The organism is Pyrococcus kukulkanii, assembly GCF_041647995.1.
GTDB lineage: Archaea > Methanobacteriota_B > Thermococci > Thermococcales > Thermococcaceae > Pyrococcus.
The window spans coordinates 112239-550824 of the sequence record NZ_JARRIB010000001.1 but is presented as its reverse complement, the minus strand read 5'-3'; the positions used below and the strand labels follow the sequence as shown (position 1 = coordinate 550824).

Sequence of the window (438586 nt, the reverse complement as noted above, 5' to 3'; positions counted from 1 at the left end):
TTCGCTGAGGCTCTCAAGGTCATACCAAGGACTCTCGCAGAGAACGCTGGTCTTGACCCAATCGAGACCCTCGTGAAGGTCATTGCAGCACACAAGGAGAAGGGACCAACCATCGGAATTGACGTCTACGAGGGCGAGCCAGCAGACATGATGGAGAGGGGTGTCATTGAGCCAGTGAGAGTCAAGAAGCAGGCAATCAAGAGCGCCAGCGAGGCAGCGATAATGATCCTCAGAATCGATGATGTCATTGCTGCCCAGAAACTCGAGAAGGAGAAGGAAGGAGAGAAGGGCGGAGAGTCAGGAACCGAGACAGAGTCTGAGTTCTGAGGCCTCTTCTTAATTCTTTCAAACTTTCCTAAATTTATATTTAACAAATTCTCTTGGAGATTTTTGTTATATATCCATAAATGGGCACTTCAATGTTCTTTAGAGTAGGGCTTCTAAGGGCTCCTGGGATGACGAAAGTTGTATAAGCCCCATTCAAACTTCTATTTGGGACGGAGGATGAAAGTCGCTGTAATCGGCGGGGGTTTGGCTGGATTAACTGCTTCAATATCCTTGGCGAGGAGAGGCCTTGATGTAACAGTTGTAGGCCCAAAATCAAAGGATTCAAATTCCTATTTAGCTCAGGCTGGAATAGCCTTTCCGATACTCGAAGGCGATTCTCCGTATTCCCACGTCCTCGATACTATAAGGGCGGGCAAGTATTTGAATGATGAAGTTGCAGTCTGGAGTGTTATCTCTAAGGCTCCTGAGGCTCATGACTTTCTAACTTCCCTTGGAGTTACGTTTACAGGGAATGAACTTGAGGGAGGACATTCCTACCCCAGAGTGTTTACGATAAAAAGCGAGACCGGAAAGCACATAATCCCGGTTCTTGAAAAGCACGCTAAGGAGCTGGGTGTGAACTTTGTGAGGAAGTTTGCTGAGGAAGTGGGAATTAGAAATAAGAAAGTGGCAGGAGTGTTTGTTGAAGGAGAGTTGCTGAAGTTTGATGCAGTCGTCATAGCAACTGGTGGATTTTCGGGTCTCTATAGATTCACTGCTGGAGTTCAATCTAATCTGGGTCTTCTGATAGGCGATGTTGCGATGAAAGGCATCCCTCTGAGGGATGTTGAGTTTGTGCAGTTCCATCCAACAGGCTTCGTTGGGAGGAGGACTTATCTAATAAGCGAGGCCGTGAGAGGAGCTGGAGCTAAGCTTGTAACCGGTGACGGCGAGAGGTTTGTTAATGAACTTGAAACTAGGGACATAGTTGCAAGGGCAATCTACTTAAAAATGCTTGAAGGTAAGGGTGTTTTCTTGGACGCAACGGGAATAGATGACTTTAAGGAGAGGTTCCCCTACATATATTCATTTTTAAGAAAGGAGGGTATAGACCCCAAGAAAGATCCAATTCCCATAACACCAGTTGCCCACTACACAATGGGTGGAATAAGCGTCGACATATTTTACAGGACGAGGATAAGAGGTCTGTACGCTATAGGAGAAGCTGCGTGTAATGGTTTTCACGGAGCCAATAGACTTGCTAGCAACTCCCTTCTGGAGTGCATAGTTTCTGGACTGGAAGTTGCTAGGACTATATTGAGGGAGAGACCCACAAGGGAGGTAAGTGATGCTCCCTACAGGGGTTATGAGCTCGGGGATATTGATTCCTTAAGGGCCTTGATGTGGGATCATGCTGGGATAGTTAGGGATTCTGATAGCTTAAGGGAAGGTCTTAAGAAGCTTGAGAGCATTGAGGCTGATCCTAGACTGAAGTTGCTTGCTAGAGCAGTTCTAAAGTGTGCCTTAAAAAGAGAGGAGAGTAGAGGGGCCCATTACAGAAGAGACCACCCCATGATGAGGGAAGAGTTCAGGAGACCAAGCTTTTACTTCGAAAATGAGTGTTCCTTATAATTGTTCATGAATTGCCAGCAAGGTTTTAATGTGGGACATTGACATTAACTTCGGTGAGTTTATGAACCTGAAGGAGCTAATGGAAGAAGTTGAGAGGTTAAAAAGGGAGAGAAACGCCGTAATTCTTGCTCACAACTATCAGCTGCCTGAAGTGCAGGATGTTGCGGACTTCGTCGGGGACAGCTTGGAACTGGCAAGGAAAGCAACAAAGGTTAATGCTGATGTAATAGTGTTTGCCGGGGTAGACTTTATGGCGGAAACCGCGAAGATACTGAATCCAGACAAGACGGTTCTGATTCCAACTAGAAAGGCAACATGTGCGATGGCAAACATGCTTAAGGTTAGGCACATACTTGAGGCTAAAGAGAAGTATCCCAACGCCCCGGTAGTTTTGTACGTTAACAGTACCGCCGAGGCTAAAGCTTACGCCGACGTTACAGTTACCTCAGCTAACGCGGTGGAGATAGTGAGCAAGCTAGATTCTGACGTTGTTATATTTGGGCCCGATAAAAACTTGGCCCACTACGTCGCCAAGGTTACGGGTAAGAAGATCATACCAGTTCCTCCGAATGGCCACTGCTACGTTCACCAAAAGTTTACCGTTAAAGACGTCGAGAGGGCCAAGAAACTTCATCCGAATGCCAAGCTGATGGTTCATCCCGAGTGCACCCCGGAAGTTCAGGAGAGGGCCGACATAATAGTCTCAACAGGTGGGATGATAAAGAGGGCCTGTGAGCATGACGAGTGGGTCGTCTTTACCGAGAGGGAGATGGTCTATAGGCTGAAGAAGCTTTATCCGGAGAAGAAGTTCTATCCTGCCAGGACAGATGCGGTCTGCATCGGGATGAAGGCGATAACCCTAAGGCACGTTTACGAGTCATTGAGGGACATGAAGTTCGAAGTCACTGTTCCAGAGGATATAGCTGAAAAGGCAAGAAGGGCCATAGAGAGGATGCTTGAGATGAGTTAACTCCCTGAGACTTCAACTTTTTAAATAATGAAAAATGTGATAAGCTTCCCTACTAGAGCCAAACACTGGGTGATATCATGATCCCTCTCTCGTACCTCCTGAAATTCCTTGAGGAAGATGCTCCTTATGGTGATGTTACAAGTGAAGCAGTAATTCCAGAGAATATGAGTGCTAAGGCAGTAATTATTGCAAAACAAGCTGGGACTATAGCTGGCGTCGAGGAGGCCAAAGCTCTGTTTGAGTACTTCGGTGTTAAGGTTTCTGTGAAGAGGAAGGATGGTGAAGAAGTAAAGGAAGGGGATGTGATCCTAGAACTTGAGGGCAATGCTAGGGCCATACTTCTGGTTGAGAGGACGGCCCTCAATATAATGGGTAGGATGAGTGGAATAGCCACTGAAACTAGGAGGTTGGTTGAGAAAGTAAGAAAGGTCAACCCCAAGGTAAAAGTCGCTGGAACTAGAAAAAGTCTTCTTAGGCCTTTGGATAAGAAGGCAATAATGATTGGGGGAGGAGAACCTCACAGGTTTTCTCTTAGTGATGCGATACTAATAAAGGATAACCATCTGGCCTTAGTTCCACTTGACGAGGCTATAAAGAGAGCCAAATCCTTCAGCGTTTACAAAATAGTTGAGGTAGAGGTCGAGAGCTTAAACGATGCGGTTAGAGCGGCAGAGCTAGGAGCTGACATTGTAATGCTTGACAACATGAAACCCCAGGAAATAGAGAAGGTAATTGAAGAGTTGAAGAGAAGAGGGCTGAGAGATAGGATTAAGATAGAGGTTTCTGGTGGAATAACACCCGAAAATATTGAGGAGTACGCTAAGCTTGATATCGATGTTATAAGCCTTGGCTACCTGACTCATTCAGTCAAGAACTTTGATGTTAGCTTAGAAATCGTCGAGGCTTTTTGACAATTATTTTTATACTCTTCTTTTGAGGTAAAATTATTCAACGGCTACCCACTGGGTCGTTAATGCACAAATGAATGCTGGTATCATTAGGAAAGTTATAGCCAGCACGGCAATTATTTTTGGAATTCTCTCGGTGCTCCTAAGGGACATCACCCCAATAAGGGAAATCAAGGCCCACGTAGTGAACACTATTGGAAGTAAAGGTGTCTCTGGATACTTTACTTTGGCTACTACCACTATAGAACCCACTAGACCAAGGGAAAAGTACGCATAACCGAAAAGCCTGCCCTTTTTAGGTTCAGGCGTCTGGAGGTAGTATAGGGATATCGCTCCGAGTGAGAAATATCCTAGAACTAGGAATGGAAGAAGCAAACTAAGTTGGAGAGCATCTGGAATAATTGCGGAGAACATTACAGCGGGGAGACCACAAAAAGCTGAGGTAATAAGGGCTTGAGCTATAAAGCATCCAATGGAGATGTAGGCCCTAGACAAGAGGCTTCCTCCTTATTGGCCCTCTTGGGAATTCCTCTTCAAATATCTCTGCTGTGAACTTATACACCTTTGTGTCTGGATCGAGCCAGCAGTCTGGGGGCAGTCCTGCCTTCCAGCACGTTTCGGCTAGGAACTCCTCCTCATCCCAGCCCCATTCCACAGGAACTTGAGGTAATAGTAGGCCGGAGTACATGCCTTTCTCCACTATTAGGCCGTCCCTTCCAACCTTTATCTTTTTGGGCCTCTCATGGGGTGGGCCCTCTATCAGCTCTGGTGGAGTTAGAACGCTGACCTCAACGATAAGGTTGTCCATCTCCTCCAACTTCACGGGAGGAAACCTGGGATCATCTACAGCTGCATAAATTGCGGCTTTTATCGTGGCCTTAACAAGGGGATATATTGGTAGGGGAAAGCCTATGCATCCCCTCAGGGCTGCTTGGTGGGGAACTCCATGCCTATTCAATGTAACGAAGACCCCCATCTTTTCCCACAGCTCTGGTGGAGTGTCCTCTGGAGGTTCTATCTCTCTTCCAGTTTTGAGGTATTCCTCTATTGCCCTACGAGCGAGTCTGACGAGGAATTTACCCCACTCATCTTTAATCCTGTACATCGCAACACCTCAGTAGCTCTATTACCTCCTCTACCTTATTAACTTCCCTACCCAGAATTTTCTGGATTTCACTCTTATTCTCACCAAGATCTCCTGATTTAAGGTTGTACAGGAAGAGGTTTGTTATGTCTATTGCTAGAATATCGTTACCCAGGGGGAGCAAATCTAGGGCTGGAGATGGAAAAACTGGGATTATAGTAGTTTCTTCTCCCTTAACGTCCTTTATATAGTTGTACAGCTCTCTGAGCTCCTTTTCATGTTCTTCCCAGGTATCTATAACTTCAAGTATAACGTCCGGATCTCTGAGGTTTATCGCAATGTCAAAATCCACTAAAATTGACCTTGGCAAGTTTTTGGCAAGCTCATACAGCTTTTCTGCATCTTCCTTCCTTAACTTTGTTGCAATGGCCGAGCACGTAATGTCTCCTTCAATGTCAGATACCTCGAGCACTACGAACAATGAGTGGTCGGTGTCGAGTATGTAGTAGTAAGTAAAGTCTCCACGCATCCCATAGTAGAGGGTTTGACTAAATTCTTCGTAGATAAGTCTCATTCCAACTCTCTCCTTTCAATTTCTTCAAGTATATTTTCTCTTGCAACCCTCCTTAATATTACTTCGGGATGGAGATATCTGCAGGATCTTCCAAAAATTTTCCTGGGATCGTAGCCCCTCTTTATTAGTTTACCCATGTTAGTAATAGTAGAATTTCTGCCATGACATCTTATACTTGGCCTCGAGTCTATTGAGAGGAGAGTATTCTCCTTTAATAGAAGGGTCTCCTTTTCTGTTTCCTGACATTATATTATAATTGCATCGTTATTATGTACCATTATACCTCTGGGGAGAGCCCGGGATCCGAGGATAAGCCTCCCGAAGAACTATTCTGGTGGGGCCGCCGGGATTTGAACCCGGGTCACGGGCTCCCGAAGCCCGCAGGATGGGCCAAGCTACCCTACGGCCCCAGTCGGGAGAAACCTTTTCCATTAGGATTATAAACTTTTCTCATAGGCTCTCCCTAACCCTCCTTCTTATGTTGGGATCTCTGTCCGCAAGCTCCTTTAAGAACTCTTCAAAGCTCTTCCAGTCTGGGACTTCTTCATCTAAATATATTCCAGTTCTTCCTATTCTGTCCCTTCTCGTGAGAACCTTAACCCTCTCTTCCACGATATCTATGCTAACCCCAAGGATTTTAGCGACCTCGGGCTCCCTCCCTACTACCTCCCTTTCTATATGGCCCTTTTCCGTGGGAATTATCAAAATCAGCTTTTTGTTTACCCCAGGAACTCTCTGCTTGGTCTTCACTCCCCACAAATCCAGCATTCCTCCCCACTTGTAAAATTCGAGCTCTCTGTCGGTTGGATCTACTAGAAAAAATGTGATCGTTGTCTCTTCATCTATCTCTATATGTCCCTTAATTAAGTGCCATGGAGTAGCCATCACTATCCTTCTCCTCTGGATTAGATCACCCAAGGCCAGCTCTATCATGTAGCTTGGCACCCGGTAGGGAATGACGATATCTATATCGCTGTCCTTTCTAACGTCTCCCCTTGCAACACTACCGTAAACGTGGGGATCAAAATCCTTCAATAACTCCATTATCTTAAGGGCCTTCTCCCTTTTCTTCCATAGAATCTTCCACCTTTTCGGAGTGTAAATTACTTCCCTCTCGTCCCAGACCCTAACCACCTTTTCCCTGGGCATCGGAGGTTATAGAACGAAAGAATTAATAAGTCTAAGGGAAGTCTTTCAGGTCTGCCCGTATCCTCTCCGTGACTTTATCTAATGGGTCAACGTTGGCTAACTTTCCGACCCTAATGGTCAAGTCTAAGCACACAAGATGAAGGGTTCCAGACTCTTGCAACTCTTTCTCATAATACTCCTTCACCTTAATCATGTTCTTGCACACGTTTTTCTTGTACTCCCTCATGAACTTGATCATAGGTTTAGCGTTCCCATTAGCTGAGTAGTAAATTACCCCATCAACCCTGACTATCTTCTTCAGCAGTGTAAAATTTGCCTCGACCCTGGGGAAGTAGGCTATTATTATAGATCCGTTGACTTTGGAAGTGGCATTTTCTAGAAACTCTGCATCTGGAAACTTTTCCTTCATTAAGTCCTCTAGCCTGGTTTTTAGGGGTTCTTCAGCGACTATCCAAATGTAAGTCCTGTTTTGGGGCTTTTGAAATAGCACAGGCGTGTAGCTTTCTTGGCCAAGATTGTATTCGTAGCGAACCTCCGTCGCGTTTATTATCGCGATACCTCCAAGTATCACTATACTTATTACTACAAAAATCAAGATAAATACCTTAACTCTCATGGTTAGAAAGATAACACGTGAGCAATAAAAATCTTTCGATCTAGCGGTCGTTTAGAGGCTAGAAATATATATTTAAGCAGTTGGAGGGAGGGGAAAAGGGTGGGTTCTAATGAAAGTGATAATGACGACTAAAATCGACAAGGCTTCTATGAATATAAAGGAAAAGCTAATCGAGAATTTCGGATTTAAGGAGGTTGAAGGTTCTTTTAACGGTAATCCGATATACAAGAAGGGGGACATAATTATACTAACGACGAATGATGAAATGATATATTATGACTACCTTGACAGGGAAATTGAGAAGCAACTAGGCTTTAGACCTGAGGTTATAGCCTTTGCATCGAGACATTCAAGCAAGCAGAAGCTCCCCGCATTAACTACTCACATTACCGGGAACTGGGGCAAGGCCATGTACGGGGGAAAAGATGAGAGCTTTGCTGTAGCATTGCCCACGGCAATGAAGCTTGCTCTTCTGAAGATGAATGAGCTAAACGATCTCGGCTGGACAGTTTGTTATGAGGCTACCCATCACGGTCCTAGTGAGCTTGATGTTCCAAGTTTCTTCATAGAGATAGGGTCAAGTGAGGAAGAGTGGATCAACGATAGGGCCGGGGAGATTATTGCTGAAACGGTAATTTATGTCCTGGAGAATTATCAAAAGGAGAAGTTTAAGGTTGCTCTTGGTGTAGGGGGAGGGCATTATGCTCCCAAGCAGACCAAGAGGGCTTTGGAAACTGACATTGCTTTTGGCCATATACTCCCGAAGTACGCCCAGCCTGTCCCTAAAGAGGTAATGCTAAAGGCTCTTAACAGATTCGCAGAGAAAGTTGAGGCAATATACGTTGATTGGAAAGGTAGTAGGGGCGAGACGAGGCAATTAGCGAGGTCTTTGGCCCAGGAACTTGGTTTAGAATTTATTAAAGATTAAACGCAAAAACTTAATTTACCTGCATATTCCTATTTAACTATGATGCATCATGACAGATATAATGTTAATGGTAGATGATAGGAAAGTTGTAGTTGCGAAGGGCAAGATGTCTGAGACTTTGGCCGAATTTGAAGTAGACGAGCTTGCGGAGTTGCTTCAGTACAGGTATGCGACACCTTGGAATCATGGCAAGGATATCCTGGAGAAGCTACTCTACATTTTGGAGGATATCCTTTACCTATACTCTAGGAACCCTAAGCTATCTAAAGAGGAAGTGGTTAGGGATGTTAAGCTGAGAATTCATGCAAAGGTTAATAAGTAGTGATATTTTCCTAAGAGTTTGGTGACAGAAAGTGCCGATACTGGGGCACAACATCATCAGGATAGAAATAGAAAAACTGACAATGGCTGGTGGAAAAGTGGAGGTATCTATAAACCCAAAGATAGAGGAACTGAGATTAGGGGAACTTCAGTTACCTACAGGAAGGGTGAAGGGGATAGAGGTAGTTGTTGACTACAGGATTAATTACTCTCCCGAAATTGCTAAGGTTTCAGTGAAACTCCTTGTGTTTTACGTTCCACGGGTTAAGGAGGATATAGACAAAATACTGGACGAGTGGGAAGAAAAGAAGCAGCTTCCTGGGGAATTGGTGGCTGAGGTCGTGAACTTCACAACTTCTGAACTGATGCCTCTTATGATGTCGATTTCCAAAGAGATGAGAATACCCTATCCAATTCCACTTCCTAGGGTTGTCGTTAGACAGGAGTGAAGTTTATATATTTCTTCCCTCCAAATCCTCTCTTAGACTTTAGTCATCGTTGAGGAGGGTTGAGGCATGCTGAAGCTTGTAGAGAACGTTGTCGAAAAGGTGGCTAACGAGGAAAATAAGGTTCAAGAAGTTCAAGTTCCTCAGTCAAGTGTTGATGAGGAGCTTAAAAAGATAGTAGAGCAAATTAAGGCTAGAATTTATGTCGTAGGTGTTGGTGGGGCTGGGGGCAATACCGTTAATAGAATGATGGAAGTTGGCGTCACTGGGGCTAAGATAATAGCCGTAAACACCGATGCTCAGGATCTTCTAAAGATTAAGGCTCATCAGAAGATTCTCATTGGTAAGGAACTCACTAAAGGATTAGGAGCAGGTAACGATCCAAAGATCGGTGAGGAAGCAGCTAAAGAAAGTGAGAGAGATATCCGAGAGGCCTTGGAAGGGGCGGATATGGTTTTCATCACCTGCGGCCTTGGTGGCGGAACTGGAACTGGGGCTGCGCCAGTGATAGCCGAGATGGCAAAGAAGATGGGGGCTCTAACGGTTTCAGTAGTTACCTTGCCGTTTACAATGGAGGGTATTAGGAGGGCAAAGAACGCTGAGTACGGCCTTAAGAGACTAGCCAAGAACTCAGATACAGTGATAGTTATTCCCAACGATAAGTTGCTCGAAGTCGCCCCCAAGCTACCAATTCAGATGGCCTTCAAGGTTGCAGATGAAATACTTGTGCAGGCCGTTAAGGGAATCACCGAGCTAATAACTAAGCCTGGCCTTGTTAACCTCGACTTCAACGATGTGAGAGCAGTCATGAAGGATGGAGGAGTTGCAATGATTGGCATCGGTGAGAGCGACAGCGAGAAGAGAGCCTTAGAGGCTGCTGAACAGGCCCTGAACAGCCCACTTCTAGATGTTGATATAAGTGGTGCCAAGGGAGCATTGATTAGCATAAGCGGTGCCGATGTCAAGCTTGAGGAGGCTCAGCAGATAATCGAGTACGTCACTAGGAACGTAGATCCGAAGGCTCAGGTTATTTGGGGAATCCAGCTTGAGCCAGAGCTCGAAAAGACAATTAGGGTTATGATAATAGTTACAGGTGTTACCTCTAGGTACGTAACTATGCAAGAGGAAACCCCTGTAACTTCGGAGGAGGAAGAAACTAGGAAAGTTACCATTAGCATCCCTGAACTTTAAGCCTTTTCTTAAAGTTTTTAAATTATTTACCTATCAAGTGGTGGGGATAAGGAATGGCAACGTTTCAAGAGAAGCTCAGAGAGTTCTGGAAGGAGTCAAAGAGAGTCTTCCTCGTAACTAAAAAGCCAAGATGGGATGAGTACAAAAAGGCAGCAAAGATAACGGGCCTTGGAATCATTCTAATAGGGCTAATTGGCATGCTTATAAGAATCGTGGGAATCCTCGCTCTTGGAGGTTGAGGGAATGGGCGGGAAGATATTCGCGGTTAGGGTAACTCAGGGGCAAGAGGAGAACACTGCGAGGTTAATTTATAGTAAGGTTAGGACGTATAATCTTCCAATCTATGCTATCCTTACTCCATCTAAAGTTAAAGGATATATATTTATTGAAGCTCCCAATAAGAGCGCGGTTGATGAGGCTATTAGGGGAATAAGGCATGCTAGGGGTGTTCTTCCTGGGGAGATTCCTTTCAGTGAGATAGAACACTTCCTTGAGGAGAAGCCTGCCGTTAGCGGTCTCGAGCCCGGAGATATCGTTGAGCTGATCTCAGGCCCATTCAAGGGTGAAAAGGCTAAGGTCGTTAGGGTCGACGAGGCCAAGGATGAGATCGTCGTTGAGCTTATAGGAGCAATAGTTCCCATTCCCGTTACCGTTAGGGGAGAATACGTTAGGCTTATAAGCAAGCGTCAGAAGGAGGAGTGAGGTGAGAAGGAATGCCAAAGCAGGTTGTTGAAGTCCTCGTCGAGGGAGGTAAGGCAACTCCTGGTCCTCCACTTGGTCCCGCCATAGGTCCTCTCGGCTTAAACGTTAAGCAGGTAGTTGACAAGATCAACGAGGCGACCAAGGACTTCGCGGGGATGCAGGTTCCGGTGAAGATCATAGTTGACCCAGTGACTAAGCAGTTCGAAATTGAGGTCGGTGTTCCACCCACGAGCCAGCTCATAAAGAAAGAGCTTGGCCTCGAGAAGGGGAGCGGTGAACCTAAGCATAATATCGTTGGTAACCTAACCATGGAGCAAGTAATCAAGATCGCCAAGATGAAGAAGGATCAGATGCTCGCTCTAACCCTAAAGGCGGCAGCTAAGGAAGTCATTGGGACAGCATTGAGCATGGGAGTAACAGTTGAGGGCAAAGACCCCAGGGTTGTTCAGAAAGAGATTGATGAAGGAGTTTACGACGAGCTTTTTGAGAAGGCTGAAAAAGAGTAAGGATAAAAAAATTTAAAAATATCCCTTTTTACCTCCACTTGATTTTTAATTAAAAAACCTAAAGGAGGGAGGGCTCTAATGCCCTTTGACAGGCAGAAAATCGTGGAAGCGGTGAAGGAGGCTAAAGCCCGGGCCAAGCCGCGTAACTTCACACAGAGTGTCGAGGTGGCAGTGAACCTCAAGGATATTGACCTAAAACGTCCCGAGAATAGGTTTAAGCTCGAGGTCGTCCTTCCCCATGGAAGAGGGAAGGATGTAAAGATCGCGGTCATCGCTGACGGTGCAGTTGCTGAAGCGGCGAGGAGGCTCGGGCTTGATGTTATTAGTAGTGCCGAGTTAGAGGAGATAGCCCAAAGCCCGAGGCAGGCGAGAAAGTTAGCTAAGAAGTACGACTTCTTCATAGCTGAGGCACCGTTAATGCCCAAGATTGGTAGGTACCTTGGTAGGTACCTTGGTCCTAGGAACAAGATGCCTGTAGTTGTCCCACCAACGATGACCAACCTAGAGCCGATAATCAACAAGCTAAAGAAGACAGTTAGGATTCAGCTCAAGAACAATCCAGTGGTTCATGCTCCCGTTGGCACTGAAAAAATGGGCGATGAAGAATTAGCTGAGAACATCGAGGCAGTGCTCAACGCTATAATTGGAAAGCTTGAGAGGGGAGAGAGCCAGATAAGGTCAGTGTACGTTAAGACAACGATGGGCCCAGCTGTGAGGATTGAGGGGTGAGGGAGATGGCCCATGTTGCTGAGTGGAAGAAAAAGGAAGTAGAAGAGCTCGCTAACTTGATCAAGAGCTACCCAGTAGTAGCCTTAGTTGACGTTTCAAGCATGCCTGCTTATCCACTCTCACAGATGAGGAGACTAATTAGAGAGAACGAGGGCTTGCTTAGGGTTTCAAGGAACACGCTTATTGAGTTAGCTATAAAGAAGGCTGCCCAGGAGCTTGGAAAGCCAGAGCTTGAGAAGTTAATTGACTACATTCAGGGCGGAGCTGGAATTCTAGTTACAAAGATGAACCCCTTTAAGCTCTACAAGTTCCTCCAGCAGAACAGGCAACCAGCTCCAGCAAAGCCTGGGGTGAAGGTTCCCAAAGACGTTGTGATACCTGCAGGTCCTACTCCCCTTGCCCCTGGGCCAATAGTTGGTCAAATGCAGGCCATGGGAATTCCAGCAAGAATCGAAAGGGGTAAGGTAACAATACAGAAGGATACAACAGTTCTAAAAGCTGGAGAAGTTATAACCCCCGAGCTCGCCAACATACTCAACGCTCTTGGAGTCCAGCCTCTTGAAGTAGGTCTTGACCTTCTAGCTGCGTACGAGGATGGGATCATATATACGCCAGAAGTTCTAGCGATTGATGAGCAGGAGTACATCAACATGCTCCAGCAGGCTTACATGCACGCATTCAACCTGGCAGTAAACGTTGCGTATCCAACACCTGAGACAATTGAGGCAATTCTCCAGAAGGCATTCCTTAACGCCAAGGCCGTTGCGGTTGAGGCGGGTTACGTTACGAAGGAGACAATCAACGATATCCTTGGCAAGGCCTTTAGGGCTATGCTATTGCTTGCCCAACAGTTACCTGAAGACTTACTAGATGAAAAGACCAAAGAACTTTTAAGTGCCCAGGCTCAAGTTGCCGTTGCACAACAGGTAGAGGAGAAGAAGGAAGAGGAGAAAGTTGAAGAGAAAGAAGAAGAGGAAGAGGAAGCCTCCGAAGAGGAGGCTCTTGCTGGATTAAGTGCCCTGTTTGGATGATTTCACGCGTATTCAATGAATAAAGCTGATCGGGAGGTGTAAAGAGATGGAGTATGTGTATGCTGCTCTGCTCCTCCACAGTGTTGGAAAGGAGATAAATGAGGAGAACCTTAAGGCTGTCCTTCAGGCTGCTGGAGTTACACCAGATGAGGCTAGGATAAAGGCCCTCGTTGCTGCTCTTGAGGGAGTTAACATCGACGAGGTCATAGAGAAGGCTGCAATGCCCGTTGCAGTTGCCGCTGCTCCAGCAGCAGCTCCAGCAGAGGCCGGCGAAGAGAAGAAGGAAGAGGAGAAGAAGGAGGAAGAGGAGAAAGAGGAAGAAGTCTCAGAAGAGGAGGCCCTTGCAGGCCTCAGCGCTCTCTTCGGATGAATTTCTTTCTTTCAAATTTTTCTATTCTAATTCCGCAATCCTTACTTTTTAATAAAGTTGGAGTGGATAAAATTGACAAGTCTCAGAATTAAGGAATTTCTTGCTTTTATTATAATTTGAAGATGTATCCCTTTCAGGAGTTGTTAGAAGGGGAGAAAGAAGAATTCTGTCATCATTAGAGAATTGAATTCTGAAGGAGTGTTGACACATATTTGACCCGATATATAGGTTTTGAAACAGTTTGTAAGAAATTAGAAGATCTCGGAGTTAAAGTGCATCATCTAGCAATGATAGTTCCTAATCCAAAAGAAGGGAATTTTCGAATTTAATATCAAGAGCAAATCAAGCTTTACTCATAGGGAGCTCTCAGGTGAGGGCGTTAAGATTACCTACTGCCATATGAGTCCAAATTATAAATTTGAAGAAATAAAGAAGCATCTTTCGGCCGTTTACATTGACTACTTTACTCATGATGTAGAAGATGTGATGTAGAAGATGCCCTCAAAAAGTTTTGGAATTATTTGGAAAGCCTTCTCTTTGAGAGAACTATTCTTCTACTTCCTTGATAGTTTCCCCTATATGGATTCTTAGCTGGTTCCTCCAGTCTTATGAAGGCTATTTGGACAAATCTCTCACCATAGTTGAGTTTTACTGGTTCATTTGAGGCGTTATAGAGCATTAGCGTTAGGTTTCCATCCCATCCTGGGTCTACCCAAGCAAAGGAACCAAGAATCCCTTCCCTGGCGAGGCTGCTTCTAATTTTCATGTCTCCCATCACGTCGTCTGGGAGCTTAATCCTCTCCAATGTGAGAACTAAGGCGTATTCCTTTGGTGGAATTACAACCTTGCCCTCTTCTTCCACGTTAATGAGCTTTCCCTTCACATAGGCCTCTTTACCAACTCTGAGGTCATAGCCTGCTGGTTGAAGAGATTCCTCTGAGAAGGGGTCGATAAGTATTTCTTTCCTTATTTTCCAGTCTGGGAGGAGCATTTTACCACCGCAAGCTTTATTACTCAATTATTTTTAAAGCCTTCTGGGGGCCCGTGGCCTAGCAGGATAGGGCGCCGGCCTTCGGAGCCGGAGATCCCGGGTTCAAATCCCGGCGGGCCCGCCATTTCCAGGTGCATTAGAGGGGAAGCCTAATGATAGTAGCCTTCGACTTTGACGGAACACTAGTTGACAGCTACTCCTGCATTGAGGAGGCGTTTTATAGAGCTCTAAAAAGGGTCTATCCTAGGCTCCCAGGGAAGAAAAGAATAGCTAAGTTGCTCACAAAAGTAGAGGAACAGTTTGAAAGGCCTAAATTCGGAAAGAGTGCTCGAAGGATTAAGGCCCCGAACATCTTCAGGGGAAAGTTTGCTAGGGCGTGGTTCGAGGAGAGGGCTAAGCTTACCAAGCCCTTAGACGGGGCAAGGGAAGTTCTTCAAGAGTTAAAAAAGAGGGGTCATATAGTTATCTCTTTTTCAGCTGAAGATTTTATCCCAGGAATAAAAGAGTACAGGCTCAAGCAGAGTGACCTTTACGAGCTCTTTGACGATGTTATAATTTTTGGCCACAAGTACAGTTTGTGCGAAGCCTTTTTCATGGTTAGGGAGAAGTATGGGCAAGATGAGATATTCGTGTGGGTTGATGACAAGCCTTGGCGCTTCATAGGGCGAGGAGATGAAAGGACAGAGTACGTTTGGATGTACTTTCCCTATACCGCAAGGTTCGTAACTGACGATATTTTGGCATTAATTCCTCACCTTCACGTTATTCACGACTTGTGGAGCCTTCTTGATGTGGTAGAAAGGCTTGAAAGAGAATTGAAACTTCGATAAGGAATTTGGGAAAAGATATATATTTCATGGATGTTAAATCCTTTGGGGGATCACAATGGCAAAGCACTACATCCCCAATTCTGCCCATAAAGACGAGATGCTTAAGGAGATTGGCTTTTCATCTATAGAAGACCTTTTTGCAGACGTCCCTAAAGGCTTCATAAAGGAGTTCAATCTCCCAGAGGGCAAGAGTGAGTACGAAGTGTTCTTAGAGATGAACGAAATCCTGGGGAAGAACAAAACCGTCCTAGAGATGCCATCGTTCCTGGGGGCTGGAACGTACTTCCACTACATACCTGCCCACGTGAAATATCTAATTGAAAGGAGCGAATTCCTAACCTCCTATACTCCCTATCAAGCGGAGATAAGTCAGGGAATGCTCCAAGCCCTGTTTGAATATCAAAGCTTAATAGCTGAGCTCGTCGGACTTCCAGTGGTTAACTCTTCAATGTACGACTGGGGAAGTGCAATGGCTGAAGCTGCTTTAATGACGGTGAGGCTCCATAGGGGCAGGAGGAAGAAGTTTGTCGTTCCAAAGCACACCCACCCGGAGAGGATGCAGGTTTTAAAGACCTATGGCAAGGGTCCAGGAGTTGAAGTTGTAACGGTTAACTGGAACGAGAGGGGACAGGTCGACTTGGAGGACCTAAAGGAGAAGGTTAAGGATGCTGCAGGAGTGTACATTGAGATGCCGAACTTCTTTGGCCTACTTGAAGAAGAGATACAAGCCGTTGGGGAAATAGCTCACGATGCAGGGGCTTACTTCGTAGTTGGCGTTGATCCAACTATTCTCGGAATAGTCGAGGCTCCAGGAGAGCTTGGGGCAGATATAGTTGTTGGTGAAGCCTCTTACTTTGGAAACCCAATGAACTTTGGCGGACCCAGGGCGGGAATATTCGCGGTCAAGAACGATCCTAAGCTGATTAGGCAGATGCCTGGCAGAGTAATAGGGATGACCAAGGATGCAGAGGGGAAGAGGGCCTTTGTAATGACATTACAAACGAGGGAGCAACACATAAGGAGGGCTAAGGCTACGTCAAATATTTGTTCCAACGAGGCGTTGGTTGCAGTTGCAGCAGCGATCCACATAGCGACTCTTGGGCCGAGGGGGATCAGGGAGCTCGGCGAGGTCATATTAAAGAACACTGCCTACCTGAAGAAGAGGCTTAAGGAAGTTGCCGAGTTACCCTTCGATGGTGTGAACTTCAAGGATGTTCTGGTTCGCTTCGAGAAGCCCTACAAGGAGATCCACGAGCACCTCTTGAGCAAAAACATCCACGGGGGCTACTATGTGAAACCTCACTTCCCGGAGCTTGGGGAGGTAGCTCTCTTCGCGGCCACTGAAACGACGAGGAAGGAATGGGTAGACGCTTTAATCGAGGCTCTCAGGGAGGTGGTTTAGTGCCCATTGAAGCAGTATATGAAAAGGAGAATTTCATAGAGGCGAGTTTTGGGAAAATCAAGAAAAAGATCCACTTCAGGGATCTGGAGGAGATGTACTATGAGTACATCCTTGAAAGAACGAGCTCTAATGCGATCTCCTCTAAATGATGATTTAATTTATGCTACTGCTCTAAATGGGGATTTGGATGTTGGATTGGTCGAGATAATTAAGCTAGAGGAGGAATGAAAAATGTTCCGCCAAGCAAAGTGGGAGGAGCCCCTCATCTTTGAGCTCTCCCATCCTGGGAGAGTTGGCTACACTCTGCCAAAGCCAATTGAAGAGGTTGAAGTTGAAATTCCCGAGAAACTCAAGAGGAAGAGTCCCCTAAATCTGCCTGAGGTTAGCGAGCCTGAGGTTGTTAAGCACTACACAAGGTTGAGCGAGATGAATTACGGCGTTGACTCCGGCATCTATCCTCTTGGATCATGTACCATGAAGTACAATCCAAAGATAAATGAGGAGTTAGCGAACCATCCAAAGGTCAGCTTCATTCACCCATATCAGGATGAGAGGACCGTCCAAGGAGCCCTTAAGATAATGTGGGAGCTCGAGCAGTGGCTTAAGGAAATAACTGGAATGGACCGTTTCACCCTCCAGCCAGCTGCGGGTGCAAATGGAGAGTTCACCGGTGTAATGATTATCAAGGCCTACCACTTGGACAGGGGAGAGACCCAGAGAACCGAAATGCTCGTTCCAGATTCAGCCCACGGAACTAATCCCGCTTCAGCTGCAATGGCTGGATTTAAGGTCATTGAGATCCCCTCCAATGAAAACGGAACAGTTGACCTTGAGGCACTAGAGAATGCCGTCAGCGAGAGAACCGCGGGTTTAATGCTCACGAACCCTAACACCTTGGGAATATTTGAAGACGAAATATTGGAGATTGCGAAGATAGTTCACAAGGCTGGAGGCCTGCTTTATTACGATGGAGCAAACTTGAACGCAGTCCTTGGTAAGATAAGGCCCGGTGATATGGGCTTTGACATAGTTCACTTGAACCTCCACAAGACGTTTTCAACGCCTCACGGCGGTGGCGGTCCTGGAGCAGGGCCAGTTGGAGTTAAGGACTTCCTGAAGGACTACCTGCCAGTTCCTCTAGTTAGCTATGACGAGGAGAACGATCGTTACTACCTCGACTACAACGTTCCAAAGAGCATAGGAAAGGTGAAGGAGCTGTTCGGAAACTTTGCAGTGTTAGTTAGGGCTTTAACGTACCTCAAGATCATGGGCAGGGAGGGGCTCAGAGAGGTAAGTGAAGTTGCCGTGCTTAATGCGAATTACCTTACCCGGAAGCTTAAGGGGACTAGAGGTTATGAGCTGCCCTACAAGGAGCTGAGGAAGCATGAAGTGGTCTTCTCAGCTGAGCCAATGAAGAAGGAGACGGGAGTTAAGGCTTTGGACGTAGCAAAGAGGTTGCTGGACTTTGGAATGCATGCCCCAACGATATACTTCCCACTCATAGTGCATGAGGCATTAATGATAGAGCCTACCGAGAGTGTAACTAAAGAGGAGCTTGATGCGTACGTTGAGGCCCTTAAGAGGATAAGCGAAGAAGCCTACACCAATCCAGAGATCGTTAAGTCAGCTCCACACAACACCGCCGTTAGAAGGGTTGATGATGTCTTGGCTGTTAAGAAGCCGATAATTACCTGGAGAATGTACAGGGAGCTGAAGGAGAAGGGAGAAGTGGATTACTGAGTCAGGCAGTGCCGATCTCATCACGGCTCAGACCGGTAAACGCTCATCATCCCCAACCTTTTTAACTCTCCCATTTTATATTTTTCTTCCGAAAACCTCGCCCTTCAGGGCGGAGCGGGTCACTTAGCTTTGGCCCATGATGACCGTTAGCCACTCTGATCGGTGATGAGAAGAGGGTTAGCTGAGCTCAAAAACATTTTTATTTCTTCACACGCCCTTACATCCATGAGGAAAATCTTGGTAAGCTCATTTCTCTTGGCCTTAATTTTTATCCTCCAGGTCCTTGGCCTATTGAAGGGAATCAATGAGAGGATTGACCTTCTATTACCCTCCCCAAATCTCGGGGTGCTCACGATCTTAACGGTCTTGGGTGGTAACCTATTCTTTTTCGCCTTTGCCCTCTTTGCCATCTATCTGGACGTTAAGGAGTATGGGAAGCTCTCTAAGGAGACTCTTGTCTTTCTTCTTTCCGCATTTTTGGGCTTGGCAATTGTTGGAATCCTAAAGGTTGCACTAAATGAGCCCAGGCCCAGGGGATATGGAGGGTTTTCCTTCCCTTCTGGACACGCATTCAGGGGAGGAATTATAGCTACGTACTCATCCAATCGCTGGAAAAAGGCTAGGATTATTGTATGGGCATACGCCATTGGCGTTGCTTTTACGAGGCTCCTCCTCCACGTTCACTGGTTTAGCGATGTCCTCTTTAGTTTACTACTAGCTCCATGGATCTATAACGTGGTAAAGGTAACCCAGGACACTTGGCTTCCGCTTTACAGGAAAATAGTAAGGAAATTAGGAATTAACTTTCTGGACATTAAGCTTTAGCCACTCAAGGAATTTCCTTAAGAACTCCATTCCGCATCCGTGGTTCACGGCCTTTGGATGTATTGAGAGCATAAAGTTATCTGAGTGGAGCCTGTAATCTAATTTTGCAATGAAGAGCCTAATTCCGAGGCTCCAGTTACTTGCGTACCACGTGTACTCCCTATTTGCAATTTTGGCACAGCTTCCGTTTGGATAGTAAATTTTATCCTTCAGGATGACCGTGAAGTTGTTCTTTAGGAGAACCTTGAGGGCGTCCTGGGATATGGAGTACTGGGGAGGGATGAATACCCTCTCAAAGGTTATGTTTGCCTTGTGCATCTCCTCAATTGCCTCCTCTATTTTAATCTCTGCAACCGAAGAATTGCAGTTGAACTCATCCCTTGAATGGGTGTAACCGTGAATTCCAACCTTAAAGCCTTCTTTCTCCAGCTCCCGTATTAGCTTAGTAAAGTTTCCATCCTTGCTTATCGGGTGGTTGCCTGCATGGTTCGGTATTATAAAAAGCATGGTTGAGTTTTGGTAGCCGAGATCTTTCAATAGCTCGGCTATCTCCCGAACGTTTGAGGTGTACACAGGGCTAACGTCGTGAACTAGAACCATGAAGCCTCCTGTATACCTCGTTTGGCAGGGGGAATAGGTAAGCTCAATGAGGAATGTAATTAAGAGTCCGGTGAGTATTAATAGGATAACTTTTCTCATGCTCTCACTCTGTATTCCAGAACTTCCTCACCCCTTTTAAGCCTCGGGTTTAACTAACTAACATGTACGCTATAGAAGTTGCCAATCTAGTAAAAAGATATGGAGACTTTGAAGCTCTCAAAGGAGTAACACTCAGGATAAAGGAAAATGAGATTTTTGCTCTCCTTGGTCCCAATGGTGCCGGGAAAACAACGCTCCTCAGGATAATCGCTGAGGGTCTTTCCTATGATTCTGGCGAAGTCAAAGTATTTGGAAGGAAACTTTCGCGAGAAGCTTTGAGATTTATTGGCTACGTTCCCCAGGAAGATATACTTTACAACCTCCTAACAGTCGAGGAGAACCTCCAGTTTTACGCTGATTTATTCGACGCGCCGGCCGAGAGAATTGATGATTTAATTGAGAGATTTAGTCTGCCGAGGAAGAAGAAGGTTAGGGAACTGAGCGGGGGATTCAGGAAGAGACTCAGCATTGCAGTAACGCTCCTCCATGATCCGAGGATAATAATACTCGACGAGCCTTCCACAGGTTTGGATGTTCCCTCGAGGAGGGAGCTTTGGAGGATAATAAGGGAGCTGAAGGAGGAGGGCAAAACAATAATTCTGGCCACTCATTACATGGAGGAAGCTGAGGCTCTTTCCGATAGGGTCGCCATAATGAATGAGGGCAGAGTCATTGCTGTCGGCACGGTTGAAGAGCTTAAAAGGCTGGCCGGTCAGTCCAGCATACTTCACATTGAGGGAACCATAGTGAGAGCTGAGAACCTCGGTAGCAACGTTCTGGTGAAGGAAAACTATGTTAGAATACCTGTGGAGGATCCCAGGAAGGAGTTGCCTAGGATTATAGATGTTCTCCTAAAAAGCGGGAGTGAAATCAGGCTTGTGCGGGTGGAGGAGCCCACGTTGGAGGATGTTTTTCTGAAGCTCACTGGGAGGGGGCTGGAATGAAGTTTAGGGCGGTAAAGGGGATATTCATCAAGGAAGTAAAGGAGTTCTCTCGAGAGAAAATGGCGATATTTTGGGTCTTTATATTCCCCATTCTTTGGCTACTGATCCTTGGGGGAATATGGGGAAATGAAAATCCAACGCTGAACGTTAAGGTCGGCTACTATTCTCGGGAAAATGTCTCTTGGATAATTCACGCTATAGAGAGCGTTGAGGTAAACGGGGAGAGGATGTTCACGATTTACCACTATTCAAGCTGGGAAGATGGAATTAACGCTTTGAAGAAGGGAAAGATAGATGCTTTTTTGGTGTTCCCCAATGGCTTTACCGTAAACTTGACGAAGGGATATCCTACCTATGTTGAGGTGTACTACGATAAAAGCGATCCTCAAACTTATCAGATCGTGAAGGGTGCTATAACCGGCTTCTTCACGGAATTGAGCTCAAGACTTCAGGAGGAGAGGCTTAATATGGTGGGGAAGTACGTCCCCAGGAACGCCCTCCCATATATTCTTGGCTTCGCTAAGCCGGTAACCCTCGAGGAGAAGACAGTTGAGGGGACAAAGGTAACTCCAATGGAATTCTACGTTACAAGCTTTATAGGAATTCAGTTCCTCTTCGCCACGATGCTCATGATGTCTTCTTCAGTCTTAGAGGAAATCGAGAAGGGAACTCTCAGGAGGATAGCTTCTTCTCCAGCTTCGCCCTGGGACTTTTTGATTGGTAAGATGAGTGCAACGTTCGCGATAATCTTGGTTAGCATCTTTACGGGCCTTGCGTTTGCCTTTCTAGCCTTCCATGTTAGGTTCTTTCCTTCTCCTTTGGGTTGGGTTGTAATAGTCCTTGCCTCGATATTCTCGATGTCCTTGGGGTTGGCTATAGGCATGCTCACGGGGAGTATAAAGACAACTAATGCCGTTGTGAATTTAATATCGATGCCTCTCCTGTTCTTCGCTGCCGTCGTCGTTCCAGAGTCTTTACTCCCTTCCTGGGCGAGGCCAATAGCTAAGTACTTCCCCCTGGGGGCGGCTTTAAAGGCACTGAGGAAGCTTGAAATTTACCACTTGGGTTTGAGCGGGGTTAGGGTAGAGCTGTTGATAGTCACCCTGGGGGCATTAATGATGCTTGCCGTTGCACTCTTTAGCTACAGGTGGAGGATAAGGAGACTTAGCGCTTAGTGTTTATGGGTGGTGGAGAAGATGAGCAGGAAGGTGCAAATAGAGGTTGATGAGGATTTATACAACATGTTACGCATTATTGCGCTGAAAAAGAAAGTGTCGCTAGAGGAGATCATAAAAGAGGCATTGGAAAACTACGTTGAATTAGAAAACAGGAGAATTAGAGGGGAGGTAAAAGAAAGATTCCATTTGGAAGATAATTGGGAAAGGAACGCTGGATCAAGATGCGAGTCAAGACGAAGCTTGGGGACTCGCTGAGTGGCTGGAAAATGAATTAGAGTGACTCCTTTAGGAACCTCACGACCCTTTCCTTCCACTCCTCTGGATTTTCCACTATAGTCCTCACGTGTGGAGCTTCCGTAATCCACAGTTCAACTCTCTCGTTAATCCTCTTGTTCCTCTCGTAAAATTCCCTGACTTCCTCGACTTTCACGAGCGGATCCTTCTTGCCCGCTATTAGTAGAAGTGGCTTTCTGATCTTGTCTGCGTACTCTATGACGTTCACAACTCTGCCTCCACTGAAAATGAGGGTGAATGGCTTTACCAGGGGATAAAGGAATTCGGGTAGGTTTGCGAAGTACTTCAATCCCCTAGCCCCTGTCCTGTCCATGTATATTGGTGGACTGTCCGCAACACCGCAGGTTATCCTCTCATCTTCACCAAGTCCCCTTATCGTAACTATTGCACCCATTGAAAAGCCAACGACTCCAACCCTCTTTATCCCTCTTCTCTCAAGCCAATCAACGGCTGAAATTAAGTCTATGAGCTCTTTGTCTCCAACGGTTGTTCTGTTGCCTTCGCTCTCTCCGTGAGCCCTGAAGTCGAAGAGGAGAACGTTGAAGCCGGCATCAAGGAGGAACTTTAAGGCGGGTTTTATGTAAGTTTCATTCCACTTACTTGCCGTGTAGCCGTGGAGCAGGATTACCGTCTTATCTCCTCCCTGATTAATCCACCAGCCCTTGAGCTTAAGCCCGTCCCTCGTCTCTATAGTCACATCATCGTACTCGTAGCCGAGATCTTTGGGTGTCCACTGGCCTTTTTGCCTCGGAGGTGTGACCATTTTATAGCCCACGAACGCTGAAAATGCCAAAAGTGCAAAGATGATAAATGAAAGGATTGCAACTATCATTCTTCCACCTCCAGGTTCCTCATCATCCAGATCATAGGCATGGCCATTAACACTAGTAAGGCTCCAATTGGGAAGAGTATTCTGTAGTTCTCTCCCGCTAAGTCGACTATTGCCCCTCCAATGACTCCGGCAAGGAGAACTGGTAGTGACCTTGTGGCCTCGAAGAAGCCGTAATATCTCCCTGTGAAGGCTTCCCTTTCGAACTTAGTCAATAGATCTCCTATGACTGGGTAGGATGCTGCCATTAAAATCCCCCATCCAATTCCCGCGATGGCAAGGGCTATTATTATCTCAGTCCTCGAGCTTATGAACCAGCCCCACAGCTGGGGTAGAGCAAAGATGATTCCTCCCAGGATTATACTTAACCTCCTCCCAAGCTTGTCGTAGATTATTCCCCCTGGGAGCGCTCCTATCAGGACTGTGACGTTGAAGAGAGCCATTAACATTAACCCAAGGGATGTTACCGCCTTGACGTTTGCCTCGCTTGCTGAGCCGTAGAGGATGTACGCTAGTATTCCGTAGAGGAAGATAGCTATGAACTCGAAGCTCATCCACCACAGCGTTTGAGCCGCATAGAACTTAAGGAAGTCCCTGTTCTCGACTATGCTCTTAAGGTACTCGAATAATCCCTCATTTTCTTCAATTTCAGGGGCTTTTGGTTCTCTAATGACGAAGTACACGAATAACGCGGCACCTATTAAGAATATTGCGGTTATTATGAACGGTATCTTGAGGTATGGGGTTTGGGCTAACGCCTTTATCCCTTCTCCTCCTGTTACTGCGACTGCTTTAGCTATCAGGTAACCCGCGAGGCCGAAGAGGAATAAATTCCCTGCCCACTCAAAGAGCGTTATCACACCACTAGCCTTTCCTCTCTGCCCGCTTTCAATTGTATCAGGCATTAATGCCCTGAACTGTGCTGTATATAAGTGCATTGAAAGGTAGAAAAAGGCAAGGGTTAGGGCGAATCCCGCAAGTGGGATGCCAAAAGAGCACGCTGTGTAAATTGTGAGGGCAGCTATACCTGCCAATAGGCCTCCGGCCATGATGAACGGCCTTCTCCTCCCGTGCCTTGATTTTAGGGTGTCACTGTAGTACCCGAGGAGTGGTGGAATTATTAGGCCAATTATCCCCTCGCTTGCAAGGATAGTTCCTTTGATGAATGCCGATCTTGAATAACTTGTGAGGAGGGGGAATGAGAGTCCCTTGTTGAGGGCCCATCCAACGCTCCTGCTGAATCCCAATAGGGCCAACCCTAGGACTACCTTCCAGCTAAACTTCTTCATTCTTACCACCTCAGTCTAAATCGGGAATATATTCGTGGGCATCAAGCTTGGTCTTCACAATGTCACCTCTCCTCACGAACCTCATTGTTATCAAGGCCAACAAGAAGAATACCGCAGCGAATGGTAGTAAGGTCTTGTAGCCTGCGACGTCTATGAATGCTCCCGAAAGCGGGGGAGCAACTAAGTTTGCAGCTTGGCTGAAGAAGTAGTATAACCCAGTATAACCACCGAGCTTCTCTTCCGTTGTCATGTCAACGACCATGGGGAGGGAGTTGACGTTTATCATCGCCCATCCAATACCCCCAACGAAGAATAGGCCCATGAAGCTCATGACAACTGGATCGCTCAGGGAACTACTTGCCGGCTTTGAAGTCTCCCCTATATAGAAGGCCACCAAGACTATTGCGGTGGTTATCAGGAGACCCAGGCTTATTGTTTTCCTCCTCCCCAACCTTGCCCCGACAAATCCCGCTGGAATCGCGAAGAGCATGAAGCTCAGGCTGAACACTCCGAGCATGAACGCTCCAGTGCTCTCCTCTATGCCTAGATGGTACTTAGCGTAGCTCGTGAAGAAAGTCTCTAATGAGTTAAAGGCTATGAACCAGAAGAATATTGCGAGCAGTATTGCTAGGAGGCTCTTCTCCCTGCTTGCAAAGACATCCTTCAGGTTCTCCTTAAGCTCTCCAAAGCTCTTCTTTGTTGTTTCTCTCAATATCTTCTTGATGTCAAGTTTTGCCCCAGGCACCCTGTATTGTTCCGGCTCTGGGACGAATATCACAACCAAAAGGTTTGCTATCAGCATTATCAATGCCCCGAAATAGAAGGGATAGGCATAATTCATGTCATACAAAACTTTACCGCCAAAGTACGCGAGGAGTGCTCCTAAACCTCCCATGAAGTTTATTATTCCATTCGCTTGACTTCTCTTTTCGCTGGGCGTTATGTCCGGCATGAAGGCAATTACTGGTGACCTGAAGAGGGCCATGAAGAAGTTCATGAAGATTATCGTCCCCATGAAGAGGGCTAAGTTTTCATATCTCCTAGCGACGGGTATAAGGGCGAACATTATAGCAGCTGAGGGGGCTCCCAAGAGGATATAAGGTTTTCTCCTTCCAAGCCTCGTTCGCGTCATGTCACTCAAAGCCCCAAGGAACGGCAAGAGTAAGACTGCAAAGAGGTTGTCTATCGTCATTATAAAGCCCGTGATAGTTTTGCTGAGGTGGAACGTGTCCTGAAGGAATATTGGAACGTACGCGTTGTAGAGGGCCCATATTATGCTTATTCCGAAGAATCCGAAGCCGAGGAGAAATATCATCGAGTATCTGAACTTTCCTTGGTTCATCTTTTCACCTCCGGAGAATTTGTCATGGTGACTAAATGTGTTCATCAATGTTTATAAAAATTGTCTCGGAGTTCATTGGACAATTGTCAACATTTAATATCGCTTAAAGAAAGGTGTTTAACTTCAAGTTACAATCGTCATATTGGGGGATTAGGATGTGGGAGAAGGAGAGGGTCATAGTCTTAGGCCATAGGGGTTGGATTGGCAAGTACCCAGAGAATACCTTACTGGCTTTCCAGAAGGCAATAGAGAGTGGGGCGGATGGTGTAGAATTTGATGTGTGGCTTACCAAGGATGGTGAAGCAATAATTATGCACGATGAAACCATAGATAGGACGAGCAATATGAGGGGAAGGCAGAAGGATATGATGCTTGAAGAGCTGAAGAAAGCAGATTTAGGGATGGGACAGAGGATTCCAACGCTGGAGGAGACTGTTGAAGCCCTACCAAGAGATGCTTTAATTAACGTTGAGATTAAGGACGTTGATGCTGTGGAGAGGGTTTATGAAATCGTTAGCAAGAACAATCCAGAAAGATTCATGATATCCTCCTTCGAGGTTGAGGCCCTAAAGAGGTATAGGGAGCTGGACAATGAAACCACAATGGGGTTACTCATAGACAATGAGGAGATAGTCCCAAAGATACCTCAGCTAAAGAAGGAGCTTAACTTATGGTCTGTAAACGTTCCTATGGAAGCAATTCCAATAATAGGCTTCGAGAGAACCGTAGAAGCAATAAAGTGGGCCCGCTCACTGGGCCTTAAAGTTGTTTTGTGGACCGAGAATGATGAGCTGTTCTACCAGAACGATAACCTCGCTAAGATGAAGGGCCTTTTCGAGGTCGTCATAGCTAACGATGTTGAGAGGATGGTTAATTACCTTAAGGAATTAAGACTGAGATAATTTTATAATGTTCTTCCGCAATTTAATTTCATGAAGTTTGAAGACGTGTTAATTTGGTTTGCATTGCTACTCCTTATCTTTGGAATATTCTTCCCGGCTACAGCTCCTTCCCACCTTCCGGATTATGTAGATAAGAAGGGGACGAGACCTAGCACACTAATCGACGGAGGAGCAATAGTGTGCCTCTTCCCTGATTTTGAGAACTTTATTAGGGAACTAAAAAAGCTTGAGAGCTATCATGTAAGCTCTCAAGGTAATTTTGTCTTTGGATATGTATACACCAAAAACCCGGAGGAGCTAAAACGACTTAGGGGATGTATGGTTTACTTCACTAAGCCCGGGATTGAGGAATATATGGAATTCTTGGATGAGATTGGAATCTGCAAAAACTGTTCTCTCCCTGAGAACTTCGCGTATCTATTCCAGTTATATGCCTTCCCCAGGGAAATCCCGGTTAAGGATCTCACTTTGGCCTACACGATAATTTGGGCTCTTTCCTTAGGGTTGGTTGGCTTGTCCACGAAGTTTAATAGAAAGATGATTGTGGTGTTTGCAATTCTCTTCTTGATATCAATGCACTTCCTTTATCCCTATTGGAGAGTTAGGGTTGGATACGAAAAGGAGAAAGAGTTAATTGACACGCTTATATCCCTTGGGGGGAGGGGTGAAGTTCACAGGACTTGCGACGTAATTTATGGTAATGTGATCCTTACGGAAGAAAATTACAGGGTATTGCTGTCTCTCATGAACTCTTCCATTGTGAACTTCACGGTAATGGGCGAGCCCTATGGCTCAATAACGATTGAAGGGATCATCAAGAACGAGGATATTAACAGATTAAAGAGCCTTAGAGGCAACTTCAATTTTGACAAACCTGGATGTGAAAAGGGTGATTACACCGGGAAGATTAAACTTCTGGAAGAACACTTACAAGAAGTTCCTGGGTGTTGCAAGTACTACTACCTGAGTTACCTTAACTCCCTTAAGTCATTCCAAGCCGAGAAAGAAGCTTGCGAAAAATTATGTGGGAATTACACTTACGTGTGGCTATTTATCAGTCCGAGGGTGTACTATTGGCCTGAGATGTGGCGGGATACTGCCAGGGATTCGTTCATCCTTGGAGCGGTGGTTCTCTCACTGACGCTGTTGATTAGGAGAAAGTTATAAAGAAGCTATATACCGGAATAAAGTAGGTGGTGTCATGAAGGCGGTTCTCGCCTTGGACGAGGGAACTACCTCCGCTAGGGCTATTCTGTTTGACAAAGAGAGTAATGTGCTAGGCATTGGACAGTTCGAGTTTCCTCAGTATTATCCAAAGCCCGGTTGGGTCGAGCATAACCCTGAGGAAATATGGGAGGCGCAGGTAAAAGCAATAAAGGTTGCGATTGAGAAAGCCAAGCTTTCTCCCAATGATATAGTTGCGATAGGAATCACTAATCAAAGGGAAACCACGATAATCTGGGATAAGAATGGGAAGCCTGTTTATAATGCTATAGTTTGGCAGTGTAGAAGGACAGCTGAAATGATCGAGGAAATAAAGAGAGAATACGGGGATGTAATAAGGGAGAAAACAGGCCTCGTTCCAGATGCTTATTTCTCGGCTAGTAAAATTAAGTGGCTACTCGACAATGTCCCTGGGTTAAGAGAAAAGGCAGAAAGGGGAGAAGTATACTTTGGAACTGTTGATACATTCCTTATCTATAGGCTTACGGGCGAGCACGTAACGGATTATTCAAACGCTTCAAGAACTATGCTCTTTAACATTAGAAAGCTTGAGTGGGATGAAGACCTTTTAGAAATTTTTGATATTCCTTCAGACATTTTGCCTGAAGTCCGAAATTCTAGTGAGATTTATGGTTACACAAAGATTTTAGGGCGTGAAATTCCAGTCAGCGGAGACGCTGGAGATCAGCAGGCAGCTCTGTTTGGACAGGCTGGATTTGAGACGGGAATAGTGAAAGCTACTTACGGGACTGGAAACTTCATCTTAGTTAATACCGGAAAGACTCTTCGCTACTCTAAGAACCTACTCACAACTATAGCCTGGGGTATCAATGGAAAGATAACCTATGCTCTTGAGGGGAGCATTTTCGTGACAGGTGCAGCTGTTCAATGGCTTCGTGATGGAATAAAAATTATAAAACACGTTGCCGAGACAGAGGAGCTTGCAAGAAAGCTTGAAAGCAATGAGGGGGTTTACTTCGTGCCTGCGTTTGTTGGACTTGGAGCTCCATACTGGGATCAGTTTGCACGTGGTCTGATAATTGGCATAACCCGCGGAACGGGAAGGGAGCACCTTGCCAGAGCGACGCTCGAAGCTATAGCGTATCTAACACGTGATGTCATAGAAGAAATGGAGAAGCTTGTTGGTATAAAGGAGCTTCGTGTCGATGGTGGAGCGACAGCAAATGACTTCTTAATGCAATTCCAGGCTGACATTCTCAACAGGCGCGTTGTAAGACCAGTTGTTAAAGAGACAACAGCCTTAGGTGCAGCATACTTGGCGGGATTAGCGGTTGATTACTGGGAGAGTCTTGATGAAATAAGAGCTCTCTGGAAGGCTGAAAGAGTTTTTGAACCAGAAATGGATGAAGAAACAAGGGAAAGATTATATAAAGGGTGGAAAGAAGCCGTAAGAAGGGCAATGGAGTGGGCAAAAATAGTGGGAAGTTAATGTAATCCTTTAAAATAAAATGAACATATATGTTCATCTAGGCCACGTTCTTTTATGTTCTTTCTTTTAGTGTCCAAAGAAGTTCTTTCCTTGCCTTTTTGCCAGACTGGAGGTTAAAGAAACCTTTAAAACATCTAACGCCGATGTAGATGTCAAAATTGAGGTGGAAATTATGAAAATAAGGGTAGCAATAATAGGGGCTGGTATCACTGGAGCGAGCATTGCTAGGGTTCTAAGCAAATATGAGAACCTCGAGGTTCATCTAATTGACAAGAATCCAGATGTGGGCTGGGGTGTAAGTAAGGCCAACACTGCAATAATCCATGGAGGCTATGATGATGACCCCGACAAATACCCAATGAGGGCCAAGCTCTGCATTAGAGGGAATAGGCTTTGGCACCAGTGGGTTAAAGAGCTTGAGATCCCTCATGTCTGGAATGGGGCATTGATAGTTGCCTTAAAGGATGAAGATTTCAAGGAGCTAGAAGTTCTCTTGGAGAGGGGAATTAGAAATGGAGTTCCGGAGATGAGGATCGTCGACAGGGATGAGCTCTTTAGGCTTGAGCCTGGATTAACTAGGGAGGCCCTTGGTGCTTTATGGGTTCCAATAGTTGGACAGATAGGTCCAATTCCCGCTGTAATAGCGATCGTGGAGAATGCGGTAGCTAACGGGGTTAAGACTCATTTGGAAACTGAAGTTAGAGGGATAAAGGTTGAGAATGGGGAGGTTAAGGGTGTAGAGACCAATAGCGGCTTCATAGAGGCTGACATACTAATCAATGCCGCCGGTCTTTACGCTGATGAAATTTCGAGGATGGCTGGCATAGACTACTTTGAAATTCATCCCAGGAAAGGTGAATATTGGATATTTGATGAGGGAATTCCTGGGCCGAAAAGGGTTCTCTTCCCTACACCAACACCAATAAGCAAGGGAATAGTCGTTACGACTGAGATTTCTGGGCACTTGATGATAGGGCCGAATGCTCAGGATCTACCTCCCGAAGAGAAGGAGAATACTGCAACGACGAGGGAGGGGCTTGAAGAGGTCTGGGAGGGAGCTAAAAAGCTCTGGCCTCAGCTGCCTCCTAGAAGCAAGGTAATAAGAACATTTGCCGGCTTAAGACCAGAGCCCACAGGTGGAGATTTCATAATAAAGGCTGAAGAGGAAGTTTGGGGCTTCATAAACGTTGCGGGAATCCGCTCTCCTGGCCTAACGAGCGCCCCAGCAATAGCTTACGAGGTTGCTGAGATAATTCAGAGGGATCTTGGGATTGAGTTAGTTGAGAAGAAAAAGTGGAACCCCTACAGAAGGGAGATTACCCACTTCTTCGCCCTAAGCTATGAGAAGGTGAACGAGCTAGTGAAGAAGAATCCTGCCTATGGAAAGATAGTGTGCAGGTGTAACAAGGTCAGCGAGGGAGACATCCTTGAGGCCATAGAGAGGATGAAGTTCATAGGGGTCAAGACTCCAAGTATAGATTCAGTAAAGTTTAGAACCAAAGCAACAACTGGAACCTGTCAGGGTTCCTTCTGTAGGCCCAGGATAATCCAGATACTTGCCAGAGAGTATGGGGTTCCTCCATGGGAAGTTACGCTAAAAGGTAAGGGGAGTGAAATAGGAATTGGGGATGTTAAGGTTCTCGTGAGGGGTGAGTAAAGTGTATGACGTTGTTGTTGTCGGGGGAGGCCCCGCTGGAATGGCCGCTGCAATAAGGGCGAAGGAGCTTGGGTTGAAGGTTCTTCTCCTCGATGACAATGATTATCTTGGTGGGGTACTTCCCCAGTGTATTCATCCTGGCTTTGGAATTCACTACTTCAAAGAAGAACTTACAGGTCCCGAATTCGCCTACAGGCTAATGAATAAGCTGGATGGGGTTGAAGTAAAGACATCCGCAAGAGTCCTTGAAATAATAAACTATTCTGACTTAGAGAAGTTCGTAGTCTTTACATCCCCGCAGGGAGTTCAAAAAGTTCCAACGAAAACGATAATCTACGCTGCAGGAGCTAGGGAGAGGCATGCTTTTGAAATAGGGATCGTTGGGGACAGGGTTGCTGGGATTTACACGGCTGGAGAGACTCAAACTTTAATGGACATTTATGGAATAATGCCGGGTAAGGAGATAGTGATAGTAGGTTCTGGCGATGTCGGATTGATAATGGCGAGGAGGTTCTCGCTAGAAGGTGCGAAGGTAAAGGCCGTTATAGAGCTAATGCCTTATCCCGGGGGCTTGGCTAGGAATATAATGATATTAAAGGACTTCAACATACCCCTATACTTAAGCCATAAAGTCGTTGAAGTCAGGGGAAAGGGTAGAGTCGAGAAAATTAAGGTAGTTAAGGTCGATGAAAACCTAAGGGAAATTCCAGGAACGGAGTTTTGGATAGAGGCAGATACATTGGTAATTTCCGCCGGGTTAATACCGAACGTCAAGCTTCTAACTGAGATAGGGGTTGCAATCGATCCTTCAACTGGCGGGCCTATCGTTAATGATAGGCTAGAAACTTCAGTTCCTGGGATCTTCGTGGCCGGAAATGCTCTCCTAATAAACGATCTAGTGGATTACGTTGCGGAACAAGGTGAGTTGGCCGCTGAAGGTGCTAGGGAGTTTATAGAGAACGGAGGAATCCCGAGTAGGAGGTGGATAAGGCTGGTAAAGGGAGAGAACGTTAGGTTGCTTGCTCCTCATTACCTAAGCGGTGAGAGGGATGTATGGATATATGCCAGAGTAAGGAGGCCTATGGAGGATGTGGTAGTTGAGTTCCCTGAAATAGGCAAAAAGATCAAGCTTCCAGTAATAAAACCTGCAGAGATGCTTAGAATTAAGCTAAAGACTGAGGAGATATCGAAGGCCGAAGATAAGATAACTATGAGGGTGGTAAAGCATGGGTAAGGTCTACCGCTTCACGTGTATAGTCTGCCCTTTAAGTTGCACGATTGAAGTTGAAGTCGAAAACGGTAAGGTCAAGGATGTAAAAGGCTATACCTGCCCCAGGGGAAAGGAATGGGCCATTGAAGAAGTCACGAACCCTAAGAGAGTTGTGATGAGCGTTATTCCTGTGGAAGGAGGAAAACTACCTACAGTCAGCGTTAAAACAGAGAAACCAGTGCCAAAGGATGAGATCCCTGAGCTCATGAAGTTCTTGGCGGGAATTAAGGTGAAGCCTCCGATTAGAGTTGGCGATGTGATTGCAGAATTCGAAGGAGTAAGGATAGTGGCCACGAGGGATGCTTAAACTTTATAAAGCCTACTTCCCCTACACCCTTCAGCTCACGATTATGGGGTGATGCTCATGAGCGGCACCAAAAAGGTAGGTTCAGCTGGAAGGTTTGGGGCTAGGTACGGTCTTAAGATCAGAAGGAGAGTTGCGGCAGTAGAGGCAAAGATGAGACAGAAGCATGTCTGTCCAGTCTGTGGAAGAAGGGCAGTGAAGAGGATTAGCACTGGAATATGGCAGTGCCAGAAGTGCGGAGCTATCTTTGCCGGAGGAGCTTACCTCCCAGTTACTCCGGCTGGTAAGGTCGCTAAGAGGGTAACAGAGTGATGCCTCATGGTTGAGGCCATATACAGGTGCGCCAAGTGTGGTAGGGAGGTAAAGCTTGATCTCTCGATTACTAGAGATCTCCGTTGCCCCTACTGCGGTAGCAAGATACTTTACAAGCCAAGGCCCAAGGTTCCGAGAAGGGTAAAGGCCATCTAGCTAAGCTTTTTAACTTCTTCTCTTTAACTTCGAAGGGATAGCCATGATGCTCATTACCACATCCCATAGACCTACAAGAAGAACTAGGAGCTTTGGTCATGACTTGGAGAAAGTTTTCCCTAATTCTCTATATATGACTAGGGGGAAGAAGACCATTCAGGAGCTTTTAATGGAGGCTTACGATAGGGGTTATGAAAGGTTACTAATTCTCAATGTTTGGAAGGGCAATCCCCTGAAGATGACATTCATTAAGGTTGACCCTGAGGACTGGGGTTATCTAGGCTACTTGTACCTCCATGGCATAAAGCTTCAGAGGGAGATGGGATTTAAGGGGCTTAATCCGATAAGGGAGGATATGCCTCTTATCGTTACAACGGCCAAAAGAGTGGGTTTGGATCACTTGGCCTTTGCCCAGGTTTTCGCTGAGCTCACAACTGGAAAGTTCGTCCCTAGGGGAGATAAAAGCTTAACCTCGATAGCCGACCGCTACAACACGGATATTCTGGCCGTTATAGAACGACACCCAAGGGGCATGTCGATAAACTTCTATAGGCTTGACGTTACGAAGGAAAGGCCAGTCGGCCCTTTAATCAACGTTAAGATATGGATAATGGAGGACGGGAGAAGGTGGGACTATAAGGAGGCCCTTGGAATTAAAGTTCCCAGGAGGAGGGAAGGTGAAGGCAAAGAAGGTAAGAGGGAGAATAGTGATTGAGTTCCCTTCTGAAGACATAGCTAAAGTAGTTTATGAGGCCGTCCTTTACGAGCATTTGAGCGTTCCCTACAGGAGGAGCGAGATAAAGTTTAGGCTGGAGAGGAAGAGGATAATCATCGATATAAAAGCCACCGATTCTTCTGCCATGCGTGGAACTGTAAACTCCTACCTAAGGTGGATTAAGGTTGCTATGGATGCCATAGATCTTTGATTTACTTGGGTTCTCTAATGCTTGACTTATGACGTGGCGTTGGTATAAAACTAAAAGAGCTTTTAACAGTTGGGAAAAGCTTTATAACCCTACCTTTTAAGTAAACCCGAGCAAGCTCATCGAGGGTGGTGGAAATGGGTAGGAGAGAGGAAATGATCGCAAAGATTAAGGAACTCATGCTCCAGCCTGAAAGGATTAGAAATATCGGTATAGCCGCTCATATTGACCACGGTAAAACCACACTGAGCGATAATCTCTTGGCTGGAGCTGGAATGATCAGTGAGGAGCTCGCAGGAAAGCAGCTTGTCCTCGACTTTGACGAGCAGGAGCAGGCGAGAGGTATTACCATTAACGCAGCGAACGTCTCAATGGTTCACAACTACGAGGGGAAGGACTACCTGATTAACCTCATCGATACCCCAGGTCACGTTGATTTCGGTGGTGACGTCACCAGAGCAATGAGGGCCATCGACGGAGTTATCATCGTGGTTGATGCAGTTGAGGGAGTTATGCCTCAGACTGAAACTGTCGTCAGGCAGGCGTTGAGGGAGTACGTTAAGCCCGTCCTCTTCATCAACAAGGTTGACAGGCTTATTAGGGAGCTTAAGCTAACTCCACAGCAGATGATGGAGAGGTTCTCAAAGATAATTATGGACGTTAACAGGCTCATCCAGAGGTACGCACCTGAAGAGTATAAGAAGAAGTGGATTGTTAGGGTTGAGGACGGTAGCGTTGCCTTTGGTTCAGCATACTACAACTGGGCGTTGAGTGTTCCATTTATGCAGAGGACTGGTGTTAAGTTCAACGAGATAATTGACCTCACACTCAAGGGCGACAACAAGACCTTAAGGCAGAAGGCTCCGCTCCACGTTGTTGTCCTCGACATGGTCGTCAGGCACCTGCCAAATCCGATTGAGGCCCAGAAGTACAGGATCCCACACCTTTGGCAGGGAGACATTAACAGTGATATCGGACAGGCGATGCTCAACTGTGATCCGAAGGGTAAGATGGTCATGGTCGTTACCAAGATCATCATCGACAAGCACGCTGGAGAGGTTGCAACTGGTAGAGTCTGGAGCGGAACCGTGAAGAGCGGTATGGAGGTTCATCTGATCAACAGCAAGAGGAAGGCTAGGATCCAGCAGGTCGGTATCTACATGGGTCCAGAGAGGATAAACATGGATGCAGTTCCCGCAGGAAACATCGTTGCCGTAACAGGTTTGAGGGATGCTATGGCCGGTGAGACCGTAGCTCAGGAGCCAATTGAGCCATTTGAGGCGCTCCACTATGTCAGCGAGCCCGTTGTTACCGTTGCAATTGAGGCTAAGAACGTTAAGGATCTCCCGAGGCTCATTGAAGCCCTAAGGCAGTTAGCTAAGGAAGACCCAACGCTCCATGTTAAGATCGACGAGGAGACCGGTCAGCACCTCCTCAGCGGCATGGGTGAGCTACACCTCGAGGTCAAGCTCCACAAGCTCAAGAGGGACTGGGGAATTGACATAGAGGTTTCAGAGCCAATAGTCGTTTACAGGGAGAGCATAACCAAGCCAAGTCCAATGGTTGAGGGTAAGTCGCCAAACAAGCACAACAGGTTCTACATAGTGGTTGAGCCAATGCCAGACGAGATCTACAACGCTATCAAGGAAGGAATAATCCCAGAGGGCAGGATCAAGAATCCGAAGGAAGTTGCCAAGAAGCTGGCCGAGCTTGGTATGGATTATGAGATCGCGAGGGGTATCGTTGACGTGTACAACGGTAACATGTTCCTCGACAACACCAAGGGTATCCAGTATCTCAACGAGGTAATGGACCTCCTAATCGATGGATTCCACCAGGCCATGGACGAGGGTCCACTTGCCAGGGAGCCAGTAATGAAGGTCATCGTTAGGTTGCTTGATGCTCAGGTGCACGAGGACAACGTCCACAGAGGTCCAGCCCAGATTTACCCGGCAATTAGAACCGCAATCCACTGTGCAATGATGAAGGCCGGTCCAGTTCTCTATGAGCCATACCAGAAGGTCATCATCAACATTCCCTATGAATACATGGGTGCCGTTAGCAGGGAGATCAGCCAGAGGAGAGGTCAGCTCGTCGACATGAGGCAGGAAGGAGAGGTCATGACGATAATCGCAGAAGCTCCAGTGGCTGAGATGTTCGGATTCGCAGGGGCCATAAGAAGTGCAACGAGTGGTAGGGCATTGTGGAGCACCGAGCACGCTGGGTTCAAGAAGGTGCCTAATGAGTTAGCAATTCAGATCATAAGGCAGATCAGACAGAGGAAGGGCCTCAATCCAGAGCCTCCAACAGAGAAGGATGTCTGTCCGATGTTCTGATTTCTTCAAAAATCTTTTTAATTCCCTTGCCTCTTTCTTATCGGTGGTCGAATGCTAAAAGAGTTCTTTGAAAAATACTTTGTAAACCCGATAAAATATAATACGGGTTATAACCCCGTTAATACACTCGTTTATGCGATAATCTTGGGGATAGCAACGCTAATCGTATATAAGGGTCTCAAGAAGATGAAAATAAAAATTGATAAAGCCTTCTTTAGGGCTTTAATTCCCTATATGGTATTTGGGGCATTTACTAGGGCCTTAACTGATGCTGGTGTTTATCCTAGAACGTACATCACTGTTTCTCCCGGGATATATTTCTTGGTGTCTTTCATAGGCTCCCCAGTCCTGATAATCTCTTGGAAATTCTTTAAGGGCTGGAGAGTCTTCTTGTGGTTCGGTTGGGCTCTCGTTATGGTAGATTTTGTGGCCATGGGAGCGAACCTTGAAAAGATACACTTTAACTTTACCGTTTTGAAGTACTTCATCCCCTTCCTGATACTAGCTGAGCTGGTAGTTTACCTAATGACCAAGAAGCTGTCAATAGTTAGGGAAAACTCTTACCTCTTTTACGTTCACTTCTACGATGCAACGACGACATTCGTTGGAGTGGACTTTATGGGGTACTGGGAACAGCATGTCTTACCTAGGCTTTTGATAGGCCTAACCGGGACGGCTGCAGTAATGTACGTGCTCAAATTTACTGTTCTCTATCTGGCTCTCTGGATAATGAGGAAGCTTGAAGAGGAGGGTGAGGACAAAGAGTTATTAGACTTCATTAGGATGGTGATATTTATCCTGGGGTTCGCCCCAGGAACGAGGAATTTGTTAAGAATGCTCTTGGGGGCTTAGCCATGGATGTGAAGTGGTGGAGAAAGGTTGCCCTTGATGTGATACATGAAGTTGAAACTAACGTTATGGCGCTGTTTGGGGATCCTAGGGCATCTGAAACTATAGCAATAAGTCCCAGTGGGGACGAGACTAAGCTGATAGACAAGGTAGCCGAAGATTCCATACTTGCAAAGCTTAGGGGATTGGGCGTTAACATAGTTAGTGAAGAAGTTGGCACTATAGACCGGGGAAGTAAGTATACGGTTCTTGTAGATCCTCTTGATGGATCCTATAATTTCATAGCTGGAATTCCCTTTTTTGCAGTAAGTGTAGCGGTATTTGAAGGTAAAGAACCTGTTTACGCCTTTATATACGAGCCCGTGATGGATAGGCTATTTGAAGGAATTCCTGGCAAAGGTGCATATCTAAACGGCAGAAAAATTAGAGTTAGGAAGCCTAGTGAAAAGCCAGCAATAAGCTTTTACACGAGAGGAAGGGGAATAGAACTTGTGAATAAGGTGAAGAGAACGAGAACTTTAGGAGCTATAGCCCTTGAACTTGCATACTTGGCCATGGGGGCATTGGATGGTGTTATAGACATAAGGAAGTACGTAAGGCCAACTGACATAGCAGCTGGAGTTATAATAGCTAGGGAAGCGGGTGCATTAGTCAAGGATTCAGATGGTAGGGACATAGAAGTTTCGTTTAGTGCCACCGAGAAGCTTGACATAATAGCAGTTAACAGTGAAGAGCTCTTAAATACAATTCTCACAGAACTAAAGAAGTGATAGGATGTACCTGAAAAAGGAGTTACTTCAACCAAGGTTGTATCAGGAAGTCATATACGCTAAGTGCAAGGAGAGAAACTGCCTAATAGTCCTCCCAACCGGGTTAGGTAAGACGATAATAGCCATGATGATCGCAGATTATAGGTTAAGTAAGTACGGTGGTAAAGTCTTAATGTTGGCCCCCACTAAGCCCCTAGTCCTCCAACATGCTGAAACGTTTAGGAAGTTCTTTAATCTTCCCCAGGATAAGATAGTTGCTCTTACGGGTGAAAAAAGCCCAAGTGATAGGCAGAGGGCTTGGGCTAGGGCTAAGGTTATAGTGGCAACTCCTCAAACTATTGAAAATGATCTCCTCGTTGGTAGGATAAGTTTAGAGGATGTAGTTCTGTTGATATTCGATGAAGCCCACAGGGCAGTGGGCAACTACGCCTATGTGTACATAGCCAAGGAGTACAGAGAGCAGGCAAAGAATCCCCTTGTTATAGGGCTAACGGCCTCTCCTGGAAGCACTCCTGAGAAAATTATAGAAGTCCTGAATAACCTGGGGATAGAGCATGTTGAGTACCGTTCGGAAAGCTCTCCCGATGTTAGGCCCTACGTCCAGGGAATAAAGTTTGAATGGATAAGAGTCGATCTACCCGAACTGTACAAAGAAGTTAGGAAGCTGTTGAGGGAAATGCTTAGGGACACCTTAAAACCCTTGGCCGAAGCCGCCCTCATAGATTCCTCTTCTCCCGATATACCTAAGAAAGAAATTTTGCGGGCTGGGCAGATAATAAACGAGGAGATGGCCAAAGGCAATCACGATTTGAGGAAGTACCTCCTGTTCCACGCAATGGCCCTGAAGCTCCACCACGCTATAGAGCTGTTGGAAACTCAGGGTTTATCGGCCCTGAGGGCTTACCTAAAGAAGCTCTATGAGGAGGCAAGGTCAGGATCAACCAAAGCGAGCAAAGAACTATTTTCAGACAAGAGGATGAAGAAGGCAATAAGTTTGCTTGTCCAAGCTAGGGAGCTTGGGCTTGACCATCCAAAAATGGACAAGCTAAAGGAGCTAATAAAAGAACAGATCAAGGAAAAGCCAAATTCAAAGATAATAGTATTTACGAACTATAGGGAGACAGCAAAGAAGCTTGTGGAAGAGCTGAGTAAAGAAGGCTTTAAGGTGAAGAGATTCGTCGGTCAGGCAAGTAAGGAAAACGATAGGGGAATGAGCCAGAGGGAGCAAAAGCTCGTTCTTGACGCCTTTGCAAGGGGAGAGTTCAACGTTTTAGTTGCGACGAGCGTGGGGGAGGAAGGATTGGATGTTCCAGAGGTTGACCTTGTGGTATTCTACGAGCCTGTTCCCTCCGCGATAAGGAGTATACAAAGGAGGGGAAGGACTGGAAGGCACAGGCCGGGTAGGGTTGTAATTCTTATGGCTAAGGGGACTAGGGATGAAGCCTACTACTGGAGCTCAAGGCAGAAAGAAAAGATAATGCAGGAGACAATAAGAAAGGTAAGTCAGATGATAAAGAAACAGAGGCAGACATCTCTTGAAGCTTTTGTTCAAAAGGTTGAAAGTGAGAAGAAGGGGCTTGAGGCGTGGCTCTCTCGGGAAGAACCTAAGGAAGAGAAGGGTAGGGAAGAAAAGAAAGGGATTAAGGTCGTCGTTGACAGCAGAGAATTAAGGAGTGAAGTGGTTAAGAGATTGAAAACCCTGGGCATTAAGCTTGAGTTTAAAACTTTGGATGTTGGGGATTACATAGTTAGCGAGGACGTTGCGATAGAGAGGAAATCAGCTAATGATTTTATTCAGTCTATCATAGATGGAAGGCTTTTCGATCAAGTTAAGAGGCTTAAAGAGGCCTACCCCAGGCCCATAATGATCATCGAAGGTCAGCTCTATGGGATAAGGAACGTTCATCCAAACGCGATAAGGGGTGCAATTGCCGCGGTAACAGTTGATTTTGGCGTCCCGGTAATATTCTCTTCAAACCCTGAAGAGACTGCCCAGTACATATTCCTGATAGCGAAGAGGGAGCAGGAGGAAAAGGAGAGGGAAGTGAGGATAAGGAGCGAGAAAAAGGCAGTAACGTTGGCCGAGAGGCAGAGGCTCATAGTTGAAGGACTACCCCACGTTTCAGCAACATTAGCAAAGAGGTTACTCAGACATTTTGGGACGGTTGAGAGGGTTTTTACAGCGAGTGAAGCTGAATTGATGAAGGTTGAGGGGATAGGGGAAAAGATAGCGAGAGAAATTAGAAAAGTTATTACGGCACCATACAGGGAGGAGGGCTAGCATTTTATTTAAAACTGCTCAGCTAGCCATTTTTCAAGTGACAATGGTTCAATTGACACTATTCTTTTACCCTGGGAAACAAGCCTGTTTATCTCTCCTACGTTATTGATGATAACTGTTCCATCTTCAAATACTGCTCTAAACCCACTTATGTTTTTCAATTCGTTTTTCATCAAGTTTTTTATCACTTTGCCATTGTGTAAAACTACAATGCTGTCGACTTTGTCTATGTTAATGAAAACGTGGGATACAATGATTATGTTAATTTTCTTCTTTAGTTCGAGAAATGTTTCCATCATTTTCTTCTTTGCAATTATATCTACGTTGCTGAAGGGCTCGTCAAGAAAAACCACTTTCGGAAAGCCAACAAAAGCACTAGCTACTAGAAATCTTCTTTTGTATCCTTGAGAAAGTTCTCCAAATTTCTTTGTCTTGACGCTTTCTAAGTCAAAGAGTGAGAGAATTTCATCTGTGTTATCATTTCCTCGAAATTCTCCAATCGTGTGGAGGTAGTCAATGATCCTGATTGAAGATGGGAACACAGTTTTTTCATAAGAAAAAGATATATCGTTGGGCTTAAGATTAAGATAGTGTTTTTTAAGGATCTTTATCTCTCCTGAGTCAGGAGGTATTATATTGCTGACTATCTTGATAAAAGTTGTTTTTCCACTCCCATTGGGGCCAAGTATATATGAAAGGCCTTTCTCGAGAGTAAAACTGACGTTGTCAAGGGCTTTGATTTTTCCATATGATTTACTCAAGTTTGAACACTCTAAGAGCATATGTCGTTCCCCCTCCTGCAATTAATACTAATACCACGTAGAACAGCGGAAACTCTATTTCAGGTTTCAGTATGATGGCAGTTTTTCCCTTATTCTTTATGACTGCTGCTACTCCGACGGCACGAATACTTGTGCTGAAATTTTTGTCAAATCTGCCTTCTGCGGTAAAGACTGTGACATTAGTCCCCTCTATTTTATACTTTCCGGCGAAAGGGAGAACAACTTCTTCCATGCAAACGGAATAAAGATTTTGATTTTCGTCGTTAAAAGTAAGAAATTGCACTTCTACGATTTTGTTAGATGCATGGTAAAAGAGACCTGATAGCGTCAGTACGAAGAGTATAGTTGACATCAAAAAGGCTTTTTTAATGCTTACTTTCAATAGTAATCCCCCCTTTCAAATGCCTTTAAGGACAAAGCTGGAGACACTGCAAACAAAGTCGTTCCAATTAATCCCCATTTTCCGAGGGGTATTTGTCCTGAGGTTGATAACCAAACGAGTAGTCTGAAGAAGGGGAAAACAAGGTCACCAACGTTCTCTAATGTAAGGAAGATACCAGCTACTAAAAAAGACATTAGGATCGAATACGCATACTCCTTAGATATAGCACTTAATGTTGCAGAAAGGAAAACTCCCCAAAGAGAGGAGAGAATCATTACCAAAAGCAAGATCACAAGATCGGACTTTAGGGCTTTAACTCCCGTAAGGGGAAATATTGCTGCGAGTCCTATGGTCAGTATAGAGGCTAGGAAGAGGGAGTATAATATAAGTGGAGCTATTCTATGAAAGAACACCTTCTTCTTGTTTCTTACTAGTCCTATGTCGTAAATTATTGTGCCCGTTGACAATGCTTTCCCGAAAGTTAGTGCGGTCAAAACAGATGTTACAAGAAAAGCTCCTATGAGAGACGTCCTAATCCCCCTGTTAAACGCTTTCATCTGCTCTGTGGAGACATCCTGAATAAATGGAGCTAGAGAAGTTTCGAATTGAGCTAGGGTTTCTTCAACGTCGGCTAGGGGGACAGTTTTCAAAAGTTTAGCTCCACCAATTCCTGAAAGATTAAGGTCAATAAACGCAGTCCAAGAGAGGTACAGGAGTAAGGAAGGAGCTAAAATTATTAGGGCAATTATTCCAGTGCTTGAACTAATTTCTAGACTTACATGCTTCATTTTTATCACCTCGACTTGGCTATTATAAAGAGCCCTGCCCCGAATAACACAATAAGACCTAACAACACACTTTCATTCCCCGAATTATCGCTTTTCAGAAATTCTAAGATTTTGTCTGAAGGCTGGATTTCGAACCCAAGTAAAACTGGCCCTCCATATATCCCAAACGGGTCTTTAGGATAAAGCAACTCACTACCCACGACATATGGCGGCTTTGTTAGAAGGTTTGCATATTTTATTTTGACTGGACTATCACAGGTTGTGTTACTTGAGGGGAGGAGAGTCCCGTAACAGAAAACGTACATAAACTCTCTAGTTGACATAATGTCAATTGGTTTAGGAATTGTTACCTTGGTGTTATTTGTTAGGTATACATCTGCTCTTTCCATTTTTTCAACCTTAAGGAATTCAAAAATGTGGAAGGGCTTGAGCTCCTTCTCATCTCCAAATATGTAGAATGGAAATAGTACCCTTGTATTGTTAAGCTTGAAGGTATTAGTCTCCTTGTCGACAATAAAATTAATTATAAACTTCTTCTGTGTTAAGTTAAATCCAGAAAAATCCCTTATGAAGAGCTCTACAGAAACGTTTACGGACTTTCCTAGGTCTTGACAGCTTAATATTCTGACATCCCCTACATATCTCGTGTTTCCAGCTCCCTTCGGAGTTATATATGGAACAGTCTCATAGGTATCTGAGTCAACTTGACGTAATGGAATTATTGAAACAGATCCCGTTATTCTGCAGTCCTCAGTAGCGATTACACTATCTGTGATCAGGAGTGAAAGAAAGAATAATAAGACGAGCACAGCTTTTTTCAATAATATCCCCCCTATTCGTGAATATAAATTCTGCCACCAACATCCACATTGGGGTTGTAGATTACCACTTCTGTGTAGTCTTTCCAGAGGCTGTGTATTATTTTTCTGACGACTTTTACATACGCCACAGCATTAACTCTGTACCCATAGTCAGTTCTTTCCATGACCTTTTTCTTCCAGTAGTATGTCTTGTAGTACCTGACATCCTTTTCAGGCCCGTCAAGTTCTTTGGCTTTTACTTGGAGAAGATACTTTGGACTAACTGCTACCTTCCCATTGGAAAGGTGAGCAATACTGTACCCTGATGCTGCTCCAGCGGCAACTCCATATTCTCCAGATATGACTACCTTGAAAGTAAGGTACGCACTCCCATACCTGGCTGTAAGCTCTATGTTGGCGGAGGTTACACCATCTGCCGTATCAACCCATTCCCCTAGAATGGCAGCTGATACGGGTTCATGCCCCATGACGAAGTTCGTTGGGATTATATTTCCAAAAATAAGTATTATTGTAAACAGCAATTTAGTTTTAGTACTCATCTCTCATCACCTCGATACTATTTGATCTAACTATTTATAATTTTTTTGTTCCATATATGTAATTTTATATGATAAAATATTTTAATAGAAAAAGTGGATAAAGTTAAAAAGTTAAGTAAATGCCCTAGAGAGTGGTGTAATCACGTTAATAATTGACACGTCATTTCTTACTAATCTGAAAAGAAAGTTTTTTAGGAAAAGAAAAGTGATCCCATGTGCCCGGGGGGAGCGAAGGGGAGTCATCGCTCGGGCTTCTCCTTCAGCTCATCCCCCGCGGTTGCCCCGGGCATTAAAAATTAGCAAGGTTTTTATATAACTTTGACTAGCTGGAGGTAGGTGAAGAGAATGGCCAAGGAGAAGGCAACGCTACCTCCAACTGGTGCAGGGTTGATGAGGTTCTTTGATGAAGACACTAGGGCAGTAAAAATAAGTCCAAAAGGAGCCATAGCCCTTGTATTGATATTTATAATGCTTGAGGTTCTCCTTCATGTCGTTGGCCCAAGGATATTCGGTTAAATTGGTGTCTTCTTTAGTCCTCTAGCATTTAACTCATCATTTACTATCCTCCTCATTATATCTTCTAAGTAGCCAGAGATAAGCGTCTCGACATTGGCCTTTATGTTATCTATGTCGTGCCTTATTCCCTCAAGCAATTTGATGTACTCCCTTGCCATCTCAAGTTGCCCCTCCTGCTTGAGTAACTGCTCTTTGAGGTGATCGAAGTCATCCTCAAGCACTTCTAACCTTCTAACTTTCCTTTTAAGTTCCTCTAATTCTCTCTCAAGTTGTTCTTTTTCAGATTTTAACTTTCTTATTTCCTCTTCTTTCTTTTCTAGTTCCTTAACGAGGTTATTATATTCTTCAGCTATCTGAGCAAGCCTTTCTATCTCTCTCAATGGAGGGACTTTTCCATCTCCCAGGATTACTACATCGGGCCCAACGTTTACTATATCTGAGGGCTTAACCTTTATCTTTTTTTCTGATGAAAACATTCCTGAATGAAATTCTCCTCTCGAGACATTTTCAAGAGCTTTCATTTTGAATATAAAGAGATATTGATCGCCGGACACTTCAACGTTTATGTCAGTAACGTAACCCAAGATTTGTCCCTCTGGAAGTGAAATTACGAACTTGTTAACAAGTTGCATTCCTTGACTCTCCTCCATTAGTTTTCACCCTCTACTTTTCGTAGCTAATTCTACTTAACGTTTTCTAAAGCAACTTATAGTAACCTGTTTCTGGCTCATATATCTCTCCATCGATCAGCAATTCTGCTATTGCATCTTCTATGGTCTCTTCGTCGTACTTGCTCCCAAGCTTCTTCATCAAATACTTCCTTGATACTGCAATTTTTTTCTGCCTTAATATCTTGAGTATCTCTTCCTTGACTTCCTCTAAGAGCTCATTTTCCTCCTTGGTCTCCTCTTCAGTAACCTCTTCCTCAAGTAGCTCTTCTACTGGCTCTTCTATGGCTCTCTGCTCCATCATTATGCCGTAAAGCTCGTCTATCGTCTCAAGCAGATCCTCGTCTATTCCCTTGTTCTTGGCTATTACCTTTGACTTTGCGGTAATTCCGTACTGGTTGTAAATCTCCAAGGCTATCTTGGCCTTCCTTATGTGCTCGACCTTTTCCTTAAGCGTTTCATAGCGGTGGAGTATCCACATGTTTGGATGGACTTTGGCAACTCCCTCGACCAGTATCTGCTTGTCATCTCTCCACTCCGCTATCTTCCCTATCACCTGAACTAGATCACCCTTCCTCACGAGCTTGGCAAACTTCGTGTCATCCCTGAATCCAAGAACCCAAATTACCCCAGTGCCGTCGTCTATCTGAAACTTACCGTAAGTCTCGTCTTCAGCTATAAGGGGCTCCCTAACCACCGTTCCCACTACCTTTGCCCTGTATATCTTCCTGGCATCCTTGGTTATTAGGTAGTTTGGCTCAAAGTCACCCTCACTCTTAACGAAGTACCCCTCCAGGATATCCTTGATGTAAACCCGAGTAGCAGGCATTCTCTTCTTCATTCTGACCACCACACCAGCTCTCTTTCTAATTTAGGCAAAACTTTCCTCTCTAACTCCATAATCTCCTCCAACGCCTCTAGATCTGCATCGCTGAAGTCTTGGATAATTTCACCGTAAATGTGCATGCCTTCCTCGTTCCGTATTATCCTCCCTATCACTCTCACTACCTGACCAACCTTTGGTAGCTCGCCCTCACTCTCGATTATGGCAACTCCAGTTCCATCATCGAGCCAGAACATATATTCCATTTTATCGACCTTGATCACCCTACCGATCAGCGAAACTCTGGTGTCATCTTCTCGAATCTCACTTATTCTTCTCTCTACGGCAGGTTTTCTCCTCCTTATTGGTTGTTCCATTTTACATCACCCCTCCCTCTTCGAGCTCTCTCTTAACTCTCTCTATCTCCCTCCTATAATCAACGTCCTCCCAAGAGGACGCTCTTAGAATTAAGCCTAGGAATCTATCTTCTATGACGTTTCCCCTGACTACTATTTCCTTCCCTATTATTTTGTAAAACTCCTCCTCAGCTAGCTTTCTTGCCGCTTCTTTCATCGTCATTCCCATGCTCTCCATCTCTCTAATTTTCTCGGATATCTCTTCTGGGCTAACGCCTAGGAGTTCTTCTGCGTCATCACCGAAAAGGGTAACCCTTATGTAGCCCGTCCCATCATCTAGTCCAAAATCTAGGATCGTGATCTTTATTGGTTCGACTTCCCCGTGCTCTGGACATATCCACGTCTCTGTTCCGGGGTCATAGTCAACTTTTTTCTTGCACTCGGGACATGCATCATAAACTAGAACCCTGTAAACTTTAGCTATGGTTCCCCTTACCTCTATGAACCTGTCTCCCGCTTCGATGTCCTTAATCTTTTTCCTCGTGTACGTGGCAATTCTGACTTCCTCAAGTGGTGGAATTGAATTTACCCTTGGATCTTCTGGGTTAAGAATAATTCTTGCCCTAAAGTTTATGTGCAACTCTGGGAGTCCTGAGAGGCTCTCCCTCACTTGCGCGTCTAGAACCTTGATTACATCACCAACTTCAATCTTGTTATAGTACTCGAGAACTTTGGAATCCCATAGAACTACCCTTGCCCTCCCGCTATCATCGTATATAATTAGGCTGGCAACCCTCCCAGCTGAGCCATCCTTCTTGGTGTATTCCCTGGGTGGATACTTCTTAAGCACTCTTCCTACTACGTTTACCTCCCTGGGATCCACTCCTGGGTACAAATCTGAGATTTTCATGAGGTTCTCTTCTTTTTCTTCTATCAATTCTATTCCTAATCTTTCCGCAAGCAGTGCTGCAGCACCCTGTTCGCTTAGTAGTGGATCCTCTTCCATGATTTTCCTGATCTCTTCCTCAATTTCCTCTTTACTCATTCCGGTTTTCCTTTTGATTATCTCGATAATCTTCTCCTTTGTCAGCACGACCATACCTACCACCTTTCCAATAATTTAATTAAGTGGGGTTTTTAATACTTTCGTCTGTGGTACTGGACTTGGTAGTAGGATCCTTCTCCCGGCTCTCAGTTTCTTCCAGCTTCTTAACAAGATCTTCATATTCTGCGTGAATAACTTTCTTGAAGGCTTCTCTTATGACCTTGGGATCATTTTCTGGAAATCCGTAGAGCTCAGCAAACTTCTCGGTAGTTCCGAGGAGTTTTGTTCTTTCGTAGGGTTCAGCGTATATTAAACCCATCTCGAGGAGCCTCCTTATATGCTCGTAAGCTTGGTTCCCCCTAAGCTTGATTATCTTGCTCTGCTCTACGGGTTGAAGGTAGGCTATTAATGCGAGTGTCTTTAGCTCTCCAGATCTAAGCTCTGGCTTCGGCATTAGGTGGATGACTCTCTGCGAGTATTCCTGCTTAACCTGCATGACCCACTTGTCTCCTGCAACTTTAACTACTTCAATTGCGCTCTTCCTCTCTGCATACTCACTCGCTATAAGCTCGATCAGCTTCTCGAGGTAATCTTGGGATTTAATGCCAAGGGCTTTAGATAGCTCCTTAACGCTTAGCGGTCTCCCAGCGACAAAAAGTGCAGCTTCAACTAACGCTTTATCCTCAAGCAATCCCATGATTTGCACCTAAGGATAAATAGAAAAGGGGAACTTAAAGTTCACTCTGAAATCTCAGTTGGATATATCGGAACCTTTCCATGAGGAATGCCGTACTTCTTGCCATACCACTCGCTGAGGAAGTACCAGGCTAGGACAAGGAGGACAGTGCCTATTGGCAGGAGTATTACTGGACTTCTAATGCCCGCAGCGAAGAGGATGTAGAGGACTAAACCGACCGAGGCCGCTGTTACTGCATATGGTATCTGTGTCGTAACGTGGTCAATGTGATCTGAGCCTGAGAACATTGAGCTCATGATTGTGGTATCGCTTATTGGTGAGCAGTGGTCTCCGAAGATACCCCCTGCGAAGACAGCACCTATGCTCGCGTAGAGAACGTGAGGATCATTCGGAGCGAGCTTATAAGCAAGTGGAATTGCTATGGGCATTAGTATTCCGAAGGTTCCCCAGCTCGTTCCAGTTGTGAACGATATGAACATTGCCGTTAGGAAGATTATCATTGGGATTAATCCTGCAGGAACCTTTGCGCTTTCTGCCAGGCCGACAACGTACTCTGCAGTTCCAACGGCCTCAGTTGCACTCTTGATGCTCCATGCTAGGACTAAGATTACGGTAGCCATCATCATCTGCTTCATACCCTGAATCATTGCATTCTCCACTTCCTCGACGGTCATCGTTTTAGTTGCCAATATTAGGACGAGGGCAACTAGCACCATTGCGAATGAACCCCAGAGCAGTGAGGTTGCTGAATCTGCATTCCCAAGAATATCTCTGAAGGAACATGCACCTTCACATGCACTCTTACCCGTGTAGTAAAGACCGTAGAGTGTAACGGAGACCAATGATAGGATTGGCCAGATGAAGAAGTGGATACTACCCTCCTCAACTTTTGGCTGTCCTAAGTCGCTCTCAGTTGCCATGAGTGGCTTTGCCCCATCCCTCACAACTTTTCCAGTTGTTCTTGCCCTTATCTCTGCCTTAAGCATCGCACCGTAGTGTCTCTGCGTGTAGGCTATAATGAAAACGAGGATTATTGCGAATATTGAATAGAACCTGTAAGGCACGCTGTGAAGCCATGCATAGTATTCACCCATCGATATGTTAAGTTTTCCAAATACTTCCTTAATTAGACCCAGCTCATAGCCTATCCAAGTTGAGACTAGGGCAATTCCAGCTACCGGTGCGGCGGTTGAATCGTCAATGTACGCAAGCATCTCTCTCGAAACCCTCATCTTGTCGGTTATTGGCCTCATTGTGTTACCAACTATTATCGTATTCGTGTAGTCATCGAAGAACACGAGGACTCCAAGGAGCCATCCAAGAAGTGTTGCATCTCTGCTTGTCTTTATCCTCTTAGTTAGGGCGTTTGCTATTGCATGGACTCCACCGGACTTGTATATTAATCCAACACCTGCACCAATTAGGAAGTCGAAAATTAAGATTGTGGCGTTCCAGCTGTCCGTTACATTCCCCACTATCCATTCAAAGGTTTTTATCGTACCAGTTACTGGGTTCCATCCAGCGGCCATCCAACCCCCTACCCAAACACCTGCGAACAGAGCAAACACAACCCTCTTCGTCCATATCGCTAGCACTATAGCTACCAATGGAGGTAACAGGGATAAGACCCCAAAATCACCCATCGATGCCACCTCCTAAAATTTTTCGGCCAGGTGTTTTAACCTCGGATTCTTTTCCTGGGTTTTTCCTGCTTAGGGTTAAAAAATGTAAAGGCACTGTTGCTTTTACTGTTCCAGTAAAAGTTCTTACTCGTACGTCGATCATCAAAAAAGATCTTTAATGTCTTTGTTTAAAATCTTTGCTTATCCCCGGCGTGTCAATAACGCTTTTAAGATCGGGTGTTTATGACAGGTTCATGTACTGGATTGGAGAAGACAACGTTGCTGGGGAACCTGGAAAGGTGCTCTACGTGATACTCCCTACGATTGGGTGTTACAGGTATAGGGTTGGAAAAGCATGCTACATGTGCTCTTATCCCGCCCAGGCCCCCAGGAATACATCTCAACAAAAAATTTTGAGACACTTTCTTGAGGCTCTCTCCAAAATAAAGGACAGAGAGGGGAGATTCGCAGTTAGGATTTTTACTTCGGGATCATTCTTTGATTCGGCTGAAGTTAGGAGAGAAACTAGGTTAAGGATATTTGAGGAGATAGCCAAGCTTGACAACGTTTACGAGATAGTCGTTGAGACGAGGAGCGAGATAATAAAGAGGGAATGGGTTGAAGAGCTCACAGAGATAGTCAAGGGAAAGTGGTTTGAAGTAGCCCTGGGGCTCGAAACTGCTAATAATGATATCGCGGATGTATCAATAAATAAGGGAAACACATTTGAGCAGTTCGTGAGGGCTAGCGAGATTATTCACGATGCTGGAGCTAGAGTCAAAACGTACCTCCTTTTAAAGCCCATCTTCCTTTCCGAGAGGGATGCAATTGAGGATGTGAAGTACAGCATAGAAAGGGCCGAACCATATACTGATACATTTTCAATTAATATAACGAACATTCAGCGGGGAACACTTTACGAGATGATATGGGAAAAAGGTGAATACAGGCCGCCATGGCTCTGGAGCGTTGTTGAAGTTCTCAAGTGGGCAAAAAAGAGGTTCCCCAGGAAGAGGTTCCTCTCGGATCCTGTGGGTGCTGGATCAGTTAGAGGGCCTCACAACTGTGGCGACGATAAGGCCTTTGAGAAGGCAATAAGGCAGTTCTCGACGACTCAAGATATTAAACATTTGGAGAGCCTTCCTTTTGACTGCCTGGAGGAGTGGATGTATATAGTGGATGAGGGAATATTGGACTGGCAATTAGTTAAGACTAAGACTTCGCAATATTCAGATTTTTAAAGAGTGGATCCTCTCCTAATTCTTTCTTCAATCTTTCAAAGTTCTTGTAAAGCCTGGGGAGCCTTGATTTGCCCCTTTCTAACATCTGATTTCCAATTTCTATTGCAAACTTCAAGTATTCGTCAGTGACGAGAACTTTTCCATCCTTCCCCAGGGGGACGGTAAGGTACTCGGTTCCATTAATCTCAACGAGATACCTAGAGGATATTGCCTTAAAGGTTGTGTACTTAAAACCACTTGAAAGGCCAATTTCGTGAACAAGCTTGGCTTTCTCCTCATCCTCAGCCACCACGTGGAATATTGGAGGTTGGCTTTTCAGGAATATTATTCCGCTTTTAGCTTCCTTTAAAGCTTCTTTAGCCTCTTCAAACTTCAAAGACCTGTGAACTTTTATGAGCCATCTGGAAAGGGGTTTCGCTCCGAGTGCTGGCTCCTCTAATATCCCAATTCTCCCCGAACAGGAGGATGTCGTGTAAATTCCCTTTATTGAATTAATCAGGAGAAGTAGGTCGATGATGTCTTCATCAACTTCTTTTTTCTCCATTGCTTGAAACAGGCTTATTAATGCCTCGCGTTTAGCTTTCATAGAATAATCACCCTTCTTTGATTAATTCTGGCGAAAACTTTATAAATCTATTCTAAAAGCTTCGATTGAGTGGCCGGGGTGGTGTAGCCTGGTTAGCACAGGGGACTGTGGATCCCCTAGCCCGGGTTCAAATCCCGGCCCCGGCCCCAAAAGGTCTTCTTTCATTGAACAAGATTGCTAAACATCTTGTCATATGGTGGAATGATTACTTCTTTTAACCAAGCCGATGCATAATACTATAAACCCTTCACCAGAACAATTTCTCGATGGACGAGCTTTATGAGAAGTGGAAAAGAACCGTTGAAATGCTCGAGTGGGAGGGGATTATAAAAAGTAAGGAGGTTAGGGAGGCCTTTCTCAGGTACCCCAGGTACCTTTTCGTTGAAGACAGGTACAAAAAGTACGCTCACCTTGATGAGCCCCTTCCAATACCTGCGGGCCAAACTGTTAGTGCTCCTCACATGGTTGCGATTATGCTCGAGCTGGCCAAGCTGAAACCGGGTATGAACGTCCTTGAAATAGGAACCGGGAGTGGATGGAATGCTGCCCTAATCTCACACCTTGTAAAGAAGGACGTCTACACTATCGAAAGAATTCCTGAGCTAGTGGAATTCGCAAAGAGGAATCTCGAGAGGGCTGGCGTTAAAAACGTTCATGTTATCCTGGGAGATGGGACTAGGGGGTTCCCTCCGAGGGCTCCTTACGATGTGATAATAGTCACGGCTGGAGCTCCTAAAGTTCCTGATCCACTAATTGAGCAGCTAAAGCCTGGGGGCAGGCTCATAATCCCCGTGGGGAGCTATCACATGTGGCAAGAACTACTTGAAGTCATCAAGAAAAAGGATGGGAGTGTGGAAATAAAGAGCCACGGTGGAGTGGCTTTCGTTCCGCTAATAGGTGAATATGGGTGGAAAGAATGAAGCTAATAGCTTTCGACCTCGAAGGGACTTTAACTGACATGATAAGCTGGGAACTCCTCCATAAGAAGTTTAAAACGCATGATAAGGCTAAAGAGCACATGGAACTGTTTTTTTCTGGGAAGATAGACTATTATGAGTGGGCGAGGCTTGATGCCTCCCTCTGGAGGGGTAAAAACAGAAAAGAAGTTGAAGAGGTCTTTAGGGAAATCACTCTTAAAGACTACGCCCAGGAACTTCTTTCTTGGCTCAAGCGGAATGACTTCAAAACGGCAATAATCAGTGGTGGGCTGATGTGCTTAGCTAAGAGGGTTGCTGAAATCTTAGGTATCGATTACGTGTTTGCAAACGAGCTCGTGTTTGATGAAAGGGGTAGAATAACAGGGGACGTCATAGTTAGAGTTACATTCGACAATAAGGGTGAGATCCTCAGATCGTTAAAAGAGAGGCTCAAACCCGAGCTTACGATAGCGGTTGGCGACTGGAAGAATGACATACCGATGTTCAAGGAGGCTGATATTAGCATCTCCCTTAAGGGAGATGGGGCAATGTACAGGGCGAGGGATCTTAGGGAAGTTAAGGGTATAATTGAGAAAATTCTTCGCGAGCAATGTTAGTGATGCGAAAAGTTTAATGGGCACAATCTATATCCACCCTTGGTGATAACCATGACCAAGCTTAAGGAGCCTATTATCGCAATTAACTTCAAGACGTACATCGAGGCTACTGGGAAGAGGGCTTTGGAGATAGCGAAGGCTGCTGAAAAGGTTTACAAGGAGACTGGCGTAACGATAGTGGTTGCTCCCCAGTTTGCTGATCTAAGGATGATTGCTGAGGCCGTCGAAATTCCGGTTTTTGCCCAGCATATTGATCCCATAAAACCCGGAAGTCACACCGGTCACGTTCTTCCCGAGGCTGTTAAGGAAGCTGGAGCCGTCGGAACCCTGCTCAACCACTCCGAAAACAGGATGATCCTAGCTGATCTTGAGGCAGCTATAAGGAGGGCTGAAGAAGTTGGTCTAATTACCATGGTTTGCTCAAACAACCCTGCTGTAAGTGCTGCCGTGGCGGCTTTAAACCCTGACTATGTCGCAGTTGAACCTCCGGAGCTTATAGGGACTGGGATTCCAGTAAGCAAGGCTAAGCCTGAAGTTATCACCAATACGGTCGAGCTCGTTAAGAAGGTTAACCCCGACGTTAAGGTTCTCTGTGGTGCTGGAATAAGCACTGGCGAAGATGTGAAGAAGGCCATAGAGCTTGGAACTGTTGGAGTTCTCTTGGCAAGTGGTGTTACAAAGGCAAAAGATCCAGAAAAGGCAATAAGAGACTTGGTATCAGGAATAATAGGAAAAGATTAGAGCTCTATTTTTACCGCTTTTCCTGTTTTTGTAGATTCATATGCTGCTAAAACCACCGCAAGGTTCTTAAGGGCATCTTCTCCCGTAATTGGTGGCTCTTTATCTTGCTGAATTGCATCTATGAAGGCGTTTATTATCCCCTCAACGTCCGGCCTCTCCCAGTATATCTTCTCAGTTCTCTCCTGGTAGACCGTGAAGTCCGGATAAGCAGTCCTGATGTCAAGGAAACCGTCATCACCGACTATGTAATACTTCATCTCAAGTCCATAGGGATATCCTCTTGGATTTGCCCATCCTGCCGTTAATAGTGCAATGACGTTGTTTTTGAACTCTATTAAGGCTGTTCCAATATCATCAACCTTGAATCCCCAGATCTTTGAACCTATGTCGGCGTAAACTCTAACGGGTTCGCTTTCGGTCAGCCAGAATAATGAATCTATTCCGTGTGGGGCTGTATCCATAAACCCTCCTCCACCACTCTTCTTCGGGTCAAAGAACCAGCTTGTATCTAGGCCCTCCAAGAACATGGGTGGCTTAACGTACTCTGAGATAGCATAGATGTACTCCAATCTGCCTATCTCTCCACTTTCAACCATTTCTTTGGCCTTTCTTAATGGGTGTGTGAACCTCGGGTTGAAGGGAACCATCAGCTTTACTCCGGCTTTCTTTGCCACTTTTATTATCTCCTTCGCATCTTCTATTGTAAGGGCTATTGGCTTCTCTAGGAGGATATGCTTCCCTTCCTCGGCCGCCCTTATTGCTACCTCCTTGTGTCTGTACGTTTCTATTGCTATATACACTGCTTCCACGGTCTTGTCCTTGAGGAGCTCCTCATAACTGGGATAGAACTTTGCCCCGTACTTTCTAGCCTCGATCTTTGCGATGTTTGTGTTAGCTCCATCCCCCGAAATTGCAACAAGCTTTGCCCTTCTGCTAGCCCTTATCGTTGATGCGTACCTTAGGGCGTGAGGATGAGCGTAGCTTATAACTCCGAACCTCACCATATCACATCACCTCCAACTTAACGGGCTCGCCCTTTCTAATGCTCTCTCTCGCCTTTTCCGCTATGTATAAAGCTATTAGAGCATCTTTTGCTGTAACAACGGGTTCACAGTCACTCTTTATGCATTCAAAGAAGTGTCTAAGCTCAGCCTCAAATGCTTCGGGAAACGTTGACAGCATTGGTGAGAACCTTGGCATCTCGAATGTGCTCTTTACAACTCCCACGACTGGAGTATCCAGTGGGGTGTACCTTATCCTCCCGTTCTTCCCTATTATATCAAGGTGGTGGTAGAAGACGCCGTACTTAGCCGGTAGCGGATAGCTCCAGCTCACTTCAGCTATTCCGGTTTTGTCTCCCTCGAACTTTATGAACATGACGACATGATCGTAAGTCTTGTTTACTCTTGCCTCTCCTCTTATCGCTTTTCCTATTGCAAACACCTCAACGGGCTCACTCTCAAAAAACCATCTCAGGAAGTCTGTCACGTGAACGCCGAGATCTGTGATAACTCCGCCACTCTTGCTCTCATCCCAGTACCAGTAGTCGGCGGGAAATGGTAGGTGTTGCACTTCGGTCTTCCTAATCTGCATTGGTAGAATGTTCCTGGATTTTATCACATCTTTTATTTGTCTCCATCTCTTGTCGAACCTCCTTACGTGGCCAACAAAAAGCTTAAGCCCCTGTTGCTCTGCCTCCTTAATCATTTTTTCCGCTTCCTCTACCGTTAATGCTATTGGCTTCTCGACTATTACATTCTTGCCAGCCTTCAGCGCTTTTATTGTGAGCTCTGCATGTGTGTACGTTGGAGTTAATATCTCAACAACATCCATTTCTTGCTCTAGGAACTCATCTAAGTTCGTGAAGACCTTAGCATTGAGCTCTTTCCCTGCTTTTTTTGCTGCTTCCTCGTCTATATCCATTACCGCTACTACCTTTATCGTTTTCCTCATGGCCTTTAGTGCTGGCTTGTGGGCTAGGTTAAAGATGTTTCCACAGCCTATCACGCCGACTTTGAGTCTCTCTGGCATGACCGCTCACCTGTAACTATTTAGAGAGGCTTAAGGTTAAAAAAAGTGACGGTCATTTTTGAATGTCAAATATAGATGATAAATACGGCTGTATTAGCATGAAAAGCTCAATTAATCCCGACTTTCCTTAATGCTCAATTTAGTTACTAAAAGTTTTAAAATTCTTAGGAGGAGATAAGAGTGGAGGTGGTTGAAAATGAAGGTGGTCGTTGGAATTCCGAGCTATAACAACGCTGACACCATAGGGTACGTTGTAAAGCAAGCTGCTGAAGGCCTTAAGAAGTACTTTGGTGGAGGAATTATAGTTAATGCAGATGGTGGTAGCACGGATGGAACGAGAGATGTTGTCCTTTCAACAAAGGTTCCTCAAGGTGTTGAGGTTCACAGCTTTGTCTACAAGTGGCCAATTCCTGGAAAGGGCAGTGCTATGAAGGAGATCATGGAATTTGCGAGAGAAAGGGATGCTGATGCAGTAGTCTTCGTTGATAGTGATTTGAGAAGTATAACCCCAGAGTGGATATATAAGTTTGCTGAGCCAATTGAAAAGGGCTACGATTTCGTTGCTCCCCTCTACCTGAGACACAAGTGGGATGGAACCATAACCAACAACATCGCCTATCCAATGACAGCCTCCCTGTATGGGTACGACATAAGGCAACCCATTGGTGGAGATTTTGGCATAAGCGCCAAGATGATAGACCTGTACCTCAAGGACGAGGAAGTGTGGAAGACTGACGTTGCTAGGTTTGGAGTTGACATATTCCTCACGACGACAGCCATCGCCAACAAGAAGAAAGTAGTTCAGGTAAGCCTGGGGATGAAGATACACAATCCAAAGGATCCTGCTGCTTCCCTGGGTCCAATGTTTAACCAAGTCGTTGGTACCCTGTTCATGTTAATGAAGAGATATGAAAAAGTTTGGAGAGATGTTAAGGAGATAAGGGCTGTTGAGACTTGGGGAGAGGAAGTTAGAGGGGAGCCTGAAGAAGTTAAAGTAACCCTTGAATTATTAAAACGGAAATCAAAAGAACTATTTGAGAAAGAAAAGGATATTTTGAGAAAGATTCTTAGTGGAGAAACGTTTAATGGCGTAGTGAAGGCTCTTGAAAGCTTCGAATTCCCAGATGAGTTATGGGCAAGGGCTCTCTTTGATGGTGCAGTGGCCTACAAGAATGGAGTTATAAAAAATGCAGAACCTTTGATACCTCTCTACTTTGCTAAGACAGCTGATTTCGTAATAAAGACTGTGGATATGACTACAATAGAGGCCGAAAGACTTATCAGAGAAAGAGCTAGGACATTCTTAAAGGAGAAGAGCTATCTTATTGAGAGATGGTTTACTTGAGTCCCTCTGCTTGGTACATAGCCTTTAATACTTTTTCTCCTTCTTCATATTTTCTTATTGCCTCTTCTGCTAATTCTATAGCATCAAGGAACTTAGCATGCTTCATTAGGAAGGCAATAGCGTCAAGTATTTTTAGCATCTCTAACTTCATTTCTTTTGCCGCGATATATTTTATAATACTCGTCCTTATCCTAGCCCTTATATCGATCCTGCCCCCGGTTTCCTCCAATGCCTCTCTATAAACTTTCATTGCGTTCTCAAACTTTCCTAACCCCACTAGCGCTTCTGCTAGTTCAATGAGCTTATCCCCTACTATGTCAAATCTTCCTGAACTCCTGTATGTTTCAATAACTTGATTGAGCATCTTAATCAAGTTCACTCCAATAAGATTGGCTCTGTTAAAATTTCTTGCGAGCAGATATGCATACTGAGCTTTAAGTAGAAGCCTTGTCATGGTTTCCAAGTCACCTTCAGCGTATGCCAATTTGCTGGCTTTTTCGTAGTGTTTTCCTGCTGTCTCCATTAGTTCCCTGTACCTTTCATCATACCCGAATATGGCCTTTATATAATTGGCTACCCTTTCGAAGGCTTCTGCGCTCTCTTCGTACATCTCATTCGAAATTGCGTCCTCTGCAATCTTTCCATAGATTTCTACCAATCTTCCGGCTATTCTTTCTATTCCTTCCTTATTTGAGAGGAGATCATAATACCTATAAGCTGATTCATATGCTACTATTGCTGACTCGGTTTCCCCTGCTTCCTCGTAGCTTGAGCCTAAATCTTCGTACATTTTAGCAAATTCTTCAGCGTATTTTCTAACGTGTTCTTGATCTCCAAGAAACGTGAATGCCTCTATTACACTTAGGCATGAGTTAGTCAACTTATCCAAATTGACTTCTGATTTATCAATTTCCCTCTCTATTATCCGTAAGTAAAGGTATGCTGCCCTTAATGTTATGGGCTTTGCCTGTTCATACAATCCCAGCTTATTTCTCAATAGTATTCCAGCTTCTTTGTATAAACCTGCTGCTTTTTGGATGTCCTTTTTTTCTTCATACCCCTTAGCTGCCCTCACAAGCATTTTAACGCCGTCCTTAATTTTACCTTCCTTGATGTACCTGTACCCTTCCCTCTCAAGCTCCTCTGGAGTTGACATGAGAAGATCTATGTCCAACCCTCCACCCTCCCTTGCTTTAGCTTGAATTGTATTACCTTAATCTTATTTAAGCCTTTTTAGAGTGAGTTCTGGATACATAGAGAGAGATGCCTTTGCTTGTGGCATGTCCATGCCTAAGATTATCCCCAAACTTGCAAGATCCCTTGGTTCTCTGACTTCCCACTTGCTCTTGGATGAGGATGTTAAGAATCTTCTGAGCTTGTATTTGTTGGCAAGTTCCCATGCCTTTCTCATAAACCTTAGCATGTTTGCCCTCTCGTATTGGCTTGCATAAAGTAGTGGTCTTAGGGAGAACCCTAGGGCCACGTTTTTTCTTGCCATTAATCTTGCTAGGACATGGTCTATCCCTGCATCCTTTCTTCCTGCCCAGGGACTTATAATTGCATCGACACCCCTTTCAATTGAATATCTAACAATCCTAAGGTCTTTTGATTCGACGTAAATTAAATAGTCCTGCTTAAACTTCTGAATAACTTCTTTGACTAAGCTTGGTTTTGGATTGATTAATGTTATTGCAACTTTTCCATATCTTTCTTTAAGTTCCCTTAAAGTTAATTTGTCGAGGCTTCCTGGGGGAACTTCATAGGAAAAAATAACTTCATCAAACCATTCTTTGGCTAATTTGAACGCCTCCTCATTCCTTATGTCCATTTCAATCCATTTCACTCCCCACCCTCCAGCCATTCCTTCACTGCTTTGACAACACTCTCTTTTTTCATGGGAAACGCCTTTACCTTAATCCTCACATGGATTACATCTTCTCCTTCGCTAACTTTTACCTCCCCTAAGTAGGCTTTCTGTTTATCAAACCTTATGTAAAACGTTCCAGTCTCGTCAACCTTTTCCTCCGCGTGCTCCCAAAGGTACCTCCTATCTTCTTCGCTGAGCATGTTCCTTAAATTTTCGAGAAACTTCCTTACGTTTCTTGAGTGTCTTAGTTCTGCATCAACGACTAGGATGGGATTACCGAAGTATCCTTCAGTTTCGATGACTTCAAAGTCCACATCCTTGGCGGAGATGTCCTCGGGGAATAACGTTTCAAGGGCTTCAAGTACCTTTTCAGGATCCTCAGTTGCATGGATGAACGTTCTTATCCTGATGTTGTGAGCCTGAAGCCCCTTAGCCATTCTCACCACCAGAATAAATTGGAATAAATTATTAAAAACCTTAGCTTACTATCTCGCCTAAAAGATACGTTGAAGTTGCTCCTTTAACTTTTACTTCTGCGAATTTGCCTTTTTCTCCTTGGGGTAAAATTATATGCTTGTAATTCATCGTAACGGCATCCACGTTTCCTTTCTTCCCTTTCCCATGAATAAGAACCCTTAGCCTTCTCCCAATGTACTTTTTGTTAATCTCATAACTAATCTGTAACCTTATTCTGTGCATTATTCTTGACCTTTCCTTTATGAGCCATCCAGGAAGCTGTTTCCATTTAGCTGCTACAGTTCCTGGCCTTGGGGAGTACCTTGAAACGTTAACCTTATCTGGCTTAATTCTCTTTATTAGTTCAACGCTTCTTTGAAATGCTTCCTCTGTCTCTCCAGGAAAGCCTACGATTATATCGGTGTGTAAGTTTAGGTCTGGAAATTCCCTTTTAAAGGTCCTGACTATTTCTTCGAACTCTTCCACGGTATAATTTCTTCCCATTCTCCTCAGGATATCATTATCCCCGCTCTGAACGGGTAAGTGTAAAAATTTATAGACTTTCTCATCCTTGTAAGCATCTATAAGTTCGTCAAGAAACTTTATGACGTGATTTGGGTTCATCATTCCAACCCTTACCCTGAATTCTCCGTCTATTGCAGTTATCTCCTCTAAAAGCTTAGCTAGGTTGGTTCCTATGTCAAAACCATAACATCCGGTATCTTCTGCTGAAAGCCATATCTCCTTGTATCCTTGTCTAATTGCCCATTTCACCCATTCAACAACTTTTTCTGGGGCATAACTCTTTAAGACTCCTCTGGCAAGTCTCGTTGCACAGTACGTGCATGCATTCAGGCAACCTTCAGCTATCGGCACTATAAAGTGAACACCTCTTGGGGACAACCTGGGGAGGTCAAGCTTATCCAAATTTCTCTTCCTCCAATCGGGAACACTTATTAGCTTCTCTCCCCTTAAAGCGTACTCAACTGCTTGGGTAATTCTATCTATGCTCTTAACTCCCAATATCGCAGAAACTCTTTCATCTATGATTTCGGGGTTAACGTGAGGGAGGCATCCGGTAACTATAACTTTCTTTCCTCTATCTAGGAGTTCCCTAATCCTTCTTGCTATCTTTCTCTCCGTTGGATCTTTGACAGCACAGCTATTCACAATAACTATTTCTGCTTCATCGGCTGCATCAACTAGCTTGTATCCTGCTAAGTAGAGGAGAGCAGCCATCATCTCTCCATCTGCCCTGTTTCTCGCGCAACCGTAATTTTCAATATGGACTTTCACCATCATTTCAGCCTTGGAAGTTCACTTAATAGATTTTCGTTTGAAAGAAAATTATACACAGTTTTGGATACCTATCAAAAATCCTTCTGGCGTTTCCTTTTAGGGGCTTCATATCTTTCACCTTTTGTTTACAATAATTTTATAAGCACAAAACGTTCACAATCTAATGTAATGTTCAAAAATGTTCATTCGAACGGAGGTGTTCATAGTGTACAAGATCCTTGAGAAGAGAGAAATTGCGATGAGAAATACCTGGTATAAAATCTATGCTCCCCATGTTGCCAGAAAAGTCCAACCGGGTCAGTTTGTTATCGTTAGGGCATTCCAAAATGGTGAGAGAATCCCTCTAACTCCTGTGATGTGGGACAGGAATGAAGGATGGATAGTACTAGTAGTATTCACACGGGGAAAGACTACGATGAGAATGGCCCTTGAACTCAGCGAAGGAGATTCCCTACTAAATGTTGCCGGTCCGTTGGGCAATCCCGCTCCAATGGAGAAGTTTGGCAAGGTACTTGCAATCGGTGCTTATGTAGGTATAGTTGAGGTTTATCCTATAGCTAAGGCGTGGCAGGAGATTGGAAATGACGTAACGACATTACACGTAACCTTTGAACCTATGGTAATTCTCAAAGACTATCTCGAAAAGGCCGTTTCAAGGCATATAGTTGAGCCAGTGAAACTGAATCAGAATCTTGATCTCAGGACCAACATGAGATATGTGACTAAGAGACTCGTGGAGAAAGTTAGGGAGCTTCTGGAGCATGAAAACTGGGATCTTGTGTTTATGGTAGGCCCTCCAGGAGATCAAAAGGCCGTATTTGAAGTAGTTAAGGAGTTTGACATTCCAATGAGAGTTGACCTCCATCCTATAATGGTTGATGGGACTGGAATGTGTGGAGCTTGTAGAGTAAGAGTTGGAGGAGAAGTGAAGTTTGCCTGTGTTGATGGGCCTGAGTTCGATGCTTACCAGGTTGATTGGGACGAGTTAATTCAGAGGGTTGGGTTCTATTCTAAAATGGAGAGAATTGCATTAGAGAAGTATCTAGAAGAGCTTAAAGCTAGGGGGTGATGTAATTGCCTAAGCTCATCAAGGAGAGGGTTCCTACTCCTGAGAGGCCTCCTGGGGAGAGGGTTAAGGACTTTTATGAGGTTAATCTTGGCTATACTTGGGAGTTAGCTTTAAAGGAAGCAGAAAGGTGTTTACAGTGTCCTAAGGATTATGCTCCTTGCATCAAGGGATGCCCCGTCCACATAGACATCCCAGGGTTTATAGCCAAACTAAGAGAACACAAAGATAATCCACACAAGGCGGTTAAGGAAGCTTTGAGAGTTATCTGGGCTTGTAATTCTCTTCCTGCGATTACTGGTAGGGTTTGTCCTCAGGAGGAGCAGTGTGAGGGGGTCTGTGTTGTTGGAAAAGTTGGAGACCCAATCAACATAGGAAAACTCGAAAGATTCGTTGCAGATTACGCAAGAGAACACGGAATTGATGATGAATTGCTAATGGAAGAGGTTCCGAAGATTCAGAAGAATGGGAAGAGGGTTGCCGTTATTGGTGCTGGGCCTGCCGGTTTGACCTGTGCTGCTGAATTAGCGAAGATGGGTTATGAGGTAACGATATTCGAGGCACTTCACGAGCCTGGAGGGGTTTTGGCATATGGAATTCCAGAGTTTAGACTACCAAAGGAGATACTCAGGAAAGAGTTAAAGAAGCTTCAAATCCTAGGTGTTGAGATAAAGACTGACCATATAGTTGGAAGGACAATCACTATTCCCGAATTACTGGAGGAGTATGATGCTGTATTCATTGGAACGGGAGCTGGAACCCCAAAGCTCCTGAATATCCCAGGGATAAACCTCAACGGCATTTACTCGGCCAACGAATTCTTAACTAGGATAAACTTGATGAAGGCTTACAAGTTCCCTGAATATGATACTCCAATAATAGTTGGGAAGAAAGTCGTCGTTATTGGAGCAGGTAACACCGCCATGGATGCCGCGAGATCTGCCCTTAGATTGGGTGCAGAGGTTACGATTGCCTATAGGCGTGGAGAGGAGGACATGACGGCTAGAATTGAGGAAGTTGAGCATGCCAAGGAGGAGGGAGTTAAGTTCATGTTCTTCGTTAACCCCGTGGAGTTCATAGGAGACGAGGAAGGTAGAGTCAAGGCGGTGAAGTTTGAGAAGATGAAGCCGTTGGAGGAGAAGGACGCCAGGGGTAAGAGGAAGATCATAGGGACCGGGGAGTACATAACAGTGGAAGCAGACACAGTTATTATTGCAATTGGACAAGTGCCTAACAAGATCCTCTGGAAGACCACCCCAGGACTCAAGGTCACAGAGAAGGGAACAATTGTTGTTAACGAGAACCTTATGACTTCCATTCCTGGGGTTTTTGCCGGTGGTGATGCAATTAGAGGTGAAGCTACTGTAATCTTGGCCATGGGTGATGGAAGAAAAGCAGCAAAAGCAATACACGAGTATCTATCTTCAAAGTCTTCTTGATCCCCTTCTATTATTTAACCATCTTAGGTTTCCCTAATTTCCAACTTGCGGATTTTAACTTTTTGTTTTAGATAAAAATTGGCAGAAAAATTCGAAAAGATTACGAAAGGTTTATATTTACCTAGGCTTACGTTAGTTCGGTGATGGTTCGATGGCGTGGAAGGTAACCGTTGACCAGGACACCTGTATCGGAGATGCAATCTGTGCAAGCCTCTGCCCAGACGTTTTCGAGATGAATGACGAGGGTAAGGCTCAGCCCAAGGTTGAGGTCATCGAGGACGAGAACCTCTACAACTGTGCCAAGGAGGCAATGGAATCCTGTCCAGTTAGTGCTATCAGCATTGAGGAGGTCTGACCTCCTTTCTTTATTTCTATTCTATTATTAGGTTGAACTTCTTGGCCTGTTCTAGTACGTACTCCCTGATCTCCCTAGCCTTTGGAAACTCCGCTACAATCTCACCGTTTTCTACTATCGGTTTAAGCAGGGGCTCGACCTTTGCTCCACATACCGGGCATCTCTCAAGCTTCTTATTTGCTGGAATAACATGGTAGTGACCATTCTCACAGCGATAAACCTGCTTTCTTCCGCTAAGCTTGCCTCTCTTTGCCATTGGCTTCCCTTCGACTTCGACTATATCTAAGGCGAAGTCAATGGGCTTTGCGCTTGCAATTGCCCCTCCAACTCCAAATGCATCCGCGACATCAGCGATCTCCTTTATCTTCTCTTCGTCCAATCCGCCCGAGATAAATATCTTGACCCAGTCGTAGCCCCTAACTTTTAACTCCCATTTAACTTCTTCAATGATTTTTCGGAAATTACCTCTTCTTGAGCTTGGGGTGTCGAGCCTTACTGCAAACAGCTTCTTTCCAAGGGTTTCCGCGGCCATTACAGCCTCAACCTTTTCATCATAAAAAGTATCGACTAGGGCTATCCTGGGAACTTCCTCTTCTATTACCTCATCGAAGTACTTCCATGCCTTTACTTGGTCTCCAACGGTGATTATCAGTGCGTGAGGCATAGTTCCTACTGCTTTCTCTCCCATCATCTCTGCCCCTAAAACGCCAGAAACACCATCGCAACCACCTATGAACGCTGCTCTATCTATCATCGGGGCTATTGCTGGATGCATGTGTCTAATCCCGAAGGAGTATACGGGCTTGAACTTTGCAGCAATCTTAATTCTTAATGCCGCAGTTGCAATTCCACTTGCTTGACTCAACATTCCCAATAAGGCCGTCTCGTAAATCCCGAAATCCTCATAGTAGCCCTCAATTTGAAGAACGGGTTCATATGGATGGAATATTGTTCCTTCTGGCATCGCGTAAACGTTCACGGGCAATCCTTCGAGGAGTTTCGCAACTTCTTCAACTCCAACGAGAACTCCCCACTTCCAGTTCTTTGGGAGTGACGTGGTTGTTACATCTGCAAAAACTTTCTTGTGAATGTTCTTCGCCTCAAGGATCTTCTTTGTCCTTATGAAGTATATATCCGTTGTCTTTCCGGCCTTTATATCCTCTTCGCTGGCTATGTAGAACTTCATGACCACCACCACAATAAATATCCTCAGGAACCTTTAAGACTTCCCACACCCATGCATGATCAATGATAGTAGTTTCAACTAGAAGGGGATCAACAAAAAGAATAGCTGAGGCTATTGCTGAAGGTCTGGGGGATATTGTAGTAGATCTCAGAAAAGAGTGGCCGGAGGAGTTGGAGGATTTCATAGTCCTCGGAACCCCGATATATTACGAAAAGCCCCTGCCTGAAGTCTTGGAGTTCATTCGGAGGAATGATGGCCTAAAAGGGAAGGTAGTTGCAGTGTTTGTGGTTTGCATGGCTGATATCTTTGGAGTGCTGGGGAAGAGGTATGCGGAGTTTAGGTACCTCAACCTCGTTAAGAGGGGGATTAAAGGTGATATCATTGATGAGAGGATCTTTAGGGGATGGATAAGGAAGGAAAACTCCAGGACAATTAAGGAGGCCTATTCCTGGGGCCGTGAGCTAGCCGAAATATTCGGAGGAAAAAGAAAGCTAATACCTACGTTTCGTATTGAGAATAGCAGAGCCGAGGAAGAGAACCCCAAAGCTAAGCCAGCTAAATGAACTAGGAAAGGTGTGCTATCTTCCTTTGTCGAAGATCTTTGAAGATGAGCCAAGGGATTTTATGGAGGCCATTGGGAGGGCTTTATTGAAAGAGGTACATAGTGGAGGATCTGCTCGTTAGGTATTCCCAGGAGTAGCTGAGGAAAGCCCAGTGTCAAAAGTCCATAATGTTTAGATAACCCTAACCTTATTATATACTTTAGGTGATCCCATGAACCCACTCCATGAGCTCATCTCGCTCTCCGGGAAGACTGCCCTAATAACAGGTGCGGCCTCGGGAATAGGTAAAGCAACAGCCTTCAGGTTTGCCGAGGCTGGAGCTGACTTATACCTTTCGGACATAAACGAAGAGGGTCTTAACCTCGTCAGGGAGAGAATTCAGGAGAAATTCAGTGTCAATGTTGAAACATTCAGGATTGACCTGTCAAAGAAACAAGAGATAGACCTCCTCTGGGAGCAGCTTAAAGGTAGGGAGCCAGATGTCCTCGTGAACAATGCGGGAGTTTACTGGTTTAAGGACTTCCTTGAGGTTGATGAAGCCTTTTACAGGAAGGTCATGGCGATAAACCTTGACTCCGTCTTCTAGATGTGCCAGCACTTCGTGAGAAGGAGGAAGGAGCGTGGGGGAGTGATAGTAAATGTCAGCTCAATAGAGGCCTTCCTCCCATTTGCCAAGGGCTTGGTTCACTATGATGCCTCAAAGCTTGGCGTTGTGGCACTAACCAGGGCAATAGCCAGAGAGTACGGGAAGAAGATAAGGGCGAACGTCGTTGTTCCGGGAGGAATAGAGACTGAAGGAGTAAAAAGGCTGAAGAAAGAGGCGATAATGAAGTTTGACATGGAGAAGATTGCGATCTCCTTCAACTTCAACGCAAGGCTTCCAATGGGAAGGTTTGGAGATCCCGATGAAGTAGCTAGAGTTATCCTGTTCCTCGCAAGCGATCTGGCGAGCTATGTCAACGGGGCAATAATTCTGGTCGATGGTGGGTTTCTATCCACGTGAATAGTATATTCCTCCGACGGTTTCGTTGTTCCATACTGCGAATATCTTCCACTCATTATCTCCTGTTTTCTCCACGAAGACTTCAACCTCAACCCCTAGCGTGAAAATAGTTCCTAGCCTTGTCCTGTTCTTTATTTCGCTAAATTTGAGTTGATAATCTGCTTTAGTTTTCCTTAATGGCTTTTTTATCGTAATATTTCCGGAGTAAACCTTCCCATCGTAAACAATGCCAATCGAAGGGATAGTGTTTGATGTGACAATTGTACCATTGAGTACTGGACTGAAATCCACTCGTAACTTTATAGACTCGGGAACCTTGGGGAATTTCAATACGTACACTCTAAATCCAGCTCCACTATATCCTTCCTTTGCGGCGATATCTATCTGTTCAATTATTATATTGGCTAAAAGTTCTTCGACTTCTTTTGCAATATTTACTGGAACCAGGATAGTTACATTATATTCGGAGTTATTCACATACACCCAGATTTTATCGAGCTTAGTAGTCGTTAGTTGCTGTGTAGTAGTATTTTCCGGGGTGGTGTGAGTCATAGTTGGAGTTTCAGTTGAGATGCACCCGCTAAACCCTACAACTAACATAAATAATATAACAAGTACCTCTATTTTCATTGATGCCCCTCAGATCATGATAAGTTACTTTAATTTAAACTTTTCGTTGTAAATTGTTGTAAAGCAAACACTTTAAAGCTAATGCTTAACTTGGGCTGAGAGGTGTTCCAATGGGTGAGTTTGAGAAAGCCGTGGAGGAGATCGTGAGGATCCTTTTACGTGGCGAGATTAAGGATAGAGAGGAGCTAAACAAGCTCAAGATAGAGGTCTCTAGGAAGTATCACCTTCCACGCTTACCCAGGAACTCTGAAATCTGGAGGGCACTTCCTAAAGATAGAAGGGAGGAGTTCAGGGATCTCCTAAAGAAGAAGCCCACTAGAACCATCAGCGGAGTTGCTGTAGTTGCCATGATGACAAAGCCCTTCCCATGTCCCCATGGACGCTGTATCTACTGTCCTGGAGGCCCTGCCGTGGGCTCTCCCCAAAGCTACACCGGGAAGGAGCCATCGGCCTTGAGGGCTGCCCAGTACGGCTATCATCCGTACATAATCATGATGGCGAGGCTCAAGCAGCTTTACGACATCGGTCATCCAATTGATAAGGTCGAGGTGATAATCCAGGGAGGAACTTTCCCTGCCGTTGACTTGGACTATCAGGAGTGGTTCATCAAGTGCGCCTTTAAGGCGATGAACGACTTCCCCTACTTCAAGGATATAGAGAACCTTGAGGAGAAGCTTGTAAGGCTTATCCTTCAGAAAGACAAGTCCGTATTTGAAGAGGACCCTAAGTTTAAGAAGGCCTGGGAGAGGACTCATAGGAAGCCCTACTACTATCTTGAGGATGAGCAGAGGAAGAACGAGAAGGCCAAAGTTAGGATGGTTGGCTTAACTATCGAAACTAGGCCAGATTGGGCCTTTGAGAAGCAGATAGACAGAATGCTCGCCTTTGGAACGACGAGGGTTGAGCTTGGAGTGCAGACTATATTCAACTTCATCCATGAGAGGACGAGGAGGGGTCACGGAGTTGAAGAGATAGTTAAGGCCACGCAGCTGTTGAGGGATGCTGGGTTGAAGATTAACTACCACATAATGCCAGGCCTTCCTGGGAGCAACTTTGAGAGGGATCTATACACCTTTAAAACGATCTTTGAGGATCCAAAGTTCAGGCCTGACATGTTGAAAATTTATCCAACGCTTGTTACTAGGGATGCTCCCCTGTACGCTTGGTACAAGGCCGGTCTTTACAGGCCCTACACAACCCAGGAAGCCCTTGAGCTCTTAGTCGAGGCCTATAAGATCTTCCCAAAGTGGGTCAGGGTCATGAGGATCCAAAGGGACATTCCCGCTCACCTGATAGTTGCTGGGGTTAAGCACTCCAACCTCGGGCAGCTCGTCTTTGAGGAACTAGTTAGGAGGGGAATAAGGCCGAGGGAGATAAGGTTCAGGGAAGTTGGACATCAGATGCAGAAGTTCGGGAAGATTCCCGAGGTAGAGCACATCAAGCTGCTGAGGGAAGATTACGAGGCTGCAGGCGGAACGGAGATATTCCTCAGCTTTGAGGATGTAAAGAACGACATCCTCATAGGCTTCCTCCGCCTGAGGATCCCGAGCGAAAAGGCTCACAGAAAGGAGATAAACTGCTGTCCTTCAGCCATAGTCAGGGAGCTCCACGTTTATGGTCCTCTGGTTCCAATAGGGGAGAAGCCCAAGTACGAGTGGCAACACAGGGGCTACGGCAGGGAGCTGTTGGCTGAGGCTGAGAGGATAGCGAGGGAAGAGTTCGATGCGAAGAAGATTCTCGTGATAAGCGGGGTTGGAGTTAGGGAGTACTACCGTAGGTTCGGCTACAGGAAGGACGGGCCCTACGTGAGCAAGAGGCTCGACAGGGCTTACGCGGACTACGGAAAGAGCGATAAGTTTGATGCCCACCTTAACACTTGATATACCTAGAAAAGGTGATAAACCCAGGAACGAATCCTAAGTGGTGCTCGGTATGGAGTTCAAGCATGATAGTGAAACGGTTAATGAGGCCATTGGAATTTCAGAATGGAAGGCTAAAGAGATAAAGATGTTCGTAACAAAGCAGATCCTCCTTCTCTTGGAGGGGAAGCTTGACAGCGTTAGTAGGATAATGGAGATGATAGATTCGAAGTACAAGGAGAGAAATGAATTTGGCTATGCAATGTTCCTCCTGGGGCAGGGGTTGATGATAGTCGCTCAAGAAAAGGTTAGGGAGGATAGGGCTTGAGGTTCAGGCCTAAGCCATTCCTTAAGCCTGTTAAGTTCAAGTGCCTCTTTTGCCTAGACTGTTGCAGGGGTAGGCATGTTTATCTAACCTACAAGGACATTGAGAGGCTAATTAAAGCTGGCTACGATCCCCAGGGATTCTTAACTTTTTCAATAGAGAATGGGAAGATAAGGTTCGTCCTATCGGTTAGGGAGTGGGATCTTGGTTGCATCTTCCACGATCCCGAGACGGGGAAGTGTAAAGTTCACCCACACAGGCCCCTTATCTGTAGGATCTACCCATTTATGGTGTCAAGGAAGTCCCTTGGAGTTGAAGGTGAAGAGCCTGTAGAGGTTAATGGAGTAAAATATTGGCTCTATTACGATGAGAGTTGCCCAGGAATAAATGCCGAAGATGGAGTAACTATAACACCTGAAGAGATCCTCGAACTGGGCATAAAATTTGAAGAAGAGCTAGAGCGCACTAATCTTGATTCCGTCATGAATGTGCTCTAATTTAAGCCCAGGATTTAGTGCATATAATCTTTTCCTAGCATCTTCTAAGAGGTAGATTTCTCTGATCATACCAGAATCCTTTAAAACCTTCAATGCGTGGCGAACGGTTCTTTCAGAAAGGTTCGTTGCTTTTGCCAGCTCTTTAGAAGACATTGGTCTCTCTAACGCTTGAAGTACTAGAATGGCAGACCTTGGGAGTTTAGCAAAGTCGATCCCTCCTCATGGCGAAACCCCTCCATGGGTTGGAGTATCACCTTTAAAGTTTTTTCTGATCTGGCATCGACATTTTATTAGTGAAAAGGAATCATGAATTATTATATTACATTGTGTCGACCCCAGTTTTTGCATCTCCTATTTACTATGAGGCAGTTAATGGTAACATATACAAAGTTAACATGACAACCGGAGAAAGGGAGAGAATCTACCTGTTTGGGGTTAGTTGGTTTGGTTTTGAGCTTAAGGATCACATCGTTTATGGCTTAAACGTCAGAAACTGGAAAAATATCCTCAAAGACGTTAAGAGGCTTGGTTTTAATGCTATTAGGCTTCCCTTCTGTAGTGAAACCATTCACGGTGCGATGCCCAATCCTAACATGATAAACTATGAGTTAAACCCTGATTTAAGAAACCTAACTGGCTTGGAGATAATGGAAAAGATAATTCAAGAGGCCAATAGACTTGGCATTTACGTGCTCCTTGACTATCATAGGATTGGCTACACTGAAATTGAGCCCTTGTGGTACACCGATAACTACAGCGAAGAGCAGTACATCCAAGATTGGGTGTTTTTAGCGAAGAAGTTCGGGAGGTATCCAAACGTTATTGGGGCCGACATAAAGAATGAACCTCACGATGAGGCATTTTGGGGAACTGGAGATAATACAGATTTTAGGTTGTTTACTGAGAGGGCTGGCAAGGCTATACTCAAAGTTGCTCCTCACTGGCTGATTTTCGTTGAGGGGATCCAGTATACTCACGTTCCTGAGATTGATAGGGTGATGAAGGAGAAAGGCTGGTGGACATTTTGGGGAGAGAACTTAATGGGAGTCAAGTACTATCCCATTAGGTTACCCAGGGACAAGGTAGTCTATTCTCCTCACGTTTATGGGCCCAGCGTTTACAACATGCCCTACTTCGATTCCCCAGACTTCCCCAAGAACATGCCTCAGATATGGGAGACGCACTTCGGTTACTTGACGAGCCTCAACTATACCCTCGTTATTGGGGAGTGGGGTGGGAAATACACTGGTAAGGACAAAGTCTGGCAGGATGCTTTCTCCGACTGATTAATCAAAAAGGGAATTTACAACTTCTTTTACTGGTGTCTAAATCCCGAAAGTGGCGATACTGGCGGAATATTCCTTGATGACTGGAAAACAGTGAATTGGGAGAAAATGAGAGTTATCTACAGGATAATAAAAGCAGCTAGGTCTAACTTTAATGAGCCACTCTTCATAATCTTGAAGAAGAACACCTCGGGCAGGTGTTTGATAAAGGAGAGAAAGTGACGATATACTGGTACACGAATGGAGAGATAATTGACTCTAACTTCGCTAAGTCCAACGAAGGGGAAATAATTTTGACGTTAAACGAGAGCATTAACCTTTACATAGTCGCCAAGAAGGGAAATGAAACCATGAGGAAAGACTTGTATCTTTCTGTAATAGAGCCGAATACTCCGATAACTACAACTTCCCGACCAACGATATCTGAGAGAAATCCTAAAATTTTTGCAATGCTTCTAGTGTCTTTGGGTATATTGAGTTTTGTAGTTTTTCTGGTTCTCAAAAAGAAGCTTGTTTGATATTTCAGCGTTCCAAATCTCTATTCCCATTATATCCCCTTTCTCATTGTATTCTACCCAAACATCTTCCGCTACTTCGTCAGTATCGGTAACTTCTCCCTCCCTAATTAGGATGTATTTGTTCTTTAGATCGTACCTAACTTTCATACATTTCACCATAGAACAGAATTTGGTGGGCCCGCGGGGATTCGAACCCCGGACCTCCGCCTCGTAAGGGCGGCGTCATGACCAACTAGACCACGGGCCCATGCCCATGGATTACCTTTAAATCCAAATTATAAACCTTTCTCTTGGATGATGATCTTCACGGTACCCTGAGAGCGGTTACAATCTCGATGATGAGCCCCCTCTCGTCTGATCATACCTTTCGGGCGAACGTTATGTAGCCCGTGTGGGCAAGAATTGTGGTTGTAGGTCTCATGCACTCCTTCTTTACCTCTTGCTCAAAAATTACTACATCAATGGTTCTTGGCCTCATGAACACATCTCTAAACTCTCTCAGCTTCTCTCTAAGCCTTATCACCTGATTAGCGCAGGGAGTGTAGGCAACGAAGAATCCTCCTGGCTTTAATGCTTTTGCTGCATGCTCCACGACCCTTTCCGGTTGGGGCAGGTCTAAAATTACGTGATCAACGTTCTCCTCATCTATACCCTCGTATATGTCTTTCAGCTTTATCGTTACTCGATCGTCAAAACCTGCCCACTTTATGTTCTCCCTGGCAAGCTTTGCAAAATCCTCCCTTATTTCGTAGCTGACTATCCTCCCTTGGGGACCGACTATATTAGCCAAGAATAGCGTTAGAGCACCACTTCCCACTCCAGCCTCTACTATGAAATCCCCTGGAGAAATTCCTGCATATGCAACTATTAATGCCGCATCCTTTGGATGGACTATCTGAGGGCCCCGTTTCATTTTATCTATATAATCCACTATCCTGGGCTTTAGAATTTTGAACTCATGTCCTTTGTGACTCTTTATTGATTCTCCGTACTCCTTGCCAATTATCTCCTTCAGCTTTAATATTCCCAGATCGGTGTGGAAATCCCTGCTTTGAACGGTGACTAAATACCTTTTTCCCCTTGGATCAACGAGAACTACTTTCTCTCCTTCCTTAATCATCCCTTCTTCACCAGAACTCCCTTATTTGAGGCATATATTACCAATGGGCTTATCTCTTCTAAGGCTGCAACGCTCTTTTCAGGGGCCAGATCCAAGTTCAGGAGGTATATTGAGGTCCAGTCTTCTATTGGTAGAACACTTCTACTTAGCAGAATTGTCTCTAGAGCCCTCTCCCCTCCAAAATATAAGTACTCGGCAAGTCCTACCGTGATGAATACTACCCTCTTTGATGACTTAGCAAGGATTTCCCTTATTCCTGGGTAGTACAACTTAATAAATTCTGAGAGCTCATACGTGAGAGGAATTTCTTCAACTATTTCACTATAGCTAATCTTCCCAGGCCCGATTTTAACTGCCTTAACATTCCCCATTATCCTCTCCATTACCCTCTTGTACTTTTCAGGGGAGACTCTCCTTATGTACGTTCTGAAAAGTATATCCCCCACACCAAAAAAATCGTCTATGACTACCTCAAAGTCTTCAATAAAACTCATGACTAAGTTGTCCCAAAGAAGTTCGTGAGCGGGAAATGTACTAGGATATTCTATTATCGCTATATCTCCATTCTTTATTTCATCTATGATCATTTTAGCTATGATGCCACGTTCCATACTTGCTCCCCAAAGATTTTAAACCCATGAAATTTTTAAAGTTTGGGGGATTTTAAAATGGGAAAATTTGTTGTTTGGCCCTCTGAGCTTGATGCTAGGCTCACCAAAAAATATGGAAGGATAGTCCCTAGGAACATTGCGGTTGATAATCCCTCTTTAGATGAAATAATTGATGCCTTAGAGATGATTGGGGTTAAAGTAATTGAGATTGAGCGAGATAAACTAAACCCGAGGTTATCTGGGGTAGATGAAGATTTGAGGACCTATGGAATGCTCATCGTAGATAGCCCCTATGGAAAGGCAAAAACACTCAAACTTGTTGCTCAGAAAATCAGAGAGCTTAGGAAGAGAAAGAAATAGCTACTCTTCTTCAATTTCGACGACAATTGCTGTGGTTGTGTCTATAACTCCATCAATGTTATGGATATCGTGGAGTATCTTCCTTGTTAACTCTCCCAAGTCTGAGGCCTCTATGTGAACTATAGCGTCGTAGGGGCCAGTAACGGCATCTGCCTTTGTAACTCCTGGTATCTTCTTAATCTCCTCAATAACCTTCTGGACTTTTCCTATCTCAATTGTCAACAAAACGTACGCCCTAACCATTTTCCACACCCTTGGGAGTTTTCTCAATGAAAGATTAGTTTACTCAGCTTATATCGTTTTCCATTGGACACCGAAAGGTTAAATTCTCCAGAGGGGGAAGTATTAATCGTATGATAAGGGTTAACTCTCAGCTTTGTGCGGTATGTAAAGGTAGGAAACTCCTTTGTGGTAGGCCTGTCTGTCCCATTCTGGAAAGATTTAGGGCAGTTCGAGAGGTCACTCCCTTAATAAATAGGGAGGACATTTTCGGTTCATCCCCACCAAGCATTTTTGTTGGAGAATATGGATATCCGAAGGTAAGACTTGGCCCACTGGTTCCCCCAATAGAGGGTGAGACATCTCACCTAGATAATCCGAACTCCTGGGAGAACGTCACGATAGGGGACGTACTAAGGTATAGGTCTCTCCTGGTTATGGGTCAAGTAAAGGCTGATGTTGATGTAAGGAAATCTGGGAGGCTAATTGAAAGTATTCAGGAGTTGGCATTGTCTTCTAAGCCCGTGGATAGTGAAGTCCTCTTAAAAGGAAAACCAGTCATTAAGGTTCTTCCGAGTGAATTCGCACCTCCACTGGGGCCTAGGGGAATACTAAGGAAATTTGAGATTGTTGATAACCCAAAGGTACCTAGGAAAGTTGATTATGTGGTTAGCGACGAACTTAAGGTCAAGGATGCGATAATAACTTTATATGAGGCGGGTTTTGATGAGTATTACATAATAAGGCTATTGTCCGCTGGATTACTTGGGGTTAGGAAAAAGTTAGTGCCTACAAGGTGGAGCATTACTGCAGTCCAGGACACAATAGGTAGTTACCTTAGAAAGATCATCCTTGATTATGAACCTATAAAGGAGTATGAGTTGTACTTTCACGAATTCCTGGGCAATAGGTACATAGTCCTTTTAATCCCCAGGATGTATGCCTTTGAGCTCCTTGAGGTCTGGCTGAAAGGTTCCCTTTTTGGTAGTGATGAGCCTTCCGTGATTCATGACTATGAGGACTTCAGGGGAATAAAGGGGTACGCTGAAGAGACAAGTGGGGCTTATTACGCTGCAAGGTTAAGCGTCTTGGAGTATTTGAGGAGAAGAAAAAGGCAGGCAAGTGCGATAGTATTTAGGGAGGTTACACCGGCCTATTACGCCCCGCTTGGCGTATGGCAGGTTCGGGTTGGGGTAAGAAAGGCATTAGAAAATATTCCTCAAACTTTTGAAACACTTACGGAAGCTTTAAATGAGATTAGGAGAATACTACAACATCCTTTAGGTAAGTACTTAGACAGGAGTTGGTTGATTAGGCAATTAAGACAGAGAAGTATTGAGGATTTTCTGGGGGTTTAGGGATGGAAAGGAAGGTTGCAAGGATAATGGGTAAGAGGAAACTTATCCTATTAGCTAGGAAGAAAGAACTGAGCCATAACATAAAGTACATATCAAAAGTTCCCGTAAGGATAGTTATGGATAAGGAGTTCCTAAAGGTTCGTCCCGAAATCCCAATTTTTGAGCTCATAGGAATGTTCACAAGCGAAGAGACGTCCGCAGTGGTTGTTGATGAAAGGGATAGATTAATTGGCTTTATAACAATGAAAGATTTGTTGAGCTATTTTGTTCCCCCCAGGAAGTACTCCGTTGTGGGTTTTGGGTTGCTTAAGAGGTATGCCTTTACGAGGGCATCTAGGGTTGCAGATGTGATGGTAAAAAGACCCATAACGATTAGCGTCAATGATACCCTTGGCCATGCCATAAAGCTCATGATTGAAACTGGAAAACACCATTTGCCCGTCATTGATGAAGAGAGAAAGGTACATGGTATACTGGAAGTTAAGGACATAATAAGGCTGATCAGGATAGTCGCAATGTAGACCGAGGTGTTAGGATATTTGCCAAGGTGCGCAACCAAATGTTTATAAATTTCCAACCAAAAAAAAAAAACGGATCTTTAAAAAATTTACAAGGAAAAATGAGGGAAGAAGTAATTCTTGATGTTCAAAGGTTGCTCTCACTTACAGATAGAGAGGTAATGGAGGCAGTTAGGAAACTAAGGGATGAGGTTAGGTGTCCCTATTGTGGATCATCGGAGATAGTCAAGATAGGATTCATAAAGAGGCGGAATGGGTTTGAGGTCAGGAGGTTTAAATGCAAAAATTGTGGGAAGACATTTAACGAGCTTGATGGGACTCCTCTGAGCGGTGTTCATTCATTGAGGCGAATAGTACTCATAGCGTACCTTGCATTGTACTTGAAATTTACTCCATCAACTATTATGGCGGTAGTTGACTTGAAGTATCCAACTGTCGTTAGATTGTACAGAAAGGTTATCGAGAATAAGGAATATTTCAATAAACTATTAGAATTATTACTAAATGACCAATAGATCTACCTAACTTTTAAATTCTGTTTATTTTATGGGGTAGTTCGAAAATCGCACTTCATAATGCGTTAATATTGGATTATTTTGTGTATTTTTCTGAAATAAAGTATTAATCTAATGGCCATATCCTCATTATCAACAGATTTTGTTAGTGCTGAATATTTGTTAGAATAATAACGAGAGATGTAACATTTTGTCGTATAAGTTTTGAACAAAAATGCACACAAAACTTAAAATTCTCGATGTAATTGTTATATTATGTGACGGGTGGTGAGGGAGCTATGCAGGTATCAGATATGCTTGGAAAGGAAAAGATAAGCATATTGGTTGAGTATACATCTGAGGACGTACTCGGCCCGACGGTGTTTACAATACTGCAGAGGATCACGGAAAAATACAAGGAGAAGGCTCTCATTATAATTACAGATTTCCTCGACACCCTTCCGATATATAAGTATCAAGCAGAACTTTTGGGCATGAACACAGATCTAATAGATAATGTTCCAGTGATAAAGGTTGGAGGAAAGATAAGCGTCGGCAACGTGGTCTATAAGATCCCAATCTCGGCGTACCCAGTATATAAGACCCTGTACGAGGAAGCCCTGGGGAAGGTGCTAGATAATGTAGGGCATCATAATGGCTTCTTTGTAAACGTGCAGCTTGGGATAGAGAACATAATGAACATATTTGAAAAGAAAGAGCTCATTGAACAGGTTCATGATATTGGGGAGTACGTTGTCACGAAGAGCAAGGACATTAGGGACATCGTTTTCATTAACCTTGATTCTATGAGGAATGTTTCTCTTCAAGTAATTTCAATGCTAAAGATGATCTTTCCAATAGTTTTGAAGCTAACTAATGACGGAAAGTCGTTTGTTGTAAGTAAGAGCGTCTTTCCAAGCCTTAAAGGAAATAGCGGTACAATATGGGAGGTGGAGGAATAAATGGAGTTCAAAAGGAGACTCACGCTTTCAATATTTCTTCCCCTAATTTTGGTCGTTGTTACGGCAATAATAATTGAAAACATTGCTATCTCTGACCTCTACGATAACTTAGCGAAGACAATGCAGATAGTAAGGTCAGGGGGCTCAGTAGAGGCTGTACAATCAAGCATGAGTTCTGCTTTGTCCCAACTGAAGAAGACATTGTGGGTTAGCATAGGGGCCATGGTTGCAGTTGCGGCTGGCTCCGGAGTAGTAGCTTATTGGTTAATGAAATCTGCGCTTGACCCTGTGAGTAAGATGGCCAGGGTGGCGGAGAATATAGCCCAGGGAAGATTGAGTAGGGCCAGGCAAATGATAGGGGAAATTAGGTATGAGGAAAGGGACGAGATAGGAAAGCTACTTGAGGCATTCAAGTCTATATCTCAGGATGTCCTTAGGACGCTTGAAGTAATAACGGAGAGAATGGAGAAGATAGCTGAAGGAGATGTGAGAGACGATATAACTTTGCATGCTAAGGGTGACTTTGAGAGTATACTTAATTCAATGAGGAAAACGATAACACAACTAAGAAGTCTAATGAAGACCGTAAAGGACCTTGCCCTAACGCTTGAGAAGAGGGCTGATGAGCTAACTAGGATTGCCTCAGAAATCACGGAGGCAGTAAATCAGGTGGCCGAGGCAATTCAGCAGGTTAGCACTGAAGCTCAGAGGCAACAGGAGAACATCAGCATGATAATGGATGGAATGAACATAACCGCTGATGTAACTCAGAAGACCGTTGATGCCATGGAGGAGTTCAGCGGAGTAGTCAATGAGGTAATTTCGATAGCGAGAGAGGGGAAGGAGAAGGGCGAGAAAGCGATTACCCAAGTGGGGGACATTCAGGAGGCTATGAAAGTCATTAGGGACGCGGTCCAAGAAGTAGCTGAGATGAGTAAGAACGTTGGTGAGATAATAAACACGATAGCTGATATAGCCGAGCAAACAAACCTCTTAGCATTGAATGCAGCCATAGAAGCAGCTAGGGCTGGTGAGTATGGAAGAGGGTTTGCCGTTGTAGCCCAGGAGGTTAGGAACTTAGCTGAAGAAAGCAAGGGAGCAGCTGATAGGATAAGATCCATTCTAAGGGAAATACAGGAGAAAGTTGAGAGGGCCGTTGAGGAGACAGAAAGGGGAGCTAAGATTGTGGATAACTCAGTTGACTTCCTGAGGGAGACTGTCAGCTACTTAATGAATATTGGGGAACTGCTCGATGATGTGGAGGAGAGGCTTAGTGCCGTTAAGTCAGAAATCGCCAACACCCAGGAGCATGTTGAGAACGCCAAGAAAGCCCTTGAGAACTTGGCAGCAAGTGCCGAGGAAATGACTGCAAGTGCCCAGGAAGTTAGTGCAAGTGCAGAGGAGCAGGCCTCATCCCTAGAGGAAGTGAAGAGGAATATACTCGATCTCAGGAACATAGTTAAGGAGCTCAGGGGGGCCATTGAGTTTATAAAGGTTGAGGGGTGAATTATATTGGATGTTGAGTTTTTCTCTCCTCTCCCTATTGATATTGAAGAAATTGATAGGGCGATTGGAGGAGGCGTAATTAGAGGGGCAACAATCTCTATAATGTACGATGCATTTTCCCTGGGATGGGCGCTTGGTTTTGAAATATTTAAGAACATGCTATTTAGGGACTCTTTTGGCGTGATTCATAATTACAGCCTCCCAGTAATAAAGTTAATTTCTAGGGCATCTTTCGTTGGTCTTAATCTGCAGAGGCTGGCTAAGCATGAGAAAAAGTTGAGAATAATAGATGTATTTGGGTCGAAGTACGAAATTCCTCCATATGATGATGAGTACATCCTTACGGTACCTAATCCGACAGAGGAGACGTTGAATCCCAAGATAGAATGGGTGTATGAGGACAAGATTTATCCAATTGCAGGCGAGAGGAGGATAGTGAAACTTATTCACACCCTTGATGGCATTGTCACGTTGTTTGGGGAGAATGCCACGCTAAAACTGCTGAACTCTGAGGTGGCATATTTAGCGAAGATGTATAGGAAGAGGAATATAATCTCAATATTGCTCCTGAACGTTGATGTAGTTTCAAGGAAGTTTGTCGCTTGGGTCTCCGGTTTAAGTGATGTCGTTATAGTTTTTCACTCAAGAGTTGGGGATGGTGAGTTGATTGAGACCATGAGCATTCTTAAATCGCCAAATCCAGACTTCGAGCCTAGCACCTATGAGTTTAAAATATCAGCTGACAAGGGGGCTCACACCTTATCCTTTAGAAGGACGGAAAATAGTGCGTAATTCTTTTAATCTCTTATTCAATTTTCTTAGCGTTATGAAAGCAATCGAAGTGAAAAATCTCAGGAAGCTCTACCCAAAGAAGATCCCCCTTCCCTTCAGAAATGTTGAGTGGTTTGAAGCGTTGAAGGGGATAAGCTTCACCGTTAGAAGGGGAGAGTTATTTGGCCTACTGGGTCCTAACGGTGCAGGTAAAACAACGACAATAAAGATCCTAACCACTCTACTTGAGCCAACTTCTGGCGAGGCCAAGGTTTTAGGTTACGATGTGGTTAAGGAGGCAAGGGAAGTAAGGAGGAGGATAAACCTTGTTGCTGAGGGCGAGAGAACCCTCTACTGGAGGCTTACAGCCTACGAAAACTTGAGGTACTTTGCCAGCATATATTACGTCCCGAAGCGCGAGGCCGAGAGGAGAATTGAGGAACTCCTCAAGATGGTAGGTTTGTGGGAGAGGAGGAATGACCTTGTTATGAACTACTCGAGAGGTATGAAACAGCGCTTAGCTATAGCTAAGGCCTTAATAAATGACCCGGAGGTTCTCTTTCTGGATGAACCGACTTTAGGTCTGGATGTTCAGAGCGCGATATTCGTTAGGGAGCTCGTTAAAAGGCTCGTCGAGGAAGAGGGGAAGACCGTTTTGTTGACAACCCACTACATGCACGAAGCTGAAGAGCTTTGCGACAGGATAGCTATCATAGATCACGGGAAGATAATAGCACTGGACACTCCTGAGGGCCTGAAGAAGCTCGTCAAAGATGAGACGATAGTTGAAGTTAAGGTGAGAAACTACCCTGAGGACAATCCGTTTGGCTTGGCCAAGGTGTCTGAGGGAAACGGGATCACGGTTCTGAGGGGTAGCCTCGATGAGGAAGATATCCCTAAGCTAGTTGAGTTCCTAGTTAAGAGAAACGCCAAAGTTCTCTCGGTCGAAGTTGAGGAGCCGACCCTTGAGGACGTTTTCATAAAGCTCACAGGGAGGGGGCTGAGGGATTGAGCTTACTTGCGATAATTGACAAGGAGTTCAGGATGTTCTTCCGGTATCCTCTGAGAGTTATCAGTTCTCTGTTAGTTGGTATAGTGTTCCTAGTTCAGTTCATATACTTTGGCCAAGCCATCCTTGGGGGTAGATTTTCTTCCCTCCTTCAGGCCTCGACAGGTGTGGGTGATTACCCGACGTACGTTCTCATAGGCTACACGTTATGGTGGGTCTCCGTTTCGCCGATGGAGGCGTCGGTGTGGGGAATAAGGAGGGAGCTTCAGAGGGGAACATTCGAGAGTAACGTTGCATCTCCAACTGGGATATTGAAGATGGTTCTTGGCCTCGCCATAGCTTGGATGCTAATGGACTCCATGCTAATGCTCGCCGTCTTCTTATTCGGTGTTCTAACCTTTCACATACCGATAAGTCTGATTACTGTAGTTAAGGTTGCTCCGGTTTTGTTTCTCTCCTTTTTGGCTTTCCTTGGCTTTGGTCTCATGTTCTCTGGGCTAGTTATGATGCTCAAGAACATAGGACCTCTAGCTAATATCCTCGAGTTCGCTATCCTCTTCCTCTCTGGAGTTTTCTTCCCTCTCTCTACCCTGCCCCAGGGTGTAAGGGCTATCTCTTCTCTAATTCCCCTAACTCATGCAACAAACGCTGTCAGAAGGCTTTTCCTTGGCTACCCATACTCTAGCGTTTCCCAAGATATAGCATGGATGCTGTTCCTAATTCCGCTGTATTGGATGATAAGCTTGGCCATATTTAAGTGGGCAGAAAGAGTGACGAGGATGATGGGTTATGGAGGCTACTGAGCTTAGGGCTTTAATGGGCGTTGCGAGGAAGAGTTGGAAGGTGTTCGTGAGCTACAAAGTATGGTTTGTCAGCGATATAGCGATGGGGCTCTTTTTCGTAGCGAACGCCTTGCTGATAGGGTTAGGTCTTACTGGGAAGAGAACCTCTGAGGCCTTAGCAAGGCTTACAGGCTACTCTGACTACCTAACATTTGCGGTCTTGGGCTTCATGGTTCTGGCGTTTGGCCTCACATTTATGAGTGGCTTCGTGTGGAGCATAGTTGATGAACTCTACGCCGGAACCCTTGAGTACTCATTTGCCGCCCCGATGATGAGGATAACCTTCTTCCTGGGGAACGTCCTAGTTAGGCTAGCTTTAAACTTCCTGTACCTTGCTATTTACGTTCCACTCTTTTATTTTATCTTTGACTTAACCTTAAGCTTTTCTGGCTTGTTGAAGGGACTTTTGGTTCTCCTTCTCGGCTCTGTTGGCATGATAGGTCTCGGCATGGCTGTAGCTGGAATAGTGCTTTACCTAAAGGATCCTGGGCCCTTCATAAACGTTATGGAAATGCTGGTTTTTGCGCTCAGCGGTGCCATGTATCCCGTGGAGATTCTGCCGAGACCTCTCAGACTTTTGGCACTAGTTCTTCCGTATGCCCCAACCACAGAGGCCGTGAGAAGTGTAGTTGCCCATGGATTAGCTGAAAGTTTGGATAAAATAGGTTATTTGGCCGTGATATCCCTTGTGTATGTCATTCTGGGATATTTGGGGTATAAGTGGAGCGAGAAGAGGGCAAGGGAAGTAGGTCTAAAGAGCTACTAAAGGGGGATTCCAAGTTTAAGCTCTCTAGCGATTTTCCTTATTTCGTCAAGGGGCCTGATAGCTGTTCTTGCCCCTATTTCTTGAACCGTTAAATAAGCTAAGAGCATCCCAAGCTTGGCCGAGCTTACAACGTCCCATCCGTTGAGGAAGCCGTATATGAAGCCCGCATTGAATGAGTCTCCACCTCCGGTTGTATCAACGGCTTTAGCCGATAATCCCCTTACTTCATGCACCTCTCCACTCTCATCCCTCACGAGGGCTCCACCGCCATTTAGAGTTGCTATAGCTATCCTTGCCTTAACATCCTTTATCCTTTCTAAGTTGCCATACTTCCTCTTGAACTCGTCCTCGTTCATCATCAAAATGTCGAGCTTCTCCTCGATATCCTGGGGAACTTCCATTTCTCCAGGATCAAATGAAACCGTTAATCCCAACCTTTTCGCCTTCTCAACAGCATCCCTTACGAGCTCTATGGGGTTAGAGGAGAGGTGAAGGTGCCTCGCTTTACTCAAGTACTCCTCATTCACTTCTTTAAACCTGTTTGCCCCAGGGTACTTGACTATCCTCTTGTCCTCTCCCTTCACCATCATAACCGCAACTCCCGTCGCGTCATCAACGATCTTAATTCCCGTGACGTCTACACCCACCTTCTTGAAGTACTCCAAGTGAAGCCTCCCAAAATCGTCATTGCCCACGGCCCCAATGAATCCCACTCTAAGTCCTAAGCTTGCCAGCCAGCTTGCCGTATTCCCTGCGGAACCTCCAAGCCCCGTATACACTGATTTTGCATTAACTTTCTCGTGGAACTTCGGAAACTTCTCCATCAGGAATGTTATGTCGTAATTGAGGTTTCCCATGCAGATTACATCGAGCTCCATCTAATCACCTCCTTTGTGGGCTGGAAGCCTCGCCCTTTAGGGCGGGGAGGAAAGCCTGCTTCCTCAATTCTTCTAAACCTTTTTTGGCAATATTTCTTGCTGCATTCAAATCTCTATCAGCTATAAAACCACATTTTGGACACCTAAACACCCTCTCATCCTTGAAAGCTCTAACATAATAACCGCAGTTCGAGCACGTTTTTGAGGTGCCCCTTGGGCTCACGAAAATTACCGGCACTCCATATAGCTTTGCCTTGTAAACAATCTTCGATATAAGGTCTGCATAGCTCCAGCGGTGCAAGATTTTCCTTAGCGGTTTCGGCCTTCTCTGGCTCTTCAGACCTTTTAGATTTTCCAAGACAATTACCCTGTTCAATTGCCTTGCCCTTAGAACGAGCTCCTTAGCGATTTTGTGGTTCAGGTCACTAACGAACCTCCTATCCCTATGGTTAGTCTTAGCATAGATGCCAAACTTTTTCATAAGCCTCCTTTGCCTTCTCGCAGTAAGCTTCTCCAAGTGTTCCTTATGCTCTATTAGCACGTCCCCCTGAACTCTCATAACTTCCCTCCCTTTCTCATCACTTGCCACTAACAAGTTGTAGTATCCCAAGTCCACGCCAATCGCACCGATTGGCTTTATTGGTTCCTTTTCTGGAACGTTGACAGAGACAAATGCATACCAGTCCCTACCAATGCGTTTTATTGCCACCCTACCATGCTTGTATTGGAGATACTTTCTGAATTTCTTTGGAACGTATAGGGGTAAGTAAACTCTTTTACCCATCAGCGGGACGACCAGCCCGTTGTTCTCTATCTTTACATCAACGCCCTTGAAGTAAATAACATCGGAGTGGAACTCTGGAAATTCTCCCCCGTTCTTGAGCCAAGAACGATAAATTTCAATTGCTAAGTTCATAGCATCTCGGACAACGTTACTGTGCAGTTGGGGGTATCTGTCCCTAATCCTCCTGTAGGCAAAGCGGTGTGGGTTACCTCTGTTTGGCTTCTCTCCGAGTTGGGCAATTGCACTAAGCCAATCGTTTACGCAGGCCTTGAATGCTTCTATGGACTGTTCCAGCATCCACTCCTTATTCCTCGTTAGTGACCTCATTTTCATCTTTAGCGTGAGCTTCATCTCACGCACTCACCGTGTTTTTGCGTTAGGTTTTTATGCATTTTCACCTAGTAGTGAGGGCACTCTGGCCGTGCCCGATGACGCCAACCTGCCCGACGACCACGGGCGACCGTGCGGAGGGTGTTCCCTGTGGGAACCCCCGTCCTTTAGGGTGGGGAGGAGGTCAGCTAACCGAGTTATGTAATCAGGACTATTTAACGTACCTGCCGAAAGGTTTAAAAGCCATGACATTTTAATAACTATTGGTAACAAAAAAGGTGAGAGGGGGTGAGGAAGATGGTTGTAAGGAGGAGAAGGTGGGACATATGGGATCCGTTTGATTTGATAAGGGAGATTCAGGAGGAGATTGACGCAATGTTCGACGAGTTCTTCAGCAGGCCAAGGTTCTGGACTTACAGGAGATGGAGCGAGCCAGAGTACTACGAGGAGAGGATTGGCGAGGTCTGGAGGGAGCCATTCGTCGACATATTCGACAGGGGGGATGAGTTCGTGATTACAGCTGAGCTCCCAGGAGTTAAGAAGGAAGACATAAAGGTGAGGGTAACCGATGATGCAGTATACATTGAGGCCACGGTGAAGAGGGAGAAGGAGCTTGAGAAGGAGGGAGCAGTGAGGATCGAGAGGTACTACACAGGATACAGGAGGGTCATTAGGTTACCAGAGGAGGTAATCCCAGAGAAGGCTAAGGCAAGGTACAATAACGGTGTCCTTGAGATCAGGATTCCGAAGAAGCACCCAACAAAGAAAGAAGGAGAAGGATTCGAGGTTAAGATCGAGTGATCTTCTTCCTTTAGAAGTTTCTTTTTTGGTCAAGGTATTCGATCGAAAAATTTATAAAGAGACATGATTTTAGTAACCATTGGTAAAGAAAATAGCGAGGTGATGCGAAATGCCTGAGAGGAAGGAGATTAAGCTCAAGGTGGCTTCTGCTTATCAGAGGGATGTTGGTAGGGGCATTGTTAGAATTGATAGGAAGGCTATGAGAGAACTAGGGATTTCGCCGGGTGACATAGTAGAGATCATTGGTACGAAGAATACTGCAGCGGTTGCATGGCCTGCTTACCCGGAGGACGAGGGTCTTGGGATTATCAGGATGGATGGCACTATCAGAAAGAACGCTGGCGTTGGCTTGGGTGACGAGGTTATAGTCAGGAAGGCTGAGGTCAGGGAGGCTAAGAAGGTTACCTTGGCCCCAACTGAGCCAATAAGGTTTGGCAGGGACTTCGTCGAGTGGTTGCATGAGAGGCTCATTGGTAGGCCGGTAGTTAGGGGAGACTACATTAGGATTGGAGTTCTCGGTCAGGAGCTAACGTTTGTGGTTACCGCAACCCAGCCAAGTGGTGTTGTTCAGATTACGGAGTTCACGGAGTTCAACGTGAGCGAGAAGCCCGTTAAGGAAGTTGAGAAAAGAATGACTACTGGAGTTACCTACGAGGACATCGGTGGCCTCAAGGACGTTATAGAGAAGATTAGGGAGATGATAGAGCTCCCGTTAAAGCACCCAGAGCTCTTCGAGAAGCTCGGCATCGAACCACCAAAGGGTGTTCTTCTCTATGGTCCCCCAGGGACGGGTAAGACTTTACTTGCTAAGGCTGTGGCTAATGAGGCGAACGCTTACTTCATTGCAATCAATGGGCCAGAGATAATGAGCAAGTACTATGGAGAGAGCGAAGAGAGGCTTAGAGAGGTGTTCAAGGAGGCTGAGGAGAATGCTCCAGCAATAATCTTCATAGACGAAATTGACGCAATAGCACCGAAGAGGAGTGAAGTTACTGGAGAAGTCGAGAAGAGAGTTGTCGCCCAGTTACTTGCATTAATGGATGGCCTTAAGTCAAGAGGCAAGGTCATCGTCATTGGTGCGACGAATAGGCCTGATGCTTTGGATCCTGCTCTTAGGAGGCCGGGTAGGTTTGATAGGGAGATTGAGGTTGGCGTCCCAGACAAACAGGGCAGGAAAGAAATCCTACAAATCCACACAAGAGGAATGCCAATAGAACCAGACTTCAGGAAGGGAGATGTGCTCAAGGCACTCGAAGAGATCAAGAAGGAGGAGAAGTTCAAGAATGTCATTGACAAGGCGATAGTGAGGGTCAGGATTAGCAGGGAAGAGGACATTCCAAAGGTGCTCAAGGAGATTAACGAAGACTTGTACAATGAGGTTAAGGCTAAGCTGATAGACTATCTGCTTGAGGAACTTGCTGAGGTCACTCACGGATTCGTTGGTGCTGACTTGGCGGCATTGGCTAGAGAGGCCGCAATGGCTGCACTCAGGAGGCTAATCAGAGAGGGTAAGATCGACTTTGAGGCAGAGACGATACCAAGAGAAGTCCTGGACGAGCTCAAGGTGACAAGGAAGGACTTCTACGAGGCACTCAAGATGGTTGAGCCTTCAGCATTGAGAGAAGTGTTAATTGAAGTTCCAAACGTTCACTGGGACGACATAGGAGGCCTTGAAGAGGTAAAGCAAGAGCTCAGAGAAGCGGTGGAGTGGCCGCTTAAGTATCCGGAGGCGTTCAGGGCTTACGGAATCACGCCACCAAAGGGAATCCTCCTCTACGGACCGCCTGGAACTGGTAAGACCTTACTAGCTAAAGCTGTGGCGACTGAGAGCGAGGCTAACTTCATAGCCGTTAGAGGTCCGGAGATACTCAGCAAGTGGGTTGGTGAGAGCGAGAAGAACATCAGGGAGATCTTCAGGAAAGCAAGGCAAGCAGCTCCGACGGTAATATTCATTGATGAGATCGATGCCATTGCCCCAAGGAGAGGGACAGATGTTAACAGGGTAACTGATAGGATAATCAACCAGCTACTCACCGAGATGGACGGTCTCGTTGAGAACAGCGGAGTAGTGGTAATAGCTGCAACCAACAGGCCCGACATAATCGACCCAGCGTTACTTAGGCCGGGAAGGTTTGACAGGCTAATCCTGGTTCCAGCGCCCGACGAGAAGGCCAGGCTTGAGATATTCAAGGTTCACACCAGAAACATGCCGCTAGCTGATGACGTCAAGCTTGAGGAGCTTGCCAAGAGAACTGAAGGCTACACAGGAGCTGACATAGCGGCCGTGTGTAGGGAGGCTGCAATGATAGCCATGAGGAGGGCACTTGAGCAGGGAATACTCAAGGAGGGCATGAAGGCTGATGAGATCAAGAGGATAGCAAAGGTTACGATGAAGGACTTCGAGGAGGCCCTCAAAAAGATAGGGCCTTCAGTTAGCAAGGAGACGATGGAGTACTATAGGAAGATTCAGGAGCAGTTCAAACAGGCTAGGGGATAATTTCCTTCACTTTGGCATTTTTAAGCATTCCTGAGAAGCACGTTGCAAAGTAGAGGAGATACAATGAGCTTCACCAAAAGTTAGGTACAGGGGTGATGTTGCCTTTGTGATACTGGCCAAATCTCAGAAAGTTGCAGAGAGAACCGTTAATGAGCTTAAGGAGCTCCCAATAAATGTGAAGGTCATAGAGATTGAGGGAGAGGGCTGATAACCGAAAAGTATTTAACTTAACTTAAGCATTTGGGTGATGACAAAAAGCCAGGAGGTGTCAAGAGATGGCTGAGGAGCACGTTGTTTACATCGGAAAGAAGCCTGTTATGAACTATGTCCTAGCCGTCATAACCCAGTTCAACGAGGGTGCAAAGGAGGTCGTTATAAAGGCCCGTGGTAGGGCTATTAGCAGGGCCGTTGACGTTGCAGAGATCGTCAGGAACAGGTTCCTCAAGGACACCGTTGATGTTAAGGACATTAAGATCGGTACCGAGGAGCTCCCAACCGCTGATGGTAGGACTACAAACACCTCAACCATCGAGATCGTTCTCGAGAGGAAGATCTGAACTCACTTCCTTTCCTTTTCACTTTCACTTCTGAACTTCTCGACGAGCTCTTCTAGCACTTCCTTGAATTTAAATGCGTCAACCCACTTTATGCCCATCTTCTCGGCCCATGTTAGTATTCCCACGTCTGCAGAAACTATTATCCCATCGAGCTCTTTTGCGAGGAGAATTAGCTCAAAGTCTTCCTTACTATCAAGAATTCCCTCTCTAAGGGCCTTCCTGTAATTCCTCCTTAATTTTTGTATTACCTTGTCAACATTTTCCGTGTCAAGAACGCTTTCCCTTACGGCCTTCTCAGCCACCCTTAGGCCTTTATCCACCCTCCTTCTTATATCCTCTATTAGCTCGTACACTACGAAAGCTGGTATCTTTATGTCGTGAACGTTTGGGGGTTTCTTTATTATATAAAGTTCAAGCTCTGGGGAAACTTCTTCTTCCTCAACGAAGTGCATAACCTCCCTGTAAATTCCTGGGGGCATGTAAAATTCTACTTTTCCGAAGAGCTTCTCTGCGTAACTCAGGAACGTTTTCATAGCCTCCGTAGGAGTTTCACCGAACTTCTTCCTTACATCGGGATTGACGAAGATGCTGGTGTCGAGAACGAAGCGTATCATCGCTATCACCTTTGCTATTGTATGTGGCCCGCCCGTAACACCCGCCTTCATCGAAGGCTTAGCCACTCTCAGGCGGGCTAACCCAGACGGGCCTGTGCCCGGCCAGGGTTACCCCCGGTCACGGCACTCCGTGACGCGGAAGGCACCTCCCGAGGGGACCTCGCTGAGGCCGGGCTGTTACCCCCGCATCGCACCTGGCCTCATTAAGAATCGGCCAAGCCCTCGCTTGCGGGGGCATTTATATTATGGATAGGAGGGTTTATAGCCATCACTATTATTTTTACTACTTAAAGTTGTATAAATTGAATATCTGCATGAACATGGCAATAGTACAAATATCAGAAAAAACTTACATATTTATTATATTTTTTAACAAAGGGGGAATGCCTGAACATATTGTCTCTCAAGTTGAAAATAGTCCGTCCCAGCACTTCATCGAGGCCAGCAATAACACTTTTCAGGGCTCAGAGATAAAACGTGAGGTTGTACCCCTAAATTCAAGCAATTTTGTATTGCCATATGTTAGTTATGTATATGGGATTCCAAATAACACAGTAGCTCACGTAATGCTTTATTGGTGCTATCCAAAGACTCTCGTAAACCAATCGGTAGCTGTTACTGTAACTATGAACTTTGGTAGCTCTATTCTGTCAGCCTCGTACAATGGGAGAAGAATTCCCGTGTTCTATCATGGATACCTCGGAATTATCCTGCCAATAAACTTCTCACAACTTGACCTTTCAGTGCCTGGTAGTTATAAATTCCTTGACGTGCAAGGTACCCTACATTGGATTCAGGAAGGCCACATGCAGAGAATTCCGTTAAATCTTGGAAACTGGACATTTGAAACTGCAAAGGAAGAACCAGAACTTAGGCCTAATATAACAGCGTTCTCGCTAGAAAATCTAGAATTTAACGGAGGAATGAGAGAGGTAGAATACAGTTTTGGGTTATACAACCCACTTAACACCACGATTAGGCTCGTTAATGTGAGCTTTAAGATACCTTCTAACTTAGTAAGAATAATTAAAATAGAGGTGTATAATGCTTCGACTCCTTATGAAATAGACAAATCAAGATTGGTATCAAGCAAAACTATACCGCCCAAAGAGTCAAGATACTTCGTCATAACCCTGAGGATAGATGGTAAAGTTAGAAGCCTATTTATTCAACCAAAACTTGTATACTCAGTAGGAAATAAGACTTATGCAATGCCAGGACTACCCTTTCAAGATACAGCGTTGCCTATGGCATGCACTTACAACATGAAGACTAGTTAAGATGGAGAAAGGAAAAAGAATATCACTTCGGAAATTTTGAAGTCTCTTCATTGGCTTTCATAATCTTTTGCCTGTATTCCTCGTACTTCTTCCTTGCTTCCTCAGCTTTTTCTTTGTCCCCTAAGTATTCGTAAGCTTCAGCAACGTGCTTCCACCACATTGGATCCTCTTCAGCCTCTTTAAGGCAGTACTCCAAGAACTTCTGGTAGGCCTCTCTGGCAAGGTCTTCCATGCCGAGCTTTCTCGCTATATTTCCTACATCCTCCCAGAATACTCCCTCCTCCTCAGCTTCCTTCTTGTAGTACTCCAGGGCCTTCTGCCATGCTTCTCTCGCCTTTTCTTCGTTACCTAGCTCCTCATAAAGCTTCGCTACGTCCTCCCAGAACCATGGTTCCTCTTCTGCGTATCTCTCTAGAGCTTTTGCTGCTCTCTCCATATCTCCGGCCTTCTTCCAGTACTCGTGGGCTTCCTTTAAGTAGTAGGTATCCTTCTCCTTCTCGTACAGCTGTTCGTAGAGCTCGGCAGCCTTTGCATACTCTCCGGCTTTCTCATATGCCCACGCTGCGCTCTCGAGCCAGCCTAGCTTAAGGTACATTTCTGCGGCCTTCTTGTAGTTTCCGGCTTTCTCATACTTCCTCGCCGCTTGCTTGTACCTCCCAATCTCCTCTAATTTCTCTGCACTCCTAAACCTATCTGCTAAGCTTAGGTCCGGTTCGCTGATGTACCATATTCCAAATGCCACTGCAACTATGAAGAATGCTATAATTCCGCCAACTATCTTAAGCTTCTGCCAAGTAATTGAGAGGTAAGTTCCGTACGCTGATATTGCTGTGAGGGGCAGTAGCATTAGTGCGTACTTCCAGCTTTCAGCGTAGATAGTTAATCCCAAAAAGAAGCCGAGCATCAGTGTCAACCCTAGAAATCCGAGGCTTAGAATTATTCTTATTAGCATCCAAAAGCCCCATTTCCAGATTATAAATCCCGCAATACCAAGGACGACCACCGCAAGCAATCCTATGTATAACTTTAACTTATCCATCCTTCCACCTCCAAGAGAAATCTTTTATATTCAGGCTTTGGAGTGTACAGCCATTGGTTAGTTTTGCCTATGACCCGATGACAGGGGACTATTATTGGATAGGGATTTCTCTTCATTGCTCCTCCTATAGCTCGGGGGGATGTTTCCAGTGCTTTGGCAAGCTCGCTATACGTTATAACCTGCCCCCTTTTAACGTTTTTCACTAACCACTCGTAGACTTTTTTCTCGAACTCCGTTAAACCTCTAAGCGAAAGTTGTGCAAATCCCTGGGCATTGCTAATTTTTCCTATTAGGACTTCATACACGATGCTTGGATACTTTGAATCAACTAGCTTTAAGTTGACTTTTACCCCTCTCCTGGCAAGAAACTTGGATAGCCTCTTTATGCTTAATTCTATGTTTCCCTCTAAGGAGTACGCTATTCCGTCTATCTTCTTATTATCCCAGAGTACTGCGATTGTCACTTCCTTCTCCTTGATTTTGAATTTTTCAATGCTTAACATTTCCGAACCCCGCGAAGTGCTCCCAGCCAAGGATTGGCATTTCCCCTTTTCCCTTAATGTAGACTCCTCTTCCTTTTTCTACTTTCCCTATTACTGTAAAATCGAAGGGCACATCTGGAATTTTCTCTGGAGGAATTGTGAATATAAGCTCAAATTCTTCACCGCTTGAAAGGGCTATTTCCGTGGGATTTGGTGAGAGTTCTTTAACCGTTGGATGAATTGGTAAGGAGCCGTCTTCAATAACGATTTTCACGTTACTTGCCCTTGAAATTTCCCATAACTCTTTGGACAATCCATCACTAATATCGATGGCAGCATTTGCTATCTCTGAGAGGATCTTTCCTTCTTCAACTCTCGCTTGAGGATCTCTTGCTTTTTCAAGAACTTCTCTTGGAATATCTTCACCTTTTGACCAAAGGATAAGTGCCAAGAGTGGTCTCCCTAATTCACCAGTTACACATACAACATCTCCTGGCTTTGCGTTGCTCCTCAACAATAGCCTTTTACCTATTCCTAGTGCTCCTCCATCTATTACTATCTCGCTAACATCGTTAGTGTCCCCGCTAGTGACTCTAATTTTGTATCTTCTACTACCTTCTTTGATTCCTTTAGCGATTCTCCTTAGTAAATTTTCATCAATATCCTTGGGAACACCTAATGAAAAGAAGAAGGCCTTGGGTTCCCCTCCCATTGCTGCGATGTCACTGACGTTCATTGTAACTACTTTTCTTCCAGCGTCTTCGGGGTTCATAAAGTTTGGAACATCTGTTCTCCAAACTAGCATATCCGTTGTTATTAGTATCCAGTCTTCATTGAACTTAATATATCCTGCATCATCTCCAAGTACTTTATCCTTTATTTCGGACGTGAATATCTTAATTATCTCGCTCTCCTTCATGCTCTCACCATGTTAAACTTAACCTTTATATTTAGATCAAGTTTTAGCTTAACATTGGGTGATGCCATGAACGAGGAAACACTTCAGGCTTACGTTCCATACTTTAAGGCTATCGTTGCCTTAGTCGCTATAGGCTACTTTGGATATATATTTATAAACCGGAAGAAGTTTAAAATTGCAAATGTAGCAGCGTTATCGGCTGTAATGGCGGGCTTAGTAACTGTAATGACGATGGTAGTTAGAGTTCCAATACCTGCATCCCGGGGTTACCTTAACTTTGGAGATATCATGATAATGCTCACGGCAGTTCTGTTTGGCCCATTGATTGGGGGATTTGCTGGAGGCGTTGGTTCAGCACTTGCTGATCTCCTGGGATACCCTTCCTGGGCTCTGTTCACGCTTATAATCAAGGGTTCTGAGGGAATCGTCGTAGGGTACTTGACTAAGGGAGATGCAAGCTATGCTAGAATTTTAGTTGCTACTACCCTTGGTGGCGCTGTAATGGTGATAGGTTATGTGAGTGTTGCTTACCTGCTCTATGGTCCCGCAGGTGCAGTTGCGGAGTTTTACAATGATATAGTACAAGCCGTTTCAGGGATAATAATAGGTGGTGGACTTGGCTATGTGCTAAAGAAAAGGCTTGGGAATATAATATGATTTTCAATCTTCACTTATTTCTGGAAGTTGTTTTATTATCTCTTCCCATTCCTCCCCTTCTAGGAGAGGCTCTATTGAGATTCTTTTTGAAGCCTTTTTTAGTTGTCCCATATACTTTGAATCTGCAATTATGGCATCTGCTCCAAGTTCTTTAATTACATAAATCCTTAGGTTGACAAGTCTTGACAAGTCTTCAGTTAAGTGCTTTTGAAAGTCGGGGCCTACGAGCATTATATCTGGCTCTAGCCCTTCCTCCCTTAGCTCATTAATTGCCGTCGTTATTAGGTCTATCAGTTGGGTTGCTATGTCTGAACTTCCTTTTCCCATGTTAATCACTCGCATTATGAAATATCTACCTACACCTTTAAAATAATTTTTAGGGCAAGGAGGTTACTTCAGTATCCCTAAGCTCTTGTTGGTTTTCCTTATGCTCTCCCACTTTTCGGCCAATTCAAACATCGCCCTTATCGCGTCAATGTTTTCGGGAATCACATCACTCTCTTGGTGAACTGCTTGGATGTAGAACAATCTGTTACCCTTAACGCTTATGCTTTCCTTCCACACCGCTATCTCGTACAGGTTGTTCCACTCCCTGTGAAGATCCCTTGCAAACTCTATTATCTGAGCAGTGCTCTCAAAGCCCTTCTCCTTTTCGAATAGCAGGACTCTTGTAGTGCTCTCGAATATATTAATAACATCCTCGGGCTTGAGGGGCTTCTTGAGCTCAACCATTATCGAGTGAACGTGCATTATCGTCGTTGGAACGACAAAGGCTGAGGTCTCTATATTTATTGGTATTACAGTTTGGACATCGGGCCCGTGGTGAGAGGGAACCGTTACGGTGGGCTTTATGGCATTTATTGGTCCCCTCTTTATATCATTGGGATCCGCCGCTCTTCTAATCATTACGGCGTAGACGTAGTCTATGTACTCCTGAATCGCGCTTAACGTCCTAACAAGGCCAGTTGTGTTGCATGAGACAACTCTGACGTAGTCCTTTCCCAGGGCCTTTTCATAATTTGCCTGGGCTACGAATGAAACCTCCGCAACCTCTGCTTTTTCTCCTCCTTGAAACACGGCCTTAACTCCTGCTTTCTCGTACAGAGGCTTGTTTTTGGCTCCCATTCCTCCTGGGGTTGCGTCTACTATAACATCTACTTTTTCCAGGAGATCATTGAGAGTCCCCTCAACTTCAAATCCAGCCTTTTCGAACCTTGGTAAGAATTCCTCGCTTGCTGCATATACGGGAATCCCAAGTTCCTTAGCTCTATAAGCTTCAAAGTCTGGTTTTGTCTTTGTGACTCCAATGAGTTTCATGTCATCTTGCTTCATAACGGCATAGGCGACTCTCTTTCCTATCGTTCCGTAACCGTTAATTCCCACCTTAACCTTCATTTTTCTCACCCAGTTTTCACTTTCTTGGGGCCATCTATAAGCGTTGTTTAGTCACTCGCGGTGAGTTTGACTGGGAATAATATTTAAAAGCTACGTAGGTTATGTATGGCCGGTGGTGCGGATGAGGATCAAGGGAGTTGTTTTAAGTTACAGGAGGAGTAAGGAGAACCAGCATACTAACGTCATGATTATTAAGCCTCTGAACGTCAATAGCAGGGAGGAAGCTTCAGAACTTATTGGTAGGCTTGTTATCTGGAGGAGCCCAAGTGGCAAGATCCTTAAAGGTAAGATAGTTAGGGTTCATGGTACTAGGGGAGCAGTTAGGGCAAGGTTCGAGAAGGGGCTTCCTGGTCAGGCCCTTGGTGACTACGTTGAGATTCTCTGATTAACCTTTGTTTTTGGTGAGAAAATGGAACTTTTTGAAGTTATTGAAGGCAAAGCTAGGATTTTAGTTCCGAAAGCTGAGAGTATTTACGATTCTCCGGTCTTCTATAATCCCAGGATGGCTCTGAATAGAGACGTTGTAGTTCTTCTCTTGAAGGTATTAAAACCTAGGATAGTTCTCGATGCACTTTCAGCAACTGGTATAAGGGGAATAAGATTTGCCTTAGAAACCCCTGCAGAAGAGATATGGCTTAACGACATAAGTATGGAGGCTTACGAGTTAATGAAAAGAAATGTTCTTTTGAATTTCCCTGGGGAACTTAAGGAGAGGGGAAATAGGGCTTTTCTTGAAGGAGAGAAGGAGATAGTAGTAAATCACGATGATGCTAATAGGTTAATGGCAGAGAGGCATAGGTATTTCCATTTTATAGATCTTGATCCTTTTGGTTCTCCGATGGAGTTCCTTGATACCGCGCTAAGGAGCGTAAAGAGAAAGGGCATTTTGGGAGTTACGGCAACTGATGGTGCTCCCCTTTGTGGAGCTCATCCTAAAGCTTGCTTGAGGAAGTATTTGGCGGTTCCCCTTAGAGGAGAACTCTGTCATGAAGTTGGCACTAGGATCCTTGTTGGGGTAATAGCTAGGTATGCGGCGAAATATGACCTTGGTATAGAGGTCTTGCTTGCTTACTATAAAGACCACTACTTTAGAGCATTTGTAAGGCTTAGAAATGGTGCAAAAAAAGGAGATGAAAGCTTGGAGAATCTTGGATACGTGTACTTTGACGAAAAAACTGGAAGGTTCGAAATAGAAAGGGGGTTTTTGCCGACCAAACCAAACGCTTATGGGCCAATTTGGCTTGGTCCTCTGAAAAATAAAGATATCGTCGAAGAAATGTTTAAACTCGCCAAATCTGGCATTGAATTAGCCAGACCCAGGGAGGCTTTAAAGTTGTTGCATATGCTCCATGAGGAGCTTGATATCCCTCTATTTTACGATACCCATGCAATTGGAAAAAGAATAAAGGTAGAGACTAAGAAACTTGGGGAGATAATAAAAACTCTACGAGAAAAAGGATATAGAGCCACTAGAACCCATTTCTCGCCAACTGGGATTAAGACCGATGCTCCATATGAGGTATTCGTTGATGTTATGAGGAAAGTTTAGCGCTTTCTATACCATTCAAAAGTAGCTGTTGCAATGAACCCGAATAAAAATGATATTACCCAAGGAATCCTTTCATATAACCCAAATGCTAGCGCCGACCCTCCAGCTATCCCTGCAGTAAATATCGCTTCAATTTTTCTTTTCTTATATCCAAGATACCCAGATAAAAAGATAAATATGAGAGCGATCCAGAAAAAGCTATCTTTATTCACTTCCGATCCACCTCCCTACCCTAGGTTTGCCCCAGTATATATTAACTATGTCAAATGGCAGGTTTAAATCTAGAACAGCTTTTCTAACCTTTCCAACGTCTTCTTCCCTTATAAGGGCAAAGAGCCCTCTTCCCAACATTATCATTGATGAAGGAAGATTTAGAACCTTGTCTATATCCTTGGCTATCTCTATTAGCTCGTCATCCATTAAGCCGGTACTCTCGGCAAATCTTCGGGCTTCATGCATCAGCGTTTCTGGTCTTGGATCCCTAAGTAATTTATTGATTGCGTCTTTTCCTCTATTCCTTATTTCCTTTATAATGTCACTAGAGAGCACATCTTTTGTCGCTAGTCTCCCAAGGGGAATTACAAGAACCTTATATCCATCGCATAAAATGTTATCAACAACTGCTTTTCCGGGGCCTCCTTCCTTTAGCCTAATCTCAATCCCGCCTGCCAGTTGGGCAACAACGTCTCCTAATCCGCCCTTGTAAAGAACCTCAGCTTCATGTGCAACTTTTGCGGCTTGAAGCAATGTCACTCCAAATTTATATGCCAAGGTTAGTGCGGTTCCTAATGCACCCCCCGCGCTATTACCGAAGCCATATCCGTTTGGAAAATCGAAGTACTGCCACACCTCAACTTCTCCAATAAAGTCTTCAGGAATAAGTTTTTCAGCAACATGATAAGTTATCTTTGCATTCTCCCTCTTAACGGGTTCTCCATTGAAAGTTACATGAACATGTCTTTCAAGGCTTGTTTCCTCGATATTAAGGAACACGTTAGTTCCTTTATCTAAGTTTATTCCAGCTCCTAGTGAGCCTGAAAGTTGTGGTTCTTCTTTGAGAATTGGAACAAAAAAAGCAGTTATATGGGCCGGAATGAAGGCTCTGATCAGCATGATCATACCTCCTTCTTAAGGTTTTCAATAAGCTTTGCCCTTTCGACGGCTTCCCTAAGATGTTTTGCTGTTACTTTGGTGTAAATTTGAGTTGTAGATAGATTTGCATGGCCAAGAAGTTCTTGGATTATCCTTATATCAACACCGCTCTCAAGCATATGGGTCGCGAAACTATGCCTTAATTGGTGGGGAGTCAGTTTTATCCCTGCTTTCTCTCCGTATGTCTTAACTATCCGCCAGACTGTTTTTGGAGATAATTTATCTTTCTTTTTTCTTCTTTTCTCCACGAAGAGATAGGGACTATCATCTTTTCTAGCCTTGAGGTACTTTCTAATTTCTCCAAGTAAGTCTTTAGGCAAGGGTATTACCCTGTCTTTTCCTCCTTTTCCTCCCTTTACTCTAAGAAGTCCATTCTCAAAATCAACGTCTTCTTTTCTTAGGTTACAAAGCTCCGATATTCTTAAGCCAGCCCCGTACATCAGGAGAATTATTAACCTGTCCCTTGGGCTTTCAATAACGCTTATTACTCTCCTAACTTCTTCTCTACTCAAACTTTTTGGTAGTGTTTTTGGAACCTTGGGGTTTTTTAGCCTTTCAGCTTCATAGTCGAGCCCTTCAAATCGGAAATACGCCTTTAATGCTTGTACCACTAAGTTTAAACTCCTCATAGAGTACCCCTTTCTTCTAAGCTTGGTCAGGAATTTTAAAGCGTCTCGAGCCGTCGGAGAATATCCTTCCTCTAAAAATTTTGAAACAAAGTAAGTGTACATCCTTATGGTGTTTAGACTTTTTCCTTCAAGCTCTAAGTATGTTGCAAATTCCTCAATATCACTCAACTTTCTCTCCCTCAGTCTCTATGACTTCAATTTCTTCTTCAACTTTTTCTCCACCTTCAACTACCTCAATTTCCTTTTCTTCCTTCTCTTCCTTTTTAGTTAACTTAAGGGTTAAGTATACCGTTCTCAAGAGCTCTTCTAATGCCTTTTCGTCTTCTGCGTAAACGAATCCTTGGCCTACTATTACTTTACCTGAGAACCCAAGAGTTTTCACTGCTTTATCAAAGACTTCCTCACTTGGTAGTTCAATTCCTGGGAATAATTCCTTCCACTTCTCTTCTAGCTTGTAAACTTTTGCTCTCTTCTTGACGATTTCCATAAGTCTTGAATTTTCTGCTTCAGCTCTCTTTAATTCTTCCTGAACTTCCTGGTACTTTTTCTCGAGTTCCTCTACCTTCCTCTTTAACTCTTCATTTTCTTTTTCCAACTCTTCAAACTTCCCCTTTAGGTCGAGATAGTCTCTCCTAAGCTCCATGTATTCGGGAAGCCTCTGCAGGGTCTTAAGTCCTGCTCTAACGAGGGCGTTCTTTAATTCCTTTCTTACAAGTTCCACGTCTATGTGTTCTAAGTCGTGTCCAAGGGGGAGTTTCATCCTCTCTATATGTCCAACCATCTCGCTTAGCTCATTGAAAAGTCTCTCTGCCAATTCCCTGCCCACTCTATCAGCATCAGTTGCTATAATTAAAAGATCGGCACCGGCAGCGGCGCTCTTTGCTATCTCTATGTTAGTCGTGGGTATAATTGATGAGATAGTTATGTTGTACTCGCTTCCCAATGCAAGGCCTTGAAGTGCCTTACTAACAACTTCCACATCACTTGCTCCTTCAACGAGAATTCTAACATCAACTATTGTCATTCCTTTCACCTCCGGCTTTCCCGGTCGCTCTAATCTCGGTGACCTGTTAATTAAACATTGTCCTTTAATAACTATTGGGAATAATTCGAAGCTATTTTATATGCCGAAAATTATATAAGTTTAGTTGGGCGTTGGGTTGGTGAGGTGACGATCATGGCCAGGAACATCGTTGTAGAAGAGATTGTAAGGACACCAGTTGAAATGCAGAAGGTTGAGCTAGTGGAGAGGAAGGGAATCGGCCATCCAGATAGCATAGCTGACGGAATTGCTGAAGCCGTAAGCAGGGCTCTTTGCAGAGAGTACATGAAGAGGTATGGGGTTATTCTCCACCATAACACTGATCAGGTAGAGGTCGTTGGAGGAAGGGCCTATCCAAAGTTCGGTGGCGGTGAAGTTGTTAAACCCATTTACATTCTACTCTCTGGAAGGGCGGTCGAACTTGTTGACCAAGAACTCTTTCCTGTCCATGAGGTTGCTATAAGGGCTGCAAAAGATTATCTAAAGAAGAATATAAGGCATCTTGACGTCGAGAACCATGTTGTAATAGATTCGAGGATTGGTCAGGGGAGTGTTGATCTTGTAAGCGTGTTTAACAAGGCTAAGGAGAACCCAATACCGCTTGCAAACGACACGTCATTTGGAGTTGGTTTTGCACCACTGACAGAGACCGAGAAGCTAGTTCTTGAGACTGAGAGGCTCCTGAATGGGGAGAAGTTCAAGAGAGAGAATCCGGCGGTTGGAGAGGATATAAAGGTTATGGGGCTCAGGAAGGGAGATGAGATTGACCTAACGATTGCCGCTGCAATAGTTGACAGCGAGGTTGCAGATCCTAAGGAGTACATGGAGGTAAAGGACAAGATCAGAGAAGCCGTTGAGGAACTGGCCAAAGACATAACATCAAGGAAGGTCAACATATACGTTAACACGGCTGATGATCCTGAGAAGGACATTTACTATATCACCGTTACCGGAACGTCGGCTGAAGCGGGTGATGATGGATCTGTTGGAAGGGGGAACAGGGTTAACGGCTTAATAACGCCCAACAGGCACATGAGCATGGAGGCCGCTGCCGGTAAAAATCCTGTTTCGCACGTTGGGAAGATATACAACATTCTTGCAATGCTCATAGCGAACGATATAGCAAAGGCCCTACCAGTTGAGGAGGTTTATGTGAGGATACTCAGCCAGATAGGTAAGCCAATTGACCAGCCTCTCGTTGCCAGCATTCAGGTTATTCCGAAGCAGGGTCACAGTGTCAAGGAATTCGAAAAGGATGCCTACGCAATAGCCGATGAGTGGCTTGCAAACATAACTAAGATCCAGAAAATGATACTGGAAGACAAGGTTAACGTATTCTAAACGATCTCGAGTTCTTTTAATTCCCTTTTCAATAATGCGAGTTGGTGCTCGTTCAGCGTCCTATTGCCTATAAGCACTATCAAAATTGATCTCTTCACTAGCATAATAGTCCTTTGCACTTGAGAGGAGCTTCATTACACTCTCAAAGCCATTTTCTAGAAAAGGTATTTATTCTAACAAAGTATTAAGCATTATATCACACTCCTGAAATATTATTGGAATTTTCACTTATAATACCTTCCGCCTTCAGGAACTCTTCAATATCTTTGATGTCTTGGGGAGTTAGCTGGTAAACTCTCTTGTTTGAGTGCGGAATGATGATGTTTTTCAGTTTTTTCCTATCTACTCCAAAAACGTGTGCAGACTCCTTCAGAGCTTTACTCACAAGCTTTCTTCGATGTTGGAAAAGGGCGTTTACGAGTTTTTCATTTAAATATATCCTTTCTTCCTTGGGCTTGGGAGTCAAGAGAACTAAGGCGGAATCAACCTCAGGTCGGGGATAAAAAGCCCCTTTCCCAATCTTCATTACTATCTCCACATCCGCTAGGGCTTGAACCATTAACGAGAGTCTAGAATAGTTTCTGCTTCCAGGTTTTGCTATCATTCTCTGAGCGAACTCAAGCTGGTACATTAAGACTGCTTTCTCGAAATCCCTCTTAAGAAGTTTGAATGTAAATGGAGAGGAGATTTGATACGGCAGATTCGATATCGCCTTATTGAATTCGGGCCACTTAACTTTCACTGCGTCTCCATGAATTATCTCGACGTTTTTCCAGCTGTATTCCCTTTTCAGTATCTCAATTATTCTCCTGTCTATCTCAATAGCGTAAACTTTCTTGGCTCTCTTGGCCAGTTCTTCTGTTAAAAACCCTAACCCAGGACCAACTTCTAAAACAACATCATTCGCACTTACCTCTCCGACTTCAATAGCTTTCTCTATGACATCTGGGACAATTAGGAAGTTCTGTCCCAAGGAATCTCTTGCTCTCAAATTGTATTTTGAAAGAAGGAAAAAGAGCCTGTCCTTAAGCATTTTAATCCCTAAATATTCTGTGCTGGCCAACGAATATCCTGTATTTATCTTTCCCTTGTAGTTCTTCAAGTATTCTCTTTGCTATCATCTTTACAGGATCGGGTAAACCTTTGACCCTCTTCTTCAAGTCTTCAAAGCTCTCAAAGGGTTTCTTCTCTCTCTCCTCAATGATGTCCCACATATGCTTTTTTCCAATTCCTGGGAGTAGCTCGAGACTGTGTAATCTGTTTGTTATTGGGGGAGCAACGTTAAAGAATTTTATGAACCTCTCCTCATTGTTCTTGACGATCTCCTCAATTACATATGATAACTCGGCCTTTGCTGTATCCGTTAACTCTTCATAGCTTAACTTCTTATTTATCATAGCTATCTTGTCTCTGTTCCCCTTTCCAATAAAGACTCTCTCGTACAGCATTAGATCCTCCTTCGGAGTCACCTCGAGCAAGGTGAAGGCTTTCTCTCCTATTACCTGAGCAACGGGCTTCCCAAGGTAGTGGCCTGTTCTTAGATCGGGATAACCGTTCGGGAGGTAATCTAATACGTACGCATATTCTTCATATTCAACGTTCTTCTTTTTGCGAATGCTCTGATGATAAGGATGCCTACGGTAGTAATCCATACTCAACCCCCCAGAAATCTATGAATGAAGAGTTTTAATACTTTTGTCCGCTATCCCGAATTGTTTAAATATCCTTGAGCACACTTAGATACAGATTTTAAGGAGGTGAAGGAGATGGTTGATTGGGAACTCATGCAACAGGTAATCGAAGCTCCTGGAGTTTCTGGATATGAACACCTTGGAATAAGGGATCTTGTCCTTGATCTCCTCAAGGAAGTGGCTGATGAAGTCAGAGTAGATAAATTGGGAAACGTTATAGCCCACTTCAAAGGTTCTTCGCCCAGGATTATGGTAGCCGCGCACATGGACAAGATCGGATTGATGGTTAATCATATTGATAAAGACGGTTACCTGCACGTCGTTCCGATAGGTGGCGTCCTTCCAGAAACCTTAATTGCTCAGAGGATCAGGTTCTTCACTGACAAGGGAGAGAGATATGGAGTCGTTGGAGTTCTCCCACCCCACTTGAGAAGAGGCCAGCAGGACAAAGGTGGAAAGATTGATTGGGATCAGATAGTCGTTGATGTTGGAGCGTCGAGCAAGGAAGAAGCAGAGGAGATGGGCTTTAGGATTGGGACGGTTGGAGAATTCGCTCCAAACTTCACGAGGCTCAGCGAGCACAGGTTCGCAACTCCATACCTTGACGACAGGATATGCCTCTACGCGATGATAGAAGCTGCTAGGCAACTTAGCGATCACGAGGCAGACATATACATAGTTGCCTCAGTCCAAGAGGAAGTTGGCCTTAGGGGAGCAAGGGTTGCAAGCTTTGCAATTGATCCCGATGTGGGAATAGCAATGGACGTTACATTTGCAAAGCAACCTCATGACAAGGGTAAGATAGTCCCAGAGCTCGGCAAGGGGCCAGTTATGGACGTTGGTCCTAACATAAACCCGAAGCTAAGGGCATTTGCCGATGAAGTTGCTAAGAAGTATAATATCCCACTCCAAGTTGAGCCATCTCCGAGGCCAACTGGAACGGATGCAAACGTAATGCAGATAAACAGGGAGGGCGTGGCCACAGCAGTTTTAAGCATTCCAATAAGGTACATGCACTCCCAGGTTGAGCTCGCCGATGCAAGGGACGTTGATAACACGATAAAGCTCGCAAAGGCCCTACTTGAAGAGCTCAAACCAATGGACTTCACGCCGTGATGGGAATGATAGTCATAGTCCCCATTGGGGAAGTTCCTGGGGACGTTCTTTCCTTTCTTCAAACAAATCTTTCGGCATTCTATGCAAGGTACGGTATAGAAGTTAGGGTTATTGGTGGCCTATCTCTAGATGCATTCTCCCATGCTTTTGATATGTACAGGGGTCAGTTCTTAGGTAGGGCTTTTCTCCCCGCTCTCTCCCTTGTGAAGAGGGATTTTAGAGCTTTAGCGGTTCTTGGAGTTGTTAATGTTGATCTGTATGAGCCTGGTTTGAACTTTATATTTGGAATAGCCCATCCTGGGTTTGGGGCTGCCCTGATATCACTGTACAGGCTGTATCCGGAGTTTTATGGTGAGCCTCCGGACAGAAAGCTCCTCAAGGAGAGGTCTTTGAAAGAGGCTATGCATGAACTTGGTCATGTCTTTGGCTTAGAGCACTGTCCAAATCCGAAGTGCGTTATGCACTTCTCAAACTCAATTATAGATACCGATATGAAATCATGGATGTACTGCGAAAGCTGTTTAAGGAAGTTGGAAGAGAGGATAGGGAGGGGCCATGTACGAAGTGGAACTTAAGGGGTATGCAACCGACGAGATATTTGAGAGGGTAAGGGAAAAGTTTGAGTTCATGCGCAAGGAAATCCACGAGGATATCTACTATCAGCACCCCTGCAGGGACTTTTCAAAGACTGATGAAGCCTTGAGGATTAGGATAAAAAGGTTTAATGGACATTTTGAGGCATTTTTAACTTACAAGGGGCCGAAGATAGATCCAAGATCCAAGACAAGGCTTGAAATTGAAGTTGAAATTGAGGACGTTGATAAGTACTCTCAGCTTTTAGAGGCCCTCGGCTTTAAGGAAATTCTTACAGTAGTAAAAACCAGGGAGAAGTACTACGTTGATAAGGGCGTTACAATAACCTTAGACGAGGTTGAAGGGCTCGGTAAGTTCATTGAGATTGAAACCTTAGTAAAGGAAAAAGATGAGATTCCGGGAGCCGTTGAAAGGTTGGAGAATATACTTAAGGAGCTTGGGGTTGAGAGGTTCGAGAGGAGATCTTACCTTGAGCTTTTGCTGGAAGCCTCTCAAATATCTCAACGTACTTGAAGCCGTCGTCGGGGAATATTAGAACCGTGAATATTAGAATCGTTGTTCCTTTAGGCTTTACTTTTTCATAAGTCGCAACAACTGCTCCTTAGCTCATTGCCTATTAGTAGGCCATCACTCCGTGCGATCTTGACAACTCCTTTAAATGCTTCCTCTTCTGTAATTTCAACTACTTCATCGACTTTAACCTTGAAGAACCACTTTGGTTTCGTTTCAAGTCTTTTTGTCCCAGGAATAGTGCTCCCTTGGGCTGGGACAACACCAATGATTATGGTTCCATACTTTTCCTTCAGGTACTTTGCTATTCCCGCTATATGTCTCGAGGTTCCGCCCAGCTCACTTTTTTGTATGTACGATCCGAATTCAAGGCCAAATACCAAAGACAAATCGGTCATTGCTATGCCAACATTTCCAGAGGTAGCCTCATAGTGCTTCCTCGTACCGTTGAAGTTCTCCTCCTTAAAGGCCTCCATTATCATGCTATAAACTGCTCTGTCCTTTATGCTCCTGCTAAAGTTAAAAGGACTTTAGCTTGACGAAAGACACCTAATCAAGCTTAGCTTAACGAGGGGGTTGGTCTGTACTTTTCATATAGCTCCCTCGTGCTTGAAAAAACACGTTCATGTTATCACTAAGCGGTGTACGTAACTCTGGGGATTAGGCCCTATGATTTCGGCAATTCTTCCGATAGCATTGCGAATCCTAGACTAATTACTCCCATTGCAATTATTGGGGCTATTATCCACCACCAGTAGCCCCCATAAAGGGCTCCCTCGTTCATGGCCTCAATTATATAGGTTCCCCAGTTTATCCCAGGAGAAAGACCAAAGAACCCAAATATTGAGATCAGGGCTATCGTTCGAGGAACTAGAAACGTCACGTGTCTTATAGAAAATTCTAAAATCTTGGGCATAATATGCTTTTTAAGTACCCACGTCTCTCCCCCGCCAATTGCTATGCTGACCCTCACGTACTCCATTGCTCTCTCTTTCAGAGAGATCATCCTGACTGTCTTGGCGAATTTTCCAAATGTGAGCAACGAAAATATCATGGAAAACTCTAGAGGGGATACACGAACATTATATCCGACTCCTTGGGTTGCAATCAGCCACGTGAGGATAAGGAGAAAAGGAAAGACAGGTAAGGCCGTCAACACCTCTAACATCCAGTTTATTATTTCTGAGTACATTGAGGCTATTCCAACGGTAATCCCCAGGAGGAGGGTCAACCCAACAACTAAAGCCGTAAGGATCCACGTGTTATTCATCCCGAGGATGAACCCCACCCACATATCTCTGCCAAATCTATCCGTCCCTAGGAATCCGTAACAATTTCCCAGAACTTTAACTTTTTCAGCACCGCTCACTATGAAGATGTACCTCCCATTCAGCACGTCCAGGTCTGGGATCTTAGAGAATAGTAAGAAAGTTGATGTCTTTAGCATGGCCTTCTCCATAGGTATATGGAGTTGGGAGATTATTGCTTCCCTCATGTCCGAATTTAGAGAAATAACGTTGTTCCTAGCTTTTCCTTTGAATATCACAATCCTTCCGTCGGGCCTTATTACCTTTATCTCGACGATCTTTGTTCCATCGTGAATGTAAAACAGGATATCATTCGGCCGATCCCTAAACTTGTGCTCGTAAACGAATGTTCCATTGAAAACTTCAGCTTCGATAGTGGGCGTCTTCTTGTAGAGAGGGCATAGCCATGTTGGATAAGCTAATTTTGGATTATTAACCCAATAATTCGCATTATTCCAATTGTCTAAGTCTTCTCTGCTTACAGTAAAGTTAGCTAAGAGTGCGAAGATAACAAAGCACAGTATTAGGATCATGCCAATTTTACCTTTCATTGGTGCTCACCCTGGGGTCCAGGATTCCTTTTATCACCTCTATCCCCATGGAGAACGCCATGAAGAGGAGGATCATGATAAACGTGACTACGAAAAATAGATGGTAATTAAACTGGACGACAATCCCATAGGGAGGATCTATCTCTCGGATAAAACTCCGCTTTAAAAGAGAACCTAAACCTCCCAACCCAAAAAGAACGTCTACTGCTATGAAATCGATAAAGATATCTGAAAATTTCTGGAAGGTAATAGAGGAGAGTGCTATTGATATATTCTTAAGGATGTGCCTCCATAAGATGATATTCTCTGGTACCCCCTTAGCCTTTTCGGCATTTATGTAGGGCTGCTTTAATTCCTTTATAGATTCGTGGGATACGTAGCTGGCAATTTCCCAAGTGTGGATAAATACTAGGACTAGAGTTGCAAAAATATAGTATGAAGGAGATATTTTCGCATTTCCGAGTGGAATTAAATCCAATTTCACTGCCAGGATTATTATAAAAATCGTTCCAAGCCACCAGGAAGGAATGCCAACGAAAAATCTCGAAATAATATCAATGCTCTTACTCCCCCTAAATTTAAGCCCAATATAAACGCCTGAGAGGACAATTAGAATTAGGGAAATGCTGATTATAATGATCGTGACCTTGACTGCTTCTCCTATGTTCAGGTTTGGAGTGTTATGGAGGTACTCTCTGCTCTTCTTTAACATTCCTATTCCAATTGACAGCACGTTATCGCTTTTTGAGACTCTGGAAAGGACAAGCCTATAATAATACTCTTCAACAGAGATCCCCATTTTGGTAGCGTTTTCTTTGAGGGTATTGTAGAATTCTGGATTTGTTGCCTTGATATAGCCGAGGGCCTCGCTAGCGTAATTTTTTGCTAACTTTGCTCCGGCAGCTCCGGCGATTATTATTGTCACTAGCACTGCCACGAGATATATTCCCATGATTTTACTCAGTCCTCTCCAGGGGACTTTCATACAGGATCCTCCTGATTTCGTTTATTTTAAGTACAGCCTTATCGCTAAGCCCTCTCTTCTTAAGTTCATACCCTATTTTAACCCGACTGGGCACTCTAACGCCAATCCTCTCAAGAGCCTCAACGTCCTCAAAGATCTCTTCGGGTTTACCTTCCATTACCACCATACCTTTCTCAAACACGAATATTCTGTCCGCATTCTCTAGTAAGAACTCTGGATTGTGCTCAACGAGCACTATCGTCATTTTCTCTTCTTTATTGAGTAAATTAACTAGGCTTAACACACTTCTTTTTCCCCCTGGGTCGAGTTGCGAAGTAGGTTCATCAAGAACTAGAACCCTAGGTTTCATCACCAAAACACTTGCAATCGCAAGTCTCTGCTTTTCCCCACCACTTAGATTTGGGGGAAACTCTTCCCTTTTGTTCCATAACCCAACGAGCTTAAGAGCCCACCTTATTCTTCTCCACATTTCTTCCCTCTCAATTCCAAGATTTTCCAAGGCGAAAGCCACCTCTTCAAGAACTGTCATGTTGAATATCTGGGAATCAGGATTCTGGAAAACCAAGCCTACCTTTGTCGATAATTCTGCAACTGAATGCTCCCGAGTATTCATTCCGTCGACAATAACATTTCCCTCGAATTCTCCCTGGATTGAATGAGGAATTATACCATTTAAAGTTAAACAAAACGTTGATTTTCCACTCCCACTACTCCCAATGATTCCAATGAATTCTCCATCTTTTATCGAGAGTGTTATATCCCGTAGGGAATATTTTGGAGAGCCTCGATATCTAAAGCTCACATTTTCCACTTCAATGATGTTCACTTCTCCGCCCTCCTGGGAAGCATCATCGCAACACCTACCAGGAACACTAAGGTTGGGAATATCTCAAGCCTTCCTATCCACATTAAAAGTGTTAGCACGATTTTCACATCAGGGGGGAGTCCTGGTGATGTTATCCCAACACTCAATCCAACGTTTCCTATCGCTGAGGCGCTCTCGAACAAAGCATCGGCAAACTTAGCACCAAGTCTGAGCATCATGTACATGGCCCCTGTAAGTAAGAACGCAAAATATGTCATTGTAAAGCCAAGAACCTCCTGAATTTCCTCCTCTGAAAATTCATAGTTTGCAACTTTCTTTCTTATTATGGCACCTTTTGGCAATATCGCTTGTTCTATTGTCCACTTAAGGCTCTCAAATGTTAGGGCTATCCTTATCAGCTTTATTCCTCCCGACGTACTTCCGGCGCTTCCCCCCATGACCATTAAAAGTGACAGCAGGACTTTGTCGGTCTCCGGGTACTTGGATAGATCTGAAATACTAAATCCCGTACAAGTAATTGCTGAGACAGCATGAAATATTGACTCCCTTAAAGCCCTTATAGGTCCAGCATGGCCAAACCTGACCAGTGAGAGTGTCATCAGGGGAATTATTAGTGCGAGGAATATTATCATCGTCTTAACCTGAATGTCCCTAAAGAACTCTTTCAGGGATCTGTTAACGAACATCCTGTAGTGGACAGTAAAATTCGTAGCGCCCAAGATCATTAGGAAAACTGTGATTGTTTCTATGGCTAGGGAGTGGAAGTATCCTATGCTTAGGTCGTGGCTACTCATACCACCTGTTCCAAGGCCCGTCATTGAGTGTATTACGGCATCGAATAGGCTCATCCCATTTATATAATACAGGTAGATCCCCAGAATAGTTAGCAACATGTAAATCTGCACGATTATCTTAGCAGTGTTGACGAAGTTCGGCAAAATCCTCTCACTCCTTGCCTCTGCCCTATAAAGCCTTGCGGCAGCGACTCCGGGTCTTATTAGAACCGTCAGGGCAACCAAGACTATTCCTATTCCTCCTAACCACTGCATCCACGCTCTCCAGAAGAGTAAGATCTTTGGGTAACTTTCAAGGTGGCTCATCATTGTTAGCCCCGTACCCGTCCAAGCGCTCATGGTTTCGAAGTAGGAATCTATGAAACTCATCTTCGCTATGGCCATAAAAGGAACGACACTTACAAATGAAGCAAATAGCCAGATGAAGGCTGAAGCCATCATGGCCTGCCTCAAGTTTACGTCTTCAACTTGCTCTATGTGGCGGGAGAGGTAGTATCCCAGGAGTATACACGCAACCCCAGGGATTGCAAAGTACACCGAGAGCTTTATCTCATCTGGATAAAACCACACGATAAGGACAGGCACTAAATACGCTAATCCAACACCTTGAAGGATCGCTCCTATTAGGTTCCTTATTACGAATATGTCATCTGAGATGTTGATGAATCTCCTTAATTTAGCCATCGGCCAGAAGTGGGGAGAATTCGATAAAAGGTTTTTGATCAGAGAACAGTTAAAATGCTATCCTCCCCGCCGGGCAACACGAGAGGTCTTGAGAGATGCTTCCTTGCATCTGGAGGAACTTCATATATCTTTCTCTTTAAATCTCTCGGCTTTTCCACGGGAATTAATATCTTGGGCATCTTAAAGCCACAATGCTTGCACTTAAGGTAGTTACCTTTGCTTTTCATAGTTCCTCCACATTTGGGGCATTTGGGCTTCTTCAGCTCTATCCTCGGGACAAGCCTTATGGGATAGAACTTCTCGAGGTTTACAGTTAAAACTCCTTCATGCTCCTTAACGCCCCCGGCAACTATTATCTCGTCCCCAGGGAGGAGCTTCCTTACATAGTTCCTGAACTTCTTCGTTGGCTCAAATGCTGCCACTCTAATTTTCCCGGTTTCATCCTCGAGTTCGAAGAACACGTGCCTTCCTTTTTCCCAGTGCCTGCTTGCCACTTTTCCTCGGATTATCACGCTGTCGTAGAGCTTTACATCTTTGATCTTCTTTGGGACTAGGTGGTTGTCGGTACTCTGGTTTGTCTTGTAGAGCTGAAACATCACAACTTTCTCCTCTATTTTCACTTCTTCAAAGGCCTGCAGAACCTTTCCTTCGTCAATGCCCCTTATTCCAACGAGAACTGGATCCTTCCCGTGGGGAGTTATCAGCACGGTTCCCTTGTAGGGATCGACGTTGTCATAAGTGAACGGGTAAAATCTTCTGTCCATCTCGAATACTGAATCCCTATCAACTTTTCTTTCCTTCTCCCTGTTTCTGGGGTCCCTGTATGCGAGGAGCTCATATGTATATCTCTCAAGGGGGTAGCCAATTGCTGCGAGGGCCCCAATTATTCCCCTGCCGAGCTTGAACTTCACTATTTCAGCTCCAATTTTTTTTGCTACTTTTTCTGCTTCCTCTATTGTAACGTGCTCCCTCAATGCTCTTAACGAGAATTCTGTTAGTTCCTGGGGCACTTTACCTTTAAGGAAGGCTATCCCAGGATTTGTGTTTTCATGAGAAAAATCGGCGAGCTCTTTAACCTTCGCTATTACGAGAGTTTTTGCTTCTTCAATGTACTCCTCTTCAATCTCGAAGGTTAGGGCAACGGCACCATTTCCCCTCGTCTTGTAAGGAATGTTAGGGTTTAGTCTGATAAGCCTGGGGAGATCTAAGGGCTCTCCTAACCTCGAGAGCTCCCTATAGAGGAGCGCTCCAAGATAGGTTGTGCACATCCCGTTCGGTGAATCTGTATCGTCAATACCTATATGCAGGAGCACGTGATGTGTGAGAAGAAAGGGTTTAAAAATCTTCGAGGAGCTTTAGTGCTCTAGCTAATCCATCGAATGCCCTCTCTATGTTCTCCATTTTGCACCTTTCAAGAAACTTCTTTATGCTTTTGGGCTTTCCGAATTCCGTTTTTAGAATATACTTTATTTGAGATTTCAGTTCTTTAACTGGGAGCTTTGGATCTACAACTTGCTTTCCAGCTTCAAGGTTTATTAACTCTGCTAAGTTTTCTTCGATAGCTTTTTTCTTCCCCAGGATAACAACCAATATTGTCATGTTTTTCGATCTTGCAATAATGGGATTTCCTGGGCCTATTTCAGCGTCTTTTAGTGTTTCTCTAAGAGGACCTTCGATATCTTGGACGTGTTCCCTGTCTATCATGATGAGCACTGTGGTAATCCCTGTTATTTTAGCAACTAACTCAGCGGTCTTAATAATGCTAGTTCCCTTTGAGGTACCTCCCAGGGGCGATTTTGGGAAGAGCATTGCTCTTTCTTTTCCGTTATATCTTTGCGCTATTGCCTCAAGAACTTTTAGCTCAGTCCTGCCGTCTCCAGTTAATGCAATCGCAACTATTTTCTCTTTGCCTGTTTCCGTTGTAATAACTTTCATTGCTTCTCCCTGCTCAGAGTTTTAGTTGAGCTACAAGCAATCTCGGATCCACATTCGAATCAATTAGAGTCTCTAGGTCATCGAATGTTATCTCTTTGTGTAACAGAACGTCGTTTTCTCTTCTCAAGAGGAGCACCTTTCCGTCAACTTCAATCTCCTCACTGAGATCCGCGAGATGATAGAGAACATCTATACTATGAGTTGAGATAACGGCCTGCCAGTCTCCTTGGGTAAGCCATTCTAATGTTTTTCTGATTAGGGAGGGATGCATACCAACTTCGAAATCATCCCATAGGATGAGTTTGGGTTTTAGCAACTCTGCGGCAAGCATTATTTTTATTGCTTTCTTTGCTCCACTTCCAAGGTCTTCAACCCTAACGTAGCGAGCGTCTTCTCTTCTCACGTACCAACCGTCCTGCTTTAGAACTAGCTCGGTATAATCCTCGTCAACACACTTGCTTATCGTTTTGGCTACTTTGACATGAAGCCCTTCCTTGACTATGGTATTCTCTTTTTCCCTAAGGTATCTTCCCAATTCTGAGAGTAGGATTCCCTGGGCATCTATATAAAGGGTTTCGGGTGGGTTATCTAAGGATAGTGGCTCTATTCGGTTATCTTCGAATATACTAACTTTTACTTCCTTATCCTTGATGATTCCTAAAATTTCGGCTTTTCCACTGTAGAAGTAAATCAACTTGGAATATCCGACAGGGAAAAATTCGGAAAGTGCAGATTGACGGGGCTTAAGAAAATCCCTTTTATCATGGGATGTCAATATAAAGAGGGCCTCGAGTAGGGCTGTTTTTCCTGAGTTATTCCTCCCTATGAGAACGGTTATCTTTGGAAACTCTATTTCTCTCGCAAGCCTTTTTATTCCCCTGAATTCGTTAACGCTTATGAGCTTGCTAAGGTACATTTTCCTTTCCCTTCAATTCGTCATCAAACTTATTTATCCCCTTTTCCATCTTCAGCACATGAAGGGGCTAACACACGTCGATGAAAAAGGTGTAAAGATGGTCGAGATAGGCCACAAGGATGTCGTCTATAGAAGGGCAGTAGCAAAGGGCAGGATAAGGTTGAGGCCTGAAACCGTAAAGCTAATCAGGGAAGGGAAAATAGAAAAGGGGAACGTCCTCGCCGCAGCCCAGATAGCTGGAATTTTAGCCGTAAAGAGGACTCCAGAGCTAATCCCCCTCTGCCATCCAATCCCCCTCACCGGGGTTGACATAACCTTCGAGTTCGGCGAAGATTACATTGAGGTAACATGCGAGGTTAGGGCTTACTACAAGACTGGCGTTGAGATGGAGGCTTTGACCGGTGCTACAGTGGCACTACTAACGATATGGGACATGGTGAAGGCTGTAGAGAAGGATGAGAGGGGCCAATACCCCTACACGAGGATTGAGGATGTAAGGGTTGTTGAAAAGGTCAAGTCTTACAGTAGCCAATGATGTAGTATTCGAAGATCTTCATTATTGCTGAGCCAAGAACTCCACCCAACATAACTCCAATAAAGGAGAATTCGGGCTTCCACATGCCAACTAACCCTCCAACCGCCATGGCAAACCCTAGTGTTATCCCGACCAGTGCGGCCTTTGTGCTCTTCTTAACCTCCTTGAGGATGAGCCTCATAAGACCTTTCTCGTCTTTGACGAGGTACTCAATTTCTCCTATCTTCTTGTCCCCTCTAGCTAGGAATTTCCTGCCTTCGTGCTCCACTATATACACGTACTTCCCAAACGTGGAGTATATGAAATATTCAACGAGACTTTCAAGCTCATAACCCTCTCCAACAACTTCAATAACGTGAAATCCCATCGATTTGAACTTGTTTGGGTCTTCCTTGACTTTCTTAGCTAGGAACTTTGGCCTTAAAATTTTCTCCCACATCACAGGTTCACCGCCCTCGTCATTGCTCCGTCAAAAACTATCGTTGAGCCGAGCATGTACTCGGCATTTTCGCTCAGAAGGAAGTCAATTAGGGCACCCAACTCTTCCCACCTTCCAGTTCTCTTAAGGGGTGTTCTTTCAACGACCTCTCTTCTCCAGAATTCTTCTGGATCAATGCCCCTCTCTTCGGCAAGTTTTGCTAAGTTTTCCCTTGCCCCAGGGGTGTCAAAGCTTCCCAGCAACACCGTGTACGCCCTTATCCCCCTCCCACCATATGATCTTGATATTCCTTTGGCTAGCTGTATCAGTCCTGCTCTCGCAGAATCCGCCAGCAAGAGGGGCGGCATTGGTTCTAAGACTGAAGCCGAGCTTAGATAAATTATTACCCCTTTCATTTTCTTCTCGAGCCATGCCTGAACTAAAAGCGTTGTTAGATATCCTGGGGAGGCAAGATGAAGCAGGGAAGCTTCTGCCCAGTCCATGTACCTAGCTTCATGAACCATGCAGGGCTCGCACCTAACGTTTGGGGCATTCCATATTAAGGCATCAATACTCCCAAGGGCCTCCCAGGCATTTTTTACGAGTCTTTTCAGATCCTCTTTAACGAGGAGGTCCGCCTTAAAGTATTCAACATTTCCAAAATCTCTAAGTTTTTCATAAGCTTTTTTCAGGTTATCTATGTTGCTGGAGGATATCACGATGGAATGTCCCCTTTTGAGTAACTCCCTTGCAACGTTAAACCCTATTCCCCTTGATGATGCTGTGATTAAGACGTTCATACGTATTCATTAATGCTTTCTCCTATTAAAGTGTTCCGTTTTGGCTGGGCAAAAGTGCTCCTTTGTCTAAAATATTTTCAAAAACCGACTTTGGATGTTTTTAAAGTTGGTGATGTATCAATGTGAGATGACAAGGGTAGCAAATGTGAGGTTCTGTACCTAGGGATGAGAGAAAACTAAACCTTTTAAGATCACGATCATCGGTGCAGGATCTGCTGGACTTTTAGAGGCTTGTAATTTAGCGCGTAAGGCTTTTGAAGTTCACGTATATGCAGAGCCGGGAGGAACAGTTGCCTTTGGAATTCTGGAGTGGGGGTTCCAATAAGATTCATAAGGAAGCGCTAAGGAAATCGAGAAAAGAGCTGGGTGATGAATGGGCCGAAAAGTTCATCTCCTTGGAGAAGCTCATGAACGAGTTCGAGGTGATCCTGATAGCTACTGGTGCATGGAGGTCAAGAATCCTTAAGACTCCTGGGCATGATTTTTCAGGACTTATGGATGTCTTAGGCGCCCTTGCTAAGATAAAGATGGCAAGAATAGGATACCTACCCAAGAGCGAGCTTCCGGACTTTGAGAACAAATAGTAGTTGGAGCTGGGTATGCGGCAGTTGGTATGACTAAACAGGCTCAGCTTTTTGGTGCAAGGGAAGTTATAGTAACCCGCAGGAGATCACTGGAGCATAGCTATGCAAAGGGTGGAATTAGAAGGCTGACTAATAAGGAATTATTAAATTTGTTGAACATGTAACCGCCCTGAGAGGATAATTGGAGACGAAAGTGTTAGAGAAGTAGAATTTTGCCAAGACAAGGATCGTTGAAGGGAGTGTAATTAAGACCGAGGATCAAATTACAGTTCCAACGGACTACTTGACATTCGCTATTAGTTCAAATTCCAACAAATCCAATTAGGAGATAACATGTGTGGATGAGGAGATACTCAAGAGCCTGGAGTATTCTTTGGCTCGGGTCCAGGAATATAAGAGCAACCATTACTTGAGAGGACAAGAGAGTCGCCGAAGGGATAGAGGAGTGGCTGATTACCCATGGGCCTGGGAGGCTACTCCTAGCCGGTGGGCTGATAGGGGGAGGTTATTGGGGGCAGAAACCTCTATTAGTTTCGTTGTGTGTCATTGCATTGGTGGGCTCGGGTTTCCGTCAACGTGGGACAATGAAGCCCCCGGCAACGGGATTGAGCTACTGCCATGAATGCTTAGAATCGCCGTGATGACCCACACTAAAATGATGCAGTGTGAGGGAACGGCAAATGCTAACTTTATAAACTTTTTTGTCAAACATTCAATTGATGGAGCTAGCGAACGTTGTTGAGAAGATATTGAAGAGCATTGGATTTGAGACCGCGAGGCTCACATTTAGGGGAGGATGCTTTGATCTAGTTGCTACTAGGCGTCTTCTCCTGCTTTTCATAAAAACTCTCACCAATATTGATAAATTCACGGAGGAGCAGGCCGAGGATTTAAAAAAGCTTGCGAAGCTTTTCAGGGCGTCTCCTCTCTTGGTTGGCCTGAAGACGAAGAATATAGAGCTTGAAGATGGAGTTGTATACGAGAGGTTCGGCATCTATGCGATAACCCCAGGAACCCTCTACTCTCTGTTCGCGGAGGGAGAGCCCCCTCTTATAATGGCCGAGAGAGGAGGTTTTTACGTCAAGATTGATGGGGAAAAGTTGAGAAAGCTTAGGGAGGAGCATGGATATACCCTTGCGGAGCTCGCTACTTATGTTGGCGTCTCAAGGAAGAGCTTGCAGAGGTACGAAAAAGGTGAAGCTGTCGTAAGCCTTGAAGTGGCCCTTAGGCTGGAGGAGATTTTTGACGAGCCTTTGGTTAAGCCAGTAGATATCTTAAGGGCAAAGCTTGAGGATGTATCCTTAGGCTCGAAACCTGAGAGCAAGCTCGAGAAAGAAGTATTTGAGGAGCTACACAAGCTTGGAATGGATGTCATTAAGATCAAGAGAGCTCCATTTAATGCAGTGGGAGAGGAGGAAGATGAGGAGATAAAGTTGCTTACTGGCATAGATGAGAAGAAGACAAGTGCGACGCTGAAGAGAGCTAAGCTGGTGAGTCAGATAACCGAGTTCATAGAGAGCGAGGGCATGTTCGTTCTTGAGAATGCTCGGGCTGAAGTCATAAGCAGGATTCCTGTCATACCTAAGAGGGTGTTAGAAGATGTTAGGGATGTTGACGAGCTCTTCGAAATAATAAAGGAGCTGAAGTCTAAATCTTAATGTGCTTCCACTTGCCTTTTCTGAACACTAGCCAGAAGAGCCCTGCGGTTATAAACGTCTCAAGGCTCATCCCTACCCATGCCGCTATTACACCTAACCCCTTGAAGGTAAATCCAGGGAAAGTTAACTTCCAAATAGTAAAGCTTGGAATCTCGAATCCAAATCCTAGCAGGTAGGATGGAATTATCCTGAAGAGTAACTTGCTGATTGCAGTGACATAGAGGGGGCTTTTAGTGTCTCCTGCTCCCCTTAGGGCACCGCTTAGAACGAACGTTACCCCGAGTGGAATTTCGCTTATCCCAACTATTATCAGGTATATCGAAGCGAGATTCTTAACGACTTCATAATTTGGATCTGAGCTTGAAAGGAATGGCACGACAAGGTACCTTGGGAATACAGTGAGTATAAGGGCCATGACGCTCATGAAGGTTGTTGTCATAACCAATGCTTCTTTAACAACCCTCTCAGCCTGTTCGGGTTTTTTCGCACCCAAGCTCTGTCCTACTAGGGCAGATGTTGCTATGCTGAAACCAAAAGCTGGCATGTACGCTATGCTCTCCACTCTTAATCCTATTTGGTGAGCTGAAAGGGCTATCTTTCCGAACCTAGTAACTATGCTCATATATAGGAAGTTATAAAAGCTAAAAAGGCCTCTTTCCAGCATTGTCGGTGTTCCTATTCTGAGGATCTTCTCTACTATGTCCCACCTTATCCTCAACTCCAGTACAGGCTTTAAAACGAGCTTATGAGCTATAAATAGATACAGGCCAACGAGAAATGCGATCGTGATTCCTATTCCTGATGCCCAGGCGGCTCCCACTGGGCCCATCCTGGGGAAGCCTAGCTTTCCAAACACCAGGAGATAATCAAGGATGGCGTTTATGACATTCATCAATATATTTAGTAGCATTGGCGTTTTCGTATCCCCGGCCCCCCTCAGAGAGGAAAAGAATGCAAAGCCAACGAATCTAATTGGATAAAACAGAAAGAGCACTTTAAGGTAGGCATATGCTATTTCGAGGACTTCTCCTTTGGCACCCATTATCCTGAGTATGTCATCCCCGAAGAATATCCCAAAAAGCATTACGGGAATTCCTAGGATGAACGCTATGTACATGCTCTGTTCCGCGACCTTCGATGCCTCTTCATAATTTCCTTCTCCAACCCTCCTCGCAACTACCGCTAGGGTTCCTGTGGATACGGCCATCATTATTGGAAACATAAACCAACTAACCGTTCCCCCCAGGCCAACGGCACCGAGAGCAATTGCACTAACGTGGCCGACTATCATTGTATCAACTAGGTTGAGAAGGGTTTGGCTGATATTCCCAGTTATTGCGGGCCATGCTAGCCTCCATAGTCTCCTTCTTATCTCGCTCATTTCAATCCCATTATCATTTTTGTCTAAACGGTTAAAGTTACATTGAATTTAAAAACCTTATTACATCCCCACAAGGGAGTGGAGCAGTGTATTGAAGGAAATTCAACCCCTTAGCAAAAACCTTATATCTTCTTCGTTTGAAGACTAATTTGTCTCTTGTTAAACCCCCAGGGGCGGACAAATATGGCAGTGATCGTTGTTACGGGAAGGGGTGGAGCTGGAAAAACTACAACGACTGCAAACTTAAGTACATACTTTGCCCAAGCCGATTATAGAGTTCTTGCTATAGATGGGGATCTTTACCTCCCAAATCTTGGTCTTCACTTTGCCCTAGATAATGTGAAGTACACGCTTCATTCGGTCGTTAAAGACCCCAATATGGATCCTGAATGGGCTATATATCGACATAAGGAAACTGGAGTTTATGTGATGCCCGGGAGTTCAAGGCTTGAAGATGTTCTGGGGATCTCCGGTCAGAGATTGAAGGATATAATTGAGAATCTTAAGTACAAGTACCCCCTCATATTTGTGGATTCGCCAACTGGAGTTCCTTTCGATACCCTTCCTGCGTTTGAGGTTTTCGATTATCAGATAATAGTTGTTGAGATTGAAAGGTCTCCAATATACTCCTTTGAGACGATGGTTGAAAATGAGGTTTTGAAGCTCAAGGCATTGGGTGATAGATTTAGGCTTGAAGTGGGAGTTGTTATAAACAAGGTTAGGGAGGCAGCGGATGTCATCGATAAGATAGTTGAGGTTATAGAGAGTGATATAGGTGTTCCTGTCATTGGAGTTATCCCTTTTGATGATGCCGTTCCTGAATCTGTGAATGCTGGAATACCCGTTCTAGTATATAGACCCCACAGCGATGCCGCGGTAGCTTTTAAAGAGGCGGGCCAGCTAACCGAAGAGTGGATTTTTGGCTCTTCTGCGCAGGGGTGATGATATGAACGTTGAGGAGATTATAGAGAAAGTTGCGAAGGGTGAGATTAAGTTTCATCAAGTAGAGAACTATGTTAATGGGGATAAGAGGCTTGCAACCGAGATAAGGAGGAAGGCTTTGGAGAGGAAGCTTGGAATAAAGCTCGAGCACATAGGCCACTACAGCATAGATCCTAACCAGCTCATCGGGAGGAATATAGAGAACATGATCGGCGTGGTTCAGATACCAATGGGAGTCGCTGGGCCCTTAAAGATAAATGGAGAGTACGCTAAGGGAGAGTTCTACATTCCTCTGGCCACCACGGAAGGAGCCTTAGTCGCTTCGGTGAACAGGGGCTGCTCAGCCTTAACCGAGGCAGGTGGAGTCGTTACTACTCTGTTGGATGACAAGATGACGAGAGCACCACTAATAAAGTGTCCTAATGCTAGAAGGGCGAGGGAAGTTGCACAGTGGGTTCAGGAGAACCTTGAGTACCTGCAGGAGAAGGCGGTAAGTAAAGTCACGAGACACGGAAAGCTTAGGGGTGTTAAGCCCTTCATAGTGGGCAGGAACCTCTATCTTAGGTTTGAATTTGAGACTGGAGATGCAATGGGAATGAACATGGTCACAATAGCGAGCGAGGAGATAATGAAGGTTATCGAGGAGCACTTCCCCGATGTAAGGTACTTGGCACTATCGGGAAACCTCTGCGTGGACAAAAAGCCTAACGCCGTGAACTTCATCCTCGGCAGGGGGAAAACAGTCGTTGTCGAAGCTGTAGTCCCCAGGGAGATAGTTAAGAGGAAGCTGAAGACTACTCCAGAACTAATCGCGGAGGTAAACTACCTGAAGAACCTTGTTGGCTCTGCTCAAGCTGGTAGCTATGGCTTCAACGCCCACTTCGGCAACATAGTTGGGGCGATATTCCTAGCCACTGGGCAGGATGAGGCTCAGATCACCGAGGGCTCTCACGGGATAACCATAGCGGAAGTAACTCCAGAAGGTGATCTATACATAAGCATAACGATGCCGAGCCTTGAAATAGGAACCGTTGGAGGGGGAACTAGGGTTCCTACTCAGAGAGAAGCCCTTGAGATAATGGGTGTCGCTGGTGGAGGGGATCCTCCTGGGGTAAATGCTAAGAAGTTTGCTGAAATAGTTGCGGGTGCAGTTCTTGCAGGGGAGCTATCTCTACTTGCGGCTATAGCAGCCAAACACCTTGCAAGGGCTCACAAGATGTTGGGGAGATGATGAAGATTAGGTATTATAAATCAATTGGGATAATTAGAACGCCCTTTAAGGAATCGAAAGGCATTTCTATTCAGCCTTCTGCGGCTAAAAGGACTAGAGGTGAGGTTATAGTATTCCCTGAGTACGCTGAGGGCCTGAAAAATATTAACGGCTTTTCTCACATAATCTTGATTTATCACTTTCACTTGGCAAAACTGGACTCCCTACTTGTATTGTAAAGCCGTACATGCACGATGAGTATCATGGAGTTTTTGCTACTAGGGCCCCAAGCAGACCTAATCCCATAGGCATTTCCATAGTGAGGCTCCTGAGTATAGAGGAAAATGTCCTGCACGTTAAAGACATTGATATAGTTGATGGAACTCCTCTCCTTGATATAAAAATCATATGTTCTTGAATTCGATATTAGAAAGGTGAAAGGATAGGATGGCCTGAAAAGAACGTTCACAAGTTCCTTCACACTAGGGATGATGGCCGCTTTTCAGGGGCTAAGTTTTTAAAACACTATTTTAATTACCTATTGGAAGAAAAACTGCTGGAGGTGGTGAAATGCCAGTTATAGAGGAGCTCCCAACAGTCAAGTTTGAGAGAGTTGGAATGCACTCCCACATAAAAGGCCTGGGATTGGATGAGAACGGCAAGGCAAAATTCATTGGAGACGGGATGGTCGGTCAAGTTAAAGCTAGGGAAGCTGCTGGAATTGCTGTTAAGTTGATAAAACAGGGCAAACTTGCTGGCAAGGGTATTCTGCTTGTTGGACCAACGGGGAGCGGTAAGACTGCGATAGCAATGGGTATAGCCAAGGAACTTGGTGAAGACGTTCCCTTCGTTCAAATAAGTGGTAGCGAAATTTATTCTGCCGAAGTCAAGAAGACTGAATTCCTGAAGCAGGCCCTAAGGAGGGCCATTGGTGTTAGAATTAGTGAGGAGAGGAAGGTTTACGAGGGAATGGTCGAGAGGATAGAGATTAAGAGAACGAGGCACCCCTTCAATCCCTACATAGAGGTTCCAGAGAGCGTTAAGATAACTTTAAAGACAAAGGACGATGAGAAAACACTAAGAGCTGGCAGGGAAATTGCCTATCAGTTGCTCGAGCTTGGAATTGAAGAGGGTGATGTAATACAGATAGATGCCGAGACGGGAAGGGTTTCAAGAGTTGGAACAACAAAAGAAGAGGAGGGACTATTCTTCAGGAAGAAGGTGGAGCTTCCATCAGGTCCAGTTCTCAAAGTAAAGGAGTTCACGTACACGGTAACCCTTCATGACCTTGACGTCGTGAATGCGAGGGCTGGAGGTATATTCAGCCTTCTCTTTGGTGGAGGAATGGAGATAAACGATGAGATCAGGGAGAGGGTTGATCAAACCGTTAAGCAGTGGATAGAAGAGGGCAAAGCGACTTTAGTCCCTGGGGTGCTCTTCATAGATGAGTGTCACATGCTCGACATCGAAGCATTCTCATTCTTGGCTAGAGCAATGGAGAACGAGCTTGCTCCAATTTTAATCCTAGCAACCAACAGGGGAATGACGAAGATAAGGGGAACTGATATCGAGGCCCCTCACGGAATTCCGCTGGACATGCTTGACAGGCTGTTAATAATAAACACTGAACCCTACAAGAGGGAGGAGATAAGGGAAATCGTGAAGATAAGGGCCAAGGAGGAGGGGATAGAGCTTAGCGAGGAAGCCCTAGAGTACCTTGCGGAGCTCGGTGAGAAGACTAGCCTAAGATACGCAGTTCAGCTACTGGCCCCGGCAAGCATCATAGCAGGAGGCAAGAGAGTGGAGAGAGAGCACGTTGAGAAGGCCAAGGAGTACTTTGCTGATGTCAAGAGGAGTATAGCCTTCGTGGAGAAGCTTGAGGGGATGCTACGTTAGAGCACAACTAACACTATATCCTAGTCTTTGCTTCTTTTTATTTTTGGGCTTGTAAGAGATTTTTGTGTAGAATATAAGTAAGATATTACTTAGGATAGTCTTAAAGTAAACCGGGGAGTCTTAATAAATAATTTCGGTTTAATATTGACCCAGGGAGCGGTGGAGGAACTGTTGTATATCTTGGAATAGAGCAGAATATGGTGAGTCGAGAGTTAAATCATAATGGTTTATTTCATACAAATAGAAACGAGGCATATTTAGGTAGTTCTCAAAAAGTTTCCACCTGAATTGAGGCAATAGGATATGGGTATGCAATAACATATGCAAGTGTTGGAGAAAAGTTTGACATTGGTGGAACAGGAGATGCTTATGCGACTATAGAGATTCCACTGACCTCCTCCCCTTTGCGGGGGTTCCCATAGCTCCGCAGGGTCGCCCGTGGTCGTCGGGCAGGTTGGCGTCATCGGGCACGGTTAGAGGCCCTCAGGAGGAATAAAAATTGAATATAGCGGGCTTTCCTCCCCCTAAAGGGTGAGGCTCCCAGCCCACAAAGGTGGTGACAATTGGTGGTAGGTAGATTTAGGGTTTGGTGTTATCTCTCAATGTTATCCTTCTGGGAAATTTCTTGATTGGGATAAATCGGAGCATTTGGCATCTTTTGGTTCCCGTAATTTTTATATAGCTCTGTGAGGTAGTTTTGGTGGTGTAGTGATCCTGGAATATGATGTTTAAGCGTGTTTGAGGGTGTGAGGTTGCCATTTCCCTGAAAGCCCTCCTAATAAAAATGGGGGGGTCACGCTCTACGAATAACATTGCTCAAGCAGGTGGTTGTCGTGAAGTTCATGAAAAAATGTTCGATAATATCGTGGCTTGAGGAGTACTGGCCAGTTTCAACGCCCTTTCTTGCCGTGTATGTAACTGTTCTGCTGGTTTTGTTCGTCTTCAAGGAGAACTTCCCCCTCTTCCTAATCTGGCTGCAGACACCGGTCTACTGGGTGCACCAGTTCGAGGAGTACATTTACCCTGGTGGCTTCGTGGAGTTCTTCAACAAAAAGGTTCTGGGCTCAAAGCAGGGGGACTGGCCACTTACAAAAACACACGCCCTTTGGATTAACGTTCCAATAATCTTCATTGGATTCCCGCTCTCGGCTGTCCTCGCAAGTCTCGTTGATATTTCAATCGGAATATGGACGGCCTATTTCTCGATCCTGAATGCCCTCTCGCATGTGGGCATGTTCTTCAAGCATGGCTACAACCCGGGCCTCGTGGCGAGTGCACTGCTTAACATACCCGTTGGCGCTTACACAGTTTACTACTTTGCCACCAGTCATCCGTTGTCGCTGGGTGCACATATCATTGGCTTTCTCGTCGCTCTGGCGATTCAAGGCGCGCTGATGGTTTGGGGATTGAAGTTTATGAAGGCAAAGGTAACATGAAGGCCTCACCCTTTAGGGCAGGGAGGGAATCAAGCTCCTTAGTTTTCACTATTCCCACTCGAAAATGAATTGCGTCAAATAATAAAATATGGTGGCAGTTCAGTCGTCTTAAACTAAGTCAGTGTCAATCACCCCCAAGAGTCTCCTTAACTTTCATGGACTCGTGGGAGTTTAACGAAAGTGAGCTTTCGTTAGGTCTAACCTTAATAAAACCTAACGACAATTATAGAGCTCGAAGAATTTCTCAGGCTAATTGCAGAGGAAGAAAGCAAAAGAAGTAAGTTTAGACTAAAGATATTCACGAAGAAATCTGGGCTCTCGCAAAGAGTTACAGTGCAAGGGTCGTCAATGTTATTCAGAGGAGCATCAGATAATTTTAGAAGGCCTGCATTAGCACCTGCACTCTAAGACTCTTATACGCCATCTCCCCTCACCTTGGTAATATTAATCATCCATAAAAACCTTAACCTTTATATTTCAGTCTCAAACCTTTATTAGTGAGAACTATTTCCGTTGAATTCCGCCATTAAATTGAAAGATCGTGTGGCTGGTGTATGATGGAGAAAAAGCCCTGACACCGGCCGAAGAAGAGGTGAAAAAGAGGCCTTTGATGCAGTGGCTAAGAAATTCCAAGAGAAATATCCTAACATTGAAGTAAAAGCAAATCCCGTAAGTGGTGGTGGAGTAAATCTGAAGATGATTCTCCAATCACTAATGCTTGCAGGAAAGCCTCCTGACACATTCCAAGCCCACGCGGGGTATGAGATGGCCCCCTATATTCAAGCCAACCAGCTTTCCCCAATTGATGATATCTGGACAGAGGACATGAAGAAGAACTATCCTGATGTTATAGAGCAAATGGTAATCTTTAATGGACACTACTATGCTGTTCCTATAAATGTCCACAGAGCGAACGTCATATGGTACAATAAGAAAATTTTTGACCAATATGGGATTGACCCATCGAGCATTAAAACTATTGATGACCTCTTTGCTGTTGCCGAGAAGCTTAAGCAGGAGGGTGTGACTCCTTTCGCTCTTGGCGATAGAAATAAGTGGCCGGCAACTCAAGTGTTTGAGGTTCTTCTTGTTGCAGTTGGGGGAATTGACTACTATGAGAAATTTATCAATGGAGAGATAAGTGACAATGATCCAACACTTAGAAAAGTCCTTGAGTACTTCGTGAAGTATGTGGAGTACTCCAACCCTGATCACGCCGCGAAGACTTGGGACGAGGCGTGTGCCATGGTTTACAAGGGAGAAGCTGCAATGACCCTTATGGGGGATTGGGCAAATGGTTACTTCAAGGCAAATGGATGGCAACCAAACGTTGACTATGGAGCTATAATTATCCCCGCGAATACCTACGACCTAGTTATAGACACTTTCGTGCTTCCAGCTCAGGCTGCCCATCCAGATGCTGCCAAAAAGTGGTTAAGCTTCATCGGAACAGTCGAAGCTCAGAACACCTTCAACCCGATAAAAGGTTCAATACCCCCAAGGATGGATGCGCCATCTGACCCATACGATCCAATCCAGAAGGCATTTATGAAAGAACTAAGGTCTAAGTCAACAAAGCTGTTCCCAAGCATCGCCCACGGAAGTGCAGTACCAGAGGCGTTTGCAGCTGACCTCAACGACATTATCTCTGAGCTTGCAACAACCAAAGATATTAATGCGGCAGCGAGTAAGATAATAAGTGCTATGAAGAAGGATCTCATTCCGAACAAGATCAAAGAGTGGGATCTTGGTTAAAATGGGGGGAGACAAAGGTGAGAAGGTCTCCGGATCTTCCTTATATTCTTTTATTTTTAGCTCCTGCACTGATCTTGGTGGGAATTTTTGTTTATGTTGCAATTGGATGGAACATATACATCTCATTTACTAATTGGAGGGGCCTAACTCCTTCTTACAAGTTTGTTGGATTGTACCAATACAAACAATTACTTCAAGATCCTGTTTTCTGGATTTCACTTAAAAATAACTTACTTCTGATCCTCCTGTTCGTTCCTGGCGCGATTTTAATAGGTTTGTTCCTCGCAATACTCCTAAGATAGAAAAATTAGGTTTGAAGGAGCATTTAGGACTATTTATGCCCTTCCATTTGCCCTCTCGTTTTTAGTTACTGCTACACTCTGGGCTTGGATGTATTCCCCTTCAGATGGTGTTTTAAACACATTGTTTGAAAAACTTCATCTTGGTTTTCTTAAAAGTGACTGGATAACTGATCCAAAAATTGCAATGTACTGTGTTATAATCGCGTTAATCTGGCAGTTTTCGGGATATACAATGGATAATTTATCTTGCTGGGATTAGATCGATACCAACCGATCATTATGAAGCTGCAATGGTTGATGGAGCTAATGCATGGCAACTTTACAGATGTGTTGTAATCCCACAGCTTGTTAAACCAACCCTCAGTGCCTTTGTCGTTCTAATGGTATTTTCACTCAAAGCGTTCGACTTTATCTGGATCCTCAGCAGAGGGGGGCCAGGAACGTCAACATATATCTTGGCAGTTCAGATGTACGTTGAAACATTTGCAAAGACAAAGTTCTCCTATGGAGCTGCAATAGCCACAATTCTGCTCCTAATGGCTTTAGCCGTTGTGTTGCCATATCTCTACTGGAGTTACAGAGGTGAGAAAAAATGAAGAAAAAAGTTTCATTCTCAAGGTTAATTATGTATCTGCTCCTCATATTCCTGGCCTTTGTATATCTCCTCCCAATATGGAGTGCCATAACTACTTCAACAAAGAGTACAGAGCAGGTTGCATTAACAACTCCTGTAACTCCAGTATTTCCTCCGCATTTTGAGGCTTATAGAATAGCTTTCTCTGAGCTGAAACGTCCCATAATAAATAGCTTGGCATTTACTGTCTTTGCAACGATATTCTCGACAGTTCTTGGTTCACTGGCAGGATTTGCACTAGCAAAGCTCATAAGGAGCACAACATCAAAGAAGCTATTAGTACTGATAACATTTGGAATATTCATTCCATATCAAGCAATTTTAATTCCTTTAGTCAGGATAATATCAAGTCTCGGGCTGTATAACACAATCCCAGGGTTAATTCTGACTCACACAGCATATGGAATTCCAATAACGACACTGCTGTTCACTAACTATTACTACGAAATTCCGGATGAACTTGTAGAAGCTGCAAAAGTGGATGGTGCAAACCCCCTCAAGATATACACAAGCGTTGTGCTACCTATTTCAAAGCCCGCATTTGTAGTTACAGCAATTTACCAGTTTGTAAACATCTGGAACGATTATCTCTTTGGAGTAGTGCTTACAAGAGGAGAAGAAGCGATGCCAGCAACCGTTAAACTTGCAAACCTCAAGGGGAGTTTTGTAGCAAATTGGAATATCCAAATGGCAGGAGCCCTCATTGTGGCTCTCCCGACACTTTTCATAATGATAGCTCTGGGAAAATACCTGATAAGAGGATACACAACAGGAGCTTTAAAAGAATAAAGTTTGGAGGTGACTTATATGGCTAGTGTCAGGCTAGAGGGTGTCTGGAAAATATTTGGGAACTTTGAAGTCGTGAAAAACCTCAACCTTAAAATTAAGGATGGAGAATTCATGGTCTTACTTGGTCCTTCGGGTTGTGGAAAGACAACGACTTTGAGAATGATCGCTGGTTTGGAAGAGCCAACGAGGGGTCGGATATATATTGGTGATAGATTGGTGGCGGATCCTGAAGGAGGTGTTTTTGTTCCTCCGAAGGACAGGGATGTTGCGATGGTTTTTCAGAGTTATGCACTATATCCACATATGAGTGTTTATGATAATATTGCCTTTCCGTTGAAAATTAGGAAGGTGCCGAAACAAGAAATAGATCAAAGAGTTAGAGAGGTTGCGGAGTTGCTTGGTTTGACAGATTTGCTTAAGAGGAAGCCTAGGGAGCTGAGTGGTGGTCAGAGGCAACGTGTGGCCTTGGGAAGGGCTATAATAAGAAGACCTCAGGTCTTCCTCATGGATGAGCCGTTGAGTAATCTTGATGCAAAACTTAGGGTTAAGATGCGTGCTGAGCTTAAGAAATTGCAAAGGCAACTTGGTGTGACAACAATTTACGTTACTCATGATCAGGTCGAGGCAATGACGATGGGGGATAGGATTGCAGTGATTAATGCTGGTGTTCTTCAGCAGGTTGGTTCGCCGGATGAGGTTTATAACAAGCCTGCCAACGTCTTCGTTGCAGGCTTCATTGGTAGTCCTCCAATGAACTTCTTTAATGTCACAATTACAGAGGATGGATTCGTGGACTTTGGAGAATTCAAACTTAAACTCCTTCCAGATCAATTCGAATTGTTGAGGGACGTTGGTTTGATTGATAAGGATGTACTTTTAGGCATTAGACCAGAGGATATTTACGAGGCCACATCTACCCAAGTTAAAACCCAGGAGAACATAATTCATGCCAAGGTGGACATTGTAGAAAACCTTGGTGGTGAAAAGATCGTCCATTTAAGGGCTGGTGGTGTTTCCTTCGTTGGAAAATTCCCCGCTGAGAGTTTTGTTAAGGAAAACCAGGAGGTTGACGTAATTTTCGACATAAAGAAAATCCACATCTTCGATAAAACTACACAAAGAGCAATATTCTGAAACATGCCAGCCGGAGATTGGTAAGCAAAAATAGAGCAAGCAGTGCCTAGTTAAAGAGCTAGAAGGCTTTATTTTTTCTGGAACCTAATTTACACTCTTAAGTTGGTATGGAAATCGCTGTGAAATGTCACTGAATATACCTACTAAATAAGATAGTGCTCAAAACCAGCACTCATATGTTTTCCTTTCTCTGCTATCTTTTCATTGCTCAACGGTAAAAATCTAGTAACAACACTTTTGTTTAGGTCTATTACTACAGAGAGAGGTGTGACTTCCTTCTCAACACAAAAATTCTTGTCGTGAAGTTTGGGTTTAAGTTGTTAAGTAGAGGGGGAAGTCACATAAAGTTGAGAATGGTGGAAAGAGGACTGTTATTGTTCCCAATCATGAGGAGGTCACCATTGGGACACTAAAAAAGCATCCTGAGACAGGTAGGGATTTGTGAAGAAGATATCAATAAGCCATCTGAAAAATAATGAGCTTGGCGTAGAGGTCATTCGAGACGGAGTTTATGGAATCATCAACGCCAGCAGGAAAGAAATAAGCTACTCTTCCTCCTCCTAGCCTCTTAGTAACTCCCTAACCTTTCCAAAGACAGACTTCTTCTCCTCAATTTCCTCAACGAAAACTCCTTCTATCTCACCAAGGTGCTCCTCAAAGGTTGGCAGGAAGAGGCCAACGAGTTCTAGGGGTTCGAGACAGGGACAGTTAACAAAGTAATTGAGGGGTTCCCCTTCGGGGAGCTCCACCTTAAGCATCATTCCTTTCTTGTCCTTTTGGACTTCAAAGTGGGCGACACCCTTTTTTCCTACGATTTTTCCCTTGATGAGCATCAAGGATAGTGCTAAGGAAGAACTTAAAGGCCTTTTTTGAACTGAATGTTAAAAACGGAATGTTAAAGCCTCCTTTTCGAGAATGAAGGTTCTCTCCGGGAGCGTAACGATGAACTCACTTGTACTTATCAGTCTTGGGTTGATATAGTGAGCGGAAAGGTGAGAAAGAGGACGTAGTCGTTGCCCTCTTTATGGGCTGAGTGGCAACTCCTCTAGAGGATAAACAGGTGTGGATAGCGGTTGTACAGGATTCTCTCAGCTATGAGGCTTGTTAGATGCCTAACCACTGACCACTGGCGGATTTCTCAAAGAAGAACAGCTGGATTGAATAGACTCGGCTCTTTTCTTTTCCTGATATCATACAGGATTTCCGTGTTCCCCCCTATGAAAGTGTAGAGCCTGTTCATTCGAGTGGACTTTCCTCTTCTGGTTTGGGGCGATGCTGTATCATATGTACTCCCGAACTTCAGCACCTACTAAAGGGGAAGGGCTTTGGCGCTTTAACGCTTTATCGGGTGAGATTGGGGACTCTGCGGTCTCTGCTTATATGAGACCTGGGTTGGAAAGAGAGTTAAGGTAGAGGGTAGTTACAGTAGTCCTTCCGTAGATCCATCCTGGTTTCCGCTATGGTGGCAGGTAGCTGAAGGAATTCCCTCCAGGCCATGGAGCCCCTCACTAGCCTCTGATAAATCACCTGTCCCTGTCGAGGTTTCCCCTTTTTATTCCACCTTTTAGCGTGACCATCATTGATTGTGCATATGCACAAAAATATTAAAAAGCTTGTTGGACAGTTTTGAGTATAACCAACAGTTTAAAAGCCGAAAAATTTATCGCGGACACAGAAGAGCGTATTTCGGTGGTGTTCCATGGAGGCTAACAGGGAAGAGGCACTTAAAGCCCTCCAGAGTATAAAAGAGAATATTAAAGCTAAGGAGTCACATTGGAAATACAAGGTAGCTGTCCTTAGCGGCAAAGGAGGCGTCGGAAAAAGCACGGTTGCGGTCAACCTCGCAACTGCCCTCGCGAAGAGGGGCTTTCGGGTTGGTCTCTTAGATGCAGACATTCATGGACCCAATGTTGCCAAGATGATGGGTCTGGAAGGAGTTGATGTTTTGGCCGAGAGGATGGAGGACGGGCGCTTTGAGATGATTCCACCTGAAACAGACTTCGGAGGCAAAACGGTACCAATAAAGGTGATGACGTTGGGATTCATGGTCGGCGAGGATCAGCCTATAATCTGGCGCGGTCCTCTCGTTACAAAGGCTATCTGGCAGCTTTTAGGAGATGTCAAGTGGGGTGAGCTTGATTTCTTTGTGGTGGACTTCCCTCCGGGGACGGGTGATGAAATCCTAACCGTCGTCCAGAGTATAAATCTCGATGCAGCAATTATTGTCACAACACCACAAGAAGTCGCTTTACTCGATACGGGCAAGGCCGTTAACTTCATGAAGAAGATGGAGATCCCCTACATTGCCGTTATTGAGAATATGAGCTACCTCATATGCCCACACTGTGGAAACGAGATTGATATCTTTGGCAGGGGTGGGGGGAGAAAGCTGGCCGAAAAGGAGGGCGTTGAGTTCTTAGGTGAGGTTCCAATAGACTTGAAGGCGAGAGAGGCAAGTGACGCAGGAATTCCGATAGTCCTCTACGGCGACACTCCGGCGGCCAAGGCATTTGAAGGAATAATAGAGAAACTCGTTAACAGGTTGGAAGAAATAAAAAAGAGGAACTCTAGCTAAGTGCACTCCTTGATGATTTCTCTTATGGCTTCTGAGAGGATATTATCCTCCTATTAACAGCTTTTTATATTGGGCACTAAAGTAGGGAAAATTGGGAAGCAGTTTTAGGTTTAGACGTGGGTTTTAAGTTCGAACGTGAACTGTCCGAAGATGTGATGGGGGTCTAAAAGTAGTTCCTAACAGATGGATACTCATCATAGATGGGAGGTAGAGTCAATGGTTCCTGGTTCAATTTTGTTATTGTTTTAGCTTAGCTATGCAGAACAAATGTTAATTCGTTGGAGGAGGAAATTGGGGGATGAGTTTTAAACTATCTTAGATAAATTTGAATCAGGGGTTAAAATGGTTGAAATTATCGACACCACGTTTAGGGATGCTCATCAGTCCCTTATAGCTACAAGAATGAGCACGAAAGATATGCTTCCAATTGCGGAGAAAATGGACAAAGCCGGCTTTTACTCTATGGAGGTTTGGGGTGGAGCAACTTTTGATGCTTTACTAAGGTTCCTAAGAGAAGATCCATGGGAAAGGCTGAGGCTCTTAAGAGAGCATATAAAGAAAACAAAACTCCAAATGTTATTGAGAGGTCAGAATATTGTTGGTTACAGGCATTATCCGGATGATGTTGTTGAAAAATTTGTAGAGCTCGCTTATAAAAATGGAATTGACATTTTCAGAGTTTTTGATGCCCTTAATGATGTTAGGAACATGAAGACTTCTATCAAAAAAGCAAAGGAAGTAGGTGCTGAGGTTCAGGGGTGTATATGCTATACCACTGGTCCCATATTCACCCTAAAGTATTACATGAGTAAGGTTGACGAGCTTATTAACCTTGACGTTGATTACATAACGATTAAAGACATGGCTGGGCTTGCAGACCCTCAAACCGCTTACAACCTCGTTAAAGAGATTAAAGAGCGCTATGGGATTAAGGTCAACTTCCACACTCACGCAACGAGTGGTCTGGCAGTAGCCACATATTTAAAAGCAATTGAGGCTGGAGTGGATTATATAGACACTTCAATCCACCCATTAGCCGGTGGGACGGCGCAACCTGCAGTTCAGACAATGTACTATGCAATTCCAGAAGCAAAGAGGCCAAAACTCGACATGAAATTAATCCATGAGATTTCCAAGTACTTGGCAGATCTCCTGGAGAGGAAGTATGATCATCTACTAAGCAAAAAAGCTATACAAGGAGATCCAAATGTTCTAATTCACCAGATTCCCGGTGGAATGTACTCAAACTTAATAAAACAGTTGAGCGAGCTTAAGGCCTTGGACAAACTTGATGAAGTTCTTGAAGAAATTCCGAGGGTCAGGGAGGATCTTGGATATCCACCCCTAGTTACGCCAACATCCCAAATAGTTGGAGTACAAGCAGTCTTGAACGTCCTCTTTGGAAGGTACAAGCGAGTGACTAAGGAGACTAAGGACTACGTGAAGGGGTTGTATGGGAGGCCCCCAGCTCCGATAAAGGAGGAGGTGAAGAAGCTTATCCTTGGTGATGAGGAACCGATAACCGTGAGACCAGCTGACTTGCTTGAACCGATGCTTGATAAAGCGAGGAGAGAGCTTGAGGAGAAAGGATATTTAGAGAGGGAGGAGGATGTTGTAACTTACTGCTTGTTCCCACAAGTGGCTTTAGAATTCTTTGAGCTTAGGAAGCAGGGTAAATTGAAGCCGGTTGAGGAGAAGCCAAGGGGCAAGATGATAAGGATCTACATAAACGGGAGGGAATACAAGGTTTGGGTTGAGGGGGTTGAGTTTGAGAGGTTGGTGCCCTCCAGGTATGCTCAGCCACAAATGTTGCCTCGGGCCGTTCCAAGTGTTCAAGTTCCAAGGTCATCTCTGCCAATTGAAACCCCAAAACCACAAGCGGTCGCTGGTGCTAATGTTGTCACTGCTCCAATGCCTGGGAAAGTCTTGAAAATCCTCGTTAGAGAAGGTGATAGGGTAAGGGTAGGCCAAGGGCTTCTAATCTTAGAGGCAATGAAGATGGAGAATGAGATTCCTTCTCCCATGGATGGTGTTGTGAAGAGGATCCTCGTGAAGGAAGGTGATGCCGTCGACACAGGACAAGCATTAATTGAGCTCAAATGATTAATAACCTAACAGCGAGATTTTTAAAAGAAATCTGCGACCCTCTTGGTGGTCACTGGTAGTTTGATCTCTTAATGAGGATCGGATTCACAGTGTCTGGTTTGAAGGTCTTGTTCACGTGATCCTTGAGTATCTTCGCCTGGCTTAACAGTGTTCGTGAAGTACTCGAGGCGGCATGAAGATGTTAAATCCAATGGGCAAATGTGGTGTCACTCTTGTCAGTAGGTCCGTTTAAGTGGGTATTCTGTAGATAAGGGGATTTATAGAATCTCCCCTATTCTGTGCGGAGCGTTTCATTTTGTCAATTTCGTCGAAGATGAATGTGAATGTTCCTAGCGCATCTTTCAAAAACTTAATCTTCCTCATCCCCTCCTTTGTCCCAAGCTTGCGACTTCGCTACGAGCCGAATTGTGCGAGTCTTACTAATTCTTGAACCTATGGATGAGCATATTCGCGAAATGGACTCCTTTAAGGAACGGTTAAAGTGCTTTAAGGCTATTCTCTTCCCTAAGAGGAAGTGATTAGAAACATGGCTTTCACTTAAGACCATTGGATTTATAAGGGTTGTTTCACGCTGAATCTTTTCCTCTAGTAACTTCCATAATTGGATTATTGAGCTGATAATTATCTAAGCCAGGATATTTATCAAATGTAAAGGAGACTAGACTAGAGAAATTCCCTATAATAATTCGATTGTTATCCTCTTCTTATCCTAAAATACTATGTTGGGAAGCTAAGATGCAAAGGACATCAAAGAATGCTGAACCAAGCCAGTGAACTACAAAACTCGGTAGGAAGCTCTCTTCTCTTAGATCTATTATTGCAAATACTATCCCAGCAAAGAAGGAGTATGGGATCTCTATTGGAGGTTTTCCAACGTGCAGAATGGTATAAGGAATTGTTTGGCCTAGAATACCTAGCCATTTATTTTTCTTTGCAAGGGGGAAGAGGAGAAAGCCCCTAAAGAATGCCTCATGTAGAAACATAACTACCCCCATCTTGAGCTCCCCTAAGATGAAACTATAAACTCCTGAGTAGGGGAACCTGGGGTAGTAACTTCTCATACTTTCATCAAGGAGCCCTAGGAAACTCATTATTACGGCGACTCCTAATAGAACCAGTGTGCTCCTCCAGCTTTTTGGAAGTTTAAATCCAACGTCTTTAAGCTCTTTCCTGAATAGGATCAGGGGGATTAGAAGGTAGAAGAACCCTAAATATGCGATCCACTCGTTAAACGTTCCTGGTATCCTTGAGGGGATGAATGCCACTATGAGGAGTATTAGTATCCTGAGATCCATATAGGTTGCTTCCCTGTTGTCCTATTAACCTATCGCCCTGATAGTATACTACAAGATTTGTACTTCGATCCAAGGCCCAAAACCCAAGGAGAGGATCTCTACATAGATAGCAGGAATTGGGAGAGTTAATTAACTTGGTAGAGAAAAACGCTCCCATTATAGTAGTAAAGGAAGGAGGGTTTGGAAAACATCCCTAATGAGGCCGAAGAAACTTCATCTTAGGGAGATCAACCCTTTCCAAGAGAGACTTGTTGTTAGGTTCCAAACGGTGATTAACGAGGCCCTTGAAAGGAGCAACATATTGAAGTGTGCCCTTACATCAATTGGGAAAGTTGATATTTTCAAGTTTGGATTTTGGATAACAATCTCCTGAAGAAGTACGAGTGCCCTTGAAGATATCCTCCTAAAACTTCACGACGAAGGATTCGTTGTGGTTCTAGATGAGGCACAGGGTGCGAGAGGTTCCGTCGGAAAGTACCTTACAAGATTGGCTTACTCTATGATTTCCTGGGTTGATGATCCAAAAGCTCTCTCTATGGCAGGTTCTTTTATGAGGTCGAAGTTTCCTAATTTACCAGTAACGGGGGTATTGAATTTTAAGGTTAGCTTCCCTTAGCTTGGCCCTGCTGTTGAATATGAGATCTTCGAAAAAGGCTGTGGATGCTCTGGACGGAATCCCTGGGGGGCTAGTTCACTTTGGTTTCCCTCGCAAAAACCCATGGTGCTTCTGAAAAATCCTTGAGATGTCTTTGTCTCAAGCAAGCAAAGTTGTCATTACTGAGTTTAATGAATTTGCTAGGAATAGCTAGCCAAGGGAAAAGGACATGGGTTGAGATTTAGGGGAAGCTTGAGAGAAGTGAGGGTAAATTCCTCGAAAAAATTGTTATAGGAGGAACATTGAATACAAGATCAGCGATCCGGTTCTTGAGTACGCACTTAAACGAGGAAGTTTATGATTGCCGGAAGGATAAATGCCGTGTAAACACCATTTAAGGCCATTCCCAGCCCACTAACAGCTCCAGCGAGCTCGTCTTCAGTTATTATCCTTGCGGTTCCTAATCCGTGGGAAGAAACCCCCGTCGCTAATCCCCTCGCAACCCTGTCCCTAACCCTGAACATATTCAGGAGTTCCGGAGCTAGAGCGTTCCCCAGGACACCGGTTAGTATAACCAGAACTGCCGTTAAGGAAGGAATCCCTCCGATCTTCTCGCTCACGCCCATAGCTATTGCAGTTGTAACGCTCTTCGGTGCGAAGCTTCTCTGGAGGATTTCAGGGGCATGGAAGGCCTTCAGCATGTAGATCGCTGAAAGTATCGCCGTACTTCCTCCCACTATAACTCCTATCGCAATTTCCTTCTTGTATTCCTTGATTATGGCCAACTGTTTGTAGAGTGGAACTGCCAAGCTCACAACCGCCGGTCCCAGGAGGAAGCTCAGGAATTTTGCTGATTCCATGTATTCATTGTACTCAATACCCATAACTTTGAGAATAACTGCTATCGTGACTATCGATAGAAGGACTGGATTTAAAGCTGGAGTCCTCTTCTTTGCGTACACCCAGGAAAAGACCGTGTACAGGAAGAGCGTTAAGAATACTCCAAAAACGTTCATCTCCTGAGCACCTCCACGGTCTTTGCAGTCACGAATAGTGTAATGAGAAAGCTCAGAACTAGGGCAACTCCAATTGCCACTAAATTCTCCTTAAGGAGATCTAGGTAGAGTATTACCCCAACCCCGGGAGGAATGAACATAATGCTCATGTTCCTAACGAGGAATTCGCCCTCTCTCTCGACATCTTCAAGCTTGACAACTCCCGTGATTAATGCAAGGGTCAGTAGTAGCATTCCAAGGACGCTTCCTGGTATCGGCACCCCAGCATTTTCTATCAGCTCCCCCAAGAATAGAAAGCCGAATATTATCGTCAGCCCCTTGTACATTTTACCACCCTTTGAGGATGGAGGAAGCTATATATACCAATTTTTCGGCTTAGTTTGATAGGTGTTAAATAATGCCCTACATAGAGAAGCTCGAGCTCAAGGGGTTCAAATCTTATGGGAATAAAAAGGTTGTTATTCCCTTCTCAAAGGGTTTCACTGCAATAGTTGGAGCGAATGGTTCCGGGAAGAGCAACATTGGAGATGCAATACTCTTTGTCCTTGGCGGACTCTCTGCCAAGGCCATGAGGGCGACGAGAATTAGTGACTTAATATTCGCAGGAACCAAAAGCGAGCCTCCAGCTAAGTACGCCGAAGTGGCAATATACTTCAACAACGAGGATAGGGGGTTTCCAATAGATGAGGATGAAGTCGTGATTAAGAGGAGAGTTTACCCAGATGGAAGGAGCACGTACTGGCTGAACGGAAAGAGGGCCACAAGAAGTGAAATTTTAGATCTCTTGAGCGCTGCAATGATATCCCCCGAGGGTTACAATATAGTTCTCCAGGGAGACATAACGAAGTTCATCAAGATGAGCCCCACTGAAAGGAGGCTGATAATTGACGACGTTTCGGGCATAGCGGAGTACGATGCTAAGAAGGAAAAAGCCCTTCAAGAGCTAAAGCAGGCTGAAGAAAACCTTGCGAGGGTTGACCTTCTTATAAGAGAGGTAAAGAAGCAGCTTGACAAGCTTGAGAAGGAGAGGAACGATGCCCTGAGGTACCTTGATTTGAAGGAGAGGGTAGAGAAAGCCAGGATTTCCCTGCTCCTCGGCGAGATAAAGAGGCTTGAGGAGGAGTTGTCTTCCAATGAAGCGAGAAGGAGTAAGATAGAGGAAGAGATCAAAGCGCTAGAGAGGAGGATAGAGGAGATAGCTAGGCTTATCGTCGAGAAGGAAAATGAGCTGAGGAAGATAGAGGAGGAGCTTGAAAGGGAGAGTGGCGAGGAGGCCCTTAAGATAACAAGGAAGATTGGGGAGATAAACTCTAAGATAGAGCTTGCTAAGAGGAACATTGAGGTTGGAAAGAAGGGGCTTGACGAAGCCCAAGTGAGGCTGATAAGAGCCAAAGATGAACTGAAAAAGATTCTCAGCGAGATAGAGAAAACCAAGGGTGCAATAAACAGGTGGTCTAAGAGGAAGGATTCCCTAATAGAGGAAATAAAGGCAAAGGAAGAGGAAAGAAACCTTTTGGTAGTTAGGCTGGGAGAGATAGACAGGACTTTCGCCGTTGCGAGAGAGGAGTTTGATTCAGTGGTTAGGGAACTTGAGAATGCTAAAAAGGAGCTCTACGAAGGGGAAGCTGAGATAAGAAGGCTTGAGAGCGAAAAGGAAAAGTTGCAGTCTCAAATTCTCGTTCTAAAGGCGAGGCTACCTGGCATTAATGATAAGGTTAAGGAGCTCAATTCTTTACTTGAGGAGAAGAAGGCTCAGCTCAGCGAGCTGGAAGGCAAGCTAGCCTCTATCTCCTCTCGCAGGAGAAAGGTTGAGGATGAAATTGAGAAGAAAGGGAGAGAATTAGAAAATGTAAAATCTAAGCTCGACTCCCTCGAAAAAGAACTCATAAAAGCCGAGGCTCAGGGTGAGATTAGAGGGAATAGGGCAATAGATGCCCTAAAGAACTCGGGCATTCCTGGGATTTACGGAACTCTAGCTGAGTTAATAAGGGTTAAGGATGACAAGTATTTGATTGCGATTGAGGTTGCCCTCGGCAATAGGGCGGACAACGTAGTCGTTAAAGATGAGCTCGTTGCCGAGAAGGCTATTAAGTTTCTGAAGGAGAACAGGCTTGGGAGGCTAACCTTTCTCCCCTTGAACAAGATAAAGCCAAGGACGCTAAATGATTCTGTCGGTATTCCAGTTACGGATGTAATCGAATACGACCCCAGGATAGACAATGCGGTCAGGTTCGCCCTGGGCGATACGGTCATAGTGTCCTCAATGGAGGAGGCAAGGGCCCACATCGGAAAGGTCAGGATGGTGACCTTGGAGGGAGAGCTCTATGAGAAGAGCGGAGCTATAACTGGAGGTCACTACAAGCTGAGGGGTTTGGCTGTAGATACGAGGAAGCTTAAGGAGGAAGTGGAATCTCTAAAGGCCAAGAAGGAAGCCCTCGAGGCTGAGCTTAATTCTCTTAAAGTTGAGCTTAAGGCTTTAGAGAATCAAGGCTTTGAGCTCAGGATAAAGATCAGCGATATTGAAAAGGAAATAGAGATAACGAGGAAAGATCTTGATAGGCTTTTGGCAGAGAAAAAAGCGATAGAAGGGGAAATTAAGGATTCAGAGGACAAAATAAAGAAAATAGAAGAGACAATTCATGCTAAGAGGGGAGAACTGGCAAAGCTCAGGGGCAGGATAGAGAGGCTTGAAAAGAAGAGAGACAAGCTGAAGAAGGCCCTTGAAAATCCCGAGGCTAGGGAACTCAGCGAGAAGATAAGGCTGATAGAGGGGGAGATAGCGAAGCTCAGGGAAGAGCTCAGCAGGGTAGAGAGTAAGCTCGAGGCTTTTGAGTCAAGGCTCAACGAGGAGTTACTCCCCAGGAAGGCTTCATTAGAGGAGGAAATTGAGGGTTTGGTCAACAAGATAAACGCCCTCAAGGCCAACATAAAGGAGAATGAAGAGGCCCTCAAGGGGCTGACTAAGGAACTCGAATCACTTAGGGAAGAGGAAAAAGAAGTTTACTCTAAGATAGAGAGGGCCAAAGAGAGCAGGAAGAACCTAGAGGGAGAAATTTCTTCATTAAGGAAGGAGAAAGAGGAGCTCTCTAAGAGGATCCAAGAACTCAGAATAGAAGCAAACACCCTGAGGGTCAGGGATGTTCAGCTCAGGTCGGTGCTCGAGGAGAAGAGGTCACAGCTAAAGCACTTCGACAAGGAAATCATTAAGTCGATAAAGGAGATCCCCCTTGACCTCGAGGCCTTGAAGAAGGAAATAGAGGAGATGGAGGAGGAGATAAGGTCACTAGAGCCCGTGAACATGAAGGCCATAGAGGACTTTGAGGTAGTGGAAAGGAGGTACCTTGAGCTGAAGAGCAAGAGGGAGAAGCTCGAGGCTGAGAAGGAGAGCATAATAGAGTTCATTAACGAGATAGAGAAGGAGAAGAAGAACGTCTTCATGAAGACTTTTGAAGCGATAGCCAAGAACTTCTCCGAGCTTTTCGCTAAGCTGTCCCCTGGGGGAAGCGCTAGACTAATTCTGGAGAACCCAGAGGATCCGTTCTCGGGAGGGCTCGAAATAGAGGCAAAGCCAGCTGGTAAAGACGTGAAGAGGATAGAGGCAATGAGCGGTGGGGAGAAGGCTTTAACAGCCTTAGCGTTTGTCTTTGCAATTCAGAAGTTCAAGCCTGCTCCGTTCTACCTCTTCGACGAGATAGATGCCCACTTGGATGATGCCAACGTGAAGAGGGTCGCGGACTTAATCAAGGAGTCCTCAAAGGAGAGCCAATTCATAGTGATAACCCTTAGGGATGTCATGATGGCCAATGCGGACAAGATAATAGGAGTTTCGATGAGGGACGGCGTTAGCAAGGTAGTTTCGCTAAGCCTCGAGAAGGCAATGAGGATACTTGAGGAGATAAGGAGGAAGCAGAATGTTTGAGAGGGAGGAATTTGAAAGGTGGATCAGGCAGGTGGAATATACACTTAGGAGTGCTCGGGCTGATGCTGAGAGCGGATTCTATTCATGGGCCTGCTTCAAGGCTCAGCAGGCGGCAAAATTTGCGGTTAAGGGACTGTTAATCGGCTTAGGTATTCCTGCTTATGGTCACTCTACCGCAAAACTCCTTTCGATCCTTGTATCTCAAGGTATCGAAGTTCCTCAAGAGATCCTTAGAATCGCTAGGGTTCTTGATAGATTCTACATTCCGGCGAGGTATCCAGATGCTCATGTTGAGGGTGCCCCATACGAGTTCTATGACAAGAGAGATGCCGAAGAAGCAATAAATTTTGCTGAGGCAATACTAAAATTCGTTATGGAGGTTGCGAAATGGAAGACAGAATAATGAGCGATATAAGGAAGTACATTGAAACGCTTAAAAAACACGGTATTGATATCCTGCTCGCTGTAATTTTTGGATCATTTGCTAAGGGAACCTATGGGTTAGGTAGTGACGTTGACCTATTCATAGTGGCGAGAGGTCTCCCCGAGGACTTTGATGAAAGGTTGAAACTGTTGTACCTCCTAAATGAGACCGAGACGGTAATAGATCCAAAGGCTTATACGCCAGAGGAAGTTGAGAAAATGTTTGCAAAAGGTCATTTAGTCCTCCTCGAACTTTCTGAACATGGGGAGGTAATATACGTGGGGGATGATAAATATTCAAAGGAATTCTTTGGGAATCTTAGGGCTCTAAAGGGGAGATACAAGCGCATAAATAATGCTTGGATCAGGGTGGTTTGAATGGAATCTAGGTTTGAGCCCGAGGTAACTCCCGTCGACATTCTCTTACAGCTCGTGAGGATGGGTAAGGTAGATCCATGGAACATTGACATAGTTGATCTAACTGAGAAGTACATAAAGATGCTTAGGCAGATGCAGGAGCTCGACCTCAGAATTTCTGCTAGAGCCATTTTAGCCGCAGCAATTCTAGTTAGAATGAAGAGCGAGGCTTTACTTCGAGAAGACGAGAAGAAAGAAGAGGAAAAGGAGGAAGAGAAGATAAGAGTTGAAGTTGATCCCCTAGTTCCTCCGCTGAGGAGGGTTGAACGCTATTACACCCTTGACGATCTGATTGAGGCTTTAATGGATGCCCTTGAGGAAGCAGAGAGGAGGAAGCCCAGGAAAAAGAAGAAAGTGGAGATAGAGGAAGAAATCTTCGTAGTTGATGACTTTAGAGTTGACATAGAGAAGCACGTGAACAGGCTTTACGAGATCGTTAAGGAATTATACAGGGAAACTGGGAAGCCGATAAGGTTCTGGGATCTAGTGTTTGATGTCGATCCTAAAATTATAGCTAGAACTTTCCTTTACCTCTTGTTCCTTGAGAATATGGGTAAAGTGGAGATGGTGCAGGAAGAGCCCTTTGGAGAAATTTTTGTAATACCTATTCAAGTGAAGTAAAATAATGCTCTCTCCCATCTTTTTGCCGGCCTGAACGTTAAGGCAAGTAATGGTTCCTGGGTGCCTATGTACATCGACTTCTTTTCCCTGTTCATGTAAAAGTAGTACTTTCCTGGAGGTATTTCGCAGAGAAATTTCCTGGGTTTCGTTATCTTTACAAGCTTTTTGTCCCAGAACACGCACTCATAAGTATCTTCAATGTTCCTAGCCCTCTTGACAATTTCCTTTAAATCAAGAAGCTCGCCATTAAGCTTCGTGGCAACCAGCGTTTTCTTGCCGTCCGTAAAGATTACCGTGCCTTCAACCTCAACCCTCACGGCATCTTTTAGGAAAGAAAAGAGGGCAGAATAAATCCTATCCAGCTTTCTCTTCTTCACTAACCTTTTAGCTATTCTCTCCTTTGCGTGATTCGTGAGTATCATTTCTCCTGCTTGTACTCTTTTGCGGCCCTTACCAACCCGTGGAATACTGGAGCGGGCTTCATAGGTCTCGACTTAAACTCCGGGTGGAACTGAGTGGCTATGAAGTACCTCTTATCTGGCAACTCCAGTATCTCCATCCTCCTCTCATCATCCCCTGCTATTCCGCTGAACACCAATCCAGCCTTCTCAAAGGCTTCAATGTAGTCTGGATTAACCTCCCAGCGGTGCCTGTGCCTTTCGTAAACGAGTTCTTTCCTGTACAGGCTGTATGCTAGGGTTCCCTTCTTTATCTTCACTGGGTAAGCTCCTAACCTCATTGTTCCTCCGAGCCTGTCTAGGTTCCTCTGTTCGGGCATTAGATCAACCACCGGATAGGGTGTCTGTGGATCTATCTCGGTTGAGTGAGCTCCCTTCATCCCCAGGACATTCCTTGCGAATTCAACAACGGTAAGCTGGAACCCAAAGCATATACCTAGGAAGGGAATGTCATTTTCCCTTGCGTACTTAATGGTCATTATCTTGCCCTCTGAACCCCTCGCTCCAAACCCTCCTGGGACTATTATCCCGTCAACCCCCTCCAGTAGCTTTGTTCCGTGCTCCTCTATGTCCTCAGCCTCAATCCACTTTATCTTCACCTTAACTTCATTGCTCACGCTTGCATGCTTTAGGGCTTCCTTTATGCTCAAATATGAGTCCGTAAGCTTTACGTACTTACCTACAATAGCTATCTCAACGGTATCTTGGAGAGCCTTGTACTTGGCTACCATCTTCTCCCATTCCTTTAAGTTAGGCTCCCTATCCTCAAGGCCGAGCCTCTTGGTTAGGTATTTCCCTAGTCCCTCTCTCTCAAGGAGTAGGGGAACTTCATAGGTGTCCTCAACGTCATAAGCACTTACCACAGCTTCTTCAGGAACATTCGTGAATAGGCTTATTTTTTTCCTCGCTGATTCTTCAAGGGGATCTTCACTCCTTGCGACTATTGCGTCAGGTTGAATTCCTAAGCTCCTTAGTTCCTTCACGCTGTGCTGGGTTGGCTTCGTCTTCTGCTCTCCAACGACCTTGAGCTTCGGGACGTAGGTGACGTGAACAAATGCAACGTTCTCTCTTCCCTCCTCGAGTTGCATCTGTCTCGCTGCCTCTAGAAATGGCATGCTCTCTATATCCCCAACTGTTCCTCCTATTTCAACGACGACGATATCGTAGTCCTTAGCTATCTCTCGTATCCTTCTTTTAATTTCATCTGTTATGTGAGGGATAACTTGGACCGTAGCTCCAAGGTATTCCCCTTTTCTCTCCTTCTCTATGACGGTGGAGTAGACTTTTCCAGTTGTTATATTATGGTCAAATGTCAAGCTAGTGTCAAGAAACCTCTCATAGTTCCCCAAGTCCAGATCAACTTCGCCTCCATCATCAAGGACGAAAACCTCTCCATGCTGATAGGGATTCATTGTACCTGCGTCATAATTGAGGTACGGGTCTATCTTAATGTTTGTCGTTTTGTACCCTCTCGCCTTCATTAGAAGTCCTATTGAAGCGCTCGTGATTCCTTTTCCAAGACCGCTTACTACTCCACCTGTTACGAAGATGAACTTCGTCATAATTGAGGGCTGGTAGGGTCGATTTAAAACCTTTCGTTCCTTTGATGATTTTACCTTCATAAAACTTTTAAGTGAAAATCATCAAATATTAGCGGAAATTCCAAGAGAAAAGCGATTTTAAGGGTGATAATGATGAATGGAGGGGACATTAAGGGGCAGTTAAAACCATTCTTTGAACCAAGAGCCGTTGCAATAATTGGAGCTACCAACAAGAAGGGGAAGGTTGGAAATGTCATTTTCGAGAACTTCAAGAGGAACAAGGAGAAGGGCATCTTTAAAGGCAATATTTATCCCGTTAATCCAAAGCTTGATGAGATTGAGGGCTACAAGGTTTATCATGACGTTTCTGAGTTGCCCGATGATACTGACCTTGCCGTAATTGCAATTCCAGCTCCTGCCGTCCCAGGAACCATGAAGAAGATAGCAGAGAAAGGAATTAAGGCTGTGATTATAATTACTGGTGGATTTGGTGAGCTTGGCGAAGAAGGAAAGAAGATGGAGAGGGAGATACTGGAGATAGCTAGGGCTCATGGAATAAGGGTCATTGGGCCAAACTGTGTCGGTGTCTACGTTCCGGACACGGGTGTTGACACGGTCTTCCTCCCGGAGGAGAAAATGGACAGACCACAGAGTGGGCCGATAGCATTCATAAGCCAGAGCGGAGCCTTTGCCGCTGCTATGCTTGATTGGGCAGCAATGGCAGGCATTGGAATTGGCAAGATGGTTAGTTATGGAAACAAGATCGACGTCGATGATGCCGATCTGATGGAGTACTTTGCCCACGATGATCAGATAAAGGTGATGACATTCTACATTGAGGGTGTTAAGGATGGAAGAAAGTTTATGGAGGTTGCCAGGAAGGTTACAAAAATAAAGCCAATAATAGCATTAAAGAGCGGAAGGACTGAGTATGGAGCTAAGGCGGCATCATCCCACACGGGCTCGCTTGCAGGCCAGGATGTAATCTACGATGCAGTATTCAAGCAGACTGGGATAATTAGGGCTGAAGACTTTGAGCACATGTTCGATCTAGCTAAGGCATTTGCAAAGTGCAAGCTACCCAAGGGGGACAGGATAGGAATAATAACTGATGGCGGTGGAGCTGGAGTTATGGCGAGTGATGCCGTAGCTAAGTTCGGCCTTAAGCTTGCTGAACTAAGCGAAGAAACAATAAAGTTCTTGAGGGAAAGGTTCCCACCCCATGCAGTCGTTGGAAATCCTACTGATGTTGTTGGTGATACTGACGTAGAAAGGTACAGGCTTGCCCTTGAAGCCTTCACTAAGGATCCAAACGTTGATGCTATCCTCGTAATTGTCCTGTTCCAAGTTCCCCTGTTAGATGAGGAGGAAGTCATAAATATTATAGCTGATTATGCAAAGAAGAGTGAGAAGCCAATAGTCGCCGTCGCAATGGGAGGTTATAAGACGGACAAATACGCTAGAATGCTTGAGGAGAAGGGTGTTCCCGTTTATCCAACCCCTGAGAGGGGTGTTAGGGCTTTGGCTGGATTGGTTAGATATGCCAAATATCTTAGGGGGAATGAAGAATGAAGGAGGAGGCCGTTAAGGTTATTAAAGAAGTGTTGAAGCAGGGCAGAACGGCCATGGTTGAGTACGAAGCAAAGCAGGTTTTAAAGGCTTACGGTCTGCCCGTGCCCGAGGAGAAGCTTGCAAAGACCCTTGATGAGGCCCTCAAGTATGCCAAGGAGATTGGCTATCCAGTGGCAATGAAGCTTATGTCCCCCCAGATACTTCACAAGAGTGATGCCAAGGTTGTAATGCTTAATATAAAGAACGAGGAGGAGCTCAAGAAGAAGTGGGAGGAAATTCACGAGAACGCCAAGAGGTACAACCCTAACGCTGAGATCCTTGGAGTTCTCATCGCTCCAATGCTCAAACCGGGAAGGGAGGTAATCATCGGAGTTACTGAAGATCCCCAGTTTGGCCACGCAATAATGTTCGGTCTCGGTGGAATATTCGTTGAGATCCTTAAGGACGTGACATTCAGGCTGGTTCCAATAACCGAAAAAGATGCAAGGAAAATGATAAGGGAGATAAAGGCATACCCAATTCTAGCTGGGGCAAGAGGAGAAGAGCCAGCTGACATAGATGCTATAGTAGATATGTTGCTCAAGGTTTCTCAACTAGTTGATGATCTTAGGGACTACATAAAGGAGATGGATCTAAACCCTGTTTTCGTGTACAATAAGGGAGAAGGTGCAGTAATAGTTGATGCAAGGATAATCCTAAAAGACAAAGGAAAAGAAGCTTGAGCCCAAGTATAAGGAGGAAAAATGCGCTTAACTCTTTCCATATTTTTCTTGTATATATCCAAATATGTCATGAACTATCAGTAAGCTTATCCCTGCATCTATTGCGGATAGCAAGTTCCCAGCTATGAGGAACAATAGGGCAAAGAGAAATTCAAATACTGCATAAATGAGGGCAACTTTTATTGCGATCTTAATTTCATTTCTTACCCCAACAGCCAATAAGAGACTAAATACCCCAAATATTTGGTATAAAATTGAGCCTTGATATAAAACTAAAATTAGGATCGCGTTTAAAGCTAGTAAATAGCTTGCCAGTTGCAGATGCTTCATATAACATCCCTGGGGATTTTATCTTTTACCTCCTCAAGTATCTTTTTAAACTGTCCAAGACCTGCCCTAACTATCGGAAACTTCGGAACGAAGGGGCAGGAGGGCTCTTCTTCTATGCTTATCTCAAAGGTCCCTATATCCTTTGCAATCCTAACGATCTCTTCCTTGTCCAGCGCTATGAGGGGCCTTAATACTGGAAGGTCTGTTGCTGTGCTTATGACCATTAGATTGTCAAGTGTTTGTGAAGCTACTTGACCAAGAGAGTCACCAGTTACGATGGCATCTGCCCCAATTTTCTTTGCGTACTCGGTTGCCACTATGTACATAGTGTACTTGCAAAATACGCATGTCCATTTTGCTTTTCCAATCTCCCTTAGCTTCTCAAAAACTGGGGCTTGAACTTCGAAGGCATCCACTATCAGGGGCTCCTTCACTAGATCTCTATGTATCTCTCTTAACCTCTCCACAAGCCTCCTCACTTTATCCTCCTTTATCTCATCCTGCCTAAAGTGGAGAGGATAAACTTCAACACCCTTGCTCGCTATTAAGTGGATTGCAACGGGCGAATCTATCCCTGAGCTTAATAGTGCAACGACTTTCATTCTCTCCACCCCAGGTATATCATGTAGGCGATTATTGCCATAGCTCCAATAACTTCCGGGATCGCCAGTCCAATTCTCATCTTTATAAGGGCTATCATTAGGATAAAAGTTCCTGGGCCGATAACTCTCCAAATTTTTCCGTAAAGTGTCATGTCTAAGAAGGATAGCAGGTAAGTTAGAACGGCTGAAGGGGCATGGAGTGGTTTTTCCTCCGGAAACACTCCTACAAGGATAAGCGTAAGCATCGCTATTTTAAGCACATCTCTTTTCAATGCCTTGGCAGTTATTAGGCCTAAAGTTCCAAGCCCTATTATGTACAGATTAAATATCCAGCTCTTTGGATTTTTAAGAGATCCCATGTCGCTTAATGCATTTTTCGTGAAGGAAAACCAAGGGTTTTGGTTAATTACAATTATTAGCCCTATTGTGAAATATATCGCAAGGATTATAGGGAGGATCTTTTTTGCGTTCATGACATAGTTTTCGAAAATAACTTTTATATATCCTTGTTTAGTAAGTCGGCCTGATGCCTGACTTAGTTGCCTTCGTTTATATGGGGGGAGAGGAGTACAAGTGGTTGTTTTTCGAGGTATATGATAAGGTTAAGTTCTACCTTCGAGATATCGAGTTGCCAGTGGTTCCGGTTTATGGCGGACATATAAGATTGCCCCCAGGAACCTTAGTGCAAGTGAAAACTGAGAATGGGATAGTTAAAATGTACTCTTTTGAAGCTGTGGTTGAGGCTCTCTATGGCAGGCTAGTTGAGATGAGGAATGATGTGAATGACGATAGTATAACGAAGATATTTGGTCTTACAACGTACCCCATTGGTTCTAGGAGAGAATATTTCGACTTATATAAGAAGTATCTTGGCTTGCAGATCTCAATTGCTAACTATCATGTTCTTGCGTTGGCAATTAAGCCGTTTCATACAGATAATAGAGATTTGTTCGTGGAGAGAGTGTTTAAAGGTGTGCTTCATGAACTGGGTCATCTATATGGACTTTCACACTGCAAGAATGACTGTGTGATGAATCCTCCTGAAGATTTAAGGGATTGGGATTTGAGGGCACCAACCTTTTGTTCTGGATGCTTAAGAAAATTAAAAGAGAAGTTTATGCCCACGCTTCAGCTATAACATCGTGTTTATGGATACTCTCGTTGCTGATGACTCTTACATGAATTCTACCTTTGAACTTCTCCCTTGCTTTGGCAAGGATCTCTCTTGCCACGTCTTCAACGAACTTTGGATTCTCGTACATCCTTCTAACAACGGCATTTTCATCTGAAGTCTTCAGTAATGTATATGTTGGGGAACTAAACGAACTCTCGACCACCTCTATCATGTCTTCAAGTGGTATTTCCTCTTCGAAGTTAGTCCTAATTTCAAGCTCTCCTATTGCCCTCTGTATGTGTGTTCTTCCTTGGTTGTTTGCCATCGCATGAGGACATGCAGTATTTCCGATGACTTTAACTTTGAGAACTTTTTGGATGTTTCCTTTTTCTTTTATAATCCCAACCTCAACATCATACGGTTCGTAACTGACTTTTTTGCTTGTGGGGGTTTCTTTTTCCAGTATTAAGGTAGTCTTAATCCAGACTTCTGCTCTCTGGTGGTGGTGTTTCTTTTCAATCCTCCTAATAACTGCTAACCCAAGATCTTCTAGGGATGTGTGTATTTTTTTTACCTCTTCCTCAACAGCCTCACTTAATGCTTCCGTTATGCTCTCAATAAGCCTGCTCATGTGAATACCTTTTTTTCTCTCTGTGAGGTCTATTGTAACCTCAAACGTTGGGATGAATGTGTAGACCCTTCCCCTCCAGTTGATCTTTGCAACTGTCTTCAGGTTTGTAATTCCGACCCTGGGAAGGGGAAGCTTTATTTCGGGCTCTTCTTCTTGAGTTTCCACGTACAAGATCCCCACCAGATTGCAGAAGAGAAAGTTTGCTTTAAAATGTAATGGTCAAAAGTAAAGAAGCCGAGAAAGAGCCTCAGCTCTTGATAGCAAGCTTGATATCCTCAGCCTTAACGGTCTTTCTTCCAGCGTGCCTTGCAAACTCGACAGCCTTCTTTGAAACCTCAATTGCGTACTCCTCAAGGTACTCGGCGAGGATCTTTGCTGCCTCCTCGCTAACTCTCTCGGCACCTGCCTTTCTTATAAGCCTGTCAACTGGGGCAATTGGTAACTCTCCCATCATCCACACCTCCTAATTCATTTATTTGTGGGGGATCTGCATTTTGTTTTTTGAAAATAGAGATATATAAACTTTTCGGATTTAAGGCCCTCTCGGAATTTATCCGCCATGTTTGCTATGTATGATTAATGAATTAATTCAATGGCGTTATCTCATCTGCCTTATTCGGCTTATTGCCACTTCGAAAAGTTACAATTTTAAGAGATTTGATTATAACCTCTTTCTGATGTAACTATTTTGACTAACTATTTTCCCATCCTCTAACTTAATTATTCTCAATTTTTCAAATCCAACAGTTTCCATTTTGTACGTTATGATGTAGGCTGACTTTTTGCCAATTTCTGATTTGAGGATTCGAGGTAACATATATTTTTCTTCGTAATCTACGACTACGGATCCTTGAGCTCTTTCCAGAACTTTCCTTATGATGCGGTACCTCTGGTCTGTAATTACGTTAAAAAGGACTGCATACTTCGTATTGACTGAAAAAACATCTCCTATAATGACTTTGTTTGGAAATTTTGGTGTCACTGGTAGCCTCTCTATTGCCACTATTCCTTTTTCTGCAAATTTATCTATGAACAATTTAAGTAACCACTTTGGGTTTCCTGATATTATTACAAGTCCCTTTTCTAAATTTAGGATTTCTCTTATGGTTGTCATCAGGCAAAAGTTAATAGTGTTACTGTTAACCCTTTTTATGGGAGGCAAATTGGACGGAAAGATTATTCATGACCCTGTGCATGGAAGCATGAAAATCCCTGAAGAGATAATGAGACTTGTTGAGACTCCAGAATTTCAAAGACTTAGAGGGATAAAGCAACTTGGGTTAGCGAATTTAGTTTATCCTGGGGCGAATCATACTAGGTTTGAACACTCCCTAGGGACTTGGTACCTAGCTAGGAGACTATCTCAAGAACTTGGGTTACCAGGGGATGAAGCTATGTTGATCCAGCTGGCCGCGTTATTACATGATGTTGGTCATGGTCCATTTAGCCACACACTCGAGAGAATATACAGAGAAAGACTTGAATTCCATGATCATATGGACGTTAGTAGGGGGATTGTTGAGGGTAAAATCGAAATATGTGAAAGCTCGAATGAGATCCCCGAAATCCTCGAAGAGCTTGGTTTTAGGCCTAAAGAGATTGGTGATCTAATAGCTGGAGTTTATAAGCGGAAGTACTTGAGAATGATAATTCATGGGGATATAGATGTAGATCAGCTTGATTACCTAAGTAGGGATGCCCATTACACAGGGGTAGCTCACGGTATTATTGACCTGGAGAGGCTACTTACAGTCATGAAAGTAATTGGAGATGAACTTGTTATTGATGAGAAGGGAATTGAAGCCGTTGAGGGCATGTTAGTTGCTCGATCATTGATGTATTCTAGGGTATATTTCCACAGAACAGTCAAAATAGCTGAAGGGATGCTGATAAGGGCTGTTGAGCATGCCTTGGACGAGGGAGACCTAGAAGAGTTTTGGAAGATGACAGATGATAGGCTCCTAGTTGAACTTGAGGATTTGGGAGGATACCCCGGTGATATAGTTAGGAGAATAAGACAAAGAAAATTATTCAAAGCTGCTGTTGTGATAAGCCCGGAAGATTTAACACCTGAGGAAAAAAGGGCTCTAACATCCCTTTATAGAAGCTCCAAGAAGAGACGGGAAAAGGAGTTGGAGCTCGCAGATAAAATTGGAGCGAGAGATGGGGAGGTAATTTTAGAACTTTCAATTCCGGAGCTGATATTAAGCGAACCTCGATTAAAGCAGGTAGAAGTAAATGTTGTTCTTAAAGACGGGACAATTGAACCGATAGCTAAGGTAACTCCTCTTGCTTCTGCAATAAAGAGGAGGCAGACTCCTAGGTGGGTGCTAATAATTGCCACCCCGAAGGAATTGGTAGAAAAGGTAAGGGATATTTGGAGAGACGTTATATTTTATTGACATTGCGGAAAATGTTATAAGGAGTTTTGGAGAAAGAAGCTTGGTAATTTATTATGAGCATGACGAGGTGATGAAAGTGGGTCTCTTTGATAAGCTCAAAAAACCGGAAGTTCAGGAAAAAACAAAGTCGCTCACTTCAATAAGGGAAAAGGTTACAGAGAAGAAATCCGACGTGGAGCTTGTTCCAGTGGAGGAGGACGCTATAGTCAAAGAAATAATAAAGCCTAAGGTTATTTACGTAAAGAGAATAAAAATTGCAACGTACAATGACCTTAAAGTTGTTTCTGACGAAGTTACGGCAGGAAACATTGTGATAGTGGATTTATCCCCTCTGATATCGAAGCCTGACATACTCGAGAAAGTTGCTGAACAAATTAAGATGAGTGCAAGTACTTTTGGTTGGGACATTGCCATGGTTTGTAAGGATCCTCCAAAGATTCTCGTCACCCCTCAAGACATAAAAATAGTCAAAGAATGATATATTTTCCCTTATTTCAATAAGATTTAAATACAGGGGAATGGGGCTATGCTATTTGGTGGTGTTGCATGAAAGTTAAAACAATAATGACAAAGAATCCAGTGACGATAACCTTACCCGCCACGAGGAACTATGCAATTGAGCTTTTTAAGAAGTACAAAGTCAGGAGCTTTCCAGTGGTTAACAAGGAGGACAAGCTCGTCGGAATAATTAGCATAAAGCGCGTACTTACAAATCCAGATGAGGAGCAACTAGCAATGCTTGTTAAGAGAGATGTTCCCACTGTAAAAGAAAATGACGATCTAAAGAAGGCCGCGAAGTTGATGTTGGAGCATGACTACAGAAGGGTAATAGTCGTCGATGAGGAGAAAAGACCCGTTGGCATTCTAACGGTGGGTGACATAATAAGGAGGTATTTAGCAAAGACTGAGAAGTATAGGGAGACCGAAATCGAGCCCTATTATCAGAGGCATGTGAGCATAGTTTGGAAGGGGACACCCCTTAAGGCAGCATTGAAGGCTCTGCTATTGTCAAACGCAATGGCGCTTCCAGTTGTCGATGATAATGGTGAGCTCATTGGGATTGTCGATGAAACGGATTTGCTGAAAGATAGTGAGATAGTAAGGATAATGAAGTCTACTGAACTCGCTGCCTCAAGCGAGGAAGAGTGGATGCTGGAGAGCCACCCAACGTTACTCTTTGAAAAGTTTGAACTGCAACTCCCAAACAAGCCCGTTGAAGAGATAATGACCAAGGACGTCATAATTGCTACACCTCATATGACGGTATATGATGTAGCTAGGAAGATGGCCAAATATCATATAGAACAGCTCCCAGTGATAAGGGGAGAGGGAGAATTAGTTGGACTTATAAGAGATTTCGACCTAATAAAGGTTCTTGTCAAGCCAAAAGGCTAATTCTCTTCTACCTTATTGCTTTGCAAAAATTTTTCATAAAATTTTATTCCACAAGGGTGGAAACCTTCGAAAGTCTTTTAAATTAAGTATTAAAACACCACCACAGCTTTCAGAATAAGAGAAAGCCTTGGAGGGCAGAAATGGCGTGGCACATATTCATTCCAGATTCACTCTTGGAGGAAACAAATGACCCGAAACTCAAGGCTTACAAGGTAGGTCAGGTAGCTAGGGCATGCGCAATATTTGGTGTTGAACACATATGGATCTACAGGGCCGGAGGGAGGGACGGTAAGTTCATCAAACTCCTGCTAGAGTACGCTGAGACTCCCCAGTACCTCAGGAGAAGATTGTTCCCATTGATGCCTGAGCTTAAGTACGCTGGTGTGATGCCCCCTCTCCAGATACCGAGCCATAAGCCAAAGACTAGTCCTAGAATAGGAGAAATTAGGGAAGGCTTTGCATTTAGGCGTGGGAAAAAGCTATTCGCTGACATAGGACTTGACAGACCAGCGCTCGTAAAGGGAATTGCAGAGGAAGGCAGGGGAACGTTCAAAATAGTTTCAGTAAAACCTCTCCGCGTAGTTCCTGCCGAGCCCCCAGACTACTGGGGGTATAGGGTTCACCTGAGTAGGAAAACTTTGGCGAAAACACTTAAAAATGCTGACCTTGACGTGGTCATCGCGACATCCCGTAGGGGTGTCGACGTGAGAGATGCCGAAGTGCCCCTCGAGGGCGAGGTTGGTATAGTCTTTGGCTCTCCCCGGAAGGGGATTATGGAGATATTGAATGAGTATAATGAGGATTTCGAGTTCGATCTAATCGTGAACACAATTCCGGGTCAAAAGACAAAAACCGTAAGAACAGAGGAAGCGTTGTTTGCGACTCTCGCGATATTTAATGTCATGAGGAGGGATTGAGAATGGGTAAGGTTCACAGGCCAAGGAAGGGTTCACTTGGATTCAGCCCAAGAAAGAGGGCTAAGAGCATAGTTCCAAGAATTAGGAGTTGGCCCAAGGAGACAGAGGTTAGAATGCTTGGCTTTGCAGGATACAAGGCTGGAATGACGCATATATTAATGATCGATGACGAGCCAGGACTCACCAATGGAAAGGAAATATTCGTGCCAGTAACAATCGTTGAAACCCCACCCTTAAGGATCTTTGGAATTAGGGCTTACAGGCAGGGCTACCTCGGCCTCGAAACCGCAACCGAGGTAATAGTTCCAGACTTTCCGCTCGACAACTACCCAAGCAAGAAGGCTAAGAACGTTACCTTCTACAAGCTCCTCGAGAGGAGGATCGCAACCTTGCCAAAGAACTACACCCAGGAAGTCTTCGAGCAGAAGCTTGGTCAGCTTGAGGACATGATAAAGGAAGGAGAAATAGTCGAGGTTAGGGCCCTTGTAAGCACTCAGCCATGGATAATCAAGCTCAAGAAGAAGCCCGAGGTTATGGAGTACGCCATTGGTGGAACTAGCGTTGAGGAGAAGTTCAACTACATAAAGGAGAGGCTCGGAAAGGAGCTTAGGGTTAGTGAGGTTCTCAAAGAGGGAGAGCTCCTCGATGTAATCGCCGTCACAAAGGGTAAGGGAACCCAAGGTCCAGTTAAAAGGTGGGGAATTAAGCTTAGGGCCCATAAGGACAGCAAGGGTAGGAGGAAGGTAGGTTCAATTGGTCCGTGGCACCCAGCTAGGGTAATGTGGACAGTTCCAATGGCTGGACAAACAGGATTCCACCACAGGACTGAACTCAACAAGAGGTTGATTGCCATAGGTGAGAATGGTAAGCTCAACTTGAACGGGAACGAGATTGAGATTACCCCAAAGGGTGGCTTCCCACACTATGGAATCGTGAGGAGCGACTTCATGATGATTGCCGGCAGTGTTCCTGGGCCCGTAAAGAGGATAATTAGGGTTAGGCCCGCTATAAGACCTCCAAAGAAGAAGCCTCCTGTTCAGAGGCCCCAAATCACTTATGTTAGTGTTGAGTCAAAGCAGTGAGGTGAGATAAATGAAGGTTAAGGTTTTCGACCTTAACGGTCAACCCGTTGATGAGATTGAGCTACCTAGGGTATTCTTCACTCCATTTAGGCCCGACCTCATAAGGAGGGCCGTCATAGCTTCATGGACCCATAGGATACAGCCCCAGGGAAGAGACCCAATGGCCGGTAAGAGAAGGGTCACTGAGAACATAGGAAAGGGTCACGGAATGGCGAGGGTTGAGAGGCTCAAGACCCCACCGAGGTATGCTGCATTCGTTCCATTCGCTAGGGGTGGAAGGAGGACCCACCCACCAAAGGTAGAGAAGATAATCTGGGAGGATATAAACAAGAAGGAGAGAAGGTTAGCGATAATGAGCGCCATAGCTGCGACTGCCAATTATGACATAGTCAAGGCGAGAGGGCACGTCATCGATAACGTTCCCCAGCTCCCGCTTATAGTGGTTGATGACCTTCAGAAGATCCAGAAGACAAGGGAGACGAGGGAGATATTCAAGAAGCTTGGCATCTGGGACGACATCGAGAGGGCTAAGGAGAAGAGCGGAGTAAGGGCTGGTAAGGGTAAGATGAGGGGCAGGAGGTACAAGAAGGCCAAGGGCCCGCTTATCGTCGTTGGGAAGAACGAGGGAATAGTCCTTGGGGCAAGGAACCACCCAGGAGTAGATGTTGTGGTCGTTGACAACTTGGGTGTGGAGCACCTAGCTCCTGGAACTCACCCTGGAAGGTTGACAGTTTGGACCGTTAGTGCTATAGAGAGGCTTAGGGAGATATATGGGTGATGAGGTATGGATCCGTACAAGGTTATAATTAGGCCCGTCGTCACGGAAAAGGCAATCTCACTGATAGAGAAAGAGAACAAGCTCACCTTCATAGTGGACAGGAGGGCCACAAAGCAGGACATCAAGAGGGCTGTTGAGGAGATATTTGACGTGAAAGTTGAGAAGGTGAACACCCTTATAACACCCAAGGGTGAGAAGAAGGCGTATGTTAAGCTCAAGCCTGAATACAGCGCGAGTGAAGTTGCCGCAAGGTTAGGATTATTCTGAGGTGGTGAGTTATGGGTAAGAGTCTAATCCAGCAAAGGAGAGGTAAAGGAAGTCCCACTTTCAAGTCACCTTCCCACAGGTTTAGGGGTGCCGTAAAGTATATCCCCCTGAACTACACCCAAGAGAAGACCCTTAGGGGAGTCGTTGAAGAGATAATGCACGACCCAGGTAGGACTGCACCCGTGGCAAGGGTTAAGTTCGAGAATGGAATGGAGAAGCTTATTATCGCTCCTGAGGGATTGCTCGTTGGGCAGGAGGTATACATAGGCCCAGAGGCCCCGGTTGCAATTGGCAACACTTTGCCGCTCTCAAAGATCCCTGAGGGAACCTACATTTACAATATTGAGGGCGTTCCTGGGGATGGCGGAAAGTACGTGAGGGCTGGAGGAACTTATGCTCTCGTGGTTTCAAGGGAAAAGGACAAGGTTATAGTTCAACTTCCAAGCGGTGAGCTCAAGGCGTTTGATCCAAACTGTAGGGCAACAATTGGTGTTGTTGCCGGGGGAGGTAGGCTGGAGAAGCCCCTGGTTAAGGCTGGCAAGGCCTACTACAAGTACAAGGCGAGGAATAAGTTCTGGCCGACACCAAGAGGTGTTAAGATGAACGCAGTCAACCACCCATTCGGTGGTAAGGAGCACCACCCAGGTAAGCCAACCACGACTTCAAGGAGGGCTCCTCCAGGAAGGAAGGTTGGTCATATCGCTGCGAGGAGAACTGGTAGGAGGAAGTGAGGTGGTGTAAATGGCGAGGAAGGAGTTTAGGTATCGCGGTTATACCCTCGAACAGTTGTTGAATATGTCCCTTGAGGAGTTAGCTAAGCTACTTCCCGCAAGGCAAAGGAGAAGCCTGAAGAGAGGTCTCACTCCAGAGCAGAAGAAGCTCCTCAGGAAGATAAGGCTCGCCAAGAAGGGTAAGTACAACAAGCCCATAAGGACGCACTGCAGGGACATGATAATCCTTCCAGAAATGGTTGGGATGACGATCTACGTCCACAACGGTAAGGAGTTCGTTCCAGTGGAGATCAAGCCAGAGATGATAGGGCATTACCTTGGAGAGTTCGCCCCAACGAGGAAGAGGGTACAGCACGGAGCACCCGGTATCGGTGCTACGAGGTCATCAATGTTCGTTGCTGTCAAGTGAGGTGGTTTAAATGGCAAAGCGCTTTGGCTACTCTTTCCAAAATTATGACCCCGAGAGAATGGCGAGGGCAAGCGGTAGAGACCTTAGGATATCACCAAAGCTTGCCGTTGAAGTCTGCAGGGAGCTCAGGGGAATGATGCTAAACGACGCCCTGAGGTACCTTGATGAGGTGATTGCCCTAAAGAGGCCCGTTCCGCTGAGGAGGTACAATGACAGCCAGGGTCACAAGCCAGGAAAGGGCTTCGGCCCAGGAAGGTATCCAGTTAAGGTCGCCAAGGCAATAAAGAAGATCCTCCTCAACGCAAAGAACAACGCAGAGCAGAAGGGTCTTGATCCTGACAAGCTGAGGATAATCCACATAGCAGCTCACAAGGGGCCCGTGCTCAGGGGATGGTATCCGAGGGCTTTTGGAAGGGCCACACCGTTTAACGAGCAGACGACCCACATAGAGGTTGTTGTTGAAGAGATTAGGAGGTGAGCTCATGGCAATTGAGAGGTACTTCATCCGCGAGGCCGTTAAGGAAATGCTCATCGATGAATTCCTTGAGAAGGAACTAAGAAGGGCAGGTTACGGGGGACTTGATATAAAGAAGACCCCCCTTGGAACCAAGGTGATAATATTCGCTGCAAATCCAGGTTACGTCATTGGAAGGGGTGGAAGGAGAATAAGGCAACTCACTAGGATACTTGAGACCCAGTTTGGCCTCGAGAACCCACAGATTGAAGTCGAGGAAATCAAGAATCCCTACCTCAACGCTAAGGTTCAGGCGGTAAGGCTCGCTCAGGCACTTGAAAGAGGTATCCACTTCAGGAGGGCTGCCTACGCTGCAATGAGAGCGATAATGAACAATGGGGCTAGAGGAGTTGAGATAAGACTCAGCGGAAAGCTCACCGGCGAGAGAGCTAAGAGCGTTAGGTTCTACCAGGGCTACCTCGCAAAGGTTGGAAATCCAGCTGAAACTCTGGTTAGCAAAGGCTACGCTCAGGCATTGCTCAAGCTCGGTGTGATTGGCGTCAAGGTCGCAATAATGCCTCCAAATGCTAGGCTTCCGGACGAAATCGAGATCCTCGAGAAGCCTGTAGAGGAGGAGGTGACTGAGAGTGAAGCCCAGTGAAATCAGGGAGATGAGTATAGAGGAAATAGATGCTAAAATTAGGGAGTTAAGGCTTCAGCTCGCTAAGGAGAGGGGAATGCTCACCATGGGTACCTCTCTTGAAAACCCGATGGTTATTAGGAATTTGAGAAGGGATATTGCCCGCCTCCTTACCATAAAGAGGGAGAAACTTAGGGAAATGCGCAAAAAGTGAAGGTGGTGTTTGGTGCCGAGGATAGTAAACCCACTGGATGAGATGCTCTTTAAGGAAGTCCTTAAGGAGCAACAGAGAATCCGAGTGTACACTGAGAGGGCAAGGTACGGAAAGATCAAGACTATTATAGAGGGCATAGATGAGAAGGAGTTCGACCTTGAGGAAATTGCAAAGAAGCTGAAGGCGAAGCTGGCATGCGGAGGAACGGCAAAGAACGGAAGGATAGAACTTCAGGGAGATCACAGGGACCGTATCAAGAAATTATTGGCAGAACTTGGATTTTCCGAGGATCTCATAGAGGTCGAGTAAACAGAAAGAACATCATCTGGCATGAGCTCATAGGCCTCAAGGTTAGGGTAGTGGGCTCTACGCATCCTGGGTTCGTAGGAATTGAGGGTTACGTCGTCGATGAGACGAGAAACACCCTCGTGATAGTGGGGGAGAAGGTTTGGAGAGTTCCCAAGGACGTTTGCATATTTGAATTTGAGACCGAGGATGGGACAAAAATTAAAATACCTGGGGAAAGATTGGTGGGCAGACCTGAGATGAGATTGAAGAAGAGGTGGAGAAAATGATGAGAGATATAGGCTTGAGGGTTCAACCTCCCGCTGAGAAGTGTGACGATCCCAAGTGCCCCTGGCACGGGCACCTCAAGATTCACGGTAGGGTATTCGAGGGCATCGTGGTTAGCGACAAGCCGAGGAAAACAGTCACCGTTGAGAGACAGTACTACCACTACCTGAAGAAGTACGAGAGATATGAGCTGAGGAGGAGCAGGATTCACGCTCATAACCCACCGTGCATCAACGCAAAGGTTGGGGACAGAGTATTGATTGCTGAGACGAGGCCCTTAAGCAAGACGAAGCACTTCGTTGTCGTAGCAGTGTTAGAGAGGGCGGAGGAGAGGAGGTGACAATAGATGGCAAAGAAGGGTGCTGGTGCAACTAGGGGTGTCAGTCCGGTAAGGCCAACTAGGGCCCTTCCAATTGGCGCTTACCTTACAGTCGCCGACAACAGTGGTGCTAAGGTTATCCAGATAATCGGTGTCGTTGAGTACCACGGAACTAGGAGAAGGCTTGCTTCAGCTGGAGTCGGCGACATGGTCGTTGCAACGGTGAAGAAGGGAAGGCCCGACATGAGGCACCAGGTAGTTAGGGCTGTAATAATCAGACAAAGAAAGGAGTACAGGAGACTCGATGGCATGAGGGTTAAGTTCGAGGACAACGCCGCAGTAATTGTAACTCCTGAGGGAGTTCCAAGGGGAACCGAGATTAGAGGTCCAGTCGCTAGGGAAGCCGCTGAGAGATGGGTTAGGATTGGTAGCATTGCGAGTATAATCGTGTGAGGTGAGCATGATGAGGTTAAATTCAAAGCAACCCAGGAAGCAGAGAAAGTTCCTGTATAACGCTCCTCTCCACCTTAGGCAGAAGATGATGTCAGCTCCCCTTAGCAGGGAGCTGAGGGAGAAGTACAAGATTAGGAACCTTCCAGTTAGGGTGGGCGACAAAGTCAGGATAATGAGAGGAGACTTCAAGGGGCACGAGGGGAAAGTTGTCGAGGTTGACCTAAAGAGGTACAGGATTTACGTTGAGGGTGCAACCTTAAGGAAGACCAACGGTACCGAGGTATTCTACCCAATTCACCCCTCGAACGTTATGATTATCGAGCTCAACCTTGACGATGAGAAGAGGAAGAAAATAATTGAGAGGAGGGCTGGATAATGGCGAGAAAAGGACCGAAGAGGCACCTTAAGAGGCTTGCTGCTCCTCCATCATGGTATATAGAGAGGAAGGCCTACAAGTGGGCAGTTAGGCCAAGGCCAGGACCACACAATATGAGAACTTCGATTCCCCTGTTGTACATAGTTAGAGACTACCTTGGCTATGCCAAGACAGCTCGTGAGGCTAGAAAGATCCTCAACGAGGGCAAGTTCCTCGTTGATGGCAGGGTCAGGAAGGACTACAAGTTCCCCGTTGGGATCATGGATGTGATCTCAATCCCAGAGACCGGTGAGCACTACAGGGTTCTTCCAAACAGGATTGGAAAGCTAATTCTCCACCCAATAAGTGAGGAAGAGGCGAACATTAAGCCACTGAGGATTAGGAACAAGAGGATGGTCAAGGGGGCTAAGGTACAGCTGAACTTCCACGACGGAACAAACCACTTAATTCCACTTAGCGAGAAGGACAATTACTTCACATCATACACTGTTCTCATGAAGGTTCCGGAGAGGGAAATCGTTGAAGTCCTTCCATTCGAAAAGGGTGCCTATGTCTTCGTTACCCAGGGTAAGAACGTTGCAAGGAAGGGTAGGATAGTTGATATAAAGAGGTTCCCAATGGGTTGGCCAGACGTAGTCACGATTGAAGATGAAGAGGGAGAGCTCTTCGACACCCTGAAGGAGTATGCATTCGTCGTTGGCAGGGACAAGCCGAAGATCTCCCTTCCGTGAGGTGGTATAAATGGCAATCACTATTCCAAACAGGGAAGAGATACTTGCCGACTGGGAAGCTCACCCAATGAGGAGGCCAAGGATCGCGAAGGTCACAATTAACATAGGCGTTGGAGAGAGCGGTGAAAGGCTTACAAAGGCCGAAAAAATGCTCGAGCAACTGGTTGGTCAGAAGCCAATAAGGAGGAAGGCCAAGAAGACTAACAGGGACTTCGGAATTAGAAGGGGAGAACCGATAGCCGTTAAAGTAACCCTGAGGGGACCAAAGGCCTATGAGATGCTTAAGAGGCTTCTTGCGGCCGTTGACAACAAGCTTAAAGCTTCAAGCTTTGATGAGCACGGCAACGTCTGCTTTGGTATTGAGGAGCACATCAACATCCCTGGGGTTGAATACGATCCAGAGATCGGTATCTTTGGTATGGATGTTTGTGTAACCCTTGAGAGGCCCGGATTTAGGGTTGCAAGGAGGAAGAGAAAGAGGGCCAAGATACCCACAAGGCACAAGCTTACTAAGGAAGAGGGTATGGTTTACATGATGGAAGAGTTCGGAGTTGAGATTGTGGAGGGATGATGCATGGCGAAGGCTGACTATAATAAGAGGAAGCCGAGGAAATTTGGAAAGGGAGCGAGAAGATGTATTAGGTGCGGTCAATATGGGCCGATAATTAGGATTCATGGCCTAATGCTCTGCAGGCACTGCTTTAGAGAGGTAGCTCCAAAGCTTGGCTTCAGGAAGTATGAGTGAGGTGAGAAAAGATGACGCTACTTGACCCCTTAGCAAACGCTCTCTCCCACATAACCAACAGCGAGAGGGTCGGAAAGAGGGAGGTCTACATAAAGCCGGCCTCAAAGCTCATCGGTGAGGTACTTAGGGTCATGCAGAAGTACGGTTACATCGGCGAGTTCGAGTTCATCGACGATGGAAGGGCTGGAGTTTACAGGGTTCAGCTCCTTGGCAGGATAAACAAGGCTGGTGCAATAAAGCCAAGGTTCCCGGTGAAAGTTTCAGAGTTCGAGAAGTGGGAGAAGAGATTCCTCCCGGCATTCGAGTTTGGAATACTAATCGTCTCTACATCCCAGGGAGTTATGAGTCATAAGGAGGCTATAGAGAAGGGAATTGGCGGGAGATTGATAGCTTACGTCTACTGAGGTGAGAGGAATGCCAGTCGATGCGTGGGTTAGGGAAGAGATTGAAATACCAGAGGGTGTTGAGGTCACGGTTCAAGATAACGTTGTAAAGGTTAAAGGACCCAAGGGAGAACTTGAGAGGAGGTTCTTCTGGCCAGGGGTGCAGATATTCACCGAGGACGGTAAGGTGGTAATCTACAAGGACTTCCCAAGGAGAAAGGACATAGCTATAGTAAGGACGTTCAAGGCCCACATAAACAATATGATCAAGGGTGTCACCGAGGGTTTCACGTACAAGCTTAAGGTAGTTTACAGCCACTTCCCGATTACCGTCAAGGTTCAGGGTGACGAAGTTATAATCGAGAACTTCCTCGGTGAAAAGGCCCCCAGGAAGGCTAAGATACTTCCTGGTGTTACTGTCAAGGTTAAGGGTCAGGAGATCATCGTTGAAGGTATTGACAAAGAAGCAGTTGGTCAGACCGCGGCAAACATTGAACAGGCGACTAGAATTACCAAGTGGGATAGGAGAGTATTCCAGGACGGTATATACATCGTTGAGAAGGCTGGAAAGCCCATAACATTCTGAGGTGAGATAAATGGACGAGAAGGAGTTTAAGAGGCTCCTCCGTGTGAGGGCGAGGCTCAAGAGGAAGAAGCCCAAGTTCCTCAGGCAGGAGTGGTGGAGGTATCCCAAGTTCAAGAATGATCCCAAGTGGAGGAGGCCTAAGGGTATAGATAGCAAGATGAGGCTCAAGCTCAAGGGCAAGCCAAGATCACCAAGCATTGGATGGAGCTCTCCAAGGCTAGTTAGGGGACTGCACCCAAGTGGCTACGAGGAAGTCCTTGTTCACAATGTTAAGGAGCTCGAAAAGCTTGATCCAAAGAGGCAAGCTGCAAGGATAGCTCACACCGTTGGAAGGAAGAAGAGGATTGAGATCCTTAAGAGGGCCGAGGAACTCGGAATTAAGGTGCTAAATCCAAGATTGTGAGGTGGTAACATGAACACCCTCAAGATGCAGAGGAGAATTGCGGCTGAGCTGTTGAAATGTGGCGAGAACAGGATATGGATTGACCCCGAGAGAGTTGATGATGTTGCCTCGGCTATAACTAGGGAGGACATAAGGAGGCTCATTAAGGAGGGCGTGATTAAGAAGAAGCCCGTTAAGGGTCAGAGCAGGTACAGGGCAAGGATAAGGCACGAGCAGAAGAAGAAAGGAAGGCACAGGGGTCCAGGAAGCAGGAAGGGTAAGAAGACCGCAAGGATGGGCAAAAAGGAGCTCTGGATCAAGACTATAAGGGCCCTCAGAAAGGAACTCAGGAAGCTTAAGGAGCAGAAGAAGATAGACAGGAAGACCTACAGGATGCTCTACATAAGAGCTAAGGGTGGACAGTTCAAGAGCAAGCACCAGTTGTATCTCTTCCTTGAGGAGCACGGTCTTTTGAAGAAGTGAGGTGAGAGAAATGGCTCACGGTCCTAGGTATAGGGTCCCATTCAGGAGGAGGAGAGAGGGGAAGACGAACTATAGGAAGAGGCTCAAGCTACTTAAATCTGGAAAGCCAAGGCTCGTCGTTAGGAAGAGTCTCAACCATCACATAGCCCAGATAATAGTTTACGACCCCAAGGGAGACAGAACATTGGTTTCAGCTCACACCAGGGAACTAATAAGGGACTTCGGCTGGAAGGGTCACTGTGGTAACACTCCCTCAGCCTACCTTTTGGGCCTGCTTATAGGTTACAAAGCAAAGAAGGCCGGAATTGAAGAAGCAATACTTGACATAGGTCTCCACCCACCCGTCAGGGGAAGCTCAGTATTCGCCGTGCTTAAGGGGGCTGTTGATGCAGGTTTGAACGTTCCTCACAGCCCAGAGATATTTCCTGAGGATTACAGGATAAGGGGAGAGCACATAGCTAACTATGCTAAGATGCTCAAGGAGCAGGATGAGGAAAGGTTTAGGAGGCAATTTGGCGGTTACCTTGAGAAGGGTTTGGATCCTGAGAAGCTCCCCGAACACTTTGAAGAGGTAAAGGCGAGAATTATTGAGAAGTTTGAAGGTGAGGGGGCGAGAGAATGAGCCAAGAGTGGAAGGAGTACGCCAAGAGGGTTTTGGATGAGTGGGAGCCAAAGACTAAGCTTGGAATGCTCGTTAAAGAGGGTCAGATAACTGACATTCACGAGATATTCAGGAAGGGTTACCAAATAAAGGAGCCGGAGATAATTGATGTGCTACTTCCAGAAGTAAACGCAAGGGAGAACCAGGAGATCCTTGACATAGCTCTAACGGTTAGGATGACGGACAGCGGTAGGAGGGTCAGGTTCAGGGTTCTTGCTGCGGTAGGAAACAGGGACGGTTATGTTGGCCTTGGAATTGGCCACGGTAGGGAAGTTGGAATTGCAATAAGGAAGGCTATAAACTACGCTAAGCTCAACATAATTGAGATTAAGAGGGGCTGTGGCTCTTGGGAGTGCAGGTGTAGGAGGCCTCACTCAGTGCCATTCACCGTCGAGGGTAAAGAAGGTAGCGTTAGGGTCAAGCTTATCCCAGGACCAAGAGGTCTCGGTCTCGTTATAGGTGACGTCGGTAAGAAGATACTGAGGCTCGCGGGCATTCAGGACGTGTGGTCTCAGACCCTTGGTGAGACTAGAACAACAGTTAACTTCGCCAAGGCTGTATTCAATGCCCTTTACAACACGAACAGGGTCGTCATAACTCCCGAAATGATAGAGAGGTACGGAATAGTCGTTGGAAGGGCAATGCCCGCAAGCTTTACCTTGGAGTGAGGTGAGCAGAGATGGCAAAGCTTGCAGTAATAAGGATCAGGGGTAGGGTTAACGTTAAGAGGCCAGTTAGAGATACTCTCGCAATGCTTCGCCTCCACAGGGTTAACCACTGTGTCATCGTCGATGACACGCCAAGCTACCTTGGCATGCTCCAGAAGGCTAAGGACTACATAACGTGGGGCGAGATAAATGCTGAAACTCTTGCAAAGCTGATCAAGAAGAGGGGCAGACTAATTGGGAACAAGCCAGTAACGGATGAATACGTCAAGGAGAAGCTTGGCATGACAATAGAGGAGTTCGCACAGAAGGTAGTTAACGGTGAGATGAGCCTTAAGGATCTTCCCAACCTTAAGCCCGTCTTCAGGCTTCACCCACCAAGGGGAGGCTTCAGGGGGAGCAAGAAGCGCTCCTTTAAGGAAGGAGGAGCTCTTGGCTACAGGGGCGAGAAGATAAACGACCTCATTGAGAGGATGCTCTGAGGTGGGCGAGATGATTAGGAGGAGGAAGAAGGTTAGGAAGCTGAGGGGCAGTCACACTCACGGATGGGGATGCAAGAAGAAGCACAGGGGCGGTGGAAGCAAGGGTGGTAGAGGAATGGCCGGTACTGGTAAGAGGAACAAGAGCAAGTGGACCTGGACGATCAAGTACGCTCCAGATCACCTGGGGAAGAGGGGCTTTTCAAGACCTCCCGAAGTTCAGAGGGAAGTTAGGATTGTGAACCTTAAGTTCATCGATGAGCACCTGGATGAGCTAATGCAGATGGGCATAGCTTACGAGGAAGAAGGTAAAATAGTCGTCGATACCACCCAGTTTGCTGACAAAGTGCTGGGTACTGGTAAGCTCACCAGACCTCTCATTATAAAGGCAAAGGCCTTCTCCCCCAAGGCCGAGGAGAAAATTAAGGCTGCAGGGGGAGAGGCCGTTCTCGTTTAAACCCTTTATTTTTTGCATGATTTCCATAAAAGGGCAATGGTGTTGAACCATGGGGGCTAGGGAGGTTATTTATGCCTTGGAGAAATGGTTTCCAGAAGTTGAAAGACCAAAGAGACACGTTCCATTAAAGGAGAAGTTTATGTGGACGGGGCTTGCGTTAATACTGTACTATGTTCTGGCTGAAATCCCCGTTTATGGAATTCCAAAGCAGATACAGGATTACTTCCAGTTCCTTAGAGTTGTTCTCGCCGGTAGAAATGGCTCTCTTTTGACCTTGGGAATAGGACCTATAGTTACCGCCGGTATAATTCTTCAACTGTTAGTTGGTTCTGAAATAATAAAGCTTGACCTTGCAAATCCTGAGGATAGGAGGTTCTACCAAGCACTTCAGAGGGTATTCTCAGTATTCATGTGCTTCTTTGAGGCGACCATTTGGGTGCTCGGTGGAGCCTTCGGGAGGGTCGGGATAGATGTCACTCATGCTATAGCGGTGCTCATGATACTCCAGCTTGCAATGGGCGGTATAATATTGATAGTCTTAGATGAACTCGTGAGTAAGTGGGGTATTGGGAGCGGTATAAGCTTATTCATAGCAGCTGGAGTTTCACAGAGGATACTCACGAGGAGCCTTAATCCATTGACAGATCCTAACATAATAGATCCCCTAACTGGTAAGCCAGCTATCGTTGGAGCCATCCCGTACTTCATTCAGCACATACTGAAGGGAGATCTCTGGGGGGCCATCTATAGAGGTGGAACCGCACCGGATATGCTCGCAGTTATAGCTACGATAATCGTCTTCCTCGTGGTCGTGTACTTCGAGAGCATGCGCGTTGAGATACCTTTAGGGTACAGGGGAGTAACGATTAGGGGAAGATACCCGATAAGATTCCTGTACGTCAGTAACATACCGATAATCCTTACATTTGCTCTCTATGCTAATATACAGCTTTGGGCTAGGTTGCTATATAGGTATGGACATCCATGGCTTGGAACATTTGATCCAAATACTGGAAATCCAATAAGTGGCTTTGTTCTCTACGTAATACCTCCAAGGAACATATTCACAGTTATAGACCATCCCGTGAGGGCGCTCGTGTACCTGCTAATGACCGTAGCTTTCAGCCTACTATTTGGGTTCCTATGGGTTGAACTTACGGGTCTTGATGCGAGGTCAATTGCAAGGCAGTTGCAAAGGGCAGGTCTCCAGATCCCAGGATTTAGAAGAGACCCAAGAACCCTCGAGAGGGTACTGCAAAAGTACATACCTTACGTGACGTTCTGGGGCTCACTAACTGTAGCATTAATAGCAGTGCTAGCAGACTTCCTTGGTGCCTTAGGAACTGGAACCGGAATACTCCTTACCGTTGGTATCATCTATAGATTCTATGAGGAGATAGCCAGAGAGCAGATTAGTGAAATGTTCCCAGCGCTCAGAAAGTTCTTTGCTTCCTGACCTCCCCTTTCCCCAAAATAATTTTAAACACTCTTCTGCTTCCTACCTTGGGGGTGCTAAATGTCATTCGTCGTCATAATAACTGGGATCCCTGGGGTGGGTAAGAGCACGATCACTAGGCTTGCACTCCAGAGGACGAGGGCCAAGTTTAGGCTCGTTAATTTTGGTGATTTGATGTTTGAAGAAGCCGTCAAGGCTGGCCTCGTAAAGCATAGGGATGAAATGAGAAAACTACCTCTTTCTGTTCAGAGGGAGCTACAAAAGAAAGTTGCCGAGAAGATAGCTAAGATGGCTAAGAAGGAGCCCATTCTAATAGATACCCATGCGACGATAAAAACTCCCCATGGGTACCTCTTGGGTCTCCCCTACGATGTAATAAGAACACTTAACCCAAACTTCATTGTGATAATTGAGGCAACTCCGGCGGAGATCTTGGGAAGGAGGTTGAGGGACTTGAAAAGAGACAGGGATGTGGAAACTGAGGAGCAAATCCAGAGACACCAAGATTTAAATAGGGCTGCTGCAATAGCCTATGCGATGCATTCAAATGCCCTGATAAAGATTATTGAAAACCACGAAGATAAGGGGCTTGAAGAAGCAGTTAATGAGCTTGTTAAAATACTTGATCTGGCGGTGAAGGAATATGCTTGAGGGAATTTACATAGCTTTGGACGAGCTATTTGGCCCGCTCTTGAGATCGGCTCATCCAATGTGGGTAGTTACGTTATCGGGTGTTATCCTTGGGGCATTCTTTGTCTTTTTGAATTACGTATTCGTTGATCGGGAGAAAATGAAAAGATTACAAAAAATGGCGAAGGAAATTCAGGAAGAGTTTCAAAAGGCTAGAGAATCCGGAGATGAGAAAAAATTGAGGAAAGTTCAGCAAAAACAGTTGGAACTATTGAGGTTACAAAATGAATTAATGAAAGATGCTTTCTTTAAGCCAATGCTTATAAGTTGGCCAATAGTCATAGTGTTCTGGGGTTGGTTGAGGAGGTGGTATACGGAGGTCGCGATAGTTAAGTATCCATTCAACTTCTTTCTGTTTGATATATTCCACAAGATGTACCACTCAGCACTAAAACCTGACGAACTCGGGTACTTCGGCTGGTACTTCCTTACAAGTTACGTGGTTGGTTCAGTGTTGAGAAAAATATTAGATATGGACTAACCTATCTGGAAGGCTGAGCTCCTAAGCTCTCCCCTCTCAAACCTCCATGGGTCGAACCATTCCCAGTCTAACGGCACTTTTGTTCTTCCCTTTACTATCCTCTCAGCTAGTGCTTGAGCAACCGCCGGAGCCATCATGAATCCGTGTCCCGAGAATCCAATCGCCACATAAAAGTTCTCAGTTAATTCTCCGATAGCGGGGTTGTTGTCCGGGGTTCTAGCATAGTGTCCTGCCCACTGCCTTACAACATGGACGTGCCTTAGAGCTGGGACTATCTTAACTGCCCACTTTAGAACCTCCTTAGCGAACTCATAGGTTGGCGATACATCGTCTGGCGAAGATTCGTACTCTAAGGCCGTTCCGCATATAACTCCTCCGTCCTCTCCATCCTGAATTACATAACTGTCGTTCCATGCTGGGGGACAAACAAGGGGTTCTATCTGACCCCTTTCTATTGGTTCGGTTTTCACTAACTGATGCTTGAAGGGTTTTATGGGAACAACGTCCTTCCCTATCATTGCGTTAATTTCCTTTGCCCATGCGTTCGTTGCGTTCACTATAATATCCACCTTGAATTCTCCTCTAGTTGTTTTTATTCTCCATCCTTCCTCTATGTCAATGACCTTTGTGTACTCGTAGAACTTAACTCCAAGCTTTTCTCCTGCCTTTTTGTATGCGTAGAGAGTGTGAAACGGGCTTGCCTTGCCATCCTCAGGATTCCATGCTCCCGCGAGGAATGCATCCGCATTTAGGGGTGGGACTATTTCTTTGGCTTCTTCTGGGGTTATTAGCTTTGTAGGCACGCCAAATTTGTTCTGTAGCTTTATGTTGTTCTTAAATGCTTCAACTTCCTCCTCGCTAGTAGCCAAGAATAGGTAGCCGGTCTGTTGGAACATTATGTTATGTCCTAATTCATCGCTTAGTTGCTTCCATCTCTCTATCGAGTATTTCATCAGCTTTATATTGGCTTCATCAGTGAACTGGGCCCTGATTCCACTTGCACATCTAAAGGTTGAGCCTGAGCCAAAGTACCTCTTCTCGAACACGACAACTTCCTCGCCAAGTTTTGCAAGCTCATAGGCAGTGGCGACCCCTATGATACCTCCCCCAATTATCCCAATCATTTGCCCCCCTCCGTGAGGGCCTCAATCTTCACGGGCCTAACTGGAAATCTCGCGTTAGGTGGCTGTATTTCTTCTGGTTTTTTTCCGGTTTTTTTAGCAAGGATTGAGATAACTATTGGAATACATGTTCTACCCTGACACGGCCCCATGCCTATTCTCAGGAGTCTCCTGAGCTCCTCAAGATCCGTAACCCCCTCATCTATAAGCCTTTCAATTTCCTCAACTGTCACATCGTTACACCTACACACTATCCTCATTCTCTCACCACCTTAACAGCCCTAACCTCCCAGGCAAGCTCTATGGGCACTTCAACTGTTATTATGGGAGTATCACCTCTCGTCTTCTCCCTAGGAACAACTGAAACTACCTTTCCCCTTCCAACTTCCTCTCCAACCCTGTTTAGCAGAACTACCTCTTCGCCGGGCTTTGGAAGTGGCAGGAGTTCATGAGGCATCGTTATCCTTGCCTTGTCTCCTACGTAGTGGATCATGAAGAACGCGAGCCCAGGACAGACTTGGACGCAGAGTGAGCAACCTATGCACTTTTCATAGTCTACTTTGGGGATATCGTTTGGGTGCTCCATTATTACAGCATTAGTTGGGCATATCTCCTTGCACGGGGTGCAGGGGATCTGTTGGGGACACTCTGGAACGGCAACAGGCCTTTTCCTGAGCCTCTCTTCGCTTGGCTTTGGGATTATTGAGAATAGCTCTTCGGGAGTTATATAACCGAACCTTAAATAATTTGGGATCTCGCTCATTGCAATGCCTCCAGAAGCTTTTTAATACCCTCAACAACGTGCCTTCCAAACGGACCGGAGCGGAATTCCTCGAGATCTTTTTGGGCTTTCTCAATCTCCTTAATCCAACTTTTATCTGCTATTCCAAGCCTTAATGCCGCTGCAATCCCGGCTATCTTTCCTTCGAGCATTGCGGTAGTGGCCTCTTCTATGCCTGCAGTGTCTCCTGCAACGAATATTCCCCTGACCGTCGTTTCCATCCATTCATCTCTAACGGCTACGTGCCCTCCAAGCTCTCTAACGTACTTTATCTGGCATCCAGCTTGTTGTAACAACTCTATGCTGGGTCTTAAACCAACTGCGATCGCAATTAGATCGACATCAAACTCTTTTTCTGTTCCTGGGATTGGTTGCCATTTCTCATCGATCTCTGCAACAACTGCCTTCTCAACACTCTCTCTTCCTTCGGCTCTTAGAATTGTGTGCCTAGTTAAAATCGGTACTCCAAGTCTTCTAACCTTTGCAGCGTGCACGAAGTATCCTCCAATCCTGGGCATCGCTTCAACTATTGCCTTGACCTCTACCCCTGCCTGTATGAGCTGGTAGGCTAAAATTAGCCCTACGTTTCCAGCTCCGACTATTAGAGCTTTCTCTCCCGGTTTTATCCCGTATGTGTTCATTAGCGTTTGAATAGCACCAGCTCCATAAATCCCAGGCAGATCATTGTTCTCGAAGGGAATAGTTTTTTCCATAGCCCCCGTGGCGACTATCACGGCCTTTCCATAAAATTCAATGAGCTCCTTTTCCTTTCTAACGCCAACAACGAGCTTTTCATCCCCATTTTGGAATATCCCAACGGCTGAAGTCTCCAGATATACTTCAATGTTTCTCTTTTTTATCTCTTCTTTGAGGATCTCCGCGATCTTTATACCCCTAATACCGGCAAACTGCTCTCTCTTCCCAAAGAACTTATGGGTTTGCTTTACAAGTTGTCCTCCTAACATTGGGTTCTCATCTATAAGGACAACTTTAGCTCCTGCATCGTGAGCATTTATTGCCGCCATTAAACCTGCGGGTCCCCCACCTATTACGATGATATCAGCTTGAACTTTCTTTGCCTTTCCGTCTCCTTCATATCCCATATCCTTGGGTAATACTGGCCTGTTTTCCTCTATTCTCATGCCATCTTCAACAAGGGTTATGCAAGTTCTCACGTTTGGAATTCCATTCACGGTCATTAGACATGAGGAACATTTGCCTATCGCACAGAATAGACCCCTTGGCCTTTTCTTCACCCTAGAATAGTTGAGAGTTTTTATGCCAGCGGCATGAAGTGCCGCTGCTATAGTTTCCCCTTCATAGGCCTTTATCGGTTGTCCCTTATAGTATATCGTGATCTCTCTTCCACGTTTGAAGCTGAGAATAGGATGTTCTTTTATTCTCACAATGCTTCACCTAATTAAAATATTTCACGAGAAACTTATGAAAATTTTTTGATAGAAAGGTTGTGCACCTAAGGTTAGCCCAGCCTAAATATGTCCGAGCGCGTAATTATTCCTATTGGTCTTCCATTCTTTCCCTGCACTATTACCGCAGGGTGCTCCTCTAGGAGGTATTTAATTACCTCTAAATCCTCGTCCTCCGCTACAAGAGGAAATGGCCCCTCCATAATTTCTTCGACGCTTTTGGAGTATATGTCTTCTTCTTCAAGGCTTTTTCTAACGAGGACTCTTTCTGTAACTGATCCTATAACCTTGTCACCATCTATAACGGGAACTTGGGAGATATTGTACTTCTTCATTAGCTTTACGACTTTCTCCACTTTATCCCTTGGCGTGACGTAGATTATTGGAGATGACATTATCCTCTTTGCCGTTACCTTTGCTTTCTGACATTCAATGAGGGCTCTAAGGATTCTATTAAATGTTGAAAGCCTTGGATCAACTTTCCCTGCTTCAAGCTTTGCTATGTACGCCTGGGTTACCCCAGCCTTTCTTGCCAGCTCTTCTTGGGTTATGCCTAGCTCTTTCCTAATCTTCTTGATATCCCTGGGATCTATTGGTCTGGGTATTATCACCATGCAATAACCTCCGGTTATTATTCGAAAAGAGAATATTAAATTTTTGCTGTGGGCCGGCAACAGAGACCCAGCGGTCATTGATCCCGCGGGCGGATGCACCGGCCCTGTGGGCTCGGCGTGAGCACACCCCGCTCATCGAACCCGAAACCTTGCGGGGGCGGGTGGACCGAGCCCTTGCGAGGGAATTGTACCCTCGCTGTCGGCAGTGGGTTATTCAATAAAGTTCTTAAAAACCCTTACGGTAGTAATCCTTGGCGGATGACGAGCCTTGCCCAGCCTGAGCTGTGATGATGTCGGTATTAGCTGACGCCTCTTTGGAGGGAGCTCAATGATAGAATTCTACGCCAGTGAAGCTCTAATATGTCCTCGGAGGGTCTGGTTCAGACTAAAGGGATTTCCGGAGAGATGGCCCGAGATTGCCAAGCCAAGGCTTGAGAAAGGAGTCAGAACCCATGAGGTTCTAGGAAAGGTACTTGAAGAGAGGTTTGGATTTGAACTTGAGAAGGAGATTATCTTGAGGTTTCCAAGGTTGGGATTCGAAATCCACGGTAGAATGGATGCCTATAAAGAGTTCCCCATCGAGATAAAGGGAAAGTCTTTCTTACCAAGGTTTCCCCTTGAGTATCATCTCGCCCAATTAAACGTATATCTCAGGTGGAGTGAGGCTGAATATGGCTACCTCTACTATCTTAAGCTTCACGACGATCCAGTTAAAATTGTGAACGGACTTAACTTCGACAATTTCCCCAGGATAAATGGAAAGAACTTCAAGATGTTCGAGGTTCCTTATGATCCTACACTGTTCAAGGAGACGGTGAAGTTCTTCTATGAGATTAGACTCTACTTAGATGAGGATGAGGTACCTCCAGGAACGAAAGGATCCCACTGCAAGTTCTGTCCTTACAATTATATATGCTTCTCTCATCAGCTTGACGAGTTCTTATAATGTCCAAACATTGTAAAACTTCACATCTACATCATCCTTACTCAGGTTGAGAATTGCAAAACTTGGCTCGCTGAACCTTGGTAAGGTAGGAGATCCCGGGTTAAGGAGAGTAACCCTCTTCTTCATGTAAGAAAATTCATTATAGTAGGGCTTGTGAGTGTGTCCAAATATCAGAATATCTGCCCCTACTTCAAGGGCTTTGTAAACTAAGTTCTGAGAACTTAATGAGAGAAATTGGTGTCCATGAATGATTAAGATATTCCAGTCGAACACCTTCAAGACTTCTTCCTCTGGTAGTTTAAAAGAATCAGCATTTCCTTTTACGGCTATCACCGGGGCTATTTCTTCGAGCATCTCGATCAGAGCCTTATCCTGCACATCTCCAGCGTGGATTATATACTTAACACCCTTTTTCTTAAAAAAGTCCTTAATCTTGTCAGGAAAATAAGCCTTAGGGAAGTGAGTATCACTAATCACACCTATCAACATCGGCGAGGTCCCCTCTCATCACAGTTCAGAACTTTTTCTTTTTCCTCATTTGTTTCTTCTCTCTCCTCTTCTTCCTAGTGTCGATATAGAGTACCTCACCAACGTACTTTTCGGGATCTTTAACTTTTGGCTTGATGGCTACGTATGGGGCTTTAATCGGCCCAAAAACATCCTTAACTATCCCAACGAATCTCAAGTTCTTGTCAATAACCTTATCATTGAGTGAGGGCACCCAGCTTGTCCTCACTATCAGGAATCCCTGCTTTGCATAATGGGAAACTTTTCCTAGCCTCTTCATATCAACATCAACCTACAGCTTTGGCATTTAAAGGTTTTCTATGAACTTCTCCTTGATCCTCCGAGCGTACGCTGGAGGTAATACCCTCTCAATCTCTTTAAATATCTCCTCCATCATAGTCCTGTTCTCTTCTGAAATTCTTTTCATAACGTTCTCGATGTACGTTTCTACTAACATCTTTACTTCCTCAAGCTCTCTCTTCTCCTCTATGATCTCCCTTATCCTCTCATCTAGCTCATGTAGGAACTCTGCGAGCTCTTTCATTTTAATGTCAATGGGCTCTTGAGACTTTATTAGTTCTCTTGCCTGTTCGTACTCTGGACTTTTTCTTATGTCCTTAGGCTCGTACATTTCTGAACCGAAGAGCGTTGGAGTTAGTAGTATTTCTAATCTCAGTCCTTTCTTTATCATGTAATATTTCCTGGGCCTTCCCCTGGGTATCTTCTCGATTCTACTCTCAACTAGGCCCGCCTCCTCCAGTATTCTTAGATGTTCAAGCACGGCCTTTTGACCAACGCCAAGTTCTTGGCTGAGTTCGCTAACGAAATAGGGTCTCTTAGTTAGCAGGAATAGTATTCTCCTTCTAGTCTCATTCCCTAGGACATTAAGCAATTTTCCCAACTCTTCACTCATAATCATCACCTCTCGCTCACTCTATTTTATCTAACAGAATGTTAGGAAAAACTATTTTAAATATTTTCCCAAATTTACAAGTATGAAGGTTAAAGATGTCCTTGAATTGCTTGATCAGGCTGAAGCTAACGTCAGGATGGCAATAGTTGCTTATCAAGCTAGAATTTTTGAGAGCCCCTATACATCTTGGGAGTTCATGCAGAAGTCTCTCGAACTGCATGATATACTTGATGAACTCAAAGCTCTCCGGAGAAAGCTTGAAGATATGGATCCTGAGGGGGAGTTTGGAGATGAAAAAGTAGTAAAAACTCTTATCAAGCTGACAAACCTCAGAAGTCACGCTCTATGAGATCAAGAAGTTCATTGAGGCTCGTTATATAATAATCAGCACCCTCAACCCTCTTCTCCCTTACTATTTGGACGACTCTTATCCCAGCATTTTTTCCGGCCTTAACATCGAGTTCGCTGTCTCCCACGAGCACAGTTTCCTCTCTTTTGGTTCTCAAGATGTTCATAGCCTTTTCAATAAGGTAAGGATTTGGCTTGACACCATCTAGATAGGAATAGTCCTTGCCTAGAACGACATCGAAGTAATTTAGGAGACCAAAGGCCCTAAGAACAAGCTCTGTATTATCCTGGGATGCGTTGCTAACAGCAGCCAGCTTTATGCCCTTAGCCTTGAGCTTTTTGATGACATCGACATCGGGATAAACATGTATCCTTCCCTCCCTTAGCAGTTTCTCTCTGTATTGCCGGTTCGCTCTGTCCATGGCCTTCCAGAACATCACATGATCTATACCAAAATTTTCAACGTAACTCCTTGGTAGCTCTCCTTTTGCCATCTTCCTAAAGGTTTCCCAATTAATGACAACTCCAAGCTCCTTCATTGCCGGAATTGCAACTTTCTCGTACCACTCCTTTAGTGAATAACCTTCATAATAGACAAGAGTCTCATCGACATCAAAAATTATAGCCTTGATCATTCTTCTCCCCGAAACCATTTTATTTAAACTCCTTAAAATCCTTCTACATGAAAAACAAGCTTATTGTTGTTACGGGAGGAGCAGGCTTCATAGGTTCGCACATAGCAGAAGCTTTGGCAGAAGGCAATGATGTCATCGTCATAGACAACCTCTACTCCGGGAAACTTGAAAACGTGCCGGAAAACGTGAAGTTCATAAATGCCGATGTAAGGGACTTTGAAGCGATATCCGATATAGTGAGGGAAGCTGACTATGTATTTCATGAAGCAGCTCAAATAAGCGTCGATGAGAGCGTTAGGAACCCCGTTTTTACTGAAGAAGTGAATGTTATTGGAACGTTAAACGTGCTGATGGCCCTTACTGAAGGCAATGGGAAGCTGATATTTGCGTCATCCGCTGCCGTTTATGGGGATAACCCTAACCTCCCTCTTAAGGAGAGTGAAGCACCGTCCCCAATCTCTCCATATGGCGTGACGAAGCTCGCAGGCGAACACTACTGTAGGGTATTTTATGAAATATACGGCGTTCCTACCGTTGTCCTCAGGTACTTCAACGTCTACGGTCCAAGGCAAAGCTCCGCATATGCGGGTGTAATAAGTATATTTATGAGAAATGCAATAAAGAACGAGCCCCTAACGATCTTTGGTGATGGAAAGCAGACTAGGGACTTTATTTATGTCAAAGACGTTGTTGAAGCCAACTTGCTGGTTGCTAAAAAGAAGAGGGCTGAAGGAGAGGTATTTAACGTTGCCACAGGTAAAGAGACAAGCGTGCTTGAGCTGGCCCTAAAGATAATAGACCTCAGTGGGGCATCCTCCTCAGTAGTCTTTGCACCTCCGAGGCCTGGAGATATAAGGAGGAGCGTTGCGGATATAAGCAAGCTGAGAAAGCTGGGATTTTCTCCCAAGTATAGCTTAGAAGAGGGCCTAAAAGAGACGTTTGAGTGGTTCAAAAATGAATGGAAATACTTTTAACCACTGGAAAATATTGGTAAACGTCAAGATTACAGGGGTGATTTAAATGGACAGGATCGCGAAGGCTAGGGAAATTATTGAGAAAGCAAAGGCTGAGAACAGGCCACTTGTTGAGCCAGAAGCAAAGGAGATTCTCAAGCTTTACGGAATTCCAGTTCCTGAGTTCAAGGTAGCAAGGAACGAAGACGAAGCAGTTCAATTTGCAAGGGAAATAGGATATCCCGTTGTCATGAAGATAGTCTCCCCCCAGATAATCCATAAGAGTGACGCTGGCGGTGTTAAGATAAACATAAAGAACGATGAAGAAGCAAGGGAAGCCTTCAGAACGATAATGCAAAATGCAAAGAACTACAAGCCAGACGCTGACCTCTGGGGTGTCATAATCTACAGGATGCTTCCGCTTGGGAAGGAGGTCATCGTTGGAATGATCAGGGATCCCCAGTTTGGACCCGCGGTCATGTTCGGTCTTGGTGGAATATTCGTCGAGATCCTCAAGGACGTAAGCTTTAGGGTCGCTCCCGTCAGCAAGGATGAGGCACTTGACATGATCAGGGAGATCAAGGCTTATCCAATCCTCGCCGGTGCAAGAGGTGAGAAGCCCGTTAATATCGAGGCATTGGCCGACATAATCGTTAAGGTTGGCGAGTTGGCTCTTGAGCTTCCCGAGATTAAGGAGATTGACATAAACCCAATCTTCGCATATGAGGATTCGGCAGTTGCCGTAGATGCCAGGATGATACTTTGACTTTTCTTATCATTTCTCTGCCTATCTTGGAGAAAAGCTTAAAAGAAAGGTTCTCATACAATCTATTGAAAACTGGCAAGGAGGTATAGAGCGCCGATGGAGGAGGAAGAATCTAATAGTTTTTGGACAAAATTGTTTAAGAAGAACCACGAGCAGATTCTTGAGCAGGAAATAACCGAAGATGCTTATAAAGAGTTAAGATCTCTTTTAATGAGGGCTAAGCCTGAGATAAAGGGGAGTGATTTGATAGTTCACCTTCCACGTGCTGATATAATTCTAAAACCAGGAAAGTTGCTTGTTAAGGCGAGAACCAAAAAGGAGGCCGAGAAAGTTTTAAGAAATATCCATCATTACTCACAACCCCCAGGCCTCTGGCCTGCGTATGGTCTCACATATTCGATAAGAAAGGAAAAAGGTCGAATATCTTAACTTTCCTTTCCAAGCCTTCTCTAAGATTTTTCTCACAAATTGTTACGAAATAGAATAGAAAAATATTAAAGCATTGCATATTATTGGACAACAAAGTAAGGCCATAGTTAATTAAGTTACATCCAGTTATGGAGGTGAATCATTTTGGATCTAACTTTAGTATATTCACTGATGATAACTATTTCCCTACTGTATCTGCTCATGTTTTTCATCCAAAGAATAAATAGGTATTCTGGAAAGGCAAGGAAGGCTGTAATTGGACTTACGGGTTTTCTGACATCAGCTGTTATCGTGAGAGCTGTGGAGATGTTTGAGAAACTAACGAAAGGGGAAGAAATAGGATCAGTGATCTATGTCATATATTCCTTTGCGATCCTTGGTTTGATGATAATGGTAACTTGGTACGTTAGGTTCCTAGAAGAAGAGTACCTCTTCATTATTCAGTCTCAAAAGAAAGCTAGTGAGAACGGCGGAGGGGAGAAGCTTATAGGAGCCTACATAATCTCGGGAGCAAGGTCGAGAATCGTTGATCTGATAAACATGATAAAAGAACTCAATGCCCCAATTCTCATTTTTACTCGTTCTCCAGACTTTTACAAAGATTTAGGAGAAAATGTTAGAGTTGTATGGATAACACAAGCTTCTGAGGAAGGTATTGCACCGACGAAGTTACATGTGATCCAGGAATACGCTATAAGGTTCGCAAAAGAAAACAGCTATGCCGTGATAATAATTGATTGCCTTGAGTATCTGTTGATATACAACGAATTCCCGAGCGTGTTCAAGTTCCTTGTAAATCTCAAAGATCATCTCTTAATGCTTAATTCGGCACTTGTCTTGGCCGTGGATGAGAAGGCCCTTGAGCCGAGGCAGTACACCCTGCTCCTCAACGAGTTCGAGCCACTCTGAGTATAAGGAAGAGGATCGCCATGACTACGAAGGTAATTAAACTTACGCCATAAGGAAGGGTTGGATGTATTGTGGCTAGTCCCCCAGCTATGAGAGGTGCAAACAGGGAGATAATTCGGTTGTAGCTCGAAATTGCAGCATGGAACTCACTTACTCTATCCTTTGGGATTAGGGAGAACTTCCATGCCCTGTAGAATGGGAACCATATCGCGCTCCCCAAGGCCTCGAGCATGTAAGCAACGATGGCAAGCCAGAAGGGAGGGGATAGGGCCATTATGAGTGCGTACAGGGCTGAGATGAACATGCCCAGGGACATTGCAATGAAACCCCTTTCCTTTGGGAACTTCTCACTAAGGTAAGTCCCCAGGATCATTGCTATGCTGTTCGCACACTCTATCAGGGTAACCTCAAAGATTGTCTTGTGTAACGTGAAGACAACGTAGTTTATCAAGACAAAGGTGGGGGCAAGGGCCCAAGATAGGGTAAACAGGGCTTCAAAAAGCAATAGTAGCTTAAACTCCCCAACCCTGAACTTAAATCCTTCCGGCTGTATTCTCTCCTCCCTTCCTACTGAGGGCAGGAAGAGATGGATGTAGAGGATCGTTGGGATTGAAAGTAGGCCGAAGATCATGAAGGCCATTCGATAGTATTCAGGCTTAAAGAATACGTATCCAAAGATGTAACCCAGGATTGGATAGGAGATTAACCTGCTGATTTCCGGTATCCTCAGGTGCCACGCGAATATTTCCTCATATTTATCTTCCGGATATATTATCTGCTCGTACGCCCTGTAAAGTGGGTATAGGATAGTTGACACTTTTTCTATTAGCCTGCCGAGGAAGAGCATTATTGAAGCATAAGCTCCTTGGGCTAGGCCGTAAAATATGTAAGCTATCCCATCGAGGGCATCTATCACCATTAATCCTTTCTTGATGTCCCACCTATTGAATGCCCGGCCTATGATGTACGTCGCTGGGATTAGGGCTACGTTGACCAGAGTGAAGAGCACTCCAACGTCGAGAACGCTGTAGCCCGTGAGCATCATGTAGAGGGGAAGGAGTAGCCAAGCGATCAATTGGGGCTCTATGAGTGCATGATATATCATGTACGCCTTAGCACCCTTGGGTATTTCACTCCAGCGCATTGTGAAGGCTTTTTCATACATCCGGTTTATAAGCTTTATATTTGTTTATTAGTCCTTCAATTTTCTCTTTCAAATCCTTAGGAAGAGGCTGTTTAAGATATTTTCCTAGGTCTTTAAGTCTCTTTTTCCTCCACTCTTCATTAGCCACCTTCAGTTCGGCTTCCATAGCTTTTAAATGGCATTCATATACTATCCATGGGTTATTAATTATTACCTCCCTACTAATCTTTAGTCCCCTCTCCTTTAGACACTTTATCTCCTCAATTTCATGAAGAAGGAGATATCGGTTTGAGAGTATCTCCTTAGGGGTGTACCTATCTTTTTCAATGGTCTCGGCATTTAAATAAAGCCATAGCTCCCTTGGAGTTATTGGTGTATCAAATTCCTTAAGTACTCTTTCGCACTCCTCTAATCCATAGAGCCACTCCTTTAAGCCCCTGCTGACGATTGATATAAACTCTTCCTTGGTTCCTCCCTTGGAGTAGAAATCCTCTAGTAAATCTAGGAATTCAAGTTCTTCCCTTGTATACTTCTCCCTGTTCCACTTGAATATCTTGAACTCCTCCCCCAGGATCTCTATTGTCCTGAGAGGAACTTTTTCATCGCTGAGATCTTTCATTAATTCTATCGTGTTCACTATCCTATATCCCATCTTTTTCCAAAACGCAATGGCATCTTTATCCTGGGGGAGGACGTAGAGGTAAAGTGCGTCATCGTGCTTTTTAACTTCTTCCTCAGCTCGTTTCACTAATGCCTTTCCTATCCCTTGTCCTCGGAATTTTGGCTTTACGAAGAGCTCTTCAATCCAGTAGCAGCCTTCTCTGGAAGATAACCTTATAAATCCAGCAGGTTCGTCCTTGTACGCTATGAATATTAGGTCTCCCCTCTCGAAGTATTCTTTCGCCTCCCTCTTTAACTCCCCCTCATTAAAGCCCCATCCCTGCTTTCCCCGGAGCTCGCGGAAGAATTCAACGTAGAGATCCTGAAAATCTGAGAGATTTTCTCTGGTCACTTGGAATATCTTCATGAGCCTCACCTCCGAATAGGTGTGTCCTGATGCATTAAATCATTTTTCATTTTTTCCCATATTTTGGGAAAATAAGGTACCAAATATAAGAAAAAGTGAAACCTTAAATTTCCTGTAGAAAAAATAGAGAAGTTCATAGAATAACCATCTTTCCTTTTCCTTCATTTTGGTGTAAATAAGCATAAGTTTTCCCGTCCCGGATAGGGCCTATCTTGGTGATTCTCACAAAGCTCCTCCAATATCTACTGAACTCCGGCCTCAGGAAGAGCTCCTCTATCCAGAAACAGCTCTCGCGCGAGGAGAGCCATGTTCTTCTTGAAGCAGCTCCCTTTCGTAGGAAAGGGAGATGGTTGAAGTAGGCCTCGGTCTCTCTTCTATAACTGTGGCAGGTATCATCTTGCTAACGTGGCCCGTTCTTTTATTACTCCTGTTCCTTTATTACTCCTCTTTCCATCAACATCTTCCCGTCTACGAGCACTGTCGGCTCCAGCAGGATGAAATCAATGTGTATCTCTGACTCGTTTGCTCCCCCGAGGTGCAGGTTGTGGCCCACCGCCACGTGCACCGTCCCGAGGGCCTTTTCGTCGAAGATCCTGAGGCTGAGAGGTCTAACTCCGGGATTCAGCCCGATTCCGAACTCCGCTATCACATTGCCCCCCGGAGTTTTAAGCCTATCCCTGAGCTCGCTTGCTCTTTTACCACTCACCGAGACGACCCTGCCGGCGCGAAACTCCAGCTCAAGGCCATCGTGTGGAAGTACGAGCCTCCCGAAGGCGGAGCTCTCTACTGGTGCGATGTAGACCTCTCCTGCTGGAATTTCCACTTCACACTCCCTCCGCTCCAGCCGGCAGTCGCGGAGAGTCCCGTCCTCAAGGCCTGGCTCCCTTCCCTCGATGCTGAACCTAAGCCGCGTGCCGTTTCCGTCTGTTATGAGAACTTCCTTCGCTCCGCTGAGCCACCCCATGAGCTTAATCCCGAGCTGGCGCATCTGGGCGTAGTCCACGCTTACCGCGGAGGCGAACTCGCAGAGGTACTCATCAGGGTCTATCCCATTCTCCTCAAGCCACATTGGTGATGGGAGGTTCACGAGGAGTGTGGGAACCTTCTCCTCCTGCAGGAGGCTGTAGACGGCGTCCCAGAAGGAAAACACTCTTCTCCGAACCTTTTCGGGAAGATTATCAACGGCCGTGTACTGGGAGAGCCATACCACGACGTCAGCCCTCTTGATTATTGCTTCGAGACCCTTTGGGGGCCTTTCAGGAAAATCGCTTATCAGGGAGTCGTCGAAGCTCCATACGAGAGGGAACGCGCCGATACGCATGGTCTCCTCCGCTAACAGGCCGGCAAAGTCTCTGTTGTGCATCCCGTGGATTATCAGCACCGTTTCGTCTTTTCCAACGAGCGCAGAGTCTCGGATTATGCGCCTCGCAGCACTTCTGAGCCTATCATCCATTCCAAACACCTAAACAAGCTTTTCCTGAACACCAGAACGTCTGGCTCCTTCTATCAGTTCTCCCTTATCCTTGGGTAGCATGATATCAATGCTGTCGTAGCCAATTTTCTCAGTCTCAAAGCTTATGGCGGGGAGGAGTGATTCAATAGCTTCGAGAGAAAGCTCGAAAGGTGTAAAAGTGGGCTCATTCATATTCGTCGGCGGATACAAAAACTTGAGGCCGTGGTACTTTCTAATCACGGCCTTTCTGTTCAGCCATTTCCTGCTCTCCCTACAGTTGTGCAGGAACATCCAGCTATATGGTATGTCCAGCTCATCAGAGGGATCTATTTTGGTTTTCTCTGGGATATCATCATGAATGAGGATCTTTTGGATATAGTAGAAGCGGGCAACTACTTTAAATCCATCTTTCTTGGCCATTGCAATGCTTTCCTTGTTTAGAAAGCACGTAGAGAACTCTAAAGCTTCAATTTTTCCTTCTGTTGCAAGCTTTTCGCCAAGCTCAAGCATGAAGTTATGAAGCTCTCTCCCATACCCCCTGCCCCTGTAGTTAGGGTGGACTCTTAGACCCTCAAGCCAACCAACCCTTTCAGGCAGAAAGGTAAGCTTGGCCGTTCCTATTACTCTTCCATTAAGCTCCAAAACATAGAAGTGTTCATCTTTGAGCCACTTCTCGAAGACTCTAGCTAGGTAGTCTTCACCGTTCCACGTTAGTCTTGCAGTTTCCTCGACAAATGGTCTATCTCTGGGTGTAGCCTTCCTTACCAACATAATACCCCCATAGTGATTTGGAGATCCTGTATAAAAGGTGAGCTATTTAATTATCCTATACATCCAGATTCCTGAAGCTATAGCTAAGGCTCCGAGGCTTAGTGATAGAACTTCCTGGGGAACTCCTCCCTCTATAAGCCACGCCACCAAAATTTGTGAGATCGGAATTATTAGGGTTGCAATGGCATCAAAAATCCCCCTAATTGTTCCAAGCTTTTCGAGCGGAACGTACTTCTGCATTATGCTGTCGAGTGAAACGTTTAACATCTCTCCTCCCAGCCCCAGGATGAACACGGAAAGCGACAAAACCGCTAACATTGGAAAGCCGAGCATTGCCAAGGCTAAACTTTGAAGCACAACCCCGAGCAGGAGAGGCCTACTTACTCCTACACTTCTCCTGTGAGTTATATATGCTAACGCGGACACTCCAATTAGACTGCCAAGGGTTGTTACAGATTTTAGCACTCCATACAGTAGCTCTCCCTCTTTAATCCTTCTTAGGTTGGAGAATATGAATATTCTAGCGGATCCAAGCGCGAAGTTAAACACTAGAACTGCAGTGAGGATTCCAAAGACGAGCTTCCTATTAAATTTCACGGTTTCATGGCTTTCAGCTTCCCTCTTACCCACTTCAAGGTTGAGGAAGGGTATCAATGAGAGCGCACCGATCGTGAGGAGCAGGGAGTCAATTGCCATGGCCTTTATCCCGAGCTTTAGGGAGAGAAAGCCTGCGAGTGGAAAGGCTATTAACGACGTTATATTTCCAACGGTGGCCAGCGTTGAGTTGAGCCTTTGGAGTTCCTCCTCCCTTAAGGTCATCGACGCTATCAAGGAAAGCCCATAATAGCGGTGGAGGATGTCCAGGGCAGAAATTCCAGATATTATCAGGTAGAAGGCAATTAGATTTGATGATAGTGGAATTATAGCTAGGGCGAGTGCTCCTTGAAGGAGAAGGGCCAAGAATGCAACCTTAACCTTTCTCTTGGTTTTATCGAGGGTTCTCCCCAAGATTGGTGGAAGGATAACCCAGGGAAGATGCGAGAACAGTGCAAAGCCTCCTATGCTCAGGAGAGAATTTGTCCTGTTTAATAGACTCCAAGGTAGGGCAACGCTTTCTATGGCATCACCCACAATCCTCAGGGCTGAGGTTAGGAGGTGCAACTCGTAAAGCTTTTTCATATGCACGGGAATGAATTAACGGGAGTTAAAAGATTTTGGTGGCCTTGTCTAAATCGTCTAAATCCCAAGCCAACAGCCCCTGCTCTCTAAGCTCATCCTTTTCTTTTATGCGCTTAGCAAATATTCCATAATATTCTTTAACGTTCAAGTCTAGGAGGGTAGCTTTTCTCTCTAACTCTCTCACAACTCTCCTTGCTTCCTTTTTATTTATTTCCCTCCATTTTACCTCGACGAAGAGGGCTTTGTCATCTCCTAGGGCTACTATATCTATCTCTTCCCCTTTGTGCCACCACCTTCCGATCTTTGAGAACTTAAAGGGCAATCCTTTCCTCTTGTTCATCTCAATGAGGAATTCCTTGGCTACTCCCTCGAACGCTTTTCCTACGTACGCGTTAAAATCGCCCCAGTTCATCTCAAAAGTTCCCATCTCTATCTTGCTCTTGTTCGGCTTCACGAACCTAAACCAAAAGGCTAAGAAGTTGTCATTAAGGTAGTATCTGGCCTTTTTGCTCCTTTCTTGTTCGGTTACCGGAACTTCTCTTCTGATAAGCTCGAGTGACGTGAGAACCCTTAAGTACTTGGGCATGTCCTTGGCTTCTATTCCTGCAAACTGGGCGATTTCACTTACTTTGTGTTTTCCGTGTGCTATCGCCTCGAGGATTAGATAGTACCTGTGAACGTCACCGAGCTCCTCCCTAAGCATGAACTCCGGTTCCTCGTAGAGTATCGAAGTTGGAGAGAAGGCATTCCTCAACAGCTCCTCCTCAAAGTTCTCCCCGGTGAAAAGTTTGAAGTACATGGGAACTCCCCCGGTTACTGAATAAATTCTCACAACGTTTTCTATTGGGGTTTTTCTGAAGTACTCCCTTACGTGGAAGAAGTTCAGGGGTTTTAGCTTCAGCTGGGCCGTTCTCCTTCCGTAGAGCGGATTTTTATAGCTCATTAGGCCCTCCATAAGTCCAATTATTGACCCACAGAGTATTAGAAAGAACCTGTCGTCGAGGATCTCGTCAATTATATGCTGAAACACGGCTGGGGTATTCTTATCTGAGAGCAATAAATAAGAGAACTCGTCAATAACAACCACGATCCTTTCTGGGGCTTTGAGCTTTATGAGCTCGAATGCCTCTCTAAAATCCTCCACACTGACCTTTGGCAAATCCAGGACTTCACTGGCCTCCAGATAAAATCTCCTGGCGTTTGCTCTCAAACTTCCCCTGTCCGCAAGGAAGTATACCGCGTTTTTGTTTTTAATGAACCTCTTAATGAGCTCTGTCTTTCCTACCCTCCTCCTTCCGTAAAGAATGAGCACCTCTTTTTTGTTAGAGGAGTACAGGGACTCGAGGAAGTTTAGCTCATCTTTTCGGTTGACAAACATTATACGCACCAAGATAATCTTTATAGAGATAATCTTTTTATGTCTTACGTAAGAGTTACATATCCCTTCTCTTTAACCTAACTGCGTCCTCTGGAGTTTGAGGATACCCTTTGACATGCTCCCATGGGTTCTTCTCAACCGCCTATTTGCGGTTAGCACATGAAGTGACTTCCTTATTTCTCTTATCTCCTTCAATTTTGTGGATGTGAGTAAATAGGGGAACTTTATAAGTTATCTTGGCGAAAGGGAACTCTCTGAACTCTCCAGTTGTCACGATTTTTCTTGTGCTGTCATGCATGTGAACTACTTTTTCGAACTCTCTATCAGAAAAAGGAACTAATTTTCTGGCTAAAAGACCAAATGCTTCGAGAATTGAGCTTTTTCCACTACCATTCGGCCCTATGAGTAGATTTATTCTTGAAAATTCAAGTCTCACTCTTTCTATTGACTTGTAGTTCTCTACTGTGAGGGTTGTTAGCACTGGCACCACCTAATTCCTAGTCCTCACATTCCACTATTTAAGCTTCCTCCATTTGCTCACCTCTGACCAGAAAGCCTAAAGGGATGATCACTGAATATAAATTCATGCCAGACAGCGACTTGGCAAGGGAGCTTCAGGAGCTCAGGAAGACTTTGGAGGACTTAAAAAGAGGCTTTCTCATAGTTTCCCAGCTTGCTCAGGCTTACCTTAGGCTGATTAACATATACGCCGAGTATGGAGGAATTGGCATTGACGTTGCTATTCCTGAGATAAAGAACGATCCTATAGCCAGGGAGATAGTTAAAGTATTATTCGACCTTAGGAAAGCCAATATAAGCCAGATAACCCGAGAGCTAAAGGGCAGGAGGGGAAGAGCCTCAAGGAACACCGTTAGGAGCAAGATTAAGTTGCTTAAGGATCTTGGAGTTGTCGTTGAAGTTCCTGGGGAAAAGGGAAAGATGTATGCCCTCTCTAGGGATGTGATCAAAAGATGGCTAGAGATGATCGGAATACCAATTACCTTTGATCACGATAATGAATACTGAGGTGATTGAGATGGTCGAGGAAAAGAAGAAGTTGGAGGAGCTTATGGAGGAACTCGTTGAGGAAATGAAGAGGGCAAAGACTCCAGAGGAACTTGAAGCGCTTAAAAAGAAGGCTGAGATACTTGAGGATCTTATAGAGGCCTACGAGGGAGACAAAGACCTTGAAAAAGTGGCGCTTTTAGTTGAAAAGTTTAGTGATGCCATAGAAGATATTATTGGACCCATCAAGGAACTCCTTGCTGAACTTTATAATCCAGAGAGGATGCAGGTTATGGGGAAGAGCGTAGCCGAGTTCTACAAGACGTTGGTTGAGTCTGGAATGGACAAGGAGTCTGCCCTTGAGCTTACCAAGGAGTATATGGACAGTATAAACATGGGGAAGCAACTCTTCAAAGCATTGGCTTCATTAGTTCCAATGGAGAGATCTCACAGGTATCACAAGAGAAAGGAGGGTAACGAGGATTGATTCTTTTCTTCTTTAGATTTTTGTTTAGGCTGTTGAGGATATCTTTTGGAATGGCGGGAATAGTTAGGGTCATTAATAGGGGGGAGAGGGCCTTCAAAAGGGCATTGATAAGAGAAGGCCTTTCCCAAGAAGTAGTTGAAAGACTAATGGAGGAATTTTCCTTACGCAAGATATTTAACTTCCAAAGGTTCCTCAGGTAACATGCCGTTTACTCCATTTCACCTGGGACCAGCACTTCTACTATCCTACCTAATACCCTACCTTGACGTGTGGACGTTCTTAATAGCCAACGTTATAGTTGACTTTGAGCCCTTCCTTGTCCTCTCGTTCAACTTGGATTTAAAATATGGGTATCCCGTGCATGGCTTCTTTCACACTTATATTGGGGGAGGAATTGTAGCCTTTATTTTGGCCCATGCGATGGCTTTCATCTATAAAATTACGGGAAGGAACTATGATATGGAAAGGCTGAGAATAACAGCCCTGTCTGGAGTTTTCCTCCACATAACACTTGACTCGATAATGCACCCCGATGTGAAGCCCTTCTTTCCCTTTGGCTTTAGTCCCCTCTATGGTGCTACTTATGAGTTTAACATTTACATGTTTTGTGCCTTTTCGTTCTTAGCTTGGCTAATTCTCAAGTTCTTTATCCGCTCCTCTATCGAGGGATGAGAGTAGATGACATCGAACCATTTTGGCGTCTTTACCGGAATTTCACCGTACTCGCTTATCTTCTTCAGGGCCTTTATCATCGCATCGGCCCCAACCAGCTCGGCCGCGAATTCATCAGCCTCTAACTCACACTTGAGGTTGAACCTTGTGAGCCTGTAGAGAACACCACCTACAAGAACTACAAAGGAGAGCACGACACATATCGTCAGAATGGCCTCTGGAAGCTTATCTCCAATCTTGAGGAGGACTGTCATCGGGAGTATAGGAAGAATCGAGAGAGTGTAGCCCTTGAGCATGTGCCTCTTCTTAACGTGGCCTAGCTCGTGCGCTATAATCGCAAGTAGTTCATCCCTCTCCAGATGTTCTACCGCACCTTTAGTCACGAATATTGTTTTCCCCCTGGCCCCAGTCACGAGTGCATTTATTTCCTCGTCCTCGATGAGGTATACTCCATCAACTTTAACACCAGCTCTCCTGCAGAGCTCCTCTACCTCCCTCTTAAGTTCTCCTTCGAGGAGCTTACCCTTCTCGACACGCCTGAGCACGCGGGAGAAGGCCTCTGCAACGGCAAGCATCAGGGCTAAGAGAACGATAATCCTAAACTCCAGGGGGAACAGGGCTGGGATTACCACGAATGCCAATGCGAGTAGGAAGACCACCCCCGACGCGAGGAGGAATGCCTTTAGGAGGTTCGTTTTGGTGGAGCCTTCAACTTCCTCTCTCATGAGATCCGCGATAACTATGGAGGCAAGTATTGATATATTAACAGGTGAGAATAGGACTATCTTGTCAAGAGGTTCTTTGAATCTGCTAACGAAGTCAAAGAACCCTAAAACTCCTGTAAGCATGAAAAGTGCCAGCGTTATAAAAAGTCCAATGAAAATGGCTCTCTCAATTCTAATGAATCTTTCCTGCTTTTCTAATTTTCTTGTCCTTCTTCCCTCTATCACAACAAACAATGGGGATGCAATAATTGATAGCAGCAGTAATACCTCCCACACGAGAGTGCATTAAAAGTTGAGAATTAAAAAGGCTTTCCCAGGATGGTTCGTCTATATATCAATCACGAGCCCAGAAACGTCCTCTACTATTTCCTTGAATCTTTGGAAGTCAATAATCGCGGAGTTTACCATCCTCCTGAGTATCTCGTAAAAGTCCTCACCAAGTTTTTGATGGAGATCATGGAGGATTAGGGTACCTTTCGTATAGGATAACTCTGATAGTCCCAGCTTCCCCCACTCTGAGGGTTTTAGCTTTTCTGCCTCTGGGAATCTCCCAAGTACTGCCTCATAATCCCTCCGAAGGTTTTCTATGAATGAGTTAAATGCTTCTTCTCCATGAATTTCCCTAATTGCTAAGGCTGTGAGGTAATTAGCAAAGGCCTCATCAAAGAACCTGCTTAGGTGGGCCTCTGGAGTTACTCTAGGATTCCAGAGGTGAGCGAGCTCGTGGTAGAGGTTCGCAGGAATCTCCCTCCTTAATGAACTCCCTGAGACAAGGGCATAGCCCTTTCCTGCCTGACCACCATAATTTTCGGGAGTTTCAATAACCGTGTACTTCGCTGTTTTCTTGCCGAGAATTGATGAGTAGAATTCATATGCCCTCCTTAACAGATCAAGCGTCCTCTCGATTCCCTTCGTGCTCAGGACGAAGAGGCGGAATTGTTCACCCTCTATCACGTGGAACGGGGCTATCGCAATGTCGAGCCTATTGGTTCCCTCAATTATCAAGCGATTATCCCTAATTTCGCCGCCAAATGCTATCGTCAAATCATCTGGAACTCCTCCTATATCTATTTCCGCGTTAAATTCGGAGCTCACAACGGACTTAACAAGGCTCTCAAAGGCAGGCTCCGCTGGAATCGGATAAAACAGTGAATCAGTTCTGAGGAGTGTATATTCTCGGTTTATCGAGTCTTTGAGGTATGGAAGAACACTTTCATAGCTCTCCAGCTTTCCAGAATATATTAGCTCGAGATTATTCGCGGGTTCTTCAAGCTTAACAACACTCACCTTGAATTTCTCAAATCCTTGAATTCCCTTGAGTTCCTGGGATAATTCCCTGTTTGCCTCCTCCACTTTGAGGCCTTTATTGAGTATGAAGGTTTTTACACTCTCCCTTAGGTTTATTTCTATACTCCCTTCAAGACTTCCAGTGTTGAAGTTTAAGTTTAGGGCTAGCTTGAGATTCTCAATCATTCTTAGGCCTCCTTATGCTTTTCTCCGAATGACTCTCCTCTTCTGCTTAGTGTTTTCAGCTTGAATTGATTACTACCCTGAACCATAGTTCATCTCTGAACCTAATCTTACTCTCTTAAGTTTTAAATATTGCCCACATCTAAGCTTAATAAAATCCCTTAATTAGTGTCCAGAGGAAATCGCTCTCCTGTATCACAATATAGCCTTTGGGCTTTAGGACTCTCCTAACTTCCTGCAAAATCTTATCAAGATCCCAAATGCTGAAGTGAGCTAGAGGGTAGCCAAGTAGTGCAACGAGATCGAATGTGTTTTCTTCAAATTCCTCGCATCCATAACATAAAATTCAGTGTTTGATCCTCGCTTTTTAGCTAACTCCCTAGCCCGTTCAATTGCTTTTTCCTTGAACATCTATGCCAACGACTTTGAAGCCTATTTCCTCCAATACAAAGCTACTCAACCCAGCGTTGCAACCGATATCTAAGGCTTTTCCTCTTTTAATGGGAAGGTGTTCTAACAGTAACTCTTTAAGCTCCTCAAATCTTTTCTGACCTCTTTCACTTTCGATATCATACTCATCTCGAGTCTTTTCGTAGAGGGGTGCGTCGGTATACCCGAGATTTCTGAACATAGAATCACCCCGTTTTAAACCTTAAAATGCCTTGAAAGATCGACTTTAAAACTTTTGCACTAAATTCCCAAATCATAGGAGATTTAAACTCTCCTTTCAAGAGTAGGCTGGTGGTGTCAGGTGGAAACTCTCAATTACTTCTATTTAAGAGCCCTTGAGGCTTTTAGAAAGGCTGGAGGGACAGATAAGGAATTTAAATGGTTTGTTGGAGTTAGGCTCGTCTGGTATCCCGTTTACAGGAATGAGATAAGGTTAAGGCTGAGGCTTGCTGAAGAGATCGTCAAAAGGTCTGAAGGGAGGATTCTGGATGTTGGTTCTGGTTCGGGATTCCTTGCTCTCGAGCTCTCAAGGAAAGGGGAAGTTGTCGGCATTGAAAGGGAAGAGGGACTCTTTGAGTTCCTGAAGAGCCTTGAGAATGACAGGCTGAGGTTCCTTAACATTGACTTTCTGAAAGATGACATCGAAGGGAAGTTTGATACGATAGTGTTTTCATACATCCTCCATGACTTCGAGCCGAAGCCCTTCCTCGAAAAAGCCCTCAAGTTACTGGAGCAGGATGGCAAGATAATAATTGGGGATTTTGATGTGAACGACCTTAAAAACAAAATCAGGGAATTTGCAAAAGAAAACAAACTGGAGATCACGGATGAAATGACGCTTGGAAAGGCCAAAACCCACGGAAATGTGCATGATGCATTTTTAATGGTTTTAAGGCTTCCCCTTTCCTCCAGTTTCCATCGATGAGCTTATTATCTCCTCATACTCCTCCTTTGATAACACTTGAGGCTCGTACTTTACTCCCCTGCTCTCCAGTAATTTAACGAATGACCTGAGGTGGTTCCTGCTTCCCTTCATCAAATTTTCATAGACTGCAATTGTGTCCACCTTGTTAGTCTGGGCTATCCTCTCCTGCAAGTCAACGTATGTTGGTTTCCTCTATGAGCGCGCCAACCTTGAGTGCATCTATCTCGCTCTTCATTCCCTCCTCTATGAGCTTGTTGTACAGCTCTTGCAACTCTGGATTCTTGAAGTCTCCAATGCCTTCGTCTTTCGTTGGGTCTGGAATGTTGTACTTCTTCAATAACAGTCTTACTGCATTAAGGTGGATGCTTTCGTTGTTTTCAATGTTCCTGAAAATTTTAAGTCCCCACTTTTCGTACAGCTTCGTGTATATATCGTGGGCTAGCTTATCCTCCTCGACCATATATAGTAGTCCATCCTTTTCTTCTTGAGTAATTTCCCTGCTGGTAAGGAATTTATGTACGATTTTAAATCCTGGGTGTTTATGTTTCCACTCTCGTCTATCGTTACTGGGATTTCTTCTGTCTAGGTTTGAGTTGTTGATGAAGTGCTTATATATCCCGCACTGAACAAAACCAAAACTCCCACTAGCAGTATTAAAATCCTCTCCATTTCGATCACTAATATGTAACTCTAATATTGCATATGTCTTCTGTTATTTAAACTTTTTCAATCAGCACTTAAAATCCTCATCATCGTTCAGCGCTGCGCGGGTTCATCATCAAACTCCTTTAACATATTTGAGGTTAAAAATTTTCATTAGATTTTTAAGTAGTTGGCCATATTACAATTATGGCATGTGTATTGAGAGCTATAACATAAAAGGAACTAAAACACTACTTGTTATAAGATCAGTATGGACTCAATTAGTTGATTAAGGAAATGGGAACATTAAGAAGCGTAGCTTTCCTTGTTTAAGGGGTGGAGGGGGTATTGGGAGAATTACAAGCTGATGAGGAGCGTCATGATATCTAGAATGGAAAATTGTCATGGGGTGGAGTAAATGGAACGAAGAACGCTAGCCAAGAACGCAAAGTCCCTGCTTTACTGGGGTTCAATTCTCTCACTATTCTCACTTATCCCTATTATAGGTAGCTTGCTGGGGTTAATTGGTGTTATATTGTATTTTGTAGGACTCTATGAATGGAAGGACGTTGACGACAGGCCCTTTACATTGGGAATAGTTCAACTAATCCTGGGCTTATTCTACGTGGTTCTATTAATAATAGGCATGGAAAGTGGGTTCTTCTCAACTTTGAGCTTCTCAAAGGCCTTCTATATAGGGTTACTCTATACCTACCCGTTAACGGCAATAGTTACCATGCTCACAAGGTATCAGGTGCAGTACTTTTATGAGGCGACCGAAGAGGAGAGTTTCTTAACTGCAAAAAAGCTATATCTTGTTGGAATTCTGACGTTTCCTTTTATAGTTGGTATTTTTATAGGATTTGCAGGGAGGATATTTGAGATTATTGGTTACAGTCACATGACTGACACTCCAAAAGTTCTAAAGGGAAGGGAATTTGGTATAGATATCAGGCAAATGGGGGCAATTTTTGTGTACGCCTTAGTCTTGTCGCTCCTCATAATTCACGTGATGATTCCTCGTTACGATATCACATTAAGGAAAGGAAAAGTCGAGGTCTTCATTAAGAAAGGGGAAGTATATGACGTCAAGGTTGTATATCATGGGAGGTGCTGGGGTTCATGTATAAAAGAGATCTCAGTTGATGGAAAGGTTGTTTACTGGGGTAACTCGTATTCTTATGTGAATGACAAGCAGATAGTTACGTTGAAGATATCTGCCAATTCCTCCATGCTCACTATTAATGCCCAAGACGGGGTTTACACATTTTCCCTAAGCTAGTCCTATCAAGGTTATTCCAAGGGTTGTCAGAACTAATGAAACAGCAAGCCTCTTCGTGAATCTCTCTTTTAGGAACGCTACCGCCATCAGAGCTGCCATTACTGGACTTGATTCTGTAACTGGAGTTGCTATGCTTGAACTAACTAGGCTTATCGACTTTATGAAGAAGTACTGGCCCAAGATAGTTCCGAGGACAGTGATAACAACGACGAGCCCCCAATCTTTAGCGTTCATTATCCTAATATCTTCCCTGACGGTAGATGCAAATACCAGGGCTCCTAAAGCTCCGGAGCTTATCCTGAGCCCCGTTATTAAAACGGCCGATTCTCCATGAACTAGCCAGTCCGTTATTAAAACTGCAACGGTCCACAATACTTCCGCAGCTACGACGAATGCAATGCCCTTCCAGGTCATTTCCTTATTGTCCATAGCCTCGCTTACGAGTATTGTGACTGCGATGACTATTAGACCCGCTCCAGTTGCTATGGAGGCATTTAATGGTCTATTTAGTAGGTAATGGGCGAGAACCATAGTTAGTATTGGGTGTGGAGTTACGAGGATGCTGGCCCTTGACACGCCTATTATGTTCATGCCCTCCAAGAACAGCCAGTCAGCTATTGTGAACCCTATTATTCCTGAAACTATTACTATGGCCCACCATTCCAAGTTTTTGTGAGGTATAAGGTTAAGGGAGAATAGGAGGGGAATGTAAAATGCCGAGCTTATAAATAGCCTAAGGGTATTTAAGCTGACCGGATTAACCTTTGCCATGGAGATTTTAGAGAGCACCGAAGTCAGTGCCCACATGAATGCTGCCCCTAGGGCCAATCCAACTCCTAGAATTAAGTCCATGCCTTAACGTTATCATATTGATTTTAAAACTTTGTTCAAGGCAAATGGGAGGAACGTCAAATGGGGAGGCTTTATGAAGCCTACATAGACTTGAAGTTCCTTCTTAACAGGGGTTATAGAAAGTCTTCGGCCCTTGAATTCGTGACTAACCACTACAGACTCCCCGCGGAGGGGAGGTACTTTCTGGCGAGGTGCGTGTTTCCGGACACTTGGATTACTGAGGTTTATGAGAAGAGGGCTAGAAGCGCGGAGGGTGCAATTCTGGGAGTTGATGGGTTCAACGTTCTAATAACACTCGAATCCCTCTTAGATGGAGTTGCAATAAGATGTGAGGATTCTCTGATAAGGGACATCAAGTATCAGAAAAAGTATAGGGTAAACGAGCGGACTTGGGAAGTCCTTAGGCTGATGGTTCGTTCGATAAAACTTGTAGAACCTAAAGGGGTCGTAATCTTTTATGGCAAGTCAATCCCCAAGAGTGGCCAAGTAAAGAAGGCAACCCAGGAATTGCTGGAAGAGTTCTCAGTTAATGGTCGTGCTGAGCTGGTGAAAAGTCCTGACTTTGAGCTGAAGAAGTTTGAATACGTCGCAACGGCTGACACGGGAATAATAGAAAAAGTTAGCCATGTGATTGATCTCGTAGATAGTGCTTCAGCTTTGGTTGGAATCAAACCAATGGAGTTTAAAGTCGCGTTGAGGATGTTCGACGAAAAGCTTAAATAGTTAAGCGGATAGTCGAAGCCATGCTTAGGCCTCAACCAATGCTCTTCAGGAAATTTGAAATAAAGTTTGAGAACTGGGAGGAAGAGGAGAAGGAAAAACCAAAGGTTCGCCTCATAACTAACGTGAAGAGAGTTCAGCTCTCATGACGTAGAGTTCCTCGAAGAATAGCTTCTTCTTTGCAATCACCTTAGTGAAGAATCCCCTCTTTTGAGCCACCTCTGTGGGGTTTGGCTTTGTCAGTGAACTGTAGACTAGGAGTATCCTTCCCTGGGGCTTTAAAAAATCGGTAACCTGGTCGAAAAACCTTACTATGACTTCTCCTCCCTGGGGGCCTCCTATTAGGGCCTTATCTATATCTCCCCTAATTTCATAGTCCTCCCCTGGGAGGTATGGGGGATTAAACACTATAAGGTCAAATTGGCCTCTTAAGTTCTCAAATAAGTTACTCACCACAAATATTGCATTGTCTATTCTATTAATTTTTGAGTTCTTCCAAGCGAGTTCTACTGCTTCCTTTGAGATGTCAGCTCCAATTACGAACTTTGCTCTTTTTGCTACAAGAAGGGCTAGTATTCCGGTTCCAGTCCCCATGTCGAGCACTATATCTTGGGGCCTAACTTCTTTAGCTAGGACTTCTGCAAGCAGGAATGTATCCTCAGCCGGCTCATAAACGTCTTCTGAAGTCTCGATTCTGAGGCCCATATAATGGATTGCCATAAGAATAGCAATGGAAGAATTCTGGCGCCCGGGCCGGGATTTGAACCCGGGTCGCGGGAGTGACAGTCCCGCATGATAGGCCGGGCTACACCACCCGGGCGCTTTAGCGGCCGGCGGCGTCCCCGGCTTCCCGCCCCCTCTCGGAGGGCAGTACAACCGGGATCGCTGGGGGGCTTAACTTCCGGGTTCGAAATGAGACCGGGTGTAGCCCCCCCGCTATGGCCGCCGTGCCGATTTCTCATCAATCCATTCGCTTTAAAAAATTTTCGGTCTCATAATGTTGAGATCTTCCTCATGGCCTCAATCAATTCACCAAATTTGCCAAAGCTTAGAACTTCATCTTCAACTGGGATGATAACTTCGAGTTGCGTGATGTCAACGTTCTTTAGAATTGGAGATATTGGCTCGTTTAGCGTTAAATCATTCCCATAAGCCCAGGGACTGAATGCAGGTAAAACTATGATGTTTTCTCCCCTTAAAAAAGCTGGAACTTTTACTGTTGCTCCCACCTCATCCCTCAGCCTTATTGCAGGATGCTCATGACCTATTATAACCCTTTTACATTCGCACTCTTCGTGCCCATGCACTATCGTCCATCCCTCAACTTCAGCCCTCTCAACTACCTCCACCCCAAACTTCCTTATCCAATTGATTCCTGTGTCGTGGTTCCCTCTAACCACGATGACTTCACTGAACTCTCTGAGGATGCTCTCCAGAAATGTTGATATCTCAATGAACTCTCTTCGCTCTGGAACGAAGGAGTGCTTTAGGTCTCCGTCTATTATAAGCTTCTCAACTCCATATTTCTTTCCAATACTTAAGATCTGGCTAATTACATCCCTCAAAAGCTTTGGAACGTACTTTCCCTCCTTAACTAAGGCCTCTTCAAATCCTATATGTAGGTCGGCTATTATCAGGTAGTCCCCCAGGATTACGCCTTTCTCCGGGATTATCCTTGGTTGCATTTTATCCACCTTTCTAAATCCTTAAGAACTTCAAGCTGATCCTCGGTCTCAACGGCACTCGGTTTAAGCAATCTGACCTTCCTAAGAGATTCTCTAAGGCTTAATCCATGCCTGTACATCAACCAAGCCACAGCTACAGTTCCACTCCTTCCGCTTCCTCCGTAGCAGTGGATGAACACCTTCTTCCCTTCCCTCACCTTCTCCTCTATCCACCTTAAAATATCAATGAGCTGATCTAATGATGGTGCCGTAAAGTCGGGAATGGGAGAGTGCAAAACGTCTCCATCTTTAAGCATCTCAAGATCATAAGCCAACTCAAAGTCCTCCACCAAAATCACGAAAGCATCAAACTCCTCCTTCAGTTCATCTATTTCATCTGGATAGGGCATCCTTCCAAATGCCACGTTGTCATCAATGAACCTTACCTGCATGGTTCTCCCTGAATTTCGCTTCATAAAAACTCTCTTAAGCTTTTGTCTTCATGTTTTCACGGTGATAATATGAAGAGGATAGGCATTATCGGGGGAACAACACCAGAGTCAACCTGTTATTATTACAGGAAGTACATAGAGATAAGCAGGGAGAAGTTCGAGAAGTACGTTTACCCTGAGCTGATAATCTACTCAATAAACTTCAAGGAGTTCTTCCAGAACCCTGAAGGCTGGGAGGGTAGGAAGAGAATTCTCATAAACGCGGCAAAGGCTCTTGAGAGGGCTGGAGCTGAGCTTATAGCTTTCTCCGCAAATACCCCCCACATAGTGTTTGATGACGTTCAGAAAGAGGTAAACGTTCCGATGGTGAGCATAATAGATGCGGTGGCTGAAGAAGTCAAAAGGAGGGGCGTGAAGAAGGTTCTTTTGCTTGGAACTAAGACTACGATGACGGCTGACTTCTACATAAACGCCCTGAAGGAGAAGGGGGTTGAAGTTGTTGTCCCAAACGACGAGGAGAAGGAAGAGCTGAACAGGATAATCTTTGAAGAGCTGGCCTTTGAGAACCTCAAGAGCAAAGACTGGATAGTTAACCTCATCGAGAAGTACGCTAAGGAGGAAGGCATCGAGGGAGTAATCCTGGGGTGTACCGAGCTACCGCTGGCAATAAAGCAGGGTGATGTAAGCATTGAGGTCTTTGATTCCGCTGAGATCCACATGAGGAAGCTCATTGAATTGGCTTCCCAGGATTAACTTTTGTCAATTTTGGCCTTTCATACCCTCTTTGTCATATATACAGGAACAGTTATCTAAGGGTTTAAAAAGGGCACAATGTTGATGTTTAGTGGTGGTTGGGTGATGTCACGCCAATGGGTAATGCCTTCTCGATGTCCATAGCTGAGGATGAAGTGAAAGTTCTTAGGAAGCTACTTTTAAGGGCCCTTAATCAAAATCAGAGGCTTATACTCCAAAGCATAAACGGCAAGCATAGGTCGCTGAACGCGCTTTTAGAAGAGCTGAGCAGGAAAGAGAGGAAATCACTCTCTACCCTCAAACTTAATGCAAGGATACTCAAAGAGTTAGGCCTAATTGAATACGGCACAAAAGAAAATCCAAAGCCTGTTACCCTCACGGAGGAGGGTAGATTTGTTCTTAAACTCTTAGAAGGGTCATGAGTATAAATATATTAGGTTCGCAAGCTGCAACTGAAATCCGCTGAATATATAAGTCAGACACTCCTAAAGTTAACTTGGTGGTCTCATGAAGAAAGTGGCCTTATTAGTTGTTGGTCTCTTCCTTGTTGCAATAGTTAGCGGGTGTATTGGAGGTGGAACAACGACCACTGGAGGACCAACCACAACTGAAAAAAGCACGTCAACCCAGGAGCAAACCCAAACTCAAGAACAGACTCAAACTCAACAGACAAAAAAGGTAAAGGTAGCTATTCTCTTTGACGTTGGAGGTAGGGGTGACTTAAGCTTTAACGATATGGCGTACCTTGGGGCTGAAAGGGCGAAGAAGGAGCTCGGCGTCGAAGTAGAATACATGACCCCAAAGTCAGTAAATGACATGGTTCCTCTCCTCGAGCAACTTGCTCAGAGCGGGGAATATGATCTTCTCGTTCTCGTTGGCTTCCTTTGGACTGATCCACTAAACAAGGTCGCCGACAAATATCCTGATCAGAAGTTCGCATTGATAGATTCAACTACCGGAAAGGTAAGGCCAAATGAAGTCGATATACTGTTCAGGGAGCAGGAAGTTGCTGCCCTAATGGGCGTGATTGCCTCGGGAATGGCCTACGAACTTGGTGGCGATACTATTGGTGCGGTTGCTGGAATGGATATTCCCCCGCTTTGGAAGTTCCACATTGGTTACCTCTTCGGGGCTAAGTACTTTGAGAAGAAGACTGGAAAGCCAGTAAAGTTACTTTGGCAGTACACTGGAACGTTTGGAGATACTCAGGTTGGATACAACACGGCGATGCAACTCCTTCAGCAGGGTGCAAAGGTTCTCTATGGATTAGCTGGTTTAACTCACGTTGGAATGTTTAACGCTATAATTGACTGGAACGAGCAGGGCAAGGGTAAGGCCCTCGCAATGGGTCAGGATGCTAGTCAAGAATGGTACGCACCAAAGTACATTCCGATAAGCGGTGCAAAGAGAGTTGATGTGGCCGTGTACGATGCCATAAAGATGGTCGTGGATGGTACTTGGAAGGGCGGAATAATAACCCTTGGGCTCAAGGAAAACGGGGTTGGCTATTGGGATCTTGAGGGGGTTAGGCAGTTTGCGGAATTCGCGGCTGAGGCAGGGAAGCTTAAGGGAATGACTCCAGATGACGTCGTTAGGATCGTTAAGGAGGAAAGGGAGAAGTACATCAAGCCGAACGTTTGGGATATCGTCAATGAACTTGCAGAGAAGATAAAGAATGGTGAGATAGTCTTTAAGACCCCGAAGACTCATGAGGAGTACGAGCAGATCATTAAGGAGCTTCAAAAGGGTAACTTAAATGCGGCCCTTGAGAAGGGTTCCGTTGAGTGACCTAAGCTTTTTATCCTCTCTCTTCTTTTTACCCTCAGGTGCATCCCATGCATGCCGTTGAGATGAGGGATATCGTTAAGGTTTATCCCGATGGTGTCGTTGCCTTAAAGGGTGTCAACTTAACAGTAGAACAGGGAGAGATCCATGGTCTTCTTGGGGAAAATGGGGCAGGTAAGTCCACGCTTATGAGGATTCTCTATGGAGAAATAAAGCCTACAAGAGGCACGATAAAAATATTTGGAGAGGAAGTTAACTTTACTGGGCCCTGGGATGCCATAAAAAAAGGTATTGCAATGGTCTACCAGCACTTCACACTTGTTCCAACTTTTACGGTTCTCGAGAACTTGTACTTGGCAATGCTTTCCCTAAATCCAAAGGTTACAATAGACGAAGTTGAAAAGATGGCAAAAGAAAAAATGAAGGAGTTAAACTTTGAAGTTCCCCTTAATGAAGTCGTTGAAGAACTCCCGGTTGGCGTTCAACAAAGGGTTGAGATACTAAAGGCCCTCCTTTCAAATGCTAAGATCTTGATCTTGGATGAACCTACCTCCGTTTTGACACCGATAGAGACCGAGGATCTCTTTAGGACACTAAGGAAGCTTAAGGAAAGCGGAATAACGGTGATTTTTATCACCCATAAACTCAGAGAAGTAAAGGAGATAACGGATAGAGTTACCGTGCTGAGGAGGGGAGAAGTCGTTGGCGTTGCCGAAACATCAAAGGTTTCTGAGAGGGATCTCGCTAGAATGATGGTTCAGAGAGACGTTGTAATGGAGATAACTAAGAAGCCCCCAACCCCAGGAGAAGTCCTTCTTAAGGTTGAGGACCTTTGGGTGAAGGATGATAGGGGATTAGATGCAGTGAAAGGTGTTTCGTTAGAGGTCAGGGCTGGGGAGATAGTTGGAATAGCTGGGGTTCAAGGAAATGGTCAGAGGGAACTCGCCGAGGCATTGGCCGGAATAAGGGTTGCGGAAAAGGGTAAGATTACCCTTTTAGGTGAGGATATAACTAATCTCCCGGCCGATGAAAGGTATAAATTAGGGCTGGCTTACGTTCCAGATTCAAGGAAGGTTGGTCTCGTGTACGATATGAACATAGTTGAGAACGTCGTCCTAACGAACCTCGATAGGGTGACATCTACAAGGAGGATTCTCTGGAGAAAGGCTTCCGAATTAGCGGGACGGATAGTTAAGGAGTTTGAAGTGCTAGTTCCTTCCTTGAATACTCCGGTTAAGCATCTGAGCGGAGGTAATCAGCAGAAGATAATGGTTGGTAGGGAAATCATTAGAGAGCCTAAGGTCTTCATAGTCTCTGAACCCACCCAGGGACTTGACGTAGGGGCTACTGAATTCATTAGGAAAACGATATTAAAGTTGAGGGATGAAGGCAAGGCCATTCTGCTTATCTCTACGGACCTTGACGAGATACTTCAATTGAGCGATAAGATAGCCGTTATCTACGAGGGTAGGATAATGGCTTTTGATAAGAGTGAAGAGTTCACGCTTGAAAAACTTGGGCTCCTAATGGGTGGTGTCAATGTCAAGGCATGAGGTAATCATTGAGGTTTCAATTTCGCTCCTAATCGCGTTTGCCACTGGTGCATTAGTTTTGGCAATCCTAGGCTTTAACCCCGGTGAAGTGTATTCAGTCTTGTTCAAGTATGGATATAGCAACTTGAACTACCTCTTGAGCAAGAGTGCTCCCTATATAATGACTGGTTTAGCCTTCTCAATTCCAGCCATTGCAGGGGTTTTTAACATAGGTGGGGAAAGTCAGCTATATGTTGGGGCCTTCTTGGGACTGTTAACTGCGTACTACACTGGGAATCCTATATTGGCCTTGATAGTTGGAGCATTAGCTGGGGGAGCATTAGCACTTTTTATAGCTTTATTAAGAGTTTATAGGGGGATAAATGAGGTAATAACGGCGATAATGGTTAACTGGATATTCTATTACCTCCTCGCATATCTGATAGCTGGTAAGTTCTACAATCCCCAGTACTCTCATGAATCCGTTCCCGTCCCTCCAAGCGCAAGGATACCATCGCTTGCGACCTTCGTCATAGCAGTTGCCGTAGCGCTGGCTTATTACTATCTGCTGTACTTCACTGACCTTGGTTATAAACTGAGGGTCTCCGGAATATCCCCCGCATCGGCAAGATACGCTGGCTTTGAGCCTGCAAAGTCGGTTCTAACGTCGATGTTACTTGCGGGAATCGCTGCGGGACTTGGAGGTGCTCTTTTGGTTCTTGGCATAACGTACAGCATAGATGACACCTTAACCGCTATTTACGGAATAGGTTTCATGGGAATTGGGATAGGTCTCCTGGGGAGGAATCATCCAATTGGGATAATATTCTCCTCAATATTTATGTCCGGCCTCGTGATAGGAGGACAGTGGGTGGAACTTAAGACGGGAGCCCCTCCAGAACTTGCCGATACGTTAATAGGTGTCATAGTTATCGCGTTGGCCGTTCCTTATGCCTACTCTATGCTTGTGAGAAAGATTAGGAGGGAAGCAAAATGATCGGTGACATCCTTAACATCCTCTCAAACACGCTCTTTTCGATGGTTCCCCTAACTTTGGCTGCGGTGGGTGAGATAATAACTGAAAAGGCAGGGGTTGTTAACATTGGGCTTGAGGGTATATTCATGCTTTCCGCGTTCACATCCACGGTTGTCACGTTTTATACAGGAAATCCTTACCTTGGCCTGCTCCTTGGTTTATTGGTTGGAGCCTTGGCTGGCGTGTTGCATGGGGTGATAAGTGTTTACCTTAAGGGTGACCAGATAATCGCTGGCGTTGGTTTCAATTCCTTCGCCTATGGAATTAGTCTCCTCTCATTGGTTGCATTATGGCATGGCCATGGTTCATCTCCAAGGGTTAATAAAATCGTAACGCTGTCATTTGGCGACTTTTCATTTTCTCCCCTTGCCGTTGTGGCGATATTGGTAGGAATCCTAGCATGGTGGTGGCTTGAAAAAACGCCTAGCGGTTTGAAACTTAGAGCTTGTGGTGAAGATCCCAAGGCCGCAGAGGCGATGGGAGTGAACGTTTACAGGACAAGATTTTACGCCACGGTAATTGGAGGGGCACTTACGGGACTGGGCGGAGCATACTTAGTGGTTGGTTGGATCGGACAGTTCACCAAGTTCATTTCTGCTGGAAGGGGCTTTATAGCCTTGGCGAACGTTGCATTTAGTAACTGGAATCCATTAATGGCGATAGTTGGTGGTTTGATCTTTGGCTTCTTCGATGCCTTATCGATATACATCCCAATAAAGATCCAGGGGATGACTGGAAGGGTAATAACGGCAGAATCAAACCTCTTCAGAACGATTCCTTATGTGGCCACGTTGGTAATAGTAGCGATAATAATGAAGAAAGTTAAGACCCCAAGAGCCCTTGGAAAACCGTACATCAAGGAGTAAGCTGAACTTTTATTTCTTCCCTATTAAAACTCTTTTTAAACGCCTCAACACCATCATCAAGCTTGAAAGTTGAGGTAATCAGAGGTTTGACCTTAATCATGCCTGATCTTATAAGGTCAATTGCCTTCTCAAATGGTCCACACCTGCTCCCTACTATCCTAACCTCTTTAACAACCATGAGGGTGTAGTCGAAGCTTACCTGAGCTCCATGAGTGGACTTAGCTGCGATAACTCCCCTTGGCCTCACAAGCTCCAAGGCCAAGTTAAGGGCATTAGGGCTTCCTGTGGCCTCCACCACGTAGTCAAACCCCTGTCCTTCTGGCGTTTTGCTCTTCGCGTATTCCCTTGCCTCCTCAACCGTAATGACATCAACGAACTTCTCCGCTATCTTCCTTTTCGGGGAATCTTCCCTTGCTATTGCAACGACGTTAGGAGTTATCAGCCTGATAAGTTGGGCAGAGAGAAGACCTATGGTTCCTACTCCCAGGATGGCAACCCTATCCGAGGGTTTTAGCGGTTGCATTTCGAGCATCTCAACTACCGCGGCCAAGGGCTCAACAAAAGCCCCCTCTCCCCAGGATAAACCTTCTATGCTGTGAAGGAGGTGAGGTTTAGTCAGAACATACTCCGCCATTCCACCATCAATGCTGATCCCTATTGTTTCCCTGTACGGGCAGTGTGTAGGCATTCCGTGTTTACAATACCAGCACTTCTCGCAGTTGACGTTTATTTCAGTTGTGACTTTCATCCCTTCGAGGTGCTCCATTCCTGGGGCCTCGTCAACTATTCCGGCGATCTCATGTCCAGGAATAAGGGGTAACTTTGGTGGAACGTACGTTCCCTTGTAGAAAGCCTTGTCTGTTCCGCAGATCCCTGCCCTCTTTACTCGGATTCTAACCCACCCTTTATCGGGAGCTGGATCCTCAACTTCTTCAAGCTTTATCTCCCCCGGTTTATGGAGAACGAGAGCTTTCATTTTACCACCTTCATTTCGAGGCCTTCCTCTTCAAGGTTTATCGATTTAAGGACTTTGACAGTTCCATCGCCTTCTACCCTTAAGACCCTTGTAGCTATCTCCTCAAAGAGCGCAAGGTACCTTTTCTCAGTCAGTTCATAGTTCATGAAGACGAATGCAGTCCTTAGAGGATTGCCTATGAGCGTTGTTGGTACTGCGAGAACTTCGTTGAGAAGGTAGGGATCATAATCGTACCTTGCGAGGAGCTTTTCATGGTTTAATGTAACTGCTATCGCTCCTGGGACTTCTTTGTAAGTTGATACAAGTGTCTTGAAGAAGTTTATCATTAAAACTACTGGATCCTTGTACGGATCCATATCGAGTATTATTTTGCCCCACCTAGAGGAACCACCAACTTTAATTCTTTTTATCTTCTCCGTGGGGATTTCTTTACCTGAGAATTTTAACCATCTAATCACGTGAAGTCCAGAGTCAAGAAAGTCAGTTACCACAAGCCTTTCCCATCTTCCTTCCCCGATTTTGTAGAATACCTCTGGGTAGGGGGATAGTGAGGAGTACTCCACTAATACTATCTCTCCAGGTTTGGCTAATCTAACGTACTCCTCAATCTCCATTCTTTATCACCTAACGAGCACGTTTTGGTATTTGTCTATCCTCAAAACGCAGTCTGCAACCTCTTCGAGCCCCTTCCTGAAGTATGTTGACGATGCACCTATGTTGAGAAAGAGAAATGCAACTCTCCCTGACTCTTGTAAGTGCCTCCTTCCTATCACTTCAAAGTACGCTTCGATCTTTGTAATGTCTGGCTTTATCTGATTCAAGAACTTGTGAAGGCCCAGGATGATTAGCATTTTCCTCTTCTCGCTTGAAATTTTCTTGTAGATCTCCCAGTACTTGCCGATGTGATGCGTAAAGTCCTCAAACTCATCTATCTTTCCAATTAGCTCTCCAACAGTTACCCTTCCTCCTTCTTTAATTACTTTCAAATCATCCGCTTCAATTTCAAATCCTTGCAATTTAAGTTGCTGGATAAACACCTGGAGGGAATCTTTGATGTCTACAACTACTGGTGTTACATCTTTTCCCTTGAAGAACCTGAGTACCTCAAGAAAAGCTCTTTCAGGATGGTCACTTGGTTGGTATTCGATGAGAATCATGCCCTCATTAAGACTCTCAAGGAATTCCCTAAGTCTCATTTTCTGGCATCCCTCCTCATATGATTAATTGCTTTGGACTTTAAATATTTTCCAAGGTAATATGAGACATACAAATAATCTGAAAAGGGATAAAGCTAGTTGTCTATTATATATGTTCTAATTTTGAGGACTTTAAAATCATTAAGTGGAGTTTAGAACCCTTGTTGACAGTATCTTTGACTTTTTAGTTGCCGCATCTATTGCCTTCATTATTGCCGTCCTTATCTTCCCTTCTTCGAGCTCAAATATACCGTCTATCGTTGTTCCCCAGGGGTTATGACCATGTCCCTTATCTCCGCAGGATGGTCTCCGAGCTCGAGGAGGAGCTTTGCCGTTCCAAGGAGGGTTTGAGCAGCAGCTAGCCTTGCTATGTCCCTGGGGAGGCCGACTTTAAGACCACCATACATCATTGCCTCTAGAAACACTGACACGTAGGCAGGGCCTGACCCGCTTAATCCAGTTATTGCGTCCATATATTCTTCCTCAATTCTGAGGCACTTTCCAAATGCTAAGAACAGCTTTTCCACGGTTTCTATCTCTTCTTCACTTAAGTCTTGGGTGGCGTAAGCCGTGAAAGATTTCTTGACGAGAACTGCGATATTGGGCATTGCCCTTACAAACTTCGCCTCTGGGGCGAACTCCTTAAGGAGCTTCAGAGGAATTCCTGCTGCCAGCGAGATTACTATCTTGCCCTTAATTTCATCCCTAATCTCCTCAAGAACCTTCCCGACTTTGTTGGGCTTTACGGCTATTATAACTATATCAGCCTCTTCGCTGGCCTTCCTGTTATCCCTCTCTAATCTTACTCCGGCTTCTTCGAGCCACTTGACTTTTTCTAAATGCCTTCTCGTGGCTGTAACTTGATAGCCAGCCTCGGCAAGGGCCTTTGCAACGGCACTCCCTATGGTTCCAGCTCCAATAACTGCAACCTTCAATTATTTCACCCAAGGCTCTAAGCTTGTTGTTGACAGTTAAATAATATTCTTGAAAAATTTTTGTCAAACTGCTAATGCTGATAGAGGAAACATAACTTAAATAAGTCCCTTTGGGAGTAATTGTTTGGGGAAGTGGCATGTTCTTTAACGGGGAAAAGGAAATTGATGAGTTGCTCAGGATTGTGAGAGGAGATCCAAATATAGTAACGTTCGTTTATGGGCCAATAAACAGCGGTAAAACTGCCCTCATGCGAGAATTCATAAGCAGGCTTCCGGATAATTATGTAGCGTTTTATGTTAATCTCAGAGCCACACCGGTCACAGATTATGAGGACTTTCTTGACGTCTTGTTCTCAATAGACGTTGAATCCCCTGTTCAAAGCCTTAAGGAAGCTTTGTCCCTAGTTCTATCTGCGGGCAAGGAAATTTTAGGCATTCCAATCCCCGAAAGTGTCCTAACGTGCGTATTGAGGGGGAAGAAGCCAAAGAATGCCTTTGCCTACATCATAAAGTTGCTGGGGGAGGTTAAGGATAAAGGGAAGGCGCCCATTTTAATACTTAACGAACTTCAGGTCATTAGGGATTTGAATGTTAATGGACCCGTAATTTATGAACTCTTTAACTTCTTTGTTCACATAACTAAAGAGGCCCACTTAGCCCACGTTTTCGTAGTAACCTCGGACAGCCTATTTATCGAGGAAGTTTACAACGAAGCCATGCTTCAGGGGAGATCTGATTATCTCCTTGTCGATGACTTTGATGAAAGCACTACCTTGGAATTTCTAACTTCGCACGGATTAGAAAAGAGGAAAGCAAAGCTTGCACTGGAATACTTTGGGGGCAAGCCTTCTAATTGAGGCAATCAAACATGGAGATGACCTTAAGGAATAGTGTGGGAGAATACTCGACTTAAGGGCTGGGCAGATCTATGGCTTTGTTTATGGAAAAAAGAGCTTGATAAACCTCTTGAAGAATTTCATTGAGGCTGATGAGATATCCTTTGACGGCAGGATTACTAAAGCATTAGAGCAGGCGGTTAGGGCCTATATCTTGTTTGTTGATCCTCTTGAAGGAGTGGTAAGGCCCCAGGGAAGGCTAGAGCTATTGGCCATTAGGAGGGTTCTTGAAGGAGAGATTTAAAAGGGATAATCAGGAGTTGATAAATTGAGAGGAACCATGGTTGAGAAAATTGGTGTCCTGCCCAGTACTTTAAAGAAGCTCAGAGAGGGGGCTGGTTTAAGCATTGAAGATTTAGCTCGTAAGCTCCGTGTAAAGCCTGAGAAAATACTGGCTGTTGAATCTGGGAGGGATAGCTTCACAATTACACAACTCGAGAGACTAGCGGATATATACAAGGTTCCTCTTGTTGCCTTCTTCACAACCGAGATCATCGAAACTCGGAAATTGCCCGATTACAGAATAAATAGGGAAAAGAAGCTTGGGCAGAAAACGGCAGTTGCAATTAGATGGGCGAGATATATTTCAGAGTCCATTCCAAACCTCACTGGATTAAGAAGTAAAATTCCCACGCTCCAGGATCTTCCTCCTGAAGCTCTAGCCAATAAACTTAGAGAGATGTTAGGGCTGGCTGAGCCCTCCTTTAGGAGTCCAAAGGAAGCTTTTAACTTCTATAGGAACTTAATAGAGTCAAAATTTAGTATTGGGGTTATTCAGTATCCCCTTGACGAGGATGTTAGGGCGTTCAGCATAAAGGGATCGTTTTCTGTTATCGTTCTCAATGAGTCAGATATGTATTCAGTCAAAGTGTTCTCGCTATTCCATGAACTTTGTCACCTGATAAGAGGGGAGGAGGGGATTTGTTCTATAGATATTGATTCAGAAATTAGCGACGTGGAGAGATACTGTGATAAGTTCGCTGCGGAATTTTTAGTGCCCACTAGATACTTCCTCAAGGACATCGGGAGGAATCCAAGAGAGAAAGATGTTCAGATCGTTGCAAGGAAGTATGGAGTTAGCATGCAGGTAATCATGATAAAGTTGCTCGAGGTGGGTTACATAACAAGGGAAAGGTACGTCGAATTTAAGGAAAAATATAAACCGAAGAAGGGTGAGGGGGGTAAGATAAGCTGGGAAGAGAGATATCAGAATAGGATTGGTAATTTGATTTTGGAGGAAATAAGCAAAGCATATCGCAGTGGAGAGATAACGTTCTACGAAGCAGCTGACATTCTTAATATTAAAACTAAGTATGCTGAAAAGTTGTTAGGGTGAGAGCTTTGACTATATACGTCATCGACACAAGTGCACTAATAGATATGGCCCGATGGTATCCAATGGATAGAAAATTCTTCAGGCCAATTTGGGACAAACTTGAAGTGCTCGTAAATGCTGGTAAAATTGTTGCCCCTTATGAGGTTTATAGAGAACTTAAAAGCAGAAGCGATGAGCTACTTGAATGGGTGCAAAAGAGGAGGTTCATGTTCATTCATCCTGACCAAGGACAAGTGAACATCCTTATGAGAGTGAAGGCTGTTTATGATGAGGACTACTGGGAAAGGGAAGCCAATAAGGCTGGAGCTTGGGCCGATCCTTGGGTAGTTACACTTGCCCTCCATTATAGAGAGGTTGCATTGATAAATGATGATGTAATGATAGTGACCCAAGAAAACAAGAGGAAAAGGAACAGGATTCCTTATATAGCGTCCCAGTTTGGTATTAACTCTTTTGATGTTTTAGAGTTCCTATGGGACATTGGCATTAGATGATAGGAATTCTGAAAGTTCTTTGAGGTATTTTCTCAGGTCAAGGAGTTTCATGTTCCTTAGGTCCATTGTGTAAAAGCTAACATCTATTCCTGGGTACCTCTTCTTGAGTATTTTGAGGAGCTTTAGGAAGTCATCTGCGTGGATAAAGGCAGTTATTGGCTCTACAACTATCTTTACTTTTCCTGAAGTTCCAGAATATTTCTGTATTGTCTTGTGTATCTTGTGGAAGCCTTCCTCAAACAGGGTTTCTGCCTCGTAAAATTCGCCTTCGAATATTACGTCCGGAACTATTGTTCCAAATGGCTCTTCTGTTCTTATCCTCTCCAAGATCTCACCAATGTCTTTTATTCCCCTCTTTACGAGCTCCTTGATTAACGTTGAAATTATGAATGCTTTCATTCTTAAGTGCTCCCTGCTCTCGTTTTCTCCCTCTCGGATTATTCCCAGGGTGTGGTAGTACTCGTTGACAAGTTTCTCTAGCTTGTCTTCGTAGAGCTTTGACGTTTCGTTGAAGATAGTGTCTTGATCAATTCCTGGGGCAACGTCCTTTACAATGATGTTCCCCAGGATAAGCTTTGTTAATATCTTTTTCTCCTTAAAAGATAGTTTCCTTGGGGTTATCTCGACGATCTTTGCAACCCTTTGAAGTTGCCAGTTGACTTCTTCAAGAAGCCTCTGGTATTTCTCGGATACTTTCTCGTCTTTGGTGTAGAATATCACTATCCCCTTCCTCCCGTGGAATATTGCCCACAACCTATCTGCGAGGAGATCCCTGTTTATTTCTCCCTCTGAATCAACGTCAACTACGAAAATTTTGCCTTCATCGAGCCATCTTTCAACTTCTCTTTTGCTCCACTCGTCCTTAAGCGTTAGCTTCTTTATATCTGGAATTCCTCCTTTCTTTTCCCGGTAAATTCTTATGAGTATCTCCTCGAATAAGTGAATGTAACTGTCATCCTGGGAATCCTTGAATAAAATTACCAGAGGTTCTGGAGCATCTTTTAGGGCTCCTGCTCCCCCACCGAATAAAAATTCCAATGGCTTGATGGGGGTTCTCGGTAGTTCTATTCCCTTGCTTTCTTTCGTTCTACTCTTGGATACAAAAGTTTTTCTTGTGTCTGGAGCTTTCTTCATTATTTCGGGTTTAAAATACTTGGGAGAGAGTCTTTTAGTGATACTAGCATCAAGAGTGTTATCTTTAAAATCAAACACGGGTTTTGTTGAGAACTTCAATACAGGAATAACGAATTCGTTCTGCTTCTTTTTCTTTTTTAGTATTGATGAGTCGAGAACTCTCCATTGGAATTCAATAGTTGGCTTTCTAAAAGCTACTTGTAGAACGTGAGGCTCTTTAAGTCCTTGGGTTACATGGAGATTTGAGTCAATTTGAGTTTCCTTGAAAGAAAATTTAGGAGAGTGAAAGTGTAAAGCTGATATACTGAAAGATTTTTGGGAAAAGTAATGGGGGAACTTCCCCTCTACAGTTCCATGTAAAAAGCTGAGATGAGGGACATTGAATCTTACTTGTGAAATTTTAACGTTTACTTCTTGGGATTCTTGAGATGAACTTATGGATTTTGGAAGTGGAGATTGACGCGGGATAACTTTCTTTTCAGGTTTCTGTTTTCTACGTTCTCTTTCTCGTTTTTCCTCCTCGTATTCACGATATTCCTGGGTTGACTTATTTCTTTCTTCCATTTAGAACCACCATTGGGCTTTATATGGGACATCTCCAATATACCTTATCGTGTTCTCTCCTTCTGGAAGGAGTACTGAGATACCTTTGAACAGAAACTCGCTTACAATGTCTATGATCTTGAAGAGGGAGATTGGTGGTTTTTCATGCTCACTCCTCGCAATAATTGCTTTAGAATAACCATCTACAAGCCTTATTGCTGTTTCGTTAGGCCATTTCTGGATAAGTGTTCCATTAATTTCGAATCTGTATGTATCAAGAGGATAAAATTTTTCACTTCCGATTTCAACGTAGACATCAGTTCTTGACTTACTTTTTACACCTGCAAATCCATAGTATGATTTTACGAAATCTTCTGGGTTTGTGACATAGTTAAATACATTAAGTGTAGAGTTTTTGCTTCCTATTAATGATGGCGTCATAAATGCCCAAATAGCAAGTTGAATGTTGTAGATATACCTTCCAAGTGAATTCTCACCCACTATATGACCCCATATAGTGTACTCTTCTCTTAGCTCCTCGTTCTCTACCTCAGGAATAAAAATTGGTTCTATGCCCAGGAACTCTAGTACATCTTTTGTAAGCTTTTGGTACGCTCTTATCATATATCTCCAAGGGAGACTTGCCGTGCTAAGTCTGAAAAATGTGTATGGATTATATTGGGCGTTAAAGTATGTTACCGCTTTGTATAAATCTTTAAGAACATCAAGGAGTTTATTTGGATAGTCAAGTATGTCTTCAATTGATGTTCCTGTACCTGAGATCACCCTTGCCTTCTTTAAGGCATTCTCACTAAGCTTATTGAGTGCTTTTATCATCTTTAGGAAGCTGACATTATCCTCCTTCTCTTTCTTTACAAGAATATCACTAAGTCCCTCCTCTCCAACGGCCTCAATGGCACTAATGAACTCTGTGGGCTCAACGTATATCCCATACATCAGCCTTATCAGCTTGGCCAAGCTCCTTTCGGTGTAATTTCCGCTTTCATTTATCCCTCCAACGAAAAACTTTAGAACTCTCTCGTCGTCTTCCTTTACGGCCTTAAGGGACTTTCCAACGTACCTCTCGAGGTAATCCTTCAACTCGAGAAGTGTTTTTGTAGTGGAGTATATCGGCCCTATGTAATCTCTAATGTATTTCTTCCAAGCCTCAACGTTCCAGTACTCGAACCCAGGAATCTCTTCATAGTAACCCATGTTTACCCCAGGATTAGTATCTCCAGGAAATATTAAAGGTTTGATCATTTGATCACTCGAGCATGCCCTCGAGCTCGAGCTTCTTTTTCTGCCTAAGGAATATCACGGGAACTCCGGCCTCCCTAAGCCTCTTCCTGAGCTTTTTATCGTTGGTGCACACTATAACGTTATCATTGGCTATCGCGTACTCATAGAGCAACTCATCTGTGGTCTTCGACATGAACTCCCCAATATATACGACGGGAAACCTCTCGGCAAGCTTTAGGGCCATCCTTGCCGCCATCAGATCCTTTCCTCTAACCTTTCCTTCTTTGATTATTGTTTTAAGCTCCTCAAGAACGACGTTTGGAATGGCGACCTGATACTTCACATCAAGTATCCTGTCGAATTCCGAAATTATATCCACCCCGAACTGCCCGGGAATGAAAAGAAAATTTGTATCGGGGAGAACGAGCCAAACCTTCCTCATGTCTATTCCCTTATGAACCCATAACCTATTAGCCTCCACCTTGAGCCTATCTGCCTACTTATTGCCACTCTATCCCCGGGCTCTGCGCACACTGGTATCTGGAGCTTTAATTCTATCTCATCCTTTCCTAAGCCCGTAACAAGGCCCATCGTTCTCGCGGTTCCAACGTTCAGCAGTAGCACTTCCTTCCTCTTAATTGGCTCTACCTTTAATTCTTGCTCAGTTCCAACGACCCTCTCGAGCAGGTGAACCTCAAGCCTAAGCTCCTCCCACACGGGTGGGAGCTTTCCGGGCTTTCCAACAACGTTACCTGCCATCAGGTCGCCCTTGGTTAAGTATGGGTCGAGCTTTGTTCCAACTCCAACTAAACCTCCTGGGTAAGCCTCCTCGACGAACTTTCCTCCGGCTTGTAGAGAAACTATCTCAGTCGTTATTGGCTCGTACTTTATCCTTCCGTGCTCCTCATAGGGAACTCCCGGCCTTATCTCAATCTCATCCCCAACCTTGAGCTTACCCTGGACTATCGAACCTCCAAGAACTCCACCGACAAGCTTCTCTGGCTTTGTTCCCGGCTTGTTGACGTCGAAGCTTCTAAGAACTAACATCTTCGGTGGCTTGTTGGGATCTCTCTTCGGGGTTGGTATGAAGTCCTCTATGGCCTTCACGAGCACATCTATGTTCGCACCGTGAAGTGCTGAGATCGGAATTATCGGGGCGTTCTCTGCTACAGTTCCCTTTATGAACTCTCTAATCTGTCTATAGTTCTCCAACACCTTCTCCCTGTCGACGAGCTCTATCTTATTCTGAGCTATGATTATGTTCTTCTGTCCGATGATCTGAAGGGCCATTAAGTGCTCTCTGGTCTGGGGCCTTGGGCAGGGCTCATTCGCGGCTATAACCAAGATTGCCCCGTCCATCAGGGAAGCCCCAGCGAGCATCGTTGTCATCAACGCCTCGTGACCTGGGGCGTCTATGAACGAAACCCTCCTCACGAACTCGGTTTCGTGACCACAGTAAGGGCAGACTGGGGAGGTTGAGTACCTTCCGCAGTTCGGGCACTTCCTTATCTCCGCATCTGCGAACCCTATCTTAATCGTAATTCCCCTTCTGAGCTCTTCGCTGTGTGTGTCCGTCCAAACTCCCGTTAGGGCCTTTGTTAGTGTGGTTTTACCGTGGTCAACGTGACCAACCATTCCTATATTGACCTCTGCCTGCTTGGTCTTCCTCTCCTCTGACATGGCTCTCGCCTCCAGAAGAGTTTCGACTAAGTCCATTTAATAGCTTTATCCCGAAGGGAAAATTTGGAAAAAGAAGTCAGTGCTTTATGAACCTGCCCTCAAGGCCAGTCCCGGAGGGATCAACGTCGTCCCTCATGATCAATACCACCCTGCTCGGCTCGTACTCGTCCTCTATGTGGTACCCTGGGAGGTGCTTTACTAGGGCCTCTGCGAACTTCCTTATATCCTCGTGGCTCGGCATGTTGTTTATCGTCAACCTGTTCCTTGAATACCCAACGAACATGTAAGCCTTTGCCTCGACGAACATTGGCTTGGCCTTGAGGATCAGCTTGGCGTAGCCCTCTGGATTGTGCATGTTCTCTCCCTTCACTAGGGTTAGCCTCACAACGGTTCTAGTTTGAATTCCGTTCATGAGCTCGAGGAACTCCTTTATCCTCTCCCATCCATCGGGTATCATTGGGATGTTTACCTTGTTGTACGTTTCAATGTCAGGCGCGGTAATTGAGACGTAGAGCTGAGTTGGTAGCTTGTCCTCCCTTATCATCTCCTCGAGCCTCTCTGGAACGGTTCCGTTCGTGACTATGAACGTAGTGAAGCCCCTCTTATGGAACTCCTCAACTAAATCTCCCATGTAGGGATACAGCATTGGTTCTCCCGACAAACTAATTGCTGCATGCCTTGGATACCATGCCTCCTCGAACTTCTTCTTATCCACCTTTGGATTACCCTTGTATCCCACCAAGAGCTTTCTTTGTGCCTTGATGCTCTCCTCCACGATGAACGCGGGATCATCCCAGGGCTGAGGCAGTTCAGTCCCCAGGAATGTCTCCATTGGGCGCCAGCAGAATATGCAGTTGTGGGTGCACCAAGCTAAAACCGGGGTCATCTGAAGGCACCTGTGCGAGTGGATTCCGTAGAACTTCTGCTTGTAGCAGAATCTCCCCTCGGTTAGGCTCTTCTTGAGCCAGTGACATAGCTTAACTCCGCTGTGCCTTCCCACTAGTTCGTAGTGTTGCTTCCTAAAGAGGTTGGCTATCTCGGGCGGCATGTTCGGATTAGCTTGAACCGTAATCTTTCCTGGCTTTATATTCATCCCTCTCACCTCCTTTGTGGGCTGGGAGTCTCGCCCTTTAGGGCGGGGAGGAAAGCCCGCTATATTAAATTTTTTATTCCTCCTGAGGGCACTCTAACCGTGCCCGATGACGCCAACCTGCTCGGTGAACCACGGGCGACCGTGCGGAGCTATGGGAACCCCCGTTCAGGGGAGGAGGTCAGCTCCGATTAGGCTCGCCTAACTCATGGTGAATTTCATTATTTAATTTTAAAAATCTAATGTGAATTGAACTTCATAAAAAATGTGTTAAAGAGTTCCCCCAATGATACCTTTGGTGGTGCCCGTGAAGATCCTAATCTTAAGTGCCGACCAGTTTGAGGATGTTGAGCTAATATATCCCTACCATAGGCTCAAGGAAGAGGGACATGAAGTTGTAGTTGCGAGCTTTAGGAGGGGAGTTATTACCGGAAAGCATGGGTACACGGTGAATGTTGACTTAGCCTTTGATGAGGTCAATCCCGATGACTTCGATGCCCTAGTTCTGCCTGGAGGGAGGGCTCCAGAGCGCATAAGGCTGAACGAAAAGGCAGTAGAAATTGTAAGGGAGATGTTTAGCGAGGGCAAGCCAGTTGCGAGCATCTGCCATGGGCCCCAGGTACTCATTTCTGCTGGAGTTCTCAAGGGCAGGAGGGGAACGAGCTACCCTGGAATTAAGGACGACATGATAAATGCTGGCGTCGAGTGGGTAGATGCTGAAGTTGTCGTTGACGGCAACTGGGTAAGCTCGAGGGTTCCTGAGGATTTGTACGCATGGATGAGAGAGTTCGTTAAACTACTTAAGTGAATAACAAAAAAGTTTATATCCTTCTACGTTTTTCATCTTTGGTGGTTGTATGAGGAAAGGTAGCTTTCTGGGCTTCCTGATATTAACGCTTTTCCTTGCTATTGTTATTGTAGGGGTTGTAGTTGGCGCGTTGGCTCTTAAGTACCTTGACACTCATGAAATTAAGATTTGTAGTTGTGACGGTTGTGAGAAAGTACCTACCGGTTCCATAAAGACAGTGGGGAAGTACAATGCAACGGCAGTTGAGATTGCGAAGATAGTTGGGGAGGTTATAATTAAGCCAGGGAACTCCTCAGCCATCGTGAAGAGCAACTTGCCAATTGAAGTTTCGCTAAACGAGGGTGCCCTATTTATAACGTGTTCAAACTGCTCCGAGTATAAGAATGGGAAGATAATCATAGAGGGGAACATCTCTAGGCTTAAGGTCGGCAAGCTCCTTGGAACCTTGGAGATCTACGCTCCTCTGAAGGAGATCAAAGTGGATAGCATTCTTGGTGATCTCGAGGCCTACTCCTACATAGACGAGTTTAGGGCGGAGGATGTTCTCGGTGAAGTAAGTATAAAGGTCAGGAAGAGTGTGGAAATAGAAAAGGTACTGGGAGAAGTCCACATTAAGGTGCCTCGGGGATATAAGGCTGAGCTCAATGTTGAGAAGGTTCTTGGTGAAGTTCATAACTCTTCGGAGGGGGATAAAGGTAAAGTAGAGGTGAGAATTTCAAAAGTTTTGGGTGAGCTGAGCGTTGAGAACGAGTAATATAGTTAGGGCGTTCATCCTGGGAAGCTTAGTAGAGGTTGCGGTTCCGAAGCCAGGGAACGTTTCGAGACTTAGGGATTTCCCCGACTTGACTTTTTACCACTTTCTATTTGCTAATACCTCCCTTATTGGCCCTTACATGGAGGCCGCCAAAAGGGGAGAACTCCTTGGTGAGGGCATGATTGAGGAGAGTAACGTTGGCTTGGGTCAGCTAATACTCATGGCCATTAGGGAGTCAAAAAGGTGGCAAGATTCAAATCCAAATTTTGGTGTTGTGGCTCTCAGCATTCCCCTAATAGTTTCCCTTTCCAGTGGAAGACCAATAGAAAAGGCCGGACTTTATGCCTCCAAGCTTATAGAGAGGTCAACTCCGTACGATTCGGTAAATTTCTACAAGGCGATAAGGATTGCGAACCCCAAAGGCCTCAAGGGTGGAGTTAAGTACGATGTTTATGATGACTCATCCTTTGGTGAACTCATCAGGGACAACATCAACCTCTACAAACTCGCAGAGATCAGCTGTCCCAGGGAGATGATATTCTGTGAGTGGCTCAATGGATACTCAAAGGTTTATGAGACCTTGAATATGCTGGAGGGGTTTATCGGAAATGTGAATATTGAAGGGGCAGTGCTTAGGACTTTCTTAAACCTCTTGGCCCGGTATAGGGATACTCTAATAGAGAGAAAGGCTGGTGCTGAAGAGGCGGAACTCATCAGGAGAAAGGCCGAGCTTGTGGTGAGGGGTGAACTGGGCTTAGATGAGTTCTCAAATTTTATGGCTGAGAAAGGTGACTTAAGGAATCCAGGTAGCCTTGCCGATATAATGGCAGTTGCCTTATCACTGCTCTTCTTGAAAGGGTACAGGCTTGAAGGGTCATTTTTGTATAAAAGTTAAGCCATTACCTTCTCCTACTTTCCCGATATAGTTCCCACCTGGGTAGGGAGTTATATTCGTTATAGGAACCCTAAATGTTCCCAGGATTTATGGCTATGACTGCATGTCCTATTATTAATAATTCATTATTGCTCCATTGGCCCATATCTCAATCGGAGCCCTAGAAATTCCGAAAAGTTTATATAGTTTTAGAGCCCAAATTCCAATGAAAGAACTTGTAGGAGGTGTGGATGATGGCCGAGTTACCAATTGCTCCAGTTGACAGGCTTATAAGGAAGGCTGGTGCTCAGAGAGTTAGCGAGCAGGCAGCAAAGCTTCTTGCTGAGCACCTCGAGGAGAAGGCCCTAGAGATTGCAAGGAAGGCCGTTGACCTTGCAAAGCACGCTGGAAGAAAGACCGTTAAGGCCGAGGACATCAAGCTCGCAATTAGGAGCTGATCTCTTTTCCTTTAGTATTATTTTTAAACTGATTTTCAAACTCTTTCTCGTGGTTGAGGTTGCGGTAAGGATAACAAGGAGAAATCATAACGCTTTTGTTCACCTGTTGGCTGCCTTAGAGAGTCAAGGCTACGACTTAGCTGAGGTTCTCGTCACGAAAGACTTGGAAGAGATAATAAGGGCTGAGCCTAAGGTAATCCTTTACTCCTTTTACTCCCAGGAAGTTGATGAGGTAAAGAGGGAGATTGGAATTTTGAGAAGCAAAGTGGATGCGGTATTCGTTGCTGGTGGTTACCACGCGATGGCCATGCCAAAGCACACCCTTAAAGTTCTTGGCTTTGATATAGCGGTTATAGGGGAAGGGGAGGAAGCCCTCTATAACCTTTTAATGATCCTAAAGAGACATGGTTATCAAATTGGCAAGTACTTAACCTCCGTTAGGGGGCTTGCCTTCTACCTTGGTGATGATTTCATTTTTACGGGCTTTGCTAAAGTTGAAGACTTCTGGAAGTTTCCTCCTTACCCCGAGGGCTTGAGGTTAATCTCTCCAATGGAGATCAGCAGGGGTTGTCCTTTCGGTTGTTATTATTGTCAGACCCCTTACGCCAAGGGCTTCAGGATGAGGCACAGACCTATAGACCAAATTGTTAGGTACTCGAGGAGAATGAAGGATATGCGCTACATCACTCCAAACGCCTTTGCCTACGGTAGTCCTGGGGCAATTCTTAAGCTGGAGAAGCTTGAAGCCCTTCTTAGGGCTCTCCAACCCTTAAGGAGGGAAGGGAGGAGGCTGTTCTATGGCACATTTCCGAGTGAGGTGAGACCGGAGTTCGTCACTAGGGAGACTGTTGAGTTATTAATAGATTATACAGATACTAAGAGGCTTGCCATTGGAGCACAGAGTGGGGACGATGCAATGCTTAAAGCAATGCATAGGTTACACAGGGTTGAGCACGTAGTTAATGCCGTTGAGCTAGCCTTGGAGTACGGTTTGGAGCCTGTAGTTGACTTCATAGTGGGCCTTCCTGGTGAGAGCGAGGAGAGCCAGAGGAAGAGCATAGAGTTGATGAGGTGGATAATGAGGAAGGGTGGGAAGGTTAGGGCTCACTACTTCATGCCCCTCCCAGGAACTCCCTGGGCTCGGTGTAAGCCATCTCCACTAAGTGAGGAGATGAAGAAGTTTTTGGGTAGGATGGCGGCTGAGGGCAAGATTGAAGGGTCTTGGGGAATTCAGGTTCAGATATCAAGAAAATTACAGAGGCTTATTGAAGAATTTTATGAGGAACCTTTCACCTATCAGGGGATTATTAGAGAGGTTTGCTGATCGCTAAACTTATAACTTTTAAGTAAGCCTTACTACTTGACGAACCTATGTACCCTGAGAACTATGAGAAGTTTGAAAAGATCATAGAACGATTGCGAGAGTTTACTGGTCTGATAATCGTCGAAGGTCGGCGAGATGAAGAATCCCTAAGGAAATTGGGGGTCCGGACGGAGATCCTCAGGCTCTCCCGCTCACCCCTCGCGGACATTGCCTTAATAGCATCAGAATATGAAGAGGTAATGATACTCACGGATCTCGATGAAACGGGTGAGCGGCTGGCTAAGAAACTTTACGAACTGCTTGAGGGCTTAACTAAGGTTGACATTGAAACCAGAAGGGAACTCAAGTTCATTGCAATGAAGGACATAAAGGGCATTGAAGACCTATACTCTCTCTGGGAGAGCCTGAGTCTCCGTTTCTGGCCCCCTGAGGAGGGGATTTAATGAAAAGGAAGCGAACGGTGCTCCAACACATCCTGTCTGAAAAGCAGAGATTTGAAAAAATAAAAGAGGGTGGTGCTATGGCAGGAAAGGATGATTTTGGAACGACAAAATACATAATTCACGCTGAATTTGAAGCTAATGGTGTCGTTGAAAGACCAGACGTTGTTGGAGCTATATTTGGCCAAACTGAAGGACTTCTTGGAGATGATCTTGACTTGAGGGAACTTCAGAAGACCGGAAGGATCGGAAGGATAAAAGTTGAAGTTCATACAAAGGCAGGGAAGACCTATGGCACGATTCTAGTTCCATCGAGCCTTGACAGGGTCGAAACTGCCATAATTGCAGCTGCTCTTGAGACGATAGATAGAGTTGGTCCGTGTGAAGCCAAAATCAGGGTGGTAAAGATAGAGGATGTCAGGGCAACAAAGAGGAAGTACATAATTGAAAGAGCCAAGGAGATCCTCGAAACGCTCATGGAAGAAGAAATACCGGAGACCCAAGAGCTAGTCGAGGAAGTCAGGAAGGCAGTGAGGGAGATGGAGCTTATTGAATACGGCCCAGAAAAGCTTCCCGCTGGACCTCACGTGCCATTTTCAGATTCAATAATTGTCGTTGAAGGAAGAGCGGATGTGCTCAATCTCCTGAGGCATGGAATAAAGAATGCTATAGCCGTTGAGGGAACATCCATCCCGGAGACGATAATAAGGCTCAGCAAGGAGAGGATAGTTACCGCATTTACCGATGGTGACAGGGGTGGAGAGTTAATACTCAAGGAGCTGTTGCAGGTTGCCGACATAGACTACGTTGCGAGGGCTCCCGAGGGGAAGGAGGTTGAGGAGCTCACCAAGAAGGAAATAATAAAGGCATTAAGGAGCAAAGTCCCGGCGGAACAAGTCATCAATGAGCTCTTCAACAAGGGCAAGAGCTTCTACGATATTGTAAAGGAGAGGGAAAAGGAAGCTGAGGTTAAGGAGAATAAGGAAGGAAAGACAGAGGAAAAACCTCAACCTAAGCTCCCAATTAAGCCTAGTGAAAAGATAGTGAAGCCCATCAAGGTCGTTCAACCTAACTATGGGGAGTTCAAGGAGGTCATTGAGCGGGTTAAGAGTTCTTCCGAGCCAATAGCACTACTGCTCGATGAAAACAAGAACGTGATTGCTGAGGTTCATACAAGAGATCTCCTAAGTGCCATTGATGAAAATGACTCCATATATGCAGTGGTATTCAATGGGATAATAACCCAGAGGTTAATTGACGTGGTCAGCGAGAAAGGAGTAAAGTACCTCATAGGGGCCAAGAAGGCTAATGTTATAAGAAGGCCAATTAACTTAAAAGTAGTTACATTCGCTGAGTAGTTCTCCCTTCTCTTCTTTTCAACTTCAAGCTTTTCAACCGCAATTGTTTAATAACCGAATGAACAAATTTTTTTTGGGAGTGACCATGCAGGCAGTATTGCTCGCGGGTGGAAAAGGGACGAGACTACTCCCCTTAACAATATACAGGCCAAAGCCAATGATGCCGTTCTTTAATAAGCCCCTGATGGAATACATGCTTAGAAACCTCGTTGAGATTGGAGTTGATGAGGTGATAATTCTTGTTGGTTACTTAAAGGAAAAGATCTTTGAATATTTTGGTAATGGGGAAGAATTTGGGGTAGAGATCACGTACTCAAATGGGGAAAATATAAAGCTTGGAACGGCTGGTGCGCTTAAGAAAGCTGAAAAATTCTTAGAGGACACGTTCATAGTTGCTTCAAGCGACGTTCTAACGAATTTGAACTTCAAAGAGCTTGTTGAGTTTCACAAAAGAAAGGGTGGAATAGCTACGATGGCTCTTACAAAAGTTGAAGATCCCAGTCACTATGGGGTCGTGGTTTTAGATGAGGATAATAAAGTGCTTTATTTTAAAGAGAAACCTAGGCCTGGGGAAGCTCCAAGCAACTTAGCTAACGCTGGTATCTATGTTTTTGAGCCCGATATTCTTGATCTTATTCCTAAAGGGGAGAATTATGACTTTTCGCTAAATCTGTTCCCTAAGATGCTCGAGGAGGAAATTCCTATCTATGGTTTCCCCTTCGATGAATACTGGAACGATGTTGGTAGGCCATCAACGTACCTTCAAGCTACTGAGGATGTATTTGCTGGCAAGCTCAAATTGCCCCAGGTAAACGTTGGTTCCCTAAAGGGCAACGTTGAGAAGGGTGGTAGCTTATTCACGGGTAGTAGGTGCATACTGAGAAAGCCGAACATAGTTGGATTTGCTGTTCTTGGTGATAACGTTGAAGTGGGGAGAGATGTAAAGATAGAGCGCTCCGTTATATTCTCTAATGTTGTAATAGAGGAAGGGGCGGAGATAAGGGAAGCGATAATAGGTGAAAATGTGTACATTGGCAAGGGTGTAGTGATAGAGGCTGGAAGTGTTATTGGGGATAACTCTATTATAGAGGAATTTAGCAAAATTGGTGCAAATGTTAAGATTTGGACTGACTCAAGGGTTGGTAAGGAGAGCGTAATATTACCGGACTGAGGGGGTGTAAAGAATGGAGCTATATAAATCTGAAAAGTTCAACCCAGAAGAACTCGCGCTTCTTGGCAGGGCCATTGGGACGGTTGCTCAGGGGACAATTGTTGTTGGAAGGGATGGAAGGGCCATCTCAAGGTACGGAAAGAGAGCTTTGGTAGTTGGAATAGTGAGCACTGGCTCAACGATAATGGACGTTAGGTTGATCCCCCTAATTGCTCTTAGGGACTTTGCAAAGAAGAAGGGATACCCCCTTGCATACGTCTACTACTACGGGGGAGTGAGAGTTGAAATAAGTGGCATTGAGGTGGATGAAGTCAATGCAATTCTGAACAATAGAACCTTCGTTGAGGCTCCTCCAAACGACATAGGAGCAACGGTATATTATCCAAATGCCCTAGATGATATGCTTCATGAAATCTTCAAACACTATGAGTTCAAAGTTGAAGGAAAGGTTCTCGTCGACTGCATGAACACTCCAGCGGTTTTACTTTTCCCAAGACTGAGCGACAGATTCGGCTTCGAAGTTGAGCTAATGAATGACATGATGACGAGCTACCTTCCTCCTAAACCTAAGGAAGTCTTCCTGCAGAAGCTTGGCAAAGGAAATTATGACTTTGGGTTGAGGTTCAGACCTGATGGGGTCGTTGAAGTTTACAAGGACGATGAGGTCAAGGAATTCAATAGTCTTTGGAAGTTCTTGGACTACCTAAGAGAGCTTTAATTTTATTCCTTTCACTTGGTGATTTCCATGCCGGGGCTATTTATAGTATTTGAGGGAATAGATGGTTCTGGCAAGAGTACCCAAGCCAGGTTACTTGCAGAGTGGTTCAAGGAAAAGGGGTATGATGTTCTCCTTACAAAAGAGCCAACAGATACTAGCCTTGGAGAATTCATTCGAAAAGTCGTTGTCCATGGAAGCCTTATAGATGGTTCAAAGCTTAGCTATGAAGCCGAAGCCCTTCTTTTTGCTGCCGATAGGGCGGAGCATGTGAGAAAGATAATTAAACCTGCATTAGACGAGGGGAAGGTTGTTATCTGCGATAGGTACTTTTATTCCTCTCTCGCATATCAATGGGCCCGCGGTCTTGACTTAGAATGGCTCATGAAAATTAATGAGTTTGCTATTAGACCTGACCTTGCTATCTTGCTTGACCTTCCAACTAAGGAAAGCTTAAGGAGAATTAGAACTAGGGCAAACATATCTGAATTTGATAGGCTGGTGAATCTTCAAAAAAAGGTTAGGCAGAACTACCTTAAGCTGGCTGAAATGTTCCCTGAGATGAAGATCATCAATGCAATGAATAGCATTGAAGATATCCATCGAGATATAGTGGCACTGGTAGAACATGAGCTTTTATAAAGTTAGATCACTTAAGGAGTTTTGCTGGTGAGGAAAGATGGTTCTTGACACGTTAGGCAGGGCACTCAGCAATGCCCTCAAGAAGATAGCGAGAGCAGGTAGCGTTGATGAGGCATTAATAAAGGAGGTAGTGAGGGATATCCAAAGGGCTTTAATCCAAGCCGACGTTAACGTTAGGCTTGTTTTAAAGCTAACTAAGGAGATACAGAGGAGAGCCTTGGAAGAGAAACCTCCAGCTGGGATATCGAGGAAAGAGCACATAATAAAGATAGTTTACGAGGAGCTAACGAAGTTATTAGGAACTGAAGCTAAGCCCATAGAGATCAAGGAAAAGCCCACAATTCTGCTGATGGTGGGAATTCAGGGTAGCGGTAAAACAACCACCGTTGCAAAGCTCGCTAGGTACTTCCAAAAGAGAGGGTATAAGGTCGGTGTTGTCTGCTCAGATACGTGGAGGCCTGGAGCGTACCATCAGCTAAGGCAGTTGCTTGATCCGTACCACATAGAGGTCTTTGGGAATCCAAATGAGAGGGATGCGATAAAATTAGCTAGGGAAGGAGTTGAGCACTTCAAGCGTAAAGGAGTTGATTTGATAATAGTTGACACGGCTGGGAGGCATAAGGAGGAGAAGTACCTCATAGATGAGATGAAGCAGATAAGCGAGGTTATAAAGCCTCATGAAGTAATCCTTGTTATTGACGGTACAATTGGGCAACAGGCCTATAACCAGGCCTTGGCGTTTAAGGAGGCAACTCCTATCGGCTCAATAATAGTCACCAAACTTGACGGTTCAGCAAAAGGTGGAGGAGCTCTCTCTGCTGTAGCCGCGACGGGAGCTCCGATAAAATTTATAGGTGTCGGTGAGAAGATAGATGATCTGGAACCCTTCGATCCAGCGAGGTTCGTCTCCAGGCTTTTGGGCCTTGGGGATATTCAGGGACTCTTGGAGAAATTCAAGGAACTTGAGAAAGAAGTCGAATTTACTGAAGAAGATGTTGAGAGGTTCCTTAAGGGCAAGTTCACGCTCAAAGACATGTATGCCCAGCTTGAGGCCATGAGGAAAATGGGGCCTTTGAAGCAGATCCTTAGGATGATACCTGGGCTTGGTTATTCCCTTCCCGATGAGGTGATCTCGGTTGGTGAGGAAAGGTTGAGGAAGTTCAAGGTGATCATGGACTCCATGACAGAGGAGGAGCTCATGGATCCGGATATAATTAACTATTCGAGGATAAAAAGAATAGCAAGGGGATCTGGCACTTCAATAAGTGATGTTAAGGAGTTATTAAATCAGTACCGTCAAATGAAGAAGTTCTTCAAAAGCATGAATAAGAGGCAACTTGCAAGGCTGGCAAGGAGGTTTGGTATGTGATGGATGTGTTTATACTCTTAGTCGTCCATCCTGGCCAGGAAGAGGAGGTCTACAGAAGGCTGAAGGAGAGGCCAGAGGTTAAGGAGATATACAAGGTTTATGGTGATTATGACATAGTTGCCAGAATCTCAGTGAACGGGATAAAGGACCTGGATAAGTTCCATGATAACGTGCTCAGGAAGATTCGGGGAATTGAAATTAGTGAAACGTTAATTGCGAGCTCATATTAGCTGGTGGGGGGTATGGAGAAGGAGCTGATAGCGGTAGTGGATATGAAAACTGGGGAGGTAGAAGTTGTAAGGAGGGATTTCAGGTTCAAGTGCTTGGAGAACTGTGCAAAATGTTGCATTGAAAATGATATTCCCCTTAGGGAAGAGGACATAGAGAGGATTACGGCTCTGGGATACGATGAGGGGTACTTCGTGGACTATACTAAGATGTTCTACAGGGGACCCAAATTTTTGGGATATGCAATGAAGAAGAGACCCTTTGATGATGCCTGTGTTTTCCTCGATCCTGAGACGAAGAAGTGCAGGATATACGAGCATAGGCCTCTAGCCTGTAAGCTTTATCCCTTCGTTCTAATAAAGCACGGGAACAAGCTAGAGGTTTACGTAAAGAAGGACAGTAACTGCCCCGGAATAGGCCACCCGGAGGGAGATACAATTGAAGCCATAGTTGAGAGGTACTTTGGAGAAGTGCTGAAAGGTGATGAGCATGGAGCTAGACGAATTAGACCGGAAAATTCTTGCTATTCTTCTAAGGGACTCGAGAACGTCGTATAGGGAGATAGCCAAGGAGTTAAATGTTGCTGTGGGGACAATATATAACAGGATAAAGAAGCTTGAGGACTCCGGAGTTATCCAGAGCTTTACTGTAAAGATAAACTACGAAGCCATAGGATATGAGTTGACCACCATAATCGGAATAAAGGCCCAGGGGAAGAAAATAAGGGAGATCGAGAGGATAATCTCAAAAGACAAACATGTGACATGCGTTTATGATGTTACCGGCGAGTACGACATAATTGTTGTTGCAAAGTTTCGAAATAGGGAGGATATGAACAGGTTCGTCAAGAGCGTTTTAAGTATAGATGGAGTTGAAAAAACGAACACCCACGTTGCTTTGGAGATAGTAAAGGAGGACTTTAGGTTGGAGCCTTAAAGCCTGACTAGGGCTTCTACGGGGATGTTGTACTCCTCTCTCAGCTTATCAATTATATCTCCAACGCTTATCAAGAAGAACATTCCTACTGGCATTGCATCTGCTTGTTTGCAGAGCTCTATTAGGGCTTTTTGGGTTTCTCCGCTCCTAATTACATCATCCACTATAAGAACTCTCTCCCCCCTCTTCAAGGCCCAAACTGGGAGGTAGAGTGTTGTTATACTTCCCGAAGCACTTGGGACGTAGTTTACTTCATAAAACTTGTCCACGCCAACCTCCTTCTTTTTCTTTGCGTAGATAACGTCAATACCGAGCTCGTTTGCTATCTGCACGGCTAGGGGAATACCATCGGTTGCTGCCGTAAGAACTTTCCCAACTCCCGTTTTCATGTACCTTAGGGCAACTTCTTCAGCTATTAGTGCGAGGAGGTTAGTATCACTTAAAACGCTCATTGTATCAAAAAACCCGAAGGAGTCATATTTTAATCTCCTTCTAACTTCTTCTTCGAGGTTAAGATATGGGGCAAGCTTTTCCGTTAGCTCCCTCGCCCTTTCAACACTTGGTAGAACCTTCCCCCTTACGTATCTATTTAGAACGGTGATTGGAAGTCCGGTGATCTTAGAAAGCTCCTCATAGGTGTAAGACTTCTTGAGAACCCTGAGCATTCTGATAACTTTGATTTTCTCCTTCATTGCTTCGAGTTGATTCATCCATCTCCCCCAATCGGCAATTGACAAAAGTATGTATAAATGACTTTCGCTTTTTCAACACGAAATCCTTAAAAACTAATCTTCAGTCAGGTTTGTTCGGGAAGGGCCCGTGGTCTAGACTGGTTATGACGCCGCCCTCACAAGGCGGAGGTCCGGGGTTCGAATCCCCGCGGGCCCACCAAAATCTTCTTTGGAATTCAGATAAAGAGCTTCGCCCGCATCCTCATCAAGGGTAATATGAAGGTTTCGCATTCTTCCTCCAAATAACCATATCTCCAACCTCCACTAATATTTATCGAAAAAAGCTCCGAAAGATTTTATTTTCCTATTTTAAAAGTATGGCTCAAGAATATTTGGATTCATTACTTTTTTCTTTTGAAAGCCTCGCCCTTCAGGGCGGGGAGGAGGTCAGAAAATGGCCGAAATTGGCATTTCAAAGTCAAAAAGTTGATATAATAAGTGTGATTTGTGGATTATCGAAGGCGATCCTGGGCTAAAAATTGAGTAACCGCAAGAAACCTTGAAGTATCTTGTGGCTTGTGGGATTATGATGTAACTGTTCTCACTATGTAATTCTTTTTAACTCTTTGCTTGAATTCTCTATGGGATGATGACCGGTTTCGGGACTGAGGTGTGATGACACCAGCTATCGCTGACTTCTCTTGCTCTCGTTTTCGATTACTTGGATTACGTAGTCTATGAACTTCCTAACCTCCTCAAGCTCTTCCTCTGGGATGTCTTTGATCTTCCTGTTCTTACTCTTGTAGGTTAGTAGCTTCAGCAGGGCTAGTCTTCCTATTGCCGTCTTCGTGTTTATCTCCCCGTTCTTCCAGTCCCTCCATATTGCATTAGCTATTCCATAAAACTCTGGAATGCTGTCAAGCCCAGGATCACCTACATCTATAACCTCCTTCCCCAGGTACTTATACCTCTTCTCTTTTTCCTCCTTAGTGAACTCCTTAATTTTTCCTTTAATGTACTCGTGCACCATTTCCCTTCACCTTCACACTAATCTCTGCCAAAAATTTTATTAACTTTTCGTTTCTAAAATTCTAGAAAGGCTTTATAACCTTTCTTCAATCCAACTCACTTGGGTGTTGCTTATGGAAGTCGAGAGGATAGCCTGGAAGTACGCTCTCATTAACGCAGTAGAACATGATGGTAAAGCTAATTCAAAAGCCGTCATAGGTAAAATCCTGGGTGAGAATCCGGAGCTTAGGCCAAAGGCAAGGGAGATAGTCCCAATTGTGAACAAGGTAGTAGAAGAAGTAAACAACCTAAGCCTTGAGGAGCAGAAGGCCAAGCTTAAAGAATTATATCCGGAGTACTTTGAGGTCAAAAAAGAGAAGAAGGAAGAGAAGAAGGTATTGCCTTCTCTACCAAAGGCTGAGAAAGGTAAGGTGGTTACTAGGTTCGCTCCCAATCCAGATGGTGCTTTCCATTTGGGCAACGCTAGGGCAGCTATCTTAAGTTACGAGTACGCCCGCATGTACGATGGCAAGTTCATCTTGAGATTTGATGATACGGATCCAAAGGTGAAGAGGCCTGAGCCGATATTTTACGAGATGATAATTGAGGACTTGAAGTGGCTTGGAATTGAGCCAGATGAAATAGTCTACGCAAGCGATAGGCTTGAGATTTACTATAAGTACGCTGAAGAACTGATAAGGATGGGCAAGGCGTACGTCTGCACCTGTCCGCCGGAGAAGTTTAGGGAGCTGAGGGATAAGGGGATAGCCTGCCCGCACAGGGATGAGCCGGTAGAGGTTCAGCTTGAGCGCTGGAGGAAGATGCTCAACGGGGAGTACAAGGAAGGCGAGGCGGTAGTTAGGGTAAAGACCGATCTAAATCACCCAAATCCTGCGGTGAGGGACTGGCCCGCCTTGAGGATTATCGATAATCCAAATCACCCAAGGACTGGAAATAAGTATAGGGTCTGGCCCCTCTACAACTTCGCCTCGGCTATAGATGATCATGAGCTCGGTGTTACCCACATATTCAGGGGACAGGAGCACGCTGAGAACGAGACGAGGCAACGCTACATTTACGAGTACCTTGGCTGGGAGTATCCGATTACAGTTCACCATGGAAGATTGTCAATTGAAGGTGTAATATTGAGCAAGTCCAAGACCAGGAAGGGCATCGAGGAGGGTAAGTACCTTGGCTGGGATGATCCAAGGCTTGGAACTATCAGGGCCTTAAGGAGGAGGGGTATAAGACCCGAGGCAATAAAGGAGCTGATCATAGAGGTAGGCCTTAAGAGGAGCGACACGACGGTAAGCTGGGATAACTTAGCTGCAATAAATAGGAAGCTTGTCGATCCTATAGCCAACAGATACTTCTTTGTTGCTGATCCAATCCCGATGTACGTTGAGAACGCGGAAGAGTTCGAGGCCAAGATTCCCCTCCACCCAGACCATCCCGAGAGGGGCTACAGGGTTCTCAAGTTCATCCCAGGAAAGCCGGTTTACGTCTCTAAGGATGATCTCAACCTACTAAAGCCCGGCAACTTTGTAAGGCTCAAAGATCTCTTCAACGTTGAAATACTTGAAGTCTCGGAGGATTCAATAAAGGCGAGATTCCACAGCTACGATTATGAGGTCGCTAGGAAGAACAAGTGGAGGATGATCCACTGGGTTACCGAGGGCAGACCTTGTGAGGTCATAATTCCTGAAGGGGATGAGTTGATAATCAGGAAGGGTCTGCTGGAGGAGGATGCTAACGTTAAGGTTGATGAGGTGGTTCAGTTTGAGAGGTTTGGCTTTGTTAGGATCGACAGGGTAGAGAGGGATAAAGTTATAGCGATCTTCGCTCACAAGTGAAAAATATTTTTACCTTCTTTCTTCTATTCTTCTATATGCTGAGCGTTGAGAATTCTCTTAAGGCGATAGAGACCGTTAGGAATGCTCTCAAACTTTTTACCCCAGGGCCAGTGATAGTCCACAGAACTCCCGAAGGCATTCACGTTGACGTTCCAGTTCTCTACATGGACTTCGCTGTCGATAGGGTTCACTTCGATCCTTCAACTATGCGACCCTCCCCCAAGGGTAATCCAGTTCATTCCCAAGTCCAAGTAGCTGAGGATGAAATTAGGAAAAGGATGGAGGAGATCCTTAAGGAGGTATGGGTTGTCGAAGCCTGCGAGTACAGAAAGCCTGAGCGTTGCTGGATCGTTCCCGTTGCCTGGAAAAGCTTTATAATCATGCACGTAAGGGTCTCGGCGGATGGCGAGAAAATTGTCCCTGACTACCCACTTACGGAGGAAATTAGGAGGCATATCGTACGTTATTAGGCGGGAGTGGTTCCTTTCAACTCTTATTGTGATGTACCTAGTTCTCACTATACTTGATAGGGGATACCCCAGGAAGAGCCTCCACTTAGTTGACTGGGAGAGTCTCGCCCTCATAACGGCCCTCATAATAACCTCTAAGGGTCTAGAGCTTTCTGGGATATTTACTAGGCTTGCAATTAAGCTAATAGCACTATCTAGGGGATCCGAAAGGAAGTTAGTGATGATCCTCCTACCAATCATAGCATTTTCCTCGGCGTTGATCATGAATGACACCGCAATCCTAATATTCACGCCCTTAGTTGTTGTCACAGGTAGGATAGCGGGAATAAACGTTCCGAGGGCCGTTGCCCTCTCTGCCATAGCCGCAAATGTTGGTTCTTCCTTAACCCCAATAGGGAATCCGCAGAACGTGATAATATGGAAGCACTATTCACTTTCATTCCTTGGGTTCATTAAGGGAATGCTACCCTATGTCTTTTTATGGCTCGTGATTTTATTCCTGTTCTCTCTAATGGTCAAGGATAAGAGGATTGAGGTTAAAGTTCCCCCTGTAGAGGTTAATGTTAAACTTTTCCTACTCTCCTCTTTTCTCCTCGTTTTTAACGTGGTTATGGGGAGAGTTGATTTGGCGAGATGTTCCCTGCTCTTGACCGTTTTAGTGTATTTAATTTTTAAGAGGGATGTTCTCCTTTCCTTTGATGTGGCCCTCGTCCCCACCTTTGCACTTATCTTCGCAAACTTCTCCGAGTTGTCTTCAATGATAAACATAGGCAAGCTAACTTCAGCAGGCGCGTTCCTTTACTCTCTCATCCTAAGTCAGATTATAAGCAACGTCCCTGCGACCGTGGTTATGTTGCCCTGGACAAAGAACTGGCTCTACCTCTCCTTGGGGGTTAACCTCGGGGGAACTGGAAGTATGGTTGGCTCTCTCGCGAACCTTATCGCGATAAGGCTTTCGGGAATAAGCGTGAAAGAGTTTCACAAGTATTCCCTTGCTTACCTTCTTGTTGCACTCTTATTAACGCTTTTTCTTCTTGGGATAAGGACATAAAGGGAAGAGTTAAAGATACCAAAGTATCTCTCAAAGAATGAACCAGAAAAGCTTGAAGGCAGGGCTCAAAAAGTCCTAGGAAGACTAAGGAGATCTACATTTGAAAATTAGGTTGCCAGCTAAAAACTTGTCTATGGAAAGAACTTGCAAAATTCGGAAAACTGGCCATCATCCTCTTCTAAGAGCCTCTTGAACTCCTCAACTGATAATGGCTTTATCTTACCAGTCAAGATCTCTTCAAGAGCCTTCTCAGCCTCAATCATATCCTCTTCAGTAACATCATCCGCATAAGGAGGCCTATCGGCCTCTAACCTCATAAGCTCAATCTTCAATTCTTCGAGCTCTTTCTCAATCTTCTCGACCCTCTTCAAAAGCGGTAAAACATCAGCCATATACCTTCCCAAGAAATATCCCATAATAGTCTTTTATATAAAAATCTCCCTTACTAGGAACCAGAACTACTCACTGATGTATGTGAAGAATTGTGTGTAAAAAGTCCCTTTGACTAACAAGGTGAGGGAACTTTGTCCTGTGCAGACAATTCCTGCAAAGGTGTCATTCTTCCGCCCTGCATCTTTGTGATACAGGAGTAAGAGTTGTTAGATTATCCAAAGACTTCAGACGTGATCTGGTGGGGGAGCTCTGAGTTAGTGGATACCCGGATCAGGCGTATTTTTCTCTCCTCTTCCGAGACTCGTGACTTTTTAAACTATCAGATCTTGGTTCTCAAGCTAGGGAGTATTTGACCTCTTTCGGAAGAGAAATTCTAGTGGGAAGGATGATGTCTAGTTTTTAAGCCAAAAACTTAATACCTTGGGAGGCTAACATTAAAGGGGTGGGAGTATGGAAGCCCCAATAGTAATCATGTGGAGGGAGAAGGGTGAGAAGGGTGAGTGGTTTGTTGCCCAGGAGCCAGTCACGGGCGTTGCGTCACAGGGGAGGACGGCGGATGAGGCTTACGCTAACCTCTTGGAGGCACTAGAGCTTTACTTGGAGGATTATCCAGAGTTGAGGGAGAAGGTCTTCCAGAAGCGGCACTTGGAGGTCAAGGTTGATGAAGCTTCCATTATTATCGGGTAGGGAGATAGTCAGAATTCTTGTCAAGAAGTTTGGGTTTAAGGTCGTTAAGCGGAGAGGGAGTCACATAAAATTGAGAAGAGAAAACGGTGAAAAGAGGACTGCCATTGTTCCCGACCACGAGGAGGTCGCCATTGGGACGCTGAAAAGCATCCTGAGACAGGCAGGAATTAGTGAGGAAGAATTCTTGAACAAATACAAAGATCCATGACCTTTTTCAATAGAGTTAATTTTCTAATGGCCCCTATAGGGAGGTGCTTGGTCAGTTCTTTTATAGCAGTTGGTCTTCTCCGTCTTGAATTAGGAGTTAATACCACATTTTTATGAATTATTACCGGGGAGGGCTGTGGGGGATAGTGTTAGAGAGGTTTTAAAGAATGGGAGGATGGTGTGAAGGAGTATTATTGGAGGAAAGGGTGTTAAGATAACCGAGGAGGTTGGGGAGTTCGCAAACCCCATAGTGATAAGGCTTTCGGGAATAAGCGTGAAAGAGTTTCACAAGTATTCTCTTGCCTACCTCATTGTTGCGCTCTTATTGACGCTTTTTCTTCTTGGGATAAGGACATAAAGGGAAGAGTTAAAGCTCATATGTATGAGTGAGGTTGTTCTGACCTCCTCCTGGCCCTGAAGGGTGGAGGTTCCTCTTGGGCGCCATAACCCTGCCCTTCAGGGTTTTCATCGGTTTGCGGGCCCATCACCATGAGGTTCAGCCCGCGGGCCCGGCCTGAAATTACCCCTACCGCAGAGCGGGCTCGGGGTTATCGCTGGGAGGCCACCCCCAAAGTTCCAACCGCCGAGATCTTGAAAGGACGCCTATCGGCGTCATCCTCTCAATGACGGGAGGACACGATGAACTTGGAGTGCCCCTTCCAGGGCCCTATTACGAGGGTGGAATATAAAAGGGTTTTCGGTCTAAAAGAGCTGAACCCTCAATCCCTGCATCCCGCCCTAAAGGGCGAGGCTTTCGAAAGAAAAATGTACCTCTCAAAGGATGAAACAGAAAAGCTTGTTAGGTTACTTTATGCATAGGAGGGGGATAGTTTCTATAGGAAGGGCGGTTGAGATCGCTGGGGTCTCATATCAGGAATTCTTGGGGGAGTTATTGAAGAGAGGAATTGATCCCTATGAGTATGATGAGAATGAATTAGCGGAGGAGCTTTTAGAATGGGGCTTGTTTTGGATTCATCCGCTATAATCAGACTTAGCCTTGGAGGAGTATTTGAAAAGTTTGTGAGGTATTTGAAGTATACATTCCTCGCGCTGTTTTCCATGAGATCGCTGAAGTTGGATATTGTAGAGTGGGAAGCCATGAGCTTAGAAAGCTCGTAGAAATCAGATAAAGAGTGATTTCCCTTTCGTGTCTATCCCGACTATGAGAGGCATCTCTTCAACTTCAAGTTCCCATACGGCATCTGCCATCCCTAGATCTTCCCAGTAAACCCTCCTTATCCTTTTAACGAATTCCGAAGCCAGGCTTCCTGCTCCTCCTGGGAAGGCGAAGTAAACTCCTCTCCCCTTGAAGGGCTCTGGATTCATTCCTCCCTTCCCTATCACGGCCCTTATGCCTTTTGAGAATATGAAGTTAAGGTAAGGGTTCATCCTAGCGCTCGTCGTTGGTCCGGCGGATACTACCTTCATCCCCTTAACGAGGGGCCCGCAATGGTATATCACAGCCCCCTCTGGGTTAAAGGGAAATCCCTGGGTTAGGAACCTTTTGTGGGCCAGATCCCTGGCCGTATACACAACTCCAGAGAGGAGAACCCTGTCTCCGGCCTTTAATTTAAGCACGTCATCTAGAGAGAGGGGAGTTTCAAGCTTCACTGCCATATTCTCACCTCCTCGTCAAACTCGATAAAGGCCCTCCTGTGGGCCCAGCACTGGATGGTAAGGGCCACTATGTAGCTCGCTGGATGCCTGCTTTCAACCTCAACTTTAACGTCTAGCGCGGTAATTTTCCCTCCCATTCCCATGGGGCCTATCCCTAGGGAGTTGATCTCTTTTAGTAGTTCCTCCTCAAACCTTGCGATCTCTTTGTTGGGATGCCTTTCGCCAATTTTTCTGAATAAGGACTTCTTGGCCAGCCTCATAGCTTTTTCGGCTGGGCTCGCTATTCCAATCCCTACTATTATCGGCGGGCAGGGCTTCCCTCCGCAGGCCTTCACGTGCTCAATCACTTTCCTTTTCACACCCTCGAGGCCTTCCCCTGGGGTCAGGGTGAATAGGGCAGAACAGTTCTCGCTTCCTCCTCCTTTCATTAAGATGCTGATTCTCGTTTTATTTCCAGGCTCGAAGTGTATCTCCGGAATGTTCCCTAGAACCTTTCCAGTTAAAACTGAGAGGGCGTTGGGCCTCAGTGGGACTTCTTGGGTTGCTCTACTTATGGCGTTGATTATTGCTTTCTGGATTTTGTGGATGTTATCGTTAGGCCCAACTTCAACGAAGAATATCGGCGTCCCCGTGTCCTGGCATACTGGTACTCCCTTCTTTTTGGCCACATCTACTGCCTTTAGGATGAGCTCGAGATTGTACTTTGCTATCTCGCACTCTTCCTTTTTATAAGCTTCTTCAAGGGCTTCAACTACATCCTGGGGGATATTTGTTACCGCTAATTTTATCGCCTCAAGTATCTCCTGCTCCATTTTAGCCACCAACCAGAAAGGTGAAGATGTTAGGAGTTTTAGGATTTATGTTAAGTATATCCATGGGGTAGAAACCTCTATTAGTTTCGTTGTGTGTCATTGCATTGGTGGGCTCGGGTTTCCGAGAACGGTAGTGCTGTGACGGGTAACGGGGGTGGAGTTTCTGCCGTGAATGCTTAGAATCGCCGTGATGACCCACACTACAATGATGCAGTGTGAGGGAACGGCTGAGATAACATCGTAGCTCTCAAAAGCCTATTTTTGAAGGCCTGCTCTTTTAGTGAAGAACACGGGCTTCAGAATTCTAAAGCAGATACTAGAGCACCTCTGAGAGGAAAGAAGAAACGATGCAGTCTTTGATTATTTTAACGGAAGAACTTGTTATTCGGTGGTATCTCAAAATCAGCCCTTTACTTGGCAGTTTTCTCGGGGACGACCTCTTGGGTTAGGGGAAGCTATAAGGTATAAGGGTTCACCCAAGCAGGTAAAGCATCTTTTTGGGGCAAAACCTCACTAGGAGGCTTTAACCCCGGGAAAATTGCCAAGAATACACGTGATGTCCCGGAGAAGGGAGGACATTCAGAGCGTGGCACATGGGTTTCTTAGGCCTTTCGAAATGGAGTACCACTTTAAGTTCCGGTAAGTTTATAAACTATTTTCGCGATAATACCTCGAGGTCCGATGCATCGAACCTGGAGGTGAATACGTGAAGGCCATTGAAAAGCTGAGGAAGGAACTAAGGGCTGGCTTATACTCCTACCTAGTGCTCCTCATCTTGGAGAGAGAGGGAGAACTACATGGGTACGGGATAAGGAAGAAGCTTGAAGAACTCACTAATGGAAGGCTCGTCCCCAGTGAGGGAACCCTTTATGATCTGCTGAAGAGCTTGAAGAAGTACAAGTTGATAGAAGATAGGCTAGTCTTAGTTGGCAAGAAGCCTAGGAGGTATTACAAGCTCACCACCCAGGGAAAGGAGGTTTTAGAGGAACTTAAGGAGGAAGTTAGGGGAATAATTAAGATTTTGGAGGTGGTAGTTTGATTTGGCTTGGCTTGATGATGCTTATAATTGGAGTTCTGACTTTGGCGGTGAGGAACAATCAAAACCCATTCATTGGGGTTAGGTTCTCATATACGTACCTTTCCAAGGAGGCTTGGAGGAGAGCAAATACAATAGCTGGTATCTTGAGCGTAATCCTGGGAGTTGTGGTTTTGATTCAGTCCTGCATCGGGGCCAGCAAGAGCGTTGTACTCTCAACTTTTGCCATTGGCATGTTCCTCATTGCCATTTCAACGTACTCAATAGCGAGGAAGGCTTATGAGGTAGAGACCATGAAAGAGGAGCCCCAGGGAGAGATAGAAGAAATGTCCCCAGGATTTCCCAGGGTCATCTGCCTCCAGTGGTTCATGATACCCTTAGGCATCGCTATAAAGCTTCCCCTTGAGGATATATTTTTAGTTGCCATGGTTCCAGTGATGTCAACTATCGTTGCTAGGGATCCCCTCCTGCTTAGATTGCCCGGGAAGTCGAGGGATATTAGGATGGCACTCTACGCTGTTACCCTGCTTCAAGTGGCCTTCCTTATTTACGGAAAGTTTTAATCCTCCCCTTTCCCTTATTCTTTTGGTGGTATTTCATGGAGACAATAGAAGGGGTTATTGTAGTCACTACCGAAACAATCCCTGGGTACAGAATAGTTGAGGTTAAGGGAATAGCTAGGGGAGGAATCGTTAGGGCCACTCATCTTGGAAGGGACATACTCGCCACCCTTAGGAACATCAAGGGTGGGGAGGTTAAGGAGTACACCCAGATGATGGCAGAAGCTAGGGAGGAAGCCCTCAGAAGAATGGCCCTGCACGCTAAGCAACTCGGTGCAAATGCCGTCGTCAATGTGAGGTTCGCAACTTCTAATGTTTCATCTGGAACGGCCGAAGTTTATGCCTATGGCACCGCGGTGGTCGTTGAGAGGGAGTAAGGATGAACCCTGCGTTTTTCATCCTGCTCGGTGGTTTTTTGGCTTGGCTTACCTTGTACCTTTTAGGACTGAGAAAGTTCAAAGGAGCAGAATTTATACTTGGAGTGTTCATCTTCTTCTTCGCTATGCTCCTCCAGGGCCTGATACAGCAGGGGGCTTTTGTGCTTGCAGGCATTAAATCTAATAAAGACATAATCAAGAGAGGTCTAATGCTTGTTGCCAGCCTCTGGGTTGGTCTCTCAGCTGGCTTCATTCAGGAGGGAGTTAAGTTTGCCTTGGTCAGGGATAAGAGCAAGAGGCAGGGCGGGTTCGTAGGTCTTGGCTTCGGAATAGCTGAGGTATTTGCTGTGGTTATTAATATTGCTATTATAAACTTCAAGGGATTAACTCCTGATGTTCCCTTCATTATGGGCATGCTAAGCCTGGCTGAGAGGTACTTGGTTGTCCTCTTCCATGTTGCCACAACGATTCTCTTGGCTGGGGCATCGGTAAGAACGTTCTTGGCCTTAACTGGGATTCACACGGTGGTGGATACTCTCGCAGCGTACTATCAGCTCACTAGACTCGTAGATCCAGTTAAATCCGTGAAGATTCTAATTATCACTGAGGCCGTCCTTGGGCTTGTTGTTCTAGTACTCCTAATATATGCCCTGCCCCAAGCCCTTAAAGAGGAAGAAAAAGAGAAGGTGATCTGGTAGCTATCTCCTAACAAATATCTCCAGCCTTCCTCCGTAGAACTCCTCCACTTTTACATATTTCCCGCTGGTAAGGATGTTCAGGTAGACGTTTGGGTTCTTATGAATTATCACGTCGTAGTACCCCCTCGCTATCTTCTCCTCTATGCTCTTCCGCCTGAGTATCATTTCGACCTCAGCTTTGGGATAGTAGAACCCCGCCATGGTGTAGAGGTAGGGGGAAACAAATAACTTTTCAGCTGGATACTTCTCGCTCGCATACTTCAGCACGTGGGACTCTTGAACCCCGACGGAGTTCCATCTCTCCTTTAGGTCAAAGCCCTTCTGAGCAATGGGAATTATGAGGAGGATTGCTAGAGCTAGGGTTATAAGCCATGGTTTAATGTTCTTGATTCTAACGCGGGCAATCACGATTTCAATTGTCTTTCCAATGAGCTCAATGCCCTCCGCGGCGAGTATCCCAATGACGGGAGAAAGGAACGTTATGAACTTCGTTTCCTTATGAGTCACCATCATTATCATAATGAAACCTATGAACGACCAGCCGATCAAAAGGTAGCCCTTTTCATACTGTCTCTGCTTCAGGAATCCAAGAACGGCAAGGGCTGGGAGCACGATTCCTATGTCATTGAACAGCAACTTCAGAAAGTCTGAAACTGAAACTGGCTTGTCTAGGGTAACGACTCTGTTTGCTATTTTGAACGGTCTAAAGTAGCCTCCATAGTGAAGATGTCCCAAGTACAGCCAAGGTAGCAGAACAAGGAAGAAGAGCATGAAACCTATCCAGTATTCCTTCTTTTTCACCCTCCCCCAGTAGTCGGTGAGCCACAGGTAGGCCAAGAACACCGGGATTACCGAGAGCCCCGTATACCTTGTCAGTACGGCAAGTCCCGCCGAGATGAATGCCAAATAAATCCTGCGAGGCTCACCTCTTTTCCGCCCCGTGTATAGGAAGTAGATAGCGAGCGTGTAGAAGAACGTGAACTCGCTGTGAACTAATTCCCTACCTCCCATCGTGAGCGCGAGGCCGTTGAACATGAAGAACAGCGACGCTATAACTCCTTTGATTAAGTCTCCAAACAATTCAAGGCAGAGGAGATACACGAGGGAAGCTGTCAGGGCAAAGAAGAATGCTGAAACTATCCTCGCAACTTTAAGCTGAGCTAAGGGATCGTGGATGAAGTGGTAGAGCAGGGAGAGGGTGTGGGGATACAGGGGAGGTCTGTACATCATGTAAATACCTTAATACCTGACCTCCTCCCCGCTGAACGGGGAGGGACACGGATGAAACCCACTCCAGGGACTATCTTGAAGCCCTAAAGGACGAGGCTTTCAAAGAAAAATGTAAAGCTCGTCGGATTCTCAGCCAAGTTCCTTGCTATGTTTATGTATAAAGCTCCATCATAAGTGAGCGTGTCCCAGGGGGAAGTAGAATGATTTGCATAGTGAATGCAAATGCAAAATTATGATTGTGATTATCTTCATGTTAAACTTCATTTTTAACCCTCCATAGTGTCCTTCTTTACTCATCGGAAGGTATTGCTCTAGGCTTTTATGTGTTTTGCCATTCGTTAGTCTTATAAACGATTATCACTGTAATTATTCCCATGAGAATAATTCCTAGAAGGATAGAAATTTCGAAGCTGAAAACGCCAGGGTGGAAGATGCTCTATGGAAGAAGGAAAACTGGAAAGACTTTTTTAGTTGAGCATTTCCTTCAATATGACGAGTTTTTCTTCGTTGGTAAGGATGGGACTGTATACGATAGAAACAGAAATGGAAAAATGAGTTACAGGGAGTTCTTTGCTATTTTTCCAAGATTGCTTAATGGTGTAGTTGTAGTTGATGAATTTCACAGATTGCCAGAGGAGTTCTTAGATTTACTTCACATGAACTCGGGGAAGGGAGAACTTATCCTTATAACCTCCACACTCTGGCTTGCCAAAAAGATCCTATTAGGGAAGAGAAGTCCCCTCCTTGGGATAGTAAGGCCAATAAAGATAAGTCTAATTGACGAGAGGGACATCCTAATAGGCCTTTCCAAGGACCTCTCCGAGAAGGAACTTATCGAAGCGGCAACTTACCTGCGTGAGCCCCTTTTAATCCCATACTACACTCCGCCAGTGAGGAAATTTCTCCCTGACTTCCTCCATGATTCGTCTCTTATGATAAAGGAGCTTATTGGAGAGATATTCACAGAAGAAGAAAGGAGACTAACTTCAGTGTATGAGGGAATATTAAAAGGTGTATCAGATGGAAAAACGACAAGTACCGAGCTTTCGTCTTATCTCTTTTCACTCGGCCTAATAGAGAAGGATAATCCTGGGATCTTGCAGAAGTATCTTGGGATACTAACTGAAATGGGGATCTTAAGGAAAGTCGAAGTGATAGGTAAAAGGAGAAAGAAGTTCCACTACTATCATGTTTCGCCTCTTTTTGATCTCCACTACTACTTGGAGGCCAAGTATGCCTATACAGAGCTAGATATTCCTGAAGAATATATAAGAAAAGTCGTTGAGGAAAAATTGCCCCTTCACGTTGAGGACTTCATAGCGGAGCTGTTTTCAAAGCTTTATGGGATGAAAAGACTCTACATAGAACTTCCCAATCTTCAGCTTGACGTTGCCCTGGGATCCTTTAAGAGAATCGAGATGGTTGGTGAGGTTAAGTGGAAAGAGTTCGTCGGGAGGGATGAGATCAGGAAAATAGAGGAGAAGTTAAGTCGAATTGACGCTAGGAGGTTTTTAGTAGTTCCAAGTTTAGATTCGTTGGAGAAAGAGCCGGAGGGGGTTGAGGTTTTAACCCCTGAGGATATACTCAGGATGGTGATCGAAGATGAAGGTTCTCGTTACGGGCTTTGAGCCCTTTGGGAATGAGAAAATTAATCCCTCATGGGAGGCAGTGAAGTTGCTCCCCGATGAGATAGAAGGGGCTACCGTGGTAAAGAAGCTCCTCCCCGTTACATTTAACGGAGTCCGCAGAATTCTGCCGGAGCTGATACTGAAGGAGAAGCCCGACGTTGTTATCTCCACGGGGCTCGCCGGAGGAAGGCCAACGATAACAGTTGAAAGGGTTGCGATTAACATTATGGACTCGACGATGCCAGATAACGAGGGGTACAAGCCGGAAGATGAGCCGATATTTGATGATGCTCCTACAGCTTACTTCTCGACTCTGCCGATAAAGAAGATAGTTAGGGCGTTAAGGGAGAACGGAATTCCTGCCTTAGTGTCCAATACTGCCGGAACCTACGTCTGCAACACGGCAATGTTCACGGCTCTCCATACAATAGCGAAGCACAAGCTTAATGCCAAAGCCGGTTTCATTCACGTTCCCTACAGCCACGAGCAGGCCCTAGATAAGCCCAGGCCTTCAATGGCCCTCGAGACAATAGCGAGGGCTATTGAGATAGCTATAAGGGTTAGCCTTTGATTTGAACAAACTATCCCCCTGCTCTAGCAAGCTTCAATCTATCCAAAAATTTTCTTACTTCTTCACTGCTCCCTTTTATTAGAACGACGTTTAATGGTATTTTGCCCTCCCTTCTTCCTGCCAGAACAATCTCAACATTTGCTCCGACCTTGTCCTTTATCTCCTCAAGCTCCTCTATGGAAAGAACTGTTTCGATGATCCTCCCCATTTTTATCACTCAGGCTGAACTTAAGCTTGGCCCTCTCGTGAACCTGCAACCTGAACTGGCAGGCCTTACATATTTCTCCGCTCGTCGGCTGTCCGCAGAGCTTACAGCGGTTCAACTTTACCTCTTTTGCATAGGTCTTTGCCAGGAGAGGGAATATCTTGTCGTAGCTCCTCAAAAGCTGATACTTTGTTCCCGGATGCTTCTCCTCCATCTCATTAAGCCAGTCCCTTATCTCAGCCCTAAAGGCTTCAACTGCATATGGGCACTCGCTGAGGTCAACCTCAATGTTGTTTAAAACGGCATAGAGCACTATCTCCTTTTCTGGCACTTCCCTTAGGGGCTTTATCCTGGGGACTAAGCCTTCATGGATCACCTCGTAGTACGGTCCAGTCCTTCCGAGCCTCGCAACATCTCCCCTCATTAGGTTCATTAGGAAAACCTGAACCTCATCGTCAAGGTTCAATCCTAAGGCGAGCTTGTCCACTTTGAGCTCTTCTGCGGCCTTGTTTAGGAGCCATCTCCTCCAGACGCCACAGTATGAGCATGCCCCTAACCTCTCTCCTCTTCCCCCCATTATTTCCACGGTTTCGTCAAGGGTAAAGCCTATGTAGTCCTTGAACCTGTATATGTGGTGCTCAACACCCAAAAGTTCGGCATTTTTCTTTGCAACTTCAACGCTCTTGTCCCTGTACCCTTTTATTCCCTCATCTATCGTTATTGCAACTATCTCAAAAGGGAACTTCTTTCTAAGTTTAGCCAATAGATGGAGGAGGACTACGCTGTCTTTGCCCCCGCTCACTGCAACTCCAATCCTCTCTCCCCTCTTGATCATCCTGTACTTCCTGATCGTCCTCTTTACTTTACCTTCGACTAGCTCGTTGAAGTGCTTGTGGCAGTAATACCTTCCCTCGTACCTCGCGAAGTATACTGCCTCCCTGCCGCACCTTGAGCATTTCATGGCCATGAAGGAGGAGAGAAGGGTTGGCTTTTAAACTTAAGGTCAGCCCATGCGAGTGTCATCACAGCTCGGCCGAAATCTCCGTCATCATCCCTTGCTTCCTGAGTCTTGCAGTTTGCTAATAAAGGTTTTGATCTAAGATTAAATGGCCTTCCTTAAAGATTTTGTAGTTCTTAAGGCAGATCTTATCTTATCTGCAAATTCCTCAATATCTACAAGCTCCCATCTGCCGGGTTTATCCAATACCAAAACTTTGACTTTTATTGGGAGTTCGTAGAGTTCTCGGTAGATATCAAGCCTTCTCTTAATCTCTTCATAGTGGATTAGTGCAGAAACAGGCTTCAGAACTATCCAGAGTTCATACTCAGGAGGAATTCTGCCACCAAGTTTCTTTATGTATTTTCCGACTGTTTTGTCTATTTTCTTCATTGGCTCTCCACTTCCAATGAGGGTTTCTATCTCTATTATCGCTTTTTCTTCAGGACTTGTGTAGATTATGTCTGGGATTATCCCTTCAGTTAGAGGCTCCTCAGTTTTTATTACTCCTTCCTGTTTTAATTTATGGAGGAACTTGTAAAACTCTATTCCCCTGGGGATCTTTTCTAACTTCTCTATCTCCTTCCTAACTAAATAAGAGAATGTGGCGACCTTTAACCTGTAATGCTCGCGCTCTTTGAATTCAAATTCTATATCTTCAGCTTCTTCGTAGGGTACAAATGGGGAGAATAGCTTAACAACATTTTTGAACTCTAGAGTTATTGCTTCAAGTTCATGAAGAAAGTCGGAATATTTGTCCTCTATTCCAAGGATTGCATAAGTTAGTGCCCTGTAGACATGATGTATGTTTCCCCTCTTTTCCGGATCCATTTCGACCTTTATAATGCCTTTTATGGTCTTTATCTTCTCTACTTCTTCTTTGAGCCTCTTAATTTCCTCAGTTATTGAGGCATAGATTCTTGGCAGTACAAAGACAACGAATCCAAATCCTTGGAGGTATCCCGTTTTCAGTCTGCTCTCTACTATCTCCAAGAATTTCCGCAAATTGTATGGTGTAGTTTTTCTGCAATCAATAATTTCAATCCTTCCTTCGAATTTAAATTGTGTTAATAGATATGGATCTTTCGTAGAATCAACAGATTTCTCTTCCGTGGGATCTTTTGGTAATTCCCGTAGTGCAGGTGTAGGTTTTGAACCTCTAATCTCCGAGTACAATTCAGACAAGATATATGATACTTGGGGATGCCATTCTTCTTCATCTTCGTATAAAAATACAATTATTGGCTTGTCTCCTGAATCTCCCTCTCCCCTTGGTATGTATCCTCCTTTAATTCCCAATAATTCGTCTAGGAGGGACTCTCTTTCCATGTTACTAACCTCCTCCTGAACTAGCCCTTCATAACCTAATCCAGAGAATGAAGTGCTAAAGTTAATCCAGGTTTTCTGATGTGCATATGTAGGAAAGATTGTAGGTGTAAGGGGTGCTGGTGGGTGTCGTAATACATATGTAGTTGTATTCAGAGATATCGGTGCAGAATATCCCCGTCTTATCAAAGGAAATCCCGAAACGGAGGTTGAGCTTGGTACTTCTGTCTTTAGCATTACCTCTATATTAGCTGGAGTTTGAAGTAATTGAATCGTTGGTAATGAATTTCTCCTATCTTTTTGTATCAAAGATATCTGAAAGGTGAGAGGTGGCTTAATTAGCTTTATTGAGGATATAGTTGGATATACTGCCTTTGACTGAACTTTTAAGATGTCTGTTCTGTATCTGCGTTCTATTCTGGGTTCCATAAATGGAGTAATAGAGGGTAGTGGGGTTAAAGTATGAACAAAGTATTGCATGTTAAAATTAATGTTCTTTATTGCTGGAGATTTGGTAGGGAATATTCTTGGGAGATCCTCTAGCAGGACTTGGGACTTTGGAACTAGAACTTCTTTAGTAAATTCCAAAGTGGGTATTTTAAGGGTTGCTGGAAGCACATTTGGAGTTCGTTTTTGGATCAATACTTCTTGAGTTAAGAGAGAAATGTTAATTTTCAGGCCATTTACTGGTTTAAGCCTTGGACAAGGACGAATATTTGTTGGTATCTTAAGACTTGGAGACATTTGGAAAGTGGGAGGAGCATGAGGTGTGTATCGGGGGAATGGGGAAATCCTTTTAGGTAGGGACTTTACCGGAGATATCGAATATCCAGTAGGCTGAATAATGGAGAATTTTGGGAGGGGTAGTAGTTTTTGTTTTTGGAAGACTCCCTGCTTCTTTACTATTGGTCTTTTTCTCTTAGGGTGTTTTCTTGGTTCTTCACTAGTTTCAAGTGGAATAGGTTTTTCTTTAAGTTTATGAACTTGTCTCATTTTCCCACCTTAATTCTTCAATAAGGTTATAGTATCTATCACAATCGCTGGGCCTGAGAAGAATGTATCTGAATGTTCCATACTCCCATAATGTAGAATATCCAACTCCACTAAATTCTAAAAACCTTGTCGCAATTAGAGGAAATATATCTTCAAGTATCAAACTGATTGTGTATCCACTAATGAAAGTGTCTGGCTTATATGCGTTTATATAGTTATGATAATCTCTTACAACGTCTCTACTTATATACCGATGTTTGAGGAAGAGTTCCCGAATTAAGGGGGGATAATTCCATAATTGGTTCTCAAGTGGTATTACGTCTACTCCAACCCCATCCTTAAATCCCTCTGTATCTGCAATGATCAATCCAAAATAGATGTTATCTCTTGAGCATATTATCCATAATATTTTGCTTTTATCCAAAAATGCCTCCTTAATCTGTGGTAGGGGTCTCCATGTTCCTTCTTTTATAAGCCTAATTATTGATTCTTTTTTCTTGTTCCAATAATTCCCAAATAACTCCTTTATTACCTGTTGATTACCTATGATACCCCTTACAAGTTTTGTAATATCCCCCTCATCTAAAAATAGTCTGTAGACATTTGCCAATGGTGAACTTTCATTAATTACCCATATTAGCTCTGTATCTTCTTTAAATTCCGCTGGTTGAAGCTGATTGTCATAAAGTCTGGGCTTTACTATCTCAATAAGTTGGGAAATTTGAGCAGGAGTGCATTCAAGGGCCTCCATAATTATCATCGTTGTTGCAACTCTGAAGTAAGTGAGGAATTGGACATACCTATTACTCGGTTCCAATAAGCTGAGCCCTCTATTGATCAATTCGTTAAGTTTTTCAATCAATATTGGGGTTTCAATTGTTGGATCTATCCATTTCTTGAAATCCTCTGTAATGTTTGGCCTTTTTGCATCCTTGAAGTTTTTAATGAGCTTTTCAACTTGTTGGATAATTCTTTCGTAATCTTCAATCTCTAAGCCCAGGATTTTATCTCCGACTATTATTCTAACGCTATCTCCCCTTCTCTCATATATTCCAACGCTCGTCTCATAGTCGTCGCTTCCAGCTACCTTGACGTCAAATAAAGAGAACATTGCTCTCGCAAATGCGTTCTCTTCATATCCCCCTCCAGCCACTATTAATCTTGCTGGATCTTTGAGCTCATCTGAGAGTGTTGAAATTTTCTTGTTGTTAAATGTCTCCTTGAGCCATTTTTGAAACTCCCTAAACTGAATTAACAGTGAGTATAATCCCTCTAAATCTCTTACAAAATCATTCCAGCTCTCTTTCTCCCATATTCTAATGTCTTTTGCCCAAGTTAGTAAATCAACTTCTGTGTTATTTTGGTTTTCCATTCGAACTCACCTTTGATAAGTAGTCCTTCTTAACCTAAAAAATTAACTAACAAGCTAAGTAATCCTAGGATTAAACATATCCTTCAAGTCAAACATAAGTCCTTCTTTCTTCTTAAACTCCTTAGCTACAACCCCAAACTTCTTTTCCTTTGCTTTTACGTTAACCTTCTCCGCTTTCTCTTCAAGGTTTTCTAAGATTTCATGCACTTCACTTACTTTAAGTCTGCTCCACTTAACCTCGAAGAAGTAGGCTGTGTTTCCTTTAACGCCCACAAAGTCGATCTCTTCTTCTTTCCTCCACCATGGTCCCCCAGCCTCGAATCTGAATTTGCTCCACAGGAAATCCCTAGCCACCTCTTCAAAAACTCTCCCCATGTATTGGCTAAATCCTTCCCTTATTTTTTCTAGCGCTTCCTCCTCGAGCTCCCTCTCGATTAGCTCCCTGTTGGGATAGATGAACCTAAACCAGAACTTAAAGTAGTTGTCGGTTATCTCGTACCTCAAATTTCTCCTCTTCTCTGGCTCAAAAGCTGGATACAATTTTCTGACTACGTGAATTTCCCCTAGATTATCTAGGTATTTCGATACAGTGCTTTTGTCTAGGCCAGTGGCGTTCACTATCTCTCCAAACTTAGTGTTCCCCATTGATATTGCCTTCAATATCGAGAAGTATCTCCTTGGTTCCCTGAATTCTTGTCTCAGGAGGAACTCCGCTTCGGTATAGAGGAAGCTCTCTTTCCTTAGGAAGTTATACCTAATGTTATCCCAAAAGCTGAGCTCATCCGTGAACTGCTTTAAATAGAGTGGTATTCCGTCAACAACTCCATAAACCCTTATTGCATCTTCCTCGGAGTACTTAGGGAAGAACTCTTTTACGTGGAAGTACTTGAGGGGGTGGAGTTTTATTTGCATGGTTCTCCTTCCGTAAAGGGGGCTTTTGCGCCCGAGTAATTTTTCCATCATGCTTACCGAAGAGCCGATTAACACTAGCTTTACCTTAGAGTGCTGAAGGTACAAGTCCCAGGCTTTCTGAAGTAATGATGGAAAAGCCTTATAACTCTCCACGAGGTATGGGAGTTCGTCGATAATTAGAACTACTTTTCCTTTATTTCCTACGTACTTGAACAGCTCGATCCAGTCTAAATTTGACCTTGCGAGGATTTCATCTTTAAAGAATTCAGCAATTTTGCTTCTGAACTCTTTTAGGTTCTCATCAATTTCCCTTTCATCGGCCAGGAAGTATATTACGGGCTTGTCTTCGAATGCCTTTAGGGCGAGTGCCGTCTTCCCTACTCTCCTCCTACCGTATATCACTATTAGCTCTGGCTTATCACTTTCCCATGCTCTCTCCAACTCCTCCAGCTCCCTTTTCCTATCAACAAATTGTTGAAACATGATTAGTCTAATCGTATTGCAACTTATAAACATTTATGAACCACCTAGGGATAGTTGGTAGAGATGATCCCGATAATCACCTTCCTCCTGGTTGTACTCGTATCGGCGATAATAGTTAGGATAGGGGCTGTAGCGTTGGAGATGACCGGATTATCAAAGGATGTTGCCGCCTTTCAAGCTCAGTCTGCTTTCTCAGGCGTTGGGTTTACGACTAGTGAAAGTGAATACGTTGTTTCTCATCCCGTTAGGAGGAAGATAATAAGGATACTCATGCTCCTGGGGAGTGCTGGGATAACTTCAGCTATAGCCACGCTCGTTCTCAGCTTCACCGGCATTACTAGGGAGCAGGCGAGTTACAGGATAGTAGTTTTGATCGTGGGCCTCTTTGCCCTATACTTGTTTTTCCGATCTAAGTACATTGAAAGGTTAATGAGAAAAGCGATAAGAAGAATTTTAAAGAGATTTGCACCTTCACTTAGGGTTCTCGATTACTCCCAGCTCCTGGGTATAACTAGGGGTTATTCCATAGCCCAGATAAAAGTTAAAAAGACGAGCTGGCTTGCGAACAGGTCGCTGAAAGAACTTCAGCTGGACAAGGAGGGAATACTAGTCTTGGGCATATACAGGAAGGTTGAAGGTAGGGAAGTCTACTTAGGCGCTCCCCACGGTGACACCGTAATACTCCCTGGGGATGTGGTAGTTCTGTATGGCCCAGAAGAAGTTCTCACTTCTCTATCTAAGAGGATGAGGGGGGTTAAGGGTGAGAGGGAGCACGAGGAGGCAATTAAGATGGCAGAAGTTAGAAGGATGCAGGAAGAGAAGGAGGCTGGGGTAGGTGTGTGAGTACGTCTATTCTAGTGGTAAGAAGTGTAGGAGAAAGGCCCTTAAGGGTTCGAAGTACTGCTCACTTCACATCCCATTTGAGGAAGGTGAATTGCTCTATGGTGAGAAGATTAAGGAGATAAAGAGGAGAGCTTTCGAGAGAGCACTTGAGAGAGGAGTCAGGCACTTTGAGGGAGTTCAGCTGTATGACGTCGTAATTATAGAGAAGGAGCTTAAAGAGGCCCTAATATTTAGAAATTCCAAGATCAAGAGACTCATAATAGGAAAATCGAAGCTGAAGAACCTTACCCTTATAAACTCCGAAGTTGATTCCCTCGTGATCGTTGAATCAACGATAGATTTTCTTTACGTTACCGGGGTTAACAGTTATGGGATAAGTATTTGTTCAGTTGACTTCAGGTCGTCAATACTCATTAGGAACTCTTCGGTTAAGTACGTGATGATAAACTCCACGGAATTCAGGCCTGAGGAAGTTACAGCAGAGGAGGAGTTTGGTGAGCTCGGAAGAATGGCGGGAAGAATCGAGATTTCAAATCTTAGCGGTGTAAGGAGGATCGCCGTGAATTCGAGATACCCCCTAATAGAAAGGCTAAGTAAGGAGCTTGGAATCCAGTTTAACGTTACTAAGAGACCGGTTAGGGCTCATATCTTGTACTTAGGGGCCATAAAGTTTGATGAAAGCCCCAGGTTCAAGAGACAGGTTAGGATATACATTAACAGGTTCTCAGGTCAGTTGCTAGTTGAGAACCTTGCTGTTCTTGGGCACGTTGAAGTTGTGAGTAGTAAGGTCCGGTACCCTGAATTCGTTCATGTCACGATATACAATAACCTTGTCCTCAGGAATTCCAAGCTCTACAGTGATGAAAACTGGAACTTGGCTTATCTACCGAACTTATTGGCTGAACTTGAAGTTTACGGCTTTATAGTTATAGAGAACTGCCAGTTTAACAATCCTTACCTAGCTGAAGTCTTCTATAGAATAGCCAGAACCACCTGGGAGGAAAGCGGTGATAAGGAGAAGGCAGATGAGTACTACTACCTGGAGATGCTTGCTAGGAGAAAGAGGGTTCTTCAACACTATAGAAAAGGCCCCAGGACACTTAAAAAGACATTCAGACTTCTTGAGGTGCTCTTCGAGTTCTTTTTTGCCGACTTAACGTGCAAATATGGAACGGACTGGAAGAGGCCGGTATTCCTTTGGTTGGCTTTAGTTATATTTGGCTTTCCCGTTCTCTATGCCCTAACCTCTTCAGTAACCCCCGTTAATTCAAGCTTTGACTATATGTATTTCAGCATAGTTACGGCAACAACTCTGGGGTACGGTGATCTACATCCAGTTGGTGTAGGGAAGGTCATTGCTTCGATTGAAGCAATCTTTGGAATGTTCATGTGGGCGGTCTTCCTTACGGTCTTTGCAAGGAAGTATATGAGGTGAGAATTATGATAGGCTTCATAGTGAATCCAATCGCTGGAATGGGTGGTAGAGTAGCCCTCAAGGGTACGGACGGTGTCCTTGAGGAGGCAATAAGAAGAGGGGCGAGGCCTGTAACTCCTGAACTGGCAAAGTTATTCTTAAGCGAGCTTAAGAATTACAATATTGAGATAAAATTCCTAACGGGCCCAGGTCCCCTGGGGGAGGATTATCTGAGGAAATTTAATTTCCCTTATGAGGTAATTAGACATAGAGAGGTCGGATTTAGGGACATCTATGGAGTAAAAGTTCCTGATACGACGGCAGAAGATACTAAGAAGCTTGTCAAGGAAATGCTTGGCAAGGTGGATCTCATAGTATTTGCTGGCGGAGATGGAACGGCGAGGGATATAGCTGAAGTCGTTGATCTAAAAGTTCCCATCTTAGGCATCCCTACGGGTGTGAAAATGTTCTCTGGGGTTTTTGCAACATCTCCGGAGGATGCGGCAAGGGTTCTTGTGGAATTTCTAAAGGGAAATGCAAGTATTGAGAAAAGGCCTATATTGGATCTTGATGAAGATGCTTACAGGAGGGATGAGCTAAAGGCGAGGAAATTTTATGAAGTTTTAACACCTGTCGTTGAAACGTTAGTTCAGGGTAGCAAAGAGGCCGTTAGGACAGATGAAGAGGAAGATTTAGAGGCTTTAGCTGAAGCCGTTGCTGAAGATATCTTGGATAATGATGGGATTTACTTCTTAGGGGCTGGATCGACGATAAAGAGGATCAAGGATAGACTTGGCATAGATGGCACGTTGTTGGGAGTTGACGTGATCAGGGTGAGGAATGGTAGGGTTAGGCTGTTAGTTAAGGATGCTTCCGAGAAAGATCTATTGTCATTCCTTAAGGAGAGGCCTAAAGTAGTTGTAACGGTTATTGGTGGCCTTAACTTCCTATTTGGAAGGGGAAATCAGCAGTTCTCCCCAAGGGTGCTTAGCGAGATTAGCAAGGATGACGTTATAGTGGTTGCCACACCCTCAAAGATTAGGGAAGGGATCGTTAGGGTCTATACTGGGGATAAAGAAGTTGATAAAAAATTCAGAGGTTACATACGGGTTAGAGTGTCTCCGTGGATAGAGAGGCTTGTAAAAGTAATTTAGGGACATATAGAATAGTAATTTTTGTAACGAAACACGGAGAAACACTTAGAAATGCCTACGGAACATGGTATTCCTTATTTTTGTTGGGCTTTTATGTTGTGTTGGTGATGGATATGAGGAAGGTGCTTGGTATATTAGTTTCAGTATTGTTAGTACTGAGCGGAATTGGGGTTGCCCAAGTAAGTGCCGAGACACAGAGCTTGGTAATCTTAGTGAGTGACAATGAGGCTGATCTAACGCTTGCTCAAAAGGTTGGTGAGTTGCTAAATGCGACAGTCGTTGTAACAAAGTGGGGTATGTTTAACGAGTCAGTGATCTCCCAGATAGTCGGCCTTAGTCCGGACATTGTTCTTATAATAGGCGGGCCTCTTGCAGTGGTTTCAGTATATGAAGATGAGCTGGAGAACCTTGGAATTAACGTTACGAGGATAGGGGGACGAGATAGAGTTGAGACTAACCAGGGTCTCATTGAGTTCCTGCTGGAGAACTATCCTGACTTACTTAACAACGTAACCGCTGCAATAGCTTATGGATGGGACTATGCTGCAATGCTACATCTTAGAAACAAGGGTTGCATAATCCCGATCCTTGTAAAGAACGACACAGTAAACGAAACCATAGTGAAGCAGTTCAGGAATGTGGAGATAGTTAGGAGTAAGTTCAGTGAGAGAATAATGAAGAAGGTTAAGGAAAAGGTAAGGGTAAAAGTCAGGGAGGTAATTGCTAACGTTACCTCTGAAGAGGCCAAGGAAGCCATTGAGGTGGCCCAGGAAAAAGTCGCCCTTGCGGAAAGCATACTTGGTAACGTAACTAATCCAAGTGCTGAGAGGCTAGTAAAGCTAGCCAAGGAAAAGCTTGAACTTGCGAAGAAGGCCTATGAAGAGGGCAAGTATGGGGAAGCGTTTGGCTTGGCCGTTGCATCAAGGAGGCTCGCTGAAGTGGTTATCAGTTATTCGACTAAGGAATTTGAAAGAAACATGAGGATGAACCATGTTATGAGGCTCAGGCTTAGGATAAGGCTTCTTGAGAGGGTAATGCTAAGACTTGAAGCGGGTGGAGCTAACGTCTCTATTGAAAAGGATATCTTGGAGCAGGCAAAAATGGCACTAAAGAATGGGGACGTAGAGAAGGCGAAGATGCTCATAGAGGAAATCGAAAAAGGTTTAAGAAAGAAAATCAAAGAAAAAAGGGTTAATAAATTAAAGAGTTATGTGAGGTGATAATTATGAGAGCCCTATTTTCAATCTTTTTGTCACTTTTGTTGCTTACAATTGCACTTCCAGGTTATATAAATGCTCAAGTTAGGGATTTTGTAATTCTAGTTAGCGATAACGAAGCCGATCTAACTCTGGCTCAAAAGATCGCGGTAGTGTTGGATGCTAAAGTTATAGTTTCTCCCTGGGGTATTTACAATGAGTCTGTAGTGCCAAAAATTTTAGATGCAGATCCTTCTTTCGTTTTAATAATTGGTGGTCCTATGGCAGTTCCTGAGGAATATGAAAAAGACCTTGAGGACTTGGGCATCCCACATACCAGGCTCTATGGTTCAACTAGAGTTGAAACAGCCCAGGTTGTTATAAATTGGATCAAAAAAGACTATCCAGATTTATTCAAAGATATAAAGTTTGCAGTTGTCTATGGCTGGGACTTTGGAGCCATTATGAAGGTTAGAAGCATGAAGGGAGTGATCCCAATATTTATTGGTTATAATCCAGTCAACATTACGATACCGGAGGAAGATGTGGTTGCAATTATGAGTAGAGACTCCGAGGAGATTATGGAAAAAATAACGGGGAAGTTTAGGGTGGGGAGCAGGATGAGGGTTGTCATAACTCAAGAAGTTGCTAAAGAGACAATAGAAGAATCTTCCATCGTAATTTCTAGGGCTGAAGAAGTGTTGAGAGAAGTGGAATCAATAGGTAGTATGGGAGCTAGAGCTTGGGTTTTCCTAGATGCTGCAAAGGGATATCTCAAGAAAGCGAAAAGCTCATACGAAGAAGGGGACTATATCAAGGCATATGAGTACGCTAAAAATGCAAAAATAAGAGCTGAAAGAGCAATAGTTCTTGCCAGGGCTGGAGAGAAGGGTCCTGGTCTTGAAATATCGAGGAGAATTAAAATGCTTGAGATCACGGTAATAAGGTTAAAGGCAAGGGGAATTGACGTAAGTAATATCTTGCCACTGATTGAAAAGGCAGAATCTGCGCTTGAGAGTGGCAACGTTGGAGAGGCAATGAATTACGTGGAGATGGCAATGAAACTAATAAGGGAGAAGACTAGGGGACACGGTGAAAATGGTAGAGCTCATCTAAATCATGGTCCTAAGCACTAAACTACCTCGCGTGAATTTCCACGATATCCCCATCCTCTAGAACGTGATCCGGGCCAACTCTCTGACCTGGGAACTTTACGCTTTTTCCCCAAACTCTCGCATACTTAAAGTTCTTCACGAACTCTTTGTGAATTCTCTCTGCTACATCTAGGACAGTTGACCCCTTCTTCAGCGCTATCGGTGGATAAGCTGGCTCTTCTCCTGGGCTCTTTGTGAATACCCTTATTATGTCTGCGACATTGTATAATGCTTCCTTAACTGCCTCTAAGTTTATCCTCTTCTTAGCTGAGACGGGGATTATCCTGAACTTCTCTCCATAGGCCTTCACGAGCCTTTCATAATTCTTCCTACTCCCTGGGGCATCTCCCTTATTGGCTATTATTATTGCCTTCCTCCAGACCAAGCTATCGTCAAGGGCATCGGCAAATTCCTCCAGTGTCACGGGCTCTTTAACCGTTATCTCCGCAGAATGTATTTTCTCTTCCCTCAGCATTTTCATGACTTCGTTGATGTCCCCTTTAATGTTCTCCGCTCCGTTAATTACTATTCCTCCCCTCGGCGTTTTTCTGACCTCCACCCTTGGCCTCCTCTTGTTGATCTTTATTCCAGCCCTCTCGAATTCTCTGAGTAAGATTTCCATCTGCCTAATTGGGTCTTCACTCAGATCAACGACTATAGCTATCGCGTCCGCGTTCCTTATCACAGCTAGAAGTTGCGGTCCCATTCCCTTCCCTAACGCTGCTCCTTCCAGTAGCCCGGGAACCTCTACAAGCTGTATCTGCACGTCCTTGTAGTTCATCATTGCCGGAATTGGCTCCGTTGTCGTGAAGGGGTAATCTGCGCTCTCAACATCTACTCCTGTTAAGGCTCTTAAGAGCTCTGATTTCCCAACGTTCGGCAGGCCCACTAGGACTATCTGGGCAGCTCCTTCCTTCTTCACCGCTAAAGAATAACCTCCTCCTTTTTTCTGCTGTCTCTGCTTCTCCAGCTCTTTCCTCAGCTCTGCCAGCTTCCTCTTTATCTGCAGTCTGAGCTTTTCAGTCCCCTTGTGCTTTGGAACTAAGGCATACATCTTCTCAAGTGCCCTGATCTTTTCTGGAATAGTCTTGGCGTTCCTATACTCCTCTTCAGCCGCTAGATACTCTGCCGTAACGTTCGTTGGCATCTCTGCTCCCGAACTCTCTTTCCCGATCGGTTTTATAAAATTGAGGTCGAAAAGTTTAAAGTAAGCTTTGGTTATTATATCCTGGGGTGAGGAGCATGGTAAAGGTGAAGTTCCTGGGGCATGCAGCCTTTTACATTGAGGGAAGCAAGAAGATACTCATCGATCCATTTCTGAACGGTAACCCACAGGCCGCGGCCAAGCCTGAAGACTTTAGGGATGTTGACCTAATCTTAGTTACGCACGCCCACGGAGACCACCTCGGAGATGCGGGGGAGATAGCCAAGCTCAGCGGGGCAAAGGTAGTTGCAATGTACGATATAGCGAACTACATCAGCGAGAAGTACAGGGGAGTTGAGACCGTTGGCATGAACTATGGTCCCACAGAGGTTGATGGCGTTAAAATCGTTCAGGTTCCAGCGTGGCACTCAAGTAGCGACGGAAAGTACAGCATAGGAAATGCCTGTGGTTACATAGTTGAGATCGATGGAGTAAAGATTTACCACGCTGGAGACACCTTTGTGTTTAAGGATATGGAGCTCTTCGCCGAGCTCTACGGGCCAATTGACGTTGCCTTACTTCCAATAGGTGGACACTTTACTATGGGTCCAAAGGAGGCCGCTAAGGCCGTTGAGTTGCTCAAGCCAAAGTATGTAGTTCCAATGCACTACAACACCTGGCCACCAATTGCTGCTGACCCAGAGGAGTTTAAGAAGTTGGTGGGGGAAAAGGCAAAGGTAGTCATACTAAAACCTGGAGAAGAGTTAGAGCTTTAATTTCCTCTTAACTTCTTCTATTCCTAGCTTCACGAGCAAGTCTTTTTCTCTTGAGGTTTCCCCCCTTACTATCTTGACTTCCGCACCAAAGAATTTTGAGAGAAACTTGACTAGTTCTTTGTTGGCCTTCCCTCCTACTGGAGGGGCTTTAACGCTTACTTTCAGCCTATTTCTCCATGGATCTATGCCTTCTACTTTGTTTTCTTTTGCATTTGGTTTAACTATAACCTGAATAATCGTTCCTTTTCCAGTTTCTTTAAGCATTGGCCTCACCAAATATCCTTTCAAGGAACCAGTTTTTATCGAATGGCATTAAATCGTCATACCCCTGACCAACGCCGACGAATATTATTGGTGCATTTATGACGTGGCTTATGCTTAACGCCGCCCCTCCCCTTGCATCTGCATCTAGCTTTGTGAGCACCACAGCATCTATCTTTACCGCCTCGTTGAACTGCCTCGCCTGCTCAACTATTGCGTTTCCAGCTAGTGCATCGCCCACAAAGACCACCAAGTTCGGCTTTGTAACCCTTGCTATCTTCTTCATCTCATCCATAAGATTCCTGTTAGTCTCGCTCCTTCCAGCGGTATCTATGAGGACAACGTCAATACCTCTAGCTTTGGCGTGTTGAATTGCATCATAGGCAACTGCAGCCGGATCCGCGCCGTAGGAGTGCTTTATAACCCTAACTCCAACTCTCTTGGCGTGTTCCTCTAACTGTTCGATTGCTCCAGCCCTGAAGGTGTCGCTTGCCGCTATCACAACGCTGAAGCCGTTCTTCTTGAGCCAGTTCGCTATCTTCGCTATTGTGGTCGTTTTTCCTGAGCCATTAAATCCGACGAACATTATTACGTACGGCTTCTCGGCCTTCTTTATCTCTTCTATCAGGTCTATCCTTCTAGACGTCTCAAGTATTTCGGATATGGCCTCTCTGACGGCTTCTTCGATGATTTTTTCCTTGTTGGTTCCTATCCTAACTTTCCTGCCAACTAATTTCTCTTTTATCTTCTCCCTAAGGGCGTCAACTACTTCTAGGGCTACATCTGCCTCTAAAAGCTCGAGTTCCAGCTCATCCAGTGCCTCATCGACATCTTTCTCCTTTATTTCAACCATTAATAGCTTATCCAGTAATCCCTTTTTCTCAGCTTCTTTCTCCTCCTTTTCGACGTTCTCCTCAACCCTCTTTACAAATGACCTTAATTTTTCCTTAAGCTTTCCGAACATGTCTTTCCCCCTCTGAGATTTCCCCATCCGTATATAAGGATTTAAGTTCAAGAAAATGCATTCAAATGTATCTGGAACATCTAAGTAATCTTGACTAATTTTGGTCAAATAGTTCGAACCCCTTGGCAGAATAAAACAAAAAATTGCTAAAGTTTCATGAATTCTGGCCTATTGAAAAGCTAACAACTTTATTTTCTAAACGTTCGGTTCACTCACGAAAGATTTAAATGGTTTACAAATGTAAAAGCTGTTAGGGGATTGCAGGTGATCGATATGGCAAACGTCGAAGGTTCAACCCGGGTTACTAAGGAGGGGTACCTTGTCATAGGGAAGGCTCAGAATGTTGAGATAAGTGTCGATACTTTTCTCTGCAAGGGTTGCGGAATATGCGTTGAGATGTGCCCCAGGAAGGTTTTCGAGTGGAGCAAGGAGCTCAGCGAGAAGGGAGTGCACTATCCAGTCCCGGTTCATGCCGAGAAGTGCGTTCGGTGTAAGCTCTGTGAGCTACTCTGCCCAGACTTTGCTATTGCGGTAAGGTGGTAGAGATGATAATTAGGGGTGACGAGCCTGAGCAAAAGGAGTTGTTGAGGAAGCTATACAAGCCGGGCAACTACTTCATGATGGGAGATGAAGCTGTAGCTTACGGTGCGATCTTCGCTGGCTGTAGGTTCTACGCCGGCTATCCAATAACCCCCTCGAGTGAGATAGCTGAAACCATGGCCAGAGAGCTACCTAAAGTTGGGGGTTACTACCTTCAGATGGAGGACGAGATTGCGAGCATCGCCGCAATGATAGGTGCTTCTTGGACTGGCTTTAAGGTCATGACAGCTACCTCTGGTCCAGGATTCAGCTTAATGCAGGAAAATCTTGGCTACGCTGTAATGACTGAAACTCCTCTCGTTTTGGTTGATGTTCAGAGGAGCGGTCCATCCACAGGTCAAGCAACGAAGGGTGCCCAGGGAGACTTCTTCCAGGCGAGGTGGGGCACTCATGGTGATCATCCGATCGTTGCTCTCTCCCCTATAAGCGTTGAGGATGCCTTCTGGGAGACGATAAGGGCCTTCAACATTGCTGAAAGGCTTAGAACTCCAGTTGTTGTTTTGTTTGATGGAATACTCGGACACACTAGGGAGCAGATAAGGATTCCTGATCCCGATGAGGTGGAAATAACTTATAGGAAGTTGCCTCAGAATGAGGAGGAGGCAAAGCTCCCCTTTGGGGATCCACACGGTGATGGGGTACCGCCGATGCCCCTCTTCGGCCACGGCTACTTCACCCACGTTACAGGTTCAACTCACAAGGAGAATGGCCTTAGGGATGTTTACACTCCGGAGGTGCATGATAGGCTCGTAAGGAGGATTCACAGGAAGATAGAGAAGAATAAAGGTGTGTATGAAAAGTACGAGGAGTACTACACTGACGATGCAGAAATATTGGTGGTGAGCTGGGGAGTTTCAGCTAGACCCTCGCTTGGAGCAGTTTTGAAGGCTAGAGAAGAGGGCATAAAGGCGGGCTTGTTTGTCCCCAAGACCGTTCATCCCTTCCCTGGGAAGAGAATGAGAGAGCTCGGGAAGAAAGTGAGGGCCATTCTCGTTCCTGAGATGAACCTTGGCCAGATGATCCTCGAGGTTCAGAGGTTCGTTAACGATGACGTGATTCTGAGAGGAGTTAATAAGATCGGGGGAGTTCCATTAACGGTTGAGGAAATTTTGAGGGAGATTAGGGGTGTTGCTTGATGGTTAAGATCTATTCTAAGTATCCTATGGTCAAGTATCTGAGGCAGGAAGCCTTGCCAACTGCTCTATGCCCGGGATGTGGTGGTGGTACAGTTCTGAACGCATTTGCCAATGCCATTGATCAACTCAAGATCGATCCCAGGGATCTTATAGTGGTGAGTGGTATAGGCTGTTCAGCTTGGATAGCCTCACCCTACTTCCTGGCTGACACCCTTCACACGACCCATGGGAGAGCAATAGCCTTCGCAACTGGCGTTAAGGTTGGGTTACCGGATAAGTACGTGGTAGTGATAAGCGGTGACGGTGATCTGGCGAGCATAGGTGGAAACCACTTGATCCATGCGGCGAGGAGGAATATAGATATAACTGTGATCTTAGTTAACAACTTCGTCTATGGCATGACGGGTGGTCAGGTGGCCCCAACGACTCCTTTTGGAGCTATAACAACGACAACACCTTACAGGAACGTTGAACATCCGTTAAAAATAGCGGAAACCGTTGCAGCAGCTGGGGCAAGCTACGTTGCAAGGTGGACCACTGCCCATGTCTACCAGCTTATAGAGAGCATAAAGAAAGCCTTAACGACGAAGGGCTTCTCGCTCGTTGAGGTAATCTCTCAGTGTCCAGTCCAGTTCGGAAGGAGAAACAGGATGAAGGAGCCTGCCGAGATGCTTCGCTGGTTCTTGAAGAATTCAGTCCCAGTAAGCAAGGCAAAGAAGATGAGCGAGGAGGAGCTTGAAGGCAAGTTCGTAATCGGCGAGTTCGTCCACAGGAAGAGGCCTGAGTTTACAGAGGAACTCAACAAGCTGATTGAGGAGGTTCAGAAGAAGTATGGGCTTGATGGTGGTAAAAGTGTTTGAAGAGGTAGGAGGGGAAATAAGAAGGGCATTTGGTGACCGAGTTAAAGAAATCATAGTCTTCGGTTCTAGGGCTAGAGGAGACTCTACTCCAGAGAGTGATCTCGACGTGCTGGTGGTGGTTGATGAGATTAGGTCCACTGACTGGGACATAGTAGGAAAGCTTAGTGCGGAGCTTACTCTCAGACTGGGAATTTCGGTGATGATAGTCCTCCATACAAGGAGGGATCTTTTGTACAGAATTGCAGTGAAGGAGGGCATGCTTATATGAGGGAAGAAATCAACGCTTTACTGAAAAGGGCTAAGGAGAGACTAGAAGCTGCTTGGGAATTATATCTAAAAGGATACTACAATTTTGCCATTTCGAATGCATATTATTCAATGTATTACTGGGCTCGTGCTTTACTCTTAGCTAAAGGAATATCACCAAAAAGCCATGCAGGCGTTCATTCTCTGCTTGGAAGGGAGTTCGTTAAAACTAAAGAAATGCCAATGGCTCTCTATACAATATACTCAAAGGCTCTTAATATGAGACACGTAGCTGACTATGATGTATTTATTGAATACAGCAAAGAAGATGCTTTAGATATTTTAAACGGGGCTAATGAGTTTTTGAAATTTGCTAAGAAATACCTGGGAGGTATTGAAAATGCAGATTAGATTCGCGGGAATTGGCGGGCAGGGTGTTGTGCTTGCAGGCGTAATATTGGGAGAGGCGGCCGCTATTGAGGGATTGAAGGTTCTCCAAACCCAGGATTATAGTTCGGCATCAAGGGGAGGCCACTCCATAGCGGACGTGATAATATCTGAGGGCGAGATCTACGATTTAATGGTTACAAACGCTGATGTTCTCGTTGCCCTCCATCAGCTCGGCTATGAAACTGCAAAGCCAAAGCTGAAGCCCGATGGACTACTCATCATCGATACTGACCTAGTTAAGCCGGATAGGGACTATGTTGGAGCTCCGTTCACTAGGATAGCCGAAGAGACAACTGGACTAGCTCTAACAGTAAATATGGTTGCTTTAGGTTATCTAATCGCTAAGACCGGAGTTGTAAAGCCAGAGAGCGTCGAAGAGGCCATTAGAAGGAGAGTTCCGAAGGGAACGGAGGAGATAAACATTAAGGCCTTCAAAAAAGGGCTGGAGGTTGGTTCTAAATGAAGTTTCCATTTCCCGTGGGTAAGGTAGACTTCATTCAGGGTGATGAGGCTATAGCAAGAGCGGCAATTTTGGCAGGCTGCAGGTTCTACGCCGGCTATCCAATAACTCCAGCAAGCGAGATATTTGAGGCGATGGCCCTCTACATGCCCCTGATTGATGGTGTGGTAATTCAAATGGAGGATGAGATAGCGAGCATAGCCGCGGTAATAGGGGCTTCCTGGGCTGGAGCTAAGGCAATGACTGCCACTTCAGGTCCAGGATTCAGCTTAATGCAGGAGAACATTGGATATGCTGTAATGACCGAAACTCCTATTGTGGTCGTTGACGTTCAGAGGGGAGGGCCATCGACAGGTCAACCCACCCTGCCATCCCAAGGGGATATAATGCAGGCAATATGGGGAACCCACGGCGATCACTCCCTCATAGTTCTAAGCCCCTCCACGGTTCAAGAGGCGTTTGACTTCACGATTAGGGCCTTTAATTTGGCCGAGAAGTACAGGACCCCAGTTATCCTCCTCACGGATGCCGAAGTTGGCCACATGAGAGAGAGGATCTACATCCCGAACCCAGAAGAAATAGAGATCGTGAACAGGAAGTTGCCCCAGAACGAGGAGGAGGTAAAGCTTCCCTTCGGAGATCCACACGGCGACCTAGTCCCCCCAATGCCGATATTCGGAAAGGGCTTCAAGACGTACGTTACCGGCTTAACTCATGATGAGAGGGGAAGGCCAAGAACCGTGGAGAGGGAAGTTCACGAGAGGCTAATCAGGAGGATAGTTGAGAAGATTGAGAGGAACAAGAAGGACATCTTCGATTATCAGGCTTATGAGCTTGAGGATGCTGAAATCGCGGTTGTTGCTACGGGCATAGTTGCCAGATCGGCATTAAGAGCCGTCAGGATGCTCAGAGATGAAGGTATTAAAGCTGGGCTGGTAAAGATAAATACGATATGGCCCTTTGACTTCGACTTAATGGAAAGAATTGCTGAGAAAGTCGAGGCGATGTACGTCCCGGAGATGAACCTTGGCCAGCTCTACCATCTCGTCAAGGAGGGAGCTAATGGAAAGGCTCCAGTTAAGCTGATAAGTAAGATCGGTGGGGAGGCTCACACTCCAATGGAGATCACTGAGTTTATAAGGAGGGATATGAAGTGAGGCTCGTTTCTGCTTATGAGATAAGGGACAAGTACCTGAGGAAGGACATGCTTCCCACTATCTTCTGTCCGGGATGTGGGATAGGTAGCGTCCTCCAGTTTACGCTTAGGGCGATTGACGAGCTCGGCCTCGATCCTGACAAGATAGTGTGGGTGAGTGGGATAGGTTGTAGCTCTAGAGTTCCGGGCTTCGTTAACTTCGATGGCCTTCACACGACTCACGGGAGAGCCTTAGCATTTGCAACTGGAATAAAGCTCGCGAATCCAGAGCTGAAGATAATTGCATTTATGGGAGATGGTGACGCTGCGGCTATAGGGGGAAATCACCTCATCCACGCGATAAGGAGGAACCTTGACGTGACCGTCATTCTAATCAACAACTTCACATATGGAATGACCGGGGGTCAAGTGGCTCCAACGACTCCAAAAGGACTTAGAGGCACTACGGCCCCATACGGGCAGTTCGAGAACCCATTTGATATAGCTCAGTTAGCGGTTGCTGCCGGGGCAAATTACGTTGCAAGGTGGACCGTCTTCAACTACATTCAGGGGATAAACAGCATAAAGAAGGCCTTGAGCAAGGAGGGTTTCACGCTGGTGGAGTTCCTATCCCCGTGTCCTATAAGCTTCGGAAGGAGGAATAAAATGAAGACGGCTCCAGAACTCATAAGGTGGTACCAGAAGATAACCGTCCCGCTCAACAAGGCCAAAAAGATGTCTCCAGAAGAGCTTGAGGGTAAGATAGTCATAGGGGAATTCGTTGATAGGGATAGGCCTGGGCTCGTTAGGGAGTACAGGGAGTACATAAAGAGAGCTAAGAAGATCATGGGGTGGGAGGAATGAGGAAGGAAATTCTAATCGGTGGCTTTGGAGGGCAGGGTGTCATCTTAGCCAGCGTGATCCTGGGGAGGGCCGCTGCAGTTTACGAAGGCTTGCACGCAGTTCAGACTCAAGTTTACGGGCCTGAGTCAAGGGGTGGGGCTAGTAGAGCTGAGGTCGTGATAAGTGACGAGCCCATAGATTACCCTAAGGTGATAAAACCTGAATATGCAATCCTTTTGAGCCAGCAGGCTTACGATAAGTACCTTCCCTTGGTTAAGGATGGAGGCTTGGTAATTATTGAAGAGGACTTAATCCCCCACAGGAACGAGGAACTTGAGAGCGGAAAGAAGGTTTACGCTTATCCTCTGACGAAGATAGCTGAAGAAACTACCGGCTTAAGTTTGACGATGAACATACTAACCCTTGGCCTGTTCGTTGGTCTCACTGACATCGTTAAGAAGGAGAGCATAGAAAAGGCTGTTTTAGATGCAGTCCCCAAAGGAACGGAACAGATAAACCTCAAGGCTCTTCATAAGGGCTTTGAACTTGCCAAGAAGTTCTGATTTTTCTTTGGTATTTTTATCTTGGTATTTTTATCCAAAACCTTTTAAAGCTATTTTCAAATAGACTGGATGAATAGTCCAGTGGAGGGTCTAGAATGAAAAGGATCCCAATTGTCCTGTTCTTAGCTTTAATAGTCTTCATGAGCGGGTGCATAAGCACTAAGACAACCACGGTAACAACAATGGCCCCTGCAAAGACCATAACCGTCACGGAAACCCAGGGTAAGGTCACCACTATTACCATTACTCAGACCATAACAACCACGACGACACCAGCTCACTATCCTCTGACGATCGTTGATTCCGTGGGAAGGAAAGTTACAATAAAGAAAGAACCCCGAAGGATAGTCTCGCTGGCCCCCTCAATTACTGAGACCCTGTACTTCATAGGTGCCCTCGACAAGGTCGTTGGAGTTACAAAGTTCGATGACTTCCCGCCTGAGGTTCAGAAGGGGAGGGCAGTAATCGGTGACTTCTCTAATCCTAACCTTGAGGTCATAGCTTCACTGAAGCCCGACCTCATAATCGGGACTAGCATGCATCTTAAGTACCTAGACAAGCTTCAGCAGATAGCTCCCGTTATCATAGTTGATCCAAAGAACATGAGCGAAATCTACGAGTGGATAATAAAGCTCGGTAAAGTCGTCAACAGAGAAAAAGAGGCTGAAGGAGTTGTTAACTACATGAAAGCAATTGTGGAAAGCGTTCAAGCCAAGGTTGCAAACTCCTCAAGGCCTAAGGTATTCTACTTGGTCGGCTACTGGAACGGCTACTGGACCGCTGGAAGGGGCACATTCATGGACAGCTTAATAAGCATCGCCGGTGGAGAAAACATCTTCCATGATATTGAAGGCTGGAAGACCGTGAGTGCTGAAGATATAGTCGCTAGGAATCCTGATATTGTAATAATCTCTTATCACGCTGGTATTAAGCCCGGAGATCTCTGCAATACTCCCCTAGCGAAGACAAACGCTTTCAAGAACGGTAGGGTCTATGTGATCAGCGATGATAACTTAGTTTCGAGGCCTGGCCCCAGGATAGTTCTTGGCCTCGAGGAAATAGCCTACTTCATCCACCCTGAGGCCTTCAACTACGCCTACCAGCCAAAAGCCTGCGCTGTCTCCTCCTGATTAAATTTTTAAATTTTTAGCAGTCCCAGGGTTGGTAGTGCCGTTATTGCTATGCTTATTAAACCCCCAAGTATTAATGCAGGCATTGTGATTTTCCTCTCTATACCGAGAACGTAAGCCGCCAGGGCTCCCGTCCAAACTCCAGTTCCTGGGAGTGGTATGGCAACAAAGATCGTTAGACCAATGAATCCCCACTTCTCTACGTACGGCTTTGCTTTTCTTCTTGTCTTTTTTAGGTATTTTAGGTAAAACTTGGCAATCTTTCCCAGTAAAAATGGGGAGCCCTCTAAGCTTAGCATGATCCTGTCTATCAGAGGCAGAGATACGGGGAGCACGATTGACAAAAGAAGAACTCCAACAATTGAGGCTATTATTGTTTCTATTGGGGGATATCCCCTTCCAAGCCCATAAACGACGGCGTACCTCCCTTCAAAGGTTGGAATTAGGGATAATATTAAAACCTCTAAGAAGCTCATTTTATCACCATCCTTATCGTTATCGTTTTGCCGATATTCTCCTGGGGGCTTTATAACCTCTGCTACTCCAAGCTCCACGCAAGGATTTTACAGTAACCCCCTATCGTAGAGGGCATGGTATGCCCTAAGTAGGGCCTGCTGCACTCTCTTTGGCCCAAAATTCTTGGCGGCCTCTCTTACTCCTCGTTCCTTGATTCTCTTGAGTATTATCTCTACATCCTGGGTTAATTTCAAACTGCTAAAATTATCAAGGGCCAGTTCCACAATCTCATACGGATCCCTATAGTTTAGCCCTTTCAGCCACTTAAGTGGAATGCCCTCTCTTAATGGTTTAACGTCCTCAAACTCAATTATTGTAACCTCATCGTCCCCATATAGCTCTCCGTATATCCTTGAAAGCTCGCGAACTAGCTCTTTTACATTCGAAAAGCCATCAAGCTTCGCGTCCTCATTTGTAAGCTCCTTAACCCTTTTAGTTCGAATCTCCTTGATTTTGGCCTTGGCTATTGCGGTGTCGCTTGGGGTTATGACTATGTACACTTCACTTCCTGGTTTAGCCTCGTACTTTCCATACCTAACAGTCGTTACTTTCTTCCCGCTTATTATTTTGGTCTTATACTTGTTGTCAAGTAGAATGAACCTCCTTATCTGAACCGTTTTCACGCTCAAGCACCTCCAGTAACTGCTGTAATTTAGTGATCTCGTAGTCCGCGTACTCCCTGTATTCGACCTCTTTATCAGAATACTTGCCGTACCTGAACCACACGGTTTTCATTCCAACTTTCTTAGCCCCGTATATGTCCGAATAAAGCCTGTCACCAACCATTATGGCCTCGCTAGGCTTGACATTGAATGCCTTTAATGCCTTCTTAAATATCTTTGGATGCGGCTTCTTAACTCCTTCAAAGTCCGAGATTACGACGTGCTCAAAGAAGTCATCCATTTCAAGCCTTAGGATTTTCTCCCACTGCTTTATTGGATTCCCGTCTGTAATTATCCCTAGTCTGTAGCCGAGCTCCCTCAGCCTTATTAGGGTTTTTCTTGCTCCGGGAACCTCCCTCAGGTATGCGAACTTCGTGTTATGGTAAGCTATAACCCCCGCCGCAACAAGCTTTGGATCATAGGGGATGTCAAGTCTCCTGAGGAGGTAATCAAAGTGGTGGGGGAAGTTGCTTCCGTACTCCTTTATCAACTCCATGAGTTCGGAATATGCAGTGTCAAAATCAACTGGGAGACCATGTCTGATCATATTCTCTATGGCGTTCCTTCTCGCCATCTCGGCTAACTTACTTGTATCGGCAAGCGTATCATCAAGGTCGAAAAATACTACCCTTATCATATCTACCCTTAAGAGAATCTCTAAAGGGGAATAAAAACATTATTATCAAGAGGGAAAGGGAAAATAGAAGGAGTTTACTTCTTCATTGGGAGACCATAGTCGAACGAATAGTAGACCTTCTGGAACTCAAGCCTGAAGTAGTACACGTCTCTCCTGACCTTCTTTGGATCCTCCTTGTCCAAGAGAACCCTCTTCATGAAGTGGGCTATCTCCTTCATGTCATCCTCCATCATTCCGACCCTGGTCATCTCCTGAACTCCGATTCTCAATCCACTAGGCTCGTTGACCTTCTCGAGCGGATCCCACGGCAGGAGGTTCTTGTTGAGAATTATCCCAGCCTCCTCGAGGAGTGGAGCTGCCCAACCTCCTCCAGCCGGGTGTAGGTCGCTGACATCGACTATTACCTGGTGGCTCTTCGTGTATCCCTGGTCTTCACCGATGACCTTAAATCCTTCTTCTGCCAATGCTTCAGCCAAGGCCTTAGCGTTCTTCACGATCTGCTTTGCGTAGGCTTCACCGTACTCCAGCATCTCTGCAGCCGTAATTACCTTACCGGCCATGTGGTGGAGGTGGTGGTTGCTCAGCACTCCTGGGAAGATCGCCCCCTGGAGCTTTGCTATGGTTTCATCGTCGGCAAACTTCTTGTAGAGTATGACTCCACCCTGGGGTCCTGGGAAGGTCTTGTGGGTTGAAGCAGTCATTATGTCCGCTCCTTCCCTAAGTGGATCTTGGAACTCTCCTCCAGCGATTAGACCGAGGACGTGGGCTGCATCGTAAACGACGAATGCCCCAACTTCCTTTGCAACTGGAGCGAGCTCCTTGACTGGGTGCGGGAACGGGAAGAGTGAGCCGCCGAACATGACTATCTTTGGCTCAAGTTCCCTTATCATCTTCTCGGCCTTGTCAACGTCGATGTTGAATGACTCATTATCGAAGGGCCAGGTATGTACTTCTAAGCCGCGCATTCCTGCAGCACCGAATGGCATGTGGCTTATATGCCCTCCATGGCTCGTGTGGAGGACGATTACCTTATCCCCAGGCTGGCCGAGGCCGAAGAATACTGCTTGATTAGCATTAGTTCCTGAGATTGGCCTTAGATCGGCAAAGTCGCTCTTGAATAACTTAGTGAAGAGCTCGACACCAATGAGCTCGACCTCGTCAACGTACTTACATCCCTGATAGTACCTCTGCCTTGGCCACCCCTCTGCGTACTTGTGCATGAAACCTGAAGCCACTGCCCTATTAACGCTTGGGGAAGTTATGTTCTCACTCGCGATCAGGTTTATGGTATGGCTCCTCCACTTTTCGTGCTCCTCAATAAAGTTCAGAACCTTATCCCTATACTCCCTGTAGGTCATAGAAGCCACCTCGGATTTATATTTCATGTGCATATAATTTAAACCTTTGCTTGAAAATAGGGGCAGTTCTTTGAAAAGAGAATCCGGGAGGTTGGATTGCTCACATTTCAAGTTGACATTTTGGCAGTATTACTGTTTTCCTTTTTCGTATCATTTTTTGTCATGTTAATTTTTTCATTCGTGTGTTTTGGTTTTTCTAGCCTTGTTTTGTGGTGTTAAAGACCTGCTCGGGTCTAGAATTCCAATTTAAGAGCTTGATCAGGATAATATTGGTTTTAATCCAATATTATCGATTTTTGTTTTTGGATTATCTCATCAGTGGTAATTTATTGGATGTTTTGGTTGACTCGTGAGTTATAACCCCTCCTCCCCCTGTTTCAGATTTAAAGCCCTAAAACCCCAGAAGTAGATAGTCTAGGAGTTCTAGTTAACTCGCGTTCTTGAGTTAATTTGACGGCTCGAACTTTTATCGTGTTTGTCGAGTTTCGACCGTTCGAAAACTTGTTTTACTAGTTTGAAATTCTTAGTTAATGGTTTATTACTCTCTACTTCCTCCATTATTTTCAGGGTAAGTTTATAAAGGAAGGGTGGTGCTACCGGTTTCTTGCGAGGGTAAATTATTTAAGCCCTCACAAGAGAGTACCAAACGAAAAAAGCCAAAACACCCAAAGTTTCCGTAGAACTGAATAGTGTGGAAACTGACGAACATGCCGAACTTGCTTGCCTTCCTGTTGCGTTTCCGTAGAACTGAATAGTGTGGAAACCCGCTGGGGTCGTCTTCAGGTCTGGGCGTATCAGTGGGGGGTTTCCGTAGAACTGAATAGTGTGGAAAGTGACCTCCCCTATTGGGAGCCCGGTAATTGCGGATACCTTCCCGTTTCCGTAGAACTGAATAGTGTGGAAAGCGTCCACCGCCGCCGTCGGGACGGCCTCGGTCAGGACGACCCTAGTTTCCGTAGAACTGAATAGTGTGGAAAGCCGGAACCCCCTTATCAGATTTGACCTCAACCTTATTGTTTCCGTAGAACTGAATAGTGTGGAAAGCGGTTCTTGCTGCATCAGCAAGCACTGTATACGCCCCCAGGTTCCCAACGTTTCCGTAGAACTGAATAGTGTGGAAAGAATAACTCTGGCCAACCGCACCTATAAATTCTCACATCATAGCAGTTTCCGTAGAACTGAATAGTGTGGAATTTTGAATTGTTGTAAATAAAAACCATCGAATAGTGTAGAAATCTAAACAGCTAATATGTGTGGCTTCTCGTATAGCTAGAGACGGAATAGTGCGGAAAGCCTAAAAGTATTAAAAGCTCGCATTAGTACCAAAGTGGTTCGCATGATGAAGATGGACCCGCTGAGCTGGTGATGAGGGCGCTCATAGCTGATACACAGAACTGTCCCCTAATGAAAATCCTTTTAACTGAATTAGGCGAACCAAATTCCGGCGAGGCCACATGGAGTACGTTATAGAGGCAGAAAACCTCACGATAACCTATAATGGTTATGAGGCCGTGAAAGATTTGACGTTTAAACTTAAAAAAGGCGAGACGATGCTCTTGCTTGGCCCTAACGGTGCAGGTAAAACAACTCTACTCAGGGTTCTTGCTGGATTTCACACCGAATATAGGGGAAAGATCTTGGTGTTTGGGAGGCCTCCACTCGAGGTAAAAGATAGGGTAGCTTACGTCCCTCAGACCTTCTCCCTTAACACGAGAGTTCCCTTAAGTGTTCTCGATGTCGTCGCGATGGGTGCCCTTTATAGGAAGGGCATAGTTCACTTTAATGTTCCCAGGGATATCATAGATAGGGCTCTGGAGGTTCTGGACTTCCTGGGGCTTAAGTACCTTGCCGAAAGACCGTTTAGGGAGCTCAGCGGTGGTCAGAGGCAGAGAGTTTTAATTGCCCGAGCCCTAATGTCGAACCCTGAGTTGTTGCTCTTGGACGAACCCCTGTCAGCTTTAGACCCCAAGGCCAGGATAGATGCAACTTCCACCCTTTCAAAGATAAAGGCTGAGATCGGGCTTACAATGATTATAACGACTCACGACGTTAATCCGCTGATCGAAATAGGAGACAAGGTAATGTTAATAGACAGAAGACTGGTGGCTTTTGGAACGCCCGAAGAGGTTCTGAGGGATGAGATAATAGGGAGTGTTTATGGACCGGCATCGAGAACTGTGAAGGTTGGAGAGAGGTTGTACTGCATAATAGGTGACGTACATTTGAGGGTGAGGTAAAATGATAGAGGAATATTTATTCAGAGCAATACTAGCGAGTTTGATGGTTGGAACTCTCCTTGGCTTATTAAGCCCTCTCATAAACGTTAAGGGGATAGCCTTCCTCACCCACGCAACTTTTCATGCCCTCCTTTTCGGGGCGGTTTTGGGGATGATCCTCGGATTAATGGTTGGTAACCTCTCCCTGATATTTTGGATATCCCTAATCGTTGCGATAGTCGTTGTTATGATAATAGCCGAGATGGAGATAAGGGGCTACTCCTCGGATACGGCGGTTGGGGCTACTGCAGGACTAGTTGCTGGTTTAACTGTTCTTGGCTTTGGAATTCTTTACAAGGTCATGGCTTCTAAGCCTTACTTCGGCCTTTCCGAGAGCATCGTAACTTACCTCACCGGTGAGATATTTCTCATAACTTTGAATGACCTCTGGATGCTCGTCCTTGGTGGAGTTATAGCCTTCGCGATAATGCTTGCCTTTTACAGGGACTTCATCTACCTGAGCTTCGATCCTGAAGGTCTTGAAAGCCATGGAGGAAACGTGAGGCTCTACCTCATGATCCTCTACTTCTTAGTGGGTGCAATCGGTGGTTTGATAGTTAAAACCGTTGGGCTGATAACCCTTCAAGTCCTCGCCGTTCTCCCTGGGGCCATAGCCTTAACACTTTCAAAGGATCTCCGCGGGTTAATTGGCCTTAGCTTGGGTATAACCCTTTTAACCCAGGTTTCCTCCGTAATCCTCGGGTACCTTTTAGACGTTCCGCCGAGTGGTTTGGCAACTGTCTTCCTTGGAACCCTCTATGGGGCGTTAATGGTTAGGAGGAAGCTGGCATGATAATGGCAGGAATAGATGAAGCTGGAAGAGGGCCGGCAATTGGGCCGCTCGTCATAGCGGTGGCCGTGGCTAGCGAGGATAAACTTGAGAGGCTTAGGGGCATTGGTGTTAGGGATTCGAAGCAATTAACTCCCGAGAGAAGGAGAGAATTGTTTAATAAAATAACTTCTATCCTTGATGACTACTTTATCCTAAAGGTGTGGCCCCAGGAAATAGACTCTAGAAAGGGAAGTATGAACGAGCTTGAGGTTGAGAAGTTCGCTCAGGCTTTAAACTCTCTTAATGTGAGACCCCAGATAATATATGCCGATGCCGCCGATGTTAAGGCCGAGGGGTTCGCTAAGGCAATAAAGGCTAGGCTCTCCTATGAGGCCGATGTCATTGCCGAGCATAAGGCCGATGCTAAGTACCCAATAGTTTCAGCCGCATCAATCCTCGCGAAGGTGACGAGGGATGAGGAGGTGGAGAAGTTAAAGGAAGAGTACGGTGACTTTGGCTCCGGCTATCCAAGCGATCCTAGAACGAGGATGTGGCTTGAAGGGTGGTTTAAGGTTCACAGGAGCTTTCCTCCGATAGTTAGGAGAACGTGGGATACTGTAAAGAGGATTGAAGAGAAGTATAAAGGGGAGCAGCTAACGCTTGACAAGTTTTTTAAGAAGTCTTAGAATTTCGAGCCAGCCTTCGAAGTACTCCTTTATCCACTTCCAGTACATCCTCAGGGACTTCTCGAAGTACTCCCACTTGATGATGTCGTAACCTATAACGCCTAAGGCCACTGCCGCCGGAGGTACGAGTGGAGTTGCATAGAATATGAACTGGGTCTTTCCCCCTAGAATGTAGTGTAGTGCAAAGAACCCCACTATGGACCAGAACATCCAGAATATTTCGTGCAACCCTCTCCTCCTTGTAGCAACGTACGGCACGGCGAATATGAAGACAACCATCGCAAGCATTAGTATCGGATCGGTAACCGCATAGACATCTGGATTGTAGTGGAACGGGAAGGGTTTTAATGAGATGAACCACATCCAGAAGGGAGCTTCTGCGGGGTGCTCACCTTTGAAGCTTAAATGCCAGGCGAAGCTTCCCAGGAACTCTTGGAACCATGGAATAAAGCCTATCGCTTTTATTATTGGGATCTCCGGAATCATGAATCCCACGATTGGCAGCACGACTCCAGAAAGTATGAATTCCTTCCAGTCCTTCTTCCTCAATATCTTGATCCATAAGATTGGAAATACGAAGGCCCCGCTCAGCTTAGTTGCCGCAGCTAGTCCTAAAGTAAACCCGGAAAGTCTAATCCTGTTGAGGGCTATCGTAAGCATGAACAATGCCACGAAGAATGCGACGTGTATGTCAAGCATCGCAACGATCCCCGTTGCGAATAACAATGGATCTAGAGCTGAAAAGGTCGCGGCTATTGCTGATGCAAGATAACTCTTCGTTAGCCTGTAAGTTACGAATACTACTACCATAACTATAAGGGCGTGCTCCACTATCCCGGGAATCCTCCAGTAGAAGGGCTTATCGTTTATGAGCATCCCCAAGGCTATCAGGTCTTTTCCCAGGAAGGGGTGTTCGGTGTTCAAGTACTTGTGGATGTTCTCCTTGTCAGGATACCTATACCCCGGCACAATCCTCACTCCCTTGATCCCTTCGGTTTCTTTTGTGAAGTTTTTTAGGTACTCTTCTGGGATTTCGTAGTAAACACCAGGGAACTCGGAGTACGTTGTATAGCTTGTAAAAGAATTTCTATAAGCGATTTCCCAGATTTTTAGCTTTAAATTTTCCCATTCACTTTCATTTCTCGTATAATTAAAAGGTATGACTTTAATCCTCACTCCAAGCTTCCTTGCGAACTCGGGGAGTTGGGGATATTCCCTATAGAGCCCCTCGAACTTGAGGCCGTGGAAGTAGACTATAACCTTTCCCGCGTACAGGGGTTCATTATAGATCACGTTAACCCCGCCGGTGTCGTTCTCTATGTATTTGACCTTGACACCAAGAAGGGAGAGCATATTTCTAGTTGCTGAGACGTACCAGACCTCATCTCCCATATAATCTTCAACTTTAGCCCATTCGATCATGTAGTACGTTGAGCCTCCAATGAGAAGGATTAAGTAAGAAAAAAACACTATCCCCCTCCATCTCCTTTTTAGTATAGAGTAATCCAAACTTCCTCCCCCCGCCTGTAGCCTTCGCTGTCTTCTGGAACCTCAAGGTAGGCGTTACTCTTGACGAGGGAGCTGATTATTCCGCTTCCCTTCTTCTTCATGACTCTTGCCCTTCCGTCCTTATAGTAAACCTTCACGAACTCATACCTTCCCAGCTGGCTGGGTACATCATCTTCCAGTATTGCCCTAACCTTCACCTCGTAATCCCTCGCTCCGACCATCTTGGCTAGTGCGTGCTTGACAAATAGGTGGAACTGGGCAAATACTGCAGCTGGATAACCGCTCATTATGAAGATCTTCTCACCGTAGCCAATGGGTCTTCCGGGCTTTATCGTGGTTCCATGAAACTTCAGATTTACGAACTTGTGGGCATAGTCTCTGTCCCCGAAGGCAGATCCTCCTGTAACTAGAACTAGGTCACACTCTTCTCTTGCCCTCTTAATTGCTTTCCCGATCTTCTCTTCATCATCGGATACAAGCCCGTAAAATACGGGCTCCCCAAAGTACCTCTCTACAAGGCCTATGAGCATTATTGAATTTGTCTCAACTATCTTCCCTTCTTCAAAGGCCTTTTCACTTGGCTCCTCAACAAGCTCGCTTCCGGTGATTATTATCCCAACCTTGGGCCTCTTCTTAACTTTAACCTCTTTAATTCCGAGAGCTTTCAGCATTGCAAGATCCTGGGGCCTTAAGATTTGGCCCTTCTTCATTACAACCTCTCCTTCCTTTACGTCTTCTCCTGCAAATGCTATGTTTTGGCCAGGGGCTACGGGTCTAAGCACGTATATCTTATTTTTCTCCCTCTTCGCGATCTCCTGCATTATCACGGCATTAGCTCCCTTGGGAATCTTAGCCCCAGTAAGAACCTTAATGGCCTTTCCTGGGGTTACTTCCTTTTTTGGGGTCATTCCTGCTGGAACTTCCTCTACAACCTCGAGCTCAACTGGGCTGTACTCTCTAGCTGGAAACGTGTCTTCAGCCCTAACTGCATACCCATCAACTGCTGACCTATCAAATGGAGGTACCATGAATCTGGAAACTATATCCTCAGCAAGTACCCTTCCGAGAGCTTTTTCAAGGGGCACGATCTCACTCTCAACTTCTTCAACGTCGTCCAGAAGGATCTTGAGGGCCTCCTTGTATGGAGTCAACTTCTTGAACTCCAATGGCACCACCTGATCGTGAAAAAAGTACCAGGGAGTTAAAAAGTTACTTGGAGTGCTTCTTGAGAAGGGCAATATAACTGAGAAATGTTCCAGTTGAAATTGTATCTCCAAGTCCAACCGTTGAAACTGGGTTTGGAACTAGCCTTGTGGGCACGACAACAACCTTATACTCCCTCATCCTGAGTTTCCTCTTCGCCTCTTCGAACCTTAGCCTAATGTAATCACTCCTCTCATTGAAAGGAACCTTGAGTCCAACTTCATAGTCCTCCGGCTTCGTTATATCTCCGAGGGACGCCCTTGTCGCGGCCAAGATTGCTCCAAACTCTAGGCTTTTTGCAAGCTCCTCCTCACTTAGGGGGTTATCCCTGTGGGTTATGTACATAAGGTAGTAGATCGTGTGAACCTGAAGTACCTCGAAGTTGAGCTCGTCGAGTATTATCATTCCACCTAGGATTGCATCTTCAATCCTATTGTACGTGAATATCCTATCCGCGAGATCCCTATAGCCGAGAACGCTGAGTATGTATGCAATCTCAGCTTCGTCCATTCCAACGCTGTCAACGAGCGGGAATACGTTTGTCACTACTTTCTTTCTAAGCTTCCTGTCTTGGATTGAGGCAAACTCTACGTGAACCTTTATGTCGGCCTCTTTGAGGGCCATTATATCTTCCTTCGCCTTCCTCAAATAGTAGTTCGCGTCCTTTCCATCCGAGTACTGGAGCCTTAATCCCTGGTACCCGGAGAGGATTGCCCCATCAACTTGCCTGCCTATCTCGGGGAGGAAGGGCCTGAGCTCATCTTTAGTTTCGATCCTGCTTATGCTCTCGAACCTTGAAGACACTATAAACCTTCCGGAGTGGGGAACCTCTATAACTTCGTCCCCAAGCTTGAACTTCATTCCCTTCCTGAACTCGAAGATCCTGTTGACCTTAAGGGGATCCCCCTCCCTGTATGCCTCTTGGATCGGCTTTAACTTAAGCTTTCCATCCTCAACTACTGGGTATAAGACACCTTTTCGGAAGAGTTCTGCTAGCCTCTTTGGCAGGAACGGGGTATATGCTATGACCTTTTTTACCTTTAACCCGGCCATTAAGTTGGCTATTATTCCGGCCTGCCCCCCTATCCTCTCCATATCGTACTTGAACGTCTCATCAAACCACCTGTGCATCTCCTCATTTGTTAGGGGAACGGCCATGGGTTTTCCAGTCTTGAGGGCATGTATTAGCCTTGCAACGAAGTCTAACGGTTCTTTAATTTCCCTAGGATATTCTTCAATTCTCCTCCTGATTTCATCTGCTCCAAAAGAGTCAATTAAGTTTTGGACGATTCCAGCTCTTAAATTCACTATAGCATCAACGTTAGCGTTGTACGCTGTATACGCGCTAAGCTTCCTTACTTCCTCGAGCATGATATATCACCTACAGTGTTATTTAATCACAAGACAATCGTGCAATCCTTTAAAAACTTTTTCAACTCATTTATAAAGTAGGGTGCCGAGAAGTGTCCAGTTGGTGAGGCTCATGGCGAGGGATGAAGTTAGGAGAATTCTTCCCGCTGATATTAAGAGGGAAGTGCTCATCAAGGATGAGAAAGCTGAAACCAATCCAAAGTGGGGCTTTCCTCCGGACAAGAGACCTATAGAGTTACACATGCAGTTTGGAGTTATAAACTTGGATAAACCTCCAGGACCAACGAGTCACGAGGTCGTTGCTTGGATAAAGAAGTTATTCAACTTGGAGAAGGCGGGCCACGGTGGAACATTGGATCCTAAGGTAAGTGGAGTCCTGCCCGTAGCTTTAGAAAAGGCAACAAGGGTAGTTCAGGCCTTACTTCCGGCTGGAAAGGAGTACGTAGCTTTGATGCACCTCCACGGTGACGTTCCGGAGGATAAGATAATCAGGGTGATGAAGGAGTTTGAGGGTGAGATAATCCAGAGGCCTCCCCTTAGGAGTGCAGTCAAGAGGAGGCTGAGGACTAGGAAGGTTTACTACATTGAGATCCTCGAAATAGAGGGCAGGGATGTACTGTTTAGGGTTGGAGTGGAGGCTGGAACTTACATAAGATCGCTTATTCACCACATAGGGCTAGCTTTGGGTGTTGGAGCTCACATGGCCGAGCTTAGGAGAACTAGGAGCGGTCCCTTCAAGGAGGATGAAACCCTCGTAACACTCCACGATCTCGTGGACTACTACCACTTCTGGAAGGAGGATGGAATTGAGGAGTACTTCAGGAAGGCAATCCAACCCATGGAGAAGGCCGTTGAGCATCTGCCTAAGGTGTGGATAAAGGATTCAGCCGTTGCCGCTGTAACGCACGGCGCTGACCTAGCGGTTCCTGGGATAGCCAAGCTTAACGCTGGGATAAAGAAGGGGGATCTAGTTGCCATAATGACGCTCAAGGATGAGTTGGTGGCCTTAGGAAAGGCTATGATGACAAGTCAGGAGATGCTTCAGAAGAGCAAGGGGATAGCTGTGGACGTAGAAAAAGTGTTCATGCCCAGGGACTGGTATCCAAAGATGTGGTAATTACATTTCAAACAATTTTTTAAAGTGTATATGCGTTGGCTTATTGGTGGTTAGATGAAGAAATATCCCGTAGTTATTTTACTGCTAATGGTTGTAATAGCTCAGGGGTGCATTCAAACAACGCCCACCACCACGTCTACCCAAACAATCCACAATGAGTTTATCCGAATGCAAGTTTCTGATAGGGTCTACGTTGAGATAGATCCGAGGCTTGAACTATTGCAGATCTTGTATAGGATTTCCGATTCAAGCTGGTATAGGGAGCACGTTGACCCAAAAAAGATAGGAATAACTTCCGAAAAATATTCATACATCAAAGACGTTGACGAGTACTTCACTCAATACAGGAACATGAAAGCCGTTAAAATGGTTAATGAAATGATCTCGATGGGCTTAACCTACGATGCCATTCCGGAATTCGCAATTCACCTCGACCCTGTAAACTTCTCTAAGGCCGTGGAGTGGGATGACATGCTCGAGCTGAGGCCGTTCTTGGACACGAAAAAGCTTGACGAGTTTGCGAGTGCTATCGCTGAATTCGCCAACAAAACGAACTTCTGGGAGTTCTATAGGGATCATGAAGAATTTTACAACAGAACTTTGGGGGAGTTCGTTGAGGACAATCCCGGGATCCCCGAGCTGGTAAATATTGAAGAGGAGTTCTTCGGTGAGAATGCATCGGCATGGCACATTATTCCGATGACTGTTTTCTGCTGCCACGGGCACGGGTACTACCTTCGGGGGAAGAACGGAGTTGTAATATACGCTTTCCTAGGCTTTAGAGGGCTGAAAAATGGGATTCCCGTGGTGCCGGCCACCGCTATGGGGTCAAGCTTTTTGGCCCATGAATTTGCTCACAGCTTCGTAAATCCCGCCGTTGATAAATACTACGGTCTCTTTGAGCCCTATGAGTCGCTTTTTGATCCCGTTTCGAATAAACTAAAGGCAATGGCTTATTCTGACTTTAAGACAATGCTCTACGAAACGTTCGTTAGGGCGTTTGAAGTTTACTACCTCAACGCCACGGGAAACGAAAAAGCTGCAACTCTAAAGCTCAATTCGGAGAAGAAGACATTTTACTTCATAGATAAAGTGTATCATGCCTACGTAAATGATTATATGAACCACAGGGACAAGTACAGGACATTCGAAGACTTCATGCCCAGGCTTGCCGAAGTCATTGGAGAAGTTTACAATGAGACCGATGGGGGAAAGAACGTTGAGGTTCCCCTAACGGTTAGTGACTTTTTAATGGCCCTTAAAGATAAGGGTGGGATAGTGGCTTATGATTACGGTGAGCATGCAAGGAAGCTGGCGTTTTGGATTTATGATAGATTTAAATCTATGGGGCTGAAAGTTGAGATAAAGCCCATCTCAGAGTTAAATGGGAAAGATAAGGAGCGGAACTTGCTCCTGGTTATGCTCTCAAGCAATCCCCTAGTTCAGGAAATCAAGGGACCGATGGTGATTAATGGAACGAGGGTTTACAGTAGGAAAAGCAAAAAATATTACTCGGGATCTCTAAGGATCTTTGAGGTTGTTAGGAACCCATGGAGTGGAGATTCACTGATTTTCGCAATCATAGCTACCGATGATAGGGCACTGAACAACATCCATGCCTACAACGATATGACGTATAGCATAAGGGATTCTAAGGATAGGTTGCTCGAGGCGGGATAGTCAAAGGAACTGCAGGAGTTGCTGATATAAAGTTTTCATTTCCTTGGCTGGGCCTTCTAAGGTTGCCTTCGTTTTCCCCTGTATCTCAATTACTCCCTTTTTGCTTATTATTCCCGTCTCCCTGTATTTTATCCCCTGAAGCTCGTCAAGTTTAAACGTCACGACATCATCGCTCTTAAATACCAGGCCCCTTCGGGCGTAGAGGATTATTCTCTTATTGGTCACGACCAGCGTGTAGAGTTTATCTCCATAGGTTACCTGGGTCTTACTTTGAAATTTTATTTCTTCACCTGGGAGGAGGTAGTCTTCTAGGGCCATTATACCTTCCTCCACTCGGTACCTCCGCATTTGGGACAGACTGGCCTTGAGCCTATTCCAAGCAACCCTCCCTTTCGCTTGAAGTTTCTTATGCAGTCAGCACAGTACACTGTTCCACAATTTTTGCACTGGTAGAATGCTGGGCCGAAAAATCCCTTCTTTCTTCCACATATGGAACAAACTAGGGCCATTCCCTCCTCCCTCCGGGTATATAAATTTTATTGTAGTTATGATCAATAATTCCCTCCTCCCGGAGGGTTAATTTATTATTTATATGGGGGAGAGCGCGCTGATCCAAAGAGGGAAAGGTAATAAATTTGGCCATGTATCCTACCCTAGGTGATTAGAGTGGAAACCCGGAAGTGTCCTTTATGTGGTGGAACCATGGTCAAAAGCAGGGGCAAATATGCAGGTCATGCCCGTTACTTTTGGCAACCTCCATGGAAGAGCAAGACCACTGGGCTTTTAAGACCTGTTTTGGAAGCAACTCCTTGGCTTTGCCTTGATTGCGGGGCTGTGATAGCTTATATTGAGGATGAAAAACTTCAAATCCTAAGGGAAGAGTTCGAAGAAGAAAAGCTGAAAGGTGCCCAGACTTGAAGGCTTACGCAATAGGTTTCACTCCCCAGGAAGTTGAAGAGTTAAAGAAAATCCTGGGAATGGAAGTTTTATGCATCCCAGAGTACTGCAGGGATTGGGCTCTCGCTTCAATAGTATCCCAGGAAAAGCTTGAGGGAAGGTGTGATTGGCACTTCAGGAGGTTTATAATAATCCACGAGGCCACGAATGAAGAAATAAAGAAAATCTTGGAGGCTGTAAAGCAGAAGTTTGACAACGTTATATTTGCAACAATCACGCCGACTTCACTTACTTGGAGGCTTGAACACCTGCTCAACGAGCTAATAAGGGAGGATGAGTACTTCAAAAACTTAAGGAGAAGGGGCCCTATCTGGAGTTCTGACAGTTCTCCTTTACTTCTACCTCAAACTCTTTCTTTAATATTCCCCTCCAGAAATCCACATCTTTACTTGCAACTCCTCTAGTATCATAGATTACCTCGAGCCTGTACTTTCCTCCCTTTGTGACGTTCCACCAGCACAGGTCAATTCTATATTCCGTGCTCACGCTCTCCCCAGGCTTTAAGTCAACGACGCTTTCATTTCCTAAGGACAGGTAAGTTGGAACCCGTCCCATAAACTTTAACTCTTCACTGCCCTTGAACAGCTTGTACTTCACCGTTATAAAGTAGATCGGCCTCGCAACTCTAATCGTCTTATTACCGATATTTGTGACTTCTATCTTGGCCAAGTACTGGTTGTTCTTATCGTAGTGCAACTCAACTTTCAGATCAATCACCCTGAACTTTGAAGGCATTGTTGTTTGTTCCTGTCCTATGCATCCCGCCATTAGTACAACTAACGCTATTAGGAATAGCGAACTAACCCTCATGGGTAAAAATATCCACAAATCCTTAAATAACTTCTGGCAGATGCTAGACCATGCCTCACTATTACTCGCGGGAACCTCAAACTCCTCTGAAAACCAAAACGATTGAAGTTTGCATTAGAGGTCATTGCTTTAGATTTATAACGGCTAGCGGCGTCTTTTCCTTTGGCAAGCTTGACAGGGGAACTGAATTATTAATAGAGAGCATGTTCCTTGATCCACGATGGCGAGTTCTCGACTTAGGCTGTGGCTACGGTGCAATAGGGATAGTAGCATCGAGATTCGTTGAGTACGTTGTCATGACCGACATAAACAAGAGGGCGGTGATGATAGCAAAGAAGAATCTAAAGCTGAACAACGTTAAAAACGCTGAAGTTAGGTATGGCGATCTGTACGAGCCCGTTAAGGGAGAAAAGTTCAATTCAATAATTACAAATCCTCCAGTTCATGCGGGAAAGGATGTTCTTGAAAGGATTATTAGGGGGGCTCCCCTTTATCTTGAAGATGATGGTCTTCTGCAAATAGTTGTAAAGACGAAGCAAGGAGCTAAGTGGGTGAAAGAAGTCATGGAAGGTACTTTTAGCGAGGTTGTTGAACTTGCTAAGGGTAGTGGCTACAGGGTTTACGCTGGGAAGAAATAGTTATAAACGCATCACGTTGAATGGTATCGAGGGTAAAGTTTATTAAAGGCTTAATGCAGGACACCTTCACCGAGTGGGAGTGCCGGGATAGCCCAGCCTGGTAGGGCGCGGGCCTTGAGAGCCCGTGGGCGTTTGCCCGCCGGGGTTCAAATCCCCGTCCCGGCGCCAGAATTATCCTTATAATTTGAGGGGTGGTAAAATGGCTGATTTCAGGCACATAGTTCGTGTTGCGGGAGTTGATTTGGATGGACACAAGCAATTAAGGTGGGCGCTCACCGCTATCAAGGGAGTCGGCATTAACTTCGCCACAATGGTCTGCAGAGTTGCAGGGCTCGACCCTTTCATGAAAGCAGGCTATCTTACGGATGAGCAGGTCAAGAAGATAGAGGAAATACTCGTCGATCCAGTTGCCCATGGAATCCCACGGTGGGCAGTTAACAGGCCGAAGGACTACGAGACGGGTAGGGATATGCACCTCATTACTGCCAAGCTTGACATGGCGATAAGAGAGGACATCATGAGGCTCAGGAGGATAAGGGCCTACAGGGGTATCAGGCACGAGCTTGGTCTACCAGTTAGAGGTCAGAGAACTAGATCCAACTTCAGGAGAGGTCAGACAGTTGGTGTGAGCAGGAAGAAGAAGTGATGGGGTGGTGAGAAATGGGAGATCCTAAGAGGCAGAGGAAGAAGTACGAGACTCCGCCTCACCCATGGATTAAGGAGAGGCTCGACAGGGAAAGGGTGCTAATGGACAAGTACGAGCTGAAGAACAAGAAGGAGCTCTGGAAGCACGAGACTCAGCTTAAGAACTTCAGAAGAAGGGCGAGAAGGCTGCTAGCTGCAAGAGGTAAGCAGGCCGAGATCGAGAGACAACAGTTGCTCGCCAGACTTAAGAGGCTTGGCCTCCTTCCTGAGGATGCCGTCCTCGATGACGTTCTCTCCCTGACAATCGAGGACATCCTTGAGAGGAGGCTACAGACGATAGTCTACAAGAAGGGACTGGCTAGGACAATGAGGCAGGCTAGGCAGCTCATAGTCCATGGTCACATTGAGGTCAACGGCCAGATAATAAGATCACCGAGCTACCTTGTCCTTAAGGAAGAGGAGGACACGATTACCTATGCAAGAACATCACCTTTCGCGAACCCACAGCACCCCGAGAGGATGATGATTGAGAAGGCTAAGCAGGGTGGTGAGGCATGAGCGAGGAGCAGGTTAACATCAAGAAGAAGGAGAAGTGGGGTATAGCCCACATATACTCAAGCTACAACAACACGATAATCCACATCACCGACATCACCGGGGCTGAAACGATAAGCAGGTGGAGCGGTGGTATGGTGGTTAAGGCTGACAGGGATGAGCCTTCACCTTATGCAGCTATGATTGCAGCAAAGAGGGCCGCTGAGGAGGCCCTTGAGAAGGGAATCATTGGGGTTCACATAAGGGTAAGGGCCCCAGGAGGAAGTAAGAGCAAGACTCCTGGGCCCGGAGCCCAGGCAGCGATTAGAGCTCTCGCTAGGGCTGGCCTTAAGATAGGTAGGGTTGAGGATGTTACTCCAATTCCACACGATGGTACTAGGCCTAAGGGCGGTAGGAGAGGTAGGCGTGTCTGATTCCTCTATTTTATTTTCGTGGAGGAGTGAAAATGGTTGAGGTTGAGATTCTCGAAAAGAGGGACGATTCAATTAAGTTCATTCTAAAAGGTGTTCACGTTGCCTTTGCAAACGCCCTAAGAAGAACTATTCTTGCTGAGGTTCCAACGTTTGCCGTGGATGAGGTTGAGTTCTATGAGAATGATTCTGCACTCTTTGATGAGATTATAGCCCACAGGCTCGCCATGATCCCGCTCACAACCCCGGTTGACAGGTTTGAGCTCGATGCCCTTGAGCTTGACGATTATACAGTAACTCTTTCCCTTGAAGCTGAGGGCCCAGCAATAGTTTATTCTGGTGACTTAAAGAGCGATGATCCTGATGTTAAGCCCGTGACTCCAGATATTCCAATAGTTAAGCTGGCCAAGGGTCAGAGGCTCGTGTTCAATGCATATGCAAAGCTTGGAAGGGGAAAGGATCACGCAAAGTGGCAGCCGGGCTTTGTGTACTACAAGTACTACACTAAGATCCACATAAGCAAGGAGATCGAGGGCTGGGAAAAGCTGAAGAAGCTCGCTAAGAAGAGGGGGTTACCCGTAGAGGAGACGGATTCTGAGGTTATAGTAACTACAATAAAGCCCTTCTACATTCCAAAGGAATTTGAAGAATACGAAGGAGATAAGATTTGGGAAGAGATAGTGCCCGACACGTACGTTTTCACGGTTGAAACTAATGGAGAACTTCCCGTTGAGGAGATAGTTAGCATTGCGCTCAAGATACTCATGAGGAAGGCCGATAGGTTTATAAATGAACTTCAAAGATTAGCTGGATGACCTGAGCGGGGGTTGCCGAGCCTGGCCAAAGGCGCGGGATTTAGGGTCCCGTCCCGTAGGGGTTCCGGGGTTCAAATCCCCGCCCCCGCACCACACTTTCACGCTCACCCCGCCCTTGTCGGTTTCCCTGCGGCGAGATAATAGCTTAAGGAGGATGGCTTTATGAAGAGGACTGGTCCAACTGATCCAAACCTTAGAAGGCTCATTCGCTTCCTAAGGAAGAAGTCAAATGAGCAGGGTGTAAAGATCTGGAAGGACATAGCTTGGAGGCTCGAAAGGCCCAGAAGGCAGAGGGCAGAAGTCAACGTCAGTAAGATAAACAGGTACGCAAGGGAGGGTGAAATGATAGTAGTTCCTGGGAGCGTCCTTGGTGCTGGAAGGCTCGAGAAGAAGGTTATTGTTGCGGCATGGAAGTTCAGTGAGACCGCAAGGAGGAAGATCATTGAAGCTGGGGGAGAGGCAATAACAATTGAGGAGCTCGTCGAGAGGAATCCGAAGGGAAGTGGAGTAAGGATAATGGAGTGATGAGCCATGAGGATTATTAACGCTGATGGTTTAATCCTTGGAAGGCTTGCTTCAAAAGTTGCAAAGATGCTCCTTGAGGGCGAGGAGGTTGTAATAGTCAACGCTGAGAAGGCTGTAATAACGGGCAACAGGGATGTTATATTCAAGAAGTACAAGCAAAGGACAGAACTCAGAACCTTGACAAATCCCAGGAGAGGTCCCTTCTATCCAAAAAGGAGCGATGAAATTGTGAGGAGGACTATCAGAGGAATGCTCCCATGGAAGACCGACAGGGGAAGGAAGGCCTTCAAGAGGCTTAAGGTGTACGTCGGCGTTCCAAAGGAGTTCCAGGGGAAGCAGCTCGAGACGATAATGGAGGCCCACGTTTCAAGGCTCTCAAGGCCAAAATATGTCACAGTTGGTGAGGTTGCCAAGTTCTTGGGAGGAAAGTTCTGAGGTGGTGTGAATGAGGATTATCCAGACTACTGGTAAGAGGAAGACCGCTATCGCGAGGGCGGTTATTAGGGAAGGTAAGGGTAGGGTTAGGATCAACGGGAAGCCCGTTGAAATTATCGAGCCAGAGATCGCAAGGTTCACGATCCTTGAGCCCCTGATCCTTGCCGGGGAGGAGATATGGAACAGCGTTGACATTGACGTTAAGGTTCAGGGCGGAGGTTTCATGGGTCAGGCCGAGGCCGCTAGAATTGCAATAGCTAGGGCACTGGTAGAGTGGACTGGGGATATGAACCTTAAGGAGAAGTTCATGAAGTACGACAGGACAATGCTCGTTGGAGATCCCAGAAGGACAGAGCCCCACAAGCCCAACAGGTCAACCAAGGGTCCAAGAGCGAAGAGGCAGAAGAGCTATCGTTGATCTTCCTCCGTTAATTTTAAAAACTCTTTATTATCGAAAAGCGAGTGGGGTGTAAGCCGTTGATAATTCCCGTGAGATGCTTTACCTGTGGGAAGGTAATTGGCGATAAGTATTACGAGTTCAAGAGAAGAGTCGAGGCAGGGGAGGATCCCGAGAAGGTGCTTGATGATCTTGGCCTTGAGAGGTACTGTTGCAGGAGGATGCTCCTCAGTCACGTTGAGTTAATCGATGAGATAATGCACTATAGGGTTTATTAAAAACCAGCCTTTCTTTGTTTAGGTGGGGCCGTGGGGTAGCTTGGCTATCCTCCCGGCCTGGGGCGCCGGTGACCCGGGTTCAAATCCCGGCGGCCCCACCAAAATTTTAGAGGTGGTGTCCGTGTTCAAGTACACGAGATTTGAAAAAGCTAGGATTATAGGTGCAAGGGCTCTCCAGATAGCAATGGGGGCACCGGTCCTTATAGACGTTCCCGAAGGAATAACACCTTTGGATGCGGCAATCATGGAGTTTGAAAAGGGTGTGATACCAATAACAGTAATTAGGCCGAGCTGATGCGGGATGAGCGTCATACAGAACGTTATAGGAAGGGTTATAGTATTGAGAGGGGGAAAGTATTCGGTTGAAGTAGATGTTGTAACCGATGACGGTTTTGGTAGGTTTGCTTCTCCTATTGAAGAAAACCCTCTTCTTCACATTGCCGAGGCGAGAAGGGCTGTGAGTGAAGTTGACGAAATAATTGGGCCTGAGCTCATTGGCTTTGACGCCGTTGAACAGGAACTTATTGACAGCTACCTATGGGAAATTGATGGAACTGACGACCTAAGCCATATAGGGGCAAATACGGCCTTAGCGGTTTCTGTTGCTATAGCAAAAGCCGCTGCAAGCTCTAGGGACCTCTCCCTATACTCGTACATTGGAGGCACATTCACAACAGAACTCCCAGTTCCAATACTTACGTTCGCTGGGGATGAGAAGTTTGAATATCATTTGATTGTTAGAGATCTCCTCGAGGTCACGGATATAATTGACGCAATAAGCAAGATATTGGAGAAATCCTCGGAGCTGAGCTTGGAATCACTTTCCAAGGCTTCTGAGGAAGTGGGGATGGAGCTTGGTCTTGAGGTAGCCCTTGGAATTACGATGAAAAAAGAAATGGACATAGAATCGGTTCTTAACTTAGTGGAAGACAATAACATAGCGTACATAAAACCCATAGGAGAGCCAGAACTCTTCCTTGAGCTTATAGCGGGCACTCATGGAGTATTTATAGATGGAGAATATCTCTTCAGAACCAAGAACATATTGGATAGGAGGTATTACAACGCACTATCAATAAAACCTATAAACCTTGGAACGCTCACCGACTTGTATAACTTCGTGAACGATGTGAAGGCCGAAAAAATAACCCCAATTTTGGCTGAGGCTAAGTACGAGCCGGCTGATGAAACTCTCCCTCACGTGGCGCTGGGCCTTAGGTGCCCGGCTATGTTAATAAATTGGAACTCAGTCGAGAAAATTAACGAGCTGAATAGGATAGCTGAAGAGTTGGGTGAAAGGGGTAGGATAATAACGTTTGAAGAGTAAGGAGGTGGTTGGAGATGGCTGATGAGTATCTCGTTCCACTTGACCAATATCTAGCAGCTGGAGTCCATATAGGGACACAGCAGAAAACCAAGGACATGAAAAAGTTCATCTACAGAGTCAGACAGGACGGCCTCTACGTCCTTGATGTTAGGAAGACTGATGAGAGGCTTAAAGTAGCGGGCAAATTCTTGGCAAAGTTCGAGCCCCAGAGCATACTTGCAGTAAGCGTTAGGCTTTATGGCCAGAAGCCCGTGAAGAAGTTCGGGGAGGTTACAGGAGCTAGGGCAATGCCCGGAAGATTTCTCCCTGGGACAATGACAAATCCTGCAGTAAAGAACTTCTTTGAGCCCGATGTGATAATTATTACAGATCCCAGAGCAGATCACCAGGCAATGAAAGAGGCCGTAGAGGTTGGCATTCCAATAGTTGCCCTCGTTGATACTGAGAACCTCCTGAGCTATGTTGATCTTGCAATACCAACAAACAACAAGGGTAGAAAGGCCTTGGCTTTAATATACTGGATCCTAGCCAGGGAGATACTCTACAACAGGGGGGAGATACAGAGCAGAGAAGACTTTAAAGTGCCAGTTGAGGAGTTTGAGATGAAGATAGTCAGGAGATGACTCCCTCTCTATTATTCTATTCTTGGTGTTGAAATTGCTTGTCTGTACTAAGTGCGGGAGAAAATTTGAGGAAAAATTTCTTCTGCAGTGTGAGTGTGGGGGAACGTTGTTCGTTGAAAGGAAGTATAATGCATTTCTTCCAGATTCTAGATTCTTTGATATTAGAAGGTACTTAAAATACCTTCCAGTTGATGTTAGTTTCTTGCCCAAAATACCGCCAATTATAACTCCAGTTGTTGAAATTGAAGGAATAAAATTTAAGCTGGATTACCTCCACCCCACAGGTTCATTCAAAGACAGGGGGACCTTCGTTACAATAGCGAAGCTCAAAGAGGAAGGAATAGGTGAGGTAGTCCTAGACAGTTCTGGGAATGCCGCACTTAGCTTGGCATTTTACTCTATGATCTCTGGGATTAAGGCTCACATATTCCTTTCCTATGATGCAAAGCCTGGGAAAATTTCAGCCTTGATGAATCTAAACGCGAAAGTTCACTTCGTTGAAGGTGACAGAATGGAGGTTCATGAGAGCGCAGTTGAATTCTCTAAGGCCACGGGAATTCCCTATGTGAGCCACTGGCTAAATCCCTACTTCATTGAAGGTACTAAGACTATAGCTTTTGAAATATACGAGGAAATTGGGGTTCCTGAGGAAATCTTCATACCAACTGGAAGTGGAACGGCCTTCCTGGGAGTATGGAAAGGATTTAAGGAGCTTATGGAGATGGGAGAGATAGACAGGCTCCCAAAACTCATTGCAGTTCAGGCGGAGGGCTTCGAGAGCCTCTGTCCAAGATCGCCCAGGATTAATAAGCTTGCCGATGGAATAGCAATTCCAAACCCTCCAAGGCTTGAGGAAATGAGAAGGGCTCTTAAAGAAACTGGGGGTTATTGTATAAGTGTTGGGGAAGATGATACTCTAGCAGCATATCACTGGCTTAAGATGAGAGGGCTTTTAGTCGAGGAAACATCAGCTACTGCTCTTGCGGGATACTGGAAGGCTAAGGAGGAGGGTATTGCGGCGGAGAATTCTTTAATACTCTTAACTGGCGTTAAGAGGTAATTCTATAAACCTCCTCTTCTAAGCATTTTCTGGTGGTGAGGATGATAAGGTATCCAGCTGTAGCCGGCCAATTTTACCCTACAGGTGACGAGTTAACAGAGATGCTTGAGAGGTTCTTCAGCGATCTCGGCGAGGAGGGAAGCAAGAGAAGGATCACCGCAGGGGTTGTCCCTCACGCTGGCTATGTTTTTTCAGGCTATACTGCTTCGAGAACGTACAAGGCCATATATGAGGATGGCCTTCCGGAGACTTTCGTAATCCTGGGGCCGAACCATACGGGTATGGGCTCTCCGATAGCAGTTTACCCTGAAGGAGAGTGGGAGACCCCCCTAGGGAGGGTTAAGGTGGACGATGAGATGGCAAAGGCCATCGTTGAACTCTCAAACATTGCGGATCTTGATGATCTGGCCCACCGCTATGAGCATTCGATTGAAGTTCAGCTACCCTTCATCCAGTACCTTGCGGATTTGGCTGGGAAGGATTTCACTATAGTCCCCATAACTTTGGGAATTCAGGATGAGGATATTGCGGAAACCCTAGGTAAGGCCGTTTATGAAGCATCTCAGTCCTTAGGAAGGGATGTTATTGTAATAGCCTCCACAGACTTCATGCACTACGGCTACTTCTACGGCTACGTTCCCTTCACTGGGAGGGCCGAAGAGCTACCAAACATGGTCAAAGAATGGGACATGAGAGTCATAAGGAGAATCCTCGACTTTGACGTTAAGGGGATGTTCGAGGAGATTAGGGCCATGAATCACACCATGTGCGGCCCTGGGGGAGTTGGGGTTGGAATAGTGTACTCAAAGCTGATGGATGCAGTTGAGGCTGAGCTACTCCACTATACCACTAGCTTTGAAGTTAGCAGGAGCACAGATGCAATAGTTGGCTACGCTAGCATAGTTATGAGGAGGTAAGGGAGTTGAGGGTTCTGGTCTCGGCTCCCGCTAAAATAATCTTGTTTGGCGAGCACAGTGTCGTCTACGGGAAGCCCGCGATAGCCGCAGCTATAAATTTAAGGACGTACGTTGAGGCCGAGCTGAGGAGGGATGATAGAATAAGGATAGAGGCCCATGACATTAAGGTCCCTGGGCTTACTGTCTCTTTCTCGGAGAACGAGATATACTTCGAGAGCGATTACGGTAAAGCCGCCGAAGTCCTCAGCTATGTGAGGCAGGCGATAGAATTGGCCATGGAGGAAGCTGGAGTTAGGAAGGGGATTAATGTTTCGATAACCTCCCAAATTCCCGTTGGTGCCGGTTTAGGCTCTTCAGCGGCCGTTGCCGTGGCAACTATTGGTGCAGTTTCAAAGCTTTTAGGTTTGGAACTCACGCGGGAAGAAGTGGCCAGGTTAGGCCACAAAGTTGAGCTCTTAGTTCAGGGGGCTTCGAGCGGCATTGACCCAACGGTTTCCGCCATGGGCGGTTTCTTGTATTACGAAAAGGGCAATTTTAAGCATCTTCCTTTCATGGAGCTACCAATAGTCGTTGGATACACAGGCTCAAGTGGCTCAACCAAGGAGTTAGTGGCAATGGTGAGGAGAAGATACGAGAGTATGCCTGAGTTAATAGTTCCAATACTTAACGCGATGGGAAAGCTAGTGGAGAAAGCGAGGGATATAATAATATCGGAACTCGATGAGGAGGAGAAGTTCGCTAAGCTTGGGGAACTAATGAACATAAATCACGGCCTTCTGGATGCCTTGGGAGTTTCAACTAAAAAGCTCAGTGAGCTCGTTTATGCAGCAAGAACCGCTGGGGCGCTTGGTGCCAAGATAACCGGGGCGGGAGGAGGGGGATGTATGTACGCTCTGGCCCCAGGAAAGCAACGAGAAGTTGCAACTGCAATCACGATAGCAGGAGGAACCCCGATGATAACAGAGATCAGCAGGGAAGGATTGAGGATAGAGGAGGTCATAAAATGATGATTGTAAAGATTGGTGGTAGTGTTCTAAGTGATAAGACGAGGAAGTTCCACTTTAGGGCAGAAGTCGTGAGGAGGATAGCGTACGAGCTCTCGAGGTTCTTCCCTGAGGAGAAGTTTATAGTGGTTCACGGTGGTGGTAGCTTCGGCCATCCTCTAGCTCAAAAGTTTGGGATTAGGGAGGGGCTGAGGGATTACTCGAGTAGGCACGGCTTCGTAGTTACTCATCTAGCCATGCTTGACTTGACCTCAAGGGTTGCCAAGTGCTTTCTCGAAAACCACCTTCCAGCTTTTCCCATCTCAAGCTCTTCCATATTCATAACTGAAAACGGTAGGATAGTTAGAGGATCCCTCGAAGTAGTTAAGGAAGCAATTAAGGGAGAGTTCATCCCCCTCCTGTTTGGAGATGTCTCCTTCGACGTAAAGAAAGGTATAGAGATAGTTTCTGGGGACGAGATAATTCTTTACCTAGCAGAGGAGTTCAAGCCCGAAAAGGTGATATTCTTGATGGATGTTGACGGTATCTATGATAGGTATCCTGGAGGGCAGCTTTTAAGGGAAATAAGGGCTGAAGAACTAAAGAACCTTGAAGTCTGTGGTTCAGCTGGAATCGACGTTACGGGAGGAATAAGGAAAAAGCTCGAGGTTGCTAGGGAACTTACTAAGTACACCGGGGAAGTGTGGTTCGTTAATGGGTTAATAAAAGATAGGTTGAGTGAGGCGATAATTGGAAACGCCTTGGGCACCGTTGTCATGCCTTAAATTTTTCCTTTCATCCTTTCTTGTAGCTCGTACAACTGGGCTATTCTCTCTATCGTATCTGCATCTTCCGGTCCCTTATCATCTCTCAGTGCAACGTACCTGGGGAACCTTAAGGCGAATCCGCTTCTGTACTTGGGGCTCTTCTGTATCTCTTGGTACGTAACTTCAATGACTATCTTTGGCTCTACCCACACCCTCTTTCCTTCCTCCTTGATTATTAGGGGCTTCAACATCTTTGTAAACTCCACAAGATCTTCATCTGTAAATCCACTCCCAACCTTTCCGACCTCGAGGAACTCCCCAGTTTCTGGATCGTACGCTCCCAGGATGAACGATCCAAGTAAGTGTGCTCTCCTTCCCTCTCCCCACTCCGCTCCAATTATAACAAGATCAAGATCTTCCATCGTTGGCTTTATCTTGAGCCACTTCTTGCCCCTGTTACCTGGTTCGTACACTGCATCTAACCTTTTTGCCATCAATCCCTCGTGCCCCATCTCGAGGGCCCTCTTGTAGAATGCCTCTGCCTCTTCAGCATTCTTCGTTATTAGGTTTTCAGCGATCTTTATCTTTCCGTTAGGCTCTACTATCTCTTCAAGCTTCTTCCTCCTGTCTATGAACTTGGTGTCTATCATGCTGACGCCATCAACGTAGAGAACGTCGAAGAGGTTTAGCTCGAGTGGTATCTTCTTCATCATCTCCTCTATGTTATGCTTCCTCCTAAACCTCCTTAGAACATACTGGAAAGGTAATGGTCTTTCGTTCTCCCCTATCGCCACAAGTTCTCCTTCAACGATGGCTTTTTCTGGCTTTACTGCCTCCTTTATGGCCTCGACTATCTCTGGAATTGCCCTCGTGACGTTCTCTAGTCTTCTTGAGTACACTATTATCCTGTCTCCGTCTTTGTGCACCTGCACCCTAGCTCCGTCATATTTTATCTCGAACTCGGCCTCCCCACCCATCTCGAGGAGGGCTTCCTTTATGTTGGCTGCCTGCTGAGCAAGCATTGGCTTTATTGGCTTTCCTATCTGTATCGTAACCTTTGCTAATCCTTCGTTACCCTCTAACTTTGCAACCTTAGCTACGAATCCAAAATCACTTGTCAGCATGTACGCCCTCTCAACGAGCTCTACCTTAACGTGGAATGCCAATGCTATAGCATCCCTTAGTAGACCTTCAGCAACTCCCGTTCTCATGGTTCCCAGGACTGTTCTCGCTATGTACTTTGCTTCAATTGGTTCGGCATCCATGAAGAGGTTTGCCAAGTACTTCATCTTCTTTTCTTGACTTCCTTCTCCCATTGTTTCTGCAACTTTAACTAGGGTTTGATATACTCTCTTGATCGTTAGTGGCTGGGAGAAGAAGCTTCTCTGCTTTCTCTTCTTCACGGCAAGTGCTATGCTTTCTCCTAGGTCACCGGTATCTTTCACAGAGTTCTCTATCTCCTTAGCATCAATGCCCGTTGCCATGGCGACGGCCTTTATGAGTAGCTTCTCACCAACACCAAGCTCCCTCTCGTCCCACTCTGGAAAGACATCTCCAAGGATTAGGTATGGAATAAATTCAAGGTGATCGTCTGGAACTTTTTTAAGAAAATCTGCAACAAGTCTGGTCTTTATTAGCTTCATTGTGGTTTTCTCTAACTTCTGATAGAGTTGGGCTAACTCGAGGTACCTCATATTCGTTCCCCAAAAATAAAAGGGAGAAGAGGTATAAAACCTTAGACCTTTTCAAGAATTAGTTCAGTGGGAGTTGGGTTTGCAAGGTTATCACTAACTGGACATCTCTCTTCTACTCTCTTGAGCCACTCCCTTAGAGTTTCCTCATCAACATCAGCATCTACTCTAACCACTGCCTTAACTGTCTTGAACCCTGCCCTGCCCTCATCTTGTCCCATGAATTTTGCTGGGTTAAATATTCCGGTAACTTCAATTTCAAGGTTCTTGATTTCAAAACCCATATCCTTTGCTACCATGTGCCCCACTATATTTATGCAACCAACTAACGCTGCGAGAACGTATTCTATTGGAGATGGTGCTTCTCCACCTAGCTTATCCATGATTATTTCGTAATCTCCTGCCTTTATGGATGTCTTTGTGGGAGAAAGGGCCTTCCCAACTACCTTGATCTCTAGGTCTTTATACTTCGCCATGGATATCCCTCACTTTACCTTAATTTCATGTATTTAAAAGTCGTTCCTTAACTTTTTGTTCTTCACTGTAATATTTGTATACATGGATACATCTGCTTGTTAGAAGAAAAACTATGGGTGACAAAAGGCTTTTGAGAGTATGGGGGGATGTTATCTCGGGGGAATTCATGAAGTTGGTTGGCGAGCACAAGGCTAAGAAGGGATTAATAAGGATGGAAATTGAAGAAGAGCATGGAATAGTTAAAAACATTGTAATAAGTGGAGATTTCTTTATATATCCGGAGGACATCATTGAAGAACTTGAAAAACATTTAGTAGGAAAAAGGCTTGAGAGTCTTGAGGCCACAATAGAAGATTTCTTTTCAGTAAGACACGATGTTGAGATGCCTTATCTAAACGTTGAAGACTTTAAAATAGCCCTTAGAAAAGCTTTGGAGGAATGTAAATGGGAAGGAAATTAAAGTTCTTTACATTCTTGTTAGGCACTTTCTTTTTAGGAGTATTCGTAGGTGTTATCATAGCGAAAATGAACCCTTCCGCAGCTGAGTATCTTTTTAAATTTCTTAGGGAAGTCTTTGGGGAGGGAAGACTTCCTAGTGGATTCAGTTTGTTTCTCTTAATCTTCTTGAATAATACAAGGGTTGCCATAATAATGGCCTTTGGTGGCCTTGTTTTTGGAATACTCCCCCCACTTATCTTACTCTTTAATGGTGCTGTTGTGGGGATAGTTGGGTACCATGTCTCAAGTATGGGAGAACCATTAAGGAAAGTCATATTGGCAATAGTTCCTCACGGGATTCTTGAAGTTCCTGCCTTAGTAATTGCGGGTGTCGGGGGAATGAATTGGTTTGCAGAATTAGTTCTTGGAGAAGGTGATTTCTCTGAGAGATTTAAGAGAGGATTTAAGGAGATGTTAAAGCTTTTGTTCGTGGCTATACTCCTTCTCTTCGTAGCTGCGCTTGTAGAGGCCTTCATAACCCCTAAGATTGCTGGAATAGGATAGCCTTTCTACTTCTTCAACTATAACATCAACTGGGTTTTCCATTGAGCTCATGATCATTCTGATGTGCTTCCTGTATATGTTATTCTTCCGTATAATTTCCCAAGCCTTCGTTGCTACCTCTACTGGATTTGTAGAATGGAATTTAACTCCGAGTTCTATTAACCACTTAGTAACTGCTAGTAATCTCCCTGGATATGTTGAGATTGCTGGGGTTCCTAAGGCGAGAGCCTCCCTATTCATAGTTCCGCCGGCCCCAATCATTAATTTTGCATAGAACAGGAGGGTTAGCGTGTCAACAACATTTTCGGGTATTATTACATTCTCGAATCTTTCAAATACCTTCTTCTGCTCTTCAGTTCTGGGGAATAAGACTATAGGCATGTCGGGGAGCAGAGGTATTATATCTTCAAGTATGCTCCTCTCTTTATCTCCGTTAAAGTAGTTAGCCTTTATTGGCTCTGGCCGCATAACTATATATGAGTACTCTTTAAGCCCTAATTCTTTCAGGACACTCTTATTTGGCGTAAACCCATAGACATTAGCTATTTCAGCTATTCCTTCGATGCCTCTAAGGGAATTTGGGTTTGCTCCGCATTTCAATAGTTCATAAACATCTATCACGCTTGGATATATCAACCTGGTAGTAAAAGGAAACATTAGCTTATTCTGGGGTGTGGCAGTTTCATTGTCTACAAACCCTATGGAGGGTATTTTTAATCCAAAAGCTATCCTGGGAGCTTCTGGATTATTTTTATATAATGCGATGTCAGGTTTCTCTTCTATAATGAGCTTGGAGAGCTTGTACACCCTCTCCGTACTTGCCAGTAGCTTTCCCTCTAATGTTGCTCCTCCGTGCTTTCCCACGGAAATGTAATCTATCCCCAACATATCAAGGACACTTGTTAATCCATCGAATTCACGCGTAGTTACTAAGATTTCAAATCCCCTCGCTTCAAGTTCCTTAATCACCCCTTTGAAGAAGTGAGCATGAGGTGAATTTGTTATGTCTATCCACACCTTCATACATTTGGCACCTATTCTAAATCCCTACAATGCTCGTTATAAGGGTTTTTCGAAGATAGCTTTCTTTGATGATTTGTAAACCTTTCTCACGATTTCTTAAGCGTTAAATCTTGACATAATAATTAGTTTAGGGTAATTGTTGCTCTATTTCCCCTGATTTTAATATCAGCCTGTTTCCGTGAATGTTTTATTCCAAAAGAATCTACAGTTAGGAACCCTTAAATTCCTTCCTTAGATATCCCAGAGGGTGGTGAGGGGGTAATGAGAATTGGAGTTATAGGCCTTGGCTATATAGGTCTACCCACGGCAATCATGTTTGCTTCATCTGGTCACCAAGTTGTGGGACTTGAAATAAGAGAAGATGTTGTGAGAAAGATAAACTCTGGAAATGCTCACATAATAGAGCCAGAAATTAACGAAAGGCTCAAAGCTGTTATGGCAGAGGAAAGATTTCATGCAACCACTAGGCCAGAAGATTTGAGGGGGATGGATGCATTTATAGTTTGTGTTCAGACGCCTTTAGTGGGAGACAAGCCGGATCTAAGTTACGTGGAGAATGCAATTAGGACAATAGCCGAAGTTATGGATAGAGGGGCCCTAGTGGTCATTGAGAGCACAGTGCCCCCAGGAACAACAGTCAAGATGGCAAGGTTACTTGAGACTTTGACTGGAATGAGGGAGGGGATTGACTTTTATGTTGCCCATGCTCCAGAACGCGTAATGCCTGGGAGAATATTCCGAGAGCTGGTATATAACTCAAGGATAATTGGAGGAGTCAGTTCCAAGAGTGCAATCTTAGCTGAGAGGCTATACAGATCGTTCGTTAAAGGAGAAATTCACATAACAGATGCAACTACCGCTGAAATGGTCAAGCTTATGGAAAATACATTTAGGGACGTTAATATAGCCCTAGCTAATGAATTTGCATACTTGGCTCAACAATATGGAGTTAATGTCTTTGAGGCAATAAGATTAGCGAATACACACCCAAGGGTTAACATCCATATTCCCGGGATTGGAGTTGGAGGTCACTGTTTACCCAAGGATCCATATTTATTATTATCAAATGCAGAAAGAGACTTTGGTTTAATAAGGCTTGCTAGAAGGATAAATGAAGGAATGCCCAAAATAGCGTTGGCATTGTTATTTGAAGCTTTTGAACAATTAAACATCGATCCGGCAACCTCAATTGTTACTATCCTTGGATTGGCCTATAAGGGAGACACAGACGATACTAGAAACTCCCCGGCTTTAAAACTGAAGGAGCTTCTAGGAGGAAAAGTGCTAGAGGTTAGAACTTATGATCCCTATGTTCCAGGGACTCATGATAACTTGGAAGATGCCATAATGGGGTCTGACGCGATAATAATAGCAACGGATCATAGGGAATTTAAGGAGCTTGATTGGGACAAGATAGGAAAACTAATGAGAACTAAAGTCTTGATTGACGGGAGGGGTATCATAGACCGGCCTCCAAGGGGATTTTTGTTTAAAGGAATAGGGAGGGGTGACGTTTGAGGCCAGCGATAATATTTGGGACTCGGCCTGAGATAATCAAGCTTTCTCCAGTGATAAGAGCTTTTTTAAATAAGGGAATTCAGCCTATGCTAATCCATACTGGTCAGCATTATGATTACGAGATGAGCCAGATATTCTTAGAGGAATTGGAACTCCCAGAAATAGACTATCACTTGGAGGTTGGATCTGGCACTCAGGCTGAACAGACGGGATTCGCCATGATAAAAATAGAGAAAGTCCTCATTAATGAGAGACCTGACGTTAGCATAGTTCAGGGAGACACAAATACCGTGCTTGCGGGGGCGTTGGCGAGTGTTAAGTTATTAATTCCCGTAGCTCATGTAGAAGCGGGGTTGAGGAGCCACGATAGAACAATGCCTGAGGAGATAAACAGGATACTAGCTGACCATGCCAGTGAGGTTCTTTTTGCGCCTACCCTTGAGGCTAAAGAAAACTTAGAGCGGGAAGGTATAAGAAGACATGTATATGTCGTCGGGAATACGATCGTTGATGCGGTGCTTCAAAATTCTGAAATAGCTGAGAAGAAAAGCAAGATTTTGTCGGAGTTAGACTTATCTCCAAAGGAATATATATTAGTTACAGCCCACCGAAAGGAAAATGTCGATAACAGAGACAGACTCACAAAATTAGTTGACATATTATTATCTCTTCCGTTGACTACAGTGTATCCCGTTCATCCAAGGGCCGAAAAAAAGTTGAAGGAGTTTGGACTATGGGAAAAACTTGAGAAAGCTGAGCATATAATATTGACAAAACCCTTAGGATACCTTGACTTTTTAAAGTTAGAAAAGAATGCTAAGGTAATAATGACTGATTCTGGGGGGATACAGGAAGAGGCAATAATCCTTGGGGTACCATGCTTAACCCTTAGGTATAATACAGAAAGGCCGGAAACAGTGAAAGCCGGAGGGAATATATTGGTCGGGGTTGAAAAGGAGTTAGCTCTAATGTACGTTAGAAAGTTGCTTGAAGATGAGAAGTTCTATCAAAAAATGGCTTCAGCAAGAAATCCATTTGGCGATGGAAAGGCAGGCGAGAGAATAGTTAATATTCTACTCGCTCTATGGGAGGAAGGTAAGCTAAAAGTCCCTTCTTCAAACTTTATCTCTTAAGCATCTTTGTCACGTTCTCCACTCTTTCTATTAACTTATCAAGTGTGTTTTTAATTTCCCTTGATTCGTTTCCTCTAAATATTCCAAGGAACCTTTCTATTATTGATTCCGATTGCTTTGTAGAGTTCTCTACGATCTTAAGAGTTTCGTTGTATATCTTTTGCGCATATTCATAACTTAAACTAGTGTTAGTGACGTACCATTGGGTTGGATCTAGAAGCTTCTTCTTTAGATCCTCGTCTATTGCAGTAACGTTGTATACCCCTCTGGTGAGGTTCAAGCCTCCATTCTCCTGCATGGTATAGTTTTGCTGTGAGATATTAAGTTGTATTTTGTTAACTCTCTCGCTTATTTTAGTGACCTCGCTAGCCTTATTGGTAAGATTTTGGGTTATGCTGAACATCCCCCCTAAGAACATACCGACAAATACTAATGAGAGGATTACCACTAATGCCCACTTCATTTTACCTCACCAATATGTAATTTATGTGACAAGGATGTTAAATATGTTTCGTCGAAAATAACGATAAATTAAGGGAGTTTAGGGAAAATGGCTCTAATAAATTGCTGTTTTTGTCTTGGGATTAAAAAAGTACATTTTCCCACTTTCTGGCTTCCAGTAGATCCTTTCTTTTATGGCTATGTTTTCAGGGGCTTTTATTATTATCTCAAATTCTCCATAGTCTACATGAACGTAATTCTCAACTCCTAGCTTCTCTATTCCAATTATTTTTCCTTCAATGAATCCTTTCATGGGAGCTGTTGATACTATAACATGCTGAGGCCTAAATCCTATTAGTATCTCTCCCTCTGGTGTATCTTCCGGGACAGGAATCTCAAAGAAGGAAGTTACAAAGAACTTTTTATTATTTTTGCTTATAACTTCCCCCTTAATAATGTTCATCTGAGGGCTTCCAACAAATGTTGCTACGAAAGTATTCTTTGGTTTATAGAATATCTCTTCTGGAGTTCCAACTTGTTGAAGTCTGCCTTTATTCATTACAGCTATCCTGTCGGCCATTGTCATTGCTTCAACTTGGTCGTGGGTGACATATATTGTTGTTATTCCAAGTTCGTGACTTAGTAATTTCTTTAGCTCAAATCTCATCTGGGTTCGTATTTTTGCATCAAGGTTACTAAGTGGCTCATCTAGTAAGAAAACTTCAGGCTCTCTAACGAGAGCTCTAGCGAGGGCAACTCTCTGTTGCTGACCTCCACTCAGTTGGTGGGGTTTCCTATTAAGTAGATCATCTATTCCCAAGAATTTTGCAATTTCTATTACTTTTCTTTTCCTCTCAGATTTTGGTACTCTCATCATCTTCAGAGGAAACTCTATATTCCCAAAAACCGTCATATGGGGATATAATGCATAAGATTGAAAAACCATAGCAACATTCCTTTTTGTTGGGTCTATGTCATTAACAAGCGTATCGCCTATCCATATCTCTCCTTTGCTTGGAGTTTCTAACCCTGCTATCATTCTGAGTGTAGTAGATTTACCGCATCCTGAAGGCCCTAAAAGAACCATGAACTCGCCATCTTTAACTTCTAAGGTTAAATTATCAACCGCAACTACTTTTCCAAAAACTTTTGTAACATTCCTTAGAAGAACTCTAGCCATTATCCCTTCCCTCCCGTAACTACGATTCCTCTAATTAAATACTTGTTAAGGACGATAAACAGGATTATTGTTGGGGCAGAAGCAACGAGTGATCCAGCGATTATAGGAGTATACTCAGTCCACATTGATCTATGGAATGCAAAAGTTAATCCGACTGGCAAAGTGAAGTTTTCAGGACTTCTTAAGAATATCAATGGGCCTATGAATGCGTTCCAAGAACCCAAGAATTGGTAGACAGCTATTGCTCCTAGAGCTGGCTTAGCTAGTGGGAGAGCTATGTAGAAAAATGACTTTATTGGCCCACACCCATCTAGCCTAGCTGCCTCAAATATTTCATTGGAGATCGAGAGGAAATACTGCCTCATTAGGAATATGCTTGAAACATTAGTAAGACCAAGTAATGAAAGTCCGAGGATGTTGTCTATCAGTCCAAGCTTGTAAATGATGATATAATTTGGAACAAGTGTTACAAACATAGGAATCATTAATAGGGAGAGAAGCGCTGAAAACAAAGCATCTCTTCCAGGAAATCTCAGTCTTGCAAATGCGTATCCAGCCATACTCGAAAAAATTACATTTCCAGTCACTATAATTCCTGCATATAGAGAGGTGTTTAATATCCACCTAGGGAAAAGCTCCAATCTGAAGAGCTTTCTGTAATTATCTAAGGTAAAGGGGTTTGGAATCCATTCTGGAGGGTACTTGGAAGCTTGCTCCCATGTCATAAACGAAGCTACCAATGATCTTATGAAGGGCATTAAGTACACTAATGCAAATGCCACTAAGACTAAATAGGTTATAGTCAACCAAGATATCTTCTTTATATTCATCTAACGGCCCTCCCATACTTTCTCTGGAAAATATAAGTTGTTGTGAAGATTATAGCAAAAAGAACCCAACTCTTTGCTGCTGCAACTCCTGGTCTGATTCTTGTAAAAGCTTCATTGTATATGTCCAGGGCTACTGTGTATCCTGCTCCTCCTGGCCCACCGTTTGCTCCTGCCATAACCCATGCTAAATCAAACATTTGGAGAGCTCCTATAAGCCCCATTACAACAACATATGTTATCATTGGTTTTAGCATTGGGATCGTAATGTAAAAGAACCTCTTAATTGGCCCAGCGCCATCAAGCATTGCAGCTTCATAAATTTCTTTTGGTATTGCTTGCATTGCAGCCAGGAATGAAACCATGAAATGTCCACTAGTCCCCCATATTGCAACCATGGCTATTGCTAAAAGTAGGTAATTCCTATTATTTAACCAATCTATAGGCTGAAATCCAGGAATGAGATGAGTTAGGATATAATTAATAAAACCATTCCTCATGAACAACCAGACAAATATAAGGGCTACAATAACGGAGGATGTTGTTGCGGGAAGAAAATATGAGACTTTAAAGAATTGTTGTCCTTTTATCTTTTGGTTTGCAAATGCGGCCAGTACTATAGCTAGAAATGTCTGTATGGGAACCACAATTGCCGTATAAATCAGGATGTTTTTAAGACCTGTATAGAATGGAGATAGCAAGTATGGAGCACCATGAATTCCTCTTATTATGTCCTCAAAGACTATTTTATAATTACTTAGGCCAACGAATTTCATGCTTCCTATATAATCCCACTTAAAGAAGCTTAGGTAAAATGCAAATGCCATTGCAAAATATCCAAAAACCATATTCAATAAAACAGCTACAGAAACGAGTGCCAATCCTGCTATCAGTTCTTTTGTCTTAGTTTTCTCATAAATTGAGGAAAAAGAAAAATGCATAGATCATCCCCCAAGTTCCTCCTTCACGACTTGTTTCATTATTTCAATGGCTTCATCTACAGTAATCTCTCCTCTCATTGCCGATGCCATGGCGTCACTAAACTTATTCTCTAAAATTCCAGACTTCGAACCCCATAGGAATACTATCAAGTCATTGTACATCGGAATAAATGAGAGTGTCTTCTTGTGTTGTGGCCATAGATCTGGGTCATTTTCAAATCCATTTATACTTGGAAGAGTATGACCTGCCTTAACTACAAGTTCTTTCTGTCCTTCAGGTCCAACAACGAATTTTACAAATTCCCAAGCTTCCTTTACGTGCTTACTCTTTGAGTTTATACCCAAGATCACTGTATAAGCCATGGTGACTCTTCCTGCTTTACCGGCTGGAAGTGGTGCTATGTCCCAGTCTTCACCGTATTTAAAGTTGGGGAACTGGTCAGCTAAGAATGGAATCATCCAATTTCCGCTTATTACCATAGCTACTTTTTGCTGACCAAATGCATCTCCTAGCCATCCGGCCCCGACGTCACTTGGTTGTACAACATATGGTTTCTTTCCTTCTTTTACCATCTGTACATGACCAATTCTATAGAGGTCAATGTACCACTTTAAAGTCTCTTTGACTATTGGGTTATCAAACCATGATGCATCTTCGGGTTTTTCAAACCAAGGTCTAGGCGCACCGTTGCTAACGGCTACCGGAACATACCTATTAAATCCTCCAAGGTATATTGCTAGTCCAGGTACCCCTGTCTTTTCAGTAATGATCTTTGCATATTCAAGCAATTCATCCCAAGTTTCTGGAGGCTTTGTAAGTCCTGCTTTTTCAAAAAGTTTCTTATTGTAGAATAATGCTAACATGCTCCAATCTTTTGGTAGTCCATATAACTTACCATTTTTTTCGAAGGGCTTGAGGAGGAATGGATAAAACTGGTTTATGAAGTCTTTGCTTGCAAATTCAGATATTGGATGTAATGCTCCTTTTTCAATAAATATTGGTGCCCAAGAACTGTCTACATAGAATACATCAGGAGCAACTCCAGCACCAAAGGATGCAAGAATGTTCTCATGGAACATCTGGGGTATTACTTCATATTTAACTTTAATATTGGGATACTTCTCCTCAAACTCGCTTATTATCTTCTCGTAATTTTTCATTTCCGTTTCTCCAGCGCTCCAACCAGCGAATCTAATAAAAATCTTTTCTTGTATTTTTGTCTCTGTTTTTGTCTGTGTCTGAGTTTGTACTTGGGTTTGAGTCTGTGTAACGGTAACAGTTTGTTGTCCTCCAATGCATCCACTTCCAATGCTAACAAAAAGCAACAATAGGAGAAGCATACCAAGATGCACTTTTTTCATAGGGATCACCCCTGTATGTTCTCAAAGTTTATACTATAATAATTTTATATAAACTTTTCTGAATTAGTTATAACAATATTTATATAGTAAAACCGCCATAAGTATAGGGGGATCAAGATGTTTTCAACAGCAACGATCATCGAAAAACTTCAGGAACTTGGATTAACAAAGAGAGAAGCAGAAGTATATCTGGCAATATGGAGTAAGAATGGAGCTACAGTAAAGGATCTTTTGGACACATTGGACATTCACCAGCCCCAACTTTACAATATAATCCAGAGTCTAATTCGAAAAGGCTTCATAAAGGCCTCTGCTGGAAGACCAAGGGTTTATACTGCTACCGATATCAGTGCGATAATAGACGTTCAAAAGATGAAACTTGATTCCCTTAAAACTTTCCTTCTAGAGGAGTTAACTCAACTTAGGAGCAATGTTGGAGAAGAGCCTTATATATCTATAATTAGGGGGTTAGAAGGGATAACCGCAAGTATAATTGAGGTTATAAATTCAAGTGAAGTTGAAATAAGGGCCGAAGTTCCTTATCAGGTGTTTAAGAGTATAGAACCTTATCTTCTCAACGCTTTAAGGCGAGAAGTAAATGTTTATCTATTAGTATATCCTGAAAAGATAAGTGGAGTTGGCGAGTTTAGAAAGTTTAAGGAAAATGTAAAGATTAGAACATCGAATTTAGGTAACTTCCTTTTAGTGATAGGGGATCTATCAACAGCAGTATATTCAAAGAGAAGATTCTTTAGTCCAAACAAAGTACCACCACTCCCCACGGAAGTTTATGGGTATGAAATTCACGAAAAAGATCTCCTCCTTAGACTCCTGAACATTCATAATATCCTATGGAGAAAGTCAAAAGAGATTATAGGTTGGGAACCTGGGAGTAATGTGTATCCGAAAACATTTCTTGAATTCTCTTTAGTTTTAGATGAGTTGGAATCTTTGTTGAGATTAGGGAAGCAGCCCGTTGTTGAGGTCGAAGGGATAGATGTGAAAGAAAGAACTCCAGTTAGGATTGAGGGAGTTGTTAGAAGGGTCAACAGATCTGAAGTCATTAGTAATTTTATAATTGAAAGTGAGAACGGTTTGTACACTGTGGGAGGTTTTGATGCTGAGATAGAGGATATTGAGGCCCAGAAGGTTGTGATAAAAGAGGCAAGGTGAGCTTTATGATTGGAATTGTTTGGGACTTTGATGGTGTTTTAGTTTTCACACCTCATGAGAAAGCTTGGAAAATGGCAACGGAAATGTACGGTGGTTATTTGACCCATGATTTTTTTGTGAGATATGTTTCAGGGAAACCTAGATATGAAGGAGCTAGAAATATTCTGGAAAGATTAGGGATCTATGAAAAAGTTGGAGCTTATACAGTAGAGGAAAAGGAAAAGGTACTCAGAGAATTTGCAGAACTAAAGAACAGAATTGTTAATGAAATGTTTGATCGGGGTGAATATGAGGTTAATTGGGAGGCTATTGAGTTTTTACTAGAGGCTAAAAGAAAAGGAGTAAAAAATGCTCTGGCTTCTGCCTCTAAAAATGCCACTAAATTAGCTAGAAAAATTAAGGTGGGTAGTAGAACATTATTGGATCTTTTTGACATTAATGTTAGTGGAAAAGCCCCAAGTAAAAAAGAAGTCTTTAAACTAGCAATAAAAGAGTTACAGAAAAAATTTTCAGTCAAAAAGGTGCTAGTAATAGAAGATGCACCTGCTGGTATAGAAGCGGCAAAGGAGCTTGGCGCTATAACGCTAGGGTATGAAAGGGACTGGAAGTTAAATGCTGATATAACGTTCTCTTCATTTTCTGATTTATCTTTGAAGGATATCCTTGGGGTGATAGAGGATGAAGTTCGTAGTTGAGTACGAAGGTTCCGATCCAAATAAAGAAAAAACATCAACCCTCTTCACCTTGGCAAATGGGTATTTTGGTATAAAAGGAGACATCGAAGTAGAACCAAGTGAGTATGGTACAATGGTTTATGGTTTTTATGATAATACCCCATATTTTTATAGAGAAATAGTCAACGGGCCTAGGATCATTGGTATTAGGATATTTTTAAATGGCATTGAATTTGTACCTTCTTCTCTAAGGGCTTTTACTAAAAGAATACTTAATATTGAGAAAGGTAAAGTTGAGAGTTATATCTCGTCTCCTGTCTTAGAGTATTCCAGTACCAGAATAGTCCACATAAAGGATAGGAATTTAGCAATATTGAAATTTACGATAGTTCCAAAGGAAGAGGGACTACTAACGATATATAATCCAATTGAATTTAAGCAAACAAATCCTTCATTTATAGATGAAGTCAGAGTTAAACATTATAAAATAGTCAAGCTGAAAGAATACCCAACCGGCATATACTCAAAAATTAGAACTTTAGATGGTAAATATGAATTAGAATTAGCATCCTCCCTTTTATTTAGGGGTGATTTTGAGAGAGTTGTGTTGAATAAGGGAGAAGAATTCTTGGAGGTTTATAAGATACACGTGGAAAAGAACAGGAGCTATGAGTTTTCAAAGTTAATATTTGTTGGGGAAGATATTAAAAAAAGGTTAAATAATGTAAAAGAAGTAAACATCGATAAGAACATTAAGGAGCATGAGAATGCATGGAGAGAATTATGGGAAATAGCCAAGGTTAATACTAGTGATAGTGAACTTGAGAGAGCCGTAAATTTTAATATCTTCCACTTATTGCAGAGTGCTCCCCAAACTCCTATAATATCAATTCCTGCTAGAGGACTACATGGTTTTGGGTACAGAGGACATGTGTTCTGGGACACTGAAATTTATGCTTTGCCGTTTTTCATTGCAACATTTCCTGAAAAAGCAAAAATTATGTTGCTCTATAGGTACAATCATCTAAAGGAAGCAAAAGAGAATGCATCGAGGAATGGATTTCATGGAGCTCAGTATCCTTGGGAATCTGCGGACGATGGATATGAAGCTACACCCTCAGAAATTCCACTTGACATTAGTGGAAAGAAGAAAGTTAGGATCTACACGGGAGAGGAAGAGCATCATATAACAGCTGATATTGCATATGCTGTTGACTTGTATTATCAATTCACTGGAGACGAAGATTTCATGAGAAGGTATGGACTTGAAATTATAATAGAAACGGCAAAGTTTTGGGCAAGTAGAGTCGAGTGGAACGGGGAAAAGTATGTAATTAGAAGGGTTATTGGAGCTGACGAATATCATGAACATGTAAACAATAACTTTTTTACTAACATAATGGCAAAATACAACTTGTATCTGGTTTTGAAGTACTTCGAAGATCCAAAGTTTAGAGATGTAGTGATCAAGAAGGTGTCTAAAGAAGATATAGAGAAGTTTAAGGAGATAGTGCATAACTTTTACATTCCTCGAAAAATTAATGGAGTGTACGAAGAATTTGATGGATACTTTAATCTTGAAGATTGTGTAGTCGATAATATTTTTGAAATTGGTGAGAAGAGACTTCCTTTGGACGTCCTTAAGAGAATTGGTAAGACTAAACTTGTGAAGCAGGCAGACGTTATTATGGGAATGGTTCTATTAAAGGATAAATTCTCACCAGAGGATATGGAGAAAAACTTCAATTATTACATAAAGAGAACAACTCATGCATCTTCTCTTTCAATGCCACCTTATGCAATAATGGCTGCTTGGCTTGGGTATGAAGATATAGCATATAGATACCTCGTAAAGTGTGCTAACGTTGATCTATTAGATATTTATGGCAATACGAAGGATGGTTTTCATGTAGCAACTGCTGGTGGTGTTTGGCAAATTATATTTTTTGGATTTCTTGGAATTGACATTAAAGAGGGAAGACTAAAAGCGTTCCCAAGGGTTCCTAGGAATATTAAAAGAATATCATTAAAATTCAAGTATAGAGATCGCTTATATAAAGCCATTTACGAAAATGGACATTTAGAACTAATACCCCTCAAATAGTCTCTCTGCTAAGAAAACGGGAAGACCTGCCTCTATAATTTTGCTTGCTGCAGTTTCAACATCATACTCAACCCTATAAAATTCAACCTTACCATCCTCATATAAGATGGCATAACTTGCCCTCCAGTCTCCATCTCTCGGTTGTCCTACAGCTCCTGGGTTAATGATCCTCCTACCGTTGATGTCTTTAACCATTGGAACGTGTGTGTGGCCTACTAGTAGATCATCTTCCCTTATATACCTAAGGCAATCTGCAAATTCCGAGTCGGGAAGCCAAGGGAAAAGGTACTCATCAAGGGGAGCCCTGGGAGAGCCATGAACCATGTGATACGATCTATCCCCGTAGTTGAAGAACAACCTAACTGGAAGTCGTCTTAGGAACTTCAAGTTCTCTGGAGTCATGACCCTTTGATGCCATCTCACAGCCTGCCTAGCGTAAGGATTGAAGTGCCAATCTGCTCCAAAGGCAATGGCATTGTCATGATTTCCCCTTACACACATAACCTTTCCTTTTTCAATGTACTTCCTCATAAACTCCACAACCTCATTTGGACTTGCCCCATAGCCAACTAAATCTCCCAAGCATACTATGATTTCCGCTTCCTTTATCTCCTTCCACACTGCTTTCAACGCTTCATAGTTAGAATGTATGTCGGAAATTATTGCCACTGCCATTTTTATCACCTAAAATCAGCCCTGGCTGTATTCCTCATCGCCCTACGGCTCAGGCCGTAGGGAAAGTTCATCATAAGCCCGCCAATAGTTAGTCAACTAATTTGGTTAAAAAATTTATTTAGGCGAATGCAAAGAGAGACAAGCCTAGGATGGCTCCTAAGATAAATGCTACAATTATTGCAAGAATAAAGGCCATTAATGTAGCTATTAGGGCCTTTATCCAGCTCGTTGAGAAGATCACTTTTACTATCCATAACTCTGCCATGAATGTGAGGAACATTGCTAGGAGTTTGCCAACTATTGGCATGAAGAAGAAAACAAGGTGAAATATTGCTCTAAAGATTGGCATAAGTATAACGAGAGCGAGAACTGCTATGAATGCTTTTCCAAAGCTAGCATTTTCTATTCCCGCAAGCTTTGCGCCCCCATAAATGAAAATTGCCTCAACAAGTAAGTACACGATAAACGCAACTACAAGGATGACTAGCCCCAATCCTAAGACCCCCATTGATCCCATCATGCTTACCCACAAAATTTAGTTGTAAAAAGTCTATTTTATTTGTTTGTTTAAACTTTTGTCGCTACGTATATTCCATGCCTAGTTCTAACGATCCTTACCTTAATCTTGTCCCCTACCTTCGCATTCGTGTTTATCACTTGAATCAGCCTGTTCCTGGCTTTTGCAATCATTTCACCCTCCATCCTCCCTGGGAGGACAACCTCTGCCTTGACGACTTCTCCTCTCTTAAATGCTAAAGGGATAAATGGCCTAGGATGCATGTCAAAGTGGTGGGGCTTTAAAACTAAGGGCTTCATTCCGGTTTTCTCCTCAAGCTTTCTCAACCATTCGTAGAATTCCTTAAAGGGAACTGGCTTTGCTATGACAGGATTCCTTCCGAACTTGTAGGGGATATAATTTTGGAAACCTAAAGCGGGCCATCTCTTTCCAGCTCCTATTTTCCTCGCGAACTCTATGAAGGCCTCAGCCTCGTTATCATTAACTCCAAAGATTATTACCGGAGCAATTAGAACGTCGATTCCAGCGTTCACTAAAGCCTCTGCCATCTCGAGGACATGGTTTAGATCGTAATCCTTCATTCCCATCAGCATCTTTGCTTTCTCCGGATCGAGAGAGTGGATTGATAGATTAATCCTGTCAAGGCCGGCCTCAGCAAGCTCCTCAACAAGCTTGTCATTAAGCAAAACTCCATTGCTCTGCATGGAAATAACAGAAACATGCGGATGATCCCTCAATGCTTGCACGAGCTCTACTATGTAGGGGTAAAGTAGAGGCTCTCCCTGGGCATCTAAGTGGGCCTCGAGCCCTTTGCCCTTCTGCTGGGCAACCCAATCGAACCATTTCATTAAATAATCTATGTCAACTACGAAGTCGAGCTTTCTTGTTCTCGAGTACGGTCCTTCATCTACGGAGCAGAAGATGCAACTCAAGTTACATCCCGTTGAACCTCTCACCTGAATTAGGTTTGTCCCCCTATCTATGAGGCCAAAGGCATTATACCCCAGCAGGGGGATGTCCATTCCCTCGTGGATGTACAGAACCCTCCTTCTCGTGTACCTGTTCTTAAGTCTCTCGCCAAGGTAGTTCTGAATGAAAAATGCAACGAACTTTTCTACCTCATTATTATCCGTGCTTATGACTAGAAACCCATCCTGAACGTTAATTTCAACTGGTGTGCGGAACTTCCTTTTTATCGCTCTCTTAATCTCCCTCTTTTCATAGTCCGCTATGAGGGTTCTTCTCCAGACTAACCTTATTGTATCCCCATGATCCTCAAAGTACGAATGTGGTAACTTCAACTTTATCATATCGCCAACCCTTATAGACAAAGCTTTTTAGATCTTAACCTTCCTCAGTTAGGGGTTTAGGCCATGGGTGAGAAGTTCGATAAGTACGAGTACCTTCAAGATCTAATGAGGAGGCGAGGCTTTGCTTGGGGAAGTTTTGAGATTTATGGCGGATCAAGGGGATTTTACGATTACGGTCCTCTGGGAGCTACAATAAAGAGGAAAATAGAGAGGAAAATCAGGGAGGCCTTCATAAGGGAAGGGTTCTTTGAGATCGAAACGCCAGATATAACCCCGGAGCAGGTTTTTATTGCCAGTGGCCACGTTGAGAAGTTCGTCGATCCCCTCGTTGAGTGTAAAAAGTGTGGAGCAAGATTTAGGGCTGATCACTTGATAGAGGAAGCCTTGGGAATAGACGTTGAAGGCAAAAGCGCTGAAGAGATGACGAAGATAATCAGAGAGCACAACCTAAGGTGCCCTGAGTGCGGTGGGGAGTTAAGCGACGTTTGGTACTTCAATCTTATGTTTGAAACTTATATTGGACCTTACAAGGATAAGAAGGCTTACCTAAGGCCAGAAACGGCCCAGGGAATCTTCGTGAACTTCAAGAGGTTAAATACATTTGCAAGGAATAAGCTCCCATTTGGAGTGTTCCAAATAGGAAAAGCCTACAGAAACGAAATATCCCCGAGACAGGGAATGATAAGGCTTAGGGAATTCACTCAGGCCGAGGTTGAGATATTCTTTAACCCCAACGAGACTGAGCACCCGCACTTCGACGAAGTCAAGGACGAGAAGCTAAGGCTTTATCCAATAGAGCATCAGCTGAAGGATCTTGGCATAATAGAGGTTACGGCGGAAGAGGCAGTTAAGAAGGGCTATCTAATGAACACATTCTTCGCTTATTATATGGTCATGATCAAGAGGATTCTCTTGGATATAGGGATTCCCGAGGACAAGATAAGGTTCAGGCAACAATTACCCGAGGAGAGGGCTCACTACTCAGCCGACACCTGGGATGCGGAGATTTATAGTGAAAGGTTTGGCTGGGTTGAGTGCGTTGGCCTGGCCTATAGAACGGACTATGACCTTAGCAGGCACATGAAGATGAGCGGTGCTGACCTTACGGTGATGATACACTATGACAAGCCAAAGATAGTGAAAAAGCTACAGGTTTCACTCAACATGAAGAGGGTCGGGCCCAAGCTTAAAGGGGATGCAAAGAAAATCAACGAGAAAATTAGGTCAATGTCCCAGGAAGGGCTTAAAGCTCTAGTTAAAGAGCTTGAGGAAAAGGGTAAAGTTACCATCGATGGCTATGAGCTTGAAAAGGACGACTTCATAATAAAGGAAGTTGAGGAGAAGATCACCGGAGAGAAGATAGTGCCCCACGTTCTCGAGCCTAGCTTTGGTATAGACAGACCGTTCTACCTGTTGCTGGAGAACTCCCTAACAGTGGACGAGGACGGGAGGGTTTATTTGAAGATAAAGAAGGATATGGCCCCAATAGAGGTTGCCGTTTTGCCATTAGTCGCCAAGGAACCTTTAACGAGCATAGCATATGATATCTATAGGACGCTTCAGAAGGAGGGCTTCATAGTGGTTTACGATGAAAAGGACAGCATTGGAAAGAGATATATGCGCTATGATGAGATAGGGACTCCCTACTGCGTAACCGTCGACAACCAAACCCCCGAAGACGGCATGGTGACAATAAGGGACAGGGATACTAGAGAGCAGGTGAGGATTAAGATAGAGGAGTTGCCCAGGAAGCTTAGGGAGCTGATCTTTGGATAGCCCTCTAATTTATTTTTGGGATGGGAAAATGAGAATACACCTAATATATCGCCGCTTCCCCAACAGGGTTCTTGAGAGATATGATGAGCTAGTTGCTGACTTAGGTAGTGTAGTTATTGGCAGATCAAAGTTCGAAGGCATGCTCGCTCCTTTGAGAGTCAATGGTATCGAAGTTATAAGGAACGGCTACGAAATGCTGTACTTTGCTTTTCCTGGGAAGGACTTTGACATTCTGAAGGTGTACAGTGAAGAGGGAGAGTTCGTTGGGCTTTACGTTGATGTACTGGACTACACGAAATGGGATGGAGAGACCTTGGAGATGCTTGATCTTTTCCTTGATATCTTCATATTCCCATCTGGTGAGGCCTTTCTCTTGGATGAGGATGAAATTGAGATGGCTTTAAATTATGGGATTATCTCTCGGGAGAAGTTCCTTAAGGCCTATAGAACCGCCAACAGGATCCTTAGGGAAATAAAAAGCGGGGAGTTTCCTCCCAGGATAGTTTGGGAGTACTCACTCTAGGTTCTCAAACTCAACATCAATGTTTTCTGACCTTTTAACTTCTTTTGGCGGATGGAAGCCCCTCAGCTCCTTAAAACTTCCCCACATCCTCAGTATTTCCTTGTGAACGTGGGTTCCCACAGGAATGACAATTATATGAGCTGGAGGATGTATCTCCCTTATCCTTCCTATTGCCTTCGACGCTGGAAGGTCTATCTGGGCGACGACATGGGCTTTAACTTTCTTTCTAGGCTTTTCTCCAACGATCTGCTCAAAGGCCCAATCTGAAAGTGCAGGGGGAATTATCCTGGGGGTTCCTCTTATCTTCATCCCTCCGTACCTTACAAGATCCGCCAATGCAGTTAGTGCTTTGTCAAAGTTGTCCGTTCTTATCAAAACTATCGTGTTTAGCATTTCTATCCCCAGCTTCCATTAAATTAGCTCGGTTTAAAACTCTATGGTTTCGTTCTAAACTCTTCTAAAGCTTTCATTCCAAATTAAGCCGGATTAAATTTGCGAAACATTTAAAAGACTACTTATAACTTACCCGTTTGGCGAGAGTTCTAAGGAGGTGTGTGGGAAATGAGCTGGACAACTCCCAAGAAGGCCATAATGCTTTCAGCAGTTGCTGAGGGAGGGACGAAGCTCAACGCTTTTGACAATGCCCTCCTTAAAATGGGAATTGGGAACGTTAACTTGGTTAAGCTCAGTAGCGTTATTCCCGCCCACATAGAATGGCTCGATGAGTTACCGAAGAATATCCCGATAGGAATGCTCCTCCCAACGGTTTACGCTCACATAGAGAGTGATGAACCGGGTTCAACGATAAGTGCGGCACTAGGCGTTGGCATAAGCGAGGGTAATGAAGGAGGACTAATTTACGAGTACGCTGGCTACTGCACGAAGAAAGAGGCTGAAGAGATGGTAAAGAAGATGGTTGAAGAGGGATTTAGGGTGAGGGGGTGGAAGCTCAAAGAATTCAAAGTTGTTTCAGCGGAAATAACGGTTAAAGATAAGCCAGCTGCCGCAGTTGCCGCTGTTATAATGTTCCCCTACTGAAATTTTCTATAACCTTTTTAACTTCGCTAAGAACTTCCTCCGTGCAGTTCCAGCACATTACCTCAAAGCTCGGCACCCTCACACTTACCCTCACCTTGTGTTTCCTGGCTATTTTGCTTACCTTATAGTTTACCTTGAATGCGAGATCCATGAGTTTCTCCGTAATCCTTTTGTCCTCATCTATGTACTGTAGAGGACATCCCTCCCTCCACTGTTTCCTCCTTCCATGCTCGTACATCCTGTAGGGCTTAATCCCAGCTTCCTCAGTCAGCTTTTCAACTTCTGAGGCTTTATATCTGATTAGAGGCCTGAAAATCGGTATTCCTATCTTTGGAATTTCGCACAATCGAATGTCCCCAGGGCATTGGTCGAGTAGTGTTCCCACTATTTTGTCGTTGGCATTGTCCCCCTTCGCTATGTAAGAAAAGCCGTTATTTAGAGCGAACCATTTAGCGTTCTTCAGCATGACCTTTTTGCAGTGCACGCATATCGGTCCCTTCCTCCCAACAGCGTCTTTGAGAAGGCCATCGGTTATGTCTATGAGGTAGTGCTCAACTCCAAGCTTCTTTGTGAACTTCATTCCCCATCTCAAAACCTCGGGCCAGCTCCATTTGTGGAAGAACGTTAGAGCAGAAACTTTGAATCCAGCTTCTTTTAATATGTACAGGGTTAAGCTTGAGTCTTTACCTCCTGAGAACATGACAACTATCTTCTTTTCAATAATTCTTGTTTTCTCTCCGAATTTTCTTATCTCTCTTACGACATCATCAAGCATGAAAAAAGAACCGCCGGCGGGGTTAAAAGGGTTTGGGGGCCATTTATGTTCTGTCGGCCCCCTGGGGGTCCCGACGTCATCGCAACCCTCAGTACTCGTCGGGCAATTATAAATCGCTTTACTCGTATTAAAATTTTGCCAGAAACGTTTTTAAATAACATTATTTAGACCTAATAACACTTACAACGAGTATATTAATTACGTAATAATTTAAAATAAAATACCACCTATAAAATTAGTCAGCAATCCTTATATAAGTTAAATCTTAACCTATTGATGGGGGAAATTACATGAAGGCAAACAAATATATTGCCTTTCTCATTATCATAGTTTTGTTTGGAGTTGTTCTATATATCAATAGTCACCCTAAGAAAATGGAGGTCCCACCCAAGTACCTAATATTATCAAAGTACGAGGGTTTCGTTGTAGGTTATGTAAATGATTCATTTCGAATAGATGTGTATATCATCAGTAATAGGAGAATCAATGGAGTAATTTCTGCAAGTGTAAATAATTTGCCTGATTGTATATCTTTTGTTGACTATTCTCTTGACTCAACATTGTACTTTCAGGATAGTAATTTACATGAGTTAACACTCTTCCTATATCTAAAGCCGAACAGAGCAGGGAAATGTCTAATTAACAACTCTACATTGTCACTCAAAATTAATAACAGGACTTTTGTTGCCCCCCTAGGAAGGATAGAAGTTATTGCATACGAGAAGAAATGTAAACCTCAACTAGCAATTACCAAATATATCTCTGGCTCTATAGGCCCCAAAGATGCCCCAATATACTTAAACTACACTCTTAATAACCAACTAAATGTCCCCGTGGAAATATCAAAGGTAATCCTTAATTTACCTGGGATAAAAATCGTTGATACAAATGTACCTTTAAAAATTGATCCAAACTCATCCTCGACTTTATACATAGATACTGTGAACACAACTAAAATGAACAACTTATACATAATCCAACCAGGTATTGAAATTATTCAGAATACTAATACTTGCATAATTCCTCTAGAGCCTTTCTATTATGCCACAATACCTCCTAAAGATGAGTTGGTAAAAATGTTATCTCAACAGTAAAAGACCATTCCATCGTAGGCAACCAGAACCTTATTGCCCCACCTCCCCTTCACGTACCTGACTAGCTGAAGGAAGGGCAGGTTCTTGTGGGAGATGTGGCTTAGAATTGTCCTTTCAGCTAGTCTAGTCCCAATATTGGCGGCCTCATCGACGTTATTGTGGTACGGATCCTCAAAGCCCGGGGGATAAGTGGCATCAACTATCGCCAGTCTAATTGGTGCTTTCTCAGCTAGGAACTCCCAGGTTTCCTGGGGCAGTCCTTTTGTATCGTAGAGCAACGCTATTCCTTTTCCGTCCTCTTCTATGTAGTAGCCAAACGTCTCTATCTGGTGGTTGAGCTTTAGTGCAGTAACGCTTATCCTCCCGATCCTTATCTCTTCCCATGGCTCAATTATCTCGGGCTTTAAATTCTTAGGGTCGTTAAGGATCAGGGCATCCGCATGTCCCCTGGGGGCGTACAGCTTAGTTTCCATTGCCGTCCACCTGAGCTTGTAGAGCCCATAGATGTGGTCGTGGTGCCAGTGGGTCAGGAAGATTGCATTAAGAGGTGCATTGAGGTGCTCTCTTATGTCCGTTCCAACATCGAACAAAATTACTTCTCCATTCTCTCCAATAACTGCTATGGTTGAGGGCTTCCTCTGAGCGAAGCCAAATTTTCTAGCCTCAGAACATGTAGGACAGTTGCAGAGGTGAACTGGAATTCCTTCACTCCCCCCGGTTCCGATGAAGTACACTATCATGGATGCTGAGTAGTTCCCCACCTCTTAAACTTTCCTCCATTCTTCCATTAACCTCTCAATTTCCCTCCTAACCCTCTCCCTGTCCTTTTTGTCAACTACCAGAAATACATCCTGAACGCTCCCATTGCTTTTCGCTACAAGCTTTAGGCCAGAATAAGTCTCCCTTGAAACCTTTATCTCAAAACCTCGCGAGTCAGAAGAGTATATCCTCCCAGGGATGACTTTCTTAACCCCAGGGATCTTAGCTATCTCCTCTAAAGGCTTCTCCAACCCTTTCAAGAAGTGATGCTCCCTCTTCACACCCCTCTTGAAGTACTTGGGCATGTGTTAAAATTAAAGGAGGGGTTTAAAAGTTCAGAGGTACCTTGGAGGTAGGCCAGCCCACTGCCTGAGCTTCTCGTAGGCTATTATCCTCGGTATGTTCTTTGCCTCTCTTGGTCCTGGGTTCTTCATGTAGAATGCGTTGACCTCGTAGACCGTTCCAAAGGCCTTTCTCTCAACGGCCATCTTACCGAGTCTTGCAAGGTCAACGAGTAACCCTGCAAGTGCTGGGCTATCGTTGATTCTTCCGGTGATTATTAATTCATCGTGGGCTCCGTTGAAGCTTATGTACTCGATGTGCATTGCTATGAACTTCTTGTCTCCCAATGGTTCGAGGTACCCTGTGGGCTTGATGAAGTGTGGCGCGTCGTAACCTAGGATGTCCTCAACTACGCTTGACTTTGTATACTCCTTGCTCTTGTTCCTCTCCTTATCGGTTAGTGCAAGGAAGTCCGTGTTACCTCCAATGTTGAACTGGGCTATGTCGAGGACGTGCCTGTTCCTCTGGGCTAGGTGGCCAAGTATGTCTGCCGTTAGTGGAGTTGCTCCAGTAGCTCCATCGTCACCGAAGATAACGAGGTTGCTCTCCTTTGCGAGCTCAACGAAAGCTGGATCGTTGGCTATTAGGGTTGGTATAGCGTTGACGAATGCAGCCCCTCCAACTTCCTTAGCGTACTGGGCTGCGGCGTAGGCGTAAACCTGGGTTGCGGTTAGCCTGTCCTTGTTGTTCTCCTTTATCGCTTTCTCAAGCTCATCAAGCTTTCCGAATGGAACGAAGGCCTCTGTGGTGGGGACGTTAAGGAAGACTTCTACCTTGTACCTCTTCCACTCCTCAACCAAGTGCTCCACTGCCTCCTTTAGCGTCATCTCATCCTCTAGTCCAGTTGCCTCTATTGGCAGGTTCCTTAGGCTCCTAAGGTGGACTCCCTTCCTCACGTAGATCTCCTGGAGACCCTCTGGAACGTTGCCCTTCCAGTACCTCTGCACGATCTCTGAAAGTGGTAAACCGATCTTTGTCTTGTCAACATCGTACGAGACTACAATCTGTATATCCTCGACCTTTATTGGTAGCTCATTGGCCAATGGAACTCCATAATAGCCGAGTTCTCCCGCCTTTATCCTCTCGAGTCCCACGGCAAAAATGCTTGCAACGTATCCCTGGCCTATAATAGCAACCCTCACCATTTTTCGTCACCTCCTCAAGCTTTTAGAAAAACTACCAGATATTGAAAGATCTAAAATTGGGGAATCAGATATTTATAAAAATTTATGGCTTATAAGCCTTTCGCCGAAATATTTGTCATTTTTGAGGTTAAATTTTTAGGATAGATCGTTAATACTTACTTGTTTATGTATACATGGATAGTAACGTGTTCTTAATTTTCGGTGTTAAATATAATACGTAAAATTGTGTATTATTCAATCGGTTAGCTTTTAAAGTGGGCGGAAAATTCTAATCTGGTGGGAGAAGATGGTTGTGCCATTGAGGAGAATTGATAAGATCAGATGGGAAATCCCAAAGTTTGATAGGAGGATGCGTGTTCCTGGAAGGGTTTATGCTGATGAGGTTCTCCTTGAGAAAATGAAGAAGGATAGGACACTTGAACAGGCAGCTAATGTTGCAATGCTTCCAGGCATATACAAGTATTCAATAGTCATGCCTGATGGTCATCAGGGTTATGGTTTCCCTATTGGAGGAGTTGCGGCTTTTGACGTCAGGGAAGGAGTAATAAGCCCCGGAGGCATAGGTTACGATATCAACTGCCTTTCCCCAGGAACTAAGGTTCTCACGGAACATGGCTACTGGGTAAGGATTGAGGACATGCCTTCAACATTCAAGCTTCAGGGGCTTAAGATATATAATATAGACGAGGGGCACAATGACAGCTCACCCGCGGTATTCGTGGCTGAGAGAAAAGTTGAGGAGGATGAAGTTGCAGTTAGGATAGTCACCGAGACCGGAAGAACGATAGAGGGTAGTGAAGACCATCCCGTGCTGACTCCCTCCGGCTATGTGTACATGGGCAACATAAGGGAGGGTGATTACATTATAGTGTATCCCTTTGAAGGAGTTGAATTCGAGAAGAAGGAAGGTGTTATACTGTCAGAGGACGACTTCAAGGACGTTGACCCCCAGATACTGAAGTTCCTTAAAGAGAGAGGATTAATCCCCCTCAGATGGAACGATCCAAAGGTTGGAATTTTGGCAAGGGTCCTGGGCTTTGCATTTGGTGATGGCCATTTAGGCTACATGGGTGACAGAATATACATCTCGTTCTATGGAACTGAAGAGGCAATGAATGAGCTCAAAAAAGACCTAGAGAAGCTGGGAATAAACGCCACCCTCTACGTGAGGAAGAGAGAGTATGAGATTGGAAAGTACAGAGGAACTTCTAAGTCCGCAGAGCTTAGGGTAACCTCTAGGGCATTCGCTGTACTCCTAATGAAGCTTGGAATGCCCATAGGGAAGAAGGTTGAGGCTGAATATTCTCTCCCAGGATGGATAAAAGAGGCTCCCCTGTGGATAAAGAGGAATTTCCTCGCAGGCCTCTTCGGCGCTGATGGTAGCGTTGTTGAGTTCAAGAGGTACACTCCAATCTCAATTAACCTGACCCAATCAAAGGTTCAAGATCTCAGAGATAACCTTGAGGCGTTTCTGAGTGAAGTTGCAGACCTTCTCAGGGAGTTCGGTGTTAACTCAATGATTTATGAAGTTTCTTCTGACAAAACCGTTACTATGAGACTTGCCATAGTTGAAGAGGACAGCATAAAGAACTTCCTTGGCAGGATAAACTATGAATATGCTCCAGAGAAGAAAGTAAGAGGTTTGCTTGGATATGCATACTTAGTTAGGAAGCAACTCGTAAAGGAGGAAAGAAAGGAGGCAGCAAGGATTGCACGTGAAGTCTATGGAAAGACAGGTAGCTTAAAGGCTGCTTATGAGGCTGTTGCTGATAAAGTCAACAAAAGATTTGTTGAGAGGGTAATATACTCGGGAACAGAAGAGGTTAGAGTTCCCCAGAACTTCCCAACGTTTGAGGAATTCGTCCGGGAGTTTGGCTATGAGGGAGGCTTTGTAGCTGAGAGGGTAGTTAAGGTCGAGAAGATAAAGCCCACGTACGACAAATTCTATGATATCGGGGTTTATCACGAGGCCCACAACTTCATAGCAAATGGTGCCGTTGTTCACAACTGCGGCGTCAGGTTGATTAGAACGAATTTAACGGAAAAGGAAGTGAGACCAAAGATAAAGCAGCTTGTAGATACTTTGTTTAAGAATGTTCCTTCTGGCGTTGGTAGTCAGGGTAGGATAAGGCTTCACTGGACGGAGATAGATGACGTTCTCGTGGACGGTGCAAAGTGGGCAGTTGATCACGGCTACGGATGGGAGAGGGACCTAGAAAGGCTCGAAGAAGGAGGGAGAATGGAAGGTGCCGATCCTAACGCGGTAAGCCAGAGGGCGAAGCAGAGAGGTGCTCCCCAGTTGGGTTCTCTTGGCTCAGGAAATCACTTCCTCGAAGTTCAAGTGGTGGACAAGATATTCGATCCAGAAATAGCCAAGGTTTACGGCCTCTTTGAGGGCCAAGTTGTGGTTATGGTTCACACGGGTTCGAGAGGTCTCGGGCACCAAGTTGCTAGTGATTACCTCAGAATAATGGAGAGGGCTATTAGGAAGTACGGAATACCATGGCCAGACAGGGAACTCGTCAGTGTTCCATTCCAGAGCGAAGAGGGGCAGAGGTACTTCTCCGCAATGAAAGCGGCAGCAAACTTCGCCTGGGCTAACAGGCAGATGATAACCCACTGGGTCAGGGAGAGCTTCCAGGAAGTCTTTAGGCAAGACCCTGAGGGAGATCTTGGAATGGACATAGTCTATGACGTTGCCCACAACATAGGTAAGGTTGAGGAGCACGAGGTTGATGGCAGGAGAGTTAAGGTTATAGTTCACAGGAAGGGTGCAACTAGGGCATTCCCGCCAGGGCACGAGGCCGTTCCGAAGATTTACAGGGATGTTGGCCAGCCGGTCCTTATCCCAGGATCAATGGGTACCGCGAGCTACGTCTTGGCGGGAACTGAGGGTGCAATGAAGGAGGCCTTCGGCTCAACATGCCACGGTGCAGGAAGGGTGCTCAGTAGAAAGGCCGCGACAAGGCAGTACAGGGGGGACAGGATAAGGAACGAGCTACTTCAGAAGGGAATTTACGTAAGGGCCGCTTCAATGAGGGTGGTTGCAGAAGAAGCTCCGGGAGCGTACAAGAACGTTGACAATGTTGTCAAAGTTGTAAGTGAGGCAGGGATAGCAAAGCTCGTCGCTAGATTAAGGCCTATAGGAGTTGCTAAGGGCTGATTTTTCTAATTTTTTGTGGTGTTTAAATTGCCTAAGAGAGACTGGGAAAAGAGGGAGAAGAAGAGGATTGCTCTTGAAAGAATTGATACCCTTTTTACCCTAGCTGAAAGGGTTTTCTCTTATTCTCCTGAACTTGCAAAAAGGTATGTTGAACTCGCACTTAGCGTACAGCAGAAGGCAAAAGTTAAGATTCCTCGAAAGTGGAAGAGAAGGTACTGCAAAAAATGCCATGCTTTTCTAGTTCCTGGGGTGAATGCTCGAGTAAGACTTAGAACTAAAAGAATGCCTCATGTTGTAATTACCTGCCTTGAGTGCGGCCATATAATGAGGTACCCGTATCTGAGGGAAATTAAAGAGAAAAGAAGGAAATAATATGACCAAAAGGTTAAAACTTCTATACTATAGTTATAGTTAATGGAGGTGATTAAAATGAAAGTTAGATTAGCTTACCCTGATAAGCTTGTAATAGTAGAGGGGGGCAGAGTGGTAGTGTTTAGTGGAAAGCTCGTTGAAGGCGAATTAGAGGAGGTTTTGTCTTATGCAGAGAGTGGACAGGGAGTTATACCAGATGAACTTAGGGAAGTTGCCAGTGACATAAAAAGGGCAGTTGATATCATGAGAATGCAAATTGGAATAAGGGGTAGAGAAGTAGAAATGCCCGTATATTAGAGTCCCTTGATTTCTTCCTCTAGAGATTTTTCTAGCTGCTTCTCCCACTCACTAACATCAAATTCTTCAAGCTCTGACTCTAAATCCTCCTTTAAGTGAAGTACACGCCTCTTTAACTGGTTTTTGGTTTCTTCATCGTAAACTACATAATAGGGATTTCTTTTTGCCGAGAAGTACAGCATCCCTATTATGATATTAAGCAATACTGAGATTAAGAGGATGATTAATAGGATGTTCATCTTCTCCTCCCCCCAAACAGAGCCTTAAAGATTCTTTTAACTGGGCTTTCTGGCTCTGGGGGCTTCCATCTTATACCAGCTAACTTCGCTGCTATTTGCTTATATGCTATTGCTGCTGGACTTGTGGGATTCTTTATCACTAATGGGACACCGTATGCCGATGCCCTCTTGACTTCTGGATCCTCGGGAACTATGCCCATTACAGGAACCTCAAGTAAAGCTTCAATTTCTTCTTTACTTAGTTCCGTTTTCTCACTTGTAACCCTGTTTAGGATAGCTCCTAATGGTAACGTTCCTAATTTTTCTGCAACAAGTTTAGTCTTAAGGGAATCAGTAATAGCGGCTATCTCTGGGTTAGTAACTATAATGAGTTCTTTCCCTATGAGCAGTGCAGTTACAGATGTCAATTCAAGTCCCGCGGGAGCATCGATTAGTATGAAATCTCCCATCTGTCCTATTTCCCTAATTAGTTCCCTTAGCTTTTCGGGCCTTGCTTTCTTTACTTTTTCTAAGCTAAGACCTCCTGGGATTACCTTCACTCCTGCAGGCCCCTCATATATAGCATCTTTTAGTTCAGCTTCACCAGCTAAAACATCATGAAGAGTTATTGGTATATCTTCCATTCCAAGAATGAGGCTTAGATTTGCCATTGTTATATCTGCATCAATAAGTATAACTTCTTTTCCAAATTGAGCTAGGGCAACACCAATATTAGCGACAGTTGTGGTTTTACCTGTACCTCCCTTCCCTGATGCAAAAACTATTGAGCGGCCTTCCACGTTAATCCCCCCATGGTGAATTAAAGTGTCTTACCAGTTTTTTGAACTTTTAAGTTAAATATCTTTCTCTTCCCTTTGTTTGCGAAGAGGAAAAAGTATATGAAGGTCACCCAATATGGATAAATTAGTATGGGGGAAAAGAAAAAACCAATTGATGAACTTCCTTGGCAGGAGTACGAGATTGAAGAGTTCAAGGAAAAGTTTCCCGCGTTAGCTAAGGAGCTTGAGGGGAGTGAAGGTGTGGGAATATCTGGAATAAGGCTTGATGAGTATCAAGTATTACTAGAAGAGGAAGAAGACAAGATAGATTTTTCGGGGTACAATCCAACGATAATAGACTTTCTCAGGAGATGTGAAACTGATGAAGAGGCCCTAGAAATAATAAACTGGATGGAAAAGCAAGGGGAAATAACTCCAGAGATGGCGAAGCAACTTAGGGTAACTTTAGTTCATAAAGGAGTAAGGGCTTTTGGGCCTAAAAAAGAGTGGGGTTGGTACGAGAGGCATGGAAAACACTAAAGATTACCAACAACTTGAAGTACCATCCCCTCTATTCTTATAGGCTCAAGACGTCTGGCGAGAATTATCGCTTTGTCTAACTTCCCCTCACTCTCGGCATGGATTGTGAAAAGGGGATCACCCTCCTTCACTTTTTCTCCAACTTTGACATGTAGCATGATTCCTGCACCTTTATCTTCAGGAGCTCCGGCTTCCCTTGCTATGGCAGTTATTGCCTTGTTGTCTATTGCCGTTACATATCCATTTGATTGGGCGTGAATGGTGTATGTTTTGTCTCCTATTGGAATGTCCTCTGGTTTTATGTCTGGATTTCCACCTTGCTCCTCTATGATTTCTCTCATCTTCTGATAAGCCTTTCCGCTCTCCAGAATTTCTCTCGCAACTTTTCTTCCCATGCCTTTTGCCGCTACTCCCCCCATCTCCAGCAAAATCCCTGCTAATCCAATGGCCTTTTCGACTAGGCTTCCTGGTCCTTTTCCTGTCATTAGGGTTTGTAAGGCTTCCTTTGCTTCTAAGGCTGGTCCAATTGTGTGACCTATTGGTTGCCCGCCATAGGTAATTGCAACCTCCACATACTGCCCTAGCCTTTTACCTAGTTCGATAAAGTCTTTTGCAAGGGATCTCGCTTCTTCCATTGTCTCAACTTTCACGCCCTTTCCTGTGGGGATATCAATAAGTACGTACTGGCTTCCTATTGCGTACTTCTTGGACATTATACTGGCAAGCATTAATCCCCTTGGATCTAGACTAAGTCTTCTTTCAACGTGGATAGTTAAGTCATCAGCAGGTGCTAAGTTGAGTGCTCCGCCCCACACTAAGCATGCTCCTATCTTCTCTACTATCCTTTTTATTTCATCTAGACCTAACGTCACATTTGTTAATACCTCAACAACATCTGCAGTTCCAGCAGCGCTTGTGATTGCTCTTGAGCTTGTTTTTGGTATTGTTAATCCAGCTGCTGCCACTATTGGGACAACAATGACGTTTGTTTTGTTACCTGGCACACCGCCTATGCTGTGGACATCCATAATCGGTTTCCTGTCAATGTCAAGCATATCACCAGTTTCCGCCATTGCTATGGTTAGTGCTGCAATCTCATCCATGTCTAACCCGTTTATTTCAAGTGCAGTTACAAAAGCACTTATTTCAGTATTTCTGAGTTTTCTGTCTACTATATCTTTGACTATAGTTTCTATTTCGACTTTTCTAAGTTTCTCTCCCTTCATTTTTTTCTTTATGTATCTAACGCTCTCAGGGGTGCCTGCTGGTGATAGGGCCACAGTTTCTCCCTCAGAAAATTGGTGGCTCTCTAGGATATCCTTAGATAGTCCTATTTCACCTGCTTCAACAAAATCGCTTATCGCGGCGCTTCCATATATAGATTTTTTTCCACTTTCAATTCTGATTAAGTCATTTGGGTGTATCTTCCACTCTTGGGCATCTTTGGGATTTATGAAAATAGTAAATCCTCCTGTCTTTACTCCGAGAATCCTAACTTTGGCCCTCATTGCGTTCACCTGTAGTTTGAACTTTTATTAATGTGGAGATAAAGTTTTAGGATTTAATTAGTGTCTGCAAGAATCTCACGATATCAATGAGTTTGAAGTGCCCGGTTTCGACATCATATCTAGTTGATATGGGAACTTCAACAATCCTAGCTCCCAACTTCTTAGCTTTTATTAGGATTTCAGTTTCAACTTCATACCTATCGCTTGTAATTTTGGGGATGAACTCCTTCTTTACTGCCCTAAATCCGCTTTGGGAGTCCTCTATCCTTTCTCCCACCTTTAAGGATATGAGAGTTGAAGTTATCCAGTTGCTTAGTTTTCTTATAAGTGGTCTTTTTCCTTTTTTTACTATCCTCTTTCCAATGACGAAGTCAGCGTTCCCTTGAACAATTGGTTCTAGAAGCTTCGGTATTTCCTTTGGATTATGCTGACCATCTGCATCCATGAGGACTATTATATCCCCACTTGTTCTCTTTATGCCCTCTCTTAAGGCAGCACCTTTTCCCGAATTCCTTTCTAGTCGGATAACATTTGCCCCGAACGATCTGGCGATTTCTGAGGTATTATCTTCTGATCCATCATCTACAACAATTACTTCATCTACGAAATCTGGAATTTTCGAAAGAACACTCCCTATTCTTTTCCCTTCATTATAGGCTGGAATGACTACGGTAATCTTGAAGCCCTTAAACATGAAAAGACATTTAATGAGGTACGTTAAATACGTTATGGGTGGTAGGGTGATTATAAAGCTTATGGGTTTATTTTCCCACTTAGCTGGAGCCAAGGAGGTTGAAATAAAGGTTGATGGAAAGAGAAGGGTAGGGGACGTCCTTAGGGAAGTTATACCTAGGTTTGACGAGGTAAAGGAGAAGATAATAATTATTAATGGAAAAGTAGCAACTGAAGACGCTGAGGTTAGTGATTGTGATGTTGTTAAGGTTATGCCAGTGCTTAGTGGGGGGTAAAGAATGGATCTTGAGAGGGCTTTAAATGCTTTTCACTCTATGAAGGTAAGCCAGATAACTCCTCCCCTAGCGCAGATGCCAATTGTTGAAGAGAATTCACCGATAATTGACATAATGAAGATACTCAGAACGAGGCATCATGTGTGGGTGGTAAACAATAAGGAAGATATGAAGCTGGTTGGTGTTGTTAGGTATCTTGATGTGATTGATATTCTGCTTCCCCCCAAGAGGGCAAGGCTGGGCATGATAAGCTCACTTTTTAAGTCAATAATGGGAGGCGCTGAGAAAGCCGGAGATATTATGGAAAGGAACGTTTTAACTATTGAAGAAGATGCTACGGTGCTTGAGGCTCTTGAAAAAATGAAAAGGTATAGAGTTGGCATATTGGCCCTAGTTGATTATGAAGGCAGATTAAAAGGAGAGATAAGTCTTAGGCTTTTAATAACGGAATTTCTTAGGTTAATAAGGGTGGGGGGTGAAGAATGGAAGCAGCAACGTGGATCCTCTTCACACTCGGAGTAGCTGTGATGCTGGCAAAGATCGGAGATTCAATAGTTGAGAGGTTTGGACTTCCTGGGGTATTGGGCGAGCTTTTAATGGGTATGCTCTTAGGTAATCTTGTTTACTTTGGCATTGTGAGTGAGAAGTACCTTCCGATAACAATGGGATCTAGTGAAGTTATAGACTTCCTGGCAAAGCTTGGAATAATATTTCTCCTATTCTTGGGAGCCCTTGATACTGATATTAAGCAATTGAAAAAAACTGGGGTTACAGCAACTGTTTCTACTCTTCTTGGAGTTTTTGTCCCTCTTGTAATGGGATACTACGCTTTAAGGTGGATGGGATATGACTATAGGGAGGCCTTTGCTGGTGGTGTTCTGTTAACCGCGACGAGCATAGGTTTAACCGTTAGGGTAATGATGGATCTCGGTGTTCTAAGGAGTGAAGTTGGAGCAGCATCACTAAGCGCAAGTGTTATGGATGACTTTCTTGGGATTGCCTTGATAATATTTGCAGTTGGGAGTGGCTCCCTTTTAGGTTTGGGTGTTAAAATAGTGTTATTTTTCATGATCACTGGGGTGCTAGGATGGTACTTCATAGACTATTATGTTAAATTTGCTGAAAAATTACGAGTAGAGAAGGGCATCCTTGGGATGATTGTGGGTATGATGTTTTTATTCGCGGCTTTAGCAGAAGGATGGTTTGCTGCTGCAATAGAGGGAGCCTTTATGATGGGTTTAATTCTTTCGAAGTTGCCAGAAGGTAAGAGAATAATGGAAGAGATAAAAAGTATCGGATATGGGTTTTTGATCCCAATATTCTTCGTGCACACAGGTGCAATGCTCAATCTAAAAGTATTTGGAAATGTCGATGCCCTTAAGCTCGCTTTTGTATTAAGTGCTATTGCAATAATAGGAAAAATTGCTGGAAGAGGATTTGGGGCTTGGATAACTGCCTGGGGTCGAGGGAAAAGCTTTCTCTTAACTCGTGAAAACTTTAAAATGTCCCTTCAAATGGGTATTGGATCAATTCCTAGAACTGAGGTTGCCTTAGTAGATTTAATGGTTGCGATCCATGCTGGGGCAATTTCACCTGATGATGCTCCAAAGTTCATTGCGGCAACCTTAATATTTATTACTGTCTCAGTGATTGTGACACCCCCCTTATTAAAGTGGGCATTTAGAGAAGAAGTTGAGAAACAAAAACGGGCTAAAATGGAGATTAGAAAAGAAAGAATAGAAAGGAAAAAGAGAGCCCGATGATTGGAAAAGGAGTGAGCTGATTTATGATGATCGACTTCTCGCTGAGGGCTCGTTCTTTTGCCCCAACAAATTCACGAACGTTAAAGTTCTTGTATGTGCATTGATGCATGTAAAATTCGTGATTTTATAACTTCTTTTGCCAAAACGTTTATTCTACTTGGAATTTTCTACCGAAATAGATTTTACATCCGAGAGCTCAATGAACAAAAGGATTCTCACCCTTATTTACCGAAAGTTTTATATAGTCTACTGTTCAAACCTGTATCGCCAATCGACTAAATTGGGGTGGTGAACATGGTTGAGCAAGACCCTTATGAGATTGTTATTAAGCAACTTGAGAGGGCTGCTCAGTATATGGAGATAAGTGAGGAGGCCCTTGAGTTCTTGAAGAGGCCCCAGAGGATTGTTGAGGTCTCAATTCCGGTAGAGATGGATGATGGTACTGTCAAAGTATTCACAGGATTTAGAGTCCAGCACAACTGGGCTAGAGGTCCAACCAAGGGCGGAATTAGGTGGCACCCAGAGGAGACCCTCAGTACAGTTAAGGCTCTCGCTGCTTGGATGACTTGGAAGACTGCTGTTATGGACCTCCCATATGGTGGAGGTAAGGGTGGAATTATAGTTGATCCCAAGAAGCTCTCAGACAGGGAGAAGGAGAGGCTCGCTAGGGGATACATAAGGGCAATTTACGATGTCATAAGCCCATACGAGGACATTCCAGCTCCTGACGTTTACACTAACCCACAGATCATGGCATGGATGATGGACGAGTACGAGACCATAAGCAGGAGGAAGACTCCCGCATTCGGTATCATAACAGGAAAGCCACTCAGCATTGGAGGTTCACTTGGTAGAATTGAGGCTACAGCAAGAGGTGCCTCATACACCATAAGAGAGGCTGCAAAGGTTCTCGGTTGGGATGACCTTAAGGGCAAGACAATCGCAATCCAGGGTTACGGTAACGCGGGTTACTACCTCGCCAAGATAATGAGCGAAGACTTTGGAATGAAGGTCGTTGCAGTTAGCGACAGCAAGGGTGGAATTTACAACCCCGATGGCCTCAACGCTGACGAAGTTCTCAAGTGGAAGAAGGAGCACGGTAGCGTTAAGGACTTCCCAGGAGCAACCAACATAACCAATGAGGAGCTTCTCGAGCTTGAGGTCGACGTACTAGCTCCAGCCGCAATTGAAGAAGTTATAACTAAGAAGAACGCCGACAACATAAAGGCCAAGATCGTCGCTGAGGTTGCAAACGGTCCAGTCACACCAGAGGCTGATGAGATCCTCTTCGAGAAGGGAGTCCTCCAGATACCTGACTTCCTCTGTAACGCAGGTGGAGTTACAGTCAGTTACTTCGAGTGGGTTCAGAACATAACTGGCTACTACTGGACAATAGAGGAAGTCAGGGAGAGGCTTGACAAGAAGATGACCAAGGCATTCTACGATGTCTACAACACTGCAAAAGAGAAGAACATCCACATGAGAGACGCAGCTTACGTTGTTGCAGTCCAGAGAGTCTACCAGGCAATGCTTGACCGCGGTTGGGTTAAGCACTGATTTCTCTTCTTTCGATTTTCTAATTAATTCTTGGATTTCTGATAGCTTTCCCTACCTAATTCTGCAATTATCACAAACTTTAAAAACCAATACTTTATATACTTCGGTTCTGAATTTATACTAAGGTGGTTCGAAAAATGATAGATGATAGGGATAAGATAATACTAGATATATTGGTAAAAGACGCGAGAACGCCGTTCACGGAGATAGCTAAAAGGCTGGGCATCAGTGAGACCGCGGTGAGGAAGAGAGTTAAAGCCCTGGAAGAAAAAGGGATAATAGAGGGGTATACAATAAGGCTTAACCCCAAGAAACTTGGGTACTCCTTAGTGACTATCACTGGGGTCGATACTAAGCCGGAGAAACTCTTCGAGGTAGCAGAAAAGCTAAAGGAATTTGACTTCGTAAGGGAACTTTACCTTTCCAGCGGAGATCACATGATAATGGCAGTTATATGGGCAAGGGACGGAGAGGATCTTGCTGATATAATCTCAAACAAAATAGGGAAGATCGAAGGGGTAACGAAAGTTTGTCCAGCAATAATCCTTGAAAGGCTAAAGTAGGCTCGGTTGCGAGGGTAGTCATCATCACTCAGCTAGCGAAATTTTCCTCATTGCCTTTACATTTTCAATAGTTAAACCTTAAAAGCGCATGGGTTAGCTTATTTTGGAGGTGAAGTATGATGGTGGTATATGAGCTTAATGGGAAGAGACCTAAAATTCATCCAACGGCATTCGTTGACGAGAATGCCGTTGTAATTGGAGATGTGGTTCTTGAGGAGAAAACCAGCATTTGGCCATCGGCTGTTCTGAGGGGAGATATAGAGCAGATATATATTGGAAAGTACTCAAACGTTCAAGATAACGTTAGCATTCACACTTCTCATGGTTTGCCAACTGAGGTTGGTGAGTACGTTACAATAGGTCACAATGCTGTTGTTCACGGTGCCAAAGTTGGCAACTATGTTATAATAGGGATGGGGGCGGTAATATTAGATGGGGCAAAGATAGGGGACCATGTAATAATCGGTGCTGGAGCTCTTGTGCCCCCAAATAAGGAGATTCCTGATTACAGCCTCGTTATAGGTATCCCAGGGAAGGTAGTTAGGCAGTTGAGTGAGGAAGAGATCGAGTGGACTAAGAAGAATGCTGAAATTTATATGGAGCTTGCTGAGAAACACATGAGGGGGAGAAAGAAAATATGATTTACAGGATTATATCTCACGTCCCTCCCATACTTTTTAAGCCGGCGTACGATCTTTATGAGAGATACCTATTTGAAAAAGTTAAAAGTGGGAACTTGCCAAAGCACGTAGCTATTATTATGGACGGAAACAGGAGATGGGCAAGGAAGCATGAGAAGCCACCTTGGTACGGGCATTTTTTTGGATCTAAAAAGCTTGAAGAGATAGTGGAGTGGTGTCATGAGCTTGGTATAAGAATTTTAACAGTTTATGCTTTCTCAACTGAAAACTTTAAGCGATCAAAGGAAGAAGTTAATAAGCTAATGCAACTCTTTGAAGAAAAGTTCAAGGAGCTTGTTAAGGATAAGAGAGTTCATGAGTATGGGATAAGGGTTAACGTTATTGGCAGAAAGGAGCTCCTGCCAGAGAACGTTAGAGAAGCCGCTGAGGAAGCGGAGAGGGTGACAAGAAAATATAACAACCTTATTCTTAACGTAGCCCTGGCCTATGGAGGAAGAAGTGAAATTGTTGACGCCGTTAAGAAAATTGTAAAAGACGTAATGAATGGAAAGCTTGATATCCAAGATATTAACGAAGAATTGCTCAAAAAGTACCTTTATATCCCTAATATGCCAGATCCAGATATAGTAATAAGGACTGGAGGTGAAGTCAGGATAAGCAACTTTCTTCTGTACCAAATAGCTTATAGCGAGTTGTTCTTCGTTGATGTGTACTTCCCAGAATTCAGGAAAATAGACTTCCTTAGAATAATCCGAGAATACCAAAAAAGAGAGAGAAGGTTTGGTCGCTAGTCCTCGCCTTTTTCCTTGTAACCTCCACAAAATTCTGGAAAAAGTTCTTCTAAGAACTGCCTCACTCTCTCTTTTGACAGTTTAAACTGTCTTATCTTTATAATTCCTTTTTCTTGGGCCTCTTTTAGTAGCATTTCTGTTACTTTGTTAGGATACATCTCCTCGTATACTATCTCTTTTATTCCAGCGTTTATAAGGAGCTTGAAGCAAGTGTCACAGGGAAAGTGAGTCACATATAGTGTTGCTCCTTCAAGGCTTATCCCTTTTCTTGCGGCCATTGCTATTACATTCTGTTCTGCATGAACTGCCCTATGGCAGTGGCCATCAACTAAAATACACCCTACATCTATACAATGATCCATATTCCTTGGAGCCCCATTGTACCCAGTTGCAAGGATATATCCATCTTTTACTGCTACTGCCCCTACTCTTAATCTTGGGCAAGTGGCTCTCAAGGAAACAAGCTTTGCTATAAGCATAAAGTATTCATCTTTTGTTGGTCGAATTTTCTTAATTTTTTCTGCTTTTTCTTTGTCTAAGAATATCTCTGTTGTCATGTTTTTTACTCAAAATGCACCCCCTTATAAAAGTTAATTGAACTCGAATATCCTATTGTACATATCTACAATTGCCATTATTCTTGCTATCCTTTCTTCATATGTCGGATGTGTGCTAATTAATGTAGCTATATTAAGCCCTTCATCCTTTTTTCTGTTTATTTGTGGTTGTATGGTTGGTAGAGGAATATCCTTTGAATTTATCATTGCTTCATAGTATTTAAGTTCCTCAAGTGCATTTTTCAGGGCATATGGAACCTCAGCTATCCTTATTGCAACATTATCGGCCATGAATTCTCTTTTCCTTAAGAACTTGTGGAGTGATAGTAAATAAGCAAAAAACGTTATCAAGCTTATTAGTTTTGCATAGAATGAGGATCCAAACATAATTACTGCGGCTGATAGTACTCCTATTCCATATTGTCCATATTTAGAGATTGGAAATAATACTGTATCGGCATTCTTAATGTGGCCTATCTCATGTGCTGCAACAGCTAGTATCTCATCCTCACTTAGAACTTCAAACAGCCCAGCTGAGAGAACTATTGAGTTCTTGAATGAGTATGCAGTTGGTATTGGGGAGTCTTCCACGTAGATAGTTGGCATTGGGATCCTAGCCCTATTCGCCATCCTTGCTATCCCGTCATAAAGCCAGGGCATATCCTCCCACTGGATTTTTGAATACCTATCTTTTGGAAGTTTTAATCTTAAGGATAGCTTATAAGTTAAATACAACCAAATTAGCACACCAAGAGACAAAAATAACCCAATTTTTTTGAGTGATATTACTGTCATTATGACTTGAAGCAGGAATATCAGGTATAGCATCTCCTATCACTTCTTAATTTTTGAAAGATATGCATACGTGGCTTCCCTAAAGTTTGCTATTAGTGATTCTATTATTTTCTCAACAATTTTCCTTTCGAATTCCTCCCTAGTTGTTGTCACGCTATATATATATCGTATTCCCCCTCTGCCTCTTTCCATTCTCCTTTTTAATAGGCCTTTTTCACATAATCTGTTCATTAAAATGCTGACCGTAGACCTTCTTAGCTCGGGATATTTTTTCTTTAAATAGTCATAAACTTCTCCGGCTGTTGCTTCTCGTACCTCCCACATGTATTCCATTATCTCAGCTTCTAGTGAGGGAAGAACTGCTTTTATTCCTTTCTGGTTTAGTTTAAATTCTCTAGGTTCCATCATGATCCCTCCGGTACTATTTTGGTTATTAAGTAAAACAAAATTAAGGTTTTCGCTTCAATAGATCCTCTATCTCTTTCAGTTTTATTCCAATTTCTCTGTTGAGATCTGTTATCTCTCTTTCTATTCTGTCTATGTCAAGGTACAGTTTGAACATTAAAAGGTACGCAAGTCCTATCATTGAAACAAATAATGCATCCAGCCCTCTGCCAAGGCCTAATATCCTTTTTATTTTCATAGATATTTCCACTGGCGCCAGGGATACTATCAACAATATCACAAGAAATAATTCCCAAGCTATAAAGTCAGATAATTCCAACTTTTGGTTTCTAAATTTGAGAAATACGTAAATTATTAGTCCAAGTATAGCAAATAACGCTATGTATTGAATCGTATACACTTTAGTCACCTCCTAAACGCGTCTAAGAGTAAGTTAAGGGCAATCTTTATACCTTCCATGATGTTAGTTCCTTTCTTCATTGAGTATTCGGTATATATGGCCTTTATTGGCACTTCCACTATCCTACATTTATTCTTAGAGGCCTTAACTATTATCTCGCTTGACACAGCGTACCTATCACATGTAATCCTAATCTTCTCTGCACACTTTGCAGAAATTGCCCTTAATCCACTTTGGGTATCCGAAATGTATTTCATGGCAAAGAATGCAGTGATTACATTTAAACCAAAATTGCCTATCCTCTTAATTAGGGGCATTTGGGATATGTCACCTTTCAACCTACTTCCTATTGCGAGATCGGCTTTTTCTTCCACTACCGGCTTCATGACTCTCAGTGCGTCTTCAACTAAGTGTTGCCCATCAGCATCAAACGTTACAATTATCCTTGCGTTCTTTTTTAATGCATAGGCTATACCAGTTCCAAGGGCTCCACCAAGTCCCCTGTTTATTAAGTGGGTAATAACGTTAACGCCCTTAGACTTTGCTATTTTTTCTGTTCTATCTGAACTCCCGTCATTAACCACTATTATCCTGTCTGGTGGGAACACTTCGAGAAGTTCGTCGAGGACTTTTCCAATTGTTTTCTCTTCATTATAAGCTGGAACAACAACGTAAGTGCCTAAAAGGTTCATAATTATGTTCTCTAACTCATCTAAGGATTTTCCTTCGTACTTGACTCCTTTGAACTCTACGAAGTATTCACCAACGAAAGGTAAGTTTTCTCCATCTTCGATGTCTATCCCTAAGGTAGTGAGAAAGCTAGTTAAGCTTTCCTCACATCTTACCTTTTCCAGCCTCACGTTCCCTTCACCATGCCAAACCTTTATAAATTGGCTAAATTTTTAAACGTTTGTGCGCGTGAGGTGAGGGAAATGACTCAGCGTGACGCTCAACTTTATGAATTGAAGAAGAAAATTGATGAGCTTAAAAAGATTAGGGGAAGAGGAACGGAGTTAATCTCACTCTATATTCCTGCCGGTTACGACATAAGCAAGGTCATGCAACAACTTAGGGAGGAGTATAGTACAGCTCAGAACATAAAGTCGAAGACAACAAGGAAGAATGTGCTTGGAGCCCTTGAAAGAGCGATGCAGCACCTTAAACTTTACAAACAAACTCCGGAGAACGGATTAGCTTTATTCGTTGGAAACGTGAGTGAAATGGAGGGGGTTACGGACATAAGGCTTTGGGCTATAATCCCCCCAGAGCCCCTGAACGTTAGGCTCTATCGATGTGATCAGACTTTTGTCACGGAACCCCTTGAGGAGATGCTCAGGGTTAAGGATGCTTACGGCTTAATTACGGTCGAAAAGAACGAGGCAACGATAGGACTTCTCAGGGGCAAGAGAATTGAAGTTCTTGATGAGCTAACGTCCAACGTCCCAGGAAAGACAAGGGCGGGGGGTCAGTCAGCTCGAAGATATGAGAGAATCAGGGAACAGGAAACTCATGAGTTCATGAAGAGAATTGGAGAGCACGCAAACAGGGCCTTTCTTCCACTCCTTGAGAAAGGCGAGCTCAAGGGCATAATAATCGGAGGTCCTGGGCCCACCAAGGAAGAATTCGTCGAGGGGGATTACCTGCACCACGAGCTCAAGAAGAAGATAATCGGAGTGGTAGATATAAGCTACCATGGCGAGTATGGGCTTAGGGAGTTAGTGGCAAAGGCTGCCGACATACTCAGGGATCACGAAGTCATAAGGGAGAGGAACCTTGTCAATGAGTTCCTTAAGCACGTCGTTAAGGACACCGGTTTCGCAACCTATGGTGAGAGAGAAGTCAGGAAGGCCTTAGAGATAGGGGCCGTAGATATCCTGCTGATAAGTGAAGGGTACAACAAGGTCAGAGTTAGGGCCAAATGTAACAACTGCGGCTGGGAGGAGCTTAAGACCATGAGCGAGGAGGACTTTGAGGTTTATAGGAGAAAGCTGAACAGGTGCCCCAAGTGCGGAAGCCAGAACATAAGCTTCGAGAAGTGGGATGTCGCTGAAGAATTAATAAAAATGGCAGAGGAGTCAGGAGCAGACGTGGAGATAATTTCCCTTGACACCGAAGAAGGTCAGCAGTTCTACAGGGCATTCGGTGGCCTTGGAGCTATACTGAGGTTCAAGATTTAGCGCTCAGGATTGGGAATTCTTCTGGCTCATAATCTTCTAATTTTCCATATAAGAAGTCTTCGTAGCCCTTTAGATCTAAAAGTCCATGTCCACTGAGGTTGAATAAGATAACAATCTCTTTGCCCTCTTTTTTAGCTTCTAACGCCTTATCTATTGTGGCCTTTACAGCATGTGCACTCTCGGGAGCCGGAACTATCCCCTCCGCCCTTGCAAAGAGCACGGCTGCTTCAAAGACTTCGGTCTGGTGGTAGGCTATTGGCTTGACTATTCCGAATGCTAAGGGTTGGTGCCAGTCCGTGGTACCTCAGTCCTCCAGCATGAATTGGAGGAACATAGTAGGTGTGTCCCAGGGTGTGCATCTTCATCTTTGGCGTCAGCCTTCCAGAATCTCCGTAATCGTAGGTGTAAATCCCCCTCGTCATGCTGGGAGCAGCTCTTGGTTCTACCGCTATGAATTCGTAATCTGCTTTTCCATCGAGTACATCTTTAACGAAGGGGTACGCTAGACCAGCAAAGTTGCTTCCACCACCTACGCATCCGACTATAACGTCGGGCTCCTCAAACTCCTTTATCTGCTCTTTAGCCTCGAGTCCAATAACCGTTTGGTGCATTAGGACGTGATTTAAGACACTACCAAGGGAGTACCTAGCCTTCTCGTCCTTGAGGACATCTTCAATAGCCTCGCTTATTGCTATCCCCAAACTACCTGGGTGATTGGGATTCTCTTTCAGGAACTTCCTCCCGATCTCCGTATTTTCGCTTGGACTTGGGAATATCTCAGCACCGTAGACCCTCATAAGAGTCTTCCTGTATGGTTTCTGGTAGTAGCTGGCCCTTGCCATGTAGACCCTAACTTTTAGACCCAGTAGGGCTCCAGCAAGGCTTAGCGCGGTTCCCCACTGCCCTGCGCCGGTCTCTGTAACTAGTCTTTCTATTCCTTGCTTCTTTGCGTAATAAGCTTGAGCTAGGGCAGTGTTTATCTTGTGGCTTCCGGTAATGGTTGCACCTTCGTATTTGAAGTATATCTTAGCTGGAGTGTCCAACATTTTCTCAAGATTCGTGGCCCTGAAAAGGGGTGTTGGTCTGCCTATCTTTGAGTACATTTCTCTAACTTTCCTCGGAATTTCAATATACCTTTCCTGGCTTATCTCCTGTTTTACGAGTTCCTCTGCAAATATCCTCTTTAGCTTTTCTGGGTTTATTGGTTCGTCGGTTTCTGGATCTAGGGGTGGTGCTAGGGACTCTGGCAGATCTGGCAGTATATTATACCATTTCCTGGGTATTTTACCATCTGGGAGAACTACTTTCATGGAATCACCTCCAGGAGAATAGCCTCTAATCTAGTGGGAGCTCCAAAAACAAGCCCCCTATTCAAGCCAAAAACGATCACTCCTGCATGTCATGGAGCATCGAAGAAAAGGAAAGGTGAACATTAAAAAATGTTTGGACAGGTAAAGCTATCTAGAAGTTATATATGAAACGCCAGTTGCAGCAAATATTAAGACTTCTAGGATCTTGTACGCGTTCTCCATGGTTTCTGCGGTGAACTCTACCTCTTTCCCGCTCTTTCTGTGAACGAAGGGGAGCAATTCTGCAACCTCAGCATAAGCACTGTTCAAGAACCTAACTCCAACTTTTACTGGCTTTTCAAGCTTGAACGGCTTAAGCTCGCTCTTCCTAAGCTTTTCAACAGTTGCCCTAGTTTTCTCCCTGAGCTCCTCCTCAATCTTTCTCAATGATGGGCTTATCGCTGAATACCTTCCTGAGGCCTTCTTTAGGGTTACAAACTCTGCCCATGGTAAAAGTTCAAGATCTTTCTTCAGGGCCTCATCACCGGCAACAAGACCCACCGGAATTTCCCATTCTCCAAGCAACATAGCGTTCATTAGACACTCACTAACTTCTATTCCGTTTATGGTTATCCTGTCTATCGTTGCTCCGCTGTACGTGTGATCGAACGTTGCGTAGCTCGTTCCGGCCTTAGCGTGGTACCCTAGGAATATCGCCAAGTCACTTCCTTTGGCAAATGCAACCATGCTGAGCGGTCTTGGGAATCCCCTAACTAGCGAGACAAAGTCTGGCATCTCCTCGGGAATCACGTTAACCATTGGACCGTGTGAATCCGCAACAACTACCTCCTCAAATCCTTGAGCATGAAGCTCTTCTGCAACCGCCCTTACTATCCTAGTTGCCACTTTCCTTGCTTCATTGTACAGGGCTCCCTTTACAAAAAGGTGCTCCCTGCTGACTATATATGGCAACCCCTCAAGGTCAACTGATATAAAGGCTCTCATATGAATCACCAACAATATTTAAGGCGATAAGATATAAATATTACCAATACTATCAGCGTCTTAACGTGGGAAACCCTTGGTTGAAAACTCCCCAATTTATAAGGTGTGCTACCGAAGTCTAGTTTGGTGATAACATGCACGAGTGGGCCTTGGCGGATGCCATAGTTAGAACGGTTCTCGATTATGCTCAAAAGGAAGGAGCCTCGAAAGTCCTTGCAGTTAAAGTTGTCCTGGGGGAATTGCAGGACGTGAACGCTGATATCGTTGGATTTGCAATGAGGGAGCTTTTCAAAGGTACTATAGCGGAGAATGCCGAGATAATATTTGAAGAGGAAGAGGCAGTATTCAAGTGCCGTGCATGTGGATATGAGTGGAGGCTTAAGGAGGTAAGGGACAAACTGAACGACAGGATAAGGGAGGACATTCACTTCATTCCTGAGGTTGTTCATGCTTTTGTTTCATGCCCCAAGTGTGGAAGCCATGATTTTGAGGTGGTAAAGGGGAGGGGAGTTTACATAGGGGGAATAAAAATCGAAAAGGAGAGTGATTGAAATGATTGATCCCAGAGAAATTGCGATTTCGGCAAGGCTTGAAAAAGTTAAGAAAGTGATCCCGGTTGTTAGTGGCAAGGGGGGAGTCGGTAAATCCCTAGTTTCTACGGTTCTGGCTCTGTCTTTAGCTGAAGCTGGTAATAAGGTTGGTCTTTTGGATCTCGACTTCCACGGGGCAAGCGATCACATAATCCTGGGTTTTGAGCCTAAAGACTTTCCTGAGGAAGATAAAGGAGTAGTTCCTCCAGTGGTTCACGGGATAAAGTTCATGAGCATCGTTTACTACACCGAGAATAGACCAACCCCTCTCAGGGGCAAGGAAATAAGCGATGCCCTCATAGAGCTTTTGACGATAACGAGGTGGGATGAGCTCGACTACTTGATAATTGATATGCCACCGGGGCTTGGGGATCAATTCTTGGATGTCTTAAGGTTCCTCAAGCGCGGAGAGTTCTTGATAGTTGCTACTCCATCAAAATTGGCCTTAAATGTCGTTGAAAAGCTAATTCAGTTGCTAAAAGAAGAAAATAGGGAGATACTTGGCATAATTGAGAACATGAAGCTTGACGAAGAAAAGGACGTTAGGGAGCTTGCGGCGAAGTATGGGGTCAAGTATCTCGCCGGCATTAAGTTCTATCCAGACCTTGAGTCAAGGATAGGAAGCGTTGAAGAGCTTATGAAAACGGAGTTTGCAGAAGAAATAAGGAAAATAGCTATCTCAATCTGAGGGCGTCTTCTATTATTTTTGCATGGTCAAAGGCCAGTCTTTCCTTCACCTTTTCTATCTCTTCAATTGGGACAACAGTCACATCCTTTGCATCGTCTCCGGCCTTAAGTTCTCCACTTCCCACGGCAAGGAACGCTATAGTGATTGTATGTCCTCTTGGATCTCTATTTGGATCGGAGTAAACTCCAACTATCCTCAAAAGTTTGACATCGAGCCCAGTTTCCTCCTTTGCTTCCCTTATTGCAGCCTCCTCCACCCTTTCGCCGTACTCAACGAAACCCCCAGGAAGGGCAAGATAGCCCTTGTAGGGTTCGTTCTTTCTCCTTATAAGGACGATCCCGTTGTTGTATATTATAACGAGGTCAACCGTCACTCCGATGCACCTATGCATCTCAGCTACTAACCCGTGCTCTTCTGCAATTCTCTTAATCTCCTTCTGGAATTCCGTGATATCATGGTCTTTGGGGGCTTTTATTAAAAGGGCATAGCGGTCCATTTTCACCACCCGCTCAGGGAAGTCCCTCCCAATCATCGCGATTCAGCCAATCGAGGCTTCATCATCGCGGTTCAAGTACTTCTCTAATCCAAGGTTCAAGAACTTTGCCGTCTCCTCAAGTGCAAACTCTAACCCTTCTCTGATGCCAAACCTTTCAACTCCATAAGTTAGCAGGGCTAAAAATGCGTCCCCTGCTCCCGTCGGATCTTTGATGTTAATCTTCCTTGGTCTGAACTTAATCGTTTCGCTAGCTATCAGAATTCCCTCGTTGCTTCCGTTTGTTACCGCTAATACTTCGGGCTTTCCTGGGTTCACTATTTTCTGATACTCCTCGAGGGAAGCATGGACGACCTTACAATTGGAGAGAAACCAACCGTTAATTTCCCTCAGGCCTACATACTCCTTTAGCTCCCTAACAAACCCCTGAACGTCAAGAGATGGCTTCCGAAATAGCAAAACTTGATTGGGGGATATCTCATTGGCCACAGGATTTATGATAACTTTTCCTCGAACTTCTAGGAGTTCATGATCTTTGAATGCATCTCCTTTGGAGAGCACCCTAATGACTCTTTCTTCTCCTCTGTAAATGAGCTCGTACACTACGCTTGAGATTCCCCTTATGGGAACTAGCTCAACATGTTCTTCCATTTCCTTTAACCATTCTCTTGGATAATCTGGCCCTATCTTTGTGAGAACCCTCACATCGGCAAACTTTGAGAGAACCAATGAGGAGTAATACGCTCCTCCTCCTGGTCTTTTCCTTCCCTCTATAATGTCAACCGTGAAGTTTCCAATGACGGTGAACCTCATGGACTTCCGTACGCGCCATGTTTTTAAATCCTCTCCGGAACCTTGCATTATGCCATACTTAGTAATTGAACATCTGGAGGAGATAAGCGAGTGGCTACTGTTGGAATACAAGCACGTTGCCCAGTGGTGGGGGGACAACCTAATCTTCACAAACGTAAGGCCAGAGGAGCGGAAAATTCTCTCAGAGATAGGTAGCGTGATCACGGAAAGCATAACTAGACTGCCCTTTGATAAGTCGAAGGTTATACTCCTAGATCCTCAGGCTAAAGAGGAGTTAAAGCCGGAAGACATAGAGGAAGATACAATAATCGTCGTTGGTGGAATCTTGGGTGATGCCATTCCAAGGGGGAGGACGAAGGAATTCATAACCTCAAAGATGCCTGGGGTTAGGGTTAGGCACATAGGCAGACCCCAGTTCTCGATTGATGGAGCCTCGATAGTTGCGAAGCTTATTGCTGATGGAAAAAGGCTCGAAGAAATTGAATACGAAGAAAATCCAACGATAAAGCTCGATGACTTTAGCGAGATAACCCTCCATTATGCCATTCCAAAGCTTAATGGGAAGCTACTTCTAACTCCAGGCCTAATTGAGCTTCAGAGAAGGGAGCTGGGATACGATGAGGATGTGAGTGATGAAGAGCTAATAGAGTATTTTGAGGGAAAAAGAGAGCTCTAGGTATTCCTCTTACATACGAGAGCTCCCTGTGGTACTCCAAGCCCTCTGGCCACCGCCGGGCACTTGGCCTTTAGAAGGAAGAATACTCTCTCATCTTTTATTTCGCTCAAAGTTTCAAAGTTTCCCTGACCTTTTGCTATTATGATATCTGCCTTCTTAAATATCTCTCTAAATTCCTCGGTGATTTTATCAAGAGGGACACCAACTATTCTAGTTCCGGTTGAGATTATCTTGCCAAACTTCTCGAAGCCATCTCTTCTTAGATCCTCAACGGTGACGTCGTTTATTATTGGGCCTTCCTTTCCGGCTATGTATATTTCAGCACTTGATATTTCCTTGATTTTCTCTAGGAGAATCGCGTCGAAATAATGCTCTCCAACGTTATCCGTGAGGTACAGAATTACCTTTGCCCTTTTGACACTTTCAATTAACTCCTCGCTCTCATCTATGTATAAGTCTTCTTTAAGCATATCTTCAACTTGTCTCTCAAGGTCTTCGGGAGAAAATCCAACGGAAAAGTCAATTATGTTCCCAATTATGGCGAGCTTTATCGCGGTTTTTATGCTAATGTCGAGCCTATCCCTCAGTAGCTTGACAACCTTCTCCGCCACTTTCCTTGACTTTTCCTTGTACTCTCTGAAGGGATCATCATTTTCTAGAAATCTATACAGCTCAAGAAACACTTTACTCCCTGCTATTGCCGGTATTGCATCTTCATGATACTCTCTCGCAACTGTTTTTGCTGCTAGGAACATAGCTCTTTTTCTTTTTTCCAGGTCTTCAGTCCCCATCTCAACGATCTTTTTGCACTGGTTAGCTATGCACGTAAAGCATTCATAATGAACCTTCATTTTATCACCCTGGATGGAGTTATGGGATAGGTTAATAACCGTTCGCATTCTTCCTTATGGGGGGAATGAAATGCTGGTGGGAAAAGTTCCTCCTGAAATCTTGAACGACGTTATACTCAGGGGACTGGAGCATGGTGATAAGGTTATAGTTGGCCCTGGGGTTGGGATAGATGCTACTGCCATAGATTTTGGTGATTACGTTCTTGTTGCATCTACCGATCCAATCACGGGAGCTGAAGACAGGATTGGATTCTATGCAATTCACGTTAATGCAAACGACGTTGCAACCTTTGGTGCCATGCCTAAGTGGTTTTTGGTTACCATCCTCCTGCCTGAGGGAGCTGACATTGACCTCGTGAGAAATATTATGGGGGAGATAAAGGAAGTGGCCCAGGAAATGGGAATAGCAATCGTTGGAGGGCATACAGAAGTTACTCCTGGGTTAAAGAAGCCCATAGTCGTGGGAACAATGCTTGGAGAAGTTGAGAAGGAGAAGTTAGTTATTCCAAGGCCAAGGCCCGGCGATGCTATAATCCTTACCAAGGGAGCCGGGATTGAGGGGACTTCAATAATAGCTCATGAGAGGGAGGAAGAGCTGAGATCTATCTTTGGCAGGGATTTCGTTGAAAGAGCGAAGGCCTACATCTATGAAATAAGTGTGGTCAGAGAGGCATTGATAGCAAGGGAATTCGCTACGGCAATGCATGATCCTACTGAGGGTGGAATTGCAAATGGCTTGCATGAAATGGCAGATGTAGGCGACTTGGGCTTCAGGATTTTCGCCAATAAGGTCATAGTAAGGGAAGAGACTAAGAAAATATGCGCCTTTTACGATCTCGACCCCTTGGCATTGATAAGTTCTGGCTCCCTCTTGGTTTCAGTGCCGAGGGATCATGCTAAGGTTTTGGTGGAGAAGTTGTTGGCTAAAGGAATAAACGCCAGCATAATAGGGGAGTTCTTGGCTGAGAAGAAGAGGGTTATTATAGAAGATGGTGTTGAGAGACCCCTTAAGCGTCCTGAGACTGATGAGCTTTGGAAGGTTGTTTAGTCTCATACTCTTTCCAAACTTCTATCAATGCAAAAAGAAGCCCTATGGCTATCGGCCCCAGGATTATCCCAACTGCCCCAAAGGCCATTACTCCTCCAAATATTCCCACTAAGGCTACTACAGAACTAACCTTTGCTCTACCTCTAGTTAATTTCGGCTTTATTGTGTAGTCTGGCAGTGGAGATATCGTAATAAATCCATAAACAGCAAAGAGCACTGCCATCCAAGGGGACCTATGCCAGAGTAGCATTGCCCCTATTAGCCACATTATCCATCCGCCCATAAATGGTAGGAGCTCTAAGATTACACATAAGATGCCTGCAGCTATTGAACCAGCAGCATTGCTGAGTTTGAAAATATAGAACCCGATGGAGAGGAAGAACCCCTTCGCTATGCTGAAGAAGAGCCATGTTTTAAGTATTGCATCAACGGTATCTCGAACTTTTGAGAGCATTCTCTCGCCAATTTCCCTGTTTGTTGAGGGAAGCAGTTCATGAACTTCCTTTGCTAGGAAGTCTGCGTTAGTTAGGGTCGCATAAAAAACTGCAAGGAAAACTATAAGTTGAAGTGCAAGTTTTGGAAGTGAGAGGGTATATTGAAGCAACATGCTCCTTAATTTTTCTGGAAAACTTGTGGCTATAGCATCGAACAGAGATGAAAGGGCCCTGGGAACCTTAAGCGTTCCAAGCCAAGAGAAAAAGGCATCAAGATACGTGTAAAGGTTTTTAAGTGTGTCTGTTATCCAGAGGGCAACTCCAATTAGGAATAAAATCGAGAGGAGGGAAATTACGGATAAAACGATAAGTAGGCCCAATCTCCTCCCAACTTTGTTGGCTAGCTTTACGTAGAAGGGGTAAGCTATGTAAGTTGCGGCTATCCCAAATACTATGGGGGTTATCAACTCCTTTAATGTCTTCCAGACAAGAAAAAGAATTATGACAACTAAAGCGGCCCAAACTACCTTTTCTCTCTCCAATCCTACCACTTCCAGATGTACTTCAGTATTTGCTTCGCTAAGGAGGGCTTGTTAAATACGAAAAGCCTCCCCTTTGGATCGAGGATGAAGTTCTTGCCCACAACTAGATAGCCCTCTTTGGTCTTGTATACCTCTGCATTCTCTACATCAACATTAACGTTCAGCTCTTTGGTCATGCCCTCTATCTTCTGTCTTACTTGATCTGTCGTGAATTTTATTGGCTTTAATTTGACCTCTTCCCCTTCTATTTCTGAGGGATCCATGTAGATTCCCCAGAACTCCTTTGCACACTCAAAAGGATACACATACTCCGGTCCGTACTCCGGAAGGTACATCTCATAGATCAGGGCTAACAGTACCTTCCTCCCGTCTCCCCCAAGCACCCGAACCTCGACATTAAATTTTTCGTCTTTGAATCCATTCTCAAAGACTTCGAGCTTCTCTTCACACTGCACGCTCTCACCCCTTTATGTAGGGGTAAATATAGTTCGCCGGCATATAGAGGGTTGCACTTTCCGATATTTCAAATTCCTGGGGTTTAGAATCAAACATTACAACTTTTGCAGATGTTACGTTCATCAACTTGAGTAGTGCTCTTATTGCTGAGTCAAGATCTCCCGTTTCATCTACTAGCGATCCTTTCACGTCTTTCGCAAACCATACTCTCCCATCTGCATATTTCCTAGTTTCGTTTATAGTCATGTTTCTCCCTTCACTAACAACGTTCAGGAATTCATTAAAGTACATCTCTATCTGATTTTTAATCATTTCCCTCTCCTCTGGTGTTAAATCTCTCCAATCGGCTCCCATATCTTTATATGGCCCTGTTTTAAACACCTCGACCTTTATTCCGTTCATCTCGTAGTACTTCTCGGCATTGAAGTGGACATATACGACTCCTATACTACCTACCTCCGCCAAGGGATCTGCAACTATCTTATTTGCGGCACATGCTATGTAGTACGCCCCCGAATCCATATATCCTCCAGAGTATGCAACTATTGGCTTAAGGTAACTTAACTTTTTTAGTTCTTCATATACTATCCTAACAGGTCCAGCCATTCCTCCCGGGCTCTCTATCCAGAGAAGAACTCCTCCAATTGAAGAGTTTTCACGTATTTCTCGGATTATTTTCACAATGTGTAGGGCGAGCTGGTCATCTACCGGCCCAAAGATTGGAACAATAGCAATGCTGATATTGGCCTGCTCTTTTCCTTGAGATATCAGAGATTTCAAATATTCAATTTCATTTTTCATCTCCTCTATTTTTAACTTTAGGAGGAGGGTTTCATTTGTCGTTTGATTTAAGCTACCAACTTGAACCTGAGGCAGGGTTTGATTGCATGATTTAAGAGCTCCAATCTGCATATAGAGGAGAACGTTTGCTACTGCCGAGAATCCAAGAATCAACACTAAGATAAATGTGAGATATTTCCAGACCCCATTTGTCATTTTTACACCTCCAACTTTTTATCGTGGCTCCCTCCTTTATATACCTTCCAAATCTTATGCAAAAATTTTTAAAGTTGCTATTTAAGGTGTATGTGGAAAAATTTTTGCAAAAAATCAGGAGGTGATGCTCATGCCTAAAAAAGAGAGGAAGGTTGAAGGTGAAGAGGTCATAAGGGTTCCGCTTCCAGAGGGAAATCAGCTGTTTGGTGTCGTCGAGCAGGCATTGGGTGCGGGATGGATGGACGTTAGGTGCGAGGATGGAAAGGTCAGAAGGTGTAGGATCCCAGGAAAGCTCAGGAGGAGGGTCTGGATTAGGGTTGGTGATCTTGTGATAGTTCAACCATGGCCAGTTCAGAGTGATAAGAGGGGAGACATTGTCTATAGGTACACCCAGACTCAAGTAGATTGGCTACTAAGGAAGGGTAAGATAACTCAGGAATTCCTGACCGGTGGCTCCTTACTGCTAGAGTGATGAGCTATGGAGAGGCTTGATAGGGAAATTGCAGAGGTGCTTGGCCTTACAGAAAAGAGGGAGAAGGATAGCGAGCTCTTTAAAATCTTCAGCGAGGTTTTTGACAGAACAACCATTGAAACGATAAGTTACTTTTACAGAAAGGGGAAGATAGAGAGGCTATATGGTGTCTTAAGCACGGGCAAGGAGGCAAATGTGTTTGTAGGCTACGACGCTAAAGGAAATAGAATTGCCGTGAAAATATACAGGACATATACAACGGAGTTCAGAAGGATATGGGAATACCTCGCGGCTGATCCCAGGATTGGCTACCTCCCTAAGGATATCAGGAAGCTCGTGTTCGTATGGACAAGGAGAGAGTTCAAAAACCTACAGAGAGCAATGAAGTACGCCATTAGGGCTCCGGAACCAATAGCCTTTCGCAATAACATTTTGATTATGGAATACATTGGAGATGAAATGCCCGCCCCGAGATTAAAGGATGTTGAAAAGGATTTAGAGATTGAGGACTTTGAAGAACTCTATGATTTCACAATGGGCGCCATAGAAAAGTTATGGAAGAGGGGAGATATGGTTCATGGAGATCTAAGCGAATACAACGTACTCATTTGGAACGAGCCTGTGATAATAGACTGGTCCCAGGCAACTGTTAAGAGAAACAGAATGAGCCTAACTCTATTGTACAGGGATATCAGGAATATAATCAACTACTTTGGTAAAAAAGGTGTGAGCGTTGAGGATCCTGAGGAAAAGTTCCGCGAGTTAGCGGGTGATGAATTATGGGAGAGAAGGAATTTGAGGAGCTTATGAAAAGGTATGAGAAGGTAACCAAGGACGGTGAGATCGTTAAGGATGAAGAGGATGAGGAATGGGAGGAGTTCTTCAAGCAGGAAGAGTACGTTAAGATACCCAAGGAGAGAATCGCTGTCCTTATAGGAAAGAAGGGTAGCACTAAAAGGGAAATTGAGAGGAGAACTAAGACAAAGATCGAGGTAGATAGCGAGACGGGGGAGGTTTGGATAACCTCAACAAAGGAGACTGACGATCCTCTCGCCGTTTGGAAGGCGAGGGACATTGTTTTAGCTATTGGAAGGGGGTTCTCCCCGGAGAGGGCCTTCAGGCTACTAAATGAAGGGGAGTACCTCGAGATAATAAACCTCACCGACATAATTATCGGCAACGAGAAAAACGCCCTCCCCAGGGTTAGGGGTAGGATAATTGGCAGGAAAGGTAGAACAAGGCAGATAATCGAAGAGATGAGCGGGGCGAGCGTAAGCGTCTACGGGAAAACCGTGGCAATAATTGGCAACCCAATTCAGATAGAAATTGCAAAGACGGCAATAGAGAAGCTTGCTAGAGGATCCCCTCATGGAACGGTCTACAGATACCTAGAGAGAAGGAAGAAAGATCTCGAACTTGAGAGTGCCATGTATTATGAAAACCTGTGAGGTGTAGATATGGCGGAAGCAAGGGATCTATTTAAAGAGTTTAAGGTTCAAAGTGTAAGCGAGTTCTTCAGAAGGAACGCGGCAATGCTTGGTTACACTGGCAAGGTTAGATCGCTGACAACAATAATACACGAGGCGGTAACAAACTCTCTTGATGCATGTGAAGAGGCCGGAATACTCCCTTACATTAGGGTCGAGATTGAGGAGCTTGGGAAGGAGCACTATAAGGTGATAGTTGAGGACAACGGTCCTGGGATTCCTGAGGATTACATCCCCCACGTCTTCGGTAAGATGCTTGCGGGAACTAAGGCTCACAGGAACATTCAGAGCAGGGGACAGCAGGGTATAGGTATCTCTGGAGCGGTAATGTTCGCTCAGATAACGAGCGGCAAAGCTACTAGAGTAATCACGTCTACCGGCGGAGATATCGTTGAGGCATGGGTCAAGATAGATGTCCAGAAAAATGAGGGTAAGATTGTGAAGAAGATCAAGCATCCGAATCCCAGGGGCTGGAGGGGGACGAGAATAGAGCTTGAAGTTAAGGACGTAAAGTACGTCCGCTCAAAGCAGGGTGTTTATTGGTATTTGAAACTTACGGCAATTGCCAACCCCCACGCTCACATAGAGCTCATTGAGCCTGATGGAAAGTTGATCGTATTCCCAAGGTCAAGTGACGAAATTCCCGAACCTCCCGTGGAGATGAAGCCCCATCCAAAGGGAGTAATGACGGACGATGTTTACACAATGGCTCATAGAAGCAAGAGGAGTAGCGTTAGGAGATTCCTAGTTTCTGAATTCTCAAGGATCAGCGATAAGAAAATCGACGAGCTAATAAAGTACATAGCCGCCCTTAGGCTGATAAAGTCAGAAGATAGGAAGGATATCAGGGAACAGCTGTACGAAAGGTTAGTCAGGGGAGAGGTAGATGCCGTTCTCAAGTCCTTTGGCAGAAAGTGGAAGAAGGTCGTAGAACAGGTAGCTAAGATCATGGAGAAACCTCCAGAAAAGCTTACTTGGCATGAGGCGGAGGAAATAGTTGAGGCATTCAAGCTGATGAAGTTCCTGGCACCACCAACCCATGGCTTGAGACCCATTGGGGAGGAAAACATCGAGAAGGGTCTCAAGGCGATTTTAAGGCCGGAGTTCGTGACGGCGATAACGAGGCCCCCGAAGGTATATGCAGGGGGTATACCCTTCCAGGTTGAAGTTGGATTGGCCTATGGAGGCCACATAACGAGTTCAGAAGTTTTGAGGTACGCCAACAGGGTTCCACTCCTCTTCGATGCAGGTTCATGTGTAATAACATCAGCCGTGAGGAGCATAGATTGGAAGAGGTACAGGATAGATTCATTTGATACAGCTCCACTCGTCGTTTTAGTCAACGTTATCAGCGTTCACGTTCCCTACACGAGCACTGGTAAGCAGAGCATTGCCGACATCGATGAGATATACAATGAGATAAGGCTTGCCCTAATGGATGCTGCAAGGAAATTGGCCTTCTATCTCGGAGGTAAGTTCAGGAGGCTGTATCAGGTTAAGAGGAGGAAGACCCTTGAGAAGTATCTCCCCGAGATTGCCAGGGCTTTGCACATACTGACCGGGGAGCCAGAGGAGAAAATCAAGGAGTACTTCCTGAGCCTTATAGAGAGTAGAATTGAAATTGAGGAGGTGAGTGACGTTGAAGCTGAAGCGACAGAAGCCTAGGGAGAAGTTCTCTTATGATCCTCAGAAAGTTCTTAAGAAGCTGGAAGAAGTAGCCCAAAAGATACTTGAAGATGTTAAGGCCGGCAAGAATCCCTACTTTGACGTTCCAACAAGGGGACTAAATAATGTATACTTCGATGAAGAGGCGAGACTAATAAGGATGGGCGATAAGCTCTCAAGGAGGTACTTCCTCAACGTGGCTCATGCGAGGAAGTTCATGCAGACTCTTGTCTTAATGGCCTACGTTAAGAGGCTGGTAAGTGAAGGAAAGCACGCGAGCTTAAGAGAAGCGTACTATGCCAACAAGCACACAATCCCAGGGACTAAGGAGAACACATTTGAGGACCAGAGCGAGAGTGATCCAATAATAGAGGATCTCGAGAGAATGCTTGGCATTCTGAGAGAGGAAATGCACATTACAGCGGATAGGAGAGGGTACATCTACGGGGACATAGTTATCAAGGATGGAGAAGATGAGTTCAATGCCTCCAAGCTCGGTACGGGTGGCTGGGCAGTTCCAGGGACAGTAGAGCACATTCAGTTCCCTGAGATCAATGTTGACTACGTTCTTGTCGTTGAAACTGCGGCAATGGCCGATAGACTAATTGAGGAGAAGTATCCAAAGAAGGAGAACTGCCTTATAGTGGCGACCCAAGGTCAGGCTTCAAGGGGAGTGAGGAGACTAATCCACAGGCTTCACTATGAGGAGGGCCTTCCGATAATAGTATTTACTGATGGAGATCCATACGGTTGGTACATCTATTCCACAATAAAGCAGGGATCGATTAATCTAGCGTACCTGAGTGAGAAGCTCGCAACTCCCGATGCAAAGTTCGTTGGAATGACTATGGATGACATAAAGGAGTACGGTCTCGAGAACGTTACGGAGAAGCTCAAGGGAATCCCCCCAGACAAGAAAGGTGGACCTACTGGGGACTACAAGAGGATAATTGAAGAGCTTAACTATCCATGGTTCCAGAACAAGGAGTGGCAGAGGCAACTGAAGCTTGCACTTAAGTGGGGAGTAAGGATTGAGCAGCAGGCCTTAGCAAATAAGAGTCTAGAGTTTGTGGCAAGAGAATATTTGCCCGAGAAGATTAGGGAGGGTAAGCTTCTTCCGTGATGGGCCATGCCAACAACTGAGGAGTTAATAGCGAGGATAAATAAAACACTGGATGACATAGCAATTGATACTCCAGGATTATTTGATGATTTTGATATTCCAAAACTATTTTTCATATTTAAGAATAGGCTAGAAGTTTTGAAAGATCTAGAAGAAGAGCTGGAGCGGAGGGTTGGAGAACTGGGTCCTGCTCCGATATTTAAAGACAAAAGATCGAGAGATCCACATCTATCTTGGATATACAGAAAGAGGCATTATAGATCGCTAACCCTCGAAAGGTTAAGGGCCGCGATAACTGCCCATAAGATGGCCCTAGCTATTCTTGATGCGAACTACCTATTGAGGAAAGGGAGAACTGAAGTCCCTCCAGATGCCTTGAAAAAGACCGATCTTCAGAAAGTGAAAGTAGTTGAAAAGCCTGTAAGGCTTGGAAGGGTTGATATACTTCCATACTTAGCTTACTCAGGTGATGTTCTCAGACTGTTAGGGCAGAGGGGCATTGAGGTAAGGGAGCATTTCAAGTTGATAAAGAGTAAGCTCAGGGAAGAGGGTACGGTAAGGAAGGAGAAATTTAGGATAGAGGTTGAGTACTGGGAGGATGGAAAGCTAAAAAAGGAAAAGCTTGACTTGCCGGTGGATGCTGACATAGAGGGAGAGCTAAGGAAGAGGTTTGGGAAAAGGTTTAGGTGGAGAGTTTTGAGCTATGTAAAGACAATTGGCGTTTTAATAAACAACCACTACACCGTTGATAACCTTGCCCTTGCCTACTCGACCCTAAACCCAAAAGATGGTGTTAGATTATTGGCTCTTGACATTTTCAGGTACTACTTCTTAACATCGGAGAAGGAGAGGGAGAACATCTCCATATATCCTGGGATAAGGTCATGTATAGACTGTCACTATTCCTTGTTTGATATCCCATTTAAAGAAAGGGCCGATTTCAAAGTGGGCTTTGGGAGCTTACTCCTGATAAGGAAGTGCGAAATAGAGAAGATGCTCGTTAAGAAGAGGAGTGACATAACCAGATTACCTAATTATGTCTTAGGCGGGGTAATATTATACGGTATCTCAAGCTTTACAGAGGAGGAAGTTGCAAATCTCCTTGAAATAGACATTGATGAGCTTAGGGAGGGAATTAGGAAGTTCGTGGTTTCAGGCCTTCATAAAGTTGTATTCTCCGATGTGAGCAAGTTTGAGAAGTTTATGCCAAAGAGCGAGAAGGCGAAGAAGTTCCTTGAGCTTCTCCAGGGGTGAGATTTTATGAGAGTTGAGATAACAGCTCGAAACGTGAGGGAGTTGTTGAGGAAGATTGATGAGAGCCTAAACGAAGATGTGACTGAAGTTTACATTAACTTAAGACCCACAAAAGAGGTTGTAGTTAGAATCCTTGAGAACGCCCCAAACGTTAAGGTGATAGGATGTCCTCCTAGTCTCTACCCAAAGGTGTCTAAGAAGGTAATCAACGCTCTTGAAAGGATGGGAATAAGGGTCGTTCCAATAGCCAAGGGGAGAGGCAGGCCCAGGAAGTACTCGGAGAAGACGGTAAGTTTAATTCAGGAAATGCTCCACAGGGGCAAAAGCCCAAGGGAAATAAGCAGAACCTTGGGGATACCTCTGAGGACCCTGTACTACCTTATCTCCTTGTACAATTTAAGGCCGTTAGTAGTTGATGATGAGAAGGATTAAATGTTATAAATGTAATGGGGAGATGGAAACTAGGTGTTTAATTTGAGTGAGAGAGGAAGAAGTATAATAACGCTGTCAATTTTTATCGTTTTTACAGGTCTTCTAACGGCCCTCTATTATGGAAGGGTGGATCACATATGCAGATGCTCAGTTGCGTTGTTTGGTCTCTCAATTCCCCTTTGGTTGCCCAAGGTCTATACGCCTAGAGGGATTTTTAAAAAGCTTTTGACCCCTCTGTACGATACTGAAGTTATGGCTCTCTTAGGAGTTTTTATAGCGGTTCACGTTTCTTTAGTCAACGTTCCCTTCACGACGATTGATTTATTCCACAAGGAGTGGAGAAATGCTGACATGATAAGTCACTTCCTCGGGGGTTTGGTTCTCTGGCTCATAATTGCAAGGGTTCTGGTGGAGTTTAATCTTTCTTGGCGGGAAGTTTTAAGTTACTCTATAGTTGCGTTCTACATTTTGGCAATTGGCTGGGAGGTTGCCGAGAAGATAAGTGAGTCAGAGATATCCTTCATTACCGAGACCCTAGGCAACAAAATCAGGGATCTAGTTATGGACTCCATGGGAATGATAATTGGAATAAAAATAAGAAAAAAGCTCACTTCTTTCCGGCGATCTTAACGTTTTCGAACTTTATGTATGGGGTTATCACCGTGTACATTGCTGGTAGTGCTCTTTGCTCTTTGCTAACTTCTGTGGCCTGCTTCAAGAGCTCGTAAATGTTTCCGGCAATAAGGAAAACGCTTGATCCAACTATTTCTCCATCCTCTATTAGGTAAGCTGGATTTGCAGTCACGGCAAAGTTACCATTGTCTGGATTGCTTGAGTGTGCACCCTGAACACCATCGACGAAGTAGCCGTGCTTAATTTCCCCAATTATATCCTCAAGTGACCTCTTGCCCTTTTCAATGACGACCGTGTTGAGCCCTATGCTGACACCTCCTCCTCTCCAGTCCCTTTGCCCGTGCCCCGTGCTTTCCGTACCGTAGACCTTCGCCCAGTAGTTGTCCCACACGAACCCCTTGAATACCCCTTTCTCTATGAGCATCGTCTTTCTCGTTGGAACACCCTCACCATCAAACACGGCCTTAGCTATGCTCAGTTCATGGAATGTGTCATCGTACATCGTTATAACTTCACTCGCGATGCTCTCCCCAACCTTATCAGCTAGTGGTGTAGTCTTCTTTACCAACCTTTCACCGCTGAAGGCCGGGAAGAGTGCGTAAAATAACAACCCTGACGTTGCCCAGGGGCCGAAGATTATTGGTACTTCCTCGTTCTTTGCTTCCTTGACCTTATAGGCCCACTGAACCTTTTGCACGCCTTTCTCAACTACCCCTTCAACGTCCAAGTTAAGGTTATCTTTAGCGTCAAACTCGAATATACCTGGGGTAACTACACCCTCCTTTTTTCCAACGAACTCGAAGAACAGATGTGATTGACCGAGCTCTTGAGTTACGCTTATTCCCTGGGAGTTGTAAATTCCGACCTCAACCCAAGAAGCTCCCGCGGATCCTCCGGCCACTGTTATGTGCTCATCTTTCTCTCTAGCTAGCTTTATTCCTTCGAGGACGAAGTTAACGAGCTTATCTGGTGAGACCTCCTTTAGCTCTTCGTTAACCTTTGGTTTTTCCCTATACTTTCCTGGGCTTGGGAGGGAGTGCCACTTTTCATCGGGGTTGTTAAGCTTGGCCATCTTTGCTGCTGATTCTATGGCCCTCTTCACTTCTTCCTCATCGGCGGTGTCTATTATGGCGATTCCGATCCTCTTATCCTTAATTCCCCTGATTATCGTGACGACATTCGTTCTTGTTGAGGCTATCGATATTTCGTTCAGCTCAACCTCGACGCTTACGTCCCTTCCCCTCTGCACGACTATCTCAAGTTCGTCAAAAAACTTCTCACCGTACTTAATCAGCTCCTCCATCTCCATCACCCGATGAGAATTCCTCCATCGAACCTCATGTGGGGTCCGCCTGAGCTAACAAATGCCGTCTGTCCCTTTCCACAGAATCCGACCTCAAGCCCGAAGTCCTTACCTACTGCCGTTATCTTCTTCAGGGCCTCAATTGCAACTCCCGTGATTGAAGTATCCCTTATCGGCTCTGCAATCTCTCCGTTCCTTATCACATAACCTTCCTGAATTCCCACCTGGAATGCTGAGTTGAGCTGGGCCTGTCCTCCCCTGAAGTCTACAACGTAGTAACCGAACTTGATGTCCTCTATCATCTCCTCAAATGACCAGTCCCCAGGCTCAAAGATCGTGTTCCTCATCCTTATTATCGGTGGATACCTGTAGTCCTGGGCCCTTGCATGGCCGTTTGGCTCCATGTCCCATTTTGCAGCGTACTCCCTGTTCAGCATTATCTCCTTCAGTATTCCGTTCTCTATTATATGGATGTCCTTAACTGGCACTCCCTCATCGTCGTACTTGTCATTTCCAAAGCCTCCCTCAACGTAGCGTTCGCTCATCGTTACGAACTCTGGAGCAATCTGCTTGCCCATGAGATCTTTGAATGGTGAGTTTATAGTGAGGTCAGCCTCAGCTAGGTGGCCGAGTGCTTCATGGGCTATAACCCCGACGACTATCGGGCCAGCAACTATTGGCCACTCTCCCCTCTTGGGGGCAACTCCCTCAAGCTGAGAGTGTAGTTTCCTCAAAAGCCTGTCCTTTACCTTTTCATTTGGTTCCTTCTCCGTCATTAGCTCCCAGCCGTAGTCAACGGCCCCGATGCTATCCCTTGCCATAGCCAATCTTCCCTCTTCCTTTCCGGTAACGTAGACTCCTTGGTAGAGGTAGTTGTAGTCCCACTCTATTCTTGTTCCCTCGTTGGTTAGGAGTATCTTCTGGCCTCCTCCATCCTCGTACCTTATGTTAACGCTCTTTACTGCCTCATCTTCCTTGAGGAGCTTCTCAAGCTCCCTGAGGTGGCTAACTTTTTCTTCTATGTCGACTTCCCTGGGCTTGACTTTCATCCTGCTCTTAACGTAGTCCTCCACGGGCTTTATCTCTGCAAGCTTTATCTTCTCCTTCTTTGTTTCTGCCGCGGCCTTTGCAAGTTTATATGCCTCCTTAATTGCTTCCTCTAGCCTGCCTAGATCACTCGTGGAAGAGAAGCCCCAGGCTCCATTTGCGAGAACCCTAATGGCAACGCCCCTGGTTAGCTTTTCAGTAAAGCTCACGAAAACTCCATCTTTAAGGTTCAGCGTTGTTTTCTTGAGGTTCTCGTATCTCAGCTCGATGTACTCTGCTTTAATATTTTCCTCGGCCCAGCGAAGGGCTTTTTCCAAGGCCTCCATAAGAACCACCATTGACGTTTGTACAGTAATGTATACTAAGTTGTGTATAAAAGTCTTTTGAACATTTCGATATTGATCGAAGATAATTACTACTTAAAAAAGTCTTCTATTAAAATTTGCAATATCTTGATAATTTTCAAGAGAAAAGGTTATATATTATAAAATCCATGAAATTAATTGCAAGAACATTATGGGGAGGACATATGAGGAAGGCAATTTTAGGGGGTATAGTGGCCCTTCTCCTTGTTGGAGCGTACGCCTCTTATGTCGTAAGTTATCCTAAGTATCCAAAGGTTGAAGGCTGTGTAAACCCATTTGCTGTAGTGAAGCCAGTAAGTAGAGTTCAGGAAAATTGGTCAAGGGTTCATGTATTCTTCAAACTTGTGACCAGTAGGGATTTTTGGAAGTTGGCTAAACCTTGGAACGTTGACTACTCTCATGTAAAGGTCGTTAAGCATACTCTCAAGTACAAGGGCGAGAATATAACAATGCTTGCCATGGGCATTCCATTAAGGGATAGAAAGCATGTAGCAGTGCTTTATGAATTTTCAGATCCTGTTAGAGGTATAAAGACTGAAGGTTTTCTCATTAAAATGGTTGACAACGTAACTGCAAAGACTATAGCGGTGACGACGAATGAAGTTGTTAGCACTACTGATACCTGTCCCCATGAATGTAATTCAGATTTCGACTGTCCGATTACTCACTATTGTCATAAATTCTGCTGTAAAGTTGATACCGAAAAGGCAGCTCAATGTTGCTCGTGGTGCATATTTACATGTGTGAATCCTTTCCTTTGTATAGTGTGCCTTGAAGTCGAATGTCCATGGTGTGTTCAGAATAATTGCTTGGAATTTGGTTCAGAATGTAAAGGAGGATGGGTTCCTGGGCCATAGGGGGGTTAGGAATGGTAGGCACTAAAAGGAAGAATTTTAATTTCTATCTCCCTTTAATTTTTACCATACTACTTACTTTTTTGGCGGTTAAAAAAAGTAGCAACGTACTTGTTTTAGTGTTATTAGCCATCCTAGTTTCTTTTGTAATGTGGAGCATAATATGGCTGATTTGGAGAAAAATTTCAAATGTCTTTGTCTCTTATATGTTCGGTTTACTCATCTTTGTAACGTTTGTCATTTGCTATGGAACCCTAGTTGGGAAGGTTAGTCTTCGGGATATAACTATAATTATAGTTTTGGGTGCTACAACTCTAGCCTTTGAACTCTGGCGATATTCGGGATCTTAGGGTGGGAGGAAATGAGAGGGAGGAAATTTGCTCTTGGAACTTTAGCTTTTGTTTTCATTCTCTTATTTACTGGATACAGTGGAATTGTTACTGGAGAGTTTGAAAAGAATCCTATTCTCAATAGTTGGAAAGGGACTCATAATAGCTTCTTCTGTTTTGTTAGCTCCATTTTTGATATCTTTTGCCTTATGGAAACAAAATAAGATAACTCTTGGAATTTTATTGGCGGTTCTGGTAGAGTTTATATGGGCTAGTGTCTCGTATCTGCTGGGGTATGTTCAATATTCAAGGATGTATATAGAGGCGGCTGTGATTGGAGCTTTCTTTGTTTTGATGCTTCTCATATTAGGTAAACAAAAAATAGGGAACACAATTTAGGATGAAAAATAAGAGTGTCAAATTTTTTAGTGCTACAGCTTCTGTTATGGGTCCTTAGTTAGAGATTACAATTATAGCCTTGGGTACTATGACTTTGGCATTTAAACTCTGGTAACATTATTTTTAGAGTTAAAGAGCAAAGAGTTTGGGAAATTAATAAATCGAGATCCTCTTAACCCCTTCAAGCTTTGATAACTCATTTATTAGGTCCCCAGGAATTGGCTTCTCGGTGATTATCGTTAGCGTTGCCTCCGGATAGAGTTCAGGATCCTCTGCTATTGCCTGCACGATGTTTATTCCCCTATCCGAGATCTTCTGAGCAACCTTTGCTAGAATTCCAATGGCCCGTGGTTCTGGCTCAATCTCAATAACTCCATAACCCACGTGCTTTCCAACGTACTTCATGTGCACCGTAGGCTCTAGGTTCATATATATCTCCCTAAGCTCTGGGGTCTTAAGGATCATAGCAACGGTTTCCTTGACTACCCTCCTGTCAACGTTTAACGCCTTTGCGATCTTTGTGTATGGAACCTCGATTTCCCCTGCTTTTATCTTCATATCTTCAGAAACCTTTAAGCCATACCTAAGCAAGGTTTTTGCGATGAGTTTCCTAACTGGGTACTCGTCGAAATGATGTTCAATTTTCCCCCACATGCTCCATCACCACCATTAAAGTTCAGCATTCCACTATTGGGTTCATCAGTATTAAAATGTTTCCATGCCCTCAAATATACCTTTGATGATAAAGGATAAAAGCAGTTAGAACGCGGAAGATATATAAAATCTCTTCCTGAGTATCAGTGGGGGGTGAAGAGATGGCGTTTGTACCACCTCAAGCAGGATACGATAGAGCGATCACAGTTTTCAGCCCTGATGGAAGGCTATTCCAAGTAAACTATGCAAGGGAGGCAGTTAAAAGAGGGGCAACGGCTGTTGGGGTTAAATGCAACGAAGGTGTTGTTCTGGCTGTAGAAAAGAGGATAACGAGTAGGTTAATTGAGCCTGAGAGTTATGAAAAGATATTCCAAATTGATGATCACATAGCTGCAGCATCAAGTGGGATAATCGCTGATGCAAGAGTTCTGGTTAATAGGGCAAGGCTTGAGGCTCAAATTCACAGGCTTACTTATGGTGAGCCTGCTCCCCTCTCAGTGATAGTCAAGAAGATATGTGATCTGAAGCAAATGCACACTCAGTACGGTGGGGTAAGACCCTTCGGTGCGGCCCTGCTAATGGCGGGGATTAATGACAGGCCTGAACTTTACGAAACGGATCCCAGTGGTGCATACTTTGCTTGGAAGGCTGTTGCAATTGGAAGTGGTAGGAACACTGCAATGGCAATTTTCGAGGAGAAGTACAGGGACGATATGACGCTTGAAGATGCAATAAAGCTTGCAATTTTAGCCTTAGCTAAGACAATGGAGAACCCAAGCGCTGATAATATTGAAGTTGCCGTAATAACGGTGCAGGACAAGAAATTTAGGAAGCTCTCGAAGGATGAGATCTCAAAGTACTTGGAGGAAGTCATGAAGGAGGTTGAGGAGGAAGAGGTTAAGGAGAAAGAGGAGGACTACTCCGAACTTGACAGCCACTATTAACCTTATTTCTCTTTTTTGGGGTGGTGCCTATGCCGATTAGTGTTGATAAGGCTGTGATTGCCAGGTTGAAAGTTCACGGCGAGACTTTTGAAATCCTGGTCGATCCTTATCTGGCTAGAGACTTCAAAGAGGGCAAGGATGTTCCAATTGAGGAAATCCTTGCAACACCCTATGTTTTTAAGGATGCTCACAAGGGAGATAAGGCAAGCGAGCATGAGATGGAGAAGATCTTTGGCACAAGTGATCCGTATGAAGTTGCGAAGATCATCTTGAGAAAGGGCGAAGTTCAGCTAACCGCCCAGCAGAGGAGACAGATGTTAGAGGAGAAGAAGAAGCAGATAGCAACGATAATCCATAGACATGCTGTAGACCCAAGGACCGGCTATCCTCACCCAGTTGATAGGATATTGAAAGCCATGGAGGATGTTGGCGTCAGGGTTGATATCTTCAAGGATGCTGAGGCCCAAGTTCAGGACGTCATAAAAGCATTGAGAAGGGTTCTTCCACTGAAGATTGAAGTTAAGATAATAGCCGTAAAAATCCCAGGGGAGTACGCAGGAAGGGCCTATGGTGAGGTAAGGAAGTTTGGAAAGATAAAGAGAGAAGAATGGGGAAGTGATGGCTCTTGGATGTTCCTAATTGAGATCCCTGGTGGGGTTGAGGAGGAGTTTTATGAAAAGCTGAACGCCCTCACAAAGGGTAACGTCCAAACTAAACTTATAGAGAGGAAGGGCTTATGAAGAGGATATTCGTTCAAAATAGGGAATTAGTTGTTCCAGGAACCTTATTAGCTCAGGGTCCGTATAAGAATGGAAGGGGAACATTTAGGGAAGGTTCGCGGATTTACTCCACTGTTATAGGCCTTGTTGACATCAAGGGAAATACCATTAGGGTTATCCCACTTGAAGGCCCATATATTCCTGAAGTTGGAGACAACGTTATCGGAAAGATAGTTGACGTCAAGTTTTCAAGCTGGGTTGTTGATATAGGAGCCCCTTACCCTGCAACGCTTAAGATACAGGACTATACCGATGAGAAGATTGACCTCATAAGGACGGATCTAAGGAAATTCTTCGATATTGGCGATATAATTTATGCAAAGGTCAAGGCGATAAATGAGGTCAATAACATTGACCTGAGTACAAAGGGAATGCCGTTTAATGGTGGACCCCTTAGAGGTGGTCAAATAGTAAAAGTAACCCCTTCAAAAGTTCCTAGGGTCATAGGAAAGGGTGGCTCGATGATAAACATGATAAAGAAGCTCACCATGAGCAGAATAATAGTAGGACAGAACGGTTGGATATGGGTTAACAGTAAGAATGATGCCCTTGAAAAGCTTGCTATCGAAGCGATACTGAAAATAGATAGGGAGAGCCACACAAGGGGGCTGACTGACAGAATAAAGACCCTTCTTCTGTCAAGACTAAAGGAGCTTAAGGAGCAGGGGGTTATTGAGGAGATTCCTAAGCTTGAAGAGCAGGAAGGGGAGAAGGTGGGGGAAGATGATGGAGAAACCTGAGGGTATCAAGCTTATTGATGAAAACGGTAGAAGAATTGACGGGAGGAAGAAGTACGAGCTAAGGCCGATAAAGATTAAGGTTGGTGTCCTGAAGAATGCTAATGGCTCCGCGTATATTGAGTGGGGTAAAAACAAGATAATAGCTGCCGTCTATGGGCCCAGAGAAATACACCCAAAGCACCTCCAGAGACCCGATAGAGCCATTCTGAGGGTTCGTTACAACATGGCTCCTTTCAGCGTTGAAGAGAGAAAGAAGCCCGGACCGGACAGGAGGAGTATAGAGATAAGCAAAGTAATAAAGGGTGCACTTGAGCCTGCTTTGATTCTAGAGATGTTCCCCAGGACTGCAATAGATGTCTTCATAGAGGTTCTTCAAGCGGATGCTGGAACTAGAGTTGCTGGAATTACCGCGGCATCTCTAGCGTTGGCTGATGCGGGGATTCCAATGAGGGACTTAGTTGCGGCATGTGCCGCTGGAAAAATTGAGGGTCAAATAGTCCTCGATCTGAATAAGGAAGAGGATAACTATGGAGAGGCAGACGTTCCCGTTGCAATAATGCCGCTCAAGAACGACATAACTCTCCTTCAAATGGACGGTTATTTAACTAAGGACGAGTTTATTGAGGCGGTTAAACTTGCTATAAAGGGAGCAAAGGCTGTTTACCAGAAGCAGAGAGAGGCTCTGAAAGAAAAATATGTTAAAATAGCTCAGGAGGTTGAAGGAAGTGAGTGATAACGAGATCATAGCTGGTATAATGAGAGACCACATCATTAACTTGCTTAAGGAAGGAAAAAGAATTGATGACAGGGGGTTCGAAGACTACAGGCCAATTGAAATTGAAGTAGGCTTGATTGAAAAGGCTGAGGGATCCGCCTTAGTCAAGTTGGGGAGCACCCAGGTTTTAGTAGGAATAAAGACGAGCCTTGGCGAGCCCTTCCCCGACACTCCCAATATGGGTGTAATGACTACTAACGTTGAGCTTGTTCCATTAGCCTCACCAACGTTTGAGCCTGGTCCCCCCGATGAGAGGGCTATAGAGCTAGCTAGAGTTGTTGATAGGGGCATTAGGGAGAGCAAGGCACTTAATCTGGAGAAAATGGTTATAATACCTGGCAAGACAGTTAGGGTTGTTTTTATAGATGTCCACGTCCTTGACCATGACGGGAATCTAATGGATGCAATAGGCATTGCCGCAATAGCTGCTTTAATGAATGCCAAGGTTCCAAAAGTTATATATAATGAAGAAACTGGGGAGGTAGAGATTCTTGAAGACAAGGAACCTTTGCCCGTAGAGAAAATACCTATTCCAGTAACTTTTGCAAAAATAGGGGGTGTTCTTGTAGTTGACCCAAATTTAGAAGAGGAACAGGTCATGGATGGCAAGTTGACAATAACCACTGATGAAACCGGCCACATATCTGCAGTTCAAAAAAGTGAGGGTGGGGCTTTTAAGTTAGAGGAAGTTATGTACGCTGTTGAAACAGCCTTTAAAAAGGCTGAATATATAAGAAAACTTGTCATTGAGGCCGTGGAGAAAGGACATGCAAAAGGGTAAATTTTATAAACTAATCTTCTTCCCTTTATTTCGGCCTCAAGCCCCGGTAGCCTAGCCTGGTGGGGCGGGGGACTTGTAATCCCCAGGTCGCGGGTTCAAATCCCGCCCGGGGCTCCAGCGGGGCCGTAGGGTAGCTTGGTCCATCCTGCGGGCTTTGGGAGCCCGTGACCCGGGTTCAAATCCCGGCGGCCCCACCATTTTTATAATTCTTAAAACTTTTTATAAGGGGATTAATATCGAGTTTTCTGGTGGTGGAAAATGTACTTTGAACACTTTCCATCATTTGGCGGATATATATTTGGCATGATTTTGTATTTCTCTCTCATTCCAGCGGCATTTTTGATAACATTAAGGGCTAAGTGGGACTATATCATAAAGAAATACTGGAGAGATGTTGCACGTGGTTTTATAATAATGGCAATCGTGACCCTCCCAATAACAGCATTGCTTCAATTTAAGATAACAAGTGATTATCTGTACGTTTACTCCCTTACCAAAACAAAAACGTGCTTGACGGCTGGTTGTCTAATAGAAAGTATGGAAGAGAATGAATATTACAAATTCAACGTAACTGCAATTAAAAAATTTGGAATGCCAAAAATAGGCCCCATGGTTGCGTTTAGACTTACCGATAAAAAGTTTAACAAGCTCAAATTTAAGTATGATGTCGTTAATGCGGTTGTCATAACAAGGAGCCTCTTCCCCTTGCCTATAACTGAGGTGTGGAGCTATGAGGTTGATCCTAAGGATAGCCACAAAATAATTGGATTAAGGAAGTTTTACATAATTTACCCCGCTCATCCAGGTTCTGTCCTTTCTAAGGCATATGATTTTGAATTTACAATGTTCCTCTGGGATATAGGGGGTGGTTTTGCTTAACCGAAAACCTTATATATACTCTTTATTCGAGCATTTTTCGGCGGGTGCCCCGGTGGCTCAGCCTGGTAGAGCGGCCGCTTGGTAAGCGGCAGGTCCCGGGTTCAAAGCCCGGCCGGGGCTCCACCTTCTAATAAGCTTTTCGCAATGGATATAAAATCTTAGTAAAGCTTATATATCAGAACCTAAAGGCGGAGTGTGGATGACATTTGTAAAAACTTCTGGGGGGCAATTCTCCGTGGCGGGGAAGAAAGAATTTAATATATTTGATCATGTGTTAGTGCCCGAACATAGAGTGCTCAGTGAGGAAGAGAAGAAGGCCCTATTTGAAAAGTACAAGATAACCCCTGCTCAGCTACCCCAAATTAAGGCTAGCGATCCAGCTGTCAAAGCTCTTGGAGCGAAGCCTGGAGATGTTATTGAAATCAAGAGGAAGAGTCCGACGGCTGGGGTTTACTATTATTATAGGATAGTGGTTGAAGATTAAAGCTTCTTGAGGTGAGAATATGAGAGGCCCGACGGTTGTAGAGGTTACTCCCGACGATCTTTGGATTGTTATGGAGAGCTACTGGCAGGAGAAAGGTCTTGTAAGGCAGCACCTCGATTCTTACAATGCCTTCATTGAGAGAGGTCTTCAGGAAGTTGTTAACGAGTTCGGTGGAATAAAGCCAGATATTCCAGATTTTGAGGTAAAATTTGGAAAGATCCGGGTTGGTCAGCCTGAGTTCCAGGAGCCACACGGCCAGAGGAAACCCCTATATCCAATGGACGCCAGGATAAGAAACCTTACGTATTCTGCCCCGCTTTACCTTGAAATGATTCCAGTGATAAGGGGAATAGAGCAGGAGCCCGTTGAGGTCAGGATAGGTGAGCTTCCAATAATGCTTAAGTCTAAGGTCTGTAGGCTTTATGGCCTAAGCGATGAAGAACTTATTAAGCTCGGTGAGGATCCCAAGGATCCTGGAGGTTACTTCATAATTAACGGTTCTGAGAGGGTTATAGTCTCTATTGAGGATATAGCTCCCAACAGGACACTCGTTGAGAGAGATGAGAGGCAGGAGAGGTACGTAGCAAAGGTTTTCTCATACAGGCACGGGTATAGAGCGTTGATCACCGTAGAGAGGAAGAAGGATGGAATTCTCTATGTTGGGATTCCAAACGTCCCCAAGCCGATAAAATTTGTCTACGTCATGAGGGCTCTTGGTCTCGAGAGAGATAAGGACATCGTCGATGCCGTGGGCAACGATCCCGAGGTTCAGCAAATTCTCTTCGACAACTTAGAGGACGCAAGTGATATAACAACCCAGCAGGAGGCCCTTGAGTACATAGGAAAGCTGGTTGCCCCAGGACAGGCTAGGGAGTACAGGCTGAAGAGGGCCGAATACGTCATAGACAACAATCTCCTACCTCACATGGGTGTAAACCCAGAGGACAGGATCAGGAAGGCCTACTACCTCGGAATGATGGCCCTTAAGGTTATCGAACTTTCCCTGGGTAGGAGAGATGAGGATGATAAAGATCACTACGCCAACAAGAGGCTCAGGCTCGCCGGTGACCTACTCAAAGATTTATTCAGGGTTGCATTTGGCCAGCTGGTTAAAGATATTCAGTACCAGATGACGAAGACTTACCAGAGAAAAGGTGAGAAGTACACCTTTGGCAACATCCACAGGTTCATAAGGAATTCTATTAGACCTGATGTTCTCACGGAGAGAATCGAGCACGCCCTAGCAACTGGTGCATGGCCGGGTGGAAGAACTGGTGTCAGCCAGCTCCTTGACAGAACAAATTATGTTTCGACCCTCTCCCACCTAAGAAGGGTTACCTCACCACTCGACAGGGAGCAACCACACTTCGAGGCTAGAGATCTCCACGGAACTCATTGGGGAAGAATTTGTCCGACTGAAACGCCAGAAGGTCCAAACTGTGGTCTCGTTAAGAACTTGGCCTTAATGTCCCAGATTACTACCGCAGTTCCTGAGGAAGAAGTTAGAGAGTACTTAATGTCCCTGGGCATAGTTCCAATAGAGGTTAGAAGGCCAAGCCCTGAGTTATGGAGAGTTTACCTTAATGGTGTCCTCATAGGGACGGTTGAAGATGGAAAGGCCTTAGCCGAGAGGATTAGGACTGATAGGAGAAGTGGGAAGATAAGTGACGTTATTAACGTTGCCTACTACGAGGATGTCAAGGAGGTTTACGTTAACAGCGATGATGGTAGGGTCAGGAGACCTCTCATAATCGTTGAAAACGGAAAGCCAAAGTTGACGAAGGAGCACGTTCAGGCTGTAAAAGAGGGCAGGCTCAAGTGGAGCGACCTCATAAGGATGGGCGTAATCGAGTACCTCGACGCTGAAGAAGAAGAGAATGCTTACGTTGCAATGTGGCCTTGGGAAGTCACTAAAGAGCACACTCACCTCGAGCTGATGCCCGCCGCGATCCTTGGCCTGCCAGCTTCACTAGTCCCTTACCCAGAGCACAACGCAGCTCCGAGAAACACTTATGGGGCCGGTATGGCAAAGCAGAGCCTTGGTCTTGGCTGGGCTAACTTCAGAATCAGGGTTGATACGAGAGGTCATCTCCTCCACTACCCTCAGGTTCCTCTCGTTGACTCAAGGATAATGAAGGCCGTAGGTTACGAGGACAGGCCCGCAGGTCAGAACTTCGTCGTTGCCGTTCTTGCTTACCAAGGTTACAACATGGAGGATGCTATTATCATAAATAAGGCCTCCATAGAGAGAGGTCTTGCTAGATCAACTTTCTTCAGAACTTACGAAGCTGAGGAGAAGAAGTACCTCGGTGGTCAAACGGATAAGTTCGAGATCCCAGCCCCGACGGTTAGGGGCTATAGGGGAGAGAAGTACTACAGGCACCTTGACGAAGACGGTCTCATATTCCCAGAGTCAAAGGTTGAGGGCAAGGACGTCCTAATTGGAAGGACTTCACCGCCAAGGTTCCTTGAGGAGAGGGGCCTTGGTAGTGTAGCTTTGCAGGAGAGGAGGGAGACTAGCGTGGCTGTAAGACCAAGCGAGAAAGGTGTTGTTGACAAAGTTATAATCACGGAGACCGGAGATGGTACTAAGCTCGTAAAGGTCACCGTGAGGGACTTAAGAATTCCTGAACTCGGTGACAAGTTCGCTTCAAGGCATGGCCAGAAGGGTGTTATCGGTCTAATCGTTCCCCAGGAAGACATGCCTTGGACCGAGAGCGGAATAGTACCAGATCTAATTGTAAACCCACACGGTATACCATCGAGAATGACCGTCGGCCAGCTGATTGAGGCAATAGGTGGAAAGGTAGCTTCACTCAAGGGAAGAAGGGTTGATGGCACGGCCTTCATTGGGGAGCCTGAGGAGAAGCTCAGGAAAGAGCTCGAGGAGCTCGGCTTCAAGCACACGGGCAGGGAGATAATGTACGACGGTATAACGGGGAGGAGGCTTGAGGCTGACATATTTGTAGGAGTGATATACTACCAGAGACTCCATCACATGGTTGCCGATAAGATACATGCGCGTTCAAGAGGTCCTGTGCAGGTTCTCACCAAGCAGCCAACAGAGGGTAGGGCTAGGGAAGGTGGCCTCAGATTCGGTGAGATGGAGCGTGACGTCCTCGTTGGCCACGGTGCGGCAATGTTATTGATAGAGAGGCTACTCGAGGAGAGCGATAAGACTGAGGTGTGGGTCTGTGAGAACTGTGGTCACATAGCGATAGAGGACAAGAGAAGGCACAAGGTCTACTGTCCAGTGTGTGGAGAGGAGGAGAGGATTAGTAAGGTTGAGATGAGCTATGCGTTTAAGTTGTTGTTGGATGAGCTGAAGGCCATGGTGATTAGGCCCAAGTTAAACCTCACGGAGAGGGTGTGAGCCATGCAGTCAGTTAAGAAGGTTATTGGGAGTATTGAGTTTGGCATCCTCTCACCCCAGGAAATCAGAAAGATGAGCGCCGTTGAGGTTACAGTGCCAGATACTTACGATGACGATGGTTATCCCATTGAAGGCGGTGTAATGGACAAAAGGATGGGGGTTATTGACCCGGGACTTAGATGTGAGACCTGTGGTGCCAGGGCTGGAGAGTGTCCCGGTCACTTTGGGCACATAGAGCTTGCCAGACCCGTCATCCACGTTGGATTCGCAAAGACCATACACAGGATCCTCGAGAGCACATGTAGGGAATGTGGAAGGATAAAGCTCACCGATGAGGAAATTGAGGAATACATGAAGAAGCTTGAGTTAGCTAAGAACAGGAGGAGCGAGGTAAACAAGATACTCAAGGAGATTCACAAGAAGGCAAAGGAGAGGATGATCTGTCCACACTGTGGTGCTCCCCAGTTCCCTATTAAGTTTGAGAAGCCAACAATCTACTGGGAGATAAGAAAGGATGAGCAGGGCAACGAGTACAAGCACAGGATGATGCCAACTGAAGTCAGGGATAGGCTTGAGAAGATTCCAGACAAGGATCTTCCACTTCTCGGCTTACATCCCGAGAAGTCAAGACCGGAATGGATGGTTCTCACGGTTCTTCCAGTTCCTCCAGTTACTGCCAGACCCTCAATTACACTTGAAACCGGTATTAGGGCAGAGGATGACCTTACCCACAAGCTTGTCGATATAATTAGGATTAACAACAGGCTCAAGCAGAATATTGAAGCTGGAGCTCCCCAGCTCATTATCGAGGATCTTTGGGATCTTCTCCAGTATCACGTCACTACTTACATAAACAATGAAACCTCAGGAATTCCCCCGGCAAAGCACAAGAGCGGTAGGCCTCTCAAGACCCTTGCCCAGCGTCTTAAGGGTAAGGAGGGGAGATTCAGGGGTAACTTGAGCGGTAAGAGAGTTAACTTCTCAGCGAGAACCGTTATAAGCCCAGATCCAATGATAAGCATCAACGAAGTTGGAGTTCCAATCCAGATAGCCATGGAGCTTACAGTTCCCGAGAAAGTAACGGAGTTTAACATTGAAAAGCTTAGGAAGATGGTTCTCAACGGGCCGGATAAGTATCCTGGGGCCAACTACGTTATCGATCCCGATGGAAAGAGGATTAGGATAATGGAGAGCAACAGGGAGTTCCTTGCAGAGAGGCTCGACATAGGCTGGACCGTGGAGAGGCATCTTCTCGATGGTGACATAGTCCTCTTCAATAGACAGCCCTCCCTCCATAGGATGAGCATAATGGCTCATCGCGTTAGGGTCATGCCCTACAAGACGTTCAGGCTTAACTTGGCAGTTTGTCCACCCTATAATGCTGACTTCGACGGAGATGAGATGAACCTTCACGTTCCACAAACTGAGGAAGCTCAGGCCGAAGCTAGGATTTTGATGGAGGTTCAGAACCACATCCTCTCGCCGAGATACGGAGGGCCCATCATAGGTGGAATCCAGGATCACATTTCAGGTGGATACCTGCTAACCAGAGAAGGGGCGTACTTCACGAGGGAAGAAGTTGAACAGATGTTGATGTTTGCCGGCGTTGACATTAAGGAACTCCCCGAGCCCGATAAATATGAAAACGGTAAACCATTGTGGAGTGGAAAGACGATATTCTCTCTGCTACTCCCAGACGACCTGACGGTTTGGTATAGGAACAAGCTCTGCGACGAGCCTGAAAAGTGCGAGGCCTTAGAGAAGCTGATTGAAGAAAAGCTTATGCCGGATCCAGAGGAAGTAAGGAAACTTGCTTACGACGGCTTTGTCTACATCCAGAACGGTAAGCTCCTTAGCGGTGCTATCGACAAGAAGGCCTATGGTAGGGAGGATGGGATAATCCTTGACATCATAGTGAGGGAGTATGGAGTTGAGAGGGCAAGGCAGTTCCTTGATCAGGTTACAAAGCTTGCAATATGGGTGATAACCCATAAGGGCTTCACAACTGGAATTGATGATGAGGACCTTCCAGAGGAGGCTAGGGACAGGATAAGAGAAATAATTAGAGAAGCAGAGGAAAGAGTTCAGAAGTTAATCGAGGCTTATGAGAGGGGAGAGCTTGAGCCTCTCCCAGGAAAGACCCTCGAAGAGACTTTAGAGAGCAAGATCATGGCGGTTCTCGCTGAGGCAAGAGACAATGCCGGTTCAATAGCCGAGAAATACCTTGGTATGGATAACCACACCGTTATCATGGCCAAGACCGGAGCGAGAGGTAAGATACTCAACATAACCCAGATGGCAGCTTTACTCGGCCAGCAGTCAATTAGAGGTAAGAGACTGTACAGAGGGTTCAGAGGAAGGGTTTTAAGTCACTTCAAGCCTGGGGATCTTGGAGCTAGGGCGAGGGGATTCGTGGTCAATTCGTACAAGAGCGGTCTTAGTCCCCAGGAGTACTTCTTCCATGCCATGGGTGGTAGGGAAGGTCTCGTCGATACAGCTGTAAGAACCGCTCAGAGCGGTTACATGCAGAGGAGATTAATCAATGCACTCCAGGATCTCAAAGTTGACTACGATGGCACAGTTAGGGATCCAACGGGAGTCATAGTTCAATTCAAGTACGGTGAAGATGGTGTTGATCCTATGAAGAGCTGGGGCGGAAAGACCGTTGATGTGGATAGGATAATTGTGAGAACCCTCTTGAAAGTTAGAGCTAATGGAAAGAGGTGATAATTATGGTTTCTTCTTCCACTATCAAATCTTTAATTGAGAAGAAAGGGAAAGATCTCCCGGAGAGCGTTAAGCAGGAACTTTATGAGAAGCTTTTGAAGTACAATGAGAAGTACAAGCTCACAAAGGCGGAAGTGGAAATGATAATTGAGGAGGTTGTGAAGGAGTACGAGAGGGCCCTAGTCGAGCCAGGTGAGGCCGTTGGGACAGTTGCCGCTCAGTCGATTGGAGAGCCTTCAACTCAGATGACTCTCAACACCTTCCACTACGCAGGTGTCGCCGAAATTAACGTTACCCTCGGTTTGCCCAGAATCATTGAGATAGTTGATGCAAGGAAGAACCCTTCAACGCCAATGATGACCGTTTACCTTGATGAAGAGCACCGTTATGACAGAGCAAAGGCGGAGGAAGTCGCGAGGAGAATTGAAGGAACTACACTAGAGAACCTCGCGAGAAGCACTACTCTAGACCTTATTAACATGGAGTTTATAGTTGAGATAGACCCCGAGAGGCTTGAGAAGAGTGGACTTACAATGGAGAAGATTCTAAAGAAGCTTCAGGGCTCATTTAAGAGTGCTGAATTTGAGGCGGAGGGCTATACGCTTATCGTTAGGCCAAAGAAAGTCGAGAAGATCTCAGACCTTAGGAGGCTTGCCGAAAAGGTTAAAAAGCACCGTCTTAAGGGTCTCTCGGGCGTTGGGAAGACCATCGTGAGAAAAGAAGGCGATGAGTACGTGATCTACACGGAGGGCTCAAACTTTAAGCAGGTCCTCAAGGTTCCTGGGGTAGATCCTACAAGGACAAGAACCAACAACATCCACGAGATCGCTGAAGTGCTGGGCATTGAGGCTGCAAGAAATGCTATCATAGAGGAGATAATAAACACGATGCGCGAGCAGGGTCTTGAAGTGGATATTAGGCACATCATGCTCGTCGCGGACATAATGACGTTAGATGGCGTTGTGAGACCCATTGGTAGGCACGGTGTAGTTGGTGAAAAGGCAAGCGTCCTCGCAAGGGCGGCCTTCGAGATTACAACTCAGCACCTGTTTGAGGCCGCCGAAAGGGGAGAGGTTGACACCCTCAACGGTGTAATTGAAAACGTCCTCATTGGGCAGCCCGTTCCAGTGGGAACGGGCATAGTTAAGTTGACAATGAGGCTACCATTAAGACCACAGAAGGAAGAGGAGGTGTGATGAATGGATTTAGCATTCGAGCTTAGGAAGGCTATGGAGACCGGTAAGGTTATTCTCGGTTCTAATGAAACAATAAGGTTGGCAAAGACAGGCGGTGCTAAGCTAATAATCGTCGCAAAGAACGCTCCTAAGGAAATCAAGGATGACATCTATTACTACGCAAAGCTCAGTGACATTCCAGTTTATGAGTTTGAGGGAACGAGCGTTGAGTTGGGAACCTTGCTTGGTAAGCCCTTCGTTGTAGCTTCACTTGCAATAGTTGATCCCGGTGAGAGCAAGATACTAGCACTGGCAAAGAGGTGAGATAGGAAATGCCACTGAAACTTAACACTGACCAAATAAAGTACATAGCGCTCTTCGAGAGCTTTACAGGGGCTACTGTTCTTGACTGTCTTATCGACCAGGAGAGGAACAGGCTTATCTACGTTATCAAGAAAGGTGAGATGGGTTTGGCCTTGGGCAAGAGGGGAATGAACGTCAGGAGAGTCGAAGGTCTCATAGGGAAGGAGATCGACTTAGTAGAGCACTCAGAGAATCCCGAGGAGTTCATAAAGAACATATACAAGACTATGGGCGTAAAGGTTAAAAGAGTTCACATAACTGAAAAGAGGGACGGCAAGAAGGTTGCCCTCCTTGACGTTAATCCGAGGGATAAGCCGAGGGCAATTGGTAGGGGTGGCCATAACATTAATATTGTGAAGCAATTAATGGAGAGACACCACGGAATTGAAGATGTGATAATAATTTAGGGTGATGCTCATGCCAGGTAAGAAGGCTCCTAATGGTGAATTCGCTGGTAGGAAGTTAAAGCTCAAGAGGAAGAAGTTCAGGTGGAGCGACATCAGGTACAAGAGGAGAGTTCTAAGGCTTAAGGAGAAGAGCGACCCACTCGAAGGTGCACCACAGGCTAGGGGAATAGTCCTCGAGAAGATTGCTGTAGAAGCAAAGCAGCCTAACTCAGGAATGCGTAAGGCAGTGAGAGTTCAACTCATCAAGAACGGTAAAGTCGTTACCGCATTCTGTCCCGGTGTTGGTGCTATCAACTTCATCGACGAGCACGATGAGGTAATCATTGAAGGTATCGGTGGTCCAAAGGGTGGTTCAATGGGTGACATCCCAGGAATTAGGTACAAGGTAGTTAAGGTAAACAGGGTCTCCCTCAAGGAGCTAGTTAAGGGTAGGAAGGAGAAGCCAAGGAGGTGAAGCTGATGGCCAAGCCACTGAGCGAGAGATTCTTCATTCCCCACGAAATCAAGGTCATGGGAAGGTGGAGCACCGAGGACGTCGAGGTTAGAGATCCCTCTCTTAGGCCCTACATAAACCTCGAGCCAAGGCTACTCCCCCACACTCATGGAAGGCACGCCAAGAAGCACTTCGGAAAGGCAAACGTCCACATCGTGGAGAGGCTAATTAACAAGGTCATGAGGAGCGGTGGAAGCCACTACAAGGTCGCTGGCCACTTCATGAGGAGGGAGCACAGGTCACTCAACAGCAAGAAAGTCAAGGCTTACGAGGTCGTCAAGGAGGCATTCAAGATCATCGAGAAGAGGACTGGAAAGAACCCAATCCAGGTTTTAGTGTGGGCTATCGAGAACGCGGCCCCAAGAGAGGACACCACAAGCGTAATGTTCGGTGGTATAAGGTATCACGTAGCAGTTGACATCTCACCACTGAGGAGACTTGACGTTGCACTGAGAAACATTGCTCTTGGTGCCTCAGCCAAATGCTACAGGACCAAGATGAGCTTTGCGGAGGCTTTAGCTGAGGAGATAATCCTGGCTGCAAACAAGGATCCAAAGAGCTACGCCTACAGCAAGAAGCTCGAGATCGAAAGGATTGCAGAGTCCTCACGTTGATCTCCCTATTCTTTTCTCTTAGGTGTTTTTAATGCTCAAGTACAAGCAGGTTATCGTTGTTAGGAAGGATTTAAAGCTCAGTAAGGGAAAATTGGCTGTTCAGGTTGCCCATGGGGCTGTTACAGCTGCTTTTAAGGCTTACAGAGAGAAGAGGGAGTGGTTTGAGAGGTGGTTTAACGAGGGTCAGAAGAAAGTTGTCGTCAAAGTCGAGAAGCTTGAAGATCTTCTCGAGTTAAAGGAGAAAGCCGAAAAGCTCGGCCTGCCTACTGCGTTAATTCAAGACGCTGGATTAACTGAAATTCCTCCTGGGACGATAACCGTTCTTGCCGTGGGTCCTGGGCCTAATGAGTTGGTAGATAAAGTTACAGGTCACCTGAAACTTCTTTAAGTCCTTTCTCAAAGTAGTTCACACATGATTATGATAATCTAATGTGAACTATTGTAGAAATCTTTTTATTCGTCCTTTAGCTCTTAAAGAGGATGAAGTACTTAAGCGAAGCCCCAGGGATAGGTGGAAAGATAAAGGTCTACCCGGAAGATTTCATAGTTAGGGAAGTCTTACCTTCCTCTATTTTTAGGAGTGGAAAGTGCAGAATATATCTCCTGAAGAAGAGAAATTGGGAGACTATGGCGGCCATAAAGGAGATAGCGAAGAGGGTTGGCATTCACTATTCTGAGATCGGCTTCGCGGGAACAAAGGATAGGCATGCTGTAACCTACCAGTATATAAGCATCTGCAGGGATGTTGACCTTGCCCAGCTTAGGATTGCGGATATGAGCATAAAGTTCGTTGGTTATGGCAGGCCACTTAAGCTTGGCCTTCTCCTGGGTAACTGGTTTAAGATAAGGGTCAGGGACGCAGAAAGGCCAGAATTACTTAGAGACATAATTGCAGAATTAAAGAATAAAGGGGGTTTTCCCAACTACTTCGGAATTCAGAGGTTCGGCGAGAGGAGAAGCGTCAACCACATAGTTGGTAAGTTGTTGCTCGAGGGGAAGTACGAGGAGGCGGCCGAGGTCTTCTTGGGTTATCCTGGGGAGGGCATGGAAGGGGATGATGCAAGGAGGAGATTCCTAGAGACGAAGGATGTTGATCTGGCCCTTAAGGAATTCCCCAAGTTCCTGAGGTACGAAAGGGCCATGCTTTACAGGTATAAAGAAACTAAAAGCTGGAAGAAGGCTTTTCTCGTTCTTCCAAGGCCGATCTTGAGGATCTTTGTCCATGCATTTCAGGCTTACCTGTTCAACTTATACCTCTCAAGGAGAATCGAGGAAGGATTGCCACTAAACGAGGCTCTCCCAGGGGATATAGTCGTTCAGGTTAAGAATGGGATACCCCTTAGAACGAGGACGTACAGGGTAACAGAAACCAATGTAGACTTCGTGAACTCAAAGATAAAGAAGGGGGAAGCAATGGTTTCAGGGCCAATCTTTGGCTACTCTATGAGAAAAGCTGAAGGCATCCCAGGAAAACTTGAAAAGGAAATCTTGGAGGAGGCTGGAGTTAGCCTTGAGGCCTTTAAAAAGCTGCCAAAACCACTAAGGGAGCCCGGAGGTAGGAGGGAGCTCTTAATAAAGCCTAGAAAGTTTGCATATAGAATCGAGGGAAATGACGTTGTGTTTAGGTTCTTCCTGCCTAAAGGTGTTTACGCGACGAGCGTTCTCAGGGAAATCATGAAGACTAAAGCTCTATCCCCTTTACCTTGTCGCTGACGTAGCCTTCTAGGATCTCCACCCTAACGTACCTCTCTTCTCCCGTGAGGTCAGCCATTAGCGCCACTGCCCTCTGGTAGTCCCAAAGCCTCCTCTTAGCTTCATCTGTAACCCTATACGCCATGACAATGATCTCCTTCTCCATTTTCTGGCTGGCCATCTCTATTACCTTTAGGGCATCTTCCTCCGTGAACACTCCCTTCTTCTTCACCAGCATATCCATACCCCCGAAACTAGTTTCGGGGGTATACAAATAGAAAGTTTATGGCTTGACTATCTTTGCTATATAGAACGCCTCGGTATCGTTGTCCTGGGGGTGAATTCTAACGGTCTTCTTTAACTCTTCGCTGTACTTCCTCCCTTCCCACTCTAAAACTGGCTCAGTCGTCTTCAGCGGCAGTTTAATTTTCTCAAGCTTCGCATCCGTCTTTTGGAGGAGGAAGTCAACTACCTCCTCATTCTCCAAAGGATCTACGGTGCACGTTGAATAAACCAGAACCCCCCCAGGCTTTAAAGCCTTATATGCAGCTAGTATAAGCCTCTTCTGGAGCCTTGAGTGGTAGTAGACCTTTCCTAAGCTCCACGTCTTTGCGAACTTGAAGTTCTTCCTTATCATTCCAACGGAGGAGCATGGGGCATCTAAGAGAACCCTGTCAAAGGTGTTCTCGTATTTGGCGTAGTAGGCTCCGTCCTTCACGGTAACTTTTGCAATTAAAACTCCTGCCCTGTTAAGGTTGGCTATGAGGATGTTGGCCCTGTCCTGCTTTGCGTCGTTGGCTATTATGCACCCCTCGTTGTTCATGTACTGGGCTATCTGAGTAGTTTTGCTCCCCGGGGCAGCTGCCATGTCTAGGACAAGCTCTCCCGGTTTTGGATCTAGGACTACGGGGGGTATCATGGAGCTGGCTTCCTGGGGAATAATCAAGCCAAGGGAGTATTCAATAAGCTGGCCGAAGTTGACATTATAAGATTTTATGAAGAACCCCTCTCCCTTCGTCCATGGAATGTTCTCGAGCTCAAACTTCTCCTCAAGCATCGGCTTTATCTCGTTAAGGTTGCCCTTGAGGGTGTTTATCCTGATGCTTGGTCTTAAAGGTTTGTAAAGGTAGGCCCAGAAATCTTCGGTATCATCTAGCTTGGAGTACCTTTCCACGAGCTTCCTGTTGATCTTTTGGAACTCTTCTCTGTAGTTCATGTTTGGCTCGTTCTTGTAGGGGGTATTTAGGTTTTAGGTTTGTGATCCGGAAGATAGTTCGCTAAAGTATACAATCAGGTAGCTTGGCCTTTTCGATGTTACATTTTTCACCTCATATAGTTTATCGCCCTCCATAACGACGAATATGCGTCCAGTAAACACGGGAACGGTAATTGTAAGGTTGTATGTCGTTATAACTTGGGTGTTGACTTCTTCCCTTGTGAAGTATAAATATCTTTCAATTCTCCTTTAGTCTTATTGGAACCGGGGACACAACGAGGGTGTAGGGTGGCTCGGACTGCCTTTCAATTCTCCTTTAGTCTTATTGGAACAATGGCAAGAGTTGAGGAGAAAGAAGAATGCAGTAAGCTTTCAATTCTCCTTTAGTCTTATTGGAACCAGGGGCAGACTCAGAAGTTTGCTCAACTTATTATGCCTTTCAATTCTCCTTTAGTCTTATTGGAACTTGTTGAGATGGGTAACGTGCTTGGGTTGTTTGATGCTTTCAATTCTCCTTTAGTCTTATTGGAACAGGGAGTTATTTCTCTCTCATCCCCCTAAACTCTCTTAAAGTGTCTCTGTTCATATAAGCTTTTTGCTGAGAGGGACTACGAAACTCCATGAAGATGCTTGTACTAAAAAGTGATGAACTTGGTGAAATTTGTAATTGTGAGCGATACTGGCGATATTTTTTATGGGCTTTAAGGGCGTGCAAAGACGGCTCGTTACTCTGTAGTGCAAATTCAGGGTCTTGCGCATGTTCTTATTAAAAATCACCATGTATATGCTCAAACACCTCTGCTGGCGCAATTCCCTCCTAAATCTGGAAATTTTGAAAATATTTCGTGATATTTTGGCATACCATATTGAGCATATTGACATTTAGTAATAAAATATTACTAAAAATATCCAAACGCCTTTCCATACTTTGATTCTCAAGAAAAACACTAAATCAAGAAAAACACTAAAATGGCAATAGTCTTTAAATTAAAAGGGTTATGCCTGTTTCTAAAGATCTTCAGATGTCGGGAACTAACTGTGCCATCCATCTTCCATCTGGCAGTTGTTCTATCTTCATATCATGATAAGTTATTGCCTTAACTTCCTCCTTAGGTTCGTGCTTTTCAGGATCAAACTTTTCACCATAAGCTTTTGCTTTCAGCTTGTATTTTCCATTGACCTTCTTTATTTTGACTTCAAAGTCCCTAAAGACTAATCCTTCGATGTCGTGGATTACTAGTAGCTCTTCGAGGAAGTTGTAGAGGAGGGATTCAAGGTCATCTCCTTCCGCTTCGATTTCTTTAACTTCCTCCTTTTCGACCTTGTTTACATTAACGATAACATCAAAGAGGGCTATCGCTACGGCCTCAAACGCCTCCTCAAGGGAATCCCCGTATCCCCTGATTCCTATGTCAGCAGTATGTTCATAGTGCTCCCATGTTTTCATTTTTCATCCCAAGATAGACTTAGTAAATAGAGTTTTAAACTTTTGAATGTTTGAGCCTCAAGAACCCGTCAGAAAAGCCCTACGCAGTTACATTAAGTAATGCTATTAATATTTACCTGTCATCTATCCATAATGTTAATAAGAAGTTAGCATGGAAGAATGCTTCACCTGCATAGTCTCCTCGGGCTTAATGCTATCTCCAATCCTTCTAATGTGGGTTTAATGGGGGGTTGAAATGTTCACTTGTAGACGAAATGCTCTTGTAATAGTCGTATGACTTCTACGCGGGGTGTGAATCCTTTGACTAGGGATTTTGGGACTCTGATGGTCTCAACAACCTCCCCCTCTACCGAATCGAACTCTGCAGAGACCTCGATGACCTGCTCGCTGAGGGCTTTAAGCATCTCCAAAGTCCGCTCGTCCACGTAATCCCTATCAACAAGCAGCAGCTGGAAGAACCTCGCATTTGAGGGGAGTCTCCTGTAAGAGCCAATTAACAGCATTCTGATCAGCCCCTCGGCAATCTCCCTCCCGAAGTGGTAGAACGCACCATCGACCGTCGTCAGGAGGGTCACAATCGTCCTGTCCCTGGGGACCACGCTCTTGTACAGTTCTTCAAGCAGTCTTGAGAGCTTCTGCAGGCCCGTATCATCACTCCAGTCTTCCACCGTGTAGACGTAGGGCTTAGTGCTTGGAATGTTGTACTTTGACCCGAAAACGTCAATTATGATGAGGTTCTCGCCAAATTTTTCAACGTCAATGCCAAGGTATTCCGCCCTCATCATTAGCTTTGGGAGTGGTAGGAGCGTGTTTATTATTATTCCAAAGCCTCCCCGGCTCACTATGTTCTTAAAGATCTTGACTCCAAGAACCCAGCCCAGGGAATCCTCATCATAAGTTAATAGTAGCGTCCCCCCACTTATCACTCCTCCCCCAAGAAGGTCATCAACATCCTTATCCCCAGTCGAAATTAATTCAACACCCACCATCTACACCACCCAGATTATTCTCACCACAAGTGAATTTAAAAACATTGATACAAAACAAGCTCAGAGAAAGAGGAAAACATATCCAACTCCCTTTCCGAAGCCTTCAAAAGGAAAGAAAAATGTGTAAAGATGAAAGTACAAGAGGATTTAACAGTAGTACTTGAGAAAGCATAACTCCACTTTAGAGGAGTAAAAGATAAGAAAGCTAGGGTGTTATTTTCTGTTTTAGCATTGGTTGATGGAATAACTTACAAGTGGGGTTTTGAACATGCTCTTACTGTACTGACAATTGGTACTTATCTTTTTAGGCTGGAGTTGCTGCCTATGCTGCTAGGCATAAGTCAGGAACCTAGAATACGTAACATGTAAAACTCCTCATTAAACCTAAAGAAGAGATGGCATCATTAGAAGAGCTGAGATTAATCTCATTAATTCTACCTTATCTTTAATTTCGACGTTATTCATTCCAAGAATGCCGGAGTTTGCTTTAAAGCCCATTATCGCAACATTCCTACCCTGATATTTGATGATGAGTGTTTTTCTTGTCTTCGTATAGCTCTTCTCCAACTTCTGCTATGAGCCTCATGATGTCTGGGATGCTTTTTATAGTCTTTGGGATGTCACTCTCCATACCCTTTAGTAGTGCCTTTGCAAGCTTGGTTATCTCCTCTGGGTTTAATATATCCACAATTACATCATCTCTGCTTATTGTGATAAAATTATCCCCAACCTTTATCTCAAATGAGCCTTCTGCTATTAAGCTCTGAAACTTGGAAAGCATTATTACAAGTTTTTTGCATTCATAATTATCACCATGATAAAAATAAAACAAAGGAGAAATCACTCCTTCTTCAGTGGAGCAAATTTTATTGTCACTTCTCCATCCAAGGTCAGTTTGTCAAACTTAATGTGAAGCTCTGTCTCACTACCTTTAACTGTTTCAATAATCTTCTCCACATCTACCTTTGGAATGAGCTTTTCCTTTGCCTCTACAATAGAGGTTATGACTTCCTCTATTTTGGGTTTTGGAATTCCTGGTACCTGCTTCTTTAATTCTTCAAGGGTTTCAACGGCCTTCTCCAGCTTCTTGAGGGTTTCCTTTTTTAAGATGCTATTTATGCCCGTCCACTTATCTGGATTAAACCCACGCTTGATCTCCATCTTAAGTGCTTAATAACCAAGCGTGCTTCAGGCCTTGCCAGCGGATAGAAGGGAAGCAGGAATGGATTTCCCCTTATAACCATTTACTACTTCCCTATAGAGATGCTCTAGGCATGATAGAGGTGGAGGAACCTTTCACTCACTCATCATCCGTCAACGTCAAAGAACTCCTCATCTTTAAGCAGGGCCCATAAAGACAAAAACCAATGGCATGTTTACACCATGTCCAAGTATAAACGTTGCTTAAGCGTTATTATCCGTGTTGAGACCATAATTTTGATGTTAGTAAAGCACAGGAATGAGCTTTCTATAACCAAGTTTCTTGTGCTCTTACTGTACCCAGCCGGAATTTATGTATATAATGGAATTTTTTGGATAAAAATTGAGCCTCTCGACGGTTTGATCTTGCTTTTAGAATATTTCATGAACACTAGCCTTAAACTAAAGAATGAACTGTTTTCTTCTTTTTGAGCATGTTTCTTATGTAATAGGGATTTTAAAGTGCAAGAAGTATGTTTTTGGGACTGATAATTGGAAGATGATGTTTCTCCAATCGAAGCGGGAGGCTTTTAAACTACTTAACCATCTTTACGAACATGCTTGTTGATGGAGATCTTCATATTCATTCTCACTATTCAAAGGCCGTCTCGAAGCTAATGATATATCCTGTGATATCTGAAAACGCCAAGCTTAAGGGCCTGGGATTGGTTGGAACTGGGGATATATTCAACCCAAAATGGGAGGAGGAGTTACTTAAGTACTCCAAAAGAGTTGATGATGGGACTTTTGAGGTTAAAGGGATCAGGTTTATTCTCACAGCAGAAGTTGAGGACAATAGGAGGGTTCACCACCTTCTAATTTTCCCATCGCTGAGCCAGGTTCACGAGCTCAGGGACATCCTTAGGAAATACTCCCAGGATATAGATACGGAGGGCAGGCCACGCGTAAACTTGAGTGCGGCTGAAATAGCCGAGATAGCTAATGAATTTGATATCCTCATAGGCCCTGCCCACGCCTTTACCCCATGGACGGCCCTTTACAAGGAGTACAATTCCCTAAAGGAGGCCTACGAGGATGCAAAGGTTGATTTTCTTGAGCTTGGCCTTTCGGCAGATTCGGAAATGGCCGACATGATAAAAGCCCATCACAGGCTAACTTACCTAAGCAATTCCGATGCCCACTCCCCTCAGCCCCATAGGCTGGGAAGGGAGTTCAACAGATTCAAGGTGGAGGAGGTAACGTTTGAGGAAATTAGAAAGGCCATACTAAAGAGGGGAGGCAGGAGAATAGTTCTCAACGCAGGCTTAGATCCAAGACTGGGCAAGTACCACCTGACTGCATGTTCTCGCTGTTACACTAAGTACACTCTTCAGGATGCAGTTGCATTGAGGTGGAAGTGCCCGAAGTGTGGTGGAACGATCAAGAAGGGGGTTAGGGATAGGATTCTCGAGCTTTCTGATACCAACGAGAGGCCAAAGGATAGGCCTCCCTATTTGAGGCTTGCCCCTCTGGCGGAGATAATTGCTATGGTTCTAGGCAAAGGCGTTGAAACTAAGGCCGTTAAGATAGTATGGCAAAGGTTCCTTAAGGAGTTCGGGAGCGAAATAAGGGTTTTAGTTGACGTTCCTATCCAAACGCTCGCGAAGGTTCATGAAGATGTTGCAAAGGCAATTTGGGCCTATAGGAATGGTAAATTGATAGTTATCCCTGGGGGAGGAGGCAAATACGGAGAGATTAAGCTTCCTGACGAAATAAAGAATGCTAATATCAGCGATCTAGAAGATTTGGAAATAAAAATTGAGGAGGAAGCCCCAAAGCCGAAGCAGAGCTCCCTTCTCGATTTCCTAAAGGGAAAAGTTTATAAAGCCTAACGTAAAGAATACTTTACGTAAAGGAAACTTTACATGGTGGCGGAGGATGAAAGTTGAAAGAATAGTACCACTAGGGATTATAATGACTATGGGCGCCCTTCTAGGGTGGAGCGTTGGGAGGGGAAGCTTTGTAGGGGCGATGATAGTTTTTGCTCTGGGAGCTGTTACCCTGAACCTCTATTATGACTTCCTGAGGAAGAAGGGGTATATACTTGAAGATGAGAGAACGATAAGGATAGAGGAGATCTCGGCAAGGAGGACCCTTCAGGTTATATTAACAATCCTGGCTGTCTCTATGATTTATTTTTCAACGAAGGTTCGGAGTGATAGTTCCTATAAGGGGCTTATGGCTTTCTCGGGCTTATTGCTATTTACAATAATGATCACTCACATGATCCTAAGGATTTACTACTCAAGGGTGATGTAGATGAATGTTCTATTTGTGGTTATCGCCTTGACGATCGTTTACTTCGCTTTCCTGTACACCTCCCTGAAGAACATGGGAGGCCTTAAGGGCGAGAGAGGGAGAAGGATAAATCCGATCGCCGCCGAGAAGACCTTGATATTTCTTCAAGCTTTGTTGCTTGCCGGTCTAGTAGGGATAGATGTTGGCGTGCTTGACCCAAAGTCCATAGTTGTTATGGCGTATATCGTAGCTATAGTTGGTCATGTCCTTCTGAGGTACTACTATTCAAGGGTGATGTGAGTGAAGAACCGGCTTAGGGAGTTTAGAGAGGCCTATGGTCTAACCCAGGAAGAGTTGGCCAGAGCTCTAGGGGTTACTAGACAGACGATAATCGCGATAGAGAAGGGGAAGTACGATCCCTCTTTAAAACTTGCGTTTAAAATAGCCCGCTTTTTTGGAGTTAAAATTGAGGATATATTCATATATGATGAGGACTAATAACTATGAGGGGTGAAAAATGAAGTGGGCTGGTTTGATAGTTTACCTCTTGGGGATAGCACTCTCCATCGTGAGGCCACCCTTAGACAGGCTTGCATGTATCGACATGACCACCGGACAGGTGATGACTGGAATAAACCCGTTCTTTTTAGTCCTCGAGCTTGGCTTAATAATGGTGGGTGCCTTGTTTCTTGCCTTAAATCACGAGTTTAAGAACTACCACGAGAGGAACGGATGGCTGGCAGTTAGTACTGGCCTTGGATTTGCGTTTGTTGGTGGATATTCCAAGATTTACGAACTCCTCCTCTTTGGAATTGCCCTGGCAACTCTTGGAATAATAGTCTACAAGATCGGGAGGGTTAAGCATGGTGGCGGTTGAGGTTGAAAAGCTTGAGAAGGATTACGGGAAAGTCAAGGCACTCAAGGGAATTAGCTTTACAATAGAGGAGGGGGAAATATTCGGCTTAATAGGTCCAAATGGGGCAGGTAAAAGCACTACATTGAGAATTCTGGCCACTCTGCTAACGCCCACGGGGGGCAGGGCCGAGGTATTTGGGCATGATGTAGTTGAAGAGGCCGAGGAAGTTAGGAAGCTCATAAGTTACCTTCCCGAAGAGGCTGGAGCTTACAAGAGGCTGACAGGGTTGGAGTACCTTGAATTCATGGCTAAGCTCTACGCAAAGGATAACAAGAAAGCCGAGAAGATGCTAGAGCTGGGAATAAAACTGAGTGGGCTTGGTGAGAGGCTTAGGGACAAGGTTTCAACGTACTCTAAGGGCATGACGAGGAGGCTTCTTCTAGCTCGAGCTCTAATGGTCAAACCAAAGCTTGCCATTCTTGATGAACCGACGAGCGGGCTTGATATAATGAATGCCTTTGAGATAAGGAAGACGATAAAGGAGTTCGTTAAGGAAGGGGTGACCTTCCTAATATCGAGCCACAACATGCTTGAGGTTGAGTACCTCTGCGATAGGGTGGCATTAATCCATAAGGGAAGGATTGTTGAGATAGGTGAGCCGGAGGAGTTGAAGGCTAAGTATAACGCTGAGAACTTAGAAGAGGTGTTTATGGAGGCGATCAAGAATGTCTGATTTTATGGTAATTTTAATGAAAGAGCTAAAAGATATGTTTAGGGATAGGGGGGTTATCATCGGATTAATAATAGTCCCTCTCGTCCTTTATCCTGCGCTTGGGCAAATGGTGCAGATCGGCATGGAACAGGCCCAGAAGGAGACGAAGGTGGTAATCGCAAACTTTGACTCTGGGAATTACGCTGATATTTTGATAAAGACTTTAAAAATTGCTCCTAATGTTACAGTCGTTGAGATTAAAGCTAAAAGCATCGATGAAGCGCTAAGGATTGCGACTTCTAAAGGCTACAACGTTCTCGTCGTTGTCCCTTCGAACTTCTCGGAATGCATAGAAGAGAATGAAAAGGCGATGGTTGAAGTTTATGGCATATTCACAGGCATGAGCCTCGGAATGAAGGAGAGCGTGAGTGAAGGCAGGATAAATGCCGTAATAAACGTTCTAAATGAAGAGCTTGCGAAGCTTAAGCTGAAGTCCAACTATCCTAACCCCGAGGCGGTGCTTCATCCGATAAACGTGAAGAGCTACTCTGTGCTCAAGGGAAGGGTGATAAACCTTCCTCCTTCGGTTGTTTCTGGTGTTATAGCTTCTCAGGCATTTTCGATCCCCCTTGTCGTATTCATAATGTTTACGATGGTCTCTCAAATGGCTGCTAGTACTATGGCAAGCGAAAAGGAGAATAAAACATTGGAGACCCTGCTTACTCTCCCTGTTTCAAGAACGGCAATTGTTGCTGGGAAGATGGTGGGAAGTGCTATCCTAGGACTAATAGCTGCCCTAGCTTACATGTTCGGAATGAGCAGGTACTTCTCGAGCCTAGGAATGAACTCTAACATTAAGCTCGAGGATCTCGGATTAAAAATTACCCCCTATGGCATGGTTCTCTTTGCAGTCATAATATTCCTAGCGATAACCTTTGCTATCTCCCTCTCCATGCTACTTGGAACCTTTGCAGAAGACACTAAGAGTGCTGGCACTCTAGTAAGCACGGTCATGATGCCCTTGCTATTTCCAACTTTTACATTTATGATTGTTGACGTTGAAACTCTTCCCACCGTCGTAAAGTACATTCTCTATGCGATCCCATTCAGTCATCCTATAATTGCCTCGAGGGCAATGATCCTAGGAGAGTACTCTAAAATGTACATGAGCATAGCCTACCTTGCCTTGGTGTCCCTGGGAACCCTCTATGCTACCGCCTGGTTCTTTAGAACGGAAAAGATCCTTACAGCAAAGATAAGATTCAAGAAAAGAGCTAGAGGCTCATGAGGCCTAAAATATCTCCCGTTTCCAGATCAACTATTTTTATTTCCCTTTCTTTTACGTTGAGTATTGCAACGCTCTTAACCCCTGTAAGATATCCGCAGACTTCTCCGGGGTTTATTATTATCGTTCTTCCGACTTCTTGGATTCCGTGTCTGTGGGTGTGGCCCCTTATTACAATGTCGTAAAGTTGGCTTCGAGCTAATGCTTCAACTATCCTCTCGTCAGTCCCATGGAGAACCACAGTCTTTAGGCCCTTTAAGTCCAAGGTTAGAATTTCATCTTTTATTCCTAGTTTTTCTCTAAGACCTTCCCTTTCCCCATCGTTATTCCCAAAGACACCTTTTAAGGGAGCATTGAGTTTTGAGAACTCCCTTGCTACAAACGGTGCAACAAAATCCCCAGCATGAATGACGAGGTCTACTTCCTCTCTGTTAAAGAATTCTACCGCAAGCTTTATCGCGGGTAAATTATCGTGCGTGTCACTCATAATGCCGACTTTCATAACTCAACCCTCCTAGTGACTTCTACAACCCCTGGATTGCCAATATCGCCCTTTACCTCAAAAACCTTCCCCAGGAACTGCTCAACGACCCAAACGTTTGTTATTAGATGTCTAGTTATTTCGACAACTTTAACCCTTCCTCCTGAGAACGCCAGGAATGGTATGAGCTGATCCCCCAGGAACTTATCGACGCAGGCCTTTGTCTTTAGCTGATCAAGCAGTTCTTTAGCAGCTTCTTTTCCCACAACCTCTGCGGGTTTGCCTTTCTTTCCCAGGGCATCCCCACCAAGCCTTAAACAATCGGTCTCGGCCCAGACAACTACACCACTTCCTGGGCCAAGTGATCTTGATACTTCTGTCTTTATCTCTATTGGAACTCCAAGCACTTCAAGTTCTTTCTTTGCGGCCTTTGCTTGCCTCTCCGCGACATGGGTTGGGAGATTTGTTGCGTGGCTTATTCCTTCAATCTTATTTATCGTTGTATATTCAAGTGCAACTAACTCCCTCTTTTCATCCCACGGGTCTATAAAGCCTCTAACGATCCCTCCACCTTTGGGGTAGTGCCCTCTCCTCTCAATCACTATCTCACCATTAATTCCGATTCTTCTTAGGGCAAAGAGAGTTACATTTCTCATGTAATCTACTGGAGGGCTCCAGGGGACATCCGTTCCCCCCGTTATCCTGAACTTTATTCTCTTCTCTGCAAAAGCCATAGCAGGGAGAAGCGCTTGAAGGACTAGTGTTATGCTCCCCGCAGTTCCTATGTTAATGCTTATGTTCTTGGCTTTAATTTTGCCTGGAATAAAGGTGAGTTCCTTTGAACCAACCTCCGCTCCTTCAACCTTTGCGTTGCTTAACTCCTTTAATGCTAATATCCCATGAAGATGCTGGGGTCTTAATCCTGGGTTTGGCCTGTTTGCTCTAATGTTGATTATCTTTACGGGCTCTCCTGTTATCACTGAGAGTGCTATTGAAGTCCTGAGTATTTGACCCCCACCCTCGCCATAACTACCGTCAATTGTTATCATGGCACGCCCCCGCTTACTATGGCCGCGACTTCTCTTAAAAGCTCTACTCTATCTTTTTTCTCCTTTTCTAGGAGTTTCTTCCATAAATTAGCTATTATTTCAATCCCTAAGAAAGTTTTATACTCCTCAGGAAACATGGCAGTTACATCTTGGGGAATTTGAATCCCTATAAACTCTGCTAACATTGCAGCAAAGGTCTCATCGTCCATGGGAGGTAAATTAATTCTAACGGGAAACTTTAAACCTGAATAGTTCTCCGGATACTTTGTGTCCACTATTATTGTGAAATTTACTGGTAATCTGATTCTTTTACCCTCTAATGTAACTTTGGCCTCTCCTCTCTTCTTTATTTTAAGGAGCATCCTAACGAGGTCTCTTGGGGGTTCCGTTAGTACCAAGAATCCAGAAAATGCTTTAAGAAAGAGGGGGGCTGAATAAACATTTTCTTCTATTTTCTTAAATGAGAAATCTTCTATGTTATCAATGTGGGCATCCCAATGAATAATTGGAGGGCTAACAAGAACTTTATCAAGATAAGAGCCTTTAGCGACGTGAAATTCCTCATCAAAAACCCTTATTATTATACCACCGTACTCTAACAACCTTGGAATTGCAACGGTTCCTCTTATCGTCTCCCTAAGTAGTCTGGGGAGGTCAAGTTCTACCCTATTAAGTATAAGTGTATCTTCCATTAGTGCTAAGAGGTTAAGCCTTTTGATGTACTTCTCTGGCAATTTGATGTTTGAAAATTCTAGGGTTACAGTTTCTATTATCTCTTCAGTTTCTCTCCTACTTTCAAGCAGATCTTTTGAAATTGCGGTGATCTGGTAGATTTTATCTCTGCCTTTTAAATGTAGAATACCATTAGATACAAGTTTGAGGCCCATCCTTGAGAGTAGGACTGAGAGTTCCTCCTCTGTCCTTGTAGTTATAACCTCCTTGTTCTCAACATTTTCATATCCCTGATCAACTACTACAAAGTCAGAAGGATGAATGTGATTCTCCCTTAAAAACTCTTCCAGGACTTCTATTGCTAGGGATTCATCGATAGCATAAACTTTTATGAAGTGGATCTGCCCATCTTTTGTAAGTCCGGCGAATACTACAAAGTTTTCCCTCTCTTTTGGCCTGTTTATATCCTCCATTTTGGATCCCATAGATAAAGTTATCCTTAATTCCCTTAAATAATTTGCAAAATTCTTATATAGCGGGGCAAAACAATCAGATACAGATCTTAACGGAGGTGATGAAAATGGTGGATTATGAGCTTCTTAAAAAGGTAGTAGAAGCGCCGGGCGTCTCTGGATATGAGTTCCTTGGAATTAGGGATGTCGTGATCGAGGAGATCAAAGACTACGTAGATGAAGTAAAGGTCGACAAGCTTGGTAACGTCATAGCACACAAGGAGGGTGAAGGGCCAAAGGTTATGATCGCAGCTCACATGGATCAGATAGGCCTCATGGTTACGCACATCGAAAAGAACGGCTTCCTTAGAGTTGCCCCAATAGGTGGTGTTGATCCAAAGACGTTAATTGCCCAAAGGTTTAAGGTTTGGATTGATAAGGGCAAGTTCATTTACGGTGTCGGAGCCTCAGTTCCACCCCATATCCAGAAACCAGAAGATAGGAAGAAGGCTCCAGATTGGGATCAGATATTCATAGATATTGGCGCTGAAAGCAAAGAGGAAGCCGAGGAGATGGGTGTTAGGATTGGGACAGTGATAACTTGGGATGGGAGGCTAGAGAGGCTTGGAAAGCACAGGTTCGTAAGCATAGCTTTTGACGATAGGATTGCTGTTTACACTCTAATAGAAACGGCCAGACAGCTTGAGGATACTAAGGCCGATGTTTACTTCGTTGCAACGGTTCAGGAGGAAGTTGGCCTTAGGGGAGCTAGGACTTCAGCTTTTGGAATAGATCCAGACTACGGCTTTGCAATAGATGTTACAATTGCAGCCGATGTTCCTGGAACGCCGGAGCACAAGCAGGTTACCCAGCTTGGAAAGGGAACCGCGATAAAGATCATGGATCGCTCTGTTATATGCCACCCTGCAATAGTTAGGTGGCTTGAGGAGCTTGCTAAAAAGTACGAGATCCCCTACCAGCTTGAGATCCTGCTCGGTGGAGGGACGGATGCTGGAGCAATACACCTAACCAGAGAAGGAGTTCCAACGGGAGCAATCAGCGTTCCAGCTAGGTACATCCACTCGAACACTGAAGTTGTTGACGAGAGGGATGTTGATGCTGGAGTGAAGCTGATGGTCAAGGCTTTAGAAAACATCCATGAGCTCAAAATCTGAAGGTTTATTTACTTCTTCTTCCTCCCCTTTATCTGGTGATACCATGAGAGTCATTAAGGAGTGGAACGTTAAGGTCAAGTTGGTAAGGACTAAGAGGGGAGCAATTCTCCATATGATCGAGTTAAAACCTGGCCACTTCTTTCTTGAGCAGAACCCACTCAAGGATTCGAAGTACGGTGTTGCGTACAGAAAAATAAAGCAGAGCTTTCCAGAATTCTACCTATTTTGGGAGATCAAAGATAACAAGTATACCGGAAGGGTCTTGGCTGGGGCATTCCTAGAGAAGGATGAAATAGATGAGTTCATGACTTTGTTGGCTAAAACTGAGGACTTTAAGAAGTTTGAGCACATACTCGAAGAGATTGAAGAGGTCGAGGAAGAGGAATAAGCTTTTTAAACTAACCTTAACACTTTTTTGTGAGCGGGGGTGCCCGAGCCTGGCCAAAGGGGCCGGACTTAAGATCCGGTGCCGTAGGGCTGCGCGGGTTCGAATCCCGCCCCCCGCACCACCTCTCTTTTGTAGGTGAGGAAGATGATGCCTATGAATCCAAAGCAACTAAAGAGGCTTATGAAACAGCTTGATATGAAGCAGCTAGATGGAGTTGAGGAGGTTATAATTCGAATGAAGGACAAGGAGATAATTATCAAGGAGCCAGTAGTCACCGTTATTAAGGCGATGGGGGAGAAGATGTATCAAATAGCTGGAGGTCATGAGGAGGAGAGGGTCATTGTCAAGATATCGGAGGAGGATATTAAGCTTGTAATGGAGCAAACTGGCGTTGATTACGAAACTGCAAAAAAAGCACTAGAAGAAACTGGAGGAGATTTAGCGGAAGCAATATTAAAGTTAACTGAGAATTGAATTTGCCAACTTTATTGATATTTCCCTCTTTAGCCCTGGATCAAGTTCCTCTATATCTTCCTCATGCTCCTTTAAGAACTCTATAACTTCCTTAGGTAGCTTCTCAAGTTTGACTATTCTTTTTGCTATTTCCTCTAGAAATCCAAGATTTTTGACCCTGGATAGGAGAGCAGACGCAAGCTCTATCCCACTTCTTACTGATTTGTAATCTCCTTTTTCGAGCAACTTGAGGGTAGTTTCTATTGTCCTATCCATTATTGATGAGTACGTTAAAGCAAGCTCCGCTAATACTTTCGCTGAGGTCGATCTTATCCAGGGGTTATCATGTAGCAGAAACTTGACAAGTTGGGGGATTATTTTCTCAGCATCATCCCTTTTTATATAATTAGTTGCATTTGAAATAACCCAAAGAGCATCTAACTTTGTCAGTAAGTCCTCCGATAGGAAGATCCTGATGACCAACTGGAGAACTCTATAATCTGACTTTGCCAACTCAAGGACAGCTGGATGTTGTTCTCTTTCAAACATTTTCTTAATAACTTCAACGGAGTATTCTTCAAGTTCCTCTTTTAGTTTGGGTTTCTCTGTAATGGGATTTTCCAAGTAGCTATCTATCCTCGTTTTAGTATCTTCTGCCTTCTTGCCTAGGTTAGAAAGGCCAAGCTCCCGGGACGCTCTTTCCAAGGATTCCTTAGAGATGTATTCAACTTTATCAACGGCTACCTCTATTATGCTTAGGGCTGACTTTCTAACTATTGGATCTTCGTCATTTAATAAATCAAGAGCCAAATTAAAGGCTTCTTCCATTATCTCTGGATTATTCGTTCTTGCTATTATCTCCTTAAGAACCCTTAATGATGCTACTTTCTTCCTCTCTGATTTCCCCGCTATTATTTCCTTTATCCATCCAAATATTCTCCTTGCTATACTGACTATTTTAGCACCTAGTGCAGCGAGTCCTTCTGCTGCATATTCATTTATTGGTTCAGGTTTTTCTTCAACAGTTCTCATCAAGATATTTGTTATCTCTTCATTTAATTCTGGAGGCAACTCCAGGAATGTGAGTATTGTATTAAGAGTTTCTACTGCTTGGAGAACCACGGACTCATCTTTATCTCCAAGAAGGTTTATTATCTCGGGAATTACAAGTTTTGCCTCCTCAACCCCGATCACGCCCTTCATAACGAGTTTTTTAATTATATAAAGACACCCTTTTTTCACTATTGGATCTTTTTCTTTTAATCCTCTTAAAATTAAGTTGATTCCTTTTTTTATGTCTGTTGATGCAAGTTCTATGGCTTTTCTGAGTCTCCATCCTTTTAGATACTCTACGAATTCCTCATAGGTATTCATGCCCTTTCCTCCTTTTTCTTAATTAAAGTACTGAGGAGATCTAGTAAGGATATTATTATCTCCTTTTCTTCGTCGGTGGCGTCCTTATATACCTCATTTAACTTGTTAAACATTGCCTCAAGTATCTCCTTATCCAAGTTTAAGAAGTTCTCGGCGGTTAGTGCATAAAACCTCAGAATTGGAAGTCTTACATCCTTATCTCCTAGCCTCTTTAATGTTAAGAGTATAGCAGCGGTAAAGAGATCTTTTGTTGGGGAATGCGTTGATATTTCTTTAGTAAGTTCTAATCCGGCTTCAACGGCTTTTTTATCTGAGGACTTTAGTAATAAGTCCATAAGTGATATTATGTAATTTTTTGTTCCTGGGTAAAGGAAATATATGTTTGATAATGTTTTTATCGCGGTGCTTCTGACCCAGGGGTTCTTGCTTTTTGCCAAATCTCCTAACGTTGGGAGGATAGAGTATGCTCTACTGGGGCCTAAGAAATCAACTATCCTTGAAATCACCCACAGGGCATCCGTTTTTCTTATGTAATCTTGGGAAGATAACATTTCCAATACTTTCTCTAGGATTTCCTCATTTTCCTTTGCCATTTCTGCAACGACTTCATGTTTTTCCATATCTAGTAGTTGCTCTATCTTATATCCCTTGTACTCTTCTTGTCTTGATCCTTTTTCTGCCGTTGTAAGGGCACTTAATACTTCATTTGCCTTTTCCTCAAGCTCTCCACCTTTAAGTAAACTAACTTTTTCCCTTAGCCTGTCTATAAGCCCTTTTGATATTCTCCCTCTTTGTGTTGTCACAACCCTTCCAATTGCTGAAAGAGCTCTCTTCTGTAGATAATCATCTCCTGAATCTAAGAACCCTATCATCTCATTTACTACATCCTCGATAACTCCCTTGTCCTTTGATTTGCTTGCTATTTCAGTTAGTGCTGTCATAGCAGCACTCTGGACTTCTCTCTCTTTACTCCCCTTTATTAGTGATACAAGGAAGTTGATTACCTTCCTTACCAGCTTAGATATTTTAATGCCGAGTATTCCCAATCCTTCAGCGGCATATTCTCCCAGGATTCCTCTCCCTGAGCTTACTACTCCCATTAGGGCTTCCATAACCTTATTGTAGTTTTCATCTGAAAGTTCTACGTTTTCTAGGATATACTTCAGGAATTTTATCGCATCTAGTGCTATTCTCTCATGGGGATCTTTTAGTAGGGTAATTATGTCGTCAATTAACTCTTCAACCTCCTCCTTTTTTAAGTAGCCCTCTTTTACCATTTTTTCTATTATAAACAAAGTGTTTCCCCTGATCGCACTGTCCCTATCCTTTAAGAGTTCCCTCACTATCTCTACCCTATCTTTTGTTAGTGCGATCGTATCAACGGCTTCTTTTATCTTCCACTTTTTAATATCACTTCTAAGCTGTTTAATGTTTATTATTGAGAACCCCCTCTCCATCCTTAATGCCCTCAAAAATTAATAGGGTATTGGAAATTTATTAAGGTTTGAGTGTTGGTTTGAGAATCAAACTTTTACTTCATTTGATTGGAAGTTCTGTCGTTTCCTTGTGTACTTTCAAAACGATCATCGTATGGGTACCCTCAACTCCCTCAATGCTACCTACTATATCAAGGAAGTTGTTTAGTTCTTCACTACTTTTTGTCCTTATCTTAACTACCATATCATAGTCTCCTGTCGTTTCATAAACCTCCATGATTTCTGGATATTTTATAAGTTTTGAGGCCACTTCTGAGTACTTTCCTGCTTTTACTTTGATTAAAATAAATGCAAGCATTGTATAGCCAAGGGCTTCAGGATCTACTATTGCCGTAAATTTCTTAATAATACCACTTTCCCTTAGTCTCTTAATTCTCTCGTGGATAGTGGATTCGGCTAATCTAGTTATTTTTGATATTTCCCTAAGCGGAACCTTTCCATCCTTCTGAAGAATTTCTATGATCTTTTTGTCGACATCGTCAAGTACTCCCCTCACCATTAACACCTCTGGAAAAATTTTTCAAGAGGAAGATATAAAGTTGTTGGGGGCTGTCCTTATACAACACTTTGAAACTCGTATGAAAAAGGAAAGAGTTATAAAGGCACTTCCAATTATGTGTGTGAAACTAAAGGGGGGAGGAAAATGGCTGAGAGGCCTCTTGATGTTATCCACAAATCTTTGGATAAGGACGTCCTCGTAATTCTCAAGAAAGGGTTCGAATTCAGGGGTAGGCTCATCGGGTATGACATTCACCTTAACGTTGTCTTGGCTGACGCAGAGATGATTCAGGATGGAGAGGTGGTGAAGAAGTACGGTAAGATTGTGATTAGAGGGGACAATGTATTGGCGATCTCTCCAACGGAAGAGCTGTGAGGTGATGTTTAATGGGTAGTGGTACAGCAACTTTCGGTAAAAGGAATAAGACACCAACTCACATTAGATGCAGGAGATGCGGTAGGAAAGCATTTAACATAAAGAAGGGCTACTGTGCAGCTTGCGGCTTTGGGAGAAGCAGGAGACTTAGGAAGTACAGATGGAGCAAGAAGTGGAAGAAGAAAAAGAATGTTCACTGATTCTCATACTTTTTCTTCCATTTACTCCACTTGTAGAGTGCTGACAATGCCTTAATTGCCCTTTCTGGTTCTGGATATGCTGGTATTCCGTTCTCATTGAGCATGTCAATAGCTTCCTTAGCTTCAATTCCACCGACAATTGCTACTACAAGCGGCTTCTTCCTTCCGCTCTCGTTGTACTCCCTAATGATTATTTCGGCAAGCTCCCTGGGATCGAGAACTGCGGTCTGACAGTAGAGGACCGCTATAGCGTGCATCTCTGGATGGGCTAGGGCATCTTTAATCGCTCCCTCGTAACTCTTCCCGTCAGCCATTCCGGTTAAGTCAACGGGATTCTTGTAGGAACCGAACGGGGGCATGTGGTTGGCGAATACCTTAAGTTGCTCGAGGTCATCATACAGGTGGAGTCCCTCTTCTTCAGCTGCATCCGTGGCCATGACTCCGATTCCGCCACCATTCGTTATTATCACAACATTATCTCCTTGGGGCTCTGGAAGGTTGCTAAGTGCTCTGGCCCAGTCGAATGCTTCTCCAATTGTTAGGGCCCTGAGAACTCCACTCTGCTTAAAGGCTGCCGTGTAGATGGTATCACTTCCAGCGAGAGAATCTGTGTGGGATGCTGCAGCTTTTGCTCCTCTCTCGCTCCTTCCAGCCTTTATCACTATTATAGGCTTCTTCTTGCTGACTTCCTTTGCTACCTCCATGAACCTTCTACCGTCCTTCACACCCTCCATGTAGATGAGAATTGCCTTAGTGTTGTCATCGTCCTTGAAGAACTCGAGCAAGTCTGCATCGTCAATATCAGCTTTGTTTCCTACGCTAACTACTGCAGATAGACCGATCTTTTCAAGGATGGTCCAACCCATAAGGGCAATTCCTAGGGCACCGCTCTGGCTTATCAATGCTAATGGCCCTGGAAGGACGTCAGTTGGTCCGAAGGTAGCGTTGAGCTTTGCTGGGGTGTAAACTACGCCGAATATATTTGGACCTAAGATTCTCATACCGTACTTCTTGGCTGTCTCGACAAGTTGCCTTTCGGCCTTCTTTCCCTCTTCTCCAAGTTCACCAAATCCCGAGCTTATGATTGGGACAACTTTGACTCCTTTCTGTCCGCATTCTTCAAGAACCTGGGGAACGAACTTTGCGGGGACGACTATAACGGCCATGTCAACTTCGTCAGGAACCTCAAGAATGCTCTTGTAGACCTTAAACTTCCTTCCGCTAATTTCCATTTCTCCGCCTTTAATGTTCACTGGATATATTTTGCCCTCATAGCCATACTCGATGAGGTTCTTCATAATTGCATATCCTATCTTCCCTGGTTTTGAAGAAGCACCTATAACAGCGATGCTTTTTGGATTAAAAAGAGCTTCTAGGCTCATTTCTATCACCCCTGAAAGCGTTTACATTTTTCGATTTTCGACGAATGTTATAACTTTTCTCTTCCATTTTTGACGAAGTTATTTTCGACATTTGTTAAACTTCTAAGGCAAGTCCTACAATCTCGCGAACGCTCTTGAATCCCTCTTCCTTAAGGTAGTTTTCTATCCCCTGGGCGATTTCCTTGAAGACGGAGAACCCCCTTAGGTAGACAGCGGTTCCTATTTGTAGGGCTGAAGCTCCAGCAAGAAGGAATTCTATGGCATCTTGCCATGTTGTTATTCCTCCCATACCTATGATTGGGATATCAAGCGCTCTCGCCAGATCGTAAACTGCCCTTAGGGCAATAGGTTTGACTCCAGGTCCCGAATAGCCTCCGACTTTGTTACTTAATATTGGCCTCTTGGCATAGATATCTATGGCAATTGCTTTCAGGGTATTTATAGCTGAGACGGCATCTGCTCCTGCCTTTTCAGCTGCTAAGCCCAATTTTACTATATCGTTGGTATTTGGAGTTAACTTCGCTATAACAGGTCTCTCTGTAACATCTTTTACTGCCTTAACTACCTCATACACATTATCCGGGTCTTGACCTATTTCCATTCCGTATCCTTTGGCATGGGGACAACTTAGGTTTAACTCAAATGCATCCGCAACCTCTTGGAGCTTATCCGCAAGGAAAGCGAATTCTTCGGGGGTACCCCCGAATATAGAAACTATTATTGGGAAGCCAAACTTTTCTTTTTTGAACTCCTCTAGGAATGCTTCCCACCCCGGGTTTGGTAAACCCATAGCGTTTATTAGCCCATATGGAAGTTCTACTATTGTTGGATTTTCATAGCCCTTTCTGGGCTCTTTCCCAATCGACTTTGTAACAACGGCTCCTGCTCCTTCTCTGTGTGCCCTTTTTAGCAGTTCTGGAGTCATGTCAACGACCCCAGATGCTAAAATTAGCGGATTTTTCATTTTCAATCCTAAAATTTCAGTCTCAAGCATTTTTATTCCCCCAGGATACTTGGAAAAAGCTTTTTATATTTATCAGCTACTAAACATGGTGGGGGTATCATTGTCAGTGTTACTTAAAAATGGTTTGATTCTATACGGAGAAAGTTATGAGAAAGTGAGGGCTGATATCCTCATTGAAGGAAATGAGATAGTTAAAATTGGTAGAAACTTGCATGCTGATTCTGACGTTGTGATTGACTGTTCACATTCCCTGGTAATTCCTGGTCTTATAAATGCTCATACTCATTCTCCGATGGTTTTACTGAGGGGTTTAGCTGAAGATGTCCCTCTCATGGAATGGTTGGAGAAGTATATATGGCCAAATGAAAGGAAGCTTGGAAAAAAGGAAGTATATTGGGGGGCTCTCTTGGGTTTAATTGAGATGGCGAGGTCGGGGACTACAACATTCATCGACATGTACTTTCACATGGACGAAGTTGCGAAAGCTACTCTTGAAGTTGGTTTGAGAGGTTTCCTAGGGTACGGAATGATAGACCTTGATGATGAAAGGAAGAGAAAGATTGAGATCAGGGAAACAGAAAAATTCAGGAAATTCGTTGTCCAACAGAATTCAGAGCTTGTTAACTTTATTCTTGCCCCTCATGCTCCTTACACTTGTTCGATGGAATGCCTAAAATGGGTAGCTAACAAAAGTAGGGAATGGAATGCCCTAGTTACTATTCACCTTTCGGAGACTAAGGGCGAAGTTGCTCTCATAAAAGAAAAGTACGGGAAAACTCCAACGGAAGTCCTGGCTGATGCAGGTCTCTTAAATGAAAAATTGATAGCAGCGCATGGAATTTGGTTAGAAGATAAGGAGGTAAGTCTTCTGAGTGAAAAAGGCTCTACGGTTGTTCATTGTCCTGCCAGTAACATGAAGCTTGGTAGTGGGATCATTAACCTCAGGAAGTTGCTAGATAGTGGTGTCAACGTTGCTTTGGGAACAGATGGTGCGGCAAGTAATAACACACTAGACATGCTTCGGGAAATGAGACTAGCATCTCTACTTCAGAAAGTTGTGAATCTTGATCCCTCGATAATTAAAAGTGTTGAAATATTCAGAATGGCAACTCTTAATGGGGCAAAAGCCCTTAAATTAAATGCTGGAGTAATAAAAGAGGGATATCTTGCAGATATTGCGGTTATAAGTTTAAAAAAACCTAACCTTCTTCCAACGAATGATCCTTTAAGTTCCTTAATATTCTCTGCCAAGGCCGAAGATGTTGAGACCTTAATAGTTAACGGTAGGATAGTTATACTTGATGGTGAATTTCAAACTGTAGACGAGGATAAGGTTCTCGACAAGTTTCTGGGGGTTCTCTAAATGGTGGTCCTTGACATTTCAATATTATTGGGAGTTTTTTTATTAACTTTCTATGTCATTCTTTTCTATGAGTATTATAGAAGGAAAGAAAGGGTCTTATTGTACTTTTCTTTAGCTTTCCTTTCTTTAAGCGTCGGATGTCTCGTTAATGGAATAACTCATTTAGCGAGCTTATCCGTTTTCGTATCATTCTTTTGGGTAGGAACGATTGAGATGCTATCCCCTGGAATAATGACTAAATATTCAGAGGACCTTAAGTACCTCAGCTTAGTTCCAGTCGTTGTTTACTTGTATTTTTCAGTATATAATCCAATTATAGTCTTGATTATAGATGCAGTGATGATGGTGGTCTCCGCCTTCCTGGTATATACGGAAAGTGAGAGCCCTAAGTTAGTTCCCTTCTTAATTCTCCTATTTTCGATACTAACTTTCGGCTTGATGTCTTATCCGAACTTAATATTCAAAGTCCAGGTAATTATAGCAATAATCCTTGGATACTTAATAACTGTGGATACACTAAAGGTTACCATACCTGCTGTTGTTAAGGAAAGAGTTCCTCTTAGGCCAGGTGTTCTTTTTATGACTGAAGTACCAAATAAGATACTTAAGACTGCCCTCGTGTTTTCCAGAAATCCCGGAAATGAGAATAATGAAAGATGGTTCTGGATAACAAAGGTGCAAAAGGGTTCTAGGACTATTGAACCAACAAACCTGGTGAAGATATTAAACCTCTCTGTCAAGTATCTTGAGCAGGGAGGAATAGTGGTTATCGATGGGTTTGAGTATCTTGTATTGGAAAATGGGTTTGAATCAATCGTGAAATTTTTGGCCCATCTTAGGGATTATGCCCTTCTATATGCTTCAACTGTTATAGTTGTTAGTGACCTCACTAATTTCCCAGAAAGAGAAAGAAATCTAATATTGAGAGTTGTTGGTGAGGAGATATGAAGGTTGTAAAAGGGGATATTACGAAATTTAGGGCTGAAGCAATTGTCAATGCAGCCAACAAATACCTCGAGCATGGAGGCGGAGTTGCTTATGCAATTGCAAAGGCCGCCGCAGGGGATGTTTATGAGTACATACGAATAAGTAAAGAAGAAATGAGAAAGCAAATTGGGAGAGATTATATCGAACATGGAGAAGTTGTTGTGACACCCCCACTTAGACTTGCCAAAAATGGAGTTAAATATGTTATCCACACTGTTGGCCCATATTGTGGAGGAAAATGGGATGAAGACAAAAAGAATAAATTAAAACTCGCAATCCTCGGAGCGCTTAAAAAGGCTGACGAATTAGGGGTTAAAACAATAGCATTTCCCGCTATAAGCGCCGGGATATATGGCTGTCCACTTGAAGAAGTTATTAAGACATTTAAGGAGGTAGTTGATGAATTCATAAAGAAATCGAAGAGTGTTAAAGAGGTTTTCTTGGTGCTTTACTCGGAGGAAGATTATAACAGGGCAACAAAAGTTCTGGAGGTATGATAAATGAAGGTTGATACTACAATCAAGGAGAAAATTCTAGAAAAGCTTCCAGAGAATCTATCAATGCTCGCCGATTTAGCTTATAATTACTGGTGGAGTTGGGATCATAAGGCGATGAAACTATGGCAGAAAATTGATGAGGAACACTGGAGGGAATATAAAAACCCAGTCAAATTGTTATTAGAGATCCCTGAATCGAGACTAAAAGAGCTTTCTAAGGATGATTCCTTCCTTGACTTATATGAGCTGGTGGTTGAGAGATTTGAGAGTTATATGAACCAGGGGACTACCTGGTTCTCGACAAATTACCCACATTGGGACAAACCTATAGTTTACCTATGTATGGAGTATGGGATAAGTAAGAGCCTACCAATATATTCTGGTGGGCTTGGGATACTTGCAGGGGATCATCTAAAGACGGCAAGCGATTTGGGATTACCTCTTATTGCAGTGGGTCTCCTTTACAAACACGGCTACTTTAGGCAAGAGATAGATAAAGATGGGGGACAGATAGAAATTTTCCCAGAATATAACATTAAAGAAATGCCAATAAGGCAAGTATTCACTAATGATGGAAAACCTCTCTTAATTAATGTCCCAATAGAGGACAGGATCATTAAAGCGAGGGTTTTCTTAGTGAAAGTTGGGAGAGTCGATCTGTATCTCCTTGATACGGACGTTCCAGAAAACTCTGAAGAGGACAGGAAGGTCTGTGACTACTTATATAATGCTGAGCCCGATAAGAGGATAAAGCAGGAGATCCTTCTCGGTATTGGTGGAATGAGACTCCTCAAGGCTTTGGAAATAGAGCCTGGGGTTATCCACCTAAATGAAGGTCATCCAGCATTTGCTAACTTTGAAAGGATAAGATGGTTCATGGAAAAGGGACTCAGCTTTGAGGAGGCCCTAGAGATCACGAGGGGAACGAGCGTATTTACAACTCATACGCCCGTTCCTGCTGGCCACGACGTGTTCCCTGTAGATTTCGTTAGGGAAAAGCTTGCAAAGTTCTTTGAGGGTCTACCCGCTGAGAAGTTCCTCGAGCTTGGAAAGGCAAATCCAAGTGATCCGAACTTTAACATGACGATCCTCTCGATAAAAACATCAAACTTCGTGAATGGCGTTAGTCAGTTACACGCCAAGGTCACGAGGGAAATGTGGGCAGATCTATGGAAGGGAGTGCCCCTTGATGAAATTCCAATTGAGGGGATAACGAATGGCGTCCATACTGCCACGTGGGTTAATGAGAACTTGGCGAAGCTCTACGACATATACATCGGTAAGATCTGGAGGGAGCACGTCAACCTTGAAGGTATATGGTATGCAATAGAGAGGATTCCTGATGAGGAGCTGTGGGAGGCTCATCTTAAGGCCAAGAGGGAGTTGATTGAGCTAATAAGGAGGAAGATAATGAGGAGGAATGAGAGGCTCGGTTTAGATGAGCCCCTTCCAGATATAGATGAAAACGCCCTTATAATAGGCTTCGCAAGGAGGTTCGCGACGTACAAGAGGGCTGTTCTGCTGTTAACTGACCTTGAGAGACTTAAGAAAATCGTGAACAATCCAAAGAGACCTGTCTACATCGTCTTCGGAGGAAAGGCTCATCCCAGGGATGAGGCCGGAAAGGAGTTCCTCAGGAGGGTTTATGAAGTCTCTCAAATGCCCGAGTTTAAGGGTAAAATAATACTCATAGAAAATTATGACATGGGCTCAGCGAGGCTTTTCGTTTCTGGAGTCGATGTCTGGCTTAACACTCCAAGGAGGCCACTAGAAGCAAGTGGGACGAGCGGAATGAAAGCAGGACTGAATGGTGTTATAAATCTGAGCATATTTGACGGTTGGTGGGTCGAAGGATACAACGGTAGGAATGGCTGGGTTATTGGAGATACAAGCACTGAACCAGAAACCGAAGCAGATGACTACTGGGATGCCATGAGCCTCTACGATATTCTGGAGAACGTTGTGGTTCCAATGTACTATGAGAACAGGGATGCATGGATAAGGATGATGAAGGAGAGCATAAAGAGCATTGCACCAAGGTTCAGCACGCACAGGATGGTTAAGGACTATGTGACTAAGTTCTACTCGAAGGCCATGGAACTTGGGATCTACCTAAGCAGGGATGAGTTCAGGTGGGCCAAGGAGCTCGCCAGGTGGAAGGAGAAAATTAGGGCTGAATGGGACAAGGTTGAGATTGAAGATGTTAAGATCAACGAGCACGTTGTTGAGGTCACAATAAATCTTGGAAACCTAAAGCCAGAAGATGTCAGGGTCGAGCTTTACTATGGAATTAAAGGGGAAGGATTCAAGGTACTCAAGCCCCACATAGTCGAACTTAGGAAAGCTAAGGATCTAGGGAATGGGAGGTATATCTACACCTACATGGGCAAGGCCCTTAAGAACATTGAAGATCCGTGCTGGCACTACGCCGTTAGGGTTTACGCTTATCACCCAATGATGCCGGGAAAGTTCCTACTAGGTGGATACATAAAATGGAAAGGAGTGAAGAACTGACCTCCTCCCCTAAACGGGGGTTCCCGTAGCTCCGCACGGTCGCCCGTGATTCATCGGGCAGGCTGGCGTCATCGGGCACGGTCAGGGTACCCTCGGGAGGAATAAAAATGGAACATAAAACTTTGCTTTCCTCCCCTTAAAGGCTTCCAGCCCACAAAGGTTGTGACTACTCCTTCTTCTCTTCTTCCTCAACTTTCTTCTTGTACGCTTCGGCGGCCTCTCCCAAGCTCTTGAATAGTTTAAGCATTTCCATTGGTAGGGTTAGTACGATGACATTGCTCTTGTCGCTTGCGACATCACTTATGGTCTGCAGGGTTCTAAGCTGTAAGGCCATTGGATGTTCGCTGATAATTTCCGCCGCCTCTCTAAGCTTCTCTGCCGCCTGTCTCTCAGCCTCTGCAAGCAAGATCCTAGCTCTTCTTTCTCTCTCTGCCTCTGCTTGCTTTGCCATTGCTCTCTGCATTCCTGCTGGGAGCTCTACATCTTTAATCTCCACTGCAGTAACCTTTATGCCCCAGGGATCCGTTGCTTCGTCAATTATTCTTTGTAACTGCATGTTGAGCTTATCCCTCTCGCTCAACAGCTCATCTAGATGCGCCTGACCTATAACGCTCCTTAATGTGGTTTGTGAGATCTGGGATGTAGCCATTATATAGTTTCTAACTTGGGTTACGGCCTTTACTGGATCTACAACTCTAAAGTAAACTACGGCATTAACCCTTACTGGCACGTTATCCTTAGTTATAGTTTCCTGAACTGGAACGTCAAGAACCTGAGTTCTGAGGTCAACTATAACTGCCTTTTCGAATATCGGGATTATGAAGAACAGCCCAGGCCCTCTAGCTCCCACGACTCTACCAAGTCTGAATATTACTGCTCTCTCGTACTCCTTGACAATCTTTATAGCGCTTGCCAAGAATATCAACACAAACAGCAGTACAATTCCAATAACGAACAAATCTCCTGACAGAATCATTGCTTTCCACCTTCCTCTTCCTTTTCTCTAACAACAATAAGCGTCAATCCCTCCATATCAACAACCCTAACCTTTCTCCCTTTCTCTATGGGCTTTCCAAATTTACTCTTTGCTCTCCACAACTCCCCCCTAACCTTGACCATGCCTTCAGGATTTAGGTCTTCAACAACAACTCCTGTTAGACCTATCATTTCCTCTTTTCCTGTTCCTGCTTTCCTTCTATGGGCTTTTATTACTGCGGCCATCCCAAAGGCAAAGAATAGTGCAAGTAGGACTCCTATGGTTATTATGGTAATCCTAAGTTGTGAGAAGACCTCCCTATTGACTAGGTACTCCACTTCCCCACCTCCAAACAGTAGTATTCCTCCCAATATGAACGATATAAGTCCTGCTACTGTAAATAAGCCAAAGGTTGGAGTGAGGGCCTCAGCGACGAAGAATAACATTCCTACTACTATTAACAACAGACCGGCAGCGTTATAGCCAAAGTATCCGAACCCTATTATTGCTAAAACTATCATTATTGCCCCAACTGTTTCTGGCACGTGCCATCCTGGGGTAAGAAAGCCTAAGATTAGGGCCCAAATCCCCAGGGAGAGGAGAAGGTAAGCTATATTTGGGTCAGTTATGTAGGTTATCACTTTATCTTTGAGGGATGGTTCAAGTTGGACGACCTTGACGTTGGTGAAGTTCAGGGTGACATACCTTCCATTAACGGGTAATTTCGTCTGCATACCATTTGCTTTCTCAAGCAGTTCATTGAGGTCTTTAGCTATAATCTCAATTACTCCATATTTCAGGGCTTCTTCGGGGGTCAAGCTTACATCTTTAGTTATAAACTCCTCAGCTATTGTGGCGTTTCTTCCACTTTCCTGGGCTAGGCTTTTGATGTACGCTACATAATGATTGACTATCTTTGGAGGGGCTTGAATTATTGAACCGTTCTGGGCATAACCCAGGATAGGCCTGCAGGCACCTATGCTCGTTCCTGGGGCCATTGCAATTAAGTGAGATCCGAGGGCAATGTAAGTTCCAGCAGAAGCCGCGGTAGCTCCTGGGGGATAGACGTAGATTATCACGGGAACTTTTGCTTGCTGTATCCTTTGGATTATGTTCATCATTGCATCTCCCCTTCCTCCTGGTGTATCGAGTTCAATGATTATTGCTTCTGCTTTGTTTTCTTCTGCAAGGCTTATGTACCTGTTAAACTGGTCGTACGTGTATGACGTTATTTGTCCCTTGATTTGAGCAACGTAAATTACCCTCTCCTGGGCTAAGACTGGAAGGATCAGAAATGACAAGATTAAGGTTCCCAAGATGAACTTCCCTCTCATCTTAGTCACCATACTTAACAAAGGTAGTAAAAAGAAGTATTTAAAGGTTTTCAATTTTAGAGCTTGAACTTTCTCATGGCCATTTCCGCGGCTACCGTGATTGGATCTATAGTTGGGCTTATTGGTGGTGCATATGCGGTTTCTAAATAAGCAACATCCTCAACTGTTGCTCCCTTCTGAGCTAAAGCCGAGAGGGTCATTATCCTTCCCCAAACTCTCTCTCCTCCAACTATTTGAGCTCCTATAAGTTTCCTGTCTTCTTTCCTAAAGATTAGCTTCACGGTTATTGGTTTGCCTCCTGGGTAATACTCAGGCTTCGTGGAGCCCTTGAATTTTCCTACAACTACATCAATCCCCTCTTTCTTTGCTCTCTCTTCAGTAATTCCAAATGTTCCAACCTCCAAACCAAATAATTCTGTAATTGCTGTATTAAATACTGGTCTAAATACGGAATTTTTACCTGCTATATGCTCTGCAGCGACCTTTGCCATTCTCACTGCCGAAGTTCCAAGTTGACTTAGGGTTCTCTTTCCAGTTACGGCATCTATAACTTCAGCGCAGTCCCCAATAGCGTATATATCAGGATCACTTGTTTGAAGGTGTTCGTTTACTACAATGCCTCTATTAACCTCTAGGCCTGCCTCCTTTGCTAGGTCGACATTTGCCCTAACGCCGGTCGCCACCAAGACTATATCGGCTTTAACCTCTTCCTCCCCTATCTTTACCGCTTTTACTGGACTGCCAATGATCTCACTTACGCCAACACCAAACCTGAACTTCACTCCATACTTTTCCATTTCATCCTGCACGAGCTTTGCCATGTCCTTGTCGAGCATTGTAGGTAGTAAGTGCTCGAGCAGTTCGACAACTAAAACATCCATACCAAGCTTTGCAAAGGCCTCCGCCCCTTCCAATCCTATTAAACCAGCCCCTATTACAACGACTTTCTTTGGCTTCCTCTTTGTTATATACTCTTTGATTCTTCTAACATCATCCAAGCTCTTCAACGTGAATACTCCTTCGTTCTCAACGCCCTTTATTGGTGGAATAAATGCCTTAGAACCAGTTGCTATTACGAGCTTGTCGTAAGGAACTTCCCCCTTGTCAGTAATTACTATCTTTTTCTGCCTGTCTATCTTCTTCGCTTCAACTCCAAGCATCATTTCAATTTTCTGCTTTTTATAGAACTCATTTGGAAATACTATAACATGTTCTGGCCTTTCTATTGTTCCGCTTATGACGTGGGGCAAGGCACAGGGAGAATATTGCATGGTTGGCTCCTTTCCTATAACTGTTATCTTGGCCTTTCTGTCGAGCTTCCTCATGAAAAGTGCGAAATTGCTACCAGCTGTTCCTGAACCTATTACAACTACCCTCATAAAAACCACCAAAAAATAGGGGGAGGAAGGGGATATAAACGTTGGTGCTATCCCCAGGAAGGGAAGGCAAGAGATGATACCTATAAATAACTAAAGTTTGGAAATCATTCAAGGGTAACCTCATTCTCCCAGAGGCCGTGGATATTACAGTAACTTAGGGCATAGAGCTTGCCTTTTTTATTAGTCTTAATATAGAACACCGCCCTTGGCTCTGTTAGTGGATCATTATGGGCTGTAAATGCAACCCTACCCACCATTATTGGGAAGTTTTCTCCCTCTGGATGGAAGTATAACTCTATCCAGGCTATGTGGTGCTCTGGAGTATTTGGGTGGGGGATTTCCTTTCCAACTGAGACTTCTACTTTGACAAAGTCCCCTTCTCTCGAATACTCTATAACTGGAACGTGCTTTTCCCCTTTCCAATCTCCACTTTTTATGGTGTCCTTTAACATTTCAATCACCTCACTCTATCTTTTCAAATTCATCCTTTGGTGCTCCACAAAGAGGGCAGAGCCAATCCCTAGGGAGATCCTCAAACTTTGTTCCTGAGGCTATCCCGTTCTCCTCGCCCCCTTCATCTTCGTCATATATGTAGCCACAGATTTTGCATCTCCACTTTGCCATATTGGTTTCCTCACTATGAAATTTGTAATTCGCCCTTATAAGGTTTGTGGTTCAAACTTGATTAGTTTACTTACAACATCCATTTTAAGAGGGTCTGACCTCCTCCCCTTGGCGAGGGTTCCAGCGGATTGACCCCTCACCAGGGGGAGGTTTGGGGGGCTTCACTGGTCAGCCCCTCCGGCCCGGTCTTAGGCCGGTTACCCCTACCTGCCGTTAAACCCGGCAGGCTCGGGGTTATCCTCTTTACCTTCCTCAAAATGTTGAAGGCTCTAACTAAGTCCGCGTTAAATACAAGCCCCTCTGCGGGACACTTAAATAATCCACGAACAAACCTTGCCCCGTTATGGGGCTTCCCGCAGAGGGGGCACACTTGGGAGGTGAAAGCCTCATCAACCAAGATTACGCGAATACAATACTCTTCCGCAACCTCTTTCAACCGTTTGATAAGGTAATTAAACCGCCAGACGTGGGAGAGGATGAAGTTTAGTTTTCTACCCTTTTCGGGTTTTCTTGCAATTTCTTTAGGATAACCAACAATAATTTTTGAAACTCCCAACTCGTAGAGCCTTCTCACGGTTTGCCTTACAGCAGTGTTAATGTAGTGCTTGGCTTGAAGCTTAGCCTTCTCATACATCCTCTTTAATTTTCTACTCTTCCTTGCCCCACTCTTGTTGAGTTTAGACTGATACTCAGCAATCTTGTGCTGCCAGTAGAAGTCAATGCTCTTGAGTGGTCTCTCATTCACGAGGAAGCTCTCACCGTTCTCAACATAGACGGCCATTAAATTGTTCACTCCCAAGTCAATGCCTGCCGTAAGGTCTCCTTTCGATTGTCTGGGGATTTTAACCCAACCATCTCTGGTTAGCCTCTCTTCAACTGTAAACGTGATGTGAGCATACCACCTCCGCTTTATGGGGTCATAAGTGATTTCTAATCTTCCCTGCTTGCCCTTCCAGTGTATTCTGCCCTTGAACTGGACTTCTATTCTACCGAATTTTCCAAGACCCTTTAAAATAAGTTTGTTACCCTCAATCCTGTACTGATCATTCCTCAGGACTATCAGTGGTTTTCTCTTCCGATAATTCGGTGGTCTCGGCTTCAACCACTTTGACAATTCCTCGTCCTTTTTCTTCCTAATGTTGGACAATATTTTCGGCGACCTTTCTATATAACGGGGCAATAAAATTTGGCGAGAAGAGAGTTTATGTGTCCTTTAGCGAGACTAAGAGCGAATTCTACAGGCAGATGAAAATGCTTGGTATGAACTTTAAGAATCTTGAAGAGAAAGGATTGTTTAAGTTTATCGACTTAGTTACTGTCCCTTCTGCCACTATTCAGAAAGAAATAGATTTGCTTATGAGTGAGATAGCCAGACCGGATAGTCTTAGATTCAATTACCGTTATATCAAACCTTTTGGGCAAGGAAATGACAAGAACATTCCTCCATACAATGCTGGGTAGACTGATAAAAACCTATGGCTCTACTGCCTTGCTAATTGCAGAAAAACCGATTGGCGAAGAAAAAATAGGGTTCGGAGTTGAAGAGTTCGTTGTTGATGGAGTTATAATTCTAAAAACTAGAAGCATTGGAGAAAACATAGTAGGAACGTTGGAAATTAGGAAAATGAGAAGAAAAATTAGGAAACCTGAATATGAATATGCAATAACCGACAACGGAATAGATTTTTTTGACGTTCCTGAGCTTAAAAGAGTGGAGTTCGAGCCAACATGGAGTAGGATAACTAGTGGGATAGAAAAGCTTGTAGATTGATAAGAAAGTCCTATCAAGGGCTCTAGGAAATAGTGTCATAATGACGTTTAACACCAAGATGTTCCCCGAGAGTATACTTGAGATAGGTAATAGCTTCGCCCTTAATGTAATTAAGTTTGAGGTCAAAGTCGTTGGAGTTTCGATCAAAAGGATACTCACAATAATAAGGAGCCCTTTTATGGAATATAATTTGAAATCATGGGGATATGAGATAACGAAGAATGCAGTTGTGCTCATTCCAGAAAAATAGAGGATTAAAATAGAGCATTGATGGCTTCTCTAATCTTCTCCCTATCCTCCTTGGTTGGTCTGCCCTTGCTCTCTATCGTTGCCACGTGATCAAACTTGCTCCTTGCAATTAAAGTTTCAATCTTCCTTCCGGCAACTCCACCCCAGCCAAAAGCTCCAATTATAAGGACGGGTTTTTCATAGTTGGCCTTATCAAGTATTTCAAACAGGGTGTACCTGATCCTGGGGTGAATATCTGCCTCAAACGTCGAGGCCCCGATAACTATTGCCTCGGCAGTAGGGACTTCCCCAAGGATATCGGCTATCGCTGGGTTTTCTCTATCGGTGAACCTGTAAACGATAGGTTTCTTACCAAGCTTCTTAAGTTCATCTATAACTATTTTCATTCTTTCCTCTACGAAACCATACATTGAATCGTAAATTACGAGAACCTTGCCTTTTTCTGGGATTCCTGCTCCTATACGCTCGTAGTGTTCAAATATTCTCCTAGGGTTCTTCCTCCAAATTAAACCGTGTCCAGGAAGAATCATCTTGGCATTATCTATAATTCCGAGCCTCTTTAGCTTCTCGATGTTCTGGACTATATATTTATGATAGTGGCCAATCACGGTGACAACGTACTTGGTAACGTATGGGAGATACTCTCTTACGACATCTTCATTTGAGTCATCTATCTCCCTCGGAATTGAATAGCCCCCTCCAGCGTCGCAGCTGAATATTAGCTTATCTTCAACAACGTACGTTATCATCGCGTCGGGCCAGTGAAGCCATGGGATAGTTATAAATCTGAAAGTTTTGGTTCCTATTCTAAGCTCTTCTCCATCCCTAACGACTTGGAAGTTCTTTACAACTTCTTTCCCATAGAAACCCTCCAGAAGGTTCCTTGCAAATGCCGTTCCAATAACTTTGGCCTTGTATTCATTTGCCTCAAGAACTTTGGAGAGGGCACCACTATGGTCAGGCTCAGTGTGGTGCACTATTATGTGAGTTATCTCCCTGAGATCAACAAGCCTCTCCAGCTCTTTCAAAAACATCTCCGTATAATCTCTTTTTACGGTGTCAAACAATACTATTGCATTACCAAGTTTCATAAGATAAGAATTGTACGTTATTCCCTCAGGGATGTACCAAGTCGCTTCAAAGTACTTTATCTCGTCATCGTTAACCCTTATCAGGTAGAGCTCAGGTTCGTCAAGTATCTTCCTTACCAAAATGTTAACCATACCATCACCACAAGATAACTTGCCACATATCATATAAAGTTTTCTATGCTCACCATATCGTCATGATTTTCGAACCTGCTAGGTTTGATTTTTAGATGACCATGACGTCATATGGCAGAAGATTTTTGCTCAGTGGTTTAGTAAGGAAAAATTCTTTTTCTTACTCTACTCCTAGCTTCAGCTGTACCCATTTTAGTATTTTGAAAAATTTCCGATGATATTTGACACAGTGTAAACTGTTTGGTTTATATTCAACGAATATTTACTGAATATTTTTCGGAGAATGCACTCAAATCTTACTAGTAATTCTACAATTGCACGTAACAATTGAACTTATATTCAAAAAACGTTATATACCAATGTTCAATTATTAAACATCTGACAAAGATGGGGAGGGACGTGCAATATGGATGTCCATGCACAGATATTAACCGTCCTTGTATTATACCTGTTCTTCTTGATAGGATTAGGTGTTTACCAAGGTAGGAAGGCCAAGAGCGGAAAGGACTTCGCAATAGCCGGTAGAAGGCTCCCAGGATGGGTGGCCGCTTTGTCAGAGAGGGCCACTGGAGAGTCAGCATGGGCCCTACTTGGCCTTCCGGGCCTCGCTTATGCGGCAGGGCTTTCGGCAATCTGGGTTGCTATAGGTTGTGTTGCCGGTATTATCGTCGCTTGGGCAGTTTTCGCTGGAAGATTGAGGAGAGAAGCCGAGAAATATGACGCAAGAACATTCATAGACTACATTGCCAAGAGGCACGAGGAGTCTGGAAAGTGGATAAGGGTACTGGGTAGCTTGACAATAGCATTCTTCTTTTTCTTCTACGTGGGTGCCCAGTTCATAGGTGGTGGAAAGACGCTCAATGTTCTCTTTGGGATTGATCCTAAAATGGGAATGCTGATTACTGCAATGATAATCCTCCCCTACACTGTCCTCGGAGGTCTTCAGAGCGTTGCGTACACGGATACAGTCCAGGCTATAGTCATGATCCTAACTCTTACAGTTGCCCCAATAGTTGGTGTAATTTACATTGCAACTCATCCTGGCCTCTTCGCCAGCTCAGTTACTGAGGCTTTAAAACTTGCTGGACCGAAGTATTCAAGCATTCTGGGAGGCCTGACGGGTTCTGCTGCTCTAATCTTCGTCATAGCAGAACTTTCATGGTTCTTCGGCTATCTAGGGGGAATGCCTCAGTTGAGCATAAGGTTCATGGCAATAAAGGATGAGAAGAACGCAAAGCTTGCAAGAAATGTCGGTATCGCGTGGACGATCTTGGCTTACATCGGCGCTCTCATGATCGGTTGGATTGGCTTAGCCATATTTGGGCCGAATGGATTAGCCGACAGGGAAAATGTCATGCCATCTGTAATGCTTAAGCTGTTCCCTCCGGCAATTGCAGCAGTCTTCATCACAGGAGCAATTGCTGCGATGCTTTCAACTGCAGACTCTCTCCTGATACTTTCAGCAACCGAGCTTTCAGAGAACTTTCTGAAGCCCTTCGTCTATGGTGGCAATGTTGATGAAAGGAAGAGCCTCCGAATGTCGAGACTTACAACGATAACCCTCGGTCTCCTAGCTTTGGCTACGGCTTATCTCGTTCCAACGAAGCTTATATACACCATAGTCGGCTACACCTGGGCGGGAATTGGAGACACGTTCTCCGTGATAGTAGTTCTAACCCTGTTTTGGAAGAAGTTCCATGCTAGAGCAGTTCCACCCACGATAATTGCAGGCCTACTCTTCACGATATTCTGGATAAGTGCTGGCCTTGAAGCGAAGGTTTCGGCAAGGCTAATGACGTTCATAGTGACACTTATAGTTGCAGTGATTTCAACGTACGTCCTAAAGCCGAAGGAGTAACTTTTTATTCCTCTCTTATCTCTTTCCTAGTTATGGGGTTGGAAGATGTTATTGGATTGGTGAGGTTGTCCACTTATGCTAGAGTTGAAGAGATTACGTTCAGGTCAATTTATTAGGAGCCTATGTGCTAAATCCGGAATACTGGCGGGTTTAGTTTATTGGTTGTCCGTAGTCATTAGTATCTCAAGAAATCCCTGGTTTTCTTTCTTCAAGAACGCTTTAAGTGATCTTGGAAATCCAAAGGCCACCGCTCCTTGGATTTATAATCTCGGACTAATAATTTCGGCGGTGTTCTTATTTGCCTTCACTATATCCTTAATTGTTGATGCCAGGAACAAGCTTCAAACGGTTGGTGGTGCTTATATAAGCGTGTCCGCTATTTTTCTGGCACTAATTGGAGTATTTCATTCGGGAACTGAGCCTCATGTTTTCGTTTCAACGTACTTTTTCGTTCAGTTCTTTCTGGGTATCCTGATTTATGGTTTGGGAAGTTTCAGTTTCGTTAAGAAGATCTCCATAACTCTCTTTATCCTGGCCTTGGTAGGCTTAGGGATTCCCTGGCCTTCGACAGCACTCTTAGAAGCGTACGAGATAATCCTACTTATGGTATTTGCTTATGTAAACAGCTCAAAGCAGATATCGCACTCCTCTGAATTCGGGGTTGAATCTATGAGGAAGTGAAAAATATGTGTCCTTTCCCCACCATTTTTAAGGTTAGCTTTACAAGGGGCCCATGGACCTCATATTCGGTGGACCTCTCCTTTATCACTTTTTATATCTTAAGAGAGCTGCTCTGAGCCGACCTAGTGACATCAATCTGTCCGGCGAAGTAAGGACAACCATGCGGAGGATGATTCCCGTAGGAACCCCAAAGGGAGGAAGCCACTCTGCTATCTCTCCAGCCCTCATCGATGTCTTTAAATGCTCAACATCAATTAGTGCTCCCCATTGTCTTTCTTCAAGTACCTTGAGCTCAGTTGTTCCTTGCTTTAATCCCTCCCCTAAAATCTGAACTAATCTCCTCCTTAAAGATGAATAAACATAGCGGGAAGTAACTTCGAAGGTTGAAACTTTCATGCTCGTAGGTCATGACACGTGATATAGAGGTTATTTCCTGAGCATATCGTTGATCAGCTTTATCGCGCACAGGTCACCGCACATTGAGCACGCCTCTGTTTTTGTTGGCCTCTCTTTCCTTATCTCGATGAACTTCTCCTTGTCCATGGCGAGCTCATATTGTTTGGCCCAGTTCAAGGTTCCCCTTGCTACACTCATTAAATAGTCTTTTCTGTAGTCCTCTTCAAACCTCGTGAGGTTTACCGCATGGGCAGCAAGTTTCGTTGCAATAACACCCTCTTTAACGTGCTCCACCGTCGGCAGGCCAAGGTGCTCCGCTGGCGTGACGTAGCATAGGAAGTCCGCACCATTTAGGGCGGCTATTGCCCCTCCTATTGCCCCGGCTATGTGGTCGTATCCTGGGAATATATCCGTCACAAGAGGTCCCAGGACGTAAACTGGGGCATTATCAGTAGCCACCTTCATTAGCTTTATCTGAGCGGGTATTTGATCTATTGGAACGTGTCCGGGACCTTCAACCATTGTCTGAACTCCAGCTTCTCTCGCCCTTCTAACGAGCCTTCCCAGTGTGTAAAGTTCCGCTACTTGTAGCTCATCTCCGGCATCTGGCAATCCTCCTGGTCTAAGCCCATCCCCTAGGCTCAAGACTACATCGTACTCCTTAGCAAGTTCCAGTAGGTAGTCATAATTCTTGTAGAACGGATTTTCTTCATCCCAATATAGTATCCATGCAGCTAGAAACGTCCCTCCCCTTGAAACCATTCCTACTACTCTCTTGGCTCTCTTCATCTTCTCGACGACCTCTTTAGTAACACCCACATGGATCGTTGCAAAGTCAACACCATCCTTAAAGTGCTTCTCTACGGCCTTCCACATGTCCTCTTCACTCATCTCTATTATGGCCTTCCCCTTAGCCAGCATTTCCTCGGCTGCCTGATATATTGGAACTGTCCCAACTGGAACGTTTACGGCCTTCATTATCTTCCTCCTTATTTCATCCAGATCTCCACCCGTCGAGAGATCCATTATTGTGTCGGCTCCGTATTTGACGGCGATTTGGGCTTTCTTTATCTCCTCTTCAACGTTCACAATGTCCCTTGATGTTCCTATGTTTGCATTTATCTTTACCCTAACACCTTGGCCAACTGCCACGGGCTTTACCCAATCGTGAACTTTGTTCCTGAATATCACGGTATGTCCCCTAGCTACAAGCTTCCTCAATTTTTCCGGGTTTATACCTTCCTTTTGAGCGATTTGCATCATCTCATCCGTGATTATACCCCTCTTCGCCTGCTCAATCTGTGTCATTTTTATCACCAAGTTTTTATTTTCAAGAACTAGGTAATTCAATGGACATTAAAAATCTTTGCTCGGAAAGAGGAAAAAGAAGTCAGAGAGATTTCCTCATAATTGCGGTTCCATACCCAACGAACAATACCCTATCGGGATCTAGCGCCTTAACCACTTCTGGCCTGTGGGTAATTATCACCGCTGTGATTCCAGCTTCCCTAACGATTTCTGCAACCTTCCTTGCCACCCTCATCGCGGTTAGGGTATCTAGATGAGCGGCGAACTCATCGATAAGTATTAAGTTAGGCTTCTCCGCGAGAAGAGAAGCTATTTTTGCCCTTTCCTTCTGGCCCGTTGATAGTTCGGAAAACTTTGCCCTGTAAAGAACTGCATCGCTCAATCCTGCCCTGTTTAGCACTTCTACGGCGGCATTTAAATCCTTGATCTTCCTGTAAACATGTTCTAGAATGCTTTCAGAGCCAAATTCGGGCTCGAACTCCCCTGGAATCATAACTGCAACCTTGACGTTGTCTGGAACTTCGATCTTTCCCGTAGTTGGTCTGTACTTCTCCTCCCAATAACCCTTAACGGCCCCCAGGATTAGCCTTAATAGGGTTGTCTTACCGGCACCGCTTGCCCCAACGACCGCTATGACCTCCCCAGGCTTTATCTCGAAGTTTAGGTTCCTCAAAACTGGCCTCTGAATTACCCTGTGCCTCACTCCGAAGGCCTTCAGCAACTCTTGGATTTCTTCAGGAAGACCCTTTATGTCGAGTTCGCTCTCGAAGACCTTGCTCACGTTCTTGAACACTATTGGGCCGTTTAGCGGTTCCACTTTTCCGTAGCTTGGCTTCCAGAGGGGCTCCTTGGGGGCATAGGGATCCTCCTTGAAGTACCTCTCTAGGTACTCCTTGGCTTCCTGGGTTAGCGGGTAGATTAGAACTGGCCTTCCGCTCGCGGTTTCCCACACGAACCTAAAGCCAACCTTTTCGAAGAATGGGTTATAGCGGGCCATCTGTGCTATGGTTTCGACGAAGTGCTTCTTCTTCCTCATCTCGGGTATTCTCCTTTCTGCGACCCATTCTAGTGCAGCTTTAACGCTTAGCTGTCCAATGCCATCTGAACGGTAGTCGGGGTGGACAACAACCCTCGCAATCCTCGCTCCTGCCGTGTTGCTCTCCCTTAATGCCCTCTCTTTGGCCTTCTCCCATAATAGGGATCTGGCTATCTTCTTTGGATACTTCTTCCTTAGCTCCATGAACAGTTCGTGCATTATCTTCTCCGGCCAGAAGCTTGGCTTCAGCCAGTCCTCAGGAAACACCTTCTCCCTTATATTCTTCTCTATCTCCCCATTGGGTAGCCTTCTGTGCATTAGGGGTATTGGTGGATCTACTCTAACGTACGCTAGAATCCTGGGTTCATATTCCTCCCTCTTAACGAGCTCGAGGAGGAGGAACCTTGAGGCTGGGGTTGAGCCCTTAATCTCTAGTATGTGAACGTGTTTATCGGTTTTACACTTGGGGCATGCTGGCTTCGTGTTTGCCTCGATTATCGTTCCGCACTTCTCGCACCTCCATAGGGCAACTTTTTCCTTTTGGCTCGCGTAGTGGTACTGCTCAAGCTCCGCTATCGCCTCAAAGTCAGTTTCGTAAGTTGCCTCCCTCGCCCTTATCTCATACTCGTACAGTAGCTCGCCCGTCAAAGGGGAGTAGCGCTTTGCCCTGTACGTCCTCTCCCAGAGGGGCCAGACCTTTATCTTCTCTCCGTTGTAGAATTTGTACAGCTCGTAATCGTTGAATTCGAGAATTTTTATCCCGTCCTTCTCCTTTGGCTCCTTTAGTAGCTTTATCTCAACTTCATCTCCCTCTATGAACCACTGAGCTATCCCACTCATGTACAGCCTGTACACTCCATCTTTGGTATCAACTTCGAGAACGCCGAACCAGCGATGCTTGAACTTCGGTATCTTGCTTTCCCTAACCTTGCCCCTGATGAGCATGAAACCACCGAAAATATAGTTGAAGGAAAGTTAATAACGATTTCTAACAGGTGACGTGGATAATAGCTAAAACCCTCTTCTTGCCCCAGAGCTCCTCAACCAACTTCAGAGCTTCTGGAGTTGGTCTTTCTATTATCTCTTTCCTCTTTACGAGCTCTCTTGCCTCGGGGAGCAGGGAAAGCATTCCGTATATTCCGGTACCTACTATCAGAATATCGAAGTCCTCTCTTAGGTATTCCTTAAGCTCCTCCGGGTCAAATTTGTGACTTGTTCCGTGCTTTTTCTTGCTTATCTCCTTTTTCCTCCTCTCTATTCTGCCACTAGGATAGATAACTATGTCGTGGTTGTACTTTATTCCGTTTATCTCAACGCTCCCAAACTTTACCTCCCCAACTTTCATCGGGCTCAGCCTCCACCGGTCCCGGGCATCAAATACCCCAAAGGGGTTCTCCCTACGGGGGTTTTGGTGTGATTTTGTGGAATTTTAGTCCGATTCTTTGTTTTTCTACTGCCATAACCCCGTAGGGATTGGTCTTCATCGACTTGAAGCCTCCAACCCTTTCGGGGGAACCCCTGACGCCCCACATCCGAAGGTTTAGGACAGCAATAAAGTCCCTATCCTCAACGAGGCCACACTTCAAACACTTCATTAAACGCCCCTCTTGGGGTATTAACCAACCCCCGCATGCGGGGCAAACCCTAGAACTATTCCTGGGGTTCACGTAAACGACGGGAACACCAAGCCACTTCGCCTTATACTCAATCAGCCTCTGCAACTCACGAGCATTCCACTTGGAAATCTTCCTATTGAACTCCTTTGAACCCTTCAACCCCTCTTTTATCCCCCTCAAATCCTCAAGGATAATCCCCATTCTATTCCTATAAGAAATCCAAACAATCTTGTTAGCCAGCTTGTGCAAGAAGTCTCTAACCCTATTCCTCTCCCTGCGGGAATACTTCTTCAAGAGTTCCTCACTTAACTTTTTATTCCACTTTGAGATTCTCTGAATCCTCCGCCTCTTCAGCTCGTAAGCACGGTGAATATGGTATAACTCGCGAGTGTCAAAAGTGTAAACTGTCAGCCCGGCAAGAACGGTAACGTTCGTGAGGTTCACGTCAATGCTCATCCAATCAACTGGCTCAAAGTACTCCACACTCTTCTTGAAGTTCAGGACAATCCTATCCGGGAAGAGGAACAGGCCTGCGAGTTTTGCCTTGCCCTCCAAAACCTCCTCCAAGAGCGGCCTTATGTAAGGGTAATCCTCAAGGTTTATCCTCAAGTAGTACTTTCCAGCAATGATCCTCACGGTTAGGATGGAACCCTTCAGCGTGATGAGAGTACTCTTCACGTAAACATACTTCTTCCTCAGCCTGGGCTCACTGGCCCTCTCACCCCTCCTAAGCTTCTTCCTGTAAGAGTCCACGAGGCCGAGCATTTGGTTTATTGCCGAGTCAATGTAGTGGCTTGCATACTCCCACTCTTCGAGGAGCTTATCGCGAAGCTGCTTCCTCTCCACCTTAGTGAACCTTTCAGCATTAAGAATCTCCTCTAAGACAGTTTTCGCGAGTTCGTGATAGTCCTCAATAAACTTTAGGAGAAATTCATCAGGGTGGATTGGTATTGAATATGCCTTGATTACAGTCTCACTCGAAGAGCTCCTTCGCATTCTTCACGACCTCTCTATACTTGTGAGAACGCACTCCATAAAGTTTTCCGGCAAAGTGTGAGATTATTGTTATCAAGTCTTCAATTAGTTCTTCCTTTGGTTCTTTTTCTCCGTTGATTACAACTATTTCCGTTCCAAAGGCTTGGAAGAGTGTTTTTAGCGTTTCAAAGCCGAACCTTGTCAATCTGTCTGGATATGTTATGATGACTTTTGACACTTCTCTATTTGCAACCATTTTGAGGAGTTTTTGGTAGTTCTTTCTTTTCTCGTTCAGTCCCGAGCCAATGTCTTTGAGGATTTCCACACTCCAGCCTCTTTCTCTCGCATACTGTTGAATTGCCTGAACTTGCCTTTCCAAATCATCTTTTTGAGTTCTGCTCGACACCCTTGCATAACCGATTATTTTTCTTTCCTCCTGAATTCCGAGAATTCTCTTTATTTCACTTTCTGGTATCCTCCTCCTGCCCCCGGGAGTTCTAATAACCCTAATCTTTCCCTGCTTATCCCAGTTCTGGAGTGTCTTTACTGTGACTCCAAGAATTCTCGAAGCCTCCTTCAGAGTATAATGCCGCTCCATACAGACCCACTTCTCCACAACACCTTTATATATTTTTCCACTATTTTCTACAAACTACTACAAAAACAAAAACAGTTTGAAACAGCCAATCTCAATCATCGCCCTCTTATAATCTCTTCCAAATCCCTCAAATCAAGCATCTCGGAAGTTTTACCCTTAATTTCCTTTGCTATGAGCAGGAATCTTTTTTCCTTGGCGTTGAATGCCTCTGCTTTCCTCTTAAGCTCTTCAAGGATACTCTCTGCTTCTCCCCTCTTTAATTTTTTCCACTTAACCTCGACGAACATTAGTCCATCCTTAAGCTCCAACACGGCATCTATCTCCTTGTCCCTATGCCACCACCTAGAAACGCTTCTCTGACCGAAGTCCATTATTTTCAACTTAAACATTTCCCTGACGAGCCTCTCGAACATTTGGCCATAGTATTGGTTGAGATCGCGTTCTATCTTAGCCCACACCTCATCGATCAAGCCTATTTCAAGGTCGTTGAGGTTTGGATATACGAAGCGGAACCAGAAGTTGAAGAAGTTGTCCTTAATATAGTATCTCCCTCTCTTTCTCTTCCCGTAGGGGAGCTCGTAGCCAACTAAATCAAGTCGTTCAAGGGTTTCAATGTACTTCGAGATGTTTCCCCTGTCTAGTCCCGTGTAGTTCATCAGCTCTCCCAGGGACTCGTATCCTAATGATAACCCCTTTAGTATCAACTTGTACACCCTGGGCTCTCTAAGTTCTTCCCTGAGAAGGAATTCCGGCTCCTCATAGAGAACTTCTCCCTTCTGGAGGACTTTTTCCCGTATTGCCTCTTCGGGTTCTAGTCCCCTTATTAGGTCAAGGTAATAAGGAATCCCCCCGAAAACTGCATATATCTTTACTAGGTTTTCCATACTCTCATCGGGAAACATCTCCGCTATTCCCCTGATGTCGAAGGGCTCAACCTTCCATTGTCCGGTTCTCCTCCCGTACAGCGGACTTTTGTACTCCATAGTTTTCTCCATCATACCAATCGATGAGCCGCATAAGACTAGAAACACGTTGGTGTCTTTAAGGTGCTCATCCCAGGCTCTTTGAAGAACGCTTAGGATTCCTGGGTTTAGGGACATTAGGTACTGGAATTCGTCGATGATCACGCAGATCCTTTCTTCCCTGATCTCTTCGGCAAGATACTGGAGCAACTTTCCGATGTCATTAACGTCCTTGAAGTATTCCCTTCCGGTCAGCTCGACGAACTTCTCCGAGAGCCTCCTAGTGTTCTCGAGAAGTGAATCGGCAGTCGCTAGGAAGTACACCCCCTTTTTCCCTTTCAGGAATTCCTTAAGAAGCATGGTTTTTCCAACTCTTCTCCTCCCATAGATGATTATTAGTTGAGCCTTACTTTCCCTCCATTTCCTCTCGAGAAATTCGAGCTCCCTCTTTCTATTCACGAACATTGAACCACCTAAAGAAAAATGATGTAAGGAAAGTATAATAATCTTGCTACATCAATCAGTCGATGGTTGCCTTTCTGAACTCTAGGGCAGCTATTCCAACGAACACTACCGCTAGCAGTCCCAGGACTAGCCAGTCAGTTGTCAGCGAAAACGTTGGCTGGATTCCCGCTAGGTAATACCTCGCACCATCAACAGCGTACGTTAGTGGATTAATCTTCGCTAAGTACTGCATCCATTCTGGCATCGTGCTTATGGGATAGAAAGCCCCGCTAAGGAACGTCATTGGGAGCATGAGCATGGTCACTATTATCTGGAAGCCCTCCATGGACGTCATTTTCATTGCTATCGCCATTCCAAGGCCGGAAACTGCTACTCCTACGAGGAATGCCAATGCAAGTGTAGGCGGAACCCCTGAAACTTTTAGGTCGGCTATCGTGAAGCTCAGGATTAATATTATAGTCCCTTGGATAAGGGCCGTTAATGCTCCTCCAATGCTCCTCCCAATTATTGCCTCAACCCTTGATGCTGGAGCTACAAGCAACTCCTTGAGGAATCCGAACTGTCTGTCCCATATGACTGTTATCCCCTGCATGAAGCCCATGTTGAAAACCGTCATTGCCACTATTCCTGGGACGAGGTAAGTCATGTAGTCGACTCCTCCAAAGATCATTCTTGCCCCAGGGAAGTTGAATGCACCAGCCCATCCCTTTCCGAAGAATATGAGCCATATAAGCGGATTTAACAGGGAGCCAATAACCCTCGCCCTTGAGCGTATGAACCTCTTAAGCTCCCTATAGATCATTGTAGCGAGAACCCTCATCTTATTCACCTCCTCATTCTGCCCCTCATAATCCCTCTAGCAACATTCTGCTCTCCACCCTCGTCCCTGATCTCCCTTCCAGTTAAGTGCAGGAAGACATCGTTTAGGGTCGGCCTGTGGTACGTAACCTCGAGGATCTTAACTCCTGACCTTTGGGCAAGCTCAAACAGCTTTGGCAAAGCCTCAGTTGCGTTTTCAACGTCTATCCTAACCCTACCATCTGGAAGAAGCTTGCATCCTCTTATGAAATCAGCTTTTAGGCATTTTAATTCCTCTTTAGGACTTTCGAGTCTGAGGTAGATGATGTCGTTTCCAACGAGCTTCTTTAGCTCCTCGGCCGTGCCCTCCGCTATTATCTTTCCATGGTCTATGATCGCTATCTTATCTGCTAATTGCTCGGCTTCATCCATGTAGTGGGTTGTTAGGAATATCGTCATGTCATGCTCTTCCTTCATCGTTTTTATGTAGTCCCAAATGCGAGCCCTTGTTTGGGGATCTAGGCCTATCGTGGGCTCGTCCAAGAATAATATCTCGGGCTCGTGAAGTAAGGCCCTAGCGATTTCGAGCCTTCTCTGCATCCCTCCGGAGAAGTACTTGACAGGCCTATCCTTGAACTTCCACAGCTCAACGAACTTCAATAGCCTTTCAATCTTCTCCTTAAGCTCTCTCCCTCCCAGCCCATAGATCCTTCCATGGATGTACATGTTTTCATAGGCTGTTAGCTCCCTGTCAACGCTCGGATCTTGGAAAACTATTCCTATCTTCTTCCTTACCTCCATAGGCTCCTTAACTACATCGTGCCCGGCAACTATGGCCTTGCCTGATGTTGGCTTCAGGAGGGTCGTTAGGACGTGGACTGTTGTAGTTTTTCCAGCTCCGTTTGGCCCCAGGAATGCAAATATCTCTCCCTTCTTTACTTTGAAGCTGATTCCTTTTACGGCTGTAAAGTCCCCGTACTTTTTCACGAGATCCTTAACTTCTATTGCGTACATTTAATCACCTCCCAGGAGAATGAGTTTTATCCTCCTGGTAAACTCGAGAATCTCTTCTCTAATTCTTTCTTTCTGATTCTCATTTAGCTCTGGAAGTTTTTCGAGAAGCTCCTTCATTGTCTTCGCGAGCTCTCTCCCTCCAAGCTTCGAAAATTCCTTATAAGCTTCAATTTTTTGCAGAATTTCATTTAATTCCTCCCGGTTCTCTTCTAAGAACTTTAATCCTTCCTCGGTTATCCTGTAGACCTTTTTTTCTCTCTTTCCTCTACCCTCCATCTCGATGAGCTTTAGTCTCTTAAGCTCGGAGAGAACTGGGTAAATTGCTCCAGCACTCGGTTCTGGAATCCCATACCTCTTTTCCAGCTCGGTCATTATCGCGTAACCGTGCATGGGTTTCTCCTTCAGCATGTGGAGGATCAGTAGCCTAAGGTAGCCTCTCAGCTTTGGTTTCTCCAAACATATCACCAAACATATCTAACGATATATCACTTATAAACTTAACCCAGCAGTTTTATCACATAAAAACAAACGCCTACAAAAACTACTAATCAAAATCGCTCTTTTGGCAATCCGGGTGAAAAATTAATTTTACCTTTGGCCCTGGGATTGATGGCACTGGTGCCTCATATTTTGCAATTTCCCTATAGTGGCAGCAGAAGGAAAAATAGAACTCAGAGCAGTTTCAGTAGGCATGGGATGTAGTAAACTTGACTTGGACTCTTATTCCAGATGTTAAAAGCCTACGAAGTGTACAGGTCGACTAAGCCTGATAACCTCTATTCCCCAGCGAACTTAGTTTTTGTTGCAGAGTGGAGTGACTATGCCAAGTACAAGGGGAACTGGATTATCGCACTATTTGTCTCCTTTAAGAGGAACTCCTAGCATTGTCGCGTTTTCCCTGCAGTATTCTTTTCTATCTTCTTTAGCAATCTTTAGGAGTTCTCTCCTGATATCTTGTGAAACGTTTAATGATTTAGCAACGTATTCCTCCTCTATGGCTATGAAGCATTTGGTGCATTTGCTTGGGATTTTGATGGGGTAATGCTTCATAATTATGTTGTACGCCTCTTCACATGTGACGTTCCTCACGAAATACTCATCCTCGGTAACAACTGCTCCATCGAAATTTTTGAGAGTCTCGAAATCTACTGGGGGACTTAGGTCAACTAGATGATAAGGAATAAGGAACGTTAAGACCGCAAGAACTGCTAAGATTGCTAAAACTCTAGCCGATTTAAAAACGTCTAATAGGGAGAAAGAGTAGAGGATGAGAAATATCACAAACACCAAGAAGCTTGAGAGGATTGGGTGGTCAAGGAAAAATTTGTAAGGTTGGGGTGGAAGAATATCGACTTCTACAACGTTCCTTCCCAGGTCAATTTCACGGAACTTGAAGTTGGCCAGACTAAATAGGTATAAGGAGGCCCATTCCACATCCTCCGATTCTTTTATGTATTTTTTCAGATCCCTTTCGAAAAGCTCCTTTTTCTCATCATATATCTTCATGGCCATCTTAGAGTACTCTCCTCGAATTGACCCCGAGGGTACAAAAACGACTGGGTTGTCCATCCAATGAGGGATGTAGTACGCTCCAATCATGCCATCGATGAAGAGAACCCTGAATGCATCGACGCTCGAGTATCTTTGGTAATATGCTTCGACTTTGATATCTTTAGCCCTATCTTTAATTCCTTCATAAAGTCCCGCCTCAAAGATTATGATAAGAAAAAATAAGACAACGATTATCGGGATGATTTTATTAACTTCCATAGTTGCTAATGGACACTATAAGGATATAAACTTTACCATCCCTGAACCTTCTCCACGACGTCATCTGGAACCTTTCCTTCCTCAACGTCACTTATGGCTCTCTCCAATATGTTAAGGCCTTCCTCAAGAACCTCTTCCTCTATCGTTAAGGGAGGCTGGATTCTCAGGACGTTCCCTTGTAAGAATGCAACTATTAGGCCAAGTTCAAACGCCCTCCACACAACCTTCTTTGCCTCCTCAAATGCCCTTTCCTTTGTTTCCCTGTCCTTCACAAGCTCAACCCCAAGCATCAGCCCGAGTCCCCTGACATCTCCTATGAGCTCATGCTCCTCCTTCATCTTCTCCAGCCTCTTCTTTGCATACTCTCCCAGCTTTTTGGCCCTCCTTAGGAGGTTCTTCTCCTCAATCTCTTCTATGACGGCTAAGGCAGCTCTAGCCGCAGTTGGATTGCCTGAGAGCGTGAATGCGTGGCTGAGTGGGGGGAGGGAATCCATGACTTCAGCTCTTCCAATTGTTGCGCTTATTGGCAACCCTCCTCCGAGGGGCTTTGCAACGGTTATTATGTCAGGTTTAACCCCAAAGTGCTCTATCGCAAACCACTTCCCCGTTCTTCCCATACCGCTCTGCACTTCATCGACAACGAGTAGTATTCCATGCTCATCAAGTATCTTCTTGACCTTCTTGAAGTAGTTCTTGGGAGGGACAACCATGCCGGAGTCACCCTGAATGGGTTCAGCAAATAGCGCGGCAACCCCCTCAGCATAAACCTCTCCTTCGAACTTCTCCTTTATGTACTCCACGCACTCCATCCTGCAGCTCTTGGGATCTTTACCGAACGGACAGCGATAGCAGTTTGGGTAGGGGATATAGTGAACTCCGCTTAACTCTCCAACGATTGCCCTGACGTGGAAGTCTAATCCTGTTAGACTCATTGCACCATAAGTTGAGCCGTAAAAGCTCTTCATGTAACTCAAGATTGTGTGCCTCCTAGTGTAAGCCCTCGCAAACTTTATCGCCCCATCGTTGGCATCCGCCCCGCTCAGTCCAAAAGAGACCTTAGCGTTATCTATCGGGGCAATCTCAACGAGCTTCTCCGCTAAGAGCAGTGGCTCCAGTGGGAAGGAGTAAATATAGGTTGCGTGAATGAGCTTTTCGACCTGTTCCTTTATCGCCTTAACGACCCTAGGATTGTTGTGGCCGACGTTTTGAACCGCTGCATCGCTTAGGAAGTCTATATATTCCCTTCCATTCACATCCCAAACTTTGGCATTCTCGGCTTTTACCGGAACTAAGGGAAAATAAGTAGTCCTATTGGCCGGGGCTATCACCCTATTGTACCTCTCCACGACATCCCATGGATCCATGGTATTCCCCCTAATACTATATCCTTCTGAATTCGATAACTTTTTCGCCAAAATTTTGTTGATTTATCATAATATTTATTAATACAAACGTTGAATTAGCAAAAATGGTGATAAGCAAATGCTGGATGAGCTTGACAGGAGGATACTCCACTTACTTCAAGAAGACGGGAGGATGAGCTACTCGGAGGTCGCAAGAATATTGGGGGTTCCAGAATCGACGGTCAGGGCGAGGGTGAAAAGGCTTGTTGAGAGGGGGATAATAAGGAAGTTTGCCGCTCTCATAAACCCTTTCAAGGCTGGCTACAGTATAGTGGCCGTCATAGCCGTTGACGTTGAGCCCAGCAAAGTCAGGGAGGTGGCCGAAAAGCTCGCCAAGCTCGAAGAAGTTGACGTCCTGGGGATAACTACGGGCGCTCACGATATATTCATGCAGGTAACCCTGAAGAGCCTCGAGGAGCTAGAGAACTTCCTTCTCGATAAACTAGGCAAGATAGATGGTATTAAAAGCACTGAGACCTCAATACTCACGAGCGTCAAGAAGTGGGGCTACGCGAGGGTGTTCTAAATGAAAGTAGTTTTGAAACCACTAGCAAATGTAGAGCTACCCCAGGATTTCGCCGAGATTTTGAAGGCTAAACTTAGAGGTAGAGAGGTAAAGACTGGGGAAGTTGTAACCATAGATATCCTGGGGAAGCCCCTGGAGTTCAAGGTTGTCCAGGCAACCCCTTCTCCCATTAGGGTCTCGGACAAGACATCAGTTATAATAGCAAGGCCGGGAGTTGAGGTTCTGGAGATCGAGCTCACAGGTGAACCCAAGGAGGTATTCGTTTACGGTGATAATATCGTCGTGATCCTTGGGAATGAGGTTCTAATTTTGAACCAAAATCTTGAAGAAATTTACAGGGAAAGGTTCGAAAACTTAATTAAAGTAATTCAGACAAAGGCTGGCCTGGTGGTGGTTGATGGAAGAAGACTTAAGCTCATTAAGGTCTAGGGCCCTCAAAATCGTTGAGATACTCAAGAGGACTTACCCCAGGGAAAGGCACGTTTCCGGCGATCCCTATAGGGCGTTGATTAAGTGCATAATCTCCCAAAGGAACAGGGACGAGGTGACTGATAGGGTTGCTGAAGAGCTCTTCAAGAGGTATCCAACTATCGAGGACATTGCAAGGGCCAGCGTTGAGGAGATGCAGGAATTTTTGAGATCACTCAAGGTTGGCCTCTGGAGGAGCAAGGGGAGGTGGATAGTAGAGTCCTCAAGGATCATCCTTGAGAGGTATAAAGGTAGAGTTCCGGACAAGTTTGAGGAACTAATTAAGCTTCCTGGGATCGGGAGAAAGTGCGCCAACATAGTCCTTGCTTATGGGTTTGGAATTCCGGCGATTCCCGTGGACACCCACGTTAACAGGATAAGCAAGAGGCTTGGGCTCGTTCCCAAGGATGCCTCTCCTGAGGAGGTTGAAGAAAGGCTGAAGCAACTAATTCCCAGGGAGGAGTGGCTGTACGTTAATCACGCTATGGTAGACCATGGAAAGAGGGTTTGCAGGCCCATAAAGCCTAGGTGTGAGGAGTGTCCCCTTAGAGATCTGTGTCCTAAAGTCAATATGTGACCCAGTAGCTCATGTCCATTAGCCTTTTCTTTAGCCATTTCCCGTAGGTGTATCCTAAGATCAAACCAGCGGCAAGGCCTCCAAAGTGAGCTATTATATTCACCCCAGGGAATATGCTGTTTATCAGGAACAGGAAGAGGGCGTTCATTAGGGCCTTGCTCATGTTTCTCCTTAAAACTCCCTCTATTGCCAGAGATGCTCCAACTATTCCAAACAGCCCTCCGCTGGCTCCTCCTGAGGCAACATCAAGGGGAAGCGTAAATAAGCTTAGTACGTTCCCAACTAAGGCCGAAATAAAGAAAACTATGAGGAACCTCTTAGTTCCAATGACGCCTTCTAGATCAATCCCGAGGTAGAACAACCAGAAGGCGTTCAAGGCGAAGTGAATGAAGCCCATATGGATGAATATCGCGGTTATTAATCTCCACCACTCACCCCTATACAAAACGAGGAGGTTTATTTGGGCAAGCTGCAGGATCGCCTTGTTGAAACCAATAACAACTTCGTAGGCGAATACGATCGTTATAAGGATGAGAAGTGTAAATGTCCCGGGAAAGTACTTCCAAACCTTCTTCACGTTGATCCCTAAGCCTGAAAAATACTCAGTCTTTAAAAACGTTCCTGGGAACCACAAGCCTTTTAAATTCTCCACCTCAACCAAGCTCGACAGATGAACGATGACTGAAGGAGGGATGGATGATGGCCAAGCCAAGCTACGTAAAGTTTGAGGTTCCAAAGGAGCTCGCAGAGAAGGCCCTTCAGGCTGTAGAAATAGCAAGGGACACTGGAAAGATAAGGAAGGGAACCAACGAGACCACAAAGGCCGTTGAGAGGGGCCAGGCAAAGCTCGTTATAATTGCCGAGGATGTCGACCCAGAGGAGATCGTTGCGCACCTTCCACCACTCTGTGAGGAGAAGGAGATCCCCTACATCTATGTCCCAAGCAAGAAGGAGCTTGGTGCTGCAGCTGGAATTGAGGTTGCTGCAGCTAGCGTTGCTATAATCGAGCCTGGCAAGGCCAGGGAGCTTGTTGAGGAAATCGCAATGAAGGTTAGGGAGCTCATGAAGTGAGCTCCCCTTCCTTTCCCCTTTCACGATCATCTTTGGGGGTGAGAGAGAATGGCGGAGGATGAGGGGTATCCAGCTGAAGTGATCGAAATCATAGGGAGAACGGGAACAACTGGTGACGTGACTCAGGTAAAGGTTAGAATCCTCGAAGGTAGGGATAAGGGTAGGGTAATTAGGAGGAACGTTAGAGGCCCCGTGAGGGTTGGCGACATACTGATCCTTAGAGAGACAGAGAGAGAGGCTAGGGAAATCAAGAGCAGGAGGTGAATTGAATGGCAAGATGGAACATCTGTTCCTACTGTGGAAAGCCTTTCGAGCCTGGAACTGGAAAGATGTTCGTCAGGAACGATGGAAGGGTGTTCTTCTTCTGCTCGAGGAAGTGTGAGAGGTACTTCTTCATGGGTAGGAACCCCAGGAAGCTCAAGTGGACCAAGGCTTACCAAGAGGCAAGGCTTCAGAGGGCCAAGAAGAAGTAATGTTATTAACCCCTCCTTCTATCCTTCTATATGCGCCCCATTCATTATGCCGTACTTGCAATAATCTTCTGGTCCACCGTGGCCTCTGCCTTTAAGCTTACCCTTTCGAGGCTGGATCCCGTAAGTATGCTACTCTACGCTTCTCTCACATCAACGATAATATTCTTGGGGGCAAATCTAAGGGAGGGCAAAAAATTCTCTATAAGAAAAAACATCTACTCAGCGTTTTTAGGGTTCATAAACCCCTTCCTGTACTACTTAGTCCTGTTCAATGCATACTCCCTCCTCCCAGCTCAGGAAGCACAGGCATTAAACTACACGTGGCCCATAATTCTCGTGGTATTCTCTTCAGCATTCTTAGGTCAACCTTTGACGATTAAAGAGTTCTTTGGCGTTATCGTTGGATTCCTTGGAGCATTGGTTATTGGAACGCACGGTAACCTCTCATCCTTAAGCTTTGCAAATCCCCTTGGCGATGCCCTTGCCCTAAGCAGTGCATTGGTGTGGGCCATGTACTGGATCTTCAACCTTAGAGACCCCAGGAAGGCTGAGGAGAAGATGTTCTGGAATTTCTTCTTTGGCTCCCTCTATATTCTCACCCTTGGGGTTATAAGGGGAATAAAGTTCGACCCCCTTGGAGTCCTCGGGGCAGTTTACATTGGAACATTTGAGATGGGTCTTACCTTCCTTCTGTGGCTTAAGGCGTTGGAGAGGGAAGAGGCTGGAAAAGTTGCATCCCTCGTTTACCTAACCCCCGTGCTTTCCCTGGTGTTTATATCGATTGTAGTTGGGGAGAAAATCTTAAAATCAACGCTCCTTGGACTTGCCTTAATTCTCCTGGGAATAATGCTTTCGAGAAGGGAATAATTCTGGTGGGCCCGCGGGGATTTGAACCCCGGACCACGCGGTTATGAGCCGCGCGCTCTGACCAGGCTGAGCTACGGGCCCTTTCCTTTTGGCGCCGCCGCCCGGATTCGAACCGGGGACCGCCGGATTAACAGTCCGGCGCTCCACCAGCTAAGCTACGGCGGCGCGTCCAAAAAATAACCACTGAAATGACTTTATAAATATTACGGTTCCTGGGCTGAGAAATCTTTATAATCTTCCGTTTCGTAACTAAAATTCGGAAGAGCTTTTGGAGGTGAGCAAAATGACAGAGATTAGATATTACAAGATAGGAGAAGACAGGTTCAAGATAAGTGAAGACGAAGTTGCAAGGAGGGAACTTAGGGTGGCCAAAGTTAGCGATGACGTTATACAGATCCAAGAAGAAGTACACGGAATAATTGCTCTCGTTGGAGCCACAAGTAGCGTCAATATAAAGAAAGAAGAGTTCAAGGAGTTAGTAAAGCTTGTGAGGGAGGAGTTTGGCTGGGACGTTTAACTTTTTAAACTCTCTCTTCTTTGAGTTTTTGGCAATGATGATTGATGGGCGAACTGAGTGGTGATGATGGTAGGTGATCTCTGAGCTTTTTAGGGAACACCGCGGGATGAGGAGTTCAGCCTAGGCTGATGCGTGATGAAGGAGTGACGGACTGACCGCAGGAATTAGATTAGACTAACAAAAAGAAATCCTAATAACCCCTTTTCTAAAATTTTGTTGCTCAGGAAATTTTGTGCATATGCTAAGGTGATAAAATGAGGGAAGAGTACAAGCCCATAGTGGTCAGCATAGTTGGGAACACAGCACTGGGAGTTGTTAAGATAATCATAGGCTTTCTTTATTCAAGCATAGCCCTAATTTCTGATGGCATTCATTCGTTTAGCGACACCCTTACGAGCATCATTGGACTTATTGGGGTAAAAATATCGAAAAAGCCCCCAGACAGCTCTCATCCGTTTGGCCACTCAAGGTTTGAACCCTTATTTGCATTCTTCATGGGTGAGCTCCTGCTTATAGTGGCTTACGAGATAGCTAGGGATTCCTTGGAAAGGATCATCCTTGGAACGAGAATTAAAGTAACTCCCTTAATGGTTGGCGTTGCGGTTCTCTCAATTCTCGTGAAGGATGGCATGACTAGATACACCCTAGCTGTAGGAAAGAAAATGAACAATCAAATATTGATAGCTGACGCCTATCATCATCGTAGCGACGTCCTGAGTACTATAGCCGTTCTCTTTGGATTCGGTCTTGAGAAGGTCGGAATAAGCTCTGGAGATGCCCTTGCGGGATTTGTGGTTGCACTGTTCATAGGGAAAATTGCGGTTGAGATAATCCTTGAGAACGTCCACTACTTAACGGGTAGGGCCCCTCCATACGAAGTTTACAAAAGGATAGAGGATGTTGCCAAGAGCGTTCCTGGGGTTTTGGGAGTTCATGACCTAAGGGCTCACTACGTTGGGAGTACGTTACATGTTGAGTTACACATAGAAGTTCCTCCAGAGATGACCCTTAAAGAGGCCCACGATATAAGTGAGGAGGTTAAGAAGAAAATAGAGGAGCTACCGGAGGTGGAGGTTGCCTTTGTTCATGTGGACATAAAAGGTGTTACTTCATGAGGTTCCACCTCTCATTCCCATATCTCTCCTCGATCAGCTTTTCTGCAAGCTCCAGCTCATAGTCCGTCAGCTCTCCTACTTCTAAAGGAAATGCTCTGAAAAAGCTGTTCTTCAGGAGCTCATAAGCTTCCTCTCTCGATAACTTTATTCCTTCTCTCTCTACGGTGGTTACCCTCTCGTAGATGCTCCTCACTCCCTTATCCTTCAGTTTTTCCTTGGAAACCTTCAGTACTGAAGCTAAAACCTCAAGTCTCGTCGAGTACATGAAAGTTCCGTGTTGCAAAATAACACCCTTTCTTCTAGTTTGGGCTGATCCGCTGATTTTCTTTCCATTAACCACGATATCGTTAAGTCCCGAAAACTCTGCATTCAGCCCTAGGTCTTTAAGGGCATCGACTAAGGGGCCCGCTAAGAATCTGTAGCTCTCTTGAATGCTCTTAAGGGCAGGGTGATAGTCTTCTCCTATAACCACCGAGTACGTTATTTCCCCGTATTCATCATGGAAAACGCTTCCTCCTCCGGTTATCCTCCTCACGACTGGAATACCTAATTCTTTAGCTTTTTCTAGATTAACATCGTGCTTCACGCTCTGGAATCTCCCTATGGTCACGGAACTAGGCTTGAAAACGTAAAGCCTTACGGTGTCTGGAACTCTGCCCTCAATCCTTGCCCTCATTATTGCCTCATCTATGGCCATCTGAACTTCAGGTCTTGCAACGATAAGGGGAATGAACCTCATCATAAACACCATCTCAGCTTGGGAAAACCGCTTAAATACTTTCATGGGTTAGCGTTAAATAGGCGATGAAGAAATCGGTCTTGTCTGAGGAGTGATGAAAGTGGTCACCGCCGAGCCCTGAGTTAAGTTTTTAAACCTCCTTCTCAACTTCAATCCGAGCTTATGAGGCCCCCTCTACTTGGGCGGGTTTCCCGCCTGAGGGGGCCGATGTGCGAAAATCTTAAAAAGCTCGGTCAAAAGTAGGGTTAGGCAAAAATTTGGAGGTGGTTAAAGATGCCAAAGGAGAAGCCCCACGTTAACATCGTGTTTATCGGACACGTAGACCACGGTAAGAGTACAACAATCGGTAGGCTCCTTTACGATACCGGTAACATCCCAGAGACCATCATCAAGAAGTTCGAGGAGATGGGTGAAAAGGGTAAGTCCTTCAAGTTCGCTTGGGTCATGGACAGGCTTAAGGAGGAGAGAGAAAGAGGTATTACCATTGATGTCGCCCACACCAAGTTCGAGACCCCACACAGGTACATTACTATCATCGACGCTCCGGGTCACAGGGACTTCGTTAAGAACATGATCACCGGTGCTTCACAGGCAGACGTTGCAGTTCTCGTCGTTGCAGCTACCGATGGTGTCATGCCACAGACTAAGGAGCACGCCTTCCTTGCAAGAACCCTTGGTATCAAGCACATAATTGTCTGTATAAACAAGATGGACATGGTTAACTACGATCAGAAGGTCTTCGAGAAGGTCAAGGCTCAGGTTGAGAAGCTCCTCAAGATGCTCGGTTACAAGGACTTCCCAGTCATTCCAATCAGCGCTTGGGAGGGAGACAACGTCGTTAAGAAGAGCGACAAGATGCCATGGTACAACGGTCCAACACTCATCGAGGCCCTTGACAAGGTTCCAGAACCAGAGAAGCCAATTGACAAGCCACTCAGGATACCCATCCAAGATGTCTACTCAATTAAGGGTGTCGGTACAGTTCCAGTCGGTAGGGTTGAGACCGGTAAGCTTAAGGTCGGCGACGTGGTCATCTTCGAGCCCGCAAGCACGATCTTCCACAAGCCCATTCAGGGTGAAGTTAAGTCCATTGAGATGCACCACGAGCCACTTCAGGAAGCACTCCCAGGTGACAACATCGGATTCAACGTCAGAGGTGTTAGCAAGAACGACATCAAGAGAGGTGACGTTGCTGGACACGCAAACAACCCGCCAACAGTCGTCAGAACCAAGGATACCTTCAAGGCTCAGATCATCGTCCTCAACCACCCAACGGCTATCACCGTTGGATACAGCCCAGTCCTTCATGCCCACACTGCCCAGATTCCAGTCAGGTTCGAGCAGCTCCTTGCAAAGCTTGATCCCAGGACCGGTAACATAGTGGAGGAGAACCCACAGTTCATCAAGACCGGTGACTCAGCTATCGTTATCCTCAGGCCAATGAAGCCAGTGGTCCTTGAGCCAGTCAAGGAGATTCCACAGCTCGGTAGGTTCGCTATCAGAGACATGGGTATGACTGTTGCTGCTGGTATGGTAATTTCAATCCAGAAGGGTGAGTGATCTCTTCTCCCCTTTCTTTAATTCTCCTGGGGTGATTTTATGCAAAAAGCGAGGATCAAGCTTGCAAGCACTAATGTCCGTTCCCTTGAGGAAGTTGCAAGTCAAATAAGGCAGATCGCCGAGAGAACTGGAGTTAGGATGAGTGGGCCAATACCACTGCCGACCAAGAGGATAAGGATCGTTACAAGGAAGAGTCCAGATGGTGAGGGCTCAGCAACGTTTGATAGATGGGAGCTCAGAATACACAAAAGGCTCATTGACATTGAGGCCGATGAGAGGGCCATGAGGCAGATCATGAGGATTCGTGTTCCTGAGGATGTTACAATTGAGATTGAGCTAATATCCTGAAGGTTTATAATCCCTCTAATTCTATTTAATATAGGTGTGCCGGGGTAGCCTAGCCAGGGAAGGCGCGGGCCTGGAGAGCCCGTGGGCGTTTGCCCACCGGGGTTCAAATCCCCGCCCCGGCGCCAGAATACTTTCTTCCCCTTTCTTCAAAATAATAAAATAAAATTAAAAAATTATGCAATGGGAACCTTAATTCCGAGCTTTTCTACAAGCTCTTTATATCTGTTTCTCACCGTTACTTCCGTGACCCTCGCAACTTCGGCAACTTCCCTCTGAGTCCTCTTCTCTCCTTCAAGAAGTGAGGCTATATAGAGGGCTGCGGCAACTAGTCCGGCTGGGCTCTTTCCACTTGTAAGGCCTCTCCTGTAAGCCTCTTCAAGAATTTCTATGGCCCTCCTTCTAACCTTCTCACTTAGCCCGAGTTCATCCGCGAACTTGTTAACATAATCAGTGGGCTTGACGAAGAGCTTTTTCGGAGTTAAATTCAGATTTCTTGCGATGAAACGGTAACTTCTTCCGATCTCCTTCTTCTCAACTCTCGCTATATCTGATATTTCATCTAGGGTTCTGGGAACCTTTAGCAACCTGCACGCTGCATATACACAGGCAGCTATAACACTTTCGATGGATCTCCCCCTTATTAATCCTTTTCTTACGGCTTCCCTATACAGCCTTGCGGCTTCCTCTTCAACATGTTTTGGCAATTTTAATTGAGCGGTAATCCTGTCAAGTTCACTCAATGCAAATGCAAGGTTTCTCTCCGCTGCATCACTAACCCTAAGCCTTGACTGCCACTTCCTAAGCCTATACATCTTTTCTCTCATTAAGCCAGTTAGCGACCTATCAATTCCTATATCGGTAGATAGCCCTTTGTCGTGGAGAAGTATACTCTCTGGGGCTCCTGTTCTTGATCTTCTTTCACGCTGAGAAGCATCAAAGGCCCTCCATTCTGGTCCCATGTCAATGATGTTCTCTTCAATTACGTAACCACACCTTGCGCAGACGATTTCGCCCCTTTCGGGGTCATATATAAACTCAGTTGATCCACAAACGGGACAAACTCTTTGCTTATTCACCCCAACACCCCCGCCGGCGGTCCAAAAGCTCTTCTCAATATAACTACGAATACCGAAAGGTATATAAACCTTTTGTGTTACTTAGTGACGTGTTAAACTAGTCTCCTCAAAGAAGTATTTAAGAATCTCCACTATGCAAATTTTTTGCACAGCAACTATTAAATTCTAGCTGAGTAACTTAGGGCATGAGCGATAGACCAAAAACCCTCCCCCCCACGCTTAGGGATAAGCACAGGTACATAGCTTTCCAAGTTATCTCCGAGGAGCCCCTGAAGAAAGGGGAAGTAAGGGAGATGATATGGGGCAATATTCTTCGAGTTCTTGGTGAAGTTGGAACCTCAATGGCCAAGCCGTGGTTGATTAAATTTGATGAGGAATCTCAGACTGGAATTCTTAGATGCGATAGGAATTACGTTGAGCATGTCAGATTTTCTCTTATCCTGTTGACTGAATTTAAGGGGAAAAAGGTTCTCGTGAGAACTCTTGGGGTCTCTGGCACCATAAGAAGGCTTAAGAAGAAGTTCCTATCTGAGTTTGGCTGGAGGTGAGAAGATGGAAATACTTGAGGAGAAGCCCAAGGAGGGGATGGTTAAAATTAAAGTTGAGACTCTTGATGATCTCTGGCACCTTTATCACGTCATAAACGAGGGGGACATCGTGTACGCGAAAACCTTGAGGAAGCAGGCTCAAAGGAGCGACTCCTTAAGACCCGAGAAAGTTGAGGTAATTCCTGTGTTTTTAGGAGTTAAGGCTGAAAAGATAAACCTGCACAAGTTTGCAAACCAGCTTAGGATAACTGGTCCAATCGTTTACACGAGCAGGGATGATGTGCCCTTGGGAAAGTACCACACGATAGCGGTTGAACCGGGGACAGTTTTAACGATCCAGAAGGAGAGGTGGAGACCCCACCATATAGAGAGGATAAAGGAAGCCGTTGAGGCTTCGAAAAGAGCAAAAGTCATGATAGTTGCAGTTGAGGATGGTGAGGCTGAGATTGCCGTGGTTAGGGAGTACGGCCTTGACTTTATAGCATCGATAAGGCACAACCTTGGAGGGAAGAGGTACAACGTGAAGCGGGAAGAAGAGGAGAAGAGATTCTTCCATGATATTGCTAAGACGATGCTAGAGCTTTTTGAAAGGGAGAATATAGACAGGGCTATAATTGCGGGTCCAGGGTTTTACAAGGAAGACTTCGTTAAGTTTCTCAAGGAAAACTATCCCGAGCTCGCCAAAAAAGTTGTTACTGATGATACTAGCATGGGAGGCAGGACTGGAATCTATGAGGTCATTAAGAGAGGAACGGTCGATAAAGTTTACATGGAGAATAGGGTTTCAAGAGAGATAAGCCTGGTTGAGAAAGTGATAGAGGAGATAGCCAAAAATGGACTAGTTGCATATGGTCTTAAGGAGGTTGAAGAAGCGATAAATTATGGGGCGGTGGATACATTGCTCGTGCTTGATGAGTTATTGAAGAGTGAAAACCGGGAAAAGCTCGAGGACATGATGGAGCTCGCAAGGAATCTAAGGGCGAATGTCGTGGTTGTCAGTTCTGAACATGAGGGAGGGGATAAGCTTAAGGCTCTGGGAGGAATAGCTGCACTTCTGAGGTTTAAAATTAAGTGAGGTGTTGAAAATGTTGAAGAGGATTCAGCTCGAAGTGGAGAATTCTCTAAGGGAAGTTATTAGAGAGATGGCTCCCAATTGGGAGGGTAAAATAGAATTTGCTGATACGCCAAATCCCAAAATGGGGGATTTTGGAACTGCCGTAGCGTTTCAGCTGGCAAGGGTTATGAAGAAGTCTCCGATGGTTATAGCGGAGGAATTAGCAAGAAGACTTGAGGCAAAGCTGCCGGAGGGGATAAGGGAGGTTAAGGCTGTAAATGGTTACGTTAATTTTTTCATAAACTATGCAGAGTTTGCGAAGCTGTTAATGAGTGAGATACTTAGCAAGGCGACCGATTATGGGAGGAGTGAAATTGGAAAGGGCAAGAAGGTGATAGTAGAGCACACCTCGGTAAACCCAACAAAACCTCTCCATATGGGACATGCAAGGAATGCAATTCTCGGAGATACTATAGCCAGAATTCTGAGGTTCTTAGGCTACGAGGTTGAAGTGCAAAACTATGTAGATGACCTAGGTGTTCAGTTCGCCCAGGTGTACTGGGGTTATCTGAACTTGAAGGAGAAGTTTGAGGAAATATACAGCCAGCTCAAGGAAACAGGCCTTAAAGACGATCCCATAGATCATGCTTTGGGACTCTTGTACGTTGAGATTAACAAGTTAATTGAGGAGAATCCTGAGGTTGATAAGGAGATTAGAAAGCTCATGAGGAAACTTGAGGAAGGAGATCCCGAGGGCAGAAGGTTGGCTGAGGAAGTTGTAAGGGCCCAGATGGAGACCACTTATAGGTTGAAGATTACCTATGACCTGCTAGTTTGGGAGAGCGACATCGTTGCTAGGAGGCTTTTTGAAATAGCATTGAAACTCCTTGAAAAGAATGAGAACTTTTATACCCCCCAGGAAGGCAAGTATAAGGGAGCTTTCGTTATGGATCTCAGTAAGTTGTTCCCTGACATGAAGAACCCCCACCTGGTCTTGAGGAGGAGCGATGGAACGGCCACCTACACTGGGAAGGACATAGCATATCATCTGTGGAAGTTCGGCAAAGTTGATGTTGATTTACTATATAAGAGGTGGGACTTCCACGCTTGGACTACTGCCCCTGATGGGGATCCAATGCCGGGAAGGTTCGGAAATGCTGATGTCGTGATAAACGTCATCGGGGCCGAGCAGAAGCATCCTCAGCTTGCCATTAAGTACGCCTTGCAGCTCTTAGGGTACGAGGACGCGGCAAACAACTTCCATCACTTAGCCTATGAGCATGTGGAGAGTCCAGAAGGAAAGTTCTCCGGAAGGAAGGGGACCTGGGTTGGGTTTACTGTCGATGAGGTGCTAAACGAGGCAATAAAGAGGGCAAGGGAGCTGATAGAAGAGAAGAGCCCAGGACTCTCCGAGGAGGAAAAGGATGAGATTGCTCAGAAGGTTGGGATTGGCGCCGTTAGATATAGCCTAATTAAATACAGCCCTGATAAGAAGGTCGTGTTCAGGTGGGAGGATGTCTTAAACTTTGAGGGGGAGAGCGCTCCGTACATCCAATACGCCCATGCTAGATGTGCTTCGATCCTAAGGAAGGCTGAGGAGAATGGAATAGTAACCGATTGGAAGGTGCTCTTAGGCGTTGCTAACTTTGAAAAGCTTACAGAGAGGGAGAGGGAGGTATTGATGCTCCTAGCAAAGTTCCCAGAGATAGTTGAGCAGGCTGGAAGGGACGTGAAGCCCCACCTAATAGCTTGGTACGCCAATGAGTTAGCTTCGCTGTTTAACAAGTTCTACATGGATCACCCAGTTATAAAGGCAGAAAGGGGGATTAGGGAGGCAAGATTATTGCTAGTCATGGCAGTGAAGCAGGTTCTCCGGAATGCACTTTGGCTCATGGGCATCGATGCGCCTGAGAAGATGTGACTATTCTTTTTCCCTCATCACCCTTGCCAGCTTGTACTTTTTCCCATTACACTCAACATCTCCAAGGATCTCTAGGATTTTGACAATGTCACCCTCGAAGAGCCCTTCTGGTTTTACTAAGTCAATTTTGTCTGGTTCTTCGCACTCTACGAAGCTGAGCTTTATCTTGCTTCCTGCTATTGCGTACCTGGGATCTATAAGCACTTCTATTGCTGGCTCAACGACCTCAACAACCCTTACCTTCCCTTCATGGAGCGGGCACGGATGTTCGATGTTCCTTACCCTAACTATCTTGTACCTCCTCCCAGGTTCTAGGTTCCCTATGCAAACTCTTGCAAGCTTGCATGTTTTGCACGGTTCTCCTGGTCCATAATATACGAATTCAAGCCCAGGTTTAGCTAACTTTTCACCAACTAGAGTGATGACCATCCGATCACCTCCTCAAATTACACCCGTGATTTTAGCAGCTCTCTCAGCGGCTTCTCTGGTGAGGCCATCCCTTCCCAGAATCGTGTATCTCTCTGGCCTTATCGTATGGGCTATTGTCAAAGCCTCTATAATAATCTCTGGATCAATTCCAAGCTCGTACGCTGTAGTTGGTGCTCCAACGGTTTTTAGGGTTTCCTTTATCTTTTTCCAGTTTATTCCGTGTAGATAAGCCATTATTATCGTTCCTATTCCTGTCTGCTCGCCATGAAGGGCGGGCTTGTCGAGCAACATATCGAGGGCGTGGCTAAAGAGATGCTCAGCTCCACTTGCTGGTCTTGAGGAGCCTGCTATGCTCATGGCCACTCCACTTGATATAAGGGCCTTAACGACCTTTCTAACTCCCTCATCTTCTCCGAGCCTTATTACCTCGGCATCCCTCATAACCATCTTCGCACTCATTAGGCTTAAAGCAGCTGCATATTCGCTGAAGTATTCTCCTCTAATCTTGTGGGCCAATCTCCAATCCCTAACAGCTGTTATGTTGCTGATAACATCTCCAACACCTGCGGCTAAGTATCGTTTGGGAGCGGTCTTTATTATCCCTATGTCCGCAACTACTGCTAGCGGAGGTCTTGCCTTTATTGAGGTTTTTGTCCCAAGCCCCTTTATCGATGCGTTTGCACTTGCTATTCCATCGTGTGATGCCGTTGTGGGGAAGCTGATAAAGGGGATGCCTGATTTGTAGCTTGCAAGCTTTGTTACATCTATTATGCTTCCACCGCCAACCGCTATTGCCCATTTAATCCCCAGATCCCTTATTTTAGCAAGAACCTTCTTCACATTCTCCGTGTTTGCTTCTTTAACAGTGATGGAATGAACGTCAAAAGCTGATTTTAACTCTCTTTCAACGTCTTTGCCTGCTATTTCTTTCGTTTTTGGGCCATAAACAACTAGGACAGGGGATTCAAGTTTAAGCCTTTTAGCTATGTTAACAACCTCGGGAATTAAGTTATGTCCAAGAACAACCTCCCTAGGAAACTCCATTAAGTGCATTTCTATCCCCTCTTATCTATGCCTAACTCCTTAAAAATACCTATGCTCAGAAAAAGTGGTGCCGGGGCGGGGCTTCGAACCCCGGATCTCCCGGTTTCTCAGGCTCCCCCTCACGGGGGAGTGGCCCTATGAGCCGGGCGCTTTGACCAGGCTAAGCTACCCCGGCACTGCCCGGAATTACCTCACCCACGGAAGACTTTTAAGTCTTTCGCTTGATGGTCTCTCAAGGTGAGTTATGGATGAAAGTTGGAGTAAGCATATATCCCCATTTCATCAGGGAGGGAAGGACTTTACCCTCGATTCTTGCTGAAATTAAGATAAAAAACTACGATTTTGTCCAGATATTTCCCCACGCTCTTGGTTTGATAAAGAACGGAATTGTTATTGAAAACAATCTACAAGAAGTTGAAGCCGCCCTTAGAGGGGTTGGGATTGAGTACATACTTAGGATGCCAGTATCAATAAACCTAAGGGACAGTATATACTACAGTAGGCACTTTAAGGTTGCTAAGGCTGTATTGGATGTAGCTATCAAGTTAGGTGCGAAGATTGTGGTAATGCAAAGTGGCAAGACTGGAAGGCTCGACTTAGAAATTGATGCAATAAGAACTCTCGCTGATACAGCTTCAAAGTTTGGTATACAGATAGCACTAGAAAATACGTTTAGTGTCAAGGATACCCTCTATGTTATCGACAATGTTGATAGAGATAACGTTGGCTTTGCCCTAGATGTTGCTCATGCATTCTTAAGCGCTCAGGGGGATGAAAATAAGCTACTTGAAGATGTAAGGCTAGGTATCGAGAAAACTATCCTTTTACTTGTCCATGATAACTTTGGAAAGATGTTTCCCCAAGTTGAGCCAGAGGATGCCCTAGCATACGGTGTGGGTGACCTCCATTTACTACCGGGCGAGGGCAAAATTCCCTTTGGAAAGGTTCTCAAGATGTTTGATGATACTATTCCTATCCTTGTCAAAGTTAAAGATCCAAAGGTATTCAACAATTTACCACCTAAGGATGACCTCATTCAGAGACTTAGGAGGTGAGGTGATGCCTGCAAGGGAAATGAGGATGGAAATGTTCTTAAGAGCTCTCCTTAGGAGAGATTTTGATAAGGCTAAATCACATCTTGATAAGCTGGCGAAACTTGTAAAGGAAGATGAATGGGGTAGGGGATATCTTAAAGCTATAAGTGGATTTATGAGTGCAATCAAAGACAATGATCCTGATTCTTTAATAGTCAGGCTCATAAACGATCCTAACCCTGAAGAAATAAAGAAGCTACTTGAGCAGTTTGAGGAAATAAAGAACCAGGAGTTCAGAGACGATTATGAGAGAGGTTACTATACTGCGTGGGTTGAGCTCCTTCAAGCTTATCTCTCCCAGGCAAGGCTACCACTTAAAAGGTGATCCTTGTGCCCTCAAAGGAGGAATTAATGAAGAAGCTCGAGGAGAAAATTAGGAATTGCAGGAAGTGTCCGCTCTGGCAATTGAGGACTAATCCCGTTTCTGGCTCGGGAAGCTACGATGCCAAGCTAATGTTCGTTGGGGAAGCTCCAGGATACTGGGAGGATCAGCAGGGCTTGCCCTTCGTTGGTAAGGCAGGGAAAGTTCTCGATGAGTTGCTTGCCTCCATAGGCCTTAGCAGAAAGGATGTTTACATAACGAACATAGTTAAGTGCAGGCCTCCAAACAATAGAGATCCAACTGAGGAGGAGATAAGAGCGTGTTCCCCCTACCTTGATGCTCAAATAGATATAATAAGGCCAAAGGTAATAGTGACCTTAGGTCGCTTCTCCACCTCCTATATTCTGAAGAAGTTTGGCTTTTCAGTTGAGGGAATAAGCAAGATCCACGGGAAGGTGTTTGAAGCTAGAACACTCTTTGGGAAGGTCTACATAATCCCAATGTACCATCCCGCAGTTGCTTTATATAGGCCCCAGCTGAGGGAAGAGCTAAAAGAGGACTTCAAGAAGTTGAAAGAGCTTTTGAATTCTTTGGGAATTTAGGCAATTGCCGAAACGTTTATATTCATTCTAGTTAAAATACTATCATGTTCGAAAAGGAGAAAGAGGCTCTTGCTAGAAGGATAGCTGGTGAGATTGTCCTATCCCCTGATCCAGGTAAAACCATGAGAAAGTGGAGGGAGATATTCGGAATAAGTCAGACTGAACTTGCCGAATATCTTGGGGTTTCTTCTTCCGTGATCAGTGATTATGAAGGTGGGAGACGGAAGAGTCCGGGAGCATCGACGATAAGAAAGTTCGTTGAGGCTTTAATAGAGATAGACGAGAAGAGAGGTGGAAACGTAATAAAGGCCTTCAGCAGAACCCTTGGGGGAGAAATTCCAACGAGCGCAATTCTCGACATAAGGGAGTTCAACATCCCAGTTACAGTGAAGGACATAGTCGACGCCGTTAAGGGCGAGATAGTGGCAAATCCTGATTTAATGGACAAGAAGATTTATGGCTACACCGTCGTTGACAGCATACAGGCTATACTTGAAATGTCTGCTGAGGAATTTTTAAAGCTGTACGGCTGGACCACGGAGAGGGCTCTAGTTTTCACTAAGGTTACCACTGGGAGAAGCCCCATGATAGCGGTGAGGGTTCAGGGGCTTAAGCCAGCGATGGTTGTTCTCCATGGGGTAAAGAGGTTAGACGAGCTCGCGGTAAAAATTGCGGAAAAGGAAAGGGTTCCTTTAGTTGTCTCCCATGCGGATAATGAAGCTGAGCTTATAGCTGGCCTTAGGAAACTTGTTGGAAGCTTTTAATCTAACCTTTCTTTCCTCCATACTCCCTCACTTGCGAGTCTAGTTAGCCTATCTTTTATGTGAAGCAGAACATCGCTCAGAACCTTGGAGTTGTCATATCTTCCAACAATGGCTTGAAGCCTTTCCTTATCCCAGGATTTCATGTCCTTTGCTAGTTCTATCATCCTGGGATATGCCCTTATTATGTTGTCGACTATTGTTATATCTGCCATTCTCGCGGATCTTGAGAGCGGATTTAGATCCACAGTTATTACAAACTTTCCCATCCTAACTAGGGCTTCAGTTCTATCTCCATCTTCGAGAGGAACCAGAACAACATCTGCCCTCCATATCCCTCTCTCATCTACCTTTGCCCTTTCGCTTTCTAATCCTGGAATGAGTTTCGTTGGGTTTATGCCCAAGACCTCTTCAGCTCCGTGCTCATAGAGAACTTCTGCGATCTTCTTCACTCTCTCCTCGGTTCTATAAAACAGATTTACTTCAAGTTTTGCTCCCAGGGTCTTTGCCAGTTCAACAGTTTCCTTTGGTACCAAAGCTGCGACGTTCCCGTTTACTGAGATAACTGGATGCTTGGCTAGAAGTAGCTTTGCAACCGCAGCTTTCATTGCCTCCTCGGCTGGAGGAATGGTTTTTTCTCCTATTAGATAATCAAAGGCTTCTCCTCTTCCGTGGGCTATAAGGCCAGCTTTTGCCGTTATCCCCTTCTCCATTCCCTCTATTATTTTCTCCCTGTAGTAGAGGCTCCAGTATCTTGGGTGACTCTTCGGTATTTTGACCACCTAAATCACCAAGGGAAAGTTAGAAAGGGGAGTAGAAAAGGGTTATCTCAGCCTGATGTGCACTCATCACATCTCAGTGGGGATGGAGGCTCATCATTGGTCATTTGCGTTTCTCATCTTTGGTTCTCTCCCTCTAAGGTATCCCAACGCTAGAATGCTAAACTTGTTTTAACCTTTTGCCGGGGGAACTGTGGCTCCCACATCTTCAGTTACGCAGTGTCCATTCGGGCTTAGAACCCAACATACCCGGGACTACCACACCACAATAGTAGTTTAAAATTACAAAAACAAAAGCAAGCAAATGTTCGCTTGTGTTACCATTTATAGAACAGTTCCTATATCCTACCTCCCAGCCCATCTTACTCTCCCCCTTCGCAACATCTGACATTACTTTCTTCATAACACTTTTATTTCCCCATCGAACCTTGAAGTGATGTACATAAGGCCATTCGACCCTTGGAAGTCAAAGCTCTGCACGTGTCCCTTTAAATATACCCTGAACCCATATACAGGTTGCGACCACGCATGCGTGTACTGCTATATAACAAGTTATATACCTAAGGCCTTCAAAGTTAGAACTAAAGAGGGTCTCCTACCCTCCTTAGAGAGGGAGTTAAGGAAGTTTGACAAGAGATTTATTATCGCCATGTCGTACTCTTCCGATCCTTACCCTACAGTAGAGGAAAAGCTTGGGGTAACTAGAAAGGTTCTTGAGCTGTTTAAGAGATACGATGTTAGGTGTCTGCTCTTGACAAAATCAAATATATTTGAGAGGGATATTGATATACTGAGCGAGCTAAGATGCGCCGTTGGGATCACCGTTACAACTGTCGATGAAAGGAAGGCAAGCTTGCTTGAACCTAATGCACCTTCTCCTAGGGACAGGATAAAGGCTCTTAAAAAAGCTAAAAAAGCCGGAATTCCAGTTTATGCCAGAATTGATCCAATAATACCGTTCTATACGTGGGAAGACTTCGAGAAGACTTTGAAGGCTTTAAACTTCGTTAGTCACATAACTGTTTCAACGTTGAAGCTCAGGCCTGACATTGGGGCTAGGATGCGTGCCAAGTTTCCTGAACTTATGAGGAAACTCGAACCCCTGTACACGGAGAGGTATGAAGGCTACTACTATTTAAAGAGGGACTTAAGGTTCACTATACTTCAGAGGGCAAGGGAGCTTATAGAGAGAAGGGGGATAACCTTTGGTTCTTGTCGGGAGGGTTATTACTCTTATCCTACCTGTGATGGCTCACATTTGGTCCCCTGATTTTAGTTAGAACTGATTTAATTTCCTCGTTTTGGATTATTTCATCAATCTCTCTTTCTATTGACCTCTTCCTAACGAGAACAAAACCTAGAACTGGCTTTATCTTTGGAGTTATTATTTCGACTTTTTCCAGCGAAACATTGTACTCTTTCACTACCCTCTCAAGGTAGGTGATCTTTTTCTTAACAACATCCTCAATCCCCTCTATTTCTTTGCCTGGGACAACTGTTATTCGGACTTTTAGAGTTCTTCCAACTATGTAGGAGGAAACCACCAATGTGTCTACTGCGATCCCTTTATCCTTGAGGTCTATCAGAAGGCCTCTTCCAAACCTCTCGCACTCCCTCCTTATTTCCTCAGGACAATCAACAATGAGGCTTTCACTGGCTTTTGGCCTCTCCTCATATATGACCCTTACATCTGAGGGCTTTAGATAAACAAACATGCCCAAAGGCTTTAGCTCTTTTCTTATGCCTTCTCTCATATCTTCAACAAACTCTGCTAGCACTTGGGGGAGGGCCTTGAACATTAGACCTGCCTTCTCTATTATTAGCTCCCCTTGCAAATGCAGTACAAAGTACCCGTTTATAGTTAATATCTTACCCTGGATTAAAAACTCCCTAACCTTTATTCCAAGTGCATCAAGCTCTTCAATAAACTTCTTTGCATGAGGAATTACAGCGAACTCATAGTCTCTCGGCCCTTCGTAGGTTATCATGCTTTTTCACCATTTATCATGTGTTTAAGATGTATTTAAGAATTTTGTAAAATATTTAGCAAAATGGTGCCATATCGTCAAGTAATTGAAAAAAACTTAAAATTATTATTAAACATTTGCAATTTCTACAATAAATATTGTATAATTTCTAAGCAACTTCGAACTGCTCGTAGGGCGTTCTCCCCTTTCTATGCTTAATCAGAATATCGTACATAGCCTCCTTTAGGGTGGGAGACATGTTATCATCGAGCAACATGTCGCTCCCTCTGTACCTTATCTTTTCGGCCTCTCTTATCAGTGCGTTAACGTGGGGCATTAGCTCCGATATTAAAATCTGAACTATTGATGGGTATGCTTCTTCATTTAGCTCTGCATCGCTTTCGATTCCTAGGTATACAATATATCCGAAGGCTTGAAGGGCAAGTATGAACTCGCTCTCAGATACCTCAAAAAAGGAGAAGTTGTAAGATTTTGATGGAACATTCGCTATCACCACGCCTTTTATTGAGAGGGTGATAACTTCATCGTCTACCTCAAATACTAAGTCTCTAGCTAACTCCTGGGCAATAGAATAGAGCCTCATCAGCTTCATTCCACCACCTCCATGATGTCTCCCCCACCGGGAGGAAGAACAGCCATAATGTCTTCTTCGGGAACTTTATACCCCCACTTTTCAAATATCTTTTTTATCCTCTTTACGAGCTCACTCTTCTTGGTATCCCCGGGTCTTATAACGATATATCTCCTTGCGTGCGCTTTTACGGCATCTACGGGTCCGCACATGACTAAGTTCTCTCCCTCATAATCAACTATCCCAACGGCCAGCTTAAGGGGTATTCCATGTAACCAGTTCCTCTTTCCATAAACCATGAATGCACCCTTTGGAAGATACTCTCCCGCTGGTGCCTGCTTGCTGACTTGACTTGGATAAACCCAGTAAGCATCACCACTAGCTAACCCTTCACTCCAGGCTCTACTCATAGAAACTGCGAACTGGCATGCTTCGAATATCGTCTTTTCCCCAGCCTTTTGTCCGTCCTTTATCACAACGTGGGGGGCTCCCCAAATGTCTGCGTGACAATAGAGATCGTTCTCGTCCATGTATCTCTTTACAACTATTTCGTTTGTCGTTGCATCCTTCCCCCCAATTACTAGGAATCCTTCGCTACTTATGAACCATCTGAACTTTTCGAACCACTTCTTCTTTCTTTTTTCGAGCTTCTTAACTGAAATCGTTTGTTCTTTCTCTGTAATTTCTTTTTCTATATTCTCTATCTTCTTCTTTGTTTCTTCATAGGCTTTCTTCGCCCCTTCTAGCTTTTGTCTTGCCCTCTTAGCTTTCTCATAAAATGTCTCTGCGTTCTCCTCGAGTGATTGGTTAATGTTGAGCCTTACCTTTTTTCCATCTAGAATCAGTATTAGACTGTCATCCCTAATTTCCGCTATACTCTTAGCCCAGGAGTAGCCCTTCTTCTTGGCTTCTTCCACCCTTCTCTTAACCTCCTCAACACCAAGCTTCTTAACCCCACTCCTAATGCTCTCGAGAATCTCCTTGACGAACGTATAATTGGCATATAAAAGATCTCCTTTTTCCTGATTTTCTCTGGCTTCTTTTTCGAAGCCTTTAATCTGCTCCTCTATCCTCTTTAAGGAAATTTCCAGTGCCTTTTTCTTTTCCTCAAGTTCTTGAGTTCTCTTCCTCTTGGCCTTCTCTATAGTCAGTCTGCCAAAGTATTCATCCAGCGCCCTACTAAAGCTGTCATAGAACTTCTTCTCGTAATTGGAGTACCAGACTAAATCGATGGGTACAACATCTACCATCTCTTTACCTTTAAATACTATGTTCGGTTTCTTTTCGGAGTTTAAGATATTGAGCATCGTTTCATATATCCTCTTTAACTCCTCATCTTTCAGCTCACCGACCTTTCTTGTTTTCTCAATTCCAGCCCTTAGAAGTGTTTCTTCAGAATAGAGCCCACCGATGCTGAGTTTTCTTGCTAGGGCCCTAACTATCTCAGTGTCCTCTTCCTTTATCAGTTGCAGGAATCTTTCAAAGCTTATCTTTAGCGGATTTTCACGTGTTGGTGGAAATTCATACCTTACTTTTGGCTTAATTCTCCTATCCTTGAATTCCTCGTACCTCAAAGCTCCAATGATC

517 protein-coding genes, 17 tRNA genes, 1 rRNA gene, 1 other RNA gene, 5 pseudogenes and 2 CRISPR repeat arrays (2 of these 543 only partly in view) are annotated in these 438586 nt (G+C 44.7%); of the genes and pseudogenes, 321 read left to right on the top strand and 220 right to left on the bottom strand.

Going from position 1 to position 438586, the window contains the following annotated elements; all coding sequences use genetic code 11:
- From thsB to nadC, 4 genes are all read left to right on the top strand, one after another.
- Positions 1–327, top strand: partial view of a thermosome subunit beta gene (gene thsB, locus P8X24_RS03370; RefSeq protein WP_372914055.1) — the end only. It extends 1317 nt beyond the left edge of the window; only the last 327 of its 1644 coding nucleotides appear in the window; its start codon lies beyond the left edge, outside the window; the stop codon is at positions 325–327.
- 177 nt (positions 328–504) lie between these two features.
- Positions 505–1899: an L-aspartate oxidase gene (locus P8X24_RS03365; protein WP_372914054.1), complete on the top strand. Its 1395-nt coding sequence runs from the start codon at positions 505–507 to the stop codon at positions 1897–1899.
- 61 nt (positions 1900–1960) lie between these two features.
- Positions 1961–2869 carry a quinolinate synthase NadA gene (gene nadA / locus P8X24_RS03360; protein WP_372914053.1) on the top strand — a complete coding sequence of 303 codons (909 nt, stop codon included), beginning with the start codon at positions 1961–1963 and terminating at the stop codon, positions 2867–2869.
- A gap of 77 nt (positions 2870–2946) precedes the next feature.
- Entirely contained in the window at positions 2947–3780 is an 834-nt protein-coding gene (gene nadC, locus P8X24_RS03355; protein WP_372914052.1) for a carboxylating nicotinate-nucleotide diphosphorylase, read from the top strand.
- A gap of 33 nt (positions 3781–3813) precedes the next feature.
- Here nadC and P8X24_RS03350 read toward each other — a convergent pair whose 3' ends face one another.
- The 7 genes from P8X24_RS03350 to P8X24_RS03320 all read right to left on the bottom strand — a co-directional run bounded on the left by P8X24_RS03350 (position 3814) and on the right by P8X24_RS03320 (position 7200).
- On the bottom strand, positions 3814–4272 hold the full coding sequence (locus P8X24_RS03350) for a hypothetical protein (protein ID WP_372914051.1): 459 nt from the start codon (positions 4270–4272) through the stop codon (positions 3814–3816).
- Complete coding sequence (locus P8X24_RS03345; protein ID WP_372914050.1) at positions 4265–4882, bottom strand: TIGR00296 family protein; 618 nt, start codon at positions 4880–4882, stop codon at positions 4265–4267. Before P8X24_RS03345 ends, P8X24_RS03350 begins: the two co-directional genes overlap by 8 nt.
- Positions 4869–5435, bottom strand: a complete 567-nt coding sequence (locus tag P8X24_RS03340) for a hypothetical protein (RefSeq protein ID WP_372818864.1) — start codon at positions 5433–5435, stop codon at positions 4869–4871. Before P8X24_RS03340 ends, P8X24_RS03345 begins: the two co-directional genes overlap by 14 nt.
- On the bottom strand, positions 5432–5572 hold the full coding sequence (locus P8X24_RS03335; protein ID WP_372914049.1) for a hypothetical protein: 141 nt from the start codon (positions 5570–5572) through the stop codon (positions 5432–5434). Before P8X24_RS03335 ends, P8X24_RS03340 begins: the two co-directional genes overlap by 4 nt.
- A 195-nt stretch (positions 5573–5767) precedes the next feature.
- Positions 5768–5845: transfer RNA gene (locus tag P8X24_RS03330), tRNA-Pro, on the bottom strand.
- Between the two features lie 40 nt (positions 5846–5885).
- Positions 5886–6584 carry a nucleotidyltransferase domain-containing protein gene (locus P8X24_RS03325; RefSeq protein WP_372914048.1) on the bottom strand — a complete coding sequence of 233 codons (699 nt, stop codon included), beginning with the start codon at positions 6582–6584 and terminating at the stop codon, positions 5886–5888.
- A gap of 31 nt (positions 6585–6615) precedes the next feature.
- Positions 6616–7200 carry a hypothetical protein gene (locus tag P8X24_RS03320; RefSeq protein WP_372914047.1) on the bottom strand — a complete coding sequence of 195 codons (585 nt, stop codon included), beginning with the start codon at positions 7198–7200 and terminating at the stop codon, positions 6616–6618.
- A gap of 109 nt (positions 7201–7309) precedes the next feature.
- Here P8X24_RS03320 and P8X24_RS03315 point away from each other — a divergent pair, with 109 nt between their 5' ends.
- The 10 genes from P8X24_RS03315 to rpl12p all read left to right on the top strand — a co-directional run bounded on the left by P8X24_RS03315 (position 7310) and on the right by rpl12p (position 13424).
- Complete coding sequence (locus tag P8X24_RS03315) at positions 7310–8128, top strand: D-aminoacyl-tRNA deacylase (protein WP_372914046.1); 819 nt, start codon at positions 7310–7312, stop codon at positions 8126–8128.
- Positions 8129–8177: 49 nt separating this feature from the next.
- Entirely contained in the window at positions 8178–8450 is a 273-nt protein-coding gene (locus P8X24_RS03310) for a hypothetical protein (RefSeq protein ID WP_372914045.1), read from the top strand.
- Positions 8451–8481: 31 nt separating this feature from the next.
- Positions 8482–8898, top strand: a complete 417-nt coding sequence (locus P8X24_RS03305) for a hypothetical protein (RefSeq protein ID WP_372914044.1) — start codon at positions 8482–8484, stop codon at positions 8896–8898.
- A 66-nt stretch (positions 8899–8964) separates the two neighbouring features.
- On the top strand, positions 8965–10086 hold the full coding sequence (gene ftsZ, locus P8X24_RS03300) for a cell division protein FtsZ (RefSeq protein ID WP_372914043.1): 1122 nt from the start codon (positions 8965–8967) through the stop codon (positions 10084–10086).
- A 53-nt stretch (positions 10087–10139) separates the two neighbouring features.
- Positions 10140–10325, top strand: a complete 186-nt coding sequence (locus P8X24_RS03295; RefSeq protein WP_372914042.1) for a protein translocase SEC61 complex subunit gamma — start codon at positions 10140–10142, stop codon at positions 10323–10325.
- 4 nt (positions 10326–10329) lie between these two features.
- On the top strand, positions 10330–10788 hold the full coding sequence (locus P8X24_RS03290) for a transcription elongation factor Spt5 (protein ID WP_372914041.1): 459 nt from the start codon (positions 10330–10332) through the stop codon (positions 10786–10788).
- Between the two features lie 11 nt (positions 10789–10799).
- Positions 10800–11294 (top strand): 50S ribosomal protein L11, encoded by a 495-nt coding sequence (locus P8X24_RS03285; RefSeq protein WP_372914040.1) that lies wholly within the window; start codon positions 10800–10802, stop codon positions 11292–11294.
- A 78-nt stretch (positions 11295–11372) separates the two neighbouring features.
- Positions 11373–12023 (top strand): 50S ribosomal protein L1, encoded by a 651-nt coding sequence (locus P8X24_RS03280; protein ID WP_372914039.1) that lies wholly within the window; start codon positions 11373–11375, stop codon positions 12021–12023.
- 5 nt (positions 12024–12028) lie between these two features.
- Positions 12029–13054 carry a 50S ribosomal protein L10 gene (locus tag P8X24_RS03275; RefSeq protein WP_372914038.1) on the top strand — a complete coding sequence of 342 codons (1026 nt, stop codon included), beginning with the start codon at positions 12029–12031 and terminating at the stop codon, positions 13052–13054.
- Positions 13055–13100: 46 nt separating this feature from the next.
- The gene (gene rpl12p, locus P8X24_RS03270) at positions 13101–13424 is read left to right on the top strand and encodes a 50S ribosomal protein P1 (protein WP_068322814.1); all 324 of its coding nucleotides are present in this window, start codon (positions 13101–13103) and stop codon (positions 13422–13424) included.
- Positions 13425–13941: 517 nt separating this feature from the next.
- On the opposite strand, the gene dcd is transcribed toward rpl12p, so the two are convergent.
- Positions 13942–14415, bottom strand: coding sequence for a dCTP deaminase (gene dcd / locus P8X24_RS03265; RefSeq protein WP_372914037.1), 474 nt, complete (start codon positions 14413–14415; stop codon positions 13942–13944).
- A 47-nt stretch (positions 14416–14462) separates the two neighbouring features.
- On the opposite strand from dcd, the gene P8X24_RS03260 reads away from it, so the two are divergent.
- From P8X24_RS03260 to P8X24_RS03230, 6 genes are all read left to right on the top strand, one after another.
- Positions 14463–14539: transfer RNA gene (locus P8X24_RS03260), tRNA-Arg, on the top strand.
- Positions 14540–14567: 28 nt separating this feature from the next.
- Positions 14568–15245: an HAD family hydrolase gene (locus tag P8X24_RS03255; RefSeq protein WP_372914036.1), complete on the top strand. Its 678-nt coding sequence runs from the start codon at positions 14568–14570 to the stop codon at positions 15243–15245.
- Positions 15246–15300: 55 nt separating this feature from the next.
- Entirely contained in the window at positions 15301–16647 is a 1347-nt protein-coding gene (gene gcvPA, locus P8X24_RS03250) for an aminomethyl-transferring glycine dehydrogenase subunit GcvPA (RefSeq protein ID WP_372914035.1), read from the top strand.
- Entirely contained in the window at positions 16647–16796 is a 150-nt protein-coding gene (locus tag P8X24_RS03245; RefSeq protein ID WP_372914034.1) for a hypothetical protein, read from the top strand. Before gcvPA ends, P8X24_RS03245 begins: the two co-directional genes overlap by 1 nt.
- A gap of 82 nt (positions 16797–16878) precedes the next feature.
- Positions 16879–18387 carry an aminomethyl-transferring glycine dehydrogenase subunit GcvPB gene (gene gcvPB / locus P8X24_RS03240; protein WP_372914032.1) on the top strand — a complete coding sequence of 503 codons (1509 nt, stop codon included), beginning with the start codon at positions 16879–16881 and terminating at the stop codon, positions 18385–18387.
- Between the two features lie 225 nt (positions 18388–18612).
- Positions 18613–19212, top strand: a complete 600-nt coding sequence (locus P8X24_RS03230; RefSeq protein WP_372914031.1) for a phosphatase PAP2 family protein — start codon at positions 18613–18615, stop codon at positions 19210–19212.
- On the opposite strand, the gene P8X24_RS03225 is transcribed toward P8X24_RS03230, so the two are convergent.
- Positions 19180–19911, bottom strand: coding sequence for a DUF2334 domain-containing protein (locus P8X24_RS03225; RefSeq protein ID WP_372914030.1), 732 nt, complete (start codon positions 19909–19911; stop codon positions 19180–19182). The genes P8X24_RS03230 and P8X24_RS03225 overlap by 33 nt on opposite strands.
- Before the next feature lie 62 nt (positions 19912–19973).
- On the opposite strand from P8X24_RS03225, the gene P8X24_RS03220 reads away from it, so the two are divergent.
- From P8X24_RS03220 to P8X24_RS03210, 3 genes are read left to right on the top strand one after another with little or no spacing between them, the layout of a single operon-like run.
- Complete coding sequence (locus P8X24_RS03220; RefSeq protein ID WP_372914029.1) at positions 19974–20855, top strand: ABC transporter ATP-binding protein; 882 nt, start codon at positions 19974–19976, stop codon at positions 20853–20855.
- Positions 20852–22030 (top strand): ABC transporter permease, encoded by a 1179-nt coding sequence (locus P8X24_RS03215; protein WP_372914028.1) that lies wholly within the window; start codon positions 20852–20854, stop codon positions 22028–22030. Before P8X24_RS03220 ends, P8X24_RS03215 begins: the two co-directional genes overlap by 4 nt.
- A 21-nt stretch (positions 22031–22051) precedes the next feature.
- Complete coding sequence (locus P8X24_RS03210) at positions 22052–22288, top strand: ribbon-helix-helix protein, CopG family (protein WP_372914027.1); 237 nt, start codon at positions 22052–22054, stop codon at positions 22286–22288.
- Between the two features lie 16 nt (positions 22289–22304).
- Here the strand turns inward: P8X24_RS03210 and P8X24_RS03205 are convergent, their stop codons facing one another.
- The 3 genes from P8X24_RS03205 to P8X24_RS03195 are packed head-to-tail and all read right to left on the bottom strand — an operon-like array spanning position 22305 to position 25787.
- Positions 22305–23159, bottom strand: a complete 855-nt coding sequence (locus P8X24_RS03205) for an alpha/beta hydrolase (RefSeq protein ID WP_372914026.1) — start codon at positions 23157–23159, stop codon at positions 22305–22307.
- Positions 23156–24445: an MFS transporter gene (locus tag P8X24_RS03200; RefSeq protein ID WP_372914025.1), complete on the bottom strand. Its 1290-nt coding sequence runs from the start codon at positions 24443–24445 to the stop codon at positions 23156–23158. Before P8X24_RS03200 ends, P8X24_RS03205 begins: the two co-directional genes overlap by 4 nt.
- Positions 24446–24455: 10 nt before the next feature.
- On the bottom strand, positions 24456–25787 hold the full coding sequence (locus P8X24_RS03195; protein WP_372914024.1) for an SLC45 family MFS transporter: 1332 nt from the start codon (positions 25785–25787) through the stop codon (positions 24456–24458).
- A 155-nt stretch (positions 25788–25942) separates the two neighbouring features.
- Here P8X24_RS03195 and P8X24_RS03190 point away from each other — a divergent pair, with 155 nt between their 5' ends.
- The 14 genes from P8X24_RS03190 to P8X24_RS03125 all read left to right on the top strand — a co-directional run bounded on the left by P8X24_RS03190 (position 25943) and on the right by P8X24_RS03125 (position 40221).
- The gene (locus tag P8X24_RS03190; protein ID WP_372914023.1) at positions 25943–26689 is read left to right on the top strand and encodes a glycerophosphodiester phosphodiesterase family protein; all 747 of its coding nucleotides are present in this window, start codon (positions 25943–25945) and stop codon (positions 26687–26689) included.
- Between the two features lie 30 nt (positions 26690–26719).
- On the top strand, positions 26720–27856 hold the full coding sequence (locus P8X24_RS03185; protein ID WP_372914022.1) for a hypothetical protein: 1137 nt from the start codon (positions 26720–26722) through the stop codon (positions 27854–27856).
- Positions 27857–27890: 34 nt separating this feature from the next.
- Positions 27891–29363 (top strand): glycerol kinase GlpK, encoded by a 1473-nt coding sequence (gene glpK / locus P8X24_RS03180; RefSeq protein ID WP_372914021.1) that lies wholly within the window; start codon positions 27891–27893, stop codon positions 29361–29363.
- Positions 29364–29535: 172 nt separating this feature from the next.
- Positions 29536–31020: an NAD(P)/FAD-dependent oxidoreductase gene (locus P8X24_RS03175; RefSeq protein WP_372914020.1), complete on the top strand. Its 1485-nt coding sequence runs from the start codon at positions 29536–29538 to the stop codon at positions 31018–31020.
- 1 nt (position 31021) lies between these two features.
- The gene (locus P8X24_RS03170; RefSeq protein WP_372914019.1) at positions 31022–32254 is read left to right on the top strand and encodes an NAD(P)/FAD-dependent oxidoreductase; all 1233 of its coding nucleotides are present in this window, start codon (positions 31022–31024) and stop codon (positions 32252–32254) included.
- Positions 32247–32597: a DUF1667 domain-containing protein gene (locus tag P8X24_RS03165; RefSeq protein WP_372914018.1), complete on the top strand. Its 351-nt coding sequence runs from the start codon at positions 32247–32249 to the stop codon at positions 32595–32597. Before P8X24_RS03170 ends, P8X24_RS03165 begins: the two co-directional genes overlap by 8 nt.
- Positions 32598–32654: 57 nt before the next feature.
- Positions 32655–32906: a 50S ribosomal protein L37ae gene (locus tag P8X24_RS03160; RefSeq protein WP_068322873.1), complete on the top strand. Its 252-nt coding sequence runs from the start codon at positions 32655–32657 to the stop codon at positions 32904–32906.
- A gap of 6 nt (positions 32907–32912) precedes the next feature.
- Positions 32913–33062, top strand: a complete 150-nt coding sequence (locus P8X24_RS03155) for a DNA-directed RNA polymerase subunit P (protein ID WP_068322877.1) — start codon at positions 32913–32915, stop codon at positions 33060–33062.
- Between the two features lie 43 nt (positions 33063–33105).
- Entirely contained in the window at positions 33106–33777 is a 672-nt protein-coding gene (locus tag P8X24_RS03150; protein ID WP_372914017.1) for a ribosomal biogenesis protein, read from the top strand.
- Positions 33740–33988, top strand: a complete 249-nt coding sequence (pcc1, locus tag P8X24_RS03145) for a KEOPS complex subunit Pcc1 (protein ID WP_372914016.1) — start codon at positions 33740–33742, stop codon at positions 33986–33988. The genes P8X24_RS03150 and pcc1 overlap by 38 nt, the downstream gene beginning before the upstream one ends.
- Before the next feature lie 134 nt (positions 33989–34122).
- A complete protein-coding gene (locus tag P8X24_RS03140; protein ID WP_372914015.1) occupies positions 34123–36321 on the top strand; it encodes an elongation factor EF-2 in 2199 nt (732 codons plus the stop codon).
- 51 nt (positions 36322–36372) lie between these two features.
- Entirely contained in the window at positions 36373–37173 is an 801-nt protein-coding gene (locus P8X24_RS03135; RefSeq protein ID WP_372914014.1) for a DUF63 family protein, read from the top strand.
- Between the two features lie 2 nt (positions 37174–37175).
- Positions 37176–37940 (top strand): bifunctional fructose-bisphosphatase/inositol-phosphate phosphatase, encoded by a 765-nt coding sequence (locus P8X24_RS03130; protein WP_372914013.1) that lies wholly within the window; start codon positions 37176–37178, stop codon positions 37938–37940.
- Between the two features lie 4 nt (positions 37941–37944).
- Positions 37945–40221, top strand: coding sequence for a DEAD/DEAH box helicase (locus P8X24_RS03125; protein ID WP_372914012.1), 2277 nt, complete (start codon positions 37945–37947; stop codon positions 40219–40221).
- 8 nt (positions 40222–40229) lie between these two features.
- On the opposite strand, the gene P8X24_RS03120 is transcribed toward P8X24_RS03125, so the two are convergent.
- From P8X24_RS03120 to P8X24_RS03100, 5 genes are all read right to left on the bottom strand, one after another.
- Positions 40230–41003 carry an ABC transporter ATP-binding protein gene (locus P8X24_RS03120; protein WP_372914011.1) on the bottom strand — a complete coding sequence of 258 codons (774 nt, stop codon included), beginning with the start codon at positions 41001–41003 and terminating at the stop codon, positions 40230–40232.
- Positions 40975–41235, bottom strand: coding sequence for a hypothetical protein (locus P8X24_RS03115; protein ID WP_372914010.1), 261 nt, complete (start codon positions 41233–41235; stop codon positions 40975–40977). Before P8X24_RS03115 ends, P8X24_RS03120 begins: the two co-directional genes overlap by 29 nt.
- Before the next feature lie 146 nt (positions 41236–41381).
- Positions 41382–42173: a hypothetical protein gene (locus tag P8X24_RS03110; protein ID WP_372914009.1), complete on the bottom strand. Its 792-nt coding sequence runs from the start codon at positions 42171–42173 to the stop codon at positions 41382–41384.
- A gap of 5 nt (positions 42174–42178) precedes the next feature.
- The gene (locus P8X24_RS03105) at positions 42179–42994 is read right to left on the bottom strand and encodes a hypothetical protein (protein WP_372914008.1); all 816 of its coding nucleotides are present in this window, start codon (positions 42992–42994) and stop codon (positions 42179–42181) included.
- 11 nt (positions 42995–43005) lie between these two features.
- Entirely contained in the window at positions 43006–43533 is a 528-nt protein-coding gene (locus P8X24_RS03100) for a hypothetical protein (protein WP_372914007.1), read from the bottom strand.
- 345 nt (positions 43534–43878) lie between these two features.
- Between P8X24_RS03100 and P8X24_RS03095 the strand changes: the two genes are divergently transcribed.
- The gene (locus P8X24_RS03095; RefSeq protein ID WP_372842759.1) at positions 43879–44049 is read left to right on the top strand and encodes a preprotein translocase subunit Sec61beta; all 171 of its coding nucleotides are present in this window, start codon (positions 43879–43881) and stop codon (positions 44047–44049) included.
- Here P8X24_RS03095 and P8X24_RS03090 read toward each other — a convergent pair.
- The 7 genes from P8X24_RS03090 to P8X24_RS03060 are packed head-to-tail and all read right to left on the bottom strand — an operon-like array spanning position 44046 to position 49423.
- A complete protein-coding gene (locus P8X24_RS03090; protein WP_372914006.1) occupies positions 44046–44699 on the bottom strand; it encodes a hypothetical protein in 654 nt (217 codons plus the stop codon). The two genes, P8X24_RS03095 and P8X24_RS03090, sit on opposite strands and share 4 nt — an antisense overlap.
- A 46-nt stretch (positions 44700–44745) precedes the next feature.
- Positions 44746–45558 (bottom strand): OB-fold nucleic acid binding domain-containing protein, encoded by an 813-nt coding sequence (locus tag P8X24_RS03085; protein ID WP_372914005.1) that lies wholly within the window; start codon positions 45556–45558, stop codon positions 44746–44748.
- The gene (locus P8X24_RS03080; RefSeq protein ID WP_372914004.1) at positions 45555–45917 is read right to left on the bottom strand and encodes a replication protein RepA; all 363 of its coding nucleotides are present in this window, start codon (positions 45915–45917) and stop codon (positions 45555–45557) included. The genes P8X24_RS03085 and P8X24_RS03080 overlap by 4 nt, the downstream gene beginning before the upstream one ends.
- Position 45918: 1 nt before the next feature.
- Complete coding sequence (locus tag P8X24_RS03075) at positions 45919–46995, bottom strand: OB-fold nucleic acid binding domain-containing protein (protein ID WP_372914003.1); 1077 nt, start codon at positions 46993–46995, stop codon at positions 45919–45921.
- 25 nt (positions 46996–47020) lie between these two features.
- The gene (gene scpB / locus P8X24_RS03070; RefSeq protein ID WP_372914002.1) at positions 47021–47638 is read right to left on the bottom strand and encodes an SMC-Scp complex subunit ScpB; all 618 of its coding nucleotides are present in this window, start codon (positions 47636–47638) and stop codon (positions 47021–47023) included.
- A 41-nt stretch (positions 47639–47679) separates the two neighbouring features.
- Entirely contained in the window at positions 47680–49281 is a 1602-nt protein-coding gene (locus P8X24_RS03065) for a Na+/H+ antiporter NhaC family protein (protein ID WP_372914001.1), read from the bottom strand.
- The gene (locus P8X24_RS03060) at positions 49274–49423 is read right to left on the bottom strand and encodes a hypothetical protein (RefSeq protein ID WP_372914000.1); all 150 of its coding nucleotides are present in this window, start codon (positions 49421–49423) and stop codon (positions 49274–49276) included. The genes P8X24_RS03065 and P8X24_RS03060 overlap by 8 nt, the downstream gene beginning before the upstream one ends.
- 91 nt (positions 49424–49514) lie before the next feature.
- On the opposite strand from P8X24_RS03060, the gene P8X24_RS03055 reads away from it, so the two are divergent.
- A complete protein-coding gene (locus tag P8X24_RS03055) occupies positions 49515–50501 on the top strand; it encodes an archaeosine biosynthesis radical SAM protein RaSEA (RefSeq protein ID WP_372913999.1) in 987 nt (328 codons plus the stop codon).
- Here the strand turns inward: P8X24_RS03055 and taw3 are convergent.
- Positions 50473–51087, bottom strand: a complete 615-nt coding sequence (gene taw3 / locus P8X24_RS03050; protein ID WP_372913998.1) for a tRNA(Phe) 7-((3-amino-3-carboxypropyl)-4-demethylwyosine(37)-N(4))-methyltransferase Taw3 — start codon at positions 51085–51087, stop codon at positions 50473–50475. The two genes, P8X24_RS03055 and taw3, sit on opposite strands and share 29 nt — an antisense overlap.
- 72 nt (positions 51088–51159) lie before the next feature.
- Here taw3 and P8X24_RS03045 point away from each other — a divergent pair.
- From P8X24_RS03045 to tpiA, 4 genes are all read left to right on the top strand, one after another.
- Positions 51160–51236: transfer RNA gene (locus P8X24_RS03045), tRNA-His, on the top strand.
- A 117-nt stretch (positions 51237–51353) separates the two neighbouring features.
- Positions 51354–52007, top strand: a complete 654-nt coding sequence (locus tag P8X24_RS03040; protein ID WP_372913997.1) for a protein-L-isoaspartate(D-aspartate) O-methyltransferase — start codon at positions 51354–51356, stop codon at positions 52005–52007.
- Positions 52004–52621 (top strand): HAD-IB family phosphatase, encoded by a 618-nt coding sequence (locus P8X24_RS03035; RefSeq protein ID WP_372913996.1) that lies wholly within the window; start codon positions 52004–52006, stop codon positions 52619–52621. Before P8X24_RS03040 ends, P8X24_RS03035 begins: the two co-directional genes overlap by 4 nt.
- A 51-nt stretch (positions 52622–52672) precedes the next feature.
- Positions 52673–53362: a triose-phosphate isomerase gene (tpiA, locus tag P8X24_RS03030; RefSeq protein WP_372914187.1), complete on the top strand. Its 690-nt coding sequence runs from the start codon at positions 52673–52675 to the stop codon at positions 53360–53362.
- Here tpiA and P8X24_RS03025 read toward each other — a convergent pair.
- Both P8X24_RS03025 and P8X24_RS03020 read right to left on the bottom strand, forming a co-directional pair.
- Entirely contained in the window at positions 53359–54366 is a 1008-nt protein-coding gene (locus P8X24_RS03025) for a Gfo/Idh/MocA family protein (protein ID WP_372913995.1), read from the bottom strand. The two genes, tpiA and P8X24_RS03025, sit on opposite strands and share 4 nt — an antisense overlap.
- Before the next feature lies 1 nt (position 54367).
- Entirely contained in the window at positions 54368–55393 is a 1026-nt protein-coding gene (locus P8X24_RS03020) for a Gfo/Idh/MocA family protein (RefSeq protein WP_372913994.1), read from the bottom strand.
- 196 nt (positions 55394–55589) lie between these two features.
- Here P8X24_RS03020 and P8X24_RS03015 point away from each other — a divergent pair, with 196 nt between their 5' ends.
- Entirely contained in the window at positions 55590–56738 is a 1149-nt protein-coding gene (locus P8X24_RS03015) for a glycosyltransferase (protein WP_372913993.1), read from the top strand.
- On the opposite strand, the gene P8X24_RS03010 is transcribed toward P8X24_RS03015, so the two are convergent.
- The 4 genes from P8X24_RS03010 to P8X24_RS02995 are packed head-to-tail and all read right to left on the bottom strand — an operon-like array spanning position 56731 to position 60360.
- Positions 56731–57912 carry a hypothetical protein gene (locus P8X24_RS03010; RefSeq protein WP_372913992.1) on the bottom strand — a complete coding sequence of 394 codons (1182 nt, stop codon included), beginning with the start codon at positions 57910–57912 and terminating at the stop codon, positions 56731–56733. The genes P8X24_RS03015 and P8X24_RS03010 overlap by 8 nt on opposite strands.
- A 45-nt stretch (positions 57913–57957) precedes the next feature.
- Positions 57958–58599, bottom strand: a complete 642-nt coding sequence (locus P8X24_RS03005) for a Ribonuclease P protein component 3 (protein WP_372913991.1) — start codon at positions 58597–58599, stop codon at positions 57958–57960.
- Positions 58578–59042, bottom strand: coding sequence for an RNA-binding protein (locus P8X24_RS03000; RefSeq protein WP_372914186.1), 465 nt, complete (start codon positions 59040–59042; stop codon positions 58578–58580). The genes P8X24_RS03005 and P8X24_RS03000 overlap by 22 nt, the downstream gene beginning before the upstream one ends.
- 40 nt (positions 59043–59082) lie before the next feature.
- Complete coding sequence (locus tag P8X24_RS02995; RefSeq protein WP_372913990.1) at positions 59083–60360, bottom strand: tRNA (N(6)-L-threonylcarbamoyladenosine(37)-C(2))-methylthiotransferase; 1278 nt, start codon at positions 60358–60360, stop codon at positions 59083–59085.
- A gap of 205 nt (positions 60361–60565) precedes the next feature.
- On the opposite strand from P8X24_RS02995, the gene P8X24_RS02990 reads away from it, so the two are divergent.
- The 3 genes from P8X24_RS02990 (at position 60566) to P8X24_RS02980 (ending at position 63220) form a co-directional block, all read left to right on the top strand.
- Positions 60566–61429, top strand: coding sequence for a sulfide/dihydroorotate dehydrogenase-like FAD/NAD-binding protein (locus P8X24_RS02990; protein WP_372913989.1), 864 nt, complete (start codon positions 60566–60568; stop codon positions 61427–61429).
- 5 nt (positions 61430–61434) lie between these two features.
- Positions 61435–62865 carry an NADPH-dependent glutamate synthase gene (gene gltA, locus P8X24_RS02985; protein ID WP_372913988.1) on the top strand — a complete coding sequence of 477 codons (1431 nt, stop codon included), beginning with the start codon at positions 61435–61437 and terminating at the stop codon, positions 62863–62865.
- A gap of 151 nt (positions 62866–63016) precedes the next feature.
- Positions 63017–63220, top strand: coding sequence for a ferredoxin (locus tag P8X24_RS02980; protein ID WP_372913987.1), 204 nt, complete (start codon positions 63017–63019; stop codon positions 63218–63220).
- A gap of 16 nt (positions 63221–63236) precedes the next feature.
- On the opposite strand, the gene P8X24_RS02975 is transcribed toward P8X24_RS02980, so the two are convergent.
- Positions 63237–64406, bottom strand: a complete 1170-nt coding sequence (locus tag P8X24_RS02975) for a nicotinate phosphoribosyltransferase (RefSeq protein ID WP_372913986.1) — start codon at positions 64404–64406, stop codon at positions 63237–63239.
- A gap of 62 nt (positions 64407–64468) precedes the next feature.
- Between P8X24_RS02975 and P8X24_RS02970 the strand changes: the two genes are divergently transcribed.
- Together P8X24_RS02970 and P8X24_RS02965 are read left to right on the top strand one after the other, a co-directional pair.
- On the top strand, positions 64469–64969 hold the full coding sequence (locus tag P8X24_RS02970; RefSeq protein ID WP_372913985.1) for a flavodoxin family protein: 501 nt from the start codon (positions 64469–64471) through the stop codon (positions 64967–64969).
- Positions 64970–65180: 211 nt separating this feature from the next.
- Positions 65181–65972: pseudogene (locus tag P8X24_RS02965) on the top strand (SDR family NAD(P)-dependent oxidoreductase).
- Here the strand turns inward: P8X24_RS02965 and P8X24_RS02960 are convergent.
- Positions 65961–66602: a hypothetical protein gene (locus P8X24_RS02960; protein WP_372913984.1), complete on the bottom strand. Its 642-nt coding sequence runs from the start codon at positions 66600–66602 to the stop codon at positions 65961–65963. The pseudogene P8X24_RS02965 and the gene P8X24_RS02960 overlap by 12 nt on opposite strands.
- 110 nt (positions 66603–66712) lie before the next feature.
- On the opposite strand from P8X24_RS02960, the gene P8X24_RS02955 reads away from it, so the two are divergent.
- The 3 genes from P8X24_RS02955 to P8X24_RS02945 are packed head-to-tail and all read left to right on the top strand — an operon-like array spanning position 66713 to position 69283.
- Positions 66713–68482, top strand: coding sequence for a tRNA uridine(34) 5-carboxymethylaminomethyl modification radical SAM/GNAT enzyme Elp3 (locus P8X24_RS02955; RefSeq protein WP_372913983.1), 1770 nt, complete (start codon positions 66713–66715; stop codon positions 68480–68482).
- A 52-nt stretch (positions 68483–68534) separates the two neighbouring features.
- Entirely contained in the window at positions 68535–68789 is a 255-nt protein-coding gene (locus P8X24_RS02950) for a hypothetical protein (RefSeq protein WP_372913982.1), read from the top strand.
- Entirely contained in the window at positions 68786–69283 is a 498-nt protein-coding gene (locus tag P8X24_RS02945; protein ID WP_372913981.1) for a YkgJ family cysteine cluster protein, read from the top strand. Before P8X24_RS02950 ends, P8X24_RS02945 begins: the two co-directional genes overlap by 4 nt.
- On the opposite strand, the gene P8X24_RS02940 is transcribed toward P8X24_RS02945, so the two are convergent.
- The gene (locus tag P8X24_RS02940; RefSeq protein WP_372914185.1) at positions 69242–69466 is read right to left on the bottom strand and encodes a helix-turn-helix domain-containing protein; all 225 of its coding nucleotides are present in this window, start codon (positions 69464–69466) and stop codon (positions 69242–69244) included. The genes P8X24_RS02945 and P8X24_RS02940 overlap by 42 nt on opposite strands.
- Before the next feature lie 110 nt (positions 69467–69576).
- Here P8X24_RS02940 and P8X24_RS02935 point away from each other — a divergent pair, with 110 nt between their 5' ends.
- The gene (locus tag P8X24_RS02935) at positions 69577–70569 is read left to right on the top strand and encodes a glycoside hydrolase family 5 protein (protein ID WP_372913980.1); all 993 of its coding nucleotides are present in this window, start codon (positions 69577–69579) and stop codon (positions 70567–70569) included.
- 455 nt (positions 70570–71024) lie between these two features.
- Here the strand turns inward: P8X24_RS02935 and P8X24_RS02930 are convergent, their stop codons facing one another.
- From P8X24_RS02930 to P8X24_RS02915, 4 genes are all read right to left on the bottom strand, one after another.
- On the bottom strand, positions 71025–71234 hold the full coding sequence (locus P8X24_RS02930) for a DUF2283 domain-containing protein (protein ID WP_372913979.1): 210 nt from the start codon (positions 71232–71234) through the stop codon (positions 71025–71027).
- 23 nt (positions 71235–71257) lie between these two features.
- Positions 71258–71334: transfer RNA gene (locus P8X24_RS02925), tRNA-Val, on the bottom strand.
- Positions 71335–71445: 111 nt separating this feature from the next.
- The gene (locus P8X24_RS02920; protein ID WP_372913978.1) at positions 71446–72207 is read right to left on the bottom strand and encodes a tRNA (adenine-N1)-methyltransferase; all 762 of its coding nucleotides are present in this window, start codon (positions 72205–72207) and stop codon (positions 71446–71448) included.
- Positions 72204–72818, bottom strand: coding sequence for a DUF257 family protein (locus P8X24_RS02915; RefSeq protein WP_372913977.1), 615 nt, complete (start codon positions 72816–72818; stop codon positions 72204–72206). The genes P8X24_RS02920 and P8X24_RS02915 overlap by 4 nt, the downstream gene beginning before the upstream one ends.
- A gap of 57 nt (positions 72819–72875) precedes the next feature.
- On the opposite strand from P8X24_RS02915, the gene P8X24_RS02910 reads away from it, so the two are divergent.
- Positions 72876–73178 carry a signal recognition particle protein Srp19 gene (locus tag P8X24_RS02910; RefSeq protein WP_372914184.1) on the top strand — a complete coding sequence of 101 codons (303 nt, stop codon included), beginning with the start codon at positions 72876–72878 and terminating at the stop codon, positions 73176–73178.
- Here the strand turns inward: P8X24_RS02910 and P8X24_RS02905 are convergent, their stop codons facing one another.
- The gene (locus P8X24_RS02905) at positions 73179–73421 is read right to left on the bottom strand and encodes an Lrp/AsnC family transcriptional regulator (protein WP_372913976.1); all 243 of its coding nucleotides are present in this window, start codon (positions 73419–73421) and stop codon (positions 73179–73181) included.
- A gap of 110 nt (positions 73422–73531) precedes the next feature.
- On the opposite strand from P8X24_RS02905, the gene P8X24_RS02900 reads away from it, so the two are divergent.
- The 9 genes from P8X24_RS02900 (at position 73532) to P8X24_RS02860 (ending at position 81623) form a co-directional block, all read left to right on the top strand.
- Positions 73532–74755: an Nre family DNA repair protein gene (locus P8X24_RS02900; RefSeq protein ID WP_372913975.1), complete on the top strand. Its 1224-nt coding sequence runs from the start codon at positions 73532–73534 to the stop codon at positions 74753–74755.
- 2 nt (positions 74756–74757) lie between these two features.
- Entirely contained in the window at positions 74758–75276 is a 519-nt protein-coding gene (locus tag P8X24_RS02895; protein WP_372913974.1) for a CBS domain-containing protein, read from the top strand.
- A 98-nt stretch (positions 75277–75374) separates the two neighbouring features.
- Positions 75375–75788 (top strand): IS1/IS1595 family N-terminal zinc-binding domain-containing protein, encoded by a 414-nt coding sequence (locus P8X24_RS02890; protein WP_372913973.1) that lies wholly within the window; start codon positions 75375–75377, stop codon positions 75786–75788.
- Positions 75789–76045: 257 nt separating this feature from the next.
- The gene (locus tag P8X24_RS02885; RefSeq protein ID WP_372913972.1) at positions 76046–76729 is read left to right on the top strand and encodes a DUF257 family protein; all 684 of its coding nucleotides are present in this window, start codon (positions 76046–76048) and stop codon (positions 76727–76729) included.
- Positions 76730–78235 (top strand): methyl-accepting chemotaxis protein, encoded by a 1506-nt coding sequence (locus tag P8X24_RS02880; RefSeq protein ID WP_372913971.1) that lies wholly within the window; start codon positions 76730–76732, stop codon positions 78233–78235.
- A 6-nt stretch (positions 78236–78241) separates the two neighbouring features.
- Positions 78242–79027 carry an RAD55 family ATPase gene (locus tag P8X24_RS02875; RefSeq protein ID WP_372913970.1) on the top strand — a complete coding sequence of 262 codons (786 nt, stop codon included), beginning with the start codon at positions 78242–78244 and terminating at the stop codon, positions 79025–79027.
- Between the two features lie 34 nt (positions 79028–79061).
- The gene (locus P8X24_RS02870) at positions 79062–80018 is read left to right on the top strand and encodes an ATP-binding cassette domain-containing protein (protein ID WP_372913969.1); all 957 of its coding nucleotides are present in this window, start codon (positions 79062–79064) and stop codon (positions 80016–80018) included.
- Positions 80015–80818: an ABC transporter permease gene (locus tag P8X24_RS02865; RefSeq protein WP_372913968.1), complete on the top strand. Its 804-nt coding sequence runs from the start codon at positions 80015–80017 to the stop codon at positions 80816–80818. The genes P8X24_RS02870 and P8X24_RS02865 overlap by 4 nt, the downstream gene beginning before the upstream one ends.
- A complete protein-coding gene (locus tag P8X24_RS02860) occupies positions 80805–81623 on the top strand; it encodes an ABC transporter permease (protein ID WP_372913967.1) in 819 nt (272 codons plus the stop codon). The genes P8X24_RS02865 and P8X24_RS02860 overlap by 14 nt, the downstream gene beginning before the upstream one ends.
- Here P8X24_RS02860 and P8X24_RS02855 read toward each other — a convergent pair.
- Positions 81620–82501, bottom strand: coding sequence for an ADP-dependent ribose-1-phosphate kinase (locus P8X24_RS02855; RefSeq protein WP_372913966.1), 882 nt, complete (start codon positions 82499–82501; stop codon positions 81620–81622). The genes P8X24_RS02860 and P8X24_RS02855 overlap by 4 nt on opposite strands.
- Positions 82502–82505: 4 nt before the next feature.
- Positions 82506–83636: an RNA-guided endonuclease InsQ/TnpB family protein gene (locus tag P8X24_RS02850; RefSeq protein WP_372914183.1), complete on the bottom strand. Its 1131-nt coding sequence runs from the start codon at positions 83634–83636 to the stop codon at positions 82506–82508.
- Between the two features lie 276 nt (positions 83637–83912).
- Between P8X24_RS02850 and P8X24_RS02845 the strand changes: the two genes are divergently transcribed.
- The 3 genes from P8X24_RS02845 to albA all read left to right on the top strand — a co-directional run bounded on the left by P8X24_RS02845 (position 83913) and on the right by albA (position 87470).
- A complete protein-coding gene (locus P8X24_RS02845) occupies positions 83913–84416 on the top strand; it encodes an Hsp20/alpha crystallin family protein (protein WP_372914182.1) in 504 nt (167 codons plus the stop codon).
- A 109-nt stretch (positions 84417–84525) separates the two neighbouring features.
- Positions 84526–86913, top strand: coding sequence for a CDC48 family AAA ATPase (locus P8X24_RS02840; RefSeq protein ID WP_372913965.1), 2388 nt, complete (start codon positions 84526–84528; stop codon positions 86911–86913).
- 275 nt (positions 86914–87188) lie between these two features.
- Entirely contained in the window at positions 87189–87470 is a 282-nt protein-coding gene (gene albA / locus P8X24_RS02835) for a DNA-binding protein Alba (protein ID WP_068323066.1), read from the top strand.
- A gap of 2 nt (positions 87471–87472) precedes the next feature.
- Here the strand turns inward: albA and P8X24_RS02830 are convergent, their stop codons facing one another.
- Complete coding sequence (locus tag P8X24_RS02830) at positions 87473–88084, bottom strand: RNA ligase partner protein (RefSeq protein ID WP_068323069.1); 612 nt, start codon at positions 88082–88084, stop codon at positions 87473–87475.
- Positions 88085–88398: 314 nt separating this feature from the next.
- On the opposite strand from P8X24_RS02830, the gene P8X24_RS02825 reads away from it, so the two are divergent.
- Positions 88399–89364: a hypothetical protein gene (locus tag P8X24_RS02825; protein ID WP_372913964.1), complete on the top strand. Its 966-nt coding sequence runs from the start codon at positions 88399–88401 to the stop codon at positions 89362–89364.
- A 22-nt stretch (positions 89365–89386) separates the two neighbouring features.
- Here the strand turns inward: P8X24_RS02825 and P8X24_RS02820 are convergent, their stop codons facing one another.
- Genes P8X24_RS02820 through P8X24_RS02810 form a run of 3 tightly spaced genes read right to left on the bottom strand, consistent with a single transcriptional unit; the run spans position 89387 to position 91804 of the window.
- A complete protein-coding gene (locus P8X24_RS02820) occupies positions 89387–90403 on the bottom strand; it encodes a tetratricopeptide repeat protein (RefSeq protein ID WP_372913963.1) in 1017 nt (338 codons plus the stop codon).
- Positions 90391–90906, bottom strand: coding sequence for a methylated-DNA--protein-cysteine methyltransferase (otg, locus tag P8X24_RS02815; protein ID WP_372913962.1), 516 nt, complete (start codon positions 90904–90906; stop codon positions 90391–90393). Before otg ends, P8X24_RS02820 begins: the two co-directional genes overlap by 13 nt.
- The gene (locus P8X24_RS02810; RefSeq protein ID WP_372913961.1) at positions 90893–91804 is read right to left on the bottom strand and encodes a thiamine-phosphate kinase; all 912 of its coding nucleotides are present in this window, start codon (positions 91802–91804) and stop codon (positions 90893–90895) included. The genes otg and P8X24_RS02810 overlap by 14 nt, the downstream gene beginning before the upstream one ends.
- Positions 91805–91870: 66 nt before the next feature.
- Here P8X24_RS02810 and P8X24_RS02805 point away from each other — a divergent pair, with 66 nt between their 5' ends.
- Positions 91871–92461, top strand: a complete 591-nt coding sequence (locus tag P8X24_RS02805; RefSeq protein ID WP_372913960.1) for an ECF transporter S component — start codon at positions 91871–91873, stop codon at positions 92459–92461.
- A gap of 3 nt (positions 92462–92464) precedes the next feature.
- On the opposite strand, the gene P8X24_RS02800 is transcribed toward P8X24_RS02805, so the two are convergent.
- Together P8X24_RS02800 and P8X24_RS02795 are read right to left on the bottom strand one after the other, a co-directional pair.
- A complete protein-coding gene (locus P8X24_RS02800; RefSeq protein ID WP_372913959.1) occupies positions 92465–92803 on the bottom strand; it encodes a family 4B encapsulin nanocompartment shell protein in 339 nt (112 codons plus the stop codon).
- A 48-nt stretch (positions 92804–92851) separates the two neighbouring features.
- Entirely contained in the window at positions 92852–93856 is a 1005-nt protein-coding gene (locus P8X24_RS02795; RefSeq protein ID WP_372913958.1) for a phosphorylating glyceraldehyde-3-phosphate dehydrogenase, read from the bottom strand.
- A 121-nt stretch (positions 93857–93977) separates the two neighbouring features.
- Here P8X24_RS02795 and P8X24_RS02790 point away from each other — a divergent pair, with 121 nt between their 5' ends.
- Both P8X24_RS02790 and P8X24_RS02785 read left to right on the top strand, forming a co-directional pair.
- On the top strand, positions 93978–94241 hold the full coding sequence (locus P8X24_RS02790) for a 50S ribosomal protein L35ae (RefSeq protein WP_372914181.1): 264 nt from the start codon (positions 93978–93980) through the stop codon (positions 94239–94241).
- 24 nt (positions 94242–94265) lie between these two features.
- Positions 94266–95405: a tRNA (guanine(10)-N(2))-dimethyltransferase gene (locus tag P8X24_RS02785; RefSeq protein ID WP_372913957.1), complete on the top strand. Its 1140-nt coding sequence runs from the start codon at positions 94266–94268 to the stop codon at positions 95403–95405.
- Here P8X24_RS02785 and P8X24_RS02780 read toward each other — a convergent pair.
- Genes P8X24_RS02780 through P8X24_RS02765 form a run of 4 tightly spaced genes read right to left on the bottom strand, consistent with a single transcriptional unit; the run spans position 95402 to position 98210 of the window.
- Positions 95402–95617: a hypothetical protein gene (locus P8X24_RS02780; RefSeq protein ID WP_372913956.1), complete on the bottom strand. Its 216-nt coding sequence runs from the start codon at positions 95615–95617 to the stop codon at positions 95402–95404. The two genes, P8X24_RS02785 and P8X24_RS02780, sit on opposite strands and share 4 nt — an antisense overlap.
- Positions 95610–96518 carry a pantoate kinase gene (locus P8X24_RS02775; protein WP_372913955.1) on the bottom strand — a complete coding sequence of 303 codons (909 nt, stop codon included), beginning with the start codon at positions 96516–96518 and terminating at the stop codon, positions 95610–95612. Before P8X24_RS02775 ends, P8X24_RS02780 begins: the two co-directional genes overlap by 8 nt.
- A gap of 2 nt (positions 96519–96520) precedes the next feature.
- Entirely contained in the window at positions 96521–97354 is an 834-nt protein-coding gene (gene xerA, locus P8X24_RS02770; protein ID WP_372913954.1) for a site-specific tyrosine recombinase/integron integrase, read from the bottom strand.
- On the bottom strand, positions 97347–98210 hold the full coding sequence (locus tag P8X24_RS02765) for a toprim domain-containing protein (RefSeq protein ID WP_372913953.1): 864 nt from the start codon (positions 98208–98210) through the stop codon (positions 97347–97349). Before P8X24_RS02765 ends, xerA begins: the two co-directional genes overlap by 8 nt.
- 153 nt (positions 98211–98363) lie before the next feature.
- On the opposite strand from P8X24_RS02765, the gene P8X24_RS02760 reads away from it, so the two are divergent.
- The gene (locus tag P8X24_RS02760) at positions 98364–99569 is read left to right on the top strand and encodes a methionine adenosyltransferase (protein WP_372913952.1); all 1206 of its coding nucleotides are present in this window, start codon (positions 98364–98366) and stop codon (positions 99567–99569) included.
- A gap of 196 nt (positions 99570–99765) precedes the next feature.
- Here P8X24_RS02760 and rsmA read toward each other — a convergent pair whose 3' ends face one another.
- Positions 99766–100602, bottom strand: coding sequence for a 16S rRNA (adenine(1518)-N(6)/adenine(1519)-N(6))-dimethyltransferase RsmA (gene rsmA, locus P8X24_RS02755; RefSeq protein WP_372913951.1), 837 nt, complete (start codon positions 100600–100602; stop codon positions 99766–99768).
- 1 nt (position 100603) lies between these two features.
- Complete coding sequence (locus P8X24_RS02750; protein ID WP_372913950.1) at positions 100604–101221, bottom strand: DUF655 domain-containing protein; 618 nt, start codon at positions 101219–101221, stop codon at positions 100604–100606.
- Between the two features lie 114 nt (positions 101222–101335).
- On the opposite strand from P8X24_RS02750, the gene P8X24_RS02745 reads away from it, so the two are divergent.
- Genes P8X24_RS02745 through cyaB form a run of 3 tightly spaced genes read left to right on the top strand, consistent with a single transcriptional unit; the run spans position 101336 to position 103483 of the window.
- Positions 101336–102376 (top strand): lysyl aminopeptidase, encoded by a 1041-nt coding sequence (locus tag P8X24_RS02745; protein ID WP_372913949.1) that lies wholly within the window; start codon positions 101336–101338, stop codon positions 102374–102376.
- Between the two features lie 5 nt (positions 102377–102381).
- A complete protein-coding gene (locus tag P8X24_RS02740) occupies positions 102382–102951 on the top strand; it encodes an archaemetzincin family Zn-dependent metalloprotease (protein ID WP_372913948.1) in 570 nt (189 codons plus the stop codon).
- Positions 102932–103483, top strand: a complete 552-nt coding sequence (gene cyaB, locus P8X24_RS02735; protein WP_372913947.1) for a class IV adenylate cyclase — start codon at positions 102932–102934, stop codon at positions 103481–103483. Before P8X24_RS02740 ends, cyaB begins: the two co-directional genes overlap by 20 nt.
- A 65-nt stretch (positions 103484–103548) precedes the next feature.
- On the opposite strand, the gene P8X24_RS02730 is transcribed toward cyaB, so the two are convergent.
- From P8X24_RS02730 to P8X24_RS02695, 8 genes are all read right to left on the bottom strand, one after another.
- A complete protein-coding gene (locus tag P8X24_RS02730) occupies positions 103549–103956 on the bottom strand; it encodes a hypothetical protein (RefSeq protein ID WP_372913946.1) in 408 nt (135 codons plus the stop codon).
- 191 nt (positions 103957–104147) lie between these two features.
- The gene (locus P8X24_RS02725) at positions 104148–105338 is read right to left on the bottom strand and encodes an ABC transporter permease (protein ID WP_372913945.1); all 1191 of its coding nucleotides are present in this window, start codon (positions 105336–105338) and stop codon (positions 104148–104150) included.
- Entirely contained in the window at positions 105328–106323 is a 996-nt protein-coding gene (locus tag P8X24_RS02720) for an ABC transporter permease subunit (protein ID WP_372913944.1), read from the bottom strand. Before P8X24_RS02720 ends, P8X24_RS02725 begins: the two co-directional genes overlap by 11 nt.
- A complete protein-coding gene (locus tag P8X24_RS02715) occupies positions 106295–107149 on the bottom strand; it encodes an energy-coupling factor ABC transporter ATP-binding protein (protein WP_372913943.1) in 855 nt (284 codons plus the stop codon). The genes P8X24_RS02720 and P8X24_RS02715 overlap by 29 nt, the downstream gene beginning before the upstream one ends.
- Entirely contained in the window at positions 107146–108627 is a 1482-nt protein-coding gene (locus tag P8X24_RS02710) for a TrkH family potassium uptake protein (RefSeq protein WP_372913942.1), read from the bottom strand. Before P8X24_RS02710 ends, P8X24_RS02715 begins: the two co-directional genes overlap by 4 nt.
- Positions 108628–108665: 38 nt before the next feature.
- Positions 108666–109940: a tRNA(Ile2) 2-agmatinylcytidine synthetase TiaS gene (tiaS, locus tag P8X24_RS02705; RefSeq protein WP_372913941.1), complete on the bottom strand. Its 1275-nt coding sequence runs from the start codon at positions 109938–109940 to the stop codon at positions 108666–108668.
- 22 nt (positions 109941–109962) lie between these two features.
- Positions 109963–110562 carry a hypothetical protein gene (locus P8X24_RS02700; protein ID WP_372913940.1) on the bottom strand — a complete coding sequence of 200 codons (600 nt, stop codon included), beginning with the start codon at positions 110560–110562 and terminating at the stop codon, positions 109963–109965.
- A 13-nt stretch (positions 110563–110575) separates the two neighbouring features.
- The gene (locus tag P8X24_RS02695; RefSeq protein WP_372913939.1) at positions 110576–111478 is read right to left on the bottom strand and encodes an ATP-dependent nuclease; all 903 of its coding nucleotides are present in this window, start codon (positions 111476–111478) and stop codon (positions 110576–110578) included.
- A gap of 58 nt (positions 111479–111536) precedes the next feature.
- Here P8X24_RS02695 and moaC point away from each other — a divergent pair, with 58 nt between their 5' ends.
- Positions 111537–112013, top strand: a complete 477-nt coding sequence (gene moaC, locus P8X24_RS02690; protein WP_372913938.1) for a cyclic pyranopterin monophosphate synthase MoaC — start codon at positions 111537–111539, stop codon at positions 112011–112013.
- On the opposite strand, the gene P8X24_RS02685 is transcribed toward moaC, so the two are convergent.
- Together P8X24_RS02685 and P8X24_RS02680 are read right to left on the bottom strand one after the other, a co-directional pair.
- A complete protein-coding gene (locus tag P8X24_RS02685; RefSeq protein ID WP_372913937.1) occupies positions 111991–112455 on the bottom strand; it encodes a hypothetical protein in 465 nt (154 codons plus the stop codon). The genes moaC and P8X24_RS02685 overlap by 23 nt on opposite strands.
- Positions 112452–113231 carry an SDR family oxidoreductase gene (locus P8X24_RS02680; RefSeq protein WP_372913936.1) on the bottom strand — a complete coding sequence of 260 codons (780 nt, stop codon included), beginning with the start codon at positions 113229–113231 and terminating at the stop codon, positions 112452–112454. The genes P8X24_RS02685 and P8X24_RS02680 overlap by 4 nt, the downstream gene beginning before the upstream one ends.
- Before the next feature lie 269 nt (positions 113232–113500).
- Here P8X24_RS02680 and P8X24_RS02675 point away from each other — a divergent pair, with 269 nt between their 5' ends.
- Positions 113501–113815, top strand: coding sequence for a hypothetical protein (locus P8X24_RS02675; protein ID WP_372913935.1), 315 nt, complete (start codon positions 113501–113503; stop codon positions 113813–113815).
- Between the two features lie 719 nt (positions 113816–114534).
- The gene (locus P8X24_RS02670) at positions 114535–115473 is read left to right on the top strand and encodes a transcriptional regulator (RefSeq protein ID WP_372913934.1); all 939 of its coding nucleotides are present in this window, start codon (positions 114535–114537) and stop codon (positions 115471–115473) included.
- Here P8X24_RS02670 and P8X24_RS02665 read toward each other — a convergent pair.
- Positions 115463–116854, bottom strand: coding sequence for an MATE family efflux transporter (locus P8X24_RS02665; protein WP_372913933.1), 1392 nt, complete (start codon positions 116852–116854; stop codon positions 115463–115465). The two genes, P8X24_RS02670 and P8X24_RS02665, sit on opposite strands and share 11 nt — an antisense overlap.
- Before the next feature lie 183 nt (positions 116855–117037).
- On the opposite strand from P8X24_RS02665, the gene P8X24_RS02660 reads away from it, so the two are divergent.
- From P8X24_RS02660 to P8X24_RS02610, 11 genes and pseudogenes are all read left to right on the top strand, one after another.
- On the top strand, positions 117038–117796 hold the full coding sequence (locus P8X24_RS02660; RefSeq protein WP_372913932.1) for a MinD/ParA family ATP-binding protein: 759 nt from the start codon (positions 117038–117040) through the stop codon (positions 117794–117796).
- Between the two features lie 4 nt (positions 117797–117800).
- Positions 117801–119027 (top strand): hydroxymethylglutaryl-CoA reductase (NADPH), encoded by a 1227-nt coding sequence (hmgA, locus tag P8X24_RS02655; protein WP_372913931.1) that lies wholly within the window; start codon positions 117801–117803, stop codon positions 119025–119027.
- Positions 119027–119245 carry a TrmO family methyltransferase domain-containing protein gene (locus P8X24_RS02650; protein WP_372913930.1) on the top strand — a complete coding sequence of 73 codons (219 nt, stop codon included), beginning with the start codon at positions 119027–119029 and terminating at the stop codon, positions 119243–119245. The genes hmgA and P8X24_RS02650 overlap by 1 nt, the downstream gene beginning before the upstream one ends.
- Before the next feature lie 8 nt (positions 119246–119253).
- Positions 119254–119424: a TrmO family methyltransferase domain-containing protein gene (locus P8X24_RS02645; RefSeq protein ID WP_372913929.1), complete on the top strand. Its 171-nt coding sequence runs from the start codon at positions 119254–119256 to the stop codon at positions 119422–119424.
- A 152-nt stretch (positions 119425–119576) separates the two neighbouring features.
- Complete coding sequence (locus P8X24_RS02640) at positions 119577–120902, top strand: RuvB-like helicase (protein WP_372913928.1); 1326 nt, start codon at positions 119577–119579, stop codon at positions 120900–120902.
- A gap of 842 nt (positions 120903–121744) precedes the next feature.
- Complete coding sequence (locus P8X24_RS02635) at positions 121745–122338, top strand: HXXEE domain-containing protein (protein WP_372914180.1); 594 nt, start codon at positions 121745–121747, stop codon at positions 122336–122338.
- 609 nt (positions 122339–122947) lie between these two features.
- Positions 122948–124093: pseudogene (locus tag P8X24_RS02630) on the top strand (ABC transporter substrate-binding protein); the annotation flags it as partial.
- Positions 124094–124110: 17 nt separating this feature from the next.
- The gene (locus P8X24_RS02625) at positions 124111–124395 is read left to right on the top strand and encodes a carbohydrate ABC transporter permease (protein WP_372913927.1); all 285 of its coding nucleotides are present in this window, start codon (positions 124111–124113) and stop codon (positions 124393–124395) included.
- A 290-nt stretch (positions 124396–124685) separates the two neighbouring features.
- A complete protein-coding gene (locus P8X24_RS02620; protein WP_372913926.1) occupies positions 124686–124991 on the top strand; it encodes a carbohydrate ABC transporter permease in 306 nt (101 codons plus the stop codon).
- On the top strand, positions 124988–125818 hold the full coding sequence (locus P8X24_RS02615; protein ID WP_372913925.1) for a carbohydrate ABC transporter permease: 831 nt from the start codon (positions 124988–124990) through the stop codon (positions 125816–125818). The genes P8X24_RS02620 and P8X24_RS02615 overlap by 4 nt, the downstream gene beginning before the upstream one ends.
- Positions 125819–125836: 18 nt before the next feature.
- The gene (locus P8X24_RS02610) at positions 125837–126952 is read left to right on the top strand and encodes an ABC transporter ATP-binding protein (protein WP_372913924.1); all 1116 of its coding nucleotides are present in this window, start codon (positions 125837–125839) and stop codon (positions 126950–126952) included.
- Between the two features lie 560 nt (positions 126953–127512).
- Here P8X24_RS02610 and P8X24_RS02605 read toward each other — a convergent pair.
- Both P8X24_RS02605 and P8X24_RS02600 read right to left on the bottom strand, forming a co-directional pair.
- On the bottom strand, positions 127513–127785 hold the full coding sequence (locus P8X24_RS02605; protein WP_372913923.1) for a hypothetical protein: 273 nt from the start codon (positions 127783–127785) through the stop codon (positions 127513–127515).
- 305 nt (positions 127786–128090) lie between these two features.
- Positions 128091–128258, bottom strand: a complete 168-nt coding sequence (locus tag P8X24_RS02600; RefSeq protein WP_372913922.1) for a hypothetical protein — start codon at positions 128256–128258, stop codon at positions 128091–128093.
- Between the two features lie 447 nt (positions 128259–128705).
- Between P8X24_RS02600 and P8X24_RS02595 the strand changes: the two are divergent.
- Together P8X24_RS02595 and oadA are read left to right on the top strand one after the other, a co-directional pair.
- Positions 128706–129527 (top strand): annotated as a pseudogene (locus P8X24_RS02595) (Mrp/NBP35 family ATP-binding protein); the annotation flags it as partial.
- A gap of 342 nt (positions 129528–129869) precedes the next feature.
- Positions 129870–131630: a sodium-extruding oxaloacetate decarboxylase subunit alpha gene (oadA, locus tag P8X24_RS02590; RefSeq protein ID WP_372913921.1), complete on the top strand. Its 1761-nt coding sequence runs from the start codon at positions 129870–129872 to the stop codon at positions 131628–131630.
- 707 nt (positions 131631–132337) lie between these two features.
- Here oadA and mrtA read toward each other — a convergent pair.
- The 3 genes from mrtA to P8X24_RS02575 all read right to left on the bottom strand — a co-directional run bounded on the left by mrtA (position 132338) and on the right by P8X24_RS02575 (position 134865).
- Positions 132338–132928: a CPBP family archaeomyxosortase MrtA gene (gene mrtA / locus P8X24_RS02585; protein WP_372913920.1), complete on the bottom strand. Its 591-nt coding sequence runs from the start codon at positions 132926–132928 to the stop codon at positions 132338–132340.
- A gap of 936 nt (positions 132929–133864) precedes the next feature.
- Complete coding sequence (locus tag P8X24_RS02580; protein ID WP_372913919.1) at positions 133865–134539, bottom strand: CidB/LrgB family autolysis modulator; 675 nt, start codon at positions 134537–134539, stop codon at positions 133865–133867.
- Positions 134536–134865 (bottom strand): CidA/LrgA family protein, encoded by a 330-nt coding sequence (locus tag P8X24_RS02575; protein ID WP_372913918.1) that lies wholly within the window; start codon positions 134863–134865, stop codon positions 134536–134538. The genes P8X24_RS02580 and P8X24_RS02575 overlap by 4 nt, the downstream gene beginning before the upstream one ends.
- A 71-nt stretch (positions 134866–134936) precedes the next feature.
- On the opposite strand from P8X24_RS02575, the gene smc reads away from it, so the two are divergent.
- The 4 genes from smc to P8X24_RS02555 are packed head-to-tail and all read left to right on the top strand — an operon-like array spanning position 134937 to position 139919.
- Positions 134937–138458, top strand: a complete 3522-nt coding sequence (gene smc / locus P8X24_RS02570; RefSeq protein WP_372913917.1) for a chromosome segregation protein SMC — start codon at positions 134937–134939, stop codon at positions 138456–138458.
- Complete coding sequence (locus P8X24_RS02565; RefSeq protein WP_372913916.1) at positions 138451–138861, top strand: HEPN domain-containing protein; 411 nt, start codon at positions 138451–138453, stop codon at positions 138859–138861. The genes smc and P8X24_RS02565 overlap by 8 nt, the downstream gene beginning before the upstream one ends.
- Positions 138846–139259: a nucleotidyltransferase domain-containing protein gene (locus P8X24_RS02560; RefSeq protein WP_372913915.1), complete on the top strand. Its 414-nt coding sequence runs from the start codon at positions 138846–138848 to the stop codon at positions 139257–139259. Before P8X24_RS02565 ends, P8X24_RS02560 begins: the two co-directional genes overlap by 16 nt.
- Positions 139260–139919 carry a segregation/condensation protein A gene (locus P8X24_RS02555; RefSeq protein WP_372913914.1) on the top strand — a complete coding sequence of 220 codons (660 nt, stop codon included), beginning with the start codon at positions 139260–139262 and terminating at the stop codon, positions 139917–139919. It begins immediately after the preceding gene.
- Here P8X24_RS02555 and P8X24_RS02550 read toward each other — a convergent pair.
- Together P8X24_RS02550 and pyrG are read right to left on the bottom strand one after the other, a co-directional pair.
- Positions 139907–140341, bottom strand: a complete 435-nt coding sequence (locus P8X24_RS02550; RefSeq protein ID WP_372913913.1) for a hypothetical protein — start codon at positions 140339–140341, stop codon at positions 139907–139909. The two genes, P8X24_RS02555 and P8X24_RS02550, sit on opposite strands and share 13 nt — an antisense overlap.
- On the bottom strand, positions 140338–141939 hold the full coding sequence (gene pyrG, locus P8X24_RS02545; protein ID WP_372913912.1) for a glutamine hydrolyzing CTP synthase: 1602 nt from the start codon (positions 141937–141939) through the stop codon (positions 140338–140340). Before pyrG ends, P8X24_RS02550 begins: the two co-directional genes overlap by 4 nt.
- Before the next feature lie 132 nt (positions 141940–142071).
- Between pyrG and P8X24_RS02540 the strand changes: the two genes are divergently transcribed.
- Together P8X24_RS02540 and P8X24_RS02535 are read left to right on the top strand one after the other, a co-directional pair.
- Positions 142072–143490, top strand: coding sequence for an acetate--CoA ligase family protein (locus tag P8X24_RS02540; protein ID WP_372913911.1), 1419 nt, complete (start codon positions 142072–142074; stop codon positions 143488–143490).
- Positions 143487–144212 carry an acetate--CoA ligase family protein gene (locus P8X24_RS02535; RefSeq protein ID WP_372913910.1) on the top strand — a complete coding sequence of 242 codons (726 nt, stop codon included), beginning with the start codon at positions 143487–143489 and terminating at the stop codon, positions 144210–144212. The genes P8X24_RS02540 and P8X24_RS02535 overlap by 4 nt, the downstream gene beginning before the upstream one ends.
- Positions 144213–144239: 27 nt before the next feature.
- Here the strand turns inward: P8X24_RS02535 and P8X24_RS02530 are convergent, their stop codons facing one another.
- The 3 genes from P8X24_RS02530 to P8X24_RS02520 all read right to left on the bottom strand — a co-directional run bounded on the left by P8X24_RS02530 (position 144240) and on the right by P8X24_RS02520 (position 145617).
- A complete protein-coding gene (locus P8X24_RS02530) occupies positions 144240–144431 on the bottom strand; it encodes a hypothetical protein (RefSeq protein WP_372913909.1) in 192 nt (63 codons plus the stop codon).
- A 107-nt stretch (positions 144432–144538) separates the two neighbouring features.
- A complete protein-coding gene (locus tag P8X24_RS02525; protein ID WP_372913908.1) occupies positions 144539–145144 on the bottom strand; it encodes a 7-cyano-7-deazaguanine synthase in 606 nt (201 codons plus the stop codon).
- Entirely contained in the window at positions 145141–145617 is a 477-nt protein-coding gene (locus tag P8X24_RS02520; protein WP_372913907.1) for a DUF998 domain-containing protein, read from the bottom strand. The genes P8X24_RS02525 and P8X24_RS02520 overlap by 4 nt, the downstream gene beginning before the upstream one ends.
- A gap of 53 nt (positions 145618–145670) precedes the next feature.
- Between P8X24_RS02520 and P8X24_RS02515 the strand changes: the two genes are divergently transcribed.
- On the top strand, positions 145671–146282 hold the full coding sequence (locus tag P8X24_RS02515; protein WP_372913906.1) for a peptidase: 612 nt from the start codon (positions 145671–145673) through the stop codon (positions 146280–146282).
- Here the strand turns inward: P8X24_RS02515 and P8X24_RS02510 are convergent.
- The 3 genes from P8X24_RS02510 to P8X24_RS02500 form a co-directional block, all read right to left on the bottom strand.
- Positions 146260–147060 carry a GTP cyclohydrolase IV gene (locus tag P8X24_RS02510; protein ID WP_372913905.1) on the bottom strand — a complete coding sequence of 267 codons (801 nt, stop codon included), beginning with the start codon at positions 147058–147060 and terminating at the stop codon, positions 146260–146262. The genes P8X24_RS02515 and P8X24_RS02510 overlap by 23 nt on opposite strands.
- Positions 147061–147136: 76 nt before the next feature.
- Complete coding sequence (gene hpkA / locus P8X24_RS02505) at positions 147137–147340, bottom strand: archaeal histone HpkA (RefSeq protein ID WP_048056246.1); 204 nt, start codon at positions 147338–147340, stop codon at positions 147137–147139.
- Between the two features lie 210 nt (positions 147341–147550).
- Complete coding sequence (locus tag P8X24_RS02500) at positions 147551–148003, bottom strand: hypothetical protein (protein ID WP_372913904.1); 453 nt, start codon at positions 148001–148003, stop codon at positions 147551–147553.
- A 37-nt stretch (positions 148004–148040) separates the two neighbouring features.
- Between P8X24_RS02500 and P8X24_RS02495 the strand changes: the two genes are divergently transcribed.
- The 31 genes from P8X24_RS02495 to P8X24_RS02345 all read left to right on the top strand — a co-directional run bounded on the left by P8X24_RS02495 (position 148041) and on the right by P8X24_RS02345 (position 166098).
- The gene (locus P8X24_RS02495) at positions 148041–149291 is read left to right on the top strand and encodes an HD domain-containing protein (protein ID WP_372913903.1); all 1251 of its coding nucleotides are present in this window, start codon (positions 148041–148043) and stop codon (positions 149289–149291) included.
- Positions 149292–149361: 70 nt separating this feature from the next.
- Positions 149362–149769, top strand: coding sequence for a cell division protein SepF (gene sepF, locus P8X24_RS02490; RefSeq protein WP_372913901.1), 408 nt, complete (start codon positions 149362–149364; stop codon positions 149767–149769).
- A 68-nt stretch (positions 149770–149837) separates the two neighbouring features.
- Positions 149838–150686: a CBS domain-containing protein gene (locus P8X24_RS02485; protein WP_372913900.1), complete on the top strand. Its 849-nt coding sequence runs from the start codon at positions 149838–149840 to the stop codon at positions 150684–150686.
- Between the two features lie 140 nt (positions 150687–150826).
- A complete protein-coding gene (locus P8X24_RS02480; RefSeq protein ID WP_372913899.1) occupies positions 150827–151603 on the top strand; it encodes a putative RNA uridine N3 methyltransferase in 777 nt (258 codons plus the stop codon).
- Between the two features lie 2 nt (positions 151604–151605).
- The gene (locus tag P8X24_RS02475) at positions 151606–152685 is read left to right on the top strand and encodes a 50S ribosomal protein L3 (protein ID WP_068323223.1); all 1080 of its coding nucleotides are present in this window, start codon (positions 151606–151608) and stop codon (positions 152683–152685) included.
- 10 nt (positions 152686–152695) lie between these two features.
- Positions 152696–153463 carry a 50S ribosomal protein L4 gene (rpl4p, locus tag P8X24_RS02470; protein WP_372823257.1) on the top strand — a complete coding sequence of 256 codons (768 nt, stop codon included), beginning with the start codon at positions 152696–152698 and terminating at the stop codon, positions 153461–153463.
- 6 nt (positions 153464–153469) lie between these two features.
- Positions 153470–153730 (top strand): 50S ribosomal protein L23, encoded by a 261-nt coding sequence (locus P8X24_RS02465; RefSeq protein WP_372913898.1) that lies wholly within the window; start codon positions 153470–153472, stop codon positions 153728–153730.
- Between the two features lie 11 nt (positions 153731–153741).
- Positions 153742–154461 (top strand): 50S ribosomal protein L2, encoded by a 720-nt coding sequence (locus P8X24_RS02460; protein ID WP_372913897.1) that lies wholly within the window; start codon positions 153742–153744, stop codon positions 154459–154461.
- Between the two features lie 10 nt (positions 154462–154471).
- A complete protein-coding gene (gene rpsS, locus P8X24_RS02455) occupies positions 154472–154870 on the top strand; it encodes a 30S ribosomal protein S19 (RefSeq protein WP_068323233.1) in 399 nt (132 codons plus the stop codon).
- A 10-nt stretch (positions 154871–154880) separates the two neighbouring features.
- Positions 154881–155348: a 50S ribosomal protein L22 gene (gene rplV / locus P8X24_RS02450; RefSeq protein ID WP_068323235.1), complete on the top strand. Its 468-nt coding sequence runs from the start codon at positions 154881–154883 to the stop codon at positions 155346–155348.
- A gap of 4 nt (positions 155349–155352) precedes the next feature.
- Positions 155353–155985, top strand: coding sequence for a 30S ribosomal protein S3 (locus P8X24_RS02445; protein ID WP_372913896.1), 633 nt, complete (start codon positions 155353–155355; stop codon positions 155983–155985).
- Positions 155972–156178, top strand: coding sequence for a 50S ribosomal protein L29 (gene rpmC / locus P8X24_RS02440; RefSeq protein WP_010867457.1), 207 nt, complete (start codon positions 155972–155974; stop codon positions 156176–156178). Before P8X24_RS02445 ends, rpmC begins: the two co-directional genes overlap by 14 nt.
- 9 nt (positions 156179–156187) lie before the next feature.
- Positions 156188–156487, top strand: coding sequence for a stress response translation initiation inhibitor YciH (yciH, locus tag P8X24_RS02435; RefSeq protein WP_010867456.1), 300 nt, complete (start codon positions 156188–156190; stop codon positions 156485–156487).
- Positions 156373–156753 (top strand): ribonuclease P protein component 1, encoded by a 381-nt coding sequence (gene rnp1 / locus P8X24_RS02430; protein WP_372913895.1) that lies wholly within the window; start codon positions 156373–156375, stop codon positions 156751–156753. The genes yciH and rnp1 overlap by 115 nt, the downstream gene beginning before the upstream one ends.
- On the top strand, positions 156750–157091 hold the full coding sequence (locus tag P8X24_RS02425) for a 30S ribosomal protein S17 (RefSeq protein WP_014734787.1): 342 nt from the start codon (positions 156750–156752) through the stop codon (positions 157089–157091). Before rnp1 ends, P8X24_RS02425 begins: the two co-directional genes overlap by 4 nt.
- A 6-nt stretch (positions 157092–157097) precedes the next feature.
- Positions 157098–157523, top strand: a complete 426-nt coding sequence (locus P8X24_RS02420) for a 50S ribosomal protein L14 (RefSeq protein WP_014734786.1) — start codon at positions 157098–157100, stop codon at positions 157521–157523.
- A 10-nt stretch (positions 157524–157533) separates the two neighbouring features.
- Positions 157534–157899: a 50S ribosomal protein L24 gene (rplX, locus tag P8X24_RS02415; RefSeq protein WP_372913894.1), complete on the top strand. Its 366-nt coding sequence runs from the start codon at positions 157534–157536 to the stop codon at positions 157897–157899.
- A complete protein-coding gene (locus P8X24_RS02410) occupies positions 157899–158630 on the top strand; it encodes a 30S ribosomal protein S4e (protein WP_372913893.1) in 732 nt (243 codons plus the stop codon). The genes rplX and P8X24_RS02410 overlap by 1 nt, the downstream gene beginning before the upstream one ends.
- Before the next feature lie 10 nt (positions 158631–158640).
- A complete protein-coding gene (locus P8X24_RS02405) occupies positions 158641–159201 on the top strand; it encodes a 50S ribosomal protein L5 (RefSeq protein ID WP_068323244.1) in 561 nt (186 codons plus the stop codon).
- Positions 159202–159204: 3 nt separating this feature from the next.
- On the top strand, positions 159205–159375 hold the full coding sequence (locus P8X24_RS02400; RefSeq protein ID WP_010867449.1) for a 30S ribosomal protein S14: 171 nt from the start codon (positions 159205–159207) through the stop codon (positions 159373–159375).
- 11 nt (positions 159376–159386) lie between these two features.
- Positions 159387–159779, top strand: a complete 393-nt coding sequence (locus P8X24_RS02395; protein WP_011012950.1) for a 30S ribosomal protein S8 — start codon at positions 159387–159389, stop codon at positions 159777–159779.
- 10 nt (positions 159780–159789) lie between these two features.
- The gene (locus P8X24_RS02390; protein WP_372913892.1) at positions 159790–160344 is read left to right on the top strand and encodes a 50S ribosomal protein L6; all 555 of its coding nucleotides are present in this window, start codon (positions 159790–159792) and stop codon (positions 160342–160344) included.
- A 10-nt stretch (positions 160345–160354) separates the two neighbouring features.
- A complete protein-coding gene (locus P8X24_RS02385; protein WP_068323251.1) occupies positions 160355–160747 on the top strand; it encodes a 50S ribosomal protein L32e in 393 nt (130 codons plus the stop codon).
- A gap of 9 nt (positions 160748–160756) precedes the next feature.
- Positions 160757–161209 (top strand): 50S ribosomal protein L19e, encoded by a 453-nt coding sequence (locus tag P8X24_RS02380; protein ID WP_372913891.1) that lies wholly within the window; start codon positions 160757–160759, stop codon positions 161207–161209.
- Between the two features lie 10 nt (positions 161210–161219).
- Positions 161220–161831 carry a 50S ribosomal protein L18 gene (locus P8X24_RS02375; protein ID WP_068323258.1) on the top strand — a complete coding sequence of 204 codons (612 nt, stop codon included), beginning with the start codon at positions 161220–161222 and terminating at the stop codon, positions 161829–161831.
- On the top strand, positions 161828–162538 hold the full coding sequence (rpsE, locus tag P8X24_RS02370; protein WP_068323259.1) for a 30S ribosomal protein S5: 711 nt from the start codon (positions 161828–161830) through the stop codon (positions 162536–162538). The genes P8X24_RS02375 and rpsE overlap by 4 nt, the downstream gene beginning before the upstream one ends.
- Positions 162539–162549: 11 nt before the next feature.
- Positions 162550–163017 carry a 50S ribosomal protein L30 gene (locus tag P8X24_RS02365; protein WP_372913890.1) on the top strand — a complete coding sequence of 156 codons (468 nt, stop codon included), beginning with the start codon at positions 162550–162552 and terminating at the stop codon, positions 163015–163017.
- Positions 163018–163027: 10 nt separating this feature from the next.
- Positions 163028–163471, top strand: coding sequence for an uL15m family ribosomal protein (locus P8X24_RS02360; RefSeq protein WP_068323265.1), 444 nt, complete (start codon positions 163028–163030; stop codon positions 163469–163471).
- 49 nt (positions 163472–163520) lie between these two features.
- The gene (gene secY / locus P8X24_RS02355; RefSeq protein WP_372913889.1) at positions 163521–164927 is read left to right on the top strand and encodes a preprotein translocase subunit SecY; all 1407 of its coding nucleotides are present in this window, start codon (positions 163521–163523) and stop codon (positions 164925–164927) included.
- Between the two features lie 60 nt (positions 164928–164987).
- Positions 164988–165578, top strand: a complete 591-nt coding sequence (locus tag P8X24_RS02350) for an adenylate kinase (RefSeq protein WP_372913888.1) — start codon at positions 164988–164990, stop codon at positions 165576–165578.
- Positions 165571–166098: an EMC3/TMCO1 family protein gene (locus P8X24_RS02345; protein ID WP_372913887.1), complete on the top strand. Its 528-nt coding sequence runs from the start codon at positions 165571–165573 to the stop codon at positions 166096–166098. The genes P8X24_RS02350 and P8X24_RS02345 overlap by 8 nt, the downstream gene beginning before the upstream one ends.
- Here P8X24_RS02345 and P8X24_RS02340 read toward each other — a convergent pair.
- From P8X24_RS02340 to P8X24_RS02320, 5 genes are all read right to left on the bottom strand, one after another.
- Positions 166095–167222, bottom strand: coding sequence for an NAD(P)/FAD-dependent oxidoreductase (locus P8X24_RS02340; protein WP_372913886.1), 1128 nt, complete (start codon positions 167220–167222; stop codon positions 166095–166097). The genes P8X24_RS02345 and P8X24_RS02340 overlap by 4 nt on opposite strands.
- The gene (locus P8X24_RS02335) at positions 167219–167479 is read right to left on the bottom strand and encodes a (2Fe-2S)-binding protein (RefSeq protein ID WP_372913885.1); all 261 of its coding nucleotides are present in this window, start codon (positions 167477–167479) and stop codon (positions 167219–167221) included. Before P8X24_RS02335 ends, P8X24_RS02340 begins: the two co-directional genes overlap by 4 nt.
- A complete protein-coding gene (locus P8X24_RS02330) occupies positions 167476–167982 on the bottom strand; it encodes a 4Fe-4S dicluster domain-containing protein (protein WP_372913884.1) in 507 nt (168 codons plus the stop codon). Before P8X24_RS02330 ends, P8X24_RS02335 begins: the two co-directional genes overlap by 4 nt.
- Positions 167979–169406 carry an FAD-dependent oxidoreductase gene (locus P8X24_RS02325; RefSeq protein ID WP_372913883.1) on the bottom strand — a complete coding sequence of 476 codons (1428 nt, stop codon included), beginning with the start codon at positions 169404–169406 and terminating at the stop codon, positions 167979–167981. The genes P8X24_RS02330 and P8X24_RS02325 overlap by 4 nt, the downstream gene beginning before the upstream one ends.
- A 74-nt stretch (positions 169407–169480) precedes the next feature.
- Complete coding sequence (locus P8X24_RS02320; RefSeq protein WP_372913882.1) at positions 169481–170041, bottom strand: CBS domain-containing protein; 561 nt, start codon at positions 170039–170041, stop codon at positions 169481–169483.
- Between the two features lie 254 nt (positions 170042–170295).
- Here P8X24_RS02320 and P8X24_RS02315 point away from each other — a divergent pair.
- An RNA gene (locus P8X24_RS02315) (C/D box small nucleolar RNA) lies at positions 170296–170351 on the top strand.
- An 18-nt stretch (positions 170352–170369) separates the two neighbouring features.
- Positions 170370–170987 carry a CRISPR-associated protein Cas4 gene (gene cas4 / locus P8X24_RS02310; protein WP_372913881.1) on the top strand — a complete coding sequence of 206 codons (618 nt, stop codon included), beginning with the start codon at positions 170370–170372 and terminating at the stop codon, positions 170985–170987.
- Here cas4 and P8X24_RS02305 read toward each other — a convergent pair.
- Genes P8X24_RS02305 through P8X24_RS02295 form a run of 3 tightly spaced genes read right to left on the bottom strand, consistent with a single transcriptional unit; the run spans position 170982 to position 172407 of the window.
- Positions 170982–171476 carry a metallophosphoesterase gene (locus tag P8X24_RS02305; RefSeq protein ID WP_372913880.1) on the bottom strand — a complete coding sequence of 165 codons (495 nt, stop codon included), beginning with the start codon at positions 171474–171476 and terminating at the stop codon, positions 170982–170984. The genes cas4 and P8X24_RS02305 overlap by 6 nt on opposite strands.
- 25 nt (positions 171477–171501) lie before the next feature.
- A complete protein-coding gene (locus P8X24_RS02300; RefSeq protein WP_372913879.1) occupies positions 171502–171774 on the bottom strand; it encodes a Gar1/Naf1 family protein in 273 nt (90 codons plus the stop codon).
- A 27-nt stretch (positions 171775–171801) separates the two neighbouring features.
- Positions 171802–172407: an ArsR/SmtB family transcription factor gene (locus P8X24_RS02295; RefSeq protein ID WP_372913878.1), complete on the bottom strand. Its 606-nt coding sequence runs from the start codon at positions 172405–172407 to the stop codon at positions 171802–171804.
- An 82-nt stretch (positions 172408–172489) separates the two neighbouring features.
- On the opposite strand from P8X24_RS02295, the gene P8X24_RS02290 reads away from it, so the two are divergent.
- A complete protein-coding gene (locus P8X24_RS02290; protein ID WP_372913877.1) occupies positions 172490–172756 on the top strand; it encodes a hypothetical protein in 267 nt (88 codons plus the stop codon).
- Here P8X24_RS02290 and P8X24_RS02285 read toward each other — a convergent pair.
- Positions 172737–173390: an HAD family hydrolase gene (locus P8X24_RS02285; RefSeq protein WP_372913876.1), complete on the bottom strand. Its 654-nt coding sequence runs from the start codon at positions 173388–173390 to the stop codon at positions 172737–172739. The genes P8X24_RS02290 and P8X24_RS02285 overlap by 20 nt on opposite strands.
- Positions 173391–173437: 47 nt before the next feature.
- On the opposite strand from P8X24_RS02285, the gene P8X24_RS02280 reads away from it, so the two are divergent.
- The 4 genes from P8X24_RS02280 (at position 173438) to P8X24_RS02265 (ending at position 176447) form a co-directional block, all read left to right on the top strand.
- Positions 173438–174364 (top strand): SDR family oxidoreductase, encoded by a 927-nt coding sequence (locus P8X24_RS02280; protein ID WP_372913875.1) that lies wholly within the window; start codon positions 173438–173440, stop codon positions 174362–174364.
- 46 nt (positions 174365–174410) lie between these two features.
- Entirely contained in the window at positions 174411–175109 is a 699-nt protein-coding gene (gene acdBI / locus P8X24_RS02275; RefSeq protein ID WP_372913874.1) for an acetate--CoA ligase II subunit beta, read from the top strand.
- Between the two features lie 96 nt (positions 175110–175205).
- Entirely contained in the window at positions 175206–175538 is a 333-nt protein-coding gene (locus P8X24_RS02270; RefSeq protein ID WP_372913873.1) for a hypothetical protein, read from the top strand.
- Positions 175539–175682: 144 nt separating this feature from the next.
- Positions 175683–176447 (top strand): DUF835 domain-containing protein, encoded by a 765-nt coding sequence (locus P8X24_RS02265; protein ID WP_372913872.1) that lies wholly within the window; start codon positions 175683–175685, stop codon positions 176445–176447.
- On the opposite strand, the gene P8X24_RS02260 is transcribed toward P8X24_RS02265, so the two are convergent.
- The 7 genes from P8X24_RS02260 to P8X24_RS02230 all read right to left on the bottom strand — a co-directional run bounded on the left by P8X24_RS02260 (position 176425) and on the right by P8X24_RS02230 (position 183880).
- The gene (locus P8X24_RS02260; RefSeq protein WP_372914179.1) at positions 176425–177591 is read right to left on the bottom strand and encodes an MFS transporter; all 1167 of its coding nucleotides are present in this window, start codon (positions 177589–177591) and stop codon (positions 176425–176427) included. The genes P8X24_RS02265 and P8X24_RS02260 overlap by 23 nt on opposite strands.
- 13 nt (positions 177592–177604) lie before the next feature.
- Positions 177605–178618 (bottom strand): GNAT family N-acetyltransferase, encoded by a 1014-nt coding sequence (locus P8X24_RS02255; RefSeq protein WP_372913871.1) that lies wholly within the window; start codon positions 178616–178618, stop codon positions 177605–177607.
- Positions 178619–179039: 421 nt separating this feature from the next.
- Complete coding sequence (locus tag P8X24_RS02250) at positions 179040–180071, bottom strand: aminopeptidase (protein WP_372913870.1); 1032 nt, start codon at positions 180069–180071, stop codon at positions 179040–179042.
- A gap of 9 nt (positions 180072–180080) precedes the next feature.
- A complete protein-coding gene (locus P8X24_RS02245; protein ID WP_372913869.1) occupies positions 180081–180842 on the bottom strand; it encodes a GNAT family N-acetyltransferase in 762 nt (253 codons plus the stop codon).
- A 42-nt stretch (positions 180843–180884) separates the two neighbouring features.
- Positions 180885–182021 carry an MFS transporter gene (locus P8X24_RS02240; RefSeq protein ID WP_372913868.1) on the bottom strand — a complete coding sequence of 379 codons (1137 nt, stop codon included), beginning with the start codon at positions 182019–182021 and terminating at the stop codon, positions 180885–180887.
- A 25-nt stretch (positions 182022–182046) separates the two neighbouring features.
- Positions 182047–183399 (bottom strand): ATP-binding protein, encoded by a 1353-nt coding sequence (locus P8X24_RS02235; RefSeq protein ID WP_372913867.1) that lies wholly within the window; start codon positions 183397–183399, stop codon positions 182047–182049.
- A gap of 142 nt (positions 183400–183541) precedes the next feature.
- Positions 183542–183880, bottom strand: a complete 339-nt coding sequence (locus P8X24_RS02230) for an AAA family ATPase (RefSeq protein ID WP_372913866.1) — start codon at positions 183878–183880, stop codon at positions 183542–183544.
- A gap of 104 nt (positions 183881–183984) precedes the next feature.
- On the opposite strand from P8X24_RS02230, the gene P8X24_RS02225 reads away from it, so the two are divergent.
- From P8X24_RS02225 to P8X24_RS02210, 4 genes are read left to right on the top strand one after another with little or no spacing between them, the layout of a single operon-like run.
- Positions 183985–184425: an ArsR family transcriptional regulator gene (locus P8X24_RS02225; RefSeq protein WP_372913865.1), complete on the top strand. Its 441-nt coding sequence runs from the start codon at positions 183985–183987 to the stop codon at positions 184423–184425.
- Positions 184426–184435: 10 nt separating this feature from the next.
- Complete coding sequence (locus tag P8X24_RS02220) at positions 184436–184891, top strand: hypothetical protein (protein WP_372816122.1); 456 nt, start codon at positions 184436–184438, stop codon at positions 184889–184891.
- A 32-nt stretch (positions 184892–184923) separates the two neighbouring features.
- Positions 184924–185091 carry a hypothetical protein gene (locus P8X24_RS02215; protein WP_372913864.1) on the top strand — a complete coding sequence of 56 codons (168 nt, stop codon included), beginning with the start codon at positions 184924–184926 and terminating at the stop codon, positions 185089–185091.
- A 1-nt stretch (position 185092) separates the two neighbouring features.
- Positions 185093–185563: a hypothetical protein gene (locus P8X24_RS02210; RefSeq protein WP_372913863.1), complete on the top strand. Its 471-nt coding sequence runs from the start codon at positions 185093–185095 to the stop codon at positions 185561–185563.
- Here P8X24_RS02210 and P8X24_RS02205 read toward each other — a convergent pair.
- From P8X24_RS02205 to P8X24_RS02190, 4 genes are all read right to left on the bottom strand, one after another.
- Positions 185488–186564: a M48 family metallopeptidase gene (locus P8X24_RS02205; RefSeq protein ID WP_372913862.1), complete on the bottom strand. Its 1077-nt coding sequence runs from the start codon at positions 186562–186564 to the stop codon at positions 185488–185490. The genes P8X24_RS02210 and P8X24_RS02205 overlap by 76 nt on opposite strands.
- Positions 186565–186615: 51 nt before the next feature.
- Complete coding sequence (locus tag P8X24_RS02200; protein ID WP_372913861.1) at positions 186616–187761, bottom strand: peptidase; 1146 nt, start codon at positions 187759–187761, stop codon at positions 186616–186618.
- A 145-nt stretch (positions 187762–187906) separates the two neighbouring features.
- A complete protein-coding gene (locus P8X24_RS02195) occupies positions 187907–188104 on the bottom strand; it encodes a class I SAM-dependent methyltransferase (protein WP_372914178.1) in 198 nt (65 codons plus the stop codon).
- Positions 188105–188146: 42 nt separating this feature from the next.
- A complete protein-coding gene (locus P8X24_RS02190) occupies positions 188147–188389 on the bottom strand; it encodes a hypothetical protein (protein ID WP_372913860.1) in 243 nt (80 codons plus the stop codon).
- Positions 188390–188509: 120 nt separating this feature from the next.
- Here P8X24_RS02190 and P8X24_RS02185 point away from each other — a divergent pair, with 120 nt between their 5' ends.
- Complete coding sequence (locus P8X24_RS02185) at positions 188510–189133, top strand: class I SAM-dependent methyltransferase (RefSeq protein WP_372913859.1); 624 nt, start codon at positions 188510–188512, stop codon at positions 189131–189133.
- Here P8X24_RS02185 and P8X24_RS02180 read toward each other — a convergent pair.
- Positions 189098–189304 (bottom strand): DUF2202 domain-containing protein, encoded by a 207-nt coding sequence (locus P8X24_RS02180; RefSeq protein WP_372913858.1) that lies wholly within the window; start codon positions 189302–189304, stop codon positions 189098–189100. The two genes, P8X24_RS02185 and P8X24_RS02180, sit on opposite strands and share 36 nt — an antisense overlap.
- Before the next feature lies 1 nt (position 189305).
- Positions 189306–189593 (bottom strand): DUF2202 domain-containing protein, encoded by a 288-nt coding sequence (locus P8X24_RS02175; protein ID WP_372913857.1) that lies wholly within the window; start codon positions 189591–189593, stop codon positions 189306–189308.
- A gap of 600 nt (positions 189594–190193) precedes the next feature.
- Here P8X24_RS02175 and P8X24_RS02165 point away from each other — a divergent pair.
- Positions 190194–191057: a hypothetical protein gene (locus P8X24_RS02165; protein WP_372913856.1), complete on the top strand. Its 864-nt coding sequence runs from the start codon at positions 190194–190196 to the stop codon at positions 191055–191057.
- On the opposite strand, the gene P8X24_RS02160 is transcribed toward P8X24_RS02165, so the two are convergent.
- A complete protein-coding gene (locus P8X24_RS02160) occupies positions 191049–191909 on the bottom strand; it encodes a DMT family transporter (RefSeq protein ID WP_372913855.1) in 861 nt (286 codons plus the stop codon). The genes P8X24_RS02165 and P8X24_RS02160 overlap by 9 nt on opposite strands.
- A 60-nt stretch (positions 191910–191969) precedes the next feature.
- Between P8X24_RS02160 and P8X24_RS02155 the strand changes: the two genes are divergently transcribed.
- Positions 191970–192632 (top strand): DUF434 domain-containing protein, encoded by a 663-nt coding sequence (locus P8X24_RS02155; protein ID WP_372913854.1) that lies wholly within the window; start codon positions 191970–191972, stop codon positions 192630–192632.
- 20 nt (positions 192633–192652) lie between these two features.
- The gene (locus P8X24_RS02150; protein WP_372913853.1) at positions 192653–192778 is read left to right on the top strand and encodes a hypothetical protein; all 126 of its coding nucleotides are present in this window, start codon (positions 192653–192655) and stop codon (positions 192776–192778) included.
- Here the strand turns inward: P8X24_RS02150 and P8X24_RS02145 are convergent.
- From P8X24_RS02145 to P8X24_RS02125, 5 genes are all read right to left on the bottom strand, one after another.
- On the bottom strand, positions 192750–193349 hold the full coding sequence (locus P8X24_RS02145) for a HemK2/MTQ2 family protein methyltransferase (protein WP_372913852.1): 600 nt from the start codon (positions 193347–193349) through the stop codon (positions 192750–192752). The two genes, P8X24_RS02150 and P8X24_RS02145, sit on opposite strands and share 29 nt — an antisense overlap.
- 22 nt (positions 193350–193371) lie before the next feature.
- Positions 193372–193449, bottom strand: a tRNA-Asp gene (locus P8X24_RS02140).
- An 8-nt stretch (positions 193450–193457) separates the two neighbouring features.
- Positions 193458–193579 (bottom strand): 5S ribosomal RNA (gene rrf / locus P8X24_RS02135).
- A 42-nt stretch (positions 193580–193621) separates the two neighbouring features.
- Complete coding sequence (locus P8X24_RS02130) at positions 193622–194314, bottom strand: metallophosphoesterase (RefSeq protein ID WP_372913851.1); 693 nt, start codon at positions 194312–194314, stop codon at positions 193622–193624.
- Entirely contained in the window at positions 194299–194745 is a 447-nt protein-coding gene (locus P8X24_RS02125) for a protein-tyrosine phosphatase family protein (RefSeq protein ID WP_372913850.1), read from the bottom strand. The genes P8X24_RS02130 and P8X24_RS02125 overlap by 16 nt, the downstream gene beginning before the upstream one ends.
- A 69-nt stretch (positions 194746–194814) precedes the next feature.
- Between P8X24_RS02125 and P8X24_RS02120 the strand changes: the two genes are divergently transcribed.
- The 6 genes from P8X24_RS02120 to P8X24_RS02095 all read left to right on the top strand — a co-directional run bounded on the left by P8X24_RS02120 (position 194815) and on the right by P8X24_RS02095 (position 200717).
- A complete protein-coding gene (locus P8X24_RS02120; protein WP_372913849.1) occupies positions 194815–195498 on the top strand; it encodes an aspartate/glutamate racemase family protein in 684 nt (227 codons plus the stop codon).
- A gap of 116 nt (positions 195499–195614) precedes the next feature.
- Positions 195615–195920 (top strand): hypothetical protein, encoded by a 306-nt coding sequence (locus tag P8X24_RS02115; RefSeq protein WP_372914177.1) that lies wholly within the window; start codon positions 195615–195617, stop codon positions 195918–195920.
- Between the two features lie 85 nt (positions 195921–196005).
- Complete coding sequence (locus tag P8X24_RS02110; RefSeq protein WP_372913848.1) at positions 196006–197286, top strand: BMP family lipoprotein; 1281 nt, start codon at positions 196006–196008, stop codon at positions 197284–197286.
- Positions 197287–197333: 47 nt separating this feature from the next.
- Positions 197334–198836, top strand: coding sequence for an ABC transporter ATP-binding protein (locus tag P8X24_RS02105; RefSeq protein WP_372914176.1), 1503 nt, complete (start codon positions 197334–197336; stop codon positions 198834–198836).
- Positions 198823–199812, top strand: a complete 990-nt coding sequence (locus P8X24_RS02100) for an ABC transporter permease (protein ID WP_372913847.1) — start codon at positions 198823–198825, stop codon at positions 199810–199812. The genes P8X24_RS02105 and P8X24_RS02100 overlap by 14 nt, the downstream gene beginning before the upstream one ends.
- Positions 199809–200717, top strand: a complete 909-nt coding sequence (locus tag P8X24_RS02095; RefSeq protein ID WP_372913846.1) for an ABC transporter permease — start codon at positions 199809–199811, stop codon at positions 200715–200717. The genes P8X24_RS02100 and P8X24_RS02095 overlap by 4 nt, the downstream gene beginning before the upstream one ends.
- On the opposite strand, the gene P8X24_RS02090 is transcribed toward P8X24_RS02095, so the two are convergent.
- The 4 genes and pseudogenes from P8X24_RS02090 to proC all read right to left on the bottom strand — a co-directional run bounded on the left by P8X24_RS02090 (position 200707) and on the right by proC (position 203824).
- On the bottom strand, positions 200707–201693 hold the full coding sequence (locus P8X24_RS02090) for an MDR/zinc-dependent alcohol dehydrogenase-like family protein (RefSeq protein ID WP_372913845.1): 987 nt from the start codon (positions 201691–201693) through the stop codon (positions 200707–200709). The genes P8X24_RS02095 and P8X24_RS02090 overlap by 11 nt on opposite strands.
- A complete protein-coding gene (locus P8X24_RS02085; protein WP_372913844.1) occupies positions 201690–202307 on the bottom strand; it encodes a DUF257 family protein in 618 nt (205 codons plus the stop codon). The genes P8X24_RS02090 and P8X24_RS02085 overlap by 4 nt, the downstream gene beginning before the upstream one ends.
- Positions 202308–202313: 6 nt before the next feature.
- On the bottom strand, positions 202314–202889 hold the full coding sequence (locus P8X24_RS02080; protein ID WP_372913843.1) for a DUF257 family protein: 576 nt from the start codon (positions 202887–202889) through the stop codon (positions 202314–202316).
- 141 nt (positions 202890–203030) lie between these two features.
- Positions 203031–203824: pseudogene (gene proC, locus P8X24_RS02075) on the bottom strand (pyrroline-5-carboxylate reductase).
- Positions 203825–203961: 137 nt separating this feature from the next.
- Here proC and P8X24_RS02070 point away from each other — a divergent pair.
- The 4 genes from P8X24_RS02070 (at position 203962) to P8X24_RS02055 (ending at position 206550) form a co-directional block, all read left to right on the top strand.
- The gene (locus P8X24_RS02070) at positions 203962–204681 is read left to right on the top strand and encodes an ATP-binding protein (protein ID WP_372913842.1); all 720 of its coding nucleotides are present in this window, start codon (positions 203962–203964) and stop codon (positions 204679–204681) included.
- A 109-nt stretch (positions 204682–204790) separates the two neighbouring features.
- Complete coding sequence (locus tag P8X24_RS02065; protein WP_372913841.1) at positions 204791–204964, top strand: hypothetical protein; 174 nt, start codon at positions 204791–204793, stop codon at positions 204962–204964.
- A gap of 24 nt (positions 204965–204988) precedes the next feature.
- The gene (locus P8X24_RS02060; protein WP_372913840.1) at positions 204989–206056 is read left to right on the top strand and encodes a helix-turn-helix domain-containing protein; all 1068 of its coding nucleotides are present in this window, start codon (positions 204989–204991) and stop codon (positions 206054–206056) included.
- A 5-nt stretch (positions 206057–206061) separates the two neighbouring features.
- Entirely contained in the window at positions 206062–206550 is a 489-nt protein-coding gene (locus P8X24_RS02055) for a DUF4411 family protein (protein WP_372913839.1), read from the top strand.
- Here the strand turns inward: P8X24_RS02055 and P8X24_RS02050 are convergent.
- The 5 genes from P8X24_RS02050 to twy1 all read right to left on the bottom strand — a co-directional run bounded on the left by P8X24_RS02050 (position 206527) and on the right by twy1 (position 212242).
- Entirely contained in the window at positions 206527–207684 is a 1158-nt protein-coding gene (locus tag P8X24_RS02050) for a hypothetical protein (protein ID WP_372913838.1), read from the bottom strand. The two genes, P8X24_RS02055 and P8X24_RS02050, sit on opposite strands and share 24 nt — an antisense overlap.
- 564 nt (positions 207685–208248) lie before the next feature.
- Complete coding sequence (locus P8X24_RS02045) at positions 208249–209490, bottom strand: hypothetical protein (protein WP_372913837.1); 1242 nt, start codon at positions 209488–209490, stop codon at positions 208249–208251.
- Between the two features lie 4 nt (positions 209491–209494).
- Positions 209495–209911, bottom strand: coding sequence for a PIN domain-containing protein (locus tag P8X24_RS02040; RefSeq protein ID WP_068323374.1), 417 nt, complete (start codon positions 209909–209911; stop codon positions 209495–209497).
- 2 nt (positions 209912–209913) lie between these two features.
- Positions 209914–211149, bottom strand: a complete 1236-nt coding sequence (locus P8X24_RS02035) for a translation initiation factor IF-2 subunit gamma (RefSeq protein WP_372913836.1) — start codon at positions 211147–211149, stop codon at positions 209914–209916.
- A 76-nt stretch (positions 211150–211225) separates the two neighbouring features.
- Complete coding sequence (gene twy1, locus P8X24_RS02030; protein WP_372913835.1) at positions 211226–212242, bottom strand: 4-demethylwyosine synthase TYW1; 1017 nt, start codon at positions 212240–212242, stop codon at positions 211226–211228.
- Between the two features lie 304 nt (positions 212243–212546).
- Between twy1 and pfpI the strand changes: the two genes are divergently transcribed.
- The 14 genes from pfpI to P8X24_RS01960 all read left to right on the top strand — a co-directional run bounded on the left by pfpI (position 212547) and on the right by P8X24_RS01960 (position 223316).
- Positions 212547–213047: a deglycase PfpI gene (gene pfpI, locus P8X24_RS02025; protein WP_372914175.1), complete on the top strand. Its 501-nt coding sequence runs from the start codon at positions 212547–212549 to the stop codon at positions 213045–213047.
- Between the two features lie 49 nt (positions 213048–213096).
- Entirely contained in the window at positions 213097–213801 is a 705-nt protein-coding gene (locus P8X24_RS02020) for a hypothetical protein (protein WP_372913834.1), read from the top strand.
- The gene (locus tag P8X24_RS02015) at positions 213788–214696 is read left to right on the top strand and encodes a triphosphoribosyl-dephospho-CoA synthase (protein ID WP_372913833.1); all 909 of its coding nucleotides are present in this window, start codon (positions 213788–213790) and stop codon (positions 214694–214696) included. Before P8X24_RS02020 ends, P8X24_RS02015 begins: the two co-directional genes overlap by 14 nt.
- Before the next feature lie 233 nt (positions 214697–214929).
- Positions 214930–215133: an archaeal histone HpkB gene (hpkB, locus tag P8X24_RS02010; RefSeq protein WP_068324793.1), complete on the top strand. Its 204-nt coding sequence runs from the start codon at positions 214930–214932 to the stop codon at positions 215131–215133.
- A 49-nt stretch (positions 215134–215182) separates the two neighbouring features.
- Positions 215183–216457 (top strand): TIGR04013 family B12-binding domain/radical SAM domain-containing protein, encoded by a 1275-nt coding sequence (locus P8X24_RS02005; RefSeq protein WP_372913832.1) that lies wholly within the window; start codon positions 215183–215185, stop codon positions 216455–216457.
- Positions 216458–216504: 47 nt separating this feature from the next.
- Positions 216505–216900 (top strand): toprim domain-containing protein, encoded by a 396-nt coding sequence (locus P8X24_RS02000; protein ID WP_372913831.1) that lies wholly within the window; start codon positions 216505–216507, stop codon positions 216898–216900.
- Positions 216900–218255 carry a DNA primase DnaG gene (gene dnaG, locus P8X24_RS01995; RefSeq protein ID WP_372913830.1) on the top strand — a complete coding sequence of 452 codons (1356 nt, stop codon included), beginning with the start codon at positions 216900–216902 and terminating at the stop codon, positions 218253–218255. The genes P8X24_RS02000 and dnaG overlap by 1 nt, the downstream gene beginning before the upstream one ends.
- A gap of 85 nt (positions 218256–218340) precedes the next feature.
- Entirely contained in the window at positions 218341–219426 is a 1086-nt protein-coding gene (locus tag P8X24_RS01990; protein WP_372913829.1) for a sugar phosphate nucleotidyltransferase, read from the top strand.
- Positions 219427–219439: 13 nt separating this feature from the next.
- On the top strand, positions 219440–220144 hold the full coding sequence (locus P8X24_RS01985) for a phospho-sugar mutase (protein ID WP_372913828.1): 705 nt from the start codon (positions 219440–219442) through the stop codon (positions 220142–220144).
- Between the two features lie 27 nt (positions 220145–220171).
- On the top strand, positions 220172–220783 hold the full coding sequence (gene tmk, locus P8X24_RS01980) for a dTMP kinase (protein WP_372913827.1): 612 nt from the start codon (positions 220172–220174) through the stop codon (positions 220781–220783).
- A 37-nt stretch (positions 220784–220820) separates the two neighbouring features.
- The gene (locus tag P8X24_RS01975) at positions 220821–222152 is read left to right on the top strand and encodes a signal recognition particle protein Srp54 (RefSeq protein WP_372913826.1); all 1332 of its coding nucleotides are present in this window, start codon (positions 220821–220823) and stop codon (positions 222150–222152) included.
- Positions 222152–222382, top strand: coding sequence for an Lrp/AsnC family transcriptional regulator (locus tag P8X24_RS01970; RefSeq protein WP_372914174.1), 231 nt, complete (start codon positions 222152–222154; stop codon positions 222380–222382). Before P8X24_RS01975 ends, P8X24_RS01970 begins: the two co-directional genes overlap by 1 nt.
- A gap of 12 nt (positions 222383–222394) precedes the next feature.
- The gene (locus tag P8X24_RS01965; protein ID WP_372913825.1) at positions 222395–222937 is read left to right on the top strand and encodes a YkgJ family cysteine cluster protein; all 543 of its coding nucleotides are present in this window, start codon (positions 222395–222397) and stop codon (positions 222935–222937) included.
- A complete protein-coding gene (locus P8X24_RS01960) occupies positions 222870–223316 on the top strand; it encodes an Lrp/AsnC family transcriptional regulator (protein ID WP_372913824.1) in 447 nt (148 codons plus the stop codon). The genes P8X24_RS01965 and P8X24_RS01960 overlap by 68 nt, the downstream gene beginning before the upstream one ends.
- On the opposite strand, the gene P8X24_RS01955 is transcribed toward P8X24_RS01960, so the two are convergent.
- The gene (locus tag P8X24_RS01955) at positions 223313–224026 is read right to left on the bottom strand and encodes a phosphoribosyltransferase family protein (RefSeq protein ID WP_372913823.1); all 714 of its coding nucleotides are present in this window, start codon (positions 224024–224026) and stop codon (positions 223313–223315) included. The two genes, P8X24_RS01960 and P8X24_RS01955, sit on opposite strands and share 4 nt — an antisense overlap.
- Before the next feature lie 103 nt (positions 224027–224129).
- Here P8X24_RS01955 and P8X24_RS01950 point away from each other — a divergent pair.
- Positions 224130–224207: transfer RNA gene (locus tag P8X24_RS01950), tRNA-Val, on the top strand.
- Positions 224208–224672: 465 nt separating this feature from the next.
- On the opposite strand, the gene P8X24_RS01945 is transcribed toward P8X24_RS01950, so the two are convergent.
- Entirely contained in the window at positions 224673–225017 is a 345-nt protein-coding gene (locus P8X24_RS01945; RefSeq protein ID WP_372913822.1) for a hypothetical protein, read from the bottom strand.
- 112 nt (positions 225018–225129) lie between these two features.
- Here P8X24_RS01945 and P8X24_RS01940 point away from each other — a divergent pair, with 112 nt between their 5' ends.
- Genes P8X24_RS01940 through P8X24_RS01930 form a run of 3 tightly spaced genes read left to right on the top strand, consistent with a single transcriptional unit; the run spans position 225130 to position 228369 of the window.
- Positions 225130–226848: a glutamate--tRNA ligase gene (locus P8X24_RS01940; protein ID WP_372913821.1), complete on the top strand. Its 1719-nt coding sequence runs from the start codon at positions 225130–225132 to the stop codon at positions 226846–226848.
- Between the two features lie 35 nt (positions 226849–226883).
- Positions 226884–227318, top strand: coding sequence for a hypothetical protein (locus P8X24_RS01935; RefSeq protein ID WP_372913820.1), 435 nt, complete (start codon positions 226884–226886; stop codon positions 227316–227318).
- On the top strand, positions 227251–228369 hold the full coding sequence (locus tag P8X24_RS01930; protein ID WP_372913819.1) for an SLC13 family permease: 1119 nt from the start codon (positions 227251–227253) through the stop codon (positions 228367–228369). The genes P8X24_RS01935 and P8X24_RS01930 overlap by 68 nt, the downstream gene beginning before the upstream one ends.
- A gap of 131 nt (positions 228370–228500) precedes the next feature.
- Here the strand turns inward: P8X24_RS01930 and P8X24_RS01925 are convergent, their stop codons facing one another.
- Positions 228501–228761: a hypothetical protein gene (locus tag P8X24_RS01925; RefSeq protein ID WP_372913818.1), complete on the bottom strand. Its 261-nt coding sequence runs from the start codon at positions 228759–228761 to the stop codon at positions 228501–228503.
- A gap of 451 nt (positions 228762–229212) precedes the next feature.
- On the opposite strand from P8X24_RS01925, the gene P8X24_RS01920 reads away from it, so the two are divergent.
- The 4 genes from P8X24_RS01920 to P8X24_RS01905 all read left to right on the top strand — a co-directional run bounded on the left by P8X24_RS01920 (position 229213) and on the right by P8X24_RS01905 (position 230641).
- Positions 229213–229449 (top strand): hypothetical protein, encoded by a 237-nt coding sequence (locus P8X24_RS01920; protein ID WP_372823209.1) that lies wholly within the window; start codon positions 229213–229215, stop codon positions 229447–229449.
- On the top strand, positions 229424–229657 hold the full coding sequence (locus P8X24_RS01915; RefSeq protein ID WP_068323417.1) for a type II toxin-antitoxin system HicA family toxin: 234 nt from the start codon (positions 229424–229426) through the stop codon (positions 229655–229657). The genes P8X24_RS01920 and P8X24_RS01915 overlap by 26 nt, the downstream gene beginning before the upstream one ends.
- A gap of 638 nt (positions 229658–230295) precedes the next feature.
- Positions 230296–230475, top strand: coding sequence for a hypothetical protein (locus P8X24_RS01910; RefSeq protein WP_372913817.1), 180 nt, complete (start codon positions 230296–230298; stop codon positions 230473–230475).
- Entirely contained in the window at positions 230468–230641 is a 174-nt protein-coding gene (locus P8X24_RS01905) for a UPF0175 family protein (protein WP_372913816.1), read from the top strand. Before P8X24_RS01910 ends, P8X24_RS01905 begins: the two co-directional genes overlap by 8 nt.
- Positions 230642–230778: 137 nt before the next feature.
- Here the strand turns inward: P8X24_RS01905 and P8X24_RS01900 are convergent, their stop codons facing one another.
- Positions 230779–231273, bottom strand: a complete 495-nt coding sequence (locus P8X24_RS01900; RefSeq protein WP_372913815.1) for a FumA C-terminus/TtdB family hydratase beta subunit — start codon at positions 231271–231273, stop codon at positions 230779–230781.
- Positions 231264–232085, bottom strand: a complete 822-nt coding sequence (locus tag P8X24_RS01895; RefSeq protein WP_372914173.1) for a fumarate hydratase — start codon at positions 232083–232085, stop codon at positions 231264–231266. The genes P8X24_RS01900 and P8X24_RS01895 overlap by 10 nt, the downstream gene beginning before the upstream one ends.
- Before the next feature lie 706 nt (positions 232086–232791).
- Between P8X24_RS01895 and P8X24_RS01890 the strand changes: the two genes are divergently transcribed.
- The 4 genes from P8X24_RS01890 to P8X24_RS01875 are packed head-to-tail and all read left to right on the top strand — an operon-like array spanning position 232792 to position 234756.
- Positions 232792–233124 (top strand): PadR family transcriptional regulator, encoded by a 333-nt coding sequence (locus P8X24_RS01890; protein WP_372913814.1) that lies wholly within the window; start codon positions 232792–232794, stop codon positions 233122–233124.
- Entirely contained in the window at positions 233121–233684 is a 564-nt protein-coding gene (locus P8X24_RS01885; protein ID WP_372913813.1) for an SdpI family protein, read from the top strand. Before P8X24_RS01890 ends, P8X24_RS01885 begins: the two co-directional genes overlap by 4 nt.
- Before the next feature lie 35 nt (positions 233685–233719).
- Complete coding sequence (locus P8X24_RS01880; protein WP_372913812.1) at positions 233720–234058, top strand: YbjQ family protein; 339 nt, start codon at positions 233720–233722, stop codon at positions 234056–234058.
- Between the two features lie 2 nt (positions 234059–234060).
- Positions 234061–234756 (top strand): YhfC family intramembrane metalloprotease, encoded by a 696-nt coding sequence (locus P8X24_RS01875; protein WP_372913811.1) that lies wholly within the window; start codon positions 234061–234063, stop codon positions 234754–234756.
- Here the strand turns inward: P8X24_RS01875 and P8X24_RS01870 are convergent, their stop codons facing one another.
- Complete coding sequence (locus tag P8X24_RS01870; RefSeq protein ID WP_372913810.1) at positions 234757–235986, bottom strand: ArnT family glycosyltransferase; 1230 nt, start codon at positions 235984–235986, stop codon at positions 234757–234759.
- 374 nt (positions 235987–236360) lie between these two features.
- Here P8X24_RS01870 and P8X24_RS01865 point away from each other — a divergent pair, with 374 nt between their 5' ends.
- Entirely contained in the window at positions 236361–237614 is a 1254-nt protein-coding gene (locus tag P8X24_RS01865) for an ATPase (RefSeq protein WP_372913809.1), read from the top strand.
- Positions 237589–238185, top strand: coding sequence for a pyroglutamyl-peptidase I (gene pcp / locus P8X24_RS01860; RefSeq protein ID WP_372913808.1), 597 nt, complete (start codon positions 237589–237591; stop codon positions 238183–238185). Before P8X24_RS01865 ends, pcp begins: the two co-directional genes overlap by 26 nt.
- A 10-nt stretch (positions 238186–238195) precedes the next feature.
- Here the strand turns inward: pcp and P8X24_RS01855 are convergent, their stop codons facing one another.
- From P8X24_RS01855 to P8X24_RS01835, 5 genes are all read right to left on the bottom strand, one after another.
- Positions 238196–238393 carry a TIGR04140 family protein gene (locus P8X24_RS01855; RefSeq protein ID WP_372913807.1) on the bottom strand — a complete coding sequence of 66 codons (198 nt, stop codon included), beginning with the start codon at positions 238391–238393 and terminating at the stop codon, positions 238196–238198.
- On the bottom strand, positions 238350–239351 hold the full coding sequence (locus P8X24_RS01850; protein ID WP_372914172.1) for a TIGR00269 family protein: 1002 nt from the start codon (positions 239349–239351) through the stop codon (positions 238350–238352). Before P8X24_RS01850 ends, P8X24_RS01855 begins: the two co-directional genes overlap by 44 nt.
- Before the next feature lie 141 nt (positions 239352–239492).
- Complete coding sequence (locus P8X24_RS01845; RefSeq protein ID WP_372913806.1) at positions 239493–241706, bottom strand: hypothetical protein; 2214 nt, start codon at positions 241704–241706, stop codon at positions 239493–239495.
- Complete coding sequence (locus P8X24_RS01840) at positions 241690–243078, bottom strand: hypothetical protein (RefSeq protein WP_372913805.1); 1389 nt, start codon at positions 243076–243078, stop codon at positions 241690–241692. The genes P8X24_RS01845 and P8X24_RS01840 overlap by 17 nt, the downstream gene beginning before the upstream one ends.
- Positions 243079–243132: 54 nt before the next feature.
- Positions 243133–244473, bottom strand: coding sequence for an ATP-binding protein (locus P8X24_RS01835; protein ID WP_372913804.1), 1341 nt, complete (start codon positions 244471–244473; stop codon positions 243133–243135).
- A 63-nt stretch (positions 244474–244536) separates the two neighbouring features.
- Here P8X24_RS01835 and P8X24_RS01830 point away from each other — a divergent pair, with 63 nt between their 5' ends.
- The 5 genes from P8X24_RS01830 to P8X24_RS01810 all read left to right on the top strand — a co-directional run bounded on the left by P8X24_RS01830 (position 244537) and on the right by P8X24_RS01810 (position 250216).
- Positions 244537–245316 carry a TrkA C-terminal domain-containing protein gene (locus P8X24_RS01830; RefSeq protein ID WP_372913803.1) on the top strand — a complete coding sequence of 260 codons (780 nt, stop codon included), beginning with the start codon at positions 244537–244539 and terminating at the stop codon, positions 245314–245316.
- Positions 245309–246751: a potassium channel family protein gene (locus tag P8X24_RS01825; protein WP_372913802.1), complete on the top strand. Its 1443-nt coding sequence runs from the start codon at positions 245309–245311 to the stop codon at positions 246749–246751. The genes P8X24_RS01830 and P8X24_RS01825 overlap by 8 nt, the downstream gene beginning before the upstream one ends.
- 5 nt (positions 246752–246756) lie before the next feature.
- Positions 246757–247884 (top strand): ATP-NAD kinase family protein, encoded by a 1128-nt coding sequence (locus tag P8X24_RS01820; protein WP_372913801.1) that lies wholly within the window; start codon positions 246757–246759, stop codon positions 247882–247884.
- 113 nt (positions 247885–247997) lie between these two features.
- A complete protein-coding gene (locus P8X24_RS01815; protein WP_372913800.1) occupies positions 247998–249104 on the top strand; it encodes a cell wall-binding repeat-containing protein in 1107 nt (368 codons plus the stop codon).
- Between the two features lie 5 nt (positions 249105–249109).
- Positions 249110–250216: a cell wall-binding repeat-containing protein gene (locus tag P8X24_RS01810; protein WP_372913799.1), complete on the top strand. Its 1107-nt coding sequence runs from the start codon at positions 249110–249112 to the stop codon at positions 250214–250216.
- A 1-nt stretch (position 250217) separates the two neighbouring features.
- Here the strand turns inward: P8X24_RS01810 and P8X24_RS01805 are convergent, their stop codons facing one another.
- Positions 250218–251381 (bottom strand): OBG GTPase family GTP-binding protein, encoded by a 1164-nt coding sequence (locus tag P8X24_RS01805; protein ID WP_372913798.1) that lies wholly within the window; start codon positions 251379–251381, stop codon positions 250218–250220.
- A 95-nt stretch (positions 251382–251476) separates the two neighbouring features.
- Between P8X24_RS01805 and P8X24_RS01800 the strand changes: the two genes are divergently transcribed.
- Entirely contained in the window at positions 251477–252154 is a 678-nt protein-coding gene (locus P8X24_RS01800; protein ID WP_068578901.1) for a metal-dependent hydrolase, read from the top strand.
- Here P8X24_RS01800 and P8X24_RS01795 read toward each other — a convergent pair.
- Both P8X24_RS01795 and ftsY read right to left on the bottom strand, forming a co-directional pair.
- Positions 252143–252418 carry a DUF167 family protein gene (locus P8X24_RS01795; protein WP_372913797.1) on the bottom strand — a complete coding sequence of 92 codons (276 nt, stop codon included), beginning with the start codon at positions 252416–252418 and terminating at the stop codon, positions 252143–252145. The two genes, P8X24_RS01800 and P8X24_RS01795, sit on opposite strands and share 12 nt — an antisense overlap.
- Positions 252411–253379, bottom strand: coding sequence for a signal recognition particle-docking protein FtsY (gene ftsY, locus P8X24_RS01790; protein WP_372913796.1), 969 nt, complete (start codon positions 253377–253379; stop codon positions 252411–252413). The genes P8X24_RS01795 and ftsY overlap by 8 nt, the downstream gene beginning before the upstream one ends.
- Before the next feature lie 273 nt (positions 253380–253652).
- Between ftsY and P8X24_RS01785 the strand changes: the two genes are divergently transcribed.
- The 10 genes from P8X24_RS01785 to P8X24_RS01740 all read left to right on the top strand — a co-directional run bounded on the left by P8X24_RS01785 (position 253653) and on the right by P8X24_RS01740 (position 260802).
- Positions 253653–253922 (top strand): 2-oxoglutarate ferredoxin oxidoreductase subunit delta, encoded by a 270-nt coding sequence (locus P8X24_RS01785; RefSeq protein WP_372913795.1) that lies wholly within the window; start codon positions 253653–253655, stop codon positions 253920–253922.
- Between the two features lie 2 nt (positions 253923–253924).
- Positions 253925–255115 (top strand): 2-oxoacid:acceptor oxidoreductase subunit alpha, encoded by a 1191-nt coding sequence (locus tag P8X24_RS01780; RefSeq protein WP_372913794.1) that lies wholly within the window; start codon positions 253925–253927, stop codon positions 255113–255115.
- Positions 255115–255975, top strand: a complete 861-nt coding sequence (locus P8X24_RS01775) for a 2-oxoacid:ferredoxin oxidoreductase subunit beta (protein WP_372913793.1) — start codon at positions 255115–255117, stop codon at positions 255973–255975. Before P8X24_RS01780 ends, P8X24_RS01775 begins: the two co-directional genes overlap by 1 nt.
- Entirely contained in the window at positions 255968–256243 is a 276-nt protein-coding gene (locus tag P8X24_RS01770; protein WP_372913792.1) for a nucleotidyltransferase domain-containing protein, read from the top strand. Before P8X24_RS01775 ends, P8X24_RS01770 begins: the two co-directional genes overlap by 8 nt.
- Entirely contained in the window at positions 256240–256632 is a 393-nt protein-coding gene (locus P8X24_RS01765) for a HEPN domain-containing protein (RefSeq protein WP_372913791.1), read from the top strand. The genes P8X24_RS01770 and P8X24_RS01765 overlap by 4 nt, the downstream gene beginning before the upstream one ends.
- On the top strand, positions 256622–257134 hold the full coding sequence (locus P8X24_RS01760; RefSeq protein WP_372913790.1) for a 2-oxoacid:ferredoxin oxidoreductase subunit gamma: 513 nt from the start codon (positions 256622–256624) through the stop codon (positions 257132–257134). Before P8X24_RS01765 ends, P8X24_RS01760 begins: the two co-directional genes overlap by 11 nt.
- Positions 257131–258288: a 2-oxoacid:acceptor oxidoreductase subunit alpha gene (locus P8X24_RS01755; RefSeq protein ID WP_372913789.1), complete on the top strand. Its 1158-nt coding sequence runs from the start codon at positions 257131–257133 to the stop codon at positions 258286–258288. Before P8X24_RS01760 ends, P8X24_RS01755 begins: the two co-directional genes overlap by 4 nt.
- Entirely contained in the window at positions 258285–259130 is an 846-nt protein-coding gene (locus P8X24_RS01750) for a 2-oxoacid:ferredoxin oxidoreductase subunit beta (RefSeq protein ID WP_372913788.1), read from the top strand. The genes P8X24_RS01755 and P8X24_RS01750 overlap by 4 nt, the downstream gene beginning before the upstream one ends.
- The gene (locus P8X24_RS01745; protein WP_372913787.1) at positions 259127–259672 is read left to right on the top strand and encodes a 2-oxoacid:ferredoxin oxidoreductase subunit gamma; all 546 of its coding nucleotides are present in this window, start codon (positions 259127–259129) and stop codon (positions 259670–259672) included. The genes P8X24_RS01750 and P8X24_RS01745 overlap by 4 nt, the downstream gene beginning before the upstream one ends.
- Positions 259673–259767: 95 nt before the next feature.
- Positions 259768–260802, top strand: a complete 1035-nt coding sequence (locus P8X24_RS01740; RefSeq protein WP_372913786.1) for an ABC transporter substrate-binding protein — start codon at positions 259768–259770, stop codon at positions 260800–260802.
- Between the two features lie 8 nt (positions 260803–260810).
- On the opposite strand, the gene P8X24_RS01735 is transcribed toward P8X24_RS01740, so the two are convergent.
- The 4 genes from P8X24_RS01735 to glyA form a co-directional block, all read right to left on the bottom strand.
- Positions 260811–261278 carry a COG2426 family protein gene (locus P8X24_RS01735; protein ID WP_372913785.1) on the bottom strand — a complete coding sequence of 156 codons (468 nt, stop codon included), beginning with the start codon at positions 261276–261278 and terminating at the stop codon, positions 260811–260813.
- Between the two features lie 87 nt (positions 261279–261365).
- Entirely contained in the window at positions 261366–261941 is a 576-nt protein-coding gene (locus P8X24_RS01730; protein ID WP_372913784.1) for an ASCH domain-containing protein, read from the bottom strand.
- Positions 261904–262617, bottom strand: coding sequence for a TIGR02253 family HAD-type hydrolase (locus P8X24_RS01725; RefSeq protein ID WP_372913783.1), 714 nt, complete (start codon positions 262615–262617; stop codon positions 261904–261906). The genes P8X24_RS01730 and P8X24_RS01725 overlap by 38 nt, the downstream gene beginning before the upstream one ends.
- A 74-nt stretch (positions 262618–262691) precedes the next feature.
- On the bottom strand, positions 262692–263975 hold the full coding sequence (gene glyA, locus P8X24_RS01720; protein WP_372913782.1) for a serine hydroxymethyltransferase: 1284 nt from the start codon (positions 263973–263975) through the stop codon (positions 262692–262694).
- A 670-nt stretch (positions 263976–264645) separates the two neighbouring features.
- Positions 264646–265170: direct repeats of the CRISPR family, unit length 29 nt; unit sequence GTTTCCGTAGAACTGAATAGTGTGGAAAG.
- Between the two features lie 259 nt (positions 265171–265429).
- Here glyA and P8X24_RS01715 point away from each other — a divergent pair.
- From P8X24_RS01715 to rnhB, 3 genes are read left to right on the top strand one after another with little or no spacing between them, the layout of a single operon-like run.
- Positions 265430–266212: a metal ABC transporter ATP-binding protein gene (locus P8X24_RS01715; protein ID WP_372913781.1), complete on the top strand. Its 783-nt coding sequence runs from the start codon at positions 265430–265432 to the stop codon at positions 266210–266212.
- Position 266213: 1 nt separating this feature from the next.
- Positions 266214–267044, top strand: a complete 831-nt coding sequence (locus P8X24_RS01710; protein WP_372913780.1) for a metal ABC transporter permease — start codon at positions 266214–266216, stop codon at positions 267042–267044.
- A complete protein-coding gene (gene rnhB / locus P8X24_RS01705; protein WP_372913779.1) occupies positions 267041–267709 on the top strand; it encodes a ribonuclease HII in 669 nt (222 codons plus the stop codon). The genes P8X24_RS01710 and rnhB overlap by 4 nt, the downstream gene beginning before the upstream one ends.
- On the opposite strand, the gene P8X24_RS01700 is transcribed toward rnhB, so the two are convergent.
- Genes P8X24_RS01700 through pfkC form a run of 3 tightly spaced genes read right to left on the bottom strand, consistent with a single transcriptional unit; the run spans position 267677 to position 271792 of the window.
- Entirely contained in the window at positions 267677–269218 is a 1542-nt protein-coding gene (locus P8X24_RS01700) for a dolichyl-phosphate-mannose--protein mannosyltransferase (protein ID WP_372913778.1), read from the bottom strand. The two genes, rnhB and P8X24_RS01700, sit on opposite strands and share 33 nt — an antisense overlap.
- Positions 269200–270384, bottom strand: a complete 1185-nt coding sequence (locus P8X24_RS01695; protein ID WP_372913777.1) for a molybdopterin molybdotransferase MoeA — start codon at positions 270382–270384, stop codon at positions 269200–269202. Before P8X24_RS01695 ends, P8X24_RS01700 begins: the two co-directional genes overlap by 19 nt.
- A gap of 43 nt (positions 270385–270427) precedes the next feature.
- On the bottom strand, positions 270428–271792 hold the full coding sequence (pfkC, locus tag P8X24_RS01690; RefSeq protein ID WP_372913776.1) for an ADP-specific phosphofructokinase: 1365 nt from the start codon (positions 271790–271792) through the stop codon (positions 270428–270430).
- Between the two features lie 112 nt (positions 271793–271904).
- Here pfkC and P8X24_RS01685 point away from each other — a divergent pair, with 112 nt between their 5' ends.
- Positions 271905–272909 (top strand): RNA-guided pseudouridylation complex pseudouridine synthase subunit Cbf5, encoded by a 1005-nt coding sequence (locus tag P8X24_RS01685; RefSeq protein ID WP_372914171.1) that lies wholly within the window; start codon positions 271905–271907, stop codon positions 272907–272909.
- Positions 272910–272963: 54 nt separating this feature from the next.
- Positions 272964–274589: a DUF4932 domain-containing protein gene (locus tag P8X24_RS01680; protein WP_372913775.1), complete on the top strand. Its 1626-nt coding sequence runs from the start codon at positions 272964–272966 to the stop codon at positions 274587–274589.
- Here the strand turns inward: P8X24_RS01680 and P8X24_RS01675 are convergent, their stop codons facing one another.
- Together P8X24_RS01675 and P8X24_RS01670 are read right to left on the bottom strand one after the other, a co-directional pair.
- The gene (locus P8X24_RS01675) at positions 274590–274922 is read right to left on the bottom strand and encodes a PH domain-containing protein (protein ID WP_372913774.1); all 333 of its coding nucleotides are present in this window, start codon (positions 274920–274922) and stop codon (positions 274590–274592) included.
- Entirely contained in the window at positions 274907–275098 is a 192-nt protein-coding gene (locus P8X24_RS01670) for a hypothetical protein (protein WP_372913773.1), read from the bottom strand. The genes P8X24_RS01675 and P8X24_RS01670 overlap by 16 nt, the downstream gene beginning before the upstream one ends.
- A 193-nt stretch (positions 275099–275291) precedes the next feature.
- On the opposite strand from P8X24_RS01670, the gene P8X24_RS01665 reads away from it, so the two are divergent.
- Both P8X24_RS01665 and P8X24_RS01660 read left to right on the top strand, forming a co-directional pair.
- Entirely contained in the window at positions 275292–275507 is a 216-nt protein-coding gene (locus P8X24_RS01665) for a hypothetical protein (RefSeq protein ID WP_372913772.1), read from the top strand.
- Positions 275504–275950 carry a DUF3783 domain-containing protein gene (locus P8X24_RS01660; protein ID WP_372913771.1) on the top strand — a complete coding sequence of 149 codons (447 nt, stop codon included), beginning with the start codon at positions 275504–275506 and terminating at the stop codon, positions 275948–275950. The genes P8X24_RS01665 and P8X24_RS01660 overlap by 4 nt, the downstream gene beginning before the upstream one ends.
- Here the strand turns inward: P8X24_RS01660 and P8X24_RS01655 are convergent.
- Positions 275853–276356, bottom strand: a complete 504-nt coding sequence (locus P8X24_RS01655) for a hypothetical protein (protein ID WP_372913770.1) — start codon at positions 276354–276356, stop codon at positions 275853–275855. The genes P8X24_RS01660 and P8X24_RS01655 overlap by 98 nt on opposite strands.
- A gap of 50 nt (positions 276357–276406) precedes the next feature.
- Between P8X24_RS01655 and P8X24_RS01650 the strand changes: the two genes are divergently transcribed.
- From P8X24_RS01650 to P8X24_RS01560, 19 genes are all read left to right on the top strand, one after another.
- Positions 276407–276994 (top strand): class I SAM-dependent methyltransferase, encoded by a 588-nt coding sequence (locus tag P8X24_RS01650; RefSeq protein ID WP_372913769.1) that lies wholly within the window; start codon positions 276407–276409, stop codon positions 276992–276994.
- Between the two features lie 81 nt (positions 276995–277075).
- A tRNA-Ser gene (locus P8X24_RS01645) sits at positions 277076–277162 on the top strand.
- A 31-nt stretch (positions 277163–277193) separates the two neighbouring features.
- The gene (locus P8X24_RS01640; protein WP_372913768.1) at positions 277194–277640 is read left to right on the top strand and encodes a 30S ribosomal protein S13; all 447 of its coding nucleotides are present in this window, start codon (positions 277194–277196) and stop codon (positions 277638–277640) included.
- A gap of 14 nt (positions 277641–277654) precedes the next feature.
- The gene (locus tag P8X24_RS01635) at positions 277655–278197 is read left to right on the top strand and encodes a 30S ribosomal protein S4 (protein ID WP_068323529.1); all 543 of its coding nucleotides are present in this window, start codon (positions 277655–277657) and stop codon (positions 278195–278197) included.
- A complete protein-coding gene (locus P8X24_RS01630; protein WP_068323532.1) occupies positions 278194–278607 on the top strand; it encodes a 30S ribosomal protein S11 in 414 nt (137 codons plus the stop codon). The genes P8X24_RS01635 and P8X24_RS01630 overlap by 4 nt, the downstream gene beginning before the upstream one ends.
- A gap of 32 nt (positions 278608–278639) precedes the next feature.
- Positions 278640–279419 (top strand): DNA-directed RNA polymerase subunit D, encoded by a 780-nt coding sequence (locus P8X24_RS01625; protein ID WP_068323534.1) that lies wholly within the window; start codon positions 278640–278642, stop codon positions 279417–279419.
- Between the two features lie 5 nt (positions 279420–279424).
- Positions 279425–279512 (top strand) — tRNA-Leu (locus P8X24_RS01620).
- A gap of 69 nt (positions 279513–279581) precedes the next feature.
- Positions 279582–279944: a 50S ribosomal protein L18e gene (locus tag P8X24_RS01615; RefSeq protein ID WP_068323538.1), complete on the top strand. Its 363-nt coding sequence runs from the start codon at positions 279582–279584 to the stop codon at positions 279942–279944.
- Between the two features lie 6 nt (positions 279945–279950).
- On the top strand, positions 279951–280379 hold the full coding sequence (gene rplM / locus P8X24_RS01610) for a 50S ribosomal protein L13 (RefSeq protein WP_068323539.1): 429 nt from the start codon (positions 279951–279953) through the stop codon (positions 280377–280379).
- Between the two features lie 10 nt (positions 280380–280389).
- Positions 280390–280797 carry a 30S ribosomal protein S9 gene (locus tag P8X24_RS01605; RefSeq protein WP_068323540.1) on the top strand — a complete coding sequence of 136 codons (408 nt, stop codon included), beginning with the start codon at positions 280390–280392 and terminating at the stop codon, positions 280795–280797.
- 59 nt (positions 280798–280856) lie between these two features.
- The gene (locus tag P8X24_RS01600; RefSeq protein ID WP_013747693.1) at positions 280857–281054 is read left to right on the top strand and encodes a DNA-directed RNA polymerase subunit N; all 198 of its coding nucleotides are present in this window, start codon (positions 280857–280859) and stop codon (positions 281052–281054) included.
- 24 nt (positions 281055–281078) lie between these two features.
- Positions 281079–281155: transfer RNA gene (locus P8X24_RS01595), tRNA-Pro, on the top strand.
- 20 nt (positions 281156–281175) lie between these two features.
- Positions 281176–281349 (top strand): DNA-directed RNA polymerase subunit K, encoded by a 174-nt coding sequence (locus tag P8X24_RS01590; protein ID WP_068323541.1) that lies wholly within the window; start codon positions 281176–281178, stop codon positions 281347–281349.
- Between the two features lie 6 nt (positions 281350–281355).
- Positions 281356–282381, top strand: coding sequence for a hypothetical protein (locus tag P8X24_RS01585; protein WP_372913767.1), 1026 nt, complete (start codon positions 281356–281358; stop codon positions 282379–282381).
- A 14-nt stretch (positions 282382–282395) separates the two neighbouring features.
- The gene (gene rpsB / locus P8X24_RS01580; protein ID WP_372913766.1) at positions 282396–283004 is read left to right on the top strand and encodes a 30S ribosomal protein S2; all 609 of its coding nucleotides are present in this window, start codon (positions 282396–282398) and stop codon (positions 283002–283004) included.
- A 34-nt stretch (positions 283005–283038) separates the two neighbouring features.
- The gene (locus P8X24_RS01575; RefSeq protein WP_372913765.1) at positions 283039–284064 is read left to right on the top strand and encodes a pyridoxal-phosphate dependent enzyme; all 1026 of its coding nucleotides are present in this window, start codon (positions 283039–283041) and stop codon (positions 284062–284064) included.
- Between the two features lie 41 nt (positions 284065–284105).
- Complete coding sequence (locus tag P8X24_RS01570; RefSeq protein WP_372914170.1) at positions 284106–284981, top strand: MEMO1 family protein; 876 nt, start codon at positions 284106–284108, stop codon at positions 284979–284981.
- Between the two features lie 5 nt (positions 284982–284986).
- Positions 284987–285988 carry a mevalonate kinase gene (locus tag P8X24_RS01565; protein WP_372913764.1) on the top strand — a complete coding sequence of 334 codons (1002 nt, stop codon included), beginning with the start codon at positions 284987–284989 and terminating at the stop codon, positions 285986–285988.
- Positions 285985–286749, top strand: coding sequence for an isopentenyl phosphate kinase (locus P8X24_RS01560; protein WP_372913763.1), 765 nt, complete (start codon positions 285985–285987; stop codon positions 286747–286749). Before P8X24_RS01565 ends, P8X24_RS01560 begins: the two co-directional genes overlap by 4 nt.
- Here the strand turns inward: P8X24_RS01560 and P8X24_RS01555 are convergent.
- Together P8X24_RS01555 and P8X24_RS01550 are read right to left on the bottom strand one after the other, a co-directional pair.
- On the bottom strand, positions 286746–288425 hold the full coding sequence (locus tag P8X24_RS01555) for an ATP-dependent DNA ligase (protein WP_372913762.1): 1680 nt from the start codon (positions 288423–288425) through the stop codon (positions 286746–286748). The two genes, P8X24_RS01560 and P8X24_RS01555, sit on opposite strands and share 4 nt — an antisense overlap.
- 41 nt (positions 288426–288466) lie before the next feature.
- A complete protein-coding gene (locus P8X24_RS01550; protein WP_372913761.1) occupies positions 288467–288898 on the bottom strand; it encodes an OsmC family protein in 432 nt (143 codons plus the stop codon).
- A 167-nt stretch (positions 288899–289065) separates the two neighbouring features.
- Between P8X24_RS01550 and P8X24_RS01545 the strand changes: the two genes are divergently transcribed.
- Entirely contained in the window at positions 289066–289359 is a 294-nt protein-coding gene (locus tag P8X24_RS01545; RefSeq protein ID WP_372913760.1) for a lipoate protein ligase C-terminal domain-containing protein, read from the top strand.
- Positions 289344–289901, top strand: a complete 558-nt coding sequence (locus tag P8X24_RS01540) for a stage II sporulation protein M (RefSeq protein WP_372913759.1) — start codon at positions 289344–289346, stop codon at positions 289899–289901. The genes P8X24_RS01545 and P8X24_RS01540 overlap by 16 nt, the downstream gene beginning before the upstream one ends.
- Here P8X24_RS01540 and P8X24_RS01535 read toward each other — a convergent pair.
- Positions 289812–290924: a DUF354 domain-containing protein gene (locus P8X24_RS01535; protein WP_372913758.1), complete on the bottom strand. Its 1113-nt coding sequence runs from the start codon at positions 290922–290924 to the stop codon at positions 289812–289814. The two genes, P8X24_RS01540 and P8X24_RS01535, sit on opposite strands and share 90 nt — an antisense overlap.
- 261 nt (positions 290925–291185) lie before the next feature.
- On the opposite strand from P8X24_RS01535, the gene P8X24_RS01530 reads away from it, so the two are divergent.
- Both P8X24_RS01530 and wecB read left to right on the top strand, forming a co-directional pair.
- Positions 291186–292442, top strand: a complete 1257-nt coding sequence (locus P8X24_RS01530) for a UDP-N-acetyl-D-mannosamine dehydrogenase (RefSeq protein ID WP_372913757.1) — start codon at positions 291186–291188, stop codon at positions 292440–292442.
- Positions 292439–293575: a non-hydrolyzing UDP-N-acetylglucosamine 2-epimerase gene (gene wecB, locus P8X24_RS01525; RefSeq protein ID WP_372913756.1), complete on the top strand. Its 1137-nt coding sequence runs from the start codon at positions 292439–292441 to the stop codon at positions 293573–293575. Before P8X24_RS01530 ends, wecB begins: the two co-directional genes overlap by 4 nt.
- Here the strand turns inward: wecB and P8X24_RS01520 are convergent.
- The 5 genes from P8X24_RS01520 to P8X24_RS01500 all read right to left on the bottom strand — a co-directional run bounded on the left by P8X24_RS01520 (position 293565) and on the right by P8X24_RS01500 (position 298326).
- The gene (locus tag P8X24_RS01520; RefSeq protein WP_372913755.1) at positions 293565–294038 is read right to left on the bottom strand and encodes a hypothetical protein; all 474 of its coding nucleotides are present in this window, start codon (positions 294036–294038) and stop codon (positions 293565–293567) included. The genes wecB and P8X24_RS01520 overlap by 11 nt on opposite strands.
- Positions 294039–294131: 93 nt before the next feature.
- Positions 294132–295196: an ABC transporter ATP-binding protein gene (locus P8X24_RS01515; RefSeq protein WP_372913754.1), complete on the bottom strand. Its 1065-nt coding sequence runs from the start codon at positions 295194–295196 to the stop codon at positions 294132–294134.
- A complete protein-coding gene (locus tag P8X24_RS01510) occupies positions 295196–296026 on the bottom strand; it encodes a carbohydrate ABC transporter permease (RefSeq protein ID WP_372913753.1) in 831 nt (276 codons plus the stop codon). The genes P8X24_RS01515 and P8X24_RS01510 overlap by 1 nt, the downstream gene beginning before the upstream one ends.
- Positions 296023–296964 (bottom strand): carbohydrate ABC transporter permease, encoded by a 942-nt coding sequence (locus P8X24_RS01505; protein WP_372823163.1) that lies wholly within the window; start codon positions 296962–296964, stop codon positions 296023–296025. The genes P8X24_RS01510 and P8X24_RS01505 overlap by 4 nt, the downstream gene beginning before the upstream one ends.
- A 3-nt stretch (positions 296965–296967) precedes the next feature.
- Positions 296968–298326, bottom strand: coding sequence for an ABC transporter substrate-binding protein (locus P8X24_RS01500; RefSeq protein WP_372913752.1), 1359 nt, complete (start codon positions 298324–298326; stop codon positions 296968–296970).
- 117 nt (positions 298327–298443) lie between these two features.
- On the opposite strand from P8X24_RS01500, the gene P8X24_RS01495 reads away from it, so the two are divergent.
- Genes P8X24_RS01495 through P8X24_RS01485 form a run of 3 tightly spaced genes read left to right on the top strand, consistent with a single transcriptional unit; the run spans position 298444 to position 302277 of the window.
- Positions 298444–299499, top strand: coding sequence for a TrmB family transcriptional regulator (locus P8X24_RS01495; protein ID WP_372913751.1), 1056 nt, complete (start codon positions 298444–298446; stop codon positions 299497–299499).
- 5 nt (positions 299500–299504) lie between these two features.
- Positions 299505–300194: an HAD-IA family hydrolase gene (locus P8X24_RS01490; protein WP_068323601.1), complete on the top strand. Its 690-nt coding sequence runs from the start codon at positions 299505–299507 to the stop codon at positions 300192–300194.
- Positions 300178–302277, top strand: coding sequence for a glycoside hydrolase family 65 protein (locus P8X24_RS01485; RefSeq protein ID WP_372913750.1), 2100 nt, complete (start codon positions 300178–300180; stop codon positions 302275–302277). Before P8X24_RS01490 ends, P8X24_RS01485 begins: the two co-directional genes overlap by 17 nt.
- Here the strand turns inward: P8X24_RS01485 and P8X24_RS01480 are convergent.
- The 3 genes from P8X24_RS01480 to P8X24_RS01470 all read right to left on the bottom strand — a co-directional run bounded on the left by P8X24_RS01480 (position 302260) and on the right by P8X24_RS01470 (position 304779).
- Positions 302260–302952 carry a metallophosphoesterase family protein gene (locus P8X24_RS01480; protein ID WP_372913749.1) on the bottom strand — a complete coding sequence of 231 codons (693 nt, stop codon included), beginning with the start codon at positions 302950–302952 and terminating at the stop codon, positions 302260–302262. The genes P8X24_RS01485 and P8X24_RS01480 overlap by 18 nt on opposite strands.
- A 118-nt stretch (positions 302953–303070) precedes the next feature.
- On the bottom strand, positions 303071–303469 hold the full coding sequence (locus tag P8X24_RS01475) for a hypothetical protein (protein ID WP_372913748.1): 399 nt from the start codon (positions 303467–303469) through the stop codon (positions 303071–303073).
- A 50-nt stretch (positions 303470–303519) separates the two neighbouring features.
- A complete protein-coding gene (locus P8X24_RS01470) occupies positions 303520–304779 on the bottom strand; it encodes a radical SAM protein (protein WP_372913747.1) in 1260 nt (419 codons plus the stop codon).
- Positions 304780–304842: 63 nt separating this feature from the next.
- On the opposite strand from P8X24_RS01470, the gene glyS reads away from it, so the two are divergent.
- Complete coding sequence (gene glyS / locus P8X24_RS01465; RefSeq protein ID WP_372913746.1) at positions 304843–306555, top strand: glycine--tRNA ligase; 1713 nt, start codon at positions 304843–304845, stop codon at positions 306553–306555.
- A 28-nt stretch (positions 306556–306583) separates the two neighbouring features.
- Entirely contained in the window at positions 306584–307078 is a 495-nt protein-coding gene (locus tag P8X24_RS01460) for a DUF402 domain-containing protein (RefSeq protein WP_372913745.1), read from the top strand.
- On the opposite strand, the gene P8X24_RS01455 is transcribed toward P8X24_RS01460, so the two are convergent.
- Complete coding sequence (locus tag P8X24_RS01455; RefSeq protein WP_372913744.1) at positions 307070–307471, bottom strand: DUF356 domain-containing protein; 402 nt, start codon at positions 307469–307471, stop codon at positions 307070–307072. The two genes, P8X24_RS01460 and P8X24_RS01455, sit on opposite strands and share 9 nt — an antisense overlap.
- A 168-nt stretch (positions 307472–307639) precedes the next feature.
- Here P8X24_RS01455 and P8X24_RS01450 point away from each other — a divergent pair, with 168 nt between their 5' ends.
- Positions 307640–308116: a pyruvoyl-dependent arginine decarboxylase gene (locus tag P8X24_RS01450; RefSeq protein WP_372913743.1), complete on the top strand. Its 477-nt coding sequence runs from the start codon at positions 307640–307642 to the stop codon at positions 308114–308116.
- On the opposite strand, the gene P8X24_RS01445 is transcribed toward P8X24_RS01450, so the two are convergent.
- Positions 308097–308891 (bottom strand): 7-cyano-7-deazaguanine synthase, encoded by a 795-nt coding sequence (locus tag P8X24_RS01445; protein WP_372913742.1) that lies wholly within the window; start codon positions 308889–308891, stop codon positions 308097–308099. The genes P8X24_RS01450 and P8X24_RS01445 overlap by 20 nt on opposite strands.
- A gap of 290 nt (positions 308892–309181) precedes the next feature.
- On the opposite strand from P8X24_RS01445, the gene P8X24_RS01440 reads away from it, so the two are divergent.
- Positions 309182–309985, top strand: coding sequence for a hypothetical protein (locus tag P8X24_RS01440; protein WP_372913741.1), 804 nt, complete (start codon positions 309182–309184; stop codon positions 309983–309985).
- Here the strand turns inward: P8X24_RS01440 and P8X24_RS01435 are convergent.
- The 3 genes from P8X24_RS01435 to P8X24_RS01425 are packed head-to-tail and all read right to left on the bottom strand — an operon-like array spanning position 309976 to position 312231.
- The gene (locus tag P8X24_RS01435; protein ID WP_372913740.1) at positions 309976–310725 is read right to left on the bottom strand and encodes an MBL fold metallo-hydrolase; all 750 of its coding nucleotides are present in this window, start codon (positions 310723–310725) and stop codon (positions 309976–309978) included. The genes P8X24_RS01440 and P8X24_RS01435 overlap by 10 nt on opposite strands.
- Positions 310726–310749: 24 nt before the next feature.
- The gene (locus P8X24_RS01430; RefSeq protein WP_372913739.1) at positions 310750–311049 is read right to left on the bottom strand and encodes a DUF2103 domain-containing protein; all 300 of its coding nucleotides are present in this window, start codon (positions 311047–311049) and stop codon (positions 310750–310752) included.
- A gap of 30 nt (positions 311050–311079) precedes the next feature.
- Entirely contained in the window at positions 311080–312231 is a 1152-nt protein-coding gene (locus P8X24_RS01425; protein WP_372913738.1) for an inositol-3-phosphate synthase, read from the bottom strand.
- A 286-nt stretch (positions 312232–312517) separates the two neighbouring features.
- On the opposite strand from P8X24_RS01425, the gene P8X24_RS01420 reads away from it, so the two are divergent.
- Genes P8X24_RS01420 through P8X24_RS01410 form a run of 3 tightly spaced genes read left to right on the top strand, consistent with a single transcriptional unit; the run spans position 312518 to position 316063 of the window.
- Entirely contained in the window at positions 312518–315394 is a 2877-nt protein-coding gene (locus P8X24_RS01420) for an intein-containing RctB family protein (RefSeq protein WP_372913737.1), read from the top strand.
- Positions 315395–315421: 27 nt separating this feature from the next.
- Positions 315422–315766 carry a ribonuclease P protein component 4 gene (locus tag P8X24_RS01415; protein ID WP_372913736.1) on the top strand — a complete coding sequence of 115 codons (345 nt, stop codon included), beginning with the start codon at positions 315422–315424 and terminating at the stop codon, positions 315764–315766.
- A 42-nt stretch (positions 315767–315808) separates the two neighbouring features.
- Positions 315809–316063 (top strand): hypothetical protein, encoded by a 255-nt coding sequence (locus P8X24_RS01410; protein WP_372913735.1) that lies wholly within the window; start codon positions 315809–315811, stop codon positions 316061–316063.
- Here P8X24_RS01410 and P8X24_RS01405 read toward each other — a convergent pair.
- A complete protein-coding gene (locus P8X24_RS01405; RefSeq protein ID WP_372913734.1) occupies positions 316060–316302 on the bottom strand; it encodes a hypothetical protein in 243 nt (80 codons plus the stop codon). The two genes, P8X24_RS01410 and P8X24_RS01405, sit on opposite strands and share 4 nt — an antisense overlap.
- Positions 316299–317081 carry a cell division ATPase MinD gene (minD, locus tag P8X24_RS01400; protein WP_372913733.1) on the bottom strand — a complete coding sequence of 261 codons (783 nt, stop codon included), beginning with the start codon at positions 317079–317081 and terminating at the stop codon, positions 316299–316301. The genes P8X24_RS01405 and minD overlap by 4 nt, the downstream gene beginning before the upstream one ends.
- 129 nt (positions 317082–317210) lie before the next feature.
- Between minD and P8X24_RS01395 the strand changes: the two genes are divergently transcribed.
- Complete coding sequence (locus tag P8X24_RS01395; protein ID WP_372913732.1) at positions 317211–317600, top strand: DUF2095 family protein; 390 nt, start codon at positions 317211–317213, stop codon at positions 317598–317600.
- On the opposite strand, the gene P8X24_RS01390 is transcribed toward P8X24_RS01395, so the two are convergent.
- Both P8X24_RS01390 and P8X24_RS01385 read right to left on the bottom strand, forming a co-directional pair.
- Positions 317597–319108 carry an AMP phosphorylase gene (locus tag P8X24_RS01390; RefSeq protein WP_372913731.1) on the bottom strand — a complete coding sequence of 504 codons (1512 nt, stop codon included), beginning with the start codon at positions 319106–319108 and terminating at the stop codon, positions 317597–317599. The two genes, P8X24_RS01395 and P8X24_RS01390, sit on opposite strands and share 4 nt — an antisense overlap.
- 46 nt (positions 319109–319154) lie before the next feature.
- Positions 319155–319802: a glycosyltransferase family 2 protein gene (locus P8X24_RS01385; protein ID WP_372913730.1), complete on the bottom strand. Its 648-nt coding sequence runs from the start codon at positions 319800–319802 to the stop codon at positions 319155–319157.
- A 46-nt stretch (positions 319803–319848) separates the two neighbouring features.
- On the opposite strand from P8X24_RS01385, the gene P8X24_RS01380 reads away from it, so the two are divergent.
- The 7 genes from P8X24_RS01380 (at position 319849) to uppS (ending at position 325391) form a co-directional block, all read left to right on the top strand.
- Positions 319849–320076: a MoaD/ThiS family protein gene (locus P8X24_RS01380; protein ID WP_372914169.1), complete on the top strand. Its 228-nt coding sequence runs from the start codon at positions 319849–319851 to the stop codon at positions 320074–320076.
- 3 nt (positions 320077–320079) lie between these two features.
- Positions 320080–320598 carry a CBS domain-containing protein gene (locus tag P8X24_RS01375; RefSeq protein WP_372913729.1) on the top strand — a complete coding sequence of 173 codons (519 nt, stop codon included), beginning with the start codon at positions 320080–320082 and terminating at the stop codon, positions 320596–320598.
- Positions 320559–321839, top strand: coding sequence for a cation:proton antiporter (locus P8X24_RS01370; protein ID WP_372913728.1), 1281 nt, complete (start codon positions 320559–320561; stop codon positions 321837–321839). Before P8X24_RS01375 ends, P8X24_RS01370 begins: the two co-directional genes overlap by 40 nt.
- A 294-nt stretch (positions 321840–322133) precedes the next feature.
- A complete protein-coding gene (gene gdhA / locus P8X24_RS01365) occupies positions 322134–323396 on the top strand; it encodes a glutamate dehydrogenase (RefSeq protein ID WP_372913727.1) in 1263 nt (420 codons plus the stop codon).
- Positions 323397–323533: 137 nt separating this feature from the next.
- Positions 323534–323959 carry an HTH-type transcriptional regulator LrpA gene (lrpA, locus tag P8X24_RS01360; RefSeq protein ID WP_372913726.1) on the top strand — a complete coding sequence of 142 codons (426 nt, stop codon included), beginning with the start codon at positions 323534–323536 and terminating at the stop codon, positions 323957–323959.
- A gap of 119 nt (positions 323960–324078) precedes the next feature.
- On the top strand, positions 324079–324600 hold the full coding sequence (locus P8X24_RS01355) for a gamma carbonic anhydrase family protein (protein ID WP_372913725.1): 522 nt from the start codon (positions 324079–324081) through the stop codon (positions 324598–324600).
- Complete coding sequence (gene uppS, locus P8X24_RS01350) at positions 324597–325391, top strand: polyprenyl diphosphate synthase (RefSeq protein ID WP_372913724.1); 795 nt, start codon at positions 324597–324599, stop codon at positions 325389–325391. Before P8X24_RS01355 ends, uppS begins: the two co-directional genes overlap by 4 nt.
- Here the strand turns inward: uppS and P8X24_RS01345 are convergent.
- From P8X24_RS01345 to P8X24_RS01325, 5 genes are read right to left on the bottom strand one after another with little or no spacing between them, the layout of a single operon-like run.
- The gene (locus P8X24_RS01345) at positions 325388–325948 is read right to left on the bottom strand and encodes a deoxycytidylate deaminase (RefSeq protein ID WP_372913723.1); all 561 of its coding nucleotides are present in this window, start codon (positions 325946–325948) and stop codon (positions 325388–325390) included. The two genes, uppS and P8X24_RS01345, sit on opposite strands and share 4 nt — an antisense overlap.
- Positions 325949–325981: 33 nt before the next feature.
- Entirely contained in the window at positions 325982–326776 is a 795-nt protein-coding gene (locus P8X24_RS01340; RefSeq protein ID WP_372913722.1) for a M48 family metallopeptidase, read from the bottom strand.
- A gap of 6 nt (positions 326777–326782) precedes the next feature.
- Positions 326783–327148, bottom strand: a complete 366-nt coding sequence (locus tag P8X24_RS01335) for a BlaI/MecI/CopY family transcriptional regulator (protein ID WP_372913721.1) — start codon at positions 327146–327148, stop codon at positions 326783–326785.
- Between the two features lie 43 nt (positions 327149–327191).
- Positions 327192–327548 (bottom strand): DUF2304 domain-containing protein, encoded by a 357-nt coding sequence (locus P8X24_RS01330; protein WP_372913720.1) that lies wholly within the window; start codon positions 327546–327548, stop codon positions 327192–327194.
- Between the two features lie 5 nt (positions 327549–327553).
- Positions 327554–328408, bottom strand: coding sequence for a glycosyltransferase family 2 protein (locus P8X24_RS01325; protein WP_372913719.1), 855 nt, complete (start codon positions 328406–328408; stop codon positions 327554–327556).
- A gap of 72 nt (positions 328409–328480) precedes the next feature.
- Here P8X24_RS01325 and prf1 point away from each other — a divergent pair, with 72 nt between their 5' ends.
- Positions 328481–329725: a peptide chain release factor aRF-1 gene (gene prf1, locus P8X24_RS01320; RefSeq protein ID WP_372913718.1), complete on the top strand. Its 1245-nt coding sequence runs from the start codon at positions 328481–328483 to the stop codon at positions 329723–329725.
- On the opposite strand, the pseudogene P8X24_RS01315 reads toward prf1, so the two are convergent.
- Positions 329715–331035: pseudogene (locus P8X24_RS01315) on the bottom strand (TrpB-like pyridoxal phosphate-dependent enzyme). The gene prf1 and the pseudogene P8X24_RS01315 overlap by 11 nt on opposite strands.
- A gap of 147 nt (positions 331036–331182) precedes the next feature.
- Positions 331183–332019 carry a M55 family metallopeptidase gene (locus tag P8X24_RS01310; protein WP_372913717.1) on the bottom strand — a complete coding sequence of 279 codons (837 nt, stop codon included), beginning with the start codon at positions 332017–332019 and terminating at the stop codon, positions 331183–331185.
- Between the two features lie 134 nt (positions 332020–332153).
- Here P8X24_RS01310 and hypA point away from each other — a divergent pair, with 134 nt between their 5' ends.
- Together hypA and P8X24_RS01300 are read left to right on the top strand one after the other, a co-directional pair.
- Entirely contained in the window at positions 332154–332570 is a 417-nt protein-coding gene (gene hypA, locus P8X24_RS01305; protein ID WP_372913716.1) for a hydrogenase nickel incorporation protein HypA, read from the top strand.
- A gap of 1 nt (position 332571) precedes the next feature.
- Positions 332572–333297, top strand: a complete 726-nt coding sequence (locus tag P8X24_RS01300; RefSeq protein ID WP_372913715.1) for an Mrp/NBP35 family ATP-binding protein — start codon at positions 332572–332574, stop codon at positions 333295–333297.
- Here P8X24_RS01300 and P8X24_RS01295 read toward each other — a convergent pair.
- Together P8X24_RS01295 and P8X24_RS01290 are read right to left on the bottom strand one after the other, a co-directional pair.
- Positions 333284–333793, bottom strand: coding sequence for an NUDIX domain-containing protein (locus P8X24_RS01295; RefSeq protein WP_372913714.1), 510 nt, complete (start codon positions 333791–333793; stop codon positions 333284–333286). The two genes, P8X24_RS01300 and P8X24_RS01295, sit on opposite strands and share 14 nt — an antisense overlap.
- 42 nt (positions 333794–333835) lie before the next feature.
- Entirely contained in the window at positions 333836–334603 is a 768-nt protein-coding gene (locus P8X24_RS01290; protein ID WP_372913713.1) for a PfkB family carbohydrate kinase, read from the bottom strand.
- Between the two features lie 49 nt (positions 334604–334652).
- On the opposite strand from P8X24_RS01290, the gene P8X24_RS01285 reads away from it, so the two are divergent.
- Complete coding sequence (locus P8X24_RS01285; RefSeq protein WP_372913712.1) at positions 334653–335279, top strand: hypothetical protein; 627 nt, start codon at positions 334653–334655, stop codon at positions 335277–335279.
- Here the strand turns inward: P8X24_RS01285 and P8X24_RS01280 are convergent.
- Complete coding sequence (locus tag P8X24_RS01280) at positions 335276–336130, bottom strand: damage-control phosphatase (protein WP_372913711.1); 855 nt, start codon at positions 336128–336130, stop codon at positions 335276–335278. The genes P8X24_RS01285 and P8X24_RS01280 overlap by 4 nt on opposite strands.
- 70 nt (positions 336131–336200) lie before the next feature.
- On the opposite strand from P8X24_RS01280, the gene P8X24_RS01275 reads away from it, so the two are divergent.
- Complete coding sequence (locus tag P8X24_RS01275) at positions 336201–337178, top strand: AIR synthase family protein (protein ID WP_372913710.1); 978 nt, start codon at positions 336201–336203, stop codon at positions 337176–337178.
- Here P8X24_RS01275 and P8X24_RS01270 read toward each other — a convergent pair.
- The 3 genes from P8X24_RS01270 to sppA are packed head-to-tail and all read right to left on the bottom strand — an operon-like array spanning position 337138 to position 339606.
- A complete protein-coding gene (locus P8X24_RS01270) occupies positions 337138–338163 on the bottom strand; it encodes an AI-2E family transporter (protein ID WP_372913709.1) in 1026 nt (341 codons plus the stop codon). The two genes, P8X24_RS01275 and P8X24_RS01270, sit on opposite strands and share 41 nt — an antisense overlap.
- Entirely contained in the window at positions 338157–338609 is a 453-nt protein-coding gene (locus tag P8X24_RS01265) for a PH1570 family protein (RefSeq protein ID WP_372913708.1), read from the bottom strand. Before P8X24_RS01265 ends, P8X24_RS01270 begins: the two co-directional genes overlap by 7 nt.
- A 4-nt stretch (positions 338610–338613) precedes the next feature.
- On the bottom strand, positions 338614–339606 hold the full coding sequence (gene sppA / locus P8X24_RS01260; RefSeq protein ID WP_372913707.1) for a signal peptide peptidase SppA: 993 nt from the start codon (positions 339604–339606) through the stop codon (positions 338614–338616).
- 130 nt (positions 339607–339736) lie between these two features.
- On the opposite strand from sppA, the gene eif1A reads away from it, so the two are divergent.
- Genes eif1A through P8X24_RS01220 form a run of 8 tightly spaced genes read left to right on the top strand, consistent with a single transcriptional unit; the run spans position 339737 to position 346669 of the window.
- Positions 339737–340078 (top strand): translation initiation factor eIF-1A, encoded by a 342-nt coding sequence (eif1A, locus tag P8X24_RS01255; protein ID WP_372913706.1) that lies wholly within the window; start codon positions 339737–339739, stop codon positions 340076–340078.
- Positions 340079–340084: 6 nt separating this feature from the next.
- On the top strand, positions 340085–340888 hold the full coding sequence (locus P8X24_RS01250; protein WP_372913705.1) for a serine protein kinase RIO: 804 nt from the start codon (positions 340085–340087) through the stop codon (positions 340886–340888).
- Complete coding sequence (locus P8X24_RS01245) at positions 340858–341526, top strand: KH domain-containing protein (protein WP_372913704.1); 669 nt, start codon at positions 340858–340860, stop codon at positions 341524–341526. The genes P8X24_RS01250 and P8X24_RS01245 overlap by 31 nt, the downstream gene beginning before the upstream one ends.
- A 9-nt stretch (positions 341527–341535) precedes the next feature.
- Positions 341536–343230, top strand: a complete 1695-nt coding sequence (gene top6B / locus P8X24_RS01240; protein ID WP_372913703.1) for a DNA topoisomerase VI subunit B — start codon at positions 341536–341538, stop codon at positions 343228–343230.
- Positions 343205–344353: a DNA topoisomerase IV subunit A gene (locus P8X24_RS01235; RefSeq protein ID WP_372913702.1), complete on the top strand. Its 1149-nt coding sequence runs from the start codon at positions 343205–343207 to the stop codon at positions 344351–344353. Before top6B ends, P8X24_RS01235 begins: the two co-directional genes overlap by 26 nt.
- Positions 344354–344359: 6 nt before the next feature.
- Positions 344360–345607 carry a DUF530 family protein gene (locus tag P8X24_RS01230; RefSeq protein ID WP_372913701.1) on the top strand — a complete coding sequence of 416 codons (1248 nt, stop codon included), beginning with the start codon at positions 344360–344362 and terminating at the stop codon, positions 345605–345607.
- A gap of 6 nt (positions 345608–345613) precedes the next feature.
- Positions 345614–346039 (top strand): DUF1699 family protein, encoded by a 426-nt coding sequence (locus P8X24_RS01225; protein ID WP_372913700.1) that lies wholly within the window; start codon positions 345614–345616, stop codon positions 346037–346039.
- Between the two features lie 42 nt (positions 346040–346081).
- Positions 346082–346669, top strand: coding sequence for a hypothetical protein (locus tag P8X24_RS01220; RefSeq protein WP_372913699.1), 588 nt, complete (start codon positions 346082–346084; stop codon positions 346667–346669).
- Here the strand turns inward: P8X24_RS01220 and P8X24_RS01215 are convergent.
- Together P8X24_RS01215 and P8X24_RS01210 are read right to left on the bottom strand one after the other, a co-directional pair.
- On the bottom strand, positions 346647–347975 hold the full coding sequence (locus P8X24_RS01215; RefSeq protein WP_372913698.1) for a TldD/PmbA family protein: 1329 nt from the start codon (positions 347973–347975) through the stop codon (positions 346647–346649). The two genes, P8X24_RS01220 and P8X24_RS01215, sit on opposite strands and share 23 nt — an antisense overlap.
- A gap of 5 nt (positions 347976–347980) precedes the next feature.
- Complete coding sequence (locus tag P8X24_RS01210; protein ID WP_372913697.1) at positions 347981–349348, bottom strand: metallopeptidase TldD-related protein; 1368 nt, start codon at positions 349346–349348, stop codon at positions 347981–347983.
- 203 nt (positions 349349–349551) lie between these two features.
- Here P8X24_RS01210 and P8X24_RS01205 point away from each other — a divergent pair, with 203 nt between their 5' ends.
- On the top strand, positions 349552–350244 hold the full coding sequence (locus tag P8X24_RS01205) for a hypothetical protein (protein ID WP_372913696.1): 693 nt from the start codon (positions 349552–349554) through the stop codon (positions 350242–350244).
- Positions 350245–350669: 425 nt separating this feature from the next.
- Positions 350670–350969, top strand: coding sequence for a hypothetical protein (locus P8X24_RS01200; RefSeq protein WP_372913695.1), 300 nt, complete (start codon positions 350670–350672; stop codon positions 350967–350969).
- A 153-nt stretch (positions 350970–351122) separates the two neighbouring features.
- Here P8X24_RS01200 and P8X24_RS01195 read toward each other — a convergent pair whose 3' ends face one another.
- Positions 351123–351623, bottom strand: a complete 501-nt coding sequence (locus P8X24_RS01195; protein WP_068323741.1) for an ACT domain-containing protein — start codon at positions 351621–351623, stop codon at positions 351123–351125.
- Positions 351624–351784: 161 nt separating this feature from the next.
- Between P8X24_RS01195 and psmA the strand changes: the two genes are divergently transcribed.
- The 19 genes from psmA (at position 351785) to truD (ending at position 367870) form a co-directional block, all read left to right on the top strand.
- Complete coding sequence (gene psmA / locus P8X24_RS01190; RefSeq protein WP_372913694.1) at positions 351785–352567, top strand: archaeal proteasome endopeptidase complex subunit alpha; 783 nt, start codon at positions 351785–351787, stop codon at positions 352565–352567.
- Between the two features lie 29 nt (positions 352568–352596).
- On the top strand, positions 352597–353307 hold the full coding sequence (locus P8X24_RS01185; protein ID WP_372913693.1) for a ribosome assembly factor SBDS: 711 nt from the start codon (positions 352597–352599) through the stop codon (positions 353305–353307).
- Positions 353304–354086, top strand: a complete 783-nt coding sequence (gene rrp4, locus P8X24_RS01180; protein ID WP_372913692.1) for an exosome complex RNA-binding protein Rrp4 — start codon at positions 353304–353306, stop codon at positions 354084–354086. The genes P8X24_RS01185 and rrp4 overlap by 4 nt, the downstream gene beginning before the upstream one ends.
- A complete protein-coding gene (rrp41, locus tag P8X24_RS01175; protein ID WP_372913691.1) occupies positions 354070–354819 on the top strand; it encodes an exosome complex exonuclease Rrp41 in 750 nt (249 codons plus the stop codon). Before rrp4 ends, rrp41 begins: the two co-directional genes overlap by 17 nt.
- Positions 354812–355642, top strand: a complete 831-nt coding sequence (gene rrp42 / locus P8X24_RS01170; RefSeq protein WP_372913690.1) for an exosome complex protein Rrp42 — start codon at positions 354812–354814, stop codon at positions 355640–355642. Before rrp41 ends, rrp42 begins: the two co-directional genes overlap by 8 nt.
- 40 nt (positions 355643–355682) lie before the next feature.
- Positions 355683–355759, top strand: a tRNA-Thr gene (locus tag P8X24_RS01165).
- A 2-nt stretch (positions 355760–355761) separates the two neighbouring features.
- Positions 355762–355839 (top strand) — tRNA-Pro (locus P8X24_RS01160).
- A 61-nt stretch (positions 355840–355900) separates the two neighbouring features.
- Positions 355901–356521 carry a hypothetical protein gene (locus P8X24_RS01155; protein WP_372913689.1) on the top strand — a complete coding sequence of 207 codons (621 nt, stop codon included), beginning with the start codon at positions 355901–355903 and terminating at the stop codon, positions 356519–356521.
- Between the two features lie 46 nt (positions 356522–356567).
- A tRNA-Thr gene (locus tag P8X24_RS01150) sits at positions 356568–356644 on the top strand.
- A 112-nt stretch (positions 356645–356756) separates the two neighbouring features.
- Positions 356757–357005 carry a DNA-directed RNA polymerase subunit H gene (locus P8X24_RS01145; protein ID WP_068324805.1) on the top strand — a complete coding sequence of 83 codons (249 nt, stop codon included), beginning with the start codon at positions 356757–356759 and terminating at the stop codon, positions 357003–357005.
- 19 nt (positions 357006–357024) lie between these two features.
- A complete protein-coding gene (locus tag P8X24_RS01140; RefSeq protein WP_372913688.1) occupies positions 357025–360378 on the top strand; it encodes a DNA-directed RNA polymerase subunit B in 3354 nt (1117 codons plus the stop codon).
- A gap of 3 nt (positions 360379–360381) precedes the next feature.
- Complete coding sequence (locus P8X24_RS01135; protein ID WP_372913687.1) at positions 360382–363105, top strand: DNA-directed RNA polymerase subunit A'; 2724 nt, start codon at positions 360382–360384, stop codon at positions 363103–363105.
- 5 nt (positions 363106–363110) lie between these two features.
- Positions 363111–364301: a DNA-directed RNA polymerase subunit A'' gene (rpoA2, locus tag P8X24_RS01130; protein ID WP_372913686.1), complete on the top strand. Its 1191-nt coding sequence runs from the start codon at positions 363111–363113 to the stop codon at positions 364299–364301.
- Positions 364302–364304: 3 nt separating this feature from the next.
- Complete coding sequence (locus P8X24_RS01125) at positions 364305–364604, top strand: 50S ribosomal protein L30e (protein WP_014734531.1); 300 nt, start codon at positions 364305–364307, stop codon at positions 364602–364604.
- 8 nt (positions 364605–364612) lie between these two features.
- A complete protein-coding gene (locus P8X24_RS01120; RefSeq protein WP_372913685.1) occupies positions 364613–365050 on the top strand; it encodes a NusA-like transcription termination signal-binding factor in 438 nt (145 codons plus the stop codon).
- Between the two features lie 10 nt (positions 365051–365060).
- Positions 365061–365504, top strand: coding sequence for a 30S ribosomal protein S12 (locus P8X24_RS01115; RefSeq protein WP_014734529.1), 444 nt, complete (start codon positions 365061–365063; stop codon positions 365502–365504).
- A 5-nt stretch (positions 365505–365509) separates the two neighbouring features.
- Positions 365510–366157 (top strand): 30S ribosomal protein S7, encoded by a 648-nt coding sequence (gene rpsG / locus P8X24_RS01110; RefSeq protein ID WP_372823124.1) that lies wholly within the window; start codon positions 365510–365512, stop codon positions 366155–366157.
- A gap of 31 nt (positions 366158–366188) precedes the next feature.
- Positions 366189–366545, top strand: coding sequence for a peptidyl-tRNA hydrolase Pth2 (gene pth2 / locus P8X24_RS01105; RefSeq protein WP_372913684.1), 357 nt, complete (start codon positions 366189–366191; stop codon positions 366543–366545).
- A 92-nt stretch (positions 366546–366637) separates the two neighbouring features.
- Positions 366638–367870 (top strand): tRNA pseudouridine(13) synthase TruD, encoded by a 1233-nt coding sequence (gene truD / locus P8X24_RS01100; RefSeq protein WP_372913683.1) that lies wholly within the window; start codon positions 366638–366640, stop codon positions 367868–367870.
- Here the strand turns inward: truD and P8X24_RS01095 are convergent.
- The 6 genes from P8X24_RS01095 to P8X24_RS01070 form a co-directional block, all read right to left on the bottom strand.
- On the bottom strand, positions 367839–368087 hold the full coding sequence (locus tag P8X24_RS01095) for a hypothetical protein (RefSeq protein WP_068323782.1): 249 nt from the start codon (positions 368085–368087) through the stop codon (positions 367839–367841). The genes truD and P8X24_RS01095 overlap by 32 nt on opposite strands.
- Positions 368088–368132: 45 nt before the next feature.
- Positions 368133–369065 (bottom strand): tRNA (cytosine(49)-C(5))-methyltransferase, encoded by a 933-nt coding sequence (locus P8X24_RS01090; RefSeq protein WP_372913682.1) that lies wholly within the window; start codon positions 369063–369065, stop codon positions 368133–368135.
- A gap of 235 nt (positions 369066–369300) precedes the next feature.
- A CRISPR array of direct repeats spans positions 369301–369597; the repeat unit is 30 nt; unit sequence CTTTCAATTCTCCTTTAGTCTTATTGGAAC.
- Between the two features lie 486 nt (positions 369598–370083).
- The gene (locus P8X24_RS01085) at positions 370084–370512 is read right to left on the bottom strand and encodes an archease (RefSeq protein WP_372913681.1); all 429 of its coding nucleotides are present in this window, start codon (positions 370510–370512) and stop codon (positions 370084–370086) included.
- 239 nt (positions 370513–370751) lie between these two features.
- Positions 370752–371501 carry a hypothetical protein gene (locus P8X24_RS01080; RefSeq protein ID WP_372913680.1) on the bottom strand — a complete coding sequence of 250 codons (750 nt, stop codon included), beginning with the start codon at positions 371499–371501 and terminating at the stop codon, positions 370752–370754.
- Between the two features lie 511 nt (positions 371502–372012).
- A complete protein-coding gene (locus P8X24_RS01075; RefSeq protein ID WP_372913679.1) occupies positions 372013–372282 on the bottom strand; it encodes a hypothetical protein in 270 nt (89 codons plus the stop codon).
- A 59-nt stretch (positions 372283–372341) separates the two neighbouring features.
- Positions 372342–372662 carry a hypothetical protein gene (locus P8X24_RS01070; protein WP_372913678.1) on the bottom strand — a complete coding sequence of 107 codons (321 nt, stop codon included), beginning with the start codon at positions 372660–372662 and terminating at the stop codon, positions 372342–372344.
- Positions 372663–373258: 596 nt separating this feature from the next.
- Between P8X24_RS01070 and P8X24_RS01065 the strand changes: the two genes are divergently transcribed.
- From P8X24_RS01065 to P8X24_RS01035, 7 genes are read left to right on the top strand one after another with little or no spacing between them, the layout of a single operon-like run.
- Positions 373259–374533 carry a TIGR00375 family protein gene (locus tag P8X24_RS01065; RefSeq protein ID WP_372913677.1) on the top strand — a complete coding sequence of 425 codons (1275 nt, stop codon included), beginning with the start codon at positions 373259–373261 and terminating at the stop codon, positions 374531–374533.
- Positions 374534–374579: 46 nt separating this feature from the next.
- The gene (locus tag P8X24_RS01060) at positions 374580–374960 is read left to right on the top strand and encodes a DUF2178 domain-containing protein (RefSeq protein WP_372913676.1); all 381 of its coding nucleotides are present in this window, start codon (positions 374580–374582) and stop codon (positions 374958–374960) included.
- Complete coding sequence (locus P8X24_RS01055; protein ID WP_372913675.1) at positions 374961–375239, top strand: hypothetical protein; 279 nt, start codon at positions 374961–374963, stop codon at positions 375237–375239.
- The gene (locus tag P8X24_RS01050; protein ID WP_372913674.1) at positions 375240–375437 is read left to right on the top strand and encodes a helix-turn-helix transcriptional regulator; all 198 of its coding nucleotides are present in this window, start codon (positions 375240–375242) and stop codon (positions 375435–375437) included.
- Between the two features lie 19 nt (positions 375438–375456).
- Positions 375457–375816, top strand: coding sequence for a hypothetical protein (locus P8X24_RS01045; RefSeq protein WP_372913673.1), 360 nt, complete (start codon positions 375457–375459; stop codon positions 375814–375816).
- Positions 375803–376528, top strand: coding sequence for an ABC transporter ATP-binding protein (locus tag P8X24_RS01040; protein WP_372913672.1), 726 nt, complete (start codon positions 375803–375805; stop codon positions 376526–376528). The genes P8X24_RS01045 and P8X24_RS01040 overlap by 14 nt, the downstream gene beginning before the upstream one ends.
- A complete protein-coding gene (locus tag P8X24_RS01035; protein WP_372913671.1) occupies positions 376521–377795 on the top strand; it encodes an ABC transporter permease in 1275 nt (424 codons plus the stop codon). The genes P8X24_RS01040 and P8X24_RS01035 overlap by 8 nt, the downstream gene beginning before the upstream one ends.
- On the opposite strand, the gene P8X24_RS01030 is transcribed toward P8X24_RS01035, so the two are convergent.
- The 3 genes from P8X24_RS01030 to P8X24_RS01020 are packed head-to-tail and all read right to left on the bottom strand — an operon-like array spanning position 377782 to position 380479.
- A complete protein-coding gene (locus tag P8X24_RS01030) occupies positions 377782–378294 on the bottom strand; it encodes a metallophosphoesterase (protein ID WP_372913670.1) in 513 nt (170 codons plus the stop codon). The two genes, P8X24_RS01035 and P8X24_RS01030, sit on opposite strands and share 14 nt — an antisense overlap.
- The gene (rtcA, locus tag P8X24_RS01025; RefSeq protein WP_372913669.1) at positions 378291–379322 is read right to left on the bottom strand and encodes an RNA 3'-terminal phosphate cyclase; all 1032 of its coding nucleotides are present in this window, start codon (positions 379320–379322) and stop codon (positions 378291–378293) included. Before rtcA ends, P8X24_RS01030 begins: the two co-directional genes overlap by 4 nt.
- Positions 379319–380479: a hypothetical protein gene (locus P8X24_RS01020; protein ID WP_372913668.1), complete on the bottom strand. Its 1161-nt coding sequence runs from the start codon at positions 380477–380479 to the stop codon at positions 379319–379321. Before P8X24_RS01020 ends, rtcA begins: the two co-directional genes overlap by 4 nt.
- Positions 380480–380574: 95 nt before the next feature.
- On the opposite strand from P8X24_RS01020, the gene P8X24_RS01015 reads away from it, so the two are divergent.
- From P8X24_RS01015 to P8X24_RS01000, 4 genes are all read left to right on the top strand, one after another.
- The gene (locus P8X24_RS01015; RefSeq protein ID WP_372913667.1) at positions 380575–381621 is read left to right on the top strand and encodes a M42 family metallopeptidase; all 1047 of its coding nucleotides are present in this window, start codon (positions 380575–380577) and stop codon (positions 381619–381621) included.
- 43 nt (positions 381622–381664) lie between these two features.
- Positions 381665–382009 (top strand): DUF7132 family protein, encoded by a 345-nt coding sequence (locus P8X24_RS01010; protein WP_372913666.1) that lies wholly within the window; start codon positions 381665–381667, stop codon positions 382007–382009.
- A 33-nt stretch (positions 382010–382042) separates the two neighbouring features.
- Positions 382043–382130: transfer RNA gene (locus P8X24_RS01005), tRNA-Leu, on the top strand.
- A gap of 23 nt (positions 382131–382153) precedes the next feature.
- Positions 382154–382483, top strand: coding sequence for a nascent polypeptide-associated complex protein (locus P8X24_RS01000; RefSeq protein ID WP_372913665.1), 330 nt, complete (start codon positions 382154–382156; stop codon positions 382481–382483).
- On the opposite strand, the gene P8X24_RS00995 is transcribed toward P8X24_RS01000, so the two are convergent.
- The 3 genes from P8X24_RS00995 to P8X24_RS00985 all read right to left on the bottom strand — a co-directional run bounded on the left by P8X24_RS00995 (position 382469) and on the right by P8X24_RS00985 (position 385828).
- Positions 382469–383836, bottom strand: a complete 1368-nt coding sequence (locus P8X24_RS00995) for a hypothetical protein (protein ID WP_372913664.1) — start codon at positions 383834–383836, stop codon at positions 382469–382471. The two genes, P8X24_RS01000 and P8X24_RS00995, sit on opposite strands and share 15 nt — an antisense overlap.
- Complete coding sequence (locus P8X24_RS00990; protein ID WP_372913663.1) at positions 383833–385308, bottom strand: HEAT repeat domain-containing protein; 1476 nt, start codon at positions 385306–385308, stop codon at positions 383833–383835. The genes P8X24_RS00995 and P8X24_RS00990 overlap by 4 nt, the downstream gene beginning before the upstream one ends.
- A 64-nt stretch (positions 385309–385372) precedes the next feature.
- Positions 385373–385828 (bottom strand): Lrp/AsnC family transcriptional regulator, encoded by a 456-nt coding sequence (locus P8X24_RS00985; protein ID WP_372914168.1) that lies wholly within the window; start codon positions 385826–385828, stop codon positions 385373–385375.
- Between the two features lie 147 nt (positions 385829–385975).
- Here P8X24_RS00985 and P8X24_RS00980 point away from each other — a divergent pair, with 147 nt between their 5' ends.
- The gene (locus tag P8X24_RS00980; RefSeq protein ID WP_014734507.1) at positions 385976–386206 is read left to right on the top strand and encodes an LSm family protein; all 231 of its coding nucleotides are present in this window, start codon (positions 385976–385978) and stop codon (positions 386204–386206) included.
- Positions 386207–386217: 11 nt separating this feature from the next.
- Positions 386218–386406 carry a 50S ribosomal protein L37e gene (locus P8X24_RS00975; RefSeq protein WP_068578629.1) on the top strand — a complete coding sequence of 63 codons (189 nt, stop codon included), beginning with the start codon at positions 386218–386220 and terminating at the stop codon, positions 386404–386406.
- Here the strand turns inward: P8X24_RS00975 and acdAI are convergent.
- Together acdAI and P8X24_RS00965 are read right to left on the bottom strand one after the other, a co-directional pair.
- The gene (acdAI, locus tag P8X24_RS00970; protein WP_372913662.1) at positions 386400–387788 is read right to left on the bottom strand and encodes an acetate--CoA ligase II subunit alpha; all 1389 of its coding nucleotides are present in this window, start codon (positions 387786–387788) and stop codon (positions 386400–386402) included. The two genes, P8X24_RS00975 and acdAI, sit on opposite strands and share 7 nt — an antisense overlap.
- 94 nt (positions 387789–387882) lie before the next feature.
- Positions 387883–388782: a dihydroorotate dehydrogenase gene (locus P8X24_RS00965; RefSeq protein ID WP_372913661.1), complete on the bottom strand. Its 900-nt coding sequence runs from the start codon at positions 388780–388782 to the stop codon at positions 387883–387885.
- Positions 388783–388858: 76 nt separating this feature from the next.
- Here P8X24_RS00965 and P8X24_RS00960 point away from each other — a divergent pair, with 76 nt between their 5' ends.
- From P8X24_RS00960 to malP, 4 genes are read left to right on the top strand one after another with little or no spacing between them, the layout of a single operon-like run.
- A complete protein-coding gene (locus P8X24_RS00960; RefSeq protein WP_372914167.1) occupies positions 388859–390115 on the top strand; it encodes an amidohydrolase family protein in 1257 nt (418 codons plus the stop codon).
- Entirely contained in the window at positions 390116–391063 is a 948-nt protein-coding gene (locus P8X24_RS00955; RefSeq protein ID WP_372913660.1) for a DUF835 domain-containing protein, read from the top strand.
- Positions 391060–391599 (top strand): [protein ADP-ribosylglutamate] hydrolase, encoded by a 540-nt coding sequence (locus P8X24_RS00950; RefSeq protein WP_372913659.1) that lies wholly within the window; start codon positions 391060–391062, stop codon positions 391597–391599. Before P8X24_RS00955 ends, P8X24_RS00950 begins: the two co-directional genes overlap by 4 nt.
- A gap of 3 nt (positions 391600–391602) precedes the next feature.
- Positions 391603–394113, top strand: a complete 2511-nt coding sequence (gene malP / locus P8X24_RS00945) for a maltodextrin phosphorylase (protein ID WP_372913658.1) — start codon at positions 391603–391605, stop codon at positions 394111–394113.
- A 166-nt stretch (positions 394114–394279) separates the two neighbouring features.
- Here malP and P8X24_RS00940 read toward each other — a convergent pair whose 3' ends face one another.
- The 6 genes from P8X24_RS00940 to P8X24_RS00915 all read right to left on the bottom strand — a co-directional run bounded on the left by P8X24_RS00940 (position 394280) and on the right by P8X24_RS00915 (position 399573).
- Entirely contained in the window at positions 394280–395089 is an 810-nt protein-coding gene (locus tag P8X24_RS00940) for a slipin family protein (protein WP_372913657.1), read from the bottom strand.
- Positions 395086–396435 (bottom strand): NfeD family protein, encoded by a 1350-nt coding sequence (locus P8X24_RS00935; RefSeq protein WP_372913656.1) that lies wholly within the window; start codon positions 396433–396435, stop codon positions 395086–395088. The genes P8X24_RS00940 and P8X24_RS00935 overlap by 4 nt, the downstream gene beginning before the upstream one ends.
- Before the next feature lie 44 nt (positions 396436–396479).
- A complete protein-coding gene (locus tag P8X24_RS00930) occupies positions 396480–397802 on the bottom strand; it encodes an NAD(P)/FAD-dependent oxidoreductase (protein WP_372913655.1) in 1323 nt (440 codons plus the stop codon).
- Positions 397803–397906: 104 nt separating this feature from the next.
- Positions 397907–398254 (bottom strand): class II SORL domain-containing protein, encoded by a 348-nt coding sequence (locus tag P8X24_RS00925; protein ID WP_068323861.1) that lies wholly within the window; start codon positions 398252–398254, stop codon positions 397907–397909.
- A gap of 10 nt (positions 398255–398264) precedes the next feature.
- Positions 398265–398426, bottom strand: coding sequence for a rubredoxin (locus tag P8X24_RS00920; RefSeq protein WP_372913654.1), 162 nt, complete (start codon positions 398424–398426; stop codon positions 398265–398267).
- Positions 398427–398562: 136 nt separating this feature from the next.
- Positions 398563–399573 (bottom strand): RNA-guided endonuclease InsQ/TnpB family protein, encoded by a 1011-nt coding sequence (locus P8X24_RS00915; RefSeq protein ID WP_372913653.1) that lies wholly within the window; start codon positions 399571–399573, stop codon positions 398563–398565.
- Here P8X24_RS00915 and P8X24_RS00910 point away from each other — a divergent pair.
- Genes P8X24_RS00910 through P8X24_RS00900 form a run of 3 tightly spaced genes read left to right on the top strand, consistent with a single transcriptional unit; the run spans position 399573 to position 400447 of the window.
- A complete protein-coding gene (locus tag P8X24_RS00910) occupies positions 399573–399887 on the top strand; it encodes an ATPase domain-containing protein (protein ID WP_372914166.1) in 315 nt (104 codons plus the stop codon). The genes P8X24_RS00915 and P8X24_RS00910 overlap by 1 nt on opposite strands.
- Entirely contained in the window at positions 399853–400197 is a 345-nt protein-coding gene (locus tag P8X24_RS00905; RefSeq protein WP_372913652.1) for an ATPase domain-containing protein, read from the top strand. Before P8X24_RS00910 ends, P8X24_RS00905 begins: the two co-directional genes overlap by 35 nt.
- Before the next feature lie 40 nt (positions 400198–400237).
- On the top strand, positions 400238–400447 hold the full coding sequence (locus tag P8X24_RS00900) for a hypothetical protein (RefSeq protein ID WP_372913651.1): 210 nt from the start codon (positions 400238–400240) through the stop codon (positions 400445–400447).
- Between the two features lie 4 nt (positions 400448–400451).
- On the opposite strand, the gene P8X24_RS00895 is transcribed toward P8X24_RS00900, so the two are convergent.
- Positions 400452–401669 (bottom strand): FprA family A-type flavoprotein, encoded by a 1218-nt coding sequence (locus tag P8X24_RS00895; RefSeq protein WP_372913650.1) that lies wholly within the window; start codon positions 401667–401669, stop codon positions 400452–400454.
- Positions 401670–402075: 406 nt separating this feature from the next.
- Between P8X24_RS00895 and P8X24_RS00890 the strand changes: the two genes are divergently transcribed.
- Positions 402076–403527, top strand: coding sequence for a sodium/proline symporter (locus tag P8X24_RS00890; RefSeq protein WP_372913649.1), 1452 nt, complete (start codon positions 402076–402078; stop codon positions 403525–403527).
- A gap of 75 nt (positions 403528–403602) precedes the next feature.
- Positions 403603–404208 carry a DUF998 domain-containing protein gene (locus P8X24_RS00885; protein WP_372913648.1) on the top strand — a complete coding sequence of 202 codons (606 nt, stop codon included), beginning with the start codon at positions 403603–403605 and terminating at the stop codon, positions 404206–404208.
- An 84-nt stretch (positions 404209–404292) separates the two neighbouring features.
- Here the strand turns inward: P8X24_RS00885 and P8X24_RS00880 are convergent, their stop codons facing one another.
- The 12 genes from P8X24_RS00880 to P8X24_RS00825 form a co-directional block, all read right to left on the bottom strand.
- On the bottom strand, positions 404293–404604 hold the full coding sequence (locus tag P8X24_RS00880; RefSeq protein WP_372913647.1) for a hypothetical protein: 312 nt from the start codon (positions 404602–404604) through the stop codon (positions 404293–404295).
- A 30-nt stretch (positions 404605–404634) separates the two neighbouring features.
- On the bottom strand, positions 404635–405912 hold the full coding sequence (thiC, locus tag P8X24_RS00875; protein ID WP_372913646.1) for a phosphomethylpyrimidine synthase ThiC: 1278 nt from the start codon (positions 405910–405912) through the stop codon (positions 404635–404637).
- Positions 405913–405994: 82 nt separating this feature from the next.
- On the bottom strand, positions 405995–407893 hold the full coding sequence (locus P8X24_RS00870) for a GNAT family N-acetyltransferase (protein WP_372913645.1): 1899 nt from the start codon (positions 407891–407893) through the stop codon (positions 405995–405997).
- A gap of 43 nt (positions 407894–407936) precedes the next feature.
- Positions 407937–408293 (bottom strand): Mth938-like domain-containing protein, encoded by a 357-nt coding sequence (locus P8X24_RS00865; protein WP_372913644.1) that lies wholly within the window; start codon positions 408291–408293, stop codon positions 407937–407939.
- Between the two features lie 52 nt (positions 408294–408345).
- The gene (locus P8X24_RS00860) at positions 408346–409560 is read right to left on the bottom strand and encodes an RNA-guided endonuclease InsQ/TnpB family protein (protein WP_372913643.1); all 1215 of its coding nucleotides are present in this window, start codon (positions 409558–409560) and stop codon (positions 408346–408348) included.
- Positions 409538–410137: an IS607 family transposase gene (locus tag P8X24_RS00855; RefSeq protein WP_372913642.1), complete on the bottom strand. Its 600-nt coding sequence runs from the start codon at positions 410135–410137 to the stop codon at positions 409538–409540. The genes P8X24_RS00860 and P8X24_RS00855 overlap by 23 nt, the downstream gene beginning before the upstream one ends.
- A 95-nt stretch (positions 410138–410232) precedes the next feature.
- Positions 410233–411564 carry an ATP-binding protein gene (locus P8X24_RS00850; RefSeq protein WP_372913641.1) on the bottom strand — a complete coding sequence of 444 codons (1332 nt, stop codon included), beginning with the start codon at positions 411562–411564 and terminating at the stop codon, positions 410233–410235.
- A 55-nt stretch (positions 411565–411619) separates the two neighbouring features.
- Positions 411620–412384, bottom strand: coding sequence for an ABC transporter permease (locus P8X24_RS00845; protein WP_372913640.1), 765 nt, complete (start codon positions 412382–412384; stop codon positions 411620–411622).
- A gap of 5 nt (positions 412385–412389) precedes the next feature.
- Positions 412390–413376, bottom strand: a complete 987-nt coding sequence (locus tag P8X24_RS00840; protein ID WP_372913639.1) for an ATP-binding cassette domain-containing protein — start codon at positions 413374–413376, stop codon at positions 412390–412392.
- Complete coding sequence (locus P8X24_RS00835) at positions 413377–413832, bottom strand: PadR family transcriptional regulator (RefSeq protein WP_068323898.1); 456 nt, start codon at positions 413830–413832, stop codon at positions 413377–413379.
- Between the two features lie 396 nt (positions 413833–414228).
- Complete coding sequence (locus tag P8X24_RS00830) at positions 414229–415146, bottom strand: hypothetical protein (RefSeq protein ID WP_372913638.1); 918 nt, start codon at positions 415144–415146, stop codon at positions 414229–414231.
- 32 nt (positions 415147–415178) lie between these two features.
- Positions 415179–416510, bottom strand: a complete 1332-nt coding sequence (locus P8X24_RS00825) for a leucine/methionine racemase (RefSeq protein ID WP_372913637.1) — start codon at positions 416508–416510, stop codon at positions 415179–415181.
- Positions 416511–416628: 118 nt separating this feature from the next.
- Here P8X24_RS00825 and P8X24_RS00820 point away from each other — a divergent pair, with 118 nt between their 5' ends.
- Genes P8X24_RS00820 through P8X24_RS00810 form a run of 3 tightly spaced genes read left to right on the top strand, consistent with a single transcriptional unit; the run spans position 416629 to position 418120 of the window.
- On the top strand, positions 416629–417075 hold the full coding sequence (locus tag P8X24_RS00820; RefSeq protein ID WP_372913636.1) for an Lrp/AsnC family transcriptional regulator: 447 nt from the start codon (positions 416629–416631) through the stop codon (positions 417073–417075).
- Positions 417076–417504, top strand: a complete 429-nt coding sequence (locus P8X24_RS00815) for a DUF6849 domain-containing protein (RefSeq protein ID WP_372913635.1) — start codon at positions 417076–417078, stop codon at positions 417502–417504. It abuts the gene before it with no gap.
- Positions 417473–418120 carry an endonuclease III domain-containing protein gene (locus P8X24_RS00810; RefSeq protein ID WP_372913634.1) on the top strand — a complete coding sequence of 216 codons (648 nt, stop codon included), beginning with the start codon at positions 417473–417475 and terminating at the stop codon, positions 418118–418120. Before P8X24_RS00815 ends, P8X24_RS00810 begins: the two co-directional genes overlap by 32 nt.
- Here P8X24_RS00810 and P8X24_RS00805 read toward each other — a convergent pair.
- Positions 418110–418697, bottom strand: a complete 588-nt coding sequence (locus P8X24_RS00805) for a rhomboid family intramembrane serine protease (RefSeq protein ID WP_372913633.1) — start codon at positions 418695–418697, stop codon at positions 418110–418112. The two genes, P8X24_RS00810 and P8X24_RS00805, sit on opposite strands and share 11 nt — an antisense overlap.
- Positions 418698–418819: 122 nt before the next feature.
- Here P8X24_RS00805 and rpl7ae point away from each other — a divergent pair, with 122 nt between their 5' ends.
- From rpl7ae to P8X24_RS00785, 4 genes are read left to right on the top strand one after another with little or no spacing between them, the layout of a single operon-like run.
- On the top strand, positions 418820–419191 hold the full coding sequence (gene rpl7ae, locus P8X24_RS00800) for a 50S ribosomal protein L7Ae (protein WP_068324810.1): 372 nt from the start codon (positions 418820–418822) through the stop codon (positions 419189–419191).
- Positions 419192–419239: 48 nt separating this feature from the next.
- The gene (locus P8X24_RS00795; RefSeq protein WP_010867791.1) at positions 419240–419455 is read left to right on the top strand and encodes a 30S ribosomal protein S28e; all 216 of its coding nucleotides are present in this window, start codon (positions 419240–419242) and stop codon (positions 419453–419455) included.
- Positions 419456–419460: 5 nt separating this feature from the next.
- Positions 419461–419664, top strand: coding sequence for a 50S ribosomal protein L24e (locus P8X24_RS00790; protein ID WP_372913632.1), 204 nt, complete (start codon positions 419461–419463; stop codon positions 419662–419664).
- A gap of 30 nt (positions 419665–419694) precedes the next feature.
- Positions 419695–420531 carry a DMT family transporter gene (locus tag P8X24_RS00785; RefSeq protein ID WP_372913631.1) on the top strand — a complete coding sequence of 279 codons (837 nt, stop codon included), beginning with the start codon at positions 419695–419697 and terminating at the stop codon, positions 420529–420531.
- A gap of 3 nt (positions 420532–420534) precedes the next feature.
- On the opposite strand, the gene P8X24_RS00780 is transcribed toward P8X24_RS00785, so the two are convergent.
- Positions 420535–420612, bottom strand: a tRNA-Ile gene (locus P8X24_RS00780).
- Between the two features lie 8 nt (positions 420613–420620).
- Positions 420621–420696: transfer RNA gene (locus P8X24_RS00775), tRNA-Asn, on the bottom strand.
- A gap of 118 nt (positions 420697–420814) precedes the next feature.
- Here P8X24_RS00775 and P8X24_RS00770 point away from each other — a divergent pair.
- Together P8X24_RS00770 and P8X24_RS00765 are read left to right on the top strand one after the other, a co-directional pair.
- On the top strand, positions 420815–421048 hold the full coding sequence (locus tag P8X24_RS00770; RefSeq protein ID WP_068323939.1) for a hypothetical protein: 234 nt from the start codon (positions 420815–420817) through the stop codon (positions 421046–421048).
- Positions 421049–421302: 254 nt separating this feature from the next.
- The gene (locus P8X24_RS00765; protein ID WP_372913630.1) at positions 421303–422163 is read left to right on the top strand and encodes a cation diffusion facilitator family transporter; all 861 of its coding nucleotides are present in this window, start codon (positions 421303–421305) and stop codon (positions 422161–422163) included.
- Here the strand turns inward: P8X24_RS00765 and P8X24_RS00760 are convergent.
- Positions 422153–422902: a lipoate--protein ligase family protein gene (locus P8X24_RS00760; protein ID WP_372913629.1), complete on the bottom strand. Its 750-nt coding sequence runs from the start codon at positions 422900–422902 to the stop codon at positions 422153–422155. The two genes, P8X24_RS00765 and P8X24_RS00760, sit on opposite strands and share 11 nt — an antisense overlap.
- Before the next feature lie 273 nt (positions 422903–423175).
- Here P8X24_RS00760 and tuf point away from each other — a divergent pair, with 273 nt between their 5' ends.
- The 3 genes from tuf (at position 423176) to P8X24_RS00745 (ending at position 424935) form a co-directional block, all read left to right on the top strand.
- Positions 423176–424462: a translation elongation factor EF-1 subunit alpha gene (gene tuf, locus P8X24_RS00755; RefSeq protein ID WP_372913628.1), complete on the top strand. Its 1287-nt coding sequence runs from the start codon at positions 423176–423178 to the stop codon at positions 424460–424462.
- A gap of 39 nt (positions 424463–424501) precedes the next feature.
- A complete protein-coding gene (rpsJ, locus tag P8X24_RS00750) occupies positions 424502–424810 on the top strand; it encodes a 30S ribosomal protein S10 (RefSeq protein ID WP_372913627.1) in 309 nt (102 codons plus the stop codon).
- 38 nt (positions 424811–424848) lie between these two features.
- Positions 424849–424935, top strand: a tRNA-Ser gene (locus P8X24_RS00745).
- Positions 424936–424983: 48 nt separating this feature from the next.
- Here P8X24_RS00745 and P8X24_RS00740 read toward each other — a convergent pair.
- Positions 424984–425886 carry a transcription initiation factor IIB gene (locus tag P8X24_RS00740; protein ID WP_372913626.1) on the bottom strand — a complete coding sequence of 301 codons (903 nt, stop codon included), beginning with the start codon at positions 425884–425886 and terminating at the stop codon, positions 424984–424986.
- Positions 425887–426071: 185 nt separating this feature from the next.
- On the opposite strand from P8X24_RS00740, the gene P8X24_RS00735 reads away from it, so the two are divergent.
- The 3 genes from P8X24_RS00735 to P8X24_RS00725 are packed head-to-tail and all read left to right on the top strand — an operon-like array spanning position 426072 to position 429409.
- Positions 426072–426434: a ribonuclease P protein component 2 gene (locus P8X24_RS00735; RefSeq protein ID WP_372913625.1), complete on the top strand. Its 363-nt coding sequence runs from the start codon at positions 426072–426074 to the stop codon at positions 426432–426434.
- Positions 426435–426438: 4 nt separating this feature from the next.
- A complete protein-coding gene (locus tag P8X24_RS00730) occupies positions 426439–427509 on the top strand; it encodes an mRNA surveillance protein pelota (protein WP_372913624.1) in 1071 nt (356 codons plus the stop codon).
- Between the two features lie 10 nt (positions 427510–427519).
- On the top strand, positions 427520–429409 hold the full coding sequence (locus P8X24_RS00725; RefSeq protein ID WP_372913623.1) for an arginine--tRNA ligase: 1890 nt from the start codon (positions 427520–427522) through the stop codon (positions 429407–429409).
- On the opposite strand, the gene P8X24_RS00720 is transcribed toward P8X24_RS00725, so the two are convergent.
- The 3 genes from P8X24_RS00720 to P8X24_RS00710 form a co-directional block, all read right to left on the bottom strand.
- Positions 429410–429838 carry a UPF0179 family protein gene (locus P8X24_RS00720; RefSeq protein WP_372913622.1) on the bottom strand — a complete coding sequence of 143 codons (429 nt, stop codon included), beginning with the start codon at positions 429836–429838 and terminating at the stop codon, positions 429410–429412.
- A 12-nt stretch (positions 429839–429850) separates the two neighbouring features.
- On the bottom strand, positions 429851–430891 hold the full coding sequence (locus tag P8X24_RS00715) for an NAD(P)-dependent glycerol-1-phosphate dehydrogenase (RefSeq protein WP_372913621.1): 1041 nt from the start codon (positions 430889–430891) through the stop codon (positions 429851–429853).
- A 56-nt stretch (positions 430892–430947) separates the two neighbouring features.
- Positions 430948–431057 (bottom strand) — tRNA-Met (locus tag P8X24_RS00710).
- 73 nt (positions 431058–431130) lie between these two features.
- On the opposite strand from P8X24_RS00710, the gene P8X24_RS00705 reads away from it, so the two are divergent.
- Genes P8X24_RS00705 through P8X24_RS00690 form a run of 4 tightly spaced genes read left to right on the top strand, consistent with a single transcriptional unit; the run spans position 431131 to position 433664 of the window.
- Positions 431131–431937 (top strand): sugar phosphate isomerase/epimerase family protein, encoded by an 807-nt coding sequence (locus P8X24_RS00705; protein ID WP_372913620.1) that lies wholly within the window; start codon positions 431131–431133, stop codon positions 431935–431937.
- Positions 431938–431941: 4 nt separating this feature from the next.
- Complete coding sequence (locus tag P8X24_RS00700; protein WP_372913619.1) at positions 431942–432301, top strand: hypothetical protein; 360 nt, start codon at positions 431942–431944, stop codon at positions 432299–432301.
- 26 nt (positions 432302–432327) lie between these two features.
- Complete coding sequence (gene udg / locus P8X24_RS00695) at positions 432328–432900, top strand: type-4 uracil-DNA glycosylase (protein ID WP_372913618.1); 573 nt, start codon at positions 432328–432330, stop codon at positions 432898–432900.
- Between the two features lie 44 nt (positions 432901–432944).
- Positions 432945–433664: a helix-turn-helix domain-containing protein gene (locus P8X24_RS00690; RefSeq protein WP_372913617.1), complete on the top strand. Its 720-nt coding sequence runs from the start codon at positions 432945–432947 to the stop codon at positions 433662–433664.
- Here P8X24_RS00690 and P8X24_RS00685 read toward each other — a convergent pair.
- Positions 433661–434443, bottom strand: coding sequence for a 4-phosphopantoate--beta-alanine ligase (locus tag P8X24_RS00685; RefSeq protein WP_372913616.1), 783 nt, complete (start codon positions 434441–434443; stop codon positions 433661–433663). The genes P8X24_RS00690 and P8X24_RS00685 overlap by 4 nt on opposite strands.
- Positions 434444–434648: 205 nt before the next feature.
- A complete protein-coding gene (locus P8X24_RS00680; protein ID WP_372913615.1) occupies positions 434649–434843 on the bottom strand; it encodes a hypothetical protein in 195 nt (64 codons plus the stop codon).
- A gap of 33 nt (positions 434844–434876) precedes the next feature.
- On the opposite strand from P8X24_RS00680, the gene P8X24_RS00675 reads away from it, so the two are divergent.
- Positions 434877–435710 carry an SPL family radical SAM protein gene (locus P8X24_RS00675; RefSeq protein WP_372913614.1) on the top strand — a complete coding sequence of 278 codons (834 nt, stop codon included), beginning with the start codon at positions 434877–434879 and terminating at the stop codon, positions 435708–435710.
- On the opposite strand, the gene P8X24_RS00670 is transcribed toward P8X24_RS00675, so the two are convergent.
- From P8X24_RS00670 to rqcH, 3 genes are all read right to left on the bottom strand, one after another.
- Complete coding sequence (locus P8X24_RS00670) at positions 435679–436428, bottom strand: hypothetical protein (protein ID WP_372913613.1); 750 nt, start codon at positions 436426–436428, stop codon at positions 435679–435681. The genes P8X24_RS00675 and P8X24_RS00670 overlap by 32 nt on opposite strands.
- Positions 436429–436576: 148 nt before the next feature.
- Positions 436577–437020 carry a hypothetical protein gene (locus tag P8X24_RS00665; RefSeq protein WP_372913612.1) on the bottom strand — a complete coding sequence of 148 codons (444 nt, stop codon included), beginning with the start codon at positions 437018–437020 and terminating at the stop codon, positions 436577–436579.
- On the bottom strand, positions 437017–438586 hold the 3' portion of the coding sequence (gene rqcH / locus P8X24_RS00660) for a ribosome rescue protein RqcH (RefSeq protein WP_372913611.1). 371 nt of this gene lie beyond the right edge of the window; the window shows 1570 of its 1941 coding nt (coding positions 372–1941); its start codon lies beyond the right edge, outside the window; its stop codon occupies positions 437017–437019. Before rqcH ends, P8X24_RS00665 begins: the two co-directional genes overlap by 4 nt.

Bases quoted from the DNA above. Each gene is read 5' to 3' on its own strand.
- P8X24_RS02200 (WP_372913861.1), bottom strand. From the start codon at position 187,761: ATGATTGAGAATCTCAAGCTAGCCCTAAACTTAAACTTCAACACTGGA.
- P8X24_RS00995 (WP_372913664.1), bottom strand. From the start codon at position 383,836: ATGAATACCTATGAGGAATTCGTAGAGTATCTAAAAGGATGGAGACTC.
- P8X24_RS01715 (WP_372913781.1), top strand. From the start codon at position 265,430: ATGGAGTACGTTATAGAGGCAGAAAACCTCACGATAACCTATAATGGT.
- P8X24_RS01290 (WP_372913713.1), bottom strand. From the start codon at position 334,603: ATGAGGTTCACCGTCATTGGAAACTTCACGGTTGACATTATAGAGGGA.
- P8X24_RS02160 (WP_372913855.1), bottom strand. From the start codon at position 191,909: ATGGACTTAATTCTAGGAGTTGGATTGGCCCTAGGGGCAGCATTCATG.
- P8X24_RS01530 (WP_372913757.1), top strand. From the start codon at position 291,186: ATGAGAATTGGAGTTATAGGCCTTGGCTATATAGGTCTACCCACGGCA.
- albA (WP_068323066.1), top strand. From the start codon at position 87,189: ATGGCTGAGGAGCACGTTGTTTACATCGGAAAGAAGCCTGTTATGAAC.
- P8X24_RS01605 (WP_068323540.1), top strand. From the start codon at position 280,390: ATGAGGATTATCCAGACTACTGGTAAGAGGAAGACCGCTATCGCGAGG.
- P8X24_RS00715 (WP_372913621.1), bottom strand. From the start codon at position 430,891: ATGCACTTAATGGAGTTTCCTAGGGAGGTTGTTCTTGGACATAACTTA.
- cyaB (WP_372913947.1), top strand. From the start codon at position 102,932: ATGTACGAAGTGGAACTTAAGGGGTATGCAACCGACGAGATATTTGAG.
- P8X24_RS02645 (WP_372913929.1), top strand. From the start codon at position 119,254: ATGCACGATGAGTATCATGGAGTTTTTGCTACTAGGGCCCCAAGCAGA.
- P8X24_RS03310 (WP_372914045.1), top strand. From the start codon at position 8,178: ATGACAGATATAATGTTAATGGTAGATGATAGGAAAGTTGTAGTTGCG.
- P8X24_RS02910 (WP_372914184.1), top strand. From the start codon at position 72,876: ATGGGAAAATTTGTTGTTTGGCCCTCTGAGCTTGATGCTAGGCTCACC.
- P8X24_RS01560 (WP_372913763.1), top strand. From the start codon at position 285,985: ATGATGATTGTAAAGATTGGTGGTAGTGTTCTAAGTGATAAGACGAGG.
- P8X24_RS01060 (WP_372913676.1), top strand. From the start codon at position 374,580: ATGAAAGTTGAAAGAATAGTACCACTAGGGATTATAATGACTATGGGC.
- P8X24_RS01900 (WP_372913815.1), bottom strand. From the start codon at position 231,273: ATGGCAGTGAAGCTTGAAACTCCCCTCTCTCTAGATGACGTGCTTAAA.
- P8X24_RS01920 (WP_372823209.1), top strand. From the start codon at position 229,213: ATGGAAGCCCCAATAGTAATCATGTGGAGGGAGAAGGGTGAGAAGGGT.
- P8X24_RS03345 (WP_372914050.1), bottom strand. From the start codon at position 4,882: ATGTACAGGATTAAAGATGAGTGGGGTAAATTCCTCGTCAGACTCGCT.
- P8X24_RS01585 (WP_372913767.1), top strand. From the start codon at position 281,356: ATGAGCGTCATACAGAACGTTATAGGAAGGGTTATAGTATTGAGAGGG.
- P8X24_RS01940 (WP_372913821.1), top strand. From the start codon at position 225,130: ATGGAAGTCGAGAGGATAGCCTGGAAGTACGCTCTCATTAACGCAGTA.
- P8X24_RS02320 (WP_372913882.1), bottom strand. From the start codon at position 170,041: ATGGTGATAATACCCAGACCAATAGATCCCAGGGATATCAAGAAGATT.
- P8X24_RS03000 (WP_372914186.1), bottom strand. From the start codon at position 59,042: ATGGCTAAGGGGCTTCAGGCTCACAACATCAGGATAAGAACGTTCATC.
- rpsB (WP_372913766.1), top strand. From the start codon at position 282,396: ATGGCTGATGAGTATCTCGTTCCACTTGACCAATATCTAGCAGCTGGA.
- P8X24_RS03005 (WP_372913991.1), bottom strand. From the start codon at position 58,599: ATGGCTGGAGGGTGGGGAGTGAAATGGATTGAAATGGACATAAGGAAT.
- P8X24_RS00855 (WP_372913642.1), bottom strand. From the start codon at position 410,137: ATGGAGCGGCATTATACTCTGAAGGAGGCTTCGAGAATTCTTGGAGTC.
- gcvPB (WP_372914032.1), top strand. From the start codon at position 16,879: ATGTTCCGCCAAGCAAAGTGGGAGGAGCCCCTCATCTTTGAGCTCTCC.
- P8X24_RS01185 (WP_372913693.1), top strand. From the start codon at position 352,597: ATGCCGATTAGTGTTGATAAGGCTGTGATTGCCAGGTTGAAAGTTCAC.
- P8X24_RS03160 (WP_068322873.1), top strand. From the start codon at position 32,655: ATGAGCGGCACCAAAAAGGTAGGTTCAGCTGGAAGGTTTGGGGCTAGG.
- P8X24_RS03365 (WP_372914054.1), top strand. From the start codon at position 505: ATGAAAGTCGCTGTAATCGGCGGGGGTTTGGCTGGATTAACTGCTTCA.
- P8X24_RS01930 (WP_372913819.1), top strand. From the start codon at position 227,251: ATGGCGAGAAAATTGTCCCTGACTACCCACTTACGGAGGAAATTAGGA.
- P8X24_RS03040 (WP_372913997.1), top strand. From the start codon at position 51,354: ATGGACGAGCTTTATGAGAAGTGGAAAAGAACCGTTGAAATGCTCGAG.
- P8X24_RS01760 (WP_372913790.1), top strand. From the start codon at position 256,622: ATGCAGATTAGATTCGCGGGAATTGGCGGGCAGGGTGTTGTGCTTGCA.
- P8X24_RS00900 (WP_372913651.1), top strand. From the start codon at position 400,238: ATGACGTTTAACACCAAGATGTTCCCCGAGAGTATACTTGAGATAGGT.
- P8X24_RS02620 (WP_372913926.1), top strand. From the start codon at position 124,686: ATGGTTGATGGAGCTAATGCATGGCAACTTTACAGATGTGTTGTAATC.
- P8X24_RS01945 (WP_372913822.1), bottom strand. From the start codon at position 225,017: ATGGTGCACGAGTACATTAAAGGAAAAATTAAGGAGTTCACTAAGGAG.
- P8X24_RS01915 (WP_068323417.1), top strand. From the start codon at position 229,424: ATGAAGCTTCCATTATTATCGGGTAGGGAGATAGTCAGAATTCTTGTC.
- P8X24_RS02255 (WP_372913871.1), bottom strand. From the start codon at position 178,618: ATGAAGATATTCCAAGTGACCAGAGAAAATCTCTCAGATTTTCAGGAT.
- rnhB (WP_372913779.1), top strand. From the start codon at position 267,041: ATGATAATGGCAGGAATAGATGAAGCTGGAAGAGGGCCGGCAATTGGG.
- P8X24_RS02260 (WP_372914179.1), bottom strand. From the start codon at position 177,591: ATGCGCTGGAGTGAAATACCCAAGGGTGCTAAGGCGTACATGATATAT.
- P8X24_RS01385 (WP_372913730.1), bottom strand. From the start codon at position 319,802: ATGTTTAAGGGCTTCAAGATTACCGTAGTCATTCCAGCCTATAATGAA.
- P8X24_RS01370 (WP_372913728.1), top strand. From the start codon at position 320,559: ATGGAAGCAGCAACGTGGATCCTCTTCACACTCGGAGTAGCTGTGATG.
- P8X24_RS01405 (WP_372913734.1), bottom strand. From the start codon at position 316,302: ATGAACATCCTATTAATCATCCTCTTAATCTCAGTATTGCTTAATATC.
- P8X24_RS01490 (WP_068323601.1), top strand. From the start codon at position 299,505: ATGATTGGAATTGTTTGGGACTTTGATGGTGTTTTAGTTTTCACACCT.
- P8X24_RS01155 (WP_372913689.1), top strand. From the start codon at position 355,901: ATGTACTTTGAACACTTTCCATCATTTGGCGGATATATATTTGGCATG.
- P8X24_RS03015 (WP_372913993.1), top strand. From the start codon at position 55,590: ATGAAGGTGGTCGTTGGAATTCCGAGCTATAACAACGCTGACACCATA.
- P8X24_RS00670 (WP_372913613.1), bottom strand. From the start codon at position 436,428: ATGATAACCTACGAAGGGCCGAGAGACTATGAGTTCGCTGTAATTCCT.
- P8X24_RS02405 (WP_068323244.1), top strand. From the start codon at position 158,641: ATGGCAATCACTATTCCAAACAGGGAAGAGATACTTGCCGACTGGGAA.
- P8X24_RS02340 (WP_372913886.1), bottom strand. From the start codon at position 167,222: ATGATTGGGATAATTGGGGGAGGTATCATAGGGGTCGCCACTGCCTAT.
- gcvPA (WP_372914035.1), top strand. From the start codon at position 15,301: ATGGCAAAGCACTACATCCCCAATTCTGCCCATAAAGACGAGATGCTT.
- lrpA (WP_372913726.1), top strand. From the start codon at position 323,534: ATGATAGATGATAGGGATAAGATAATACTAGATATATTGGTAAAAGAC.
- P8X24_RS03320 (WP_372914047.1), bottom strand. From the start codon at position 7,200: ATGAGAGTTAAGGTATTTATCTTGATTTTTGTAGTAATAAGTATAGTG.
- P8X24_RS00790 (WP_372913632.1), top strand. From the start codon at position 419,461: ATGGCAAGATGGAACATCTGTTCCTACTGTGGAAAGCCTTTCGAGCCT.
- P8X24_RS01970 (WP_372914174.1), top strand. From the start codon at position 222,152: ATGGATGTGTTTATACTCTTAGTCGTCCATCCTGGCCAGGAAGAGGAG.
- P8X24_RS03340 (WP_372818864.1), bottom strand. From the start codon at position 5,435: ATGAGACTTATCTACGAAGAATTTAGTCAAACCCTCTACTATGGGATG.
- P8X24_RS02090 (WP_372913845.1), bottom strand. From the start codon at position 201,693: ATGAAAGCTCTCGTTCTCCATAAACCGGGGGAGATAAAGCTTGAAGAA.
- P8X24_RS01210 (WP_372913697.1), bottom strand. From the start codon at position 349,348: ATGGAGGCCTTGGAAAAAGCCCTTCGCTGGGCCGAGGAAAATATTAAA.
- P8X24_RS03020 (WP_372913994.1), bottom strand. From the start codon at position 55,393: ATGCCAGAGAGACTCAAAGTCGGCGTGATAGGCTGTGGAAACATCTTT.
- otg (WP_372913962.1), bottom strand. From the start codon at position 90,906: ATGTTAAGCATTGAAAAATTCAAAATCAAGGAGAAGGAAGTGACAATC.
- P8X24_RS02850 (WP_372914183.1), bottom strand. From the start codon at position 83,636: ATGAAGCTCACGCTAAAGATGAAAATGAGGTCACTAACGAGGAATAAG.
- P8X24_RS02980 (WP_372913987.1), top strand. From the start codon at position 63,017: ATGGCGTGGAAGGTAACCGTTGACCAGGACACCTGTATCGGAGATGCA.
- P8X24_RS02035 (WP_372913836.1), bottom strand. From the start codon at position 211,149: ATGTCAGAGGAGAGGAAGACCAAGCAGGCAGAGGTCAATATAGGAATG.
- P8X24_RS03190 (WP_372914023.1), top strand. From the start codon at position 25,943: ATGTGGGAGAAGGAGAGGGTCATAGTCTTAGGCCATAGGGGTTGGATT.
- P8X24_RS02395 (WP_011012950.1), top strand. From the start codon at position 159,387: ATGACGCTACTTGACCCCTTAGCAAACGCTCTCTCCCACATAACCAAC.
- P8X24_RS02610 (WP_372913924.1), top strand. From the start codon at position 125,837: ATGGCTAGTGTCAGGCTAGAGGGTGTCTGGAAAATATTTGGGAACTTT.
- glyS (WP_372913746.1), top strand. From the start codon at position 304,843: ATGGGTGAGAAGTTCGATAAGTACGAGTACCTTCAAGATCTAATGAGG.
- P8X24_RS02615 (WP_372913925.1), top strand. From the start codon at position 124,988: ATGAAGAAAAAAGTTTCATTCTCAAGGTTAATTATGTATCTGCTCCTC.
- P8X24_RS03280 (WP_372914039.1), top strand. From the start codon at position 11,373: ATGCCCTTTGACAGGCAGAAAATCGTGGAAGCGGTGAAGGAGGCTAAA.
- P8X24_RS00885 (WP_372913648.1), top strand. From the start codon at position 403,603: ATGCTAGAGTTGAAGAGATTACGTTCAGGTCAATTTATTAGGAGCCTA.
- P8X24_RS01020 (WP_372913668.1), bottom strand. From the start codon at position 380,479: ATGGGATCCAAAATGGAGGATATAAACAGGCCAAAAGAGAGGGAAAAC.
- P8X24_RS02105 (WP_372914176.1), top strand. From the start codon at position 197,334: ATGCATGCCGTTGAGATGAGGGATATCGTTAAGGTTTATCCCGATGGT.
- P8X24_RS02720 (WP_372913944.1), bottom strand. From the start codon at position 106,323: ATGAAAGTCCCCTGGAGAGGACTGAGTAAAATCATGGGAATATATCTC.
- P8X24_RS02155 (WP_372913854.1), top strand. From the start codon at position 191,970: ATGGGGAGGCTTTATGAAGCCTACATAGACTTGAAGTTCCTTCTTAAC.
- P8X24_RS01480 (WP_372913749.1), bottom strand. From the start codon at position 302,952: ATGGCAGTGGCAATAATTTCCGACATACATTCTAACTATGAAGCGTTG.
- P8X24_RS02605 (WP_372913923.1), bottom strand. From the start codon at position 127,785: ATGCTCATCAAGGGAAAAATCGTAGGAAAAAAGGGTGTCGCCCACTTT.
- P8X24_RS02290 (WP_372913877.1), top strand. From the start codon at position 172,490: ATGAAGGTTAAAGATGTCCTTGAATTGCTTGATCAGGCTGAAGCTAAC.
- P8X24_RS01135 (WP_372913687.1), top strand. From the start codon at position 360,382: ATGCAGTCAGTTAAGAAGGTTATTGGGAGTATTGAGTTTGGCATCCTC.
- P8X24_RS00735 (WP_372913625.1), top strand. From the start codon at position 426,072: ATGAGCGATAGACCAAAAACCCTCCCCCCCACGCTTAGGGATAAGCAC.
- P8X24_RS01000 (WP_372913665.1), top strand. From the start codon at position 382,154: ATGATGCCTATGAATCCAAAGCAACTAAAGAGGCTTATGAAACAGCTT.
- P8X24_RS02280 (WP_372913875.1), top strand. From the start codon at position 173,438: ATGAAAAACAAGCTTATTGTTGTTACGGGAGGAGCAGGCTTCATAGGT.
- rplV (WP_068323235.1), top strand. From the start codon at position 154,881: ATGGCAAAGCGCTTTGGCTACTCTTTCCAAAATTATGACCCCGAGAGA.
- P8X24_RS02485 (WP_372913900.1), top strand. From the start codon at position 149,838: ATGAAAGTTAAAACAATAATGACAAAGAATCCAGTGACGATAACCTTA.
- P8X24_RS02840 (WP_372913965.1), top strand. From the start codon at position 84,526: ATGCCTGAGAGGAAGGAGATTAAGCTCAAGGTGGCTTCTGCTTATCAG.
- P8X24_RS02785 (WP_372913957.1), top strand. From the start codon at position 94,266: ATGGAACTTTTTGAAGTTATTGAAGGCAAAGCTAGGATTTTAGTTCCG.
- P8X24_RS03230 (WP_372914031.1), top strand. From the start codon at position 18,613: ATGAGGAAAATCTTGGTAAGCTCATTTCTCTTGGCCTTAATTTTTATC.
- P8X24_RS02635 (WP_372914180.1), top strand. From the start codon at position 121,745: ATGAAAAAATGTTCGATAATATCGTGGCTTGAGGAGTACTGGCCAGTT.
- P8X24_RS02880 (WP_372913971.1), top strand. From the start codon at position 76,730: ATGGAGTTCAAAAGGAGACTCACGCTTTCAATATTTCTTCCCCTAATT.
- P8X24_RS01295 (WP_372913714.1), bottom strand. From the start codon at position 333,793: ATGGACCGCTATGCCCTTTTAATAAAAGCCCCCAAAGACCATGATATC.
- P8X24_RS02970 (WP_372913985.1), top strand. From the start codon at position 64,469: ATGATAGTAGTTTCAACTAGAAGGGGATCAACAAAAAGAATAGCTGAG.
- P8X24_RS01655 (WP_372913770.1), bottom strand. From the start codon at position 276,356: ATGAGGGTTAGTTCGCTATTCCTAATAGCGTTAGTTGTACTAATGGCG.
- P8X24_RS01040 (WP_372913672.1), top strand. From the start codon at position 375,803: ATGGTGGCGGTTGAGGTTGAAAAGCTTGAGAAGGATTACGGGAAAGTC.
- P8X24_RS01570 (WP_372914170.1), top strand. From the start codon at position 284,106: ATGATAAGGTATCCAGCTGTAGCCGGCCAATTTTACCCTACAGGTGAC.
- acdBI (WP_372913874.1), top strand. From the start codon at position 174,411: ATGGACAGGATCGCGAAGGCTAGGGAAATTATTGAGAAAGCAAAGGCT.
- P8X24_RS02250 (WP_372913870.1), bottom strand. From the start codon at position 180,071: ATGGATGATAGGCTCAGAAGTGCTGCGAGGCGCATAATCCGAGACTCT.
- P8X24_RS01375 (WP_372913729.1), top strand. From the start codon at position 320,080: ATGGATCTTGAGAGGGCTTTAAATGCTTTTCACTCTATGAAGGTAAGC.
- P8X24_RS01615 (WP_068323538.1), top strand. From the start codon at position 279,582: ATGAAGAGGACTGGTCCAACTGATCCAAACCTTAGAAGGCTCATTCGC.
- P8X24_RS03185 (WP_372914022.1), top strand. From the start codon at position 26,720: ATGAAGTTTGAAGACGTGTTAATTTGGTTTGCATTGCTACTCCTTATC.
- P8X24_RS02820 (WP_372913963.1), bottom strand. From the start codon at position 90,403: ATGGATAAGTTAAAGTTATACATAGGATTGCTTGCGGTGGTCGTCCTT.
- P8X24_RS00815 (WP_372913635.1), top strand. From the start codon at position 417,076: ATGAAAGTAGTTTTGAAACCACTAGCAAATGTAGAGCTACCCCAGGAT.
- P8X24_RS03255 (WP_372914036.1), top strand. From the start codon at position 14,568: ATGATAGTAGCCTTCGACTTTGACGGAACACTAGTTGACAGCTACTCC.
- P8X24_RS02830 (WP_068323069.1), bottom strand. From the start codon at position 88,084: ATGATACGCTTCGTTCTCGACACCAGCATCTTCGTCAATCCCGATGTA.
- eif1A (WP_372913706.1), top strand. From the start codon at position 339,737: ATGCCTAAAAAAGAGAGGAAGGTTGAAGGTGAAGAGGTCATAAGGGTT.
- P8X24_RS02670 (WP_372913934.1), top strand. From the start codon at position 114,535: ATGGAGCTAGCGAACGTTGTTGAGAAGATATTGAAGAGCATTGGATTT.
- P8X24_RS02335 (WP_372913885.1), bottom strand. From the start codon at position 167,479: ATGAGGATAGTGTGTAGGTGTAACGATGTGACAGTTGAGGAAATTGAA.
- P8X24_RS01090 (WP_372913682.1), bottom strand. From the start codon at position 369,065: ATGAACTACAGAGAAGAGTTCCAAAAGATCAACAGGAAGCTCGTGGAA.
- P8X24_RS02210 (WP_372913863.1), top strand. From the start codon at position 185,093: ATGCCGTTTACTCCATTTCACCTGGGACCAGCACTTCTACTATCCTAC.
- P8X24_RS00925 (WP_068323861.1), bottom strand. From the start codon at position 398,254: ATGTTAAAGGACACCATAAAAAGTGGAGATTGGAAAGGGGAAAAGCAC.
- P8X24_RS02895 (WP_372913974.1), top strand. From the start codon at position 74,758: ATGGAAAGGAAGGTTGCAAGGATAATGGGTAAGAGGAAACTTATCCTA.
- P8X24_RS02360 (WP_068323265.1), top strand. From the start codon at position 163,028: ATGATTAGGAGGAGGAAGAAGGTTAGGAAGCTGAGGGGCAGTCACACT.
- ftsZ (WP_372914043.1), top strand. From the start codon at position 8,965: ATGCTGAAGCTTGTAGAGAACGTTGTCGAAAAGGTGGCTAACGAGGAA.
- P8X24_RS01070 (WP_372913678.1), bottom strand. From the start codon at position 372,662: ATGGAGATCAAGCGTGGGTTTAATCCAGATAAGTGGACGGGCATAAAT.
- P8X24_RS01515 (WP_372913754.1), bottom strand. From the start codon at position 295,196: ATGGCTAGAGTTCTTCTAAGGAATGTTACAAAAGTTTTTGGAAAAGTA.
- rtcA (WP_372913669.1), bottom strand. From the start codon at position 379,322: ATGATAACAATTGACGGTAGTTATGGCGAGGGTGGGGGTCAAATACTC.
- P8X24_RS01505 (WP_372823163.1), bottom strand. From the start codon at position 296,964: ATGCATTTTTCTTTTTCCTCAATTTATGAGAAAACTAAGACAAAAGAA.
- P8X24_RS03100 (WP_372914007.1), bottom strand. From the start codon at position 43,533: ATGAGTACTAAAACTAAATTGCTGTTTACAATAATACTTATTTTTGGA.
- P8X24_RS01080 (WP_372913680.1), bottom strand. From the start codon at position 371,501: ATGGTGGGTGTTGAATTAATTTCGACTGGGGATAAGGATGTTGATGAC.
- pcp (WP_372913808.1), top strand. From the start codon at position 237,589: ATGAAGGTTCTCGTTACGGGCTTTGAGCCCTTTGGGAATGAGAAAATT.
- P8X24_RS00975 (WP_068578629.1), top strand. From the start codon at position 386,218: ATGGGTAGTGGTACAGCAACTTTCGGTAAAAGGAATAAGACACCAACT.
- P8X24_RS01125 (WP_014734531.1), top strand. From the start codon at position 364,305: ATGGATTTAGCATTCGAGCTTAGGAAGGCTATGGAGACCGGTAAGGTT.
- P8X24_RS01840 (WP_372913805.1), bottom strand. From the start codon at position 243,078: ATGGAAAACCAAAATAACACAGAAGTTGATTTACTAACTTGGGCAAAA.
- P8X24_RS00845 (WP_372913640.1), bottom strand. From the start codon at position 412,384: ATGAGGGTTCTCGCTACAATGATCTATAGGGAGCTTAAGAGGTTCATA.
- P8X24_RS02520 (WP_372913907.1), bottom strand. From the start codon at position 145,617: ATGAACGCAAAAAAGATCCTCCCTATAATCCTTGCGATATATTTCACA.
- malP (WP_372913658.1), top strand. From the start codon at position 391,603: ATGAAGGTTGATACTACAATCAAGGAGAAAATTCTAGAAAAGCTTCCA.
- P8X24_RS03095 (WP_372842759.1), top strand. From the start codon at position 43,879: ATGGCCAAGGAGAAGGCAACGCTACCTCCAACTGGTGCAGGGTTGATG.
- hpkB (WP_068324793.1), top strand. From the start codon at position 214,930: ATGGCCGAGTTACCAATTGCTCCAGTTGACAGGCTTATAAGGAAGGCT.
- tuf (WP_372913628.1), top strand. From the start codon at position 423,176: ATGCCAAAGGAGAAGCCCCACGTTAACATCGTGTTTATCGGACACGTA.
- P8X24_RS00675 (WP_372913614.1), top strand. From the start codon at position 434,877: ATGTACATAAGGCCATTCGACCCTTGGAAGTCAAAGCTCTGCACGTGT.
- P8X24_RS02425 (WP_014734787.1), top strand. From the start codon at position 156,750: ATGATGAGAGATATAGGCTTGAGGGTTCAACCTCCCGCTGAGAAGTGT.
- P8X24_RS01835 (WP_372913804.1), bottom strand. From the start codon at position 244,473: ATGTTTCAACAATTTGTTGATAGGAAAAGGGAGCTGGAGGAGTTGGAG.
- P8X24_RS02650 (WP_372913930.1), top strand. From the start codon at position 119,027: ATGAAGATTAGGTATTATAAATCAATTGGGATAATTAGAACGCCCTTT.
- pth2 (WP_372913684.1), top strand. From the start codon at position 366,189: ATGCTCAAGTACAAGCAGGTTATCGTTGTTAGGAAGGATTTAAAGCTC.
- udg (WP_372913618.1), top strand. From the start codon at position 432,328: ATGAAGAAGCTCGAGGAGAAAATTAGGAATTGCAGGAAGTGTCCGCTC.
- P8X24_RS03035 (WP_372913996.1), top strand. From the start codon at position 52,004: ATGAAGCTAATAGCTTTCGACCTCGAAGGGACTTTAACTGACATGATA.
- P8X24_RS00680 (WP_372913615.1), bottom strand. From the start codon at position 434,843: ATGAAGAAAGTAATGTCAGATGTTGCGAAGGGGGAGAGTAAGATGGGC.
- rplM (WP_068323539.1), top strand. From the start codon at position 279,951: ATGAGGATTATTAACGCTGATGGTTTAATCCTTGGAAGGCTTGCTTCA.
- P8X24_RS03215 (WP_372914028.1), top strand. From the start codon at position 20,852: ATGAAGTTTAGGGCGGTAAAGGGGATATTCATCAAGGAAGTAAAGGAG.
- P8X24_RS01800 (WP_068578901.1), top strand. From the start codon at position 251,477: ATGGTAAAGGTGAAGTTCCTGGGGCATGCAGCCTTTTACATTGAGGGA.
- P8X24_RS01310 (WP_372913717.1), bottom strand. From the start codon at position 332,019: ATGAGAGCCTTTATATCAGTTGACCTTGAGGGGTTGCCATATATAGTC.
- P8X24_RS03315 (WP_372914046.1), top strand. From the start codon at position 7,310: ATGAAAGTGATAATGACGACTAAAATCGACAAGGCTTCTATGAATATA.
- P8X24_RS00770 (WP_068323939.1), top strand. From the start codon at position 420,815: ATGACAGAGATTAGATATTACAAGATAGGAGAAGACAGGTTCAAGATA.
- glyA (WP_372913782.1), bottom strand. From the start codon at position 263,975: ATGACCTACAGGGAGTATAGGGATAAGGTTCTGAACTTTATTGAGGAG.
- P8X24_RS01765 (WP_372913791.1), top strand. From the start codon at position 256,240: ATGAGGGAAGAAATCAACGCTTTACTGAAAAGGGCTAAGGAGAGACTA.
- P8X24_RS01510 (WP_372913753.1), bottom strand. From the start codon at position 296,026: ATGAATATAAAGAAGATATCTTGGTTGACTATAACCTATTTAGTCTTA.
- rplX (WP_372913894.1), top strand. From the start codon at position 157,534: ATGAGGTTAAATTCAAAGCAACCCAGGAAGCAGAGAAAGTTCCTGTAT.
- P8X24_RS03055 (WP_372913999.1), top strand. From the start codon at position 49,515: ATGTACTGGATTGGAGAAGACAACGTTGCTGGGGAACCTGGAAAGGTG.
- top6B (WP_372913703.1), top strand. From the start codon at position 341,536: ATGGCGGAAGCAAGGGATCTATTTAAAGAGTTTAAGGTTCAAAGTGTA.
- P8X24_RS02900 (WP_372913975.1), top strand. From the start codon at position 73,532: ATGATAAGGGTTAACTCTCAGCTTTGTGCGGTATGTAAAGGTAGGAAA.
- P8X24_RS00830 (WP_372913638.1), bottom strand. From the start codon at position 415,146: ATGGAAGTTAATAAAATCATCCCGATAATCGTTGTCTTATTTTTTCTT.
- P8X24_RS01780 (WP_372913794.1), top strand. From the start codon at position 253,925: ATGATAATTAGGGGTGACGAGCCTGAGCAAAAGGAGTTGTTGAGGAAG.
- tpiA (WP_372914187.1), top strand. From the start codon at position 52,673: ATGACCAAGCTTAAGGAGCCTATTATCGCAATTAACTTCAAGACGTAC.
- P8X24_RS03195 (WP_372914024.1), bottom strand. From the start codon at position 25,787: ATGAACCAAGGAAAGTTCAGATACTCGATGATATTTCTCCTCGGCTTC.
- P8X24_RS02350 (WP_372913888.1), top strand. From the start codon at position 164,988: ATGTCATTCGTCGTCATAATAACTGGGATCCCTGGGGTGGGTAAGAGC.
- P8X24_RS01850 (WP_372914172.1), bottom strand. From the start codon at position 239,351: ATGAAATGCTCAAGGTGCGGCAGGGAGGCAGTATACTTCGCGAGGTAC.
- P8X24_RS02920 (WP_372913978.1), bottom strand. From the start codon at position 72,207: ATGATTAAGGAAGGAGAGAAAGTAGTTCTCGTTGATCCAAGGGGAAAA.
- glpK (WP_372914021.1), top strand. From the start codon at position 27,891: ATGAAGGCGGTTCTCGCCTTGGACGAGGGAACTACCTCCGCTAGGGCT.
- P8X24_RS01625 (WP_068323534.1), top strand. From the start codon at position 278,640: ATGGTTGAGGTTGAGATTCTCGAAAAGAGGGACGATTCAATTAAGTTC.
- P8X24_RS01120 (WP_372913685.1), top strand. From the start codon at position 364,613: ATGCCACTGAAACTTAACACTGACCAAATAAAGTACATAGCGCTCTTC.
- P8X24_RS02790 (WP_372914181.1), top strand. From the start codon at position 93,978: ATGAGGATCAAGGGAGTTGTTTTAAGTTACAGGAGGAGTAAGGAGAAC.
- P8X24_RS01075 (WP_372913679.1), bottom strand. From the start codon at position 372,282: ATGCTTTCCAAGTTTCAGAGCTTAATAGCAGAAGGCTCATTTGAGATA.
- P8X24_RS03210 (WP_372914027.1), top strand. From the start codon at position 22,052: ATGAGCAGGAAGGTGCAAATAGAGGTTGATGAGGATTTATACAACATG.
- P8X24_RS01665 (WP_372913772.1), top strand. From the start codon at position 275,292: ATGGTCAAAAGCAGGGGCAAATATGCAGGTCATGCCCGTTACTTTTGG.
- P8X24_RS01085 (WP_372913681.1), bottom strand. From the start codon at position 370,512: ATGAAAACATGGGAGCACTATGAACATACTGCTGACATAGGAATCAGG.
- P8X24_RS03075 (WP_372914003.1), bottom strand. From the start codon at position 46,995: ATGGTCGTGCTGACAAAGGAGAAGATTATCGAGATAATCAAAAGGAAA.
- P8X24_RS02150 (WP_372913853.1), top strand. From the start codon at position 192,653: ATGCTTAGGCCTCAACCAATGCTCTTCAGGAAATTTGAAATAAAGTTT.
- P8X24_RS02560 (WP_372913915.1), top strand. From the start codon at position 138,846: ATGGAAGACAGAATAATGAGCGATATAAGGAAGTACATTGAAACGCTT.
- P8X24_RS01830 (WP_372913803.1), top strand. From the start codon at position 244,537: ATGATCCCGATAATCACCTTCCTCCTGGTTGTACTCGTATCGGCGATA.
- P8X24_RS02130 (WP_372913851.1), bottom strand. From the start codon at position 194,314: ATGCAACCAAGGATAATCCCGGAGAAAGGCGTAATCCTGGGGGACTAC.
- P8X24_RS01285 (WP_372913712.1), top strand. From the start codon at position 334,653: ATGCCATACTTAGTAATTGAACATCTGGAGGAGATAAGCGAGTGGCTA.
- P8X24_RS03110 (WP_372914009.1), bottom strand. From the start codon at position 42,173: ATGAAGCATGTAAGTCTAGAAATTAGTTCAAGCACTGGAATAATTGCC.
- P8X24_RS01935 (WP_372913820.1), top strand. From the start codon at position 226,884: ATGCTGAGCGTTGAGAATTCTCTTAAGGCGATAGAGACCGTTAGGAAT.
- P8X24_RS01215 (WP_372913698.1), bottom strand. From the start codon at position 347,975: ATGGAGGAGCTGATTAAGTACGGTGAGAAGTTTTTTGACGAACTTGAG.
- P8X24_RS02095 (WP_372913846.1), top strand. From the start codon at position 199,809: ATGATCGGTGACATCCTTAACATCCTCTCAAACACGCTCTTTTCGATG.
- taw3 (WP_372913998.1), bottom strand. From the start codon at position 51,087: ATGAAAGCTAAACGCGAGGCATTAATAAGCCTGTTTCAAGCAATGGAG.
- oadA (WP_372913921.1), top strand. From the start codon at position 129,870: ATGGTTGAAATTATCGACACCACGTTTAGGGATGCTCATCAGTCCCTT.
- P8X24_RS02220 (WP_372816122.1), top strand. From the start codon at position 184,436: ATGGTCGAGGAAAAGAAGAAGTTGGAGGAGCTTATGGAGGAACTCGTT.
- P8X24_RS01875 (WP_372913811.1), top strand. From the start codon at position 234,061: ATGAACCCTGCGTTTTTCATCCTGCTCGGTGGTTTTTTGGCTTGGCTT.
- rsmA (WP_372913951.1), bottom strand. From the start codon at position 100,602: ATGCTTAAGGACAGGCTCTTTTTCCTTCTTTCAAAATACAATTTGAGA.
- P8X24_RS02000 (WP_372913831.1), top strand. From the start codon at position 216,505: ATGTACCCTGAGAACTATGAGAAGTTTGAAAAGATCATAGAACGATTG.
- psmA (WP_372913694.1), top strand. From the start codon at position 351,785: ATGGCGTTTGTACCACCTCAAGCAGGATACGATAGAGCGATCACAGTT.
- P8X24_RS00825 (WP_372913637.1), bottom strand. From the start codon at position 416,510: ATGGATCCATGGGATGTCGTGGAGAGGTACAATAGGGTGATAGCCCCG.
- P8X24_RS01010 (WP_372913666.1), top strand. From the start codon at position 381,665: ATGAGAGTCATTAAGGAGTGGAACGTTAAGGTCAAGTTGGTAAGGACT.
- P8X24_RS03025 (WP_372913995.1), bottom strand. From the start codon at position 54,366: ATGGTGAGGTTCGGAGTTATAAGCTACGCTCATCCTCACGCCCTAAGG.
- P8X24_RS01895 (WP_372914173.1), bottom strand. From the start codon at position 232,085: ATGGAGCAGGAGATACTTGAGGCGATAAAATTAGCGGTAACAAATATC.
- P8X24_RS01630 (WP_068323532.1), top strand. From the start codon at position 278,194: ATGAGCGAGGAGCAGGTTAACATCAAGAAGAAGGAGAAGTGGGGTATA.
- P8X24_RS01870 (WP_372913810.1), bottom strand. From the start codon at position 235,986: ATGATGTACAGACCTCCCCTGTATCCCCACACCCTCTCCCTGCTCTAC.
- P8X24_RS00690 (WP_372913617.1), top strand. From the start codon at position 432,945: ATGTTCGAAAAGGAGAAAGAGGCTCTTGCTAGAAGGATAGCTGGTGAG.
- P8X24_RS02020 (WP_372913834.1), top strand. From the start codon at position 213,097: ATGAGGAAAGGTAGCTTTCTGGGCTTCCTGATATTAACGCTTTTCCTT.
- P8X24_RS00935 (WP_372913656.1), bottom strand. From the start codon at position 396,435: ATGGTGACTAAGATGAGAGGGAAGTTCATCTTGGGAACCTTAATCTTG.
- P8X24_RS02870 (WP_372913969.1), top strand. From the start codon at position 79,062: ATGAAAGCAATCGAAGTGAAAAATCTCAGGAAGCTCTACCCAAAGAAG.
- P8X24_RS01275 (WP_372913710.1), top strand. From the start codon at position 336,201: ATGCTGGTGGGAAAAGTTCCTCCTGAAATCTTGAACGACGTTATACTC.
- P8X24_RS01065 (WP_372913677.1), top strand. From the start codon at position 373,259: ATGCTTGTTGATGGAGATCTTCATATTCATTCTCACTATTCAAAGGCC.
- P8X24_RS02950 (WP_372913982.1), top strand. From the start codon at position 68,535: ATGGAGTTCAAGCATGATAGTGAAACGGTTAATGAGGCCATTGGAATT.
- P8X24_RS01500 (WP_372913752.1), bottom strand. From the start codon at position 298,326: ATGAAAAAAGTGCATCTTGGTATGCTTCTCCTATTGTTGCTTTTTGTT.
- ftsY (WP_372913796.1), bottom strand. From the start codon at position 253,379: ATGTTCGGAAAGCTTAAGGAAAAATTAAGGTCATTTGTAAAGAGGGTT.
- hypA (WP_372913716.1), top strand. From the start codon at position 332,154: ATGCACGAGTGGGCCTTGGCGGATGCCATAGTTAGAACGGTTCTCGAT.
- P8X24_RS01390 (WP_372913731.1), bottom strand. From the start codon at position 319,108: ATGAGGGCCAAAGTTAGGATTCTCGGAGTAAAGACAGGAGGATTTACT.
- P8X24_RS01430 (WP_372913739.1), bottom strand. From the start codon at position 311,049: ATGCCCAAGTACTTCAAGAGGGGTGTGAAGAGGGAGCATCACTTCTTG.
- pyrG (WP_372913912.1), bottom strand. From the start codon at position 141,939: ATGACGAAGTTCATCTTCGTAACAGGTGGAGTAGTAAGCGGTCTTGGA.
- rpl7ae (WP_068324810.1), top strand. From the start codon at position 418,820: ATGGCCAAGCCAAGCTACGTAAAGTTTGAGGTTCCAAAGGAGCTCGCA.
- P8X24_RS00890 (WP_372913649.1), top strand. From the start codon at position 402,076: ATGGATGTCCATGCACAGATATTAACCGTCCTTGTATTATACCTGTTC.
- P8X24_RS02725 (WP_372913945.1), bottom strand. From the start codon at position 105,338: ATGAAAGGTAAAATTGGCATGATCCTAATACTGTGCTTTGTTATCTTC.
- P8X24_RS02390 (WP_372913892.1), top strand. From the start codon at position 159,790: ATGCCAGTCGATGCGTGGGTTAGGGAAGAGATTGAAATACCAGAGGGT.
- P8X24_RS03175 (WP_372914020.1), top strand. From the start codon at position 29,536: ATGAAAATAAGGGTAGCAATAATAGGGGCTGGTATCACTGGAGCGAGC.
- P8X24_RS02960 (WP_372913984.1), bottom strand. From the start codon at position 66,602: ATGAAAATAGAGGTACTTGTTATATTATTTATGTTAGTTGTAGGGTTT.
- P8X24_RS01435 (WP_372913740.1), bottom strand. From the start codon at position 310,725: ATGATAGTGTACTTCATCGGAACCGGGGGGAGTGAAGGAATTCCAGTT.
- P8X24_RS02380 (WP_372913891.1), top strand. From the start codon at position 160,757: ATGAACACCCTCAAGATGCAGAGGAGAATTGCGGCTGAGCTGTTGAAA.
- P8X24_RS01640 (WP_372913768.1), top strand. From the start codon at position 277,194: ATGGCTGATTTCAGGCACATAGTTCGTGTTGCGGGAGTTGATTTGGAT.
- P8X24_RS02540 (WP_372913911.1), top strand. From the start codon at position 142,072: ATGAATGGAGGGGACATTAAGGGGCAGTTAAAACCATTCTTTGAACCA.
- P8X24_RS03155 (WP_068322877.1), top strand. From the start codon at position 32,913: ATGGTTGAGGCCATATACAGGTGCGCCAAGTGTGGTAGGGAGGTAAAG.
- P8X24_RS00905 (WP_372913652.1), top strand. From the start codon at position 399,853: ATGACAAGAACATTCCTCCATACAATGCTGGGTAGACTGATAAAAACC.
- P8X24_RS01035 (WP_372913671.1), top strand. From the start codon at position 376,521: ATGTCTGATTTTATGGTAATTTTAATGAAAGAGCTAAAAGATATGTTT.
- P8X24_RS01845 (WP_372913806.1), bottom strand. From the start codon at position 241,706: ATGAGACAAGTTCATAAACTTAAAGAAAAACCTATTCCACTTGAAACT.
- secY (WP_372913889.1), top strand. From the start codon at position 163,521: ATGGGGGCTAGGGAGGTTATTTATGCCTTGGAGAAATGGTTTCCAGAA.
- P8X24_RS00665 (WP_372913612.1), bottom strand. From the start codon at position 437,020: ATGAAGCTGATGAGGCTCTATTCTATTGCCCAGGAGTTAGCTAGAGAC.
- P8X24_RS00880 (WP_372913647.1), bottom strand. From the start codon at position 404,604: ATGAAAGTTTCAACCTTCGAAGTTACTTCCCGCTATGTTTATTCATCT.
- rrp4 (WP_372913692.1), top strand. From the start codon at position 353,304: ATGAAGAGGATATTCGTTCAAAATAGGGAATTAGTTGTTCCAGGAACC.
- P8X24_RS02765 (WP_372913953.1), bottom strand. From the start codon at position 98,210: ATGACAATAGTTGATGTTAGAATTCTCGTTGAAGGAGCAAGTGATGTG.
- P8X24_RS01495 (WP_372913751.1), top strand. From the start codon at position 298,444: ATGTTTTCAACAGCAACGATCATCGAAAAACTTCAGGAACTTGGATTA.
- nadC (WP_372914052.1), top strand. From the start codon at position 2,947: ATGATCCCTCTCTCGTACCTCCTGAAATTCCTTGAGGAAGATGCTCCT.
- P8X24_RS00955 (WP_372913660.1), top strand. From the start codon at position 390,116: ATGGTGGTCCTTGACATTTCAATATTATTGGGAGTTTTTTTATTAACT.
- P8X24_RS02535 (WP_372913910.1), top strand. From the start codon at position 143,487: ATGAAGGAGGAGGCCGTTAAGGTTATTAAAGAAGTGTTGAAGCAGGGC.
- P8X24_RS01440 (WP_372913741.1), top strand. From the start codon at position 309,182: ATGAAGGCAAACAAATATATTGCCTTTCTCATTATCATAGTTTTGTTT.
- rpsS (WP_068323233.1), top strand. From the start codon at position 154,472: ATGGCGAGGAAGGAGTTTAGGTATCGCGGTTATACCCTCGAACAGTTG.
- P8X24_RS00795 (WP_010867791.1), top strand. From the start codon at position 419,240: ATGGCGGAGGATGAGGGGTATCCAGCTGAAGTGATCGAAATCATAGGG.
- P8X24_RS00705 (WP_372913620.1), top strand. From the start codon at position 431,131: ATGAAAGTTGGAGTAAGCATATATCCCCATTTCATCAGGGAGGGAAGG.
- P8X24_RS00965 (WP_372913661.1), bottom strand. From the start codon at position 388,782: ATGCTTGAGACTGAAATTTTAGGATTGAAAATGAAAAATCCGCTAATT.
- P8X24_RS01990 (WP_372913829.1), top strand. From the start codon at position 218,341: ATGCAGGCAGTATTGCTCGCGGGTGGAAAAGGGACGAGACTACTCCCC.
- P8X24_RS02695 (WP_372913939.1), bottom strand. From the start codon at position 111,478: ATGTACCTTAGCAAGCTCATAAGCGTTAACGAATTCAGGGGAATAAAA.
- P8X24_RS00725 (WP_372913623.1), top strand. From the start codon at position 427,520: ATGTTGAAGAGGATTCAGCTCGAAGTGGAGAATTCTCTAAGGGAAGTT.
- P8X24_RS01335 (WP_372913721.1), bottom strand. From the start codon at position 327,148: ATGGAACCTAGAGAATTTAAACTAAACCAGAAAGGAATAAAAGCAGTT.
- sppA (WP_372913707.1), bottom strand. From the start codon at position 339,606: ATGACAAATGGGGTCTGGAAATATCTCACATTTATCTTAGTGTTGATT.
- P8X24_RS03060 (WP_372914000.1), bottom strand. From the start codon at position 49,423: ATGATCGACGTACGAGTAAGAACTTTTACTGGAACAGTAAAAGCAACA.
- P8X24_RS02125 (WP_372913850.1), bottom strand. From the start codon at position 194,745: ATGCAGGTAAGGTTCATTGATGACAACGTGGCATTTGGAAGGATGCCC.
- P8X24_RS02375 (WP_068323258.1), top strand. From the start codon at position 161,220: ATGGCTCACGGTCCTAGGTATAGGGTCCCATTCAGGAGGAGGAGAGAG.
- P8X24_RS02410 (WP_372913893.1), top strand. From the start codon at position 157,899: ATGGCGAGAAAAGGACCGAAGAGGCACCTTAAGAGGCTTGCTGCTCCT.
- P8X24_RS02245 (WP_372913869.1), bottom strand. From the start codon at position 180,842: ATGTTGGTAAGGAAGGCTACACCCAGAGATAGACCATTTGTCGAGGAA.
- twy1 (WP_372913835.1), bottom strand. From the start codon at position 212,242: ATGAATATAAAGCCAGGAAAGATTACGGTTCAAGCTAATCCGAACATG.
- P8X24_RS02110 (WP_372913848.1), top strand. From the start codon at position 196,006: ATGAAGAAAGTGGCCTTATTAGTTGTTGGTCTCTTCCTTGTTGCAATA.
- P8X24_RS03225 (WP_372914030.1), bottom strand. From the start codon at position 19,911: ATGAGAAAAGTTATCCTATTAATACTCACCGGACTCTTAATTACATTC.
- P8X24_RS01425 (WP_372913738.1), bottom strand. From the start codon at position 312,231: ATGGTGAGGGTTGCTATTATAGGCCAGGGATACGTTGCAAGCATTTTT.
- P8X24_RS01395 (WP_372913732.1), top strand. From the start codon at position 317,211: ATGGGGGAAAAGAAAAAACCAATTGATGAACTTCCTTGGCAGGAGTAC.
- P8X24_RS01865 (WP_372913809.1), top strand. From the start codon at position 236,361: ATGAGAATAATTCCTAGAAGGATAGAAATTTCGAAGCTGAAAACGCCA.
- P8X24_RS03220 (WP_372914029.1), top strand. From the start codon at position 19,974: ATGTACGCTATAGAAGTTGCCAATCTAGTAAAAAGATATGGAGACTTT.
- P8X24_RS02825 (WP_372913964.1), top strand. From the start codon at position 88,399: ATGAACATGGCAATAGTACAAATATCAGAAAAAACTTACATATTTATT.
- moaC (WP_372913938.1), top strand. From the start codon at position 111,537: ATGAAGGGGCTAACACACGTCGATGAAAAAGGTGTAAAGATGGTCGAG.
- P8X24_RS02750 (WP_372913950.1), bottom strand. From the start codon at position 101,221: ATGGATTACTACCGTAGGCATCCTTATCATCAGAGCATTCGCAAAAAG.
- P8X24_RS03335 (WP_372914049.1), bottom strand. From the start codon at position 5,572: ATGGGTAAACTAATAAAGAGGGGCTACGATCCCAGGAAAATTTTTGGA.
- truD (WP_372913683.1), top strand. From the start codon at position 366,638: ATGAAGTACTTAAGCGAAGCCCCAGGGATAGGTGGAAAGATAAAGGTC.
- P8X24_RS02555 (WP_372913914.1), top strand. From the start codon at position 139,260: ATGGAATCTAGGTTTGAGCCCGAGGTAACTCCCGTCGACATTCTCTTA.
- P8X24_RS03140 (WP_372914015.1), top strand. From the start codon at position 34,123: ATGGGTAGGAGAGAGGAAATGATCGCAAAGATTAAGGAACTCATGCTC.
- P8X24_RS02995 (WP_372913990.1), bottom strand. From the start codon at position 60,360: ATGGTGAAAGTCCATATTGAAAATTACGGTTGCGCGAGAAACAGGGCA.
- P8X24_RS01810 (WP_372913799.1), top strand. From the start codon at position 249,110: ATGAGAGCCCTATTTTCAATCTTTTTGTCACTTTTGTTGCTTACAATT.
- P8X24_RS01880 (WP_372913812.1), top strand. From the start codon at position 233,720: ATGGAGACAATAGAAGGGGTTATTGTAGTCACTACCGAAACAATCCCT.
- sepF (WP_372913901.1), top strand. From the start codon at position 149,362: ATGAAAGTGGGTCTCTTTGATAAGCTCAAAAAACCGGAAGTTCAGGAA.
- P8X24_RS01795 (WP_372913797.1), bottom strand. From the start codon at position 252,418: ATGCTTAAAGAAACTGGAAAAGGAACGATTATTCAGGTTATAGTTAAA.
- P8X24_RS01775 (WP_372913793.1), top strand. From the start codon at position 255,115: ATGGTTAAGATCTATTCTAAGTATCCTATGGTCAAGTATCTGAGGCAG.
- hmgA (WP_372913931.1), top strand. From the start codon at position 117,801: ATGAACGTTGAGGAGATTATAGAGAAAGTTGCGAAGGGTGAGATTAAG.
- P8X24_RS01455 (WP_372913744.1), bottom strand. From the start codon at position 307,471: ATGCTAAACACGATAGTTTTGATAAGAACGGACAACTTTGACAAAGCA.
- P8X24_RS02080 (WP_372913843.1), bottom strand. From the start codon at position 202,889: ATGAGACTTAGGGAATTCCTTGAGAGTCTTAATGAGGGCATGATTCTC.
- hpkA (WP_048056246.1), bottom strand. From the start codon at position 147,340: ATGGGAGAGTTACCAATTGCCCCAGTTGACAGGCTTATAAGAAAGGCA.
- P8X24_RS02400 (WP_010867449.1), top strand. From the start codon at position 159,205: ATGGCGAAGGCTGACTATAATAAGAGGAAGCCGAGGAAATTTGGAAAG.
- P8X24_RS01960 (WP_372913824.1), top strand. From the start codon at position 222,870: ATGGAGCTAGACGAATTAGACCGGAAAATTCTTGCTATTCTTCTAAGG.
- P8X24_RS02855 (WP_372913966.1), bottom strand. From the start codon at position 82,501: ATGGAGCTCGATGTAATCTGCATGGGAAACCTCAATTACGACATAACA.
- P8X24_RS01755 (WP_372913789.1), top strand. From the start codon at position 257,131: ATGAAGTTTCCATTTCCCGTGGGTAAGGTAGACTTCATTCAGGGTGAT.
- rpsG (WP_372823124.1), top strand. From the start codon at position 365,510: ATGGCCAAGCCACTGAGCGAGAGATTCTTCATTCCCCACGAAATCAAG.
- P8X24_RS01545 (WP_372913760.1), top strand. From the start codon at position 289,066: ATGAAGTTGGTTGGCGAGCACAAGGCTAAGAAGGGATTAATAAGGATG.
- P8X24_RS00840 (WP_372913639.1), bottom strand. From the start codon at position 413,376: ATGTACGCAATAGAAGTTAAGGATCTCGTGAAAAAGTACGGGGACTTT.
- P8X24_RS02500 (WP_372913904.1), bottom strand. From the start codon at position 148,003: ATGACAACCATAAGAGAAATCCTAAATTTAGAAAAGGGACTTGTAATA.
- P8X24_RS02800 (WP_372913959.1), bottom strand. From the start codon at position 92,803: ATGCGAGTGATTAACATGGGAAAAGGAAGTTCAGACATAGCAACCCAA.
- P8X24_RS01710 (WP_372913780.1), top strand. From the start codon at position 266,214: ATGATAGAGGAATATTTATTCAGAGCAATACTAGCGAGTTTGATGGTT.
- uppS (WP_372913724.1), top strand. From the start codon at position 324,597: ATGATTTACAGGATTATATCTCACGTCCCTCCCATACTTTTTAAGCCG.
- P8X24_RS02710 (WP_372913942.1), bottom strand. From the start codon at position 108,627: ATGGCTAAATTAAGGAGATTCATCAACATCTCAGATGACATATTCGTA.
- P8X24_RS01905 (WP_372913816.1), top strand. From the start codon at position 230,468: ATGCATAGGAGGGGGATAGTTTCTATAGGAAGGGCGGTTGAGATCGCT.
- P8X24_RS02515 (WP_372913906.1), top strand. From the start codon at position 145,671: ATGCCTGACTTAGTTGCCTTCGTTTATATGGGGGGAGAGGAGTACAAG.
- P8X24_RS03325 (WP_372914048.1), bottom strand. From the start codon at position 6,584: ATGCCCAGGGAAAAGGTGGTTAGGGTCTGGGACGAGAGGGAAGTAATT.
- P8X24_RS01355 (WP_372913725.1), top strand. From the start codon at position 324,079: ATGGTGGTATATGAGCTTAATGGGAAGAGACCTAAAATTCATCCAACG.
- P8X24_RS01540 (WP_372913759.1), top strand. From the start codon at position 289,344: ATGGGAAGGAAATTAAAGTTCTTTACATTCTTGTTAGGCACTTTCTTT.
- P8X24_RS02810 (WP_372913961.1), bottom strand. From the start codon at position 91,804: ATGAAGGAGAGCGAGATAATTAAGATATTCACGTCCGAAATAAAGGAT.
- P8X24_RS02575 (WP_372913918.1), bottom strand. From the start codon at position 134,865: ATGTACAAGGGGCTGACGATAATATTCGGCTTTCTATTCTTGGGGGAG.
- P8X24_RS01340 (WP_372913722.1), bottom strand. From the start codon at position 326,776: ATGCTATACCTGATATTCCTGCTTCAAGTCATAATGACAGTAATATCA.
- P8X24_RS03080 (WP_372914004.1), bottom strand. From the start codon at position 45,917: ATGGAACAACCAATAAGGAGGAGAAAACCTGCCGTAGAGAGAAGAATA.
- P8X24_RS01685 (WP_372914171.1), top strand. From the start codon at position 271,905: ATGGCGAGGGATGAAGTTAGGAGAATTCTTCCCGCTGATATTAAGAGG.
- rnp1 (WP_372913895.1), top strand. From the start codon at position 156,373: ATGCGGAGGAACGGCAAAGAACGGAAGGATAGAACTTCAGGGAGATCA.
- dcd (WP_372914037.1), bottom strand. From the start codon at position 14,415: ATGCTCCTCCCAGACTGGAAAATAAGGAAAGAAATACTTATCGACCCC.
- P8X24_RS01680 (WP_372913775.1), top strand. From the start codon at position 272,964: ATGAAGAAATATCCCGTAGTTATTTTACTGCTAATGGTTGTAATAGCT.
- P8X24_RS01470 (WP_372913747.1), bottom strand. From the start codon at position 304,779: ATGATAAAGTTGAAGTTACCACATTCGTACTTTGAGGATCATGGGGAT.
- P8X24_RS02285 (WP_372913876.1), bottom strand. From the start codon at position 173,390: ATGATCAAGGCTATAATTTTTGATGTCGATGAGACTCTTGTCTATTAT.
- P8X24_RS00920 (WP_372913654.1), bottom strand. From the start codon at position 398,426: ATGGCAAAGTGGAGATGCAAAATCTGTGGCTACATATATGACGAAGAT.
- P8X24_RS01910 (WP_372913817.1), top strand. From the start codon at position 230,296: ATGAACTTGGAGTGCCCCTTCCAGGGCCCTATTACGAGGGTGGAATAT.
- P8X24_RS01410 (WP_372913735.1), top strand. From the start codon at position 315,809: ATGGAGGTGATTAAAATGAAAGTTAGATTAGCTTACCCTGATAAGCTT.
- thiC (WP_372913646.1), bottom strand. From the start codon at position 405,912: ATGACACAGATTGAGCAGGCGAAGAGGGGTATAATCACGGATGAGATG.
- P8X24_RS03295 (WP_372914042.1), top strand. From the start codon at position 10,140: ATGGCAACGTTTCAAGAGAAGCTCAGAGAGTTCTGGAAGGAGTCAAAG.
- P8X24_RS02085 (WP_372913844.1), bottom strand. From the start codon at position 202,307: ATGGAGATTGAGGAGTACGTTAGATTAGCCAAACCTGGAGAGATAGTA.
- P8X24_RS02345 (WP_372913887.1), top strand. From the start codon at position 165,571: ATGCTTGAGGGAATTTACATAGCTTTGGACGAGCTATTTGGCCCGCTC.
- pfkC (WP_372913776.1), bottom strand. From the start codon at position 271,792: ATGCTCGAGGAAGTAAGGAAGCTTAGCGCGTATACAGCGTACAACGCT.
- P8X24_RS00865 (WP_372913644.1), bottom strand. From the start codon at position 408,293: ATGAAAGTTGGGGAGGTAAAGTTTGGGAGCGTTGAGATAAACGGAATA.
- P8X24_RS02305 (WP_372913880.1), bottom strand. From the start codon at position 171,476: ATGTTGATAGGTGTGATTAGTGATACTCACTTCCCTAAGGCTTATTTT.
- P8X24_RS01555 (WP_372913762.1), bottom strand. From the start codon at position 288,425: ATGAGGTACCTCGAGTTAGCCCAACTCTATCAGAAGTTAGAGAAAACC.
- P8X24_RS01195 (WP_068323741.1), bottom strand. From the start codon at position 351,623: ATGTGGGGGAAAATTGAACATCATTTCGACGAGTACCCAGTTAGGAAA.
- P8X24_RS02700 (WP_372913940.1), bottom strand. From the start codon at position 110,562: ATGAAAGTTATTACAACGGAAACAGGCAAAGAGAAAATAGTTGCGATT.
- P8X24_RS02330 (WP_372913884.1), bottom strand. From the start codon at position 167,982: ATGAGCGAGATCCCAAATTATTTAAGGTTCGGTTATATAACTCCCGAA.
- P8X24_RS02270 (WP_372913873.1), top strand. From the start codon at position 175,206: ATGGAGGAGGAAGAATCTAATAGTTTTTGGACAAAATTGTTTAAGAAG.
- P8X24_RS02235 (WP_372913867.1), bottom strand. From the start codon at position 183,399: ATGTTTGTCAACCGAAAAGATGAGCTAAACTTCCTCGAGTCCCTGTAC.
- P8X24_RS02795 (WP_372913958.1), bottom strand. From the start codon at position 93,856: ATGAAGGTTAAGGTGGGAATTAACGGTTACGGAACGATAGGAAAGAGA.
- P8X24_RS00720 (WP_372913622.1), bottom strand. From the start codon at position 429,838: ATGGTCATCACTCTAGTTGGTGAAAAGTTAGCTAAACCTGGGCTTGAA.
- P8X24_RS02730 (WP_372913946.1), bottom strand. From the start codon at position 103,956: ATGGAGGCCTTTAAGGAGGAGAACTTCAACGGTACGAGGAAGCACTAT.
- P8X24_RS01650 (WP_372913769.1), top strand. From the start codon at position 276,407: ATGCCTCACTATTACTCGCGGGAACCTCAAACTCCTCTGAAAACCAAA.
- P8X24_RS02680 (WP_372913936.1), bottom strand. From the start codon at position 113,231: ATGAACGTCTTAATCACAGCATCATCAAGGGGAATAGGGTTTAACGTT.
- P8X24_RS01535 (WP_372913758.1), bottom strand. From the start codon at position 290,924: ATGAAGGTGTGGATAGACATAACAAATTCACCTCATGCTCACTTCTTC.
- P8X24_RS01055 (WP_372913675.1), top strand. From the start codon at position 374,961: ATGAATGTTCTATTTGTGGTTATCGCCTTGACGATCGTTTACTTCGCT.
- P8X24_RS01805 (WP_372913798.1), bottom strand. From the start codon at position 251,381: ATGCCAACGAACGTTACGGCAGAGTATCTAGCGGCTGAAGAGGAGTAT.
- P8X24_RS01445 (WP_372913742.1), bottom strand. From the start codon at position 308,891: ATGCTTGATGATGTCGTAAGAGAGATAAGAAAATTCGGAGAGAAAACA.
- P8X24_RS02465 (WP_372913898.1), top strand. From the start codon at position 153,470: ATGGATCCGTACAAGGTTATAATTAGGCCCGTCGTCACGGAAAAGGCA.
- P8X24_RS00730 (WP_372913624.1), top strand. From the start codon at position 426,439: ATGGAAATACTTGAGGAGAAGCCCAAGGAGGGGATGGTTAAAATTAAA.
- P8X24_RS02805 (WP_372913960.1), top strand. From the start codon at position 91,871: ATGAACGAGGAAACACTTCAGGCTTACGTTCCATACTTTAAGGCTATC.
- rpl12p (WP_068322814.1), top strand. From the start codon at position 13,101: ATGGAGTATGTGTATGCTGCTCTGCTCCTCCACAGTGTTGGAAAGGAG.
- P8X24_RS01745 (WP_372913787.1), top strand. From the start codon at position 259,127: ATGAGGAAGGAAATTCTAATCGGTGGCTTTGGAGGGCAGGGTGTCATC.
- P8X24_RS01030 (WP_372913670.1), bottom strand. From the start codon at position 378,294: ATGAAAGTCGGCATTATGAGTGACACGCACGATAATTTACCCGCGATA.
- P8X24_RS02175 (WP_372913857.1), bottom strand. From the start codon at position 189,593: ATGGTCGAGGAGGATAAGCTAGCCCACGATATATACACGAAGCTGTAC.
- P8X24_RS02975 (WP_372913986.1), bottom strand. From the start codon at position 64,406: ATGAAGTTCTACATAGCCAGCGAAGAGGATATAAAGGCCGGAAAGACA.
- P8X24_RS00950 (WP_372913659.1), top strand. From the start codon at position 391,060: ATGAAGGTTGTAAAAGGGGATATTACGAAATTTAGGGCTGAAGCAATT.
- P8X24_RS01670 (WP_372913773.1), bottom strand. From the start codon at position 275,098: ATGGCCCTAGTTTGTTCCATATGTGGAAGAAAGAAGGGATTTTTCGGC.
- smc (WP_372913917.1), top strand. From the start codon at position 134,937: ATGCCCTACATAGAGAAGCTCGAGCTCAAGGGGTTCAAATCTTATGGG.
- P8X24_RS01785 (WP_372913795.1), top strand. From the start codon at position 253,653: ATGGCAAACGTCGAAGGTTCAACCCGGGTTACTAAGGAGGGGTACCTT.
- P8X24_RS03125 (WP_372914012.1), top strand. From the start codon at position 37,945: ATGTACCTGAAAAAGGAGTTACTTCAACCAAGGTTGTATCAGGAAGTC.
- P8X24_RS01140 (WP_372913688.1), top strand. From the start codon at position 357,025: ATGAGAGGCCCGACGGTTGTAGAGGTTACTCCCGACGATCTTTGGATT.
- P8X24_RS03165 (WP_372914018.1), top strand. From the start codon at position 32,247: ATGGGTAAGGTCTACCGCTTCACGTGTATAGTCTGCCCTTTAAGTTGC.
- P8X24_RS01725 (WP_372913783.1), bottom strand. From the start codon at position 262,617: ATGATAAGGGTAGTATTTTTCGACCTTGATGATACGCTTGCCGATACA.
- P8X24_RS00765 (WP_372913630.1), top strand. From the start codon at position 421,303: ATGAGGGAAGAGTACAAGCCCATAGTGGTCAGCATAGTTGGGAACACA.
- P8X24_RS03090 (WP_372914006.1), bottom strand. From the start codon at position 44,699: ATGGAGGAGAGTCAAGGAATGCAACTTGTTAACAAGTTCGTAATTTCA.
- P8X24_RS03120 (WP_372914011.1), bottom strand. From the start codon at position 41,003: ATGCTCTTAGAGTGTTCAAACTTGAGTAAATCATATGGAAAAATCAAA.
- P8X24_RS03085 (WP_372914005.1), bottom strand. From the start codon at position 45,558: ATGAAGAAGAGAATGCCTGCTACTCGGGTTTACATCAAGGATATCCTG.
- P8X24_RS02190 (WP_372913860.1), bottom strand. From the start codon at position 188,389: ATGTTCAGAAATCTCGGGTATACCGACGCACCCCTCTACGAAAAGACT.
- P8X24_RS01635 (WP_068323529.1), top strand. From the start codon at position 277,655: ATGGGAGATCCTAAGAGGCAGAGGAAGAAGTACGAGACTCCGCCTCAC.
- scpB (WP_372914002.1), bottom strand. From the start codon at position 47,638: ATGGGATTGCTTGAGGATAAAGCGTTAGTTGAAGCTGCACTTTTTGTC.
- P8X24_RS01115 (WP_014734529.1), top strand. From the start codon at position 365,061: ATGCCAGGTAAGAAGGCTCCTAATGGTGAATTCGCTGGTAGGAAGTTA.
- cas4 (WP_372913881.1), top strand. From the start codon at position 170,370: ATGATAGAATTCTACGCCAGTGAAGCTCTAATATGTCCTCGGAGGGTC.
- rpl4p (WP_372823257.1), top strand. From the start codon at position 152,696: ATGAAGGTTAAGGTTTTCGACCTTAACGGTCAACCCGTTGATGAGATT.
- P8X24_RS02775 (WP_372913955.1), bottom strand. From the start codon at position 96,518: ATGCTGATCAGAGCCTTCATTCCGGCCCATATAACTGCTTTTTTTGTT.
- P8X24_RS01975 (WP_372913826.1), top strand. From the start codon at position 220,821: ATGGTTCTTGACACGTTAGGCAGGGCACTCAGCAATGCCCTCAAGAAG.
- rrp41 (WP_372913691.1), top strand. From the start codon at position 354,070: ATGATGGAGAAACCTGAGGGTATCAAGCTTATTGATGAAAACGGTAGA.
- P8X24_RS03275 (WP_372914038.1), top strand. From the start codon at position 12,029: ATGGCCCATGTTGCTGAGTGGAAGAAAAAGGAAGTAGAAGAGCTCGCT.
- P8X24_RS01300 (WP_372913715.1), top strand. From the start codon at position 332,572: ATGATTGATCCCAGAGAAATTGCGATTTCGGCAAGGCTTGAAAAAGTT.
- P8X24_RS01250 (WP_372913705.1), top strand. From the start codon at position 340,085: ATGGAGAGGCTTGATAGGGAAATTGCAGAGGTGCTTGGCCTTACAGAA.
- P8X24_RS00810 (WP_372913634.1), top strand. From the start codon at position 417,473: ATGGAAGAAGACTTAAGCTCATTAAGGTCTAGGGCCCTCAAAATCGTT.
- rpsJ (WP_372913627.1), top strand. From the start codon at position 424,502: ATGCAAAAAGCGAGGATCAAGCTTGCAAGCACTAATGTCCGTTCCCTT.
- P8X24_RS01420 (WP_372913737.1), top strand. From the start codon at position 312,518: ATGGTTGTGCCATTGAGGAGAATTGATAAGATCAGATGGGAAATCCCA.
- P8X24_RS00850 (WP_372913641.1), bottom strand. From the start codon at position 411,564: ATGTTCGTGAATAGAAAGAGGGAGCTCGAATTTCTCGAGAGGAAATGG.
- P8X24_RS02240 (WP_372913868.1), bottom strand. From the start codon at position 182,021: ATGAAAAAGCTTTACGAGTTGCACCTCCTAACCTCAGCCCTGAGGATT.
- P8X24_RS01280 (WP_372913711.1), bottom strand. From the start codon at position 336,130: ATGAAGGTTCATTATGAATGCTTTACGTGCATAGCTAACCAGTGCAAA.
- P8X24_RS02665 (WP_372913933.1), bottom strand. From the start codon at position 116,854: ATGAGCGAGATAAGAAGGAGACTATGGAGGCTAGCATGGCCCGCAATA.
- P8X24_RS02420 (WP_014734786.1), top strand. From the start codon at position 157,098: ATGGCAAAGAAGGGTGCTGGTGCAACTAGGGGTGTCAGTCCGGTAAGG.
- rpsE (WP_068323259.1), top strand. From the start codon at position 161,828: ATGAGCCAAGAGTGGAAGGAGTACGCCAAGAGGGTTTTGGATGAGTGG.
- P8X24_RS02740 (WP_372913948.1), top strand. From the start codon at position 102,382: ATGATAGTCATAGTCCCCATTGGGGAAGTTCCTGGGGACGTTCTTTCC.
- P8X24_RS02495 (WP_372913903.1), top strand. From the start codon at position 148,041: ATGGGAGGCAAATTGGACGGAAAGATTATTCATGACCCTGTGCATGGA.
- P8X24_RS01855 (WP_372913807.1), bottom strand. From the start codon at position 238,393: ATGGGGAGGATCATCGAAACAGTTCTTTCCATAGAGGAGCTTGAGGAG.
- P8X24_RS02550 (WP_372913913.1), bottom strand. From the start codon at position 140,341: ATGATACTCACGAATCACGCAAAGGAGAGAATAGCTAAAAGGTTAGTG.
- P8X24_RS02480 (WP_372913899.1), top strand. From the start codon at position 150,827: ATGGCGTGGCACATATTCATTCCAGATTCACTCTTGGAGGAAACAAAT.
- P8X24_RS01205 (WP_372913696.1), top strand. From the start codon at position 349,552: ATGAGGAAGGCAATTTTAGGGGGTATAGTGGCCCTTCTCCTTGTTGGA.
- P8X24_RS02525 (WP_372913908.1), bottom strand. From the start codon at position 145,144: ATGAAAGTCGTTGCACTATTAAGCTCAGGGATAGATTCGCCCGTTGCA.
- P8X24_RS02915 (WP_372913977.1), bottom strand. From the start codon at position 72,818: ATGGAACGTGGCATCATAGCTAAAATGATCATAGATGAAATAAAGAAT.
- P8X24_RS02475 (WP_068323223.1), top strand. From the start codon at position 151,606: ATGGGTAAGGTTCACAGGCCAAGGAAGGGTTCACTTGGATTCAGCCCA.
- P8X24_RS01815 (WP_372913800.1), top strand. From the start codon at position 247,998: ATGAGGAAGGTGCTTGGTATATTAGTTTCAGTATTGTTAGTACTGAGC.
- P8X24_RS02165 (WP_372913856.1), top strand. From the start codon at position 190,194: ATGGAACGAAGAACGCTAGCCAAGAACGCAAAGTCCCTGCTTTACTGG.
- P8X24_RS01985 (WP_372913828.1), top strand. From the start codon at position 219,440: ATGGAGCTATATAAATCTGAAAAGTTCAACCCAGAAGAACTCGCGCTT.
- P8X24_RS01475 (WP_372913748.1), bottom strand. From the start codon at position 303,469: ATGGGATCAATGGGGGTCTTAGGATTGGGGCTAGTCATCCTTGTAGTT.
- P8X24_RS02845 (WP_372914182.1), top strand. From the start codon at position 83,913: ATGGTTGTAAGGAGGAGAAGGTGGGACATATGGGATCCGTTTGATTTG.
- P8X24_RS00820 (WP_372913636.1), top strand. From the start codon at position 416,629: ATGCTGGATGAGCTTGACAGGAGGATACTCCACTTACTTCAAGAAGAC.
- P8X24_RS02050 (WP_372913838.1), bottom strand. From the start codon at position 207,684: ATGAAGAAAGCTCCAGACACAAGAAAAACTTTTGTATCCAAGAGTAGA.
- mrtA (WP_372913920.1), bottom strand. From the start codon at position 132,928: ATGGATCTCAGGATACTAATACTCCTCATAGTGGCATTCATCCCCTCA.
- P8X24_RS03150 (WP_372914017.1), top strand. From the start codon at position 33,106: ATGATGCTCATTACCACATCCCATAGACCTACAAGAAGAACTAGGAGC.
- P8X24_RS00930 (WP_372913655.1), bottom strand. From the start codon at position 397,802: ATGAGGGTAGTTGTAATAGGTTCAGGAACAGCTGGTAGCAATTTCGCA.
- P8X24_RS02660 (WP_372913932.1), top strand. From the start codon at position 117,038: ATGGCAGTGATCGTTGTTACGGGAAGGGGTGGAGCTGGAAAAACTACA.
- dnaG (WP_372913830.1), top strand. From the start codon at position 216,900: ATGAAAAGGAAGCGAACGGTGCTCCAACACATCCTGTCTGAAAAGCAG.
- P8X24_RS02445 (WP_372913896.1), top strand. From the start codon at position 155,353: ATGGCAATTGAGAGGTACTTCATCCGCGAGGCCGTTAAGGAAATGCTC.
- P8X24_RS02955 (WP_372913983.1), top strand. From the start codon at position 66,713: ATGGGTGAGTTTGAGAAAGCCGTGGAGGAGATCGTGAGGATCCTTTTA.
- P8X24_RS00980 (WP_014734507.1), top strand. From the start codon at position 385,976: ATGGCTGAGAGGCCTCTTGATGTTATCCACAAATCTTTGGATAAGGAC.
- P8X24_RS02300 (WP_372913879.1), bottom strand. From the start codon at position 171,774: ATGAAGAGGCTAGGAAAAGTTTCCCATTATGCAAAGCAGGGATTCCTG.
- P8X24_RS00700 (WP_372913619.1), top strand. From the start codon at position 431,942: ATGCCTGCAAGGGAAATGAGGATGGAAATGTTCTTAAGAGCTCTCCTT.
- P8X24_RS01520 (WP_372913755.1), bottom strand. From the start codon at position 294,038: ATGAAGTGGGCATTAGTGGTAATCCTCTCATTAGTATTTGTCGGTATG.
- P8X24_RS02860 (WP_372913967.1), top strand. From the start codon at position 80,805: ATGGAGGCTACTGAGCTTAGGGCTTTAATGGGCGTTGCGAGGAAGAGT.
- P8X24_RS00785 (WP_372913631.1), top strand. From the start codon at position 419,695: ATGCGCCCCATTCATTATGCCGTACTTGCAATAATCTTCTGGTCCACC.
- P8X24_RS01230 (WP_372913701.1), top strand. From the start codon at position 344,360: ATGCCAACAACTGAGGAGTTAATAGCGAGGATAAATAAAACACTGGAT.
- P8X24_RS01955 (WP_372913823.1), bottom strand. From the start codon at position 224,026: ATGAATCAACTCGAAGCAATGAAGGAGAAAATCAAAGTTATCAGAATG.
- P8X24_RS00860 (WP_372913643.1), bottom strand. From the start codon at position 409,560: ATGCGAAGGAGCTCTTCGAGTGAGACTGTAATCAAGGCATATTCAATA.
- P8X24_RS02580 (WP_372913919.1), bottom strand. From the start codon at position 134,539: ATGAACGTTTTTGGAGTATTCTTAACGCTCTTCCTGTACACGGTCTTT.
- P8X24_RS02675 (WP_372913935.1), top strand. From the start codon at position 113,501: ATGCAGAGCCGGGAGGAACAGTTGCCTTTGGAATTCTGGAGTGGGGGT.
- P8X24_RS02225 (WP_372913865.1), top strand. From the start codon at position 183,985: ATGCCAGACAGCGACTTGGCAAGGGAGCTTCAGGAGCTCAGGAAGACT.
- P8X24_RS03135 (WP_372914014.1), top strand. From the start codon at position 36,373: ATGCTAAAAGAGTTCTTTGAAAAATACTTTGTAAACCCGATAAAATAT.
- P8X24_RS02460 (WP_372913897.1), top strand. From the start codon at position 153,742: ATGGGTAAGAGTCTAATCCAGCAAAGGAGAGGTAAAGGAAGTCCCACT.
- P8X24_RS02070 (WP_372913842.1), top strand. From the start codon at position 203,962: ATGTTCTTTAACGGGGAAAAGGAAATTGATGAGTTGCTCAGGATTGTG.
- P8X24_RS01965 (WP_372913825.1), top strand. From the start codon at position 222,395: ATGGAGAAGGAGCTGATAGCGGTAGTGGATATGAAAACTGGGGAGGTA.
- P8X24_RS01820 (WP_372913801.1), top strand. From the start codon at position 246,757: ATGATAGGCTTCATAGTGAATCCAATCGCTGGAATGGGTGGTAGAGTA.
- gdhA (WP_372913727.1), top strand. From the start codon at position 322,134: ATGGTTGAGCAAGACCCTTATGAGATTGTTATTAAGCAACTTGAGAGG.
- P8X24_RS00940 (WP_372913657.1), bottom strand. From the start codon at position 395,089: ATGATTCTGTCAGGAGATTTGTTCGTTATTGGAATTGTACTGCTGTTT.
- P8X24_RS02045 (WP_372913837.1), bottom strand. From the start codon at position 209,490: ATGATCAAACCTTTAATATTTCCTGGAGATACTAATCCTGGGGTAAAC.
- P8X24_RS02745 (WP_372913949.1), top strand. From the start codon at position 101,336: ATGGTTGATTGGGAACTCATGCAACAGGTAATCGAAGCTCCTGGAGTT.
- nadA (WP_372914053.1), top strand. From the start codon at position 1,961: ATGAACCTGAAGGAGCTAATGGAAGAAGTTGAGAGGTTAAAAAGGGAG.
- P8X24_RS01550 (WP_372913761.1), bottom strand. From the start codon at position 288,898: ATGGCGAAGTATAAAGACCTAGAGATCAAGGTAGTTGGGAAGGCCCTT.
- P8X24_RS02930 (WP_372913979.1), bottom strand. From the start codon at position 71,234: ATGAAAGTTAGGTACGATCTAAAGAACAAATACATCCTAATTAGGGAG.
- P8X24_RS01225 (WP_372913700.1), top strand. From the start codon at position 345,614: ATGAGAGTTGAGATAACAGCTCGAAACGTGAGGGAGTTGTTGAGGAAG.
- P8X24_RS01740 (WP_372913786.1), top strand. From the start codon at position 259,768: ATGAAAAGGATCCCAATTGTCCTGTTCTTAGCTTTAATAGTCTTCATG.
- P8X24_RS01735 (WP_372913785.1), bottom strand. From the start codon at position 261,278: ATGAGCTTCTTAGAGGTTTTAATATTATCCCTAATTCCAACCTTTGAA.
- P8X24_RS03285 (WP_372914040.1), top strand. From the start codon at position 10,800: ATGCCAAAGCAGGTTGTTGAAGTCCTCGTCGAGGGAGGTAAGGCAACT.
- P8X24_RS02365 (WP_372913890.1), top strand. From the start codon at position 162,550: ATGGCAAAGCTTGCAGTAATAAGGATCAGGGGTAGGGTTAACGTTAAG.
- P8X24_RS02565 (WP_372913916.1), top strand. From the start codon at position 138,451: ATGTTTGAGAGGGAGGAATTTGAAAGGTGGATCAGGCAGGTGGAATAT.
- rpoA2 (WP_372913686.1), top strand. From the start codon at position 363,111: ATGGTTTCTTCTTCCACTATCAAATCTTTAATTGAGAAGAAAGGGAAA.
- P8X24_RS01925 (WP_372913818.1), bottom strand. From the start codon at position 228,761: ATGGCTGATGTTTTACCGCTTTTGAAGAGGGTCGAGAAGATTGAGAAA.
- P8X24_RS02890 (WP_372913973.1), top strand. From the start codon at position 75,375: ATGAGGGAAGAAGTAATTCTTGATGTTCAAAGGTTGCTCTCACTTACA.
- P8X24_RS02100 (WP_372913847.1), top strand. From the start codon at position 198,823: ATGTCAAGGCATGAGGTAATCATTGAGGTTTCAATTTCGCTCCTAATC.
- P8X24_RS03205 (WP_372914026.1), bottom strand. From the start codon at position 23,159: ATGATAGTTGCAATCCTTTCATTTATCATCTTTGCACTTTTGGCATTT.
- P8X24_RS03200 (WP_372914025.1), bottom strand. From the start codon at position 24,445: ATGAAGAAGTTTAGCTGGAAGGTAGTCCTAGGGTTGGCCCTATTGGGA.
- P8X24_RS00895 (WP_372913650.1), bottom strand. From the start codon at position 401,669: ATGGTTAACATTTTGGTAAGGAAGATACTTGACGAACCTGAGCTCTAC.
- P8X24_RS01245 (WP_372913704.1), top strand. From the start codon at position 340,858: ATGGGAGAGAAGGAATTTGAGGAGCTTATGAAAAGGTATGAGAAGGTA.
- P8X24_RS02040 (WP_068323374.1), bottom strand. From the start codon at position 209,911: ATGAGGAAGGTTTGGCTCGTTCTCCCCGATACAAATTTTCTTTTCATT.
- P8X24_RS02120 (WP_372913849.1), top strand. From the start codon at position 194,815: ATGAAGAGGATAGGCATTATCGGGGGAACAACACCAGAGTCAACCTGT.
- P8X24_RS03065 (WP_372914001.1), bottom strand. From the start codon at position 49,281: ATGGGTGATTTTGGGGTCTTATCCCTGTTACCTCCATTGGTAGCTATA.
- P8X24_RS01045 (WP_372913673.1), top strand. From the start codon at position 375,457: ATGAAGTGGGCTGGTTTGATAGTTTACCTCTTGGGGATAGCACTCTCC.
- P8X24_RS01460 (WP_372913745.1), top strand. From the start codon at position 306,584: ATGAGAATACACCTAATATATCGCCGCTTCCCCAACAGGGTTCTTGAG.
- P8X24_RS02295 (WP_372913878.1), bottom strand. From the start codon at position 172,407: ATGAGTGAAGAGTTGGGAAAATTGCTTAATGTCCTAGGGAATGAGACT.
- P8X24_RS02385 (WP_068323251.1), top strand. From the start codon at position 160,355: ATGGACGAGAAGGAGTTTAAGAGGCTCCTCCGTGTGAGGGCGAGGCTC.
- P8X24_RS03115 (WP_372914010.1), bottom strand. From the start codon at position 41,235: ATGGAAGAAGTTGTTCTCCCTTTCGCCGGAAAGTATAAAATAGAGGGG.
- P8X24_RS02640 (WP_372913928.1), top strand. From the start codon at position 119,577: ATGCCAGTTATAGAGGAGCTCCCAACAGTCAAGTTTGAGAGAGTTGGA.
- acdAI (WP_372913662.1), bottom strand. From the start codon at position 387,788: ATGAGCCTAGAAGCTCTTTTTAATCCAAAAAGCATCGCTGTTATAGGT.
- tmk (WP_372913827.1), top strand. From the start codon at position 220,172: ATGCCGGGGCTATTTATAGTATTTGAGGGAATAGATGGTTCTGGCAAG.
- P8X24_RS02760 (WP_372913952.1), top strand. From the start codon at position 98,364: ATGGCCAGGAACATCGTTGTAGAAGAGATTGTAAGGACACCAGTTGAA.
- P8X24_RS00870 (WP_372913645.1), bottom strand. From the start codon at position 407,893: ATGCTCATCAGGGGCAAGGTTAGGGAAAGCAAGATACCGAAGTTCAAG.
- P8X24_RS02115 (WP_372914177.1), top strand. From the start codon at position 195,615: ATGGGTAATGCCTTCTCGATGTCCATAGCTGAGGATGAAGTGAAAGTT.
- P8X24_RS03130 (WP_372914013.1), top strand. From the start codon at position 37,176: ATGGATGTGAAGTGGTGGAGAAAGGTTGCCCTTGATGTGATACATGAA.
- P8X24_RS01015 (WP_372913667.1), top strand. From the start codon at position 380,575: ATGGTGGATTATGAGCTTCTTAAAAAGGTAGTAGAAGCGCCGGGCGTC.
- P8X24_RS03290 (WP_372914041.1), top strand. From the start codon at position 10,330: ATGGGCGGGAAGATATTCGCGGTTAGGGTAACTCAGGGGCAAGAGGAG.
- P8X24_RS02905 (WP_372913976.1), bottom strand. From the start codon at position 73,421: ATGGTTAGGGCGTACGTTTTGTTGACAATTGAGATAGGAAAAGTCCAG.
- P8X24_RS01095 (WP_068323782.1), bottom strand. From the start codon at position 368,087: ATGCTGGTGAAGAAGAAGGGAGTGTTCACGGAGGAAGATGCCCTAAAG.
- P8X24_RS01450 (WP_372913743.1), top strand. From the start codon at position 307,640: ATGAGCTGGACAACTCCCAAGAAGGCCATAATGCTTTCAGCAGTTGCT.
- P8X24_RS01345 (WP_372913723.1), bottom strand. From the start codon at position 325,948: ATGACAACAGAGATATTCTTAGACAAAGAAAAAGCAGAAAAAATTAAG.
- P8X24_RS02145 (WP_372913852.1), bottom strand. From the start codon at position 193,349: ATGGCAATCCATTATATGGGCCTCAGAATCGAGACTTCAGAAGACGTT.
- prf1 (WP_372913718.1), top strand. From the start codon at position 328,481: ATGACTCAGCGTGACGCTCAACTTTATGAATTGAAGAAGAAAATTGAT.
- P8X24_RS01485 (WP_372913750.1), top strand. From the start codon at position 300,178: ATGAAGTTCGTAGTTGAGTACGAAGGTTCCGATCCAAATAAAGAAAAA.
- P8X24_RS00760 (WP_372913629.1), bottom strand. From the start codon at position 422,902: ATGAGGTTCATTCCCCTTATCGTTGCAAGACCTGAAGTTCAGATGGCC.